Here is a 461,373-nt window from a genome sequence, read left to right on the forward strand (position 1 = left end):
GCTGGCCCCCGACTCGCCGGGGTCGGTGACCCGCACCTTGATCGTGCAGAACGTGTTGCACTGCATGCACATCGTGTTGATGACGTCGGTCGCGTCATAGGCGTCGTCGTCGTGCCCGGTGCCGTGGGCGGTCTCCTGGGTGAACGCCGGGCCGAACCCCTCGCGGAACATGAGGCCGACCGCCCCGACGCCGACCGCTGCTGCTGCTGTGCCGCCGAGCACCTGGCGGCGCGTGGGTCCGCGGTGGGATTCCTTCGGGTCATCGGAGTGCGTGCCTGCGGGCAGGTCGCCGCCGGTGCCGGCCGTGGTGTGCTCGCTCATGACAGCGCTTCCTTCTCGGTGTGGGCGGTCGCGACCGACGGGACCTCACCGCGGTCGGCGGCGAGCGCCGCGTGGTCGTCGGGGTCGGGTTCGTGGATGGGCTGCCACTCCGAGACGAGGCTGTAGACCAGCGCACCGCCTGCGATGAAGAACATCGACAACAGCCACTCGTTGAGGGTGGGGTAGTAGTCGCCCGTCGGGTAGCCCTCGATGACCGGAGGGATGAGTGGGGGGACGACGATGTTGAAGCGCACCCCGACGATGCCGACGACGCAGATCATGGCCGCGGCGACGATGGCGCCGGTGCGCTTCTTCAGCGGCGACAGGATGATCGCGGCGGGGATGATCATCCCCATGCCCATCTGGATGATCCAGAAGGTCCAGGCGTACGGGCCGAAGGCCTGCAGGGTGATGATGTTCTGGTCGTGGTGCTCGAACGCGAGCAGCGGTACGACGAACTCGTAGAACGTCAGGCCGAGGTCGATGAGCACGGCCGCCAGCAGCACGGTCGACAGGTTGCGGATGAGCACCCGGTCGGGGCGCCTGCCTGCCCCGCGCGCCTGCCAGTAGTGCACGGCGATGAGCAGGGCCGTCCCGGAGACCATCGCCGAGACGACGAAGATCACGGGGAAAAGTCCGCCGAACCACATCGCGCGCGCCTTGACGACGGCGAAGATCGTTCCGGTCCCGCCGTGTACACCGAAGATCGCGAGCGGGACGCCGATCGTGCCGAGGATGCGCATCCACCTGTGGGCCCGCTCCACCGAACGGACGAGCCGCCGCTGGACCCGGATGGCGATGACCAGTTCGGTCACGAGCAGCGCGATGTAGAGGACGTAGAACCGCACCTCCCAGCTCAGCGGGCTGGTCCAGTGGAAGAAGATCATCGTGATCGGGGCCCGTTCCATGCGTCCCAGGTCTGCGCCGATGAAGCACAGCGCCACGCCCATCGAGACGATGGCCGACAGCAGGGCCGCGCGACCGATGCGCTCGAACTGGTGCATCCCGAAGACGTAGATGAGTGAGGAGACGAGGAACGCGCCGGCCGAGAGCCCGACGAAGTAGATGTAGAACGCCACCCAGGCGCCCCACGGCATCGTGGAGGTGAGGTCCGTCGTGGCCAGACCGCCGAAGACGCGGTTGTAGAGGCCCCACGACCCGACCGCGAGCGCGACGAGCAGAACGGCGTACCAGATGGTGCGGGCGCGGGGGTGAGGAACGCCGCGGTGCGGGGGTCGCGGGCCCACCAGCGTCGGCGGCCTGTCCGAGGGGCGGTGGCGCTGGATCCGCGGGGAGTGGTCGAGGTGGTCATCATCGGCCTCTCAGCGCAGGTACCAGACGCGGGGTTCGGTGCCGAGCTCTTCGCGCAGGCGGAAGGCCCGGGGGTCGGCGACGAGTTTGGACACCACGCTGTCCGGATCATTGAGGTCGCCGAAGTACCTGGCGTCGCCGATGCACGTCTCGCAGCACGCGGGCTCCTCGCCACGAGCGGTGCGGTGCGTGCAGAACGTGCACTTGCGCACGGTGCCGATGGGCGGGGTGTAGCTACCGCGCGCACCGCGCTGGACGCCGTACTCGGGGGACTGGACGTCGGCGTAGCCCTGCATCTCGCGCGAGTAGTCCTCACCGAAGTCGAAGGATCGCGCGCCGTACGGGCAGGCGGTGATGCAGTACCGGCACCCGATGCACCGGTCGGCGTCGATGACGACGACGCCGTCGCCGTTCTTGTACGTGGCGTTCACGGGGCACACGCTGACGCAGGGTGGCACGTCGCACTGCATGCACGGACGTGGCACGTTGACGCGGCGGACGTTGGGGTATTCCCCGGTCTCCTCCTCGACGACGACGTTGTAGCTCACGCCGGGCGGCGTCCGATTCTCGGCTTTGCAGGCGACGGTGCACGAGTCGCATCCCACGCACTTCTGAAGGTCGATGACCATCGCCCAGGAGGGGTGATCCGATGTCGGTGACGTGTCGCTCGGGCGTCGGCTGTGGATCGTGACGTTCTGTCGGGCCATGAGTCTCTCCGGCTGCGTCTTGTCGGGCAGGTGGTTCCGGGATGCCGTCGATGGGGCATTCTGGAGATGCGTGATCGGACGACGGAGAGATCCGAGGACGGGCTCCCGCGACCGTCTACTAATGATCCAAAGAATTATGGAATAGGACGAGAGCGAGAGGTCCCTTGACAGCAGAGAGCGACGAGCCGTATAAGGCGCTGGCGTTGGTCGGCAAGGCGTTCGCCAACGCCAAGCGCCTCGAACTGCTGGATCTGCTCACCCAGGGTGAACGCACGGTGGATTCGCTGGCCAGGGAGTTGGGTGCCGGGCTGAGCACGGTGTCTGCCCACCTACAGGTCCTCAAGCTGACGAGCCTGGTGGCCACGCGGCAGGAGGGCACCCGCGTGCACTACCGGCTGGCGGGGCCCGATGTGGCCCAGCTCTACGGGCAGTTGCGCAGCGTCGCCAAGGAGCATTCCCCGGCCGTCGAGTCGGCGGTCAAGCTCGCGGCCGGTGCGACCGGGGTCGAGGAGATCGGTCCGGAGGAGTTGCTCGAGCGGTTGGAGCGCGGCGATGTCCTCCTGCTCGACGTGCGCCCCCGTGAGGAGTACGACGCCGCGCACATCCCCGGCGCCCGATCGGTGCCGCTGCCTGACCTGGCGGGCGGTCTGGACGGTCATGACGGATCCACGGATCTGGTCGCCTACTGCCGGGGCGCCCACTGCGTCATGGCGACTGATGCTGTGCAGCTGCTGCAGTCCCACGGCGTGCCCGCATTGCGCCTGCGTGACGGGATGCTCGAGTGGCGCTTGGCCGGATACCCGCTCGAAGCGAGTTCGACCCCGGCAGACGATGGGTCCTCCCGAGCCTGATCCCTGACGAGTCAGCTTTCGTCGGGGCCGCCCTCGACGAGCACCGCGTGGGGGAACAGCGCCGAGTCGAAGTCGCGACCGCTCTCGACAGACAGGTAGGAGGCCAGCAGTCGCGCCAGCGCCCGGTGGGTGAGGGAGGCCGGAGACGCGTCGACGGCCACGCACCACTCCGGGACGACGGGAACGAGGTCGCGTTCGATCCGGTCGGACTCCGCGACGCGCAGGCGCTTGGCCTCGGCGTGATCGCCGCCGGCCCAGGCCGACGCCTCCGCCTCGCAATCGCTCGCCAACGTCTCCAAGCACGGCAGCAGGAACTCGATGTCCGACACGGGCGGGACCCATGAGGGCGTCAACGCCTCCAGGTCCGCAGCCGCGCTGCGACGGGAGGCGCGGCGGGCGAAGGTGTCGAGGATCATGAGCGAGGGCTCGAAGGCTCCCGTGGAATCGCCGAGCCAGGCGACGGCGTCGCGGAACTCCCGCTGCCACGTGCCTTCCCGAAGTGCGTCGATCATCGAGGCGTGGGGCGGCTTGAGGGCATCCGCGAGGAGGCGCCACCCGGTGGCGCGGTGGGCAGCGATGGCCGCGAGGTCACGGCCGAGCCCGGCCAGGGTGGCTGATTCGTCCATGGTCGTCCTCGTTCCTTCGGCGTCTCCCTGGGACCTACGGTGCCTGTGGGTCCTCCGACCTCGGCCTGCCGACCGTATCGCGCCGATTAGGGGGCGACGGAGATGCGCTGGTAAGTTGGTCTCTTGCCGTCGATCGGCCGCGGAACCAGAGCGCCGGGTGGGAACGCCCCCGAGCACCGCGCAACGAGTGAAGAGGAGTCGTCAGTGCCGCTGGATACTGAGACCAAGAAGAAGATCATGTCCGAGTACGCCACCGGTGAGAACGACACCGGCTCGCCCGAGGTGCAGATCGCGATGCTCACGCAGCGCATCAAGGACCTCACCGAGCACGCTCGCGCCCACAAGCACGACCACCACAGCCGTCGTGGTCTGCTCCTGCTGGTCGGTCGTCGCAAGCGCATGCTGCGCTACCTCGAGACCACCGACATCGAGCGCTACCGCTCGCTGATCAAGCGACTCGGTCTGCGCCGTTGACGCATTCGTGAACAAGGGCGGTCACCTCATCACCTGAGGTGACCGCCCTTGGCGCATTCCTCCCACGCACACCTCGGCGGGTCCGCACGTCATCGCCGCAGCGCATCGGGGAGGATGAAGCCGAAAGACATCAGGATTCCGTCGCGGGCGCGCAGCGCCGAGCGAGGAGTCGCGCCGAGAGGCGCGGCGAAGAACGAGAGCCCGTGCACAACGACGATGCACGAGGCCGAAGCAGAGAGAACAGGAGGACCCATGGAGGGTCCAGAGATCACGTACGCCGAAGCCACCATCGACAACGGCAAGTTCGGCACCCGCACCGTCCGGTTCGAGACGGGACGTCTCGCCAAGCAGGCCGGCGGCGCCGTCGCGGCCTACCTGGACGACGACACGATGCTGCTGTCGACCACGACCGCAGGCAAGAACCCCAAGGACCAGTTCGACTTCTTCCCCCTCACGGTCGACGTCGAGGAGCGCATGTACGCCGCGGGTCGCATCCCCGGCAGCTTCTTCCGTCGCGAGGGACGCCCCGGCACCGACGCCATCCTGACGTGCCGCCTCATCGACCGGCCGCTGCGCCCGACCTTCAAGAAGGGTCTGCGCAACGAGGTCCAGGTCGTCATCACGGTGCTGTCGCTCAACCCCGACCACCAGTACGACGTGCTCGCCATCAACGCCGCGAGCGCCTCGACCCAGATTTCCGGTCTGCCGTTCTCCGGCCCGATCGGTGGCGTCCGCATGTCCCTCATCGACGGGCAGTGGGTCGCGTTCCCCAACTTCAGCGACATCGAGCGTTCGGTGTTCGACATGGTCGTGGCCGGCCGGGTCGTCGGTGACGATGTGGCGATCATGATGGTCGAGGCCGAGTCCACCGAGCAGACGTGGGACCTGGTCAAGAACCAGGGCAAGACCGCGCCGACCGAGGAGGTCGTCTCCGAGGGTCTCGAGGCCGCCAAGCCGTTCATCGCCGAACTGTGCCGCGCGCAGTCCGAGCTGGCGTCGCAGGCCGCCAAGCCGGTCCAGGAGTACCCGGTCTTCCTCGACTACGCCGACGACGCGTTCCAGGCCGTCGAGGCCGCGAGCAAGGACAAGCTGCGCGAGCTGCTGTCCATCGCCGGCAAGGCCGAGCGCGAGGACGCCCTCGACGCCTACAAGGACGAGCTCAAGACGAGCCTCGCCGGTGAGGGCGCGCAGTTTGAGGGGCGCGAGAAGGAGATCTCCGCGGCCTACCGCTCGGTGCAGAAGCAGCTCGTGCGCGAGCGCATCCTCACCGAGAAGGTCCGCATCGACGGCCGTGGCCTCGCCGACATCCGCGCCCTCGGCGCCGAGGTCGAGGTCCTGCCGCGCGTGCACGGCTCGGCGATCTTCGAGCGCGGCGAGACCCAGATCATGGGTGTCACCACGCTCAACATGCTCCGCATGGAGCAGCAGCTCGACACCCTCTCGCCGGTGACGCGCAAGCGCTACATGCACAACTACAACTTCCCGCCGTACTCCACCGGTGAGACCGGTCGCGTGGGCTCGCCCAAGCGCCGCGAGATCGGCCACGGGGCCCTGGCGGAGCGTGCGCTCATGCCGGTGCTGCCGACGCGCGAGGAGTTCCCCTACGCGATCCGTCAGGTGTCCGAGGCCCTCGGCTCCAACGGTTCGACATCGATGGGTTCGGTGTGCGCGAGCACGCTGTCGCTGCTCAACGCCGGTGTGCCGCTGCGCGCCCCGGTCGCGGGCATCGCGATGGGCCTGGTCTCGGCCGAGATCGACGGGCAGACGCAGTACGCGGCGCTGACCGACATCCTCGGCGCCGAGGACGCGTTCGGCGACATGGACTTCAAGGTCGCCGGCACCCGTGAGTTCGTCACGGCCATCCAGCTCGACACCAAGCTCGACGGCATCCCCGCCTCGGTGCTCGGTGGCGCGCTGACCCAGGCCCGCGACGCGCGCCTGCACATCCTCGACGTCATGAACGAGGCCATCGACGCTCCCGACGAGATGAGCGTCTACGCGCCGCGCGTCATCAGCGTCACGGTCCCGGTCGACAAGATCGGTGAGGTCATCGGCCCGAAGGGCAAGATGATCAACCAGATCCAGGAGGAGACCGGCGCGGACATCTCCATCGAGGACGACGGCACCGTCTACATCGGTGCGACCGACGGCCCCTCGGCGGAGGCGGCTCGCGCGCAGATCAACGCGATCGCCAACCCGACGATGCCCGAGGTCGGGGAGCGGTTCCTCGGCACGGTCGTCAAGACGACGACGTTCGGTGCGTTCGTCTCCCTGCTGCCCGGCAAGGACGGTCTGCTGCACATCTCCGAGGTGCGCAAGCTCGTCGGTGGCAAGCGGATCGACTCGGTCGACGACGTCGTGGCGGTGGGCCAGAAGATCCAGGTCGAGCTCAAGGAGGTCGACCCGCGCGGCAAGCTCAGCCTCGCCGCCGTGCTGACCGACGAGCAGCAGGCCGCAGCCGACGCCGCGGGTGGGCAGGACGACCGTCCGCCGCGTCGTGAGCGTCGTGACCACGACGACGACCGTGGTGGTCGTGGTGAGCGTCGCGACCGCGACGACCGTCGCGCCCCCGGGCCGACGCCGATGCCGCGCCCGCGGACTCGGGTTCTGACTCCGACGACGGAGACTCGGACGAGGAGCGCGGTGAGCGTCGCAGCCGCAACCGCAACCGTCGTCGCGGCAACCGCGGTCGCGGTGGCAACGGTGACTCGGGTGCGGAGAACGTGGAGTCCGGCGCGGACTCCTCCACGGCCGACACCCTGGCCGACTCCGCGCAGCGCAACGAGGGCGTCTCGGCGTCCTCCGAAGAGGCCTGATCCGGCCTACGCGTGACATGAGGCCCCGTCCACCGAAAGGTGGGCGGGGCCTCGCGGCAGTCCGAGGTCAGGCCCGCTCGACGTGCTGCACGTCAACTCGTCGATCGACGAAGGCGCTCAACGTGGACGAGCACCCGAGTCCGGGCGATCGCGGGAGATGGCGTTGGTATCGATCCCGGTGTTGTCAGCCGACGTTGTCAGTCGTCACCTGGGTGACCATCTCGTTGGCCTCGACCGGGACGAAGACCTTGGCAGGCTTTCCCCGAGTCTTGGGGCCTGCCGAGAAAATGGTGGGGGGCCGGCCACCGGGTCGTAGAAGCCGCCTTCTCCCGCTGTGAGGTACACCAGGTATCTGGAATCCGCCGGGGTACGGGACACCGCCTTTCCATTGACGGCATCACTCAGATATCGCACCGAAACCTCGTCGCCACGGGCTAGGGGGCCCTTGATCGGATTCACGACCCGCACTTTCAACACCGTCATGGGAAGGGTCGGCAAGTCGGTCGGAGTATAGCCGGGGGCGTAGGGGTACTCCGGATCACCCTCCTCGATGTCGACAGGTTCCGAGATCCATGAGGTCTGGTCCAGTGCGACGCCGTCCACGATGGCGATGACCTGGGCGTGGCGCTTCATCTCAGGTAAGGTCAACGCGGCATAGGCAGCCTGGACGGTGGTTGTCTCCTGGGGGCCCGGCTGCGCGGACTGACTTTGCGATGGGTCTGAAGCGCCACACCCGGACGAGCACAAGACAGCGGCAAGAGCGGTCACGACAGAGGCAGCAGTAGTCGTTGAGGTCGATCGAGGCGCATGGTGATTGCGGATCACGGGAAAATCCTCCTGACGTCTTCGATGTCGTACGGCTGAGGCCAGTAGTAGCCCCCCTGCAACCCCTGGCTGCCGTACTTCATAAGTGAGACGCGGCCGGTGTTTGGATTGTCCTTCAGGTTGAGGCCATGTCCAAGCTCGTGCGCGTAAACTCCCTGGATCTTGTGTGACCACAGGCCTGGAAGGGGGCCGCTGGAAATGTTCGCCGTGTCGAGGGTGATGTTGGCCGTAATGGCGCGACCGTTTCGCTCTTGCCAGGTGGTGACGAAGACGCCGTATGTGCGGGGGCAAGGCTGCCGACCCTGAGTAGGAGCGCGGGCGTGGCATCGTTCCAGCCCACTGACGCCCTGGTTCCGGTCCGATTCCACACATCGTGGCCGAATTGGCATGCACCGGCCATATTCCCGCTCAAGTGCTGGCGCCCATTGACCCATAGTCGAGGGTCAGTGAATCCGTGACCCCAGGGCTCCGCTTGAGCTGCCGCCGAGGCGCTCATGAGTAGCGCCGTTGCCAGGCTCATGGTGACTCCGCGTCGAAGTCTGAACCGCCGACACACTGCACTCGTGATAGCAGTCGCAGGCCGTCGGACCATGCTTCTTGGAACGCTCATGGTGCCTCCGTAGGAATGGGGTCTCGTCACGGAGAGCCCGTTCCCATCTGCAGTAACCTGCTCGCTACGATGGTGTGTTGAGAATATGCTCGTGGAGGGCGTCCGTCAATGGACGGGTCCCGGTCGACAAGATCGGTGAGGTCATCGGCCCGAAGGGCAAGATGATCAACCAGATCCAGGAGGAGACCGGCGCGGACATCTCCATCGAGGACGACGGCACCGTCTACATCGGTGCGACCGACGGCCCGTCGGCCACGGCCGACACCCTGGCCGACTCCGCGCAGCGCAACGAGGGCGTCTCGGCGTCCTCCGAAGAGGCCTGATCCGGCCTACGCGTGACATGAGGCCCCGTCCACCGAAAGGTGGGCGGGGCCTCGCTGTTCGAGCGGAGATTCGTGGCCACGATCTGGTAGGGGAGAGTCGTCGACAGTCGGGCCGGCTGGTCGGACGTAGCGCAGTTTCGACGTCCTCGGCACGGCGGGTTCTGGGACGAGTGCACGTCGCTGCAGGTCAGAGGCCTGGCGGGATGCAGTCCGGGTTCGCGAGTACGTCGAAACCGCGTGACGTCTCGGGACAGGGCTGCGCGAGGGCGTGCGGGGGAACGATGCCGGAGTCGGTTCGGCTCCAGGAGGGCCCTGGTCAGACCCCGAACCGACCCTGACCCCACCCTGAAGACCTGCTCACGGGGGTGTGGGGTGGGCTCTGATGAAGGCATGACCGTCCCATCGACGCCCTCGCGTCCGCGCCCGACCGGCGTCCGTTCCCGGCTCCTCGTCGGTGCCCTCGTCCTTCTTGCGCTCATCGCCACGCTCCTCGTGCCGGCAGCCGGGGCGGCGCACGCGATCGGGGCGACCGACCGCAGAACCCCGGCTGCGGTGACACCGACCGCCGCCGACGTCGACGCCTGGCTCGACGGGCTGGTCCCCGGGCTCATCGACGCCCACGAGGCGGCGGGTGGGGTCGTCGTGTCCGTCGTCGCGGGCGGGAAGACCCTGGCCGTCCGCGGCTACGGCGCGGCCGACGCCGATCACCTCACCCGCGAGGCCACACCGCTGGACGCCGAGCGCCACCTCGTGCGGATCGGGTCGATCAGCAAGACGTTCACCGGGATCGCGGTCCTGCAGCTCGCCGAGGCCGGCCGCCTCGACCTCGACGCCGACGTGCGGACCTACCTCGACTTCTCCCTCGACCTCCCGCGTGGAGCGGTGACCCTGCGGCACCTGCTCAGTCACACCGCCGGTTTCGAGGAGCGCTTGGCCGGCCTGGATTCCGCGACCGCCGAGGGGATGCGCAGCCTGCGGGATGTCGTCGCGACCGACCCACCGCGGCAGATCTTCGCCCCCGGGGCCACCCCCGCGTACTCCAACTACAGCAACGACCTCGCCGGGTACGTCGTCGAACGCGTCACGGGCGCACCGTTCGAGAGCTACGTCGAGACGAGCATCCTGCGCCCGCTCGGGATGTCGTCGACCACCGTCGACCAACCCCTGCCCGACGCCCTCGCGGGTCGCCTGGCGACCGGGTTCGCCACGCGTGGCGGCGAACCCGGCTCCTTCGAGTTCATCGCCTCCCGACCGGCCGGCGCCATCACCTCCGGCGCGCCCGACATGGCCCGCTACATGAACGCCCTCCTCGGACACGGCGGCGACGCGGCGATCAGTCCCGCGATGCGCGCGCAGATCGTCGGCGCGACGCCCACGGACGGGGTCGGGCCGCTCGCGAAGGCCGGGTACGTGTCGCTCTCGTTCCACCACCAGGACGTCGGGGGCCGTACGGTCCTCGGTCACGGCGGAGACACCTCGCTGTTCCACTCGCAGATGTCGATCGTCCCCGAGGCGGACCTCGGCATCTTCGTGTCGATGACCGGGGGTGCGAAGGCCGACCTGCGCAGCGAGATCGAGAAGGCGTTCCTGCTCCGCTATGTCGCACCGACCCCGTCCTGGGGCCCTCGTCCCGACGGCAGCGCCGACCGCGCCCGAGCCGTCGAGGGCACGTGGAGATTCACCCGCCGGAGCGAGTCGACCTTCCTGGCCCTCCTCACCCCGACGGTGCGGGTGAGGGCCGAGGCGAACGGCGACCTGGAAGCCCTCGGCAGCACGTGGCGCGAGGTCGAGCCGTGGGTGTGGCAGGACGGTTCGGGCCGCCACGGCATCGCCGCCCGCGTGGGGCAGGACGGCACCGTCGAGGCGCTCGCGCCGGACGGCTACTTCTCCGCCACCCCCGGCGGGCTCCTCGACAAGACGCAGGAACTCATCGTCCTCGGCGCCGCGATGGGGGTGCTCCTCATCGCGCTCGTCACCTCGCTTGTCCTCGGCCTGCGACGGTGGCGGACGCGCCGACGTGATGAATCCTCGACGAGATCGACGGGATCGTCGGCGCAGAGCGGGACGCGCCTGCGCCGGATCGCCGCGTGGACGCCGGTCGCGGCCCTGGTCGCCTGCGCCTCCGTCGTCGTGCTCCTGTGGCCACTCATCCAGGGCGACCTCGCGACCCCGCTGCCCATCCCCGCCCTGTGGGTCGCGCAGGCCGCGTTCGTGCTCACCGGAGTCGGGGCGCTCCTCGGTCTGGCCCACGTGGTCCTGCTGGTGCGCGCGCGTCGCCTGCTGCCGGCACTGGGTGCGCTGCTCGTCGCGGTGAGCGCCGTCGTGGTCGTGGTCATCGCCACGACCAACGGCCTCCTGCTTCCGGACGCGACGTACTGACCGTGGGGGAGGGACGAGGGGTCGGGGACAGGCATGCATGATCGGCTCCAGCGCCTGCCCGCGGATGTCAGGATGCGGAGATGAACACCTCTGATCCACGCGCGGCCGCGGCTGGTGCCGGTCGTCAGGCGCGGCGCCTCGCGGACCACCCGATGCTGGAGAAGGGCGCGCGGCTCGGGTTCGTCATGAACGGCCTGTTGCACGTCCTCATCGCGGTCATCGCCCTGCGCGTGGCGGTGGGTGGCTCGGGCGGGGAGCAGGCCGACCAGTCCGGGGCACTCGCCATGCTGCGCGACGCCCCGTTCGGGTCGGTCCTGGTGTGGCTCATGGTGATCGGGCTGCTCGCCCTCGGCCTGTTGCTGCTCACCCAGGCGGTGCTGCCCGCCTTCGGCACCGACGCGAAGGAACGCGCGAAGGCCGGCGCCAAGGGGGTCGTCTACCTCGCCGTCGCCGCGACCGCGTTCGGATTCGCCAGGGGGACCAAGGGCGAGGAGTCCAGCGCCCAGGACAGCCAGCAGGCGACGTCCACGCTGATGGGGATGCCGGGCGGCCGGATCCTCGTCGGTGTGCTGGGCGTGGCCGTCCTCGGATTCGGTCTGTATTACGCCTACCGCGGCTGGTCGCGACGCTTCACCGAGAGCCTCGAGGCCCACCCCGGTGAATGGCCGGTACGGATGGGGGTCGCCGGGTACGTCGCGAAGGGTCTCGCCCTGGCCATCGTCGGCATCCTGTTCGTCACCGCCGCCGTCACCCTCGACGCCGAGACCTCCAGCGGCCTCGACGGCGCGCTCCGCTCGCTGCGCGACCAGCCCTTCGGCGCCGTGCTCCTCGGCCTCATCGCGCTCGGCCTCGCCGCGTTCGGCGTGTGGTGCTTCTTCCGCGCCAAGCACGAGGACCTCTGAGCCCTCGTCACGCTCCACCGTGCACGGCGCCGAGACCGCCGTCTATAGGCGGCGGTCTCGGCGACGCCGAGGGCCGGCCGACCCCCGCCGCGGCGAGTGTCTCCATCACCTCTGCTACCTCCTCCAGGAGCACCGACTCGGAGCGACGGTCGGAGTGGCGGGCGGAAAACCAGGTGCTCAAGCCGCCGCTCATCCGTAGGCTCTTGAGATCGTGAGCAGCCCTTCCACCGTCGCCTCAGGCCAGACGGAGCGACCCGTCCCCACCGTGACGTGGCGCCGTCTCGTCACACCGACGGCGGGATGGGCACTGGTCGCCTTGTTCTTGGGATCGATCGGTACGGCGCTCGGCGCCGTGATCGCCGGGCGGCTCGCCGAAGGTGTCACCCTCGACCTCGTGTGGTGGCTCGCGGCGTTCATCATCGGCGGCGCCTGCCTCGACACCGTCGGCCGCGTGCTCTGGTCCGGTGGAGCCGACCGCGCCGAGGGACGCCTGCGTGAGGACCTGCTCGACGCGGCCCTGGACCAGCCGCTCGCCACCCTCACCGAACAGGCCGTGGGAGAGGTGCTCGACCGCGTCGACGACGACACCCGCGAGGTCGGCTCCCTCGTCCGCCTGCAGGTCTGGATGATGCTGCGGGCGATCCTCACGGGCATCCCCATGCTCGTCGTGGCGGCGTTCACCTGGTGGCCCGGCGCGATCTTCTTCCCGCTGTTCACCTGGCTGACGCTGCGTCTGATCCGTCCGTTGCTCCCGCAGATCGCCGAACGCAAGGCCGTCGAGGAGGCGGCCTGGACCGACCACGCCGCCGTCCTCGAGGAGGGCGTCGCCGGCCGCGACGACCTGCGCACCAGCCTCGGTCAGGCATTCGCGATCCGTCGTCTGGCCGCCCTGTCCGCCACCGTGCACGACCTGTTCATGCGGGTCCTCGTCCTGGAGCGCCGGGTCGTGCTGCGCTCGGGCCTCATGCTGCATTCCCTGCTCGGCGGGGTCGCCGTCGTCGGTGTGGCGATGGTGACCGCGGGCGGCCTCTCGGTGGGCGAGCTCGTCACCCTCTTCCTCGTCACGAGCACGTTCGTCGGACTCCTCGGCCACGTCGCCGAACAGCTTCCCGACCTGCAGGCCGGGATGGGAGCGGTCATCCGCCTGCGGCAGATGCTCGCCTCGCCGCCGGAGCCCGTCGGTGGCCGGGCGTTGCCGGGCGGCGCCCTGGACCTGGAGTTCCGCGATCTGAACTTCTCCTACGCCCAGGGCTCCTTCGCCCTCACCGACGTCGACCTGCGCGTCCCCGCCGGGCAGACGATGGCCCTGGTCGGACGCACCGGATCCGGCAAGTCGACCCTGGCGGCGCTGCTGTCGCGAGCCGTGGATCCGCCGCCCGGCGCGGTCTTCCTCGGGGGCGTCGACGTGCTGGAGGTCGACATGACGGACCTGCGCCGCGCGGTCGGTGTCGTCACCCAACGCACCGAGATCCTCGCGGGCACGCTCGCGGACAACATCACGCTCTTCGCCGATGTGCCGCGCGCCCGCGTCGAGGAGGTCGTGGCCGAGCTCGGACTCACCGACTGGATCGCGGGCCTCGACGCCGGTCTCGACACCGCACTCGGAGCGGGCGGCACCACCCTGTCGGCCGGGGAGGAACAACTCCTCGCGTTCGCCCGGCTGCTCATCCGCGACGTCGAGGTCGTCGTCCTCGACGAGGCCACGGCGCGCATGGACCCGCTGACGGAGTCACGCGTCGTCGCGGCCTCCGACAGGCTGCTGCGCGGCCGCACCGGCATCCTCATCGCGCACCGGCTGGGCACGATCGCCCGCGCCGACCGCGTCGCGGTGCTGGAGGCGGGCCGCGTCGTCCAATCCGGGCCGCGCGCCGAGCTGGCCGAACGCGACGGCCACTTCCGCGACCTGCTCACCGCATCGGGTGTGGTGGACGACGAGCAGCCTTCGGAGCCGGCCGAGTCCGCCGAGCCCACTGGGACTTCTGTGTCCTCGACGGCTCCTCCGACCTCGACGACCCTCACCCCTCCCGCGACCCGGGCGACCCAGGTGGGGACGTCGCGACGCCGCGGGGAGATCGTGCCGCGGCCCGATCCCGGCGTCGGCCCGTCGCTGGCCCGGGGGATCCTGTCCGCCCTGCTCGTCCGTCCGGAGTGGGGCATGGTCTCGGTGGGGTTCTTCCTCGTGTTCGGGGCGACCGGAGCCATGGGCGCGCTGACCGGCTACGCGTGGGGCCACACCGTGGAGGCGCTCACCCTGGGCGAGTCCGGCCCCGCCGTGTGGGGCTGGGTGGCGCTCGTCGCGGTGAGCGTGCTCATCGGCCCGATCGCGCTGGCCGCCGGCGTCATCCGGTATCCGCGCTGGTGGGTGGAGGTGCTGCTGCGCGTGCGCATGGCGGTGCTCGTGGGGCAGAGCGGTCAGCGACGCCTCGCTCCCGCACCGCCGGGGAGGTCGTCGCCCGCGCCCTGGACTCCGACCGGTACGCGCGGTATGCCGACCGGTGGGTCGACGTGATCAACGGGCTTCTCATCGCCGCGTTGACCGCCGTCGCCGCGGGCACCTGGCTCGCCGGGCTCGTCCTCCTCGTCGTCATGGTGGCGGCCGGACTCGCCTCGGCGCTCGGGCGCCCGGTGGCGGGACGGTCGGCGGCCGCGGCGTCGGCGGCACGGGCGAGGTTCGGTCGGACCCTGGTGTCGGTGCTCGACGCGGCCCGCACCGTCAAGCTCGCCGGGCGTCTGCCGCAGGTCCGGGCGCACCTGCTCTCCGTCGACGCCGGGCGCGTCGAGGCCGCCGTGCGGGAGCACCGCGTGCAGGCGGCCCTCGACGGAGTGCCGACGATCATGGTGCAGGTCGGCGTCGTTGCCGCCTGGGCCGCGGTCCTCCTCGATGCGTGGGGCCTCGCCACGGCGCTCTTGGTGTCCACCGCGGTCAGCGGGTTCGACTGGTTCGGCCGGGTGGCCGGGTCCGTCGTCACCGAGGCTCCGGGTACCCGCGCCTGGCAGGTCGCGACCGGTCGCATGGCCGGGGGAGTCGACCTCATGACGGTGCCGCCCGGCGTCGACCTCGTGACCGGTGAGGCGCCCGCCCCGCCGGTGCCGGCGCGGTCGGGGTTGCGGCGACTCACGTTGCGTGGGCTCACCGCAGTCCACGAGGACGGGACGATCGGCGTCGAGGACGTCGACCTCGACGTCGACCGCGGTGAACTCGTGCTGCTCCTCGGCCAGATCGGGGCCGGCAAGTCGAGCCTGCTGCGGGCGCTCGCGGGGCTCGTGGACCATCGGGGATCGTTGCAGTGGAACGGTGTCGAGGTCGACGACCCCGAGCTGTTCCTGCGCCCGGGACAGGTCGCCTACGTCTCGCAGGTGCCGCGGGTGCTCTCGGGCACCTTCGACGACAACGTGCGCCTCGGGTTCGACCGCGTCTTCGAGGGGCCGGTCGACGACGCCCGACTGGCCACCGACGTGGCCGCGGCCGGCGGTCCGGGCTCGCTCGTGGGCCACCGCGGGGTGAGGCTGTCGGGCGGTCAGGTGCAGCGTCTGGCCCTCGCGCGGGCACTCGCGGCGGACGCGGAGTTGCTGCTGGCCGACGACGTGTCCTCGGCGCTGGACGCGCGCACCGAGATCGATCTGTGGCAGGCCCTGCGTCGACGCTCGGCCACCGTCGTCGGCGCGACGTCCAAGCGCGCGGCCCTCGCGCAGGCCGATCGGGTCGTGGTCCTCGCCGACGGCCGCATCACCGCCGTCGGCCCGTGGGACGACCTCGAGGCCCGGTGGGGTCACCTGGCGGGCTGACGTCTGTCCCCACTTCACCCCCGAATCACGTTCTTCACCCCTCAGCTTTCGGTGGGTCAAGAACGTGTTTCGGGGGTGAAGTCCGTTCGGGGACCGTGGGTGGAGGAGGGTGGCTGATGGGTGTCGCCGGTGCAGGTGCCGGCCTGCCGACGTGGTGGCAGGCGGATAGCATCGGGCGCATGACTCGCTTCACGTTGCCGCGTCCCACCTCGGGCGACATCATCGACCTCATCATCGACGACCACCGCGTCATGGAATCCCTTCTGCGCGACGTCCGTGATTCCAGCGGCGACCGCGAGGCCGCACGCCAGGCATACTCCGCGTTGCTCGTCGCGCACAGCGTCGCCGAGGAGGAGGAGGTGTACCCGACGCTACGCACGAAGACCGCGCAGGTCGGCGAGCACGAGGTGGAGCACGGCGAGGAGGAGCACGCCGAAGGGCTCGCCGCGCTGCTGGAGTTGCTCGAGGCCAAGGGCACGGACACGCAGAAGTACGACGACGCCGCGGAGAAGGCGAGCAACTACCTCTACCACCACGTGGTCGAGGAGGAGCTGACGATCCTCAACCCGGCGCGCTCGGACCTCTCCGACGCGGTCCGCGCCGATCTGGGCGCCAAGTTCCTGGCGCGACGCAGCGCTCTGCTCGACGAGGACTGCGGGGACATCGAGACCGTGCGCCGTCTGGTCGCCCGCGCGGTCAAGGACGACACGATCCCCTCCGCCGATCTTCCGGAGTCGCCCGGCCACTGACCCGTCCGCCACGCCCGGTGCGCTCTCGACCGAACGCGTCCTGCCGATGGGGTGGTGGAGCACACCAGGGGGAGTCATGCCGTTGACCCGGTCGATCGTCGCGGGCCCGAGGGCCGCGGGATCGGACCTGCCGCGCCGTCTCGACGTCGCCGGGCACTTCGTCACCGGCGGCCAGGCCCCGTGGACCTTCGAGACCTTGGCCGGTGGTCGTGACGTTCCCCCTGGTCAGCAGGCCCCCGAGCCCGTCGCCTGGCGCCTGCGGACCGGGTTCGGCGCCACCGAGGTCGGCTGCATCGTCGTCGGGCTGGCGCTGGCCCTCGCCGCGACGCCCGGGGCGGGCGAGGCCGGGAGCGCGGTCATCCGCCGGCTTCGCCTCACCCCGGGTCAGGACGTGCTCGTCGTCCCCGAACTCGTGCATGCGGCGACGGGAGTCACGGACCTCCCGCTCGCCGTCGTCGTCACGACCACCGAGGACTGTGCGGGGTTGCTCGCCGAGCTCGCGGCGACCACGCGGTGGTCGATGACGACGGCCCGGATCGGGCGCCCGTGAGGATCACAGGGCCAGGGCGAAGAACGCCAGGATGAGCAGGGAGAACACGAGGTTGACGATCGCGCCCGCACGGCCACTCCGGGGCCAGCTCGGGGCCTCCCGCATGCGCATCAGGGCGTAGACGCCACCGACGAAGGCCGCCGCGAGGATCGATCCCAGCGCCCACTCGGGGAGGACGTCCCACGCGCCGCGGGTCCAGACGAGCACGGCAGCACTCGCGCCGTCGACCACGCCGCCGGCCAGTTCCATGCGGGACCGGCCTCGCCACGCCTTCCACCACAGCAGGCCGACGAGCACGACGGCGATCGCGACGGGCATCCAGGACCACGCGTTCGCCGCGGGGGAGTCGACGGTGACGCCGGGGCGGATGAGTCCGATCCCCACCTCGTCGACGCTCGTGGCCGAGTTACCGAGGACCACTGCGGCCGTCCCCGCTTCGCGGTCGATCGTCATCATCGTGGAGGTGCCGCCCGACCCTCCGTTGTGCCACAGGAACGGACCCTGCGCGGAGTCGGTGGTGATCCAGGCCAGGCCGATCTTGCGACCGTTGGAGGCGTCGGCGCGCGGCGTGAGCGCGTCGCCGCCCGGGGCCCGCCCGCGCAGGACGGCGTCGGCGAACTTCGCCATGTCCGCAGCGGTCGTCCGGGTCGAGGAGCCCGCCGGGTCGTATCCGGAGGACCACCAGTGGCTCGTCTCCATCCCACCGGTGAGGTGGGGGTGGCCAGCCCGGGGGTCGGATTGGAGTCGTCGGCGGCGATCACGGTCTCGGTCATCTGCAGGGGCGTGAGGATGCGCTCCCGCACCAGGCTCGGCCAGTCCGCGGCGCCCGCCGCACGGGCCTCTGCGTGCCCCAGCAGGGCCATGCCGAGGTTGGAGTAGGAGAACGTGCCCTGATCCGCGAGCTGCGCCGTCCCGGCGCTCTCGTTGACCTTGTCGGTGGTCCACCCGTCGTAGGGGTTGGCGTTGTTCAGCACGGCCCACAGCCCGGAGGCCATGTCTCCCTCCGGCAGCCGCGGCAGGCCGCTGGTGTGCGTGGCCAACTGCTCTGCCGTCACGCCGCCGGCGGGAGTACCGGCCAACTCGGTCAGGTACGTGGAGATCGGGGCGTCCGGCTCCATCTCGCCGCGCTCGACGGCGTCGGCCAGCAGCATCCCGGTCCAGGTCTTCGTGATGGAGCCCAGCTCATACGGCGTGTGCGGGCCGGGCGCGCCGCCCTCACCCTCGCCGTCGACCGTCTCGAGGGCGCCCAGCCCGGCGAAACTCGTCGTGCCGTCCTGGATCCGCGCGACCGACAGGCTCTGCAGCCCCCGGCCCGTGCCGACGGTCGCCTCGACGTCGCGGATCAGGGTGGGGTCGCCGGCGCGCTCGGAGCCCAGCGTGGCCCGGGGGCCGAGGGCGACCGCGATCACCGCGCCGAGGACCAGGGCGGTGATCACGCTCAGCGCCACGATGAACCCCGGGCGGCGGAAGCGCGAGGAGGGCCCGCCCGGCGTCTTCGGATCGGCCGGCGGTGAGGACGTGTCGATCTGATCGTGAGCAGTCATGAGGTGGAGTCCTTTCGGCTGCGGTGGACGGATCGGTGGATCAGGAGGGGAGGGTGGCGCTGATGATCGTCAGGAGGGGGACGACGCGGTGCGGTGGCACCTCGTACCGGCCGCGCCCCGCCGAGGAGAGCCACCCCGCCGCGGTGAGGGCCCGCAGGTGGTGATGGAGCTGGCCGGTGGTGCCGAGTTCCTCGTCCGCCGCCAGGTCGGCGGTGGTGTTCGTGCCGCCCAGGACGAGGTGCAGCAGCCGGAGGCGGACGGGATGTCCGAGCGCCGACAGCGGGGTCGCGCTCGCGTCCCAGTCGGCGGCGAGCAGGTCGTCGCTGGTGCGGCCCCACTGCCACTTCACCGGGCCGCGGTCGGTCCGCAGGTGCCCGGCGAACAACACGGCGCCCTCGGGCACCTGTCGACCGAGTTCGTCGACGGCCCAGAACCGCTCGGAGTCCGACGCGGGCGCATGGTCGGGCGGGCTCTGCTCGCGATCGGTGGCCGCCCGCTCGTCGAGGAGCTGCCGGACGGCGTCCTCGAGCGCAGCGAGGCGGTGTTCGATGTCGGCCATGACGTCGATACTACGTAGATACGTATTAACGTCAAGTCGGCGAACCGGTCGGCGGCGGGGTGCCGGGACGAACGTCGGCCCGGGGCGTGAGCCCTACGATCGCTCCATGACGACGACTTCCCCTGAGCCCTCGGCGCGTTCCGGCGACCGCCCGGTGCGCGCCGGCCTCGCCTCGTTCGGCATGGTGTCGCGGGTCTTCCACGGCCCGTTGATCACGGCGACCCCGGGATCGACCTCGTGGCGATCGCGTCGTCCTCGGAGCAGAAGGTGCACGCCGCCTACCCGGAGGTACGCCATCACCCCGACCCGGCCGCGCTCATCGCCGACCCCGACGTCGACCTCGTGATCGTCACCACGCCCAACGACACCCACGTCCCCCTGGCCGAGGCGGCCTTGGCCGCCGGCAAGCACGTCGTGGTCGAGAAGCCCGTCGCCCTCGACGCGGCGCAGACCGAACGGCTCGTCGCCGCCGCGGCCGGGGCGCGCGAGAAGGGTCTGGTCACCTCGGTGTTCCACAACCGGCGCTGGGACGGCGACTTCCTCACGATCCTCGACGCCATCGACCGCGGGCTCGTCGGACGCCCCGTCTCGCTGGAGTCCCGCTTCGACCGCTTCCGGCCCGAGCCCCGTCAGCGGTGGCGTGAGGTGCCCGGGCCGGGCAGCGGGCTCTGGGCCGATCTCGGGCCGCACCTGGTGGATCAGGCGCTGGTGCTCTTCGGACGTCCGGAGTGGGTGAGCGCCGACATCGCGACCGTCCGCGACGGCGCGCAGGTCGACGACGACGCGCACGTCGTCCTCGGGTACGACCGGCTGCGTGTCGTCCTCGGCGCGTCGACCCTCGCCGCCCGGCCGGGTCCGCGGTTCGTCCTGCACGGCACGACGGGCACCCTCGTCATCGAGGGTCTGGACCCTCAGGAACCCCAGCTCGCCGACGGGCACCTGCCCGGGCAGGAGGGGTACGGCCTGGGCGCCTCCGACGCCACCCTCACCACGGCGGAGGGGACCTCGACGATCCCGCGCCTGCGCGGCGGGTACCTCGACTTCTACACCCGCCTGCGCGACGCGATCCTCGGCCTCGACGACGCGCCGGTCACCGTCGAGGAGGCCCTGGTGGTCATGCAGGTCATCGACGCCGCCCGGCTCAGCTCCACCGAAGGACGCCGGGTGACGGGCGAGACGGCTTGAGCGCTGCCGGTTTCCCGGCTCAGCCCGTGACGAGTTGGATGCGTTCGACGTCGATCTGTCCGGAGCCGCTGCCGCCGGTGAGTTCGACGGCGACGACGGGCGCGTCGCCGACTCCGCGTGCGGGCAGTCGGATCGTCCCGAGCGCGTAGGCGCCGTTGTCCTCGGCGGTGCGCCGGTCCTTGAGCGCCGGGTTGAGACGGGACACGTTCTGCACGTGCCGGCCGCCGCGCGCGTCGACCAGGGTGAGGCGCAGCGGCGTCCCGCCGAGCGTGTCGGTCCGCGTGTCCGCGGGGTTGAGGTTGAGCACGACCTGGCGCACGCGGGAGGTCGGGGTCGTGGTGAACCGCGCCCCACCGGACCTGGTGAGGGTGAGGTGGGCCACGGCGGCCTGCGAGGTCGTCACGCCGATCTTCGCCTCGGGGCACCGATCGCGGTGTGGCTCCAGGTCCATCGCCTCGTAACGGCGGCAGGCGATGACCTTGCCGTCACCGATGCGGGTCACGCCCCGCAGACGCGAGGTGCCGCGGTAGACGCTGTGGGCCCGCGCGTTCGTCGCGGCGAGCCACAGTGCCTCGCGGCCCGCGAGACGCGTGGGCAGGGGCGAGGTCGCCGTGACCGGCATCGCGTTGCGCCGGTTGCGCAGCGTCGCGTCGAACCAGGCGGCCGTGCTCGTCTGGAGGAAGCGTTCGTGAGCGCCGGCGTCGGGGCAGCCGCGCTCGCAGGCGGCGCGCTCGTCGATCTTGCGCTCGGACAGGGTCCGGTTGACGTAGGTGTGGCCGAGTCCGGGCACGGTGGCCACCAGCCCGGCAGTGCGGCGCGGCCGGTCGAGACGCTCCAGGTGCCACTGCACCGAGGTGAGTTTGACGTCGTTGTCGAGCGACCCGACCGTGCCGAGGAACGGGACGTCGGGGTAGGGCACGTCGTGCGGCTGCAGCGCGGAGCCGTAGGAGTAGACCGAGGCGATGGGTGACGTGCGCCGCCACGCGGTGACGGCGGCGGGAACGATGTAGGAGGAGCGCGAGTGCACGACGAGCCCGACCTTGCGCATGTCGATCTTGCGGGTCACGTGCGCGCCGAAGCCGCGGTCGCGCCCCCGGTTGGCCAGGGCGAGTCGGTCGCGCTGGTTGCCGACGATCTTCTTCCACCCCGCCGTCTGGTCGTAGGGGCGGGCCATCTCCTCACCCACCCACAACGGTGACAGGTCGGGGATGAGGACGGAGTAGCCGTGGCGGGCGAGATCGATGCCCAGGTACGTCATGCCGTGGTCCATCCGCAGCTCGGTGCGGCCGCGCGGACACGGGTAGGCGCTGATCATGCCGGTGCAGCCGGGCATCCGCAGGTGGCTGACGACGACCAGCGGGGCACCGGCGCGGGGCTTGTCGGGGACGACGAGCACGCCGCGGTTGGGCGAGCGGAACGCCCCCTTGCGTGCGCCGAGCTCGACGTCGCCGAAGTCGAAGCGGGTGACGATCGCGCCCTTGACGCGCATGACCTTCGTGGGTGCGCGCTTGCGGCCGACGGGCGAGTGCGGGCCGTCGGTCCGGACCTTCGGGGTCGCCCGCTGGGGCGAGGAGGCATCACGGGTGCCGACGCGGTCGCGGGGGCCACGGACGCCACCGGCGCGGCAGCCGGCACGGCCTGTGCGCCGAGGGGCGCGGTCGTCGCCGCGGCGGCGAGCAGGGCGACGAGGGTCGAGCGGATGCTGCGCATGAGTGACTCCTTGCGGGACCGGTCTTCGACGTCAGGATGACACCCGACCGGGGTTGCCGGGAGACGTTTCGCCCGGCGACGCATACAAGGCCCCATCGCTCTGACCTGCGCGAAGATCAGGGCATCATCGGCGGTCGCGGCGCCCCAGCCCGACGGCGAGGAGCGCTCCGGCGACGGCTCCGAACAGGTGACCCTGCCAGGAGACCCCGGCCTGCAGGGGCAGCACGCCCCAGAGCATCGACCCGTAGAGGACGATGACGAGGACCCCCACCATCGCCGTCTTGAGGTGCCGGGCGACGAATCCGTAGACGGCGAGGAACGCGGCGTACCCGTACACGAGCCCGCTCGCGCCGATGTGGACGCTGTTCGGGGCTCCGGTGAGCCACACGCCCAGACCGCCCACGACGATGACCCCGGCCGTGACGATCCACAGATGGCGGGTGGCCAGCGCCAGCAGCGAGCCCAGGACGACGAGGGCGGTCGTGTTGGCGAGGAGATGACCGAATCCCGCGTGCAGGAACGGGCTGAGCACGATCCCCGCCAGGTGGTCGACCTCCCGCGGCCGGATGCCGAACACGTCGAGGGAGAACGGCGTGAGCAGGTCGACGACCTCGACCACCCACATCACGGCGATGACGAGGAGGACCGGCACCACCCGCGTCCACCATGAGCCTCGGGCGGCACCCCGACTCTGCGGGAGGACGGAGGAACGTCGGCGCGGAGTCGGGGAGACCATGACTCAAGCATGCCGGTGCAGCCTGAACGGCGCTCGGATGAGCGGTCAGAGGTTGCGTTCATCGACGATGCGGCGGGCCTTGCCGACGGACCGTTCGATGCCGGACTCGCCGACGATCTCCACCTTGGCGCTGGTGCCGATGCGTGACTTGATGTGGTGGCGGATCTCCGCGGCCATGCCGGCGTAGGAGGACTCGGGCGCGGCGGGTTCGGCCTCGACCCTGACGGTGAGCTCGTCCATGCGGCCGGGTCGGGTGAGGACGCACTGGAAATACGGTGTGAGGCCGTCGATCTCGAGGATGATCTCCTCGATCTGGGTGGGGAACACGTTGACCCCGCGCACGATCATGAGGTCGTCGGTGCGGCCGGTGATCTTGGCCATCCGCCGGAACGTCGGGCGGGCCGTGCCCGGCATGAGCTGGGTGAGGTCGCGGGTGCGGTAGCGCAGGACCGGCATGGCCTCCTTGGTGAGGGAGGTGAAGACCAGCTCACCGGTCTGCCCCTCCTCGACGGGCTCATCCGTCAACGGGTTGATGACCTCGGGATAGAAGTGGTCCTCCCAGATGTGCAGGCCGTCCTTGGTCTCCACGCACTCCTGCGCCACACCCGGGCCCATGAGCTCGGACAACCCGAAGATGTCGGTGGCGTGCATGTTGGCGCGCTCCTCGATCTCCCGGCGCATCGCCTCGGTCCACGGCTCGGCACCGAAGATGCCGACCTGCAGGGAGGTGCCGGCGGGATCGATGCCCATCTTCTCCACGGTGTCGAGCATCGACAGGAAGTAGCTGGGAGTCACGAAGATCAACCGAGGCTTGAAGTCGGTGATGAGCTGGATCTGCTTCTCGGTGTTGCCGCCGGAGGCGGGAACGACAGTGCAGCCGAGGTGCTCCGCGCCGTAGTGGGCGCCGAGTCCGCCGGTGAACAGCCCGTATCCGTAGGAGATGTGCGCCAGGTCGCCCGGCCGGCCGCCGGCGGCGCGGATGCAGCGGGCCACGATCGAGGCCCACGTCGTGATGTCCGCCTTCGTGTACCCCACGACCGTCGCCCGGCCCGTCGTCCCCGAACTGGCGTGGACGCGCACGACCTGCTCGCGCGGCACCGCGAACATCCCGAAGGGGTAGTTCTCGCGCAGGTCCACCTTGGTGGTGAACGGCAGCAGACGCACGTCGTCCAGGCTGCGGATGTCCTCGGGGTGGACCCCGGCCTCGTCGAGCTTCTTGGTGTAGTGCGGCACGTTGTCGTACGCCGAACGCACGCTGGACTGCAGGCGTTCGAGCTGGCGGGCGCGCAACTCGTCGACGGACCAGCGCTCGGCCTCGTCGAACAGATCCGGGCGGGAGTCGATCTCGGGTAGGGGCACGGCGGGTCTCCTCTGGGTGGGTCAGGAACGCGGCGCGGGCAGAGTGCGCGAGCGGCCGCGGAACTCCGCGACGACCCGCCCGTCGGACTCGCGGGTGAGCGTGACGTCGGTGATCCCGCTGCGCCCGCGCACGATGCGCTCGGTCGCCTCGGCGACGAGCACGTCGCCGAGCTTGACGGGTTCGAGGTAGTCGATGTCGCAACCGGAGGCCACGGTCGGGCGGCCGGAGGCGTTGCAGGCGAGGGCGAAGGCGGAGTCCGCCAGGGTGAACATGTACCCGCCGTGGCAGATGTCGTGCCCGTTGACCATGCGGTCGTCGATCGTCATCCGCGCGCGGGCCCGCCCCAACGGCGGGGCGTCGGGGTCGTGAGGGTTGTCGCGCAGCTCGACCTCGAGTGCGGTGATGCCCAGCTTGTGCGAGGCGGGATCGCCGTCCCACATGGTGCGGGCCCACTCGAGGCCGGTCCCGAAGGCCGACAGATCGGGGGTCGCCGGGTGGTCACCCATGAACGCTCCTTCGCGTCTCGACTGCGCTGGTCGGGGCCCTTGGCGTCCCCTCGCGCGAAGGTTGACCCCCGCACGCCACCGTGAAAGTGTAGGTGAACGCCCGGTCGGTAATTCAAGATCGAATCCCTGTGAATCTCACCGATGCGGGGTGCGATCTTCGCCGCGGACGGCCAAGCATCCCGAGCGCAAAGGGGCCTCGCGTGACACATGCACTGCTCGTCGGAGGAGTCCGCACGCCCGTCGGCCGGTACGGAGGCGCCCTCGCGCCCGTCCGGCCCGACGACCTGGCAGCACTGGTGATCTCCGAGCTGATCTCCCGCACCGGTGTCGACCCCGGCGCCGTCGAGGAGGTCATCCTCGGCAACGCCAACGGCGCCGGTGAGGAGAACCGCAACGTGGCCCGCATGGCGGCCCTGCTCGCGGGGATCCCCGAGACGGTGCCCGGCATCACGGTCAACCGCCTGTGCGCCTCGGGGATGTCGGCCATCACGATGGCCTCCCACATGATCGCCGCCGGTGCGGCCGACCTCGTGATCGCCGGCGGCGTCGAGTCGATGTCGCGGGCCCCGTGGGCGCTGGCCAAGCCCCAGACCGCCTACGCCAAGCCCGGCGAGGTCGTCGACACCTCGCTCGGATGGCGCTTCGTCAACCCGCGCTTCGCCTCCGGTGACCTGGCCCGCGACGGCACGATGACCTACTCCATGCCGGAGACCGCCGAGGAGGTCGCGCGGGTCGACGGCATCTCCCGCGAGGACGCCGACGCGTTCGCCGTGCGCTCGCACGAACGGTCGATCGCCGCCATCGAGGCGGGGCGGTTCGCCGAGGAGACCGTGCCGGTCACCGTCAAGACCCGCAAGAACGAGACCGTGGTCGAGGTCGACGAGGGGCCGCGTGCCGGAACGTCGCTGGACGTCCTCGCCGGGCTGCGTCCCGTGGTCAAGGGCGGCAGCGTCGTCACCGCGGGCAACTCCTCGACCCTCAACGACGGCGCCTCCGCCATCCTCGTCGCCTCCGAGAAGGCCGTCGAACGCTTCGGGCTGACCCCGCGCGCCCGCATCGCCGCCGGGGCCGCCGCCGGATGCCCGCCGCAGATCATGGGCATCGGGCCGGTGCCCGCCACCCAGCGGGCGCTCGACATGGCCGGCTGGTCGCTCGGCGACGTCGGCGCCGTCGAACTCAACGAGGCGTTCGCCGCCCAGGCGCTCGCCTGCATGCGGCGTCTCGGCCTGGACGAGGGGATCGTCAACAACGACGGCGGCGCCATCGCCCTCGGCCACCCGCTCGGGTCGTCGGGATCGCGCATCACGATCACGCTGCTGGGCCGCATGGAGCGCGAGAATGCCGCCAAGGGCCTCGCCACGATGTGCGTCGGTGTCGGTCAGGGCGCCGCGCTCCTGCTCGAACGAGTCTGAGAGAGGTTCCTCATGTCGAAGCTTCCGCGTCGCGTCGGTGTCATCGGCGGTGGACGGATGGGCGTCGGGATCGCCCACGCGTTCTGCCTGGGCGGCTGCGAGATCGTCGTCGTCGAGCGTGACTCCGCGGCCGCCACCAGTGCGGGTGAACGGCTGGAGCGCACCCTGCTCAAGTCCGTCGAACGTGGCGACCTCGCCAACTTCGACGTCGCCCTCGAGCGCACCACGCTGTCCGCCGACATGGGCGACCTCGCCGGGTGCGAGCTGGTCGTCGAGGCCGTGCCCGAGGACGCCGAGCTGAAGACCGAGACCCTCACCGCCGCGGAATCGGTGCTCGAGGCGTCCGCGACGCTCGCGACCAACACGTCCTCGCTGTCGGTGGACTCCTCGCGGAGCGGCTCTCGCGCCCGCAGCAGTTCATCGGCCTGCACTTCTTCAACCCGGTCCCGGCCTCGGCGCTCGTCGAGATCGTCGTCGGGGCGAAGACCGACGCGGCGCTCGTCGAGGCGGCCAAGGGCTGGACCGAGGCCATCGGCAAGACCCCGATCGTCGTCACCGACTCACCGGGGTTCGCCTCCTCCCGGCTCGGGGTGTTCATCGCCCTCGAGGCCATGCGCATGGTCGAGGACGGCGTCGCCAGCGCCCAGGACATCGACGCCGCGATGGAACTCGGTTACAAGCACCCGAGCGGGCCGTTGAAGACGACCGATCTCGTGGGCCTCGACGTGCGTCTGCACATCGCCGAGTACCTGGCCGAGACGCTGGGGGAGCGCTTCGCGCCACCGCAGATCCTGCGCGACAAGGTCGCCGCGGGCGAACTCGGCCGCAAGAGCGGCAAGGGTTTCTACGACTGGTGACCGGGCATCCCGACGCCGGAGGTCACGCCCCCGACGCCACGCCCACGACAACGACGGAGAGTCGACCATGACGACGACCGCAGCGCCCACCGTGCCCAGCTACGTCCAGGATCAGTGGTGGACACCGGAGGTCGGCGAGGGGCGCCCGATCCTCGACGCGAGCACCGGCGAGGAGGTCGCCCGCGTCAACACCGAGGGCCTCGACGTGACGGCCGTCATCGAGCACGCGCGCACCGTGGGGCGCCGGTCGCTCGCGGCGATGACCCTCCACGAGCGGGCGCTGATCTGCAAGCAGCTCGGTCAGTACCTCACCGAGCGCCGCGATGAGCTCTACGAGATCTCCCACCGCACCGGAGCGACGTCGCGCGACAACCTCATCGACGTCGACGGCGGGATCGGTGTGCTGTTCACCATGTCCTCCAAGGGACGCCGAGAACTGCCGAACGCCAACGTCATCCAGGACGGGCCGGTCGAACCGCTCTCGCGTGACGGCAGCTTCCTCGGCGAGCACGTCCTCACCGCGCTGCCGGGTGTGTGCGTGCAGATCAACGCCTTCAACTTCCCCCTCTGGGGGATGCTCGAGAAGTTCGCCCCCGCGTTCGTCGCGGGAGTGCCGACGATCGTCAAGCCGGCGCCGCAGACCGGGTACCTCGCCGAGACGTGCGTGCGGATGATGGTCGAGTCGGGTCTGCTCCCCGAGGGCACGTTGCAGATCGTCTCGGGTGCCGACGTGGACCTGCTGCCCCACCTGGACTACCGCGACGTCGTCGCCTTCACCGGATCCGCCGCCACGGCCCAGGCGCTGCGCTCCCACGTCAACGTGCGTGAGGGCGGGGTGCGCTTCATCTCCGAGGCCGACTCGCTCAACGCCGCGATCCTCGGACCCGACGCCGGCCCGGACACACCCGAGTTCGCCGCGTTCGTCTCCTCGGTCATGGTCGAGATCACCGCCAAGGCCGGGCAGAAGTGCACGGCCATCCGCCGCGTCATCGTGCCGAAGGACCGGGTCGACGACGTCGCCCGTGCGGTGGCCGACAAGATCGCCGCCAAGATCGTCCTCGGCGACCCGCGGGCCGACGGGGCGACGATGGGCGCGCTGGTCTCCCTCGAGCAGCTCGAGACCGTGAAGGCCGACGTGCAGCGACTCCTCGCCGCGGGCGGGCGGCTCTTCGGGTCGCTGGAGGCACCCGAGGTCCTCACCGCCGACGGGTCGCGCCGGGTGGTCGAGGCGGGTGCGTTCATGTCGCCGGTGGTCGTCGCGTTCGACGACGCGGACGTCGACGAGGTGCACGACCTCGAGGCGTTCGGGCCCGTCACCTCCGTCATCGGGTACTCCGACCTCGACGACGCGATCCGGCTCGCCGCGCGCGGCGCCGGGTCGCTGGTGGCCACGGTGTGCACGAACGATCCCGACGTCGCCCGCACGCTGGTCACCGGCATCGCCGGGCACCACGGCCGCGTGCTCACCCTCAACCGTGAGGACGCCAGGACCTCCACGGGTCATGGCTCCCCGGTCCCGCACCTCGTGCACGGCGGCCCGGGGCGGGCGGGTAACGGCGAGGAGCTCGGTGGGGTCCGTGCCATCAAGCACTTCATGCAGCGCACCGCGATCCAGGGCTCACCCGCGATGCTCACGGCCATCACCGGCGTGTGGCACCGGGGCGCGCCCATGCGTGCCGCGGGCTCGGAGAAGTTCGGGGGAGAGGCGGGCAACGTCCACCCCTTCCGGCACTCCCTGGCCGACCTGCGCGTCGGAGACGCGTTCGTCTCGGACCTGCGGCAGGTGCGTCTGGAGGACATCACCGCGTTCGCCACGGAGACCGGCGACGAGTTCTACGCCCACACCGATCAGCAGGCGGCGGAGGCCAACCCGTTCTTCCCGGGCATCGTCGCGCACGGGTACCTCCTCGTGTCGTGGGCGGCGGGCCTGTTCGTCAGCCCCGCACCGGGTCCGGTGCTGGCGAACTACGGGCTCGACTCCCTGCGGTTCATCACCCCTGTGGCGGCGGGCGACTCGATCCGTGTCGAGCTCGTGGCCAAGCGGATCACCCCGCGCGTCACCGACGAGTACGGCGAGGTCGCCTGGGACACCACGTTGTTCAATCAGAACGACGAGTTGGTCGCCACCTACGACGTGCTCACCCTCGTGGCCAAGGAGTGGCCGACGGGGCAGTGAGGCGAACGCCGTCGGGTGGCGTGGGCGGTGACGGATGACTCCGGCCCGAATCCTGGTTCGGCCGGGGGTGGAGGAGGACACTGGAGGTGTCACCTGCGAGAGGAGTCGCCATGAACGCCGCTACCGGCAGCAGCACGGCAGACCGCGACGACAGGACCGTTCCGGAGCTGACCGGTCGCGTCGTGCTGGGGTCCGCGGGTGAGCGCCCGCCCGCCAACTCGACGACCGCGGAACGCTGGGGCGCCGCCTACGCGGCGCGGAGCAACAAGCCCGCGGTGCTGTTGGGGGCGATCAGCGCCCACGTGTCACCGCCGTACGCCGACGTCGTCTACGTGCCGACGCTGCTCGACGACGCACGGCAGGCCCTCGACGTCCAGTTGGAGCGGATGAGGCAGGACCTGCTCGCCGACCACCCCTCGCTCGACCTCACGTGCGCGTCCGTGCCCGGCCCCGCGGGGTCGGTGCTCGTGGACGCGTCGCAGGACGCGGCGCTCGTCGTCATCGGCACCCGCGGTCTCGACGGCTGGAGCGGCCTGCTGCTCGGGTCGATCTCGCACCACGTCGTCACGCATGCGCGCGGGCCGGTCGCGGTCGTGCCCGCCGAGTTGACGGACGACCTCACCGACGAGGATCCGATCGTCCTCGGCGTCGACGGCGAGAGCGACCGTGCCGCAGCGGCGTTCGCGTTCGCCGAGGCACGCGCGCAGGGGCGTCCGCTCATCGCCGTGCACTCGTGGCGGCCGGGGGACCGCTGGTCGGAGAACGCCCACGGCTCCTCCGAACCGCCCCAGGTGCAGCTCGACCACGTGCTCGAGAAGACCCTCGCACCGTGGACGCAGGAGTACCCCGACGTCGAGGTCCTGCGCCAGGTCGTGCGCGGCGACTCCGAACTCGCCCTGCTGGGGGCCTCGGCGCGGGCGGCGATCCTCGTGCTCGGCACCCGTGGTCGGGGAGATCCGCAGCGTCCTGTTCGGCTCGACCAGCCTGCGCATGCTCGGCCGCGCGGCCTGCCCGGCGGTCGTCGTTCCCGAACCGCGCCACTGAGGCGGCCCCGGCGGCGGGGTGTGCATCACGCACAGATCGGCCCTGAGAAGCATCGCTTCGCACATGGTCAGGCTCGGTGCCCGGTCCTAACGTGAGCGCATCACCGGACCGAACCAGGAGTCCCCATGGAAGCCCTTGCCGCTCACGACGATCACGCGCTCGGCCGTGTCCCACGGTCGGCGCGCCGCCACTGGTTCGGCATCGCCGTCCAGCGCTTCGGGCAGGTCTCGGCCCTGTCCCAGTTCCTCCTCGGCGCCACCCTCGGGTTCAGCATGACCTTCAGGGACGCGGCGATCGCCTTCCTGCTGGGCTCGATCGTCCTCGAGATCGTCATCTGCGTCGTCGGCATCATCGGTCAGCGTGAGGGACTGCAGACCTCCCTCCTCGCGCGGTGGACCGGGTTCGGCGAGGTCGGTTCGTCGATCGTCGGTGTCGCCATCGCCATCAGCCTCATCGGCTGGTTCGGCATCCAGAGCGCCATCTCCGCGGAATCCCTGGAGTCCCTCATGCCGGGAGTTCTTCCGGTCTGGGCCTGGTCGGTCATCTTCGGCCTGCTCGTCACGGCGATCGTCGCGTTCGGCTTCATGGGGATGCAGTGGCTGGCCAATGTGACGGTGCCGTTGTTCCTGCTGCTGGTCGGGTGGTCGATCACCACGGAGTTGCGACAGCACTCCCTCGTCGACCTCATGACGCAGGCGCCTCCCGGCCCGCCGATGAGCATCGCGGCCGGAACCGGGCTCGTCGCAGGCGGATTCATCGTCGGCGCGATCATCACCGCGGACATGACGCGCTTCAACCGCTCCGCGCCCGACGTGATCAAGCAGACCGTCGTCGGCATCACCCTCGGCGAGTTCGTCATCGGCATGTCCGGCGTACTGCTGGCCCACGCGGCCGGCACCGGCAACATCGTCGCCATCGTCACGTCGTCGGTCGGGTTCGTCGGTCTGCTGGTCATCGTCACCGGCACTCTCAAGATCAACGACTGGAACCTGTACTCCTCGGTGCTCGGGCTCGTGAACTTCGTCTCGACCGTGTTCGACCGAGCCCTGCCGCGTGCCGCCACGACGGTGGTCATCGGCATCGTCGGGACGTTGCTCGCGGCGTTCGGCATCCTCGGCGGTTTCGTGCCCTTCCTCGTCGCCCTGAGCGCCGCGTTCCCGCCCATCGCGGGGATCATGGTCGCGGAGTACTTCGTGGTCAAGCGGTTCCGGCCCCAGCTCGACGCCACCCGCGCAGGTGAGGCCCTCCCGGCGACGGCACCGCGCGTGGTGCCCGCCACCCTCGTCATCTGGGCCGCCTCCTCCCTCATCGGCTACTTCGTGACGTGGGGCATCCCGTCCATCACGGCCCTGGTCCTCGCCTTCGTCCTCTACGTCGTCGCCGGCAAGGCGGGGCTCGTCCGCGGGGTGGGCGAGGTCCGCACCGACAACGACCAGCCGGTGGCCGGAGCCCAGCGTCCGGTCGTGGCACGTCAGGGCGACGTCACCGCGCCGGCGGCCGACCTCTGACCAACTCGGAGACCCGAGCATCCGACCCGAACCCTTCAGGAGGAGACCACATGCACATCGGGATCGACGTGGGTGGCACGAACACCGACGCCGTCCTCATGGACGGCACCACGGTCAGGGCGGGGGTCAAGCGCGCGACGAGCCCCGACGTCACCTCGGGGATCGTCGAGGCCATCGGCGTCCTCAACGACGATCACGCCTTCGCCGGGTCCGACATCACGGCCGTCATGATCGGCACGACGCACTTCATCAACGCCCTCGTCGAGGCCAGGCGCCTGGCGCCGACCGCGGCCCTGCGACCCGGCCTGCCCGCCACGAAGGCACTGCCCCCGCTGGTCGGGTGGCCGCCGGCGCTGGTCGAGGCCATCTCCGGCCGCGCCTACCTGGCGCACGGAGGATACGAGTTCGACGGCCGCCCCATCTCGCCCCTGGACCCCGAGGAGATCAAACGCCACGCCGCGGACATGGCTGCGGCGGGCATCCGGTCGGTCGCCGTCTCCTCGGTGTTCAGCCCCGTCAACCACGACGTGGAGATCCGCGCCGCCGAGATCCTGCGGGGTGAGCTCGGGGAGGAGGTGGCGATCTCGCTGTCGCACGAGATCGGCCGGATCGGACTGCTGGAGCGGGAGAACGCGACGATCATCAACGCCGCCCTGCGTGAGCTCGCCGTCGAGATCGTGGACGGGCTCACGGCCGCGGTGCGCGCGCGGGGGATCGAGGCACCCATCTACCTCAGCCAGAACGACGGCACCCTCATGGACGAGAGCTACGTGCGTCGCTACCCGGTGGCGACCTTCGCCTCCGGGCCGACGAACTCCATGCGGGGCGCGGCCGCCACGAGCGGCCTGACCGACTGCGCCGTCATCGACATCGGTGGGACGACCAGCGACGTCGGTGTCCTCGTCCACGGATTTCCCCGCGAGACGACGAACGAGGTCATGGTCGCCGGGGTGCGCACGAACTTCCGGATGCCCGACGTGCTCTCGCTCGGCATCGGCGGAGGCAGCCACGTGCACGAGGACACCGCCGAGGTCGGGCCCACCTCCGTGGGGTACCGGCTCACCGGCGAGGCCCTCGTCTTCGGCGGCGACACCCTCACCGCCACCGACATCGCCGTCGCGGCCGGCCGGGCCGACATCGGTGACGCCGACCGCGTCCGGCACATCGACCGGGGGTTCGCCCGCGCCGTCATCGACCGCATCGCCGAGCGCACGGCCACCGCCGTCGACCGGATGCGCGTCTCGGCCGACCCGATCCCCGTGGTCGCCGTCGGCGGTGGCTCGGTGCTGCTACCCGACGAGATCCCCGTGTTCGGCACGGTCCACCGCCCCGACCACTACGCCGTCGCGAACGCGATCGGCGCCTCGATCGCGCAGGTCGGGGGCGAGGTGGACAAGGTCGTCGAGGTGGAGCCCGGGCGCCGTGACGCCATCCTCGACGGCATCCGACAGGACGCGGTGGACAAGGCCGTGGCGGCGGGCGCCTCACCGCGCACCGTCGCGATCGTCGACTTCGACGAGGTGCCCATCCCGTACCTGCCCGGCAACGCGACCCGGGTGCGGGCCAAGGCGGCCGGCGACCTCGAGGGGGTGTGATGTCGCGTCACATGGGGCCCGAGGCCGTCCCCGACCTCGCCCGCGGCGCCGCGGTGCTCGGCGCCGGAGGTGGCGGCGACCCCTACATCGGGGGACTGTTGGCCGGTGCCGCGCTCACCTCATCCGGAGGGGTGAAGGTGGTCGATCTCGACGAGGTGCCCGACGACGCGCTCGTGGTGTCCGTCGCCATGATGGGCGCCCCGACGGTGATGATCGAGAAGCTGCCCGGGCTCGTGGAGGTGGCCGCGCCCGTCCGTGCCCTCGAGGCCAGGCTCGGGCGGGCCGTCACCCACCTCGCCTGCGCGGAGGCCGGGGGAGTCAACTCGACCATTCCGCCGGCCGCCGCCGCTGCCCTCGACCTGCCGCTGATCGACGCCGACGGCATGGGCCGCGCGTTCCCCGAGCTGCAGATGGTCCTCCCCACGCTCTACGGCGTCTCGGCGTCGCCGCTGGCCATCGCCGACGAGAAGGGCAACCGCACGGTCCTCGACACGATCGACAACACGTGGACCGAGCGGATCGCCCGGGTCGCCGCCGTCGAGATGGGGTGCTCGGTGATGATCGCCGGATTCTCGATGACGGGGGAGCAGGCCCGCGAGGCGCTCGTGCCGGGGTCGCTCGGTCTGTGCACGCGGATCGGGACCGTCATCCGCGAGGCCCGCCTCGACCATGAGGACCCGGTGGCCGCGGTCGCCGCGGAGCTCGGGGGCTGGAACGCTTCGCCGGCAAGGTCGCCGACGTCGAGAGAGCCACCACGACCGGCTTCGCCCGTGGGCGTGCCCGCATCGAGGGGGAGGAGGGGATGCTGACCCTCTCCTTCCAGAACGAGCACCTCGTCGCCACGCTCGACGACCGTGTCCTGGCCACGACGCCGGACCTCATCATCGTGCTCGAGGCCGACACCGGTGAGCCCATCACGACCGAGGGCCTGCGGTACGGACAACGCGTGCGCATCGTCGCGGCGCCCGCGGATCCGCGCTGGCACACAGCCGCCGGTCACGCGCTCGTGGGCCCGGGCTACTTCGGCTACGACATCCCCGTCACCCGGTTCGACGGCACGCAGGAGGTCTCGGCATGAGCTGGACGTTGCACGCAGCCGACCTCCCCGACCTCGCCCGCGGCGCGACGCTGCTCGGCACGGGTGGGGGCGGCGACCCCTACATCGGGCGGATGCTCGTCGAGCAGGTGCTCGGCGACGCGGCGATCACGATCCTCGACCCCGACGAGATCGAGGACGACCTGTTCGTCATCCCCACGGCCCAGATGGGGGCACCCACCGTCATGGTGGAGAAGCTCCCCGCCGGCACCGAGCCGACCCTGTCGCTGCGCATCCTCGAGGACCACCTCGGCCGGAGGGCGGATGCGACGATGCCGATCGAGTGCGGCGGCATCAACTCGATGATCCCGCTGATCGTTGCCGCCGAGACGGGGCTGCCCGTCGTCGACGCGGACGGGATGGGCCGCGCCTTTCCCGAACTGTCGATGGAGACGTTCGCCGTCTACGGCACGCACGGATCGCCGCTCGCGCTCGCCGGTGAGGGTGGTGAGCGGGTCATCATCGACACCGGGGACGACGACCACCGGATGGAATGGCTGGCGCGGGCCGTGACGATCCGCCTCGGCGGGGTGGGGCACATCGCGGAGTACGCCATGACCGGGGCGGAGGTCCGCCGCACGGCGGTGCCACGGACCCTCTCGATGGCGCTGGCCCTGGGGCGGGCGATCCGCGAGGCGCGGGAGGCCAAGACCGACCCGTTCGCCGCGATCGAGCAGACGCTGGCCACGACCCTCTACTCGCACGTGCGGGTGCTGCACCAGGGCAAGGTGGTCGACGTCGAGCGCCGCACGACAGAGGGATTCGCCAAGGGCGTCGCCCGGATCGCACCGGCGGACGGGCAGGGAGTCCCACTGGAGATCCGCTTCCAGAACGAGAACCTCCTGGCGTTGCGCGACGGCGAATGCCTCGCGATCGTGCCCGATCTCATCTGCGTGCTCGAGGCCGAGACCGCCGAACCGATCACGACCGAGGGCCTGCGCTACGGGCAGCGGGTGCGGGTGCTGGGTATCTCGACCCCGGAGATGATGCGCACCCCCGAGGCGCTCGCGGCCTTCGGACCCGCGGGCTTCGGGCTGGACCTGCCGTTCCGGCCGGTGGAGGCATGCGGAGTACCGTGAGCAGGACCGGGCGCGAGGGGGATCATGACGTCACACGTCAGGCTCGATCGCACCACCGCGCTGGTCGTCGCGCTGTGCTGGGCCACCTCGGCCGGACTGCTGCTCGCGCTCCCGCTCGTCGAGCCGATGGTCGGCGCACCGAGCACTCCTCTGACGACCACCGCCACGATCGCGTACGCGCTGCTGCTCACGACGCAGGTCGCGGCCCTCGTCGGGGCGAGGACCTGGCCGACGGCGGTGTTCGTGCTGGTGGTGGCCCTGGACCTGCCGGGGACGTGGTTCGCCCGCGACCTCGGCAGCAGCCTGTCCACCCTGACGCTCGTGGCCGCGGTCTACGCCGTGTGCGTCGAGCGCGGGGTGCGCCGCGCGGCGCCGCTCCTCATGGCCGCGATGGTCGTCCTCGCGGCCACGCGCGTGATCGTCGGCCCCGACGTCGCGACCGTCACCGAGCGGGTGCTGCTCCCCATCGCGCAGGTCGTGCTGACCGTCGCGCTCCCCATGCTCGCGGCGGCACTCGTCACCGGTCGGCGTGACGTCGCGGCCGCCCGTCTGGAGTCGGCCCACGCCGAGGCACGCCGGCGGGAGGCCGAGCGGGACGCTGCGACCGCCCGCGAGCGCACGGCCATGGCCCGCGAGCTGCACGACGTGGCCGCGCATCACCTGTCCGGGATGGCCGTGATGACCGGCGCGATCGAGCGGATGATCGACACCGACCCCGCGGCGGCCAAGGCGTCCCTGCGCGAGGTCCGCACCGAGACGACGACGCTCCTGGCCAACCTGCGCCGGCTCGTCGGGCTGCTGCGCCAACCCGGTGCCGAGCAGGGGGCCGGCGCGTCGCTCGACGGGATCCCCGCGCTGGTGGACCGAGCCGAGGCCCACGGACTGCCGACACGACTGCAGGTCCACGAAGGGCCCGCCGGGCTGGACGCCCGGAGCGACCTCGGGCCGATCGCGCAGATGGCGATGTTCCGCATGGTCCAGGAGTCGCTGGCCAACGCCGCGATCCACGCCCCGGGATCGACCTGCACCGTCATCCTCGACGACCGCGATCCCGCGGCCGTCGTCGCGACCGTGACGAACACCGCGCCGGGATCGGGGCCGCTGCCGGCGAACCGGTCCGGGCTGGGGCTCGTCGGGATGCGCGAGCGCGCCGACCTCACCGGCTCGACCCTGACCTTCGGCCCCACCGCGGCGGGCGGATGGCAGGTTCGGCTCACCAGCCCCCGCGACCGCGCCGCCCCCGGCGAACCGGCGCGCGGCGAGCCCACCGGCGGCGACCACCGCATCGACCCCGAGGAGCCGACATGATCCGCGTCGTCGTGGCCGACGACCAGCCCCTGGCCCGCCTCGGGCTGGCGGCCCTGCTCGGCACCGAGCCGGACATCACGGTGGTCGGCACCGCCACCGACGGCGAGGAGGCCGTCGCCCAGGCCCGCGCCCTGCGTCCCGACGTGGTGTGCATGGACATCCGGATGCCGGGGCGCGACGGGATCAGCGCGACCCGGGAGCTGAGCGGCCCGGGGAGCACGGATGCGGTGCCGGTGCTGATCCTCACGACGTTCGATCTCGACGACTACGTTTCCGGGCGCTGGAGGCGGGGGCGTCGGGGTTCCTCCTCAAGGATGCCGACCCCGAGGTGGTCATCTCGGCGGTGCGCTCGGTCGCCGCGGGCAAGGGCACGCTCGACGACGCCCTGACGCGGCGGGTCATCGCCGAGCTCGTCGACCGGCGCCGGACCGCGCCCGTCCGTGCGGGGCGGGCGACCGATCTGCTCACGGCCCGCGAGCTGGAGATCCTGCTGCTGCTGGCCGAGGGGATGTCCAACGACGAGATCGCCCGGACGCTCACGCTGGAGGTCACGACGGTGAAGTCGCACCTGGCGCGGATGCTCCCGAAACTCGGTGTCCGCTCCCGGCTGCAGGCCGCCGTCTGGGCCTACCAGAACCGCATCGTCGAGCTGCCCGAGGAGCCCTGAGCGTCGTCTGCCGGAGGGAGCCGTGAGCGGGTCTTGCACCTTTCGATGCAGGCGCCGAAGTGCGCTCTTTCGCCTCTCGCGGACCCCCGACCTGCGCTTCTAGCGTCGTAGGTGGAGCAGATCGCTCCGACGACCACGCCAGGAGCATCCCGTGTCCGCACTGCTGCGCCGATCCGCGCGCCCACGCCCTCCCGTCCTCCACGACAGGACGACGTCCGACCCCCTCGACGGGGACGCCCCCGCGGCTCTGCGCCTCGTCGACGTGCACAAGTCCTACGCCCAGGGCACCGATCTCGTGCCCGCGTTGCGCGGCGTCGACCTCGTCCTGCCCGCCGGCTCGTTCAGCGCGGTGATGGGCCCGTCGGGCTCGGGCAAGTCGACCTTCCTCAACTGCGCCGCCGGGCTCGACACCCCGAGCAGCGGGACGATCCACGTCGGCGGGGTCGACCTCACCGGCCGCAGCGCCGACGACCTGACGATCTTCCGGCGCGACCACATCGGCTTCGTCTTCCAGGCCTACAACCTCGTGCCGCAACTGAGCGTCGAGCAGAACATCCAACTCCCGCTGCTGCTCGCGGGCCGACCGGTCGACGGCACCCGCCAGGAGGCGCTGCTCGAGGCCGTCGGCCTCGGCGGGATGGCCCTGCGGATGCCCGGCGAGCTCTCGGGCGGGCAGGCCCAGCGCGTCGCGATCGCCCGCGCCCTGATGACCTCACCCGAGATCCTCTTCGCCGACGAGCCCACCGGCGCGCTCGACAGCCGCACCGGTCGGCAGATCATCCAGCTCCTGCGTGACGCCTCGCAGCAGACCGGCCAGACCGTCGTCCTCGTGACCCACGACCCGGTCATCGCGGCGGTCGCCGACCGGGTGCTCTTCCTCGCGGACGGCGTGCTGGTCGGCCACCTCACCGCACCGACGGCGACCGAGGTCGCCGCCCGGATGACCGAGCTGGGCGGGCACTGACATGTGGCGCCTGTCCCTCACCACCGTGCGCACGAGTCGGGTCTCGCTCACCGGCGTCTTCGTCGTCCTCGTTCTGGCCGCAGCGCTGCTCGCCGCCGTGGGGGTGCTCGCCACCTCCGGCCTGACGGCCATCGCGGGGTCGATCGCGGGCGTCAGCGTCGCCATCGTCCTCATCGTGCTCTCCTCCACGATGTCCCTGGTCGCCGCGCAGCGCCGACGCGCGTTCGCACTGATGCGGGCGGTCGGGGCGACCCCCGCCAACTGCGCCGGCTGCTCGCGCAGGAGGTCCTCGTCGTCGCGGCCGTCGCGGCCCCGCTCGGGGCGGTCCCCGGTGCCGTCGCGGTGTCCTTCACCGCGCCCCTGCTCGTCGCGAGCGGTGTCGCCCCCGCCGATCTCGAGATCGTCCCCTCCCTGCTGCCGATCGCGGGCGTCATCGCGATCGTCGTGCCGGTCGCGCTCGTCGCCGCACTGCTCGGCACTCGTGAACAGTTGCGGGTCGCGCCGACCGACGCGCTGCGTCAGGCCGGCATCGAGTCACCGCGACTGGGCAGGCTCCGGCTCACCCTGGCCGCCGGCTGCGCCGTCGCCGGGCTGCTGTCCGCGCTGACCCCGTGGGTGATCCCCGGTGCCATCGGTGGCGCCACCGCGGGCGGATCCGCGCTGCTGCTCATCACCGCAGCCGCGCTCGCCGGACCCTGGCTCGTGCAGCAGGTCTTCGACCGGGTCGCCGCGCCCCTGGCCGGCCGCGGTGGCGCGAGCACCCAGCTCGCCCTGGCCAACACCCGCGGGTTCTCGCGGCGACTCACCTCCGTCGTCGTCCCGCTCGCACTCGTCGTGACGTTCGGGATCGTGCAGAACCTCGTCGCCGCCACCCTCGGTGCCGCCGGCACCCAGCAGCTCTCCGACGGCCTGCGCTCCGACGTCGTCGCCGCGAGCTCCCGCGTCCTCACCCCCGATGTCCTCGACCGCGTGGCCGATCTCCCGGGGGTGCGCACCGCGACCCCGACCGGCACGACGACCGCCGAGCTGCGGTCGGAGAGCGACGACGACGACCCGTTCGGCGCCCGGTTCTCGTGGGAGCCGGTCGCGGTACGTCTCGTCCCCGCGACCGACGCGACCGACCTCATCGACCTCGGCGTGACCGCCGGCTCGCTCACCGGACTCACCTCCCCGGGCACCGTCGCCCTCAGCTCCGACACCGCCTTCGAGCACGGCCTGTCCGTCGGCGACACCGTGCCGCTGCGGTTCACGGGCACCTCCGGGCCGGTTCAGGAGGAGGGCAGCCCCGCGCGGGTGGTGGCGCTCTACTCCCGAGGCCTCGGTCTCGGACCGGTCGCCGTCGGCAGCTCGACTCTCCCGGCGCACGTGCCCGGGCCGTCCGACGCCATGCTGCTGATCGACGTCGAGCCGGGAGCGACCGCGCTCGTGCAGGAGGGGGTCGCCGACCTCGGCCTGCAGGTCGCCGACCGGAACCAGGTCATCGCGTCCGCCGGTGAGGCCGAGGCCACGTCTCAGGCCGTCTCGCTCGCGGTCCTGCTCGTCCTGCTCGCGTTCATCGCGCTCGGCGCTCTCAACGCCGTCGCGATGACGACCCTCGGACGGCGCGAGGAGTTCGCGCTGCTGCAGGTCATCGGCACCTCACGGCGTCAGGTCGTGCGCAGCGCTGCGATGGAGGCCGGCATCGTCGGCGCCGCGGCGATCGTGCTCGGCATCCTCGCCGTGGTGCCAGCAGCGGCCGGGATCACCTACGGATTCGCCCACGCGGCATTTCCGTCGGTGAGCTGGGGCCTCGTGGCGGTGCTGGTGTTCACCGCGGCCCTCGTGCCCGTCGCCGGGATCCCGGGCGTGGCCACCCTCATGACGGCTCGTGCCAGGACGGGGCGGCTGTCATGACCGACCTCGTGCGACGCCACCCGCTGCTCAGCTTCGTCGTGCTGGCGAACCTCCTGAGCTGGGTGGCCTGGCTGCCCTACATCCTGTCGATGAACGGGCTCGGCTGGTGGGACTACACATTCCCGTCCGTCCTCGGCACGAGCCAACTCGCCGGCGTCCTGCCGGGTGCCTACCTCGGCCCGATCACCTCCGCCTTCCTCGTCACCGCGATCGCCGACGGGAGGCCCGGCCTGCGCCGGTGGCTGCGGCGGCTCTGGAGCTGGAAGGTCGGGTGGCAGTGGTACGCGATCGTCCTGCTCGGCGTGCCCGCCGTCATCATCGCGTGCAGCGCGATCCTCACCGGTGGACGCGTCCAAGCGCCCCCGCTGATCGTCGTCGCGGCCTTCCTGCCCGGCCTGATCCTGCAGATGGTGACGACCGGCCTCGCCGAGGAGCCGGGGTGGCGCGACTTCGCCCTGCCTCGGATCCAACGGCGCTTTGGCCCGCTGCTGGGCGCCGCGATCCTCGGTCCGGTATGGGCCCTGTGGCACCTGCCGCTGTTCCTCACCGAATGGGGTGGCTGGCCCGACAGCACCTGGCTCCGACCACTGGAGTTCACGGCGTTCTGCATCACCTTCAACGTGGTCATGACCTGGGTCTTCAACCGCACCCGGGAGAGCGTGCCGCTGGCCATGCTCCTGCACGTCAGCGTCAACAACTTCATGTCGATCGCCTGGGCCGACATGTTCCCCACCCTCGGCGCGGCCGACGCCCAACACGTCCTGCTCCTCGGGGGAGCGTCGCCGCCGCGGTCGTCCTCCTCGCCACCCGAGGCCGGCTCGGCTATGAGCCACGTCTCCAGGCACCGTCCGCACACCTCCGTCCGACTCGCAGCACGGTCTCGACGGTCGGGACCTGGCCGTCCCCGCCCAAGGAGTAGCGATGTCGCTCGACCAGAAAGCCGTCCGGACCTCTGCGCGGCGCCGACGCGTGACCTGGAGTGTGATGGCGTGCGCCGGCATCTGGGCGGCCATCCTGCTCGACGTCGTCGTCGCCGAGTACGTCATCATCCACCGTCTGTCGCTGCCCGGCCGACAGCGCAGGCCCGGCGTACCGGGCGATCGATCGCCCGCCTCACGGCTCCCGATCGGCGTCACCGGGTCGTGATCCGCACCACCTAGGGTGACGGCATGTCCTGGCAGCTGGGGATCGAGGAGCTGCCCGCTCTCATGGCGGGCAGCTCCCTGCTGGGCGGTGGCGGAGGTGGTGATCCCGCCGTGCTCGTGCCCGCCGTCGCCCGCGGCGCGCGGTGGCCGGTCGAGGTCCATGACGTGACCGAGCTGGACCCGGCGACCCCGTGTCTGTCCGTGGGGGTCGGCGGGTCCACGGTGGTGACCACAGAACGACTCCCCGGACTCGATCCGTTCGGGCCGGCCATCGCAGCGGTCGAACGGTGGCTGGGGGTGCCCGTCCGCACGGTCTGCAGCAGCGAGATGGCGGGCCTGAACGGGGTGACCGCGTTGCCGCTGGCCGGTGAGCGTGCCCTGGTGGACGCCGACCTCCTCGGCCGCGCGCTGCCCTACCTCGACCAGTTCAGCCTGTTCGCGGACGGCATGGCGGGCCTGGTCGCGGCGGCGTCCACGGGCGGGGACGGGGTGGCGCTCGTCGCGAACGCCCGACCCGAGGACGTCGAGCGACTCATGAGGGCGGCGATGGTGGCGGCGGGCGGCTGGTCGGGCGTCGTCATCGGAGGTTTCACCGTGGGCGACCTCGCCGGCCACGCTATCTGCGGGTCGATGGCGCGGGCGTTGCGGCTCGGCCGGGCCTGGCTGCAGGTCGACTCGGTGGACCCCTCAGCGGCCGAGGCGTTGGGCGCCGCGTGGCTGGGGTCGGGACGCATCGTCGAGCTGTGGCGCGACGCGGGGGATCTGCGCACGGTCAGCGTCGATGTCCGCACCGAGGACGGCGGGGTGATGCGGGTCGTGTCGCGCAGCGAACACCTCGCATGCGTCGTCGACGGCGAACCGGTCGCTACCGCACCCGACATCATCGTCGTGATCGACGTGGTGGGGCGGACCCCCGTCGCGGCCGACGAACTGCGGCCCGGACTCACGGTCGCCGTGCTCCGCCTGCCCCCACCGACGTGGTGGGGAGCGCGCGAGGACCGGCTGGCCCGGGTGCGCCCCTCGCGCTACGGCGTCCTCGGCACGGAGGTGGGCCGGTGACCGGCGGACTGACTCCGGCCGCGCTCGCCGCGCACCCCGCGAACGGCGGCATGGAGGTGCTCACGACGATCGAGGGCTGCGTCTGGCGGGACGTCGTCGTCGAGGCGCGGGAGGAGGACCTGCCCGACTCGGCCCAGGACTGCCTGGCCGTCCTCACCTCGCCCGTCGCGGCGGAGCCGTGGCGTGTCGACGCGCTCCTGCGCCGGGTGCGCGACCGCGGGTTCACCGGGCTGGCCGTCGGACCGGAGCCGGAGATCGGTTGGGGGAGTCGGGTGCTCGCGCAGCGCCTCGGCCTGGTGCTCGTCGTGGCCGGGCACCCCACGGCGCTGGCCCGCGCGTGCTGGGAGCTGGTCGAGGGCCGCGACGCCCTCACCCTGTCCCTCGTGCGACGCGTGGCCGGGTCGATCGAGTACCACGCCGACGACATCGGAGACCTCGTGCGGCACCTGTCCGCGGGCATCGGTCACGCTCTCGCGCTCGTGGACGGTGTCGAGGTGCTGCACCGCGCGGGTCCGGCCATCGATCCCGACCTGCTCGCGGCCATCGACACCTCCAGGTGGGTGCATCAGGTGTGGACGCCGACGGCCGCCGCCGTGTCGGTGCGCGTCGACACCCGGGCGCGGGCAGGGTTGCGGCTCGTCATCCACGCGGAGGGGATCGACGAGCCGCACCTGGTGGCGCTGACCACCGCGGCCGAGATCGCGATGCCCGCCGTGGCCGCCCGCATCCTCATCGACGAGATCGAGGACGTCAGTGACGTGTCCAGGTCGTCGTCGTTGCTCGCCGACGTGCTGGATGCCGCCGGGTCCGTCGACGCCGAACTTCATCGCCGGGTGACGGCGCGCGGGTGGCGGGTGCACGGGTGGCACCTGGGGTTCCGGGTGCAGAGCCGTGCCCGGGTCGATCCGCTCGATCTGCTCCGGCGGGTGCGGCCGTGGCTGCATTCCCTGCCGGTCGAGACGCACGCGACGACCCGTGGCCGTGGCGTGACGGGCTGGTTCACGTTCACCTCGGCGCCCGACGGACACGGTGTCGACGAGGCGGCCGGGGCCATCCGCGAGATGCATCGCGCGCTCCTCGCCGACCTACCCGTCGCGACCGGGATCGGCAGCGTGCACAGCGGACCATCGGGCCTGGTCACGACGCTCGGCGAGGCACACGACGCCGCGCGGCTGGCGACGGGGCGGCCCTCGACCCACTGGCTGCTCCACGTCGACAGCCTCGGGCTCGAACAGCTCCTGCTCGCCTGGACCGGCACGGACACGTTCGTGCCCGCCGCCCGGGCTTTGCTCGGACGGCTGCGCCCTGCGGACCGGGCGACCCTGGGGGCCTACCTCGACCACGAGTCCTCGCTCCTGCGCACCGCCGAGTCCCTCGGCCTGCACCGCAACACCGTCCGCCAACGCATGCAGCGCGTGCAGGAGGTGTTGGGCCTCGACCTGCAGGACCCCGACGTGCGGTTGGCCGTGCACCTGGCGTGCCGGGCGGTCTCCGCCCCTCATCGGGGCAGGGAGTGACGCCGGACCGCCGGCCGCGACGGTGGTCTTCAGGCTCACCCCGGACATCGAGGCTCACGTGGTGACCACACGCTCATCATCGACGGTGAGTCTCGCCCACTCAGGTGGGCGTGGACGTCCCAGGTGAGTCCGACGGGGTGCGGACAGCTCTCGTCTACGCGCCGGTGGCGGGGGCGGCGACGCCGTGGAACACGAGGGCGAGGAGGGCCTCGGTGAGTTCGTCGGGGGAGACGCGGCCGGAGGGGCGGAACCAGTCGACGGTGGAGTTCATGGCCCCGAAGAGGAGGCGGGCGACGACGGTGGGATCGAGGTCGTCGCGGATCAGGCCGGCGAGTTGTGCCTGCAGGACGATCGCCGACATGCGCGCGTCGAATTCGCGCCGCCGGGTGAGGGCGCGCAGTTCGGCGGGGCTGTTGCCGCGGAGCCGCAGCAGGAGCCGGACGAACGGCTGGTAGTCGATCAGGATCTGCACCATCTCGCGGATGAACGCCTCGAAGCGCACGTCGAGGGTCTCGGGGAGTGCTCGGCACTGCGGAGCCCGGCGTCCAGCGCCTCGAACGCCGTCTCGAGCGCGAGCGTGAGGAGTTCCTCCTTGCCGTCGACGTGGTGGTACAGCGCCGACTTCGACACCTTCAACCGCTCGGCGATCATGCCCATCGTCGTGGCGTCGTACCCGTGTTCGTCGAACGCCGCGACGGCCGCGAGGATGACGGCCTGCTGATCATGGCCCGGTCGGCCACGGCGAGCAGGTCTGTCGGTCACGTCACCCATCCTGTCATGCGGCGCGCAGGGGTCCCGGTGGTGGTCCTGGAGCGTCGGGTGCGAGCGAAATCCGCACTCACCGTTGTGGTGCCACGCCCTGTGGTGACGGCGCCCAGGCCCCCGCCACAGACCAGCCCTTCGCGGGTTGACGCGCACCCCCACCTCCATATACTGAACCGACGGTCGGTATATGCATCCGGCGAACCGAGAGCCACGGTCCACGTGAGCACGCGACCACCAAGCAGCATGAGGTGACACCCATGACGGACACCCGCCCCGACCTCCGGTCGGTCGAGCAGCCCAGCGACGCTCCAGACACCGAGGCGCAGGCCCACTTCGACGCCCTCCTCGCGGCCGACGAACGCATCGAGCCGCGGGACTGGATGCCCGCCAAGTACCGCAAGACGCTGGTGCGGCAGATCTCCCAGCACGCGCACTCCGAGATCATCGGCATGCAGCCCGAGGGCGCCTGGATCAGCCGGGCCCCCTCGCTCAAGCGCAAGTCCATCCTCATCGCCAAGGTGCAGGACGAGGCCGGTCACGGCCTGTACCTGTACTCCGCGGCCGAGACCCTCGGCACCACGCGCGAAGAGATGAACGAGCAGCTCATGTCGGGCAAGGCCAAGTACTCCTCGATCTTCAACTACCCCGCGTTGACCTGGGCCGACGTGGGCGCCATCGGGTGGCTCGTCGACGGGGCCGCCATCTGCAACCAGGTCCCGCTGTGCCGCTGCTCCTACGGCCCCTACGGCCGCGCCATGGTGCGCGTGTGCAAGGAGGAGTCCTTCCACCAGCGCCAGGGCTGGGAGATCCTCCACGCGCTGTCCAACGGCACGCCCGAGCAGAAGGCCATGGCGCAGGACGCCGTCAACCGCTACTACGGGCCCGCGCTGCAGATGTTCGGCCCGCCGGACGCCGACTCGCCCAACTCCCAGCAGTCGATGGCCTGGAAGATCAAGCGGTTCTCCAACGACGAGCTGCGCCAGCGCTTCGTCGACATGATGGTGCCGCAGGCCGAGGCGCTCGGGCTCACCCTGCCCGACCCCGACCTGGCGTGGAACGAGGCCCGCGGTCACTACGACTACGGCGACCTCGACTGGGACGAGTTGAAGGCCGTCATCGCCGGCAACGGGCCCTGCAACACCCAGCGGATGGCACACAAGATCAAGGCCCACGAGGACGGCGCCTGGGTCCGCGAGGCCGCCGCCGCGTACGCCCGCCGCCACACCTCCACGGACGCCACGCTCAAGCACGCCTGACCGACCCACGACGCATGACGCAACGGGTGCGTGATGCGGCACCGCCACCAGCCCTTCCAGCGGGAGACAACGATGTCCGAGCAGAACACGCCCACGCCCTCCGGTGACCGGAGCAGCGAACCCCTGTGGCCGCTGTGGGAGGTCTTCGTCCGGGCCTCGCGCGGCCTGTCCCACGTGCACGCCGGGTCCATCCACGCCCCCGACGCGGCCATGGCCGTCCGCAACGCGCGCGACCTCTACACCCGCCGCAACGAGGGCGTGTCGGTGTGGGTCGTGCCCGCCGAGGCGATCATCAGCTCCGACCCCGACCACAAGGGCGCCTTCTTCGAGTCAGCGCAGGGCAAGAACTACCGCCACGCCACGTACTACACGCAGAGCGAGGGAGTGAAGCACCTGTGAGCCAGTTCGACAGCGCCACCAAGATCAGCGCCGGCCAGGCACTCACCGCCGAGGACATCGCCGCCGCCGGGCTCCGGGCGAGCGACGACGTCGCCCGGTACGCCCTCCGCCTCGCCGACGACTCCCTCGTCCTCGCCCAGCAGCTCGCCGGGTGGATCTCCCGCGCCCCCGAGCTCGAGGAGGACATCGCCCTCGGCAACATCTCCCTCGACCTGCTCGGTCACGCCCGCTCGTTCTACACCTACGCCGGCACGGCCTGGGGCAAGAGCGAGGACGACCTGGCCTACTTCCGCGACGAGACCGAGTACACCTCCGCGCACCTCGTGGAGGTCGCCAACGGCGACTTCGGGCAGACCATCGCCCGGCAGCTCCTCTTCAGCCTCTACGCCGTGCACCTGTACGACGAGCTGCAGAGATCCACCGACGAGACCCTCGCCGTCATCGCCGCCAAGGCCGTCAAGGAGGTCGAGTACCACGTCGACCACGCCTGGCAGTGGACGATGCGCCTCGGGATGGGCACGGAGGAATCCGCCCGCCGCATGCAGGCCGGTCTCGACATCGTGTGGGCCTACGTCGAGGAGCTCTTCGAGGACGACGACCTCATCGACGCCCTCGACGGCATCGCCGTGCGACCCTCCACCCTGCGTGAGCCGGTCATGGCCACCCTCGAGCGGGCGATCACCGAGTCCGAGCTGACAGTGCCCACCACCCCCGCCGCCGTCACCGGAGGCCGGCGGGGCATCCACCGCGAACACCTCGGGTTCGTCCTGGCCGAGATGCAGGTGCTGACCCGCAAGCACCCGGGAGCGACCTGGTGATGACCGACGCCCCGGCCCCGGCCACTCCCGCCGGTGCAGCGACCCGCCCGGAGGCCGCCGCGGATCGGCGCGTGTGGGACATCGCCGCCACCGTGTGCGACCCCGAGGTGCCCGTGCTCACCCTCGAGGACCTCGGCATCCTGCGCTCCGCCCGCGCCACCGAGCACGGAGCGATCGTCGAGATCACCCCGACCTACTCCGGCTGCCCGGCCGTGGGGCGCATGCGCGACGACGTGACCGACGCGCTCACCGAGCGGGGCTACACCGACGTCTCGGTGCGGGTCGTGCTCTCCCCGGCGTGGACCACCGACTGGATGACCGAGGACGGCAAGCGCAAGCTCGAGGAGTACGGCATCGCGCCCCCGGACCACTCGCACCGCACGCCGGGGCCGCGCTTCGGCGGCACTCGGGTGGCGTTGTCCGTCAAGTGCCCTCACTGCGACTCCCTCGACACCCGCGAGGTCACCCGCTTCGGGTCCACGGCCTGCAAGGCGCACTACGTCTGCCGCGCCTGTCTCGAACCCTTCGACTATTTCAAGGTGCTGTGATGCCGCTCACGACCCCCGCCGCCGCGCCCAGTTCCACCCACTCACCGTCGCCCAGGTGCGGCCGCTCACCGACGCCGCGATCGAGGTCACCCTCGCCGTGCCCGAGTCGCTCGTCGACGACTACGGCTACGTCAGCGGCCAATACGTCGCGCTGCGCACCGAACTCGAGGGCAAGGAGGTGCGCCGCAGCTACTCGATCTGCGCGCCGCCTCGGCCCGGCGAACTCAAGATCGGCATCAAGCGCGACCTCGGCGGTCTGTTCTCCAACTGGGCCAACGACAACCTCAAGGCGGGCGACGTCCTGGAGGTCATGAGCCCCACCGGGGCCTTCGTCTCCCAGCACGCGATGACCTCGCTCAACGACGCCGCGGCCATCGCCGAGGAGTCCACGGGGCTGTCGCGGTACGTCGCGTTCGCGGCCGGCTCGGGCATCACGCCGATCATCTCGATCGTCCGCTCGATCCTCGACTCCAACCCGCAGGCCTACATCAACCTCGTGTACGCCAACCGGGCCGCGATGGACGTGATGTTCGTCGAGGACATCGCCGACCTCAAGGACCGTTTCCCCTCCCGGCTGGCCGTCCACCACGTCCTCTCGCGCGAGCAGCGCCTCTCACCGACCCACACCGGACGCATCGACGCCGACAAGCTGCGGTCGATGTTCGGCACGATGATCCGTCCCGAGGTCGTCGACGAGTGGTTCCTGTGCGGGCCCTTCGAGCTGGTCCAACTCATCCGCGACGAGCTCACCGCCTACGGCGTGCCGCCCGAGACGGTCCGCTACGAGCTGTTCGGCACCGGCAAACCCGAAGGCGCGCCCGAGGGGCAGGCGGGACGTCCGGTCGTCGCCGACCCGCAGGGCGACAACGTCGAGATCACGTTCCGCCTCGACGGTCTCGAAGGCAGCGTGCAGAGCCCCAAGAGTGCGAACGAGTCGATCCTCAACGCCGCGCTGCGGGTGCGCGCCGACGTGCCGTTCGCGTGCGCCGGCGGCGTGTGCGGCACGTGCCGCGCCAAGCTGGTCTCCGGCGAGGTCGACATGACGGAGAACTACGCCCTCGAGCCCGACGAGATCTCGGCCGGCTACGTCCTCACGTGCCAGTCCCACCCCACGACCGACGCGGTGCACGTCGACTTCGACGCCTGAGCATCACCCGGATCTGCCTCGATCGCGGGCGGAGCGATCGGGGGCCAGCACGAGGTAGAGCCCGACGCCCAGCAGGGACGGCCCGACCGTGGCGAGGACGAAGGTGGTCGAGTCGGTGAGGCCGACGAAGCCGAGGAAGAGCAGACCGAAAGCCGAAACGGCGAGACCGGCCACGACGGCCGCGAGCCCGAGAAGGCGCCGGATCACGGTCTTGAGCCGTCTCACCGAGGCCGGCAGCTCGTCCGGCTCGAGCGGGTACCGCGTGGGCTCGGGCCCGGTCGGTAGACGGGGGTAGCTCCCGGGACGCCAGGGAGACGGCCGGTCCTGAATCGACGACTCCTCCCGGCCGTCGTACGGCGCCACCGGGATCGTCGGCAGCGGCCGCCAAGCCTCCGCAGCCCGTGGATCGGGCGGCCGTCGATCCGAGAATTGTCGCGGCGCGGGCTCCTGGCCGGACAACGGGTCGGTGCGGTCGGTGAACTCGCTCATGAGGGGCTCCCGGTCGGCGGGTGGATGGCGCCGCCAGTGTCCCGAGCCGCGCGCGTGATGTGGTGCCGCAACCGCGAAGTCGGGGCGCAACCTGTGGACGACCACGGCGTCCTCGTCCAGGAGAAGGCGCTCACTGCAGCGAGGCGACCCCGGACGGCGTCATCGACGTCGTCGGCCTGCTGATCCCCGACGTGCCCGGCCGACCATTCCCGCGGTGATCCCCAGCACGCCGAGGACGATGCCGAACACGCCGCCGATGATGCCGAGAACCTCGGGGTACACGGCAGGGTCCGCCTCGGAGACGCGCACCTGCTCGCCGGTGCAGAGGATGCGGTGATCGCCGTCGGTCCGGGCGGTGAAGGCGCCGACGGCCTCCATGGATTCACCGTTGACCGTCACGCTGACGCCACGCGGACGGATCGGCAGGGCTCCGCCGCTCGGCTCGGTGACCGTGCACCTGGTCGACATCCCCGAATCGGCCCACAGCGTGCGCTCCTCGTCGGCCCGCAGCGGAACCGTGAGACCGTCCGGCGGGACGAGGGCGCCGTCGAAGACCGCCGCGGTGGACGTCACGAGCCCGGCCACGGAGACGCCGAGCGACCCTAAGCCACCGAGGAGCAGCACCCCACCGAGGACCACGGCCACCGGCGACCACCGCGGGCGACTCGACGACCGACCGGGCCGGCTCGAACCGGGGTCGATCGGGATGGGCCGCGGGGATCCGCTCGGCTCCTGGCGGCGCCGGGACGACGGGCGCTGCCGGGGGACGAAGACGCTCCCGTCGGTACCCCCGGGCCGAGAAGGCCCCGAGGGCGGGGTGGTTCGCCCCGGCCGGGCGTCCTGCGGCCGGCCGGAGGCGTCGCGCGGACCGACCCGGGGCGCCGGATTCTCCCAGCCGAGCAGGGGGTCGGGACGGTCCGTGGGGTCGCTCATCGCTGTCCTCCGAGGTGGCTCGAGCCGGACGCCGCCACCTCACCCGGCGTGGGTGAGCCGTCCTGCGACGATCGTCGCGGCGACGGGCATCTCCCGCAAGACGTCACAGGCCTCCCGGCTGTCGGCGGGGACGGCGAGCGGATCGGCGTCGAGCAGGACGACGTCGCCGCGCGACCCCGGCGCGATCGTGCCCTGCCCGTCGAGGCTGGCGACGAGGGCCTCGGCGGGCGTCAGCGCCTGGTGGGGCATCCAGGGTTCGCGCTCGTCGGCGCTGCGGTGCACGGCCGCCGCCATGGCCAGCCAGGGATCGAGGGGGAGACGGGCGCGTCGGACCCCAGTGCCAGACGCACCCCGTTGCCCACCAGACTCCGGAAGGGGAAGAGACGATCGGCGCGGTCGGGCCAGCACTGCCGGGCGACGTCACGGTCGTCCCAGAGGTGGGCCGGCTGCACGCTGGCCCGCACCCCGAGGCGGCCCATGCGGGGGATGTCCTCCCAGCTCACCAGCTGCGCGTGCTCGACGCTCCCACGGGCACCGGTGACCTCGAACGCGTCGAGGGCGTCACGGACCGCCGCGTCCCCGATCGCGTGCAGCGCGACCTCCAGGCCGTTCTCGGCGGCCAACGAGAGCAGGCGGCGCAACTCCTGCGGGTCCACGTTCTGCACCCCGTGGGGATGCAGGATGTCGTCGGCGTCGGCGTACGGCTCGCAGCAGTAGGCGGTGCGGGTGTTGAGCGAACCGTCGGAGATGATCTTCAGCGGCCCGACGCGCAACAGGCCACCACTGTCGCCGAGAGGCTGCCCCGTGCGCCGACCTGCGGCGATGAGGTCCTCCAGGCCGTCGGGATAGGTGCCGACCCGCACGCGGAGCGTGTTGATGCCCGCCGTCGAGAACCGGTCCGGCCACTCCTCGACGCCGCGCGCGAACTCCAGATCGATGATGCCGGTGACGCCGCGGGCGGCCGCCTGGTCGGCGGCGCGGTGATACCCGGTCACGGTCTGCTCCGCCAGGCCCGGGAGGCCGGACACGCGGGGGAAGACGTCGAACCACTCCTGCTCGAAGACGGTGCTCTCGCGCGGGTCGAGACCCAGCAGGTGTAGCGCCCGGGAGTTGAGCCACGCGGCGTGGCAGTCACCGCTGATGACGACGACGGGGTGTTCACCGCTGATCGCGTCGAGGTCGGCGACCTGCGGCTGCTCGTGCCAGGTGGCGCTGCGGAACCCGAAGGCGGCGATCGTCGCCCCTGCCTTCTCCGGCGGCATCACGACCACCTCGCGCGCGACCATCGAGGCCACCTCGGCGGCGCTCGTGGCGTCGGCCACGTCGAGCCGGGTGGTGGTGGCGGCCCACTGGCCCATGTGCACGTGGGCGTCCCAGAGCCCCGGGATGACCCATCGCCCACCGCCGTCGTGCACGGTCTCGCCGGCCCGCGGGGGAGGTCGGGGCCGACCTCGGTCACCTCACCCTCGACGATGCGGACGTCGACGAGCTCACCCGGCCGGGCGTGGGTGGGCGGCGGTGCGAGCGGGACGAATCCGCTGGTCCGCTCACGCGTGAAACCGTCGATGTCCACCACGCGCACGCCACGGACCACACACCCGAACACGTTCTCTCCTCCACAGCTCGTCGATGCGGCCCGCAGCCGCATCCACCACTGTCTCAGGTCGCGGAGGAAAGGGAACCGTAGCGTTGGGCGGCGTCCTGAAGGATCGACACGTATCCGGCGCGCTCGTAGGCCGTGGCGTCCACGTCGGCGGGCACCGACAGCAACCCACGGGCCTCGTCGATCGAGTCGAATCCCTTGCGGGACAACCATTCCGTCAGGCCGTAGACGAGCGAGGCCGAGTGGACCGGTCCGTTGCGCACGAGGGAGGAGGTGGACATCACCACATCGGCGCCCGCGAGCACGTACCTCACGACGTCGTCGGCGGTCTCGACGCCACCGGTTCCGGCCAGGCTCGCCCGCACGCGACCACGCAGGGCCGCGATCCAGGTGCGCGGCAGCCGGCCGTCGACGGGGCTGCTCAGTCCGAATCCGCCCTGCACCGTGAGCGACTCGATGTCGACGTCGGGCTGGGCCCACCGGTTGAAGAGCACGAGACCGTCGGCGCCCGCCTGGTCCAGACGCAGCGCCATCTCGCCGAGGGAGGACAGGTAGGGGAGAGCTTGACCGCCACGGGGATGTCGACCTCGGAGGTGACGGCCCGCACGATCTCGACGTGCCGGTCCTCCACTTCGCGCGCCCGGCTCTTCACGTCACCGGTGACGAGGTAGATGTTGAGCTCGAGAGCCGCCGCGCCGGCGTCCTGCATCCGGCGGGCGAAACTCGTCCACCCGCCCAGGTCGGAGCCGTTGAGACTCGCGATGACGGGGACGTCCACGGCTGCCGCCGCGCGTTCGAGCAGGCTGAGGTAGCGGTGGGAGATCGGCTCGTGTTTGCGCCCCGCCTCGGGGAAGAACGAGAGGGACTCGGCGTAGAACTCCTCGTTGCGCTCCTCCAGGAGGATGTCGCGGGCGCTCTCCTGGCGGATCTGCTCCTCGAAGAGGGAGTGCAGCACGATCGCCGCGGCGCCGCCGTCGGCGAGGGCTCGCACCCCGTCGGCGTCGCGCGTCAGCGGTCCGGCCGACGCCACGACGGGGTGGGGCAACTCCAGACCCAGGTAGCGGGTCGTCAGGTCGGTCATGACCGTTCCCTTCGTGCGTCGGCGGCGAACTCGGAGGCTCCGCGGGTCGCCATCTCCTCGTACTCCGACCAGCGTCGGTCGACCTGGTCCTGACCGAGTTCGACGAGCCGCTCGGCCTCGGCGGGGTCGCTGGTCGCGAGGATGCGGAACCGCAACTCCTGATCGTGGTAGTCGCGCAACGGGATCCGCGGACGTGGCGAGTCCAGCAGGAACGGGTTGTCACCGCGCGAGCGCAGGATCGGGTTGTACCGCATCAACGGCCAGTGCCCGGAGTGCACCGCGCGGTACTGCTGGTCCAGGCCCTTGCGCATGTCGATGCCGTGGGCGATGCAGTGGCTGTACGCGATGATCAGCGACGGGCCGTCGTAGGCCTCCGCCTCACGGAAGGCGCGCAGGGTCTGCTGGGGGTCGGCGCCCATCGCCACGCGGGCCACGTACACGTTGCCGTAGGCGGTGGCCTGCAGCGCCAGGTCCTTCTTGGCGGTCGTCTTGCCCGCCGAGGCGAACTTGGCCACGGCACCGAGCGGTGTCGACTTGCTCGACTGCCCACCGGTGTTGGAGTACACCTCGGTGTCCATGACGAGGATGTTGACGTCACGCCCGGAGGCGAGCACGTGGTCGACCCCGCCGGAGCCGATGTCGTAGGCCCAGCCGTCGCCGCCGACGATCCACACACTGCGGCGCACGAGGTGGTCGGCCACACTGCGTAGGTCCTCGACCCACGCGCCGTCCAGGTCGTCCAGCCTGGCCTTCAACAGCGACACCCGCGCCAGCTGCGCCTTGAGGTCGGACTCGTACCGCTGGGGTGCCTCGAGGATCTCCTCGACCAGGTCGGCGCCGATCTCCTCCCGCAACTGGCCCAGCCGCTTGCGGGCGAGTTCGGTCTGCAGGTCGGCGGCGAGTCGGAACCCGAGTCCGAACTCGGCGTTGTCCTCGAACAGGCTGTTGCTCCAGGCCGGTCCGCGACCCTCGGCGTTCTTGGTCCAGGGGGTCGTCGGCAGGTTGCCGCCGTAGATCGAGCTGCAGCCGGTCGCGTTGGCCACGGTCGCGCGGTCGCCGAACAACTGGGTGAGCAGCTTGAGGTAGGGCGTCTCGCCGCAGCCGGTGCAGGCGCCGGAGAACTCGAACAGCGGCTCGAGGAACTGGGTTCCGCGCACCGTGCCGAAGTCGACGCGCGCCCGGTCGTTGACGGGGATCGTCTCGAAGAACGCGACGTTGGCGATCTCCGCCTCCTTGCGCTCGCGCACCGGGGAGAGGTTGATCGCCCGCCGGTTGGGGGCGCCGACCGGCTTGACCGGGCAGGCCTCCACGCACAGACCGCAACCGGTGCAGTCCTCCGGGTAGATCTGGAGGGTGTACCGGGCGTCGGGGAGACCGACCGCGTCCAGGGGCGCCGACTGGAACGACTCCGGCGCGCCGGCCAGGGCCTTGGCCGAGTAGTGCCGGCTGCGGATGACGGCGTGCGGGCACACCAGGGAGCAATTGCCGCACTGGATGCAGGTGTTCGGGTCCCACTCGGCCACGATGTCGCTGATGTTGCGCTTCTCGAACGCCGTCGTGCCGCTGGGGTAGGAGCCGTCGACGGGCAGGGCGCTGACCGGCAGCTGATCGCCGCGGCCGGACAGCATGAGGGCGGTGACGTCCTTGACGAAGACCGGGGCGTGCGCCGGAACGGGCGCCAGCAGGTCGTGGCCGGAGGTGACCTGCTCCGGCACCTCGATCTCGTGCAGCGCCGCCAGCGCGTGGTCGACCGCGGCCTCGTTGCGGGCCACGACCTCGGCACCCCGGCGTCCGTACGTCGTGCGGATGGACTCCTTGACGCGCTCGATGGCGACCTCACGCGGCAGCACCCCGGAGATCGCGAAGAAGCACGTCTGCAGCACGGTGTTGGTGCGGTTGCCGAGGCCGGCCTCGCGCGACACGGAGTTGGCGTCGACCGCGAACAGGCGGATCTTCCGCTCGAGGATCGTCTGCTGCATCGGCCGCGGCAGGGAGTCCCAGACGTCGGCCGGCGGCAGCGGGCTGTTGAGGAGCAGCGTCGCGCCCTCGGCGGCGAACTCGAGCACGTCGACGCGCTCGAAGATCGACGTGTGGTGGCACCCGATGAACGACGCCGAGGACACCAGGTAGGGCGCCCGGATGGGCTCCTTGCCGAAGCGCAGGTGCGACACGGTCCGTGAGCCCGACTTCTTGCTGTCGTAGACGAAGTAGCCCTGGGCGTGGAACTCGCCCTGGCCGCCGAGGATCTTGATCGTGTTCTTGTTGGCGCCCACCGTGCCGTCGGACCCGAGGCCGTAGAAGACGGCGCCGACCGTCGACTCGTCGAACAGGTCGAGGGAGTCGTCGTAGTCGATCGAGGTGCCCGACACGTCGTCGACGATGCCGACGGTGAAGCGCGGGCGAGGTGTCTCCGAGGCCAGCTCGTCGAACACGCCCACGACCATGCCGGGGGTGAACTCCTTGCTCGAGAGTCCGTACCGACCGCCGATGACGCGGGGCATCTCCTCCAGGTCGCCGCGGCCGTAGGCCTCGCCGACCGTGGACAGCACGTCGAGGAACAGCGGCTCGCCGCCGGAACCCGGCTCCTTGGTGCGATCGAGAACGGCGATGCGGCGCACGCTCTTCGGTATCGCGGCGAGGACCTGGGCCGCCGGCCACGGCCGGTACAGACGGATCTGCAGCACACCGACCCGGCGTCCCTGCGCGGTGAGGTGCTCGACCGTCTGGATCGCCGTCTCGGCACCGGAGCCCATGATGACGACGATCTGCTCGGCCTCGGGGTCACCGACGTATTCGACGAGGTTGTACCGGCGCCCGACGCGCGCGGCGAACTCGTCCATGGCCTGCTGCACGACCCCCGGCGCGGCCGCATAGAACGGGTTGACCGTCTCACGCGACTGGAAGTAGGTGTCGGGGTTCTGCGCGGTGCCGCGGATGAAGGGGTGCTCGGGGGACAACGCCCGGCCACGGTGATCGCAGATCAGCGAGGCGGGGACGAGCGTGCGCAGGTCCTCATCGCTGAGGTACTCGATCGAGTTGAGTTCGTGGGAGGTGCGGAACCCGTCGAAGAAGTGGATGAACGGGATGCGGGCGCGCAACGTCGACAACTGCGCGACGAGGGCGAGGTCGTGCGCCTCCTGCACCGACGCCGACGCGAGCAGGGCGAAGCCCGTCTGCCGCACGGCCATGACGTCCTGCTGGTCGCCGAAGATCGACAACCCCTGCGTCGCGAGGGCGCGGGCCGCCACGTGGAAGACCGTCGAGGTGAGCTCACCGGCGATCTTGTACATGTTCGGGATCATGAGCAGCAGGCCTTGGCTGGCCGTGAACGTCGTGGACAACGCCCCGCCCTGCAACGCCCCGTGCGCCGTGCCCGCCGCCCCCGCCTCCGACTGCATCTCCATCACCGTGGGCACCGTGCCCCACACGTTGGTGCGCCCGAGAGCGGCCCACTCGTCGGCCAGTTCGGCCATCGTCGAGGAGGGGGTGATGGGGTAGATGCTGCACAACTCGTTGAGACGGAAGGCCACCGAGGCAGCCGCCTCGTTGCCGTCGACGATCTTCCTCATGAGGACGAGTCCTTCCTGATCTGCCGGCGGCGGTTCATCGCTCGGGGACCATCTCGATGGCGTTGACGGGGCACTGCTCCGCGCACGTACCACAGCCGGTGCAGCGCGCGTAGTCGTAGCGGTATCGGTGGCCCCGGCCGAGCTTGATGATGGCGTCCTCGGGGCAGGAGCCCAGACACCCGTCGCACTCGAAGCAGTTGCCGCAGGACAGGCACCGGGCCGCCTCGAACCCGGCCTGGTCGGCGCTGAGACCGCCGACGACCTCCTCGAAGGCCGAGATGCGGGATTCGGGGTCGAGCTGCGGTTGGCTGCGCCGGTTGGCGTCGCCGAAGTACCACAGGTTGAGCGAGTCGAACGTGGCGACGGGTTTGCTCGTCTTGGGTGGCAAAGGGGCGGCCTCGAGGTAGGCGTCGATGTTGCGCGCCGCCCGCTTGCCGTGTCCGACACCGACGGTGACCGTGCGCTCCGAGGGCACGGCGTCGCCGCCGGCGAACAGACCGGGCACATCGGACATGAGCGTGGCCGGGTCGACCTGGACGACGCCGTCGTCGAAGCGCAGACCGGAGATCGACTTGAGGAACCCGGTGTCGGCCTCCTGTCCCAGCGCGAGGATGACCGTGTCGGCCGCGAGCTTCTCGAACTTGCCCGTGCCGTGCGGCCGACCCTCGTCGTCGAGCTCCATGATCTCGACCGTGAGGTCGGTGTCGTCCACCGAGGTGATCGTGCGCAGCCAGTTCATGGTCACGCCCTCGCTCTGCGCGTCCGTCTGCTCCTCGATGTGCGCGGGCATCTGCTCCTGCGTGCGGCGGTAGACCACGACCGTCTCCGACGCGCCCAACCGGCGGGCCACGCGGGCGGCGTCCATGGCCGTGTTGCCGCCGCCGTAGACCGCGACCCGGCGGCCCATGACGGGACGTTCACCGGAGGCGACGCCGCGCAGGAACGACACGGCGTCGACGATCTTGCCGGCGTCGCGGGCGGGGATGTCGACCTTCTTGGACAGGTGCGCCCCGATGGCCACGAAGACGGCGTCGAATCTGCCCTCGGTCTGCTCGACGAGGAGGTCCTGGACGACGTGATCGGTGACGATCCGCACGCCGAGCTCGGCGATGCGCGCGATCTCGGCGTCGAGCACGGGCCGGGGAAGGCGGTACTCGGGGATGCCGTAGCGCATCATGCCGCCGGGCTGGGGGAGCTGTCGCGGATCTCGACCTCATGCCCCAGGCGTGCCAGGTGGTAGGCCGCCGACAGACCGCTGGGGCCGGCGCCGACGACGAGGACCTTGCGGCCGCTGCGCACGCGCACCGGCTCGAACGTCCACCCCTTCTCCAGTGCCAGGTCACCCAGGTAGCGCTCGACACCGTGGATCGAGACGGCGCTGTCGAGTTCGATGCGGTTGCAGGCGCTCTCGCACGGGTGGTAGCAGACGCGGCCGTGGATGGCCGGGAACGGGTTGTCCTCGGTCAGCCGTCGCCAGGCCGCCTCGGGGTCACCCGCCTTGAGCAGCCGCAGCCAGTCCTGGATGTTCTCTCCGGCCGGACACGCGTGGTTGCACGGCGGGAGGAGGTCGCGGTACACGGGCATCCGCGAGCGGATCGGGGCGACCCGGCCGTAGGCCTGCGCCAGGTTGGGCAGCTGCGTGATGTCACGGCGGTCCTCGGGCATGTGGTCCTCGATTCCGAAGGATTCTGCTGTAGCTCGACGCTACGCAGGACCACGGCATTCCTTTGGGGACCTTCGTCCGGGATTCGCACGGAAGATCCGGTGTTTCGCCCGCGGATCCGCCCTGACGATGCGGGCGTCGAGGCCGGCGGTGCGGCGTCAGTGGCGGCGCAGCACGGCGCGGACGGCGGCCTGGACGACCTTCTCGTCCTCGGTGCCGTCCCCCGGCGCGGGACGCCGTCCGGCGTCGGCGCCGTCCTCGGCGAGGAAGGACACGGCTCCGGACAGGACGGCGCGGCGGTCGGAGTCGTAGTGGTGCCACCCGGCGAGCAGGGCCTCGAGCTCCGAAACCAGGTGTGTCCGGGGCGATTCGGACATCTGCTCATGCAGTGTCGCGATCAGATCGCCCGGATCGTCCGCGTCGCTGCACAGAGGCGCCACGCGGCTCCACAGCTCGCCCAGATCGCGGCTGAAACTGCCGAGCACAAGGGAATTGGAGGACCCGTCGAGAGAAACCATCATGAGTCACCACCGCACTGAGGTCGTCGGGCGCCCTCCACACTAGAGGCCCGGACGGAGGTTCGGCGAGTCCATGCGGACATCGTCATGAAGCCGTGACCGATGCGGCTCCCACCCGCTCGCCGCCGACGTGCGTGGACCCGCCGATAGGGTGGGCCGACACCGATCGCACGACGGAGGAGTACGGGACATGGAGCGGATCCGGGTGGCCGTCATCGGAGCGGCCGGACGCATGGGGAGCACCGTGTGCACGGCCGTCGAGGGCGCGGACGACCTCGACCTCGTCGCGCGGATCGACGTCGGCGACGAGCTCGCAGACCTGGGCGGCGCGGACGTCGCCGTGGACTTCTCGGTGCCGGACGCCTCGCCGGGCAACGTCGCGCACTGCATCTCGCGCGGGGTGCATGTCGTCGTGGGTGCCACGGGATGGGACGAGAGCAGGCTCGCCGCGGTGCGTGCCGACCTCGCGAAGACGCCGGACCTCGGCGTGCTCGTCGCGCCGAACTTCGCCCTGGGCGCGGTGCTGATGATGAAGTTCGCGCAGCAGGCCGCGAGGTTCTACGAGTCCGTCGAGATCGTCGAACTGCACCACCCGAACAAGGTGGACGCGCCGTCGGGAACGGCGGCCAACACCGCCCGCCTCATCGGCGAGGCCCGCGCCGACGCCGGCCTGCCGCCCATGCCCGACGCCACCGAGCAGGACCCCGACGGGGCGCGCGGGGCGCAGCTGCACGGCGTCCACGTCCACTCGGTGCGCCTGCGGGGCCTGGTGGCCCATCAGGAGGTGCTCCTCGGCGGTGAGGGCGAGATGCTGACGATCCGCCACGACTCGTTCGACCGCGTCGGGTTCATGCCCGGCGTCCTGACCGGCGTCCGCAAGGTCGCCGCGCACCCGGGGCTGACCGTCGGGCTCGAGCACTACCTCGATCTGGGCTGAGACCCCGCCCGCGTCACCGTGACTCGAGGCTGAGGTGGCGACCGCGCAGCAGCGTGGTCCGCCTGCCTCGGCGAGAGGTGGGCGACGTCATCTCGGCGATGATCCGTTCGTAGGCGTCCAGCATCGCCGAGAGCGACAGGCGGGAGAGGGCCTCCTGCCGCACCTGCCGGCGATCGAGCGCGAGAGCCTGCGGCACGGCCGCGGCGAGCGCGAGCGCCGGGTCGCCGCCCGGGCCGGGATCGGGAACCGCCACACCCCCGTGAGTGCCCACGACCTCGGGCAGGCCACCGCGGGCGAGGACGATGGCGGGGGTGCCGCACATCATCGCCTCGGCGGCCACGAGACCGAACGGCTCGTCCCACCGCGGCGTCACCAGGGCGGCGGCGCTGCGTCCCACGATGCGCCGGATGCGGTCGTGGGGCAGGTGCCCGAGGTGGCGGATCGCACCTCCGAGCAGCGGCTCGACGTCCTGGGCGTAGTGGGCGGCGTCGCTGACGGGCCCGATGATCGACAGCCGGCGGCCGGCACGCCGGGCGGCCCGGATGGCGATCGGCAGCCCCTTCTCGGGGGTGATGCGCCCGACCCACACGAGGCCGTCGCCGCCGGGACCCGCGACGAACGTGGTCTCGTCGATGCCGTTGGGGATCACGTCGATGTCGGGGATGGTCGTCCACATCCGCGCCATCGCCGCGCTGACCGCCACGAACCTACTGCCGGGCGCCGCCAGCGAGGCGCCGTGTTCGAGCCACGGCAGCGGAGGGGTGTGCAATGTCGTGAGCACGGGTGCGGGCAGCAGGGAACTGAGGGAGAGCGGCAGGTGATGCAGGCTGTGATTGAGCACGAGGTCGACATCGCGTCGCTGGGCGAGGTCGAGCGTCGCGACCGTGAACGCGTGGTGATCGGTGAGGAACTGCGGCGTCGGCAGGTGCGGGTCGTTGCGGGCGGTGACGCTGAGCTCCGGCGGCCCGGGGTAGGGGACGAGCTCGTCGGCCAGGTCCGGCGGTGTGCCCTGACCCGCGTACAGGCGCACCCGATGGCCGAGCCGTCGTAATCCGCCGACGATGGCCGAGACGATCGACTCCTGGCCGCCCGCGTAGGGCTCGCCGAGGTGGTTCCAGTTGGGGGCGAGGACGGTCAGCCTCATCTGCGGCCTCCGAACGCGTCGTGGGGAGCGAGGGCCGCCAGGGCGATCTCGCGGAAGCGGTCGAGCGATCCGGGGTCGAGGACCCCGCGGGAGATCAGCTCGCGCAGGCAGACCAGCCCGAGTCCGATCGAGCCGTAGGCGCCGCACGCGAGCAGGACGGCGCAGCGCAGGGTGTCCTCGGGAACCGCCCCGAGCGTGGTGAGGTCGCGGACGTAGAGCATGTCCGCCTCCACCAGGTGTCGGGAGTGGGCCTGCAGCGGGTCGTGCCACCCGATCGGCGCCAGGGGCCACGTGCGGCTCGTGACGAAGCAGTGGGGGACGAGGCCGGCCTCACGGAGGCGGAGGTCGACGTCGGCGAAGGTCGGCGCCCCCTCGTAGAGCCGGTGGAACCCGACCTCCACCTGAACGGCGAACACCGTCGCGAGCAGCCGGTCCGCCCCGTCCAGCACGGCCCGCTCGCTGCCCTGCACGTCGAGGGCGAGAAGATCGGCGCGCTCGAGCTCGGGGACGTCGTCGAGACGCACCGTGGCCACGGGCATCCGGTCGAGCACCTCGGCGAGGCGCGGGAAGTCGGTGAGCACGGCGAGTTGGGCGGCGTCGGGCTCGAACAGGGAGGAGAATCCGGCGGCGGCGCATCGACGCAGCTCGTGGGTGCCGCCGTCGCCGACGGCATGCCCGAGGTGCCGGGCATGCTCACCGGCGTGTTCCGCCAGGGCCGCGAGCGCCACGGGGTCGGGTTCGAAGCCGGTCACGCGCGCGAGCCCGGACTCCAGCAGCGCCGCGTAACAGGGCGGTTCGCCGACCAGCGGGCTCGCGCCGACGTCGACGACCTCGAGGAGTCGATCGGGGGCGACGAGCTCGGCGAGAGCGAGGAGGGCGTCGCCGGTGACCAGCGGGCCGAGGTGGTCGGTCATCGCGTCGTCGGCGGTCATGAGCGTTCCTTGTCGTGGGAGGTGCCGGTCGAGGCCGGCAGGGTGTCGGGGCGGCGCCATCCCCACTCGGCTTCGAGCCGCCCGTCGGGGCGGGGGCGCGGACGGCGGGATCGGGGCGGGGCGGCGGTATCGGCTCGCCGCGGGCCCGGTCCCGGGTGCGCTGGAGGATCAGGCCCGGATGATGCCGCGGCGCGTCGGCGCAGAGATCAGAGAGCGGCCGCAGCAGCCGCACCGGCCGGTCGAGACGTGCGCGAAAGCGCGCGCGGGCCAGGGAGATCGCGGGGGCCGGCCCGTGGGTCACGCGGGGATCGGAGGCAGGCCAGAGGCCGTCCCGCAAGACGGCGCCGTCGCGCAGCCAGACCTGCGCGTCCGTGCCCCGCACGAGGTCGGCGCAGGTGAGCAGGACGTCCACCGGGCGCAGACCCGTGTCCTCGAACTCGACGACGACGTCGGGGTGCTCCCAGAACAATCCGGGGTCGCGCGCACCGGGCACGGTCACCGTGCGCGCCACGCGCACCGTCTCGGCGTTGGCTCGCGCGAGGACGGCATCGGCGGTCGACGACGTGGCCGATGCCTCGTCCCGGCCGGCCGCGTCGGGGCCGTCGTGCCAGGCGAGCGCCGACGCCTCGTGCGCCAGGTCCGCGCCCGCGAGCCAGGCGCGCTGGGCGAACTCCCAGTCCTCCCCGCCGTATCCGACGAAGCTCTCGTCGAAGCCCCCGGTCACCTCGAACAGGTCGGGGGTGATGGCGAGGACGGCGCTGATGACGTACCGGTAGGACGTGTCGTCGGCCCGCCGCAGGTCGTCCGTGCGGGCGTACCCCTCCTCCAGCCAGGTGGTGTCCGCCAGGATGCGCGCGGGGTCGGGGGCGGCGACGAACTCGGCGACCTCGGCGGGGCTCAGACCGGTGAGGTCGGCGTAGCGGCGCCGGCCGACCACCAGGGCCCGCCGGTTTGGGGCGCCCGCGGCGACGCGCTCCAGCCTGGCGGCCATGCGCTCGATGTAATCGGGGCCGGGGATCGTGTCGCCGTCGAGGAACAGCAGGGCCTGCGGGGTCCCGCCGGCGAGGAGAGCGCGGGCGCCGAGGTTGCGGGCCGCGGCCGCGCGGAATCCCTGGTCCTCCTGCCGCACCACGTCCACGGGACAGGCGCGAACGCCGGGGTCGGGGGCGACCTGTGAGCCGTCGTCGGCGACGACGACCCGCACGTCCTCGACCCGCTCCAGGGCGCTGAGCACGCGATCGAGCCCCACGGGGTCCTCGTAGTGCACGACGACGACGCCGATCACGACCGCGCCCGAAGGAGTCGTGGCGAACCCGCGGCGGACCAGGTGTGGAGCACCCGGGCGAGCCGGGCTGCGACCTCGGTGGGGTCGGGGCCGACCTCGACCCCGCCCAGCCAGGTGAGCCCAGGGTCGGCCAACGCGGCGTGTGCCGCGGCGGCCAGGTCGGGGTGGGGGAGTCCGGGGCCGTAGCGGAACAGGGCTCCGGGGCAGCGTGATTCGAGCTCGTCGACGTACGCACCGGCGGGCACCAGCGGACGTCGGCCCGCGGCCAGCCAGGAGCCGATCGACCCCGAGGCCGACACGTGCACGTGCGGAGCGAGGGGCACCGCGGCCGCTCGCAACTGCGCGAGCACGGCGTCCTCGGGCACGTAACCCGTCGCGGTGAACTCGCGCCCGAGCGCCGTCGCCCGGGCTTGCAGGTCGGTGACGAGGTGCTCATGACCGGGTGAGACGGCACCGAGCGCGAGGACCCCCACGTCGGCGGGGAGCGAGGCCAGGGCCTCCACGGCCTGCTGGTGGCCCTTGCCGGGGTAGAGGTAGCCGAAGACCACCAACCGGCGCGGGCCGGTCGGGGATGTCGCGGGCGCGACGGACGCGACGGGGTCGAGCCGGTCGATCGGCAGCGGGACGACCTGGATCGGGCCCGAGGTCAGGCCCTCGGCCGTGAGGGCGTCGAGCAGCAGCGTGCGCTCGTGCTCGCTGCCCACGACGACTCCCCGCGCGACCGAGGCCATCCGTGCGTAGGCGGCTCGGCGCCGTTCGTGGCGCCCCGGACCGTCGGCCGGCTGAGGCAGGTCGTGGAGCATGAGAGAGACCGCCCCGGCTCGGGATTCGGCGAACTCGGCCACGATGTCGGCGCACTCGGTCGCCGTCGGAGCGAGGAGGTGGTCGGTGAGATGCAGGTGTACCAGCGGCGCCTCCGGGACGGCGGCCAGGGCCGTGGTCACCTGCGCCGGGGAGTCCACCCCGTCGGGGAGCACCCGATGCACGGCGTGCTCGGCCAGCGGCGCACGGGAGAGCAGGTCGAGCGCGTGCCGGGTCACCCCGTGCCGCTGCGGCCCGGGGACGACGTGCCGGACGCGGGTCATGAGGTGGCCTCGCCGGTGACCAGCCACGCGTCGGCCTCGGCGTCGTAGCGCGCGAGTCCGGCCTCGGCGAACGCGTCCAGCCAGCCCTCCATCGGGTGCCGACCCCAGCGCCGCTCGAAGATGTTCGCGTTGCGCACGATGTCGCTCAGATGCGCCACCGGCGGCCGCTGCGTCGGGTGGTGCTGATGGAAGGCGTCGGCGCCCCCAACCAGAAGAGCCGCCCGTCGCGGTCGCGCAGGCGCATCGCGAAGTCGGTGTCCTCCCCGCCGTACCCGACGTACTCCTCGCAGAAGCCGCCGATCCGGACGAAGTCACGCCGGGACAGGGCGAAGGACAGCGACCAGAAGAGGTCGAGATCCTCGGCCGGGACGACCTGGCCGGCAGCGGGTGCCGGACGCGCGGGGTGCGGGTCGGCGAGATCGGCCAGGCGGACGAGGTCGTAGCCGTCGTCGGGCGCGGGTGGCAGGTAGGTCACCGGCCCCGACCACACCGTCGGAGGGGCGCCGCAGTCCTGGTCACCGTCGTCACCGTCGACGGCGTCCTGCGCCTGCGTGGACGCCCGGACGTGATCGGCGTAGCAGGCCACGAGGTCGGGCCCGGGGATGCAGTCGACGTCGAGGAACACCAGGACGTCGCAACCGAGTTCGGCCGCGCGGTCGGCGCCTCGGTTGCGAGCGTGGGCCAGCGGCAGACCCTCCGGCGTCCCCTCGACGGCGATCACCTCGACGGCCAGGCCGGTGCCGGTGGAGGCGTCGGCGCAGACGGAGCCGACCTCGGGGTCGTCCATCGCGACGACGACGAGGCGCTCGGGCAGGTGTGTGCCGCGGGCGAGTCCGGCGATCAGGCCACGCAGATGGTCGTGGCGTCCGTGCACGAGCGTGACGACGGCGGTGTGTGCGGCCAGGCGCCGCCCGCGAGCTGCGGCCTCCAGGGCCGACGCGGCACGATGGGCGCCGTGGCCGTCCGACCACTGCGACCAGCGCTCACCACCCCGCTCGGCGGCGCGCTCCAGGACCGCCGGCCAGTCGATGCCCACCGCGCCCGAGGTGTCGGAGACATCGGAGCTGTTGACGGTCTCCGCGAGCTCGGCCCGACGCAGCGCCGCCACCGTGGCCGCCTGCTCGCCGTGCGGGCGGGGAGGGCGACGACGACCGCAGGACGACGAGCGGCGGCGACCTCGGCCACCGCGTTCTGCCCGGCGTGGGTGACGACGACGTCGGTGGCGCACAGGTGCTCCCACACCTGCTCGCGCGGGGCGCCGTGCTCCCACTGCCATCCCGGGGTGCTCGCCCGGGCCGCGGCCCAGGTGTGCTCGGGCCAGTCGCCACCACCATGGCCCCACAGCACGAAGGCCCGGCGGGGATCGGCCTGGCCGGCCGGGTGCGACCGAGGCTCGCTCGCCGCGCTCCGGCCGTCGAAGCGCGAGATGCCGCCCACGTGCACGGTCTTGTCGGCGGCGGGGAGCCCGGGCTCGGCGAGGTGCGCGGGCCAGGGGGCCAGGAGGACGCGGGCCACGTCGTAGGCCAGGCGGTGGGGTAGATCGGTGCGCTCCCCCGCATCGCGGTGACCGCCACGGGGATCCCCAGCAGGCGCGCGAGCAGGGTCACCTCCACCGAGACGTCGACGAGGAGCAGCGCGAGGTCGGCCTCGCCGAGGGCGGCGGCCAGGAGCCGCATCCGGCGCGGGTAGGGGTGGTCGCCCACGGGCGCCCAGTGCAGGACGCCGCCGGCGCGGGGGTCGGCGTCGTCACCGGCGGGCGACGCGTCGTCGGGGAGGACGACCCACCGACCGGGCCAGTCCGGCGGGGCGGGCAGGGTCGAGAAGCCCACGACCGGGCTCGTGCACGCCCGGGCGATCTCCAGGGCGCGGGTCAGGTGGCCCGAACCGTGGTGATGGACGTAGAAACCGATGGCCGTGCTCACACGCGGATCCCGGCGAGCACCTCGGCGTAGAGGGCGGCGTGCAGGTCGCGGACCTCGTCCCGTTCGCGTCGGCGGGTGGTCGGCGAGGGGCGAGCCGGGCGGACCCCGCGGCGGTGCTCGGCGTGCGCCCGCACGAGTTCGGCCGTGAGCGACGCGTTGCCGGTGTAGGCGCGGACCGGACGCTGGGAGGTCAGGTGGCCGACGTCGGCGGCGAGCACGTCGGTGCCGAGGTCGTGGCACATCTCGAGCCACCCCGAGTGAGTGGCGTGGCGATAGGGAAGCAGCGCCAGGTCGGTCTCGAGGAGGTCGGCCCACAGCTCCGCGTCGCTCAGGGGGCCGTGGACCCGAACGTCCACCGCGTCGTCGGCGCGCATCAGCTCCGGCAGGCGTGTGTCGTGGCGGGGATGCGTGGGGTCCAGGACGTCCTCGTGGACGTGCAGGCGCAGGACGCCTCCGGGCAGGTCGCGGATCACCCGCGCGGCGGCCAGGATCGCCCCGACGTCGAGGGAGGCGCGCACCGACTTGGCGTGGACACCGGCCACCCAGCCCTCGTGCGCCGGCCGCGGACGGTCGAGCCAGTCCTCGGCCACGACGTGCGGGTGGGGATGGACGTGCGCGGCACGGCCCCAGCGGCGCTGGATCTCGGCCGCCGCGCCGGTGGTGAGCGTGGTGAGCGCATCGGCGGCGGGGATGACGACGTCGAGGAGGGCGTCGTACGCCCGCGACGGGCCGAGATGAGGATTGATGAGGTCGTGGACGGTGACGACGAGGGCGATGTGTGCGCGGCGCAGGGCCTGCGTCCAGGCGTGCAGCTCGTCCGGCGAGCGGTGTTCGAACCCGAAGTGGAGGTGGACGACGTCGGCGCGGGTCGTGGCGGGCCAGTCGGGCTCCAGCGCCGGGTGCGGCCACCAGCGCCCGGCGGGTGCGCCCGGGACCGGGGGATCGGGGAGTGTGGACACAGCGCGGTGCGTCACGGAAGCGGCGTAGGGGTGGGCCGCCGGGATGTGCTGTACGCAGGTGGTGGCGAGCGTCCGGGCGAGCACCGACGCGACCTCCGTGGATTCCGTGCCTCAGGGAGGCGAGGCCGGGGAGGCCCACGGGTCTGGGGCCATGGCCTGAGCACAACTTAGTGCCCCCGGGGTGGGGCGCGAACGCAGCGCGGAACCGCTTCAGGCCGTAACGGATTCGCCCTGCCGGGCCCCCGCGAGGAGCCACATCGACACGAGGGCGGCAGCGGCCAGGAGCCCGTAGACCGCGCCGACGCCGGGAAAGTGCAGGACCCCCATGACCAGGCCCGCGGCCGCGGCCCCCAGGGCGCCCACCAGCGAGGTCACCGCGTCGGTGAATCCCTGCGCCTCCACGCGCTGCGTCGGGGGAGAGCGGCGGTCAGCATCGTCGCGCCCGCGACGGTGGCGGCCGACCATCCGAGGCCGAGCAGGACGAGACCGAGGGTCACCAGCGGCACGTACTGCGCGCCCAGACCCGCGAGGGCCACGGAGACGAGGACGGCGACGAGCCCGCCCGCCGTGACCAGCCGCGGCCCCAGCCGGTCGGTGAGCATCCCCATGACGGGCGAGAGGGCGTACATGCCGGCGATGTGCAACGAGATGGTGATGCCGATGATCGTCAGGGTGTCGGCCTCGGGATGCCCGTGCATGCGGTGGGCCAGGTGCAGGGGAGTCATCGACATGACGCCGACCATGGCGACGTGGGCGCCGACCATGCCGATGACCGCGGCGAGGGAGACCCGGTGGGAGGCGACGATGCGCGCCCCCGCCGCCCACGACGTCGAGGCCCGCGTCGGCGGCGCGGAGCCGTCGATCGCCCGGCGCACCAGGAGCGGGTCGGGGCGCAGCGCCACGAGGATGACGCCCCCACCGATGACCATGCCGATCGCGGAGATGAGGAACGCCCCGGCGTACGGCGGCAACCCCAGCGGAGCGGCCAGCAACGCGCCGGGGCCGACGGTGTTGGGTCCGATGACCGCACCGACCGTGATCGCCCAGACGACCAACGACAGGTCGCGGCCCCGGTGGGCCGGCTCGGACAGGTCGGTGGCGGCGAAGCGCGCCTGGAGGTTGACGGCCGTCGCGACGCCGACGAGCAGTGAGCCGAGGACGAGCAGGGCGAAGGAGGACAGGACGACGGCCGCGACCATGGCGAAGGTGCCCACGATGGCCGCGACCAGCCCGCTGCCGAGCGCCACCCGGCGTCCGTGGGTCATGGCCAGGCGGGCCAGGGGGACGGCGCTGAGGGCGGCGCCCAACCCCAGGGCGGTCGTCGAGGCGCCCGCCCACGACTCGTCACCGGAGAGCTCCACCGCCAGGACCGATCCCAGGGCGAGGGTCGAACCGTTGCCGAGGGAGGAGAACACCTGCGCCAGCGGGAGGACGACGAGCGTGCGTCGTTGGACGGCGGCCTTGTCGGCGACGCCCCGGGACGTCGCGGGAGTCGGGGGAGTCTCGGGGGTGTCGGGAGGAGGTTGTGGAGTCACCGCGGGCACGTCGGCCATCGTGCCACCCCCGGGCCGCGCCGGCGTCACCTCGGGCGATTCCCGCGGGCGGACACGACTCGGGCCGGCCTGCACTCGGCAGGCCGGCCCGGGATCGTCAGCAGCAGCGGGACTTCGGATTGCGGTCCATCTCGGCGTACTTGTCACGCCAGAACTGCTTCTCCGAGGGGATCTCCGCATCGGGATGGGTGCGGCGCAGATGGGCGACGTAGCGCTCGTAGGCGTCCGCACCGGTGATGCCGCGGAAGTACCAGCGCAGGACACCCGCGGTACGCCGGGCCGATGACAGGACCTCGTTCATCGCTCCATCATCCTCCTGTTCGGCCGATACGGACAGCCCCGGTCACAAACGGTCCTGGTCGAACGCGTCAATGCGTGCGTCCCACCGGGGTCGGATCCAGACCCGCTTCCTTCCACTCGGCCAGGACCTCCTTCTCGAGCTTGGTGGCGACGAAACTGCTCGGCGCGAAGATCTGCGACGGAGGAGCGTCGTGCTCGCTCACCGGGGCGCCACCCGCACGCAGCGTGCGCACGACGACGGTCATCGCCGCGATGAACACCACGAGCACGAGGACCGCGTACACGATCGACAGGGTTCCCTGGACCGCCGTGTTGCGGACGACGGCCTCGACGGCCTCGGTCGTCTTGGCCTGCTGGAACGTGGTCTGTCCGGAGGCCAGCGCGGCCTTGGCCTGGTTGTGGATCGTCCAGTACCCGATCTTGGGGTCGGGGCTGAAGATCTTCTGCCAGGATGCCGTCATCGTCACGATGAGCACGAAGAACAACGGCAGACCCGGGATCCACGCCCACTTCAGGCCGACCTTCTTGACCGTGACCGCGAACACCACGCACAACGCGATGACCGCGAGCAACTGGTTGGCGATGCCGAACAGCGGGAACAGCATGTTGATGCCGCCGAGCGGGTCGGTGACGCCCATGTAGAGGATGCTGCCCCAGGCCAGGACCATCACCGAGGTCGACACCCAGGCGCCCACGCGCCAGCTCGGGTCCTTGAAGGCGCCCAGGCCGCGCACGTTGCCGATCGCGTCGGAGAACATGAACCGCGCGACGCGGGTACCGGCGTCGATGGTGGTGAGGATGAACAGCGCCTCGAAGAGGATCGCGAAGTGGTACCAGAACGCCTTGTCACCGAGAAGGTTGAGGATCGGCGTGCGGTGCATGACCTCCGACATGCCGAACGCGAGGGTCGGCGCGCCACCGGTGCGCGAGATGATCGATCCCTCACCGACGTCGTTCGCGGCCTGCGCGTAGACCCCCGGGTCGATCGGCGGCAGGGGGTTACCGGCCCCGTTGACCAGGTTGAGCCCGTTGGTGTAAGCCGCGGCCGTCTCCGGGGTGCCACCGGTGACACCGGCGGGGGCGTTCATCGCGAAGTAGACGTGCTGGTCGATGACGCAGGCCGCGACCAGCGCCATGATGGCGACGAAGCTCTCGGTGAGCATGCCGCCGTACCCGATCATGCGGGCCTGGCGCTCCTTCTCGATGAGCTTGGGTGTCGTACCCGAGGCGATGAGCGCATGGAAGCCGGAGATCGCTCCGCAGGCGATGGTGATGAACAGGAACGGGAAGAGACTGCCTGCGAACGCCGGTCCCGTGCCGTCGATGGCGAAGTGCGTGACGGCCGGCATCTGCAGGTCGGGGCGGACGATGAGGATCGCCACCGCGAGCATGACGATCGTGCCGACCTTCATGAACGTCGACAGGTAGTCACGCGGGGCGAGCAGGAGCCACACCGGCAGCACCGCGGCGCAGAAGCCGTAGACCGCGAGCGCGATGGCCAGGGTCGGCCTGTCGAGGATGAAGATGTGACCCCAGTCGCTCTGGGAGACCCAGCGTCCGCTGACGATGGCGGCCAGCAGGAGCACCACGCCGATGGCGGAGACCTCGGAGACCTTGCCGGGGCGCAGGTAGCGCAGGTAGACACCCATGAAGATGGCGATCGGGATCGTCATCGCCACGGCCCACACGGCCCAGGAGCTCTCGGCGAGCGCGCCGATCATGACGACACCGAGCACGGCGATGAGGATGATCATGATCGTCAGCACGCCGAGGATGGCGGCCCAACCGCCGACCATGCCGAGTTCGTCGCGGGCCATCTGACCCAGGGTGCGGCCGCGGCGACGGATCGACAGGTGCAGGACCATGTAGTCCTGGACCGCGCCGGCGAGGATGACGCCGAGGATGATCCACAGGGTGCCGGGCAGGTAACCCATCTGGGCCGCGAGCACGGGGCCGACCAGGGGGCCGGCTCCGGAGATCGCCGCGAAGTGGTGACCGTAGAGCACCCGACGGTCGGTCGGCATGAAGTCCTTGCCGTTGTCGAGCTCTTCGGCCGGCGTCATCCGGGTGTCGTCGGGCCGGTGGATCTTGACCTCGATCAACTTGGCGTAGAAACGCAGGGCGATGAGGTAGCTGCCGACCGCGGCGAGGACGATCCACATCGAGCTGACGTGTTCACCACGGGCCGTGGCGATCATCACCCACCCGATCGCGGCGATGACGGCGATGACGGCGAAGGTGATCCGCGCCCGTCCGCTCATCCGGGGCGGTTCGACCACGGCGACGGGTGGCCGATCCGGGTCTGTGCGTAGCTTCCGTGCGTCACTCTCTGTCGCTGTGGACATGAGGGCTCCTGTGGGGTCGACAGGGACCATCCGGGCGTGGTCCGACTGCGGCACCATAAGACCTGTGGGCCCTGTGCGGGAGGAACGCGCCGGTCAAGGGCGTGTGAGATCGCCCGGCGGTCGATCGCTGCGATCGGAGGTGCCTTCGGCGGGACGAGTCTCGCGGTCGGGAGGTGACCCGTCTCAGGTGCCGTCTACGCGCCGGTAGGTGACGAAGGCGAAGGCGGCCCGGTCGTCGCGGGAGACCTCGGTCCAGGTCGAGGGGTCGACCTCCGGAAAGCGCACCTCTCCCTCGGCCGGGGCGTCGACCTCGGTGAGTTCGAGGCGGGTGGCCCGCGGCATGACGGCGGCGTAGATCTGACCGCCGCCGAGCACCATGACGGACTCTCCTCCCGGCAGCCCGGCGGCGACCCGCAACGCCTCCTCGACGTCGTGGGCCACGTGGGCCCCCTCGGTCGACCACTCCCGGTCGAGGGTGAGCACCACGGTCTCCCGGCCGGGCAACAAGCGCCCGATCGCGTCGTAGGTGGCCCGGCCCATGACGAGCGGATGACCCGTCGTGAGCCGCTTGAACCGCCGCAGGTCCTCCCGCAGATGCCACGGCTGATCCGTGCCGTCACCGATCACCCCGTTGGCGGCCACCATCGCGACGAGCACGACCTCGCCGGGTTCGTTCTCGCCGGGTTCGGTGGCGTCGGGTCGTGCCGGGTCGAGTTCGTCCGACGGCACGGGTCAGACCGCGATCGGGGCGGAGATGGCCGGGTGAGGGTCGTAGCCCTCGAGGGAGATGTCGGCCAGGGTGAAGGCGTCGATGCGGTCGACCTCGGGGGACAGGTGCAGCGTCGGCAGCGGGCGCGGGGTGCGGGACAACTGCTCACGCGCCTGGTCGAGGTGGTTGAGGTAGAGGTGGGCGTCGCCGATCGTGTGCACGAAGTCACCGACCTGCAGGTCGGTGACCTGCGCGATCATGTGGGTGAGCAGCGCGTAGGAGGCGATGTTGAAGGGCACTCCGAGGAAGGTGTCGGCGCTGCGCTGGTACAGCTGACACGACAGTCGGCCGTCGGCGACGTAGAACTGGAAGAGGGCGTGGCAGGGCGGCAGGGCCATGTCGTCGACGTCGGCCACGTTCCAGGCCGACACGATGTGCCGGCGGCTCTCGGGCCGCTCGCGGATGGAGCGGATGACGCCGGCGATCTGATCGACCGTGCGACCGTCGGGCGTCGGCCACGACCGCCACTGATGCCCGTACACCGGCCCGAGGTCGCCCGCCTCGTCGGCCCACTCGTCCCAGATCGTGATGCGGTTCTCGTGCAGCCACGCGATGTTGGTGTCGCCGCGCAGGAACCACAACAGCTCACCGAACACCGAGCGCAGGTGGACCTTCTTGGTGGTGACGACCGGGAATCCCTCGGCGAGGTCGAAGCGCATCTGGTGCCCGAACACCGAGAGCGTGCCCGTTCCGGTGCGGTCACCCCGCTCGACGCCGTCGGTGAGGATGCGCGAGAGGAGGTCGAGGTATGCCTGCATGGGACCAACGTAACCGCCGCCGCCGACAACCCTTTCGGTGTGACCCGCGTCACCTCCTGCGTCGGGGTGTAACACCTGGCCGAGTGAGGGCGATGTCTTCATCGAACGCGGCGCTACTCGAACCCCCGAGCGAGTAGCGCCGTGTTCTTGTCTGCCGGCTCTGTCGGGTTCTCCGTCGACGGGCTCGACGGCTACGGCGGTCGGGCACGCGGGTCGCCCGGGTGAGCCGGGTCGCGCGGCACAGGCGGGGGTCGTCGGTGCGGGGCGCTACGGTGTGTGCCATGTCCACACCTGTCTTCGGCCGCGTTCTGACGGCCATGGTCTCCCCGATGAAGCAGGACGGCTCGCTCGACCTCGACGTCGCCGCCCGCCTCGCCACCTACCTGGTGGACCAGGGCAACGAGGGGCTCGTCGTGAACGGCACCACGGGTGAGTCCTCGACGACGACCGACGAGGAGAAGTCGCAGCTCATCGAGGTCGTGCTGGACGCCGTCGGCGACCGCGCACACATCGTGGCCGGCGTCGGCACCAACGACACGAGTCACACCATCCACCTTGCGCGCGAGGCCGCGGCGCGGGGTGCGCACGGCCAACTGGTCGTCACGCCGTACTACAACAAGCCGCCGCAGGCCGGCCTGCTCGCGCACTTCCGCGCGGTGGCGGACGCGACCGATCTCCCGGTCATGCTCTACGACATCCCGGGGCGCTCCGGCGTCCCGATCGCCACCGAGACCCTCATCGCGCTCGCCGAGCACCCTCGCATCGTGGCGGTCAAGGACGCCAAGTCCGATTTCTGGGCGTCGACGCACGTCATGCGAGCCGCCGATCTGACCTGGTACTCCGGCAACGACGGCGAGACCCTCCCGCACATGGCGCAGGGGGCCGTCGGGGTCGTCGGTGTCACCACCCATGCCGCGCCGGCCCGGTTCGCCGAGCTGGTCGCGGCAGCCGCCGCAGGCGACTTCGCCGCGGCCCGATCCGTACACATCGACCTCGTGCCGGCCGTCGACGCCGTCATGGGCATCACCCAGGGAGCGATGGCCGCCAAGGCCGCTCTGGTCGAGCAGGGCGTCCTGTCCTGCGCGACCGTCCGATCCCCGCTCGTGGAGATGTCCGACGACGAACTCACGCGGCTGCGCGCAGGACTGAAGGAGTCTGGACTTCTGTGAGCAACCAGCACCTCGAACTACCCACCCCCGGCCCGCTCGAACCGGGCGCCGTGCGCGTCGTCGCCCTCGGCGGGCTCGGTGAGGTCGGGCGCAACATGACGGTGATCGAGTACGACGGGCGTCTGCTCATCGTCGACTGCGGGGTCCTGTTCCCCGAGGACCACCAGCCCGGCGTCGATCTCATCCTGCCCGACTTCTCCTACATCGAGGACCGGCTGGAGGACGTCGAGGCCATCGTCCTCACCCACGGGCACGAGGACCACATCGGCGCGGTGCCCTACCTGCTGCGTCTCAAGGGCGACATTCCGCTGCTCGGCTCGACGCTGACGTTGGCGCTGGTGGAGGCCAAGCTCAAGGAACACCGCATCAAGCCGTACACGATGGCGGTCACCGAGGGGCAGCGCGAGCGGCTGGGCGCCTTCGACCTGGAGTTCATCGCCGTCAACCACTCGATCCCCGACGCCCTCGCGGTCGCCATCCGCACCGGCGGTGGTCTGCTGCTGCACACCGGCGACTTCAAGATGGACCAGTTGCCGCTCGACCGGCGCCTGACCGACCTGCGTGCCTTTGCGCGTCTGGGCGAGGAGGGCGTCGACCTCTTCCTCACCGACTCCACCAACGCCGAGGTCCCGGGGTTCACCACGCCCGAGAAGGACATCTTCCCGGCCATCGAGCGCGTCTTCGCCAAGGCCCAGCGCCGCATCATCGTCGCGTGCTTCTCCTCGCACGTGCACCGGGTCCAGCAGGTGCTCGACGCCGCGGCGGAGTACGGCCGCAAGGTCGCGATCGTCGGTCGCTCCATGGTGCGCAACATGGGCATCGCCGAGGATCTCGGCTACCTGCACGTGCCGCCGGGCGTGGTCGTCGACTTCAAGAAGCTGGGCGACTACCCCGAGGAGAAGCAAGTCCTCATCTGCACCGGATCCCAGGGCGAGCCGATGGCCGCGTTGGCGCGGATGGCCAACCGCGATCACAAGATCGAGGTCGGCGAGGGCGACACGGTGCTGCTGGCCAGCTCGCTCATCCCCGGCAACGAGAACGCCGTCTACCGGGTCATTAACGGGCTCATGCGCCTCGGCGCCGACGTCGTGCACAAGGGCAACGCCAAGGTGCACGTCTCCGGCCACGCCAGCGCCGGTGAACTCCTCTACTGCTACAACATCGTCCAGCCGACCAACGTCATGCCGGTGCACGGCGAGTGGCGGCACCTCGTGGCCAACGGGCGCCTCGCCGAGCAGACCGGGGTGCCCAAGGACCGGGTCGTCCTCGCCGAGGACGGGGTGGTGGTCGACCTCGTCGACGGCATCGCCTCGATCGCCGGTGCCGTGGACTGCGGGTACGTCTACGTCGACGGCTCCTCGGTCGGTGGCACCACCGAGGCGCTGCTCAAGGACCGCCGCATCCTGCGTGACGAGGGTTTCGTCACCGTGGTCGTCGCGGTCGACATGACGAACGGGCGGGTGACCTCGGGGCCGGAGATCCTGGCCCGCGGTTTCGCCGAGGACGTCGTCGTCTTCGAGAACGTCGCCCCGCAGATCAAGGACGCACTGGAGCAGGCGACCGCCAAGGGCGTCGCCGACAGCCATCAGCTCCAGCAGGTGATCCGCCGCACCGTCGGCAGTTACGTCGGGGGCAAGCTCCGGCGTCGGCCGATGATCATCCCCGTGGTGATCGAGGCGTGACCCGCGCCCGTCGAGGGTTCCGCGCCCGCGGCGCGCTCGCCCGGGCGGGGTGTCGTCGTGATCCTGCGGTGCGTTCTCGCCTAGTCTGCCACCGTGGCCACTCGTAACACGTCGTCCTCGCGCCGTCCCGGTCCCCGGGGCGGCGGGACGACGCGTGCCGGCTCCGGCCGCCCGGCCGCCCGCAGCGGTGGTCGCCCGGCCTCGGGTCGTGGATCTTCCTCGCGTCCGAGCGGACGGTCGGGGCCGAGTTGGCCGGTCCGCGCGGTGCGCGGGACGTGGATGGGGATGGCTCACGTGACGGGGGAGCGGTGCGTCGAGTGGGACGGAGCGCCTCCGAACTGGAGCCGGAGCACCAACGGGACGGCATCGGCCTGTTGTTCGTCGCGGCCGCGATCGTCATCGCGGCGCGCGAATGGTGGGGTCTGCCGGGCATCGTCGGTGAGGGCATCCACGCCGTCGCGGCCGGTACCGTCGGCCTCGTCGCGCTGGCGCTTCCCCTGGTCCTACTGCTCATCGGAGTGCTCATCCTGCGGGCGCCCGACGACGACCGCCGCGTCAACCGCATCGCGATCGGGATGACGGCGTTGCTGTTCGCAGCGTGCGGCCTGACGCACCTGTCGACCGGCTCGCCCTCGCCCGCCGACGGATTCCCGCCGCTGCGCAGTTCCGGCGGCATGATCGGCTACCTCGCCGCGGCGCCGCTGGAGTGGGCCCTGACGATGTGGGGCGCCGTCCCGATCCTCGTGATCCTCGGCTTCTTCGGCCTGCTCGTGGTGACTGCGACGCCGGTGCACCGCATCCCGCAGCGCCTCGGCGAGCTCGGAGAGCACCTCTTCGGCACCGGCCCCGCGCGGGAGGACGCCGGCGACGGCACCGACGGCGCCGGATCCCCGCGGCGCCGCTCGTCGCGCTCCCGGGCCAAGTCCGCCGACGGATTCGAGGCCGACGAGGCGTTCGAGCAGGCCGCACAGGTGCACCGCCGGCGTTCGCGCAGGCTCGTCCGGGGCGGACGCGACTCCGAGACCGGGGCGACGCCGGACGGCACAGGCCGGACGGGATCGACCGCGGCGACCGAGGCCCGACGGGCACCCGAGGCCGACCGGCGCGAGCCGGGAACGCCCGATGCGGGTCCCGCACCCGATCGCGCCCCGGCCAAGAAGCCCACCGGCGAGGCCGCGAAGAAGGCCGAGGACAAGCACGTCCTGGAGGCGCCGCCCACCGAGCCGCTGCCGCAGCGGGTCGAGCAGCTCGTCATCACCGGGGACGTCACCTACACCCTCCCCGACAACGCCATCCTCGAGCCCGGCACCCCGCACAAGACGCGCAGCGCCGTCAATGACAAGGTCGTGGAGTCGCTCACCGGCGTCCTCGACCAGTTCGGCATCGACGCCCAGGTCACGGGGTTCTCCCGAGGCCCCACGGTCACGCGGTACGAGGTCGAGCTCGGTCCGGGCGTCAAGGTCGAACGGGTCACGGCGCTGTCCAAGAACATCGCCTACGCCGTGGCGAGCGCCGACGTGCGCATCCTCTCGCCGATCCCGGGCAAGTCGGCCATCGGCATCGAGATCCCCAACGCCGACCGCGAGAAGGTCAGTCTCGGCGACGTCCTGCGCAGCCAGGTCGCCCACCGCAACCCCCACCCGATGGTGATGGGTGTCGGCAAGGACGTCGAGGGCGGCTATGTCATCGCCAACCTGGCCAAGATGCCGCACATGTTGGTCGCGGGTGCCACGGGCGCCGGTAAGTCGAGCTTCGTCAACTCGATGATCACCTCGATCCTCATGCGTTCCACGCCCGATGAGGTCCGCATGATCCTCGTCGACCCCAAGCGCGTCGAGCTCACGACCTACGACGGCATCCCGCACCTCATCACGCCGATCATCACCAACCCCAAGAAGGCCGCCGAGGCCCTCCAGTGGGTCGTGCGCGAGATGGATGCGCGGTACGACGACCTGGCCGCCTTCGGGTTCAAGCACATCGACGACTTCAACAAGGCCGTGAAGTCGGGGGCGGTCACGCCGCTGCCGGGTTCGGAGCGGGTGCTACAGCCCTACCCGTACCTGCTGGTCGTGGTCGACGAGCTCGCCGACCTCATGATGGTCGCGCCGCGCGACGTGGAGGAGTCCATCGTCCGCATCACGCAGCTCGCGCGTGCGGCCGGCATCCACCTGGTGCTCGCCACGCAGCGTCCGAGCGTCGACGTCGTCACCGGCCTCATCAAGGCGAACGTGCCGAGCCGGATGGCGTTCGCGACGAGTTCGCTGGCCGACTCCCGCGTGGTGCTCGACCAGCCGGGTGCCGAGAAGCTCATCGGGCAGGGTGACGCGTTGTTCCTGCCCATGGGGTCGAGCAAGCCGATGCGTGTGCAGGGTGCGTGGGTCACCGAGTCCGAGATCCACGCGGTCGTCGCGCACGTGACCGACCAGCTCAAGCCCAACTACCGCGACGACGTCACGGTCAAGGCCGAGAAGAAGCACATCGACGAGGACATCGGCGACGACCTCGAGTTGCTGCTGGCGGCGGCCGAGCAGGTCGTCACCACCCAGTTCGGTTCGACCTCGATGCTGCAGCGCAAGCTGCGCGTCGGGTTCGCCAAGGCCGGGCGTCTCATGGACCTGCTCGAGTCGCGCGCGATCGTCGGCCCCTCGGAGGGGTCCAAGGCCCGCGACGTCCTCGTCAAGCCCGACGACCTCGACGCCACCCTGGCGATGCTGCGCGGCGACGACCCGCCCCCTCACCGGGTGCGACGTCCCCCGCTGGTGTGGTCGACCAGGCCGACCCCGATGTCGAGTTCGTCGAGGACGAGGCCGGGAGTGAGGACGCCTGGTCGCTGACGGGACGCGACCGGTACTGATGGCCCACCGCAGATCGGCGCGCTCCGCCGTGGGATTGCTCATGACCGGTGCGTGCCTCGCGCTCACCGGATGCAACGGCATCCCGCCCGAACCGTTCGTCGTCGCACGAGCAGCGTCCTCGACACCGCAACCGCCCGCTCCGGTGACCGCCGAGGCGTTGCGACCCGCGTTCGACGCGTTCGCCGGGCAGCACCCCGGGGGTCTGGCGTTGGCGTGGGCGCCGGTGGGGGAGCCGGAGCGGGTGCAGATGCTGGGGCAGACCAGGGATCTCGACGCGTGGTCGACGATCAAGGTGCCCATCGCCGTGGCCGCTGCGGCCAACGCCTCCAATGAGCGCGCCATGATCCGCGTGGAGACCCACACCCGTGCGGCCATCCGCCGTTCGGACAACCAGGCCGCGACGGCGCTGTGGCGCAGCCTCGGAGCGGCGAGCGCCGCGCAGGACAAGACCGAGGCCGTCCTGCGGGCCGGTGGCGACGAGCGCACCCAGGCGGCCGAGGACGCGACGGGACGTCAGCGGGGGTTCGGCCGGACGGTCTGGCTCCTGGAGGACTCCGCACGCTTCGCCTCGATGCTGCCGTGCCTGCCCGACACGGAGTTCGTCCTCGCCGACATGGAGAAGATCGACCCCGACCAGCAGTGGGGGATCGGCGCGCTCGAAGCGAGCACGAGGTTCAAGGGTGGCTGGGGTCCGAGCGACCACGGGTACCTGGCGCGGCAGCTCGGCATCGTCGACTCCGCCAGTGGCCAGGTGGCGGTGGCCGTCGCGGTCCAGCCCGAGGACGGACGTCACGCCACGGCTGCCGCCACGGCGTCGGCGTCGGTGACCTGGCTGGTGGGGCGTCTGGGCCCGGCCGACTCCGGTGTGTGCGCCGCAGCCGCACCGACTGCGGGCTGACTCAGAGGGTGGCCAGGCCGGGGTCGTCCCCGGCGCGTGAGGCAGCGTGCGCCTCGGCCTCACGCATGACGCGCAGCACGTTGCCGCCGGCGAGCCGAGCCAGCTCGGGCGCCGACCAGCCCCGGTCGGTGAGCTCGGCGAACAGGCGCGGGTATCCGCTGACATCCGTCAGGCCGTCGGGGAGGGTGGAGGTGCCGTCGAAGTCCCCACCGATCCCGACGTGGTCGATGCCGGCGACCTCCCGGAGTCGTTCGACGTGGTCGGCGACGTCGGACACGCCGACCGGAGGCATGCGCACGTCGGGTGCCGCGGTCTGCTCGGCGTCCTGCGCCTGTGCACTCGACTCGACGTGCTGCTCCCAGGCGTAGCGCTCGTCGGAGCAGAACGAGGGGACGAACGTGGCGCAGCAGACGCCACCGGCGCGGGCCAGGGTGGTGAGGACGTCGTCGGGCACGTTGCGGGGGTGGTCGGTGAGCGACCGGGCGTTGGAGTGGGTGAAGATCACGGGCGCCGCGGAGGTGGCGAGCGCGTCGCGCATGGTGCCTGGCGAGGTGTGCGAGAGGTCCACCAGCATGCCCAGGCGGTTCATCTCCACGACGACGGCACGCCCGAAGTCGGACAGCCCGCCGAGGTTCTCGGGACGGACCGCGCAGTCGGCCCACGGCAGGTGCTCGTTGTGGGTCAGGGTCAGGTAGCCGACGCCGAGGGTGTGCAGCATCCGCAGGACCGCCAGCGAGGAGGCGATGGAGTGTCCGCCCTCGGCCCCGATGAGGGAGGCGATGCGACCGGCGGCGTGGGCGCGTTCGACCTCGTCGGCGGTGCGGACGAGCTCGAACACGTCCGGTCGCGTCGCCACGAGGCGGTGGACGGCGTCGATCTGCTCCACCGTCGCGGTGACGGCCTCGTGGGCGGGCAGCGTGCCCTCGACGAACACCGACCAGAACTGCGCCCCCACTCCGCCGGCGCGCAGCCGCGGGATGTCGGTGTGCGTCGGCGCGTCGTCCAGGCCGAGGCGCTGCCAGTCGCCGCCGGTGAGCTCCCGGCACCGCCAGGGAAGGTCGTTGTGACAGTCGAGCAGGAGGTGGGCCGGGCCGGTGGGTGCAGACACGCGGGCCACGCTTCCACGGATCGGTCGTGGTGGCCAGGGCGGGCCGCCGGGCGATGCCGCGGGTACGGTTACGCGCCCGTAGAGTAGAGAGCATGGCTGAGAACGAGGTGCACGGGTCCGTCGCGATCGTCACCCTCGGCTGTGCCCGCAACGATGTCGACTCCGAAGAGCTCGCCGGGCGTCTGCGCGCCGGCGGGTGGAGGTTGGTCGAGGAGCCGGGCGAGGCCGACGTCGCGGTCGTCAACACGTGCGGTTTCGTCGAACAGGCCAAGAAGGACTCGATCGACGCCCTGCTCGAGACGGCCGACCTCAAGGAACACGGCCGGACGCAGAAGGTCGTCGCCGTCGGCTGCCTCGCCGAGCGGTACGGCGAGCAGTTGGCCGCCGAGCTGCCCGAGGCCGACGCCGTCCTCGGATTCGACTCCTACACCGACATGTCGGGCCAGCTCCGGGCGATCCTGGACGGGGCCGAGCCCGCCTCCCACGTGCCTCGTGACCGCCGCACCCTGCTGCCGTTGGCGCCGACGCAGCGCCCCGCGGCCGTCGGCGACGTCGTCGTGCCGGGGGTGTGGATGGACCAGATCCCGCGCGCCCGCCTCGGCGACGCACCCTGGGCGCCGCTGAAGATCGCGAGTGGCTGCGACCGTCGGTGCGCCTTCTGCGCCATCCCGGCCTTCCGTGGCTCCTTCGTCTCGCGCCGACCCACCGACGTCGTCGCGGAGGCGCGCTGGCTGGCCGACAACGGCGTGCGGGAGGCGCTGCTCGTCAGCGAGAACTCCACGTCCTACGGCAAGGACCTCGGCGACCTGCGTCTGCTGGAGTCGTTGCTGCCCGAACTGGCCGCCATCGACGGCCTGGACCGGGTGCGCGTCTCCTACCTGCAGCCGGCCGAGATCCGCCCCGGACTGCTCGAGGTCATGGCGCAGACCCCCGGCGTCGTGCCCTACTTCGACCTGTCCTTCCAGCACGCGAGCCCCACGCTCCTGCGGCGGATGCGCCGGTTCGGGGGCCGTGAGGACTTCCTCGGCCTCGTCGAGCGCATCCGCGACCTCGTGCCCGAGGCCGGCATCCGGTCCAACGTCATCGTCGGCTTCCCCGGCGAGACCGAGGAGGACGTGGAGATCCTGCGCTCCTTCCTCGCCGACGCGCGGATGGACGTCGTCGGGGTCTTCGGCTACTCCGACGAGGACGGCACCGAGGCCCTCGGCCTCGAGGACAAGCTGCCCGAGGACGTCATCGCCGGACGTGTGAGCGAGGTCACCGACCTCGTCGAGGAGCTGATGAGCCAGCGCGCCGCGGATCGTGTGGGTTCGGAGGTCTCCGTCCTCGTCGAGGGCGTGGAGGACGAGGACGAGGGTGAGCGCGGGGTCACGGTCGGACGGGCCGACCATCAGGGTCCGGAGGTCGACGGTGTGTGCCGCCTGACCTGGGATCCGGCGATCGGGGACCTCGTGACCGGTCGGGTCGTCGAGAGCGACGGCGTCGATCTCGTCGTCGAGCCGCTCGGGGGGCGAGGTGAGCACTCCCGCCGCCAAGCCGAGCAACTGGAACCTCCCGAACGCGCTGACGGTGCTGAGGATCCTCCTGGTCCCGCTGTTCCTGTGGCTGTTGCTCCGGCACGGCGGCCACGACGTCGGCGACCGCTGGTGGGCGTTCGCCGTGTTCGTCGCCGCGATGATCACCGATCGACTCGACGGCGAACTGGCCCGGCGCAAGGGGCTCATCACCGACTTCGGCAGGATGGCCGACCCGATCGCCGACAAGGCGCTGACCGGGGCCGGGTTCATCGGGCTGTCGCTCATCGGCCTGTTGTGGTGGTGGGTGACGATCGTCGTCCTCGCGCGCGAGATCGGCATCACCCTCATGCGGTTCGTCGTCATCCGCTACGGCGTCATGCCCGCCGGCAAGGGGGCAAGCTCAAGACCGTCCTCCAGGCCGTCGCCCTCGCCCTGTTCATCGCGCCGCTGGGAGGAGTGTTCTTCTGGGCGGCCTCCGCGGTCATGGGTGCGGCGGTCGTGGTCACCGCCGTGACCGGCATCGACTACGTGCTCGCAGCGCGCAGGCTCGTCGCCGCGGGTCGCCCGGCATGAGCGCGGCCGCCCTGCTCCTGCGGGTTCTTGGCGAGCGGGGTGAGACCCTCGCGGTCGCCGAGTCGCTGACCGGCGGACTCGTTCTGGCGGCGCTGACCGATGTCCCCGGATCCTCGCTGGTCCTGCGGGGAGGGGTGGTCGCCTACGCGGTCGATCTCAAGGCGGAGCTGCTGGGGGTCGACGCGTCACTGCTGGAGACCGGCGGTCCGGTGCAGGCCGAGGTGGCCGCTCAGATGGCCGCGGGGGTCGCGGCGGCGTGCGGAACCACCTGGGGTCTGGCGACGACGGGTGTGGCCGGTCCCGGTCCCGCCGACGGTCACCCCGCCGGAACCGTGTTCGTGGCGTTCGCCCGGCGGGGGACCGACGCGGTGGTCCGGCCCGTCGACGGCCTCGTGGCCCGGGTGTCGCAGGGAGCGGATCGTGGTGCGGTCAGGGCCGCGTCGGTCGAGGCGGCGCTGAATCTCGCGCTCGACACGCTGACGCCACCTGGCTGAGCTACGTCGCGGCGGGCACTCGTCGGTGCTCCCCGGTACCCTGGTGGTGAGTCCACACTTCCGGAACCGCCGAGAGGAGGCGACATGGCCGTGCTGCTGCGCGCCCACCTGGGCGACGTGATCCGCGAGTCCCGCAAGGAACAGGGCCGCACGCTGCGTGACGTCTCCGCTGCCGCCCGTGTGTCCCTCGGATACCTCAGCGAGGTGGAGCGCGGCGAGAAGGAGGCCTCCTCCGAACTCCTCGCCTCCATCTGCGATGCGCTCGAACTGCCGCTCTCGCGTGTCTTCGCCGAGGTGTCCACGCGCTTCGCCACGGTCGAGTCGGTGGAGCTGGCCGCGCCGGTGACGCTGCCCGTGCGTCCGCGTATCGAGGCCCAGGTCTCCGCTGCCTGACGTGTTCTTGCCTGCGCTGATCGTTCTTCTGATCCGACGTGTCGATCCGATGCGCCGGCCTGAGGTGTCACGACGCCGCTCGGCGGTGACCTTCTCGTCCTCCGCGCTCACCCCTTCCGGCGGCGGCCTCGTCCGCCTGCGGACCCCAGAGGGGCCTGCGGCGTGCCGGGATCGGAGGGGCGTTCTCCCGGTTGGCAGGTGAGACAGGAGAACATCGTCCGGTCCGAGGGTGGGTCGCCGATCATCGCCACGCGGATCGTGGTCCCGCAGCGGCGGCACGGCCGTCCGGAGCGTGCGTGCACGTAGGCGTTTTCGCCCCTGCGCCGTGAGCCGGTCGTGGACTGGACCGCGTGCTGGAGGTTCGCGTGCAGCAACCGGTGGGCGCGACGGATCACCGCCGTCACGGCCTCGGGTGACAGCTCGGCGACCGGTTTCCACGGGTTGATCCGCTGGAGGAACAGCGATTCGCTGCAGTAGAGCGTCCCGATCCCGGCGAGGTTGCGCTGGTCCAGCAACGCCTCGCCGATGGTGCACGTCGAGGCGCGGACGTTGGCCACGGCCCGATCCTCGTCCCAGTCGGCGCCGAGCACGTCGGGACCGAGATGGCCCACGAGCCCACTCTCCTGCGTGGTGCGGACGAGATCGAGCATGCCCAGGCGGATGCCGAGCGCAGTCCACTCCGGCCCGCCGAGCACCGCGCGCACGTCGGGCCCACCGCTCCGGCCCGTGGAGGGGCCCGGTGCCGAGGCGGGCGTGATGCGCCAACTTCCTTCCATCCGCAGGTGGGAGTGCAGGGTCCAGCCGCCCTCGATGCGGTGCAGGAGGTGTTTTCCACGCGCGACGACCTCGAGGGTGAGGCGCCCCACCAGCGGTGATCCGTCGGACTCACCCCACCGCAGTTCGGCCCGCAGCAGCGGCTGCCCGGCGAGCGCGGAATGCAGTCGTCTCGCCGTGCGCCGCACGGTGTCGCCCTCAGGCACGGCGGAACCTCAATCCCTGTGGTGCCCGATGGAACCCCGCCTCCAGGAGTGCCTCCGCCAGCGGATGTCCCGAGGTCAGCGCCGGCTCGCCGTCGAGGGTGGTGACGGCGAGCTTGTCGAGCGCTCCGCCCTGGACCGTGGCCACCAGCGCCGCCGCGGCCTCCGACCAGCCGGCCGTCGAGCCGTCCGGGTGTGTGAGGTATCCGAGGTGTCCGTCGTGCCCGCCATCTCCGTCGGGTCGATGCTGATTCGAATCGTCCCGGTGGTCGGCGCCCGCTGCCGTCCCGGAGAAGGTGAGGACGGTGCGCCCGCCCCGTTCGAGGTAGCACAGGAGCCGGCCGTCGAGCAGCACGACGAGGGCTCCGGCCTTGCGACCCGGGCGGTGGCCGCCGTCGCGGCGATCGGGCCAGGGGAGGGCGGCGCCGTAGGGATTGGCCGGATCGGTGGCGGCGAGGACGAGTGCGCGGCGGCCGGTTGTCGCCGTCTCGCCGACCGGGCGGGAGAGGGCGCGGAGGCGGTCCACCGCACCGGCGGAGGCGAACTGCGCGGCTCCGAGGTGCTCGACGAAGTACCCGCGGCGCACGGCTCCGGCGTCCTCGGCGGCGGTGAGGACCCGGTACATCGCCGAGAAGCCTCCTCGACCTCCTCGGCTGCCACCGAGCCGCGGGTGAGGACGCCGTAGCGATCGAGGAGGACCTCCGCCGTGGCCAGGGTGCGGGCCGTGGCGTCGGGTTCGACGTCGGGGAGCAGGGTCCACCGCCCGGCGGCGTGCGGGGGCGCCGAGCGGGCCGTGCGCGCGAGTCCCCGCGACCCGAGGGCACCGATTCCCCGGCGTCCCAGGCGGGCCGGGCCGGGACGTCGTCGGGTCTTGTGCGCGCCGCGCCCGCCCGCCAGCAGCGCGCGCACGGGTGCGAACGTGTCGTTCGAGAGCCGCCCCGACCAGACGAGCTCCCACAGCGCCTGCACGACGGCGTCGTCGCGCGGCTCGTCATCGGTGCCCGCAGCGCCACGCAAGGAGTCGGTCAGGGCGGTGAAGAAGTAGCCGCCGCCGGTCGCGAGCACCTGCGTGATCCTCGTGGTGAGCGCGGCGGGCGCACGGCCGACCTCCGCTGTCTCGCCGGCGTCCTGGGCGGTGTTCGCCTCACCGACGCCCTGAGCGCTCTCGGAGTCGTCAGCCCCCTGGGCGCCCTCGGTCCTCGCCGCCTCCGAGGCTGCCGGAGTCGTGGATTCCGGACCGGCGAGGGTCAGTGGAGCGGTGTCGGCCAGATGCAGGGAGATCCAGCCGTCGTTGCCGGCGATCGACCCGTGTCCCTGCCACACCACGTCGCCGCGGCCCAGGGCCTCGTCCAGCATGGCCGGGGTGTACCCCGGGACCCGGGCCGGCAGCACGAGGGCTTCGAGGGCGCTGGCGGGAACCCGCACCCCGGAGAGCTGCTCGATCGCCCGGAGCAGGCCGGCGCGGCCGCGCAGGACCGGGGCGGGGTGCCCGGAGTCCTCGGTCACGCCCTGCCAGGCGGCGAGGAACCGGGCGAGGTCGACGTCGGTGGCCGGTTCGACCTGAGCCCGCAACGTGGCGAGGCTCCGACGACGCAGGCGTCGCAGGATCTCGGCGTCGCAGTAGTCGGTACCGGTGGCGGCCGGGCGGAGTTCGCCTTCGACGACGCGGCCGGCCGAGACGAGCCGGCGGAGGGCGTCACGGACGACGGCCGTTCCCAGGCCGAGCCAGGCGGCGGCGTCGTCGACGGGAAAGGGCCCGTGGGCCCGGGCGTACCTGCTCACGAGGTCGCCCAACGGATCGGTCGTGGGCTCGAGGAAGGCGTCGGGGATGCCCGGGGGCAGTGCCGTGCCGAGGGCGTCGCGCAGGCGACCGGCGTCCTCGACGACACTCCATCGCGCCTGCCCCGCGATGCGGACCTCCACGAGCCGGCGCGCCGCCGTCAGGTCGGCCAACCAGCCGGGTACCTGATCCCGCACCTCCTCGCGCGTGCGCTCGGCCACCTCCCGCTCGTTCATGGGGCCGAGGCGGCGGAGGAGATCGGCGACGTCCTCGGCGTGACGGCAGGCACGCTCGGGCACGAGGGACTGCAACTCGCGTTCGGTCTGCTCGACGACCTCGGGGTCGAGCAGGTCGCGCAGGGCCGCGCCTTCGCCGGAGCCGAGGAGTTCGGCGAGCAGGGTGGGGTCGAGGGCCAGCGCCGCCGCACGGCGTTCGGCCAGGGGGAGTCCCCCTCGTAGAGGAACTGGGCGACGTAGCCGAACAGCAGGCTGCGGGCGAACGGCGAGGGGTGGGGCGTGTCGATGGAGACCAGGGAGACGCTGCGGTCGCCGATGGACCGCATGAGCTCGACCATGCCCGGGACGTCGAACACGTCCTGCAGACACTCGCGGACGGCTTCGAGGACGATCGGGAACTCCGGATACCGGGAGGCGACCTCCAGCAGTTGCGCGGCGCGTTGGCGTTGCTGCCACAGGGCCTGCCGCCGGCCGGGGTCACGGCGCGGCAGGAGCAGGGACCGACCGGCGCACTCGCGGAACCGGGAGGCGAAGAGCGCCGAGCCACCCACCTCGGCGGTGACGAGCTCGGTGACCTCGTCGGGGTCGAGGGTGATGAGGTCACCGATCTCGGCGAGCACGTCGGAGGCCTCCGACCCCTCGAACTCGAGGTCGGGCAGACGCAGCACGATGCCGTCGTCGCCGTGCATGGCCTGGACGTCGACACCGAAGCGCATCCGCATCCGCGCTGCGATGCACAGCGCCCAGGGGGCGTGCACCGGTGACCCGAAGGGGGAGTGGATGACGATCTGCCAGTCGCCGATCTCGTCGCGGAAGCGTTCGAGGACGATGTCGTGGTCGCTGGGGACGGTGGCCGTGCTCTCGACCTGCTCGCGCAGGTAGGCCACGAGGTTGTCGGCGGCCCACGGGTCGAGGCCCGCCACGCGGGCGCGGGCCCGGGCGTCGTCGTCGGGCAGGGCGGTGATCTCGCGCACGAACCGGCCCACGGCCCGCCCGAGTTCGACCGGGCGGCCCTGGCTGTCGCCCTTCCAGAAGGGCAATCGGCCGGGTTGTCCGGGAGCCGGGGTGACGAGGACCTGATCGTGGGTGATGTCCTCGATGCGCCAGGCGGACGTGCCGAGGGTGAACACGTCGCCGACCCGGGACTCGTACACCATCTCCTCGTCGAGTTCGCCGACCCGGCGTCCGGGCCCGTCACCGGCGAGGAAGACCCCGAAGAGGCCCCGGTCGGGGATGGTGCCACCGCTGGTGACCGCCAGTCGCTGCGCGCCGGGTCTGCCGGTGAGCGACCCGGTGAGCCGGTCCCACACGAGTCGTGGTCGCAGCTCGGCGAACTCCTCGCTGGGGTAGCGCCCGGCCAGCATGTCGAGGACCGATTCGAGCACCGCGGGGGAGAGGTCGGCGAACGAGGCCGCGCGCCGGAGCTGGGCGAGCAGGTCCTCGACCGTCCACTCGTCCAGGGCACACATCGCCACGATCTGTTGCGCCAGTACGTCGAGGGGTTGGCGGGGATGCGCAGCGACTCGATCTCGCCGGCCCGCATGCGTTCGACGACGACGGCCGTCTGCACGAGGTCACCCCGGTACTTGGGAAAGAAGACCCCGCGGGAGACCGCCCCCACCTGGTGACCGGCGCGCCCCACGCGTTGGAGCCCGCCGGCCACGCTGGGTGGCGACTCGACCTGCACCACGAGGTCGATCGCACCCATGTCGATGCCCAGCTCGAGACTGCTCGTCGCGACGACGGCGGGCAGGGTGCCCGCCTTGAGCGCCCCCTCGATCTCGGCGCGCTGCTCGCGGCTGACCGAACCGTGGTGGGCCCGCGCGAGCACCGGCGTGCCTCGGGAGGCGTGCGAGGACCCGGAGGAGGCCATGATCTCGGCGGGGGTGCGGCGCAGCCGGTCGACGGCCTCGCCGAGCGCGACCGGGGGCCCGCCCCGGTCGCCCTCACCGCTCACCGCGTCGGCGCCCTCGACGCGCTCCTCGTGGATCTCGTTGAGCCGCGTCGTGAGTCGCTCGGCCAGCCGCCGGGAGTTGGTGAAGACCAGCGTGGAGCGCTGGGCGTCGATGAGGTCGACCAGCCGATGCTCGACGTGCGGCCAGATCGACGTGCGCTCCTCGGCCCCGGCCGCCGGCCCCGACAGGTCGCCTGTGCTCCCACCGAGGGCGCCCATGTCCGCCACGGGCACGACCACCTGCAGGTCCCACTGCTTGGCGGCCGGGGGCGCGACGGTGGTCACGGGCCGACCACCGGCCAGGTAGCGGGCGACCTCCTCGAGCGGACGGACGGTGGCGGACAACCCGATCCGCTGCGCCGGCGTGCTGAGCAACGCGTCGAGTCGGTCGAGGCTCACGGCGAGGTGAGCGCCGCGCTTGGTGCCGGCGAGGGCGTGGATCTCATCCACGACGACGGTCTCGACCCCGCGCAACGCCTCGCGCGCGGCGGAGGTGAGCAGCAGGAACAGCGACTCGGGTGTGGTGATGAGGATGTCGCTGGGCCGCCGGGCGAAGGCGCGGCGCTCGTCGGCCGGGGTGTCACCCGAGCGCACCGCCACCGAGACGTCCGGCTCGGGAAGGCCCAACCGTCGCGCGGCGTGCCCGATCCCGACCAGCGGTGAGCGCAGGTTGCGCTCGACGTCGACGGCCAGCGCCTTCAGCGGGGAGATGTAGAGGACCCGGCAGCGCGAACGTCGCTCCGGTGGCGGCGGGGTCGAGGCGAGCCGGTCGAGGGCCCAGAGAAAGGCGGAGAGGGTTTTTCCGGAGCCGGTCGGTGCCACCACCAGGGTGTGCTGTCCCGAACTGATCGAGTCCCACGCCCCCACCTGGGCCGGGGTGGGCGCCGCGAACGAGGACGTGAACCACTCACGGGTGGCGGGGGAGAACCGGTCGAGGATGCCGGGGGACCCACCGCCTCCCGCGGGCTCCTGCACGTCTGGTTCGCGGTCGTCGTTCATCAGGGCACAGCGTGCCATCTCCCACCGACAACCCTTTGCGAGCACGCGGGCCGCAGGGTGTCCTCGCACCGTGTTTGACTGCCGGGGTGAGGGAGAGCGAGTTCTGGATGCTCATGTCGGACGAGTTCGGGGACGCCTATGCGCAGATGGTGGCGGGCACCCAACACATCGGCGCGCTGGACGGGCGGACCCCGACCGAGGCGCTCGAGAAGGGGATCCCGCCGCGGCGCATCTGGGAGGCCGTGTGCGCGCACATGTCCGTCCCCGAGGAGCGGCGACTCGGACGGGACCGCCCGTTGCGTCGAGGACCGATCGACGAGTGAGTCCCCGAGGCGCGCACCCGGGACGACCGCGTGCGGACCTCGGCGGAATCAGCGGAACAGACCGAAGAGGATGCCGCTGACCGCCACCAGGCCGGCCACGGTGACGAACACGTTGCTCAGCCGCCCGCGGTAGGCCTCGAGGGCAGGAACCTTGTGGATCGCGTACATCGGCATGAGGTAGAGGATCGAGGCGATGATCGGTCCGGAGATGGTCTCGATGAGGGTGAGCACGCTCGGGTTGACCACCGCGACCAGCCACGTCGTGACGAAGATGAACAGCGCGACGCCGATCTTCATCCTGCCCTCGGAGATGGGCGCACGGGACCGGCCGAGGACGTCCCGCACGATGGCCGCCGCACCCTCGGCGGCACCGAGGTAGTGGCCGAAGAACGAGGAGGAGATCGCCGCGATGGCGATGACCGGCCCGAGATAGCTGATGACGGGGTTGTGCAGGACGTTGGCCAGGTAGGACAGGACGGGCAGGTTCGAGGCCGCCGCGTCACCCAGGCCGTCGATGCCGAGAGCGAACGTGCAGGAGAACACGAAGCTCATCGTGAACACGACCAGGCCGATCGAGGTGACCCGGAGGATCGCGCCGGCCTTGCGCGGGGCGACCTCCGGGCCGTAGGCGCGCTGCTGGGCCAGGGAGAACTGCGAGATGGCCGCGGCGTGGCTGAACGAGAACACGAGGACGGGGATGGTCGCCCAGATCGTGGCGCCGGCGCTCGGCAGCGAGGGCACGGCGGTCAGTCCGTCGAGGCTCCAGTGGGGGATGAGGTAGAGCGACGTGCCGATGAGGAGGGCGGCCAGCGGCCACACGATCCACTGGATGACGATGAGCATCGTCCGCTCCCCGGCCACCATCACGGCCGTCAACAGGGCCACCAGCACTCCGGCGAGCAGCCACCGCGGCGGGGAGGGCATCCCGAGCTGATTGACCATGAGGCTGTCGACCGTGTTCGTGATGCTGACGCCGTAGATGAGGACGATGGGGTAGATCGAGAAGAAGTAGAGGACCGTCACGATCTTGCCGGGGACGACCCCGAAGTACTCCCGCGCGACCGTCGTGATGTCACTGCCGGGCGTGCCCGAGCCGCAGACGAACCGGGACAGACCGCGGTGCGACAGGTAGGTCATCGGCAGGACCAGCGCGGTCACGATGATCAGGGTCCACAACCCACCGATCCCGGCGTTCATGGGCAGGAACAGGATTCCGGCGCCGATCGCCGTGCCGACCAGGCTGAGCATCCACGTGGTGTCGTGGCGGTTCCACCGGCCGGGGTCGGGGCCCGGATCGGTGGCCGTGTCGGATTACGATCCCTCCGGTCCTCCGGTGCGGCCAGCTGCGGTGGGCATGACAAGACTCCTTCGTCTCGGGATCGGATATTGCGACGCTAGCGAAGGACGCGCCGTGGGGATGTGGTTCGGGAGCAATGTGATTCGTCCCTCGTCGGGGATCGCGAAGCGATCGGGGCCCGGCAGGGGCGTGAACACGGACCGATTTCGTCGGCGTGTTGCGGCGGGCCTCTCGCGGGATCGAACACCTGTTCGTTAGGGTCATCCCCAGGTGTCCGATCCGCACACGTCTTCCACAGGCCTCCCCGGGCTCGCGAAGGGTTGTCGGTGCGGGCATCTAGCGTCCGACCTGACGCGGGAGCACCGCGCGGGTCGTCGGTGGGCGCGCCCGACACGAGACGAAAGAGTAGGTGCACGGCCATGGCCGCAGCGACGACAGAACAGAAGAACGCCGACCAGAAGACCCGGTCACTCGACACGGTGATGGCCCAGATCGAGAAGAGCTACGGCAAGGGCGCCGTCATGCGACTCGGCGACGACGTCCGTCCCCCGATCGGCACCATCCCCACCGGGTCCATCGCCCTCGACATCGCCCTCGGCATCGGCGGCCTCCCGCGGGGTCGCGTCGTCGAGATCTACGGCCCCGAGTCCTCGGGTAAGACGACCGTGGCCCTGCACGCCGTGGCCAACGCCCAGAAGGCGGGCGGCATCGCCGCATTCATCGACGCCGAGCACGCGCTCGACCCCGACTACGCCAAGAAGCTCGGTGTCGACACCGACGCGCTGCTGGTCAGCCAGCCCGACACCGGTGAGCAGGCACTCGAGATCGCCGACATGCTCATCCGTTCCGGCGCGCTCGACATCATCGTCGTCGACTCCGTGGCGGCCCTGGTGCCGCGCGCCGAGATCGAGGGCGAGATGGGCGACAGCCACGTCGGTCTGCAGGCCCGACTCATGAGCCAGGCCCTGCGCAAGCTCACCGGTGCCCTCAACAGCTCGGGCACCACGGCGATCTTCATCAACCAGCTCCGCGAGAAGATCGGCGTCATGTTCGGCTCGCCCGAGACCACCACCGGCGGTAAGGCGCTCAAGTTCTACGCCTCGGTGCGTCTCGACGTGCGCCGGATCGAGACCCTCAAGGACGGCACCGACCCCGTCGGCAACCGCACCCGCGTCAAGGTCGTCAAGAACAAGGTCTCCCCGCCGTTCAAGCAGGCGGAGTTCGACATCCTCTACGGGCACGGCATCTCCCGCGAGGGTGGTCTGCTCGACATGGGCGTCGACCAGGGCTTCGTCCGCAAGTCCGGAGCCTGGTACACCTACGACGGCGACCAGCTGGGTCAGGGCAAGGAGAACGCGCGCGCCTTCCTCAAGGACAACCCCGAACTGACCGACGAGCTGGAGCGCAAGATCCTCGCCAAGCTCGGCATCGGCGAGGCGGCTCAGGCGGAGCCGGCCGAGGCCGAGACCGAGGCGGCCCCGGCCGAGGCGCCGGTCTCCTTCTGAGGTCCCCGGCCGGTACCCGCATCGGATCCGAGTACTCATGAGTGAGTCCCGACTCGATCGCGCGCGCGCCGTGTTGGCCGCGGCGGAGGAGGCAGCCTCCTCCGCCGCGGGCGGGCGCCATCCTTCATCGGCGCCACGTGGCTCCGGTGGGGCCCCGCCGGTGCCCGATCTGGTGGACCTCGACGACGCCGACGCGACGGCGCAGGCCCGGCAGATCGTCCTGCGGCAGTTGGCCGCGGCACCGCGTAGCCGCGCCCAACTCGAGGACAAGCTGGCAGCCAAGGACGTCGACCCCGAGGTGGCGGCGGCCGTCCTCGACCGCTTCGCCGAGGTCGGTCTCGTCGACGACGAGGCGTATGCCGAGATGCTCGTGCGTTCCCAGCAGGAGTCCCGCGGGCTCGCGCGGCGGGGGCTGGCGAACGAACTGCGCAAGAAGGGCATCGACCCCGACACCGCGGCCGACGCCCTCTCGACCGTCGACCCCGAGAGCGAGCGGGCACGGGCCGAGGACCTGGTGCAGGCTCGACTCCGGCGGCTGCACGGTCTGCCCAAGGACGTCCAGATGCGTCGCCTCGGCGGGATGCTGGCGCGCAAGGGCTACCCGGCGGATCTGTCCTACGGCGTCATCCGCGACGCGCTGCGCGCCGCCGAGGAACACCTCCGCGACTGATTCGGCCGGGTGGGCGGGTACCCGGCTGTCCTGTCGGTTTGCGCGCGGCCCGTAGGCTGGTTCAGCGATGAAGACGTACGACGTGCGCACCCACGGGTGCCAGATGAATGTCCACGACAGCGAACGACTGGCCGGTCTGCTCGAGACCGACGGCTACGTCGACCTGCGCAGTCTGCCCGAGGCCGACCGTCCCGAGGTCGCCGACGTGGTCGTGTTCAACACGTGCGCCGTGCGGGAGAACGCGGACAACAAGCTGTACGGCAACCTCGGGCAGCTCCGCCCCGCCAAGACGCGCAACCCCGACATGCAGATCGCCGTCGGCGGCTGCATGGCCCAGAAGGACCGCGAGGTCATCGTCGAGCGGGCACCCTGGGTGGACGTCGTGTTCGGCACGCACAACATCGGCAGCCTCCCCGCGCTGCTCGACCGCGCTCGGCACAACAAACGCGCCGAGGTCGAGATCCTCGAGGCGCTCGAGACGTTCCCGAGCACACTGCCCACCCGCCGCGATTCCGCCTACTCGGGCTGGGTGTCGATCTCGGTGGGCTGCAACAACACGTGCACCTTCTGCATCGTTCCCAGCCTGCGCGGCAAGGAGCAGGACCGCCGCCCCGGTGACATCCTCGCCGAGGTGAAGGCCCTCGTCGCCCAGGGCGTGGTGGAGGTGACCCTGCTGGGTCAGAACGTCAACACCTACGGCGTCGAGTTCGGCGACCGTGGCGCGTTCGCCAAGCTGCTGCGCGCCTGCGGTGAGATCGACGGTCTGGAGCGGGTGCGGTTCACGAGCCCCCACCCGGCCGCGTTCACCGACGACGTCATCGACGCGATGGCGCAGACTCCCAACGTCATGCCCAGCCTGCACATGCCGCTGCAGTCGGGCTCGGACGCCGTCCTGCGCTCGATGCGGCGCTCCTACCGCAGCGAGAAGTTCCTGCGCATCCTCGAGGGCGTCCGCGACCGCATCCCCGACGCCGCGATCACGACCGACATCATCGTCGGCTTCCCCGGCGAGACCGGCGCCGACTTCGAGGACACCCTTGAGGTCGTGCGGCAGTCGCGTTTCTCCTCGGCGTTCACCTTCCAGTACTCGATCCGACCGGGGACCCCCGCGGCGACGATGGCGGACCAGATCCCCAAGGCCGTCGTCCAGGAGCGGTTCGAGCGGCTCGTGGCCCTGCAGGACGAGATCTCCTGGACGGAGAACCGCGCGATCGAGGGCCGCGACGTCGAGGTGCTCGTCGCGCCGTTCGAGGGGCGCAAGGACTCGGCGACCGCGCGGATGTCCGGGCGTGCCCGGGACAACCGGCTCGTCCACTTCGCGCTTCCCGAAACCCTGGCGGACGACGACCGTCCGCGCCCCGGTGACGCCGTCACCGTCGGCGTCACCTACGGCGCGCCGCACCACCTCGTGGCCGACTCCGCCGCCACGGGAGGCACGTTCGCGATCCGGCGCACCGCCGGCGGAGACGCCTGGGCCGCAACCCAGGACGGCCCGACCCCCGGCCGCCCGACGGTGTCGCTGGGCATGCCCCCGATCGGAGCGCCGCCCGCCGTGAGCGTCCCGGTGAGCGGCTGCCGCTGACCCGCCCGGCGCGAGGGCGCCCGCAGGCATGAGCAAGGGCCCGGACCGACACGGTCCGGGCCCTTCGCCTGGGCGAACTCACTGCTGGTTCTGGTCCTGCTGGCCCTGCTGGTCGTTCTGCCCGGTGCCGAGGTGGTTCTTGAGCTGCTCGGCACCCTGGTCGATGTGCTGGCCGTGCCGGCCACCGGTCTTCTGGTCGGCCAGGTCACCGGCCTGGTCGATGCCCTGGTTGACCTGGTCGGGGTTCTGCGCGGCGGCCTGACGGGCCTTCTCGGAGAGGTTGTCGAACTGGCTCATCCTTGTGCTCCTTCGGGTCGACGATGCGTCCGTGTCGCCGCGCGGGCGACGCCCGGGCCTGTGCCCGGGGGCGCAGCGCCTCGAAACCGTCCGTTTCGAATTCTGAGACGACGTGCCGGACGGCGGGCTCTGACCTGCGGGGTCCGGCTGGCAGAATCACCGCCATGCATCCGCCGATCGTCGCCGTCGTCGGCGCCACGGCCACCGGCAAGTCCGACCTCGCCCTCGACCTCGCGGAGCGGCTCGGTGGGGAGATCGTGGGCGCCGACGCCTCACAGCTCTACCGCGGCATGGACATCGGCACGGCCAAGGTGCCCGTCGGTGGACGGCGGGGGATCCCGCATCACCAGATCGACGTGCTCGACATCCACGAGGAGGCGAGCGTCGCCGCCTTTCAGCGGTCCTCGCGCGCCGACCTCGAGGCCATCCGTGGCCGTGGGGCGCTGCCCGTCCTCGTCGGCGGGTCGGGCCTGTACGTGCGGGCCGCGCTCGACCTCCTCGACATCCCGCCGACCGATGCCGCGGTGCGGGCGCGCTTGTCGGCCGAGGCCGACGAGGTCGGGACGCCGGCGATGTTCGAGCGTCTGCGCAGCCTCGATCCGGCCGCCGCCGACCGCCTCGAACCGAACAACACGCGGCGGATCGTCCGCGCCCTGGAGGTCATCGAACTCACCGGACGCCCCTTCTCGGCCACGATGCCCGTGCGTGAGTACCGGTGGCCGACGATCACGCTCGGGCTCGTGCTCGATCGAGCCGTCCTCGACGAGCGGATCGCCCGCCGCACGCGAGGGATGTGGGAGCACGGGCTGGTGGAGGAGGTCGCGGCGCTGGAGGAGCAGGGACTCTCGACGACTCCCACGGCCTCCCGCGCGGTCGGCTATCGCGAGGCGCTGGCGCACCTCGCGGGTCGGCTGACCGCCCAGGAGGCGATGGACGCCACCACGACCGCGACGCGCCGACTCGTCCGTCGCCAGGAGAGCTGGTTCCGCGCCGACCCCCGCATCGTCTGGCTCGACGTCGCCGAACCCGATCTTCCGGACCGCGCCCACCGCGTCATCCGGCGGGGGATCGAGGAGGCCGCCGCCGGGTGAGCTCGACGACGGAGGTGACAGACTTCGACCGTGACGCACGAGAACCTGGCCTTCACCAAGGGACACGGCACCGAGAACGACTTCGTGCTCGTCCCCGACCTCGACGGCGAGCTCGACCTGTCCGACGTACAGGTGCGCTTCCTCGCCGACCGCCGGGCCGGACTGGGCGGTGACGGGGTGATCCGCGTCGTCCGCACGGAGAAGGCCGACGAGCCCGACGTGCGCGCCCTCGCCCCGGAGGCCGAGTGGTTCATGGACTACCGCAACGCCGACGGCAGCCGGGCCGAGATGTGCGGCAACGGGACTCGCGTGTTCGCCGCCTACCTGCTGCGTGAGGGGCTCGTCAGCGGACGGCGGATCCCCATGGCCACGCGGGCCGGGGCGAAGATGGCCGTGGTGTCCGAGGGCTCCAACGGCGAGCTCTCCTACGCGGTCGACCTCGGACCGTGGCGCCTCGTGCACCCCGACGCACCGACGGGGCAGGGATACGACACCCTCGTCGCGCTACCGGGCATGGACACCCTGCCGGGGCTGAGCCTGGATCTGGGTAACCCGCACGTGGTCGTCGTGCTGCCGGAGTCGGTGGACCTCATGGACGTCGACCTCACCCACCCGCCCGTCCTCAACCCGGCGCCGGAGTCGGGCGCCAACGTCGAGCTGGTCCAGATGCTCGGTCCGGGACACCTGCAGATGCGCGTGCATGAACGCGGGGTGGGGGAGACCCGCTCGTGCGGCACCGGCGCCGCGGCCGCCGCGCTCGCGCTGATGTCGTGGAGCGGAGCCCCGGCCGACCACGAGGAATGGCGGGTCGACGTACCCGGTGGCACCCTCCTGGTCCGTGCCTTGCCCGGGCAGCGGGTCGAGTTGGCCGGTCCCGCAGCACTCGTCGCCGACGGTCGCGTGGACGTTCCGCGCGGCTGAGGGCCCGCTCGGCTGAGAGCGGTTCACGCCTCCCGCGTCAGGCGGATTCCTCCGGTGGGGTGAGGTGGTGGTGGACCGCGAGGACCCGGAACCCCTTGGCGGAGGCGAGACGGCTCGTCGCGAACCGCGAGCCGAGGGTGCCGCCCAACCACGCGTGCAGGGAGTCGGCGCCGAGGTTGCGCTGCACCACGAGGTAGGCCGTGCCGCCGGGTGCCAGGCGCGGCAGCCACGTGAGGAGCATGTCGTGCAGCACCGCCTTGCCCACCCGGATCGGGGGTTGGACCAGATGGCGGTGAAGCGCACGTCGGCCGGGACGTCGCCGGGCTCGACGAGGCGGAGGTTCTCGGCGCCGTGACGGTGGGCGTTGCGGCGGGCGAGGTCGAGAGCGCGACGGTTGACGTCGATGCCCCACACGGTGGCCTCGGGGGAGCACAGCGCCTGGGTGAGGGCCAGCGGTCCCCATCCGCACCCGAGATCGAGGAGATCACCGTGGGTGGGCGGGTCCGGAACCTCCCGCAGCAGCACCGACGTCCCCAGGTCCAGACGGTCCGGGCAGAAGACCCCCGGTGCCGTCTCGACGGTCAACGACCGCCCCGCCAGGGACACCGTGATCTCGCGGCGGATCTCGGCGCTCGCCGGTTCGGCGGTGAAGTAGTGCTCCTGCTCGCTCACGACAGGTCAGCCTAGTCGTGAGCGCGTCGTCTTCGGCCGAGGTCGGGAGTGTCGCCGCCCCAGAGGGCGTCCCCGGCGCGGTTCCGCCAGGATCGTCACGGGCATTCGTAGGCTGCGCTGATCAGTGTTCCGCCCTGGTGGACACGACGGCATCGAGCAGGAGGTGGTCGTGTGGAGCACGTGCATCGCCGGCCGCGTCAGGCGGTGGTGTTCATCCACGGCATGGGTGATCAGGCGCCGATGCGTACGCTGCGCGCGTTCACCCACGGCATCGGGCTGCGACGACTGTTCAGCAGTCCGGACGACATGAGCGGCTCCGACGACCTGCGCCGGCTCACCGAGCCCCCGACCGCGGAGCTGCGCGCGCGGACCGACTTCTTCGAGTTCTACTGGGCCCACCACGCGCCCGACGGCCGGGGCTTTGCGACCCTCGCCTGGGCGGTGCGGTTGCTGCTGCGCCGCGAGTGGCGCAGCAGGCACGGCCAGGTGGCCGCGCTCGTCCTCGGGCTGCAGATCGCCTTCGCCCTCGGCGTGATCGGTGTCGTCACGGTCGGTGTGTGGGCGGTGTGGTCGGCCTGGCGGGGCGTCGACGTCCTCGACGGCGCCGGTGAGTGGGTGCTGGCGGCCGTGGTCGCGGCGCTGCTGGCGCACCTCGGGGTCTCCGGCTTCGTCCAACGCGTGCTGTCCGACGCCGTGCGCTACCTGCACCCCAGCCCGGCCAACGTCGAGGCGAGGCGCCTGATCCGCGCCGACGGTCTGCACCTGCTGCGTCGCCTGCACGGCAGCGATGAGTACGACCGGGTGGTGGTCGTCGGGCATTCCCTCGGCGCCGTCATCGGCTACGACCTGCTGCGCTCGCTGTGGAACGAGGCCCGCCACCCCGATCCGGACGTCGCCGGCGACCAGGAGGCGTTGCGGGCCTTCGACGTCGCCGCCGACCTCATCGACCCCGCGCCGATGCCTCCCCGCATCCCGCCGAGCACCCCGCCGCCGAGCGTCGCCGACGTCGAACGCTTTCGTGAGGCGCAGTTCGACCTGTGGCGGGCCGACCGCCGTGACGGGGTGCCCTGGCTGGTCACCGATTTCGTCACGGTCGGCTCACCGCTCACGTACGCCTCGCTGCTGCTGGCCGATCCACCGCTGCCGCTGCAGGGATGGCCGGGGGCGAGCCTGGCCGAGAAGCAGGCGCTCAAGGAGTACCCGCGGTGCCCCCCGATCCCCGACGAGGTCGAGCCGGGCCGCTTCTACACGCGCGACTACCCGTGCGACGGCGGCGAGCGCGCTCTGCGGGTCGGACACACCGCCGCGCACTTCGGACCCACCCGGTGGACCAACCTCTACCTGCCCTCGCGCCGTGTCGTCCTGGGCGACCTGCTCGCCGGACCCGTGGCGCCGGAGTTCGGTCCCGGCGTGCGCGACGTGCCCGTGCGCGTTCCCGGACGTGGCCTTCGCTCGTGGTGGCGGCGGGTGTTCCCGGTCTCCCACCTCAGCTACTGGTGGGCGCCGCACGGCGGCGCCCAGCACCTCCCCGCCGCCGTCGACCTGCCGTGCCCGGGGCAGGAGGGCTGCGAGAGCGCGCTCGCCCTCGCCTCGGCGTTGCGCCTGGAGGACATCGCGCGCGTTCCGCGGCTCCCTCGGAGGCGCACGTGAGCGGCGACTGCCGCGGGTGACTCCCTCCCGATGGGGCCGGGACGACACCCCGCGACACGGATGCCGCCGGTAGGCCGCTCAATTCGGCCCCGGGCCTCTACTGTGTCCTCATTCGACCCCCGGCGTCCCGGTGCGCTCCGCCCCGGACGGGCGATCGTGTGGAGGCGCAATGACGACTGTCGACACTCCCCGACTCGACCTCATGCCCGCGGATGTGGTGCTCGTGGCGGTGATCGCAGGAATCGCGATCGCCGCCCTGGCTGTGGGCACCGTGTTCCGGGCGCAGGTGCTGCGAGCCGATCCCGGCACGGTGAAGATGCAGGAGATCGCGACCGCGATCCAGGAGGGTGCCTCGGCCTATCTGCACCGGCAGATGCGCACCCTGATCTGGTTCGTCGTCGGGGCCGTCGCGTTGTTGTTGGTGTTGCCGGCCCCCGACCTCGCGAGTCGGCTCGGCCGTAGCGCCGCGTTCATCGTCGGGGCGGGGTTCTCCGCGGCGATCGGCTACCTGGGCATGACCTTGGCCGTCCGCGCCAACGTCCGTGTGGCCGCCGCCTCCCGCGGGGGTGACCGCACGCCCGGATTCCGGCTCGCGGTCCGCACCGGTGGCGCCGTCGGCATGGCGACCGTCGGCCTGGGCCTGTTGGGCGCGGCCGTCGTCGTGCTGTTGTTCCGTGGCACGGCCCCGACCGTGCTGGAGGGCTTCGGGTTCGGTGCCGCGCTGCTGGCGATGTTCATGCGGGTGGGTGGAGGCATCTTCACCAAGGCCGCCGACGTCGGCGCCGACCTCGTGGGCAAGGTCGAGCAGGGCATCCCCGAGGACGACCCGCGCAACGCCGCGACCATCGCGGACAACGTCGGTGACAACGTGGGTGACTGCGCGGGTATGGCCGCCGACCTCTTCGAGTCCTACGCGGTGACCCTCGTGGCCGCGCTCATCCTCGGCACCGCCGCGTTCGGCGCCCACGGGCTGGTGTTCCCGCTCATCGTCCCCGCGATCGGTGTGCTCACGGCCGTGATCGGCATCCTCGTGACGCGGGTCAAGGTCGGCGAGAGCGGGTTGCGCGCCATCACCCGCGGATTCCTCATCGCCGCCGCCATCTCGGTCGTGTGCTGCGGCATCGCCGCGTACGTGTACCTGCCCGGCACCTACGCCGGGTTGTCCGGCGTCGACCCCGCGATCCTCGGCCTGGACGGCGACCCTCGCCTGCGGGCCTGGGCCGCGGTGTCCCTCGGGATCCTCCTGGCCGGCGTCATCCTCGCCGTGACGGCGCACTTCACGGGCACCGACAACGAGCCCACCCGCAACGTCGCCCGCACCTCGGTGACGGGCGCGGCCACCGTGATCCTGGCCGGCATCGGCGTGGGTTTCGAGTCCGCCGTCTACACCGCGGCGGTCATCGGCGCGGCGGTCTACGGGGCGTTCCTGCTCGGCGGATCCATCATCGTGTCGCTGTTCTTCGTCGCTCTGGCCGGCTGCGGTCTGCTGACGACGGTCGGGGTCATCGTGGCCATGGACACCTTCGGCCCGGTCAGCGACAACGCGCAGGGCATCGCCGAGATGTCCGGCGACGTCTCGGGCGAGGGCGCCCAGGTGCTCACCGACCTCGACGCCGTGGGCAACACCACCAAGGCCATCACCAAGGGCATCGCGATCGCCACGGCGGTCCTCGCGGCCACGGCGCTGTTCGGCTCGTACAACGACGCGGTCGGCATCGCCCTGACGCAGCAGGGCATCGATCTCTCGGCCGCCACCGACGCCTACGCGATCGTCCACCCCGCCACCCTGGTCGGCGTCATCGCCGGTGCCAGCGTGGTCTTCCTGTTCTCCGGCCTCGCCATCGACGCGGTCACCCGCGCGGCCGGGGCCATCGTGCTCGAGGTGCGCCGGCAGTTCCGTGAGCACCCGGGCATCATGGCGGGCACCGAGAAGCCGGAGTACGGCCGCGTCGTCGACATCTGTACGCGGGATTCGCTGAGGGAGCTGGCGACTCCGGGTCTGCTGGCGGTGCTCGCGCCGGTCGCCATCGGGTTCGGTCTGGGCTTCGGCGCGTTGGCCGGGTTCCTCGCCGGCGCCATCGCCTGCGGTGTGCTCATGGCGGTGTTCCTCGCCAACTCCGGTGGCGCGTGGGACAACGCGAAGAAGATCGTCGAGGACGGCGCCCACGGCGGCAAGGGGTCCGCCGCCCACGAGGCGACGGTCATCGGAGACACGGTCGGCGACCCGTTCAAGGACACCGCCGGCCCTGCCATCAACCCGCTGATCAAGGTGATGAACCTCGTCGCCGTCCTCATCGCCCCGGCGGTGGTCGTCCTCTCCACGGGGGAGGGGCTCGCCACCTGGGCGCGGTTCGGCATCGCGGGTCTGGCGGCCTTCTTCATCGTGCTGGCGGTCGACCGCACCCGCTACCGGGCCACCAAGAACCTGCCCGAGATCGAGGCGGCCGTCGATGAGAAGGGCCCGGGGGTGGAGTCGATCCACAGCCCGCCGGACTACCCGATCCTCGAGCCGCGCGTGCCCGGCCGGTCGCGCCGACTCTCGCGCCGCCGCAAGCCCGAGGAGGGGTGACCTCCGGCCCCGGGGGCGAGGTGAGTCCGGAATGTCTGCCGATCCCCGGGGGTTGTCGCCGGTGACCGCATCGCCCGGACGACAGGAGTTCCCATGTCCCGCATCACGATCATCGGTGGCCACGGCAAGGTCGCGCTGCGCCTCGCGCCGCTCCTGGTGAGTCGGGGTGAGGAGGTGACCTCGGTCATCCGCAACCCCGACCACGCCGAGGAGGTCGCGGCGACCGGTGCCACACCGCAGGTCGCCGACATCGAGACGCTGGACCGGGCGGGGTTCGCCGAGCTGTTCTCCGGCGTCGACGCCGTCGTGTGGTCCGCGGGCGCCGGTGGCGGCAGCCCCGAGCGCACCTACGCCGTGGACCGTGACGCCGCCACCACCTCGATGGACGCCGCCGCCGACGCGGGCGTCCCGCGGTACGTCATGGTGTCCTACTTCGGCGCCGGCCCCGACCACGGCGTGCCGCAGGACGACGCCTTCTTCCCCTACGCCGACGCCAAGAGCGCCGCCGACGCCCACCTCGAGCAGAGCTCCCTGGACTGGACGATCCTGCGCCCCAGCAGGTTGACGCTGGAGGACGGCACGGGCCGCATCGAGAGCGGCCCCGGCGTCCAGGGTGGCGAGGTCAGCCGTGACGACGTCGCCGCCGTCGCCGCCGCGGTGCTCGCCGACAACGCCGCCATCGGCCGCATCATCGAGTTCAACGACGGAGACACCCCCATCGAGGACGTCGTCGCCGGTCGGTGAGGTGGGGGAATGACCACGCGCCCCGGCGGCGTTGAAGCGATATTGCCTCGCGCCTCCCGCGCAGGTCTGCGACCCTGAGAGGGATATGAGCCACACTTCAGACATCTTCGACGCCAAGGCGTCGGCCCTGGCGGACGACGATTCCTGGCACCTGAGCGACCCCGATTTCGTCTCCTACGACGGCGACCAGTTCGAGCGCGAGGAGCGCGCGGCGATGCGTCGCGTCAGCGGACTCTCGACCGAGATCGAGGACGTCACCGAGGTCGAGTACCGGCAGCTCCGCCTGGAGCGGGTGGTCCTCGTCGGCGTCTGGTCCGAGGGGACCGCCGAGGAGGCCGAGAACTCCCTGCGCGAACTCGCGGCCCTGGCCGAGACGGCCGGGTCGACCGTGCTCGCCGGCGTCGTCCAGCGCCGCTACCGCCCCGACCCGGCCACCTACGTCGGCTCGGGCAAGGCGAAGGAACTCGCCGAGATCGTCGCCGCCGAGGGCGCCGACACCGTCGTCGCCGACAGCCAGCTCGCGCCCAACCAGCGGCGTGCGCTGGAGGACGTCGTCAAGGTCAAGGTCATCGACCGCACCGCGCTGATCCTCGACATCTTCGCCCAGCACGCCAAGTCCCGCGAGGGCAAGGCGCAGGTCGAACTGGCGCAACTGCAGTACCTGCTGCCGCGCCTGCGTGGGTGGGGTGAGTCGATGTCACGGCAGGCCGGTGGTCGTGTCGCCGGCGGTGAGGGCATCGGTTCCCGTGGCCCCGGTGAGACCAAGATCGAACTCGATCGTCGGCGCATCAACACGCGGATCGCCAAACTGCGCCGCGAGATCCGCGAGATGAAGACCGTCCGCGACACCAAACGCAGCGGACGGCGCGCCAACCACGTGCCCTCGGTGGCCATCGCCGGGTACACCAACGCCGGCAAGTCCTCGCTGCTCAACCGCATCACCGGAGCCGGTGCCCTCGTCGAGAACGCCCTGTTCGCGACGCTGGACCCGACGATCCGCCGGGCGCAGACCTCCGACGGGCGCGACTACACCCTCGCCGACACCGTCGGGTTCGTGCGCTCGTTGCCGCACGAGCTGGTCGAGGCGTTCCGCTCGACGCTCGAGGAGGTCGGCGACGCCGATCTGCTGCTGCACGTCGTCGACGGTTCGCACCCCGACCCCGAGGGCCAGATCACCGCGGTACGTGAGGTCCTCGCCGACGTCTGGGACGACCCCAACGAGCACCCGCGCGAGATCGTCGTCATCAACAAGACCGACATGGCCGACCCCGAGGTGCTCGCGCGCCTGCTGCGCCACGAGAAGGACGCGATCGCCGTCTCGGCGCGCACCGGCGAGGGGATCGAGGAGCTGCAGCAGCTCATCGCCGACGAACTGCCCCGGCAGGACATCGTCCTCACCCTGCTCGTGCCCTACAGCCGCGGCGACGTCGTCAACACGTTGCACACCGACGCCGAGGTCCTCTCCGAGGAGCACGACGCCGAGGGCACCCGCCTGCAGGTCAAGGTCTTCGCCCACCAGGCGGACGCCTACAGCGAGTTCGTCACCTCCTGAGGCCTCGCAACAAACACATCGCAGAACGCATCGACACGGTCGCCATCACAGCCGTTTCGGTGCGTTCTGCGATGTCGTCACGGCGACGGGCGTTGTCCACACCGTGTCGTGTCCGCTCCGTCGGGATCGGTGGGTGTGGACGACGGGGTGGTGGCCCATCGGCGGCGTTGAGGATCGGCCGCATGAGCCGGAACGCGACCGCCTACGACCTGCCCTACTCCGCCCGGAATCTGCCCGCGCCGCTGATCGACGTCCTGCACCGGCAACACGGCCTCGCCTCCCTGGACCAGTTGTGGGAGGCCGGGCTCACCCGCGCACAGGTGCGGTGGAAGTTGCATCACGGGTGGAGCGCACCACTCCCACGGGTCGTGCTCGTGGGGGAGGGCAGGCTCTCCCCGGTGCAACGGTCGTGGGCCGGGCTCTTGTACGCGGGGGAGGACGCGCTGCTGACCGGCGAGGCCGCCTCGTCCCAGTACGGGATCCGGCAGGCCGACTCCGTCATCGTCGACGTCCTCGTCCCGCACACCTGCGCGAGCCGGCGCTGTCGCTGGGTCAGGGTGAGACGGGCGGCGGTGTGGGAGGACTGGCCGCGGACCCTGCAGGGCATGAACGTCGTCTCACCCGAGCGTGCGGTGGTGGACGCCGCTCGGTGGTCTGCCGACGACCGGCGCGCACTGGCCCTGGTCATCGAGGCCTGCCAGCGTCGGGTGACGACTCCGGAGCGTCTGTGGCGCGAACTGGCGGTGCTCGGCCGCGGCACCGGGACGGGACTCGTGCGTCGTGCCCTGTCCGAGGCGGAGTCGGGCGCGTGGTCGGTGGCCGAGGTCGACCTGGCCGCTCTCGTGCGCCGGTCCCCGGTGTTGCCGCCGCCGATGCTCAACCCGACCCTCACCGCGCACCGCACGCGACTCACCACACCCGACCTGTGGTTCGACGACGTGGCGCTCGCCGTGATGGTCCACTCCAAGGCCCACCACCTGCTCGGGGACGACTGGGCGCACACCGTCGAGTCCGACGGTGACCTCGTCGTCGCGGGCGCCACAGTCATCGGCATCACCCCGACGACCCTGCGCCGCGACCCCGCGGGGGCACTGCGCCGGGTCGAGGCGGCCTACGGCGCAGCCCGGTCCCGCCCCCGCCCGACACACCTGCACGCCGCGTGATTACACCGCAGAACGCATCGGAACGGTCGTGATGGCGACCGTTTCGATGCGTTCTGGGATGCGTTGTGCGTGTGCGGCCGGCGCACCCCGGGGCTGGTGGTCCACAGTGGCCCCGAGGGTGTCCGCGTCGAGTGCTGCGTCTGACCTAGGCTGGGCCGCGTGTCCGCCGATGTGAAGACCCTGCTCGCTGCCGCCGTCGAGGCGGTGGGCGGCACACCACGACCAGGTCAACAGCGGATGGCGCTCGCCGTCGAGGACGCCGTCGCCGCGCAGGAACACCTGCTCGTGCAGGCGGGCACCGGCACCGGCAAGTCCCTCGCCTACCTCGTCCCGGCCGTCGCAGACGCCGTCGCGACGGGCACACCCGCCATCGTCGCCACCGCGACCCTGGCCCTGCAGGCACAGATCGTCGACCGTGACATGCCGCGCGTGGCCGACGCACTCGCCCCGATCCTCGGACGACGCCCCACGTACGCGCTGGTCAAGGGCCGCCGCAACTACTTGTGCCGACACAAACTGGCAGGCGGTTTCCCCGAGGAGGAGGGCGCGCTGTTCTCCACCGAGGGGCTGGCGGCGGCGCCCGCAAGCTCCCCGGATTCTGCAGGGGATGACGCGGGCACCCCGGGTACCTCCCGGCTGGGCGCCGAGGTGGTGCGTCTGCGCGAATGGGCCGAGACCACCGACTCCGGAGACCGCGACGAGCTCGTCCCCGGCGTCTCCGAGCGGGCCTGGAGGCAGGTCTCCGTCGCCGCCCGTGAGTGCCTGGGCAGCGCCTGTCCCATGCGCTCGGAGTGTTTCGTCGAGGTGTCCCGGGAGGCTGCCAAGGATGTCGACGTCGTGGTCACCAACCACAGTTTCATGGCCATCGACGCGTTCGAGAACCGCTCGATGCTGCCCGAACACCACCTGCTCGTCATCGACGAGGCCCACGAACTCGTCGATCGGGTCACCGCGACCGTCACCGACGAACTCTCGCCGGGCACCGTGACGACCGCGGCCCGCAAGGCCGCCCGCTACACGGGCACCGACGACCTCGTGGGGGCGGGAGAGGTCTTCGCCAAGGCCCTGGCGCCGCTGGAGGAGGGCCGGCTCCTCGCGCTGCCCGACTCCCTCGGGCAGGCCCTGGCCATGCTGCGCGCCGACGTGCGCGCGGTGCAGAGCGGCATGAAGTCCGACTCCAAGGACAAGGACACCCCGGACGGCTCGCGCGCCGTGGCCCGGGCCGCCGTCGACGAGCTGGCCGATGTCGTCGATCGCCTGCTCGAGGAGCGCGAACTCGACGTCGTGTGGGTCGGTCAGCACCCCCAACGTGGTCCCGTGCTGCGGGTCGCGCCGATGAGCGTGGCGATGGAGCTGCGGGACAAGCTCTTCACCGACCGCACCGTCGTGCTCACCTCGGCGACGATCGAGCTGGGCGGCACGTTCGACGCGGTCGCGGGCACTCTCGGCCTGCGTGGCGAGGGCGCCCCCGACTGGCAGGGCCTCGACGTCGGCAGCCCCTTCGACTACCCCAAGCAGGGCATCGCCTACGTCGCCACGCATCTGCCGGCGCCCGGACGCGACGGGCCCTCGCCCGCGATGTTCGACGAGCTCGAGGCGCTCATCAGGGCCGCGGGCGGGCGCACCCTCGGCCTGTTCAGCTCGATGCGGGCCGCGCAGGCCGCCACCGAGCAGATGCGGGAGCGCTTCGGGGACGAGCTGACCATCCTCTGCCAGGGCGAGGACCAGATCACCACGCTGGTCCGCGAATTCGCCTCCGAGGCCACCACCTGCCTCTTCGGCACCCTGACCCTGTGGCAGGGCGTCGACGTGCCGGGCCCGGCCTGCCAGCTCGTCGTCATCGACCGCATCCCCTTCCCCCGACCCGACGACCCCCTGGCCTCGGCCCGCACCCAGGCCATCGGGCGGATGGGCGGCAACGGCTTCATGGCCGTGTCGGCGACCCACGCGGCGCTCCGGTTGTCCCAGGGCGCCGGGCGACTGGTGCGCCGATCCAGCGACCGCGGCGTCGTCGCCTTCCTCGACTCCCGCATGATCACCGCCCGCTACGCCGGATTCCTCCAGCGCAGCCTGCCGCCGTTCTGGCCCACCACCGACCGCGACCGGGTGCTGGAGGCGTTGCGACGCCTCGACGCCTCCGCCGAGCCCGTGGTCCCCGTGGCCCCGCCACCCCTGCGGGGAGTCGTGTCGGGCGAGAACGACCACCCGCCCGCGGCGAGCGCCCCGGCGGAGAAGGTCAGCGACGCCGTCACCACCGGCGCGCCTGCGGCCCAGGAGAGCCGGACCGCCGTCACCGGCGGCCACGCCTGGAGCGCGGAGGCCGACGAAGAGCTCAAGGACGGCCGTGACCTCGGCCTCGACGCCGACGAACTCGCCGAACACCTGGGCATCCCGCTGGAGTCCGTCGAGGCGCGCCTGCGTCTGCTCCGCCTCTGAGGGCGGCGGGTCACGCAGGGTGGGATGGGTTGTCGGAGGGGTCTGACATCCTGGGCGCGTGACCACCACAGAAGCCCCCGGTGGGGGAGTGCCGCCCCTGGTGCTCGTCACCGGACCGGAACAGATCCTGGCCGAGCGTGCGATCGAGTCCACGCTCGAGGCGGCGCGGTCGTTGGCGCCCGATCTGGAGTACATCCGCGTCGACATGGAGGGCTACGAGCCCGGCCAGATCGGGATGCACTGCGCGCCCTCCCTGTTCGGTGGTGCCAAGTGTGTCGTGGTGCGGGGTGCCGATCAGGCGGGTGACGACGCCCAGGCCGACCTCCTCGCGCAGATCGAGCGGCCCGAGGAGGACGTCACGCTCGTCGTCGCCCACGCCGGAGGAAACCGCGCCAAGAAGGTCGTCGAGGCGATGAAGAAGAGCGGCGCGCGCGTGCTCGAGGCTCCGGCCATCAAGTCCGACCGCGACAAGGCCGACTTCGCCGTCAACGAGTTTCGGCGCAACCGGCGCAAGGCCACCCCCGAGGCCGTGCGTGCCCTGGTCGAGGCCGTCGGCAAGGACGTCCGTGAACTCGCCTCGGCCTGCAAGCAACTCATCGACGACACCACGGGCGTCATCGACGACCAGGTCGTCGCCACCTATCACGGCGGCAAGGTGGAGGCCACGGGCTTTCGCGTCGCCGACGCGGCCATCGCCGGCCAGGCCCCCGAGGCCCTGCGCCTCCTGCGTCACGCCCTGGCCTCGGGGGTCGACCCGGTGCCGATCGTGGCGATCCTCGCCATCCAGCTGCGGCAGCTCATCAAGGTCGCCGGCGCCGGACGCGCCTCGGCCAACTCGCTCGCGAAGACCCTCGGCATGGCGCCCTGGCAGATCGATCGCGCGCGGCGATCCCTGCAGGGGTGGGACGTCGAGGCGCTGGGCCGGGCGATCCAGGCCGTCGCCGCCGCCGACCACGCCGTCAAGGGCGGCGGCCGCGACCCCGAATACGCGGTGGAGCGTGCCGTCCTGACGATCTGCGACGAACGACACCGGCGGTGAGGCGAGCGCGCCGCGTCGCACCCGGTCATGGTCCCGTGTTTTGGCCGGTCAGGAGACGACTGGTAGATTCGTGACTTGCGTGTGCGCCCAGGTCGTGCGCCGACACGCATCAACAGTCCGTCCTTGACCGCGACCTGACCCGTCGCGGGGGTTGAGGCCGGGCCTGTCCTCATCTGACAGCCCAACGACCGGAAACGAGAGTCACCATGGCGAACATCAAGTCGCAGATCAAGCGCATCACCACCAACGCCAAGCGCACCGAGCGCAACAAGGCGTACAAGTCGGAGCTGCGCACGTGGATCCGCAAGTTCCGTGAGGCCGCCGAGGCCGGGAACAAGGACGAGGCGAAGGCCGCTCTCGCCTTCGCGAGCCGCAAGCTCGACAAGGCCGTGAGCAAGGGCGTCATCCACAAGAACCAGGCCGCGAACAAGAAGTCGGCGATGTCGAAGGCGTACAACGCACTCTGATCTCCGATCGACGAAGAGGGCCGCTTCCACCGCGAAGCGGCCCTCTTCGTTGTCTGCGCCCGCAGGTTCTCGGTGATGTCGGAAGGCCGTCGTCGGCCGGCCCCTGACGGTTCCCCGATCCGAGCGGGAGGCGAATCAGGTTGCGTGTAGCGGGAGTTCACCCGGCATTCAGGTGGGAGCTCTCGGCGCCCCGTCGAGGTGTCACCCGGCGGCGATCGAATGCGCGTATCGCCGATCGATCGTCGGCGTCCCTTCCACGCGTAGGAGTTGCGCACACCATGTCGATCCCTCGATCAGTCCGTCTCGCCGGGGCAGTTCTGGCCACGGCCACCGTCGCCGCCTCCACCTCCCTCCCGTCCGCGACCGCCTCCGCCGAGGGGCGCCCGCCGGCGTCCGACGCGCCCAAGAACGTCATCGTGCTCATCGGTGACGGCATGGGCTACAACTCCGTGGACCAGGCCGCGCTCTACGCCAAGGGCGTGACGATGCACCAGGTCGCCGGGGCGCCGGGCAAGGTGGCCCCGGCCAAGGGGACGGGGGCGGCCTTCCCGTTCCAGAAGTTCCCGGTGCGGGTCGGCATGTCGACGTACTCGGTCAAGGGTGGCTACGACCCCAAGGTCGCGTGGGGCGACATGGCCGCCGCGGTCAAGGACCCCGCGACCGATTCCGCCGCCGCGTCGACCGCGATGGCCACCGGTGTGAAGACCTACGACGCGGGCATCGGCGTCGACAAGGACAAGAAGCCGCTCAAGAACGCCTGGCAGGCGGCCAAGGAGCGCGGCAAGGCCACCGGTGTCGTGTCGTCGGTGCCGTTCAGCCACGCCACCCCCGCCGGCTACGTCGCGCACAACGAGAGCCGCAACAACTACCACGCACTGGCCGAGGAGATGATCGACTCCGACACCAACGTCATCATCGGTGCGGGTCACCCCTACTACAACGACGACCACAAGCGCGTGAAGCCGAACTTCACCTACCTCTCCGAGCGCGACTTCGGACGTCTGGAGGCCGGTGACGCCGGACGCTCCTTCCTCCACAGCAAGAAGCAGTTCGACAAGCTCGCCCGCAACGGCGTCGTCTCCGGGATGCCCAAGAAGAAGGGCAAGGACGCGGGCAAGATGCTCGGTCTGGTCGAGGTGGGTTCCACGCTGCAGCAGGGTCGCTCGGGCGAGGCCAAGAACGTGGCGCCGTTCTCGGTGCCGATGAACGACGTGCCCGAGCTGGCGACGCTGACCGAGGGCGCGCTCAACGTGCTCGACAAGGACCGTGACGGCTTCTACCTCATGGTCGAGGGCGGCGCGATCGACTGGGCGGGCCACGCCAACTCGAACACCCGCAACGTGGAGGAGACCCTGGACTTCACCAAGGCCGTCGACGCCACGATCCGCTGGGTCGAGAAGAACAGCTCGTGGAAGGAGACGCTCGTCATCGTCACCGCCGACCACGAGACCGGTTACCTGACCGGCCCCGGTGCCAACCCGAACTGGACCGCCATGAGCGGCAAGCGCGGAGAGCTGCCCGCCGTCACGTGGCAGTCGGGCAACCACTCCAACCAGCTCGTGCCGGTGTACGCGCGCGGCAAGGGCGCCGACATGCTCTACCGCATGGCCACCAAGACCGACCCGGTCCGCGGCCGCTACCTCGACAACACCGACCTCGCCAAGCACCACTTCGCGATGCTGAAGAAGTGACGTCGAGCGGTTCACCGTGGGCCGTCGTCCCGTTCGGGGCGGCGGCCCACGCCCGTCTCGGGGGCGCCCGGCCACGCGGAATGGGCGGCAGGAGCAGGCGGGGGCTGCGTTAGGCTGAACTGCCCGTGCATGCAGGTGTGCCGGCTGCACCCCGGGCCGCCCACGCGGCGGCCTCGGCTCGCACGACACCTGCCACGCCCCCCGAGACGCCCCCGATGATCGAAGGACCCGATGAACGACACGCCCTACCGGTACACCGCGGCCATGGCCGGGCAGATCGAGGTCTCCTGGCAGGACCGGTGGGAGCAGGAGGGGACGTTCCACGCGCCCAACCCCGCCGGTCCGTGGGCCGACCCGCAGGGGGTGGCCGGCCGCGAGAAGCTGCTGGTCCTCGACATGTTCCCCTACCCCTCGGGGGCCGGACTGCACGTGGGGCATCCGCTCGGGTACATCGCGACCGACGTGTTCGCGCGGTTCAACCGCATGACGGGCAAGAACGTCCTGCACTGCCTGGGGTACGACGCCTTCGGCCTGCCCGCCGAGCAGTACGCGGTCCAGACCGGCCAGCATCCGCGCAAGACGACCGAGGAGAACATGGTCGTCATGAAGCGGCAGTTGCGCCGCCTGGGCCTCGGCCACGACGACCGCCGCAGCATCGCGACGATCGACCCGGAGTACTACCGGTGGACGCAGTGGATCTTCCTGCAGATCTTCGAGTCCTGGTACGACACCGAGGCGATCCGGCCCGACGGCGGTCTGGGCCGCGCCCGTCCGATCAGCGAGCTGGTCGCCGACCTCGAATCCGGACGCCGCGAGCTGACCGGGGAGTTCGCCGGCCGGTCGTGGTCGGAGTTGTCCGCACCCGAGCGTGCGCGGTACATCGACGGATTCCGCCTGGCCTACGCCTCGGAGGCGCCCGTCAACTGGTGCCCCGGACTCGGGACGGTGCTGTCGAACGAGGAGGTCACGAGCGAGGGACGCTCCGAGCGGGGCAACTACCCGGTGTTCCGGCGTGCGCTGCGTCAGTGGATGATGCGCATCACCGCCTACGCCGACCGCCTGGCCGACGACCTCGACCGCGTCGAGTGGCCCGAGAAGGTCAAGCTCATGCAGCGCAACTGGATCGGTCGCAGCCAGGGCGCGCGCGTCACGTTCCCGCTGAGGGACGATCCGTCGGCCGGGATCGAGGTCTTCACGACCCGCCCGGACACGCTCTTCGGTGCCACGTTCATGGCGGTGGCGCCCGAGCACCCGATCGTGGAGAAGCTCGTCGCCGCGTCGTGGCCGGAGGGCACGAAGGACGCCTGGACGGGCGGCGGCGCCACCCCGGCCGAGGCGGTCTCGGCCTACCAGTTCCAGGCCTCCCGCAAGTCCGACGTGGAGCGGCAGGTCGAGGACAAGACCAAGACCGGCGTGTTCACCGGCGGGTATGCGGTCAACCCCGTCGACGGCCGCGAGGTCCCGGTGTTCGTCGCCGACTACGTCCTCATGGGGTACGGCACCGGCGCGATCATGGCCGTGCCCGCCCACGACGAGCGCGACTACGACTTCGCCACCCAGTTCGGGCTGCCGATCATCGACGTCGTCGCACCCGCCGGGCCCGCCGGACAGGTGGACCCGCAGACGTCCGCCAAGGCCGGCGTGGCGTTCACCGGCGAGGGCGTGGGCGCGAACTCGGCCAACGACGAGGTGAGCCTCGACGGGCTGTCCGTGCCGGAGGCCAAGGCCCGGATCATCGACTGGTTGGCCGGTGCGGGTCACGGTGAGGGCACGGTCAACTATCGCCTGCGCGACTGGTTGTTCTCGCGGCAGCGGTACTGGGGCGAGCCCTTCCCGATCGTCTTCGACGCCGAGGGCGTGGCCCACGCCGTCCCCGACGACCAGCTGCCCGTCGAGCTGCCCGAGGTGCCCGACTACAGCCCCAAGACCTTCGAGCCCGACGATGTGGTCTCCGCCCCCGAACCGCCGCTGTCGCGCGTGCCCGAATGGGTCGAGGTGGAACTCGACCTCGGCGACGGCCCCCAGAAGTACCGCCGCGAGACCAACACGATGCCCAACTGGGCCGGTTCGTGCTGGTACTTCCTGCGCTACCTCGACCCGGCCAACCACGAGGTCCTGGTCGACCCCGAGGTCGAGAACTACTGGATGGGTCCGCAGGCCGAGCCCGTCGAGGGCGCCCCGGCCGGCACCCGCGACCCCGGCGGCGTCGACCTGTACGTCGGCGGCGTGGAGCACGCCGTGCTGCACCTGCTGTACGCCCGGTTCTGGCAGAAGGTGCTCTACGACCTGGGCCACGTCAGCGCGGAGGAGCCCTTCCGGCACTACTTCAGCCAGGGCTACATCCAGGCCTACGCCTACCGCGACGACCGTGGGCAACCCGTCCCGGCCGCCGAGGTCGAGGAGATCGCCGCCGAGAACGGCGAGAGCATCTACCGCTGGCAGGGCGAGACGGTCACCCGCGAGTACGGCAAGATCGGCAAGTCGCTGAAGAACGTCGTCAGCCCCGACGAGATGTACGAGCAGTACGGTGCCGACACCTTCCGCGTCTACGAGATGAGCATGGGTCCGCTCGAGCTGTCCAAGCCGTGGGAGACCCGCGCCGTCGTCGGAAGTCAGCGGTTCCTCCAGCGGCTGTGGCGCAACGTCGTCGACGAGGAGACCGGGCAGGTGCACGTCGGCGACGCCCAGCTCGACGACGCCACCCTGGGGCTGCTGCACCGCACCATCGACGGAGTCCGCCGCGACTACACGAACCTGCGGTTCAACACGGCCATCGCCAAGCTCATCGAACTCAACAACCACCTGACGAAGATGGCCGAGCCCCCGCGTGACGCGATCGAGCCCTTGGTGCTCATGGTCGCGCCCGTGGCGCCGCACCTGGCCGAGGAGCTGTGGTCGCGGCTCGGGCACGAGGAGTCGCTGGTGTATGCCGACTTCCCGGTCGCCGACCCGGCGCTGCTGGTGCAGGACACAGTGACCTGCGTCGTGCAGATCAAGGGCAAGGTCCGGGCGCGTCTCGAGGTGGCCTCCGACATCGGCGAGGCCGACCTGGAGGCCGCGGCACTGGCCGAGCCCCGCATCGCCGAGCTCCTGGACGGGCAGACCGTGCGCAAGGTCATCGTGCGTGCACCCGGTCTCGTCAACATCGTCGCGGGCTGAGGTCTCGTGTCCGTCGCCCTGGTCACGGACTCCACCGCCTATCTTCCCGACGACCTCGTCGAGGAGTTCGGCATCTCCGTGGTTCCGTTGCACGTGTCGGCCGACGGCGTCTCCTACACCGAGGGGGTCGACCTCGACGACGCCGAACTCCTCCGACTGCTGCGGCGTGCCCGCTCGCTGACGACCTCCCGCCCCTCGCCGCGGGCACTCCACGACGTGTACGAACGGTTGGCGGCCGGTGGTGTCACCGAGATCGTGTCGGCGCACCTGTCGGGGGAGTTGTCCGGCACCTGCGACGCGGCCACGCTCGCGGCCAGGGCGGCGAGTGTGCCCGTGCACGTCGTGGATTCGGGGACGATGGGGATGACCCTCGGCCACGCGGTGCTGTCCGGTGCGCGCCTGGCCGCGGCGGGGGCCGGCGTCGCCGAGGTCGCGTCGGCGATCTCCGCGCGGGCCGCCGCCGGATCCCTGCACTTCTACGTCCACACCCTGGAGTTCCTCCGGCGGGGCGGACGCATCGGCGAGGCCGCCGCCTTCCTCGGATCGGCGCTCGCCATCCGACCTCTGCTCGAGCTCGTCGACGGTCGGATCGAGCCCCGCGAGAAGGTGCGCACCGCCGGCCGGGCCCTGCCGCGGCTGGTGGAGCTGGTGGGGAAGGCGGCCGACGCCTCGGCGACCCCGGTGGCCGTCACCGTGCACCACCTCGAGGAGGAGGAACGCGCCCAGCGGCTCGCGGGGCAGCTCATCGACCGGATCGGCGACCGCCTGTCCGGCGACGACGTCTGGGTCCGACCCATCGGCGCCGTGGCGGCGGTCCATCTCGGCCCGGGGGCGATCGCCGTCTCCACCAGCCCCGAACCCCGCGCCTGAGTCGGTCCACACCCGCTGCTCCCGCCGCCGGCTCGTCCACAGGGCGGGAGTTCGGCAGGTCGGGTCGCGGGCGTGCTGCCTAGCGTTGCGGCATGCCTGCGCCCGCTCGCGCCACAGCCCTCCTGTCCGCCCGCTCGCCCGACTCCAGGCGGCGACGCGATCCGGACACCGAGCCGATCGCCCTCGTCGCGACGGACGGGTTCGCCGACCCGCCGGCCGAACCCTCCACGCGTGCACAGCGACACGCTCGTCGCGGCGCGCGCACCGGCGCCGGGGACGAGGTCGTCGCGACCGACCTCCCCTCCCACCGGCTGGTGCGCGCCGGCGACGGGGTGCTGCAGGTGCCGAGCGGCCTGGCGGGTGCTCGCGTGTCGCCTCCGCTGCTGGCGGTCGGGGGAGCGGCGATCGTCGTCGTGGTGGCCGTCCTCTCGGTCGTGTTCGGTCTGATCGGAGGAGAGAACGAGGCCGAGCCGGTGCCCACGCGACCGGTGTCCGGCACCAGCGCGTCTCCCATGGCCGACGGACGGCCACCCGGGAGCGTCGGACAGGCCGGGGGAGCGGCCGTGGCCCCGGCGGATCCGGCAGCCACCCCGGGCAGTGCCGGGGGAGGCGCAGCCCCGGCGGGCGCGGCGCCGGGACCGGTGGCCGGGGCACCCGCGGCCCCCGACCTCGTCGTCCACGTCGTCGGTGAGGTGGGCCGCCCGGGGGTGGTCACGATCCCGGCGGGATCGCGGGTCAAGGATGCGCTCGAGAAGGCCGGCGGGCCGTCCAGGAAGGCCGTGCTGACCGGACTCAACCTGGCCCGCCCGGTGGTCGACGGTGAGCAGATCACGGTGCCTGACAAGGCCGGCGCGCCCATCCCCATCAACACCCTCGCGCCTCCGTCGGCCGCGGCGGGGGTCCCGGCGGGCCCGCAGCCCCTCGTCGACCTGAACGCGGCGGACCAGCCCACGTTGGAGTCTCTTCCGGGCGTCGGCCCCGTGATGGCCGCCAGGATCATCGAATGGCGCACGGCCAACGGCCGATTCACCGCCGTCGACCAGCTCGGTGAGGTCAAGGGCGTGGGCGAGAAGACGCTCGAGGCGTTGCGTCCTCGCGTCCGTGTCTGACGGTGGGCGCACGGGGCACCACGACGACGTCCCGGCCACCGGCCTCCCCGGCGCCTGAACCGAGCACGCCGGCCGCGCCCGCGGACGTGCGACTCCTCATACCGGCACTGGCCTCGTGGGCGGTGGTGGCCCTGTCCCTGGGGCGCGGGCCGCTGGTGCCGAGTGTGACCGCGGCGGTCATCGTCGGCGTGGCCGGGATCCTCACCGCCCGCCACCTCCGATCGCGCCGTGCTTGCGCCGGACCGCCGGACCGACGCCGCCTGGGCGTCGTCCTCACCCTCCTGCTCGCGGCTGCTCTGCAGGTCGTGGTAGCAGGAGCCGAGGCGCGGTCCGAGGCCGGGCCGGTCGCCGAGCTGGCCTCGGAGCGGGCGTTCGTCCGGGTCACCGGGCAGGTGATGGCCGAACCCCGCAGGCTGCGACGCACCGAGGCCGGGCCGGCGCGTGTCGCCGTCGTCCTGCGAGTGCAGCGGGTCGAGGCCCGCGGTGTCCGGACCGCGGTCGAGACGCCGGTGCTGCTCCTCGGGGATGCCGATCGACTGAGGGTGGGCTGGCGGGTCGTCGTGGAGGTGACCGGCAGGCTCGCTCCGGCCGACGCCGGTGAGCAGGTGCGCGCCGTCCTCACGACCCGCTCGACGCCCACCGTGGTCACCGGCCCCGGGTGGCTCGTCGCCGCCGCCGACCGGGCCCGGGCCGCGATGCGCGAGGCCGTGGGCGGGCTGCCCGAGGACCCGAAGGGCCTGGTCCCGGGCATGGTCATCGGCGACCGGGACGGCCTGCCCGAGGACCTGGCCGACGCCATGACCGCCACCGGGATGTCCCACCTGACCGCCGTGTCCGGCACCAACTGCTCCCTGGTCGGCGCCGCGGTGCTCTGGGTGTGCGCCGGGCTCGGCGTGCCACGACGATGGCGTCCCCTCGCCGGTGGGCTCGCCCTGGCCGGGTTCGTCGTCCTCGTGCGACCGGACCCGAGCGTGATCCGAGCGGCGGTCATGGGCGGGATCGGCCTGCTGGGGATCCTCCGCTCACGCAGGTCGCTCGGAATGCCCGCCCTCGCGGGTGCGGTGCTGATCCTCCTCGCGATCGACCCGTGGCTCGCCCGCTCGTACGGGTTCGCCCTGTCGGTGCTCGCCACCGTCGGTCTGCTGGTGTTCGCCCGACCGTGGGCCGACGCCCTCCGCCGCCGTGTCCCTCGGCCGGGGTTCGCCGCCGAAGCCCTGGCGATCCCCCTGGCGGCACAGGTGACGTGCGCTCCCGTGGTCGTGTTGCTCCAGGGGAGATCAGCATCGTCGGGGTCCTCGCCAACGCGCTCGCCGCGCCGCTGGTGGTGCCGGTGACCGTGGTCGGCACCCTCGTGGCCGTCCTCGGCGTGGCGTGGCCGGCCGCCGCCGGGCTCGTGGCGTGGGTGGCGGCGATCCCCGCGTGGGGTGTGGCGCTCGTGGCGCGGTGGGCCGAACGTGCCCCGCTGCGGGCGATCCCGTGGCCGGACACCGCCGTGGGGGCCTTCTCCCTGGCCCTGCTCACCCTTGCCGTCGTGATGTGCGGTCCGGCACTGTGCCGCGCGTGCGGACGCCGCCCCCGCGCCGCGATGCTCGTCGTCCTCCTGCTCGTGGCCGCGATCCTCCCGGCCTCCTGTGTGCGCATGCGCACCGGATTCCCCGGTCCCGACCCCGCCATCGTCATGTGCGACATCGGGCAGGGCGACGCCATCGTCCTCATGTCGGGACCGGGGCGGGCGGTGGTGGTCGACACCGGTCCCGATCCCGACCTGCTCGACCGATGCCTCGACTTTCTGCGGATCTCGGTGGTCGACGCCGTCGTCCTCACGCACTTCGACACCGACCATTCCGGAGGCCTGAGCGGCGTGGACCGGGGACGCGAGGTCGGCGACCTCGTCGTCTCGGTCGCCTCGCTGGCCGAGGTGCCGCCGCAGGTCCGACGGTGGTGGACCGAGCACGGACGCCCCGTCCACTCCGGGATCCGCGGTGACCGCTTCACCTGGGGGCGCGTCTCCGCCCTCGTGCGGTGGCCCCGTTCGGCGACGGCACCCTCGCCGAACGCCGGCTCGCTCGTCCTCGACGTCACCGTCGCAGGTGCCACGACCCCGCAGGACGACATCCGGGCTCTGCTCCTGGCGGACATCGACGAGGAGGCCGGGGCGGCCGTGCGCACCGATCTGCGGGCCCACCCCGCCGCCGCCGATCCGACACGCAGCGACCCGTTCGACATCGTCAAGGTGGCCCACCACGGATCCGCCGATCACGACCCGAAGCTGCTGACGACGGTGCTCGCGCCGGTCGCCCTGGTCAGCGTGGGTGCGGACAACACCTACGGTCATCCGGCTCCGAGCCTGCTGGGGTCGGTCGGCAAGGCCGGGTCGGTGCTCTACCGCACCGACCGCGACGGGGCCGTCGCCGTGCGCAAGGACGGGGGACAGGTGCTGGTCCTGCGGCAGAATCGGGCGGGCTGACCAACGACCCCGCGTGGGAGGGGGTCGAGGGTCAGACCGAGGAGAGGGGTGCTGCAACCGCTTGGCGCTGTCGCACAGGGCGTCGAGCGTGGCCTTGACCGCCGGGACGCGTTCGAGGTCGGGGGTGGTCACGGCGTGCACCGTGCGGTTCGACGGCTGCTCGAGAGACCGGATCACGACGTCGGGGTTGGTGATGGCGGCGAGGATGAGGTCGGGGATGAGGGCGACGCCGAGCCCGGCGGCGACGAAGCCCTGGACCGCCACGTAGTCCTCGGTCTCATACCCCACCGTCGGTCGGAACCCCGCGGCGTCCGCCAGGGACAACAGGTGTCCGCGGCATCGGGGACAGCCGGCGATCCACGTGTCCGCGGCCAGCTCCTCCAGCGGCACGACCTCGGCGTCGGCCAGCCGGTGCCCTGGGGGAGGGCGACGCGGACCGGGTCCTCCAGCAGGGGGTAGGTCGTCAGACCGTCGAGGTCCTCACCTCGGGCGACGTCGGTGCCCGCGTAGGCGAAGGCGACCGCGAGGTCGCACTCTCCGTCGCGCAGCGCCGCCAGCGACTCCGGCGGTTCGGCCTCGGTGAAGGTGACCTTGACGTCGGGATGCTGCTGCTGCATCTGGGCCAGGGCCCTCGGCAGCAGGGTGCTCGAGGAGGACGGGAACGCCATGAGGCGGACCCGCCCCGCACGCAGTCCGGCGATGGCGGCGACCTCGTCCTCGGCCTGGTCCAGCGCCGTGAGGACCGGGGTGGCGTGCCGGGCCAGGACGGCACCCGCCTCGGTCAGGCGGATCGAGCGGCCGACACGCTCGACGAGGACCGTGCCGAGCCGCTGTTCGAGCCGGCGGACCATCTGGGAGATCGCCGGTTGGGAGTATCCGAGCGCCGTGGCGGCCCCGGTGAAGCTGCCCTCGTCGGCGATCGCCTTCATGACCCGTAGGCCGGCAGCGTCGATCATGTGGCCAAGGGTAGGCGGTCGCCGGGGATTCGGCGGACGCCTTCGGCCAGGACGAGGACCTGTGTCCTCGGCGCGGGCCGGCTCACACGCTGCGGATGATGGCCGTCACCTTGCCGAGGATGGTGGCCTCGTCGCCGTCGATGGGGTCGTAGCTGGGGTTGTGGGGGAGCAGCCACACATGCCCGTCGCGACGCTTGAAGGTCTTGACCGTGGCCTCGTCGTCGATCATGGCGGCCACGATGTCGCCGTTCTCGGCCGACGGCTGGGAGCGCACGGTGACCCAGTCGCCGTCGCAGATGGCGGCGTCGATCATCGAGTCGCCGACGACCTTGAGCATGAACAGCCGCCCGTCACCCACGATCTCCTTGGGCAGGGGGTAGATGTCCTCGACCATCTCCTCGGCCATGATCGGCACACCCGCCGCGATGCGTCCGAGCATCGGCACGTAGGCCGGCTCGGGACGCGCGGCGCGGGTGTCGCTGTCGTCGTGCCCGGCGACGATCGCCTGAGCGATGGCGGCCGCGTCGGCACCGGGTGGGGGAGCGACGATCTCGAGGGCACGCGGGCGGTTGGGGTCTTTGCGCAGGTAGCCCTTGCGCTCCAGTGCCGAGAGCTGGTGGGCGACGCTGCTGGGGCTGGTGAGCCCGACGGCCTCACCGATCTCGCGCAGGCTGGGCGGGTACCCCCGCGAGCCGACCGAGACCCGGATGAAGTCGAGCACCTTGCGCTGCCGCGGCGTGAGCCCCGGGGTGTCGCGATGGCGGATGGTTCGGACCTTGTCCACGTGGCGTCCTCTCTGGCGCGAGGCCATGGATTCGTCGGTTCCCACCACCCGCCGGACCGTGTTCGTGCTGGTCGAAGGGTTGTCGGTGGGCACTGCTCAACTGCATGCATGAGCATCCTACGGTTCATCGCACACGTGTTTCAAACACATGTGCGACAAGTGTGGACAGCGTGTCGGGTTTGCTCGATAATCGTACGAGAGTTCGATGTACGTCTGCTCGGACGAGTGGTGCGTGCGTCGACGTTCGGACGGCCGGTCGATCCGGCGCAGACGGGTTCGGTGTCCGGAGTCGAACGCAGGTCGCAGGTGCGGCCGGTCGGCCCGGTACGGGCGAGAACAGGTATCCGAAGGAGAGTCCGATGACGGTTCAGGCATGGAGTCCCGATCACCAGGCGGGGGCGATGTTCGCTCCCGCACCCGAGGGTTCCGCACCCCAGGGCCCCGCACTGCGGGTGGTCCGTGACGACGAGGTGCACCTCGCCTCCCGGTTGCGCCTCACCGCCCGCGGGCGGCTCGCCTGCACGCTCCTGGCCTTCGGGCTGATGAGCCTCGTGGTGCTCATGATGTGGGCCCGGCTCACGGCGCCGGTGCTCCCGGCGACGCATGCCGTCACGGTCGAGTCGGGTCAGACCCTCAGTCAGATCGCCGCGCAGGAGCTGCCGATGGTGCCGCTGGAGGCGGCGGTCGTGCGCATCCAGCTCGCCAACGGGCTCAACAGCTCGGCCGTCGTGACCGGCCAGGCCCTGGTCATCCCCGGCTCCGACTGAGGTCGCGCGGACTCCGGCCGAGGCGACGCGCCGGCCGGGGTGTGCATGACGCCTCGGAGGTGCGTGTCGGTCGAGTCTGAGGGCCGGTCCGTCATGGTTCGTCATGGTCCGTCATGGTCAATTCTTGGTCAGGTCGAGGCCCCGCGGCGGTCGTCCCGGCGTGTCGCCAGAAGGGTCCGAGTAGGCTGCCGCAGGCGCCTGTGGGCCGGGGATCGAGGGTCCTCCCTGCGGGTGTCCGGCAGCTTCTTCGGGGCCCTGGGCTCCCGATGAACGCCTCGCCACGAGCCCGACGCGCCGTGGCTTGTCTCCCGGCCCTTCGAGGCCTACGATCCTAGATGTAGTAGTTGCACCGATGTGGTTCGACTACATGTAGGGGTTCAGGGGTAGGGTCCCTCGCAGACCGACCGGTGCAGCACCGGTGGGATCGGGCCCACATCGAAAGGGAGGGAGTCGCAGTGCACTGTCCGTTCTGTCGCAACACCGACAGTCGCGTCGTCGACAGCCGTCTCGTCGACGACGGCCTGGTGATCCGCCGACGTCGGCTGTGCCCCGAGTGCGGTCGTCGCTTCACCACGACCGAGTCCTCGAGCCTCACCGTCATCAAGCGCTCCGGAGTCACCGAACCGTTCAGCCGCACCAAGGTCCTCGTGGGCGTGCGCAAGGCCTGCCAGGGACGCCCGGTCGACGAGGACGCCCTCGCGCTGCTGGCCCAGCAGGTCGAAGAAGCGGTGCGCAGCACGGGTCAGGCCGAGATCGACGCCCACGAGGTCGGACTCGCGGTCCTGGCGCCCCTGCGCGCGCTGGACGAGGTGGCCTACCTCAGGTTCGCCAGCGTCTACCAGAATTTCGAGACCCTCGAGGACTTCGAGGCGGCCATCGCCCTGTTGCGCCTCGACGAACCCACAGCGGCTCCCCCAGGGGAGCCCTCACTCGCGCGGACGACCGACTGAGCCCTCACGCGGCGCGCCGGGAGCCCGACGGCCCCGACCGCACCCGGACAGCTCGTCACGTCCTCACCCCACTGACCGTCCTCACCCCCTGACCACAGACCATTCACGACCCCCCTGAACTCGAATCTCGCCGTAGGAGCAGACATGACGGAGACCACGGGCGCACGGACCTCATCCCGTAAGCGCGCACCCAAGGGCATCACGGTGGAGCGCATCTTCACCAAGCCCGGTGTCCACCCCTACGAGGAGGTGACGTGGGAGCAGCGTGACGTCGTCCAGCAGAACTGGAAGACGGGCGAGACGATCTTCGAGCAGCGGGGCGTCGAGTTCCCCGACTTCTGGAGCGTCAACGCCTCCACGATCGTCACGACCAAGTACTTCCGCGGCGCCCTCGGCACCGACAAGCGGGAGCGTTCCCTCAAGGCCCTCATCGACCGCGTCGTGCTCACCTACGTCGCGGCCGGCAAGCGTCACGGGTACTTCGCCCGCGACGAGGACGCCGAGATCTTCGAGCACGAGCTCACCCACGCCCTGCTCCACCAGGTGTTCAGCTTCAACTCCCCGGTGTGGTTCAACGTCGGTACCGCCAGCCCGCAGCAGGTCAGCGCCTGCTTCATCCTCGCGGTCGACGACTCGATGGACTCGATCCTCAACTGGTACAAGGAGGAGGGGTTCATCTTCAAGGGCGGCTCGGGTGCCGGCCTCAACCTCTCGCGCATCCGGTCCTCCAAGGAGCTGCTGTCCTCTGGTGGTACCGCCTCGGGCCCCGTCTCGTTCATGCGCGGCGCCGACGCCTCGGCCGGCACCATCAAGTCCGGTGGCGCCACGCGCCGCGCGGCCAAGATGGTCGTCCTCGACGTCGACCACCCCGACATCGAGGAGTTCGTCGAGACCAAGGCGCGCGAGGAGGACAAGATCCGCGCCCTGCGCGACGCCGGGTTCGACATGGACCTCGGCGGCAAGGACATCGTCTCGGTCCAGTACCAGAACGCGAACAACTCCGTCCGGGTCTCGGACGAGTTCATGCGCGCGGTCGAGGACGGGACCTCCTTCGGGCTGCGGGCGCGGATGACCGGTGACGTCATCGACGAGGTCGACGCGCGTGAACTCTTCGGCAAGATCGCCAAGGCGGCGTGGGAGTGCGCCGACCCCGGTCTGCAGTACGACGACACGATCAACGACTGGCACACCAACCCCGAGACGGGCCGCATCACGGCGAGCAACCCCTGCTCGGAGTACATGAGCCTGGACAACTCCTCCTGCAACCTCGCCTCGCTCAACCTGCTCAAGTTCCTCAAGGACGACGGCACGTTCGACGCGGTGACGTTCCAGAAGGTCAGCGAGCTGGTCATCACCGCGATGGACATCTCGATCTGCTTCGCGGACTTCCCGACCGAGTCCATCGGCGAGACCACGCGTGACTACCGCCAGCTCGGCATCGGCTACGCCAACCTCGGCGCGCTGCTCATGGCCACCGGTCACGGGTACGACTCCGACGGTGGCCGCAGCCTGGCCGCGACGATCACCTCGCTGCTCACGGCGTCGGCCTACAAGCGGTCCGCCGAGCTGGCCGGTGTGGTCGGCCCGTACGAGGGCTTCGCCCGCAACGCCGCCGCGCACCAGCGGGTCATGCGCAAGCACCAGGCCGCCAACGACGCCGTGCGCACCCTGCACGAGATGGACTCCTCCATCCACCGCGCCGCCACCAAGGCGTGGGAGGACGTCGTCACCGTCGGCGCCGAGAACGGCTTCCGCAACGCGCAGGCCTCCGTCCTCGCGCCGACCGGCACGATCGGCTTCATGATGGACTGCGACACCACCGGCATCGAGCCGGACTTCTCGCTGGTCAAGTTCAAGAAGCTCGTCGGTGGCGGGTCGATGCAGATCGTCAACCTCACGATCCCGCGGGCCCTCGCCAAGATGGGGTACCAGGAGGAGCAGATCGAGGCGATCGTCGAGTACATCGCCGAGCACGGGCACGTCGTCGACGCGCCGGGTCTGAAGACCGAGCACTACGAGGTCTTCGACTGCGCGATGGGTGAGCGTGCGATCTCCCCGATGGGGCACGTGCGCATGATGGCCGCCTGCCAGCCGTTCCTCTCCGGAGCGATCAGCAAGACGGTCAACCTGCCCGAGACGGCCACGGAGGAGGAGATCGCCGAGGTCTACATGCAGGGCTGGAAGCTCGGCCTCAAGGCCCTGGCCGTGTACCGCGACAACTGCAAGGTCGGCCAGCCGCTGTCCACGGACAAGAAGAAGCAGGCCGAGGCCATCGCCGAGGAGATCGTCGAGAAGGTCGTCGAGTACCGCCCGGTGCGCAAGCGTCTGCCCAAGCGCCGCAGCTCGGTGACGACGTCGTTCACGGTCGGGGGAGCCGAGGGCTACCTCACCGCCAGCTCCTACCCCGACGAGGGCCTGGGCGAGATCTTCCTCAAGTTCGGCAAGCAGGGCTCGACCCTCGCCGGCCTCATGGACGCGTTCTCCCTGGCCGTGTCGGTGGCGCTGCAGTACGGCGTCCCGCTGGAGACCTACGTCGACAAGTTCACCAACCTGCGGTTCGAGCCGGCGGGACTCACGGACGACCCCGACGTGCGCATGGCGCAGTCGATCATGGACTACGTCTTCCGTCGCCTCGCGCTGGACTACCTCGACTTCGAGACCCGCTCGTTCATGGGGATCCACACCGCCGACGAGCGCGCGCGCCAGCTCGAGACGGGCTCCTACGCCCCGGCCACGGCCGAGGACGAGGACGAGGAGTACGAGGACTACGAGGAGGAGATCAAGAACTACTCGCAGTCCGCCGCTCCCAAGAGCACCCACTCCGGGAGCGAGACGGCGCGTCGCGTCGAGGTGAGCTCGGGCAGCGGGGCCGCCTCGGTCAAGGCCGTCGACCCCGAGGTCCACTCCTCGGCCGAACTCATGGAGAAGTTCCAGGGCAAGGCCGCCGACGCCCCGATGTGCATGACCTGCGGCACGAAGATGCGCCCCGCCGGCAGCTGCTACGTGTGCGAGGGCTGCGGCTCCACCAGCGGCTGCAGCTGATCACGACGGTCGCTGCACGGCGGTGCACCGACTGCCCGGTCCGGATTCCGGACCGGGCAGTCGGTTTTTCCGGAATCGGTTGTCGGGCGGTGAGGCCTGGGCCACACTGCGGACATGTCTGACACCACAGAACTCACCGAGCAGGAGCGCGACGCCGACCTGTCCGCGGAACAACTCCAGCAGCTCGTCGGCCTCGTCGAGTACGACGCCGAGAAGGACCCGTTCCCCGTCACCGGGTGGGACGCCATCGTGTTCGTCGTGGGCAACGCCACCCAGGCCGCCCGCTACTACATGTCCGCCTGGGGCATGGTGCTCGAGGCGTACTCCGGCCCCGAGAACGGCAACCGCGACCACAAGGCCTTCGTGCTGCGGTCCGGCTCCATCCGCTTCGTCATCAAGGGCGGCGTCGACCCCGACAGCCCCCTGCTGGACCACCAGCGCCGCCACGGCGACGGCGTCGTCGACATCTCTCTCGAGGTGCCCGACGTCGACCGCTGCATCGCCCAGGCCAAGAAGGCCGGCGCCACCGTCGTCGAGGAGCCCCACGACATCTCCGACGAGCACGGCACCGTGCGCCTGGCCTCGATCGCCACCTACGGCGAGACCCGCCACACGATCGTCGACCGCTCCAAGTATGACGGCCCCTACCTGCCCGGCTACGTCGCACGCACCTCCACGTTCACCAAGCGTGAGGGCGCGCCCAAGCGCATCTTCCAGGCCCTGGACCACATCGTCGGCAACGTCGAGATGGGCAAGATGGACGAGTGGGTCGCGTTCTACAACCGCGTCATGGGCTTCGTGAACATGGCCGAGTTCATCGGCGACGACATCGCCACCGACTACTCGGCGCTCATGAGCAAGGTCGTCGCCAACGGCAACCACCGGGTCAAGTTCCCCCTCAACGAGCCGGCCGCAGGCAAGAAGAAGTCGCAGATCGACGAGTACCTCGACTTCTACCGCGGCCCCGGCGCCCAGCACCTCGCGCTGGCCACCAACGACATCCTGCGCACCGTCGACGAACTGCGCAAGGAAGGCGTGGAGTTCCTCGCGACCCCGGACTCCTACTACGAGGACCCGGAGCTGCGGGCTCGCATCGGTGAGGTGCGCGTCCCCATCGAAGAGCTGAAGTCCCGTGGCATCCTCGTCGACCGTGACGAGGACGGCTACCTGCTGCAGATCTTCACCCGGCCTCTGGGCGACCGGCCGACGGTGTTCTTCGAGCTCATCGAGCGCCACGGTTCGCTCGGCTTCGGCAAGGGCAACTTCAAGGCCCTGTTCGTCGCCCTCGAGCGCGAGCAGGACATCCGCGGCAACCTCTGAGGCCGACTCGACGCCGGCCGACTCGACGCCAGACGCAAACGGCGCCGGCTCACCCCTCGCAGGGTGAGCCGGCGCCGTTCTGGTAAGGAGCGAGCCGCGGTCAGTACGCGCCGTTGCTGGTGACGACGGCCTTGAACGTGCGGAAGAGGATCTGCAGGTCGACGATGGGCGACCAGTTGTCCACGTACCGCAGGTCGAGGCGGATCGACTGCTCCCAGTCGAGGTCGCTGCGACCGCTGATCTGCCACAGCCCCGTCATGCCCGGGCGGACGTGCAGGCGACGCATGGCGTCGGGCTCGTACTGCTCGACCTCGGCCTGGCTCTGCGGGCGGGGCCCGACGAGCGACATGTTGCCGATGAGGACGTTGAACAACTGGGGCAACTCGTCGAGGGAGAACCGACGCAGGAAGGTGCCGATCGGCGTGATGCGCGGGTCCTTCTTCATCTTGAACTGGACCGTGTTGCCCTCGTTGTACTGCATGAGGGCAGCCAGCTGCTTCTCGGCGTCGACGACCATCGTGCGGAACTTGTAGATGGTGAAGAACTCACCGCCCACACCGACGCGCTTCTGGCGGAAGAGCACCGGCCCGGGGGAGGTGAACTTGATGGCCAACGCGATACCGATGAACACCGGCGAGAGCATGAGCACGAGGGCCGCCGCGAGCGTGCGGTCCATGAGGCTCTTGAGCACCACCGAGCGACGCGTGGCCGCCGGGCGCTCGATGTGCAGCAGCGACATGTCGGTGGACTGACGCAATGACAGTCGCGGACCGGCGACATCGAGCAGACCGGTGGAGACGACGAGTTCGACGCCACGCTCCTCCAACGCCCAGGCCAGACGCCGCAGTCCCTTGCCCGCGAGTTCGGGGTGGGAGGTGACGGCCACGACCTCGGCATCGACCAGGTCGACGGCGGAGATCGCGTCGAGGGCTGTACCCATGACCGGGACACCCTCGATGGACGACGTCGTGTTCCAGTCGCTGTCGAGACCCGAGGTGCACACCGCCACCACGTCGAGGCCCTGGTCGGGCGAGCGCTTGATGTTGCGGATGAGTTCGGCGGCCGCGTCGGCGCGACCGACGACGACGGTGCGCTGCATGAGCTGACCCTGGCGACGGTGCGCGTGCAGCCAGTGCCGCATGGCCCGCCGCACGAGCAACCCGAGCGCGAAGAGCATCACGACGAGCGTGATGACGTAGAGACGACTCCACTGCGCCTTGACGAAGAGGCCGCCGATGGCCAGCAGGCTCAGCAGGCCGAGGACGGCGCGACCGACCGCGCGGTACTCCTCCTCGGAGACGCCGAGGTAGCGGTGTTCGTAGGCGCGGGCCAGCCCGAGCACGAGAACCCACAGGAACGGCATCACCAGGCTGGCGACGACGTACGTGTTGTTGATGTCCTCGGAGCCGGGCCCGATGGCGAGCGCCAGCGCGACCGTGACGAAACCGGCCAAGAGATCGAAGCCGATGAGCCGGCCCAGGTACTTGTTGGACCAGGACCCGGCGCGACTCGCGACCGAGAAGATGTCGCCGTCGATGGACGGACCTTCGTATGCGGTGCTTCCCCTGGCACCTGCACCCGGTCTACCGCGACGCGCGGACGGCGCGAACGTCGGTGTGCCGGACGCGTTGCCCCCGTGGCTTCACGTTCGTGAATGGACAAGACAGCCCTCCGTGTCTGTGTTGCTGTCCGGCGCGATCAGATCGCCCCGGCCCCCGTTCCCCTGTATGTCCGTCATCGGTGTCAGGTATGCGAGCGGTGTACATCGTTCGCGCCGGATGAATCCGACCACGAAGACATGCGCTCGGCACACAGACGCCCGACTTGGACGATGGTCCCACTGTAGTGGCGAAGTCTCCCCAATTCCACCGTGGACGCGCCAGAATCGGATGTGGACGTCCGACCTCGAACCCCGCCCCACCCGGCACACTACTGCCAGTGGAGATCTCGTGCACAGACCTGGGCCGAGACTCTCACGTGCATCTCACTGAGGTTGTGTCGCCCGAACCATCACCGGCTAGGGTGAGGCGCTGTTTCTCACCCTTCATCGATGACCTTGGGGGAAAGGCCGATGACCGATTCCGTCACACCCGTCACGCCGACGCCGGAGGTCCGTGACCTCACCACCGCCCGGCAGGCCGGTCGGCCCGCACCGTCCTTCGAGGTGGTGCTGGTGACCTACCGCAGCCGCCCGCACGTCGAGGCGCTGGTGGATCGGTGGGGCGCCGAGGTGCCCGTGGCCCTGGTCGACAACGGGCGCGGCGTCGACGGTCTGGACGGGTGGGCCGAGGCGCATCCGCAGGTGAGGTACCTCGACGGTGGCGGGGTCGGGTTCGCCCGGGCCGCCAACCTCGGTGCCTTCTCCTCCGAGGCCGAGTTCGTCGTCTTCGTCAACCCCGACTCACGTCCCAGCGTCGAAGACCTACGGTCGCTCGTGGTCGGTCTGGCCGCCGACCCCGTCTCCGCCTCCCACGCGGCGACCGTGACCGGCCCGGACGGACAGGTCGAGATCGGCGTGGCCGGCTGGGAGCCCGACGTGCTGCGCACCGCGGCCTACGCGGTCGGTCTGCACAAGCGGTGGCCGACGATCGGGGTCTACGGCAAGCCGACGCTGGGGCAGCGGCTCGACGTCGACTGGACCACCGGCGCCTGCATGGCCGTCCGCACGGCGCAGTTCCGCCGCCTGGGTGGCTTCGACGAGTCGTTCTTCGTCTACTCCGAGGACATGTCCTTCGGCCGCCGCGCCCGGACCGCGGGCCTGCGCCAGGTGCTGCGCCACGACGTCGTGGTGGCCCACGGCGCCGGCTCCTCGGGAGCCCCGTCCGCCGAGATGATGCGCCTCAAGGGCGCCTCGTTCACCAACTACGTGCACCGGTACCACCCGGGCGCCGCGGCCACGGTGATGTCCGGGACGCTCGCCGCGGGGTACCTCGCGCGGTCGGTCCGTGGACGACTGCGGGGAGATGAGATGGGACCGCTGTTCTGGGCCCAGGCCAAGGGGCTGCTGAGCGGACGCGCCTTCGTCGGCGGCGCCGAGGTCGCCCACCGGCGACTCTGCGAGACCGCCGCTGACCGGGTCGGCGCCACGGCCGATGCCGACCCGCGCCCGGTCCTGCTCGTCACCAAGGAGTTCGGCGAGCCGGCCACCTCCGGAGGCATGCTGCGCACGCTGGCCCTCGCCAAGTGGATCGCGGCCCGCGCGAACGTCGTCGTCGTCTCGCCCAAGGGCGTGACCGGGGTGCGCCGCCTGGAATCGGGGCAGATCGTCCTCGAGCCGCTGCGGTCGGCCTCGCGGTCCTCCCGGGTGGCGGATGCGCTCACCTTTCCCCGGTACCGCTCGCTCGGGGCGCCGAGGACCAGCGGTGCGGCCTTGATCGATGGGGTGAGCGCGACGCTGCGCGACCTCGGCCCCTTCCGCGCCGCGGTGGTCGACCACACCAACCTCTTCGGGGTCACGCAGATGCTGCCGCCGGACCTGCCGGTGGTGCTGAGTACCCACAACGTGGAGTCCGACCTCATGCGTCAGCGGGCGCAGTCCGAGGAGGGCGCGACCAAGATCGCCGCCCACGTCGAGTCGGCGCTGCTCCGCCTGTTGGAGCGCACCGTCGGTACGCGTCACCCGAACGTCGTGTGCACCGAACACGACGGTCGCATCGCCCTCGAGGACGGGGCCCCGGCCGTCGCCGTCGCCCGCAACGGCGTGACGCCCCCGGCCGCCTCCGACCGGGAGCGGGCGCTCGCCGCCAACCCGCACGGCACCGAACTGCTCTTCACCGGGGCGCTCGACTGGCGCCCGAACATCAACGGCATCCTGTGGCTCGTCGAGAGCCGGGAGTGGGCCGACCTCGCCCGCCGCCGTCCCGAGCTGGTGCTCACGGTGGCCGGGCGCAACCCCTCTCCGGAGTTCCGCGCGCGTCTCGAGGCGGCCCCCGGCGTGCGGGTCGAGGCGGACGTGCCGAGCATGACGCCGCTCCTGGAGCGTGCGCGGCTCGGCGTCGCGCCCCTGCTCGAGGGCGGCGGGTCGCGGATCAAGCTGCTGGAGTACATCGCCCACGGGCTGCCGTCGGTCTCGACGGTCGTCGGGGCCTCCGGTCTCGACGGGTTGCCCGAGGGGGCCATCCTCCAGACTCCGGAGGACCGGGACGCCTTCTGCGCGGCGATCGAGCAGGCCCTGGATTCGGGACCGGCAACGCTGCCCGCCGATCCGGTGGAGGCGATGCTGGCCGTCTACGGCTGGGAGAACGCCCTGCGGCCGGTGGCCGACGTGCTCCCCGTCTGAGCCGTCGCAGGCTTCGGCAGGGGCCGGCAGGGGGCGGCCGAGTCGAAAAGCGCAGGGGCGCAGTGGGATCACACGACACCGCATCTCGCAGTATGGACATTGCGCTACCACATATCGAGACGCGAGGCCGGGTGGCGAAAATAGTCACCCCCACCTGCAGGGCCGCCACCTGGCCGCGATGTTCTTGCAGCGGTAACGAATTGGTCACGGTCGGTCGACCAGTCGACTCCTACACGACAGGAAAAGGTGTAACGCTCCGGTCGGCGTGAGTCGCGGATTGCCTTGAGCCCCGACCCGGCAGGTCGATCTGTGGGGAGTCTCAACACCCCCTGCCGAAAGAACTCCGCCACATGAGTACGTTCGCGCCACGTCGCCCTGCCTCCATCCTGACCACCGTCGCCCTCGCCCTCTCGGCGACCGCGACCGCGGTCCTGGCCACGACCGACCCCGCTGCAGCCGCAGTCGGGGACACCTACCGCATGACCGTCGCACCGAACGCGTTCACCGCGTCCGACGGCACCCGTTGGGAGGCCCGCACGGGCTTCGACAAGGGTGATTTCAACCAGTCCTACACCTCCGGGAACATCACCGGCGCAAACGATTCGCGCCTGTACTACCCCGAGCTCGTCCGCTTCTCCTCCTGGTCCAAGCCGGTCGACAACGGCACCTACCGCGTCACGCTCAAGATGCGTGAGCAGTGGTGGACCCAGGCGGGTCAGCGGGTCTTCGACGTCACCGCCGAGGGCCGCGCGGCCCTGAGCGACGTCGACATCGTCAAGGCCGTGGGTCGGGGCGCGGCCTACGACCGCAGCTTCGACGTCACGGTCTCCGACGGTCGTCTCGACCTCGGGTTCCCCGCCAAGAAGGACTCCGCGCTGCTGTCGGCCCTGCAGATCACCCGCATCGCCGACCCGACGACCACGCCGACGCCCGAGCAGCCGGTCCAGGAGACCAAGCGCGTCGTGGCCCGGATGTCGGTCCAGCCGGTCGCCGTCAAGGACAGCATCGGCAACGTCTACGCCGCGCAGTCGGGCTTCTCCGGCGGTAAGTACCACCAGTCCTACGGCTCCGGTGCCACGATCAAGAACACCAAGGACACCGAGCTCTACCGCAGCGAGCAGGTCGGGATGACCGCCTGGACGCGGACTCTGCCCAACGGCACCTACGACGTCACGCTCAAGATGCGTGAGCAGTGGTGGACCAAGGCGGGTCAGCGGGTCTTCGACGTCCACGCCGAGGGCTCCCGTGTGCTCGGCGACGTCGACATCGTCAAGGCGGTGGGCAAGGACGCGGCCTACGACCGCACCTTCCGCACGCAGGTCAACGACGGCCGTCTGGACCTCAAGTGGACCGCGAAGGCGGACATCGGTCTGGTCTCGGCCATCGTCGTCAACCGGGTCGAGAACGCCCAGCCGGGCGACCCGACGCCCACGCCGACCACCCCGGCCCCGACGACGCCGGCGCCCACGCCGACGACCCCGGCTCCGACGCCGACCACGCCGGCCCCCACGACGCCGGCCCCCAAGCCGACGACGAACAGCCGGTACGGCAAGCTCAGTGGCATGCACTGGGACTCGGGCATGTACCCCATGAACCGCGCCGGTGAGGCCACCAAGTGGGAGCAGAGCCGCGGCCGCAAGATCGACGTCATCACGGTGTTCCCCAGCCGTGAGTCGTGGAACTCCATGCAAGGCACGTGGTTCATGGACAACGAGCGGATCCCCGCCGGGTACCAGGGCACGCTCGACGTCGGAGTTCCGCTGTGGCCGAACGACGGCAACCTCGCCACCGCCAAGGCCGGCGGGTACAACGCGCAGTGGGAGCGTCTGGCTCGCACGATCGCGGCCAAGTACCCCGACGCCTACATCCGACTCGGGTGGGAGATGAACCTGCCGGGTTGGAAGGCCGCCGCGTGGGCCAACCAGGCCGAGGACTGGAAGCAGGCCTACCGTCAGGCCGTCACCTCCATCCGCAAGGGTGGACCGAACCTGCGCATCGCGTGGGTCCCGAACGAGGGCGCCGGCCAGACCGGCACCAAGGACGCTCGGGTGTTCTACCCCGGTGACGCCTACGTCGACTACATCGGCATCGACGCCTACGACTGGTGGCCCGGTTACACCACCGACGCCAACATCGCGCGGCACCGTGACGGTGACTACGGCTGGAACTTCTGGCTGAACTTCGCCAAGGAGCGCGGCAAGAAGTTCGTCCTGCCCGAGTGGGGCATCGCTCCGGCCAACTCCGCCAGCGGCGGCGACAACCCGAAGTACATCAACTTCGTGTACGACTGGATGAACAAGAACCGCGACCACATCGGCTACGAGAGCTACTTCTCCGAGACGATGAGCTACATCCGCTCCGACCTGTTCACCGGGTACAACCCGAAGGCCAGCGCCGAGTACAAGCGCTGGATGGGTCTGCTCGGCCGTAGTTCCTGAGGTCGGGCTCGAAGGAGCCACAACCCCTGATCGGCCCCTGCCGTGAACCGTGCGACGGCCCGTCACCCCCTGCCAGGGTGGCGGGCCGTCGTCGTGTGCGCGTGCGAGTGACCCGGCTCGCTCGACACGGACCGGTCGACAGGGTCCGGTCGAAAGGGAGTCGGTCGAATTGGACACGGCGAGGTGTCCGCGGGATGAGGATGGAGGCACCGTCGAAGGACCGAAGGAGCTCCCGATGACCGCCGACCACGAGGACCCCCGCCTCGCCCTCAACCCCCACCCTCTCGTCCGCCTCTTGGGCAAGCCCGCGAGCGAGTTCACCCGCGACGACATCGTCACCGCGGTGGAGAAGCTGGGCATCCGGATGCTCAATCTGCGCTACGTCGCCGGGGACGGGCGGTTGAAGAAGTTGAACTTCGTCATCAACAGCCGTGAGCACCTGCTGTCGGTGCTGACGTTCGGCGAGCGAGTCGATGGGTCCAGCCTGTTCTCCTTCGTGTCGGCGCGCTCGAGCGATCTGTACGTGATCCCGCGCTACCGCACGGCGTTCGTCGACCCCTTCGCCTCGGAGCCGACTCTCGACCTGCTCTGCTCGTTCTACGACGGAGCCGGTGCGCCGCTGGATTCGGCTCCCGAGAACGTCCTGCGCAAGGCCGCGCGGTCGCTGGAGGAGCGGACCGGTGCGCGGCTGGAGGCGATGGGGGAGTTGGAGTACTACGTCTTCGCCGACGTCGACACGATCTATCCCATCGTGGAGCAGCGCGGGTACCACGAGTCGCATCCGTTCAGCAAGTGGGGTGCGATCCGCCACGAGGCGATGATGCGCCTGGCCGAGATGGGCGCCCAGATCAAGTACGGGCACGCCGAGGTGGGCAACATCATCCACGAGGGCCGCGAGATGGTGCAGGGCGAGATCGAGTTCCTCCCGGTCGGGCTGGAGGAGGCCGCCGACCAGGTGGTGCTGGCCAAGTGGGTGCTGCGCGAGGTGGCCTACCGGCACGGCCTCGAGGTGAGCTTCGCGCCCAAGATCGTCGTCGGGCACGCCGGCAGCGGGCTGCACGTGCACACCCGTCTCGTGCGCGACGGGCGCAACGCGTTCGTCGGCCGCGACGGGCTGAGCGAGGACGCGCGCAAGGTCATCGCCGGGTACCTCACCTGCGCGGCCTCGCTGACCGCGTTCGGCAACACGGTGCCCACCTCCTACCTGCGGCTCGTGCCGCACCAGGAGGCGCCGACGAGCATCTGCTGGGGAGACCGCAACCGGTCGGTCCTGGTCCGCGTGCCCCTCGGCTGGGGCGGTGTCGGCGAACGGATGCGCCTCGATGCGAACCCGGAGGAGCCCGCCGACCCGGCCACCGACGAGGACGTGACCCGCATGGATCCCCAGACGGTGGAGATCCGCAGCGGGGACGGCTCGGCGCAGGTGCATCTCTACCTCGCGGCGCTGGCCGTCGCCGCCCGGCACGGGCTGGAGGACCCGGGCGCGCTCACCACCGCCGAGCGTCTGTACGTCCAGATCGACGCGGGCGACGTCGCCGATCTCGAGCAGCTGCCCGCCTCGTGCGCCGAATCGGGCCGCGCTCTGCTGGCCGCGCGGGCGATCTACGAGGAGGACGACGTGTTCCCGCCGGGGCTGATCGACTCGGTGGCCGCCGGACTCCAGGGGTACGCCGACGACGGCCTGAGCGAACGCCTCGAAGGCAATCTGGGCGAGCTGCGCGCGCTGGTGGAGAGGCACCTGCACGTCGGATGAGTGGCACCGGACACACCTGCGGTGAACCGGTCGGTCACAGGTGCCTCGCCCCCTCTACGCTGGGAGGACACCCGTAGCGGCAGGAGACCACCATGACCGAGTTCACGCTGCCCGTCCCCGCGGATTGGCGTCGTGCCGAACCGTTCTACGCCGGTGCCCTCGATCGGGCGCTGACCGTGCTGCGTGATCCACGAACTCCCGAACGTCTCGTGCGGTACTACGAGCGGCAGAGCAACTACGCGGGTGCCACCTTCACCCAGCTCACCGACGACGCGCCCACCCGGGTCACCGAGCGCGACCTGCTGGCGGTCAGCCTGCTCGACGTCACGGTTCCGCCGGCCACCGTCCGGGCGCTGCTCGAGGACGGCGGGGTGCGGGAGAAGGTCGAGGAACTCCTCTCCCTCGACCGGCTGCCCGTCGACGCCAAGCTCGAGGAGGTCACCCCCGAGCTGCTCGCGGCCATGGACGACCTTTACACGACCCTGCGGTCGCTCGTCCCGCCGGCGCGCGACCGGTACGCCGTCAACTGGGTGACGGCGGCCAAGCTCTGTGCCCGCAAGCGCCCCGACCTCTTTCCGGTGCGCGACGAGGTCGTCTGCCGTTACCTCGGCACCTGGCCCTCGCGCTACCAGATCGACTGGCAGGTGTTCGCGTACGTCATCGGTCAGCAGGAGGTGCGTGACCGGCTGACCCGCCTCATCACCCGCACCGCCGAGTCCGACGCCGTCGACGTGGGCAACCCGGCGCACCTGCTGCGGCACCTGGACGTCTGCATCTGGATGCACGCCCCGCACACCTTCTGAGCTCGCGCCGGCCTCCGGTACGTCCCGGCGCGCCGGAGGCCGGACCCGTGTGTGCCACTCCGGCCGGCGGTGGAGAATCGGGCCCATGACGTCCATCGCTCTGACCGCCGCCGACGAGTCCCGACGGCGGGGGCTGGTCCGCATGCGGGCCGTCGCCACCTCGCTGTTCGTGCTCGCGATCGTCGTGTTCGTGCTGACCATGCACCGGGACGGCTGGCTCGGGTACGTGAACGCCACGGCCGAGGCGGCGATGGTCGGCGCGCTCGCCGACTGGTTCGCCGTCACGGCCCTGTTCCGGCACCCGCTCGGCATCCCCATTCCGCACACGGCCCTCGTGCCTCGCAAGAAGGACGTCTTCGCCAAGTCGCTCGAGGACTTCGTCGCGGGTCACTTCCTCACCGGCGAGGCGGCGCGGGAACGGCTGGCCGGCTCCGAGGCCGCCGCGCGCGCCGGGCGATGGCTCGCCGACCCGGCCAACAGCGAGCGTGTCGTCGTGCACGCCTCCGCACTCACCCGGCGGGCGCTCGAGCACGTCACCGACGAGGAGATGCAGGCCGTCCTCGAACACTCCGTGATGCCACGGCTGGTCCGCGAACCCGTCGCACCGCTGGCCGGCACGCTGCTGGGGCAGGTCGTCGAGGACGACGTGCACCGCCACCTGGTCGACCTCGTCGTCGTCGAGGCGCACGACTGGTTGCTCGACAACCCCGACACGTTCGCCTCCGTCGTGGGGGAGCGGGCGCCCACGTGGTCGCCGCTGTGGGTCAACAGCATGGTCGTCGACCGGCTGCACACCGAGGCGCTCCGGTGGGTCCGCGACGTGCGCGACACCCGCGACCATCGGGTCCGCCTCGCCGTCGACGACCTCCTGCGTGACCTGGCACGCAACCTGCGTGAGGACCCTGCCACGATGCGGCGCGCCGAGGAGCTCAAGGAGACCTTCCTGACCCATCCGCAGACCATGGACACCGCGATGAGCCTCTGGGCCGTCCTGCGGCGCACCCTGGTGGACGCGATGGAGGACCCCGAGGGCCGGCTGCGCACCCGTCTGCACGAAGAACTCGTCTCCTTGGGCGAGCGGCTGCAGCACGACCCCGACCTGCGCACCCGCGTCGAACGCCGCGCTGGGGACATCATCGCCGGGCTCGTCGACACCTACGGCGCCGAGCTGGTGCCGGTCATCTCCCAAGTGATCCAGCGGTGGGACGGCAAGGAGGCCGCCGAGCGCATCGAACTGCACGTGGGACGCGACCTGCAGTTCATCCGCATCAACGGCACCGTCGTCGGCGGACTCGCCGGATTCCTCATCCACGCCCTCAGCGGGTTGGCGGCCTGAGCCCCGCACGCGGCAGGACGCAGCTGCGGGACAGGTGGGCGCTCAGCCGATCTCGTACATGTCGGTGATGAGGTGGGCGTAGCGGTGTTCCACCGGACGCCGACGCACCTTGAGCGTGGGGGTCAGCTCACCGGCGTCCATCGACAGCGGCTCGGCGAGCAGCCGGAACTTCTGGATCCGTTCGAACTTGGCGGCGTTGCGGCCGATCCGGCCGATGAGGTCGTCGTAGTACTGCTCGACCTCGCCCAGCCCGAGGAGATCCTCGCGCGTCTCGAACGGCCACCCGCGCTCGCGGGCGTAGGCCTCGAGCTCCTCGAACGTCGGTTGGATCAGGGCGGTCAGATAGGGCCGGCCGTCACCAACGACCACGGCGGCCTCGACGAGCGCGTCTGCGGACAGGGCCGATTCGATGGGCCCGGGCGCGACGTTCTTGCCCTGGGTGGTGACGATGAGGTCCTTGATGCGGTCGGTGATGACGAGATATCCGTCGCGATCGAGGTAGCCGACGTCGCCGGTGTGGAACCAGCCGTCGTCGTCGATCACCGCGGCCGTCTCCTCCGGGCGGCCGTGGTAGCCGGCCATGACGTTCTCACCGCGCACGAGGATCTCGCCGGTCTCGGCGGCGATGCGCACCTGGGTACCCGGCACCGGCGTGCCGACCGTGCCGAACCGGGTCGCCCCGGGCGCGTTGCACGACACCAGCGGCGAGGTCTCCGTGAGTCCGTACCCCTGGTAGACGTGCAGGCCGGCGGCGAGGAAGAACTCCTCGACCTCGCGGCGCAGGGGAGCGCCACCGGCGGCCATGACGTGCTTGGGGCCGCCCACGGCGTCGCGCACGTTGTGCAGGACCAGCCGGTCGGCCAGCGCGTGTTGCGCGGCCAGGGCGCGGGGGACGGGTCGTCCGGTCATCCGGCGCATCTGCACGATGCCGCCGATGCGGAAGGCCCAGTCGAAGATGCGGCGTTTCGTGCCGGTACCCGCCTTGGCGTGGGCGCCCGCGTAGACCTTCTCGTAGAGGCGGGGGACCGACACGAAGGTCGCCGGGCGGATGTCGAGCATGGCCTGCGCGACGGACTTGGGATCGGTGACCGAGCAACTCTCCAGGCCGTTCGCGAGGACCACATAGGTCCAGGCCCGCTCGTAGGCGTGGCTCAGCGGCAGGAAGGACATGTTGCGCTTGCCGCGTGGCATGGCGAAGCGGTCGTCGATGGCCGTGAGCTGGTGGCAGAACGTGCGATGGGTGAGGACCACGCCCTTGGGATCGCCCGTGGTTCCCGAGGTGTAGATGATCGTCACCGGGTCGTCCGGCTCGATGACGGCCTCGCGGTTGGCCAGAGTCTCCGCGCCGGCCCCGGTGGCGCTCGTCGCCCCGAGCAGCTGCGACAGGGTCGTCACGCCCTGCGCCTGACCGTCCATGAGGACGCGACGGACCCTGGTGGAGGCCGGGGGAGTCGCGCTGCCGCCACCGTCGCTGGTGTCGGCATCGCCCGCATCGAGCAGCGGGAGCGCCTCCTCGACCCTGGCCAGGAGCTCGGGCGTGCCGCTGAAGACGACCGAGGCGTCGCTGTCGCGCAGGACGTGCGCGATCTGGTGCGGGGTGCTCGTGGTGTAGATGGGCACGCTTATCACTCCGGCGCGCAGGCAGGCCACGTCGATCATCGACCACTCGGGGGAGTTACCGGCGTGGATGGCGACCCGGTCGCCACGGCTGCACCCGAGGTCGATGAGGGCCACCGCCAACCGGACACTGATGTCGCCCAACTCGCGGTAGGTCGTGGTCTCCCACCGACCCTCTCGGCGGACACGCAGCGCCACGAGCTCGGCGTTCCGGCTCATGCTCGTGGCAAGCCACGTCGTCAGGTTGCGGTGGGGCACGGGCAGCTCCTCGATCCCTCGGTGGGCTACCCCACCGTAAGTCAGACGGGGCCACGATGGCACGCCGCGAGGGCGACTGCCCGGACGCTCCCGGCGGACCATCGTCGATCCCGGTGGCGGCGGGAGGTCCGGGGTGCCCTCGGCCCCGCTGCCTGCTTCGTTGCCGCCTCGCCGAGTTCGTCCTGGCGTCGGCGTCGGCTACCGTCGTGCTCGCGACGGTGTCGCTCTCCGGCCTCCCGGTGGGAGAGCCCGCCGTCTTCGACCCGCCCATGGCCCACAGGAGTAGTCATGCGCCGACTCACCGCGCTCACACTGGCCGGAGTACTTCTCGGGGCCGGCACGCTCTCGGCCTGCTCGGCCGGGGCCGGGTCCTCCTCGGGCCCGTCCGGGGCGGCCGTCTCGACCGATCTCGCGGTGGGGATGGTGGCCGAACCCGCGAACCTCGACTTCACCACCACCGACGGCGCCGCGATCCCGCAGGCCCTGTTGAACAACGTGTACGAACCTCTCGTGGCGATCGACGCGGAGGGGCGCATCGTCCCCAAGCTCGCCACGAGCTGGGAGATCTCCGCCGACCGAAAGACGTACACCTTCACCCTCGTGGACAACGCGACGTTCTCCGACGGTGCCCCGTTCACCGCCGACGACGCGGTGTTCTCCATCGAGCGCGTCAAGGACGACTGGACGACGTCGCTGGCCGACGCCATGGATGTCGTGGAGAAGGCCGAGGCGACGTCGCCCACGACGCTGACGGTGACGTTGAGCCGTCCGAGCAACGACTGGCTCTACCGCATGACCACCCGGATCGGCGCGATGTTCTCGCGGACCGGGGTGGACGAGCTCGCCACGAAGACCGTCGGCACCGGCCCGTACACCGTGGACCGCTGGACCCGCGGGGACCACCTGCACCTGGTCCGTCGCGACGGCTACTGGGGCCAGGCGCCGTTCTTCACCGGGGTCACCCTGCGCTACTTCAAGGACCCGACCGCTCTCAACAACGCCCTGCTCACCGACTCCATCGACGTCATCTCCACGATCCAGGCGCCAGAGGCCCTCGGGCAGTTCTCCGGCGACCAGCGCTTCCAGGTCATCGAGGGCACGACGAACGGCGAGGTCGTCCTGTCGTTCAACAACGCCAAGGCGCCGTTCGACGACCGGTCGGTGCGTCAGGCAGCCCGGCAGGCCATCGACAAGGACGCGCTCCTGCAGACGTGCTGGGCCGGTCGCGGCAGCCGGATCGGCAGCATGGTGCCGCCGACCGACCCCTGGTACGAGGACCTCACCTCGATCCACCCGCACGACCCGGAGGCCGCCCGCACGCTCCTGGCCGAGAGCGGCAACCCCACGCCGACGATCCGCCTGCGCCTGCCGACCCTGCCCTACGCCACCTCGTGCGGCCAGGTCGTCAAGAGCGACCTGGAGAAGGTCGGGTTCAGGGTCACCCTCGACCAACTGGAGTTCCCGGCCGGGTGGGTCACCGAGGTGATGAAGAACGGCGACTACGACGCCTCGATCGTCGCCCACGTCGAGCCGCGCGACCTGCCGACCCTGTACGGCAACCCCGACTACTACCTGCACTACGACAACGCCGAGGTGCGCGCCGCACTCGCGAAGGCCGATGCCGGCGACGAGCAGACCCAGATTGCCACCATGCGCGAGGTCGCCCGGACGATCTCCACCGACGCCGCCTCGGACTGGCTGTTCCTCCTGCCCAACCTCATGGTGGCCGACAAGGACATCACCGGGCTGCCGAAGAACGCCGTCGGTGAGTCCTTCGACCTGACCACCCTCGCGCGCGGCTGAGCCTCGACGATGGTGGTCCTGCGGCGGCTCGCCGGCCTCGCGCTCGCGTTGTTCGTGAGCTCGCTGCTGGTGTTCGCGTTCATGCAGGTCCTGCCCGGCGACCCGGCGCGGGTGGCCCTCGGCCTCAACGCCGGTGAGGAGGCGGTGGCGCGGCTGCGCGCCGACTTCGGCCTCGACGCGCCGCTGACCGAGCGGTACACCGAGTGGGTGGGTGGGCTCCTGACCGGCGACTTCGGCACGAGCTACCTGTCCCGGATGCCGATCGGACCGCAGATCGCCGACCGGTTCGGGGTGACCGCGTGGCTGGTCGCCGCCGCCATGCTCGTCGCCGTCGTCATCGCCGTGCCCGCGGGCACGTTCGCCGCGTGGCGCCACCGCCGGCCCAGCGGGGTGCTGGTCTCGGCCGCCTCCCAGATCGGGATGGCGATCCCCTCCTTCCTCGCCGGCATCCTGCTCATCACGCTCTTCGCCGTGCACCTGCGCTGGCTGCCCGCCGGCGGCTGGACGGCGCCCGTCCTCGACCCGATCGCCTTCGTCCGCTCCCTGATCCTGCCCGCGCTCGCGCTCGGCCTCGTCCAGGCGGCGGTCCTGACCAGGTACGTCCGCTCGGCCGTCCTCGACGTCCTGCGGGAGGACTACCTGCGCACCGCCCGCGCCAAGGGGCTGCGTCCGGTGCCGGCCCTCGTGCGACACGGCCTGCGCAACGCCTCGATCCCCGTCGTCACCGTGCTCGCCCTGCAGCTCACGACCATGCTCGTGGGTGCCGTCGTCGTCGAACGGGTCTTCGTCGTCCCCGGCCTCGGGAGCCTGCTGCTCGACGCCGTCGCCGCCCGCGACCTGCTCGTCGTGCAGAACGTCGTCATGGTGCTCGTGGTCGCCGTGCTCGTGGTCAACCTCGTCGTCGAGCTCCTCTACGCGATGCTCGACCCCCGCCTGTCGGGCAGGAGGTGAGCACCATGAAGCGTCCCGCGTCCGCAGCCCGTCCCGCCGGTCGTCCCGCGAGCCGTCCGCCCGTGCGTCTCACCCCGCGACGTCGCCGCCGTCTCGACCCGGCCCTGCTCGTCGGCGCGACGATCGTCGGCCTGCTCGTGCTCCTGGCGGCCGTGTCATTGGTGTGGACCCCGCACGACCCGCTGGCCATGGACGCCGCCACCCGGCTCGCCCCACCCGACGGCGAGCACTGGCTCGGGACCGACAAGTTCGGACGCGATGTCGCCAGTTCGATCATGGTGGGCGCCCGGACGACCCTGCTGGTCGGCATCGTGAGCGTCGGGATCGCGGCCCTGGTGGGCGTTCCCCTCGGCATCCTCGCCGCGATGGGCCCGCGGTGGCTCGGGCTGCTGCTCATGCGGGGCACGGACATCCTGCTCGCGTTCCCCGCCCTGCTGCTCGCGATCATGTTCAGCGCCGTGTACGGCGCGAGCACGACGATCGCCATGCTCGCCATCGGCATCGCGACCATCCCGACCTTCGCCCGGGTCACCCGCTCCGGGGCGCTGACCGTGCTGCGGGCGGAGTTCGTCCCGGCGGCCCGGCTCGCGGGGTTGGGCGGACCCGCCATCGCCGTGCGACACGTGCTCCCCAACATCGTCGGCCTCGTCATCGTGCAGGCCTCCGTGGCGTTCGCCATCGCGATCCTCGCCGAGGCCGCGCTGTCCTTCCTCGGCCTCGGCACCCCGCCGCCGACCCCGTCGTGGGGACGCATGCTGCAGGAGAGCCAGGAGATGCTGTGGTCGGCGCCGCGGCTCGCCCTCATCCCCGGCACCGCGATCGCCCTGGCCGTGCTCGGCTTCAACCTCCTCGGCGACGGGCTGCGCGACCTGCTCGACCCTCGACTCAAGGACCGCACATGATCGGCGCCGCAGGCACGCCGGGGCCGGCCGTGCCCGCCCTGTCCGTGACCGGTCTCGGGGTCGCGGCCCGCGGCCGCGAGATCGTGACCGGGGTCGACCTGCGCATCGAGCCGGGCGAACGGGTCGGGCTCATCGGGGAATCCGGGTCGGGCAAGTCGCTCACCGCGCTCGCCATCATGGGGCTGCTGCCGGACGACCTCACCCCGCGGGGTTCGGTGCGGATCGCCGGGGTCGGCCACGACGTCGTCGGCGCGCGCGAACGTGACCTGTCGGCCATGCGCGGCCGGGACGTGTCGATGGTCTTCCAGGAGCCGATGTCGGCCCTGAACCCGACCATGCGGGTCGGGCGGCAGATCGCCGAGACGCTGCTCATCCGCCGGCCGGGTGCCGCGGACAGGAGCGAGCAGGCGCGCGAACACACCGAGACGAGTGCCCGCGAGGCCGCCCTCACCCTCATGGCCGAGCTCGGCATCCCCGACCCCGCCTCCTCCTACCGCGCCTACCCCCACCAGCTCTCCGGTGGGCAACGGCAACGGGTCGTGCTCGCGATCGCCCTGGCGAACGACCCGACGCTCCTCGTGTGCGACGAGCCGACGACGGCCCTCGACGTGACCGTGCAGGCCTACGTGCTCGACCGCATCGTCCGGTCGACCCACGACCGGGGCTCGGCGGTGCTGTTCATCAGCCACGACCTCCCGGTGGTCGCCTCGGTGTGCAGCCGTGTGCACGTGATGAATCGAGGCCGCATCGTCGAATCCGGCCCGGTCGAGACCGTCTTCACCCGCCCTACCCACCCCTACACCCGGCGCCTGCTCGACGCCTCGGAACTCCCGCCGCGTCCCTCCTCCGGCGGCGGACGCCGTGGGGCGACGGCGTCTGTGGCGTCGACGGGATCTGTGGGGTCGACGGGATCGTCCAGCGCGGGGAGCGGGTCACCCGCCGCGAGGCCGATGCCGACGCGGCGCCGATCGTGGACGTCTCCGGCGTGACCCGGGTCTACCGGCGCGGGGGCCTGTTCGGTCGCGGTCGGGAGGTGCACGCGCTGCGCGGGGTGGACCTGCAGGTGAGGGCCGGTGAACGCGTCGGGATCGTCGGGGAGTCCGGGTCGGGCAAGTCGACGCTGCTGCGGATCATCGCCGGGCTCGACGGACCGACCTCCGGTCACGTGAGTGTCGACGGTCACCGGGTGCGATCCAAGGCCGACCTCCGCCGGGTCCGCGAACGCCTGCAGCTCGTCTTCCAGGATCCGGTCGGCAGTCTCGACCCCCGCATGACGGTGGCCGACATCGTGGGCGAACCCCTGCGTGGCCTCGACCGTCCCGGCGGACGGGAGCGGGTGGAGGAGTTGCTCACCGCCGTGGGGCTGCGTCCCGACGTGGGGGAGCGGTACCCCCACCAGTTCTCCGGCGGTGAGCGGCAACGGATCTCGATCGCCCGCGCCCTGGCTCCCTCCCCGCGCATCCTCCTCGCGGACGAGCCGGTCAGTGCCCTGGACGTGTCGGTGCGGGCGCAGGTCCTGCGGCTGCTCTCGGACCTGGTCGACGACTTCGGGCTGACCCTCATCCTCGTCAGCCACGACCTGTCGGTCATCCGGCACGTCTGTGACCGGGTGCTCGTGATGCGCGACGGCGAGGTGGTCGAAGCGGGGTCGGCCATCGACGTGTACGAGGCGCCGACCCACCCCTACACGAGGCGACTCGTCGGGTCGATCCCGACACTGGACCGGGCGCTGCACGGTGTGGACGCGACGATGCTGGCCCGCGCACCGGAGTCGGCCCAGGCCAGCCGGCACGTCGTGCGCGGTCGCGAAGGAGAACGGTGACGGTGACGAATCCCCAGACGATGTCGAATCCCGACCATGTGGGCCCCGGTCCGAGCAATTCCATCCTCGACGTGGACGGGTTGCGCGTCGGTCACGCCGCGGCCGAGGCGCCCGGAGCCCTGTCGGGCACCACGGTCGTCCTCGCCGACCCCGACGTGCTCACCGAGGGGATGGTCGGCGGTGTCGACGTGCGCGGCGGCGGTCCGGGGACGCGCGAGACCGACCTGCTCGACCCCCGCAACGTCGTCGAGCGCATCCACGCCGTGTGCCTCACGGGCGGCAGCGCCTTCGGGCTCGGCGCCGCCGACGGCGTCATGGCGGGGTTGTTCTCCGACGGCATCGGCCTGCCGATGGGGGCGCCCGGTGAGGTCGTCCCCCTCGTCCCCTCCGCGGTCGTCTTCGACCTCGGCCGGGGTGGGGTGTTCGGTGCCCACCCCGACGCCGCGACCGGGGCGGCCGCGTATCGCGCCGCCCGGGTGGGCGGCCCGGTGGAGGTCGGCTGCGTGGGCGCGGGGCGAGGCGCCAAGGCCGGCGGTTTCAAGGGCGGAGTCGGCACCGCGAGCGCCACGTGTGCGGACGGCTCGGTCGTCGCGGCCCTCGTCGTCTGCAACAGCCTGGGGGAGGTCGTCGCCCCCGACGGGACGTTCCACGCGGCCTCCGTGCTGCTGCCGCAGGACACCCCCGAGGCCGAGCTGCGCGCGCCGTCGTCCGCCGACCTGGAGGCCGCCCGACGGGCCGCCGTCGACGTCCCGGCTCAGGTCGTGGGACGCCCGGGTCTCGCCACGACGATCGGCGTGGTCGCCACCGACGTCACCCTGACCAAGGCCCAGTGCGCCAAGTTGGCCGGTGTGGGACACGACGGGATCGGCATCGCGGTGCGTCCGGCGCACACCATGCTCGACGGTGACACCCTGTTCGGCCTGTCGACGACCCGACGGCCCGCCCCTGACCTGCCCGGATTCCACGACATCCTCACCCAGGCGTCGCTGGTGGTGGCACGCGCCGTGGTCGGGGCCGTGCTCGCCGCCACCACCGTGACCACACCGGCGGGAACCTGGCGCGCCTACGCCGACGCCTTCCCCAGCGCGTTCGGTGCCCGTGGTGGCCGGTCGGGGAACGGTTGAGCGTTCAGTAGACTGGCCGCTCTCGACCGTTCGGAGGCCCTCGTACATGATCGCCCTCATCGCGGCCCACCTCGTGGTGGCGCTGTTCGCGCCGACCCTGATCGGCCGACTCGGAACGCGGGCGTTCTGGATCCTGGCGCTGCCCCCGGCGGCCACGGCCCTCTGGGCACTGGCGATGTACCCGGCGGTCTCGGGCGGGCCCCCACCGGTGGAGGTCTTCCCCTGGGTGCCCTCTCTCGGTCTGGAACTCGCGTTCCGCATGGACGCCCTGGCGTGGTTGATGACCCTCGTGGTGTCGGTGATCGGTGTCCTCGTCCTGGTCTACTGCGCGGGGTACTTCGCGGAGGACGAGCCGGGTCTGGGCCGTTTCGGCGCGTGCCTGCTGGCCTTCGCCGGCGCGATGCTGGGCCTGGTGACCAGCGACGACGTGCTCATGCTCTTCATCTTCTGGGAGTTCACGACCGTCCTGTCCTACCTGCTCATCGGGCATCGCCCCGAGAGCCGCGCCAGCCGGTGGGCCGCGATGGAGGCGCTGGTGGTCACCACCTTCGGCGGCCTGGCCATGCTCGTGGGTCTCATCATGCTGGGGGAGCAGGCCGGCTCCTACCGGCTCTCGGACATCCTCGCCGCGCCGCAGCCCGGTGCGTACACGGTGTGGGCGGTGATCCTGCTCCTCGTCGGCGCCCTGAGCAAGTCGGCCCTCGTGCCCTTCCACTTCTGGCTGCCCGGGGCGATGGCCGCCCCCACGCCCGTCAGCGCCTACCTGCACGCGGCGGCGATGGTCAAGGCCGGCATCTACCTCGTCGCGCGGCTCGCTCCGGCCTACTCCGACCTGCCGGGTTGGCAGCCGATCGTGCTCGTCCTGGGCGGACTGACGATGCTCGTCGGTGCCCTCGCGGCGCTGCGTCAGACCGACATCAAACTGCTCCTGGCCTACGGCACCGTGAGTCAGCTCGGGTTCCTCACGGTCCTCAACGGCGCGGGGACCCCCAAGGCGGCGCTGGCCGGTCTCGCGGTGTTGCTCGCGCACGCCCTGTTCAAGTCCTCGCTGTTCCTCGTCGTCGGCGCGGTCGACCACGCCACGGGGACCCGCGATCTGCGGCGTCTCACCGGCCTCGGACGCCGGATGCCGTTGCTGTGCGCCGCGGCGGTGATCTCGGCCGCCTCGATGGCCGGTCTGCCCCCGATGCTGGGCTTCGTCGGCAAAGAGGTCGCCTACGGCGCCTTCACCTCGGATCTGACTGACCCCGTCGATCTCGCCGTCCTCGCCGTCCTCGTGGGTGGATCCGTCCTCACCCTCATGTACAGCTTGAGGTTCATCCACGGCACGTTCTCGACCAAACCGGGTGTCAGCGAGCTCGACCTGCACGAGCTGCCGAGGACCGTCGTCTACGTCCCGGCGATCCTCGCCGCGGCCACGGTGGTGGCCGGTCCGCTCTCGCAGTCGCTGGAAGCGCCGCTGCTCGCCCACGCCGCCCTCATGGGACAGCTCCCTGAGTCGGCGCACCTCGGCCTGTGGCACGGCATCAACGCCGCCCTCCTGCTGTCGGTCCTCACCTGGGTCCTCGGTTTCGGGCTCGACGCGATCGCGCGGCGTCGCGACACCGCCGCGCACGACGCCCGGGTGCAGCGGACCGGCCTCGGTCAGGCGAGCTACCGCTACGTCATGCGGTCACTGGACCGGGTCTCGCTCGAGGTCACCGGTGCCATCCAGCGGGGATCGCTGCCGCTCTCCCTCGGGCTCATCCTCGTCGTCTACCTCGTCCTCGGGGGTGGGGCCCTGCTGCTGGGCCGTTTCGACTGGGCGGGTGCCCCGATGGTCTGGGCCGACGGCCCGGCGCAGGCGATCACGGCGGTCGCGGTCGCCTTCGCGGCGTTCGCCTCCGTGCGATCACGGCGTCGTCTGCGTGCCGTCCTCCTCGTCGGCGTCACCGGGTACGGCTGCGCCTTCCTCTTCCTCCTGCACGGCGCGCCCGACCTGGCGCTGACCCAGGTCCTCGTCGAGACGATCTCGATCATCGTGTTCGTCCTGGTGCTGCGCAGGCTGCCCGGACGCTTCGACGACGATCCCTCGCGGCGCACCCTCGTCCTGCGGGGCCTGCTGGGTGTCAGCATCGGCATCGTCACCGCGGCCCTGGCCTTCATCATCCCCACCTGGCGCACGGCGACCCCGGCCTCGGTCGGGATGGCGGAGCGCGCCTACGACTTCGGCGCGGGCAAGAACATCGTCAACGTCATCCTCGTGGACATGCGCGCCTGGGACACCATGGGCGAGCTGTCGGTGGTCCTCGCCGCCGCGACCGGTATCGCCAGCCTGGTCTTCCTCCGTGAGACCAACGTCGAGGGCGCCCGCCGCAAGCTGGGCGAGATCCTCGCGCGCCGCTCGCGCGTGACGGTCAGCGGCGTCGGCGACCGGTGGCTGGCCGAGGGCATGACCCTCCTGCAGGAGCGTCGTTCGGTCATCCTCGAGATCGTCACGCGACTCGTGTTCCACGTGGTCATCGTGTGGTCGGTCTACCTGTTGCTCGCCGGACACAACTCACCCGGCGGCGGATTCGCCGCAGGTCTGGTCGCCGGCCTGGGCATCTGCCTGCGCTACCTCGCGGGCGGTCGCGACGAGGTGCGGGCGACCCTGCCGATCATGCCGGCGGTCCCGCTCGGCATCGGGCTGTTCCTGTCCGCCGGCAACGGGCTGGCGTCGATGCTCGTGGGCGGCGACGTCCTGCAGACGTGGGACACCTACCTGCAGGTGCCGTTCGTCGGCGAGGTGCACCTCGTGAGCTCCCTGGTCTTCGACATCGGCGTCTACCTCGTCGTCGTCGGGCTGGTGCTCGACATCCTGCAGAGCCTGGGCGGCGCCCTCGACGCGCAGATCGAGGCCAGCCCGGGCCGCACGCGGGACGACTCGCCGGCCCAGTCCGACGACCACCGCGGGGCTCCGCCGAGACACGGGGAGGACGTCGCCAAGGAACACCTGCGCGTGATGTCGATCCACGACGACCGCTATCGGGAGCATCGTCCCGACGACGAGGATGATCCGCACGAGCTTGACGAGAGGAGGACGACATGACCGCCAACCTCACGCTCAGTCTCCTGGTCGGCATCCTCATGGGCTGCGGGATCACCCTGCTCATGGCGCGAGGCATCGTCCGGGCCTTCCTCGGAGTCCTCCTGGTCAGCAACGGCATCAACCTGCTGTTCGTCGCGGCGGCGGGTCCCTCCGGTGTCGCCCCCATCGTCGGCAAGGCGGCCGAGTCCGAGATGAGCGACCCGTTGCCGCAGGCCATGACCCTGACCGCGATCGTCATCACGCTCGCGCTGACCGGTTTCATCCTCGCCCTCGCGCACCGCGGCTGGCAGGTGCGCCAGTCCGACGCCATCACCGACGACGCCGAGGACGCACGCATCCACGCCAAGGCCGCCGCCGACGACATCTCCCACAGCGACTTCACCGGCGACGAACCGACCGAGGACGAGAGCGACGACCCCGGTGGGCACCGGCGCCGAGCCGCCGACGCACGGGCCGAGGAGGCCGGACGATGAACGGCCTCGCCTCCGTCCTGGTCCCGCTGCCGGTCGTGCTGCCGCTGGTGGCCGCGGGCCTGACCCTCGTGGTCACCCGCAGGATCGCGCTGCAGCGAGCCATCAGCCTCACCGCCCTCGGCGTCGTCCTGACCGCCTCGATCTGGATGGTGTTCCTCGCCGACGCGCAGGGGCCCCTGGTCGTCCATGCGGGTGGCTGGGAGCCGCCCATGGGCATCCCCCTGGTGGTCGACCGGCTCTCCGCGATCATGCTCGTCGTCTCGGTCATCGTCACCGGCGGCGTCCTGTTGTTCGCGATCGGGCAGGGCCGCAGCGGCGGGGACGAGAGCGACGGCGACTCGCCGCTGCCGATCTTCCACCCGACGATGATGGTGCTCATCTCCGGCGTCGCGACGACCTTCATCAGCGGCGACCTGTTCCACATCTACGTCGGCTTCGAGATGCTCCTCATCGCGAGCTTCGTGCTCCTCACCCTCGGCGGGTCACCCCAACGCGTGAGCGCGGGTACCAACTACGTCTTCGTCAGCCTGTTGTCCTCGTTGTTCTTCCTGTCTGCGATCGCGCTCGTGTACGCCGCGACCGGCACCGTGACCCTCGCCCAGTTGGCGGGCCGACTCGACGCCCTGTCGCCGGAGGCGGCCGTCACCATCCAGGTCCTGCTCCTCATCGGCTTCGCGGTCAAGGCCGCGGTGTTCCCGATGTCGGGATGGCTCCCGGACTCCTACCCGACGGCCTCGGCGTCGGTGACGGCGGTGTTCGCCGGCCTGCTCACCAAGGTGGGTGTGTACGCGATCATCCGCACGCAGACGTTGCTGTTCCCCCACGGCGCCATCAACAACCTGCTGCTGTGGGCGGCCCTGCTGACGATGCTCGTGGGCATCCTCGGCGCCATCGCCCAGAACGACATCAAACGACTGCTGTCCTTCACGCTCGTCAGCCACATCGGCTACCTGCTGTTCGGCGTCGCGCTGGCCAACCAGGCGGGACTCTCGGGCGCGATCTTCTACATGGTCCACCACATCGTCATCCAGACGACCCTGTTCCTCGTGGTGGGCCTGGTCGAGTGGCGCAGCGGCACGACCTCGCTGGACGAGCTCGGCGGCCTGGCCAAGACGGCCCCGTTCATCGCCATCCTGTTCTTCGTGCCCGCCCTCAACCTCGCCGGCATCCCGCCGTTCTCGGGCTTCCTGGGCAAGGTCGGGATCTTCCAGGGCGGTGTGCAGGAGGGCGGGTGGCTGTCCTACCTCGTCATCGCCTCGGCGGTGTTGACCAGCCTGCTCACGCTGTACGCCGTCGCGCGGGTGTGGGCCCGGGCGTTCTGGCAGCGTCCGGTGACCGAGCTCGTGGCCAAGTCGGTGCACGGGTCGGCCCCCTCGGACACGGCCGCCGAGGGCAACGGGGGCCGTCACGTCGCCGCCGTGCGGCGGGGTGGCCCCGACGGTCCTCTGCGCAATCCCGCCTCCACGCGGTACGCCGACGTCGCCACCGGCCCGCTCGAACTCGACCCGGAGCGCCTGGCGCGTCTGCAGGTCATCGCCGATCGACCGGTCCCGCGGGGCACGGTCCTTCCCACCGTGCTGCTGGTGGTGGTCGGCATCTCCCTCACCGTCGTCGCCGGACCGCTGTACGGGATCACCGACCGCGCGGCCGCCGACCTGCTGGTCCGCACCCCCTACATCGAGGCCGTCTTCCCGGGAGGTGCGCCGTGAGTCAGTCCGTCAGCCCCCGGGGTTCGCTGAGGTACCGGTTGCAGCCGTGGCCGGTCGCCCTGCTCACCCTCGTCTGGGTGTTGCTGTGGGGGTCCTACTCGCTGGTCTCGGTGGTCGGGGGGCTGCTATTGGCCGTCGCGGTGATGATCACCTACCCCCTGCCGCCGCTCCAGCTGGGTCTGCGGATCCGGCCGTGGCCGTTCGTCGTGCTCGTCTCGCGGTTCGCCTTCGATCTGGTGACGGCCAGCTTCCACGTCGCCTACCAGGCGGTGGCGCCCTGGGTCCGGCCGCGGGGACACCTGCTGACGATCGACCTGCGCACCGACGACGACCTCTTCGGCATGATCACCGCCGAGATGACGGCGCTGGTGCCGGGCACCGTGGTCGTCGACCTCGAACCCGGTGAGCGTCGCCTGATCCTGCACGTGTTCGACGAAGCGGAGGAGAACCTGCCGATGGTGGCCGACCGGGTCCGCGCCCAGGAGGCGCGGGTCCTGCGGGCCCTGGCCCGCGACGCGGATCGGATCCTGGGGGAGACGTCATGATCGCGCCGATCTTCACCCTCGTCACGGCCCTCATGCTCGGAGCGGCGGTCGTGCTGGCGGTCGTGCGCATCATCCGCGGGCCCAGCGCCGTCGACCGCGCGATCTCCAACGAGGTCCTCGTGTCGACCATGGTGTGTGCGTTGGGTGTCGAGGCGGCCGTCAACAGGCACACCACCACGCTGCCGATCCTCGTGTCCCTCTCCCTCGTGGGCTTCCTCGCCTCGGTCGCGATCGCGCGGTTCGCCGCACGTGACCGCGACGGGGTGCAGTTGGGCGGAGACGGCAGAGAGTTCCCCGAGACCGGACCGAGGGGGACCCCATGACGACGACCCTGACCACGCTTCGAGCGGCGGCCGTGGCGGTGGACGCCGGAGTGCAGGACACCGTCGGGCTGGTGTGCGACTGGGCGGGGTTGATCGCCCTGTTCTTCGGTGCGGTGCTCTGCCTGGCCTCGGCCATCGGCCTGCTCCGGCTGGACGAGTTGTACGCCCGCATGCACGCGGCGACCAAGCCCCAGGTGCTCGGTGTTCTCCTCGTCCTCATCGGGATCGGTCTGCGGTTGCGCGACCCGTCGGTGATCGGGTTGCTGCTCCTCGTGGGGATCTTCCAGATGCTCACCATCCCCGCCGCGGCGCAGCTGCTCGCGCGTGCTCACCTGCGGACGCAGCCGCGCGGATTCATCGAGAAGTCCGGTGGAAAGGTGGCCACGCTCAACGACGCTCGTCGTCGCGAGGACGAGCGGCGGTCCTGACCTCCCCGAGCGTCGTATCGCGCCGTGAGACCTTGCTGTCCGGGGTGCGGGACGCGGTGTTACGGTCGCGCCAGGTCGAGGCGCCGGTCCTGACAGGGTCGGTGTCTTCCACGACGTCGACGAGGAGTTGTCATGACGGACCCTTCGAGCTGGGCTTTCGAGACGCGCCAGATCCATGCGGGTCAGGTGCCGGACTCCCAGACCGGCGCCCGTGCGCTGCCGATCTACCAGACCACGAGCTTCGTGTTCGACGACGCCCAGACGGCGGCCGACCGCTTCGCCCTCTCCGACCTCGGCCCCATCTACACCCGCCTCGGCAACCCGACGGTCCAGGCGGTCGAGGAGCGGATCGCCTCCCTCGAGGGTGGTGTCGGCGCGCTGATGCTGGCCTCCGGCCAGGCGGCCACGACGTTCGCCGTCCTCAACGTCGCGCAGGCCGGCGACCACATCGTCGCGGCGGCGGCCCTCTACGGCGGCACGTACAACCTGCTCAAGTACACCCTCGCCAGGCTCGGGATCGAGACGACCTTCGTCACCGACCAGGCGAACCCGCAGGCCTGGCGTGACGCGATCCGGCCCACCACCAAGGCGCTCTTCGCCGAGACCGTGAGCAACCCCGACCAGCAGGTGCTCGACGTGCGCGCCGTCGCCGACGTCGCCCACGAGGCGGGGGTGCCGTTCTTCGCCGACAACACGGTCGCCACGCCCTACCTGCTGCGGCCGATCGAGCACGGCGCCGACGTCGTCATCCATTCGGCCACGAAGTTCCTAGGTGGGCACGGCACGTCGATCGGCGGTGTCCTCGTCGACGCCGGCACGTTCGACTACGCGCAGGATCCCGACCGGTTCCCGCAGCTCAACACGCCCTCGGAGAGCTACCACGGGCTCGTCTTCGCGCGGGATCTCGGCGTGGGCAGCCCGCTGGGCGCCAACCTGGCGTTCATCCTCAAGGCGCGGGTGGAGTTGCTGCGCGACCTCGGCTCGGCGATCTCCCCGTTCAACGCCTTCCTCATCGCCCAGGGCGTCGAGACGTTGTCGCTGCGCATGGAACGGCACGTGGAGAACGCGCGCAAGGTCGCCGACTACCTGCAGAACCACCCGCAGGTCGAGAAGGTCAACTACGCCTCGCTGCCCGGTCACCCGGAGCAGGAGCGCGCCGAGAAGTACGTGCCGAAGGGATCCGGCGCGGTCCTGTCGTTCGAGATCGCCGGCGGGATCGACGCCGGCAAGGCGTTCGTCGACGCGACCGTGCTGCACAGCCACGTGGCGAACATCGGCGACGTGCGCAGTCTCGTCATCCACCCCGCCTCGACCACGCACAGCCAGGGCAGCGACGAGGACCGCCTCGGCGCGGGCGTGACCCCCGGCCTGGTGCGCCTGGCCGTCGGCCTGGAGCACATCGACGACATCATCGCCGACCTCGACCTGGGCTTCGCCGCCGCCAAGCGCTGACCCGCCGGCCTCGGGTGTCCGGGGAGCACCACCGACGAGTCCCGTCGAGACCGCCGCCTATAGGCGGCGGTCTGGGCGCTCGATGACGATGCCGACCCGTCCGCGCCGAGACCGCCGCCTATAGGCGGCGGTCTCGGCGTGTGGCTCGGGTCGGTCGGGCTTCTCCTATCCGTTCGGGTGCGGGTCGCGCGGGTCGTCGGTCCAGGCGCCGGGGCCGTCCTCGTCGGCGAAGATCAGCCAGGTGCGGGTGGCGCGGACTCCGGGGATGGCCTGCAGTTCTTCGAGGACGACGTCGCGCAGGGTCGCGTTGTCGGGGGTGCGGACGAGGACGAGCACGTCGAAGTCGGCCGCGACCAGGGCGACGTGTTCGACGTAGCGGACGCTCCGCAGGTGGGTGCGGATCTCGCGCCAGGCGTCCTGGGCGATGGACAGCGAGACGTACGCGCTGGTCGACAGGCCCGCGCGGGCGGGATCGACCCGGGCGGAGAAGCCGGTGACGACGCCGGAGGTCAGTAGACGATCCAGGCGGGAGTAGGCGCCGGCCCGGCTGATGTGCACGCGCTCGGCCAGGGACCGCATCGAGAGGCGACCGTCGTCGACGAGGGCGGTGACCATCCGTCGATCGATGTCGTCGAGGATCTCCGGCGGATTGGACGGTGTGTTCATCGAAGCGCCTCCATGCGGCCGTTCGTCTCGTGATCACGGGATGACTTGAGCCGAGCGTACGGTGCGCGGGACCATCGGTCGAACACTCACGCCTGTCGACGTCGTCGTCGGCACCACCCGCGAGGAGGCCGCATGGCTCCCACCCGCAAGGCCGCGAACGCACGCGCCGCCAAGGCCGCCGTGCAAGTGGCGCCCGAGGAGGTCGAGGCGCCGTTCCAGAAGGGCCTCATCCCCGCACCTACCCCGGTCTGCTTCCTCGACGAGCACGGGCAGCGTGTCGAGCCCGTCACCGACGACTACGTGGCCCCCTCCGATACGGAGGCCCTCGAGTGCTACCGGCGCATGGTGATCGGGCGGCGGTTCGACGTGCAGGCCAGTGCCCTGACCCGTCAGGGCCGGCTAGCGGTCTACCCCAGCTCGCGCGGTCAGGAGGCCTGCCAGGTCGGGTCGGTCATGAAGATCCGGGAGGACGACTGGTTCTTCCCGACCTACCGCGACTCGGTGGCGCTGGTCTCCCGCGGCATCGACCCCGTCGAGGTCCTCACGCTCCTGCGCGGTGACGCCCACTGCGGGTACGACCCGATGGCCACCCACACCGCGGCCCAGTGCACCCCGCTCGCGACCCAGCTCCTCCACGCGGCGGGTGTCGCCTACGGGGACGCCCGGCAGGGACGCGACTCCGTGGCCCTGGCCTTCATCGGCGACGGCGCCAGCAGCGAGGGCGACTTCCACGAGGCCCTCAACTTCGCCGCCGTCTTCAAGGCGCCCGTGGTCTTCGTCGTGCAGAACAACGGCTGGGCGATCTCGGTGCCGCTGGAGAAGCAGACCGCGGCTCCGAGCCTGGCGTACAAGGGGATCGGCTACGGAGTCGTGTGCGAGCAGGTCGACGGCAACGACGCGCTCGCCGTGCTGGCCGTCGTCGGCAAGGCCGTCGACTGGGCCCGCTCGGGCAAGGGGCCGGTGCTGGTGGAGCTGCACACCTACCGCATGGAGGCGCACACCAACGCCGACGACGCCACGCGCTACCGCACCGCCGACCAGGTGGCGCCCTGGTTGCAGAAGGACCCGCTCGAGCGTCTCGAGACCTACCTGCGTTCGGTCGGGGCACTCGACGACGAGCTCGCCGAGTCCTACGCCGCCGAGGGCGAGCGAACCGCGGCGGACCTGCGCGACCGGATGAACGCCGAAGTCGAGCCGTCCCCGGAGTCGCTGTTCGAGAACGTGTACGCGGCGCCGACGGCGCAGTTGGTCGAGCAGCGGTCGATGGTCCGCGAGGAGATCGAGGCCGAGCGCGACGCTCATGCCTCCGTGACCACCGGAGAGGACGCCTGACATGGCCGCTGGAGCAGTCACCTTCGCCTCCGCGCTCAACCGGGCGTTGCGCGACGCCGTCGTCGCCGACGACCGGGTGCTCATCTTCGGTGAGGACGTCGGTGTCGCGGGCGGTGTCTTCCGGATCACCGACGGCATCGCGCGCGATCACGGCGACGACCGCTGTTTCGACACACCGCTGGCCGAGTCCGGGATCATCGGGTTCGCCGTCGGGCTGTGCATGTCGGGCATGCGGCCGGTCGTCGAGATGCAGTTCGACGCCTTCGCCTACCCGGCGTTCGAGCAGATCACGAGCCACGTCGCCAAGATGCGCAACCGCACGCGGGGAGCGCTGCCCATGCCGATGGTCATCCGCATCCCCTACGCCGGCGGCATCGGAGGCGTCGAGCACCACTGCGACTCCTCGGAGGCGTACTACGCGCACACGCCGGGGTTGCGCGTGTACACCCCGGCGACGGTCGAGGACGCGTACACGATGCTGCGGGCGGCGATCGACGATCCCGACCCGGTGATCTTCATGGAGCCCAAGCGGTTGTACTGGTCCAAGGACGACGTGGACCTGGATGCGCTGGCCGCTGGTGGTGGCACGCCGGTGGGGCAGGCCGTGATCCGCCGGCCCGGCACCGACGCGACGCTGGTGGCGTACGGCCCGAGCGTCCCGGTCGCGCTGGAGGCGGCCGAGGCCGCGCTCGAGGAGGGCTGGAACGTCGAGGTCGTCGATCTGCGCTCGATCAACCCCTACGACGACGAGACGGTGATCGAGTCGGTGCGCCGCACGGGGCGCTGCGTGGTCGTCCAGGAGGCGCAGGGATTCGCCGGTGTCGGTGCCGAGATCGCGGCGCGGGTGCAGGAGCGCGCGTTCCACAGCCTCGCGGCGCCCGTCCTGCGGGTCGCGGGTCTCGACATCCCGTACCCGCCGCCCAAGCTCGAACAGCGTCACCTGCCCGGTGTCGACCGCGTGCTCGACGCCGTGGCCCGCCTGCAGTGGGACGACGAGCCCGACGACCGGTGGCTGCCGAGCGTGACCCGCGCGGAGGTCGGCCGATGAGCGCACGCACCTTCCACCTGCCCGACCTCGGGGAGGGGCTGACCGAGGGCGAGGTCATCTCCTGGGAGGTCGCCGTCGGTGATGTCGTGGTCGTCGACCAGGTCATCGCCGTGGTCGAGACCGCCAAGGCCCAGGTGGACCTGCCGTGCCCGTTCGCCGGGACCGTCGCGACGCTGCACGTCGAGGCCGGGCAGGTTCTCGACGTCGGGAAGCCGCTGATCTCCGTCGAGGTCGGTGGGGCCGACGCTCCGCAGGGCGGTGGAGCCTCTGCGCGGGTGGAGAAGGGCACCGAGCGCGGGCCGCGCACCGAGGAACGGATGGACGAGGAGCGCGCCGGCTCCGGCAACGTGCTCATCGGGTACGGCACGTCCGAGGAGAAGCGCACTCGCCGCCGCCGGGTGGGCCGTCACCGACCCACCGACAACGCAACGACGAGTGCGCCGAAACCGCCGCCTATAGGCGGCGGTCTCGGCGAGAGTGACGGGCTCACTGAGAGCGCGCCGAAACCGCCGGTTATAGGCGGCGGTCTCGGCGAGAGTGGGGCGCCGCGGGAGCCGGGTTCGCGTCCGGGGAGGCCGTGCGGGTCATCTCGCCGCTCGTCCGAAAGCTCGCCCGGGAGTATGGGATCGATCTGTTCACGGTTGCCCCCAGCGCTCCCGGCGGGATCATCACCCGCCGCGACGTCGAGGAGGCTCGTGAGCGTGCCTCGTCGGCCGCGGCCACCCCGCCGCAGCAGTCGGGGACGGGCGGGACGTGGGCGGAGTCGGGCTCCGGTGGCACCTCGGGACGCGGCGGGTTGTCCGACGAGCGCATCCCGATCACCGGCATCCGCAAGGCGATCGCCGATCGGCTCAGCCGGTCTCGTCGGGAGATCCCCGACGCCACGACGTGGGTCGACGTGGACGCCACCGGTCTGCGCTCGGTCAAGGACGACCTCAAGGCCTGCGTGCCCGACGCGAGGATCGGCTACCTGGCGTTGATGGCGCGGATCGTCGTGGCGGGCCTCGTGCGGTTCCCCGAGCTCAACGCCCGCGTCGACCTCGAGGCGAACGAGATCGTGCGGGTCGGCAACGTCAACCTGTCGCTGGCCGCTCAGGGTCCTCGAGGGCTGGTCGTGCCCGTCGTCCACGGCGCCGAGGCGATGACGACCGAGCAGCTCGCCGCCGCCATCCGCGAGGTCACCGAGAAGGCCCGCGCCGGCACGCTCGCTCCAGCCGACATGACCGGTGGCACGTTCACGCTGAACAACTACGGCGTGTACGGCGTGGACGGTTCGACGCCGATCATCAACCACCCCGAGGCAGGCATGCTCGGCGTCGGGCGGATCATCGCCAAGCCATGGGTCGTCGACGGTGCGCTCGCCGTCCGTCCGGTGACCCAGTTGTCGCTGAGCTTCGACCACCGCGTCTGCGACGGGGAGTGGCCGGCGGATTCCTCCGCTACGTCGCCGACTGCGTCGAACGCCCCGGAGCACTGCTCGCCGGTCTGTAATCCCGGCCACACGCGCATCGCAAATGGAATCGGAACGGTCGTGATCACGACCGTTCCGGTTCCGTCTGCGATGCGTTCTGTGATGCCAGACTGCGGGGCGGTACTCACTCCACGCTGAGCTCGCCCATCGGTCCCCAGCCCTCGGAGTCGATCTGGGCGTTGATGATCTGCGGGGTCGCCGAGAGGTACTGCGGGAACTCGGCCTGCATTTGCGTGAAGTGCTCGGATGTCACGTGCGGCTCGGCGCCGTCGTCCTCGAACGCCTCGATGAGCACGTAGGTGTTCGGGTCCTCGACGCTGCGGGACCACTCGAACCACAGGTTGCCCGGCTCCGCGAGCGTCGCCTGCGTGAAGGGGCGCGAGATCTCGGGCCACGCGTCCGCGTGCTCGGGCTTCACGGGGAACTTGACGTTGATGATGATCATCGGGTTCTCCTTCGCTGGGGGTTTCACCCATCCTCCTACGCGGTTCGACCCGCTCGGGGTCCGGGCCCGGTCAGGGTGGCGCCCACCCTGCTCGCCGAAGGAGTCGAGATGACCGTGCGTACCCGAATCACCGCGCTGCTCACCGCCGTTGCGATCACGCCCGCCGCGGGTTGCGCCGCGCAGAACGCCGACCTGGTGTCGGTCGGTTCGACCGGTTCGCCGTCACCGGCGGCCTCGCCGACGGCCGCTCCCACGCAGCCCGCGCCGCACCACCTCGGGCCGTCCTCGCGGCTGGACGAGATCCGCGCGGCGGGAACCATGACGGTGTGCACGACGGGTGACTACCGGCCCTTCACCTACCTCGACCCCACGACGAAGCAGTACACCGGTATCGACATCACGATGGCGAAGGACCTCGCGGCGAGCCTGGAGGTGGACATCGAGTGGGTGAAGACGTCCTGGCCCACGCTGATGCAGGACGCCATCAACCGCTGTGACATCGCCGTCGGCGGCATCTCGATCAACACCGCCCGCGCGCAGCGCGCCTTCTTCTCCGCGCCCATCATCGAAGAGGGCAAGACGCCGATCACGCTGTGCGAGAACGTCGAGAAGTACGACACGATCGAGGAGATCAACCAGCCCGGGGTCCGGTCGATCACGCCCGTCGGCGGCACGAACGAGAAGTTCGCGGACAAGAACTACCCCCAGGGCACGATCATCCGCTGGGACGACAACAACACGATCTTCGACCAGATCATCGCGGGCAAGGCCGACGTCATGACCACGGACGCCTCCGAGACGGTGTGGGTGGCCAAGACCCACCCCGAACTCTGCGCGGTCCACCCCGACAAGCCCTTCGACTACTTCGGTAAGGCCTACCTGCTGCCCCGCGGCGACGTCGTGTTCAAGGAGTACGTCGACACGTGGCTGACGATGGCGAAGAAGGGCGGCACGTGGGACGCCGCGACGAAGCCCTGGTTCGGAGACGTGAAGCTCGACTGAGGCGGCGGGGGACTCGGCCGGCGGGTCAGATGGTGGGTCAGCTAGCAGGTCAGATGGCAGGGAAGTGGTCGTGATCGCGACCATGTCGATGCCGTCGTGGCCGTCGGCATGGCTGCACGTGGCTGAGGGCGTGGCTGCGGCAGGTCCTGTCGCGTGACCATTCCTTCGCTTGCCGTTCACCGTCGGGCTCTGCTCGAGATGGACTGTCGGACCTAAGTTTTCCCTCATGACCGCCCCTCGCCGCCGCGCAGCCGCCGCCGTCCTGCCCCTCGCCGTCGTCCTGAGCGTTCCCACGGCCGGGTTCGCCCAGGGGGTGGGCCTCGCGACGTCGTCGGAGGCTGTCCACAGTGATCGGTACTCCCGCGGTGAACTTCCGCTGGGCCGGCCCGGGCTGTCGGAGACCCGCTCCACGGAGACCCTCCAGCGGGGTGTGACGCTGACGACGATCACCCGTGGCAAGGCCGACGGCTCCTCGCGGTGGGTCGTCGAGATGTCCATCCCCAGCTCCGTCACCAGCCCGGACCCGGATGCCCCGGCCCGGTCCGTGCAGGACGCGGAGTCCGCGCAGGCGTTCGCCGCCCGGCTCTCGGCGGCCGGGTTCGCGGCCGAGGCCGAGGAGGTCCGGCAGATCGGTGCGGCCGACGTCGCGGACGGAGTCATCGGTGCTCGGGCGCGCCTCACGGCCACGCACGCCGACAAGGCGGGCGCCGACGCCGTCGTCGCCGCACTGAAGGCGGCCGGATTCACGGGTCGGTCCTGGTACACCGGGTGGGACGGCGGGACGTCGGCGGCCGGACCGTGGACGTTCTCGGTCCTCACGATCGACCCGGCGACGTTCCGTGGCCGGCTGACCGGCACCTACGGACCCGACCTCGAAAAGCGTGAGACGACCAGCGAACTCGCGCGCCTGACCGGTGCGACGGCCGCGATCAACGCGGGGTTCTTCGTCATGGACCCGAAGGCCGGTGCGGAGGGTGACCCCGCCGGTATCGCCGCGTACGACGGGCGGGTCGTCTCCGAGGCCGTCGCCGGTCGGCCCGCCCTCGCCCTGGACGCCAAGGCCCGCAACACGACCGTCTTCCGGCCCGGCTGGACCGGTCAGATCCGCACCGGCACCGGTGCCCACGTCCTCGACGGGATCAACCGTGTGCCTGGCCTCGTCCGCAACTGCGGCGGCACGGGTGACACCCCGACGGACGCACCCCGCCACGACGTCACGTGCACCGACGACGCCGAACTCGTCCTGATGACTGAGGCTTTCGGCGCCACGACCCCGAAGGGTGAGGGTCGGGAGGTCGTCCTCGACCGCCGGGGTCGCGTCGTCGCCAACCACGCCGCACGGGGAACCGCGCTGCTCAAGGGGCAGCGGTCGGTGCAGGCCACCGGCGATGCCGCGGCAGCACTCGCCGGGCTGCGGGTAGGAGACCGCGTGCCGGTCACCACGACGATGACCGATGAGACCGGCGACCCGATCGGACTGCGTCAGGACCAGGCCGTCATCAACGGCGGGCCGCTGCTGGTCAAGGCAGGGCGGACGCGCATCACCCAGAAGCGGGACGGCATGAACCAGGCTGCCGTGGCCAACCCGAGCTTCGACTACGGCTGGGTGTTGCAGCGCAACCCGCGCACCTTCGCCGGCACCGACGCCCGCGGCCGCACGATCCTCGTCGCCTCCGACGGCCGGCAGGTCGGCCACCTGGGCCTCTCGATCCCCGAGACGGCGGCGGTCGCCCGGGCACTGGGGATGCGCGAGGCCCTCAACCTCGACGGCGGCGGTTCGACGGCGCTCGTGGCCGGCGGCGCCATGCGGACCAGCCCGTCGGACGCCACCGGCGAACGCCCCGTCGGCGACGCGATCGTCGTGCTGCCGCGACGCTGACGCGGGGAGTGTCCCGCGCGGTCCGTCGAGAAGTGCTGACGGGCATGCGCAGATCCCGGCGATGGCCGTCCGTGTCCTCGTGCCGGCTGGTGGCCGTAGGAGAAGCGCAGGTCGGCGAAGAGGAGATGGTCGAGGCGAGATCGGAGGTGCCCGGTCTTGCTGTCGTCGGGTGGCGAGGTTGTGAGGGGTTCGTCGAGAGCAGGGGCGCCCGATCCGTTGAGGTGTGTGGCTGCGGCCGAGCGGCAAAGCTGCTGCGCGGATCCGTGGGATGGAAACTCCCGCAGAAGAGCTGTCAGGGGTAGTCAGATACGAACAGGTGTTGTAAAATACATATATGCGATCAACCCTCCCATGAAAGGTCTTCTCGTGGCTGAGTCCTCATCCTTGCAGGCGGTACTGACACCGCCTGATGCGTGGGGTGTGGGTGTGCCGGTGCCGTCGGGGACCTTCGCCGAGCTCGGTGATGAGGAGTTGTTGGTCGAGCTGGAGACCCATGAGCGGATGAAGGCGTGGATCGAGGCGCGGGGGATCGCGGTGGTCGAGGAGTTGGCGCGGCGTCGGGAGCGTGAGGCGCTGGCGGAGTTGGACGAGCGGGACCGTGACGCGCTGAGTAGGACTCGGACGTTGGTGGTGGTCGGGGTGCGGGAGGCGGTGGTCGATGAGGTCGCGTTGGCCACCGGCGCCGGTCAGCGCGCTGCTGAGACGCGGGTGCGGATGGCGCGGGAATGGGAACGCTTCACCCCCGTGCGTGAGGCTTTGGCTGCGGGGCGGATGAGTTGGTCGCGGGCCGTGCAGGTGTCCACCCGTACCAGTGAGGTGGACTCGGGTCGGATGCGCAGGATCGTGGAGAAGGTCCTGGCGCCGTACATCCCTGGGCCGGGTGGGGATTCGGGTGGGTTGGAGGTGCCGCAGTCGGTGTTCTCCTGGCGTCTGGGACGCGCCGTCGCCGCGGTCACCACCTCCCGGCAGCGGCACGAAGACGCGATCGCGCGTCGGGACGCGTGGGCGGTGATCAACCCCGACGCCGACGGAACCATGACCCTGACCGGCACGCCGGACGCATCACCGCCGCATTCACCCGCGTCGACGACATCGCCCGCCGCCTGCGCCGCGAGGGCGACTCCCGCACGCTGACGCAGTTGCGCTCCGACATCGGCCTGGACCTGCTCATCGACGGCCAGATCACCCCCGAGGGCCGTCCATTGTTCGGTGGGGAGCTTCCCCCGGCACACGTCACTGTCGTGGTCTCGGCCGCCTCCCTGCTGGGTGTGAACGATGCCCCGGGGACGGTGGACCTGCGGGGGCGGGAGGAGCACCTGCCCGCGTTCGCGGTGCGTGATCTGGCGTTGAGTCGGGGATCGGTGTGGCGACGCCTGGTCACCGACCCGACCACCGGGATGATGACGGAGTTGAGCACCGAGCGGTATGAGATCACCGGTGACCTGCGTGAGCGGATCCTGGCCCGGGATCGGCACTCCCGCGTTCCGGGATCGATGCGACCCGCGTCACGGTGCGACACCGATCACGAGGGGGTGTCAGATGGTCTGTGTAAGCGAGGGGTCTCCCACCTGAAGGAGATTGACTATGGCTATGACCAAGCCGAAGAAGAGCGACGAGCCCGGGCAGGAGCCTGAAGCGCGTCAGTTGCGTCGTGAGTTCTTCGACGACGAGATGCTCGACAAGCTGATGGCCGCCACCGACGAGCGGGGCCTGTCGCTGACGGGTGAGGGCGGATTCCTGCCCGAGATGATCAAGGCAGTCCTCGAGCGGGGCATGCAGGCCGAGCTGACCGACCACCTCGGGTATGAGAAGGGCGACCCGGGTGGGAACGGCTCGGGCAACTCGCGCAACGGCACGACCCCGAAGACGGTCGGGACCGAGGTCGGGGACGTCGGCTTGGACCGGCCGAGGGATCGTAACTCCACCTTCGCGTCGTCGTTGGTGCCCAAGGGCGCAAGGCGTCTGGGTGGACTGGAGGACATGATCATCTCGCTGTACGCGGGCGGGATGACCATCCGCGACATCCAGCATCATCTGGCTGCGACGCTGGGCACTGAGCTGTCCCACGAGACGATCAGCAACGTGACCGACGCCGTGGCCGAGGAGGTCACCGCGTGGCAGACGCGGCCGTTGGAGGCGTTCTACCCGGTGATCTACCTCGACGCGCTGGTGGTGAAGATCCGTGACGGCGCGCACGTGGCCAACCGGGCTGCGCACATCGCTGTCGGCGTGGACCTGGATGGCGTCAAGCACGTCTTGGGCATCTGGGTCCAAGCCGTCGAGGGCGCGAAGTTCTGGGCCTCGGTGTGCGCGGAGCTGGCCAACCGCGGCGTCAAGGACGTGCTGATCGTCTGCTGCGACGGTCTGACCGGCTTCCCCGAGGCGATCGAGGCGACCTGGACCCGCGCGATGGTCCAAACGTGCGTCGTGCACCTGATCCGGGCCTCGATGCGGTTCGTCTCCTACACCGACCGCAAGGCCGTCGCGGCGATGCTGCGTCCGATCTACACCGCCGCGAACGAGGACGCGGCGTTGATGGCGCTGACCGCGTTCGCCGACTCGAACCTGAGCAAGAAGTACCCCGCCGCCGTGGCCTCCTGGGAGAACGCATGGGAGCGGTTCACCCCGTTCCTGGCGTTCGGGCCGGCGTTGAGGAAGGTCATCTACACGACCAACTCGATCGAGTCGCTCAACTACCAGCTACGCAAGATCATCAAGAACCGCGGCCACTTCCCCAGCGACACGGCCGCGATCAAGCTGCTGTGGCTGGCCATCCGCAACATCGAGGACAAGCGGGCCCGTGAACGCGCCAAGGAAGCCGGCGCCCCCAGAGGAACTCCCCGCAAGGCGCCCGGCAAGCTCGTCGAGGGTTCCGTCATCCAAGGCTGGAAAGCCGCCCTGGGAGAGCTCGCCCTGATCTATCCCGACCGCATCAACCCCTACCTGTAACACCCCATGAGACCCAGGTCACTTACACAGACAACTTGACAGGCTCGATCACGACGTCGACTTCCACGCCGGCGGTCCCTCCAGTGAGTCCAACGTGTCGGCCAAGAACCGGCGGGGACACAACCACAAGACCCACCGCCGCTGGAGAAGCACCAGGGAGCCGGGCATCAACGGCGACATCACCTGGACCACCAAGGCCGGTCGAACGTATGTCACCCGACCGCATGACTACCGCGACCCACCAGCCCGCGCCAGCGTGCCCATCGACGGACAAGACCCTGACGCAGCGGCGTGGCAGCAACGAGGAGCGATCCTCATCGCCCTGGCCCGCAACGCACAACGCGACGCAGCCCGCGAACGCGAACAACGACGCGAACAGAAGCTTGAGCAGCAACGCAAGCGCAAGAGCGAGCACCGCCGCGCACACCGCCGCGCCCGCACACACCAGCGCGAGCGCGACGGCGCGCGGGCGCGCGTCGAACCCCGCGCCGACGCACGCGGACCCCTCGTCGGCGAGGCTCCCAGGCCCGGGTTCTTCATCCGCGCACCCCGCCCACGGCGCAGCAGCGACGCCTCATCGACGGCGCGTCCCGGCTGGGACGGCACCGACCCCGGACCCCCACCCTTCTGACCGCCGCCGTCGCCTCCCCGCCCGGAAGCATTTGGGGCGTTGAGGTGGAACCTCCGTCCGTGGACGTCGTGGACGTCGTGGATGTCAGGGAACGTCAGCCGGGGAAGGCCGGGTCCAGGTCGCATCGAGCGCTGACTCGACCATTCCTGTCGGGCTCGGCGGACACGAAGCCGAGCCGATCGAGCAGCGCTCGCGCCGGGGTGTTCGTGGCCGATGTCTCGGCTCTCACCGACGCCGCCCCGCAAGCCCTGGCTCTGGCGAGCACCAGCGTCAGGGCGGCCTCGGCCAGGCGTTGCCCGCGGACGTTCTGCGCCAGCCAGATCCCCGTCTCCAGCGTGGACGGCTCATCGGTCCGTTTCAGGCGCACGGCGCCTACCGGCGCGCCCTCGTGGATGACGGCCCACGTGGCCTCGCCGACAGGGGAGTCCAGCCCGGCTCTGCACGCCCGGTGGTAGTCCTCGAGCCACGCGACCCGCTCGGCCGTCCATGCCTCTCCCGGCGTCATCGGGGCGGTGACCTCGTCGGCGCAGGCGTCGGACACAGCCACGGCCACCAGCTTCGCCAGCACGTCCTCCTGCACGGCGACGAGCGACACGTGGACCCCACTCATCGCCTCACCCTACGACTGCCGGTCCGCTCGCCCCGTCCGCCGGCCACCACCCTTCGCCGCGTGAAAAACCCGGTGGACGCCCGCCCGTATCCTGGAAGGCGTGTCCGAATCGCCCACGCCCGAACCTCCCCGGCCCGCCCGACCGCGGCCGGCGAGCGCGACACCCCCGGACGCCGGAGGCACCGGCCGCGAGGGTGTCGCGCAGGGGGAGGGACGCCGCGGACGCGGCAGGCGAGGTCGACCGCGCCGGCCCCAGGGCGAGGGCGAGCGTCAGGGCGAGCAACCACCTGACCAGGGCGAGCAGCGACCCGACCAGCGCGAGCAGCGACCCGACCAGCGCGAGCGGGGACGAGGTCGCGGACCACGCCCGAACCGCCGCAACCAGCAGGGTGACCGGCGTCAGGACCGACCGCCACCGACCCCCGAGGAGCGCGAGGCGCGCCGCGTCGCCCGTGAGAAGCGCCTCGCTGCGCGCGCGGCGAGCGTCCCGGCGATCACCTACCCCGATCTGCCGGTCAGCGCGGTCAAGGACGACATCGCGGCCGCGATCCGCGACCACCAGGTCGTCATCATCGCCGGCGAGACCGGCTCGGGTAAGACGACGCAGATCCCCAAGGTCTGCCTCGAACTGGGCCGCGGTATCGCCGGGCAGATCGGGCACACCCAACCCCGGCGTATCGCTGCGCGGTCGGTCGCCGAGCGGCTGGCCGAGGAACTTGATGTCGACCTCGGCAAGCAGGTCGGCTACCAGGTGCGGTTCACCGACGAGTCCACGCGCGACACGCTCGTCAAGGTGATGACCGACGGCATCCTGCTCAACGAGCTCCAACGCGACCGTGACCTGCGCCGATACGACACGATCATCATCGACGAGGCCCACGAACGCAGCCTCAACATCGACTTCGTCCTCGGCTACCTCAAGCAGTTGCTGCCGCGCCGGCCCGACCTCAAGGTGATCGTCACCTCCGCCACGATCGACCCCGAACGGTTCGCCGCCCACTTCACGGACCGCGACGGGAAGCCCGCCCCGATCATCGAGGTCTCCGGGCGCACCTACCCGGTCGAGATCCGCTACCGCCCCCTGGTGCGCGTCGAACCGGCCAAGACCCCCGGCAAGCCGGACGTCGAGACCGAGATCGACCAGGTCACCGGCATCTGCGAGGCCGTCGAGGAGCTGTGGACCGAGGGCGGCGCAGCCGAACGGGCCCGTGAGGGCAGCGGCGAGGACATCCTCGTGTTCCTGTCCGGGGAGCGGGAGATCCGCGACGCCGCAGACGCCCTCGAAGGCATGAACCTGCCCGGCACCGAGATCCTGCCGCTGTTCGGACGCCTCTCGGCCGCCGAGCAGCACCGCGTCTTCTCCCGGCACTCCGGGCGGCGGGTCGTGCTGGCCACCAACGTCGCCGAGACCTCGCTCACCGTCCCCGGCATCAGGTACGTCGTCGACGCCGGCACCGCGCGGATCAGCCGGTACAGCCAGCGCACCAAGGTCCAACGTCTGCCGATCGAGCCGATCAGCCGCGCCAGCGCCAACCAGCGTTCGGGTCGGTGCGGCCGGGTCTCCGACGGCATCGCCATCCGCCTCTACTCCGAGGCGGACCACGACGCCCGCCCGGAGTTCACCGACCCCGAGATCCTGCGCACCAACCTCGCCTCCGTCATCCTGCAGATGACAGCCCTCGGCCTCGGCGACATCGCCAGATTCCCCTTCGTCGAGGCGCCGGACTCCCGCATGGTCACCGACGGCCTGCGACTGCTCCACGAGCTGCACGCCATCGACCCCGAGGAGAAGGACCCGCGCCGGCGCCTCACCGACGTCGGCCGCCGCATCGCCCGCCTTCCCGTCGACCCACGCCTGGCCCGCATGATGCTCGCCGCCGTCGATGAAGGCGCCCTGCGCGAGGTCATGACGATCGTCGCGGCCCTGTCGATCCAGGACGTCCGCGAACGGCCACTGGAGAAGCAGGCGCAGGCCGACCAGCAGCACGCCCGGTTCAAGGACGAGAAGTCCGACTTCGTCACCCTGCTCAACCTGTGGAAGTACCTGCGCAAGCAGCAGAAGGAGCTCTCCGGCAGCGCGTTCCGGCGCATGTGCAAGAACGAGTACCTCTACTACCTGCGCATCCGTGAATGGCAGGACCTCGTCGGCCAGCTCACCACGACGATGCGCGAACTCGACCTCGAACCGAACTCCCGGCCCGCCACCTCCGACCAGGTGCACCGCGCGCTTCTCACGGGCCTGCTCTCCCAGATCGGGCTGTACGACCGGGACAAGAGGGAGTACCTCGGCGCCCGCGGGGCCAGGTTCGCGATCCAGCCCGGGTCGGCATTGCGCCGCAGCTCACCCGAGTGGGTCATGAGCGCCGAGCTCGTCGAGACCACCCGCCTGTGGGCCCGCACCAACGCCGAGACCGATCCGGCCTGGATCGAGCAGGCAGGTGCGCACCTGCTCAAGCGCTCCTACAGTGAACCCCATTGGAGCCGTAAGCGGGCCGGCGCCGTCGCGACCGAACGGGTCACGCTCTACGGGGTGCCGCTCGTCACCGACCGCCAGGTGGGCTACGGGTCGATCGACCCCGAGACCTCGCGGGCCCTGTTCATCCGCCACGCCCTGGTCGAGGAGGACTGGGACACCCCCACCGCTTCTTCCACGACAACCGCAAACTCGTGGCCAGGCTCGCCGAACTCGAGTCCCGGGCACGCCGGCGCGACATCCTCGTCGACGAGGACACCCTCTTCGAGTTCTACGACCAGCGCATCCCGGCGACCGTGGTCTCCGGCGCGCACTTCGACGCCTGGTGGAAGAAGGAACGGCGCCGCCGACCCGAGCTGCTCACGTTCACCGAGGACTTCCTCGTCTCCGACGACGCCGACGAGATCGACGCCACCCACTACCCCCACGAGTGGGTCCAGGGTGACCTGCGGTTGCGGCTCACCTACCAGTTCGAACCCGGCGCCGACGCCGACGGCGTGACCGTCCACATCCCCGTCGAACAGCTCAACCAGGTGAGTGAGGAGGGGTTCGACTGGCAGGTGCCCGGTCTGCGGTCCGAACTCGCCACCGCCCTGCTCAAGAGCCTGCCCAAGGCGACCCGCAAGCACTTCGTCCCCACGCCCGACCATGCGCGGGCGGCGCTGGCGGAGGCCGACGAGGCGGAGATGGCGGCGGGGGTGCCGCTGGTCGAGGAACTCGGGCGGGCGCTCTACATCCGCACCGGTCACCGCGTGCCGGTGGGGGAGTGGGACGTCACCCGCGTGCCCGACCACCTGCGGATGACCTTCCGCGTGGAGGACCCGCGCGGGCGGCGGCTCGGCGAGGGCAAGGACCTCGCCGACCTGCAGGCCGACCTCGCCCCTCAGGTCCGCTCGACGATGGCCAAGGCCGCCGGCGACGTCGAACGCGCCGGTCTCACGACCTTCGACCTCACCGAGCTGCCGGCCGTCTTCGAACGCCGGGTCGGCAAGCGCGATGTGCAGGGATTCCCGGCGCTGGTCGACCAGGGCGACTCCGTGGCCGTGCAGGTGCTGGCGGGGCGGGCCGAGCAGGTCGCGGCGACCCGTCTCGGACTGCGACGGTTGATCCTGCTCAACACGACCGTGCCGTGGCAGCGGATCCTCGGGCTGCTGACGAACACGCAGAAGCTCGCCCTGGGCAACAACCCGCACGGCGGGGTGCAGGCGTTGCTCGACGACGTGCTCGCCGCGGCGGTCGATGCCATCGCGGCCCGCCGACTCGCGGCGGCCGGCGCCGAGATGATCCGCACTCCAGAGCAGTTCGACGACGCCCTGGCCGCGGTCCGTCGCGAGATCGTGCCGACCGTCGTGGACATCGTCGAGAGCCTGCACCCCGCGCTGGACCGGGCGTTGGCCGTCCGTCTCGCCCTCGATGCGATGCGGCCGAGCACCGCCGACCTGGCGGCACTCAAGGAGGACCTCACCGCGCAGGCGGCCGACCTCATCCGCCCGGGGTTCGTCGCCGACACCGGAGCCGCGCAGCTGCGGCACCTGCCGCGCTACCTGCAGGGGATGCTCGTGCGCCTCGAGAAGGCACCGCTGGAGCCCTGGCGCGACGCGCAGCGGCTCGAGGTCGTCCGCACCGTCGAGGCCGAACGCCGCAAGGTCGTGGAGGCGCTGCCGGAGATCGAGCGCGACGCCGACGACGTGCGGGCGTTGCGATGGATGGTCCAGGAGCTGCGCGTCAGCCTGTTCGCGCCGGCGCTGGGGACCGCGCATCCGGTGTCGGAGAAGCGGATCTACAAGGCCATGGACGCCGTCGAGGACGCTCACCTCGGCTGAGCGCGCCACGCGCCGGGGGACCGTCGCGCCGATCATCGGGAATCGTGGGGGTCGACGAAGCGTTGACCACGCAGAACCATGGGAAGGAGACCCCGGTGCAGGATCCCTCAGCACTCTTCAGGTTGGAAACCGACACGGATCTGGCCGATCTGCGGGCGTCCACGCTGGTCGTGGCTCTCGGAGGTTTCATCGACGCCGGTCACACCCAGCGTCTGCTGGTCGAACACCTGCTGCGCACGCTCGACCACACGGTCGTGGCGACCTTCGACGTGGATCAGCTCATCGACTACCGCGCCCGGCGCCCGGTCATGACCTTCTCCCAGGACCGCTACACGGGGTACACCGACCCCTCGCTGGCCCTGTACCGGCTCGTCGACGACTCCGGCACGCCGTTCTTCCTGCTGTGGGGCCCCGAGCCCGACTACCAGTGGGAGCGCGTCGTCGAGGCCGTCACCGCCCTGGCGAAGGCCCTGTCGGTCGAACTCTTCGTCACCCTCTACGGCATCCCCATGGCGGTGCCGCACACCCGCCCGGTGTCGTCCACGGTCCACGGCACCACCGACGAGCTGCGGAGCCTCGGCACCCGCATCTTCGGCACCCTCAACGCACCCGGCTCGCTGTCCGGACTCCTGGAGTACCGCCTCGGCGAGCAGGGCCGCGCCGCAGTGGGTTTCGTCATCTACGTGCCGCACTACCTGGCCCAGGGCGACTATCCGGCCGCCGCTGCACACGGTCTCGAGCGGATCGCCGAGGTCGGAGGTCTCGACCTCTCGCCCTCGGGTCTCGAGCTGGCCGCTGCCGACAGTGCCCACGCGATCGCCGCGGAGGTGGTCGAATCGGCCGAGGCCGCCGAGATCGTGCGGGCCCTCGAGGAGCAGTACGACGCCCGCCTGGCGCGGCTCGGAGACGGTGAGAACGAGGGCGAGGAGCACGAGGGGCTCGGAGCGATCGACGCCGGATCCCTGCCCACGGGAGACCAACTGGGCGCCGAACTCGAAGCCTTCCTCGAAGAGATCCGCCGCGGGCGGCACTGAACGGCCGCCGGATCACCGGCCCACCCGGGCACCGACGGCGCCACCTGAGCGTTTGAGGCGTGCCCGCATCGGGAATGGTCCACGAAACGGTTGTCTCGGTCGACCCACGACCGCCCAGCCGACATCTCAGCTCGAGCACCTCAGCCAGGAGGACATCACATGGGGATCTTCGACCGTAAGAACGAGAGCGAGCCCGCTCCGATCGCCACGGAGGACATGAGCGGTCTCTCGGCGCAGGCGTCCCGCCTCGTCGAACGCATCCTCGAGGTCGGCATCGAGGGCAAGGGGTCCTTCGACTCCGCCCAGAAGATCGCCGACGACGCCCGCCGGCGCCGCAGCGACCCCGAGCGGGTCATCGACGACATCGTCGGTGCGCACACCCGACTGGCCGCCGGGAGCGGGTTCGTCACCGGCCTCGGCGGGTTCGTCACCCTGCCGGTGGCGCTGCCGGCCAACGTCGCCGGGTTCTACATCCTCGCCACGCGCATGGCCGCGGCCATCGCGGCGGTGCGCGGGTACGACCTGTCCCAGCAGTCCGTCCGTTCGGCGATCCTGCTGTCCCTCGTGGGCGCCGACGCCGACGACCTGTTGAAGAAGGTCGGCTACAGCAGTGGCGGCCGCCTCGCCAACCTCGCCGCGCAGAAGATGCCCGGCGCGGTCCTCATGGCGATCAACAAGGGCGTCGGGTTCCGGTTGATCACCCGCCTGGGCCGCTCGACGTTCGCCCGTCTCGGGCGAGGCGTGCCGCTCATGGGCGGCGTCATCGGCGCCGGCCTGGATGCCTACCTCATCGACAAGATCGCCAAGCACGTCCGCCGTGAGTTCCCGTTCAAGGCCACGGTGACCACGCTCCCCTCGTCCTGAGGCACGGGCACCTCTCACGACCAGGGCCGTCGCGGTTGTCCACCGCGGCGGCCCTGTCGTGTGCCGATCCCCAGGCGGAGCGGAGGGCCGGTCGCGACCCCGGGCGGGCTGCCACCGTCGATCCCATGACCCCCTCGCTCCGCTGCTCCCTTCCCGGGCTGCTCGTCCTCCTGCCCTACCACGTCGGTTTCCACCTTCACGACTCCCTCGTCGTCGTCGCCCTGCGCCAGGGGCGGGTCGACCTCGTCGAGCGGGTCGACATCCCGCCCGAGGCGCCACTGGACGACCTCACGACGGCGCGGCTCGTCCTGGCGCTGCACCGCCGACAGCCCTCCGCGGTCGTCGTCGTGGCCTACAGCGACCGGATCGGCGCGATGCCCGCGCTGGGGGTCTCGTCGACGCGGTGGGGCCGGTGGTGCCGGTGGTCCGGGTGGTGGAGGTCCGGGGGAGCCGCTGGCGGGACGTCCCGGGTCGGGTCTGGACGTCGCTGCCCACGGCGGCGGACGTGCCACTCGTGGCCGAGTACGTGGGGCGGGGTGTGCACCCGCTGCCGGATCGCGACGCCCTCACGGCCGTGCTGTCACCCGTCCCCGGACCCGCCGCCGACGCGATGGCGGTCGAGGTCGCCCGGCGCGGCCGTCCCGGTACGCGCGACGGACTCGCGGCCTGGCACCGCCTCCTCGACCTCGATCGGGAGCCGGAACGTCGGGACGAGGTCACCGCCCTCGCGTTCCTGGCCCGCGTGGTCGATCGGGATGCCGTGCTCGCCCGCCTCGTCCCGACGACCGGTGGCGATGAGGAGCAGCACTTCCCGGGCCTTCCCGGCTCCCTCGACCCGGCCGAGGAGCAGGTGTGCACGCGGGCGGTCCTCATCCGACTGGCGGCCATCGCGCCTCCACCGGTGCGCGCCGCGGCCCTGTCGGTGCTCGCGGTGTGGGCCTGGGACGCCGGTGACGGGGCCACCGCATCCATCGCCGCCGACCTGGCGCTCGCGCACGATCCGACGTACGTCCTCGCCTCGTTGGTGGGTCAGCTCCTCCGGTGCGATGTGCGACCCCCGCGGCATGAGGTGCGGGCACGAACACCCGGCCGCCGTGATCCGCGGAGGGCCATGCCGACGGAGGTCACATCGACTACGGTTGCCCACGTGCGGTGATGTGGCGCACACCATCGATCTGTCGAGGAGGCCCGAGTGTCTGTCGTCGTGGGGTACATCCCGACCAAGGAAGGTCGTTCCGCCCTGGAACACGCGGCGCGCGAGGCCCGTCTGCGCAACTGCGACCTGGTGCTCGTCACCTCCGCCCGCAGCGGCCGCGAGCCCCATGCCGACGCCGCGCGCCGGTTCGAGGAGGCACTGACCCAGGTGCGCACCGATCTCGAGGCCGCGGGCGTGAGTGTGGTCGACCGCACCCTCGAGCACGGACATGAGGCGGCCGACGACCTCATCGACGTGGCCGACGAGGTGGGGGCCCAGTGCATCGTCATCGGGCTCCGGCGGCGTTCGCCCATCGGCAAGCTGGTGCTCGGGTCGAACGCGCAGCGCGTCCTGCTGGAGGCGCACTGCCCGGTCATCGCGGTGAAGTCCCAGGACTGAGGGACCGGGCCCGGGGGCCGACCGACGGCTCGGGACGCCGGATTTCGGGACGGACGGGACGCCGACCGTGCGAGAACCGCGGACGTCGAATTATAATGGTGTTCAGACGACGGCGGGCGGGTCCGCGAAACTGCCCCGGACACCACGCCCGAGCATCACTCCCCGGTCATCGGGGTGCCCACCAGACCAAGCCTTCACGGCTCAGTCATGACCTCCTGAAAGGTGTCAGGGTTACCCGTGGCGAATGCCTCCAAGACGGCCGCAACACCGGCCAAGCTCCCTGCCGAATTCTCCCATCCCGCTCTCGAGAGCCTGCTCAAGGTGGGGATGACCCGAGGAACCGTCGACAGCGGAGAGTTGAAGGGGGCCCTCGAGGCCGCCGAACTCACCCCGACCCGCCAGAAGGCGGTCATCCGGGCCCTGGAGCAACAGGGGGTCCAGGTCACCCTCGACACCGAACACGCGGCCCAGGCCGTCGGTAGTGCTCGTAAGCGCACGACGCGCAAGACCGCGGCCAAGAAGTCCACCAGCGCCGCCGGCGCGGGTCGGGCACGGTCGACGGCGGCCGCCACGGACGTCCCCGAGGCCGAGTCCGACACCGCTGCCGACGAGGACGCCACGGCGTCGACGACGACGCCGGCGAAGAAGACCACGGCCAAGAAGGCGACCGCCAAGAAGAGCGCCGCCAAGAAGACGACGGCCAGGAAGACCGCCACCAAGGCCGGCGCCTCCGCGAAGAACAAGACCGCCGAGCCGGACGCGCCGGTCGGCGAGACCGAGATCGACCTCGCCGACGCCGAACCCGGTGTGGAGGCCCTCAAGGTCGAGGTCGAGGTCGTCGCCGACACCGACGAGGTCACCGACGACGCAGTGGTGGGCCCAGACGCCGATTCCGACACCGAGGGCGACGACAAGTCCGCCCGTCGCGGTCGCGGCACGAAGAAGGTGGCCGAGGCGCCCGCCGAGGGCACTGAGGAGTCCGGCTTCGTCCTGCGTGAGGACGACGAGGACGACGCCCCCGCCCAGCAGGTCGTCACCGCCGGCGCCACCGCCGACCCCGTCAAGGACTACCTCAAGCAGATCGGCAAGGTGGCTCTCCTCAACGCCGAACAGGAGGTCGAGCTGGCCAAGCGCATCGAGGCCGGCCTGTTCGCCGAGGAGCGGCTCAACTCCGGGGACCAGTTCGACTCCCAGATGAAGCGGGATCTGTGGTGGATCGCCCAGGACGGGCGCAACGCCAAGAACCACCTCCTCGAGGCCAACCTGCGTCTGGTCGTCTCCCTGGCCAAGCGGTACACGGGTCGCGGCATGCTCTTCCTCGACCTCATCCAGGAGGGCAACCTCGGTCTCATCCGTGCGGTCGAGAAGTTCGACTACACCAAGGGCTTCAAGTTCTCGACGTACGCGACGTGGTGGATCCGTCAGGCCATCACCCGCGCGATGGCCGACCAGGCCCGCACCATCCGCATCCCGGTGCACATGGTCGAGGTCATCAACAAGCTGGCCCGCGTGCAGCGCCAGATGCTCCAGGACCTGGGCCGCGAGCCCACCCCGGAGGAGCTGGCCAAGGAACTCGACATGACCCCCGAGAAGGTCGTCGAGGTGCAGAAGTACGGCCGTGAGCCGATCTCGCTGCACACGCCGCTGGGTGAAGACGGCGACTCCGAGTTCGGTGACCTCATCGAGGACTCCGAGGCGGTCGTCCCCGCCGACGCCGTGAGCTTCACTCTTTTGCAGGAGCAACTGCACTCGGTGCTCGACACGCTCTCGGAGCGCGAGGCGGGCGTGGTGTCGATGCGGTTCGGCCTCACCGACGGGCAGCCCAAGACCCTCGACGAGATCGGCAAGGTCTACGGGGTCACGCGTGAGCGGATCCGTCAGATCGAGTCCAAGACGATGAGCAAGCTGCGGCACCCGAGCCGCTCTCAGGTACTGCGCGACTACCTCGACTGAGCCTGCTTGCGCGACGATGGTCCCCAGGTGGTGGGTACGTCACCCGCCGCTGGGGGCCATCTCCGTGTCCGGGGGTGGGAGGTGAGGACCGAAGGGGAACGATGGCGACGCGTCATGTCGATGGCGAGGCCTGGCTGCTGCAACGCGGCCTGCCTCAGGTGGTGCCCTTCTCACGACGCGTGAGGGACACGCTCGGGAGATCCGCACCGCTCTTCGTCGCCCTGCTGGTCCTTGACACGCTTCTGCAGTCGCTGGTCGCCGCCTGGGCGTTCATGGAGTCGCCGTCGCCGGCGGCCGGTTTCGAACCCGATCTCTTCGCGGCCGTGCTGTTGGTGGTCCTGCTGGCGGCGCCGATCCTGGCGGGGCTGGCCGCCTGGCTGACCTGGCGATTCGTCCGCCGCTCACCGCGGATCGCGCGCGTGGTCGCTGTCGTGGCCATCCTCACGTGGATCGCCTCGGCCGCTCAGAGCGCCGCACAGATCGACGGCGCACGCCTGTGGAGTGCCGTCCTCGTCCGGGTGGGGGTGGGCGTCTTCCTGCTCGGGTGCGTCGTCATCGGGGTGGGCACGGTCGTCCACTGGGCGTTGCGGCGGTCGCTGCTGGAGTTGTGGAGCGTGGGTCCCATGGTCGTGCGGGTGCTGCCCGTGCTCATGGTCGCCGTGTTGTTCCTGTTCTTCAACGCCGAGATCTGGCAGGTCTCGGCGGGCCTGGACACCGTCCGGACCTTCGGCGTCGCCGGGGTGCTCTCCGCGCTGGCCGTGGTGGTCGTGGTGGTGACCGCCCTCGACGAACTCCGTCCCGATGTCGACTCCGACGATCACGAGACCCCGGCCGTCGAGGACCTCCTGCGCGGGACACCCTGGGAGGGCGCGGCCGACGGCGGACGCACACCCCGGCTGCGGATCGGCGAGCGGATCAACTTCCTCCTCGTGCCGATCGCCGCGCAGAGCATCCAGGTCGCGGTCTTCGGGGCGGTGATGTTCGCGTTCTTCATCGGCTTCGGCAAACTCGCCATCTCGGACTCGGTCGCGAAGTCCTGGATCACGACCGACCCTCAGATGCTGCAGATCCTCGACATCCCCTCGGGGTGAGTGTCCCCCTGGTGCGCGTGAGCCTCATCCTGGCCAGCTTCTGCGCCTTGTCCTTCGCCGCGTCGGCGTCCACCGACAAGGGCTACCGCGAGGCGTTCCTCGAGCCGATCCTCCACGAGGCGCGGGTCAATCTCGCCGCGCGGCACGCCTACGTGCGTTCACTGGCGGCCTCGGAGTCGGTGCCCGCGCGCGAGGCCGGCGAGGGGGACGTCGATGACACGGACGGCGAGGCGGACCGGCGGGATCGGGACGTCATCCCCGACTGAGGCGGGCCGCTTCGCGCAGGACGTCGTCGAACAGGGCGCGGTCGAGTGCGGGCCCTTCGCGTCGGACGGTGGAGGGTGCCAGACGCACGACTCGGTCGAGGCGGACCTCGCTGGGGCGTTCCTGGCGGTCCCAGGTGCCGGTGCCCACGTCCATCCAGCGACGTCCGGCGGCGGCCTCCTGATGCTGGTCGCGGTCGTGGTCCTTGCTGGTCAGGGGGAGCGCGAGGAGCCAGGGGCCGTCCTGCCCGACGATGAGCGCCGGGCGGTCCTTGCCTCGGGAGTGGTTCTCCTCGTACGGGATCCACGCCCAGCACACCTCGCCGGGGTCGGGGCGGCCGTCGGCGTTGGGGCGGTAGTCACCCTGGAGGGGGCCCCGGTAGTCGCCGGGGTAGGGGCTGGTCGCCCGCGTGGCGGTGTGCCCCGTGCGGGGGCGGGGGTGGTGACGGCGTCGCAGGCCGACCTCGTCCTGGGCGCCTTTGAGGATGGCGCGGCCGAGATCGCTGAGGAGTCGTGTCACGTTCACCGGGCAAGGCTACGACGTCCGGGGGCGGGGGTGGCCCGTCGGGCGTGAGGTCCGACGATCCGGGCATGGGATGATGGCCCTTGCCCCGACATCGAGGAGAAGGTTCACACGTGTCCCCCATGGCCCGCACCGCGTTGCCTCCGCACGCGACGCCGCCGGAGCTCATCCGCAATTTCTGCATCATCGCCCACATCGATCATGGCAAGTCGACGCTGGCCGACCGCATGCTGCAGCTCACGGGGATCGTGGACGAGCGTGCCATGCGCGCCCAGTACCTCGACCGCATGGACATCGAGCGCGAACGCGGCATCACGATCAAGAGCCAGGCCGTCCGCATGCCGTGGGAGAGCGTCGCCGGCACGGCGGACGCGGCGGGGCCGCGGGGGAAGGAGTCCCAGACCTTTTGTCTTAACATGATCGACACTCCCGGGCACGTGGACTTCACCTATGAGGTGTCCCGGTCCCTGGCGGCGTGCGAGGGTGCGGTGCTGCTGGTGGATGCGGCGCAGGGGATCGAGGCGCAGACGCTCGCGAACCTGTATCTGGCCATGGAGAACGATCTGGAGATCATCCCGGTCCTCAACAAGATCGATCTTCCGGCGGCGCAGCCGGAGAAGTACGCGGGCGAGATCGCCGGGCTCATCGGGTGCGATCCGGAGGACGTGCTCAAGGTCTCGGGCAAGACGGGTGAGGGCGTCGAGGCGCTGTTGGATCGCATCGTCGAGGTGATTCCGCCGCCGGTGGGAGATCCGGATGCGCCGGCGCGGGCGATGATCTTCGATTCGGTCTATGACACGTACCGGGGTGTGGTCACGTATGTGCGGGTGATCGACGGGAACCTCAACCCGCGCGAGCGCATCGTCATGATGTCGACGAAGGCGACCCACGAGTTGTTGGAGATCGGGGTGATCTCTCCGGAGCCGGTGGTCAGTGACGGCCTGGGCGTGGGGGAGGTGGGGTATCTCATCACGGGTGTGAAGGACGTCCGCCAGTCGCGGGTGGGTGACACGATCACCAACCTGCGCAAGCCGGCCGAGCGGGCCCTGGGGGGCTACCGGGACCCGCGTCCCATGGTGTTCTCGGGTCTCTACCCCATCGACGGCTCGGACTACCCGGTGCTGCGGGACGCGCTCGACAAGCTCAAGCTCAACGATGCGGCGCTGGTGTACGAGCCGGAGACGTCGGTCGCGCTTGGGTTCGGCTTCCGTGTCGGCTTCCTCGGCATGTTGCACCTGGAGATCGTGCGTGAGCGTCTGGAGCGCGAGTTCGACCTCGACCTCATCTCGACCCTGCCCAACGTGGAGTACGAGGTCACGATGGAGGACGGCACGCTGGTCGAGGTGACCAACCCGAGCGAGTTCCCGACGGGCAAGATCAGGAGCGTCACCGAGCCGGTCGTGCGGGCCACGATCCTCGTGCCGAGTGAGTTCATCGGGGCCGTGATGGAGCTGTGCCAGTCGCGTCGCGGCGCGCTGCGGGGGATGGACTACCTCTCGGAGGACCGCGTGGAGATGCGGTACACGCTCCCGCTGGCCGAGATCGTGTTCGACTTCTTCGACCAGCTCAAGAGCAAGACCCGCGGATACGCCTCGCTGGACTACGAGCCCGACGGTGATCAGGACGCCGACCTGGTCAAGGTCGACATCCTCCTGCAGGGCGACCAGGTCGACGCGTTCAGCTCCATCGTCCACAAGGACGCCGCCTACGCCTACGGCGTGCGGATGGCGAGCAAGTTGCGCGAGCTCATCCCGAGGCAGCAGTTCGAGGTGCCCGTGCAGGCGGCGATCGGCAGCCGGGTCATCGCGCGGGAGACCATCCGCGCCATTCGCAAGGACGTGCTCGCCAAGTGCTACGGCGGTGACATCAGCCGTAAGCGCAAGCTGCTGGAGAAGCAGAAGGAGGGCAAGAAGCGGATGAAGATGGTGGGCCGGGTCGAGGTACCGCAGGAGGCCTTCATCGCCGCCTTGTCCAACGAGCCGGTCGAGAAGTCGAAGAAGTAGTACCCCGGTGTCGTCGAACCGCCCGATGATCCGCCGGGAGGTCGTCTCGTTCGCGCGCCGCGACGGGCGGCTGTCGCATCGTCATCAGCAGGCATGGGACGCCCACCACGCGCGGTACGTCGTCGAGCCGGGACGCTCGGAGCGGTCGACCTCGCTGGCGCCCGGGTGGGTGTTCGACCCGGCCGCCGTGTTCGGCCGGGAGGCTCCGCTCGTCATCGAGATCGGGTCCGGTGACGGGGAGGCCGTGCTGGCCGCGGCCGCCGCGGACCCGGACCGCGACTTCCTCGCGGTCGAGGTGTACCGGCCCGGTCTGGCCCGCACGATCGTCGGCGCGCAGACCCGGGGGCTGGGCAACGTGCGGGTCCTCGTGGCCGACGCGCGGCCTCTCCTCGAGCACGGGCTGGCCGAGGCGTCGGTCGCCGGGCTGCGGGTGTTCTTTCCGGATCCGTGGCCGAAGGCGCGACACCACAAACGTCGGCTGGTCGACGACCACTTCGTCGCCGCCGCGGCGCGGGTGTTGCGGCCCGACGGGGTGCTCCACCTGGCCACGGACTGGGCGGACTACGCGGAACAGATGCAGTGCGCGTGCGAGGACTGCCCGGAGCTGGAGCCGGCCACAGGCGGAACGACGTGGGCGGGGCATGAGGACCGGGTCGTCACCCGATACGAACGCAAGGGCGTGGCGGAGGGCCGCGTCATCCGGGATCTCGCGTACATCAGGCGGCCGGGGCGACGCTGAGCCTGCCGGGAGGGCGGCAGGCTCAGCGCCGCTCGGGACGCCTGAGGGTGGGCGGAAATCCGGTACGCCACGTGTGTCGTCGTCCCCCGCGCGCGGCGTGCACACCACATCCTGCCACGAAAGCCGCCGCCGTTGGGTGACACACTGCTGGGATGGCCGCGCGACCACCAGAGGGTGAGACACCTCCCACCGATGGGGCCCTTCCCGAACCAGCTCTGACCGAGTTCCGCTCCGGCACAGGGCCGTTCGGTGCCTACCTGCACATCCCGTTCTGTCTTCGGCGCTGCGGGTACTGCGACTTCAACACCTACACGCCCGGCGAGCTGGGGGAGTCCGGGGTGGGGACACCGATCGAGGTCTACCTCGAGGCGATCCACGCCGAGATCGAGCTCGCCGGCAGGCTCGTGCCCTCCCGCCCGTTGGACACCGTCTTCCTCGGCGGCGGGACGCCCACGCTGCTGTCTCCCTCGCAGATCGGCGGTCTGCTCGGGGCGTTGGAGGCCCGCTTCGGACTCGCCGACGGGGTCGAGGTCACGACCGAGGCCAACCCCGACACGGTCGACGAAGCGCGGATCGCGGGACTCGCCGAGGCCGGGATCACCCGGGTGAGCCTCGGGATGCAGTCCGCCGTCCCCCACGTGCTCGCCACCCTCGACCGCACCCACGAGCAGGCGGCGGTCGGCCGGGCGGTGCGCGCGGCGAGGGCCCACGGACTGGCCACGAGTGTCGACCTCATCTACGGGACACCCGGTGAGTCGCTTGAGGACTGGCGTCGCTCCCTGCACGAGGCCGTCGCGCTCGAACCCGACCACGTGTCCGCCTACGCCCTGGTCGTGGAGGAGGGCACCCGGCTGGCCGCACAGGTGCGGCGCGGTGAGGTGCAGGCACCGGATGACGACGACGAGGCCGACAAGTACGAGCTGGCCGACTCCCTGCTCACCGAGGCCGGATTCGCCTGGTATGAGGTCAGCAACTGGGCCAGGACCGCGGCCGGGGTGTGCCGTCACAACGAGGGGTACTGGCGCAGCGGTCAGTGGTGGGGCTTCGGGCCGGGCGCCCACAGCCACGTCGGGGGAGTGCGCTGGTGGAACGTGCGCCACCCCGCGGCCTACTCCGGCCGGTTGGCGGCCGGGCACTCACCGGCCCAGGGGCGCGAGGTGCTCACGGCCGAGCAACGTCACTTTGAGGACGTCCTGCTGCGCATCCGTCTCGCCGAAGGCCTGGACCTGGCCAGGGTGCCCCGGGTGGGTGCGGACGTCGTGACCGCGCTGGTCGAGGACGGTCTGGTCGGGCCGGTGGATCCAGCGCAGGCGGGCGCGCGGCTCGTCCTCACCCGGCGTGGCCGCCTGCTCGCCGACGCAGTGGTGCATCGGCTGCTGGGGTGATGCCGCCGCCGTCGACGGCGTACTGGGAGTGCCGTGCCGGAACGTGCGCATGGTGCACGGCCCCCGGGTGATGCGGTCCTTGACGAACGTCGGCGGATCGAAGAGGACACCGAGACCGACCCGCTTGAGGAGCGCCTCGAGTCCCAGGCACAGCAGGATGATGACGGCCGTGACGGCGATCGGGTACAGCACCTCGATGATCTGACTGTCGATCCAGGGATCGAACAGCTCGGTCCGGTCGACGCCGACCCAGGTCAGCAGGGCGACCAGGGGCCAGTGCAGCACGTAGATGCCGAGGGTGCGTCGCCCGACCCAGGCGCCCGGCTCACGCAACACCCGCAGTCGTGACACCACCTTGGCGATGGCGAGGAATGCGACCGCCGCGCACAGGCCGGCGAGGACCGTGAGGGGGTAGGCGAAGGCGGGCGTCATGTGCTGCGTGACGGCCGTGAGTGCTCCGTAGCCGACGAGGGCCAGCACCGTGGCCAGGCGCGAGTCGGTGAGCTCGACCAGGGCCTCGCCCACGAGAGCCCCCGCCGCGAAGAACACGGCGCGCGGCAGTCCGGCCGCTTCTCCCGTGACCGTCATGATCGCCCACCCGACCGCGAAGAACCCGGCCAGGACCGCGGCCGGGTGCATCCGACGGGTCAGCGCCAGCGCCGCGATCGACACGAACAGCACGTAGACGAACCACAAGGGGCCGATCCGTGGATACAGCAGGCTGAGGCCCAGCCCGGTGACGGAGAAGGTGTCGAACGGCGCCACGCCGTGGTTGGGGTAGAAGAGGACCCCCAGGGCGAAGAAGATCAGCGTCCAGACCACGTAGATGTGCAGGTTGGTGACGATCGCGAGTCGCGTGCGCGCCGCCTGTAGGCCCGCGCGGATCTTGCTGCGGGCCAGGTAGCCCGACAGCAGCAGGAGCAGCGGCATGCGCAGGTCGGCGAGGATCGCGGTGTTGAACAGGACCCAGATGCGCGCGAGCGGGCGGCCGTGGGAGTCGGGAGTGAGAGGAAGACGTGGAAGTAGCCCACGTGCAACAGCACCACCGCGATGACGCAGAAACCTCGCGCCATGTCGATCCACGCGAGACGCACGGGCGCCGCGGTCGCCTTGCCGGTCGCAGGCACGTGAAAGTCCTCCCCTTCCCCGAGTCGGCTCCGGTTGGGGCGCGGAACCGGTCGCCGGTTGGTGTCGGCAACCGTGCCAGCCTAGAACCGGATCGGACGGTCGTCCATGTCCGGGTGTGCGCAACTGCCCGGTCGCCCCCGATTCGGGCGCCGCCGCAGATGCCGAAGATCCTTGGCCTCAGCGGTGATCCAGGCCGATGTCGAGGATGGGCGCACTGTGCGTGATCCACCCCGCGGAGACGAGATCGACGCCCGAGCGGGCGATGGGACCGACCGTCTCGGCCGTGATCCGCCCCGAGGCCTCGGTCGGGCAGCGCCCGTCGACGAGCGAGACGGCCTCGGTCAGCACCTCGGGGGACATGTTGTCCAGCAGCACCGCGTCGACGAGCCCGGGACGGACCCCCAGAGCGATCACGTCCCGGAGTTGCTCGAGGGTGTCGACCTCGACCTCGACGCGCACGAGGTGCCCCACCCGCTCACGCAGCCGCGACAGCGCCGCCTCGATGCCGCCGGCGAAGGCGATGTGGTTGTCCTTGATCAGCACGGCGTCGTCGAGACCGAATCGGTGGTTTGACCCGCCACCGGCCCGGACGGCCTCCTTCTCCAGCGCCCGCAGACCGGGAGTCGTCTTGCGGGTGCAGCAGATCCGAGCGGAGGTGCCGGCGGCCGCCGCGACCAGACCGGCCGTCGCCGTGGCGACTCCCGAGAGGTGGCACAGAAGGTTGAGGGCGACCCGTTCGCCGGTGAGCAGCACGTGCACCGGCCCGCTGATCCGGGCGATCTCCTGGCCCTGCTCGACGCGCGACCCGTCGGGCAGGTCGACCTCGACCACCACATCCGGATCGAGGAGGCGCCAGGCGAGGGCGGCGGCGCGCAGCCCGGCGACGACTCCCGACCGGCGGGCCACCAGCGCGGCCGTGCCGGTCAGGTGGGCGGGGATCGTCGCCGACGTCGTCAGGTCGCCCGCGCGACCCAGATCCTCCATGAGGGCGGCCCGGACGACGGGTTCGAGGAGCAGGTCGGGCAGGGAGACGGGCGACCAGGGAGTCTCCCGGAGGTCGGTGGTCATGAGGCGCTCCGCTCGGTGAGGGGCTGGTCGAGGTCGGTGAGATCGACGTAGGTGTGGCGGGGGACGGTCACCGCCGGGTGATCCAGACGCCGGTGGGCGCCGCGACTCTCGGTGCGCTGCAGAGCCGCTCGGAGCAGGAGCGTGGCGACCAGCCGCGCGTCGTCGTCCTCGGCGCGCACGCGCATCCGCTCCGCGGCGTGGCGCAGGCCGGCGCCGTCGCGGTACAGCCCGGCGGCGTTCTCCAGCAGCAGCCGGTCGTGCGCGGTCGGTGGGGTCGGGGCCGGCCGGTCGGGCATCCCTGCGACCCTGACCTGATCGACGTGATCGACGTGATCGTGGGGCAGCGCGAGGGCATCGGCCACGCGACCGGCGCAGACGAGCGCCTCCAACAGGCTGTTGCTGGCGAGGCGGTTGGCCCCGTGCAGTCCGGTGCTCGCGACCTCGCCGACGGCCCAGAGACCGGGGACGTCGGTGCGTCCGTCGACATCCACGACCAGTCCGCCCATGTGGTAGTGCGCGGCCGGTCGCACCGGGATCGGCTGCGCGGTCGGGTCGATGCCGGCGGCGAGGCAGGAGGCGTTCACGGTCGGGAAGCGCGTCGCGAAGGTCGCGCGGAGCTCGGCGGACCCGCCGGTGAGGTCGAGGTACACCCGGTGCCCGGCGCGCGAGGCGTCCCAGACCGCCCGGGCGACGACGTCCCGGGCGCCCAGAGGGTCGGCCAGGAGGGTGCCGTCGTCACGGACCAAGGGGGCTCCGGCACCGCGCACCGCCTCGCTGACCAGCGGCATAGGGTCGATGCCGACGTCGAGGGCGCTCGGGTGGAACTGGACGAGTTCGAGGTCGCGCACCCGGGCTCCCGCCCGCAGCCCGAGGGCCAGCCCCGACCCCCAGGACGTCAGCGGGTTGGTCGTGTGGGCGAACAGACCCCCGATCCCGCCGGTGGCGAGGACGACGGCCCCGGCCTCGATCGTGAGGGCCCCGGCGGGACCGATCGCGTCGATGCCGACGGCCGTGCCCGCGGGGTCGAGACGCACCCGCGTCGCGCGGGTGCGGGTCCACACGGTGACACGCGGGTGGCTCAGGGTCGCTGCGGCCACGGCGCGCATGATCTCGGCGCCGCTGCCGTCGCCCCGGGCATGGACGATGCGGTGCCTGCCGTGGGCGCCTTCGAGGCCGAGGCGCAGTGCCCCACCGGCGTCACGATCGAACCGCGCGCCCAGGTCGAGGAGGTCGGCGACGACGCCCGGCGCCGCCGAGGTGATCCACTCGGCGATCTCCGGGTGGGTGAGGCCCGCCCCGGCGGCGACGGTGTCGGCGCAGTGCAGGGCGGGGGAGTCGCCACACCCGACCGCCGCGGCCAGGCCACCCTGGGCGAGAGCACTCGCGGTGCCCTGGCCGCCCGCGGCGTCGGGCGCGGGGGACAGGACGGTGACCGTGAGCCCGCGCCGGGCACACCCCAGGGCGGTGGCCAGGCCGGCCAGACCCGCCCCGACGACGAGGACGTCCGCGCTCGCCATCGTGGTCAGCCGATCTCGAGCATGCGGTCGATGGCGCGACGGGCGCGATCGGCGACGTCGGCGTCGACGGTGATCTCGTGCGTCATCGTCTCCAGGCTGCGCCGGATCTTGGCGAGCGTGTTGCGCTTCATGTGCGGGCACAGGTTGCACGGGCGGATCATCTGCACCTCGGGGTTGTTCGCGGCGAGGTTGTCGCTCATCGAGCACTCGGTGATGAGGGCCAGACGCGCCGGGCGTTCCTGCTCGACGTAGGACTGCATCTGGGCCGTGGACCCGGCGAAGTCGGCGGCGGCCACGACCTCCGGCGCGCACTCGGGGTGGGCCACGACCACGACCCCGGGATGACCCTCGCGGATGTCGGCGATGTCCTTCGGGGTGAACCGTTCGTGCACCTCACAGCGCCCGGGGTGGGTGACGACCTCGATGCCCGCGATCGCGGACATGTTCGCCGCCAGGTACTCGTCGGGGATCATGATCGCCGAGCGGACTCCCCAGTCCTGGGTGATGTGCTGCAGCACCTTCACGGCGTTGCCGGAGGTGCAGCAGATGTCGGACTCGGCCTTCACCGCCGCCGAGGTGTTGACGTAGGTGACCACGGGCAGACCGGGGTGCGCGGCCTTGAGCGCGCGCACATCGGCGGCGGTGATGCTCTCGGCCAGGGAACACCCGGCCTCGAGGTCGGGGACGAGCACGGTGGCCTCGGGATTGAGGAGCTTGGCCGTCTCGGCCATGAAGTGCACGCCGGCGAGGAGGAGCACGTCGGCCTCGACGGCCCGGGCCTCGCGGGCGAGGGCGAGGGCGAGGGAGTCCCCGACGATGTCCGCGACCCCGTGGAAGATCTCCGGGGTCTGGTAGTTGTGCGCGAGCACGACGGCGTTCTTCTCGACCTTGAGCGCCTCGATGGCGGCGGCGTCATCGGCGAACGACGTCGTCCACTCCACCTGCGGGACGGCGTGGCGGACGCGCTCGTACAGCGCATCGGGGTGGATCGCGACCATGACGGGAACCTCCGGCCTTCGACTCAGAATGAGCATTGATGTGCTCGACGTGAGCATAAGCAGGAGTCGCGGCGGAGATCAACCGGGTGGGTTCACGACCCCCGGGGAGTTTGGTGCCGGCGGCGTATCGCTCCAGCTCGACCTCGCGGCGGAACCGGTACAGCCGGGCGGGGCGGCCGCCCGTCGCCTCCTCGACACGGCCCGTCTGCTCGACGAGCTGCTGCTGGGTCACCAGGCGACGGAAGTTCTGGGTGTGCAGCTCGGTCCCCGCGATGTCCTCGACGCAGGCCTGCAGGCGGCCGAGCGTGAACTCGTCGGGGACGAGCTCGAACACCACGGGCCGGTACTGGATCTTGGCCCGCAGCCGGGCGATGCCGGTGGCGAGGATGCGGCGGTGGTCGTGCTGCATCCGCGCACCGGTGTCGACACCCGCGTCGCGGGTCAGGCCGGCCTCGTAGAGGAGCTGATACCGCTGGAGGACCAGCTCGCTCACCCACGTCGACCCGAAGGCGCCCTCGACGCGGTCGCGACGGTCGGTGCGGACGGCCTCGTGAGGCGTCTCGGCGGCCCAGGCGCGCAATCGGGCCTGCAGGTCGTCGCCCAGGGCGCGCGCCTGCGGGTCGCGCCGGTCCTCCCACGGCAGGAACTCCGACCACGGCCGCCAGGCGTACCCCGCCGAGTGCGTGATCGGCTCCTCGATCCTCGTCAGTCCGAGATAACTCACCGACAACAGATGGTGGTGGGCGCCGACGCGCTCGCGATCGGCGAAGGTGTAGAGCTGTTCGACGTACCCGAGCTCCACCCCGGTCTGCCGCTCGACCCACGTGCGCAGGCTCGTCTGCAGGCTGCGGTGCTCGGCCCGCAACGGACCCGAGGGCAGCCGCGGCACCCCTGCCGGGACGCCGACGGTGAGGATCTGCGGCCCTGCTGAGGTGATCGCCACGACGACGGCGACGAGTTCGCTCGCGACGAGATCGGTCCGGGGGATGCTCACGGGAGTGATTCTCGCCGATCCTCGGCGGATCAGGGTGCAGGTCAGGCGGAGGCGCCGACGGTGACGAAGTCGATGAGCTCCTCGACGCGGCCGAGCAACTCGGGTTGGAGGTCGCGGTAGCCGCGGACCGTCCCCAGGATCCGTTTCCATCCCTGGGCCACGTCGGCCTGGGTCTCGTGCGGCCAGCCGAGGTGGGCGAGGATGCGGTGCTTCCAGGAGGTGCCCCTCGGGATCACCGGCCACGCCTCCAGGCCGAGCCGCTCGGGGCGGACGGACTGCCAGACGTCGACGTAGGGGTGGCCCACGATGCAGACGTGGGCGGCGTACGGACGCACGGCCTGCGCCTGCTCGACGATCCGCCACTCCTTCGTGCCGGGCACCAGGTGGTCCACGAGGACGCCCATGCGCCGCGTAGCGGTGGGGGCGAAGTCGCGGACGAGGCCCGCGAGGTCGTCGATCCCGTCGAGCATCTCGACGACGACGCCCTCGACCCGCAGGTCGTCACCCCAGACCTTCTCGACGAGCTCGGCGTCGTGGCGGCCCTCGACGAACACGCGCGAGGCGCGCGCCATCCGCGCCGGTCCGCGGGGCGCGGCGAGCGACCCGCTGGCGGTGCGTGAGGCGGCGGTGCGGGCGGCGGCGAGTTCGGCCTTCTTGCGGGCCGTCGGAGGCGTCAGCACCGCGGGGCGTCCCTCGACGAGGAAGCCCGGCCCGAGGGGGAACCCCTTGACGCGGCCACGGCGGTCCTCCAGGTGCACGACCTGCATGCCGCCGGCCTTCTCCACCCTGACCACCGCGCCGACCCACCCGGTCTCGACGTCCTCGACGACGAGCCCAGTCTCGGCCTCGACGGGGGTCGCCCGTCCGCCACGCGGCGCCTTCCAGTCGCCGGCGAGGACGTCACGGCCGTAACGATCGTTCATCCTGGCATCGTAGACTTGGCACTTGACCCGGCCGAGTGCCAGCCTCTGGTGTGTCGATGCGTGTCGACGCAACCGCGACCTGTGTCGGCGTCGTCCACGGCCGAAACGGCAGCGAAAGGAGCGTCGTGAGCGAAGAACGCCGCCTCGTCGTCCTGCGCGCCATCGTCCAGGACTACGTCAGCACGTCCGAGCCCGTGGCCTCCAAGGCGCTGCTCGAACGTCACCACCTGGGGGTCTCGGCCGCCACGGTGCGCAACGACATGGCCGCCCTCGAGGAGGCCGGGCTCATCACCGCGCCGCACACCAGCGCCGGGCGCGTCCCCACCGACGCGGGCTACCGCATGTTCGTCGACAAGCTCAGCGAGATCCGCCCCCTCACGGCGGCACAGCGCGCGGCGATCGGCCGGTTCCTCGAAGGGGCCGTCGACCTCGACGACGTCGTCGAGCGGACCGTGCGTCTGCTGGCCTCGCTGACCCGGCAGGTGGCGATGGTGCAGTACCCCTCACTCACCCGGTCGCGCGTGCAGCACATCGAACTCGTGCCCGTCTCCGAGCGCCGGGTCATGGTGGTGCTCATCCTCACCACCGGGCGCGTCGAACAGCGCATCGTGCCGGTCGACCGCGACGTCACCGGCCTTCAGGGCGAGACGCTGCTGTCCTCCATCCGCAACCGGCTCAACGCCGAGGCACGCGACACCCCGCTGGTCGAGGTGGCCGCGCGGCTGGCCGAACTGCCCGACGACATCCCCGCCGAGGACCGCGACCTCGTCCGCGCCGTCGTCGGTGCCCTCGAGGACGCGCTGGTCGAGCAGCGTGAGGAGCGCGTCGTGCTCGCCGGCACGGCCAACCTCGCGAGGGTCGGCGGCGACTTCCCCTGACGATCGGGCCGGTCCTGTCGGCGCTGGAGGAGCACGTCGTCCTGCTGCGCCTGTTCAGTTCGCTCGCCGAGGAACGCGACGGTGCAGACATCGCCGTCAGCATCGGCCACGAGAACCCGCATGCCGGTCTCGCCGAGACCTCCGTCATCTCCGCCGGGTACGGTGCCGGGGACGACGTCGTCGGCGGGCTCGGGGTCCTCGGACCGACCCGCATGGACTATCCGAGGACCATGGCCTCGGTCCGCGCCGTCGCCCGGTACGTCACCGGGATGCTCGGCACGTGAGACCCGGCCGCGCCGGCACCGCCCGGCCACCCAGAGGCCACCACCCCTCCTGCTTCCCGCCGCGCACGACCGTGCGCGAGAACCCGCCGAAGGACACGCTGTGAACGACTACTACGCCGATCTGGGCGTCAGCCGCGATGCGAGCGCCGAGGAGATCAAGAAGGCCTACCGGCGCCTCGCCCGCAAACTGCACCCCGACGTCAACCCGGGACCGGAGGCGGAGGCGGAGTTCAAGAAGGTCAGCCAGGCCTACGACGTCCTCGCCGACCCCGCCAAGAAGAAGCAGTACGACATGGGCGCCGATCCCTACGGCGGCATGAGCGGCGGCTACGGCCAGGGATTCTCCTTCAGCGACATCATGGACGCGTTCTTCGGTGGCGCCGCCGCGGGCGGGGCCCGTGGCCCGCGTTCGCGCGTGCAGCGTGGCCAGGACGCGCTGATCCGCATCGACGTCGACCTGCCCACGGCCGTGTTCGGCGGCGATCAGGACGTCGTCGTCGACACGGCGGTGGTGTGCGAGACGTGCCACGGAGACGGGCAGCAGCCGGGCACCGGCACCCGCACGTGCGACCTCTGCGGCGGTCGCGGTGAGGTGCAGCAGGTGCAGCGCAGCTTCCTCGGCCAGGTCATGACCTCCCGCCCGTGCACGGCCTGCCACGGCTACGGCTCGGTCATCACCGACCCGTGCTTCGACTGCTCCGGTCACGGTCGCGTGCGCACCCGCCGCACCATCACGCTGCGCATCCCCGCCGGTGTCGACACCGGCACCCGCATCCAGCTCGCGGGGGAGGGCGAGGTCGGCCCCGGCGGCGGCACCCCCGGCGACCTGTACGTCGAGGTCGAGGTGACGCCGCACGAGAAGTTCCACCGGCGCGGCGACGATCTGCACTGCGTCGTCGAGGTGCCGATGACCGCCGCGGCCCTCGGGACGGTGTTGGAGTTCGACACCCTCGACGGACCGACGGAGCTGACCATCAAGGCCGGCGCCCAGTCCGGTGAGGTCACGACGATCAAGGGTCAGGGTGTCACCCACCTGCGCGGATCCGGGCGCGGCGACCTGCTGGCGACGCTGCGCGTGCTCACTCCCACGCGGCTGAGCGGCGAGCAGGAGGACCTGATCCGCCGCCTGTCCGAGCTCCGCGGTGAGCAGCAGCCGTCCGCGCGCGTCAGTCACGTCGAGCAGGGCGGGTTCCTCGGCCGGCTCCGGGACGCGTTCCTCGGCAAATGATCTCGACCTCGCCGGCGCGGCCGCGGGGCCGTCCGTCGCCGTGACCGCCCACCTGTTCCGCCTGCCGCCCGGGACGCTGGGCGAGCTGACGACGGGGTCGACGGTGACGCTCGGCGGCGCCGAGGGTCACCACGCGGCGACCGTCAAGCGGACGGGTGTCGGCGAGGAGATCCTCGTCGCCGACGGTTCTGGGCTCCTGGCGACCGCGCGCGTGCGTGAGGTGGGGTCGGGGGAGTTGAGGTTGGAGATCGTCGACGTGCGGGAGGGCGCTGTCGCCGGTCCGCGCCTCGTCCTCGTCCAGGCCCTCGCCAAGGGCGGACGTGACGAGCAGGCCGTCGAAGCGGCGACGGAGTTGGGCGTGGACGGTGTCCTCGCCTGGCAGGCCGACCGGTGCATCGTGCGCTGGCGTGGCGAGCGTGCCGAGAAGTCCCTGGCCAAGTGGGGCTCGGTGGCGGCGGCGGCCGCCAAGCAGGCGCGCCGCGCGACCGTGCCGAGCGTCGAGGGCCCGGTGTCCTCGGCGGGGCTCGCCGACCTCGTCCGCGCGTCGGCCCTCACCGTCGTGCTGCACGAGGACGCCGAGGAGCCGCTCGCCGGTCTGGAGCTGCCCGCAGACGGGGACGTCCTCGTCGTCGTCGGACCCGAGGGTGGCATCAGCCCCGGTGAGCTGGAGGCGTTCTCGGCCGCCGGAGCCCGGCAGGTCCGCCTCGGCCCCACGGTGCTGCGGTCCTCCAGCGCCGGACCCGCGGCGCTGGCCGTCCTCAACGCCGTCTCGCGGTGGCGGTGAGCCGCGCACGCCGCGGCGCTCACGACGTCTGTCGGTGGCGGCGCCTACACTCGACGGTGACATGACCGAGAACCCCACCGGCCGACGCGCCACATCCCCGCCCACCGAGATCGCCGCCCCCGCCGGGGAGCACGACGCCACCCGCACCATCGTCATCCCCTCCGGGACGTCGATGGTCGCCCTGCTGGGGCCGCACGATCAGCTCCTCACGACGATCGAACGCGCGCTGCCCAGGCTGGAGGTGCACGTGCGGGGCAACGAGATCCGGCTGGCGGGATCGACCGCCGACGTCGATCTCGCCGAAGAACTCTTCGACGAGCTGTTGGTCATCGCGGGCGCCGGGCAACCGATCGGCCGCGACGCCGTGGAGCGTTCCATCCGGATGCTCGCCGCGCGCACCCGCGAACGCCCGGCTGAAGTCCTCACCCAGAACATTTTGTCCTCGCGCGGTCGGGCCATCCGGCCCAAGACCCTCGGGCAGAAGCGGTACGTCGACGCGATCGACCGGCACACCATCGTGTTCGGCATCGGCCCGGCCGGCACCGGCAAGACCTACCTGGCCATGGCCAAGGCCGTCGCGGCCTTGCAGGCCAAGGAGGTCAACCGCATCATCCTGACGCGCCCCGCCGTCGAGGCGGAGAGCGGCTCGGGTTCCTGCCCGGCACCCTCACCGACAAGATCGACCCCTACCTGCGCCCCCTCTACGACGCGCTGCACGACATGGTCGACCCCGACTCCATCCCGCGCCTCATGGCCACCGGCACGGTCGAGGTCGCGCCCCTGGCCTACATGCGGGGCCGCACGCTGAACGATGCGTTCATCATCCTCGACGAGGCGCAGAACACCTCCGCCGAGCAGATGAAGATGTTCCTCACGCGCCTCGGATTCGGCAGCACCATCGTCGTCACCGGTGACGTCACGCAGGTCGACCTGCCCGGTGGCACCCAGTCGGGGCTGCGGGTGGTGCAGGACATCCTCACCGGGGTCGACGACATCCACTTCTCGTACCTCACCAGCGAGGACGTCGTGCGTCACCGGCTGGTCGGCGCCATCGTCGACGCCTACGGCCGGTGGGACGAGAGCCACCGGGCATCGTCCCCCACCGCCGGACCCCGAAAGGACCGCGCATGAGTATCGAGGTCCTCAACGAGTCCGGGCTCGAGGTCGACACCGAAGAACTGCTCGACTGCGCCCGCTACGTCATGACCGAGATGCGGGTGCACCCGCGTGCCGAGCTGTGCATCACCTGCGTCGACGAGGCCGCCATGGAGGTGCTGCACGTCAAGTGGATGGACCTGCCGGGTCCGACCGACGTGATGAGCTTTCCCATGGACGAGTTGCGTCCCGGGAGCGAGGGCGGCACCAGCCTCGAAGGGGTCCTCGGCGACGTCGTCGTGTGCCCCCAGGTGGCCGAACGGCAGGCCGTCGGCGCCGGACACACCACGGCCGAAGAGCTGCTGCTCCTCGTCACCCACGGCATCCTGCACCTGCTCGGCTTCGACCACGCCGAACCCGAGGAGGAGAAGGACATGTTCGAGCGGCAGCGCACCCTGCTGCTCACCTATCTCGCGGGGCGGGGGCGGCCCAGCACGTGAGCGCGCTCGGAGCCGGATTCGCCGCCTGCCTCGTCATCGCCTTCCTCCTCGCCGCGGCCGAGGCGGCCATCTCCCGTGTCTCCCACTCGGCGGCCGCGGACTGCCTCGAGGCGGGACGGCACGGCGCCACATCCCTGGTCAAGATCATCGGAGACACCTCGGGGTACGTCGCCGTCGCCACATTCGTGCGGGTCGCCGCCGAGACGACGGCCGCCGTCCTCATCACCGTCATCTTCGTGCAGCACATGTCGGGCGTCGGGCAGCCGATGCTGGCGGCGATCGGGGTCATGGTCCTGGCGTCCTTCGTCATCGTGGGGGTCAGCCCACGCACGCTCGGCCGCCAGCACGCCGAGACGATCGCGCTGCGGGCCGCGCCCGGGCTCGTCCTGCTGCGTCGCGTCCTCGGACCGGTGGCCTACCTGCTCATCGTCATCGGCAACGCCGTCACCCCGGGCAAGGGCTACCGCGACGGCCCCTTCGCCTCCGAGGCGGAGCTGCGCGACCTCGTCGACATCGCCGGTGAGACCCGCGTCATCGAGGCCGACGAGCGCGAGATGATCCACTCCGTCTTCGAACTGGGCGACACCGTGACCCGCGAGGTCATGGTCCCGCGCCCCGACATGATCAGCATCGACAAGGACAAGTCGCTGCGGCAGGCGATGTCCCTGTTCCTGCGCAGCGGGTTCTCCCGACTGCCCGTGGTGGGCGAGGGCGCGGACGACCCCGTCGGCATCCTCTACTTCAAGGACGTCGTCGCGAGGACGCACGAGAATCCCCGCACCGCCCTCTCCGACGTGGAGTCGGTCATGCGACCGGTCACGTTCGTCCCCGAGAGCAAACCCGTCGACGCACTGCTGCGGGAGATGCAGGCGCAGTCCATCCACATCGCCGTCGTCGTCGACGAGTACGGCGGCACGGCCGGGCTGGTCACCATCGAGGACGTGCTCGAGGAGATCGTCGGCGAGATCTCCGACGAATACGACGCGGAGGTCCCGGGTGTCGAAGAGCTGGAGGACGGCACGATCCGCGTCCCGGCCACGATGCACGTCGACGACCTCGGCGAGTTGTTCGGCCTCGAACTCGACGACGACGACGTCGACACCGTCGGCGGCCTGCTGACCAAGGCCCTCGGGCGGGTGCCCATCCTCGGGTCGAGCGCCACCGTCGACGGGCTCACCATGACCGCCGAGCGGATGGCCGGGCGCCGCCACCGCCTCGCGAGCGTCATCGTGACCCGCGCCGACACCGAGAACGAGACGCCCGGCGACGAGGGCGCGAGCACGGACCGACACGACGACGAACAGCAACGGCAGGAGACCGCATGAGCGAGCCCACGACACCGGATGCGGTGTTCCGCGCGGGATTCGCCTGCTTGGTGGGCCGGCCCAACGCCGGCAAGTCGACGTTGACGAACGCCCTCGTGGGCGACAAGGTCGCGATCACCTCGAGCAAGCCGCAGACCACGCGGCACACGATCCGCGGGATCCGCACGACCGAGCACGCTCAGCTGATCCTCGTCGACACCCCGGGACTGCACAAACCGCGCACCCTGCTCGGGCAACGCCTCAACGACCTCGTCCGCGAGACCCTTCTCGATGTCGACGTCGTCGGGTTCTGCCTCCCGGCCGACCAGCGCGTCGGCCCCGGCGACACCTTCATCGCGCGGGAGCTCATCGATCTGGGTCGGGCGCGCCGCACCCCCGTCGTCGCCATCGCCACCAAGAGCGACCTGGTGGACAAGCAGCGCCTCGCCGAGCACCTCCTGGCCATCGACCGGCTGGGGGAGTGGGCCTCGATCGTGCCCTGCTCGGCCACCCGGGGAGACCAGGTCGACGTGGTCGCCTCCGAGCTCACCGCGGCGCTGCCCATCTCACCCAAGCTGTACCCCGACGGGGTCCTCACCGACGAACCGCAGATGGTCATGATCGCCGAGCTCGTCCGTGAGGCGGCGCTCGAAGGGGTGCGCGACGAGCTGCCGCACAGCCTGGCCGTGGTCGTGGAGGAGATGGTCCCGCGGGAGGGACGGCCCGAGGACGACCCGCTGATGGACGTCCGGGTGCACGTGTTCGTCGAGCGCGACAGCCAGAAGGCCATCGTCATCGGCCGCGGCGGCTCACGACTGCGCGAGGTCGGCACGCGGGCGCGCGCCGGCATCGAGAAGCTCCTTGCGCAACGCGTGTACCTGGACCTGCACGTCAAGGTTGCCAAGGACTGGCAACGGGATCCGAAACAACTGGGTCGTCTCGGTTTCTGAACGCCTGCAGTTGTGAACTTGGGTGTCTTGTGGTGCGCCTGGGCGGCGTGTTGACTGTGAGTCGAGCCGCGCAGGTGAAGAATGCGGACACCACGCAGCTGCTGCGAGGCTTCGTGACGGGCCGGGCACACCTGCTCGGCGGGCCGTCACGGCGACGACGGAAGGACCTTCACGTGAACGCTGGCCATGGCACGCAGACCAAGGATCTGCTCGAGGCCTCCCTCGACGAGGCGCTCACTCTGCTCGACGTGGACCGGCGTGCCTGGATCGTCGGGGTCGCGCACCTGTCCGACCTCCCCCTCGACCACCCCGTGCCGGACCTGAACACCATCGGCGCCGTCTTCGGATGGGCCCGGGAGCAGGGGCTGTTCCCCACCGGTGCCCTCAACTACGTGGCGGATGCCGACGCGACGCTGCTGGCCAAGGACATCGTCACGATGACCTTCCGGCACAAGGACTCCGACGGCGGCGACTTCCTCGAGGTCATGGTCGGCTTCGGGGCGGCGGGTTTCGTCGCCCTCGGGATGACGCGGACGGGCAACCTGGGTCGCGAGCGTGGCCGGCCGGCCGACGTCCTCGTGACCGACGTGGAGGCGGCGTGTCTCGACCTCGGGGTCATCGGAACCCTCACGGCCCAGATGCTCGGGTACACCGGCCCCATCGACATGGGCCTCTCGCTGAGCGATCAGATCCCCGGACGACCGCTGTGCCTACGCTCCTTCGACGAGGCGGGTGAGCTGCGTCCGCCCAGCACCGAACCCACCCCGTCCATCCGCATCGTCAGAGCGCGGTTCACGGCCGGCGACGAGGCGAGTGTCCGGTTCGGCGCCGTCTACGAGATGTTGCTGGAGGCCATCGCCCCGTTCGGCGTGACCGGTCCGGAGTTCGTCACCGATGCCCGCAGCGCGATCGACTACGACGTGGTCGAGGGGCAGTACACCCTGCCCGCCGGAGCTCAGGGCGACGCGGGCCTGATCCGGGGGCTATCGGCGTTTCGTGGCCCCGGTCACATCGCCGCCTGCACCCGTGGTTATGATCGTCGACATGTCTTGCGTGATCCTCGGCCCTCGACCGGTCGAGCTTCTCCTTCGTCGCCGCGGCGGGGCCTCCTGACAGGCCTTCCCCGTCGCGGAGTGCTGCGCTGCCGGGCCTGACACCTTCAGCCGCGACGAGACGAAGAGACCAGGAGCCCCTAGATGAAAGCCTTCTACGCCCAGGACAACCAGAAGCCCTCGGGCATGCCGATCGGCAAGTACGTCCCCTTCCACGAGCAGATCCCCATCGACCTGCCCGACCGCACCTGGCCGCACCAGAAGATCACGAAGGCACCCCGCTGGTGTGCCGTCGACCTGCGTGACGGCAACCAGGCGCTGATCGATCCCATGAACGCCGAGCGCAAGCTGCGCATGTTCCAGCTGCTCGTGCGCATGGGGTACAAGGAGATCGAGGTCGGGTTCCCGAGCGCGAGCCAGACCGACTTCGACTTCTGTCGCCTGCTCATCGACGAGGGGCACATCCCCGACGACGTGACGATCCAGGTCCTCACCCAGGCCCGTGACCACCTGATCGAGCGCACCTACGACGCCATCGCGGGGTCCAAGCAGGCGATCGTGCACCTGTACAACTCGACGTCGGTGCTGCAGCGTCGGGTCGTCTTCGACAAGGACCAGGACGGGATCCTCGACATCGCCGTCCAGGGCGCCAAGTTGTGCAAGAAGCTCGAGGAGGCGATCCCCGAGACGCACATCACCTACGAGTACTCGCCGGAGTCGTTCACGGGCACCGAGCTCGAGTTCGCCGTGCGGGTGTGCAACGAGGTGGCCGAGGTCTTCGAGCCCACCCCGGACGACCCGATGATCATCAACCTGCCGGCGACGGTGGAGATGGCCACGCCCAACGTCTACGCCGACTCGATCGAGTGGATGTGCCGGCACCTGACGCGGCGCGACTCGATGATCGTGTCGCTGCACCCGCACAACGACCGTGGCACCGGCGTGGCCGCGGCCGAGCTGGGCTACATGGCCGGCGCCGACCGCATCGAGGGATGCCTGTTCGGCAACGGGGAGCGCACGGGCAACGTCTGCCTGGTCACGCTGGGCCTCAACCTGTTCGGTCAGGGCGTCGACCCGATGATCGACTTCTCGAACATCGACGAGATCCGCCGCACGGTGGAGCACTGCAACCAGTTGCCCGTGCACGAGCGTCACCCCTACGGCGGAGACCTCGTCTTCACGGCGTTCTCCGGCTCGCATCAGGACGCCATCAAGAAGGGCTTCGACGACATGGATCGTCAGAGCCGCGAGACGGGCAGGCCGATCGACGAACTCGTCTGGGGCGTACCGTATCTGCCCATCGACCCGCACGACCTGGGCCGCTCCTACGAAGCGGTGGTGCGGGTCAACAGCCAGTCCGGCAAGGGTGGCGTCGCCTACCTCATGCGCAACGAGCACCAGCTCGACCTGCCGCGGCGTCTGCAGATCGAGCTCTCGGGGGTCGTGCAGAAGCGCACCGACACCGAGGGCGGCGAGCTCGGTGCGGGTGCCCTGTGGGAGGTCTTCAGCGACGAGTACCTGCCGGGCACCGGTGAGGCCGAGAAGGCCTGGGGTCGGTTCACGCCGCTGAGCGCGCGCAGCGTGAGCGAGTCCGACGGCCGCGACCACATCTGGGCGACGGTGCTCGACGGTGACCGTGAGGTGGAGATCGAGGGTACGGGTAACGGGCCCATCGCCGCGTTCATCGAGGGTCTGTCGAGGCACGGCATCGACGTGCGGGTGCTCGACTACGCCGAGCACGCGATGACCTCCGGTGAGGACTCACGGGCGGCCGCCTACGTCGAGTGCGCCATCGGTGAGCGGGTCCTGTGGGGCGTCGGCGTGCACAACTCGATCGTGCGCGCCTCGATCTCGGCGATCCTCTCGGCCGTCAACCGGGCCGAGCGCGACCGCGCCGCGATGCCCGTCGACACCGAGACGCGGATCAGTCGTCCCGGCGGAGGTCCCTGACCGCCGCTGCAGGTCACCGCACGTCGTGCGGGCGGAACTGCACGCTGATCCGGGGTCCGAGCGCGCCGGAGACCTTGGGCACCGCGTGCTGCCAGGTGCGTTGGCAGGAGCCGCCCATGACGACGAGGTCGCCGTGGCCGACGACGAACCGCAGCGTGCCGCCCGTGTGCTCGCGCCGGGCCGTCTCGGAGGTGGGTCGCAGGAGCAGCGGGCGTGGCGCGCCGAGGGAGACGATGGCGACCATCGTGTCCTGCGTCGCCGAGCGTCCGAAGGTGTCGCCGTGCCAGGCCACGGAGTCGCGGCCGTCGCGGTACAGGCACAGGCCCGCGGTGGTGAACCGTTCGCCGAGCTCGGCCGCGTAATGGCGGTCGAGCTCGGTGCGGGCGGCCCCCAGGATCGGGTGGGGCAGCGGTTCGTGCTCGCCGTAGAACCGGAGGAGGCGTGGGGTGTCGACCTCGCGGTCGTACATCCGCCGGCGTTCGGCCTGCCACGGCACGGACTCGCGCAGTGCGGCGAACACCTCGTCGGCGCCGGTCATCCACCCCGGGCGGACGTCGACCCACGCCCCGTCGCTCAGCGGGGTGCGCCGGTTCGCCGACAACGACCGCAGACCGATCTCCTCGATATCGTCGAGCAACGACCCCTGGGTGTACATGTGTACGAGTCTCGCACATGCGTACGGTCCGGAGAAGGGTGCGGTCGCGTCGTCCGGCCGCCGGTTCCGGGATGGGATAGTGGTGGAGTGAGGAGTCCGCAGGAGGTCAGCGCCGCGCGCGGTGGATCTCAGGGCTGCCTGGTGCGAGCACTGGCCGTCATCGGAGCTGTGGCTCTCGTGGCGGTGCTCGTCGGGGCGGTCTGGGCGGTCTTCTTCTTCCGGGGCGAGGGTTCGGAGCCGCCGGTCGTGGCGCCGACGACCGCACCGGTCACCCCCTCAGCGGCCCCCGAGGACCCGTCCGCGTCGCCGCCCGGCGACCTCGCCGGTGAGGACGCGTGGCTCCCCGAGATCGATCTGGCGAGCGAACGGCTGGTCACTCAGGGCCTCGACCTGCGCGACGTGCGTGTCCAGGCCACGGGTGCGCGCACCACCGCGGACGGCGCGATGCGTTTCGCCCACCTCGAGGTCGACGGTGTCGTCACCTACGCCTCCGTCGAGCAGCAGGTGGGTGACGGACTCCGGCTGTCGCCCGCGGGGGACGGCCTGGTGCGCGCGGCCATGCAGGTCTCCGTCCTCGGACGCACGATGGAGGTCTCGGGCGACGCGCAGGTCCGCGGCGAGGGCGACCGCATCGTCATCGACCTCGCCAGAGTTACCGGCGCCGGGGCTCTCGACGGTGCCATCGAACGTCTGCCCCCGATCAGCAGGCCGGTACCCGGGCTCCCGCCGGGGATGACGCTCACCGGGGTCGAGGTCATCGACGAGGGGTTTCGAGTGCGGGCCACCGGGGACGACGTGACGATCCGCCCCTGAGCGCCTCGGCGGTCCATCACCCCTGCGCGCCGAGGGAGCGTGCGAGCCACGCGCCGAGGCGGTTCGGGTAAGACTGTGCCCATGGAACGGGTCATCGTCGTAGGCGCGGGAGTCATCGGTCTGACGTGCGCGGTACGCCTTCTGGAGGCGGGGCACGAGGTCGACATCCTCGCGCGTGATCTTCCCGAGGAGACCACCTCCGCCGTCTCGGCCGCGCTCTGGTACCCCTATCGGGCGGCCCCGGAGGCGCGCGTCGCCGCCTGGGGCGGTGCGGCCTTCGAGGCCTTCGCCCGCATCGCCGAGGAGAACACGAGCGCCGGGGTGAGGATGCGCAGGGGCGTGGAACTGCTCGGCCACGACGCGGTCGTCCCGGGGTGGACCGGTGCCGTCCGCGAGTTCGCGCGGCTCACCGACGTGCCTTCGCCGTACGTCTCCGGGTGGCGGTTCACCACGCCGGTGGCCGACATGTCGGTCTACCTGCCGTGGCTGCGCGCGCGGGTGGACGAGCTCGGCGGCACCGTCACCCGCATGGCCCTCGGGCATCTCCCGCGGCCGGAGAAGGGGGTCGTCGTCAACGCCTCCGGTCTCGGCGCCCGGCGTCTGGCCGACGACTCCTCCGTCACACCGTTGCGGGGCCAGGTGGTGCTCGTCGAGCAGTTCGGGCTGGAGCAGTGGTCGCTGGAGGACTCCGTCCCGACCTACGTCGTGCCTCGGGAGCGGACCGTGGTCGTCGGCGGGACGGCGGAGGAAGGGGAGTGGTCCACCCAGCCCGAGAAGGATCGCGCTCGCGGGCTCCTCGACCGTGCCCACGACCTGCTGCTGCGCACCGGCGACCCCGCGACGGCCGATCGGCTCCGCCGCGCCGAGATCGTGGGACACCGGGTCGGGTTGCGGCCGGCGCGCCCGCAGGTGCGGCTGGAGGAGGAGCACCTCGACGGCGTCCGGGTCGTGCACTGTTACGGCCACGGTGGCGCGGGGATGACCCTCTCGTGGGGATGCGCCGACGAGGTCGTCACGCTGGTCGGCGGCTGAGCGCGCTCACGGGCCGGCGCCACCCGCGCCCGGTGCTGCGTGGCTCGCGCGAGCGCCGCCGGGCAGGGGGCACAATGGCGGGGTGCCCCTCTATCGCGACGCCGCCATCGTGCTGCGGACCCAGAAGCTGGGGGAGGCCGACCGCATCATCACCCTGCTGACCCGTGGTCGCGGACTCGTGCGCGCCGTGGGCAAGGGCGTGCGGCGCACCCGCAGCAAGTTCGGTGCCCGCCTCGAACCGGGCATGGTCATCGACGCGCAGCTCTACGAGGGGCGCAGCCTCGACACGGTGACGCAGGTCGACGTCCTCGCGCCCTACGGCGAACAGATCACGCACGACTACGTGGCGTGGACCTCCATGGTGGCCATGCTGGAGACCGCGGAGCGACTGACCGAGGGGCAGGATTCCGGCTCCTCGCAGTTCACGCTGCTCGCGGGCGCGCTCGCGAGTCTGGCTGCGCGCGATCACGATCCCGGTCTCGTGCTCGACGCCTACCTGTTGCGGGCCGTGGCCACCGCCGGCTGGGCGCCGAGCTTTCGCGACTGCGCCCGGTGCGGTGAGGCCGGACCCCACCGCGCGTTCAACCTCGCCTCCGGCGGCTGCGTGTGCCCGAGCTGCCGGGCCCCCGGTTCGGTCGCGCCCGCGCCCGCGACGTTCGTCCTCCTCGGGGCGCTGCTCGAGGGCGATTGGGCCCTGGCCGACGCCAGCGAACCGCAGCATCGGCGCGAGGGCAGTGGTCTGGTGACGGCGTTCCTGCAGTGGCACCTCGAGCGGGGTGTGCGTTCGCTGCGCCTGGTGGAGCGCACCTGACCGGGCGCGCGTGGGCGTTAGGCTCGGCGGGTGTCGAGCACGTATGAGGACCCGTTCCCCCACCCCACCGGCGCCACGCCGCCGCAGATCCCGGCGGCGGTGATCCCCCGGCACGTGGCGATCGTCATGGACGGCAACGGGCGGTGGGCCAACCAGCGCGGGCTGGCGCGCACCAAGGGTCATGAGGCCGGGGAGGGCGCGCTCCTCGACGTCGTCGCCGGAGCGATCGAGGCGGGGGTGAAGAACCTCTCGGCGTACGCGTTCTCGACGGAGAACTGGAAGCGGTCGCCGGCCGAGGTGAAGTTCCTCATGGGCTTCAACCGCGACGTCATCCGGCGCCGCCGGGATCAACTGAACGCCTGGGGCGTGCGGATGCGGTGGGTCGGCCGGCGCCCGCGGTTGTGGCGCTCGGTCATCGACGAACTCGAGATCGCCCAGGACATGACCCGGGACAACGACCGTCTCACGCTGTACTTCTGCGTCAACTACGGCGGTCGGGCCGAGATCGGCGACGCGGCGCGGGCCATCGCCGAGGACGTCGCGGCCGGGCGGCTCAAGCCGGGGTCGGTCGACGAGTCGACGGTCGCCCGGTACATGCCCGAACCCGGCATGCCCGACGTGGACCTGTTCGTGCGCAGTTCGGGCGAGCAACGCACCAGCAACTTCCTGCTGTGGCAGAGCGCCTATGCCGAGATGGTCTTCCTCGACACCCTCTGGCCCGACTTCGACCGCCGACACCTGTGGCAGGCGATCGAGACCTACGCGCGGCGCGACCGTCGCTACGGGGGCGCCGTCGACGCCGCCACGTCCGCCGAGTAGGGCCAGCCCTACCTGCTGTCGGTCTCCGTTGCCCTGATCGAACCAGGACGTGATCCCCGTGAGGCCGGGATGCTGCGCCCGCTGCGTCGCTGGGCCCGCGGCGCCGACCAGAACGCCCAGTCCTGGCTCGACCATCTCGTCACCGGGTACTGGAAGCGGAACGTCAGCGGGTTCGACGAGGACTGAGCGCGCACAGAACTGCGGTGGGGCCGCGTCGACGACGCGGCCCCACCGCAGATCTGTGACTCAGTAGTGGAAGTCCGCGACCAACGCCCGCAGGTCCTCGGCGCGCTGGGACACGCCGTGGGCGGAGGAGTTCGCGTCCTCGCTGGAGCGCTGCGTCGTGGTGTACCCCTCGACGGACAGGGCGATGGTGCGGGCGATCCGATCCGCGCGGGAGGCGACGTCCTCGACGTTGCGACCCATCTCGTTGGTCGTGGCTGTCTGCTCCTCGACGGCCGAGGCGATCGTGCTCTGGGTGTCGTTGATCTGGGCGATGATCGAGGAGATCTCGCTGATGGCGGCCACGGCGGCCTCGGTGTCGGCCTGGATGGCGTCGACGCGGTGGGCGATGTCCTCGGTGGCCTTGGAGGTCTCCTGAGCGAGGTCTTTCACTTCGTTGGCGACGACGGCGAAGCCCTTGCCGGCCTCGCCCGCACGAGCGGCCTCGATGGTCGCGTTGAGGGCCAGGAGGTTGGTCTGCTCGGCGATGCTCGTGATCGTCTTGACGACGTTGCCGATCTCGAGGCTGGACTCACCGAGCTTGGCCACGGTGGAGTTGGTGCGGTCGGCGACCTGCACGGCCGAGGCGGCGACCCCGGCGGCGTCGTTGGCGCTCTTGGCGATCTCGCGAATGCTGGCGGTCATCTCCTCGGTACCGGCCGAGACGGTCTGGACGTTGCGCGACATCTCGTCGGCGTCGTCGTGGATGTTCTTGGCGCGCGTGACGCCCTCCTGCGCCTCGGTCCGCATCCGGTCGGAGATGTCCCGCACGGCGCCGGCGGAGCTCTCGACGTGGTTCGTCGCCTCGCCGACCGAGCCGAGGACCCGGCGCATCGCAGCCCGGCTCGCCTCGGCGGCCTGGGTGATCTCGCCGATCTCGTCGTTCGTCGTCTGCTTGGCCTCGACCGTGAGGTCGCCACGGCCCATGGCCAGCAGCGACTCCCGCACCTCGCGCACCGAACGCAGGATGCTCCGGGCGGTGAGTAGGGCCAGCGCGGCGATGGCGAGGGAGGCCAGCGTGGCGATGCCGAGGATGATCCAGATGGTGCGGTCGGCGTCGCCCTGGACGTCGGTGGCGCTCGTGGCGAGCCGCTCCTGGACGGAGGTGCGCAGCTTGTCACCCGCGCCGATGACGGCGAGGTAGTGGTCGTACATCTCGTCGCCCTGCTGCACCGCGGCCTGGGGCGGCTGCAGGCGCGTGTCCCAGCCGTAGGCGAGCTGCCAGGCGGACATGTCGGCGACGTTGTACTGGAACGTGGCGACGGCGTCGGAGGCCTTCTGCAGCTCGTTGGACTAGACGAAGCGGTCCTTGGCGGTGGACATCGCGAAGCCGGACCACAGCCCGATGAGGAGTGCCCCGATGAGGCCGACGGCTCCGACCGCCAAGATCTTTCCGCGGATTCCGAGACCGCGGCGGGAGGGCGTGGAGTCGACGAGGTCGTCGTTCCGGCTACCGCTCTGAGTGATGAGCTGGTCCATGTCAACCTTTCGGGTGTCGCCGGGAGAATGCCCGGCACGACGGTGCACCTCCTCATCGGCGAATCCCCCGGACCGGGGAGCTTTCCGGGGTGGCGAATCGTCCGATGAATGCCCGGAAGAGTCCGGGAATGGCGTCCGCCATTCGGACTCGATGCATGATCATGCATCGGCGTGCATAGGGTGAGGCCATGTCTAAGGTCCTCACCAGCCTCCCCTCCGGCGACAAGGTCGGCATCGCCTTCTCAGGCGGTCTCGACACCTCGGTGGCCGTGGCCTGGATGCGCGAGAACGGCGCCATCCCGTGCACGTACACCGCCGACCTCGGTCAGTACGACGAGTCCGACATCGCCTCCGTCCCCGACCGTGCCAAGCAGTACGGCGCCGAGATCGCGCGCATGGTCGACTGCCGACGAGCCCTGGTCGAGGAGGGGTTCGTCGCCCTCGCCTGCGGCGCCTTCCACCTGCGTTCGGGCGGCAAGACCTACTTCAACACCACCCCCTCGGTCGCGCCGTCACCGGCACCCTGCTCATCCGGGCGATGATGGAGGACGACGTCCAGATCTGGGGCGACGGCTCCACGTTCAAGGGCAACGACATCGAGCGGTTCTACCGGTACGGGCTGCTCACCAACCCACGCCTGCGCATCTACAAGCCATGGCTCGACGAGGACTTCGTCTCCCAGCTCGGCGGACGCACCGAGATGAGCCAGTGGCTCTCCGAACGCGACCTGCCCTACCGCGACAGCAAGGAGAAGGCGTACTCCACCGACGCCAACATCTGGGGCGCGACCCACGAGGCGAAGTCCCTCGAGCACCTCGACACCGGCATCGAGATCGTCGACCCCATCATGGGTGTCCGGTTCTGGGACCCCGAGGTCGACATCGCCACCGAAGAGGTCAGCGTCTCCTTCGAGTACGGCCGGCCCGTCGCCATCAACGGCGTGCGGTACGAACAGGACCCCGTCGCCCTCGTCTTCGAGGCCAACCGCATCGGCGGACGCCACGGGCTCGGCATGGCCGACCAGATCGAGAACCGCGTCATCGAGGCCAAGAGCCGCGGCATCTACGAAGCCCCCGGCATGATGCTGCTGTTCATCGCCTACGAACGGCTCCTCAACGCCATCCAGAACGAGGACACCCTCGCCAGCTACCACACCCAGGGCCGCCGCCTCGGCCGGCTGCTGTACGAAGGTCGTTGGCTCGAGCCGCAGTCCCTCATGCTCCGGGAGTCCCTGCAGCGGTGGGTCAGCACCTCCGTCACCGGCACGGTGACCCTGCGCCTGCGCCGCGGCGACGACTACTCCATCCTCGACACCCAGGGTGAGAACTTCAGCTACCACCCCGACAAGCTGTCCATGGAACGCACCCAGGGCGCCGCCTTCGGACCCACCGACCGCATCGGCCAACTCACCATGCGCAACCTCGACATCGCCGACTCCCGCAGCCGCCTCGAACAGTACGTCGGCATGGGCATGCTCGGCACCGTCGAAGAAGAACACCAGATCGGCCGCGCCTCCACCCACCTCGTCGGCGCCCTCGAACCCGGCGGCGCCACCGAGATCGCCACCTCCGTCAAACCCGACGCCGAAGAACTCGCCCTCGACCTCGCCGCCATGGAAGCGGGGAATGACTGACGCCGGCCTTCGGCCGGAGAACTGCGTGGTCGCGGCTCGCCGCGGCGACCTGATGTTCCGCACAACCCAAGCTCGCTTCGCTCGCGGGTTGCGCGGCGAAATCCCGGATATGTGACTTCGTCGACAGATCCGGGATTTCGGGTCGTGTGGCAGGTCAGGGGACCCGAGGTGGTCGGGCCTCGGCTCAGCTGGGGGCTAGTCGGACTACCGCCGCGGCGGTCACGAGGACCAGCACGGCCAGTCGCAGGAGGCGTTCGGTGGCGGGGATGTCCGGCCACATGAGGGCGAGCATGCCCGCCAGCACCAGGATCGCCGCGCCCAGCAGGACCATCCCCACCGGCCCACCCACGACGAGACCGACGACGATCGCGGCGACCAACACCGCAGCAGTCACCTTGGCGGGCACCCTGAACAGGTGATTGATGAGGGTCTCGCGAGTCGTGGGATCGGTCACCGGGCCAGCCTAATGGGGGCGGCCGCCGGGCCGGCGGCCGCAGTGGCGAACCCTGCTCCTCGAGCGAGCCCGGTGCCCCGCCGAGGGCGTCGGCGACGGTGCAGCGGCATGAAGCGCCCGTGGGAGAATGGTCGATCATGACCACGATCACCGCACCTGTCGTCGCGACGCGGGCCGTGCTGCCGCCGTTGCAGCTGGGGTCCGTGACGGTACCCACACCTGTCGTCCTCGCGCCGATGGCCGGGATCACCAACCGCGCCTTCCGGCGGCTCTGTCGTGAGTTCGGTGAGGCTGCGGGCGTCGGTGATGCGGGGCGCTGCCTGTACGTCAGCGAGATGATCACCTCCCGGGCGCTGGTGGAGCGGACGCCGGAGTCGATGCGGCTCATCCGGCACGACGAGGACGAGAATCCCCGCAGCGTGCAGTTGTACGGCGTGGACCCCGCGACGGTGCGGGCGGCGGTGCGGCTGCTCGTGACCGAGGACCGCGCCGACCACATCGACCTCAACTTCGGGTGCCCGGTGCCCAAGGTGACGCGCAAGGGCGGCGGTTCCGCCCTGCCGTGGAAGACGGACCTGTTCCGGGGGATCGTCGCCGGTGCGGTCGCCGAGGCCGCGCCCTACGACGTCCCGGTCACCGTCAAGATGCGCAAGGGCATCGACGACGACCACCTGACCTACCTCGACGCGGGTCGCATCGCCCGGGACTGCGGCGTGGCCGCGGTCGCCCTCCACGGGCGGACGGCGTCGCAGTCCTACTCCGGGCAGGCCGACTGGGACGCGATCGCGCGACTGCGCGAGACACTCCCGGACGTGCCGGTCCTGGGCAACGGAGACATCTGGTCCGCCGAGGACGCGCTCGACATGATCCGCCGCACGGGATGCGACGGTGTCGTCGTCGGACGCGGATGCCTCGGGCGGCCGTGGCTGTTCGCCGACCTGGTGTCGGCCTTCTCCGGGGGCGACGCCCGCACCTGCCCCGCCCTCGGGGAGGTCGGAGCGACGCTGCGCCGTCACGCCGGCTACCTCACGGAGTTCTACGACGGCGACGAGAACCGCGCCTGCCGCGACATCCGCAAGCACATCGCCTGGTACCTCAAGGGATTTCCCGCCGGCCACGACATCCGGCACCGGCTGGCCCTCGTCGACGCCCTGGACGACATCGACGCCCTCGTCGCCTCGCTGCCCGCCGACGCGCCGTGGCCGGGTGCCCCCGCCGAGGGGCCGCGAGGCCGGGCCGGGTCGCCGCGACAGGTCGCGCTGCCCGAAGGGTGGTTGACCACCCGCGAACTCACGGGGAGTCGGCCCGCATCGTCGCGCAGGCCGAACTCTCGGTCTCCGGCGGCTGATCACGCCGGTGCGTCAGGAGTGGCTGTGCTCTCCGGTGACGACGGGCCGCTGGGGGTCGCTGATCCAGTCCGACCACGAGCCGATGTAGACGGGCGTCCCCTCGCCGAGACCCGCGACCGCGATCGCCAGCGACACGTGTGAGGCCTGGACGCCGGAGCCGCAGTACGTGGCCACCGGGCGCTCGCCGTCGACACCGGCCTCAAGGAGCACCCGACGCAACTGCTCGACGGGCAGGAAGCAGCCGTTCTCGTCGGTGAGGGAGCGCGCAGGCAGGTTGACGGCGCCGGGGATGTGGCCGACGACCGGGTCGATGATCTCGTTCTCGCCGCGGTAGCGGTCCGCGGGGCGGCAGTCGAGCAGCAGGCCCTGCTCGGCGAACATGCGCGCCTCGTCGGCACCGAGGACCCGGCTGTTGCCGCGACGAACCGAGAAGTCACCCTCCTCCACCAGGCGGATACCTGACTCGAGCGGGTACCGCTGGGCGCGCCACTGCGCGAGGCCGCCGTCGAGGACCTGCACGTCGTACTTGCCGAAGTGACGCAGCATCCACCAGCAGCGGGCGGCGGCCAGGGAGCCGCTGTCGTCGTAACAGACCACGGCCCGGTCGTTGTCGACGCCGCACTCGGCCATGTCGAGTTCGAAGTCGTCGACGGTCGGCATCGGGTGACGCCCCCGCCACCGTCGGGGCGGGACCCACCGGCGAGATCGCGCTTGAGGTCGACGAACACGGCGCCCGGCAGGTGTCCTTGCAGGTAGGCGTCGTAACCGTCGTCCGCGCCGAGCGACCAGCGGACGTCGAGGAGCAGAGGGGCCTCCCCGGGCCGGCTCCTGAGCAGGTCGTGCAGCTCACTCGGAGAGATCAGGGGATGAGGGTCCATGAGTCCGACCTTACGAAGTCCGCGGGGCGTGTGCGCACACGAATCGGAGTGCCGACGATGCGTGAGTTGAGGCAGGACTCTACAGTGCCCACGTGACCGGATACGAACGCTGGGATCGGGCCAGGTGGGTGGCCGAGGACCCCGCCCGAAAGAACGCGCACCGGTCCGACTTCGCCCGCGACCGTGCGCGATTGCTGCATTCGTCCGCGTTGCGGCGGCTCAGCGCGAAGACCCAGGTCATGGCCCCGAGCAGCGACGATTTCGTGCGCAACCGGTTGACCCATTCCCTCGAGGTCGCCCAGATCGGACGGGAGCTGGGGGCGGCCCTCGGCTGCGACGCCGACCTGGTCGACACGGCCTGCCTTGCCCACGATCTGGGACACCCCCGTTCGGGCACAACGGCGAGGCGGTGCTCGCGAAGGTGTGCGCCGGGATCGGTGGCTTCGAGGGAAACGCCCAGACCCTGCGTCTGCTGACCAGGTTGGAGGCCAAACGCTTTCGCCCCGAGGGCCGTTCGGCCGGGTTGAACCTGACGAGGGCCAGCCTGGACGCGGCCACGAAGTACCCCTGGATCGCCGGCACCGGACCGGCAGGGACGTCCAAGTTCGGTGCGTACGAGGACGACCGGGAGGTGTTCGCCTGGATCCGCGAGGGCGTCGACGGCGACCGGCGATGCCTCGAGGCCCAGGTCATGGACTGGGCCGACGACGTCGGTTACTCGGTGCACGACGTCGAGGACGCGGTGGCCGCGGGGCGGCTCGACCTCCGGGTGCTGTCCGACCCGCGCAGCCTCGAGCCGGTGCTCGCCGTGGCGACCCGGTTGTACGCCCGCGATCTGGAGGAGTCCGACCTCGCCGAGGCGGGCGCGAGGCTCATGGCGACCGGGCTGATGGTCGAGCGCAGCGACGGCAGCCGCACAGCCCTGGCCGCGCTCAAGGACATGACGAGCATGCTCATCGGCCGCTTCGTGCGAGCCGCCGAAGAGGCGACACGTGAGCGCTTCGGCGACGGGCGACTCACGCGGTACGCCGCCGACCTCGTCGTCCCCACTCCGACCCGGGCCGAGTGCGCCCTCCTCAAGGCCCTGGCCGCCCATTTCGTCATGTTCACCCCCGAACGCCTCGCGAACATGGAGATCGAGCAGCGCATCCTCGCCGACCTGGTCGAGGTGGTCCGCTCCGACCCCGACTCCCATCTCGACCCGCTGCACCTGGCCGATCACCGCAGCGCGCAGGACGACGCGGGCCGGTTGCGCGCGATCGTCGACCAGGTCGCGAGCCTCACCGACGTGCGCGCCCACCTGCTGCACCGGCAGTGGTGTGCGCCGCCGGGGAGTCCTGAGGTCGCACGACGCGCCGGTCCACACCACGGGTGTGAAGGGCGGAGCATCCACCGTCGGTGCGGGGGCGACGGGATCGTTCGGCGGTCTCCTAGACTCGCGGTAAAGGAGGTGCCTGTGGCGGGACGCATCAACGCCGAGGACGTCGAGACCGTCAAGGACAAGTCGTCGATCGAAGCAGTCGTGCGCGAGCACGTCACGCTGACCCGGGCCGGCGCCGGGCGCCTCAAAGGTCTGTGTCCCTTCCACGACGAGAAGACCCCGTCGTTCACCGTGCGCCCCGCCGTGGGCCGGTGGCACTGCTTCGGCTGCAACGAGGGCGGCGACGTCATCTCCTTCGTGGAGCGGGTCGATCACCTCTCCTTCACCGAGGCCGTGGAGCGCCTGGCCGCCGCGGCCGGGGTCACGTTGCGGTACGAGGAGGGCGGGGGCCGCGCGAACCTGGCGCCGGTCGGCGAGGGCGTCTCGTCGAGGCCCACCGCGTCGCCGAGGAGTTCTACCACGACGCGTTGTTGCACTCACGCGATGCGCGGGTGGGGCGGGACTTCCTGCGAGAGCGGGGATTCGACGGCACCGCCGCGACGAGATTCGGGGTCGGGTACGCCCCGCGTGGTGGTGAGGAACTCGTGCGGCACCTGCGCTCCAAGGGGTTCACCGACGAGGAGATCACCCTCGGTGGCCTCGGGGGCAGGGCAGTCGCGGACTCTACGACCGGTTCCGCGGTCGGTTGATCTGGCCGATCCGCGACATCACGGGCGACACCGTCGGATTCGGCGCACGACGCGTGCACGACGACGACCGCATCGCCGCCAAGTACCTCAACACCGCCGAGACCCCGATCTACAAGAAGACGCGGCTGCTCTACGGCCTCGACCTGGCCAAGAAGGCGATCTCCACCGGCCGTCGGGCCGTGGTGGTCGAGGGGTACACCGACGTCATGGCGTGCCATCTGGCGGGCGTCGAGGCGGCGGTCGCCACGTGCGGGACGGCGTTCGGCTCCGACCACGTGTCGACGTTGCGGCGCATCCTGCGAGACGACTCCGCGGGTGGGGCCCGTACCGTGTTCACCTTCGACGGCGACAGCGCCGGTCAGAAGGCGGCGATGAAGGCCTTCGAGCTCGACCAGCGGTGGGCCTCCCAGTCCTACGTCGCCGTGGCCGCCGAGGGCATGGACCCCTGCGAGCTGCGGCAGCGCAACGGCGACGACGCCGTGCGGCAACTGGTGGACGACGCCGTTCCGATGTTCGAGTTCGCGATGCGCACCACGCTCGACCGGTTCGACCTCGACACCGCCGAGGGGCGGGTCGCGGGCATGAAGAACGTGGCCCGGATCATCGCCGAGATCCGCGATCCCGCGCTGCGGCCGGAGTACACCCGCACGGTCGCCGGCTGGATCGGTGTCGACGTCGAACAGATGCGCGACGTCGTCGCCCACGCACCCAAGGGGCTGCCCGAGATGGGCGGGCCGCCGTCTCGACGCCGGGCCGCAGAACCGGGCGCGGAGTCCATGGCGGAGAACGTCGACTCGACCATGCTCCCGGCTCCGGACCTGCGTGATCCGGTCGTCCTGCTCGGGCACCTCTTCCTGCAGGTGCTCATCCAGTTCCCGCGCTCGATCGCCCCCGAGGACCTGTACCGGGTCGAGGAGGAGGCGTTCCGTTCCCCGGCGCACCGTGCGGTGTACGTCGGTACGCTCACCGCGCTGGTCGGGGGCTCGGCCGAGCGGCCGCAGGACTGGATCGACGCGATCATCGATGCGTGCCCGATGCCGGTGGATCAGTTGGTGGGGCGGCTGGCGATGGAGCCGATCAAGGCGCGTGTCGACCCGCAGAGCGGCGAGCCGGACAAGCGGTACGTCGACGATCTGCTCACCCGCATGTGGGAGGCGCCGCTGCAGGCGAGGATCGCCGACGTCGCGAGTTCGTTGCGCCGGGCCGAGCAGCAGGATCCGGGCCGGGTCACCGAGATCGCCGTCGAACTCAACGCACTGCAGCGAGAACTGGCCGATCTGAGGAGACGGGGCGACTGATGGCGTGGTGGAGGAAGAACAAGCAGGGCCCGGCCGGTGAGGCCGAGGTCGTCACGCGCGCGCTGGAGTCGGGCGGTGATCGGGTGCTGGCCGCCGCGTCGGACTCGATCACCGGGCGGGTGGTCGTCGCTGCGCTGCACGACCTGCTCACCGTCACGCGTGACGCGGAGATCATCTCCCGACGGCGGTGGCTCGAGGTCGACGCCGGCAGTTGGGAGGACTCGACGGGGACCATCTCGGTGACGTGGGTCGACGGGTCTCGTGGGACGCAGTGGACGTTCGGCGCGGACCAGTACCGGTTCGCCGAGGCGTTCCGCGACCGTGTCGAGGCGAGCCGCGTCGTCGACGCCCCGGTCATGGACGGAGACCGCAGCCTGGGCCGCGCGGCGGTGCGCAAGGACCTGCGCACGGGTGAGCTCGTGCCCCAGCTCATGGTGGATCGGCGGGTGCGCCGCGACGACGTGGAGGCGCGGCGCATGGGCGAGGAGGTCCTCGCCGAACTCCGCGAACAGGTGGGCATCTGACCCGGCTCGACGCGCCCGGCGAGGCTTGCATACGTCGAGGTGGGGTCGCTGCTGGTGTGTCGCCCCGGCGGTTTCGTCGCCGACGACGTTTTTTGCTACATTGGCGGAGCGCCATTCCCCTGTAGCTCAACTGGCAGAGCATTCGGCTGTTAACCGGAGGGTTGTTGGTTCGAGTCCAACCGGGGGAGCGATCGACGGCCCCGACCAGCAGGTCGGGGCCGTCAGCGCATCCGGGCCTGTAGCTCAGTCGGTCAGAGCAGCGGACTCATAATCCGTCGGTCGTGGGTTCAAGCCCCACCGGGCCCACCGTTGCGGTCTGCCTCCACGGCCGGTCTGGGTGTGACGCCGCAGGTGTCGAGGATGATCGCGGCGACCTCGTTGTGTCGGGTGTAGTGGGGGTACTCGCCGGCGTCGAGGGCACGCACGCTGACCGGCGGGTGTTCCACGGCGAGGTCACGCTCCCGCCTCGCGTGTTCCTGATCGAGACCGTCGGCCAGTTGGACGATGAGCACCGGGACGTCGATGCGCCGGTACAAGGACTGATCCGGAAAGTGGCGATCGCCGACCTTCATCGACACCATCGTCGTGATCGTGGACGGCAGCGGCATGTTGACCCAGCCGTCGCCGTCGGGTGCGGGCCTGATCGAGTACCGCACCTCCTCCCGCAAACCCTTGAAACCCACGACACGCCAATCGGTTCCGAGCCTGGCGATCATGCGGTCGACGAGGGTCTCGGCCTCCTTGGTCGGGTGGCCGCGGAAGCCGAAGAAGAAGCGCGTCCGCAGCATCTCCGCGAACTGGGACGAGGCGTAGAAGGCGATGTCGTCCTCGGCGCTCTCCTGGGTGCGCACGCAGGCGCCGCCCAACGTGACGATGCCGGCGATCTCACCGGGCGCCTCCAGCGACGCCGCGAGACACGCGTGGGAACCCAGGCCGAGGCCGACGAGGAGCGGGGCCGACAGCCCCAGCTGCCGGACGACGGCGAGGATGCTGCCCCAGCTGTCCGCGGCGGTACGTGGGGTGCTCGTCGACTTCCCGTGACCAGGGAGATCGATGGCGTAGGCGTGCACGTCGCCACCGAGGGACGCCGCGACGGTGTCCCAGGCGGCCGCGCAGAAGCCTGGGCCGTGGACGAGTAGGACGGACGGGCCGGTGCCGCCGTAGTCGCGGACGACGACCGCGCCGTTGCGGTAGGAGACCTCGTGCTCACGGATCATCACGTTCGCCCCTTCGACGAACGCCGGTCGGACCTGACGCATTTCGGACATCTCCGGTCGCCACGACCACCCTCACTCCGCCCACAGACGCCGGTAGGCACTCAGGGTGCGGGCCTCGACGTCCTCACTCACGGAGACGGTGTCGTAGGCCAGGGTCGACGTCCGTGCGGCGAGGTCGAGCCAGTCGGCCATCTGCCGGACCCGATCGGGGGTCGTTCCGGCGTCGAGGGGCCAATGCACGGCGAGTCGCCTCTCCTGGGAACGGGCCCACCCCGCCCAGTCCGCGAGGCCACCCGCTCCGGCGACCTCGGCAGCCCACGACGAGGACCGTCCGGCCTCGACACCGACGATGTCGACAGCCTCCGCACCGGGCCACAGGGCGGCGATGCGCGCCGGATCGACGGTGCCGGAGACGCTCCACTCGACGGCGACCCCGGGCGTCTGCCGCACGGCCGCGGAGGCGCGCCGAAAGGCCGCGACCGCCTGCTGCGGGTCGGCGTCACCCGGCACGAGGATCCGGACGACGGAGGCGCGGCGTTCGCGGCTCACCTGGCGGCCGAGTTCGGACCATGCGGCATCGTGACGTCCCCCGCGACGGCGTCGAGAGGCGCCCGCTGCACGTTCAACGGCACCGACCACACCGTCTGACGGCCCTGCCGCCCGACCAGGTCGAACGCCGCGTTGGCCGAGGTGAGCTCGTCCCACCGGCGACCCGGGAGGACGACCTCGACCACGTCGCGGGGGACGACCATCGCCCCCTCCGCGCGGGTCAGCCGATCGGTGGGGACCCGCGCCCCCGACGCCCACTGCGGAACGGCCGACCGCGACCGATCACCGAAGTCACGCGGCTTCGAGCGCTCGTCGTCACGCGGGGGATGACGGTCGATGACGGGTCCGGTGATCTCGGTCGGGTCCGGCGACTCCGTGCGCACCGTGGGCGGCGGTGCTTCCGCAGCGTCGGGGAGGGACGCGCTGGGCGACACCTGTCCGGTCGGTGAGGTGGAGGACTGCGACGTGGGGGCCAGGGTGGGTGCCGGTGTCGGCGCCGTGGTGGAGGGGGACGGACTCGGAACGGCGGTCGTCGGCGGCGCCGCGGTCGGGGTGGTCGCGTCGGGGAGACGTTCGTGACTCGTCGCCGGCGGTGAGGGATGGGCAGATCGCGTGGACATGGGATCCGGTGGTGTGGTCGGGGTCGGCACCGTCCGGGTGCGCGTCGTCGGGACGTGGCCCGGCGTCCGAGGCGGGGCGGACTGCTCGGCCGGGCTGTGCGGCGGTGGTGTCGAGGTGGCGGTGGGACGGGACGCCTCGGGGGAGGCGGCGGAGCTCGGGGGGCGAAGGTCGGGCGCGTCGGAGGTGGGGGCGGCGGTGACCGTCGCCGGGCCTGGTGCACCCGTCGGCGCGTCGACGCGTGGCCCCCGGGGCGTACCGACGGCGCGGTCCGTCGGCCCGGTCGTCGATGTGGGCGTCGGGGAGTTCGGTCTCGAGTTCGGTGTGGAGGAGTTCGGCGTGGGTGCGGCCGAGGTCGTCGTGGCCGGGGTCGGAACGTCGGCCGGGGTCGATCGGGCGGGCATCTCGGGGGTCGTGGGCGTGGGGGGTCCCGCCGGTGTGGGGGCTGCGGTCGGTGGGTGGGTGACGGCGGGTGGCGTCCACGGAGACCCGGCGGGGGAGGAGGCCGGAGGTTGCGCGTGGATGCGGGGATCGGCCGGCGCGCCGACCGCGATGGTCACCGCCCGGTCGAGGCGGACCGGCACGAGGACCTGCACCGTCGTCGGCGTCCGCCCGGCCGAGCTGGCTTCGTCCGGCCGTTCGTCCTGACGGTCCTGGGGCGCGGTCCGCAGGTGGGGTTGCACCTCCGGCGTGGCCTGCGGTGGCGACGTCTCGGCGACGGTCCCCAACGCCCACGCCATCGCGAACGCGAGGGACGCGCTCATCGGGGGACCGGGCCGTGCCCGCCCGAGGAGCGCCAGGCGTCGTCGGCCCCGTTCTCCACCGGCGGCTCACCGTCGGAGCGTGCGGCCGGTTCGGACGGACGAGCGGAAGCGTCCGGTGGCGCCGGAGCCTGCCCCGTTGCTCCCGACGACGACTCCGACGGGGTCGGCGTCGACGCTGGTGCTCCCGGCGATGTCTCACCCGGCTGCGGACTCGACCCCGCCTGAGCCGGATTCGACGGCGCCGCAACGGGTGTCGCGCCTGACGGTGGGGACGCCGACCCTGCAGCGGCGACGGGAGTCCTCGCGCCGGACCTGGGCTCGCCCAGCTGCGTCAGCGCTGCCGCGAGTCGCTCACCGGCCAGGGGCACCTGCCCGTCACCGATGGAGTTGGCGATGTAGGCCTCGGGTTCGTCGAAGTAGACGGCCGAATGGATGATGCCGTCCTTGGCGTGCTCGGCGGCGAGGAAATCCATGACGACCCCGATGTAGTAGGGGTTGTCGCCCCCGCCGTGGTCGTTCCCGGGGGCCACACCCCATTCGGGCACGGCGAACTGCTTTCCGTGCGACCGGGCGAACTCCAGCCAGTGGGACCACCCCTGGTCGCCGTCGCGGTGCTCGGGCCAGGTCGACTCGCTGTAGGCGGGCCACCAGTCGTAGGCGTCGAGTCCGACGATGTCCACGACGTCGTCCCCCGGCCACGCGGCGGACGCATCGGGCAGCGAGTCTCCACGCCCCTTGTTGGGATTCCACGTGACGAGCAGGCTCGGGCCGCCGCGCTTGAGCGCGGTCGAGGCGCGCCGGAACGCCGCCTTCCACTGCTCCACGTTCTCGGGGGTCGCATGGTGCTTCCATCCGCCGAGGTTGAACTCCCACCCGATCCGCACGCTCGACCCCGGGTAGCGATCGTGGATCGTGCGCCCGAGCGTCTCCCACTGCTGGTCGTAGCCGCCCGCGGCGGCCGTGTCGAGGTCTCCGTCCTCCTGCCACAACGGAACTCCGACATCGAGCACCCCGGAGAACCCCTCGGGAGCGCGATCGAGCCACCAGGTGTCCATGATCGACTCCCACGACCCGCGCGCCGGAAAGACACCCAGCACCTCGACCTTGCGTCCGACCTTCTCCTGGAAGCGGGCCGTGCGTTCGGTGGAGTGGGCGAACACCCCGAACGCGAACGGACCCCCAGCGCGCGCCGCCGGTGCTCTCTGCGCGGTCGGCGACGGGTCCGTGGCCGGACCAGGCTGTGCAGACGCCGCGGTCGGTGCACCCGAGGCGTAGGTGGGTCGCGCGGAGGGCAGATCGAACGTCGGGGAGGCCGGCGACGGTGAGGTGGACGGCGACGCCTCGACCGCGGACGGCACCGGCACCGGGGTCGACGGCTGCCCCGATGACGGTGCGGGCGCGGGCGCGGGCGCGGGTGCGGCGGAAGGCGCCGCCGGTGAGGACGGCGTCACGGGCGGGGATGGCGGCAGGATGCTGCCGGGCAGGGGAGCCGGGGCGGGATCGGCCTGCACGACGACGGGCGCCGGCGCGGGTGCGGGCACGGCCGCCGGGCCCGCACTTCCAGGAACGCCAGGACCACCAGGAGCCCCCGGATACCCGGGCGCGACGACCACGGTGATGCCCCCGTCGACGACGGGGAGGACCACCTGGACCGTCGGATCGACGGGATTCGCCTGGGCGGGAGCGTGGCTCCCGGCGAGGGTGAGCGCGAGGGCCGTCGTCGAGGCGAGGACCACGCGGGCGAGGGGTGTCATGAGGTGGCCCTTCGGGGTGGGAGGAGATAGAGGGTGTCTGCGGGGCGGCGCGGGTCGGTGCCGGCTGCGGGATCGGCAGCGTCGGCGGTGCTCTGATCCGGTCCGCGCACGAGGGCGCCGGAGGCGGTGAGGGCGTCGGGCACGGCCTCGCCGGGCGCGAGCGCCCCCGGGAGATCCGAGGTCCGACCACCACGGTCTGGCCGTCGATGTGTCCGTAGGCGCGATCGGCCGTGACCACGCGGGTGCTCCACGCGCCGAGGTCCTGCAGTCGACCCGCCCGCAGGTCGACCAACGTGCGTCCCAGAACGCCCCAGGTGGCCGACGGCGAGGCGTTCCACGTGATGGGCGCACCGACGCCCCCGGGGAGTTCGACCGGGCCGCCGAAGACGTACCGGACATCGGTCGTCCGGTCGGCGTGGACCTCGACGGCGGCCGGCGTGCCGGGGCGCACGAGGATGACGAACCCGCCGGTGTAGCCGACGACGGTGGGGAGCAGGCGCGCCGGGTTCTCCCAGACCCCGGACGATCCGACGCTCCCGTCGGGAAGCACGTGCCACCATCCGGCGGGACCGGCCGCGGTGATCTGCCCGTCCTCGTGGGCGGCGAGGGCCGTGGACGCCGCGGGCAGCGCCACCGGTTTCGGACGGTCGTCGGTGACCGCCATGACCTGCCCGTCGCCGAGCGCGACGAGCGGGATCTCGCCCAGCAGCGAGACCGTCGCGCCCGAAGGGAGGTCGAGTCCGTCCGAGGACCCGTCGTCCCGGGACCACCAGAGCAGACGCGCGCCCACCTGCGCCGACACGACGTCACGTCCACCGATGCGGGTGAGGGTGGGTGGGGAGGTGAGCTCACCCTCGGGCAGATCGGCACCCCACCGGACGGTGCCGTCCGCGGCGCCGATCATCATGAGGCGGCGCTGCGCGGTGAGGAGCACGACGTCGTCGGTACCCGCGACGACCGGGCGGGTGCCGGGGAACAACGGTGGGGAGGCCCACGTCGCCTCCGGCCCCCACTCCGCGGGCGGTGAGCCGGGATACCGGTCGACGGCCGTCAGGGAGTCCGGGCCGCCGCGGGTGAACACCCACACGGCGGGGACCGCGACGGCCACGATCACGAGGAGGATGAGCCAGAGTTCACGTCGACGTCGCCGCACGCGACGGGACTGCGTCCGTCGTTCGTGACGGGTGGTCGGCAACGGCGTTGCCGACGGAGCGGTCAGGGTGGTCATCGAGGTCTCCGGCGGGTCACGGGCGGGCGAGGTGGATGAGGGTGGGGGCCTGCCCACGCCTGGCGAGGACGGCTCGGCCCGGCGGCAGCGGCCGAAGGGCGGCGCCCGGCCACAGGGGTCCCTCTTCGGCGTCGCCCGACAGCAGGACGCCGGGACAGCCGAGTTCCTTGATGCGCTGCAGGACCGGGTCGTACAACGCCCGGGCGGCGCCGCCGCAGTGGCGCGCCAGGACGAGGGAGAAGCCGATGTCGGCCCCCGTCGCGAGGAAGGGTTCCAGCGGGGCCAGGGGGTTGAGCCCGCCGATGACGAGCTCGGCGTCGTCGACCACGAGCAGGATTCGGGACGGTCGCGCGGCCGCGTCCGCCGGCCGGCGCGGGTCGGCGCCGGTGAGGCGCGCGCTGCGGGTCTCCAGCTCGGTGACCAGCGAAGCGACGAGCGTGTGAGCGCCAGCGGCGTGCGTGACGTAGCCCGCCAGCCGGTCGGCCGGGACGTCGTCGAGCAGGGTGCGACGGGGGTCGATGACCGCGATCACCGACGTGGGATCGGCCAGCGACTGCTGCACGAGCGACCTGAGCAGGCTGGTCCTGCCACTGCGCCGATCACCGACGACGAGGAGATGGGGTGCGTCCTCACCGAGGCCCACGGGGCGAAGGTCCTGCTCGGAGACACCGATCCACCACCGCGACGCCGCACGATCGGGCAGGTGCAGGTCCGCGAACCGGAGGTCGCGAGGCAGGAGTGCCACGGGCCGTGCCCGGCGCTCGTGCCGGGCCGCGATGCGCCGGTAGGTGGCGCGCTCGTCGATCCCGTCCCCGGGCAGGACGATCTGAGCAGGCCGGCCGGCATCGACGAGCGCCCGTCCCGGACCCGCGGCGGACAGGTGCGCCGACAGGCGCCGGTCCACGACGGAGTCCATCGGCTCACCGAGCCGGAGTTCGAGGCGCGTGTGCAACGACGTCTGTAGCGCCGGTCGCAGGTCGTGCCACCGGGAGGCGGTGAGGACGAGGTGCACGCCGAGGTCGGCGCCGCGCGTCGCGACCGCCACCACCTGCTCGTGCACGTCCTCCGACGCGCGAAGGGTGGTGTAGCCGTCGACCAGCAGCAGCAGCTCGGGGCGTTCGGTGGGGCCGGCGGGGCCGGCGTCCGCTCGCAGGTCGATGGTCCGGACCACGTCGGCGAGGATCCGTCGCGTCAGTTCCTCCTCGCGTCGGCCGGCGACCGACCCGACCTGGGGGAGGTCCTCGAGCGGGCGCAGGCTGTCGCCGTCGAGGTCGACGGCATGGACGAGCAGGTGCTCGGGGCCGTGCCGCTCCGCCAGGGCGTGGACGAGGGCGCGCAGCGTGCTGGAGCGGCCGCTGTCCGGGCCACCGAGCACGACGAGGTGACTGCTGCCGCCTCGCAGATCGAGATCCAGTGGGGCGACACGCTGTTCGGCGGGGAGGTCGACCAGGCCGATGCGGGCGACGAAAGGCAGGCTCGCGGCGTCGCCGAGATCCGTGAGGCCGTCGAGGTCGCTGCGGACCAGGCGCTCGGGCAGCGGGGGCAACCAGACCGGCCGCGTGCGCTCCGTGGCGGCGGCCATGAGATCCACAGCGGTGGCCAGCAACGAGCCGGCCCCGGCGGGCGGTGGACCCGGGCGCGTCGACGCCTCCGCCGTGGCGGATGCGCGGGGTCGGTCCGCCGACCCGAACCAGTCGATCTCCTGCACCCGGTCGGGCAGGACGGGCCGGGGATCGGGAGCCGGCCCGGAGACGTAGGCCGCTTGGAACCGCGTGGTCTCGACCGTGCGGAGGTATCCGCCGCCGGGCGTGACGGGCAGTTCGGCCGCCAGCGTGGACCCGATGACGGCGCGGGACTCCTCGGGGGTGAACGTGCGCAGGGCGAAGCGATAGGACAGGAACGCCTCCAGCCCGCGCAGCCGACCGTCGTCGAGGCGCTGGGAGGCGAGCAACTGGTGCACCCCGATCGACCGCCCGATCCGCCCGATGGTCGTGAACAGATCCAGCAGATCGGGTGTGGCGGTAAGGAGTTCGGCGAACTCATCGACGACGACCAGCAGATGGGGCAGGGGCTGGTCGACCTCACCGCGGCGCCGGGCCTCGCGATGGGCGTAGACGTCGCTGAGTCGGCCGGAGTCGTGCAGCACCTGTTGGCGGCGGGTGATCTCACCGGAGAGGGCCGTGTGCATCCGGTCGACGAGGCCGAGGTCGTCCCCGAGGTTGGTCACGACGCCGGCCACGTGGGGGAGTCGTTCGAGCCCCGCGAAGGTCGCGCCGCCCTTGTAGTCCACGAGCACGAAGGCCAGGTCGTCGGGGTGGTGGGTGGCGGCCAGCCCGAGGACGATGCTGCGCAGCAGTTCGGACTTGCCCGAGCCGGTCGCGCCGACGAGAAGGCCGTGCGGACCGACACCGCCGTGACCGGACTCCTTGAGGTCGAGCCTGACCTCCTCACCGTCGGCGTCGCAGCCGACGGGCACCGTGAGCAGGTCCGGCGGCGCGCCGGGCCGCCAGGAGCGTGCGGGGTCGAAGTCCTCGAGCCGGTCGACACCGAGGACTCTGGCCGGCGCGAGGACCCCGGTCGTCGCGGCGACCCGGTCGTCGCCCCCGTGCCGTGCCGCGACGGCGCGCGTCGTGGACTCCGCGAATCCCGCGTCCACGACGTCGGGCCGCCCGGAGGCGTACTCCACGCCGTCGCGACTCAGCTGCACGGCAGCTCCGCCCGGTGCCACGGCCACCTCGATGCCGACACCCTCCTCCTCGGCGCCGGACAGGCGGATCAGGCAGGTGCCCTCGCCCGCCACCGTGATCTGCTCGCCCTCGACGACGAGAAGGTGACCGATGACGGGGCGACCGTCGGGGCGGGTCCCGTATCCGGTCTGCTCCGGTGGCTGCAGGTCGGGACCGATGCGGGTGGTGCCGTCGGGGCCCTGCAGGTGCGGCAGCCACCGTGCCCAGGCGTACTCCCGGGGCTCGTGCGTGAGGACCGTGAGCCGGAGACTCTCCGGCGGAAGCGCGGCGGCGGCCTGGAGCAGGACCCCGCGGATCACGGCCCGCGTGTCCGCGAGGTCGCCGAGCAGGTGGATGCGGGCGTCGGTCAGATCGAGGAGGAGCGGGGCCGACGGCAGGACGCGGTAGGCGTGGGCGAGGGATTCCATCGCCCGGTTGGTCACCGGATCGCCCTCGGCCTCCGGGAGGTCGATGCGCACCGGATGCGGCAGGGCTCCCGCGCCGATCCGGATCCGGCTCGACTCGGGAGCCGTCCGTGAACGCGGACAGACCGTGCCGGAGAGGACGCGGCCGAACAGGGCGACCGGGTCGGGATGCAGGTCGTCGTCGTGGCGGCGTTGACGCCGCGTCTCCTCGCGGATCTCGCCCCGCACGTCGGTGAGGCCCTCCAGGTACTGCTCCCGGGCCTGGACGAAACGCCGCCGCGGCCCGAACCGGGTCGTCACCGCCATCCCGATCGCTCCGCCGACCGTGACGACCAGCATGATCATCCCGGCGATCAGCATCAGCGCATTGCGTCCGGCGATGAGGAACAGCACCATCCCCAGGCCACCCATCGCGGGCAGGACCACCTGGAGCAGCCCGCCGACCGCCGTCGGGTCGGGAGCGGCGGGCGGGCGGGGGAGCACCTGGACGCGGGGAGCGGGCGCAGGACTCGCCCGGCGTGGGCGGGACGTGGTCGTCATGGCCTCTCCTTCGATCGGGATCCCCACCCTGGTCCCGCTGCGGCCTCGCGTGGTCACCACGTCGCCGGAGCCTGGGGATACGCTCGCGTCCTCCACGACGAAGGCCACACACATGTCCGATGCGATCCGCCGCTGCGTGCGGCTCACCGTCCTCAGCCCCACGGGCCACACCGATCTCGCCGTCGCCGACGACGTGGTCGGCGCCGAGGTCGTCCGCCTCGTCGTCGCAGGTCATGACCGTGATGCGTCCTCCACCGGGTGGGAACTGCTCCACCCGACGCGAGGGGTGCTGCCGCTGGAGCGGACCCTGGGCCACGAGCGCCCCCTCACCGACGGTGACGTGCTCCTGCTGCGTCCTCGCACCGCCGTCGAGGCGTCGCCGCCTGTGGACGACGTCGCGGAACACGCCCGCGCTGCCGGTGGGCCGGCGCGACCCGGCCTGGGCGGAGTGATCACCACCGTGCTCGCGGTGCTCATCGCCCCCAGCGCCACGGTGGTCGTCCGGACGGGGCGGGAGGAGGAACTGATCCTCGCGGTGACGGCCATGGTCATCGGTCTGGCGGCACCGTTCCTCACCCGCGGGCGGACGGTCGCCGCGATGGCCGGAGCAGCGGCCCTTCCCGCCGTCGCGGTCTCGGCCTGGTCGGCGGCCCAGGCGATCGGTGCCGGCGTGGGGACGGCGGCCCTGGCGGCGATCGGGGGAGCCCTGGCGGTCGCCGTCGTCGCCCTCGCCACGGTGCCCGGTCGGTGGTGGCGACCGGCGGTCGTCGCCCTGGGCAGCCTGTTCGCGGTGTCGGGCGTGCATGCGGCGGCCACGCTGACGGTGCACGACGAACCTCGCGCGGCGGCACTGGCCGCGACCGCTGCCGTCTGCGTCCTCGCGGCCGGACCACGGATCTCGCTGGCGACCTCGGGGCTGGGACGGCTGGACGACCGGGTCGCCGCGGGTGAGCAGGTTCGCGAGGACCGGGTGCGCGAGGCGGTGGACCGCGCCTCGGACGACCTGGCCGCGATCACTCTCGTCGTGGGCGTGGCGGTCGTCGCGCTCGCCGGTCCCCTCGCGACCGCGGGTGCGTTCGGTGGCCTGCTGGCCCTGACGATCGCCGCCCTGACGGGGGCACGGGCCAGAGCGATGGTGCGTCCGATCCACGTCGTCCCCCTCGTGTTGGGAGCCGGGCTGGCCGCCGCGCACGTCCTGGTCGTGTCGGTCGCCGGCGAGGACACCCGGGCCGTCCCGGTGCTCGTCGTGGCGCTGACGGTGCTGGTCGTGCTGCTGGCCACGGCGACCGAGCGGGGGTGACGCCCGTGACGGCGGGGCGGACACGGCGACTGGTGGACGTGGTGGAACACCTGGCCGTGATCCTCGTGCCGCTGCTGCTCGCGGGCGTCTTCGACCTCTACCGCGGGGTCTGGGAGAAGTTCTGAGCCATCGGGCCGTAGGGCCGGGCCTCACCGAACGACTCCGCCGGTGACGTCGTCGGCGACGGGGGAACGGGCGCCGGCGACGTCGAGGGCGAAGTGTGCGCGGACGGCTGGGCGCCGGTCGGGGCGAACGGGCTCCCCGTCGAAGGCAGATGCCGTTGCACGGTGGCCCCGACCGCGGTCCCACCGAGGGCGACCGCGGCGAGCAGCAACCCGCCGACGGCATGACGCCAGGTCGGGCCGGAGCGGGCCGGGGCCTCACCGCGACCGAGGGCGCCCGAGAGGCGACCTCGCCGGATCCGGTGGTCCTCGAGGAGGTCGCGGTCGGGCAGTGTCCGGGTGGTCAGGGCCGCGCCCTCGGCACCCGAAGGTGCCGAGGGCGCGGATGTCGCCGAGGTCGATGCGGGCATACCCTCACCCGGCCAGGGTGGACCTGACCCGCGCGCGCATGGTCTCCACGGACTCGGTGTTGGTGCCGAGGGCGAGGGTGATGCGCGTGAGGATCTCGTGGATCTCTCCGGCGGCGCCGTCCCAGCGACGTTGGATGTCCTGGTAGACGGCCTGCTCATCGCCTTCCCAGCCGGCGCAGACCGCGGCGACGTAGGAGGACAGTTCGGTCAGGGTCTGCTGCAGTCCGGTTGCGGTGGAACGCAGTTGAGCCTCGGCGTCGCGGGCGACGGAGGAGTCGTAGCTGATGATCATGTCGGTCTCCTCAGCCTCGGAACGATCCCGCGGACCAGTCCACGGACTGGCCGACGTGACGCAGGGCGGAGGCCTGGTCGGCCTCACCCGTGTCGTAGACGGTCGCCGAGGTGGCCACCCTCCCACGGATGTCCTCCAGGGCCCGGTTGAGTTCGGAGGCCGCCTTCTGCCACCGCGTCTGCACGTCGGTGAAGGAGGCGAAGGAGGCTCCGCGCCAGGCGCCGGGCAGCGCGGCCAGGGACGCGCTGAACTGCGTGAGCGCGGCGTTCATGGCCTGATGCGTGGTGTCGAGGTTGCCCGCATGGCGCGCGATCGCGCCGTCGGTGACGGAGTATCTGCTGGACGTGCTCATTCTCGGTCCTCCAGGTGAGGTGATGGGTGGTGCCTCGACGCTAGGAACATCCGCGCACCCGGACACCGTCGTGTGGCGCACCTGTGGACGAGTGAGCGCCGCGGGGGCAGGTCGCCGATTCCTGTGGAGAACGGGGCCTCTGGGCAAAGCCCGGGCAAACTCCCGGTCAGAACTGGGATAACACTGAGGTCACGGAATGGACACGGACAGATCACGTCGTGCAGCCTTCAGGCCATGAGTCGCTTTCCCCTGAGCGGTCTCGCCCGTCCCTCCGTCATCGCTGCGGCCTGCGCCGCAGCGATCGCCGCCGGAACGGGTGTGGCCACAGCCGCCCCTGCCAACGCCCACCCCGCGCCCCGCGTCGGAACGTTCTCCACCCACGTGCAGAACGCGCAAGGCCTCGCGATGTCCTGCCGCCTGTCCACCGGGCCGGGCACCTCCGGTCTCCAGTCCTGGCCCGCCGCCGTCCGTGCCCGCATCGCCGCCGAGTTCGGCATGACGAACATCGGTGGCCACCGGCCGGGCAGCGGTCGTAGCGACCACCACACCGGTCACGCCATCGACGTCATGGTGCGTGGCGAGAAGGGCACGGAGATCGCGAATTGGGTCCGCGCGAACGCGCGCGGGCTCAACGTCAAGTACGTCATCTGGGAGCAGGGCTACTGGCAGCCCGGCATGTCGGGCTACCGCCCGATGGAGGACCGCGGCGGTGATACCGCGAACCACTACGACCACGTGCACATCTCGTTCAAGCAGGGCGCGGGCAGCTGCCCCTCCTGATCCTTCTCGACCTTTCATGGGTGAGTCGCGCGATCGCGCATCTCACCCGACGCACGACAGGAGCGGCCCGCATCAGCGGGCCGCTCCTCTCGTATGTGACTGCGCGTGGCAGACGCCTCAGGCGTCGGCGAGCGTGAGACCGATCGTCGACAACAGCTCGTACGGCGGGATCTTCGTGCCGCCGGAGGCGATCGCGAGAAGCGCCGAGGCGAGGCTCGCCATGGCCGAGGTGAGGATCAGCGGGTCCTGCTCGCCCATCTCGTCGCGCAGGACGTCGACGTACTCGTTGACCGTGCAACCGCCGTCCATGCTCTGCAGACGTGCGGTCAGGATGGCCATGGCGCTCTGCATTCCCGGCGCCGGCATCGTGTTCTCGTTCATGTGCTCTTCCCCTCCCGGTTCGGGCTTTCCGTTCCCCAGCGGTCGCAGCCTTCTGCGTCGCCCGTCGTCGATGAGTGAACCGTACGTCTTGATCACCTGTCCAGTATGGGGGTGAGGTTTTGAATGCATCCGGACGTCCGACCAGGTCAGCCGTCCAGTCGGCCGCATGGCACCCATCGCTTCGCGGGGGAGGTGCGGGGGAAGGCCCGCCCCGACGCCATGCCGAATCTTGACGAAATCATGGGTTGGAACCTTCGGGGGCCTGGGGCACAATGAAACGACATCGGTGGCATTTCTGCCGCCGATCTCGACATAAGCGGCCGTCGTGGTCGTCCATATCGTCATCGGTGATCCGGTCGCCCAGATCATCCACCACCTGCACCCGAGGTCGTTGGGGAAGACGTCCCTCACACGCAGGAGGTTCGAATGTCGGTCGCACCGTCGACGCTGATGACCACCGGGATGGTGTTCGTGCACTCATCTCCGGTGGCGCTGTGCCCGCACATCGGGTGGGCACTCGAAACCGTGCTGGGTCAGCCCGTCCGTCTGGACTGGCAACCCCAGCCACTCGGTCGTTCGCTCATGCGCGCCCAGTTCGCCTGGGGCGGTGAAGCAGGAACGGGCGCGCGCCTGGCCAGCGGTATGCGCGGCTGGGAGAGCGTGCGCTTCGAGGTGACCGAGGACGCCAGCCCGGGCTGTGACGGCTCTCGCTGGACCCACACTCCGAGCCTGGGTATCCACCACACCTGGCTGGCGGCCAACGGCGACGCGGTCGTCAACGAGGATCGCCTTCGCGCCGTGTTGCGCACCACCGACGGCGCCGGGCTGCGTGCCGAGCTCGATCGCGCACTAGGCACGGCGTGGGACGCCGAACTCGACCCCTTCCGCCACGCGGGCGACGGCGCCCCGACGAGGTGGCTGTACAGGGTCAGCTGACTCTTCCTCGGCGCCTTGGGGGCGCCGGGAGGACGGTGTGCGTCGGAACTGCGTGCAACGCACATCGGTCGTCGTCGGAGAACAGGTTCGTGGGGATGGAACCGGTCCTTCGGCGACAGTGGCTCGAACGTCGAAGGACCGGCCGAACCCTTTCGGGGGTGTTCGGCCGGTCCTTCGTCTTGCCGTCAGGGCCTGCTCGGCGCCTGGTCAGCTCATGCGTCGGAACGCCAGCGTGACGTTGTGTCCGCCGAAGCCGAAGCTGTTGTCCAGCGCGACGATGTCGCCCTCGGGCAGGGTGCGGTGGTCGCCGGCGACGACGTCGAGGTCGATCGCCTCGTCCATCGTGTCGAGGTTGATCTGCGCCGGGGCCGTGCGCTCCTGCAGGGCCTTGATCGTGAAGATCGCCTCGAGAGCGCCGGCCGCGCCGAGCAGGTGCCCGGTCATGGACTTGGTGGCGCTGACCGCGACGTGGTCGACGTGCCCGCCGAGCGCGGAGCGCACCGCCTTGGACTCCGCGACGTCACCGGCGGGGGTCGAGGTCGCGTGCGCGTTGAGGTGCACCACGTCGGCGAGGTCGATGTCACCGGACTCCAGCGCCAGGCGCATGGCCGTGGCCGCGCCGATCCCCTCGGGCTCGGGTGCGGCGATGTGGTGGGCGTCGGTGCTGACACCGACGGAGACCAGCTCCGCGTGGATCTTGGCGCCGCGCGCGACCGCGTGGTCGTAGGTCTCGAGCACGAGCATGGCCGCGCCCTCGCCGATGAGGAATCCGTCGCGGTCGACGTCATACGGTCGCGAGGCGCGCTCGGGGTCGTCGTTGCGCGTGGACAGGGCCTGCATCGCCGAGAATCCGGCGATGGGCAGCGGGTGGACGGCCGCCTCGGAGCCGCCCGCGACGACGATGTCGGCGCGCCCGGTGCGCAGGATCTGGATGGCCGACCCGATGGCCTCGGCGCCCGAGGCGCACGCGCTGACCGGCGTGTGACCGCCGGCGCGGGCACCGAGCTCGAGGGAGACCATGGCCGTGGGCGAGTTGACCAGCAGCATGGGGACCGCCAACGGGGAGACCCGTCGAGGACCCTTCTCGCGCAGGTTCTCCCAGGCCGTGATGAGGGTGTCGATGCCGCCGATGCCCGACCCGACGGAGACCGCGAGGCGCTCGGGCTCGACCTCGGGACTGCCCGCGTCCTTCCACGCCTCGCGTGAGGCGATGAGGGCGTATTGGGCGCACGGGTCCTGGCGACGCAGTTCGACCCGGGTGAGCACGTCCGAGGCCGGGACGGCCAGGGTCGCACCGAAGGTCACCGGGAGGTTGTACTCCTCGACCCAGTCGGCCTCGAGCCGGCGGGCGCCGGAGGTGCCGGCGAGCAGCGCTTCCCAGGTCGAGGACACGTCGCCGCCGAGGGGCGACGTCGCGCCGAGACCGGTGACGACGATCCGGTCTGAAGTGGTGGACATGGGCGGTTCCTCCTGCATGGAGCTCTCTGTGGGGTCGTCGGTCGACGACTGTGGGCCATCGGTGACGGCGGGGGTGGGTGCGGCCCGCGGGCCGCACCCGGGTGGATCAGGACGCGTTCTTGATGAAGTCGACGGCGTCCTGGACGGTGCGCAGGTCCTTGACCGACTCGTCCGGGATCTTGACGCCGAACTTGTCCTCGGCCTCGACGACGATCTGCATCATCGAGAGGGAGTCGATGTCGAGGTCCTCCTGGAAGGACTTGCTGGGCTCGACGGCCTCGGCCTCGATCCCGGTCTCGGTGTTGATGATCTCGGCCAGGCCGGCGAGGATCTCCTGATCGGATGCCATGGGCTTCTCCTTCGTGTCGTAGCGCTGTGGTCGGTTGATGTCCGAGGTCCCGTCGGACGGCGGGAGTCTGTGGATGTGGTCGGTCAGGGGATGCGGACGACCTGGCCCGCCCAGGCGAGTCCGGCTCCGAATCCCATGAGCAGAGCCAGGTCCCCGCTCTTGGCGCGCCCTTCGCGCACCAGGCGGGTGAGGGCCAGGGGTACCGAGGCGGCCGAGGTGTTGGCCATGTCGACGAGGTCGTCGCGGGCGACGACGACGTGCTCGGGCAGCTTCATGCGCTTGATCATGGCGTCGATGATGCGGACGTTGGCCTGGTGGGGGACGAAGACGTCGAGGTCGTCGGCGGTGATGCCGGCCGCGTCGAGGATCTCGTCGACGACCGGGGCCATCTTGGTGACGGCCCACCGGAACACCGACGGCCCTTCCATCCCGATCGAGGGGAAGGGGAACACCTCCTCGGGCAGGGTTCCGCTGGATTCCATCGTCTCCCAGTCGCGCCGGACCGCGGTCCAGTCGCGGGTCTGGGCGATCTGCATGGCGCCGGATCCGTCGGCGCCGAGCACCGAGGCGGAGATGCCGGGGGAGTCCGAGGGGCCGACCACCGCGGCGCCGGCTCCGTCGCCGAAGATGAATGCCGTCGTGCGGTCGGCGGGGTCGCGGAAGTCGGAGAACTTCTCGACACCGATGACCAGGACGTGTGTCGCGGACCCGGCACGGACCGCGTCGTCGGCGGCCGCGAGGCCGTAGCAGAACCCCGAGCACGCGGCGCCGAGGTCGTAGGCGGCCGCGTGCGTCGCGCCGAGGGCGTCGGCGACCATCAGGCCGGCGGCCGGCGTCTGCCAGGGGTGGGTGATCGTCGCGAGGATGACGAGGTCGAGCTGCTCGGGAGCGATTCCCGCGTCCTGCAACGCGGCCCGGCCGGCCGAGGCGGCCATGGCGACCACGGTCTCCTCGGGGGCGGCGACACGGCGCGCACTGATGCCCGACCGGTCGCGGATCCACTCGTCGCTGCTGTCGATGGCCTCGACGATCTCGGCGTTGGGCACGACGCGTTCGGGCCGGTGGTCACCCAGGCCCAGGATGGCCGTGTACTCCGATCCGCGCCGTTGGGCCAGGCGGATCTCCTCGCCGCTCATGCGTTCTCGCTCTGGTGGGCCTGGACGAACGCGCGGGCGTCGTCCAGGGTGTCGGGTCCGGCCAGCGCGAAGCGCTCGACGTCCTTGAGTCCGCGCTTGGCCAGACCCACGAGCGTGCCGGAGGGGACGAGCTCGAGGATGCCGGTGACACCCAGGGCCGCGAAGCGCTCCATGCACAGGTCCCACCGGACGGGGTTGCTCACCTGGTCCACGAGGCGCCTCACGAGTTCGGTGCCGCTCGTGACCTCCTGCCCGTCGCGGTTGGAGACGACCGGGACGCGGGGGTCGGCGACCTCGGCCGAACCGGCCGCGTCGTCCAGGGCCTGCACCGCGGAGGCCATGTAGGAGGTGTGGAACGCCCCGGCGACCGACAGGGGCACGACCCGGGTGCGGGCGGGCGGAGCGGCGCCGAGTGCGGCGAGTGCCTCGAGGTCGCCCGCGGCCACCACCTGGCCCGCGCCGTTGACGTTGGCCGGGGTCAGGCCGTGCTCCTCGATCGCGGCCAGCACCTCCTCGGGCTTTCCGCCGAGGACCGCGCTCATGCCGGTGGGGTGGGCGCCGCTGGCCCCGGCCATGGCCCGCCCGCGCACGCCGACCAGCCGCATCGCGGTGGCCGGGGTGAACGCGCCGGAGATCGCCGCGGCGGTGAACTCGCCCACGGAGTGTCCGGCGACGGCGACGGCCGGTGGCGTCGGCACGACGTCGGTGGCCTCGGCGCCCTCGGGGTCGAGGAGCGCGGTGAGACTGAGCAGACCGCTGGCCACGATGAGCGGCTGGGCGACCGCGGTGTCGCGGATGGTGTCGGCGTCGGAGGTCGTGCCGTGGGCGAGCAGATCGACGTCCGCGGCCTCGGCGTAGGCCTCGAGGCGGCCACGGAGGCCGGGGACCTCGAGCCACGGGGTGAGCAGACCGGGGACCTGAGCGCCCTGTCCAGGGCAGACGATGACCAGCACCAGCCCAGCCTGTCGGACGCACGTCCCGATCACCGTCTCGGACGGCTACAACTACCAGCCGGTCTTTTGGAGGATTCCTACAAAACGTGAGGGGCTCGGGCGGGTGTGGGCGGGGTCACTCCGTCGGCCGCATCCGCCGGAACCGGGCCTCCGACGGCGCGAGACGCCCCAGCGCCAGCCCGGTGGCGAGGACGTGGGCCTCCCGCGGGACGGTCGGGTCGAGGCCGATGAGCTGAGCCACGCGCCCGAGGCGGTAGCGCACCGTGTTGGCGTGAACGTACATCGCGCGGGCGGTGGCCTCCAGGCCCCGCCCGGCGTCGAGGTAGGCCGTGACCGTCTCGACGAGTTCGCCGCCCGCGGCGTGCAGCGGCGTGAAGGTGCGTTCGACGAGCATCGTCCGCGCCGGTTTCTCGCCGAGGAGCGCGCGTTCGGGCAGGAGGTCGTCGGCGTCGACGACCCTCGGCGCCGCCGCCCAGGCCGGAGCCGCCAGCAACCCCGACAGCGCGGCCCGCGCGGACCGTCCGGCGGCGAACAGGCGGGGGACGACCGGGCCGACGACGACCGGGCCGTCACCGAAGTGCGCGGCCACACCGTCGGCGGCCTCGCGCACGCCCTCCCCACCCAGGACCGCGATCAACGTGCGTCCCTGGACCCCGAGGAGGCAGGAGATCCGCGCCCGTTCGGCGGTCCGGCGCAGGGCGTCCATCCCCACGTCGGCGTGCTGGGGTGAACGCCCGACGACGACGAGGACCGGGGCCGTGTCGCCCCACCCGAGCGCGTTGGCGCGCAGCGCGACGTCCTCCTGCCCGTCACCGCGGACCAGGGCGTCGACGACGAGGGATTCCAGTCGCGCGTCCCAGGCTCCCCGCCGTTCGTAGGCGAACGCGTAGACGTGGGCCGCCGCGAAGGCGACCTCACGGGAGAAGCGCAGGATCGTCTCGGTGAACGCCGCCTCGTCTCCGGGCGACGCCAGGTCGTCGACCCGCGACTCGACGACCTCGAGGACCCCGCGGATGAGGTCGAGGGTCTGGGGGAGGGAGATGGAGCGGGTCAGCTCGGTCGGGGCCGCGCCGAAGATCGCGGAGGTCAGGCGGGTGATGTCGTCCGATCCCCGACACCACCGCACGAACGAGGCGATGCCCGTGTGCGCGACGACCGAGACCCAGGAGCGCTCCGCGGCGGGGAGGGCGCCATACCAGTCGAGGGTGGACTCCAGATGGCCGTTGGCCGCGGTGGTCAGCGTCCCGATGGAGCGTTCCAGGCGCGCGACGGTCTCCTCGCTGCACCGGGCCTCGCTCATGGGGTCACGGTAATCCGCCGGCCGTCTCCTCGACGCCGCAGGTCGCCGGCGCCGACCCCCACTGTGCACCCCGATCACCATGGGGTAGGGTGAGTCGCGTTGTTGAAGTTGGCATTGGCGAAGCATGTCTGTACCGGCCCACGTGGGTCGTGCGTCTTTCTGAGCTCAAGTGTCGTACGCATCAGCACTCCGGAGCCCCCGAGATACGGGTGGCCCCACTCGGAAAGAGGTTTGGATATGACGACTGGCACCGTGAAGTGGTTCAACGCCGAAAAGGGCTTCGGCTTCATCGCCCCCGACGACGGCTCCGCCGATGTCTTCGCGCACTTCTCCGCCATCAACTCCTCCGGCTACCGCTCGCTCGACGAGGGTGCCAAGGTCGAGTTCGAGACCACGGCCGGCCAGAAGGGCCCGCAGGCGTCCAACATCTCCGTGATCGGCTGATCTCGGACACAGGTTTTCTCAGGAGGCCCCGCACCGTTTCGGTGCGGGGCCTCCTGCTGTCCCAGGCGGATTCGTCCACCCTGCGTTCGGCTTCAGATCACCGGTTCGTCATCACGACGACCGTTCGGCGTGGCCGGGGCGGTGTGGGATCGCGCTCATGAAGCGACTACTGCCCGTTGCCGCGGTCTCCGCCGCGCTCCTGCTCACCGCCACAGCCACCTCCGTCTCCGCCGCCCCTGCGCAGGTCGCCGAGGGCGACTCCGCCCGGGCGCACGGGATCTCCGGGCAGAATGAGGGTCACGGCACCCGTGGCAAGCACCGTGAGAACAGCAGGACGAAGATGCCCTCTCCGCTCGTCGTCGCGCATCGTGGCGCCTCGGGCTACCGCCCCGAGCACACGGTCGGCGCCTACGAACTCGCCGTGCAGATGGGGGCCGACTACATCGAGCCCGACCTGGTGATGACCAAGGACGGCGTGCTCGTCGACCGTCACGAGCCCGAGATCTCGGGCACCACCGACGTGGCCTCCCGCCCCGAGTTCGCCCAGCGCAAGACGACCAAGTCGCTCGACGGCGTCAAGACGACGGGCTGGTTCACCGAGGACTTCACCCTCGCCGAGCTCAAGACCCTGCGCGCCAAGGAGCGGCTGCCCGAGGTCCGTCAGCAGAACACCATCTACGACGGGATGGACGACGTGCCGACCTTCGAGGAGGTGCTCAAGCTGCGCGAGTCCCTGTCGAAGAAGTACGGCCGCACCATCGGCGTCATCCCCGAGATCAAGCACTCGGCGTACTTCCACGAGGCCGGGTTCGACCCCGAGAAGCCGTTCGTCACGCTCGCGAAGAAGTACCACCTCAACAAGCCCAGCTCGCCGATGTGGTTGCAGTCCTTCGAGATCAGCAACCTGCGTTACGTCCGCACCCTGGGCTACAAGGCCAACTCGACGTTCCTGGCCTCGGCCACCGGCGGCCCGTACGACCTGGTGGCCAAGAAGGACTCCCGCGACTACGCCTACTGGATGTCGCCGAAGGGTCTGGACGAGCTGTCGACGTTCGCCGACGGCATCGGGCCGGTCAAGGAACTCGTCATCCCCAAGAAGGCCGATGGCAGCCTGGGCGAGCCGACGTCCCTGGTCAAGGACGCGCACGCGCGCGACCTCGAGGTCATCCCGTGGACCTTCCGCAACGAGAACCAGTTCATGGCGACGGACTTCCGCCGCGGCACGAACCCGGCCGACTACGGCGACGCCGTGGAGGAGATGGTCGTGTACCTGCGGACCGGGATCGACGGGGTGTTCACCGACAACCCGGACACCGGCGTCGTCGCCCGCAAGGAGTTCTGGGCCGAACAGGGTCGCTGACACCGCCACCCCCTGGGGGTTGTTCCACACGGGAGACTGTCGCGAGACACACGTGGGCCCCTCCGACCGGCCGGTCGGAGGGGCCCACGGTCATGCCCGGGCGTCAGATGCGGGTCAGGACTCGCCGCCCGCGTTGCCGGACGCGCCGGCGGTCACGTCGAGCAACTTGTACTTGGCCGCGGCCTCGCGAGGCACCGAGTCGGAGACCTCACCACGCTCGGCCAGCATCTGCAGCACCTTGACGACCATCGAGGGGCCGTCGATGTGGAAGAACCGCCGAGCCGCCTGGCGGGTGTCGGAGAACCCGAACCCGTCGGCGCCGAGGGCCGCGTAGTCACCGGGCACCCAGGGAGCGATGAAGTCCTGCAGCTCGCTGGCGTAGTCGCTGGTGGCCACGACGGGACCCTGACGGTCACGCAGGCAGCGGGTGACGTGCGGGATCCGCTCGTCGCTGTCGGGGTGGAGGAACTTCTGCTCGTCGCAGGCCTGGGCCTCGCGCCGCAGCTCACCCCAGCTCGTCACGCTCCACACATCGGCGATGACGCCCCAGTCGTTCTTGAGGAGCTTCTGCGCCTCCACCGCCCACGGCACACCGACACCGGAGGCCAGCAGCTGCGCGTGCGGCGCGGACTCGGCGTTCTCGATGCCCTCGCCGTCGCCCTCGGAGAAGAGGTACATGCCGCGCAGGAGCCCGTCGACGTCGAGGTTGTCCGGCTCGGCCGGCTGCTGCATCGGCTCGTTGTAGACGGTGATGTAGAAGATGACGTCCTCGGGGTCCTCGCCGTACATGCGTGCCAGGCCGGACTCCACGATGTGGGCGATCTCGTAGGAGAACGCCGGGTCGTAGTGCACGACGGCCGGGTTGGAGTTGGCCAGGACGGGGGAGTGACCGTCCATGTGCTGCAGGCCTTCTCCGGCGAGCGTGGTGCGACCCGCGGTGGCTCCGATGAGGAATCCGCGTGCCATCTGGTCGGCGGCCGCCCAGATCGCGTCGCCGGTGCGCTGGAAGCCGAACATCGAGTAGAAGACGTACACCGGGAGCATCGGCTCCGCGTGGGTGGTGTACGAGGTACCCGCGGCGGTGAACGCCGCCACCGAACCGGCCTCGTTGATGCCCAGGTGCAGCATCTGCCCCTGCGGAGACTCGCGGTAGGCGAGCATGAGCTCCGCGTCGACCGAGGTGTAGTTCTGGCCGTGCGGGTTGTAGATCTTGCTCGTCGGGAAGAAGGAGTCCATACCGAACGTGCGGGCCTCGTCGGGGATGATCGGCACGACGCGCTTGCCGAACTCCTTGTCGCGCATGAGGTCCTTGAGCAGACGCACGAAGGCCATCGTCGTGGCGACGAGCTGCTTGCCCGAGCCCTTCTTGATGGACTTGTACGCCGAGCTGTCGGGCAGGTGGATGTGCTGGGCGTTCGCGCGCCGCTCCGGCACCGGGCCACCGAGCTTGCGGCGACGCTCGAGCAGGTACTCGATGCGCTCGTCGTCGGGGCCGGGGTTGTAGAACGGCGGCAGGTACGGGTCGGACTCGAGCTGCTCGTCGCTGATCGGGATGTGCAACGTGTCGCGAAGCGACTTAAGGTCCTCGATCGCGAGCTTCTTCATCTGGTGCGTCGCGTTGCGGCCGGCGAAGTGCTGACCGAGGGTGTAGCCCTTGATCGTGTGGGCCAGGATGACCGTCGGCTGGCCGGAGTGACGCACCGCGCGGTCGTAGGCGGCGTACACCTTGTGGTAGTCGTGGCCGCCGCGCTTGAGCTTCCACCAGATGTCGTCGTCGGTCCAGTTCTCCACCAGCTTGCGGGTGCGCGGGTCGCGTCCGAAGAACTTCTCGCGGATGAACTGGCCGTCGTTCGCGCGGAACGTCTGGTAGTCGCCGTCCGGGGTGGAGTTCATCAGGTGGACGAGGGCGCCCTGGCTGTCGGCCGCGAGCAGGTCGTCCCAGCCGCGACCCCAGATGCACTTGATGACGTTCCAGCCCGCACCGCGGAAGAACGCCTCCAGCTCCTGGATGATCTTGCCGTTGCCGCGCACCGGGCCGTCGAGACGCTGCAGGTTGCAGTTGACGACGAACGTGAGGTTGTCGAGCTCCTCCATGGCCGCCCACTGCAGGGCACCGCGGCTCTCGACCTCGTCCATCTCGCCGTCACCGAGGAACGCCCACACGTGCTGGTCGGAGGTGTCCTTGATGCCGCGGTTGGTCAGGTACTTGTTGAACTGCGCCTGGTAGATCGCGTTGATCGGGCCCAGACCCATCGACACGGTCGGGAACTGCCAGAAGTCGGGCATGAGCCGCGGGTGCGGGTAGCTCGGCAGGGCGAGCGGTTTGCCGTCGACGACGTGGCTGTGCTCCTGGCGGAATCCGTCCATCTGCTTCTCGGGGATGCGTCCCTCGAGGTAGGCGCGGGCGTACATGCCGGGGAGGCGTGGCCCTGGAAGAAGACCTGATCGCCGCCGCCGGGGTGGTTCTGGCCGCGGAAGAAGTGGTTGAGGCCCACCTCGTACAGGGTCGCGGCCGAGGCGTAGGTCGAGATGTGACCACCGACGCCGACGCCGGGACGCTGCGCACGGTGCACGAGCACCGCGGCGTTCCACCGGATGAGACGGCGGAAGGCCCGCTCCATGTCCTCGTCACCGGGGAACCACGGTTCCTGCTCCAGCGGGATGGTGTTGATGTAGTCCGTCGTGGTGAGCGAGGGGACGCCGACCTGACGGACACGGGAGTGTTCCAGGAGGCTGAGCATGATGTATCGGGCTCGCTGCTGCCCCTGCTCGGCGATGAGGCCGTCGAGCGCTTCTCGCCACTCCTGCGTCTCATCGGGGTCGATGTCGGGGAGGCGACTCGGTAGGCCGTTGATGATCGGGCCTGCATCGTCCGGGCGCACGTGTGTGTCCTTTCTACCGGCGACTACGGCCGCCGAAGGCGACCTGCATCACAGTCACCTTAGTAGCCGGTCCGGGCTTGTTCTCGGAGAGGGGGCGACAGAGATTGATGAGGGCTCAGGGGAGGTTCAGCCGATATGAACCGGAGTATACCGTGAAATTAGGTGGCCGGAGGAATCCCACGAGGGTCAGTCCTGCCTGCTCGGCGAGATCGACCGCCAACGAGGTGGGGGCCGACACGGCCGCCATCGTCGGGATGCCGGCCATGACGCACTTCTGGACCAGCTCGAAGCCTGCCCGGCCGCTGACGAGCAGGACGCGCGCGATCCCCGGGCGCCGGTCCTCGCGCGCGGCCCACCCGAGCACCTTGTCGACGGCATTGTGTCGCCCGACGTCCTCCCGGATGCACAGCAGCTCACCCTCAGCGCTGAACAGGGCCGCCGCGTGCACGCCGCCGGTGCGGTCGAAGCTGCGCTGCTGCCCGCGCATCGTGTCCACGAGGCCGGTGAGCACCTCGGGGGAGAGCGGGGTGTCGTCGGCGCGGATGTCGGCGCGGGCCCGCTGCAGGATCGCCTCGATGCTGTCGCTGCCGCAGATCCCGCAGGCGCTCGTGGTCACCGAGCGCCGCGCCGACACGCCCGGCGAGAGGCGCACCCCCGGGGCGAGACTCACGTCGACGACGTTGAACGTCGGCCGGCCGTCCTCGTCCACGTCGGTGCAGTGCATCATCGTGGCCACGTCAGCGGCGCCGCCGATCGCCTCCTCGCCGAGCAACCAGCCCAGAGCGAGGTCGAAGTCGTCGCCGGGAGTGCGCATCGTCGTCGTGAGGCTCTCGCCGTCGACCCTGATCTCCAGCGGCTCCTCGACGGCGACCGTGTCGGGCCGTGCGCGGGTGTGGACGCCTTCGGGCGTGAGCTCGACGCGGACCGCGGTGGTCCGGGTGGTGCGTCGACCCATCGTCCTTCGCCCTCTCCGTCGGACGCGCGGGCCCGCCCGAAACCGGGACGAACCGCGCCGAATACGATCACGTGCTTGCAAGATCGCATGTGAAACGGTGCACTAGTGATGACGTGAAAGAGTGCACCAGAGTCGAAACGGTACAAGGGGACGGCCATGCCGCCCACTTCAGAGAGGTAGATACGAGTGGTTGGCACGGCGTCCACGGCCGGACCGGTATCCAAGTTGGGCTTCACCGAGGACCAGGTGGTCCTCGAACTCGGATACGACGATGACATCGACGACGAGCTTCGGGCTCAGATCGAGGAGGCCATCGACGGCGCCCTCGAGGACGAGGACTTCGAGGACGTGGTCGATGCCGTGCTCCTCTGGTGGCGCGACAGCGACGGTGACCTCACCGACGCGCTCGTCGACGCCCTGGCCACCCTCGAGGACCACGGGTTCATCGTGCTCCTGAGCCCCAAGGTCGGGTTGCCCGGCGAGGTCGACCCGAGCGATGTGGCGGAGGCGGCGGAGACCGCGGGGCTGCACGCGGCGGCCAGCGTCAACCTCACCCCCGAGTGGTCGGCCACCCGGCTGGTGGCGCCCAAGACCGCCCGCCGCTGAGCTCTGCGGCTCGTCCCGGCGAGGGCGTACGCGCCGCCGAACCCGACTGGCACACTGGGTCCATGACGCTTTCGGTCGGAGACACCGCCCCCGCCTTCTCCCTGTCGAACCAGTTCGGCAAGGTCGTCACGCTGGAGGAGCTGACCGCCGACCGGGCGGTGTTGCTCGTGTTCTACCCCTTCGCGTTCTCCGGGATCTGTTCCGGTGAGCTGCAGGAGATCCGCGACGACCTGGCCCGCTTCCAGAGCGAGCACGTGAGCACGGTGGCGATCAGTTGTGACCCGATGTTCACGCTGCGCGCCTGGGACGACGCGGAGGCCTTCTTCTTCCCGCTGCTGTCGGACTTCTGGCCGCACGGCGAGGTGGCCCGCTCCTACGGGGTCTTCGACGAGCGGGGCGGATTCGCCCACCGCGGTACCTATCTCGTGGTTCCCGACGGCACGATCGCGTGGATGCTCGTCACCGAGGCCGGTGAGCGTCGTGACTTCTCCGGCTTCCACGCAGCGCTGGCCGACCTCATCGGCTGACGTTCTCGCCCTCGCCCCGACGTTCGCGCACTGACGTGCTCAGCGGCGCAGGAGCGCGCCCACCTCGCGGGCGAGTTCGACGGCGGCGTCGGCGTCGGCCCGCAGGTCCGAGACGCTCTCGACGGCGAAGCCGAACGGCAGCCCCAACCCCCGGCACGTCGTGGTGAGCCGGCGGGCGACCTCCAGGCAGTGGCGCGTGGACTCACCCCGCGGGTCCGGTCCGTGGCGCAGCGCCTCGGGGATGTCGTCGGGGACCGCGACGCCGAGCCACTCCAGGAGGTCGAGCTGCTTGGCGGAGCCGCACAGCGAGAGGGCGAAGACGATGGGGGCCGGGCGCATCCCGGCGCGGATCACGGCCGGCGCGTAGTCCTGCAGCAGCCGCACCGCCGGATCGGCGTCGTAGACCACCTGGGAGACGAAGAAGGAACAGCCTGACTCCTGCTTGCGTAAGAGCCGTTCGTGCTCGTCGCCGTGCAGGGCGTGTCGTTCGGCGATCGTGATGCCGCCGAGCGGCGCGTCGGGGCGTTCGGCGCGGGCGATCTCCTGGGCGCGCGGCAGTGAGGTGGCCATCTCCACGTCGTCGGAGACGGCCCCGACGAGGACGATGGGCGTGCCCTCCTCCAGCTCCGAGAGCCAGGCCCGCAGCTCGTCCTCGGTGTGCGCGCCGGCGTTGCGGTAGAGGACGACGGCGCCGTCGGTCCCACGCAGGTGCGTGCGGACGTAGTCGACCGGCGGCTGGGTGGGGGTGAACGGAAAGGGGCGTGGGCGTCCGCTGTGGCCGGGCTCGTCGACGAGGTCGTAGACGATGGTGGCGTCGGGGCGGATCCGGTTGCGGCGCTCACGGGCCCGGTGGACGGTCCGCGCGACCTTGGCGGCGATCTGGTCCCGCGGTGGCGGCGTGAGGCCGTAGAGCAGCAGCTCACCGGTTCCCGTTGCGGCGACCCGCGTCAGGTGGTCCTGTCCGGCCATGCACGCCAACCCCTCATGTTCGTCGCGCCCTCCTCCGATCGTGCCAGAGAGGGGGCGGAGGCGGGCCTGAGGGGTCAGCGCGTCGGACGCAGGTGCGCCCGGACCCCGGCGTGGTCGGTGCCGGGGACGCGGAGCGTGGCCTCGTCGACGACGGCGAACCCGCGGGTCAGCACGTGGTCGATCTGCACGAACGGCGGCACGAGTGATCCGAGTGGCCACGTCGGCTGCCACGGCCAGGCGCGGGGTCCCTGGTCGAGGCCGTCGGCGATGGCGCGGAAGGCGGGGTGGCCGGGGCCGGCGTTGAGGTCTCCGGTGACGACGAGGCGAGGTTCGTGGCCGTGCGCGTCGTGCACCCAGCGCTGCAGCGACTGCAAGGAGGTGTGCCACGTGGCGGCGCGGGCGCCGACGGGCGGGAAGGGGTGTGCGCCGCGCAGGACGGTGCCGCCGGCCAAGCGCAGGGAGACCTGGGTGAAGGGTTCGTCGGCGCTCCGGACGGCCGGGACCACCCGCCCGCACGCGATCGTCGTGTCGAGGCAGGTGGCCGGGTCTCGGGTGGCGACCACCGTTCCGGCGGCGCTGTCGCTGACCGTGCCGGTGGCGTGGGGCAGGAGCCCACGCAGCCCCGCGGCCCCGAGGGCCCGCCAGTGCTGCGGGGTCTCCTCGAGCAGGACGAGGACGTCGGCGTCGTGCTCCCGGACGGCCGCGACGATCCCGTCCGGATCGGCGCCTCCGAACTCGGTGTTGATCGTGACGACCCGCAGATCCTCGCCATGCGCCTGGGCGGCGGGTACGGCGGCACGGGGTGCCCAGGGCAGGACGGGGACGAGGAGGGCCAGGCTCGCGGCGACCGCCACGACGGTCCCGGGGGCGTCGCGGGTGAGCACGGACAGGAGCGCGACGAGGAGGCCGAGGAGTCCCACCACCGGCAGCACCGCCTGGATCACCGGCAGCAGCCCGGCTCCGTCGAGGTAGGCGAGGGGGACGAGCAGCACACCGAGGAGGATCAGGAACCGCACCGGCCACCGGGCCCAGGACGCGCCGGTTCGCCCCCGACCACGGCGCGTGAGGACGTCGCATCGAACACTGCATCGCAGACCGCATCGTTCTGGTCGTGATGACGACCAGAACGATGCCATCTGCGATGTGGTGTGGCGGTGCGGTCCGCGCGGCGCGGCGACTCACCCCTGAAGCCCATGGACGTCCCGTCGTCTCGACAATGATCCATGGCGACAACGTCGCAGGTCCGGGCCGGGTTCCGGGTCGGATCCTCCGACGGCGGGACGGGGTGTCGGTGGCGGCCCGTAGGCTGCTCGTGTGTCGAGGCAGATCAGTGGGTTCGGGTACGCCGTCGGGGCGGCTGCGGCGTTCAGCCTGTCGGGGTCGCTGGGCAGCGGACTCATGACGACGGGATGGAGCGCGGGAGCCGCGGTGTGCGCCCGCATCCTCATCGGGGCGCTCCTGCTCGCGCCGCTCGCGGTCGTCGCTCTGCGCGGCAAGTGGCGGCTCGTGCCCGGGGCGGCGCCGCGCATGATCCTCTACGGCATGTTGGCCGTCGCGGGGACCCAACTGGCCTACTTCCAGGCGGTCCGGTACCTGCCGGTCGCGGTGGCTCTGCTGGTCGAGTTCGCCGCGCCGGTGGCGGTGTTGCTGTGGCTGTGGGTCACCGGCGGTCAACGACCCTCCCGGTTGACGACGCTCGGTGCGGTGGTCGCCGCGGCGGGGCTGGTCATCGTCCTCGATCTGGTCTCCGGCGTCGAGGTCAACATGCCGGGCATCGCGTGGTCGCTGGCGGCCATGATCGGCCTCGCGGTCTACTTCGTCCTCTCCTCGGACGAGTCGCACGGGTTGCCGCCGGTCGCCTTCGCCACGGGCGGGCTCGTGGTGGGTGGACTCCTCCTTGCCTTGGCCGGGGCTGTCGGCGTGCTCGACATCGCCACGTCCACGATGTCGCCGGTCTACGCCGGTCGGGAGGTGCCGTGGTGGGTGGCCCTGGGTCTGCTCGGTGCCGTCACGGGCGGACTCGCCTATGTGCTGGGGATCGAGGGGGCCCGCCGTCTCGGGTCGCGGCTCGCGAGTTTCGTCGGCCTCACCGAGGTGCTGTTCGTCGCGCTCGTCGCGTGGCTGCTGCTCGGTGAGACGCCGACCATCGGCAACGTCGTGGGCGGAGTCCTCGTGGTCACGGGCGTCGTGCTCGTCAAACTGGGCGAGCCGGAGGCCCCGCGAGCGGAGGACACCGTCGAGGCGGCGATCGTCACGCCCCGCACGGGAGTCGAACCCGACGTCGAGCCCGACGAGGTGTCACAATGGCCGTCGGCGTCCGGCGAGCACGGGCGCGAGGGCCTGTAGCTCAGTTGGTAGAGCACCGCGTTTACACCGCGGGTGTCGTCGGTTCGAGCCCGGCCGGGCCCACCGGCGTCCTCCCATCGACGCCGTGACCGACCGCCTGCCGACACGAAGATCTCGGCTCTCTCACGCCCGCTCGAGGTGGGCGAGGATCGCGGTGAGGACCTCCGTCTCGGCCTCGAGGTGTGGGGAGTGACCGATGCCGGGCAGGACCATCTCCTCGTAGCGGCCGCCGGCCTCCACGTACCGATCGAGGACGGCCCTGGTCTGGGCGATCATCGGCTGCGCGGGGATCGCGTCGGCGCCCGGATAGCCCGGGATGAGGCCGATCTGTCCCAGCACGGCCAGGTCCAACGCGGAGGTGTCCGAGACGATCCTGTCCGCATCGCCCCGGATCCACAGCACGGGCGGCGCCGGGGTGGCCTCGACGAGGTCGTCCCACCGGCAGTAGAGCGGCGCCATCGAGTTGAGGATGCCGCGACGACCCGGCGCGAACCCGGGCCAGTTCTCCGAGGCGGTCGCGTCTCCCGGGTAGTGGTCCGGGCCGACGACGGTGGTGCACATCGAGGCGACCCACATGTCCTCATCGGGCCACGGCTCGGCCCGGGGCGCCACGTACACCGCGCGAAGAGTCGCCCGGGGAGAGGCGGCCTCGGGGGCTCCGTCGGTGCTCTGCCCGTCGGTGTCGCGGGCGGCGAGCAGTTCGACGAAGCGCGGATTGGCTCCGCCGGCGCCACTGCCCGCGGCATCGGCAGAGGCGAGCGTCCCGGACACATCGGTGGTGGAACCGAATCCGTACGGCGACACCGGCGCCTGCAGCACCAGGCTGCGCACCCGCTCGGGGTGATCGGCGGCCACGCGCGAGACGACCCCACCGCCCATCGACCAGCCCATGAGGTCGACGGCCCCGAGTTCCAGGGCGTCCAGCAGCGCGAGGAGGTCGTCGGCGTGATCGCGCAGGCCGCGCGAGGCGTCGATCGGCGCCGGCTCGGTCTCGCCGTATCCGCGCAGGTCGGGGGCCACGACGAGGAGGTCGTCGGGCAACGCCAGCATGAGGCGTTGGTAGAAGAGTGAGGACGAGACGTTGCCGTGCACGGCCACGAGGACGCGACGCGTACCGGCGTCGGCCAGGGCGTCGACCTGCGCCTCTCGGACGAGCATCCGCATGCGCAGACGTGAGGTCGGAACGTCGGCGGCGACGATCCCGGGGAGGAGGTGCTCGGCGGCCACGATGTCCGGTGTCATGGCCCGACTCTACGGACCGGCGGCGGGGGATCGGGGCGGCTCCGCGGCGGGATCTGCGGCGCGCGGGCGTTGCGTAGGGTGGAGCTTTCGCCGGTCACGGGAGGCATGCTCATGAAGACACCGCTGGTTCTGCGCGAGGTCGTGGAGGTCCTCGAGGGGTTCTACCCTCCCGCCACGGCGCAGTCGTGGGACCGGGTCGGACTCACGACCGGCGACCTCGACCAGCCCGTGCGGCTCGTCCACTACGCCGTCGATCCCACCCTGGCCGTGGTGGAGGAGGCCCGGGACGCCGGCGCCGACCTGCTCATCACCCACCACCCGCTGCTCCTGCGCGGGGTGAACTCCGTCGCGACGACGACGGCCAAGGGCGCCACCGTCACGGCACTCGTCGTCGCCGACATCGCCCTCTACACCGCGCACACCAACGCCGACGTCGCCTGGCCGGGGGTCTGCGACGAGCTCGGGCGGGCCTGCGGGCTCACCGACCTGGAGACCCTCACCGTCTCCGAGGGCGCCGACCTCGGACGCCTCGGCGACCTGCCCGAATCGATCTCCCTCGGTGACCTGGCCCGACGCCTCAGCTCGCGGCTGCCCGCGACGGCCGGTGGCATCCGGGTCTCGGGCCCCGCGGACGCCCCGGTGCGCCGGATCGCGGTCCTCGGAGGCGCGGGCGACTCGCTCTTCGAGGAGGTCCGCCGCTGCGAGGCCGACGTCTACGTCACCTCCGACCTGCGTCACCACCCGGCGCTCGAGGCACGCGAAGAAGGCCGTGGCGGTCCGCCCTACCTCATCGACGCCGGGCACTACGCGACGGAGTTCCTGTGGCTGGAGAACGTGCGCTCCCGGCTCGAGAAGGCGCTGGGGGAGATCGGCCCGGCAGGCGCTAGCGTGGGACACCACGTCAGCACCCTGGTCACCGACCCGTGGACCTTCACGGTCGGCGCCGTCGACATCGACGACATCGACCACACAGACGACAGTGCGTGACGCATCACCCGCGGCGTTCCGGCGATCCGGCGCCCGACACCGACGCCCGATGAAAGGACCGGAGTGAAGGCCAACCAGCAGCTCCAGTGGAGACTCCTCGACTTGCAGGGCATCGACACGCGCCTGGCCCAGATCGCGCACCGCACCAAGAACCTGCCCGAGGCGCTCGAGGTGAGCACCCGCAGCGGTGAGTTGGCGGCGCTGGACTCCGAGATCACCCGCGCCCGGGTCGACGCCGACGACATCCACCGCGAGGCGACCAAGGCCGAGGCCGACGTCACCCTCGTCCGCGACCGCGCGACACGCAACCAGGCCCGTCTCGACGCGGGGCAGGGGTCCGCCAAGGACATGCAGGCCCTCACGCACGAACTGGACTCCCTCGCCCGGCGTCAAGGCGAGCTGGAGGAGATCGAGCTGGAGGCGATGGAGCGCGCCGAGGTGGCCGACAAGCGGCTGGTCGCGCTGGAGGGCAGGCGCGGTCCCTTGCAGGAGACGCTGAGCGAGGCCGAAGCCGCCCGCACGGCCGCGCAGGCCGAACTCGACCGCGAGCGTGAGGCGCTGGAGCGTCAGCGCACCGACGTCGCCGCCGGCATCACCGACGATCTGCTGGCCCTGTACGAGAAGATCCGGACCACGTCCGGCACGGGAGCCGCCGCCCTGCGTCACCGCCGCTGCGAGGGGTGCAACCTCGAGCTCATGGCCGCCGACCTGTCGCGCTTCGCCAAGGCGGCCGACAACGAGGTGCTGCGCTGCGAAGAGTGCCGCAGGATCCTCGTGCGCACCTCCGAGTCGGGCCTGTGAGGCGACTCGTCGTCGAGGCCGACGGTGGCTCGCGGGGCAACCCCGGCGTCGCCGGCTACGGCGCTCTCGTGCGGGACGCCGACGGTGTCGTCGTGCGCGAACTCGCCGCGCCCCTGGGCAAGGCAAGCAACAACGTCGCCGAGTACACCGGCCTCATCGTCGGACTGCGCGCGGCTCTGGAGGTGGGCGAGGGCGATCCGATCGACGTCGAGGCCCGCATGGACTCCAAGCTCGTCGTGGAGCAGATGTCGGGCCGCTGGAAGATCAAGCACGCCGACATGCAGCGACTGGCCCAAGAGGCACGCGCGATCGTCGCCGAGGTGAAGGCCGCCGGCGGGTCGGTGCGCTTCACGTGGATCCCGCGGGCGCAGAACTCGGCAGCCGACGCCCTGTCGAACGAGGGGATGGACGGTCACACCGTGGACCGCTCCCCGGCCGGTGGCGCCTTTCCCGACCCGGGTGTGGAGGGCGAGGAGGACGAGGCGCTCGTGCCCCCACCTGCGCCGTTGCCGCGCACGAGCGCAGGCCCCGACCTGTCGCCGCCGGTGCGTGTGGTGCTCGTGCGTCACGGCGTCACCGAGTTCACCCGGCAGGGCAGGCTCGACGGACGCGGCGGAGCCGACCCGGCACTCACCCCCGAGGGCATGGCCCAGGCCCGTGCCGCGGCGCGGGGAGTCCGCGACTTCCTCGGCGAGACCGCGCAGGTGCGCGTCGTCACCTCCTCCCTCCAGCGGGCGCATCAGAGCGGCCAGGTCATCGCCGCCGCGTTGGGTGTCCACGCCGAGGTCGAGGAGGACCTCGACGAGTTGTGCTTCGGCGCCTGGGAGGGACGCACGGTCGCCGAGATCTCCCGCGAGGACGCGCAGGCGTTGCAGCGCTCCCGCAGCGAGGACGACGTCCCGCCGCCGGGTGGGGAGAGCTATGCCCAACTGGGGCAGCGGGTGCGTCCGGTGTTCGCCCGGCTCGTCGAGGAGGCACGCGAATCGGCCGGCGACGCAGGGTCGCCCGCGGTCGTCGTCGTGGCCCACCGGGGACCGATCGGGGTGATCCTCGCCGAGGCTCTCGGCATGGCCCTCCCGAACGTGTGGCGCCTGGCCACCACCCCCGGCGCGTTGACCTCGCTGCGGCTGTGGCGCGACGGCGGGATCGTCGTGGAGTTCGTCAACGACACCTCCCACCTGCGCTGATTCCCTCACGGCATGGGGTGAGACGTGCTCGATCCTCGTCCTGGGCCCAATCGCGTTCGTGCTCGCCGCGGGAGTCTGCTGCGGCCAGACCCTCGACGTGTTCTCCGGCGGCGAGTTCATCGCGCTCATCGGCCGGCCGAGACAGGGGCCGGTCGGCTCTGCCGACGGCTGAAGAGACGACTGAAGAACAAGACCGACGACATCGAGACGTCCTCGGACGGCATCGTCGCAGGTCGACGGGTGACCTGGCGGGGTCGATGTCGTCGGTGTTGTTCTTCGACTTCCGACAACGACGCGGCCTTGGGCGCGGTGAGATCCGTACGCTGATGCCTATGCCTCCCCGCAGCTACCGTCTCGCGTCCGCCGACGCCACGCTGGAGTCCGCGTTCGACGCCATTCGCGCCGAGTTCGACGTGCCGGGGGAGTTCCCGCCGCAGGTCCTGGAGGAGGCGCAGGAGGCGGCCGACCGCGCCGCGCAGGTCGCCGGTGAGTTGCCCGACGCCACGGACCTCCCCTTCCTCACCATCGACCCGCCCGGCAGCATGGACCTCGACCAGGCCATGTACCTGGAGACCGAGGGCAGCGGCTACCGCATCCGGTACGCCATCGCCGACCTCTCCGACGCGGAGCGGCCCGGCGGCGCCATCGACACCGAGGCGCGGCGGCGCGGGCAGACCATCTATCTCCCCGACGAACGCTCGCCCCTGCACCCGGCGGTGCTGAGCGAGGGCGCGTGCAGTCTGCTGCCCGGGGTGGAGCGCGCCGCGTACGTGTGGGACCTGCGCCTCGACGCAGCAGGTGAACTCACCGAGGCTCACGTCGCCCGGAGACGGGTGCGCAGCCTCACCCGCTACGACTACGCGCAGGTGCAGGCGATCCTCGACGGCGTCGCCGCGGGTGCCGACCCGGCCACGGACGCGCAACTCCCGATCCTGGCCCGCATCGGCGAGGCCCGTGTCGCCGCCGAGCGAGCCCGGGGCGGCGCCTCCCTGCCGATGCCCGACCAGGAGGTCGTCCGCGAGGAGGACGGGACCTACCGCCTCGAGTTCCGCCCGGTCGTGCCCGCCGAGGACCACAACGCGCAGATCTCACTGCTCACCGGCATGGCTGCCGCGCAGATGAAGCTGGAGGCGGGTGTCGGGATCCTCCGCACGATGCCCTCGCCGAAGGAGGAGGACATCGCCCGGTTCCGGCGCCAGGCGCAGGCATTCGGCGTCACGTGGCAGCAGGACGTGGAGTACGGCGAGTTCCTGCGCACCCTGGATCGCGACGATCCGGCGCACCTCGCCCTCATCCATGACGCCACGGTGCTGTTCCGCGGCGCGGGGTACACGGCGTTCGACGGCGAGGAGCCCGAGGAGCGGCTGCACGCGGCCGTCGCGGCGCCGTATGCGCACGTCACCGCGCCTCTGAGGCGTCTGATCGACAGGTTCGGACTCGCGGTATGCGAGGCGGTCGACGCAGGTGAGGAGGTGCCGGCGTGGGTGCGCGAGGCGTTGCCCGGCCTGCCGGAGGCGATGCGGGAGGGCGACCGGCGCGCCTCGGCCGTCGATCGGGCCTGCACCGACGCCGTCGAGGCCGCCGAGTTGGCCCACCGGGTGGGGGAGGGCTTCGACGCGGTCGTCGTCGACGACCGCGGCGAGAAGGGGATCGTCGTGCAGATCGCCGACCCGGCCGTGGTGGCCGGTGCCGACGGCACGGCCGAGCCGGGGTCGCGCGTCCGGGTGGTGCTCCGCGAGGCCGACATCGTCGCCAGGCGGGTGCGGTTCGAGGTCAGCCCGACGGTCAACCCAACGTCGTGAGCACGAGGTCGGCCAGCGCGGCCGACCCGACGCCGGTGGGGTGCACGCCGTCCTCGGCGAGGTCGTCGACGCGGTCGGCGGAACGCGCGAGCAGTTCGAACCAGCGGACGAGTTCGATCTGTCCTGCGGCGGCGGCCCGTTCGAGGGCGAGCCCGAGGACGGCGGAGTTGCGCAGGTCCGCCGACCGTGCGGAGGGGCGGCTGACGAACGGTGTCACCCACAGCAGGCGGCGCCCACCGACGATCTCGCGGGCGCGATGAATCTGGGCCGCGAACGGCCACGGGTCGAAGATGTCGTTGCTGCCGAGGACGGCGACGACCGTCGGGGCGAGGCGATCCTCGGCCACGGCGCGTGCCAGGTCCTCCAGCGCGGGTGCCGTCGGCCGGCCGTTCCACACGTCGTAGGACAGCGGCCGACCCGCGAGCCGCTCCTGCAGGACGGGCAGGAGGCGGGTGGCGATCGAGTCTCCGATGAGGTGGATCCCCTCGCCGGTGGCCGCGGCCTGGTCCTCGGCCGGGGTCGAGGTGCTGTGCGTGGAGTTCTGCCACGGGCCGATGGCGCCGGAGGACACCGGCTCCTGCGGCGGCGTGCCCGGCGCGGGCGGTGCCGGGGGAGTGGGGAGCCCGGCCTCCGGCCCCGCGGCGCGTGACCTGGGGTTTCCGGTGGCCAACGTCGCGCTCACCCGCGCCCCGAGCAGTCCGGCGGCGCCGAGGCCACCCAGCACCAGCACGTTGCGGCGCCCCAGACCTTCGTGCGGGAGGTGGGCGCCGATGTGGGAGGTGTGTGCGGCCATCGCCCCCTCCATCGGCCGGTCGGCGGCCGATTGAACGAGAACCGCCGAGCCGATGGCGATGAGATCGGTTCGGTGTCAATCGGGTCCGTCAAGACCCGGGTGCGCGGCACGAGACCCGCGAGTGGCGGCGAAGTTCCGCTGGTGCGTCCGGGCAGGTGGCGGAGGTGCGGCGCTCCGGCGGCTAGACTGGTCGTGGATGAGTCGGCCAGGCGGTCGCGTCGACGATTTCGGTCGTCGACGAGGAACGTCCGGGCTCCACAGGGCAGGGTGGTGGCCAACAGCCACCCGGGGTGACCCGCGGGACAGTGCCACAGAAAACAGACCGCCCATGAACCACCTCCTCTCGAGGTAGGCGTGGGTCAGGGTGAAACGGTGGTGTAAGAGACCACCAGCGCCTCCGGTGACGGGGGCGGCTCGGTAAACCCCACCCGGAGCAAGACCAGACAGTGTGCGATCGAGGGCTGCCCGCCCGAGCACACGGGTAGGTCGCTCGAGCCGTTCGGTAACGGACGGCCTAGATGGATGGCCGCTCAACGACAGAACCCGGCGTATCGGCCGACTCATCCCCCACCCACCTCGAACAGGTGGAGATGGGTGAAACAGCACCGCACGCCCTCCTGTCTCGTCCTCACCTGCTGTCCGAGGTGGACCGGGACGACGGTCGCGCGGGTGGGACGAACGGTTGTCGGTGCTCGCTGAGACTCTCCAGACATGGCCGGCGGATACACCTCATCACGCGCACTCGGAATCCCCCTCCGCGATCGCCGAGATCCTTCGACGTCCGAGGTGCGGATCTCGACCGACACTCCTCGGCCCTCGCTGGCCGCGCGGCGGCTCCCGTTCGTCTACGCCCGCATCGACGACCGGGACGTCCCGGGCCTCGTCGTCGAACAACGCCGCACCGGGCACGGCTGGGAGGTCCTGCTCGCCCTCGTCGAGGCTCGCCCCGACGGCACGGGCTCGCTGTCGGTCAGGTGGTTCGCCGCCGCAGACGTGCGACCCGCCGCGTAGCGGCCGGGGGTGACATGAGCGCCGGGCTCCCTGCACGCAGGGAGCCCGGCAGACTCCGGCCGAGGGGGCACGTCGCCCCGAGGCGGGGCGTCGTGCAGCAGTCGGGTCAGGTCGTGGACTGCGCCAATGTCGGGTAGTCCGTGTAGCCGCGGGCGTCGCCGCCGTAGAAGGTCTTGGAGTTGGGCTTGTTGAGTGCGGCTCCCGTGCGCCAGCGCAGGGCCAGGTCGGGGTTGGCGATGAACGCGCGGCCTACGGCCACGACGTCGGCCAGGTCGCGGGCGAGGATGTCGGTGACCTCCGCCAGCGTGGTGTGGCTTGCAAAGCCCGAGTTGACCATGAGCGGCCCGCCGAAGCGTCGCCGCAGGTCCTGGGTGAGCTCCGACGCCGGGTCGGCGAGGATGCTCAGGTACGCCAGGTCCAGGTCGGCGATGCCGTCGATGAGGGCCTCGTAGGTGGCGCGGGTGTCCCGCGGGTCGGTCTCGATGGCGCCCTGCACGTTGTGGGCCGGTGAGATTCGGATGCCGACGCGCTCGGGACCGATGGCATCGGCCACCGCCCGCGTCACCTCGACGGACAACCGGGCCCGCGCCTCCGGGGATCCGCCGTAGGCGTCCTGCCGGTGATTGCTCGACGGAGCGAGGAACTGGTGGAGCAGGTAGCCGTTCGCCGAGTGGATCTCGACCCCGTCGAGCTCGGCGGCCACGGCGCAGCGCGCGGCGTGGACGAACTCCTCGATGATCTCGGGAATCTCCTCGGTGCGCAACGCCCGCGGAACAGGCGAGGGCTTGAGGCCCGACGCCGTCACCGTGTCCTGCCCCACGGGCACCGCGCTCGGGGCGACCGTGTCGTCCACCGACTTGTTGTCGGGGTGGGCGATGCGCCCGGTGTGCATGAGCTGCACGACGATCCGCCCGCCGCGCGAGTGCACCGCACGCGCCACCTGGCGCCACCCCTCGATCTGGTCGGGGGTGTGGATGCCCGGGGTGTTCAGGTACCCCTGGCCGCGCCAACTCGGTTGCGTTCCCTCGGCGACGATGAGGCCAGCGCCCGCCCGCTGCCCGTAGTACTCGGCGTTCAGCGCGGTCGGCGCCATGCCGTGACCTGCACGGTTACGGGTCAGCGGCGCCATGACGAAGCGCTGCGGGAGGTCCCAGGCACCGATGCGGACGGTGTCGAACGGCGTGCTCATGTCTGTACTCCTCGGGCTGTAGGGGTCGCCCGGTTCAGCCCCGCTCGGGCTCGGACTATTCCGAGCGCCACCGCACGCATCTATCTAGTGCGCCTCACTAGATTGTGCGCCTGACTAGATCGGCGTACTGTCTAGTCATGACCACGAGCTGGCCTGGTGAATGGCTTCGCGGACCGCTGACGCTGGCGGTGCTGCGGATCCTCGACGACGGCCCGACCTACGGCTACGCCATCGCGACCCGCCTCGAGGAGAACGGGTTCGGTGCGATCAAGGGGGCACGCTCTACCCCTTGCTCAGCCGGCTCGAGACGGCCGGGCAGGTGACCACCTCCTGGCAGCAGGGCGACGGCGGTCCGGGGCGGAAGTACTTCGAGCTCACACCGGCCGGACGCGAGGAGTTTCGCGTCAAGGCCACCCTCTGGCGCGAGTTCGCCGGGGCGACTGTTCGTTTCATCGGTGAGAAGGAGCGGTGAGAAGGATGACCGGATCGGACCAGGCGTGGATCGACGACATGGTCGTCGAGTTGAGACTGCGGGACGTCAAGGGAACCGTGATCGGGGACGCCGTCGCGGCCGTCGAGTCGCACTGTGCCGACAGCGGTGAGACGCCGCGGGAGGCGTTCGGTGACCCCCGGGAGTACGCCCGTTCCCTGGAGTTCGGTGAGTCCCAGCAGGAGGACACGAGCCCGGGCGAGTGGGTGCGCGTCCTGGCTCCGGTGGTCGTGGGGCTCCTGGGATTCGTCCTGTCGAACGCGACCGTCCTGGCACTGACCCGCGGGCACGACGTCGTCGCGATCGGGTGGGGGATCGTCGCGTTCCTCCTGGTCCTGGCCCTGGTGGTGGTCGTGGCGAGCAAGATCCTGCGCGTGCTGGTGACGAACACCGTGCTCGGCATCCTCTTCTTCGTCGGCTCCATCACCCTGATGACCGTGCTGGCTGCGGCGTGGAGGGCCACGGCGTTCACGATCCCCGTTCCCCTCGCCGGTGTGGTGGCGATCGCCCTGCTCGTGGCGTCGGTGATCGGAGCGCGACTGCAGCGGGGCACGGCGGACCCCGTGATCGACCCGCTGGACCGGCGGGATCGCTATGCCCGCCCGCGTTCGGACAGGATGCGCGCAGTGCTGCGCTTCGTCTCGGAATGGATCTTCGTGATCTGCGCCGTCATCGCCGGAGGACTCACCGCACTCCTGGTCGGGTGACGCCGACCCACCGACCTCGAACCACCGTCGATCAGGGGCGGTTTCGAGTCGGGTGCGGCTGGGGGTGACCCGGTTCCGTTCTCCGGACGCCTTGAGGAGCGTTCCCGGACCGGCGTCCTTAGGGTGGTAGGCATGACGACCCGACGCGAGACCGACAGCATGGGCGCCGTCGAGGTGCCCGCCGACCGCTACTGGGGAGCGCAGACGCAGCGCAGCATCGGCAACTTCCCCATCGGACGTGACACGTTCGTGTGGGGGCGCTCGATGATCCGGGCGCTGGGGCTGCTCAAGCTCGGCGCGGCCCGCGCCAACCGCGAGCTGGGGGAGTTGTCCGCCCTCGACGACACCGCCCTCGACGCCCTCGAGCAGGCGGCCCGCGAGGTCGTCGCCGGCGACCTCGACGAGCACTTCCCGCTCGTCGTCTTCCAGACCGGCAGCGGCACGCAGTCCAACATGAACTCCAACGAGGTCATCTCCAACCGCGCCATCGAGATCACCGGTGGGCAGATGGGGAGCAAGTCCCCCGTCCACCCCAACGACCACTGCAACCGTGGCCAGAGCAGCAACGACACGTTCCCGACCGCGATGCACGTGGCCGTCGTGCTCGACCTGCACGAGTACCTGTACGGCCCGGTCGGCCGGCTGCGCGACACCCTCGACGCCAAGGCCGCGGAGTTCGCCGAGATCGTCAAGGTCGGGCGGACCCACCTGCAGGACGCCACCCCGGTCACCCTCGGGCAGGAGATCGGTGGCTGGGTCGCCCAGCTCGACTTCGCCCTCGCGGGGGTGCGCCACGCCGAGCAGGGTGTGCTCGACCTCGCGATCGGTGGCACGGCCGTCGGCACCGGGCTCAACGCGCACCCCGCCTTCGGGGCGCTGTGCGCAGCCAAGATCGCCGAGGAGACCGGCCACGAGTTCCGTCAGGCCGGCAACCTGTTCGCCGCGCTGTCGGCCCACGACGCGTTGGTCGCGCTCAGCTCCGCGCTGCGGGTGCTGGCCATGGCGCTGATGAAGATCGCCAACGACGTGCGCTGGCTCGCCTCCGGGCCGCGCAACGGCATCGGCGAGATCCGCATCCCCGAGAACGAGCCGGGCAGCAGCATCATGCCGGGCAAGGTCAACCCCACCCAGTGCGAGGCGATGACGATGGTCGCCACCCGCGTCTTCGGCAACGACGCCACCGTCGGATTCGCCGGCAGCCAGGGCAACTTCCAGCTCAACGTCTTCAAGCCGGTGATGGCCCACGCCGTCCTGGAGAGCATCCGACTCATCGGCGACGCGTGCGGCGCCTTCGACGAGCACTGCGCCTCCGGGATCGAACCCGACACCGAGCGCATCGCGGCGGGTCTGGAGCGCAACCTCATGCAGGTCACGGCGCTCAACCCGCACATCGGCTACGACAAGGCCGCCGAGATCGCCAAGAAGGCGCACAAGGACGGGACGACCCTCAAGGAGGCCGCGCTCGCCCTCGGCCACGTCAGCGAGGAGCAGTTCGACGCCTGGGTCGTCCCCATCGACATGACCCACCCCCGCGAGGCGAAGGAGGACTGACCCATGCCCGATTCCCTCAAGGACCCGGAGATGTACGAGAAGCTCCGCGAGGAGGGCAACAGCAAGTCCAAGGCGGCCGCCATCTCGAACGCCGCCGCGAACAGCTCCCGCTCCGAGGTCGGCAGGAAGGGTGGGGAGTCCGGATCCTACGAGGACTGGACGGTGGACGAGTTGCGCGAGCGCGCAGCCGAACTCGACATCGAGGGTCGGTCCTCGATGAACAAGGACGACCTCATCGAGGCGCTGCGCCATCACTGACGCCTCGACCCACGAACCCCGAGCACGCGGCATCCGGCGGTTTCGGAGCGCCCGGCGGTCGGGGTTCGTAGGGTCGAGGGCATGACGACCTTCTCCCAGCGACTGCGCACCGCCAACGACGCCGAGTGGCGTGCCGCCGTCGAGCATCGCTTCGTGGACGAACTCCTCGCGGGGACCGTCGACGACGGCGTCCTGGCCCACTACCTCGTGCAGGACTACCAGTTCTGTGACGCGTTCACCATGCTGCTCGGTCAGGCGACCGCATCGGCGCCCGACCTGGCCGCACGCCTCCCGCTGGCGCGTCAGCTCGGGTTCTTCGCCGCCGACGAGAACACCTACTTCATCGACTCCTTCGACGCCCTGTCGGTGAGCGAGGGCGACCGGGTCCGCCCCGCCCTCACCCAGGCGACCCGAGCCTTCGACCAGGTGATGCGGGACGCCGTCGAATCCCGGTCGTACGCCTGCGTCCTCGCGGTGCTCGTGGTCGCGGAGTGGCTCTACCTCGACTGGGCCACCCGGCCCGACGCCACGACCCCGCGCGCCACCCGCCCCGAGCACGTCGGCTGGATCGACCTGCACCGCGGCGAGGCGTTCGAGACGTGGGTGCGCTGGCTGACCGGCCAACTGGACGCGCACGAGCCCACGGACGCCACCGAACGCGCCCGCGTCGAGGAGCTCTTCGCCCGCGCCGTCACCTGTGAACGCGCGTTCTTCGACGCCGCCTACACGCCCTGACCCGCGGGATCCGGCGCGGTCTGCGCCGATCCGTCGGGTGGGCGCGTGCTCAGGTCTCGGCGCGACCTCGGCGCCAGTAGGCGACGGCGTCGAGGCGCCCACGCTCGCAGCCGGCCTCGGCCAACAGGTGCGCGCGCAGGGTCGTGACGGCCTCGGCCTCGGCCGCGAGCCAGACCGTCACTCCCGGGCCGGCCGTGCGCAGGTGCGGGGCGAGCCGGCCGACGAGCTCTCCCGTCAGCCCGTCGTGTTCGCTGCGCAGCCACCACGTGACGTCCACCTGCGCCGGTGACGGAAGATCGACACGCTCAGCCTCGTCGGCGACCTCGACGTGCACCTCGGCGGTCGCGCCCTCGGGCAACGCCGCAACGATCTGACGCAGGGCCGGGACCGCGGTCTCGTCGGCGATGAGGAGGAAGGCCGTGTGCTCGGGGTCGATCGTGAACTTGCCCATGGGCCCGGAGAGCACGAACTCGTCACCCGGACGGACGCGTTCGGCCCAGGCACCCGCGACGCCCGAGCCGTGCCGGACCAATTCGACGGCAGCGGTGCCGGCGGTGGAGTCGAGATCGACCAGCGTGTACGTGCGACGCCGGCGACGGGCGCTCGTGTACTCCGCCGACTCGAGGCCGTCGGGACCGAACGAGGAGCCCTGCGGCAACACCAACGTGACCCGTTGGGCCGGGCTGATCGATGTGACGCCCACGAGGTCGTCGCTGCGGAAGACGACCCGACGCAGACGCGGTGTCAGATCGAAGACCTCGGTGACCGTGCACAGCCGGGGTGCGCCGGATCGACGCGCCGCACCGGGCCGACCGCCCTCACCAGGACGTGGCACGCGGACGCCCCTCGTCGTACCCGGCGGCGCTCTGCAGACCGACGACGGCGCGGGAGTGGAACTCCCCGACCGTGGCGGCACCCGCGTAGGTGAACGAGCTACGTACTCCCGAGACGATGCGGTCCAGCAGGTCCTCGACGCCGCTGGCCTCGGGATCGAGGTACATCCGCGAACTGGAGATGCCCTCCTCGAACAGCGCGGAGCGTGCCCGGGCGAAGGCGGACTGCTCCTTGGTGCGGGCGCGCACCGCGCGGGCGGAGGCCATGCCGAAGCTCTCCTTGTAGGAGCGGCCGTCGGCGTCGCGCACGAGGTCGCCGGGGGATTCGTACGTGCCGGCGAACCACGAGCCGATCATGATGCTCGCCGCTCCCGCGGCCAGACCCAGGGCGACGTCACGGGGGTACTTGACCCCGCCGTCGGCCCACACGTGCGCGCCACACTCCTTGGCCGCGGCGGCGCATTCGAGCACCGCCGAGAACTGCGGGCGACCCACGCCGGTCATCATGCGGGTCGTGCACATGGCGCCCGGCCCGACGCCGACCTTGATGATGTCGGCCCCGGCGGCGGCGAGATCGCGCGCGCCCTCGGCCGAGACGACGTTGCCGGCCGTGACCGGGATACGCCGGCCGGAGCGCTCGGCGTGCGCATCACGAGCGCGGACGGCGGCGGTGAGGGCGTCGAGCATGCGGTCCTGATGACCGTGTGCGGTGTCGACGACGATGACGTCCACACCGTCGGCCAACAGCCGCTCGGCACGCCCGGCCACGTCGCCGTTGATCCCCACGGCCGCGCCCACCATCAGCCGGCCCTGCGGGTCGAGCGCGGGGGTGTAGATGGCAGAACGCAGGATGCCGCGGCGCGTGAGGACACCGGCCAGGCGCCCGTCGTCGACGACCGGGGCGAGACCGACGTGCTTGCTCTCGAGGACGTCGAAGGCCTCGTCGAGGTCGATGCCGACGGGCAGGGTGAGGAGGTCGCGGCGCATGACGTCGGCCACCGTGGAGAACCGGTCGACCTCGAGGCAGTCGCGTTCGGTGACCAGCCCGACGGGGCGGCCGTCCTCGACGACCACCGCGGCGCGATGGGCCCGCTTGCCGAGGAGGGCGAGCACGGCGGCGACGGGCTCTTCGGGCCCCACCGTCACCGGGGTCTCGTACACCGGGTGGGCCGACTTGACCTCGGTGATCGTCTCCTCCAGGGCCTCCACCTTGACGTCCTGGGGCAGGATCGCCAGGCCACCGCGCCGCGCGACCGTCTCGGCCATGCGTCGACCCGCGACCGCCGTCATGTTGGCGACGACGATGGGGATCGTGGTGCCGACCTGGTCGGGGGTCCTCAGATCGACGTCGAGGCGTGAGGCCACCGACGACCGGGAGGGGACCATGAAGACGTCGTTGTAGGTGAGGTCGTGCTGGGGCGTCTGACCGTTGAGGAACTCCACGCGGTCATCGTAGGAGCGGCCACCGACAGTCCGAAATCGTGGCTGCCGTGCCTGCGGGATCCCTCGGCGGGGTCAGCGGGGTCAGCAGGGGGCGACGACCGGGGCAAGGGGAGCCCCTCGGCCGGAATCACCGAGGGCTCAGGGCGCCTTCGACAGCGTGGCGAGCCGGGCCGCACCGATGATGCCCGCGTCGTTGCGCAGCGTGGCCGGCACGATCGGCGTGCGCAGGTCGAGCAGCGGGAGGAACTTGTCGGCCTTCTTCGAGACTCCACCGCCGACGACGATGAGGTCGGGCCAGATGAGGTCCTCGACGTGCCGGAAGTACCGCTGCAGCCGCTTGGCCCACTTCTCCCAGGACAGGTCGTCGGCCTCCCGCGCACCGTTCGAGGCGCGCCGCTCCGCGTCGTGGCCGTCGATCTCGAGGTGACCGAACTCGGTGTTGGGCACGAGGCGACCGTCGACGAACACCGCCGATCCGATGCCGGTGCCGAGCGTGGACACGAGCACCGTGCCGCTGGTCTCGCGCGCGGATCCGTACTGCATCTCGGCCATCCCGGCGGCGTCGGCGTCGTTGACGACGACGACCTTGCGGCCGAGGGTGTCGGACAGCAGTGTCGCCGCGTCGGTGCCGATCCAGCTCTTGTCGATGTTGGCCGCGGTGCGCACGACACCGTGGGTGACCACGGCGGGCAACGCCACACCGATCGGCCCGTCGGGGCTCGTCTTCTGGAACTCGGCGACGATCTCCGCGACGACCGCGGCGACGGCGTCGGGGGTGGAGGACCCGGGCGTCTCGATGCGGATCCGGTCGGCGGCGAAGCTCCCGGCGTCGAGGTCGACCGGAGCGCCCTTGATGCCGCTGCCGCCGATGTCGATGCCAAGCGGGAGGGGGTGCCGGGCATGGGACGTGACTCCTCGGTAGATGGACGTGAGGCGAACAGGATAGGACGCGGACGAGAACCTACCGACCGATCGGCCGCACGGCATGGTCGACGACACCCGTCGCGGTGCGTGCGTCGCTGCGTGCGGGGCACTGCCCACAGCCGACCATCGGATCGCCCTCGCCCGCGAATCAGTCGGTGAGCGTGAGGATCTCAGCACCACGCTCGGTGACGAGGATGGTGTGTTCGAACTGGGCGGACCGGCGCCAGTCGGCGGTGACCACGGTCCAGTCGTCGTCCCAGATCTCACATTCGTGGGTGCCGAGACTGAGCATCGGCTCGATCGTGAAGGTCATCCCCGGCTCCATCACCGTGTCGTACCCCGGCGCGGCGTCGTAGTGGGGGATGACGAGCCCGGTGTGGAAGCCCGTGCCGATGCCGTGCCCGGTGTAGTCGCGCACGACTCCGTAGCCGAATCGCTTGGCGTAGCTCTCGATCACGCGGCCGATGACGTTGATCTGGCGGCCGGGGGCCACAGCCTTGATGCCGCGGCGCAGGGCCTCCTGCGTGCGCTCCACGAGCAGCCGTGACTCCTCGTCGACCTCGCCGACGAGGAAGGTGGCGTTGGTGTCGCCGTGCACACCGCCGGTGTACGCGGTGACGTCGACGTTGACGATGTCACCCTCGGCCAGCGGCCGGTCGTCGGGGATGCCGTGGCAGACGACCTCGTTGACGCTCGTGCAGCAGGACTTGGGAAAGTGCCGGTAGCCGAGCGTCGAGGGGTAGGCGCCGTCGTCGATCATCGACTGGTGGGCGACACGGTCCACCTCGTCGGTGGTGACCCCCGGGGCGATCACGGCGCCGGCGGCGGCGAGCGCCCGGGCCGCCACCCGTCCGGCGTGTCGCATGAGCTCGATCGTCTCGGCGTCCTTGACCTCCCCGCCGGTGTACGGCGCGGGCGCTTCGCGGTCGACGTACTCCGGACGCGCGATGGACGAGGGGACGGGACGCCGGGGAGACACGGTTCCGGGCATCAGGGGAGAGCTGACTGGCATGGACCCAACTCTAGGTCCAGGCCGCACCGGGCGATCGGCCCGCCGGTGCTCGCGGAGTCGGGCCGCGGGAGCGCCCCGTCGGTACAGTGGGCGGACGTGCGAGCGCGGCGGACTCCCCGGCCGCGCTCTTCCCGAAGTCGGAGGTGGTCACGGATGCCGTACTGGTTCAACGTCGACACGCGTCAGGTCGAAGAGGACGAGAACACGTCACGCAAGGAGCACCTGATGGGGCCGTATGAGACCCGCCAGGACGCCGAGCAGGCGCTCGACAAGGCCGCGAGCCGGACCGAGGCCTGGGACGAGGAGGACCGCCGTCGCGCGGAGGAGGACGGTCGCGACCCCGACGAGGACCGTTGGTGACCGGACTCGCCTCCCGCATCCTCAGATCTGCCTGACGTCACGTCGGGCCCCGAAGGCCCCGCTCCCCGATTCGGTTCGGGCGGCGGGGCCTACGGATACCCGGGGGCGGTGGAGTGCCGCCTCAGACGCGCGTGAGTCGGTCGAGGGCCGCGTCCCAGCGGGACCGCAGGGCCTCCCGGTCGGCGGACTCGTCGAGGTGCTCGTGCCGCAGGGTCAACAGCGTGCCGTCGCCTTCGGGTTGCATCTGGAGGTCGACCAGCGTGGCCGGGGCGTCGGCGTCGGCGTGCCAGGAGACGCGGACCTGCTGCTCGGGGTGGTAGCTGCGGGTGACGCCGCAGGTGCCGTCGGCCGCGTGCCACGGGTCGCCCTTGGCGCCGAGCATGGCGCCCTCACCCAGGAAGGCCTCGATGCCCTCCTTCTGCGTGAGTCGCGCCCAGACCTCACTGATGGGCCTGGGCACGTGCTGGACGACCTCGATCGCATCCTTGCCGTCGGGCGTGGCCACCTCGGCATCGGTGTCTTGCTGAAGAGACATCGGACCTCCTCGTCGCGATCCCGCCGAGGCTGCCCCTCGGCGGGGAGAACTCGTCCTCCTAGGACACCACGCGAAGGACGGCCCTGACCATGACCTAGGGCCCGGAATCGCACCCTCATGTGGCCATCGGCCGGCGCCGCCCGCCGGGACGCGGTGGGGGGCATGAGGCAGGATTGCGTCATGGATCGGCAACAGGAATACGTGCTCCGGGCTGTCGAGGAGCGGGACATCAGGTTCATCCGCCTGTGGTTCACCGATGTGGTGGGCACGCTCAAGTCGGTCGCCGTCGCCCCCGCGGAGTTGGAGAGTGCCTTCGAGGAGGGGCTCGGTTTCGACGGGTCGGCGATCGAGGGGTTCTCGCGTATCACCGAGGCCGACATGTTGGTGCGGCCCGACCCGGCCACCTTCCAGGTGCTGCCGTGGCGCGGCGAACCGCCGGTGACCGCACGGATGTTCGCCGACATCCACACTCCCGACGGATCCCCGAGCCCGGGCGATCCGCGGCACGTCCTGCGGCGTGCGCTGGACAAGGCCGCCGACATGGGGTTTACGTTCTACACCCACCCCGAGATCGAGTTCTTCCTCTTCGAGACGCCGCTGGTGCCGGGGGAGGCTCCGCGTCCCATCGACCAGGCGGGGTACTTCGACCACGTCGCCGACAGCCGCGGTCAGGACTTCCGCCGAGACGCGATCCAGATCCTCGAGTCCATGGGCATCTCGGTGGAGTTCAGCCACCACGAAGGCGGTCCGGGGCAGAACGAGATCGACCTGCGCTACGCCGATGCGTTGTCGACCGCCGACAACATCATGACGTTCCGCACCGTCATCAAGGAGTTGGCCGCCCAGGGCGACTTCTTCGCCTCGTTCATGCCCAAACCCCTGTCGCGCCACCCCGGTTCGGGGATGCACACGCACCTGTCCCTGTTCGAGGGCGATCGCAACGCCTTCCACGAGGCGGGCGCCCCCTACCAGTTGAGCAAGGTCGCGCGGCAGTTCATCGCCGGTCTGCTCCACCACGGGTCGGAGATCACCGCGATCACCAACCAGTGGGTCAACAGCTACAAGCGGTTGTGGGGCGGCGGCGAGGCTCCGGCGCACATCTGCTGGGGGCACAACAACTCCAGCGCGATGATCCGGGTGCCGCTGTACAAGCCGGGCAAGGAGAACAGCAGCCGCATCGAGGTCCGCACGATGGATCCGGCCTGCAACCCGTATCTGGCGTTCGCCGTGCTGCTCCACGCCGGCCTGGCGGGCGTGGAGAACGGGTACGAACTCCCCGAGGAGGCGGAGGACGACGTGTGGCGTCTCACCGACTCCGAACGCCACGCCCTCGGCATCGTGCCGCTGCCTTCCTCCCTCGACCAGGCGATCGACGCGATGGAGCGTTCGGACCTCGTCGCCGAGGCGCTCGGCGAGCACGTCTTCGACGTCTTCCTGCGCAACAAGCGTCAGGAATGGGCCGACTACCGGGCGCAGGTCACCCCGTTCGAGCTCGAGCGGCTGCTCCCGACGCTATGACCAGGCGGTCGACCACCTCGGCGGGGTACGTCGCCCGGCTGGGGTTCGCCGACACACGTCGGGCCCTCGCGATGGTGTCCTCCGAGGTGCTCGACGGGATCGTCGACCTCGAGAGTGACGACACGGGCCTGCTGCGGGCCCTGGCCCACACGGCCGACCCCGACCTCGCGCTGCTCGGACTCGTGCGCGTGCTGGAGGCGGCCGTCGAGCGGGAGTCCGAGAACGCGGGCGCGGCGCGGCTGGCCGACCTGCGCGAGGTCTGCTCGCGTCGCGGGGAGGACCGCGACCGTTTGCTCGCGGTGTTCGGCGCCTCCAGCGGTCTGACCGACCATCTCGCGCGGCACCCCGACCACTGGATCGCGGCGGCGAATCCCGAATCCCTCGACGCCGAGGCCAGGGTCGCCGACCTGCGCCACCGGGTCTCGGCGGGCGAGCGGGGGAGACGAGCGCCGCGGACGCCCTGCGCATCGGCTACCGCCGTCAACTGCTCGGGATCGCGGCGCTCGACCTGGCGTCGGCCGACCCCCTCGGTATCCTCGACACGACGGCCGAGCACCTCGCCGATCTCGCCGCCGCGGCGCTCGAGGCAGCTCTGGCGATCGCCGTCGAGGAGCACCCGGAGGACGCCGAGCACTGCCGTCTGGCCGTCATCGGGATGGGCAAGTGCGGTGGGCGCGAACTCAACTACATCTCCGACGTCGACGTCATCTTCGTCGCCGAGCCGGCGGAGGGAGCCCAGGAGACCGACGCGGTCGCCGCCGCGACCCGGCTGGCCACGTCCCTGATGAAGACGTGCTCGGCCTCCACCGCCGAGGGTTCGCTGTGGCAGGTGGACGCCGCGCTGCGCCCCGAGGGCAAGCAGGGGCCGCTGGTGCGCACGGTGGCGAGCCACCTCGCCTACTACCGCCGCTGGGCCAAGACCTGGGAGTTCCAGGCCCTGCTCAAGGCGCGGGTCGTTGCCGGCGACCGCGAGGTGGGCCAGACCTACCTCGACGCCGTGTCGCCGATGGTGTGGGACGTCGCCTCCCGCGAGCAGTTCGTCGAGGACGTGCAGGCCATGCGCCTGCGCGTCGAGGCGCATCTGCCCAAGGCCGAGGCCACCCGCGAGATCAAGCTCGGCGTCGGAGGTCTGCGCGACATCGAGTTCAGCGCCCAACTGCTCCAGCTCGTGCACGGACGCACCGACCCCTCCCTGCGGTCGGCCCGCACGCTCGACGCGCTGAACGCGCTCGCCGGGGGCGGGTATGTGGCCAGGGAGGATGCGGTGCGGCTCGCGGATGCCTACCGGCTACTGCGCAGCCTCGAACATCGCATCCAGGTCTACCGGATGCGGCGCACGCACCTCATGCCGACCGCGGCCGAGGACCTGCGTCGCCTCGGCAGGTCGCTCGGGATGCGCACGGATCCGGAGACGGCCGTGACCGCGCGGTGGCGCGAGGAGTCCCGCGAGGTCCGGCGGCTGCACGAATCCCTCTTCTACCGCCCGCTGCTCGCGGCCGTGGCGAGGCTGTCCTCCGACGACGCCCGGCTGACCCCGGACGCCGCCCGCGACCGTCTGGCCGCGCTCGGCTACCGCGATCCCCGCGGCGCGCTGCGCCACCTCGAGGCCCTCACCGCGGGGACCTCCCGCACCGCGGCCATCCAGCGCACCCTGCTGCCCGTCATGCTGGGCTGGTTCGCCGACGAGGCCGACCCCGATGCGGGCCTGCTGGCGTTCCGCCGGGTCAGTGAGTCGCTGGGCCGGACGCCCTGGTACCTCAAGATGTTGCGCGACGAGGGCCGCGCCGCAGACCGCCTCGCACACGTCCTCGCCCGCAGCCGCTACGCGGCCGACCTCCTCGCGCAGGCACCGGAATCGGTCAGGATGCTCGGCTCGCAGACCGGCCTGAGACCGCGGGACCGGGATTCGATCGCGAGCACGATGCGCAAGACCGTGGAACGCCAGGACGACACCGGGTCGGCGTTGCAGGCGGCCCGGATCGTGCGCCGCCAGGAGCTCTTCCGCCTGGCCCTGGCCGACCTCGTCGGCGAACTCGACCTCACAGCCGTGGGGGAGGCCCTGACCGATCTCACCGAAGCCATGCTCGACGTCGCCCTCGAGGTCGCGATCGCCAAGGTCGGCCACGAGCGTCGCGAGCCCGTGCCGGCCGACTTCGCCCTCATCGGCATGGGACGACTGGGCGGTCGGGAGTTCGGATACGGCTCTGACGCAGACCTGCTGGTGGTCCACCGGCCGCACGAGGGGGCCGACCCGCAGGAAGTGACGACCGCGGTCAACGCGGTCGTGCAGGAGCTGCGGCGCTCCACCCGGATCTCCGGGCCCGACCCCGGCCTGGAGATCGACGTCGACCTGCGTCCCGAAGGCAAGAACGGGCCCCTCTCGCGCACCATCGACGGCTACCGCACCTACTACCGCCGGTGGTCGGACTCGTGGGAGCACCAGGCCCTCCTGCGGGCGCGCCCGGTGGCCGGTGACGTCTCTCTCGGCGTCGAGTTCACCGAGGTGGCCGACGAGGTGAGGTACTCCCCGGACGCCGCGTCGCCCGGCGCCGTCAAGGACATCCGCCGGCTCAAGGCACGCATGGAGGCCGAACGCCTGCCACGCGGGGCCGACCCCAAGACCCACCTCAAGCTCGGTCGCGGTGGGTTGTCCGACGTCGAGTGGACCGTCCAGCTCCTGCAACTGCGGCATGCCCACGCGGTGGAGGGGCTGCGCACCACCTCGACGCTTGGGGCGCTGGCGGCGGCGCAGGAGGCCTCGCTCATCGACGCCGGCGACGCCGAGGCACTCCGGGACGCCTGGTCGCTGGCCTCCTCCCTGCGCAACGCGGCCGTCCTGTGGCGCTCCCGCACGACGGACTCCCTCCCGGCCAACCATCGCGACGCCGAGGCGATCCACCGCATCCTCGGTGGAGAACCCGGTAGCGGCGCCGAGTTGGGTGAGAGGTATCGACGTGCGGCGCGTCGGGCGAGGACCGTGACGGAACGGGTGTTCTACGGTCGGGAGTAGGTTTGTCGTGATCCCTGCGCGATGACGGCATCGACCATGACGCCGACGGACCGATACACGAAGCGCCCACCGACCCCGGAGCGACCGGGCCCGATCAAGAGGTGACGATGACGATCACTGTGTACCTGCTGGACGACCACGAGATCGTGCGACGGGGGCTTCGCGAGCTGCTGGAGCTCGAGGACGACCTCCAGGTCGTCGGCGAGTCCGGCTCGGCGGAGGAGGCGATCCGCCGCATCCCGGCGCTGCGTCCCGACGTCGCCGTGCTCGACGCGCGCCTGCCCGACGGCTCGGGCATCGAGGTGTGTCGCGCCGTGCGCTCGGTGGACGAGCGGATCGCCGGGCTCATCCTCACCTCCTTCGACGACGAGCGGGCGCTGACGGCGGCGGTCCTGGCCGGCGCGGCGGGCTACCTTCTCAAGGACATCCGCGGGGCCGACTTCGTCGACGCCGTGCGGCGGGTGGCCTCGGGGGAGCGGCTCCTGGCCGATCGCGACGTGGCGGCGGTGCAGGACAAGCTCATCGCCACCGAGCCCGGAGACCCCCGCCTGCGCAGCCTCACCCCCAGGAGCGGCGGATCCTCCTGCACGTCGCCAAGGGCATGACGAACCGTCAGATCGGTGCCGAGCTCTTCCTCGCCGAGAAGACCGTCAAGAACTACATCACCGCCGTGCTGGCCAAACTCGGCATGGAACGACGCACCCAGGCGGCGGTCTTCGCGGCCACCCACGGCGACGAACTCTCCGAGCGCGCAGGGCGGAACGAGCGCTGAGATCGGACGTTTCCCCCGGCCGCAGGACTTTCGACCCTTGGCCCACCCGGCCGGACGGTCGACGCTGGCGACATGACCAGTGGCCGATGGGAACACGCCGAGCAGCAGGCTGCCACGCCCGTGCTCGACGTCGTGGCGGGCCTCGTTCCGGGGCCCTCGGCCGGACGGGTCGCCCGCGCGGCCGTCCGCGAGGCCGTCGGCCGGGGTGCACGCGTGCGGTTCGTGCAGGTGCTCGAGCCGGGCACCGACGAGAAGGAGCGCGACGCCGGGGGTGAGCTCACCTTCGCGGCGGCGCTGAAGGCCCTGCGGGAGAGTTCGCGGGTTCCGGTCTCCTTCGAGATCGCGGTCGGCGAGGCCGGTCCCGTCCTCGTCCAGCGCAGCCGCGGCGCGGGGCTGCTCGTCGTCGGCAGCGACGATCCTCACGAGATGTCGGCGCTGGCGGTGTACTGCCTCGAGCACGCGTCCTGCGACGTCCTCACGGCGCGTCCGTCGACGCCGAGGCCGGTCACGTCGTAGTTCTCGCTCGTCCCCGTACGATCGGGGAATGAGCCATGCAGATCCGCTGCCCGGTCCGGGACGACCCGCGTTCGCGCGGCCCTCGTCCCTCGATCTGGAGGATCTGCTCGGTGAGATCCGGCACCGGGCGCGGGGCGCGGGGCAATCCCAGGAGCGCCTGGCCTCCCTGCTCGACGCTGTCGTCGCGATCAGCAGCGACCTCGATCTGTCGCTGGTGCTCTCCCATGTGGTCGAGTCGGCCTGCACGTTGCTGGGCGCCCGCTACGGCGCCATCGGTGTCATCGACCCCGCCGGGCGGCATCTCGTGGAGTTCGTCCACCACGGGCTGCCCGAGGGGGTGGTGGAGGATCTCGGATCCCCGCCGCGCGGACTCGGCGTGCTGGGGTTGCTGCTGGAGCGCCCGCATCCAATGCGGATCAAGGACCTCACGCAACACCCGGAGGCTGTGGGATTCCCGCCCGGACACCCGCCGATGACCTCTTTCATCGGGGTGCCGATCCGGGTGCGCGACGTCGTCTTCGGCAACCTCTACCTCACCGAGAAGATCGACGGGACGTTCACCGAGGACGACGAGGCGGTGCTCACCGCGCTGGCGGCGGCGGCCGGCATAGCCGTCGACAACGCCCAGCTCTACCGCCGTTCACGCCGGGCGGAGGAGTGGTCCGAGGCGGTGGGCGACCTCACCCAGACCCTGCTCGAGGGACGCAACGAGAGATCCGCCCTGGCGCGCATGGTCAAGCGTGCGCGTGACCTCGGTGAGGCGCAGTTGTGCACGCTGCTGGTGCACGACCCCGACGGGGGACTCCTGGTGCAGGCCGTGGACGTGGACACCGTCGGCGACGCCGACCACTTGCGTGGGGAGGTGCTGGAGGATCCCCGCTGGCGGTTGATCATGGCCAGCCGGACCCCGGTGCTGCTGCGCATCGACCCTCACGACGTCACCGGTGGTGAGCTGTCCGACCAGTTGCGGCTTCCGCTGGGGTTGGAGCGTGCGGGGACGACGGCCCTGGTCCCCGTGGCGGTCGGCGACGTCGAGATGGGGTTGATCGCGTTGAGTTGGGGTAGCGACGCTCCCTCGGACGTGGGGGAGACCATGGGTCTGCTCACCGGGTTCGCCGATCGGATGGGGCTGGCGATCGAGGCGGCCCGTGCCCAGCGGTCTCGTTCGCACGCGGTGCTGCTGGAGGATCGCGACCGGATCGCCCGGGACATGCACGACCACGTCATCCAGCGTCTGTTCGCCGCCGGTCTGACCCTGCAGGCGGTGGGGCGGCACACCGAGGGCAAGGTGGCTCAGCGCATCGATTCGGTGGTCGACGAGTTGGACCGCGCGGTCAAGGACATCAGGTCGGCGATCTTCGAGCTCCACCACGGGTTTCCCGAGGGCGGGCTGGGGCCGGAGTTGGAGGCGGTTCTCGAGCGGGCCGCCGTCGCGTTCGGGTTCGTGCCCGACGTGTCGTTCGAGGGCAGGCTGGCCGACATCCCGGACGAGTTCGTCGCCGATGTCGTGGCAGTCGTACGTGAGGCGTTGTCCAACGTGGCCAAGCACGCCCAGGCCACCGACGCCAAGGTGCAGGTGGTCTGTGGCGACGACCTCATCGTCACGGTCGTCGACAACGGCGTCGGTCTGCGCCGTGACGCCGATCGCAGTGGCCTGGCCAACCTGGCCGGCCGGGCGACCAAGCACGGCGGCACGTTCCAGGCCGTTCCCGTCGAGCCCTCGGGCACGTTGATCCGGTGGGCGATCCCGCTCAGTGCCGAGCCGGCGGCCGTCGACGACGTCCGCGGCGGCGACGGCTACGCCCGGGGCGGGGCGGCGACATGACGGCCCCGCCCGCGACGACCGACGCGCAGATCGGTCGCACCGTGCAGCAACTGCGCGAGCATCTGGGCATCACGCAGTCGCGGCTGGCGGAGGACATGGTCGCCCACGGCCACGCCTGGCATCAGCAGACCGTGGTCAAGACCGAGAAGGGCCTGCGGCCCCTGCGTCTGACGGAGGCGTGCGACCTGGCCACCGTTCTGCACGTGGAGCTCGACCGGCTCACCGGTGCGGGCCAGATGCGTCCGGAGTTGCTCGCCGTGCGCGGGCACCTGCTGCGATGTGAGGAGGCCGAGCGCACGGCCGAGGTCGCACGCGCGGCTGCCGCAGCCGCACGCTCGTCGCTGCGGGCCGCGGTGAAGGGCACCCCGGAGATCCCCGGCGACCTGAAGTCGAGGGTCGATGCGGTGCTGACTGACCCATGACGCCGTGGGGTCCTCGGAGGCCGTGGTGTGCGCCGAGAGTTCCACTTCGGGGGCGGCCGCGACCTACCTCGGCGCCGGGTTCATCGCCGAGGAACAGGTGGCCGAGCTGCGTCGGGACGCCTGAGGCAGACGCCACGCGAGGCATGTCGACAAGCCGGATGTTCAGCGGCTCAACGGGATCGGCCGGCAGGGAGGATCTGCCGTACAACGCCCCCCGCACGCGAGGTCGATTGCTGACATCCTGACGGCATGCGGGGCGCATGCCTCCTCCTGACGTGCGTGCCGCACTCGGGGTGCAAGGCCCGTTCTCCGGTCCGGTGACATGTGCACCGGACCGGAGAATGCGGCTGGGACGCCCGCGCTCACTCAGGGCATGACGATGACGGGCACCGGGGAGCAACGGACGATCTTGGTGGCGCTGGATCCGAGGAACACCTGCGCGATCTTGATGGACGAGGACGACCCCACGATGAGGATCTCGCCCGGGTCCCAGTCGACCTCGTGCAGGACGTCGTCCCAGCTTCGCCCCACGACGAGCTCACGGGTCACGTCGTCGCGGTCCAGCGCGGCGATCGCGTCGTCCAGGGCCTTGCACGACTGACGGCGCCACTCCTCCAGCACCATCGTGTCGCCGCCGCTGACCTCCGCGGGGTACATCCGTCGAGGCTCGACGCCGAAGGTCACCAACCGCAGGGGAGTGTTGGTGATATCGGAGTACCGGGCCGCCGCCTCCAGCGTCGTGTGCGACGCCTCCTCGTTGCGGAAGGCACACGTGACCCGCGAGACTTTGGCGTCGTCCGCGCGGTGCCCACGTGGGGCCACCGCGACGGGGACGGGACTGGAGTGCAACAGGCGGTTGGCCTTCGAGGACACCGCGATCCGGCCGATGCCGGCCTCGGTGCCCGACCCGAGGACGATCATCCTGGCCGAGGTCTCTTCGGCGGCATCCAGCAGCGCCTGCGGAACGGACTTGGCCGTGCAGGAGATGACGTCACCTTCGACGCCCGCGGCGTCCAGGTAGCTGCGCGCCTCCTCGACCGCCCTTTCCCCCTCCTCCTCCGAGCGCGCCTCGTGGCGCTTGCCCAGACCGCCCCAACCGGACGGAAGGACCGACATGACGTGCAGCCGTTCGCCCGCGGACTTGGCCAGTTGACAGGCGAGTTCGACCGCTCCGGCATCACGATGGAACGGGCTCCAGCCCACGACGTAGGTCATCACAGCTCCTTCGGTTCGATGGGGTCCCCGACGTCGCCCTGCGGGTGCCGGTGTCCCCCGATGGCGGCGTTCTTGCGTCCGTACAGGTAGTAGAAGCCGAGCACGACGGCCAGCCACACGAAGAACGTGATCCAGGTGAACAGGGACAGCCCGTAGAGGATGTAGGCGCAGGCGGCGATCGCGAGGACGGGCGTCACCGGGTAGCCGGGAACGCGGAACGGGCGGTGCAGATCAGGGTGGGTGCGACGCAGCACCATGACGCCGGCGGCGACCACGGTGAAGGCCACCAGCGTGCCGATCGAGACCGTGTCCCACAGGTACCCGGCCGGGACGAGGCCGGCGATGGTGGCGATGACGGCGGAGGCGACCACGGTGTTGAAGTTCGGGGTCATCGTCCGCGGGTTCACGTGCGCGAACCGGCGCGAGATCATCCCGTCGCGGCCCATGGCGAACAGGATGCGGGTCTGGCCGTACAGGGTGACCAGGGTGACCGAGAAGATCGAGATGACAGCGCCGGCCGACAGGACCATCGCCGGGATCTCCGACCCGGTGAGGTTGCGCAGGATGACCGCCAGACCGGCGCTCTTCTGCTCCTCGGTGGAGAACTCCGACAGCGGCTGGGAGCCGACGCCGGCGGCCGCCACGAGCAGGTACACGGTGATGACGACGACCAGGGCCGCGATGAGCGCGCGCGGCAGAGCCTTCTGCGGGTCCTTCACCTCTTCACCGGCGGTGGCCACGGCGTCCAGACCGATGAACGAGAAGAAGATCGTGCCGGCCGCAGTGCTGATACCGGCGGCGCCCGCGGCCCAGAAGTTGTCGAACCGCACGATGTCGAAGGACATGAACGCGATGACCGCGAACATGATGAGGACACCCAGCTTGATGAGCACCATGATCGTGTTCACCGCCGCCGACTCCGTCGCGCCCTTGAGCAGCAGGAGCATGCAGAGGAACACGAGGACGACCGCGGGAAGGTTGATGATGCCTGTCGCCGACCCCTCGAACGGGATCGGCCCGTAGGACAGCGCCTGAGGCAGAGCCCACCCGAACAGACCGTTGGTCAACTCGTTGAAGTAGCCACTCCACCCGACCGCGACCGCCGACGTGGACACGCCGTACTCCAGGAGCACGCAGGCGGCGATGACCATCGCCATCCCCTCGCCCATCGTGTGGTAGGCGTACGAATACGTCGACCCACTGACCGGGATCGCCGCGGCCAACTCCGCGTAGCAGACCACCGACAGACCCGCCGCGATACCGGCGATGAGGAACGACATGAGCACCGCAGGACCGGCGTCCGGCACAGCCTCCTGCAGGACGAAGAAGATGCCGGTGCCGACCGTGGCACCCACACCGAACATCGTCAGCTGAAAGGTACCGATCGACCGCTTGAGATGCCCGGCCTCGTCCGAACCCGACGTGATCTCGGACAAGGGCTTTCGCCGCAGAATCTGATCTCTGAGTCCCATCAGAAGGGCTCACTTCCTCGTGACTGCCGATGAGTGGACGGCAGAAGCATGTCACTCCGAGAGGCCTCTCGCGGGCGTTTGGGCCAGCCAGGTTTCTGCCCGATCGGACCCCCTGCAGACAGCCGCGAGCCGCCACCCCACAGGGGGTGACGGCTCGCGTCGGACAGAAGCGCAGACCTCAGCTGGCATGCCCGATCCGGATCAGATGTCGTACCTGATGACGCCACTGACTGCACCTCGGGCTACAGCAGGATGCTCGCTCCGCTGCGCTCCTACCTCCGCCCTCGCCTTGTCAGATGTCGTACCTGATGACGCCACTGACTGCACCTCGGGCTACGGCAGGATGCTCGCTCCGCTGCGCTCCTACCTCCGCCCTCGCCTTGTCAGATGTCGTAGTACATCTCGAACTCGTACGGATGCGGACGCGCCCGCAGCGGCGCGACCTCGTTCTCCCGCTTCCAGTCGATCCACGTCCGGATCAAGTCCTCGCTGAACACCTCACCCTCCAGGAGGAACTCGTGGTCCTCCTCGAGCGCGTCCAGCACCGCGTCCAACGTGAACGGCACCTGGTCGATGTTCGCGTGCTCCTCCGGGGAAGCTCGTACAAGTCCTTGTCGATCGGCTCCGGCGGCTCGATGCGGTTACGGATCCCGTCCAGACCGGCCATCAGCTGCGCCGCGAACGCCAGGTAGGGGTTGGCCGAGGGGTCCGGGATGCGGAACTCGATGCGCTTCGCCTTGGGCGAGGCACCCGCGACCGGGATGCGGATACACGCCGACCGGTTACGGGCCGAGTACACCAGGTTGACCGGAGCCTCGAAGCCCGGAACCAGGCGGTGGTAGGAGTTGGCCGAGGGGTTGGTGAACGCGAGCAGCGCGGGCGCGTGCTTGAGCAGACCACCGATGTACCAGCGCGCGATGTCCGACAGGCCGCCGTACCCCTGCTCGTCGTAGAACAGCGGCTCGCCGTCCTTCCACAACGACTGGTGGGTGTGCATGCCCGAGCCGTTGTCGCCGAACAGCGGCTTCGGCATGAACGTCGCGCTCTTGCCGTACTCCCACGCGGTGTTCTTGATGACGTACTTGAACTTCATGACGTCGTCGCCGGCGTGCAGCAACGTGCCGAAGCGGTAGTTGATCTCCTGCTGGCCGGCGGTGCCGACCTCGTGGTGGCTGCGCTCGACCTCCAGGCCCACCGTGGCCAGGTTCAGGCACATCTTGTCGCGGATGTCGGCGAAGTGGTCGACCGGCGGCACCGGGAAGTAGCCGCCCTTGAACGCGGTCTTGTACCCGCGGTTGCCGCCCTCCTCCTCACGGCCGGTGTTCCACGCAGCCTCGACCGAGTCGAGCTTGTAGAACGTCGACTGCGCGTTGTTCTCGAACCGGATGTCGTCGAAGACGTAGAACTCCGCCTCGGCGCCGAAGAACGCGGTGTCCGCGATCCCCGTCGACTGCAGGTAGGCCTCGGCGCGAGAGGCGATGTTGCGCGGATCGCGACCGTACGGCTCGTCGGTGAACGGGTCGACGATGGAGAAGTTCATGATGAGCGTCTTCTCCACCCGGAACGGGTCGAGGTAGGCGGTCTTGACGTCGGGAACGAGCTTCATGTCAGACTCGTGGATCGCCTGGAACCCACGGATCGAGGAGCCGTCGAAGGCCTGCCCCTCGGTGAAGAAGTCCAGATCGACGGACTTGGCGGGAACGTTGAAGTGCTGCATGACACCCGGCAGGTCACAGAACCGGATGTCGACGAACTGGACGTCCTCGTCCTCGATGAACTGCAGGACCTCTTCAGGGCTGGTGAACACACCGACCTCCTCGTGCGGGGGACGCCTTGGCGGCGTCGGCTGTCGAGGTCGACTTTAGTCAGTGGCGGTTAACCCATCGTCACCGCCGTGTTTCGACCATGTTTCGCGGCCCGGTCCTCCCAGCCCGCCCGCGAAGGGTCGGGATAGGCTGACACGCATGGTCGACCGTCGTGACATCGGATCCTGGCTGTCCGGACCCCCGGTCGACGTCGACCGCGACCACTACCCCGGACGATCACTGGGGTTGCCGGAGCAGGGCCCCGGATCCATCGCGCCCTTCGGCCGGCGCATCGTCGCCCTCCTGGTCGACGGCACGATCTGCCAGGTCATCGCCATGGGCCTGTTCGGCTACCGGCAGGGCGTCGGCGGACCGGCCGTGTTCACCCCGACACTCGTCTTCCTCGCCCTGCACCTGATCATGGTCGCCACCGGCGGCTACACCATCGGACACCGCCTGCTGGGTCTGCGCGTCGTCCGCGTCGACGGAGGATGGGCGGGCCCGGTGGCCGCGCTCAAGCGCACCGTGCTCTTCGCCCTGCTGATCCCGGTGCTCATCATGGACCGGGATCAGCGTGGGTTGCACGACAAGCTGAGCGGAACCGTGCTGGTCAAGCAGCGCTGACCGGTCGGCCGGTGCTGCGAGACCGACGAGTGCCGTCCCGAACGGGAAGCGATCGGGTCAGCGGAACTGCGCGCCGCGGCCCATGGTGCGGGCGCGGTTGGGGTCCATGCCCTTGGGCACCGGGGGACGCTGACCGCCGAGAGCGCGCAAGCGGCGGTCGACCTCGCTGACCTCGGTCTTGGTCAGGGTCTTGGGCAGCTTGCCCATGCGGCGCGTGACGTCGCGGGGAGGCAGGACCTCCTCGCCGGCGCGGCTGCTCGCGGTGCCCGTGCCGATGCGGTACAGCGTGACCGGCACATTGGGGGTCAGCCGCTGCACCTTGCGCTTCTCGGTGAGCAGGAGCTTCTGAGCACGCGCCTGCGGACCCTCGCCGATGAGGACGACCCCGGGGCGACCGACGGCGCGGAAGACCATCGCCGCATCCTGCAGGTTCTGACCGCGACCGCCCTCGACGGCCACCGGCTCCTCCTTGTAGCTCCACCCACGCCGCAGGCCCTGGAGAACGGCCCCGGCTGCTCCTGGCTGTCCATCCAGGGCGCCGTAGGCGGCGCGTTCCGCCCGACGGGTGAGGAAGACGAACGCCGCGAGCAACCCCAGCGGGAGGAAGACGACACTCCAATAGATGGGGTGGCCGACGGCCAGACCGATGAGCAGACCGACGGCGACGATGACGAGCGCGATGCCCGCCATCTTGAGCGCGATCTGCGGGTCGTCGCGCTTGGCCAGACCGTAGATCTGACGGAGCTTCTCGAACCGCTGCTTCTTCGGCTTCTTGGGCTTCTTCGGCTTGGCGGCGGTGGCGCCCTTGGAGGCGGACGAGCGGGCCATCGTGGGGTGGTACTCCTTAGTGCGAGGTGGTCGGGGCCAGGCGACGCTCGACGAGCGTGGCCGCCTCCTGGCGGGCGTGGTCGTCGGCCGAGGCCGCGAGGTGCTGCAGATGGGCGGGGAGGTCGCGACCGGCGCGGCGCATCGCCTGCGCCCACAGCCGCCCCGCACGGTAGGACGAGCGGACCAGCGGCCCGGCCATCACGCCGAGGAACCCGATGTCCTCGGCGAAGTCGGACCAGGCCACGAACTCCTCGGGCTTGACCCAGCGGTCGATCGGGTGGTGCAGCTTGGAGGGGCGCAGGTACTGCGTGATCGTGAGGATGTCGCAGCCCGCCTCGCGCAGGTCGCGGATGGCCTGCTCGATCTCGTGCTCCTCCTCACCCATGCCAAGGATGAGGTTGGACTTGGTGACCAGGCCGTCGGCCTTGGCCATCGTCAGCACCCGCAGGGACTTCTCGTAGGTGAACGCGGGCCGGATCCGGCGGAAGATCCGCGGGACCGTCTCGAGGTTGTGCGCGAACACCTCGGGGCGGGCGTCGAAGACCTGACCGACCAGCTCGGGCTTGGCACCGAAGTCGGGCGGGAGGATCTCCACGCCCGTGTTGGGGTTGAGCTCGTGGATGGCGCGGATCGTGTCGGCGTACAGCTTGGCCGCACCGTCCGGCAGGTCGTCGCGGGCCACACCGGTGACCGTGGCGTACCGCAGGTTCATCTGCTGGATCGACTCGGCCACCTTGCGGGGCTCGTCGAGGTCGAGGGCGCCCGGGCGGCCCGTGGCGATGTCGCAGAAGTCGCAGCGGCGGGTGCACACGTCACCACCGATGAGGAACGTGGCCTCGCGGTCCTCCCAGCACTCGAAGATGTTGGGACAGCCGGCCTCCTGGCACACGGTGTGCAAGCCCTGGCCCTTGACCCGCTTGGACATCTCAGCGTATTCGGGGCCCATCTTGGCCGTCGTGCGGATCCACGAGGGCTTGCGCTCGATGGGTGTCTCGGCGTTGCGCGCCTCGACGCGGAGCAGCCGACGTCCGTCTGGTGCGACGCTCACGAAGCCTCCAATTCGGGTGGTTGGCCTCCCAGGGTACCCGCGGGAGGTGTCGGGGTCCGGATCGATCCGGGCGGTGCAGTCTCAGGCGGGAACCCGGTCGACGTGGACCGGGTCGAGCACCCGCGCCAGGTGCTTCTCGGCCAGGGGCAGGACCTCGGCGACGGTGACGTCGCGGCCGGTCTCCAGGCTCAGGCTGGTCACCCCGGCGTCGGAGATCCCACACGGCACGATGACCTGGCCCCACGACAGGTCGCAGTCGCAGTTGAGGGCGAAGCCGTGCATCGTCACCTCCTGGCTGACCCGGATGCCGATGGCACCGATCTTGCGGTCGGGACCCGACTCGTCGGCGGCAACCCAGACGCCACTGCGTCCCTCGACCCGCCCCGCCTCGACGCCGAGGTCGGCGCAGACGCCGATCATGACGTCCTCCAACCGGCGCACGTGGGCGACGACGTCGACCGGGCCGGGCAGGCGCACGATCGGGTAGCCGACGAGCTGGCCGGGGCCGTGCCAGGTGATCTTGCCGCCGCGGTCGACCTCGACCACGGGTGTGCCGTCGAACGGCCGCTCGTGCGGCTCGGTGCGCTTGCCCGCGGTGTACGTGGCCTCGTGCTCGAGCAGCAGGACGGTGTCGGGCAGCTCGCCGGCCACCACAGCGGCGTGGACCTCCCGCTGGTGGTCCCACGCCTGCACGTAGTCCACGAGGTCGGGGGCGAAGCCGAGGTGTTCGAATCGCATGGTCACTCCTGCGTGAGCCACCGCGCGGCGGACTCGCCGTCGGGGTGGGTGAAGGTGAAGCCCGACTCCAGCAGGACGCCCGGGTGGACGCGCTGGCTGCCGAGGATGTCGTCGGCGAATCCGCCGAGGAGGGCCCGGATCGCGAAGGCGGGCGCGGGCACCTTGGCGGGCCTGCCCAGCCGGTCGCCCAGCAGCGCCATGAACTGGCCCTGACGGACGGGCTCGGGCATCGCCAGGTTGACCGGTCCGGTGATCTCGGGGTGGTCGATCAGCCACAACAGGGCCGCGACCTCGTCCTCCAGGGTGATGAGCGGCCAGAACTGGTGGCCGTCGCCGAGCGGTCCGCCGAGACCCATCTTGGCCAGGGGAGGATGCGCTCCATCGCCCCGCCCTCGCGGGAGAGCACGATGCCGGAGCGGGCGAAGGCCACCGGGATGCCGCTGTCGGCCAGGGCGCGCATCTCGCCCTCCCAGGCGCGGACGACGTCGGCCAGGAACCCGGGACCGGTGGCACTGGCCTCGGTGAGGGTCTCCTCGCCGCGGTCGCTGCCGTAGATGCCGACCGCCGATGCGCTGACGACCCGGATCGGACGTTCCAGCTGCGCCACGGCGCCGGCGATCGTGCGGGTGCCGTCGATCCTCGAGCGGCGGATGACCTTCTTGTACTCCGGGGTCCACCGTCTGTCGGCCACGCCCGCGCCGGCGAGGTGGACGACCGCATCCGCGTCCGCGAGCACCTCGGGATCGAGGGACTCACCCGGATGCCACTGCCGCTCACCGGAGGTCCGCGGCTCACGACGCACGAGGTGGATCACCTCGTCGCCCCGCCGGGTGAGGGCCGAGGAGGTGGCCGATCCGATCAGCCCGGATGCGCCGGTGACGGCAACTCGCATGTCAGGTCTCCCTTGCGTGGCGGACAGGCCCTGCCCGACCGGAGAACCATGTCACGACGGGAGACATTCCCGCCGCGGAACCCCGGCAGAAAACGAGGGCACACACACGACGGGGCGGCGGGTGACCCGCCGCCCCGTCACTGCTGGATCAGACCTCGAACGCGCCCTCTTCCAGTCGGCTCTTGAGCGCCGACAGGAAGCGACCGGCGTCCGCACCGTCGACGACCCGGTGGTCGTAGGTGAGCACGAGGTACTGCATGTGCCGGATGGCGATCGAGTCGTTGCCGTACTCGTCCTGGACGACGACCGGACGCTTGACGATCGCGCCCGTGCCCAGGATCGCCACCTGCGGCTGGTTGATGATCGGCGTGTCGAGCAGCGATCCGTTGCTGCCGATGTTGCTGATCGTGAACGTGCCGCCACCGAGCTCGTCGGGCGTCACCTTGTTGGTGCGGGTGCGCTCGGCGATGTCGGCGATCTTGCGCGCCAGTCCGGCGATGTTGAGGTCGCCCGCGTCGCGGACCACCGGCACGAGCAGGCCGCGCTCGGTGTCGACCGCGATGCCGAGGTGCTCACCACCGTGGAAGACGACCTGGTCGCCGTCGACACTGCTGTTGAGGGTGGGGAACGCCTTGAGCGTCTCCACCGTCGCCAGCGAGATGAACGGCAGGTAGGAGAGCTTGACGCCCTCGCGACGCTCGAAGTCGGACTTGGTGCGGGCCCGCAGCGCCGCGATGCGCGACATGTCGACCTCGACGACCGCCGTGAGCTGCGCCGACACCTGGAGGGAGTTGACCATGCGCTCGGCGATGACCTTGCGCAGACGGGTCATCTTCTCGGTGGTGCCGCGCTTGTCGGACGGCGCCGGGACGGCGCTCGGTGCTGCCTTGCCCTGCTGCGGAGCGGGAGCCTGGGCGGCGGGCGCCGCAGCCTTCTCGGCCTGCGGTGCCGGCGCGGACGCGGCCTGCTTGGCCTCCTCCGCCGCCTTGGCCGCATCGAGGACGTCCTGCTTGCGGATCCGGCCGCCGACACCCGTACCCGAGAGGGTCGTGAGGTCGACGTCGTGGTCGGCCGCGAGCTTGCGCACCAGCGGGGTGACGTAGGCGGAGGCGTCGGTCTCCTCGGCCTTGCTGGGCGGCTCCGAGGACGACTTCGGGGCGTCCTTCTTGGGCTCGTCCTTCTTCGGCTCGTCCTGCTTCGGCTCGGACTTCTCGTCCTTCTTGGCCGACTCGTCCTTCTTGGGCTCGTCGGACTCGGTGGACGGCTCGACCGGGGTCTCCTCGGCGGTCTCCTTGGACTCGGACTCCGCGCTGTCGGACTCCTTCTTGTCCTCGGTGTCGCTCTCGTCCTTGTCCTCGGTGTCGGACTCGCCGGAGCCACCGGAGGCCTCGCCACCGATGACGGCCAGATCGGCGCCGACCTCGACGGTCTCGTCCTCCTCCACGAGGATCTTGGTGAGGGTGCCGGCGACCGGCGAGGGGATCTCGGTGTCGACCTTGTCGGTGGAGACCTCGAGCAGTGGCTCGTCGACCTCGACCTGGTCACCCTCGGACTTCAACCACCGCGTGACCGTGCCCTCGGTGACCGACTCGCCCAGCGCCGGCATGGGGACGCGTTCGCCGCCGCCGTCGCCACCGGAGGAACTCTTCTTCTCCTGCTTGGGCGCCTCGGACTCCTCGTCCTTCGAGGACTCCTCGCCGCTGTCCTGCGGCTCGTCCTGCTGCGGCTCCTCGTCGGCGTCCTCGTCCTCGCTGCCGGAGTCGTCGGAGGAGGAGTCGGCCTCGTCGGCGTCACCGATGACGGCGAGATCGGCTCCGACCTCGACGGTCTCGTCCTCTTCGGCGAGGATCTCGGTCAGCGTGCCCGCCACCGGCGAGGGGATCTCGGTGTCGACCTTGTCGGTGGAGACCTCGAGCAGCGGCTCGTCCACCTCGACGGAATCGCCCACGCTCTTCAGCCAACGGGTGACGGTGCCTTCGGTGACCGACTCTCCCAGAGCCGGCATGGTCACGCGTTCTGACATTTCGTGTCTCCTCGGGGTTTGCGGTGTTGTCGCGAGTCTAGAAGAGAGGCGGTCGTGAAGCGCGGGGGTGCGCTCCCGTTCTCGCCCCCGGTGCCGGTGGTTCAGGAATGTGCGTGCAGAGGCTTGCCCGCGAGCGCGAGGTGTGCCTCACCCAGCGCCTCGTTCTGCGTCGGGTGCGCGTGGATGAAGGAGGCGACCTCCTCGGGGAGTGCCTCCCAGCCGACGATGAGCTGTGCCTCGCCGACCTGCTCGCCCATGCGGGCTCCGATCATGTGGACGCCCACGACGGGGCCGTCCGTGACCCGGACGAGCTTGACGAAGCCGGCGGTGGCGAGCATCTGCGACTTGCCGTTGCCGCCGAGGTTGAACTCGACGCACTCGACGGCATCCTCGCCGTGCAGTTCCTTGGCCTTGGCCTCGGTGAGTCCCACCGACGCGATCTCGGGGTCGGAGTAGGTGACCCGCGGGATGCCGGACTCCTCGAGCGGCTGGGGGTCGAGTCCGGCGATGTCCTCGGCCACGAGGATGCCCTGGGCGAAGCCGCGGTGGGCGAGTTGGAGGCCCGGCACGATGTCGCCGACCGCGCGCACGCCTTCGACGTTCGTGCGGCAGCGCTCGTCGGTGGGCACGAAGCCGCGGTCGACGGTCACGCCGATCTCCTCCAGGCCGATGCCGTCGGTGACCGGGCCCCGTCCGACGGCGACCAGCAGCAGGTCGGCCTCCAGGGTGTCGCCGGACTCCAGGGTGATCGTGACGGCGTCGTCGGTCTGGGTGGCGCCGGCGAACTTCACGCCGGTCTTGACGCCGATCTTGCGCTTCTTGAAGGCGCGTTCGAGGGTCTTGGAGATCGCCTCGTCCTCGAGCGCGACGAGCCGGGGAGTGCCTCGACGATGGTGACCTCGGCGCCGAAGGAGCGGTAGACGGAGGCGAATTCGCTGCCGATGACACCGCCGCCGAGGACGACGACCCGGGCGGGCACCTCGTCCAGCAGCAGCGCCTGCTCGCTGGTCATGATGCGACCGGCGATCTCGAGGCCGGGCAGCGACTTGGCGTACGAGCCGGTGGCGATGACGAGGTTCTTGCCCGTCAGCCGGCGGCCGTCCACCTCGACGGTGTCGCGGGCCACGACCCGGCCGAGGCCCTCGACATAGGTGACCTTCGCGGCCTTGACCAGACCCTGCAGACCCTTGTGCAGGCGCGCGACGACGCCGTCCTTGTACGTGTGGACACCGGCCATGTCGATGCCCTCGAGCGTGGCCTTGACGCCGAACTTCTCACTCTCACGGGCGGAGTCGGCCACCTCGGCCGCGTGCAGGAGCGCCTTGGTGGGCACACAGCCGCGGTGCAGACACGTACCGCCCAGCTTGTCCTTCTCCACCAGCGCCACGCTGAGTCCGAGCTGCGCGGCTCGCAGGGCGCAGGCGTATCCGCCGCTGCCGCCCCCCAGGATGACGATGTCGAAGGTGTCCGTGCTGTCGGTCATGAGGGTGGCTCCTTCTCGGGCGACGATCGGGTCGAGTCCGGTCGTGGTCACGGCGCGTCGCGTCTCGGCGGCATCCGTCGGTGTGGCCCGGATCACGGGCGCCACCGACCGGGCTCATCCTCGCACGCGCCCAGGTCGCAGGGGCGAGGACTGCCCGAGATCTCGAACCACCTCGCACAGATCTCGCACCACGTCCTGCCGCCTCGGAGCGCCTATGAGTGCAGGCGGGCGGAGATGCAGGTCAGTGCTGGACGGCGGCGGCGACGCGGTCGAGCAGGGCCGCGGAGACGGCGGGCATGGCCTCGGGGGAGAAGTGGGAGCCGTCGGGGCGGGCCAGGGTGGTCACGTCGACACCCTCGATGGTGGAGCGGGTCCGCGGGACCGCGGCGGCGGGCGTGGCAGGGGTCCACGCCGCGGCCATGGCGGTCGGGCCACCGGTCATCGGCAGGGTGTCGTCGCAGGGGACGGCGTCGTCGCGGCAGAAGACGTCGTCGATGGGGATGGTGCGCACGCGCGGGTCCCGGCCCGCGACCTCGGCGACCAGGGTGTTCCAGTCCCGTCGAAGTTGGTCCTCGAACCACAACCGGTGCAGGAACGGATTGCACTTGTCGGGGGTGCACCGCGAGGAGAGCCCGGTGCCGGGGCGGTCGGTCTGCACGACGACGAGGGTGGCTCCGCGCGAGGTCAGCCGGGTGACGTCGGCGGCGAAGGAGGCACGCTGAGCCGCCCAGAACTCCGGCGTCCCGGCCCGCAGGACGCGGCCGTCGTCGGAGAGTCGGTCAGCGAGTTCGTACCGCGACCACCAGAGGACGACACCCGGGTCGGCCTGGGCGATGACGTCGTCCTGATGTGTGCGTACGCCCTCGGTGCAGGCGCCGTCGGCCAGGGTGCCCCGGCGGCGTCGAGGGCGGGGACGGTCAGGGCCGGGCAGCCGCCCCGCGCCCCGTTGAGCACGGTGATGCCGCGCGCCGAGGCCGTCTGCGCCAGGGAAGGCACGAGCCGGCTCATGACGCTGTCGCCGACGACGACGACCGAGGAACGTTCCGCGGCGCTGGCCACCGAGACGGACAGCGGGTTGAGGCGACTCAGCGTCGTCCCGCCGAGCAGCGTCGAGAACGCGACGACCGCGGCCAGGGAGGTCGCACCGAGGGGCAGCAGGTGGCGGGGCCGGGCCCGGGTCAGGGCGCCGGTGCGGATCGGCACCTCGACGAGGTGGTAGGACACCGAGGCCAGCGCGATGGTGAACGCCACGACCGCGACGGCGCGGGTGGGATCGAAGACGGCCGGGTCGGGCAGCAGCCACACGGCCACCGGCCAGTGCCACAGGTAGATGCCGTAGGAGATCCGCCCGAGGTAGGCCACCGGCGCCAGGCCGAGCGTGCGGGCGATGAGGCTCTGGTTGCCGCCGGCGGTGGCGGCCGCGACGAGGACGGCGCAGCACACCGAGAACGCGACCGCCCCGCCGGCGAAGTACACCGGTGACGGGCCGCCCAGGGTGGCGACACCGAGCCCGAGCCCCGCGAGCCCGGAGACCGTGAGGACCGCGTACCGGCGGACGACCCACCGCTGGAGCCGCTTCCTCGTCATCAGCGCCGCGGCTGCCGCGCCGATCAGGGGCTCGAACACCTTCGTGTCGGTGCCCATGTAGGCGCGCTCGGGGGCCGCCGGGTCGTACAGCACCCACAGCCAGATCGCGGAGGCGACCGCCAGGGTGAGGGCGAGCAGGCCCGTGGCGAGGACGACGCCGGCCTTGCGGCGCCGGTCTGCCTCGATGCGGGCGGCCGAGTCGACGAAGCCCTTCCCGGCGGCGCGGCGCCACACGAGGGTGCACACGAGCATGAGCAGCAGCGGCCAGGCGACGTAGAACTGCTCCTCGACGGCGAGCGACCACACGTGCAGCAGGGGTGAACTCGTGCCGTCGTCGGCGAAGTAGCTGCTCGAGGAGATGAACCGCCAGTTGCCGACGTAGAGCAGCGACCACAGGGCGTCCGCGCCGATGCCGGGGCGACGGTAGGGCTCGGCGACGAACAACGCCCAGACGACGACGGCGGCGATGACGAGCATGGCCGCCGGCATGAGACGCAGCGCCCGCCGCGCCCAGAACCGGCCGAGGTCGATGCGGCCGGTGGAGGAGAGCTCCTTGAGCAGCAGCGTGGTGATGAGGAACCCGGACAGCACGAAGAACACGTCGACACCCAGGTATCCGCCGGCCATGCCGGGCATACCCACGTGGAAGGCGACGACCAGCAGCACCGCGATCGTGCGCAGGCCGTCGAGGGAGTCCACCCGGCGCGGCGACCCGCTCACAGATCGACCACCGAGGCCCTCACGACTGCCGCAAGGCTCACGCATGTCCTCCTCGATCGGCACCAGGTCGCGGACGTGGTGTCCGCGTGTCAGGTACCTGGTCGGTCGAAAGGAGGTGAATCCTGAGCATTCACGCCGTATTCCGGCGTGGAACGACTCTGTTTCCCCGCTCTCCGCGGCGGGCGGGGACGGGTGTTCACCGCCGGGCGGTGCTCGTGGCGTAGGGCGCCCGCAGACACACGCATCGCCCGGCACCGAGGTGGTGCCGGGCGATGTGGTGGGCGCGCCCGGAGGTGGATCCGCACGCGCTGGTGGCCCGCAGGCCACCGATGGGGTCAGTCGGTCACGTAGCCGCGTGCGAACTCCACCAGGGTCGGGACGCCGAAGCCGGTGCCGCCCTTGCCGACGTAGCCGTAGGGGCCGCCCTCGTGGAAGGCCGGTCCGGCGATGTCGAGGTGCCCCCAGGCCTGGGTGCGGTCGTCGGCGTCCTTGCCGGTCGGCTTGGCGAACTCCCGCAGGAACGCGGCGGCGGCCATGGTGCCCGCGGTTCCGGCCTCGCCCATGTTCTTGAGGTCGGCGACCGTACTGTCGATGTGCCCGCGGATCTCCTCGGCGATGGGCAGCGGCCAGACCTTCTCGCCGGCGTCGGTGGCGGCCTGGGTGAGGGCGCCCTGCAGTTCGTCGTCGTTGGCGAGGACCGCGGCCGTGCGCTTGCCGAGGGCGACGACCTGCGCGCCGGTGAGGGTCGCGATGTCGACGATGGCGTCGGGGGCGGATTCGGCCGCCAGCGCGATGCCGTCGGCGAGGACGAGGCGGCCCTCGGCGTCGGTGTTGAGGATCTCGACCGTGAGGCCGCCGCGTTGGGTGATGACGTCGCCGGGGCGCGTGGCGGTGCCGCTGGGCATGTTCTCGGCGAGGCAGAGGTAGCCGGTGACGGCGACGGGCAGCTTGAGCTCCGCGATGGCGAGGACGGCGGCGGCCACGGCCGCGGCGCCACCCATGTCGCACTTCATCGTCATCATCGAGCCGGCGGGCTTGAGGGAGAGGCCTCCGGAGTCGAACGTGATGCCCTTGCCCACGTACGCCAGGCGCGTGGTGGCCTTGCCGGGGGAGTAGGTCATCGTGACCAGGCGCGGCGGGCGGGAGGAGCCCTGCCCGACGGCGATGAGGCCACCGAATCCGCCTGCGGTGAGCTGCTTCTCCTCGAGGATCTCGATCTTGACGCCCTTGCCGGCGGCCTTCTGCACGGTCTCGGCGAAGGAGGCCGGGTACAGCTCGTTGGGGGCGGTGTTGACGAGGTCGCGGGCCCAGCACTGGTGGCGGGCCACGACCTCACCCGCGGTGACGGCGGCGCTCATGTCGGCGTCGCCGACCTTGGCGCCGGCCTCCTTGGCGCGGGCGTTCACGGCCTTCTTGCTCGCGAGGATCGTCGCGGAGGCCAGGGGCGCGTCGGCGGCGGCTTGGGCCTTCGCGCCGCGGTGGCGGTCGAAGCGGTAGGCGCCGAGCACGAGTCCGCTCGCGGCGGCCGAGGCGTGCTCGGGGGTGGCGACGGGCAGCGCGACGGCGGCGCTCGACCGGCCGGCGAGGGTGCGGGCGGCAGCACCGGCGGCGCGGCGCACGGACTCGGGCGTGGGTTCGCCGTCCTGGGTGTCGATCGACCCGAGTCCGGTGACGACGACGACCGGGGCGGCGATCTTGGGCACGGAGGTCAGCGTGCGGACCTCGTCGGCCTTGCCCTTGGCGAGGAGATCGGCCAGAGCCTGCTCGATGTGGGTCACCGCGGCGGCGGGGAGGGTGTCGGCGGCGAGCAGGCGTGGACCCGCGTTCTTGGCGCGCTTGTCATCGGTGGGGTGGCTGAAGACGATGAGGACGTCGGCCTTGGTCGACTCGGGTGCGGTGGTGGCGAAGGCGAGCTTCACGGAGGTCCTACTCTCTGTCGAGGTCGGTGCGGCCCGGCGCGTGCGCCAGGCATGAGGCTGGTGTGTCGGCGGGTGGCCGGTCCTGCCGTCGGACGTGCGGCCCGGCCGGTGAAACGGGGGGACGGACGGTGCTCGCGTCCGCGGTGTCGGGCCGGTCAGCGGGTTCATGCCAACTCCGAGAATAACGAGGGCGTCACCATTACGGTGGCGACATGACAGAGAGCGACCTCCTCACCTCACCGCTGCACTCCCGGCACGAGGCCCTGAAGGCCAAGATGGCCGACTTCGGCGGCTGGCTCATGCCGATCGAATACCCCGGTGGCGGCGTGCTCAAGGAGCACGAGGCCGTCCGCGAGCGCGTGGGCATCTTCGACGTCTCCCATCTCGGTAAGGCGCTCGTGCGCGGTCCCGGTGCGGCCGACTTCTGCAACCGCTGCTTCACGAATGATCTGCGCAAGGTGAGCCCGCCCAAGGCGCAGTACACGATGTGTTGCGACGCCGAGACCGGCGGTGTGGTCGACGACCTCATCCAGTACTACAAGAGCGACGACGAGGTCTTCCTCATCCCCAACGCCGCGAACACGACGGAGGTCGTGCGCCGGATGGCGGAGCAGTTGCCCGAGGGGTTGGAGCTGGAGAACCAGCATCACGACTACGCCATCATCGCCGTGCAGGGGCCGAGGTCGGATGAGGTGCTGCAGTCGCTCGGTCTGCCGACCGGTCACGAGTACATGTCGTTCGATTCGACCGAATGGCAGGGGCGTCCGCTGACGGTCTGCCGCACCGGGTACACGGGGGAGAAGGGCTACGAGCTCGTCCCGCGGTGGGAGGACGCCGAGGCGTTGTGGGACGCGCTCGTGGAGGCGATGAAGCCGTACGACGGCATGCCGTGTGGCCTCGGTGCCCGCGACACGCTGCGCACCGAGATGGGCTACGCCCTGCACGGTCACGAGCTGACCATGGACATCACCCCGAACATGGCCCGCGCCGGTTGGGCCGTCGGGTGGAACAAGGACGAGTTCTGGGGCAAGGACGTGCTCGCCGCGCAGCGGGCCGAGAAGTCCTGCCGCCTGTCCTGGGGTCTGCTCGTGGAGGGCCGGGGCATCCCGCGCGCCGGGTGCGTCGTCAAGGACGGTGAGGGCAACGAGATCGGTGTCGTCACCTCCGGCACCATGTCGCCCACCCTGCGCAAGGGCATCGGCCTGGCGCTCATCGACCGCGGCGTCAAGGAGGGCGACCCCGTCGTCGTCGACGTCCGCGGACGCGACATCGCCGCCGTCGTCACCAAGCCCCCGTTCGTCGAGGCCGGCGTGCACGACTGAACCGCTTCGAACCGACACGGCGAGGGCCCCGTCCACCCGCTCTCCGGGTGGTCGGGGCCTCGTCGTCTCAGGCGTTCGGCGCGGGGTCAGAAGGGTGGGGGTCCGGGGTCGGTGCCGTCCCAGCCGGGGCGCGCCGTCGACGAGGTCTCGCTGCTGCGCCGTGGGCGGGGTGCGCGGATGAAGACCCCGGGTCTGGAAGCCTCGCCGGTGCTGGGTCCGCGTGCGCCGGCGCGGGGTTCGACGCGCGTCCGCGCGCCGTCGCGCTCGCGCTCGTATCCGCGGGCGCGGCGGTGTGCTCGTCGGTGCTCGCTCTTGCGCTTGCGTTGCTGCTCAAGCTTCTGTTCGCGTCGTTGTTGGCGTTCGCGGGCTGCGTCGCGTTGTGCGTTGCGGGCCAGGGCGATGAGGATCGCTCCTCGTTGCTGCCACGCCGCTGCGTCAGGGTCTTGCCCCTCGATGGGCACGCTGGCGCGGGCTGGTGGGTCGCGGTAGTCATGCGGTCGGGTGACATACGTTCGTCCGGCCTTGGTGGTCCAGGTGATGTCGCCGTTGATGCCCGGCTCCCTGGTGCTTCTCCAGCGGCGGTGGGTCTTGTGGTTGTGTCCCCGCCGGTTCTTGGCCGACACGTTGGACTCACTGGAGGGACCGCCGGCGGAGCCTGTCAAGTTGTCTGTGTAAGTGACCTGGGTCTCATGGGGTGTTACAGGTAGGGGTTGATGCGGTCGGGATAGATCAGGGCGAGCTCTCCCAGGGCGGCTTTCCAGCCTTGGATGACGGAACCCTCGACGAGCTTGCCGGGCGCCTTGCGGGGAGTTCCTCTGGGGGCGCCGGCTTCCTTGGCGCGTTCACGGGCCCGCTTGTCCTCGATGTTGCGGATGGCCAGCCACAGCAGCTTGATCGCGGCCGTGTCGCTGGGGAAGTGGCCGCGGTTCTTGATGATCTTGCGTAGCTGGTAGTTGAGCGACTCGATCGAGTTGGTCGTGTAGATGACCTTCCTCAACGCCGGCCCGAACGCCAGGAACGGGGTGAACCGCTCCCATGCGTTCTCCCAGGAGGCCACGGCGGCGGGGTACTTCTTGCCCAGGTTCGAGTCGGCGAACGCGGTCAGCGCCATCAACGCCGCGTCCTCGTTCGCGGCGGTGTAGATCGGACGCAGCATCGCCGCGACGGCCTTGCGGTCGGTGTAGGAGACGAACCGCATCGAGGCCCGGATCAGGTGCACGACGCACGTTTGGACCATCGCGCGGGTCCAGGTCGCCTCGATCGCCTCGGGGAAGCCGGTCAGACCGTCGCAGCAGACGATCAGCACGTCCTTGACGCCGCGGTTGGCCAGCTCCGCGCACACCGAGGCCCAGAACTTCGCGCCCTCGACGGCTTGGACCCAGATGCCCAAGACGTGCTTGACGCCATCCAGGTCCACGCCGACAGCGATGTGCGCAGCCCGGTTGGCCACGTGCGCGCCGTCACGGATCTTCACCACCAGCGCGTCGAGGTAGATCACCGGGTAGAACGCCTCCAACGGCCGCGTCTGCCACGCGGTGACCTCCTCGGCCACGGCGTCGGTCACGTTGCTGATCGTCTCGTGGGACAGCTCAGTGCCCAGCGTCGCAGCCAGATGATGCTGGATGTCGCGGATGGTCATCCCGCCCGCGTACAGCGAGATGATCATGTCCTCCAGTCCACCCAGACGCCTTGCGCCCTTGGGCACCAACGACGACGCGAAGGTGGAGTTACGATCCCTCGGCCGGTCCAAGCCGACGTCCCCGACCTCGGTCCCGACCGTCTTCGGGGTCGTGCCGTTGCGCGAGTTGCCCGAGCCGTTCCCACCCGGGTCGCCCTTCTCATACCCGAGGTGGTCGGTCAGCTCGGCCTGCATGCCCCGCTCGAGGACTGCCTTGATCATCTCGGGCAGGAATCCGCCCTCACCCGTCAGCGACAGGCCCCGCTCGTCGGTGGCGGCCATCAGCTTGTCGAGCATCTCGTCGTCGAAGAACTCACGACGCAACTGACGCGCTTCAGGCTCCTGCCCGGGCTCGTCGCTCTTCTTCGGCTTGGTCATAGCCATAGTCAATCTCCTTCAGGTGGGAGACCCCTCGCTTACACAGACCATCTGACACCCCCTCGTGATCGGTGTCGCACCGTGACGCGGGTCGCATCGATCCCGGAACGCGGGAGTGCCGATCCCGGGCCAGGATCCGCTCACGCAGGTCACCGGTGATCTCATACCGCTCGGTGCTCAACTCCGTCATCATCCCGGTGGTCGGGTCGGTGACCAGGCGTCGCCACACCGATCCCCGACTCAACGCCAGATCACGCACCGCGAACGCGGGCAGGTGCTCCTCCCGCCCCCGCAGGTCCACCGTCCCCGGGGCATCGTTCACACCCAGCAGGGAGGCGGCCGAGACCACGACAGTGACGTGTGCCGGGGGAAGCTCCCCACCGAACAATGGACGGCCCTCGGGGGTGATCTGGCCGTCGATGAGCAGGTCCAGGCCGATGTCGGAGCGCAACTGCGTCAGCGTGCGGGAGTCGCCCTCGCGGCGCAGGCGGCGGGCGATGTCGTCGACGCGGGTGAATGCGGCGGTGATGCGTCCGGCGTGCCGGTCAGGGTCATGGTTCCGTCGGCGTCGGGGTTGATCACCGCCCACGCGTCCCGACGCGCGATCGCGTCTTCGTGCCGCTGCCGGGAGGTGGTGACCGCGGCGACGGCGCGTCCCAGACGCCAGGAGAACACCGACTGCGGCACCTCCAACCCACCCGAATCCCCACCCGGCCCAGGGATGTACGGCGCCAGGACCTTCTCCACGATCCTGCGCATCCGACCCGAGTCCACCTCACTGGTACGGGTGGACACCTGCACGGCCCGCGACCAACTCATCCGCCCCGCAGCCAAAGCCTCACGCACGGGGGTGAAGCGTTCCCATTCCCGCGCCATCCGCACCCGCGTCTCAGCAGCGCGCTGACCGGCGCCGGTGGCCAACGCGACCTCATCGACCACCGCCTCCCGCACCCCGACCACCACCAACGTCCGAGTCCTACTCAGCGCGTCACGGTCCCGCTCGTCCAACTCCGCCAGCGCCTCCCGCTCCCGACGCCGCGCCAACTCCTCGACCACCGCAATCCCACGAGCCTCGATCCACGCCTTCATCCGCTCATGGGTCTCCAGCTCGACCAACAACTCCTCATCACCGAGCCCGGCGAACGTCCCCGACGGCACCGCTGCGCCCACACCCCAGCCCCGCGGCGGTGCCAACACCGCGGGCGAAGACGTGGACGTGGGCATGAGAAGACCTTTCGAGAAGTGGTTCACGACGTGCTTCCAGTCTACTACGTTTGTGCGATCACGCCCACAGGGAGCAGCAGGTATGTGAACATTCGCGCACCGCTCGGCAAGGGGTCTCGGGAGCGTGTTTTCGCGCCGAGACCGCCGCCTATGGAAGGCGGTCTGGGCGGGCCTCGTGACGCAGCATGCGCGTCGTTCGCTTCTCCAGTGGGGGCGGCTGCCCCGGACCTCGAACCCCTATGGATCACCGGAGAACATCGCCAAGTCGTGGTCGTCGACGATCATCCGTCACGGGTGCTGCGGGCCGGCACGGAGGCTCTGATCTTCACGGACGAGGTCGAGGCCTCATCTGGGTGACGCGAGGGTGCCGCCCGGGCTCTGCGTCAGTTGCCCGGCTGGTCTCCCCGCGAGGTGCACCACGAGACGCGACGTCATGAGCCGCCTCCGAAGTGGTGGCGGAAGGGGTCGTCGTCCGTGACCGCATCTCCGCGCGGCCGGGCCGGAGAGAGCGTGAAGTCCAGCTCGAGCGCGCCGAGGACGTCGAGGATCTTCTGCATCTCGGCCCGGGGATGCCGCCCTGCCTCCACGCGGGACAACCAGGGCCGCGACACGCCTGCCCGGCGACTGAGCTCCTCCTGGCTGACCCCCAGCTCGTGCCGGCGGGTGCGCACCACCGCGCCGAGGTCTCTGATCGTGTCCATGCGGGGGCATCCTGTCGTCGTACCGCTACATGTCGAAGTGTGGCCGTACGGCTACATACTCCGATGTCGCCGTACGGCGACACGCCTCCCGGCCACCGCGTCCGGCCGCCCACGCCCACCCCTGATGTTCCGTCCCGGCCACCCGACTCGCCCGGATGAGTCACGGTGCATACTGTGGCGGCCGACCCCTGTCGACGCACCTGCCACCCGCTTTGTGAAGGAGTCCGCATGCGGTTCCCACGCCTCGTCCCGCTCGTGTTCCCGTTGCTGGCTCTCGCAGCCTGCAGCGCCCCCACCGATGGGGGAGGAGCGCAGCCGGGAGCTCCCGCGACGCAGGCCGGCGGCTCGCAGACCGGCGCCTCCGGTGCGTCCGACGCCTGCGGCAAGGAGCACCTGGAGCTCACGACGCCGGGCTCGCTCACCATCGGCACCGACACCCCGGCCTACGAGCCGTGGTTCCTCGACGACGAACCGAGCAACGGCGAGGGGTATGAGAGCGCCGTCGCGTACGCCATCGCCGAGCGGCTCGGGTTCGAGCGCAACGAGGTCACGTGGGTGGACGTCCCGTTCAACACGGCCATCGCGCCCGGGCCCAAGAAGTTCGACTTCGACCTCAACCAGATCTCCATCAAGGAGGACCGCAAGCAGGCCGTCGACTTCTCCTCCGGCTACTACGACGTGCGTCAGGCCGTGGTGACGTACAAGGGCTCACCCATCGACGGACGGCAGAAGGTCGCCGACCTCGCCTCCGCCCGACTCGGCGCGCAGGTGGGTACGACCTCCTACAGCGCCATCACCGAGCAGATCAAGCCGTCGGCTCAGCCGAACGTGTTCGACACCAACGACCTCGCCGTGCAGGCGCTGAAGAACCGCCAGATCGACGGCGTCGTCGTCGACCTGCCCACCGCGTTCTACATGACGTCCGTGCAGCTCGACGACGGCGTCATCGTCGGCCAGCTGCCCGCCGGCGCCGAGGCCGAACAGTTCGGTGCGGTGCTCGACAAGGAGTCGTCGCTGACGACCTGCGTCAGCGGGGCCGTGGACTCCCTGCGCGAGGACGGCACGCTGGAGAAGCTGGAGCAGCAGTGGCTGAGCCGGCAGGGCGCGCCAGAACTCTCGTGAACGGCGCCTCACCCGCCACCGTCGACTGGACCCCGTCCGAGCGTGAGCGCGAGCGGGCGACCTACCGACGGTCGCGGGCGGTCCGCTCGACGGCCTTGTCGGCGGCGAGCACGATCGTGCTGGTGGCGCTGCTGTGGATCGCCCTGACCTCCTCACCCGGCTGGCCGAGGGTGCAGTGGACCTACTTCAATCTCGAGAAGGCGATCGAGGCGTTTCCCGCGGTCCTCGCCGGGCTCTGGCTGAACATCCGGATCATGGTCGTGTGCGGGCTGATCATCTTCGTCCTCGGCCTGTTCGTCGCGATCCTGCGCACCCTGCGCGGACCCGTCTTCTTCCCCTTCCGCCTGGCCGGCACCCTGTACGTCGACCTTTTCCGCGGGCTCCCGCTCATCCTCGTGCTGCTGCTGTTCGGGTACGGCGCACCGGCGCTGCGCCTCCAAGGGCTGCCGACGAACGTCCTCTTCTGGGGCTGCTGCGCGCTCGTGCTGTCGTACTCGGCGTACGTGGCCGAGGTGTTCCGCGCCGGCATCGAATCGGTGCACCCCTCGCAGCGGGCCGCCGCCCGCTCCCTGGGGCTGAGCTACACCCAGACCCTGCGCCACGTCGTCGTCCCGCAGGCGATCCGGCGGGTGCAGCCGCCGCTGCTCAACGACCTGGTGTCGCTGCAGAAGGACTCCGGACTCATCTCGATCCTCGGGGTGGTCGACGCCGTCCGCGCCGCGCAGATCGAGACGGCGTCCGACTTCAACTACACGCCGTACGTGGTCGCCGGTCTGCTCTTCATCGCGCTCACGGTGCCGATGGCCCGCTTCACCGACTGGGTCGCCCGGCGTCAGGGCTACGCAGGGGCGGGGGCGCTGTGACCGCCTCGCACACGCCGCAGGCGGACGAGCCCCTGCTCTCGCTGCGGGGCCTGCGCAAGTCCTTCCCGGGGCACGGCCGCGGGACGCCGCGCAACCTCGTCCTGAAGGACATCGACCTCGACGTGTACGCCGGCCAGTGCGTCGTGCTCATCGGCGGGTCCGGCTCGGGCAAGTCGACCCTGCTACGGTGCGTCAACCTGCTCGAGGTCGTCGACGACGGGGTCGTCATGCTCAAGGGGAGGAACTCACCGACCCGCGGGTGAACGCCGACGAGGTGCGCTCCCGCATCGGGATCGTCTTCCAGGCCTACAACCTCTTCCCGCACCTGTCCGTGCTGGAGAACGTCATGCTCGCGCCCGTGCGGGTCCACGGCCGGACCAAGGCGGAGGCGCGCGCGGCGTCACTGGAGATGCTCGAGCGGGTCGGCCTGGGGGAGAAGGCGCGAGCCCGCCCCGACGACCTCTCCGGCGGACAGCAGCAGCGGGTGGCGATCGCCCGCGCGCTGGTCAACCGGCCCGAGTTGCTGCTGCTCGACGAGGTGACCTCGGCCCTGGACCCCGAACTGGTGGGCGAGGTGCTCGACCTGCTGCGATCCCTCGCGGACGAGGGCATGACGATGATCCTCAACACCCACGAGATGGGCTTCGCCCGGCAGGTCGCCGACGTCGTCGCCCACCTGCACGGGGGAGTGATCGCCGAGATCGGCCCGCCCGCGCAGGTCATCGACGCGCCCCAGGAGGAGCCGACCCGGCGTTTCCTCTCCCGCCTGCTCGGCTGACACGCGGCCCTCAGAGCGGCGTCAGCACCAGCGCGGCGTAGAGGGCGGCGGTGAGGAGCGTGGTGGCGCACGCGATCTCGACGGTCGCGCCCAGGACGTCGCCCGTGATGCCGCCGAGCCGGCTCACCGCGCGAGCCACGACGGCCACAGCGGTGAGGACACCGGCGGCGACGATGACGATCACGGACAGCCTCGAGATGCCGAAGAAGAAATGCCCCGAGGCGCACACGAGGACGAGGACGACCCCGGCGACCACCAGCGCGACCCGGGAGACGCTGCCCGCGACCGTGGCCCCCAACCCCGCGGGCGTCGCGGCGGGTACTCCGCGCACACACGCGACCGCGAGCACGAACCGAGAGGCGATCACGGCGGTCACACCGAGGCACAGCACCGCCGGCTGAGCGGCGGCCTGCGTGAACAGGGCCGCGGTGGCCGCGATCTGGAGGACCAGGGTGAGGACGATGGCGGTCGCGCCGCTCGGGCCGACGTCGCCGGTCTTCATGATCGCGAGCGCCGTGCGACGGTCATAGCTCGCCGAGAGCCCGTCGGCGAGGTCGGCCAGACCGTCGAGGTGCAGGGCGCGGGTGGCCAGGACCTGCCCGCAGACGGCGACGACCGCCAGCACGAGCGCGACCGAGGGCGAGTCGCCGAGGACCGCGAGCAGACCCATCGCCGCCCACACGGCCGCCGGCAGGAGCGCCGCGACGGGGGCCAGCAGCATCGCGATCCCGGCCACGCGGGAGTCGACATGTGAAGGGGGCCGCACCGGAACGGCGGTGAGCGTGCCGACCGCCATCCGCCAGCCGTCGAGCACCGGCCATCGCGACGCCGATCCCGCAGATCCACCCGTCGTCGGCTCGTCCGGTGTCGTGCTCATCGCGCACTCCTCGATCGGCCGGCCGCGAAGGCGTCGAGGCCGGGTGCCGTGGACAGGTCGAGAACGCGCCCCGCGACGACGAGCAGCACTTCGTCGGCGAGGTCGGCGACGGCGGTGTTGAGGCGACCGAGCTCGTCGCGGAACAACCGCCCCGACGGCGTGGCCGGCACGACGCCCAGCCCCACCTCGTTGCTCACCAGCACCGCGTCGCACGGGCAGGTGCGCAGAGCCTCGAGCAGACCGACACGGGCGGTCTCGACGGTCCGCCGCGCGGCCTCGCGGTCGTCCCACGCGCCCGCGTCGTCGACGACGCGGGTCAGCCACGTGCCGAGACAGTCGACGAGCACCGGGGGCCGTCCTCGCCGAGCACGCCGGCCACGTCGCCGGTCTCGACGGTGAACCACGCGGCGGGTCGACGCTCGCGGTGGGCGCGGACACGCTCGGCCCACTCGGCGTCGCGCGGATCGTGCGGGTCGGGCACCGGGCCCGGTGCGACGTAGCGGGCCGCCGACCCGGCGAGCAGACGCTCGGCGAGCATGCTCTTGCCGCTGCGGACGCCGCCGAGCACGAGGGTGATCACGAGGCCCCCTCGAAGCGGGCCCGACGCGTGGCGCGCCGGAGCGTGGCCAGCAGCGGACGCCCCGCGATGCCCACGAGTGCGGCGGTGAGCACGGCGCGAGGTGCGTCCCAGACCAGCGACGTCGCGAGGTAGAACGCGGCGTAGTGGGTGAGGTTGGTGGCGGTGTCACCGGGGACGAACCCCGCTCCCGGCGGTGCGGCCGCACCCATGAACGGCCAGAACCACAGGTTCATCACCGCCCCGTAGAGGAGCGCGGCGATCGCGCCGTAGACCGCCAGGGCGAGGACCTCCCAGCGGCCTCTGAGCCCGGGAAGCAGCGCGGCGCCCAGGGCGACCCAGCCGGTGGCGATCATCTGGAAGGGGGTCCACGGACCGACGGCCCCGGTGAGGAACGCGCCGGTGAGCAGGATGAGACACCCGCCGAGGAACGCCAGGCGTCTGCCGAGCACACGGCCCGCGACGACGACGAGGAAGAACACCGGTTCGAGCCCCGCCGTGCCCGCGCCGAGGACCCGCAACGCCCCACCGAGCGCCGCCAGGGCGCCCAACACGGCCACGGTCTTGGCATCCAGACGCCCGTTGCCCTGCTCGGCGAGCAGGCTCACCCCGAGCAGGGCCATGAGTGCGGCGAACAGCCATGGCGCGAGGGAGGCGTGCTCGGCGATGAGCGCCGACGTGGCGAAGAACGGCCAGAAGAACGCCATGAGTCCCACCAGGGAGACCAGGACGAGCACGAGCGTCCCCGGCCACTCCGGCGCGGTGTCGCCGGGGGTGCCGCGGCGGCGGAGTCGGTCGGCGCGCGGGAGGTGGGCGTGGCCCGGCGCGTTCGATGCGGCAGCCGCCGACGAACTCACCGCTCCCGTCGGCGGGGCCGCGGGCGCGCTCGGCACGTCCGGCGTCGGACGCGAGATCGGGGTGATGTCGGTGCGGCTCATGAGGCCTCCTCCGTGAGCGCCCGGGCGACCTCGTCGACGGTGAGGAACGGGAGCGGATGCAGGATCCGCGACACCTGCGGCGCGTAGGCCGTCGACTGCGCCAGGACGCTCGGCGAGTCGTCGTCCGCGACGATGACGCCATCGGCCATGAGCACGACGCGGTCGGCGATCTCGGCGGCCAACTCCACGTCGTGGGTGGCGACGAGGATCGTGTGCCCCTCGGCCGAGAGTTCGGCGAGGATGCGCACGAGGCGGTCCTTGGCGGCGTAGTCCAGGCCGCGGGTCGGCTCGTCGAGCAGGAGCAGCCGTGACCCGGCCGCGAGGATGACGGCCAGGGCGAGCCCCAGGCGCTGCCCCTCTGACAGGTCGCGCGGGTGACGCTCGGCGTCCACCTCGCCGGTGATGCGCGCGAACAGCGCTGCGGTCGTCCCTGGTTCGGCGCCCATGTCGGCGTCGGCGCTGCGGCACTCCTCGGCGACGGAGTCGGCGTACAGCAACGCCATCGGGTCCTGCGGGACGAGGCCCACGCGGGCGATCCGCTCCCGCGGGGGCAGGGTGCGCGGGTCGACGGGGCGCCCGCCGGGTCGGTCGAGGCGGATCTCGCCCCGGTCGGGCTGCAACCGGCCGGCGAGGGTCCACAGCAACGTCGACTTTCCCGAGCCGTTGCGGCCCATGAGCACTGTGATCCCCCGTCGGTCGGCGTCAGGTCGACGCCGCGCAGCACGGGCACCCCACCGCGCTGCACATGCAGACCCCGGGCCCGCACCAGCGGCGCCTCCGCGGCGGGGGCGCGCCGGAACCGCCGCCGCATGGGCGGGGTGGCCTGCGGGCGCGGGGGAGGTGGGAGCTCGGCGCGCAGCCCCGCCGCCCGACGACGGGCCGACCGAACCGACAGCGGCAGCGGACTCCAGCCGAGCATCCGCCCGAGTTCGACGACCGGCGGGAACACGGTCGAGATCGCCATGGCCTCGGCCGGTGGCAGCGCCTGGGTGGCCCGGCCCTCATCGAGCAGGACGACCCGGTCGGCGTGATGGATCACGCGTTCGAGGCGATGCTCGGCGAGGATGACCGTGAGGGCCATGTCGTGGACGAGGCGGGTGAGGGCCGACAGCACGTCCTCGGCAGCGACGGGGTCGAGGGCCGAAGTCGGTTCGTCGAGCACGAGGATGCCCGGCCCGGCGGCGAGGACGGCGGCGATCGCCACCCGTTGCTGCTGGCCTCCGGAGAGGGCGTGCAGCCGCGCACCGCGGACGTCGGCGAGCCCGAGGACGTCGAGGATCTCCTCGACACGGCGCCGCATGACACCGGGCGCGATGCCGAGAACCTCCATGCCGTAGGCGATCTCGTCCTCGACGGTGTCGGTGACGAACGAGGCGGACGGGTTCTGCCGCACCAGCCCGACGACGTCGGCGAGATCGCGCGGGCGGTACCTGGCGGTGTCTCGCCCGTCCACGGTCACCCGGCCGCGCAGCGTGCCTCCGGTGAAATGCGGCACCAGGCCGTTGAGCGTGGACAACAGCGTGGACTTGCCGCACCCGGTCGGCCCGGCGAGGAGGACGAGCTCGCCCTCCTCGACGTGCAGGTGCGGCACGACGAGCGCCGGGGCGTCCGCCCCGTCGTAGGTGACCTCGAGGCCCTCGATGTGGATCATCGCGCCACGCTCGCCATCGCGCGGGCACGGTCCTGGCTCGCGGGCCGTGGTGGGGTCAGGACTCCGGCGAGGCCCGCGAGCAGGGTCGCGCCGACGACGAGCACGTGGACGGTGCTTCCGGGCGTGACCTCCTCGCCGGCCGCGAGACCGACGGCCAGCGCGGCGAGCACCCCGAGCGCGACGACGACGGTCTCGGGCGTCTGCCACGGATCGGGTCGGTGGGGGTGCGACGGTCGCTCGCGCCACCGAGCGCGAGTGCGCCGACCGCGAGGACGAGCCCCGCTCCCACCAGCGGAGCCGCGACGGCGACCGGTGTGCGCGCATCGAGTAGGCCGAACACCCCGACGCAGACACCGACGATGCCCGCCACACTGCACCAGGTGGCGCGCCGTTGCCGGCGGACTCCGCCGCGCCCCGCACGGCCGTACCCGCGGGACTCCATCGAGGCGGCCAGTTGCAGCGAGCGTTCCAGCGCGCCGGCGACGACCGGCAGGGCCATCGTGCCGACCTCGCGCAACCCCGGCCGGAGCCGCCGCGCAGGGACCGAGCGACCCGCACCCGGCCGGCGTCGCGCACGAGTTCGGGTGCGTAGGACAGGGCCACGACGAGCGCGGTGCCGACGTCGTAGAGCGTGGCCGGCACGTGACGCAGGAGCCGCCGGGGTCCGGCGAGCGCGTTCGCCGCGCCCAGGCAGAGCAGCATGACAGCGAGGCGGGTGGCCTCGATGAGGGAGGCGGTGAGGGCGCCCCGGGTGACGTCACCGCCGAGTCGCAGTCGTCCGGCCCAGGCGGGCAGGCGCAGCTCCGGCAGGGAGAGGACCACGGGACCCTCGACGACCCCGCCGCCGAGCAGGACCGTCATGACCAGGCGCAGGACGAGGGCGACGACGCCGATGACGAAGAACCCCGCGAGGATCGTCAGACCTCCCGGTTCACCGCGTTCCACGGTCACCCAGACCGCCACCGCGGCGACGAGCAGCAGCACGAGCACGTCGTCGGCCCGGGCCGCGGCGACGGCCAACGCCACCGCCCACAGCCACCACGCCACGGGGTGCACCGCGCGTGCCACGGAGTGCCGCACTCGACTCATCAGCCTCGATCCGGTGACTGCCGACGACGTCGGAGCGAGATCGTCACGGCGGCGGCGACCGCGGCCACGACGAGTCCGGCCAGCACCCACGCCGAGACCGCGATGCCCTCATCGGCCTCCTGCGCAGTGGCGGCGGCCTGGGCGTCACCGGTCCCCGAGGGATGGGCGGCCGGGGCGGACGGCGCGGGGGAATCGGTACGGGGAGAGACGGGCTCGTCGGCGGCGACCGCGGCCGCCGGCGGCGTCGCCACTTCCTCGGAACAGCCCGAGGCGGGGTAGCCGTCGACACCACAGGTGACGCCGGCCTCGAGGCGGGTGGAGGCCACCGCGGCCAACACGTCCGCGCCGGAGGCGTCCGTCGCGACCACGGCGCAGGCCGTGCGGGGCTCGGGAGGCGGGGCCGCGCCGTCGGCGGCATCGGCCTGGCGCCCGTAGTCGAGCAGGACACCGACGCGCTTCTTGCCTTCGGCGGCCGGAGTCGCGCCGCAGATCTGCTCGAAGGTGGGCGTGGCACGAGGGAAGCGCGGTTCCTCCATGCCGGCCACGGCGTAGCGCCAGCCCTCGACGGCACCGTCCGCGGGCGCGGTCTGCGCCGGGCCCGTGGTCGCGAACGTCCACGCGCCGTTCACGAGGGGGTAGTACCCCCAGAACCGGTACGACGAGGCCTGTGCCGTACCGCCGGCCACCACCACGAACAACGCGGTGAGCAGCAGGACGACGCTGGGGCGGACGACGCGGGAGACGCGCGTTGGGACGGTCACGGGGACGGACCCCCTCCTGCACGCGCGAGAGGAGGCGCTGCGAGGCGCCGGCCCCCGTTCGCATGCCTCGACGAACTGGTGGAGCCGTGACCGCTGCGGGTGCTCCGGCTCGCCGTCGAGAGTGATCTCGAGGCTCACGGTTGCGGGTCAGCGCCGGGTTCTCACCGGTCTTTCCCCGAGGCGGTCCATCGGTCCGTGAACCATCTCACCGGCGTCGGGTCCCGTCAAACGGGGGTCGGCGGCCTGACACACTGCTCCCCGTGACGAGGACACGTGCACTCGGGCTGGCGTTGGGGTATGCCGCCGACGTCGCTCTCGGAGATCCGCGGCGCGGGCACCCCGTGGCGCTGTTCGGTACGGCGGCGGAGGCGTTGCGCCGGCGGATGCAGGCCGACTCCCGCTCGGCCGGGGCCGCCTACGTCGGAGTGCTGGTGGGCGGCACCCTCGCCGGCGCAGCGGCAGTCGAGAAGCTCTGTGGCCCGAGCCCGCTCGCCCGCACGCTGACGACCGCCGTCGCCACCTGGACCGTGCTCGGCGGGACGAGCCTGGCCGCCGAGGGGGCCAGGATGGCGACGCTGCTGGAGGTCGACGACCTCGCCGGTGCGCGCGATCGCCTCTCCCATCTGTGCAGCCGCGATGCCACGGGCCTGGACGCCGCGGCCCTCGCCCGGGCGGCCACGGAGTCCCTCGCGGAGAACACCTCCGACGCCGTCACCGCCCCGCTGTTCTGGGGAGCCGTGGCCGGCGTGCCCGGCCTGCTCGTCTACCGCGCGGCCAACACCCTCGACGCGATGGTCGGCTACCGCACCCCGAACTCCGCCGGTTCGGCTGGGCGGCAGCGCGACTCGACGACGTCCTCAACCTGCTACCCGCGCGGGTCACGGCCGCGCTGACCGTGCTCGCCGCACCCGTGGTCGGCGGCAGCCCACGGGAGGCCTGGCGCGTGTGGCGCCGTGACGCCACCGGTCACCCGAGCCCCAACGCCGGTCCGGTCGAGGCCAGTGCCGCAGGCGCGCTCGGCGTCACGCTCGGCGGGAGGAACACCTACGCCGGAGAGGTCGAGGACCGCGGCACGCTCGGCGACGGCCCACCGGCCGGCGTGCGCGACCTGCCCCGCGCGGTCACGCTCTCCCGCGCCGTCGGCCTCGCCTCGCTCGCCGGAGCGATCCTGCTGGCCCTCCGACCGGACCGTGCTGTGGTAGCACGCGGTTCGGCGACCGGCGTCGGAACCTCTCCCCACTCTGTTCGGAGGTCGTGATGGCTCGCGGGCTCGTGTTGTGTGGCACGACCTCGGATGCGGGCAAGAGCCTGCTGACCGCCGGGATGTGCCGCTGGTTGGTGCGCGAAGGTGTGCGGGTCGCGCCCTTCAAGAGCCAGAACATGTCGAACAACTCGATGGTGTGCGCCGACGGTGCCGAGATCGGTCGCGCGCAGTGGGTCCAGGCGGTGGCGGCGCGGGTCGTCCCCGAGGCCGCGATGAACCCGGTACTGCTCAAGCCCGGCTCGGACCGCCGGAGCCACGTGGTGCTCATGGGGCGACCGCACGGCGAGCTCGGCACGGGCGAATGGGCCACCGGCCGTGCCGAACTGGCGAAGGCGGCGTACGCGGCGTTCGACGACCTCGCGTCCCGGTACGACGTCGTCCTCGCCGAAGGAGCCGGCTCTGCCGCCGAGGTCAACCTGCGCTCGGGCGACTACGTCAACCTCGGTCTGGCCCGGGCGATGGATCTGCCCGTCCTCGTCGTCGGCGACATCGACCGCGGGGGAGTCCTCGCCGCGATGTACGGCACCTGGGCGCTGCTCGAGGACGCCGACCGCGCGCACCTGCGGGGGTGGATCGTCAACAAGTTCCGCGGCGACGTGGACCTGCTGCGTCCCGGGCTCTCGGTCGTCGAGGACCGCACCGGCCTGCCCGTGCTCGGAGTCGTCCCGTGGCTGGACGGGGCCTGGCTCGACGGCGAGGACGCCCTCACCCTCGGCGGCTGGTCACGCTCGGTCGACACGGCTCCGGCGGCTGCGGGCACCCTCCGCGTCGCGGTCGTCGGATTCCCGCGACTCTCGAACGCCACCGACGTCGACGCACTGGCCGCCGAGCCCGGGGTGGACGTCGTCGTCACCGCCGATCCCGACGTGATCGCCGAGGCGGACCTGGCCGTCCTCCCCGGCAGCCGCAGCACGATGCACGACCTGGGTTGGCTGATCGACCGCGGTCTGCGAGCGCCACTGCTGGCGCGGGCCGCCCGCGGTGCGCCGGTCCTCGGCATCTGCGGCGGCTACCAGATGCTGGCGAGACGCATCGCCGACCCGGACGGGATCGAGACCGGCGACGGGCCGCGCCACGTCGAGGGGCTCGGCCTGCTGCCCACGAGCGTCCACTTCGGCGCCGACAAGGTGCTCGGCACCCCCACCGGTCGGTGGCGGGGGCACGAGGTGTGGGCGTACGAGATCCACCATGGCGTGGCCAGGCTCGAGGACGACGCCGAGGCCGTCGCCTGCGAGCCGTTCCTCGACGGGTGGAGCACCGGTGCGGTCTTCGGCACCACCTGGCACGGCGCGTTCGAGAACGACGACTTCCGCCGCGCGTTCCTCACCACGGTCGCCGAACTCGCTGGCAGCACCTACCGCCCCGCCACCTCGGCGCCGGGGTTCGCCGCCCGTCGGGAGACGATGATCGAGCGCCTGGCCGACGCCGTCGAGGAGCACCTCGACACCGCGTTCCTCCGGCGTCTGCTCCAGGTGTGAACGCGGTCCGCCGACGACCGGTGACCGGTCGTCGGCGGAACGAGGAGCCAACCGGACCTCACACGCCGAACTCGGCGCCCTTGAGTGCTTCCACGGCGGCGTCGGTGCCCTGGTAGGTCACGTCGGCCACCCGACCGCGCCCGAAGGCGACGAGCACGAGTTCGGACGGCGCGCCCTCGATGACCACCGTGCCCTGCTTCGTGGGGCCCTTGGCCGAGTGTCGCCCGTGGCCGGCGGCGTGCAGCACGACACCCACGGGAGCCCTCCGGAACAACAACTGCCCGGCCTGGCGCATCCGCGACCACAAGGCCTTCTGCGTGTCCTCGGAGAGGGTGCGCGCCTGCTCGGGGGTCCACCCTGGCGCGGCGCGCAGCACGTCCTCGTGATGCACGAAGAACTCCCCGAGGTTGATGGCGTCGTCGACCGCGGGCACCCGGGTCGGGTTCCATCCGGGCGGCCCTTCACGCACGAGGTCCACCAGGGCCGGCCAGTCGCCCGCGGCGTAGTGGTCCTGCACGCGCTGGGTGTGGTCGGCGAGGGCGGGCATGAGGACGCCGGGGAGGGCGTCCGGACGGCGTTCCCGGATCACCAGGTGCGCCGCGAGGTCACGCGTCGTCCAGGGTGAGCACAACGTCGGCGCGTCGGGGCCGACGTCGACGAGGGTGGCGCAGAGAGCTTCACGTTCGAGCTGGGCGAGTCCGGTCATGCGCCCATGATCACAGCCGCGGCCGGTGACGGCGACCGGACGATGCGAGCGTGGGTGGGCCCGGGCGACCCCGCTCGGAACGCCTCCGATCGGGAGGCGGTCCGAGCGAGGCGGCCCGGGCCCACCCACGTGCCGCGGTCGAGGCGGCGTCAGTTGCGGCGCTGCGCCACCGCTGCGCGGTCGTCGATCTTGACCTCGGCCGTCGCCGTGTCCAGCGTCGAGGCCGCCGCAGCCGCGCGACGCTTCTGCGTGGTGCTCGCGCCGCGCCCACCGGGCTCGTCGACCGAGCGGACGAGGGTGCCGCGGGAATCGATGATCGCGTTGCGCACGATGCCCGCGGTGCCGTCGGTGAAGGCCCGGAAGTTCGGCTCGAACGAGAAGGCCGTCACCCGGCCCTGCCCGACCTGCTCGTCGATCAGAGCCGCGCTGCCGGCGATCTCCTCGATGCCCTTGGCGTAGCCCGAGACCGACCAGTCCGCGGAGTCGGCCTTGGGGTAGGACAGGACGATCTCACCGGCGCCGGCGGTCATGATCGGGTCCGCCTCGTACATGCTCCACGCGGCGGATCCCACACGGGCGGTGAGCGGCCCGGCCCGGTGGGCCTTCACGCGCACCAGTGCGCCGGGGACCTCGTTGGTCGCGTCCTTGAGCACGGCCGAGGACAGTCCGGCGAGCGCGGCGTACTGCGTGCCTCCCTTCCACGTGACCAGACGTCCGCCCTCACGGACCCACTGCGAGATCGCGCTGTTGCGGTCCTTGCCGAGGGTCTCGTTGAGCGTCTTGCCGTTGACGTTGGGCACGAGCAGCACGTCGAGGCGGGCCAGGGTGGCCTTGTCGATCTGAGAGGCCTGGAACGTCGTGGACGGGATGCGCCAGTCGTTCTTCAGCCGCCACTGCATCCACGCCGTGCTCTGGTGGGGGGCGTACGGGGTCGCCGCCTGCGTGAGGACGCCGACGCGGGGGAGCCCGGCGGGGTTGCTCGCCTTGGGCACCGACACCGGCGCGAGCGGCGCGGTGCGCATGGTCGGAACGGTGCCGGTCGAGCCGCCCTCGACGTCCTGCAGCAGCGGCAGGCTCCACGCGGTGACGTCGTAGAAGTAGGGGAACGGCACGTAGCTGTCCTGACCGAGCATCGTCTGGATCCAGTGCTTCTGGGCCTGTGCCATGGGCACCCAGTAGCTGCCGGCCGGGATCGTCGTCGCCTTGGGCGTCTTGCCGTAGGCCGTGTAATCGGGGACGTGGACCGGCGCGAGGAGCCGCTCGATCTTGACGCGGTCCTGCTGGAGCCGGGAGACGAGCGTGGCGACCTCGCGCTTGCGTCCCGGGTCGTCGGTGCGGATGAAGTAGCCGCACACCTTGCCCTCGGGCACCTGACGCTGCAGGGTGCTGCCGGGGTTGTCGACGTGGTTGGGCTGCAACGTGCACGCCGCGCCCTGCGCCTTCGCCTCGACGAACTGCTGGTGGAACTCGCTGTTGATCCGGGTGCGCGCCCGGGCGGTGGACTGCAGCGCCGCCATCGCCGCGGTGTAGTGCTTCTCGACCTGGTCGGGGAAGGGGGCCGCCTGACCGACCTCGTGGGTCATGCCGGCGGCGCCGTCGCGCATCGTCGGGAAGGTGTCGCCGTAGCCCGGGTAGAGCAGGTCGAAGCCGGCCTGCCAGGTCTCGAAGGCCCAGCCCTTCTTGGTGAACGCTTCGGCACTGGCCTTGCCGGCGATGTCGTTCATCCACCCAAGGGCCTGCTTGGGCAGTTCGTGGTGGATCGGGTCGGCCACGGGCGGGAAGTAGTAGCCGGTGCCGCCCATGCCGTGCTGGTCGACGAAGACCTGCGGCGGGAACTTCTGCATCAGCTCCAGCTTGGCGCGGGTCTCGGGCTGGGTGCGGGCGAACCAGTCGCGGTTCATGTCGAACCCGGCGGCGTTGGGGCGGGTGTCGGCGTCGTGCCCGTCGGGGTTCTGGGTGGGTACGAGCACGACGAGGGCGTTGTCGAGGATGTCCCGCGCGCCACAGTCGGTGCGGTCGGCGAGTTCGTAGAGGACCCGCATCTGCGCGTCGAGGGAGGCGGGCTCGTTGCCGTGCACGGAGCCGGCGAGCCAGATGATCGAGGGGGAGCGCTCGGCGATGGCCTTGGCCTTGGCGGCCGGGGTCGCGGGGTCGCGCAGCGCGGCGATGTCGGCGGGCAGGGATCCGGACTGTGCGGCGCGCAGCACGTTCGGCTTGCCGATGAGGGCGTAGCGCAGGGGCGTGCCCTCGGCGGTCTTGCCGAAGGTGGAGACGCTCACCTCGGCGCTGGCGCGATCCACCTGCTGCATGTACCGGTACAACTGGTCGACGCTCGCCTTGCGGGTGCCGAGGTCGAACCCGATGGAGGAGGAGGGGCTGGGGACGCGGCCCGCGAAGACCGGCGTGTCGGTGCAGGCGGCCGTGTTCGCGGCCGGCGCGACGGCGGGGGAGCCGAGCGCGGCCGCGGGCGGGCCGACGAGAAGGGATCCGGCGACGGCGAGCGAGCCGAGGGCGGCGGTGACGGTGAGGGGTCGAGCGGTCATGTGGCACTCCCTGATCGGTGAACACCCGTGAGGTGTGGCGGGATGCGCTGACCACCCCGTCGATTCGGATCGTAGAGAGGAAGATTCGCCTCCGGTGGCGAACGGCGGAATCGGTGCTGTCCCGGGTTCTCCTTTCAGCACGGCAGAATGCAGGGGTGATCGAGCACCCCCTGCCTCCCGACCTCGCCGGAGCGCTCAAGCGCGACGGCGCCGGCCTCGTCGCCGCGATCGTGCAACAGCACGACACCGGCGAAGTCCTCATGCTCGGGTGGATGGACGACGAGGCGCTGAACCGCACCCTCACCAGCGGCCGGGTCACCTTCTGGTCCCGCAGCCGCGGGGAGTACTGGCGCAAGGGCGACACCTCCGGTCACCGGCAGTACGTGCGGTCGGTGGCGATCGACTGTGACGGGGACGCCCTGCTCGTGCGGGTCGATCAGGTCGGCGCCGCCTGCCACACCGGCGAACGCACCTGCTTCTACACCGACCTCGACGCGCGGGTCGGTGACCCGAACGATGCCGGGCGCGATGCCGGGCCCGACGACGAGCCGGCCCTCGACGGCCCACACGGAGAGGCGACGTCATGACCACGCCCCCACCGACCACGGACTTCGGCAGCACCTGGCCCGACCGCCGCACCTTCCTCGACCTCGCCCGCACGCGGCGGGTCATCCCCGTCGTGCGGCGCCTGCTGGCCGACGCCGAGACCCCGGTCGGGGTGTACCGCAAGCTGGCCCGGGGCCGCGTGGGCACGTTCCTCCTGGAGTCCGCGGAGCACGGCGGCGTGTGGTCGCGGTACTCGATCATCGGAGCCCGCAGCGCCGCGACCCTCACCGAGCGCGACGGCGAGGCGACCTGGCTCGGCACCCCGCCGGCCGGGGTCCCCACCGGCGGCGATCCGCTGCAGGCCCTGCGCGACACGATGACGGCGCTGGCCACCGACGCGCTCCCGGGGATGCCCCCGCTGACCGGCGGCATGGTCGGGATGGTGGCCTACGACGCGGTGCGGCGGTGGGAGCGCGTCCCTGACGACAACCCCGACGATCTGCGCATCCCCGAGCTGGCGATGATGCTCGCCACCGACCTCGCGGTCATCGACCACTCCGACGCCTCCGTGCTGCTCATCGCCAACGCCGTCAACTTCGACGACTCCGACGAGCGCGTCGAGGAGGCCTACGACGACGCGGTCGCCCGACTCGATCGGATGACGGCCGACCTCGCCGCCCCGGCCGAGAGCACGGTCGCGACCATGAGCCGCCCGCACCCGCAGCCCCAGAGTTCGATGACGCCCGAGCAGTACATGTCGATCGTCGAGACCGGCAAGGAGGCGATCCGCGCGGGCGAGGTGTTCCAGGTCGTGCTCTCCCAGCGGTTCTCCATCGACTGCCCCGCCGACGCGCTCGAGGTCTACCGGGTGCTGCGGGTGTCCAATCCCAGCCCGTACATGTACCTGCTCCGCCTCGAACGCCCGGACGGCACGCCCTTCGACGTCGTCGGCAGCAGCCCCGAGGCCCTGGTCAAGGTGACCGGACGGCGCGTCATCACCCACCCCATCGCGGGGTCGCGCCCACGCGGCGACACGCCCGAGGAGGACACGGTCCTCGAGGCCGATCTGCGCGCCGACGAGAAGGAGTGCGCCGAGCACGTCATGCTCGTCGACCTCTCCCGCAACGACCTCCAGCGCGTGTGCGAGGTCGGCAGCGTCGAGGTCGTGGAGTTCATGAACGTCCGCCGGTACAGCCACATCATGCATCTGGAGTCGACGGTCGTCGGTGTGCTTGAGGAGGGTCGCAACGCCTACGACGCGCTGGCGGCGACGTTCCCCGCGGGCACCCTGTCGGGGGCCCCGAAACCCCGCGCGCTGTCGCTCATCGACGAACTCGAGACCCTCCGGCGCGGCGTGTACGGGGGAGTCGTGGGCTACCTCGACGTGCACGGCGACCTCGACATGGCCATCGCCATCCGCACCGCGGTCATCAGCGACGGCACCGCCTACGTGCAGGCCGGCGCGGGCATCGTGGCCGACTCCAAACCCCAGGCGGAACACGCCGAGACCGAGCACAAGGCCGCCGCGGCGCTGCGGGCCGTGACCGCGGCCGCCACGCTCCGGGCGCCGTGATGTCGCGCCCCGCGGACGACGCCGCCGATCGCCCTGAGCCCGCCCCCAGGCACACCACCGCCGCCACCACCGACGGCGTGACCAGCGGTCCCTCCGGGAGCGTTACCCGGGTCACGCGGGGACGGGTCGTCCTCCTGTGCCTGCTCGGGGCGGCGATCACCCTGGCCTCGACGATGTCCACGTGGGTGTCGGCGCGGGTCGGTGACGCGGCGGGGTCCTCGGCGACGACGTCGACCGGGATGCAGGCCGCGCCCGGCCTCGTCCCCGTCGCCCTGGCCGCCGGGGCGGGCGCGTTCGCCCTGACCCTCGTCGACGGCTGGGCCCGCAGGGTCGTCACCGCCGTCGTGCTCGTGTGTGGGCTCGTGCTCATCGCCCTCACCGGAGCTCTGCTGCTCGATCCGAGCGCCGCCGTCGGAGGCGCCGGTGACGCCTTCTCCGCACCCACGCCGTCCGCGGCGGAGTCCGTCGTGGTCTCGACCCATGTCGCCGGTCCCATCGCCGCCGTCGTGGGGGCCCTCGTGGTGGTGTCGGGGGCCGCGCTCGGCCTGGCCGCCGGCGGTCGGTGGCCCACGAGAGCCGCGCGGCAGGTCTCCGGGCCACGGGTGCAGCGCCGACGCAGCGACTGGGAGCGGCTGAGCGACGGCGAGGATCCGACGTGAACTCCCGCCGCGCCCTTGCGCACCGCGCTCGCCCCGCCTGACACAATGTGGGCGACGGGTCGTCCGCCCCACGACCGGACTCACCCGATGGAATTCACGTACGAGCTCACCCCGAACCCCGAGGAGTCACACCGATGTCAGATTCACACGGACAGAGCAAGGCCTCGTGGACGGGGGTCGGCATCATCCTGCTCGGCACCCTCTTGATCTGCCTGGGCATCGTGTTCGGTGAGGCGCTGCTGTGGGTGCCGGGCATCGTCGTCGGGCTGCTCGGCGTGGCCGCCTGGATCGGCATGGAGAAGGCCGGCTACGGCGAGCGCCCGGCCAGTGAGAATCCCGGCACCGGCGGGGTGCGCTGAGCCGCGTCGCCTCGAGCATGATCTGACGACGACGAGGGGCCGTTCCCACCACGGGAACGGCCCCTCGTCGGGTGCGTCGGCGGCTGCCGATCAGGTGGGGTTCTCCTGCTGCTGGACGATCTCCTGCGAGCGCTGGTCGATGCACGCCTGTCGCTGCGCCTCCGGCACCTGGGAGCACTCCATGATCGCGTCCCAACTTCCGCTTTGGGCCACAGCCCAGATCACCGCGCCGAAGAACACGGTGATGAGCACGTTGAGGATCGCGCCGATGATGCCGGTGATGACACCGCCCAGGGCCATCCCGCGCCCACCACCGACGCCACGCTTGACGCGACCGAGCGCCTTCGCTCCGAGGATGATCGCGACGATGGCGATGACGAACCCGAGGATGGGGAAGGCGAAGATGATCGAGATGATCCCGAACACGAGGGCGGCGATGGCCATGCCCTGCGGCTTGGGGCCTGAGTCGTAGCCACCGTAGGCGGGGTCCTGCGATCCGTAGGCGCCGTACTGCGACTGGGCGGGCGCGCCCTGGCCGGAGTACGCGGACTCCGGGTACGACGCCTGCGAGTACGAGGGCCCCCGTCGTAGCCCTCGCCGCCCGCGCCGTGGCCGGTCGTCTGGTCGTGGGTGCGGCCGTCGCCGGCCGGCCCGCCGGGGAGTTCCAGGGCGTGGCCCCGGAGCGGTCCGAATTCCCCGAGTTGTACTGATCGGACATGGTCACTCCTCGCGTGTGTGCATGGTTGCTCGTGCGGAGTCACCTTACGTGCGAGGCGCGTTCCCGAAGGCAGTGGCGGACACCGGCCCCGCGTGTCGCGTGTGGTGCGTCGCCCCTGGTGGCGAATGCCGGTTGCGCGGCCTGCAGGTTCGGGCCGTAGCCTGGCATCGTGGCTACGGTTCTGGACGAGATCATCGACGGTGTCCGCGAAGACATGGAAGCCCGGCGCGCGACGGTGTCGCTGGAGGACGTCAAGCGACGTGCCGATCGAGTCGTCCCGGCTCTCGACGCGGCGGCGGCTCTGCGGACCCCCGGCGTGTCGGTGATCGGTGAGGTCAAGCGTTCGAGCCCGAGCAAGGGCGCGCTGGCCATGATCGCCGACCCCGCCTGCCTGGCCGCCGACTATCAGACGGGCGGAGCCTCGGTCATCAGCGTGCTCACCGAGCAGCGGCGGTTCGGCGGCAGCCTGGAGGACCTGGTGGCGGTCAAGGCGGCCGTCGACATCCCCGTGCTCCGCAAGGACTTCGTCGTCTCCAGTTATCAGGTGTGGGAGGCGCGTGCCTACGGCGCCGACGTCGTGTTGCTCATCGTCGCCGCCCTCGATCAGGACCGGCTGGTCGGTCTGCTCGAACGCGTCGACTCCCTCGGCATGACCGCGCTGGTGGAGGTGCACGACGAGGAGGAGACCGAGCGGGCGATCGACGCCGGCGCGACCGTGATCGGCGTCAACAACCGCAACCTCAAGACGCTCGAGGTGGACCGGGGCACGTTCGCGCGGCTGTCCCCGCGCATCCCCGACGGGCTGGTGCGCGTGGCCGAGTCCGGGGTGCGCGGACCGCACGACGTGCTGGAGTTCGCCCGCGCGGGCGCCGACGCGGTCCTCGTCGGGGAATCGCTGGTGACCGGTGGCGACCCCAAGGCCGCCGTCGCCGACCTCGTCGCCGCCGGCGCCCACCCGGCGCTGCGTCCCTCCCGGTGAGCGCGCGCCACGGACGACCCGCGCGGGAACCTTGCACGCCGACCGACCGTCGTCTCTGACAGACTCAAGCGGCGAGCCCAGCCGACTTCACGCCCCCCGAAGGACCGTCGATGACTTCTTCTCCTGGCCCCCGACCCGGCCGCTTCGGCGGGTACGGAGGCCGATACGTTCCCGAAGCCCTCGTGGCGGCGCTGGAGGAATTGGACGAGGCACGGCAGTGGGCCATGACCGACCCGACCTTCACGGCCGAGCTGGCCGAGCTGCACGCCACCTACACCGGCCGGCCGAGCATCCTCACCGAGGTGCCCCGGTTCGCCGAACACGCCGGTGGTGCGCGGGTCTTCCTCAAGCGTGAGGACCTCAACCACACCGGCTCGCACAAGATCAACAACGTCCTCGGCCAGGCGCTGCTCACCCGGCACATGGGCAAGAAGCGCGTCATCGCCGAGACGGGTGCCGGTCAGCACGGCGTCGCGACGGCGACCGCGGCGGCCCTCATGGGGCTCGAGTGCGTCGTCTACATGGGTGAACGCGACACCGAGAGGCAGGCGCTCAACGTCGCCCGGATGCGTCTGCTCGGCGCCGAGGTCGTGCCCGTCACCCACGGCAGCCGCACCCTCAAGGACGCCATCAACGAGGCCATGCGCGACTGGGTGACCAACGTCGAGCGCACCCACTACGTGCTCGGCACCGTCACCGGCCCGCACCCGTTCCCCGAGATGGTCCGCGACTTCCACGCCGTCATCGGTCAGGAGGCGCGGGCGCAGCTCCTCGAACGGGTCGGCCGGCTGCCCGACGCCGTCTGCGCGTGCGTGGGCGGCGGCTCGAACGCGATGGGCATCTTCGGCGCGTTCATCCCCGACGAGGGTGTCCGGCTCGTCGGCGTCGAGGCCGGCGGTGAGGGCATCGCCTCCGGACGCCACGCGGCGCGCTTCTCCGGCGGCATCCCGGGCGTGCTGCACGGAGCGGCCACGTACGTCCTGCAGGACGAGGACGGCCAGACCCTCGAATCCCACTCCGTCTCGGCCGGACTGGACTACCCGAGCGTCGGCCCCGAGCACGCCCACCTGCACGACACCGGGCGGGCCGAGTACCGCAGCGCCACCGACGACGAGGCGATGGAGGCCTTCCGGCTGCTCTGCCGCACCGAGGGCATCATCCCCGCCATCGAGAGCGCCCACGCCCTCGCCGGGGCCATGGAGATCGGCAAGGAGCTCGGTCCCGACGGGCTCGTGCTCGTCAACCTCTCCGGACGGGGCGACAAGGACGTGGACACCGCCGCACGCTGGTTCGGACTCGTCAGCGGCGAGGACCTCGTGGAGGCGGAGCAGATCCGCGCGGAGCAACCCGTGCGCGACGCCGAAGGGAGCGGGTGGTGAGCATGGGCAGCCGGATCCGTGAGGTGTTCGCGCGCGCGAAGTCCGAGGACCGCGCCGTGCTCGTCGCCTACCTGCCGATCGGGTACCCCACCGTGGAGACGTCCATCGAGGCCATGAAGGCCGTCGTGGCCGCGGGCGCCGACATGGTCGAGATCGGCATCCCCTACAGCGACCCGCTGATGGACGGCCCGGTCATCCAGAACGCCGCGAACGTCGCGCTGACCGGCGGCGTCCGGTTGCGTGACACGTTCAGGGCCGCCGCGGCGGTCACGGAGGCCGGGGAGTGGCCGCGCCGATGACCTACTGGAACCCGGTGCTCCGCTACGGGGTCGAGCGTTTCGCCGCCGACCTCGCGGCCGCGGGCGGCGCCGGGCTCATCACCCCCGATCTGCCGCCGGACGAGGCCGAGGAATGGCGGGCCGCGGCCGCCGCCCACGGCCTCGACCCGATCTTCCTCATCGCGCCGAGCAGCAGCGACGCCCGCATCGCGATGACCGCGGAGGCCTGCACGGGCTTCGTCTACGTCGCCTCGACGATGGGTGTCACCGGTGCCCGGGCGAGCGTGGGTGAGGGCGCCCGCGTGCTGTCCGAACGCGCCCGTGCTCTCACCGACGCGCCCTTGGCCGTCGGACTCGGCGTCTCGACGGGGGAGCAGGCCGCGGAGGTCGCCTCCTTCGCCGACGGCGTCATCGTCGGATCCGCCCTGGTGGCCTGCCTCGACCCCCGGGACGGCGACGCCGACGGTGACGCCCTCGAGCGACTCACCCGGTTGACCGAGGAGCTCGCCGCGGGAGTGCGAAAGGGGCGCTCGTGAGCACTCCGACACCCACCGACGACGCGACGACGGTCCAGGAACAGACCGGCTCGCACCGGGCCGCGGGCCCCTGGATCGGGCTGGTGGCCCGGCTCGTCCTCGGCGGTGTCCTGCTCGTCGCCGGAGCCCTCAAGGTGGGCACGCCGCTGGTGGCGGCCCGGGCCGTGCAGGCCTATCAGATCCTCCCCTTCGACCTCGCCGGGTACATCGGCATGGCCCTGCCGGTCATCGAGATCATCCTGGGCGCCCTGCTGATCCTCGGGCTCTTCACGCGACCGGCCGCCATCGGCGGCACCCTGCTCATGGTCGTGTTCATCGCCGGGATCGCCTCGGCCTGGGCCCGCGGCCTCTCGATCGACTGCGGCTGCTTCGGCGGAGGCGGCACCGTCGCCCCCGAGGAGACGCAGTACGGCATCGACATCGCCCGCGACGTCGCGTTCGCCCTGTGCGGTCTCTGGCTCATCCTCCGGCCCCGCACCGCACTCAGTCTCGACAGCAAGATCTCCCCTGAAAGGACCCCCACCGCATGAGCACCAGCTCGAACGACCGGAGCGCACGGCAGGCCAAGATCAAGGCCGCCGCGCCGAAGGAGAGCAACCTCAAGCCCGTCCTCGCGACGATCATCGCGGTGCTCGCGATCGCGGGCATCGCCGCCGCCATCGTCTTCGGGATGCAGGACCGTGGGGGCGACGACGCCCAGGCCGCCGGGGTCCCGCGCGGCGCGCAGTCGGCCAACGGCGGAATCCTGCTGAACGCGACGGACCCGGGGCAGGGTGTCCCGGTCGTCGACGTCTACGAGGACTTCCAGTGCCACTGGTGCAAGACGTTCCACGAGATCCTCGGTCCGAAGCTCGACGAGCTCGCCACCTCGGGCGAGGCCAAGGTCGTCATCCACATGAAGAACTTCCTCGACCAGGGGGAGTCGGGTGAGTCGACGCGGATCGCGAACGCCGCCGCCTGTGCCGCGGACGTGAGTCCTCAGGCGTTCATGAAGACCAGGGACGCCCTGATGAACGCGCAGCCGGAGCAGGGTCAGCCCGGTTGGACCGAGGAGACGATGAAGAAGATCGCCGACGACGCCGGCATCACCGGTGATGCCCGCCAGACGTACGACAAGTGCGTCTCCGACGTGAAGTACAAGTCCTACATCGCCGCCGTCGACGAGCAGAGCGCGCGCGACGGTGTGACGGCGACCCCCTCCTACAAGATCAACGGCCAGCCGTTCGACCTGGGGCAGGTGCTCGACCAGAACACCGGCGCGACCAACCCCGAGGCCTTCACCCAGGCCGTCGAGGCCGCGAAGAAGAACTGACCGTGATCGCCGCGATCCCGAGTCCGGAGCAGGCGATCTGGTTCCTCGGGCCCGTGCCCGTGCGGGCCTACGCCCTGTGCCTGCTGGCCGGGATCGTCGTCGCCCTGTGGTGGACGGGGCGCCGCCTGGACGCACGGGGTGCCCGTGAGGACGCGATATGGGACATCGGCGTCTGGGCGGTGCCGTTCGGGATCGTCGGTGGCCGCCTCTACCACGTGATCTCGTCCCCGGGGCCGTACTTCGGTCCCGGGGGCGACCCGGTCGACGCGCTGAAGATCTGGCAGGGCGGACTCGGCATCTGGGGCGCGGTGGCTCTCGGCGCGCTGGGCGCCTGGATCGGAGCCCGACGGGTCGGTGTGGACTTCCGGATGCTGGCGACCGCCGTCGCGCCACCGCTGGCCGTCGCCCAGGCGATCGGTCGGTGGGGCAACTGGTTCAACAACGAGCTCTACGGTGGCCCGACCGACGTGCCCTGGGCGCTGCAGATCCACGCGTGGGACCCCTCCCGCGGGCAGGCGTTGCGCGACTCCGCCGGTGAGGCGATCGTGCTCGGCACCTACCACCCCACGTTCCTCTACGAGTCCCTCTGGTGTCTGCTCATCGCCGGGGTGCTCCTGCTGATCGAGCGACGGTGGAAGCCGGCGCCGGGGCAGCTGTTCGCGGCCTACCTGATGCTCTACACCCTCGGGCGCGGGTTCATCGAGAGCGTGCGCATCGACGAGGCGACGATCGTCCTCGGACTCCGCCTCAACGTGTGGACCTCGGTACTGGTCTTCGCCTTCGGTGCGCTGCTGTGGTGGATCTGGAGGAGACGGGGCGCTGCAGACACTTCGCAGCCACGCTCCGCGGTCGTCGACCACGTCGCGGGCCCCGATACCTCCGGGGGTGACGGACGTGCCCGCGGCAGGGCGCGGGCCCGCCCTGTTGTGATGCGGGTCACGTTCAGGGGTCGCGTTCGAGGTCGGTCCAGCATGACGAACCCGTGACCTGTATGGATATGCAGCGACGCGTGGTGACCTCGGCTCGACGACGATCGGTGGTCGAGAACTGGCGTCCACGATTCGAGATGGGTGCGTGATTGTCCGCGCTTCGAGACGCTAATCTCAGCGCACTGGCCGACGTCGTCCAGGACTCATCCCTTCATGTGCCGATTCGATTCGACCATGTCCGTGCGTCGACTCCGTCGACCATGTCCCAAGGACGGTGTTCATGCCTCCTGCCTTCTCCGCACTCCCCGAAGCCACCGGTCTGTACGACCCCTCCCGCGAACACGACGCCTGTGGCGTCGCCATGGTCGCCACCCTGCGTGGCACTCCAGGGCACGACATCGTGCAGAACGGGCTGCAGGCCCTGCTCAACCTCGACCACCGAGGAGCCACCGGGGCGGACCCGACCGTCGGCGACGGGGCCGGCATCCTCATCCAGATCCCCGACGAGTTCTTCCGCGTCGTGTCGGGCATCGAGCTGCCCGCGCCCGGGCACTACGTCGTCGGGACGGCCTACCTGCCGCAGGACGAGGACGAGGCGGCCGTGGTGCGCGAGCAGTTCGACGCCCTCGCCGCCGAGGAGGGCCTGGAGGTCCTCGGTCGCCGTGAGGTGCCGGTCGACACCACGGGGATCGGCGAGGCCGCGCTGGAGGTCATGCCGACCTTCGAGCAGGTCTTCCTCGGCCCGGACACGGCGGGCGTCCACGGGCTGCCGCTGGAGCGACGGGCGTTCTGCCTGCGCAAGCGCGCCGAACGCGATCTCGAGATCTACTTCCCGTCCCTGTCGTGCCGCACGATCGTCTACAAGGGGATGCTCACCCCCTCGCAGTTGACGACGTTCTACCCCGACCTCTCGGACGAGCGGATGACCAGCGAACTCGCCCTGGTGCACTCGCGCTTCTCGACCAACACCTTTCCCACGTGGACCCTCGCGCACCCCTTCCGGCTCATCGCCCACAACGGCGAGATCAACACGGTCAAGGGCAACCGCAACTGGATGCGCGCACGGGAGTCGCTGCTCAAGAGCGACCTGCTCGGCGGCGACCTCGAGCGCCTCTTCCCGATCTGCACGCCGGGGGCCTCGGACTCGGCCAGCTTCGACGAGGTCCTCGAACTGCTGCACCTCGGTGGCCGCTCGCTGCCCCACGCGGTGCTCATGATGATCCCCGAGGCGTGGGAGAACCACGCCGAGATGGACGCCGCCCGCCGGGCGTTCTACCAGTACCACTCGATGTTCATGGAGCCCTGGGACGGACCCGCCGCGGTCGCGTTCTCCGACGGCCGGCTCGTGGGCGCGGTGCTCGACCGCAACGGGCTGCGCCCGGGCCGGTACTGGGTGACCGACGACGGCCTGGTCGTCCTCGGCTCGGAGGCCGGAGTCCTGCCGATCGACCCCTCGCGCGTCAAGCAACGCGGCCGGCTCAAGCCGGGTCGGATGTTCCTCGTCGACACCGACCAGGGACGCATCGTGGGCGACGACGAGATCAAGGCCGCCCTCGCCGCGGAGCACCCGTACGAGCAGTGGCTCTCCGACGGCCTGGTCAGCCTCGCCGACCTGCCCGAACGCGAGCACATCCTGCACACGCCGAACTCGGTGGCACGCCGCCAGCAGACCTTCGGCTACACCCAGGAGGAGCTGCGCATCATCCTCGGGCCCATGGCCCGCACGGGCGCGGAGGCGCTGGGCTCGATGGGCACCGACACCCCCGTCGCGGTGCTGTCGGAGCGCCCGCGTCTGCTGTTCGACTACTTCACCCAGCTGTTCGCGCAGGTGACCAACCCGCCGCTGGACGCCATCCGTGAAGAACTGGTCACCTCCCTCGGTTCCGCGCTCGGCCCCGAGGCGAACATGCTCACCCCCGGCCCGGAGCACGCCCACCACGTGATCGTGCCGTTCCCCGTCATCGACAACGACGAACTGGCCAAGATCGTCCACATCGACGAGGACGCCTTCGGCGAGGTGCAGGGCGAGCGTCGCACCGTCGTGGTCAAGGGCCTGTACGAGGTCGCGGGTGGCGCGCCGGCGCTGCGCAAGCGGCTGCAGATGATCTTCAAGGAGGTCTCGGCCGCGATCTCCCGGGGCGCGAGGTTCGTCGTGCTCTCCGACCGCGACTCCGGCCCCGACCTCGCCCCGATCCCCTCCCTGCTGCTCACGGCCGCCGTGCACCACCACCTGGTCCGCGAGAAGACCCGCACCGACGTCGGTCTCATCGTCGAGTCCGGCGACGTGCGCGAGGTCCACCACATCGCCCTGCTCATCGGGTACGGCGCGGCCATCGTCAACCCCTACCTGGCGATGGAGACCGCCGAGGACCTCGTGCGCCGCGGCGGCCTCCCCGGCGTCACCGCGGAGGAGGCGACGGCCAACATCGTCAAGGCGCTCGGCAAGGGCGTCCTCAAGGTCATGTCGAAGATGGGCATCAGCACCGTGGCCTCCTACCGCGGCGCGCAGGTGTTCGAGTGCATCGGCCTGTCCCAGGAGGTCGTCGACGCGTACTTCACGGGGACGACCAGTCAGCTCGGCGGTGTCGGACTCGACGTCATCGCCGAGGAGGTCGCCGCCCGCCACGCCCTGGCCTACCCCAAGGACGGCATCTCGCCCTCGCACCGCGTGCTGCCCATCGGCGGTGAGTACCAGTGGCGCCGTGAGGGGGAGCCGCACCTGTTCGACCCCGAGACGGTGTTCCGCCTGCAGCACTCCACCCGGGCACGCCGGTACGACGTCTTCAAGCAGTACACCGCCCGGGTCGACGACCAGAGCCGCCGCCTCATGACGCTGCGCGGCCTGTTCACCTTCACCCCGGGCCTGCGCAAGCCGGTGCCGATCGAGGAGGTCGAACCGGCCTCGGAGATCGTCAAGAGGTTCAGCACCGGCGCGATGAGCTACGGCTCGATCAGCCAGGAGGCGCACGAGACCCTCGCCGTCGCGATGAACCGCATCGGCGGCAAGTCCAACACCGGTGAGGGCGGCGAGGACGTCGACCGGCTGCTCGACCCGACGCGGCGCAGCGCGATCAAGCAGGTCGCCTCCGGCCGGTTCGGGGTGACGAGCCTCTACCTCACCCACGCCGACGACATCCAGATCAAGATGGCCCAGGGCGCCAAGCCGGGCGAGGGCGGTCAACTGCCCGGCCCGAAGGTGTACCCGTGGGTGGCCAAGACGCGGCACAGCACGCCCGGGGTCGGTCTCATCTCCCCGCCGCCCCACCACGACATCTACTCGATCGAGGACCTCGCCCAGCTCATCCACGACCTCAAGAACGCGAACCCGAACGCGCGCATCCACGTCAAGCTCGTCTCCGAGGTCGGGGTCGGCACCGTGGCCGCGGGCGTGAGCAAGGCGCACGCCGACGTGGTGCTCGTCTCCGGCCACGACGGCGGGACGGGAGCCTCCCCGCTGACCTCGCTCAAGCACGCGGGCGCGCCGTGGGAGCTCGGCCTGGCCGAGACCCAGCAGACGCTCGTGCTCAACCGGTTGCGCGACCGGATCGTCGTCCAGACCGACGGTCAGCTCAAGACCGGCCGCGACGTCGTCGTCGCGGCGCTGCTCGGCGCCGAGGAGTACGGCTTCGCGACCGCGCCGCTGGTGGTGTCGGGTTGCATCATGATGCGGGTCTGCCACCAGGACACGTGCCCCGTCGGCATCGCCACCCAGAACCCGGAGCTGCGCGAGCGGTTCACGGGCAAGCCGGAGTTCGTCGAGACCTTCTTCGAGTACATCGCCGAGGAGGTCCGCGAGCACCTCGCGGCGTTGGGATTCCGCTCGCTGCAGGAGGCCATCGGCCGGTCCTCGGTGCTCGACACGGCCGATGCCGTCGCCCACTGGAAGGCCTCGGGCCTCGACCTCGCGCCGCTGCTCGTGGAGGCCGTGCCCGACGAGGGCTCCGAGCGCTACTGCACGACGGGTCAGGACCACGCCCTGGGCAACGCCATGGACGTGGACCTCATCTCCCAGGCGCGCTCGGCCATCGACGGTGGCCCCGACGGCCGGCCGGGTGATCCCGTGCGCATCACCGGCGAGATCCGCAACGTCAACCGGACGGTCGGCACGATGCTCGGACACGAGGTCACCGCCGCCCACCCCGACGGACTGCCCACCGACCACATCACGGTCGAACTCACCGGCGAGGCGGGCCAGAGCTTCGGCGCCTTCCTGCCCGCCGGGGTCAGCCTCCGCCTGCTGGGGGAGGCCAACGACTACGTCGGCAAGGGTCTGTCCGGCGGCAAGATCTCGGTGCGCCCCGCACTCGGGTCGCCGATCGCCGCGGAGACCAACGTCATCGCCGGCAACGTCATCGCCTACGGCGCCACCAGCGGAGAGCTGTTCTTGCGCGGCCAGGCCGGCGAGCGGTTCTGCGTCCGCAACTCCGGCGCCACGGCTGTCGTCGAGGGCATCGGCGACCACGGGTGTGAGTACATGACCGGTGGTGTCGTCGTCATCCTCGGCAAGGTCGGTCGCAACTTCGGTGCGGGCATGTCAGGCGGCAACGCCTACGTGCTCGATCTGGACCCGCGGCAGGTCAACCCCGAACTCGTCGACGTCGTCCGCCTGCGCGAGAAGGACGACGACGTGCTCGAGGACCTGCTCCGCAGACACGTGGAGGAGACCGGATCGGCCGTCGCCGCAGGGCTGCTGGCCGACTGGCCCGACGCCCGGGCCCGGTTCTCCCTCGTGTTGCCCCGCGCCTACCAGCGCGTCCTCGACGTCCGCGACGAAGCGGCGTCCCAAGGTCTGTCCCCCGACTCCCCCCAGGTGTGGGAGCGCATCATGGAGGTGACCCGTGGCTGATCCCCAGGGCTTTCTCAAGCACCGCGAACGTGGCCTTCCCGCCCGACGTCCGGTCTCGGTCCGCATCAAGGACTGGAAGGAGGTCTACGAGGAGCAGGAGGCCGGCCAACTCAAGGAGCAGGCCGGGCGCTGCATGGACTGCGGAATCCCCTTCTGCCACAGTGCCTGCCCCCTCGGAAACCTCATCCCCGAATGGAACACGTTCACGTGGAACGGGCGGTGGCCTGAGGCGATCGAGCGGCTGCACGCCACGAACAACTTCCCGGAGTTCACCGGGAGGCTGTGCCCGGCGCCGTGTGAGTCTGCGTGCGTCCTCGGCATCAACCAGCCGGCGGTGACGATCAAGCAGGTCGAGGTCAGCATCATCGAGAAGGCCTTCGATCTCGGACGCGTGGAGCCCGTGATCCCCGAGCGGCTCTCCGGCCGCACGGTCGCGGTGATCGGCTCGGGACCGGCCGGACTGGCCGCCGCCCAGCAGTTGACCCGCGCCGGACACACGGTGGCGGTGTTCGAGCGCGCCGACAAGGCCGGTGGTCTGCTGCGGTACGGCATCCCCGAGTTCAAGATGGAGAAGTCGGTGCTCGATCGTCGCCTCGCGCAGATGCGGGCCGAGGGGACGCGTTTTCGCACCGGCGTCGAGATCGGCAAGGACCTCACGGCCGAGGACGTGCGTCGCCGCTACGACGCCGTCGTCCTCGCCGTCGGTGCCACCGTGCCGCGCGACCTGCCGGTGCCCGGGCGTGAACTCTCCGGCGTCCACCAGGCGATGGACTATCTGCCGCAGGCCAACCGGGTCTCCCTCGGGCAGGAGGTGGCCGACCAGATCGTGGCCACCGGCAAGGACGTCATCGTCATCGGCGGCGGCGACACCGGCGCGGACTGCATCGGGACGGCCCACCGGCAGGGTGCCCGCTCGGTGACGAGCCTGGAGATCATGCCGCAGCCCGGCGAGCAGCGCGCCGCGGCGCACCCGTGGCCGACCTACCCCGTGCTGTACCGCGTCGCCAGCGCCCACGAGGAGGGCGGCGAGCGCGTGTACTCCGTGAGCACCAAGGAGTTCGTCGGCGAGGACGGCGCCGTGTCCGGTCTGCGACTGACCGAGGTGACGTTCGAGGACGGTCGCCCCGTCGAGGTCGAGGGGAGCGAGCGGGTCCTGCCCGCCCAGTTGGTGCTCCTGGCCATGGGCTTCCTCGGTCCGCAGGGTGAGGGGCTCGTCGAACAGCTCGGGGTGGAGCGGGACGCCCGGTCCAACATCGTGCGCGACGAGCAGTACATGACGACGGTGCCCGGGGTCTTCGCCGCCGGTGACGCGGGCCGCGGGCAGTCGCTCATCGTCTGGGCGATCGCCGAGGGCCGTGCCGCCGCGCAAGGTGTCGACGCCTGGCTGTCGGGACAGTCGACGCTGCCCCGTCCGATCTCGCCGACGGATCGCCCGCTCATGGCGTAATCCCTGGCGCCCGCTGCGGGTTCAGGACGGGCGTCCGAACCGTCCAGGTTCGCGAAGTGTTCACGAAGCGGCCCCGCGACACCGGTCGATCCGGTGCGCGGGGCCGCGTGCTGCCGACCTAACATGGGGGCATGCGTCGCGCGAAGATCGTCAGCACTCTAGGACCGGCCGTCAACTCCAAGGAGGACATCCGACGCCTCATCGACGCGGGCATCGACGTCGCCCGCATCAACCGATCCCACGGCTCGTACGACGAGCACGAGCAGCAGATCAAGTGGGTGCACGAGGGCGCCGCGGAGTCGGGCCGCGCGGTCGCGGTGCTCGTCGACCTCCAGGGTCCGAAGATCCGCACCGGCCGGTTCTCCGGAGGTCCGGTGCACCTCGCCGTCGGTGACGTCTTCACCATCACGGTCGATGACGTCGACGGCGACCGCGATCGCGTCTCCACGACCTTCAAGGGGTTGCCGGGCGATGTGCGCGTAGGCGACACGCTCCTCATCGACGACGGCAAGATCTCTCTGCGGGCGACCGAGATCACCGACACCGACGTGACGTGCACGGTCATCGAGGGCGGCACGGTGAGCAACAACAAGGGCATCAACCTGCCCGGGGTCGCCGTCAGTGTGCCCGCACTGTCCGAGAAGGACGAGGAGGACCTGCGCTGGGCCCTGCGCGTCGGCGCAGACTGGATCGCGCTGTCGTTCGTGCGGGACGCGGCCGACATCACCCGGGTGCACGAGATCATGGCCGAGGTCGGACTCGTCCGCCCGGTCATCGCCAAGATCGAGAAGCCGCAGGCCGTGGCCAACCTCCCCGAGATCGTGGCGGCCTTCGACGGCATCATGGTCGCCCGCGGCGACCTCGGCGTCGAGATGCCGCTGGAGGAGGTGCCGCTGGTCCAGAAGCGCGCGGTCGAGCTGGCCCGCCGCGACGCCAAGCCGGTCATCGTCGCCACGCAGGTGCTCGAGTCGATGATCGAGAACTCCCGTCCGACCCGCGCCGAGGCCAGCGACTGCGCCAACGCGGTGCTCGACGGCGCCGACGCCATCATGCTCTCGGGTGAGACGAGCGTCGGTGCCTGGCCGGTCGTCGCGGTCCGCACGATGGCCCGCATCATCGAGAACACCGAGGACCACGGCCTGGGTCGCATCCCGCCGCTCGGCACCAACCCGAGCACCACCGGTGGCGCGATCACCAAGTCCGCCGCCGAGATCGGCGAGTTCCTCAACGCCAAGTACCTCGTGACGTTCACCACCTCGGGCGACTCGGCACGCCGCATGTCGCGGGTGCGGCCCAAGCTCCCCATGCTCGCGTTCACCCAGAAGCCCCACACACGGCGGCGCCTGGCGTTGACGTGGGGCATCACCGCGTTCCTCATCCCCGAGCTGGAGGACACCGTCTCGATGGTCGGCGCGGTCGACCGCATGCTGCTCGAGCAGGGGCGCTGCACCCACGGCGACACGATCGTCGTCGTCGCCGGTCGCCCGCACGGCGTCGCGGGCACGACCAACGCCCTGCAGGTCCACCGGGTCGGTGGCCTCGCGGAGTGAGCGGCGCGGGCGCGAGCCCGATAGGACGTGGGGCGCGAGGTCGCTAGACTGATCGCCGCACATCCCCGCCGGGGTGGTGGAATGGCAGACACGGAGCACTCAAAATGCTCTGGCCGAAAGGTCGTGCGGGTTCAAGTCCCGCTCCCGGCACCGAACGACATCACCTGAGACAGCAGCTCCGGTCTCGGACAGCAGGGCCTGCGCCACTGTCTCGTCCTCACCCCCTGTCTCAGGTGCGACACGATGTGGGGCGAGCGCGGCAGAGTGCTTCTCAGGTGGCGAACAGGCGCTCGACCTGGTTCGAAGCGCGAGATCGGTTCTCGTATCCTGGTCCCGTGACTGCAATCGAGAACGACAGCGCCGCACCGGGCGAGAAGGGCCTCCGTATCGTCATCGCGGAGGACGAGGCGCTCATCCGGCTGGATCTCGCCGAGATGTTGGAAGAGGCCGGCTACGAGGTCGTCGCCCAGGCCGGTGACGGGGCACAGGCCGTGGAGGCGATCCGCGAGGAGCGCCCCGACCTGGCGATCATGGACGTGAAGATGCCCGAGGTCGACGGCATCACCGCCGCCGCCACGGTGGGCGAGGAGAAGATCTGCCCGGTCGTCATGCTCACGGCGTTCAGTGACAAGGACCTCGTCGAGCGGGCCCGTGATGCCGGCGTGATGGCCTACGTCGTCAAGCCCTTCACGATCGACGACCTGCGTCCGGCCATCGACATCGCCCGCTCCCGCTGGGTCGAGTGGCAGGCGCTCACCGCCGAGATCGCCGACCTGTCCGACCGGCTCGAGACCCGCAAGACCGTCGACCGCGCCAAGGGCATCCTCATGAAGCAGCTCAAGCTGTCCGAGCAGGACGCGTTCCGCTGGATCCAGAAGACGGCCATGGACCGCCGCCTCGGCATGAAGGAGGTCGCGGAGGCCGTCATCTCCGGGCTGAAGTAGGACCTGGCCCACGGCGTTCGGCGACGGCGCTCCGGCGACGGAGTTCCGCCGACGGAGCTCCGAGGAGTCAGCGCAGGGCCGCCACGGCGGCCGTGAGGAGCGGCGCGACGATCAGGGCCGGGAGCAGATCGCCCACCCTGATCTGGCGGATGTCGAGCAGCCGGAACGCGATTCCGACGAGCATGAGCCCGCCCGTCGCTGTCAACGCCATGATCTGCGCGTCGGGCATGACCGCTCCCAGCAGCACGCCCACGAGCGTCAGCCCGCCCTGGATGACGAGCACCGAGACCGCCGAGAACAGGACCCCGAGCCCGAAGGTCGACGCGAAGGCGATCGCGGCGAAGAAGTCGAGCGCCGACTTCACGGCGAGTTGGTCGATGCCGCGTCCCAGTCCGTCGTTGATGGACCCGAGGATCGTCAACGGGCCCACGCAGAAGAGCAGCGTCGCGGTGAGCCAGCCCTCGATGAAGCGGTCCTTGCCGGCGTGCCCGGGTTCGCCGTCGCGGTCGGGAGTCCCCGACGGCTCCACGGTGACCGTGAGTGCCGCGTCGGAGGGGGCGTGCTCGGCGACGGGGGAGCGGGCCAGGCGGCGACGGACCACGGTCACGAGGGACTCCAGCCGGGCCTCGACCTTCAGCAGCGAACCGATGATGCCGCCGAGCAGCAGACTGCCGAGGACGATGAGCACCGGGGCGGAGGATCCGACGGCGGCCGAGAGCGCCGGGTCCGTCACGGCCATGACCGACAATCCCGCCATCAGGAGGGTGACCAGGCCGAGGCAGTCGGTGACGATGCGTTTGGTGGGCTCCGGAAGCCGGTGTCCGGCCGCCATTCCCAGGAGGGCACCCGCGACGACGGCGACGGTGTTGACCAGGGTCCCGAGGCCGGGGAAGGGCGTGTCCATGCGCGCAAGACTAGGAGATCGTCGGCCGTGCGGATCACATGTGCCCGGTTGGCTTCCTGGTCGGACGACCGACCACTATGCTCACATCGAAACGTCCCGTTCCCCTGCTCCCTCCGCGGGTGGAGTCGGTCGGCCACCCCTGTTCCCGGCCGCCCTCACCGCCACCGGTCCGAGCGCGGGACTTCGTCCTCATCCTGCCGAGGTGACCCACGTGGCTCGTCTACAGACATCCGTCGTCCCCATGTCCCACGACGACATCGGCCACGTCGCCGAGCTATGGGTGGAGCGTCGCGCCGAGTTCGTGCACTCCCGCGACGGGGCGCGCCGGGCCGTGGACGAGGGCCGGTTCGCCGAGGCGATCAGTCGCGAGTACGCCACGGTCCTCATGGCTGTCGTCGACGGCGAGATCGCCGGGTACGCCTGGGTGTCGGCACAACCGATGAGTGCCCACCTCGACGTGTCCTGCCTCAACATCGAGGACGTCTACGTCGTTCCCGCGGTGCGTGGGCAGGGTGTCGGTCGCATGTTGTTGACCGCGGTCGCCACGTACGCGCACAAGCGCGGGGTCGACCACGTCGGATGCTCGCTGCTCACCCAGGCCAAGGACGCCAACCGCAGCATGGCCCGACTCGGATTCGCCGCGGTCGTCACCCGGCGGGTGGCCCAGACCGGCAGCCTCATGCGGCGCCTGCGCGGCCCCGAACCGCGCGGTGGCGTCGACCAGTTGCTCCTCCAGCGTCGCCGGCGGGCCCAGCAGTCACGCGCCGCCGCCGTCGAGGTCCTCGCGGCGCACTCCTGACGCCGCTCTCCTGACGCCGCTCTCCTGACGGCCGGCCGCCTCAGGCGGCCGGGGGCTTCGGACGGATCAGGCAGGTGAGGCGGGCGGTGCAGATGCGCTTGCCGGCCTCGTCGTCGATGACGATCTCGTAGGTCGCCACGCTGTTCCCGCGATGGATCGCGCGGGCCACTCCGCTCACCAGGCCCGAGCGGGCGGCGCGGTGATGGGTGCAGTTGAGTTCGATGCCGACGGCGGCGCGTTCGTCACCGGCGTGGACCGACGCGGCGTAGGAGCCGAGGGTCTCGGCCAGGACGGCGCTGGCCCCGCCGTGGAGGATCCCGTAGGGCTGCACGTTGCCCTCGACGGGCATCGTGCCGCGAGCGCCGTCGGGGGAGACCTCGGTGATGTCGATGCCCATCCGCTCCATGAGGGTGCCGGTGTAGCCGTCCCCCTGCACGTGCGCCCCCGATCGCTCCAGCCGTGCCTGCGGGGCGTCGTCGGTGGTGGTGGGTGGGGTGGTCCGATCGGTCACGGCGGCTCTCCTCGGCGCGCGGGCGTACGCGCGCATCGACTGTCGGTGGGTGCGTCTAGGCTCGCATGCGTGAGCCGACTTCTCCTTCTCGACGGACACTCTCTCGCCTACCGCGCGTTCTTCGCCCTCCCTGCCGAGAACTTCTCGACCACCACAGGGCAGACCACGAACGCGGTCTACGGATTCACGGCGATGCTCATCAACGTGCTGCGCGACGAGGCGCCCACACACCTCGGCGTGGCGTTCGACGTGTCGCGGCAGACGTTCCGCACCGAGGAGTACTCGGAGTACAAGGCCACACGCTCGGCGACGCCCGATGAGTTCCGGGGACAGGTCTCTCTGCTCAAGGAGGTGCTCGACGCCCTGCGCATCCGGCACGTCGAGGTCGAGGGGTACGAGGCCGACGACATCATCGCCACGCTGTGCACCCAGGCCAAGGCCGAGGGCTTCGACGAGGTGCTCGTCGTCACCGGCGACCGCGACTCCTTCCAGCTCGTCGACGACCGGGTGACCGTGCTGTACCCGGTCAAGGGCGTCTCCGAGCTGGCCCGCATGACCCCCGACGCCATCGAGGCCAAGTACGGCGTGCGCCCCGAGCGCTACCCCGACCTGGCGGCGCTGGTGGGGGAGTCCTCCGACAACCTGCCAGGAGTGCCGGGCGTCGGCCCCAAGACGGCGGCCAAGTGGCTGGGCCAGTACGGCGACCTCACGGGCATCGTGGCCGACGTGACCTCGATCAAGGGCAAGGCCGGGGAGAACCTGCGCGCCCACCTCGACGACGTGCTGCGCAACCGGCGCCTCAACGCCCTGGTGCACGAGGTGCCGCTGGAGGCCGGGCCGAACGACCTGCTGCGCGGCTCGTGGGACCGCGAGGAGGTGCACCGCGTCTTCGACAGCCTGGAGTTCCGTGTGCTGCGCGACCGCCTCTTCGCGACGTTCGAGGCTCCGCAGGAGGAGGCGGGGAGGCCCTGGCGGTCGAGGGTGTCGTGCTCGACGCCGCGGAGGTCCCGGCGTGGCTGACCACGCACGCGGGCGCCGGTGCCGCTGTGGGCGTGGAGGTGCTGGGCACGTGGGCCAAGGGCGCCGGAGACGTGGAGGCGTTCGCGATCGCGGGTGAGGCGGAGGACGCCGTCGCGTTCATCCGGGTGGCCGACCTCGACCCGGCGGCGGAGGAGGCCGTGGGGGCGTGGCTGACGGACCCGGCGCGGCCCAAGGTGTTCCACGACGCCAAACCCGCCATCCGCATGTGCACCGAGCGCGGATGGCTGCCCGCGGGCATCGCCGGCGACACCGCGTTGTCCGCCTATCTCGTGCGGCCCGACCAGCGCAGCTACGACCTCGCCGACCTCACGGTGCGGTATCTGCGCCGTGAGCTCCTGGCCCCCGAGAGTGAGAGTCACGGCCAGGGCACGCTCGACTTCTCCCTGGGGGCGGACGACCTGGAGGCCAGGACGGCGATGAGCCGCGCCCGCGCCGTGCTCGACCTCTGGAAGGCACTGGCCGAGAAGGTCGAGGAGTCCGGTGGCCGGGAGCTGATGGCCGGCGTGGAGCTGCCCCTGGTGGGGGTACTGGCGCAGATGGAACGGGTCGGGATCGCGGTCGACACCGACGCGCTCGAGGGGCTGGAGTCGCACTTCGCCACCAAGGTGGCCCAGGCGCAGTCCGACGCGTACGAGGCCATCGGGCATGAGGTCAACCTCGGCTCGCCCAAGCAGTTGCAGGTCGTGCTCTTCGACGAGTTGTCGATGCCCAAGACCAAGAAGACGAAGACGGGCTACACCACCGACGCCGATGCCCTGGCCGACCTGTTCGTCAAGACCGAGCACCCCTTCCTCGAGGCGCTGCTGCGGCACCGCGACGCCTCGCGGCTGCGGGTGACGACCGAGGGGCTCATCAAGTCGGTGGCCGACGACGGCCGCATCCACACCACCTATCAGCAGACGATCGCGGCCACGGGCCGGCTCTCCTCCACCGACCCCAACCTGCAGAACATCCCGATCCGCACCGACGAGGGCCGCCGCATCCGGTCGGTGTTCGTCGTGGGCCAGGGTTTCGAGACGTTGATGTCGGCCGACTACAGCCAGATCGAGATGCGCATCATGGCGCACCTCTCCGGCGATGCCGGCCTCATCGAGGCCTACCGCACGGGGGAGGACCTGCACCGATTCGTCGGCAGCCGGGTCTTCGGGGTCGAGCCGGCCGACGTCACGGCCGCCATGCGCAGCAAGGTCAAGGCGATGTCGTACGGGCTCGCCTACGGCCTGTCGGCGTTCGGTCTGTCCAAGCAGTTGGCCATCCCCTCCGCCGAGGCCAAGGCGCTCATGGACGAGTACTTCCTCCGGTTCGGCGGGGTGCGCGACTACCTGCGGCAGGTCGTCGACGACGCCCGCGCCGTCGGCTACACCGAGACGATGCTCGGCCGCCGCCGGTACCTTCCCGACCTCGCCTCGGACAACCGGCAACGCCGCGACATGGCCGAGCGCATGGCGCTCAACGCCCCGATCCAGGGGTCCGCGGCCGACATCATCAAGGTCGCCATGCTGGGGGTCGACGAGGCCCTGACCGCAGGCGGATTCGCCTCACGCGTGTTGCTGCAGGTGCACGACGAACTCGTCCTCGAGATCGCCCCCGGCGAGCGCGAGAAGGTGGCCGAACTCGTGCGTGAGCGCATGGGCGGCGCGGCAGAACTCGACGTCCCCCTCGACGTCAACATCGGCACCGGCGACACCTGGCAGGACGCCGAACACTGACCTCCGACAACACCGCTTCCACGCGTGTGACGGCGCACCTCCGTCCCGCCGACGGATCAGAACAGGCCCTGGACGTTGCCCTCGTCGTCGATGTCGATGCGCATGGCGGCCGGGGACTTCGACAGGCCCGGCATCGTCATCATGTTTCCGCAGATGGCGTAGACGTAGCCGGCGCCGGCGGCGAGGCGGACCTCCCGGACCGGCAGCGTCCACCCGGTCGGGGCGCCCTTGAGGGAGGCGTCGTGCGACAGCGACATCTGCGTCTTGGCGATGAGCACGGGCAGGTGGCCGTATCCCTGGTCGCTGTACAGCTTGAGCGACTTGGCCGCGGCGGGTGACAGTTCGACGCCGTCGGCGCCGTACACCTTGGTCGCGATCTTGGTGATCTTCTCCTCCAGGGAGTCCTCGAACTCGTAGGTGGGGGTGAAGTGGACCTCGTCCTCGCAGGCCTCCACGACCGTGCGGGCGAGCTCCATGGCGCCCTCGCCACCGTCGGCGACGTGAGTGGACACCGCGACCCGCGCCCCCATCTTCTCGGCCGTGCGACGGATGACGTCGTGCTCGGAGTCGAAGTCGGTCGGGAACGCGTTGATGGCCACGACCGGCTGCACACCGAAGTCGCGGATGATCTGGATGTGCTTGACGAGGTTCTCGCACCCGGCCTCGACGTCCTCGGGGCTCTCCTGCAGCATCCCCTCGGGCAGCGGCTTGCCCGCCTTGACCTCGTAGCGACCGGAGTGGGACTTCAGCGCCCGGACCGTGGCGACGAGCACCGCCGCCTGGGGAGTCAACCCGGCCGCGCGGCACTTGACGTTGAAGAACCGCTCGGCGCCCATGTCGGCCGCGAATCCGGCCTCGGTGAGCAGGATGTCACCGGCCTTGATGCCGACGCGGTCGGCGATGATCGAGGAGTTGCCGATGGCGATGTTGCCGAACGGACCCGTGTGGATGAACGCGGGCGTGTTCTCCAGCGTCTGCATGAGGTTGGGCATGAGCGCGTCCTTGAGCAGCGCCGCCATGGCGCCGGCCGCCCCGATCTCCTCCGCGGTGACCGGCTTCTTCGCCGTGGTGAAGCCGACGACGATGCGGCCGAGGCGCTTGCGCAGGTCGGCCAACGACGTGGCCAGGGCCATGATGACCATGACCTCGGAGGCGGCGGTGATGTCGAAGCCCGTCTGTCGCGTGACGCCGTCGGTCTTCGCGCCGCAGCCCTCGATGATGTGACGCAGCGACCGGTCGTTCATGTCCATGACCCGGCGCCACTGGATGTCGTCCAGACCCAGTTCGTTGCCGAAGTGCAGGTGGTTGGCGACCATCGCGGCCAGCAGGTTGTGGGCCGCGGTGATGGCGTGGAAGTCACCCGTCAGGTGGAGGTTGAGGGTCTCCATGGGCACGACCTGGCTGTACCCGCCACCCGCGGCGCCGCCCTTGATCCCGAAGACCGGCCCGAGCGACGGCTGACGGAGCGCGAGGACCGGCTTGCGACCGATCCTGGCCAGCCCCTGGGCCAGGCCGACGGCCGTCGTCGTCTTGCCCTCACCCAGCGGGGTGGGCGTGATGGCGGTGACGACGACGTACTTGGCGTCCGGGCGGTCGGCCATCTTCTCGATGACCTCGAGTTCCACCTTGGCCACGTGCCGGCCGTAGGGAACGAGGTCCGACTCGTCGATGCCGACCTTGGCGGCGACCTCGGTCAGGGGAGCGAGGTGGGCGTTGCGGGCGATCTCGATGTCTGAGGGGAGCTTCTTCACGTTGCTGGTCACGGTTGCCATGATGGAACGTCCGTGCCGTCCGTGTCGGCCAGTTCAGCCAGATCGACCGAATCCGGACACGATCCTCACGGTTCGCAGGCCGGAGCCCGCACGCAGACGAAGATCGCTGTCCCGGGGATGAGGCGCCCCCGCAGCGGGCTCCAGCCGCCCCAGGTGTCGGTGGTGGTCTCGGGCCACTCGGGTTCGACGAGGTCGACGAGGTGCAGACCGGCGGCCGTGATCTCCCGGACCCGGTCGCCGAGGGTGCGGTGGTGCTCGGCGTACTCCAGGCGTCGCCCCGTGCGTTCGGTGTAGGGCGTGCGGTCGAAGTACGACATCGAGGCGGTGAGGCCGGCCTCGCCGGGGACGTCGGGGAACGCCCACCGGATCGGGTGGGTCGTGGAGAACACCAACCGGCCGCCCGGCCGCAGCACCCGGGCGCACTCACGCAGGAGTCCGGCGCTGTGGGCGACGAACGGCACCGCCCCGTAGGCCGAGAAGACGAGGTCGAAGGACGCGTCGGCGAAGGGGAGCGCGCATGCGTCCGCCTGGACCAGCGGGAGGCCCGGGCCGTCGGGAGTGCGGCCGTCGATGCGTCGCGCCTGCTCGAGCATGGCGGCCGACAGGTCGCTCGCGACGACCCGCGCTCCCGCCCGCGCCGCGTACCGCGCGCCCTGCGCGGCGCCGGCGCCGAACTCCAGGACGGTCCGGCCCTCCAGGTCTCCCAGCAGACCGAGGTCGTCCTCGGTGACGCCCTCCGGGCCCCAGACGAGATCGTCGTCGCCGAGAAAGGTGCCGTGCTCGGCGTAGTAGTCGGCGGCCTCGGCGTCCCACCACCGCCGATTGGCGTCGCGGGTCTCGTCCTCGGCGGCCGGCGGGGCACCGGCTCCTCGTCCGGCGTGCTCGGCGTGTCCGGTATACCCGGTGTGCCCGGTGGGCGAGTCGCTCGTCATCTGACCAATTCTGCGGTGTGGGTATCGGCTTTACGGGATCCCGACGCACTGGGTAGACTCGACGGGCATGCCCGCTGTGTCCACGGGCGCGCGTGGTCGAACAGTCGGTCGGTCACCACACCTCCGACCTCGACGGGTTCGTTCGACGAACCCGTCGGATCGATCACGAGTACGACACCATGTTCACACCTGTCCATTCGAGGGCGTCGGCGTGCGCCGTGCCCCCCGACCACCTGTCCACATCGGAGTCCCCACTACATGACTGTCAGCCACCCCGAGATCGCGATCAACGACATCGGATCCGAGGAAGACATCCTCGCCGCCATCGATGCGACCATCAAGCACTTCAACGACGGAGACATCGTCGAAGGAGTCATCGTCAAGGTCGACCGCGACGAGGTCCTCCTCGACATCGGCTACAAGACCGAGGGCGTCATCCCCTCGCGCGAGCTGTCCATCAAGCACGACGTCGACCCCTCCGAGGTCGTCGGCGTCGGCGACGAGGTCGAAGCCCTGGTCCTCCAGAAGGAGGACAAGGAAGGTCGGCTGATCCTGTCCAAGAAGCGTGCGCAGTACGAGCGCGCTTGGGGGACCATCGAGAAGGTCAAGGAAGAGGACGGCGTCGTCACCGGCACCGTCATCGAGGTCGTCAAGGGTGGCCTCATCCTCGACATCGGCCTGCGCGGCTTCCTCCCGGCCTCGCTGGTCGAGATGCGCCGCGTCCGCGACCTCCAGCCCTACGTGGGCAAGGAGATCGAGGCCAAGATCATCGAGCTCGACAAGAACCGCAACAACGTCGTCCTCTCGCGCCGTGCGTGGCTGGAGCAGACGCAGTCCGAGGTCCGCACGAGCTTCCTGCAGGAGCTCGGCAAGGGCCAGGTCCGCAGCGGCGTCGTGTCCTCGATCGTCAACTTCGGTGCGTTCGTCGACCTCGGTGGCGTCGACGGTCTCGTCCACGTCTCCGAGCTGTCCTGGAAGCACATCGACCACCCCTCCGAGGTCGTCGAGGTCGGCCAGGAGGTCACGGTCGAGGTCCTCGACGTCGACATGGACCGCGAGCGCGTCTCCCTGTCGCTCAAGGCGACGCAGGAAGACCCGTGGCAGCACTTCGCCCGCACCCACGCCATCGGGCAGGTCGTGCCGGGCAAGGTCACCAAGCTCGTCCCGTTCGGTGCGTTCGTGCGCGTCGACGACGGCATCGAGGGCCTGGTGCACATCTCCGAGCTCGCCGAGCGTCACGTCGAACTGCCCGAGCAGGTCGTCACCGTCGGCACCGAGATCTTCGTCAAGGTCATCGACATCGACCTCGAGCGTCGCCGGATCTCGCTGTCGCTCAAGCAGGCCAACGACGCCGCGGTCGCCTCCTCGGAGTTCGACCCGACGCTCTACGGCATGGCTGCCGAGTACGACGAGCAGGGCAACTACAAGTACCCCGAGGGCTTCGACCCCGAGACCAACGAGTGGCTCGAGGGCCACGAGGAGGCTCGCGAGCGCTGGGAGCGGCAGTACGCCGAGGCCCACGCCCGCTGGGAGGCGCACCGCGCCCAGGTCGACGAGGCCCTCAAGGCCGACGCCGAGGCCGCTGCCTCCGGTGGCGCCGAGACGACGACGTCGTACTCCTCCGGGGGCGCGACCGAGACGCAGGCTCCGACCAGCGAGGGCACCCTCGCCTCCGACGAGGCGCTGGCTGCTCTGCGTGAGAAGCTGACCGGCAACTGAGCGGTTCACCGCTGACCGGTCTTTGCCGGTGACGACGGGCCCCTTCCGATACGGAAGGGGCCCGTCGTCGTGTGTCGGGGTGTTCGTCGTGGGTCGCAGTCTCGTGAATCCTGCTCAGGTGCACGGCGGGTCGGCCGTAGAGGGTGGTGTCTGCCGACGGGAGGGACCATGAGCCGCAGTTCGGGCCGCCTTGGCGTGCTGCTCGCCTGTCTGCTCCTGGCTGCCTGCGCGAGGCCGACCACGACCCCCGAGGAGCCCGCGATCCTCCCGCCCGTGCCGACGGCCTTTCCGATGAGCACGGCGCCGAGTGCGCCGGCGACGACCGGTGTCGACGTCATCCCCGAGGCGATCCGGTCAGCGCCCGCCGCGTGCGGCCTGCCCGAACACCACCTCACCGGGTACAAGAGCCGGTCGGGGGACACCCACACCGTCCTGCAGGTCACCGAGGGGTACAACTCGCAGATGGCGCCCGTGGCGCCGGTGCGCGTCGACATCACCGGGGACGGTGCGCTGGACCTCGTCGGGGTGCTCAGCTGCACGGTCGCCGGGCAACCGCGCCCGGATCACCTCGTGCTCTACACCGGCCCCGCGATGCCGGCGGCGGCGCTCGATCTGAGCACCGTGCAGGACGAGAAGCTGGCGGTGGTCCGCGCACTGCGCACGGTCGGCGGCGAGGTGCGGGTCGAGTGGACGGGTTTCGACGATCCGGCCGGGCGGGGCACTCAGTACCAGGGAACGGTCTCGTGGACGGACGGGGCGCTCACGGTCGAGGACGAGGAGACCGCCTCGGGGCCGCGCACGGTGACGGTGGACACCGGGACGTTCATGACCTCCGACGGCAACGTCCACTGCGTCATGCACCCCACGATCGCCTGGTGCGACGTCTCGCAGACCACCTGGCGGCCACCGCCCTCTCCCGCGCCGACGAGTCCGGCACCGCAGACGCCGACGAGCGTCCCCTCCGACACGTCGACCACGACCGGCGCCGCGCCGTCACCGACCGCGACCGAGCAGGGCTGCGGCGACCGGCCCTACGGACGCACGTTCCTGCTCAACCAGGGCCGCGCCATCCAGACGTGCGCCGGCGAACAGGGGCCGGAGCTGGCGGCGCTCGGCTCCGCGCTCACCTCGTGGCACCGGCTCGGCTGGGACGCGACCGTGACCGTGGACGGGCGACGGTCGGCGGCGATGACTCCCGGGTCGTCGATGCAGACGCAAGGCATCGAATGCCGGGCGAGCGCGGATCAGGTGACCTGCACCGACACCCGCACGCAGGCCGCGTTCACGGTCGGACGGACCACCGCCCGCGTGTCGTCGGGATGAGGGTTGCCGTGGTTGGTTGACCGACTGTGGCGCGCTGTTTCCGGGTTTGAGCTGGATGCCGGCGTGGGAGAGTTGGTGCGCTCCAGGACCCAGCCGACGGGAACTGAACGCTCGTTCTGCGTATCGTTGGTGTGACTATCACGCTCGGGGATTCATCTTCCCCTTCGATGCGAGCGCAAAGGACGTCAGCGTGAGTTCCGCAGGAATCGAATCAGGACCACTGAAGATCCTCGAAGTCATCAACGAGTCCGGCTGGCCGACCTCCCTCCTGGACCTGGAGAAGGTCCTCCGCCGGGCGGGATTGACAGCCCTCCCGACCGTGCTGCCCGGATTCCCTGGGGCCGCCTACGTGGTGCCGGAGTTGAACGGTGGGCACGTGACGGCAGGCTCCAGCCACGACCTCACGGTGGAAACGATCTCCATCGTTGGCCCGATGGACGGAGGTCGAGAACCCTCCGAAGTGAGCGCTCTCTTGAGGGCCGGGTTGTCCGAGATCGGCTACTCCCTGAGCGGAGAATCCCCTGACTTCGCCGGAGTCGGGACGGCGTCTGGGGACCACGTACAGGTGGACGGGTCGCATATCGATGGGTGGCCTGGAACGACCAACGGTGCCCTCCTGGTGAGCGTGACGCGAACAGTGGCCGAAGGTTGAGTCAGAGCTACCGGGCGTGACTGCCCTGTGACGTGTATCCAGGTCTCATTCCATGAGCGCCCCATGTCGCCCGGTTGAGGAGGTGGCCGGGGCAGATCCCTGTCGGGTCCCGGCCACCCGCTCTGACCGGGACCGCGCGGTGGCGCTCTACGACAGGGCGCCAGCCGCGTGGCGGGCGGCGATGTAGCCGTAGGTGAGGCCCTGTCCGATCGTGGCACCCGGACCCGGATAGACCCGACCGAAGGCGTTGCCCGCGGCGTTGCCGGAGGCGTAGAGGCCCTCGATGACCGAGCCGTCGGGGCGCAGCGCCCGCGCCAGGCCGTCGGCGCGGACCCCACCGCAGGTCCCCAGGTCTCCGGGCACGACCTGGACGGCGTAGAACGGGCCGGCGTCGATCGGGCCCAGGCACGGGTTGGGGGTGACCGTCGGGTCGCCGTAGTAGCGGTCGTAGGCGCTGGCGCCGCGCTGGAAGTCGTCGTCACGCCCCGACGCCGCGAGCAGGTTGAACCGCTCGACGGTGGCCACGAGGTGGGGCAGACCCACCGCCGTGGCGAGTTCGGTGAGCGTGTCGGCCTTGTGGGCGATCCCGGCGTCGTACCACGTGCGGGGCAGCGCCTGACGCGGGAAGACGCCCCCGCCGAACACGTACCGGTTGCGGTAGCGCTGGTCGAAGATCATCCAGACCGGCAACTCCTTGCGGATGAGGATCTGCCCGGCCGTCATGTAGTTGACCGCCTCGTTCATGAAGCGGTCGCCGTCCTGGTCGACGATGATCTGGCCCGGCAGGGACCGCTCGGCGAGCAGCACACCGGGCATCGGGCCGGGGACCGGGATCGCGGGGAACCACCAGGCCTCCTCCATGAAGGCGAGGTCGGCGCCCGTCTGCTCCTGGGCGATCCGGATGGTGTCGCCGGTGAGGCTGGGGAGCCCAGACACCAGTCGGTGTCGAGCTTGTCGGACTGGTAGGTGTGACGCATCGTCTCGTCGCGGTCGAAACCACCGGCCGAGAGCAACACGCCGCGGCAGGCACGGACGGTCACCGGCGCGCCGTCGCGGGTCACGTGGACCCCGCGCACCCGGTCGTCCTCCACGAGCAGGCCGGTCAACGGGGTGTTGCGCCACACCGGCACACCAGCGGCGAGAAGGCCCGCTTAGAGGCCTGCGGCCAGAGCGCCACCGCCGGCGATGTACTCGCGCCTGAGCGCCAGGCCGCCCACGCCCATGGCGACGAGCTTGGCCGACGTGAACAGGCCCCGGGGGTGGCGGGCGACGAGGTTGACCCAGCGGTACGAGCGGCCGGTGATCGGCATGGGGATCGGCGCCGCCATGGCGGGCGGACGGATGTGGGCCCGTCGCTCGCCGAGCGTGCGGGCGTCGAAGGGCGACGGTTCCATCGCCCGGCCCGTGGCCGACCCGCCGGGCAGCTCGGGGAAGTAGTCGGCGTAATCGGCCATGTGCAGGAACGACAGCGGCGTCGTGCGGCGCAACGTCTCGACGGCCGCCGGGCCGTGCTCGACGAACGTGCCCCACCGCTCGGGCAGGGTCTCCCCGTCGATGACGGCAGTGAGGTACTCGCGCACGCGCTCCGTCGAGTCGGCCACGCCGGCCTCGCGCAGCAACGGGTTGGTGGGGATCCAGAACCCGCCGCCGGACAGTGCCGTCGAGCCGCCGACGTACTCCGACTTCTCCACGACGAGGACGGACAGTCCCGCCTCCGCGGCGGTGAGCGCCGCCAGCATGCCGGTTCCGGCGCCGACGACGACGACGTCGACCTCCTGCTCGGCGACGGTCGTGTGCGGGCCCGCTGCGGGCTCCGTCAGGGTGCCGGTGGACGTGGTGCCCGGGGTGTCGGTCGTCATCGACCTCATCGCCTCTAGGTGGGGTTCCGTTCATCGAGCCTACCGGCGGGGGTCGGCGACGGCAGCGCTTCGGCGCAGTCGGCCGGCGGCGGGCGCAGGCCCCGCCGCAGGTCGGCTCGGGACTCCTGGTGAGCTCTCGTCCCGCGATCGGTCCCCGTCTCCTAGAGTGACGTCATGTTGAGCGTGGGCCTCACGGGCGGAATCGGATCGGGCAAGTCGACGGTCGCACGTCGGCTGCGAGACCTCGGCGCGGTGGTCGTCGACGCCGACGCGGTGGCCCGGGAGGTGCTCGTCCCCGGCAGCGAAGGGCTGTCGCGGGTGACGGAGCGGTTCGGTGACGACGTGCTCGCCGACGACGGATCGCTGGACCGGGCCGCGTTGGCGGGCAAGGTCTTCGGCGACGCCAACGCGCACGCCGACCTCGAGGAGATCACGCATCCGCTCATCGCCGCCCGCACGACCGAGTTGTTCGCCGCCGCGCCGGACGACGCGATCGTCGTCCACGACGTGCCGCTGCTCGTGGAGAAGCACATGGGCGACCGGTACCACCTCGCCGTCGTCGTGCACGCGAGCACGGCGGTGCGGCTCGAGCGTCTCGTCGGGCGCGGCGTGCCCGAATCGGATGCGCGCGCTCGGATGGATCACCAGGCCTCCGACGGTGCCCGCCGGGCCGCCGCCGACGTCCTCCTCGACAACGAGGGCGCCGAGGAGGAGCTGTTCGCGCAGGTCGACGCGCTGTGGCGCGATCGTCTCGTGCCGTTCGAGCAGAACGTGCGCTCGGGATCGATCCTGCGACGCCCCTCGACCCCGGTCGTCGCGGACTACGACCCCGACTGGGAGGCGCAGGGCTCGCGCCTCATGGCCCGCGTCTGTCGGGCGCTGGGCGAGCGGGCCCCGCAGATCGAGCACGTCGGCTCCACGAGCGTCCCCGGGATGGGCGGCAAGGACGTCATCGACCTGCAGGTCGGTGTGCGTGACCTGCGCGAGGCCGACGATCCCGAGTTCGTCGAGGCCCTCGCGCGCGCCGGGTTCCCCCGCGTGGAGGACTACCGCATGGATCACCCCACCGACGACCTGCCCGACCCCTCGCTGTGGGTCAAGCGGTTCCACGGCTCGTGCGACCCCGGCCGGGTCACCCACATCCACGTGCGCGAACTGGAGAGCGCCGGCTGGCAGTACGCCCTGCTGTTCCGCGACTGGCTGCGCGGCGACGAGTCGGCCCGCGACGAGTACGCACGGGTCAAGGAGGACCTGGCCGCCGAGCACGCCTCGACCGCCGACTACGCCGCCGCCAAGGCCCCGTGGTTCAGCGAGGTCTGGCCCCGGATGCAGTCCTGGGCCCAGCGCACCGGCTGGCACGACTGACCCGAACCCTGCTCGCACCCCGCTCGAACACCCCCTGAGACCGGAGGGTGGCGTCGACACCGACGCCACCCTCCGGTTTCGGCGTGGAGGGGGTTGCGCTTTCGCCTCTTCTCTGGTTCATTAGTGGAGTAACGAACCAAGGAGGCGGGATGGATCCGTTCGACAACCGATCACCCATCTATCTCCAGATCGCCGACGGCATCCGGCGCTCGATCCTCGCCGGAGAACTCGCCGACGGGGAGCAGGTGATGTCGACGACGCAGTACGCGACGACCTACCGGATCAACCCCGCCACCGCCGCGAAGGCCATGACCCTGCTCGTCGACGAAGACCTCCTGCACAAGCGGCGGGGGCTCGGGATGTTCGTCTCCGACGGGGCGCGCGAACGGCTCCGCCTCCGGCGTCGGGCCACCTTCTGGGACGAGGTCCTCCGTCCCGTTCTCGCCGAGGCACACGACCTCGGCATCACGACGGCAGAGGTCGTCAGCCACATCCAGCAGGCAGAGCAGGCACAGGGGGAGCGATGACCACAGGCATCGAGTTCGACGGCGTGACCCACCGATTCGGCTCCACCACGGCACTCGACAGCGTCGACCTGACGATCCGCCCCGGCGTGATCACCGGGCTCGTCGGACGCAACGGGGCCGGAAAGTCGACCCTCTGCCGTCTCGGCGCCGCGCTGATGCGGCCCCAGCACGGCACCGTCCGTCTCGGCGGCCGGCCCCTCTGGGAGGACCCCGACGCCGTCGCCCAGGTGTGCCTCATGCGCGATCGGGGCTCCGGCCTGGAGAACCTCACGCTGCGCAGCGTCGTCGGGCTGCATCGCACGTTCCGCCCCCAGTGGGACGAGCAGACCTTCGAGCGACTCCTGCGCCGCTTCGACGTCCCGGACCACAAGTGGCCCTCACGGCTGTCGACGGGGCAACGCTCGGCGCTGCGCATCGCCCTCGCGCTGGCGTCGCGGGCCGAGGTCACCCTCCTCGACGAGGTGCACCTCGGGCTCGACGCGGTGGCCCGTCGGTGGTTCTACGAGGAGGTCCTCGCCGACTACACCCGGCACCCCCGCACGATCGTCCTCTCCTCCCATCTCCTGGAGGAGATCGAGCAGGTCGTCGAGGACGTCGTCGTGGTGCACCGCGGCCGCATCCTCGCCTCCGGCGACGTCGACACCGTCCGCGCCGAACATGCCGTCGGCGCCGGACTGCCCTCCCTCACCGATGTCCTCGTCTCCCTCACGGACACGCGGACCGACCCTCAGACCGACACGGAGGTCACGCCATGAGCGCCACCGGATCCACGAGCGTGCCCACGTCGTCGCGCGGGCGATTCCTCCCCACGCTGGCGACCTTGAGTTCCGGCGCCCTGGGCCAGCTTCTGTGGTACGCGGGCGTGACGACGGCGTGCGTCCTGGCGGTGTTCCTCATCGGGCGCTGGCAGGGGTGGGGCCTCGCCGGGCCGGGCTCGACCGTGGACGGCGTGTGGCTGGGCGTCGAGGCGAGGAGTACCGGGGTCGTCGTTCGAGGCCTGACGTTCCTCGTCCCGATCGGAACCGGGTGGGGTGCGGTCGCTCTCGCGGCATCGCTGCCGTGGACGTTGACCCGCCCGCTCATCGAGCTGGGCGTCACCCGCCGCGTCGTGGCCGTCGCCACCCTGGGGACCCTCGCCGCGATGCTGGCCTTCGTCGTGCTGGTCACCGCGCTGACGGCGGTGGTGTCGGCCCCGACCGACCCCGGGTTCTGGTGGTGGACGCTGGTCGCGGCCACTCCGGCCCTGATCGCGCTGGCGCTGGCGATGCTCCTGGTCCTCGTCGGGGCCACGGTGTGCCTGCGCCTGTCCGGCTGGGTGCTCGTGCTGATCTTCGTGGCGCTGCCGCTGGCGGCACTCCTCGTCTTCAGCCTCCCGGGGTTGTCGATCCCCCTGGGTGCAGCGACGGCCGCCGTGACGGCCGTCGTGCTCGTCCTCGTCTACCTCGCCCTCATGCGGCGCCTCCCCGTGCCCTGATCGCGTCCTGGTGCGGGGTGGCGCGCGTCCGCGGGTGAAGGGTTGTCGGTGGGCGGGTCTACCGTTGTCGGCATGCGGCCCACCACAGATCTGCAGCGACGCGTAGCCCCGTTCGAGGTGGTCTCGGAGTTCTCTCCGAGCGGCGACCAGCCGAAGGCGATCACCGAGCTCGCCCGGCGCATCAACGACGGCGAGCAGGACGTGGTGCTGCTCGGTGCCACCGGCACCGGCAAGTCCGCCACCACGGCATGGCTCATCGAGCAGGTGCAGCGGCCCACGCTGGTCATGGCGCCCAACAAGACCCTCGCCGCGCAGTTGGCCAACGAGTTCCGCGAACTCCTGCCGCACAACGCGGTCGAGTACTTCGTCAGTTACTACGACTACTACCAGCCCGAGGCGTACGTCCCGCAGACGGACACCTACATCGAGAAGGACAGCTCGATCAACGACGAGGTCGAAAGGCTGCGGCACTCGGCCACCAACTCCCTGCTGACCAGGCGTGACGTCATCGTGGTGGCCTCGGTGTCGTGCATCTACGGCCTCGGCACGCCGCAGGAATACGTGGACCGCATGGTGCGGCTCAAGGTCGGCGACGAGATCTCACGCGACGACCTGCTGCGCCGGTTCGTCGAGATGCAGTACACCCGCAACGACCACGCCTTCACCCGCGGCACCTTTCGCGTCCGCGGAGACACCGTCGAGATCATCCCCATGTACGAGGAGCTCGCGGTGCGCGTCGAGTTCTTCGGCGACGAGATCGAACGGCTCTACACCCTCCACCCGCTCACCGGCGAGGTCGTCGCCGAGGAGAGCGAGATGTACGTCTTCCCGGCCTCGCACTACGTGGCCGGTCCCGAGCGCATGGATCGCGCCATCGCGGGCATCGAATCCGAGCTCCAGCGCCGTCTCGAAGAACTCGAACAGCAGAACAAGCTGCTCGAGGCGCAGCGCCTGCGCATGCGCACCACCTACGACATCGAGATGATGCGGCAGGTCGGGGCCTGCTCGGGCATCGAGAACTACTCGCTGCACATCGACGGACGACCGCGGGGGAGTGCCCCCAACTGTCTGCTCGACTACTTTCCCGAGGACTTCCTGCTGGTCATCGACGAGTCCCACGTCACCGTGCCGCAGATCGGGGCGATGTACGAGGGCGACATGAGCCGCAAGCGCACCCTCGTCGACCACGGGTTCCGGCTGCCCAGCGCCATGGACAACCGCCCACTCAAGTGGGAGGAGTTCCTCGAGCGCATCGGCCAGACCGTGTACCTGTCGGCGACGCCGGGGGACTACGAGATGGCCAAGGCCGGCGGCGGCGTGGTCGAGCAGATCATCCGCCCCACCGGGCTGATCGACCCCGAGGTCGTGCTCAAACCCACCAAGGGGCAGATCGACGATCTGCTGCACGAGATCACGCTGCGCACCGAGCGCGACGAGCGGGTCCTCGTCACCACCCTCACCAAGAAGATGGCCGAGGACCTGACCGACTACCTGCTCGACAAGGGGGTGCGGGTCCGCTACCTGCACTCCGAGGTCGACACCCTCCGCCGGGTCGAGCTCCTGCGCGAGCTGCGCCTGGGCGAGTACGACGTCCTCGTCGGCATCAACCTCCTGCGCGAGGGCCTCGACCTGCCGGAGGTGTCCCTGGTGTCCATCCTCGACGCCGACAAGGAGGGCTTCCTGCGCTCGGCCCGCAGCCTCATCCAGACGATCGGCCGGGCGGCCCGCAACGTGTCCGGTCAGGTCCACATGTACGCCGACTCGGTCACGCCCTCGATGGAGTCGGCGATCGACGAGACGCGCCGTCGTCGAGAGAAGCAGATCGCCTACAACACCGAGCACGGCATCGACCCGACGCCGTTGCGCAAGAAGATCGCCGACATCACCGATCAACTGCGTCGCGAGGACGCCGACACCGAGGCCCTCATGGGCAGCGGGCGGGTCCAGTCGCGGGGCAAGGGCCGAGGACGGGCCGCCGACAACGAGCGGCGCGAGATCCCGTCCGCGGCCGGTGACCTGGCCACTCTCATCCAGGACCTCACCGCGCAGATGCACCAGGCGGCCGAGGACCTCCACTTCGAACTCGCCGCGCGGCTGCGCGACGAGGTCTCCGACCTCAAGAAGGAACTCCGTCAGATGAACGCGGCGACCCGCTGAGGCCCGGCAGATCACCCCGACATCGTGTGGCACACTCAACTGTCCTTGGAGGGGAACACCCCCGCCCGGTGACCCGACACCACGAACCGACCCCTCCTCGCGAGGCGGCATCGCGCGCGTGCCGGTCCGACTCCGGGGTCTGACAGACCTCCATCGTCCGCCTCGGAAGGCACTCGCCTCATGACCATCCCGTTGTGGGTCTGGATCGTCACACTGACGGGCGTCCCCGCATTCCTCATCGTCGACGTGCTGGTCATCGCCCGCCGTCCGCACAAGCCGAGCATGGCCGAGTGCGCCAAATGGCTGGCCGCATTCATCGGTGGCGCCATCCTCTTCGGGATCGGCATCGGGATCTTCGCCGGCGGGGACTACGCGACGCAGTTCTTCGCCGGCTGGCTGACGGAGTACTCGCTGTCCGTGGACAACCTGTTCGTCTTCATCATCATCATGACGAAGTTCGGTGTCCCCGAGAAGTACCAGCAGGCCGCCCTGCTCGCCGGCATCATGATCGCCATCTTCCTGCGCGGCATCTTCATCGCCGCCGGTTCGGCGCTCATCGAGCAGTTCACCTGGGTCTTCTACCTGTTCGGTGCCTTCCTCATCTACACGGCGGTCAAGCTCGCCAAGGAGGGCATGGGGGACGAGGACGAGGACGAGGAGTTCAAGGAGAACGCCTTCCTCCGGTTCGTCGAACGACGCTTCCGAGCGACGACGTCGTGGGAGTTCGGCACCCGCCTCTTCGGTCGGATCGACGGAAAGCGGGTCGCGACGCCGATGTTCATCACGATCCTGGCCCTGGGCACCACCGACCTGATGTTCGCGCTCGACTCCATCCCCGCCATCTTCGGGCTCACCTCGGAGCCCTACATCGTGTTCACCGCCAACGTGTTCGCGCTCATGGGCCTGCGTCAGCTGTACTTCCTCATCGGCGGCCTGCTCAAGCGTCTGGTGTACCTCAGCCTGGGGCTGTCGGTCCTCCTGGGCTTCATCGGTGTCAAGCTCGTGCTCCACGCCCTGCACGAGAACTCGCTGCCGTTCATCAACGGTGGACAGCCCCTGCACCAGATCCCCGAGATCCCGATCACCGTGTCGCTCGGCGCCATCGTGGTCATCCTCGCCGTGACGACCGTGGCCTCGCTCCTGCGCACCCGCACACACCACGACGCCCAGGTCTGAGGCAGCCCCCGCCTCGCCGTGACCCCGCGGCCAGGCCGGGCGCGAGAAACGCCCCGCTCCCCAGATCTGGGAAGCGGGGCGTTTCTCGATGCCGGGTCGGCGGGTCAGGAGGGGACCATCGTGCCCTCGGCGAGGAAGCGACGGTGCCACTCGTGGGCCTGCGCCAGGTCGTGCGGGGTGTGAGAACCGTTGGCCACCTTGGCCGCCCGGTCCGTGTACTCCTCGAGCATCGGCTTGTACGAGGGGTGGGCGCACTTCTCGACGATGAGCTTGGCCCGCTTGCGCGGGGCGAGACCACGCATGTCGGCCAGCCCCTGCTCGGTGACGATGACGTGGGTGTCGTGCTCGGTGTGGTCGACGTGGCTGACGAACGGCACGATGGACGAGATCGCGCCGCCCTTGGCCGTCGAGGGAGTGACGAAGCAGGAGATGTAGGCGTTGCGGGCGAAGTCACCCGAGCCGCCGATGCCGTTCTGCATCCGGCTGCCCATGATGTGCGTGGAGTTGACGTTGCCGTAGATGTCGGCCTCGATCAGACCGTTGCACGCGATGACACCGAGGCGCCGGATGAGCTCGGGGTGGTTCGAGATCTCCTGCGGGCGCAGGATGATGTTGCGGCGGTACCGCTTGGCCTCCTGGTTCATGCGCTCGGCCGCATCCGGTGACAACGAGAACGCCGTCGCCGAGGCCGTCGCCAGCTTGCCCGCGTCGATGAGGTCGACCATGCCGTCCTGGATGACCTCCGTGTACGAGGTCAGGTTCTCGAACGGGGAGTCCAACAACCCGGCGAGCACGGCGTTGGCGATGTTGCCCACACCGGACTGCAGAGGGAGGAGCTCCTTGGGCAGGCGGCCCCGCTTGAGCTCGTGCTCGAGGAACTCGATGAAGTGCCCGGCGATGGCCTTGGACGTCTCGTCGAGCGGCTTGAACGGGGTGTTGCGGTCCTGCTGATCGGTCTCGACGATCGCGATGATCTTGTCGTTGTCGACCGACAGGTAGGGCTGCCCGATGCGGTCGCCCGGCCGGGTCATCTGCACCGGCATGCGGTGGGGCGGCAGGGCGAACTTCTCGTAGACGTCGTGCATCCCCTCGAGGTCGAGGCTCTGCCAGGAGTTGACCTCGAGGATGACCTTGTCGGCCTCGTCGAGCCACACCTTGTTGTTGCCGATCGACGAGCTGGGGATGAGACGCCCGTCGTCGGTGACCGCGGTGACCTCGATGACGGCGACGTCGAGGTTGCCCAGGAATCCTTCGCGCACGAGGGGGCCCAGGTGCGAGAGGTGGATGTCGTTGTAGTCGATCGTGCCCTCGTTGATCTTCGAGCGGGTGATCGGGTCGGACTGGTAGGGCAGCCGACTGCCGACGCCTCCCGTCTCGGCCAGGGCACCGTCCAGCTCCGGAGCGGTCGAGGCACCCGTCCACAGGCCGATGCGGAACGGGCGACCGGCCGCGTGCTCCTCACGGATGCGGGCAGCGAGGGCGACCGGCACCGCCTTGGGGTAGCCCGCTCCGGTGAAACCGCTCATTCCGACGTTGAAGCCGTCCTCGATGAACGCCGCGGCTTCATGTGCCGACATGATCTTGTTCCGCAGGGATGCCTTACCGACGCGACTGGCCATGCTTCCTCCATCGAGCTGCACGAACGGGCGCGGAGCCCGTGATTGGACTACTCACGACGGTACCGAGTGGCGCGTGGTCGCGGAGGAGGCGACCCCCGATCACGGCCCTAGGTCCCGGGGTGTGTCGGGGTCGGGAGGCGGAGTGGGTTCTCGACGGGTCACCGACGCCGACGCGGCGACCACCGCGGCCATCCCGAGCATCTGGATCACGGAGAGCACCTGCCCGAGAACCACGAGCCCGGCCAGAGCCGCGACGGCCGGCTCGAGGCTGAGCAGGACTCCGAACACGTTGGCCCGCAAGTGGCGCAGGGCGAGCAGTTCGAGGGAGTACGGCAGGACGGAGGAGAGGACGGCGATCCCCGCGCCACGCAGCAGGACCTCGGGCTCGAGCATCGAGGCACCGGCGGTCGCGATGCCCATCGGCGCGACGAGGACGGTGGCGATCGTCATGGCGAAGGCCAGGCCGTCGAGGTGGGGGAAGCGGGCACCGGTGCGGGCCGACAGGAGGATGTAGGCGGCCCAGGCGGCGCCGGCGGTCAGGGCCAGTGCCACACCGACGATGTCCAGCCGGTCTACGGGCGTGGGGCCGATGCCCGAGATGAGCAGGATGCCGACTGCGGCGATGGCCACGGCGATGAGATCTCGTGCGCGGCGGGACAGGACCGCGGCGAGCATGAGGGGACCGACGAACTCCACGGTGACGGCGATGCCGATGGGCAGGCGCTCCAGCGAGGCGTAGAACGCGCTGTTCATCGCCGCCAGCGCGACTCCGAACGCCGCGACCGTGCACCAGTCGCCGCGCGAGTGACCCCGGACCTTCGGCCGCAGGATCGCGAGCATGATGGCACTGGCGATGGCCAGGCGCAGGGTGACCGACCCCAGGACTCCCACGAGGGGGATCAGGGTCACGGCCAGCGCCCCGCCGAACTGGACCGAGGCGATGGCCAGGAGGACGAGGACGGTGGCGGGGACGCGCGGTTTCGAATCGGAGGTGTGGTGGGTGCCGGTCGTCACCAGCCGCGCTCACGCCACTCGGTCAGGTGCGGACGCTCCGCCCCGAGTGTCGTGTCGCTGCCGTGGCCGGGGTAGACCCACGTGTCGTCGCCGAACGGCTCGAAGACACGCTCGCTCAGGTCGTCCATGAGGGAGGCGAAGTCCTCGGGGGAGGTGGTCTTGCCCGGGCCGCCGGGGAAGAGGCTGTCGCCGCTGATGACGTGCGAGTGGCCCTCGGGGTCGGTCCACGTGAGGGCGATGGCCCCGGGCGTGTGGCCCCGCAGCTCGATGACGTCGAGACTCACGTCGCCGACCGTCACCGTGTCGCCGTGTGCGAGGCGGTGATCGGGCGCGACGGGCAGCGCGTCCGCGTCGTTCTCACCCGCGTAGGTGTCGGCGCCCGTGCGCTCCGCGAGCTCCTTCAACGCGCCGGTGTGGTCGCCGTGCCGGTGCGTCGTGAGGATGGCCTGCAGGCGACCCGACCCCTCCTCGACCAACTCGACCAGCCGGTTGGGCTCGGCGGCGGCGTCCACGAGGAGCTGATCCCCGGTCGAGGGGCACGTGAGCAGGTAGACGTTGTTGTCCATCTCGCCGACGCTGCACTTGCGCAGCACCAGGGTGCCGAGGTCGCGGACATCGCTGGGTCCGCCGGGAGTGACATCGCCGCTGTACGTGCTCATCGCTGCCTCCGTGGGTCGTCTTCGGCGTCGGTCGAGGTGTCGACGCAGGCCCATCCTCGCCGAGTCGGGCGGTGAATGGGCCAACGGGGGCGAGCGGGATCGCGGCGACGGGTGCGTCGGCGACCTCCGGAGCCCCACGGACCCGGAAATCCGCTCGACGGGTGCGGTGCCGACCGGGACACTCGGGGATCGTGAACACCGAGAACTCCGAGACCACCGAGGCCGCCCGGGCCGTGCGCCGGGAGGGCCGTCCGCCGACCGTGTTCCCGGTGACGCTGCCGGGGGCCGAGCACACCGCCCTCTGGGCGGAGGTCGACTCGATCGAACCCGCTGCGCAGGAGCAGTTGCGCAACGTGGCTGCACTGCCGTGGACCCACCGACTCGCCGTCATGCCCGACGTGCACTACGGCAAGGGGGCGACGGTCGGGTCGGTCATCGCGATGCGCGGGGCGGTCGCGCCGGCGGCCGTCGGCGTCGACATCGGGTGCGGCATGGCCGCGGTGCGGACCTCCCTGTCCGCCGGCGAACTACCGGACGATCTGGGCTCCCTGCGGTCGGCGATCGAGGCCGAGATCCCCGTCGGGTTCGAGTCGCACGACGGTTCCGCGGACCTGTCGGCCGATCCGGGCCTGCGTCGCCGGGTCGATGCGCACCTGGGCGGGTTCTCCACGCTGCGGGCCCCGGGCATCGACGAACGGCACGGACGGGCCGTCGCGCAGTGCGGGACCCTCGGCGGCGGCAACCACTTCATCGAGGTGACCCTGGACGAGGACCAGCAGGTCTGGCTCATGCTGCACTCCGGGTCGCGGAACATCGGCAACGAACTCGCCCGTCGGCACATCGAGTCCGCTCGCGGCCTGGAGCACAACCTGGGGCTGCCGGACCGCGACCTCGCGGTGTTCCTCGCCGACACCCCGCAGATGCAGGACTACCTTCACGATCTGCACTGGGCCCAGGAGTACGCGCTTCTCAACCGCGAGGCGATGCTCGTGCTCCTGGAGAACGTCGTCCGCCGCGCGTTCCCGCAGGTCACGTACTCCGAGCGGGTGACGTGCCACCACAACTACGTCGCGCACGAGACGTATGACGGGGTCGATGTCGTGGTCACCCGCAAGGGCGCGATCCGCGCCGGACGCGGTGACCTGGGGCTCATCCCCGGCTCGATGGGCACGGGGTCGTACGTGGTCCGTGGACTCGGCAACGAGGCGTCCCTGTGCTCGGCCTCGCACGGAGCCGGCCGGCGGATGTCGCGGAACAAGGCCCGCAAGACCTTCACCGTGGCCGACCTGGAGGCGCAGACGCGGGGGATCGAATGCCGCAAGGACGCCGGGGTGCTCGACGAGATCCCCGGCGCCTACAAGGACCTGGCGGCGGTGATCGCGGCACAGACCACCGGCACGGAGCCGCTGGTCGAGGTGGTCACCAAGCTCGACACCGTCCTCTGCGTCAAGGGCTGAGGCGACCCGGTCGGCGCCGGTGCGTGCGCGTATCGGCGCCGATCGGCGTGCCCGTCGCTGACCTGCGCTGACGCGGCCATCGAACGGTTGTCGGAGGTGCCGCCTACGATGAGCGACGTGCCTACCGAAGCCGACTTCCGCTCCACCCACGATCGACTCGTCGTCCGAGGTGCCCGCGAACACAACCTCAAGGACGTCTCGATCGACATCCCGCGCGACGCCCTCGTCGTGTTCACGGGCCTGTCCGGGTCGGGCAAGTCCTCACTCGCCTTCGACACGATCTTCGCCGAGGGGCAGCGCCGCTACGTCGAGTCGTTGTCGGCGTACGCCCGGCAGTTCCTGGGTCAGATGGACAAGCCGGACATCGACTTCATCGAGGGGTTGTCGCCGGCCGTCTCGATCGATCAGAAGTCCACGAGCCGCAACCCCAGGTCGACCGTGGGCACCATCACCGAGGTGCACGACTACCTGCGTCTGCTCTACGCCCGCGCCGGTCGCCCGCACTGCCCCACGTGTGGCGAGCCGATCACGCGGCAGAGCCCGCAGCAGATCGTCGACCGGCTGCTCGAACTGCCCGAACGCACCCGGTTCCAGGTGCTCGCGCCGCTGGTCAAGGGGCGCAAGGGGAGTACGTCGACCTCTTCGCCGAGTTGCAGACCAAGGGCTACTCGCGCGCCCGGGTCGACGGGGCAGTCGTCTCCCTCGCCGAGCCGCCCAAGCTGGAGAAGCAGAAGAAGCACACCATCGAGGTGGTCATCGACCGGCTCGTGGCCAAGGGGCCCGACACCGGCGCGGTCCGGCGCCTCACCGACAGCATCGAGACGGCCCTGGGACTGGCCGACGGCGTGGTCGTCGTCGACTTCGTCGACGTCACCGAGGACCCCGACCCGAGCGACCCGCACGCCCTGCCGCGCGAGCGCCGGTTCTCCGAGCGCATGGCCTGCCCCAACGACCACGTCATCGACGCCGACGAGATCGAGCCCCGGTCCTTCTCGTTCAACAGCCCCTTCGGCGCCTGCCCGGAGTGCACCGGCATCGGCACCGAACTCGAGGTCGACGCCGAACTCGTCGTGCCCGACGAGGACCTCACCCTGCGTGAGGGCGCCGTCGCCCCGTGGGCGCAGGGTTCGGGGATGGCGGACTACTTCGTCCGCGTCCTCACGGCCCTCGCCGACGACCTCAGCTTCTCCCTCGACATGCCGTGGAAGGCGCTGCCCGAGCGGGCCAGGGACGCGATCATGCACGGACACCAGCACAAGGTGCACGTGCGCTACCGCAACCGGTGGGGTCGTGAGCGTCAGTACTCCACGGGTTTCGAGGGGGCCATCCCCTTCGTCCGGCGCCGTCACGGCGAGACCGACTCCGACTGGTCACGCGAGCGGTACGAGGGCTACATGCGGCAGATCCCGTGCCCGGCCTGCAAGGGAGCCCGGCTCAAGCCCGAGTCCCTCGCCGTGCTCGTCGGCGGCCGCAACATCGCCGACGTCAGCCGGCTCGCCATCGCGGAGTGCTCGCAGTTCCTCGACTCGGTCGAGCTGTCGGGGCGCGAGGCCGCCATCGCGCAGCAGGTGCTCAAGGAGATCCAGGCCCGGCTCGGCTTCCTGCTCGACGTCGGCCTGGACTACCTCTCCTCGACCGGCCGTCGGCGACCCTCTCGGGCGGGGAGGCCCAGCGCATCCGCCTGGCCACGCAGATCGGCTCGGGCCTGGTCGGGGTGCTCTACGTCCTCGACGAGCCGTCCATCGGCCTGCACCAGCGCGACAACGAGCGCCTCATCGGCACCCTCACCCGGCTGCGCGACCTCGGCAACACACTCATCGTCGTCGAGCACGACGAGGACACCATCGAGGCGTCGGACTGGGTCGTCGACATCGGGCCGGGTGCGGGCGAGCACGGAGGCCGGGTCGTCCACTCCGGCACCGTGGCCGGGCTCAAGGAGAACGCGGACTCCCTCACCGGCCGCTACCTCTCGGGGCGGGCCACCATCGACCTGCCCGAACGGCGCCGGGGGATCGACCCCGAGCGCCGGCTCACGGTGGTCGGTGCGCGGCAGAACAACCTCGAGGGCATCGACGTCGAGTTCCCGCTCGGGGTGCTCACGGCCGTCACCGGCGTGTCGGGGTCGGGCAAGTCGACCCTGGTCAACGACATCCTCTACACCGTCCTCGCCAACAAGCTCAACGGTGCTCGCCAGGTGCCGGGCCGCCACAAGACCGTCACCGGGCTCGAACACCTCGACAAGGTCGTCCACGTCGACCAGAGCCCCATCGGCCGCACCCCGCGCTCCAATCCGGCCACGTACACGGGCGTGTTCGACAACATCCGCAAGCTCTTCGCCGAGACGACCGAGGCCAAGATCCGCGGCTACCAGCCGGGCCGGTTCTCGTTCAACGTCAAGGGCGGACGCTGCGACGCCTGTTCCGGCGACGGCACCCTCAAGATCGAGATGAACTTCCTGCCCGACGTGTACGTGCCCTGCGAGGTCTGTCACGGAGCCCGGTACAACCGCGAGACCCTCGAGGTGCACTTCAAGGGCAAGACGATCGCCGAGGTGCTCGACATGCCCATCGAGGAGGCCGTCGAGTTCTTCGCGGCGGTCCCGGCGATCGCGCGGCACATGAAGACCCTCAACGACGTCGGCCTCGGGTACGTGCGGCTGGGACAACCGGCCACCACGCTCTCCGGCGGTGAGGCGCAGCGCGTCAAGTTGGCCTCCGAACTGCAGAAGCGCAGCTCGGGGCGCAGCATCTACGTCCTCGACGAGCCGACGACCGGTCTGCACTTCGAGGACATCCGCCGGCTGCTGGGGGTGCTGCAGGGTCTCGTCGACAAGGGCAACAGCGTCATCGTCATCGAGCACAACCTCGACGTCATCAAGAGCGCCGACTGGGTCGTCGACCTCGGGCCCGAGGGCGGATTCCGTGGTGGCCGCGTGATCGCCGAAGGAACGCCCGAGCAGGTCGCGACGGTCGAGGAGAGCCACACCGGGCGCTACCTCGCCCCCGTCCTCGCCCGCGCCGGTCACGTCCCGACGGTCGCCGAGCCCGAACCGGCACCCGTTCTCCTCGGTGCCCGGGGCAAGGCGGCCGCAGGCAAGACAGGCGCAGCCAAGGCGGCCACGGGCAAGAAGGCGGCGGGTACGGCGAAGAAGGCCGCACCGGCCCGCACGGCGACGGCGGCCAAGAAGGCCGCCGATGCCCCGCCGCCCCGTCGCAGTCGCAAGGCCGCGGCCGTCGCGAAACGGACCTGAGTCCCGGGATCGTGAGCAGCGACGGGCCGATGGTCCCGTATGTCTACAGTGGCCGGACCGATCCAACTCGAGGAGGACGACAGACGTGACGCTGGAGAAGACGGGAACCCACGACCGACGCACCGTGCTGAAGTTGGCCGGGGCGGGCGGGGCCGCGATCGCCACGATCACCTTCGTCGCGGGCTGCGGCTCGGGTGGCGACGAGGGGTCCGGAGGGTCGAAGGAGGCCGCGCAGCCGAGCGCCGAGGTGCAGGCCGCGGTCGAGCAGGCCGTCACCGGTGGACAGGTGAAGGTCGGCGGGGCGGCCTTCCTCGAGGAGGCCGGAGTCGTGGTCACCCAACCGACCGCGGGGGACTACAAGGTCTTCTCCGACAAGTGCCCCCACCAGAACGCCCCGGTGACGATGCTCGACGAGGGCTCCGGGCGCATCGTGTGCGTCCTGCACGGCAGCCAGTTCGACCCCACCACCGGTGAGGTCGTCGTCGGCCCGTCCGCGCGGGGGCTCACGCCGATGGCCGTCGACGTCGCGGCACCCGCACCCACGTCCACCTGAGCAGCCACCGACCACAGCCGACACCACGTCCGAGGCATCACAACCGGCCACCGTGTCGGACACGGCAGGCGGACACGAATCACGATGTCGGACCCAGCGGAACGCCGCGCAGAGCAGGTCTGCGCGGCGTTCCGCTTCTCCGAACGGGATGAGGCCGGTCGACGACCGCCGGTGCCCCTCAGTCCTCGCCGAGGTAGGCCTTGCGCACCTCGTCGCTGGTGAGGAGCTCCGGGCCTGTGCCGGACAGGACGATCTTGCCGACCTCGAGCACGTAGCCGACGTCCGCGAGCTTGAGTGCCGCCTGCGCGTTCTGCTCGACGAGCAGGATCGTGGTGCCACCGGCCCGCAGGTCGGCCACCGTGCTCATGATCTTCTTCATCATCAGCGGCGACAGACCCATCGAGGGTTCGTCGAGGAGCAGCAGCCGGGGGCGGCTCATCATGGCGCGTCCCATGGCCAGCATCTGCTGCTCGCCACCGGAGAACGTGCCCGCCGGCTGAGAACGGCGTTCGGCCAGGACGGGGAACAGGTCGAAGACCTTCCGGAGGTCGTCGTCGGTCTCCTTGTCCCGCCGCGAGTACGCCCCGAGCCGGAGGTTCTCCTCCACCGTCATCCGCGGAAAGATGCGGCGCCCCTCCGGGGAGTGCGCCATCCCGAGCGAGACGATCTTGTGCGCCGGGACCGACGTCAACGCGGTGCCGTCGAACGAGATCGAGCCCTTGGCGGGCCTGATCAGCCCGGACAGGGTGCGCAGGGTCGTGGTCTTGCCCGCTCCGTTGGTGCCGATGAGGCAGACGATCTGCCCCTCCTCGACGTCGAAGCTGATGCCCTTGACGGCCCGGATCTTTCCGTACGAGACCACGAGGTCCCGCACCTCCAACAGCGCCATCAGCGGTCTCCGTCCTTGTCCTCGTGACGGCCTTCGCTGCCGTCCAGGCGCGTGCTTCCGCCGCTGCCCGGCTCGCGGGACCCGCCACCGACGACACCGTTGCCGGCGTCACCGTCGACGGACTCGAGGTCCTCCTCCTCGTCGTCACCGGTGCCGATGTAGGCCTCGATGACGCGGGGGTCGGACTGGACCTCGGCCGGGGTCCCCTCGACGAGGGCCTTGCCGCGGACGAGGCAGAGCACCCGGTTGCAGAGCCGGAAGATGAAGCGCATGTCGTGCTCGATGACCACGACGGCCAGACCCGAGTCGCGGATCTTGAAGATGAGGTCGGTGGCCTCCTTCGTCTCCTGGGGGTTCATGCCGGCGGTGGGCTCGTCGAGCAGGACGAGCTTGGGCTCGGTCGCCAACGCGCGGGCGATCTCCAGGCGACGCTGGTGGCCGTAGGGGAGGTTGCGGGCGAGATGCTCCTCGTACCCGCCGAGCCCGACGTAGTCCAGCAGTTCCTGTGCGCGCGCTCGTGTCTCGGCCTCCTCCCGGCGGTACTTGGGCCCCCGCAGGATCGAGGTGAGGGGGCCCGAGGAGGTGCGGCAGTACCGCCCGACCATGACGTTCTCGAGCGCCGTCATGTTGGCGAAGAGGCGGATGTTCTGGAACGTCCGGCTCATTCCGGCCTGCACGACGCGACGCGGTCGCGGGGGCAGGATCGTTCCGGCGAACGTCACCTCGCCCTCGGTCGGCTGGTAGAGGCCCGTCAGACAGTTGAAGAACGTCGTCTTGCCGGCACCGTTGGGGCCGATCAGGCCCACGATCTCGCCGGGGTAGACGTCGAGGTCGACGGCGCCCACGGCGGTGAGGCCGCCGAAGCGCATCGTGACCCCCGGGCCGACAGCAGGGCGTCCGATCGGGCGCCCTCCGCTGCGGCTGCGGGCATGGCTGCGGTGCTCACTTGACCTCCTCGATGTGGACTTCCTGGACCTTCTCGGCGAGCGCGTCGTCCTCTTCGTGGAACTCGAGCTTGCGCCGCTGGCTCGCGATGAGGCCCTCGGGCCGGAACCGCATCATCAGGACCAGGAGCAGTCCGAACAGCAGCAGCCGGTACTCCGAGAAGAACCGCAGCTTCTCGGGCAGGAGCTTGAGGATGACCGCGCCGACGATGACGCCGCCGACGGTGCCCATGCCGCCGAGGACGACGGCGGCGAGCAGGAAGGCGGACTCGAGGAATTGATAGCTGTCCGGGGTGACCGCGACATCGTGGTGGGCCTTGACGGTGCCCGCGAGGCCGGCGAGGAAGGCGCCGCCGGCGAAGGCCAGCAGCTTGAGGCCGAAGACGTTGACGCCCATGGCCTCCGCGGCCTTCTCGTCCTCGCGGATGGCGATCCAGCCGCGACCGATCCGGCTGGCGTTCATCCGCATGAAGACCAGGATGATGAACGCCATGAGGATGAGCAGGAGGAAGTAGTAGTTGGCGAAGCGCGTGATCTCGATCCCGAAGAAGTGGTGTGACTCACCGAAGTCGAAGCCGAGCAGGTGGAGCTCGGGGATGTCCGGGATGCCGTTCGAACCCCGGGTGAGGTTGGGACCGTTGTTGCCGTCGAGGTTGAACATCGTCAGGCGGAAGATCTCACCGAACGCCAGGGTCACGATGGCGAGGTAGTCCCCGGAGACCCGCAACGTGGGCGACCCGATGATGAGGCCGAGGATCGAGGAGAAGATCGCACCGATCAGGGCGGTGACGATGAACGGCGGCTCCCAGTCGATCGTCGCGAACGCCGAACCGGACAAGATGGCTCCGACGTAGGCGCCGGCGCCGAGGAAGGCGATGTAGCCGAGGTCGAGCAGGCCGGCGAGGCCGACGACGATGTTCAGACCGACCGCGGTCGCCGCGAAGATCAGCACGTTGGTGGCGATCGACATGTTGGCGTCGGAGCCGTCCTGGGTCAGCGGGAACGCGAACGCGGCGGCGAACGCCGCGAGCATGAGGACCCGGCTGTGCTTGGTGGCGAGGATGCCGAGCCAGGTGAACAGGCCGGCCCCGGCGAGGACCCCCATGACGACACCCACGTGGATGACGAGCATGACGAAACGGGCGGCGTCGGTGATGCCCAGGGCGTAGGCCGCGAGCAGCATGAACCCACCGACGAACACGACGAGGATCAGCACCTCCATCCAGGAGGGCAGCCGCACGTGGATGAGTTCCTTGTCGGCGTAGGACTCCCGGATCGAGGACCCGAGGGTGACGATCAGCGCGCCGGCGAGGGCCACCCAGGCGCCGGGCTCGGCGTTCACGAGACCGCCCGCCTGCACGGTGATGATGATGAGCACGCCGGCCATGAAGATGGCCGTGCCGATGCCGAGGGCGCGCAGTGCCTTGCCCTCGGTGGCGTACGGCTCGAACCGGCGCAGCGGCGGGACGACGGACAGCGAGAGCAGCGCCAGACCGCCGAGGCCGAGGGACAGGACCGCCCACTGGCTCGGGGCGGGGTTGAACCAGAGCGTGAGGTCGCCGAGGACGTCGGGGTCGTAGCACCACGACATGAACGGCGCCACGACGAGGAGCAGCAGGCCGAGCGCGAGCACCGGGACCGCCCGGTTCGCGAAACGCCCGCCGAACAGCGGGATCGACAGTGCGGAACTCATGCGCGGTCCACCACCCTTGCTCCGAGGAGGCCCTGGGGCCGGAAGACGAGCACGAGGATGAGCAGGGAGAACGCCGCGATGTCCTTCCACGAACCACCGAAGACCATCGCGGCGAAACTCTCGACGATGCCGAGGGTGAGGCCACCGACGATGGCGCCCGGCACGTTGCCGATACCGCCGAGGACGGCCGCGGTGAACGCCTTGAGACCGGCCATGAACCCCATGCGGAAGTCGATGTTGTTGTTCTGCAGACCCTGGGCCACACCCGCGACGGCGGCGAGGAAGGCGCCCATGGCGAAGGCGATGACGATGATCCGGTCGACGTTGATGCCCATGAGCCGCGCGGTGTCGGGGTCCTGGGAGACGGCCTGCATCGCGCGACCCGACCGGGTGCGCGTGATGAACCACCACAGCGACAGACCGCAGATGATGAGGCAGCTGATCGTGAAGATCGCCGGGCGCTGCACCTGCAGCCCGAGCATCGGGATCGGTGCGCCCGTGACGCCCTCGATGGCCGGGAAGGGGATGCGGGACTTGGCGTCGGGGAACCCGGGGATGTCGCCGTAGAAGAGCCGGATGAACTCCTGGAGGAACACCGAGATGCCGATGGCGGTGATGAGCGGGGCCAGACGGGGTGCGTTGCGCAACGGCCGGTAGGCCACCCGTTCCATGATGATCGCCGTCAGGACGGACGCGGCCATGGCGCCGAGGATCATGACCGGCAGGATCCAGATCGAGGTCGAGCCCTTGAACAGCAGGAAGTACGTGGACAGCGCACCGAAGGCGCCGATCATGAACACCTCGCCGTGGGCGAAGTTGATGAGCTGCACGATGCCGTAGACGACGGTGTAGCCGACGGCGATCAGTGCGTAGAGCGATCCGAGGCTGAGCCCCAGGATCAGCTGCTGTGGTGCCGCAGCGAGGAACTGTGAGATGGCGTCCACCGGACTCCTTCAGTGTCGGGCGCACCCGTCCGGCTCAGGACGATGATCGATCGTCCTGAGCCGGATGGGAACGAAGTAGCCGGTCAGCCCTGCAGTTCGCCGGTCTTGGCGACTGCCCAGGCGCCGTCCTTGACGGTGTACACGGTGAGGATGCGGGTCTTGCTGTCGCCGTACTCGTCGAACGCGACCTGGCCGGTCACGCCCTCGAGGTCGACCTTGCCGATGGCGTCGACGGTGGCCTGACGGGCGGCCTCGGCGCTCTCGGCGTCCTTGAGGGAGGTCTTGAGGCCCTCGATGATGGCGTTGGCCGCGTCGTAGGCGTAGGCGCCGTAGGCACCCGGCTCCTGGTCGTACTTCTGGGCCGAGTAACCGTCGGTGAACTCCTTGCCCTTGGCGAGGGTGTCGAGCGGCGCGCCGACGGAGGTCGTCATGTCGCCGGTCGAGGTGCCGCCGGCCAGTTCGACGTACTTGGGGTTGTACAGGCCGTCACCGCCGACGAGCGGCACGTTGAGGCCACCGGCCTTCATCTGCTGCGAGAGCGGGCCACCCTGGGGGTACTCGCCGCCGTAGTAGACCGCCTGCGGCTTCTTGCCGGAGATCGCCGCGAGGACGTTCTGGTAGTTGGCGTCGTCGGGGTTGATCGTCTCGGCCGCGACGACCGTGCCGCCCTTGGCGGTGAACTCCTTGGTGAAGGCGTCGACGAGGCCCTGACCGTAGGTCTTCTTGTCGTGGACGGTGGCGACCGTCTTGATGCCCTGCTCGAGGAGGTACTGGGCCGCGAACGGGCCCTGGACGTCGTCGGTGGTGCAGGTGCGGAAGTAGTTCTTGTACGTGCGCTTGGGGCTGTCCGCGAACTCCGCACCCCGGGTGAGCGAGGGGTTGGTGTTGGCCGGGGACACCATCACGATGTTCGCGGGGGCGAGGACCGGCTGGACGTTCTGGGCGGTGCTCGAGTTGAGCGTGCCGACCACACCGACGACGTCGGAGTCCCCGGCGAGGGCCGTGGCGGCGTTCTTGGCGGTCTCGGGCTTGGCCTCGTCGTCCTTGGCCTCGACCTCGAGGGTCCAACCCGGGATCGCACCGGAGTCGTTGGCCTGCTTGACGGCCAGCTCCACGGAGTGCTGGATGCCGAGGCCCATGGCGGACAGGTCGCCGGACAGCGGGGCGATGACGCCGATCTTGGCGGTCTTGTTGCCGGCCCCTCCGCCGGTCTGGCCGGAGCCGCCGCCGGTGTTGTCGCCGCGGCTGCCGCAGGCGGAGAGGGCCAGGGTGGTGGCGAGGACGGTGACACCGAGTCGGAATGCAGTGCGTGAGGGCATGAAACGCCTCCAGGTCGAGGATCGAGTTTGGTCCGCGAGGCAGGCGCCGGCGCCTCACGCACCCGGTGAAGCTGGGTGCGTGGAATGTACGAGTGGGTGATGCGCGCCGCACCGAGGGCGCGGCACCTGTGACCTATTCGTGACCTGGCTCGGGATACAACGACCGCTCGACCGAAGAGGGGCGCCGTTCGGCGCAGTGCCCCGACGGGCCTCGGACGGGCGTGATCGGCCCGATCTCGCCACGTCGGAGGGTCTCCGGCGCACCCCTGGGGAGCCCCTCCAGCGCCTCCGGCGACGGTGCCTCCGGCGCACCCGGCGGGGCCTGTCGGTGGCGGCCTCTAGGCTGACGGACGTGGCTGATCCGTCGACCTACCGTCCCCGCCCGGGGGAGATCCCGACCGACCCCGGGGTGTACCGGTTCCTCGATCGCGAGGGGCGCGTCGTGTACGTCGGCAAGGCCAAGTCGCTGCGGTCCCGGTTGTCCTCCTACTTCCAGGACGTGGCCGCGCTCCACCCGCGTACCCGCACGATGGTCTTCACCGCCACCCGGGTCGAGTGGACCGTGGTGGCCAACGAGGTCGAGGCGCTGCAACTGGAGTACAGCTGGATCAAGGAGTTCGATCCGCGGTTCAACATCAAGTACCGCGACGACAAGTCCTATCCCTATCTGGCCGTCACCATGGGGGACCGGTATCCCCGGGCGCAGGTCATGCGGGGGACCAAGCGCGCGGGCACCCGGTACTTCGGGCCGTACACCCACGCCTGGGCCATCCGCGAGACCCTCGACCTCCTGCTGCGCGTGTTCCCCCTGCGCACCTGCAGCGCCGGGGTGTTCAAGCGGGCGGGGCAGGTGGGGCGGCCCTGCCTGCTCGGGTACATCGACAAGTGTTCGGCCCCCTGCGTCGGGCGGGTCGACGAGGAGGAGCACCGGGCGATCGCCGAGGACTTCTGCGCCTTCATGGCCGGCGACACCGGCCGGTTCGTCACCCGCATCGAACGTCAGATGAAGGCAGCGGCCGCCGACCTCGACTTCGAACGGGCCGCGCGGCTGCGCGACGACCTCGGAGCCCTCCGCAAGGCCCTCGAACGCTCGGCGGTCGTCCTGCCCGACGCGACGGACGCCGACGTCTTCGCGCTCGTCGGCGACGAACTCGAGGCGGCGGTCCAGGTGTTCCACGTCCGCGGGGGACGGGTCCGGGGCCAGCGCGGCTGGATCCTCGAACGCTCCCAAGGGCTCGACGACACCGACGAGGCGCTGCTGGAGCAGCTGCTGGCCCAGTTGTACGGCGAGGGGGCGAGATCGTGCCCCGCGAGGTCCTGGTGTCCGTGGCCCCGCGCGAGGTCGACGTGTTCGCGCAGTGGCTGACCACGCGACGCGGGTCCGCCGTCGACGTGCGCATCCCGCGGCGTGGCGACAAGCGGGCGCTCATGGAGACGGTGACCCGCAATGCGACCCAGGCGCTCGGCCGGCACAAGGTGGCCCGAGCGGGCGATCTCACCGCCCGCAGCAAGGCGCTCGAGGAACTGCAGGAGTTCCTCGACCTCGACGAGGCGCCGCTGCGCATCGAGTGCTACGACGTCTCCCACGTGCAGGGCACCAACGTCGTCGCCTCGATGGTGGTGTTCGAGGACGGGCTGCCGCGCAAGAGCGAGTACCGGCGGTTCATCGCCCGCGGTGAGGGCACCGGCACCGACGGCCGGCTGCGGGGCGCCGACGGCGCGGCGCTGCACGACGCCGCGGCCATGGCCGAGGTGTTGCGTCGACGGTTCCGCCGACTTCGGACGACCGAGTCCGAACGGGCCGAGCAGGCCGAATCCACCCAACCCTCCGAACGGAGCGCGCAGGCCGGGCGGAGCGGGCAGATCGAGCCGGGGGAGGACCAGGGCACGCCGGCAGGGATCGATCCCGAGACGGGCCGACCCAAGCGCTTCGCGTACGCGCCGCAACTGGTCGTCGTCGACGGTGGGCTGCCCCAGGTGGAGGCGGCGGCCGACGTGCTGACCGACCTCGGCTTCACCGACGTCGCGGTCGTCGGCCTGGCCAAACGGCTGGAGGAGGTCTGGGTGCCGGGGGAGGCGTTCCCCGTGGTCCTGCCGCGCACGAGCGAGGGTCTGTTCCTGTTGCAGCGGTTGCGCGACGAGGCCCACCGGTTCGCCATCACCTTCCACCGCCAGCGCCGGTCCAAGGCGATGACGGCGAGCGAGCTCGACGCCGTCCCCGGCCTGGGTCCCTCCCGGCGCGCCGCCCTGCTCGCCCGGTTCGGGTCGGTCAAGAAGATCCGGCAGGCGTCGATGGAGGAGATCCGGGAGGTCCAGGGCATCGGACCGGCACTCGCCGAGACGATCGTCACCCGCCTCGGCGCGAACGCGCCTGCTCCGGCGGTCGACATGCTCACCGGCGAGGTGTTGGAGGCGGCCCCGACAAGGCACGATGGTGCAGGTGCACAGCCGGACGCCCCGCCCCCAGCGCAGGAGAGGCCATGACTGAACCAGACCAGCCCGACCACCCCGACACCCCCGCCGCGACGGGAGGCACCCTGGGGCAGGACGGCGCAGCGGAGCTCATCATCCTCACCGGCATGAGCGGTGCCGGTCGCAGCACGGCCGTGCACGCCATGGAGGACCTCGGGTGGTACGTCGTGGACAACCTGCCGCCGCGGATGCTGCCGCACCTGGCCGACCTCGCGCGGGTGAGTGATGAGGTGACGCGACTCGCCGCGGTCGTCGACGTGCGCACCCGGGGGTTCTTCACCGACTTCACCGAGGCGCTGACCACGCTGCGCGAGCAGGGGCACAGCCCGCGGGTCGTGTTCGTGGACGCCAGTGACGAGTCGCTCGTGCGCCGGTTCGAGAGCGTGCGTCGGCCGCACCCGTTGCAGGGCGACGGGCGGCTGCTCGACGGCATCCAGGAGGAGCGCCGGCGCCTGGCGGACCTGCGTTCCCAGGCCGACCTGCTCGTCGACACCAGCGGCATCAACGTGCACCAGTTGACCGCCAAGGTGCGTCAGATGCTGGGCGGGACGGCGTCGGCGCGGTTGCGCATCGCCATCGTCTCCTTCGGGTTCAAGTACGGCGTGCCGCTCGATGCCGACACGGTGTTCGACATGCGGTTCCTGCCCAATCCGTACTGGATCCCCGAGCTGCGGGGTCACACCGGCATGGAGGAGGCCGTGGCCGACTACGTGTTCGCGCAGCCCGAGGCGGGGGAGTTCATCGAGCGCGCCGTCGATCTCATGGAGCCGATGCTCGCCGGCTACCTCAAGGAGGGGCGGCGCTACATCACCGTCGCGGTCGGCTGCACCGGCGGCAAGCACCGCTCGGTCGCGGTGGCCGAGCGGCTCGCGACGGCGTTGCGCACCCCCGTCATCGCGACGTTGCTGTTCCACCGCGACCTGGGGCGCGAATGAGGCGTCACGTCGTCGCGTTCGGAGGTGGTCACGGGCTGGCCGCGTCGCTGTCGGCCCTGCGTCTCGTCACCGAGCACGTCACCGCCATCGTCACGGTGGCCGACGACGGCGGGTCCAGCGGGCGGCTGCGTCGTGAGTACGACGTGCTCCCACCCGGTGACCTGCGCATGGCCCTCGCGGCGCTGTGCGACGACTCCGAGTGGGGTCACCTGTGGCGCGACGTCCTGCAGCACCGGTTCGGTGGCGGGGGCGAGCTCGCCGGGCACGCGCTCGGCAACCTGCTCATCGTCGGCCTGTGGGATCTGCTCGGAGACACCGTCGGTGGCCTCGACCTCGTCGGTCGTCTGCTGGGGGCGCGGGGTCGGGTGCTGCCCATGGCCGCGGTGCCGCTGACCATCACCGCCGAGGTGGAGGGCGTCGATGCGGCGTTCCCCGACGCCGTCACGCACGTGCAGGGGCAGGCCGCGGTCGCCACCACGCCGGGCCGTGTCCTCTCGGTACGGCTCGACCCGTCCGAGCCGCCGGCCTCGCCCGAGGCGCTGACGGCGGTCGCCGAGGCCGACTGGGTCGTCCTCGGACCGGGCTCCTGGTACACCTCCGTCATGCCGCACCTGCTGGTGCCGCAGCTCGAGCAGGCGCTGCGCGACACCCCCGCCCTGCGCATCCTCACGCTCAACCTCGAGATGCACACCTCCGAGACCCAGGGGTACTCGGCGGTGCAGCACCTCGAATCCCTGCGGGCGCACGCGCCGGACGTCAACATCGACGTGGTGCTGGCCGATCCGCAGGTGGTCGACGACCACGACGACCTGAGCATGCACGCCCGCAGGCTCGGCGCCGAGTTGGTCGTCCTCCCGGTGGCGCGGCCCGACGATCCGGGCAAGCACGACCCGCTGCGACTGGCCGCCGCGTACCGAGACATCATCGGCTGACCAGCGACGACGTTGTCCTTGAACGGAGTTCGAGCGGGCGGATGGCAGGATGTCCCGCATGGCGATGACCGCGAAGGTGAAGGACGAGCTCTCCCGCTTCGTCGTGACCAAGCCCTGCTGCCGCAAGGCCGAGGTGTCGACGATGCTGCGCTTCGCGGGCGGATTGCACATCGTCAGCGGGCGCATCGTGGTCGAGGCCGAGTCGGACACCGCCTCCGCGGCGCGCCGTCTGCGCAAGCACATCGCCGAGGTCTACGGCCACGACAGCGAGTTGCTCGTCGTCGCCGCCGGGGGTCTGCGGCGCAGCAGCCGCTATGTGGTCAGGGTCGTCGAGGACGGGGACGGTCTGGCCCGGCAGACGGGGTTGGTCGACCTGCGGGGCCGACCGGTGCGGGGGCTCCCGCCGCGGGTCGTCAACGGACCGGCCTGCGACGCCGAGGCGGCCTGGCGTGGTGCGTTCCTCGCGCACGGGTCGCTCACCGAGCCGGGACGGTCCTCCTCGATGGAGATCACGTGCCCCGGGCCGGAGGCGGCGTTGGCGCTCGTGGGCGCCGCCCGCCGTCTCGACCTGCCGGTCAAGGCCCGTGAGGTGCGCGGCGTCGACCGGGTCGTCATCCGCGACGGCGACGCGATCGGGGCGATGCTGACCCGCATGGGCGCGCACGACGCGGTGTTGACCTGGGAGGAACGCCGGGTCCGCAAGGAGGTGCGCGCCACCGCCAACCGGCTCGCCAACTTCGACGACGCGAATCTGCGGCGGTCGGCGCGCGCGGCGGTCGCGGCCGGGGCGCGTGTGGAGCGGGCCTTGGAGATCCTCGGCGAGGACGTGCCCGACCACCTGCGCACCGCGGGGGAGTTGCGGCTCGAGCACAAGCAGGCGAGCCTCGAAGAACTCGGCGCGCTGGCCGATCCGCCGATGACCAAGGACGCCGTCGCCGGGCGCATCAGACGTCTGCTGGCCCTGGCCGACAAGGTGGCCGCCGACCGCGGTGTCGCCGGCACCGAGGCCAACCTCAGCGAGGACATGCTCGAGGGCTGAGCGCCCTCGGGACCTCGGTCCCGACCGGCCCGAACCGGACCGGACGGACACATCGACAGGTCACGGGCACGTCCTGCTCCGCCGTTCGCCGAAAAACCTCTCGCGACGTGGATCCCCGACCCCCCACGAGTGGATCGACCAGCGGGTATCCCCTAGGGTCGAAGTGTCGTACGAAGGCGTGCGAACCACGCGGCCCACGCCATCGACAGCGGCTCCGGCACGTCGACGCCACCGGTGTCGTCCACCGGCCTCGCCGCCGTCGTCGTTCACGCAGTGACGGGCCGTGGGTGTACGCCGTACTCATCACATCCGAAGGAAAGGCCTCATCGTGACCGTTCGTGTAGGTATCAACGGCTTCGGCCGTATCGGCCGCAACTTCTTCCGTGCCGTCGTGGCGTCGGGAGCGGACATCGAGGTCGTCGCCGTCAACGACCTGATGGACAACAAGACGCTGGCGCACCTGCTGAAGTACGACTCGATCCTCGGTCGTTTCGACGGCGACGTGACGTTCGACGACACCTCCATCACCGCGGGCGGCAAGACCTTCCGCGTGTTCGAGGAGAAGGACCCGGCCGCGATCGACTGGAAGGGTGTCGGCGCCGACATCATCGTCGAGTCCACGGGCTTCTTCACCGACGCCACCAAGGCCAAGGCCCACATCGACGGTGGCGCCAAGAAGGTCATCATCTCGGCGCCGGCCAAGAACGAGGACCTCACGGTCGTCATGGGCGTCAACGACGACCTGTACGACGGCAGCCAGACGATCATCTCCAACGCCTCCTGCACGACCAACTGCCTCGCGCCGATGGCGAAGGCCCTCAACGACGACCTCGGCATCGTCAAGGGCCTCATGACGACCATCCACGCGTACACCCAGGACCAGAACCTGCAGGACGCCCCGCACAAGGACCTGCGTCGCGCCCGCGCCGCCGCCCTCAACATCGTGCCGACGAGCACCGGCGCCGCCAAGGCCGTCGCGCTCGTGCTGCCCGAGCTCAAGGGCAAGCTGGACGGCTACGCGCTGCGCGTGCCGGTGCCCACGGGCTCGGCCACCGACCTCACCTTCGAGGCCGGCCGTGAGACCTCCGTCGAGGAGGTCAACGCGATCGTCAAGAAGGCCGCCGAGGGTCCGATGAAGGGCAAGCTCGTCTACACCGAGGACCCGATCGTGTCCAAGGACATCGAGACCGACCCGGCCTCCTGCGTCTTCGACGCCGGCCTGACCAAGGTCATCGGCAACCAGGTCAAGGTCGTCGGCTGGTACGACAACGAGTGGGGTTACTCCAACCGCCTCGTCGACCTGTGCACGCTGGTCGGCAGCAAGCTCTGATCCCACGCATGCTCACCCCGACGCCGGGCGCCCGGAACTCCCGGTCGCCCGGCGTCGGCGTTGCTGCGGCGTCCCGCAGCGCCGATGGACACGTCCGTAGTCAAAGGAGCAGTCAATGAAGACGATCGACGATCTCACCTCGCAGGACCTCAAGGGCACGCGCGTCCTGGTGCGCAGCGACCTCAACGTGCCGCTCGACGACGCCCGCACCATCACCGACGACGGTCGCGTCCGCGCCTCGGTGCCCACCATCAAGTCCCTGAGCGACGCCGGCGCCAAGGTGATCGTGGTCGCACACCTCGGCCGTCCGAAGGGCGCGCCGGAGGACAAGTACTCGCTGCGGCCCGTCGTGGCCCGGCTCTCGGAGCTGCTCGGCAAGGAGGTGGCGTTCGCCGAGGACACGGTGGGGGAGTCCGCGACCGCAGTGGTCGAGGGATTGGGCGACGGCGACGTCGCGCTGCTGGAGAACCTCCGGTTCAACCCCGGTGAGACGAGCAAGGACGAGAACGAGCGCGGTGAGTTCGCCGACAAGCTGGCCGCGTTCGCCGACGCGTTCGTCTCCGACGGTTTCGGTGTCGTGCACCGCAAGCAGGCGTCGGTGTACGACGTCGCGACCCGGCTCCCGCACTACGCCGGCGGTCTGGTCGGCTCCGAGGTCGAGGTGCTCAAGCGCCTGACCGAGGACCCGCAGCGCCCCTACGCCGTCGTCCTCGGTGGCGCCAAGGTCGCCGACAAGCTCGCCGTCATCGAGAACCTCATGCAGACGGCCGACCGGCTACTCATCGGCGGTGGCATGGCCTACACGTTCCTCAAGGCGCAGGGCCACGAGGTCGGTTCGAGCCTGCTGGACGCCGAGAAGGTCGAGACCTGCAAGGGATTCCTGGAGTCGGCCAAGGAGCGCGGCGTCGAGATCGTGCTCCCGGTCGACACCGTCATCGCGCCGGAGTTCTCCGCCGACGTCGAGACGAGCGTCGTTCCTGTCTCTGAGATCCCGGCCGACCAGATGGGCCTCGACATCGGCCCGGAGTCCCAAGCGCTGTTCGCCGAGAAGCTCGCGGACTGCAAGACGGTGTTCTGGAACGGCCCGATGGGCGCCTTCGAGATGGCCCCGTACGCGGCCGGCACCAAGGCCGTGGCCCAGGCGCTCGTCGACGTGACCTCGGGCGGCGGCCTGACCGTCGTCGGCGGTGGCGACTCCGCCGCGGCCGTGCGTCAGCTCGGGTTCTCCGACGACCGGTTCGGCCACATCAGCACCGGTGGCGGCGCGAGCCTGGAGTACCTGGAGGGCAAGACCCTGCCCGGCATCCAGATCCTCGCCGACTGACCGCCCACCCCACCCTTTCGACCACGAGGACAGGAAGACCGATGACGTCACGTACCCCGCTCATGGCGGGCAACTGGAAGATGAACCTCGACCACCTGCAGGCCACGCAGCTGGTCCAGAAGCTCGACTGGAGCCTCAAGGACGCCGAGCACGACTACGCCGCGGTCGAGGTGGCCGTCCTGCCGCCGTTCACCGCCCTGCGCACCGTGCAGACGCTCGTGGACGGCGACAAGCTCTCGATCCGCTACGGCGCGCAGGACCTCTCCCCGGAGGACGAGGGCGCCTACACCGGGGACGTCTCCGGCGCGTTCCTCGCCAAGCTGGGCTGCACGTACGTCGCGGTCGGTCACAGCGAACGACGTGAGGGCCACGGCGAGAGCGACGAGCTGCTCAACCGCAAGGTGCAGGCCGCCTACCGCCACGGCATCACGCCGATCCTGTGCTGCGGCGAAGGCATCGACGTGCGCAAGGAGGGCAAGCAGGTCGAGCACGTGCTGGCCCAGATCGAGGCCGACCTCGTCGGCATCCCGGTCGAGCAGGTCACGAGCATCGTCATCGCCTACGAGCCCATCTGGGCCATCGGCACCGGCGAGGTCGCCACCCCCGATGACGCGCAGGAGGTCTGCGGCGCGATCCGCGGCAAGCTCGCCGAGCTGTACGACCAGGCGACCGCCGACGGCATCCGCATCCTCTACGGCGGCTCGGTCAAGTCCTCCAACGTCGCCGAGATCATGTCGCAGACCGACGTGGACGGCGCCCTGGTCGGCGGTGCCTCGCTCAAGCCTGAGGAGTTCGCCAAGATCTGCGGGTTCCAGTCCGCCTGATCCTCGGCGGTCCTCCCGGACCCATCGACGGACCGCCCGGTCCGACACGGCGCGAATCGCCCTGTCGGGCCGGGCGTTCCGTTGCCACGGGGTGACTCGGGTAGCCTGTAGGTCACCGTGTCGAACGCGCGCGGCAACACCTGTGCCCGCCGACGACCCCGCCCGTCCCGTATCCGACAGACAAGGCGCCAACTCCCGTGGACATCCTCAAGATCGTGTTCGAGGTCCTGCTCGTCATCACCGGCGTGTTCCTCGTGCTGCTGATCCTCATGCACAAGGGCAAGGGCGGCGGCATGTCGGACATGTTCGGTGGCGCCATGTCCAGCACCATGGGCGGCTCCTCGGTGGCCGAGCGCAACCTCAACCGGATCACCGTCGGCATCGCCCTGGTGTGGTTGGCGTGCATCATCGGTCTGGGGCTGGTCGTCAGATTCAGCTGACGGTCGCGCGGCTCAGAAGCTGCCGAAGGTGAGACCGAGCGCCATCACGGCCAGCAGCCCGACGACCGGGACGACGACGGTGACCATGCCGATGTCCTTGTAGGACTCCCGGTGCGAGAGCCCGGTGACCACGAGCAGGGTGATGATCGCGCCGTTGTGAGGGTGAGTCGAAGCCGACCGAGGCCATGGCCGTGGCGCGGTGCATGAGGTCCATGGAGATCCCCTGGGCCGTGGCCATCTGGACCAGTTGTTCGCCGAAGGTGTTGAGGGAGATCGTGAGTCCGCCGGAGGCCGATCCCGTGACGGCGGCGATGACGGACGTCGACAGCACCGAGGTGACCAGCGCGTTGTCGCTGATCGCGAAGATCCCGTCGCGGACGAGGGCGAACGCGGCCAGCGAGGCGATCGTCGCGCCGTAGGCGACCTCGCTGGCGGTGGTGAAGACGGGGATGACGGCGTTCTTGGCGCCCTCCGACAGCCCCGCGAGGTAGGTCCCGGCGGAGCCCGGTCGCATGAGGAAGATGACGACCGATGCCACGACGAGTGCCGCCGTCACCGACCATACGCTCGCCACCTGTGCGAGAGCCACGCCACCGTACCGCTTCTCGGCGAGGTAGCCCGTGTCCATCGCGGGGATGACGAGGTAGGTGAGCAGGGCGTTGGTCGCGACGACCACCGCGACGGGCGCGAGGCCGGTGATCCCTCGGCGCGCGGAGCCGTCCGGCTCGCGGTCGGGTGTGTGCAGGTGGTCCATCTCGTCACCCACGGGCCCGACCGCCCCCGTGCGCCGTTCTGCGTGGGTGAGGTCCCCGAACGACTCGCCCGCCGCGACGAGCCGGCGCTGACGGAACCACAGCCAGAGCATCCCGAGGCCGAAGGTGATCGCCGCGCCGATGATGCCGAGGAAGGGCGCCGCGAAGGTGTTCGTCTGGAAGAACCGGGTCGGGATCGTGTTGTGGATCTGCGGCGAGCCCGGGAGCGCCGCCGTGGCGAAGGTGAAGATGCCGAGCGCGATCGCCGCCGGCATGAGTCGGCGCGGGATGTCGGCCTGCTCGAACAGGGAGCGGGCGATCGGGAAGATCGTGAAGACGATGACCCACGCGCTCACGCCGCCCGAGGTGAGCAGCGCGGTCGCGATGACGGTGACGAGCAGCGCGTGCTGCGGGCCGAGGAGCCGGGAGATCCACGCCGCGAAGTCCTGGGCGTACCCGGAGTCCGCCATGAGCTTGCCGAAGATCGCGCCGGTGAGGAACAGCGGGAAGAACTGGGCGATGAACCCCGCCAGGGCCGGCATGAAGACCTGCGTGTAGTTGGCGAGGATCGGTGCGCCGGCGAGCAGCACGGCGAGCAGCGCCATGAGCGGCGCCAGGACGATGACGGAGTGCCCACGGTAGGCGAGGGCGATGAGCAGGGCGAGGGAGACGAAGATGCCGACGAGGGCGAGAGTCATGGGTACCGACCTGGGGTGAGGGGGATCTCGGCGTCAGAGGCCGAGGGTGAGGTGGTCGCCGGTGGCGCGGGAGCAGCACGACATCATCCGTGCCCCGTCACGCCGTTCGGCAGGGGTGAGGACGACGTCGCGGTGGTCGATCTCGCCGTCGAGGACCGGCGCCTCACAGGTGCCGCAGAGTCCTTCCTCGCAGTTCGACGGGATGGACAGCCCGGCCTCGCGGAGGGTGTCGAGCAGGGTGCGGTCCGCGGGGACGGACAGGTCACGGTCGGAGTCGTCGAGGCGGACGGTGAACGCGTGCTCCTTCTCGGGGTCGAGGGCCCCGAGGGTGGAGGAGAAGTGTTCGAAGACGAGTGAGCCCTCGGCCCAGTCGGCGCCGGCCTCCGCGAGTTCGTCGATCATGCGCTGCGGCCCGCACGCGTAGACGTGCACGCGGCCCGCGCGCCCCTCCTCGTCGAGATCGCGCATCAGTGCGGTGAGGTCGGCCCGCACGCCCGCCCCGCTGTCGTGGACGACGAGCCGCTCGCCGTGCCGGGCCTCGAGCTCGTCGACGAAGGCCATGCGGTGACGACCTCGGCCGAGATAGTGCAGTTCGTAGGGGATCTCGTTCTCCTGCGCCCACGCGGCCATCGCCATCACGGGCGTGATCCCGATGCCGCCGGCGACCAGCACCAGGCGGTCGGAGACGTCGGGGAGCCGGAAGTGGTTGCGCGGACCCCGCACGGTGAGGACGTCGCCCTCGCGCACGTTCTCGTGGATCCACGTCGAGCCGCCGCGGGAGTCCGGCTCGCGCAGGACCGCGATCTCGTAGGCCTCCGGTCGGGGTGCCGCGGCGCGCGGGCAGCCGGTCGGGGCGGCCGGGGGCCCGCACAGGGAGTACTGCCGCACGAGGCCGGTGTCGCCGCAGACGACGTCGATGTGCGCACCGGGCGTCACCGACGGCAGGGCCGTGCCGTCGTCGCTGACCATCGTGAGGTGCCGGACCCCTTCGCCGGCGTCGACGACCCGCCTCACGCGCATGTGCCGACTGCGGTGGGCGTCGGTGGGTTCGCCGATGTTGACGCTCACCCGCGGTGCCCGGACGGAGGCGTCGGCCCGTTCGGGGTTGAGCTCGGGGTTCCACTCGACCCACAGGTGCTCCGGGCCGCGGAAGGAGGTGTTCGGGACGTAGGTGAACTCCTGCTCGGCCGCGCGCAGGTGCGGCAGCCGCCGCGTGAGTTCGTCGAGGATGATCTGCATCTCCAGGCGCGCGAGGTTCTTGCCCAGGCACTGGTGGGCGCCGTACCCGAAGGTGAGGTGGTCGGCGGCGTCGTCGCGGCGCACGTCGACCATCGCCGGATCCTCGAACCGTCGCCGGTCGAGGTTGCCCGAGGAGGACACCATGAGGATGCGTGAGCCGGCCGGGATGTCGATCCCGCCGACGGTGGTGTCCCGCGTCGTGATGCGTCGCCACGCCGCCTGGGACCCGTTGACCCGCAGGCATTCCTCCACGGTGTTGGGGATGAGGCTGGGGTCGGCGCAGATCGCCTCCCAGATCTCGCGGTGTTCCAGGAGGAGCTTGACCGCGTTGGCCAAGGCGTTCGCCGTGGTCTCGTGAGCGGCGACGATGCCCGCCATCATCATCGAGTGCAGGTAGGAGTCGGTGACGACCTCGGGCAGTTCCTTCCGCGTGCGCACCCCGTACTGCATCCAGCCGGGCTCGTCGGGGTGTTCGCGCATCTTCTCCAGGACCGTGCCGGCGTACTGCCAGAAGTTGCCGACGGCGTGCGCGACGGCGACCTGCTCCTCCGGCTTCGGGCGTCCCCACGTGTTGACGGTGTGGGCGATGGAGTACTTGCGCAGGGTCGGTTTGTCCTCGTCGGGCACGCCGAGGAAATCGAGGGCCACGGTCAGCGGGATCTCCCAGAACATCTGGTCGACGAGGTCGGCGCGGCCGTCATCGACGAAGGAGTCGACGTACTCACGGGCGAGCGTGCGCACCTTCTCCTCGTGGTGGGCGAGCTCTTCGGGGGAGAACGGCTGCATCAGGGCCCGCCGCCGCGGCATGTGCGCGGGTTCGTCCTCGTTCACCAGGGTGCGGTCGATGCCGTAGTCGTAGGAGGCGAGGACGGCGTTCGCCTCCTCACCCGTCGGCGTGATCTTCTCCAGGGCCACGGCGGGGGAGAACGTGTGGTTGTCGCGGAAGATCGCCTTGATGTCGTCGTACCGCGTGACCACCCAGTACCCGAGCACCGGGCTGTAGAACACCGGCTCCTCCTCGCGCGACCACTCCACGTAGCCCGGAGGGTCCTGCTGATACCCGTCCTCGAAGGGGTCGAACGCCGCGGCCCGCGCGGAGATCGGGCAACCGGTCGGGTCGGCCTGGCCGGTGAGGTCGGGCGCGGTGGGGCGTGGCGTCATGAGTCATCTCCGTCGATGGCCGTCGGCAAGCCCCCAGCATGCACGACGAGGACGCGTCCGCGGGCGATTCCCGCCGTCGGCGCCGCCGTCGTCAGAGGTCGTTCAGGAAGGTGAGCACGCGTTCGGTCAGCAGCGCGGTGGCCGCCTCGTCGTAGGACGGAAGAGAGGAGTCGGTGAAGAGGTGCTCCTCGCCCTCGTAGAGGAAGAGCTCTGCCTGGTCCGTGGAGGCGACCAGCTCGCGGGCGGCGTCGAGATCGCCACCGTCCTCGGCGAAGAAGGGGTCGGCGTCCATGCCGTGCACCTGGACCGGCACCCCCTCCGGCCAGGCCGCGCCGAACTCCGAGACCGGCAGACAGGCGTGCAGGAGCAGCGCACCGCGCGCGGAGGGGTGGGTCTGCGCCAACCGCTGCGCCGGCATCACTCCCAGGGAGAACCCGGCGAACACCAGGCCGCCCGTGATGCCGGAGGGGAGTGCCTCGGCGGCCGCGACGCCACGATCGAGGAGGGTGTCGAAGCCGACCTCGCGGGCATGGGCCATGCCGTCCTCGATGGAGGTGAAGGTGCGGCCGTCGAAGAGGTCGGGGGTGTGCACGGTGTGCCCGGCCTTGCGGAGCTGTTCGGCGAAGGCGGTCACGCCCGCGGTAAGTCCTTGGACGTGGTGATAGACGACGACTTCGGCCATGATCCCTCGACTCTCGATGAATGATCCAGAAAGTTGGAACGTTTGATGACGCTAGTCTGGTGAGGACATGTCCGGCAACCCCCACCCCCGACTATGCGCTCGACGACCGTCTCGCGCTCACGACTCCTGCTCAGGTCCGGGCGATCGGCCACCCGCTACGGCGAGCGATCCTCGGCCTTCTGCACGAGCGGGCCGCGACCGTCACGGAGCTGGCGCAGACCGTGGGCAGGCCGAAGAGCACCGTCGCCCACCACGTCAAGGTGCTGAGCGACGCCGGCGTCGTGCGCGTGGTCCGCACCCGACGGGTCCGCGCGATCGAGGAGCGCTTCTACGGTCGGACGGCGCGGATGTTCTACGTCTCGGTGGATCGAGGCCTGGACGGCGTGGCCCTCCCGGCCGACTTCAACGACTTCGAGGTCGCATCACGGGAGTCGGCGGCCGCCTACGACGAGCGCCGCTTGTGGGCGTTCATCCGCCACGCGCGCCTGTCCGAGGAGCAGGCCGGTGAGTTCTGGGAGCGGATCGCGGCGCTGGTCCGCGAGTTCGACCGACTCCCGAGGTCGGGCGACACCGTGTACGGCTTCGCGGTGGGCATCTATCCCACGGACCACCCGCACCTGCCGGAGTCCGGCACGTAGTCGTCGGCCCCGATCTCCTACGGTGCCTGGTCGCCCTCGGACAGGGAGGTGCGGTGCGCCGACGCCTCGCGGGCGATGCGGGCGGCGAGGGCTCTGGACTCCTCGGTGGCGGGCGCGATGCCGGCGGCGATGGCCTCGGCCGCGGGCATGGCCGCGTTCGCGAGCAGCGGGATGCCGTCGCGCAGGGCACGGCCGTAGGCGTCGTCCTCCCCGAGGTGGGACAGCTCGTCCGCGAGGCATTCACCCTCCTGCCTGCGGGGCAGCACGATCTTGCGCGGTGGGCGGCCCGGTTGTTCGAGAGTGGCGGTGAGACCGTCGGGACGGACGAGGTCGATCGGACCGCTGCGACGCTCGAGCCGCACGCTGACCAGACCCGTGCCGGCGGAGGTGCGCGCACGCACGACGTCGCACTTGAGGGCGGAGGCGAGCCACGCGGCCAGCAGATCGGCCGAGGCCGAGTCGTGCCCGCCGGTCACGCACACGCGCGTGACCGGCTCGAACGGCGCCTGATCGAGCGCGGCGGCGAGCAACCCACGCCAGCGCGTGGTCCGCGTCCACACCAGGTCGCTGTCGCCGGGGAGTACGTCGCCGCCCGGTCGGCGATGCTCGCGCCCGGGTCGCCCGTGTGCTCGGCGTCGGTGATGCGCCGCCGCGCGATGCGCCCGATGGGGTGGGCCGAGACGTCGCCCGGACATCCTCCCGGCCACCACGCCACGACGGGGGAGTCGGCGAGCAGCAACGGCAGCACGACGGCCTCGCTGTGCTCGGTCAGCTCGCCGGTGAGGCGCATGACGACCATCTCGCTCGCCCCCGCGTCGCCACCCACGCGGATCTGCCCGTCGATCCGGCCACCTCCGCGCGTCGAGCCGTGGACCACGCCGAGGATGCGCGAGGGGTGCTGGCGGGTCGCCTCCTGGGCGACCGAGAGCGCCCGCTCCTCCTCCGCCTGTGAGGTGAGCACGACGAGGGTGAAGACGCGGCTGAGCGCCATCGCCCCGGCGTCCTCACGCAGGCCGAGCAACGTGCGCGAGAGGTCACCGACAGTGGTGTCGGGCATGTCGACGATCACGGGAGCCTCCAGGAACGTCCGTCACGGGCGAGCAACTCGTCGGCACTGGACGGACCCCAGCCGCCCGCGGCGTACCGCTCGGGTTTCGTGCCCGACCGCTGCCACGCCGCGGTGACCGGGTCGAGGATGCGCCAGGAGGACTCGACCTCCTCGTGGCGGGGGAACAGCGGCGGGTCGCCGAGGAGCACGTCGAGGATGAGCCGCTCGTAGGCCTCCGGGCTGGACTGCATGAACGAGCGGCCGTAGCCGAAGTCCATGCTGACGTCGCGGACCTCGAACGCGGCCCCCGGCACCTTGGCGCCGAACCGGATCGTCACGCCCTCGTCGGGCTGGATGCGGATGACGACGGCGTTGGCGCCCAGCTCCTCGGTGGCGTCGGCCCCGAAGGGGTGGTGCGGCGCGGGTTTGAAGACGACCGCGACCTCGGTGACCCGCTTGGCCAGCCGCTTGCCGGTGCGCAGGTAGAACGGCACCCCGGCCCATCGCCGCGTGTCGACGGCGAGGGCGAGCGCCGCGTAGGTCTCCGTCGTCGAGGACGCGGAGACGCCCTCCTCCTCGGCGTACCCCGGGACCGGCTCACCGCCCTGCCATCCGGGGCCGTACACGCCCCGGGCCGTGGCCTTGGCCACCGGACCGGCCAGGCGGGTCGCCTCGAGCACCTTCTGCTTCTCGGCGCGCAGGTGTTCGGCGCCGAAGGACAGGGGCTCCTCCATGGCGGTGAGGGCCAGCAACTGCAGCAGGTGGTTCTGGATGACGTCCCGCGCGGCACCGATGCCGTCGTAGTACCCGGCCCGGCCGCCGATGCCGATGTCCTCGGCCATGGTGATCTGCACGTGGTCGACGTGGTTGGCGTTCCAGAGGGGTTCGAACATCTGGTTGGCGAAGCGCAGGGCCAGGATGTTCTGGACGGTCTCCTTGCCCAGGTAGTGGTCGATGCGGAAGATCGCGTCGGGCGGGAAGACGCCTTCGACGATGTCGTTGAGTTCGCGGGCACTGGCGAGGTCGTGCCCGAAGGGCTTCTCGATGACGACCCGACGCCACGGCCCATCCGCCTCGCTCGCGTCACGCCCGTCTCCGGCCAGGCCGCTGCGCTGCAACTGACGGCACACGACGGGGAAGGCGTTCGGCGGGATCGACAGGTAGAACGCGTGGTTGCCGCCGGTGCCGCGGGACTCCTCGACCTCCGCGAGCGTGGCCGTCAGGGTGTCGAAGGCCTCGTCGTCGTCGAACGCGCCGGAGACGAACCGCAGACCGTCGGCCAGCTCCTGCCACACCTCCTCGGAGAACGGGGTGCGCGCGTGGCCCTCGACGGCCTCGCGGACGTACTCGGTGAAGTCCTCGTCGGACCACGGCCGGCGACCGAAGCCGACGAGGGAGAACCCGGCCGGCAGCAGACCCCGCCCCGCGAGGTCGTAGATCGCGGGCAGGAGCTTCTTGCGAGCCAGGTCTCCGGTGACGCCGAAGAGGACGACCGCGCACGGCCCCGCGATGCGGGGGAGGCGCAGATCGTCCGGGGCCCGAAGTGGATTGTGGCCCCGGGCGATCCGCGCCGGGCTCATGCCGCGGGCCCGCCGTCCAACGCCGCCTTGACGGTGTCGGTGAGCTCCGACCACGACTTCTCGAACTTCTCCACGCCCTCCCGCTCGAGCTGGGTGATGACCTCGGTGTAGGAGATGCCGAGGCGCTCGAGGTCGTCCAGGATGGCGTCGGACTCCGCGGCGTCACCCCGGACCGTGTCGCCCTCGACCTCGCCGTGGTCGGCGAAGGCCTCGAGCGTGGCCGTGGGCATGGTGTTGACGACGCCCTCGGTGACGAGCCCGGTGACGTACATCGTGTCGGAGTAGTCGGGGTTCTTCACCCCCGTGGACGCCCAAAGCGGACGCTGCAGGTGCGCGCCGTCGTCGGCGAGGGTCGACCAGCGCGGCGTGGCGCGGACCTCCTCGAACGCGTGGAACGCGAGGCGCGCATTGGCCAGGGCCGCCTTGCCGCGCAGGGCGGCGGCCTCCTCCGTGCCGATCGCGTCGAGGCGCTTGTCGACCTCGGCGTCGAGACGGGAGACGAAGAACGACGCGACCGAGTGGATCGTGGAGATGTCCACGCCGTTCTCGCGGGCCTGCTCCAGGCCGGTGAGGAAGGCGTTGAGCACACCGCGGTACCGGTCGAGGGAGAAGATCAGGGTCACGTTGACGCTGATGCCCTGGGCCAGGACCTGCGAGATGGCCGGCAACCCCTCGTCGGTGGCGGGGATCTTGACCAGGAGGTTGGGCCGGTCGACGGTCTTCCACAACAGCTTGGCGCCCTCGACCGTGGCGGCCGTGTCGTGCGCCAGGCCGGGGTCGACCTCGATCGAGACCCGTCCGTCGACGCCGTCGGTGGCCTCGTAGACGGGCAGGAGCACGTCGCAGGCCTCGCGGACGTCGTCGGTCGTCAGGGCCAGGATCGCCTCGTCGACCGACGCGCCGTCGCTCGCGAGGGAGGAGACCTGCTCGGCGTACGCCTCGCCCTTGGACAGGGCCGTGGCGAAGATCGTCGGGTTGGTGGTGACGCCGACGACGCCGAACTCCTCGACGCGCCGGGCGAGCCCGCCGGACTGCACGAACTCGCGGTCGAGGTCGTCGAGCCAGATGGAGACGCCGGCCTTGGACAGCTCGGCCAGACGGGGGTTGGTGCTCATCGGTCGTTCCCTTCCGTGACCAGCCGCTCCTCGGAGGTGACCTTCGCACCGCGGGCGGCGTCGTTGATGGCGTCCTTGGCGGCGTCGACGACCGCCGTGGGGGTGATGCCGAACTTCTCGAAGAGCACCGTGCCGGAGGCGGAGGCGCCGAAGTGGTCGATGCCGACGACGCGGCCCGAGTCACCGACGAAGCGGTACCAGCTCATGGGGTGCCCGGCCTCGACCGCGACACGTGCGCGGACCGAGGGCGGCAGCACCTCGTCGCGGTAGCTGCCGTCCTGCTCCATGAACCACTCGACGCACGGCATGGAGACGACCCGGGCCGCCACGTCGATCTCGGCGAGCTGGGTGCGGGCCTCCAACGCGAGGGACACCTCGGAACCGGTGGCGATGAGGACGACGTCGGGGTCGCCGTCGGTGTCGGCCAGGACGTAGCCGCCCCGGGCCACGCCCTCGGCGGAGGCGTACACCTCGCGGTCGAGGGTGGGCACGTTCTGGCGGGTGAGGGCCAGCCCGGCCGGTCGGTCGTGGCGCTCGAGGATGGTGCGCCAGGCGATGGCCGTCTCGTTGGCGTCGGCGGGACGCACGACGTCGAGGTCGGGGATGGCCCGCAGCGCCGTGAGGTGCTCGATGGGCTGGTGGGTGGGGCCGTCCTCGCCCAGTCCGATGGAGTCGTGGGTCCACACGAAGGTGACGCCCAGCTCCTGGATGGCGGCCAGGCGCACGGCCGGACGCATGTAGTCGGAGAAGATGAGGAACGTGCCGCCGTAGGGCCGGGTCAGACCCTCCAGCGCGATGCCGTTGAGCGCCATGCCCATCGCGTTCTCGCGCACGCCGAAGTGCAGGTTGCGCCCGTAGGGCCGCCCGGCCACATGTCGGTCGTGCGGCCGTCGGGAACGAAGCTCGGCTCGCCCTTCATCGCGGTGTTGTTGGACTCCGCGAGGTCGGCGGAGCCACCCCACAGCTCGGGGACGGCGTCCTTGATGGCGTTGATGACCTCACCGGAGGCCTTGCGGGTGGCGATGCCCTTCTCGTCGGCCTCGAAGACCGGCAGGGCCGTGGCGAGCTCGTCGGGCATCCGGTGGTCGCGGATGCGGTCGAGCAGCGCGGACCGCTCGGGGTTGGCCTCACGCCACGCGGCGAGGCGCTCGTCCCACTCGGCGTGGGCCTTCGCGCCGCGCTCCGCGACCTTGCGGGCGTGCGCGAGGACCTCGGGCTCCTCAGGGAAGGCCACCTCGGGGTCGAACCCGAGGAGCTTCTTGGTGGCGGCCACCTCGTCGTCGCCGAGGGCCGCGCCGTGGGCCTTGCCGGTGTCCTGCAGGGTGGGGGCCGGCCAGCCGATGATCGTGCGGAGGATGACGAGGGTGGGCTTGCCGGTGGCGGCCTCACCCGTCTGCAGGGCCGCGTCGAGGGCGTCGATGTCCTCGACGTACTGCTCGCCCCGCCAGTCGACGATCTGGACGTTCCAGCCGTACGCCTCGTACCGGGCCGCGACGTCCTCGCTGAACGAGATGTCGGTGTCGTCCTCGATCGAGATGAAGTTCTGGTCGTAGATCGCCGTGAGGTTGTCGAGCTGTTGGTGCCCGGCCAGGGAGGAGGCCTCGGAGGCGACGCCCTCCATGAGGTCACCGTCGGAGGCGATGACGTAGACGTGGTGGTCGAAGGGGCTCTGCCCGGCCGGCGCGTCGGGGTCGAACATGCCGCGTTGGCGGCGCTGGGCCATGGCCATGCCGACGGCGGTGGCGAATCCCGAGCCCAGGGGACCGGTGGTGATCTCCACACCGGTCGTGTGGTGGACCTCGGGGTGCCCCGGCGTCTGCGAGCCGAACGTGCGCAGCGCCTTGAGGTCGTCGATCTCCATGCCGTAGCCCGACAGGTAGAGCTGCACGTACTGCAGCAGGCTGGCGTGACCCGCGGAGAGCACGAACCGGTCGCGCCCGAGCCAGTGCTGGTCGTGGGGGTCGATGGTCATGACCTTCTGGAACAGCAGGTACGCCAGCGGCGCCAGACTCATCGCCGTGCCGGGGTGGCCGTTGCCGACCTTCTGGACGGCGTCGGCGGCCAGGACGCGGGCGGTGTCCACGGCCCGGACGTCGAGGTCGGTCCATCCCACGTCGCTGCAGCGGGGGCTGCCAGGGAGGAGTCGCGGCGTGCGGTCTGTTCGGTCATGAGGTCTCCTTCGCTCTCGGCGGTGACGCTCCAGGTGCCGGGGCCGTGACAGCGTTGGCAGGCCAGTGCGGCGGAGGTCCGTCCTTGTGATGAGCCTAACGGCCGGGTCCGACAACGCCACCGGGGCGCTGCTTCGGCCGGAGGCGCGATGGGCGCCTACACTGGGCGGCAGTACGCGTCGGGCACTCTGCCGCCCACGTCGCCGCGGTCCTCGACCCTCGACCGGCCGGGCATCGCCCACCCGCCCCGCACCTGCGAAGGACACCGTGACAACACTCCAGCCACGCCGGGATTCCGCTGATCGAGCCGTGCCTGCCGCCACCGAGCCGGTCCGGGCCGCCCGCGTGGGTGATTACGTGGCGTTGACCAAGCCGCGCATCATCGAGTTGCTGCTCATCACGACGTTCCCGGTGATGTTCCTCGCCCAGCGTGGGGTGCCGCCGATGTGGCTGGTCCTGGCCACGCTGGTGGGCGGCACGTTGGCCGCGGCGGGCGCCAATGTCTTCAACTGCATCATCGACCGCGACATCGACCGGCTGATGCGCCGCACCGAGGGCCGGCCGCTCGCCACCGGGGTCATCGGGGTGCGCGCGGCGGTGATCTTCGCCACGATCCTCACCCTCGGCTCGGTGGCCGTGCTCGGGCTGGCCGTCAACACGTTGTCCGCGATGCTGGCCGCCGGCGCCGTGCTGCTGTACGTGGTCTTCTACACGATCGTGCTCAAGCGACGGACCTCCCAGAACATCGTGTGGGGCGGCGTCGCCGGGTGCATGCCCGTCCTCATCGGCTGGTCGGCGGTGACGAACAGCCTCTCGTGGGCGCCGGTCGTGTTGTTCCTCGTCGTGTTCTTCTGGACGCCGCCGCACTACTGGCCGCTGTCGATGCGCTTCAAGGACGACTACGCCGCCGCGGGCATCCCCATGCTGCCCGTCGTCGCCGAGGACACCAAGGTGGCCGGGCAGATCATCGCCTACGCCTGGGCCACGGTGGCCGCCTCGCTGGTGCTCATCCCCGTCGCGGGCATGGGCTGGATCTACTCCCTCGTGGCGCTCGTCTCCGGCGTCGTCTTCGTGGCCGAGTCGCACGCGCTCATGCGCCGGGCCCGCGACCCGAAGAACACGACGCTGGCCGCACTCAAGCCCATGCGGCTCTTCCACTACTCGATCAGCTACCTGACGATCCTCTTCGTCGGCGTCGCCCTCGACCCCCTGTTCCACTTCCCGCTCCCGATCTGATCGGCCTGACCGGCCCGACGATCTGGCCGGCCTCCCGATGCGACTGTCGTAGCGAGGGGGCCACCGGGCGTGAGCCCCCCCGGGGTCCGCAGGACTCAGTTCGTGGTCCGCAGGACTCAGTTCGTGGTGACGTCCGCCTGGCTCGTGCCGGCGAGATCGTCTTCGGTGAGGGCGCCGCGGGCCCGCATCGTCATGATCGCGCGGGTGAGCAGGACCACCGTCAGCGCCGCGAAAAACATGTGCAGGAGCACCAGCCACTCCGGAAGACCGAGGGCGTACTGGGCGTAGCCGACGATCGCCTGGATGACGAGCAGGACCAGCAGGTCTCGCCACGCCCGGCCCGCGCGCACGGTGGGGCGGGAGACCGCCGACAGGTGGCAGGCCAGCCACAAGGCCACGACGAGGCCGACGAAGAGGATGACGGCGTCGGCGTGCAGCCACGACATCGCGGCCGGGTCCAGGTCGAAGCGGGCGGGGGTGTCCGCATCGCCGGAGTGCGGCCCCGACCCCGTGACCACGGTGCCGAGCGTGAGAACGACGGCTGTCACGACGACGGTGACCCACCCGAGGGTGCGCACGATGGGCGGCACCAGGGGCTGGGGGGCGTCCTCGGTCTCGTCGAGGCGCAGGTAGAGGTAGGCGGACACGGCGACCAGGGCGGCCGAGACGAGGAAGTGGGCGGCCACCGTCACCGGGTGCAGTTCGGTGAGGACCGTGATGCCGCCGAGGATCGCCTGGAACACGACGCCACCGAGGACGAGCAGTGCCGGCAGGCGCAGCGACCTGCGGTGCGTCAGTCGCTTCCAGACGGCCCACACGACGGCGAGCGCGGCGACGAGCAGCACGAACGTGAGCAACCGGTTACCGAACTCGATGTACTTGTGAAAGCCCTCGGCCTGCTCGACGGTCGGGGTGTAGGACCCCGGGGCGCACTGCGGCCAGGTCGGGCATCCGAGTCCGGAGCCGGTGAGGCGCACGAGGCCGCCGGTGACGATGATGCCCACCTGACAGATGAGGTTGGCCAGGAAGATCCATCGGATCGGGCGCTCGACCGGGTCGGCGTGGCGGGGGTGCAGGTCGACGTTCGGGACGGAGGTGCTCACGGTCCCGACTCTATGCGGAGCGGCCGAGCGGGCGGGAATCCGTCAGGGGTGACGGGGACCTCAGTCGCTCCACCGGAAGAACCGGCGGGCCAGCAGCGTCGCCACCAGGGCCCAGACGGCGAGGACGAGCAGGGCCGGCAGGTCGATCCCTCCACCGAGCAGCGCCGTCCGCATCCCGTCGCCGAGAGCCCCCGAGGGGAGGAACGGCGCGACGTGGGCCAGGCCGGGCGGCAGCACCGTGGCCGGGATGACGACCCCGCCGACGCCGAGCAGCAGGACCCACAGGAGGTTGGCGACCGCGAGGACCGCCTCGGCGCGCAGGACGCCGGCCAGCAGCAACGCGAGGGAGACGAACGCCCACGAGGCGAGGAGCAGGACCGGGATCGCCGCGAGGAGGTCCCACGGTGAGGGGCGCCAGCCGAGCGCCAGCCCGAGGGCGCCGAGGACGACGAACTGGATGGCCAGGACGACGAGGACGGCCAGGCCCTTGGCCCACAGCAATCCGTCGCGCCCCAACGGCGTCGTACCGAGCAGCCTCAGCACGCCGTAGCGACGATCGAAGCCGGTGGAGATCGCCTGCGCGGTGAAGGCGGTCGAGATGACCGCGAGCCCGAGCACGCCGGCCATCGCCAACTCGATCCGGTCGGGGCCGTCGAACCCCGGTACGGGGGCGGTCGCGAGCCCGAAGAGGGCCAGGGCCGGCAGGATGATCGCCACGAGGAGCTGCTCGCCGTTGCGGAGCAGGGTGCCCGTCTCGAAGCGGGCCTGGGTGAGGATGCGGGCGAGCGGGGGAGCGGGGCGGGGCCCGGGTCGCGACGTCGGATCCGCGCCGGCGTGGGCGCCAGGGGTCGTCATGCGGCGGTGCCTCCGGGGCGGGTGAGGGCGAAGTAGGCGTGTTCGAGACCGCGTTCCGCGGCGACGTCGGCGACCGACCCCGAGGCCACGGCCCGGCCGTCGGCGACGACCACGACGTCGTCGGCGAGTCGCTCGGCCTCCTCGAAGGAGTGGGTCGTGAGGACGACGCAGGTGCCGGACGCGGCGACCTCGCGGACGAGGTCCCAGACGTCGAGGCGCGCGTGGGGGTCCAGCCCGGCGGACGGCTCGTCGAGGAACGCGACCTCCGGGCGCCCGATCAGGGCGGCGGCGAGCGCCACGCGTTGCCGTTGTCCTCCGGAGAGGCGCCGCACGGAGGTCGAGGAGAACGAGCGCAGATCGAGCCGGCCGGCGAGGTCCTCCACGGGCCAGGGGTCGGCGTAGAGCCGTGCGAGGTGAGGCAGCAGCCGTGCCGGGGTGCTCGTGTTGGGCAGCCCGCCGTCCTGCAGCATGACGCCCACGCGGGCGCGGTGCTCGGGGCCGGCTCCCCAGGGGTTCTCCTCGAGGACGCGGACGGTGCCGGAGTCGGCCTGCAGCAGGCCCTCGAGGCAGGCGACCGTCGTGGTCTTGCCGGCGCCGTTGGGCCCGAGGACCGCGGTGATGCGCCCGGCGCGGGCCTCCCAGCTCATGCCGCGCAGCGCCTGCACCCGGCCGAAACGCCGGTGCAGATCCTCGACGACGACGGAGGGTCGGCCGGAGTTCGGCAGCGGCGCGGCGGACATGGCCCGCAGTCTAGGTGACCGCTGATCGTCCCCGGTCGGTGCATCGATGCGGACGTCTGTCCGACCCCTGGCGACATCTGGGTCCGAATTAGGTAAGGTGGGTGTTGTGTTTATCGGGAGCGAGACGTCCACGACTCCCCAGCGGACCGCGTCCGCCGGGGGAGACGGTGATGCCCGCACCCGTGATCTGGTGCTCGAGCGGATCTCCGAACTCGGACCCGTGACCGCCGCGCGCCTGGCCGAGGAGTTCGGCGTCACCGCCACCGGGGTGCGCCGTCACCTCGACCATCTCGTCGCCGCCGACCTCATCACGACCTCCGAGACCGCACCGGCCCGTCGGGGCCGTGGCAGGCCCGCCCGAGCCTACGTGCTCACCCCGGAGGGTCATCGCCGGCTCTCGACCGGATACGGCGACGTCGCCACCTCGGCGCTGGAGTTCCTCTCCGACCGGTTCGGGCCGGAGGCCGTGGCGGACTTCGCGCGCGTCACCCTCGCCGCGCTGGAGAAGCGGTACGCCCCCATCGTCGAAGCGGCCGGGGACGACCTCGCCGACCGCGCGCAGGCCCTCGCTCAGGCGCTGGCCCGCGACGGATATGCTGCCTCGGCGCGTCCCGTGGGGCCCTCCGGCCTCGGCCTCCAGCTCTGCCAGGGGCATTGCCCCATGCACGAGGTCGCCGCGCGCTTCCCCCAGTTCTGCGAGGAGGAGACCGAGGTCTTCGCCCGACTGCTGGGGGTGCACGTCCAGCGGCTCGCGACGCTGGCGGGCGGAGAGCACGTCTGCACCACGTTCGTCCCGCGAGAGCCCGTGCCCATCGGCACACCGGGTCTGCGTCCCAACGCGGCGGACGACCCGCGTCGTCAGGGCACGGGCAGCCACGACGAGGACACAGGCGAGGCGGGCGTCGGGGCCCGTGCGCCGCATCACTGACACACCGGATCGACCAGGCACATCCCCCGAAGACACGCACGACACGCAGGATCACCGGCACGACGAAGGGAGCTGGAGATGAGCACGATCGAGGAGCTCAACCCGGGTCTGAAGGACCTCGGACGCTACGCCTACGGATGGGCGGACAGCGACGCCGCGGGTGCTTCTGCACGCCGCGGTCTGAACACCGACGTCGTCGAGGACATCTCGGCGCGCAAGTCCGAGCCGGAGTGGATGCGCGAGATGCGCCTGAAGTCGCTCCGTCTGTTCGACAAGAAGCCGATGCCGCACTGGGGCAGCGACCTGTCGGGCATCGACTTCGACAACATCAAGTACTTCGTGAAGTCCACCGAGAAGCAGGCCACGACGTGGGACGAGCTTCCGGACGACATCAAGGCCACCTACGACAAGCTCGGCATCCCGGAGGCGGAGAAGCAGCGCCTCATCGCCGGTGTCGCGGCGCAGTACGAGTCGGAGGTCGTCTACCACCAGATCCGTGAGGACCTGGAGGAGAAGGGTGTCGTGTTCGTCGACACCGACTCCGGTCTGCGCGAGCACGAGGAGCTCTTCAAGGAGTACTTCGGCTCGGTCATCCCGCCCGGTGACAACAAGTTCGCCGCGCTCAACACGGCCGTGTGGTCGGGTGGCTCGTTCATCTACGTCCCGCCGGGTGTGCACGTCGACATCCCGCTGCAGGCCTACTTCCGGATCAACACCGAGAACATGGGCCAGTTCGAGCGCACGCTGATCATCGCCGACGAGGGCTCCTACGTGCACTACGTCGAGGGCTGCACGGCGCCGATCTACAAGTCGGACTCGCTGCACTCCGCGGTCGTCGAGATCATCGTCAAGAAGGGCGCCCGCGTGCGCTACACGACGATCCAGAACTGGTCGAACAACGTGTACAACCTCGTCACCAAGCGCGCGATCTGCGAGGCCGGCGCGACGATGGAGTGGGTCGACGGCAACATCGGCTCCAAGGTCACGATGAAGTACCCGGCCGTCTTCCTCATGGGCGAGCACGCCCGCGGAGAGACGCTGTCCATCGCCTTCGCCGGTGAGGGTCAGCACCAGGACGCCGGCGCCAAGATGGTGCACAACGCGCCGAACACCTCCAGCTCGATCGTGAGCAAGTCGGTGGCGCGTGGTGGCGGCCGCACCTCCTACCGCGGCCTCGTGCAGGTCGCCGAGGGTGCGACGAACTCCAAGAGTTCGGTCGTCTGCGACGCCCTGCTCGTCGACACGATCAGCCGGTCCGACACCTACCCCTATGTCGACGTCCGCGAGGACGACGTGCAGCTGGGGCACGAGGCCACGGTGTCGAAGGTCAGTGACGACCAGTTGTTCTACCTGATGTCCCGAGGCATGAGCGAGGAGGAGGCCATGGCGATGATCGTGCGCGGCTTCGTCGAGCCCATCGCGCGTGAACTCCCCATGGAGTACGCCCTCGAACTCAACCGCCTCATCGAGCTGCAGATGGAAGGATCCGTGGGCTGATGCCGCTGGTCGATCGTTCTCCCACCCGTCCCGCCGACACCACCTCGACCGGGGTGCCGGTGTCGGTGGAGGACCAGCCGCTGCTGGGCACGCCGGCCGCCGAGGTGTCGGCGACCGACGCGGTGCGCCGGGCCGTCGAGTCGACGGTGCCGGAGCAGTCGCGTGCCGAGTGGCGCACCTCCTACAACGTGGCGGACTTCGCCGTACCGAGTGGTCGGGAGGAGGGCTGGCGCTTCACCCCGATCAAGAAGCTCGCCGGGCTCCTCACCGACCAGGCCACCGGTGCGCGTCTGGACCTGCAGGAGACCCTCCCGGCCGGGGTCACGACTTCCACGATGTCGACGCAGGAGTGGCGGGCGCTCACCCCGCCCGAGCCTGCCGACCGCATCGCCGCTCTCGCGGCGGCGCACAGCGGGGGAGTCCACGTCGTCGACATCCCCGCCGACACCGAACTCACCGAGCCCGTGATCCTGCGCCTCACCGGCGCGGGCGAGCGGGTGCACGGGCACCTCGTCGTGCGGGTCGGCACCCACGCGACGGGGACGGTCATCCTCGCCCACCACGGCGAGGCCGAGTACGCCGAGCTGGTCACCGTGCTCGCGGGTGACGGCAGCCAGGTCAGCGTCGTCTCCGTGCAGGAGTGGGCGCCCGGCGCGATCCACGTCGGTCAGCACGACGTCGTCGTCGGCCGCGATGCGCAGGTGCGTCACGTGGCCGTCACCCTCGGTGGCGAACTCGTCCGGGTCTCGACCAACGCGTTCTACACGGGCCCCGGTGGCAAGTTCGAGGGTCTGGGTGTGTCGTTCGCCGACGCCGGACAGCACCTCGAGCATCGCCTGTTCGTCGACCACGAGCCGCCGCACTGCACCTCCGACGTGCTGTACAAGAGCGCGCTGCAGGGCGAGGGCGCGCACACCGTGTGGGTCGGCGACGTCCTCATCCGGGCGAGCGCGGAGGGGACCGAGACCTACGAACTCAACCGCAACCTCCTGCTCAGCGACGGTGCGCGGGCCGATTCGGTGCCCAACCTCGAGATCGAGACCGGCGAGATCGCCGGTGCCGGTCACGCGTCGGCCACCGGCCGGTTCGACGACGAGCAGCTGTTCTACCTCCAGGCGCGGGGCATCCCGGAGTCCGAGGCACGCCGCCTGGTCGTGCGCGGATTCTTCGCCGACATCGTCGAGCGCATCGGTGTGGCCGAGGTGAGCGACCACCTCATGGAGGTCATCGAAGCCGAGCTCGGTCTCGTGGCGGTGGCTGAGTGAGAGAACTCGTCTGCGCCGTCGACGACCTGACACCCGGCCAGGCGCACGCGGCCGTCGTCGGGGGCAAGACCGTCGCCATGGTGCGTCTCGACGACGGCACCATCCACGCCATCGAGGACGAGTGCAGCCACGGCTCGGTCTCGCTCTCCGAGGGCGAGGTCGCCGGTTGCTTCATCGAATGCTGGCTCCACGGCTCGCGATTCGACGTCAACACCGGAACTCCGGTCACCCCGCCCGCGACCGCCGCCGTGCTCGTCTACCCCGTCGAGATCGACGGCGAGGACGTGTACGTCGACGTCGAGTCGCCCACGAACCTCTGAACCCTTTAGTGAAAGCGAGAGACGAACACATGTCCTCCACGCTCGAGATCCGCGGCCTGCACGTCAGCGTCGAGACCGAGAACGGCCCCAAGGAGATCCTGCGCGGCGTCGACCTGACGATCCGCTCGGGTGAGACCCACGCGTTCATGGGCCCCAACGGCTCGGGAAAGTCGACCCTGGCCTACAGCATCGCCGGACACCCCAAGTACAAGGTCACCTCCGGCACCATCACCCTCGACGGTGAGGACGTGCTGGCGATGAGCGTCGACGAGCGCGCCCGCGCCGGCCTCTTCCTCGCGATGCAGTACCCCGTCGAGGTCACCGGCGTGTCGGTGAGCAACTTCCTGCGTACGGCCAAGACCGCGGTCGACGGCGAGGCTCCCAAGCTGCGCCACTGGGTCAAGGACATGAAGAACGCCATGGCCGAGCTCAAGATGGACCCGGCCTTCGCCGAGCGCGACGTCAACGTCGGCTTCTCCGGTGGTGAGAAGAAGCGCCACGAGATCCTGCAGCTCGAGCTGCTCAAGCCGCGCTTCGCCGTCCTCGACGAGACCGACTCCGGCCTCGACATCGACGCCCTGCGCGTCGTCTCCGAGGGCGTCAACCGCGCCAAGGAGACGGGCGACATGGGCGTGCTGCTCATCACCCACTACACGCGCATCCTGCGGTACATCCAGCCCGACTTCGTCCACGTGTTCATCGACGGACGCGTCGCCGAGGAGGGTGGCCGCGAGCTGGCCGACCAGCTCGAGGCCGAGGGCTACGACCGCTTCCTCAAGGCAGCGACCGCCTGATGACGCACACGACCGCCGCCACGACGGCTCGCGACGCGACCGAAGGTGCCGCGAGCGGTCGACGCGAGGGCTTTCCCCGCCGAGATCGCCGCGATCAGGGAGGACTTCCCGATCCTCTCGCGCACGGTCCGCGGGGAAAGCCGCTCGTCTACCTCGACTCGGGGGCCACGTCGCAGAAGCCGCGCGTGGTGCTCGACGCCGAGCGTGACTTCTACGAGCACCACAACGCCGCCGTGCACCGTGGTGCGCACCAGCTCGCTGAGGAGGCGACCGACGCGTACGAGACCGCCCGCGAGCGGATCGGCGCGTTCATCGGCGCCCCCGCGCGCGAGATCGTCTTCACGCGCAACGGCACCGACGCGATCAACCTCGTCGCCTACGCGTTGTCCAACGCCGCGGCACCGGGTGCCCTGGACGGCGTCGACCCCGCCCTGGCGGAGCGCCTGCGCATCGGCCCGGGTGACGAGGTCTGCGTCACCGCGATGGAGCACCACGCCAACCTCGTGCCGTGGCAGGAGTTCTGCCGCCGTACGGGTGCGACGCTGCGGTGGATCGACGTCGACGAGTCCGGCGAGCTCGACCTCGCCTCCGCGCCGATCACCGAGGCGACCAAGCTCGTCGCGTTCACCCACGTCTCCAACGTGCTGGGCACCCTGGTCGACGTCGCCGCGATCGTCGAGCAGGCGCGTGCCGTCGGGGCCCTCACGGTGCTGGATGCCTGCCAGTCCGTGCCGCACCTGCCCGTCGACGTGGCGACCCTCGGCGTCGACTTCCTCGCGTTCACCGGGCACAAGGTGCTCGGTCCCTCGGGGATCGGCGTGCTGTGGGGCCGCTACGACCTGCTCGAGGCGCTGCCGCCGTACGTCACCGGCGGCTCGATGATCGAGCTCGTGCGCATCGACTCCTCCACCTACGCGGCGCCGCCGCAGCGTTTCGAGGCCGGAGTCCCGATGACCGCCCAGGCCGTCGGCCTCGGGGTGGCGTGCGAGTACCTCTCCGCCATCGGTATGGAGCGGGTCGCCGCCCACGACCGCGACCTCGTGGCCCACACCCTCGACCGGCTCGCCGAACGGCCCTGGGTCCGCGTGCTCGGACCGACCGATCCCGACCGCCGTGTCGGCGCGGTGTCGTTCGTCGTCGACGGGGTGCACCCGCACGACGTCGGGCAGATCCTCGACGACTCCGGCGTCGCCGTCCGCACCGGCCACCACTGCGCGTGGCCGCTGCACCGCGCGCTGCGCGTCCCGGCCTCCACCCGGGTCAGCTTCTCCGTGTACACGACCCGTGAGGAGATCGACGCCTTCGTCGAGGCGCTCGACCGTGTCCCCGCGATCTTCGGGGTGGGCTGATGGACCTGTACCAGCAGCTCATCCTCGACCACAGCAAGAACCCGCAGCACGCGGGCCTGCGCGACCCGTTCGACGCCGAGGTCCACCACGTCAACACCAGCTGCGGTGACGAGATCACCCTGCGCGTGAAGTTGGCCGGCGAGGCCGGTGAGCAGGTGCTCGAAGACCTGTCCTACGACGCGATCGGCTGCTCGATCTCGGTGGCCTCCACCTCGATCCTCGCCGAGGAGTGCACGGGGCAGCGCCTCGCGGAGACCTTGGAGACGTACGCCGCGATGAAGGGCATGCTCACCAGCCGCGGCAAGGACTCCGGCGACGAGGAGGTCATCGGCGACGGCGTCGCCCTGGCCGGCGTCGCCCAGTACCCGGCCCGCGTCAAGTGCGCCCTGCTGGGCTGGTCCGCCTATCTCGACGCGCTCGCCCGAGCGGGCGCGGACATCTCGACCACCCCCGACCCGACGGAGGACCTGCGATGACCGACGACACCCTCAAGCCCGCGAGCCACCCGACCCCGGCCAACGCGGCCGACGTGGAGGAGGCGATGCGCGACGTCGTCGACCCCGAACTCGGCATCAACGTGGTCGACCTCGGCCTCGTGTACGGCGTCACCGTCGACTCCGGCAACAACGCCGTCATCGACATGACCCTCACCAGCGCCGCGTGCCCTCTGACCGACGTGCTCGAGGACCAGACGGCGCAGGCCCTGGAGGGTCTCGTCGTCGGCCACCGCATCAACTGGGTGTGGATGCCGCCGTGGGGCCCGGACAAGATCACCGACGACGGCCGCGACCAGCTTCGCGCGCTGGGGTTCAACGTCTGAGCCCGGTACCTCACCGGCTCCATCGCTCCCGACTTCTCGCCCCTCTCGACTCCGTCCGCCGAACGAATCGGGTGAACCCTCCCGGCCAACCAAATGCGGGACAGGAGTTACGTCGCTGGCCTAGCGTGTGAAACGGGCCACGGCTTCTCCCCGTGTCCTGCGGTTTGCCAGAAATCGTCGTCGTGAGGAGCGCGGATGTCTACTGTGCGTGTCGTTCAATGGGGCCTCGGAGCGATGGGAAGCGGCATGGCCCGCCTCGTCGCGTCCAAAGAGGGGATGCAACTCGTCGGCGGTATCGACAAGCGACCCGAATTCGTGGGCAAGCCGCTGCACGAGGTGATCGGGATCGACCGTGACCTCGGCGTGGCCGTCAGCGACGACCCCGCATCCGTCCTGCGTCCCGAGGACGTCGACTGCGTCGTCATCGCCACGACCTCCTGGGTCAAGGAGCAGATCGACGACCTGCGCACCATCCTGAGCGCCGGCATCAACTGCGTGTCGATCGCCGAGGAGATGGCCTCCCCGAGGCCCAGTCGCCCGAGATCGCCGCGGAGCTCGACGAACTCGCCAAGAAGAACGGCGTCTCGATCATCGGCAGCGGTGTCAACCCCGGCCTGTCGATGGACACCCTCGTCGTCGCCCTCACCGCGGGCTGCCTGGAGGTCACCTCCATCGAGGCCACGCGCGTCAACGACCTCTCGCCCTACGGCCCGACGGTCATGCGCACCCAGGGCGTCGGCCTGTCGGAGGAGGAGTTCCGCGCCGGTGTCGAGGACGGCAGCGTCGACGGCCACATCGGTTTCCCCGAGTCGGCCAAGATGATCAGCGACGCCGTGGGTCTGGGCATCGACCGCATCGAGCAGAAGCGCGAGCCCATCGTCTCCACCGTGCGCCGCGAGGCCGAGCACATCACCATCGAGCCGGGCATGGTCGCGGGCTGCAAGCAGACGCTGCTCGGCTACCGCGGTGACGAGGTCGTCCTCACGCTCGTCCACCCCCAGCAGGTGCTGCCCGAGCTCGAGGGCCAGGGCACCGGTGACTACATCACGATCCACGGCGCGCCCGAGGTGTCGATGCAGATCAACCCGGAGTACGCCGGCGGCAAGGCCACCCAGGCCATCGCCGTCAACGTGGTGCCCCGCATCGTCCAGGCCAGCCCCGGCCTGAAGAACATGCTCGACATCCCCATGACCAGCGCGCTCATGGGCGCGTCGGCCTACGCCAGGAGGGTCTGATGAACCAGGCAGCCCCCGGCCTCGTTCCGGCGGGAACGTGGGTCGAGATCGAGCGCGTGCTCCTCACTCCCGAGCAGCGGGCCGCCAACCTGCCGGCGGAGACCAGGGCCACGCCGTACGTCCTGCGTATGAACGGTTTCCTCGTGGCCGACGCCCAGGAGGGTGACGAGGTGAGCATCCGCAGCCTCATCGACCACGAGCACCAAGGACGACTCGTCGGGGTCGACCCGCACTACGACCACAGCTTCGGCGCCACGGTCCCCGAACTCCTGCGTATCGGGTTGCCCGGCACCTCGCTGACGGAGGCGGCCTCGCAGGCCGACCCGAACACCGGCACGGGCGACGACGCCCCGGCCAACGAGACGGGAGGCGACCGGTCATGAGCCGCGACATGTCCTACGACGCCGTCATGGCGCGCAAGAACGACATCATGAAGGCCAGCCTCGGGATCGACTACGACGACTTCGAGCAGACGACCCTGGCCTTCGACTACGAGCGGATGATGGCCGGTGGTGACTACACCCTCGAGGACATCGCCCGCATCCAGGCCGAGACCAAGGTCGGCAACACCCCGCTGTACGAGCTGACCAACCTCACCGAGGCCGTGCGCGAGTTCGCCGGCCCGGGCAAGGGCGCCCGCATCCTGCTCAAGGACGAGGCGGCCAACGCCTCCGGCTCGTTCAAGGCCCGTCGGGCCTCGATCAGCTGCTTCGAGGCGAGCCGGCGTGGGTACGAGGGCGTGGCCACGGCCACCTCCGGCAACTACGGCGCCGGCGTGGCCAGCCAGGCCGCGATGCGCCGCCTCAAGTGCATCGTCCTGCAGGAGGTCTTCGACTCCCGCGGTGTCGGCCAGCCCGAGATCGTCGAGAAGTCCCGCGCCTGCGAGGCCTACGGCGCCGAGGTGCAGAAGCTGTCGGTGGGGCTCGAGCTCTTCTACCAGATGCTCGTCACCCTCGAGGCGACCGGATTCTTCAACGCCAGTCTCTACACGCCCTTCGGCATCCGCGGTGTGGAGACCCTCGGCGCGGAGATCGGCGAGCAGGTGCAGGCGCGCTACGGCAAGGCGCCCGACGCGGTCGTCGTGACCCAGGCCGGTGGCGGCAACCTCACCGGTACCGCCCGTGGCCTCAAGCTCATCGGCTGCGAGGACACCCAGGTCATCGCCTGCTCGGTCGACCTGTCCGGCCTGCACATGGGCAGCGACACCGACTTCAACCGCAAGTCGTTCACGACGGGTCACACCGGCTTCGGCGTGCCGTTCGCCACGTGGCCCGACCGCACCGACGTGCCCCGCAACGCCGCCCGCAGCCTGCGGTACATGGACTCCTACCACCTGGTCACCCAGGGTGAGGTCTTCTACATCACCGAGCTGCTCACCAAGCTCGAGGGCATCGAGCGCGGCCCCGCCGGCAACACGAGCGTCACCGCCGCGGTCGCCCTGGCCGCCGAGATGGACCGTGACGAGATCATCGTCGTCCAGGAGACCGAGTACACCGGCGCCGGCAAGCACCACAACCGGCAGCTGAGTTTCGCCCGCGAGAACGGCGTCGAGGTGCGGGTCGGCGACCCGACCGAGAACGTGCCGGGCAAGGCGATCGTCCTTCCCGAGCGGTTGGAGCAGGTCAAGGGCCGCCCGCAGGACATCACCGCCCTGCGCCGCAGCTACGTCAAGAACGCCCTCAAGCGCCTACCGGCGTCCGAGTGGACCGATGTCGACGTCGACTTCGTCGCCGCAGATTCCAACACCGACCCGGACTGGGTCCGCGCGGCCCTCGCGGACCTCGCCGGTCACCAGAGCGCGCCCCAGGGCGCCGGCACCACAGGGAGCTCCCGATGAACGACACGACCAGCTCACCCCTGACGCCCGAGCCGGGCGAGGGACCCGACACGCCCGACCCGGCCGTGCCCGAGAACGCCATGACCGGCGCCGAGCGCACTGCCAAGATGAACGCCCGGGTCGACGAGCTCGGCAAGCTCTCCGACGCCGAGCTGAAGGACCGGTTCTGGGAGCTCACCCACCAGATGATGACGCCCGTCGTCGAGCTGGCGCGCACGCACACGAGCCCGTCCATCGAGCGTTCGGTCCTCCTGCGCATGGGGGTCGACTCGATCAGCAGCCACGGGGTCGTCGACACGATCACCGAGGCCGGTCTGCTCGGCAAGGGCGCGGGTCACGTGGTCCTCAAGGTCGGTCACGCCCACGGCCTCGACGTCCGCGCGGCGGCAGCCCGTATCACCGAGGACCCGAGTGTCCTCACCGGCCTCTTCGATGGGAAGTGAGCACGCGATGACGACTTTCGGACCGCTGGAGCCGAACAGCAAGCTCGACGTCGAGAACCTGCTGTCCGACCTCGAGAACTACCGTCCCCGGCGCAAGGGCTGGACCTGGCGCGACGTCCCCGCCGAGGGCGTGGACATGGGCCCGTTCCACTTCCACGACATGTCCGCGCCGCTGAAGAACTCCATCGGCCTGCCGGCCAGTGAGTACTTCGAGCACATCGACCCGCAGCCCAAGTGCGTCGTGACCACCGAGATCGCCTCCGGGCGCTTCGAGGACGACGTCCGCCGCATGCGCATGGCGGCCTGGCACGGCGCCGACCACCTCATGGTCATCCGCACCACGGGCCAGTCGCACATCGACGGCCTGCTCGAGGGCACGCCCGAGGGCATCGGTGGAGTCCCGATCACCCGCAAGCAGATCCGCGCCTCGCGCAAGGCCTGCGATGCGATCGAGGACGAGGTCGGCCGGCCGATCAACTTCCACTCCTACGTGTCCGGCGTCGCCGGGCCGGAGGTGGCGGTGCTCTTCGCGGAGGAGGGCATCAACGGCGCGCACCAGGACCCGCAGTACAACGTGCTCTACCGCAACGTGAACATGTACCGCAGCTACGTCGACGCCGCCGAGGCCAAGAAGGTCATGACGGGTGCGCAGATCTTCCAGATCGACGGCGCGCACAACGCCAACGCCACGGCCAAGGCCGGCTGGCTCGTCATGCCCGAGCTCATGGTGCAGCACGGCATCAACACGGCGTTCTCGGTGCAGGTGGGGATGGACCCCGACCTCATCGGTCTGTCGACGGTGCCGCCCAACTCACCGCCCGCGCCCAAGCTCTGGTACGACCTGCCCTACGCGCTGGCGCTGCGGGACTTCTTCTCGGACTACAAGTTCCGTGCCCAGCAGAACACCCGTTACATCGAGGCCAGCATCGAAGAGGCCGTGCGCACGCACACCATCGACACGATGATCTCGATGCTCGTCGGCTCCGACATCCAGAGCACGATCACGCCCGACGAGGGTCGCAACGTGCCGTGGCACTACAACAACGTGCGCGGCCTGCAGACCGTCAAGCAGACGTGGGCGGGCCTGGACGGCATCAACGAGCTGCTCAAGCTCGACAAGGACGGGCCGCTGGGCGAGATGGCCCACGACATCAAGGTCCGTTCGGTGGTGTTCCTCGAGGAGGCCATCGCGAGCGGCGGCTACTTCGCCGCGGTCGAGGCGGGCTTCTTCGTCGACTCCGCCCGCTACCCCGAGCGCATCGGTGACGGCATCGCCCGCGCCGGCGACGGTGGCGTGGGCGCGGGCACCATCGTCGAGCGCGACGAGGACTACTTCGCCCCGGTGAGCTCCCACTTCGGCCACAACACCATCCCGGCGTGGTTGGCCGAGAAGGGTGTCGAGCGCCCCGAGGACGCCATCGACGGAGACACGCTCTCCCACCCAGAGAAGATCGTCTACATCGACGAGCTCGACCCGTCCGACTCGGTCGACGCCCGCCTGGAGAAGACCCTGCCCTTCCGCAAGGGCGGCAAGATCAAGCCCGAGGTCGAGTGGGCCGGTGACGGCGTCGTCCTCGTCCAGATCTTCGTGCCGGAGAACATCGAGATCGCCGAGGTCTACGCGACCGAGATGGCGGCCAAGATGGGCCTCAGCGACGCCGAGGTCGTCAACCTCGAGCCGATGCACCCCAGCGAGGGCACCTTCGTCGAGGTCAAGGGCAAGATCGGGTTCTCCATCGACCGCGACAGCCTGCACATCCCCGAGAAGGAGGTGCTGCTGCCCGAGGACGAGCTCCGCGAGGAGGTCAAGGCGCGCGGCCTGCGGGTCGTGGCGGGCACGGTCGGTGAGGACGAGCACAGCGTCGGTCTGCGCGAGATCCTCGACATCAAGCACGGCGGTATCGAGAAGTACGGCGTCAAGTACGACTACCTCGGTACGTCGGTCCCGCTGACCAAGCTCGTGGACGCGGCGATCGAGACCGGCGCGCAGGCCATCCTCATCTCGACGATCATCAGCCACAACGACGTGCACCGCACGATGATGAAGCGGCTGCACGAACTGACCGTCGAGAAGGGCGTGCGCGACAAGCTCGTCCTGGTCGCAGGTGGCACCCAGGTCAACCGCGACATGGCGGACGAGACCGGGCTGGACGCCACCTTCGGCCGCGGCACCAAGGGCATCATGGTCGTCGACGCCATGGTCAAGGCATTGCGGGGTCGTGAGTGACCGATCGACCCACCCGCGCCGGCGGCGCGGAGAAGACGGTGCTGACCGTCGAGATCGGCAGCACCATCACCAAGGTGAACGCCTTCACCCTGCGCGAGGGGGTCTTCCACCCCCTCGCGCAGGGGTTCGCCCCGACCTCCGTGGACGCGGGGGACGTGGGCATCGGCATCGACGAGGCGGTGGCCGCGTGTCGCGCTGCGGGCGGACCGGAGCCCGGGACCGTGGAGACCCACGTCAACTCCTCCGCCGCCGGCGGGTTGCGGATGACGGTCCACGGTCTGACGGTCAGCATGACCGCCCGGGCGGCCCGCGAGGCCTCTCTCGGCGCCGGCGCCATCGTCACGATGGTGACGGCGGGTGCCCTGGCCGACTACGACCTGGAGGAGATCCGTGAGATCCGGCCCAACGTCGTCCTGCTCGCGGGCGGGGTCGACGGTGGTGAGCGGGGCGTCGTGCTGCGCAACGCCGAGCAGCTGGCGACTCTGTTGCGTGAGCAGCGGGAGTCGGGGGAGCGCGCCACCCCGGTGGTGTACGCCGGCAACACGGCGTTGCGGCGCCCCGTCAAGTCGGTCTTCGGTGACGCGGGCATCGAGGTGCTGTTGGCGGACAACGTGTTTCCGGAGGTCGACGTGCTCAACGTCGCCCCGCTGCGCGGTCTCATCCACGAGGTCTTCAACTCCCACATCGTCCACGCACCCGGCATGGGGCGGCTTCGCGACTTCACCGATGCCGAGATCCTGCCGACCCCCGGGGCGGTGCTGCGGGGCGCGGAGCTGTTCGCCGAGTCCGTCGGCGACGTCGTGGTCCTCGACGTCGGTGGCGCGACCACCGACATCCACTCGGTCACCGAGGGCAGTTCGGAGTTCGCCGCCAAGGTGGTCGAACCCGAACCCACGGCCAAGCGGACCGTCGAGGGTGACCTCGGCGTCTACGTCAACGCCGCCAACGTGGCCGCCGGCGACGAGGAATGGGAAGCCCGCCTCGAGGACCTGCAGGCCATGCCGAGCAGCGAGGCCGAGGTCCAGCTCACCCAATGGCTGGCGCAGCGCGCGGTCGACGTGGGCATCCGCCGGCATGCCGGCACGCTGCAGGACCTCTACACCCCCAGCGGCAAGAAGCAGGTCGTCAAGGGCAAGGACCTCACGGCGGTCGAGTACGTCGTCGCCACCGGTGGCGCCCTGACCCAGGTCCCCGGCGGCCGGGAGATCCTCGAGGGCATCTGCCGAGGACCGTCGCCCCGGGGCGGCATCACCTCGCTGCTGCCCTCGCCGGAGGCCCGCATCCTCATCGACGACTCCTACCTCTTCTCGGCGATGGGAACCCTGGCACACACCTATCCCGACGAGGTCGCGGCCTCGTTCGTCCGGTGGGCGCAATCGCAGGAAGGAGCCCGATGATCGCGCAGACCCCCCGGTTGGAGCTCTATCCCGACCGGATCGGTGAGAACGCGAAGATCGTCTACGACCTCTGCCACGCCCACGGGGCCACGGTGGCGGCGGTCGCCAAGGTGACCTGCGCCAACCCCTCTGTCGTGCACGCGATGATGCGCGCGGGCGCCGACATGGTGGCCGACTCCCGCATCCAGAACCTCATGTCGGCGACGGCACTGGGGCTGGAGCGGCCGAGCATGCTCCTGCGTATCCCGACGCCGTCGGCGGCGCACGACATCGTGCGGTACGCGGACATCACGCTGAACTCCAGCCTGGGCAGCCTGCAGGTCCTCTCGGAGGCGGCCCGGATGCTCGGGGTCACCCACGAGGCCGTCCTCATGATCGACGTGGGCGACCTGCGCGAGGGCGTGTGGCCCGACCACGCCGCCAAGGTCGCCAAGGCGGCCGCGGCGCTGCCCAACCTCGAGCTCGTGGGTGTCGGGGCGAACCTCGCCTGTTACGGCGGAGTGATCCCCAGCGTCGAGAACATGCGCCTGCTGGTCGACGTGCGCAACGAGTGCCGCGACGCCAGCGGCCTGGAGCTGCCGCTGATCTCCGGCGGCAACTCCTCGAGTCTGCCGCTGCTGGCCAGTGGAAAGATGCCGGCGGAGATCAACCACTTCCGCATCGGTGAGACCGTCATCCTCGGCAGCAACGTCCTCGACCGCAGCGACTGGCCCGGCACCCGGCAGGACACCGTCCGGCTCGTCGCCGAGATCGTCGAGCTGGAGCGCAAGCCCTCGGTGCCCATCGGGTTGCGGGCGCAGAACGCGTTCGGCGAGACCGTCGAGTTCGACGACCGTGGCACCCGGCTGAGGGCCATCTGCAACATCGGCCGGCAGGACACGAGCGTCGACGGAATCCTGCCGCAGGACCCGGGTATCCGGGTCATCGGCGGCAGCAGCGACCACCTCATCCTCGACGTCGAGGACGCGACCACGCCCATCCACCTGGGTGCCGAGGTCGCGTTCACCCCCAACTACGGCGCGCTGCTCGGCCTGTCGACCTCGCCGTACGTGGAGAAGATCATCCGTCGGGGCTGAACGACCCATCCCGGCACATCCACCGCGGCAGGAGAGACCGATGCTCTACCAGACCCACGCTCGCATCCACTTGGACGCGATCCGGCACAACCTCACCGGCATCCGCGAGGCGGCCGGGGACGCGCAGGTGCTCATGGCGGTCAAGGCGGACGCCTACGGGCACGGCGCGCCCGCGGTGGCCCGGGACGTGGAGGCGGCCGGCCTCGTCGACCGGTTCGGGGTGGCCACGGTCCCCGAGGGGATCGAGCTGCGCGAGGCCGGGGTGCGGCTGCCGATCCTCAAGCTCTCACACGCCTTCCCCGAGGAGGTCGACGCCGCGCTCGAGGCCGACCTCGAACTGGCCGTCGTCGACCAGGACGGTGTCGAGGCGGTCGAACGGGCCGCCGAGAGCCGTGGGATCACCGCGCCGGTGCACCTCAAGGTCGACACCGGCATGGGGCGCATCGGTGTCCGCCCCGACGCCGCGGTCGACCTGGCGGCGCGGATCGAGGAGTCCCCGCACCTGCACCTGCTCGGCGTGTTCACCCACTGCCCGGTGAGCGACGCCCCCGCCCAGGACGTGTTCACCGGGGGACAGATCCGCCTGTTCACCGAGACCGTCCAGGCGATCGAGGCCCGCGTCGGCCGGTCCATCGAGTTGGTCCACATGGCCAATTCCGGTGCGGTGCTGGGCCACCCGGACGCGTACTTCACCATGGTGCGCCCCGGCATCATGACGTACGGCTACTACCCGGACGCGACGACGCCGCACTCGATCGACCTGCGACCGGCGGTCACCTGGTCCACGCGCATCTCCTTCGTCAAGCAGGTGCGGGCGGGGGAGACCGTCGGCTACGGCCGCACTTGGACCGCGGATCGCGACACCTGGGTGGGCACGATCCCCGTGGGGTACGGCGACGGGTACGACCGCCACCTGAGCAACCGCGGCACGGTCCTCGTGGGCGGTCGGCGCCTGCCGATCGTCGGACGGGTCTGCATGGACCAGTCGATGATCGACCTCGGGCCGGAGCCGAGCGCGCGGGTGGGCGACGAGGTCCTCCTGCTCGGCACGAGCGGATCGGAGTCCTACACCGCCTCCGACATGGCGGCCGACCTCGGCACGATCAGCTACGAGATCACGTGCTCGATGGCCGGGCGGGTCACGCGCGTGTACACCGGGGCGCACGCCGACGACTGAGGGGCGAGGCGCCCGCTGAGGTGCATCGCGGCACGTCGTGGCGTTCCACCTGGGAGAGCGGGCCCGATAGCCTGCGGGTTCAGTCCTCGACAAGGGAGTCGCCCATGAACCTCGCGCAGAACCTCGCCCGTACGGCCGCCGAACGGCCCGACGTCGTCGCCCTCAAGCACGACGACGACCTCTGGAGCTTCGCTCGTCTCGCGGACGCCTCGGCCCGGTTCGCCGCCCATCTGCGCAGCCGCGGAGTGGCTCCGGGCGACCGGGTGGCCCTGAGCCTGCCCAACATCCCGGCCTTCGCGGTCGTCTACTACGGCGCCCTGTCGGTCGGTGCGGTCATCGTGCCGATGAACCCGCTGTTCAAGCCGCGCGAGGTCACGTTCTACCTGCAGGACGCCGGCGTGCGCCTGCTCGTGTGCCTGCCCGGGTCCGACGCGGCGGAGGCCGCGGCCTCGCTCGACATCGACGTGATTCCCGTGGACACGCTGCCCGGCCTCCTCGCCGAGACCGAGCCCGACCACCGCATCGAGGAGGCCGACGACGAGGACACCGCGGTCCTGCTCTACACCTCCGGGACGACCGGCTCGCCCAAGGGCGCCGAGCTGCGCCACCGCAACCTGGAGTCCAACCAGCGCGTCACCGGCGAGACGCTCATGGAGGCGACCGAGGGCGACGTGGTCATGGGGTGTCTGCCCCTGTTCCACGTCTTCGGCATGACGTGCGCCATGAACATGGCGATCTCGGCGGGCGTCACGCTCACGCTCATCCCGCGTTTCGAGCCCAAGAAGGCCCTGGAGATGCTCGGCCGTGACGGGGTGACGATCTTCATCGGCGTCCCGACGATGTACGGGGCCCTGCTGGCGGCCTCCGAGGGGGTGGACGCCCTCGACGTCGGCTCGCTGCGTCTGTGCATCAGCGGCGGGTCGTCCATGCCGGTCGAGCTGATGAAGCGGTTCGAGCAGCGCTTCGACTGCGTCATCCTCGAGGGCTACGGACTCTCGGAGACCTCACCGGTCGCCTCGTTCAACCAGCCGCACATCGAGCGCAAGCCCGGCTCGATCGGTGTTCCGGTGCGTGGCGTGGAGATGAAGCTCATCCCCGTCGACAGCGAGGAGGGCGCCGACGACGCGGGCATCGGTGAGATCGCCATCCGCGGCGAGAACATCATGCGGGGCTACTGGAACAAGCCCGAGGCCACCGAGGCCGTGCTCGACGCCGACGGGTGGTTCCGCAGCGGTGACCTGGGGCGCGTCGACGAGGACGGCTACTACTACATCGTCGACCGCGCCAAGGACCTCATCATCCGCGGCGGGTACAACGTGTACCCGCGCGAGGTGGAGGAGGTGCTGTACGAGTACCCCGGCGTCGCGGAGGCGGCGGTGGTCGGGATCCACGACGACCACTACGGCGAGGAGATCGCCGCCTACGTCGTCGCCCGCGAGGGGTCCGACCTCGACGTCGAGGAGCTGCAGCGGTTCGTCAAGGAGCGGGTCGCCGCCTACAAGTACCCGCGCGTCATCCGGGTCATCGAGGAGCTGCCCAAGGGTGCGACCGGCAAGATCCTCAAGCGGGAACTGCGCCAGGCCTAGAGGGGGCGGGGGAGCCCCGTCATGAGCGCGAGGAACGCGAGAGAGCCGGTGCCCACCTGGGGCACCGGCTCTGCTCGTCCGGGAACTCGTCGCCGTCGTGCGATCAGCGCACGCGGCCGAACGCGGCTCCGCTGCGGATCTTGGCGAGCTTGACCACGTCGCCGCTGCGCGGCGAGTGCCACATGCGGCCGTTACCGGCGTAGATGCCGACGTGCGTCTTGCGCTTGCCGCCGTAGAACACGAGGTCGCCGGGGCGGGCCTGGCCGCGGTTGAGCTTGATGCTCGCGCGGTACTGAGCGTCGGCCGTGCGCGGGATCTTCTTGCCCATGCGGGCGAAGGTCCAGCTGGTGAAGCCGGAGCAGTCGAAGGCGCGCGGGCCGGTGGCGCCCCAGCGGTACGGCGTGCCCTTCTTGGTGGAGGCGATGCTGACGGCCTTGACACCCTGGGAGGAGGTGATGGCGGCGTCGGCGGCAGGGGCGGCGGTGACGGCGAGGCCACCGGAGAGGGAGAGAGCGAGGGCGCCGGTGACGGCAAGGCGTGCGGAGACGCCCTTGATGGAGTTCTTCATGGTGACGATGGGGTTCCAGGAGGCGCTTGCGAAGCGTGACCTGTCGGGTTCGGAAACCTGGTGTTCCCGGCCTTGGCGGTTTGTGCCGCGCAGGCTTCACCCCGAGGACGTTCCTCCTGATCAGGAGTCGCGCCCGTACTGCTCGGGTGCTCCGTTCCCGCCACCCACACATCTCTGCGTGAGGAGAACCGATTCGCGGTGGCGGGATTCAGCGTCGTGAACCGGTGGCATCCCAGGGGTGGACGCCGCACAGAACATAACGACTGAGCAACGACGAAACCAATCTGTAACCCACTTAAGTGACGCACATCACGTTTACGCCGAGCCCGATGTGGGGCTGCCCCGAGGCCGATCTGTGAATCGCTCCGAACGTGTCCGTTTTGTCAACTCGGCTCGAACACGTGGTGGAACCCGTGGTCATGACAGGTGAATCGACCGCGATCCCCGGCCGGCCGTCGTTGACATCAGGCCGTCGAGGCGCCTTCGGCGAGCCTCGCGGAGGCACCCCCGGGCGACGCCGGCGGTCTCACCATCCGGATACCCGGGAACCTCAGAGTCGGGAGGCCCGGAACGTGTCGCAGGTGTTGATGTCGTCGGTCTCGTATCCGGTCATGAACCACCGCTGACGCTGCTCGGAGGTCCCGTGGGTGAAGTTCTCCGGTGACACCCGGCCCTGCGCCGTCTGCTGGATGCGGTCGTCGCCGACGGCCTCCGCGGCCGACAGAGCGTCGCGCAGGTCCTTCTCGGTGAAGGGCTTGAGGAAGGCGCGCCCGTTCTGGTCCTTGGTCTCCACGGCACCACGGGCCCACATGCCGGCGAGGCAGTCGGCCATGAGCTCGATCTTGACCCCACCGCTCTCGGGGCCCTTGGGGTCCTGCTGCGCGCGGCCGAGCAGGCCGAGCTGGTCCTGCAGGGCGTGGCCGTACTCGTGGGCCACGACGTACTGCTGGGCCAGGGGACCGCTGGAGGAGCCGAACTGCTTCTCGAGGACCTGGAAGAAGTCGTCGTCCATGTAGACGGTCTTGTCGAGCGGGCAGTAGAACGGGCCGACCTCGTTGGAGGCGGTGCCGCAGGCCGACCGCTGGGGCTGGTTGTAGAGGACCATCTTCGTGTCCTGCCATTCGGCCCTCCCGCCGGAGGCCTCCGGCAGCTTCTTGGTCCAGAAGGCCTGGACGCTCTGGCGGGCGCCCACGATCCGGCACTCGACGTCGGTGTTGGCGTCCTTGCCGGTGCGGCACTTCTCCGCCAGGTCGTTCGCCTGCGAAGTGCTGCTCGTGGCCTGCGGTTGCTGCTGCGGCGCCTGCTCGGTCGGGCTGCCGCCCATGAGCAGGTAGATCACGAACACGATGACGCCGAGGAGGCCGCCACCGCCGCCGATGGCCAGTCCGCGGCCTCGGCCGCCTCAGCCGCCGCGTGAGACACCCGAGGTGTCGAGCTGGGCATCGTCGTTGAACGTCATGGGTGCCTCCGCGGAGTCGGGCCGGCAGCAGGAAGGACCGGCTCGACTAGAATATCCGGCGGCCCCGCCACAAGCCCACCTGAAAACGCGCTGACGTGCATCGATGCTGCAATGCGCCTGGTGGCAGGCGAGTTCGGGCCGGCTTCTACCGAGAGGAACTCCACGTGATCGCCGCGACCGGCATCGAGCTGCGCGCAGGCTCCCGACTCCTCATCCGGGACGCGACGTTCCGGGTGGCGCCGGGAGACCGTGTCGGCCTCGTCGGACGTAACGGCGCGGGCAAGACCACGCTGACCAAGGTGCTCGCCGGCTGGTCCCAGCCCGCCGCCGGGTCGCTCACCACCTCGGGTGACATCGGCTACCTCCCGCAGGACCCGCGCGACGGCGACCTCGACGTCATGGCGCGCGGACGCATCCTCTCCGCGCGTGGTCTGGACGACATCGTCCGCAAGATGCGTGAGACCGAGGGCGCGATGGCCAGCGCCGACGTCGAGACCCATGAACGGGCCATGGAGCGCTACCCCAAGCTGCAGGCGCGGTTCGAGGCGGCCGGTGGGTACGCCGCCGAGTCGGAGGCGGCCGCGATCGCCTCGGCCCTCGGGCTCGACGACCGCATCCTCGGCATGGAGCTGCGGCATCTCTCCGGTGGTCAGCGGCGCCGGGTCGAGCTGACCCGCATCCTCTACTCGGGCGCTTCGACGTTGCTCCTGGACGAGCCCACCAACCACCTCGACGCCGACTCCATCGTGTGGCTGCGCGACTACCTCAAGGCTTACAAGGGCGGGCTCATCGTCATCAGTCACGACGTGGCGCTGCTCGACGAGGTCGTCAACAAGGTGTTCCACCTCGACGCCAACCGGTCGGAGTTGGATCAGTACAACGTCGGCTGGCGCACCTACCTCACCCAGCGCGAGACCGACGAGAAGCGCCGCAAGCGTGAGCGCGCCAACGTCGAGAAGAAGGCCGGGGCGCTCATGGCGCAGGCCGACAAGATGCGGGCCAAGGCCACCAAGGCCGTCGCCGCGCAGAACATGGCGCGCCGCGCCGAGAAGATGCTGTCGGGCCTGGAGGACCAGCGGATGAGCGACAAGGTCGCCAAGCTGCGCTTCCCGAAGCCCGCGGCCTGTGGACGCACCCCGCTGACCGCCAAGGAACTGTCGCGCTCCTACGGATCGCTGGAGGTATTCACCGACGTCGACCTGGCGATCGACCGGGGGAGCAAGGTCGTCGTCCTCGGCCTCAACGGCGCGGGCAAGACGACGCTGCTGCGCATCCTCGGCGGTATCGACGCCCCCGACACCGGCGAGGTCGTGCCCGGACACGGGCTCAAGCTCGGCTACTACGCTCAGGAGCACGAGAACCTCGACGTCGAGCGCACCGTGCTGGAGAACATGAAGACGGCGGCACCCGACCTCGGCGAGACCGAGGTCCGCAAGGTGCTCGGCAGCTTCCTGTTCTCCGGCGACGACGTGGACAAACCCGCGCGGGTCCTCTCCGGCGGAGAGAAGACGCGGCTCTCGCTGGCGACGCTCGTCGTGAGCAGCGCCAACGTCCTGCTCCTCGACGAACCGACGAACAACCTCGACCCGGCGAGCCGGGAGGAGATCCTCGGGGCGCTGCGCGCCTACGAGGGCGCTGTGGTCCTCGTCAGCCACGACGAGGGCGCCGTCCAGGCGCTCGAGCCCGAGCGGGTGCTGCTGCTGCCCGACGGGGTCGAGGACCACTGGGGCCCGGACTACCTCGACCTCATCAGCCTGGCCTGAGGCCGCCGGCTGCTCAGAGGTCCATGAGCAGTGCGAGGGTCTCGCGGATCTCCCCGAGGGCCACGGGGCCGACGTTTCCTGTGCGTGCATGGATGCGGATCGTGGCCACGGAGCGCACGTGCTGGCACTGCGCTGCAGACGGCTCGGCGAGCTCGTTCTGCTCATCCGGATCGATGTGGACCTCGCTCCGGCTCCGACGCAACGTTGGGGTCAACGGCACGACCTGGATGACGTTGGGGGCGCCCCTTGAGATGCGGGCGGCTGTCACGACGACAGCGGGGCGCCGCAGCCCGGCCGCGCTGCCCGTGGGCGTGCCCAGGTCCCGCCGCGACACGCCCGCTGATCGGCGGGATCGTTCGACGGACACCTAGAGTCGGGGCATGACCAGTCCTTCCACCGACCGACCGCATCCGCGACTGCAGGTCCGCACCGACGGTGCCGTCATGACCGTCACCCTGGATGCGCCCGAGCGGCGCAACGCCCAGACCCCGTCGATGTGGGCCGCCCTGGAGCGCATCGCGACGACCGTGCCGGCCGGCGTGCGTGTCGTCGTGCTGCGCGGCGCGGGGCCCGCGTTCTCCGCCGGGCTGGACCGCGGGATGCTCGCCCCCGGGGGCATCGAGGGGGAGCCCTCGCTCCTCGGTATGGCGGCCGACGGGCCGCAGGCCCTGGCCGAGCAGATCGCCGGCTACCAGCGCGGGTTCACCGCGTGGCGGGAGTGCCCCGCCCTGGTGGTGGCGGCGGTGCAGGGGCACGCGATCGGTGCGGGCTTCCAACTCGCCCTCGCCGCCGACCTGCGGGTGGTGGCCGCCGACGTCCGCTTCGCCATGGCGGAGGTCTCCCTGGGGCTGGTTCCCGACCTCGGGGGCACTGCCGCACTCACCCGTCTCGTCGGGCCGTCTCGGGCGTTGGAGCTGTGCCTGACGGGCAGGCCCGTGGGTGTGGAGGAGGCCGTGGCCACCGGGCTCGCGAGCCTGGCCGTGGACCCCGCCGACCTCGACGCGACGGTCGAGGACCTCGTGGCCGCCGTCCTGTCTGCACCGGAGGACACGGTGAGCGAGATCCTCGGCCTCTTCCGCGGTATCGAGAGCCGGGACGACGCCGCGCAGTTGCGGGTCGAGCGGGAGGCGCAGGGGCGCATCCTGCACGCCCGGGCGACCCAGATGCGCAGCTGAACCCGCGAGCCTCGTCACGACACGCAGAAGGTGAGGTGGGCCCGTGAGCATAGGGCCGATGGGTGGCAACTGGTCGACCATGAGGTCGTTCTCGCGTGACCGCATGAAGGGTGCGCGGCTGAAGGAGGGCACCGCCTCCCGCATCGTGGGCTACTCGCGTCCCTACAGCGGGCTCATCGCGTTCTTCGTGTGCGTGGTGATCGTGTCGGCGGGGCTCGTCGTCGCGACACCGCTGCTGCTCAAGAGCATCGTCGACGACGGCGTGCTCGCCCGGGACAGCGACCACGTCGTCCGGCTGGCGGCCCTCATCGCCGGGCTGGCCGTCGTCGAGGCCGGGCTGCTCGTCGTCCAGCGGTGGTGCTCCTCGCGCATCGGTGAGGGTCTCATCTACGACCTGCGCACCCAGGTGTTCGGGCACGTGCTGCGCCAACCGATCGCGTTCTTCACCCGCACGCAGACCGGCGCCCTGGTCAACCGGCTCAACACCGATGTCATCGGGGCGCAGCAGGCCTTCACCTCGACCCTGTCGGGCGTGGTGAGCAACGTCGTCTCGCTCGTGCTCATCCTCGCGGCGATGCTGACCCTGTCCTGGCCGCTCACCCTCGCCTCGCTGCTGCTCGTGCCGTGCTTCGTCATCCCGGCCAAGCTCATGGGTGGCCGGCTGCGGGCACTCACCGGTGAGTCGATGAACCTCAACGCCGACCTGGGCACACGGATGACCGAGCGCTTCAACGTCGCCGGTGCACTGCTGGTCAAGCTGTTCGGCCGGCCCGAGGACGAGCGCGCGGAGTACGCGGTGCGGGCGCGGCGGGTCCGCGACATCGGTGTGCGGATCGCGCTGAACCGGTCGATCTTCCTCACCGCACTGACCCTGGTGGCCTCCCTCGCGACCGCGTTCGTCTACGGCGTCGGTGGTGTCCTCGCGGTGGAAGGGCGGCTGACCGTCGGGACGCTGCTGGCCCTGACGGCGCTGCTCGCGCGGCTGTACGGCCCCCTGACGGCCCTGGCGAACGTGCGGGTCGACGTCATGACGGCGCTGGTCTCGTTCGAGCGGGTCTTCGAGGTGCTCGACCTGCAGCCGCTCGTGCGGGAAAGCCCGGACGCCGTGACGTTGCCGACCGGGCCGCTGTCGGTCGACCTCGATCACGTCACGTTCTCCTACCCCGGCGCCGACGAGATCTCGCTCGCGTCGCTGGAGTCGACGGCGACCGGCGACCGCGAGCGGGGCGAGAGCGTCCTGCGCGACGTCTCCTTCCACGCCGGGGCGGGTGAGCTCATGGCGCTGGTCGGCCCCAGCGGTGCCGGCAAGACCACGGTGACCAGCCTCATCGCCCGTCTCTACGACCCGGATTCGGGCGTGGTGCGCATCGGCGGGCACGACCTGCGCGACGTCTCGTTCGCCTCGCTGCGCGAGAGTGTCGGCGTCGTCACACAGGACGCCCACCTCTTCCACGACACGATCCGGGCCAACTTCGCCTACGCGCGCCCGGACGCGACCGACGCCCAGATCGTCGAGGCGCTGCGGGCCGCCCACATCTGGGATCTCGTCGAGCGTCTTCCGAACGGCCTGGACACCGTCGTCGGCGACCGGGGCCACCGCCTGTCCGGGGGTGAGAAGCAGCGCATCGCGATCGCACGCCTGCTGCTCAAGAGCCCGGGGGTCGTCATCCTCGACGAGGCCACGGCCCACCTCGACAGCGAGTCCGAGGTCGCGGTGCAGCGCGCCCTCGACGCGGCACTGGCCGGGCGGACGGCGATCGTCATCGCCCACCGGCTCTCGACGGTGCGCGCGGCCGATCACATCCTCGTCGTCGACGACGGGCAGGTCGTCGAGGCGGGGGACCACGCGACCCTGCTCGCCAAGGGTGGCCTGTACGCCGATCTGCACGAGACCCAGTTCGCCACCCCCACGAACAGGACGCGCTGATGCGGGAGGGCGCGACGTGAGCCACGTCCTGCTCGCCACGACACCGTTCGCGGGGCACCAACCCCCGCTGCTGGGTCTGGCCCGCGAGCTCGTCGGCGACGGGCATCGGGTGACCTACTACACCGGCGCGCGGTTCGGAGAGCGGGCCGAGGCGGTGGGCGCGACCTGGCTGCCGTGGGTCGAGGCGAAGGATTTCGACGACACCGACCTTGCGGCGGCCTTCCCGACGATGCGCACCGACGCGAGCCCGGCGGCGATGTTCTCCAGCTTCGAACAGCTCTTCTTCGGGACCGCTCCCGGCCAGCTCCGCGATCTGCTCCGCCTCCACGCCACCGATCCGGTCGACGTCGTCGTCAACGAACTGACCTGTGTCGGCGGCGGCTTCCTCCACGAGGCGGCCGGCGTGCCGTGGGCCTCCTTCTCGTTGTCGCCCCTGCCGCTGGCGAGTCGGCACCTCCCGCCGAGCGGGCTGCCGGTGCGCCCCGGCCGGGGCCCGATCGGACGTGGGCGCGACGCCGCACTTCGTGCCCTGGTCCGGGCCACGCTGGGGCGGCGGTTCCGCGATCTCATCAACGTCGCCCGCACCCGGGCCGGCCTCGCCCCGACCTCGCAGCTCGCGTTCGACTCACTCTGCTCGCCCACGCTGCTCCTCGGCCAGGGCGTGCCGAGCCTGGAGTACCGGCGCCCCGACCTGCCCGGCCACGTGCACCTCGTGGGCGACACCGCCGCCGGCACGCGCGCGGCCTCGGGTGCGCCCTCCTGGCTGCAGGACCTGGACCCCGGCCGTCCGATCGTGCACGTGACGTCGGGCACCCTGGGCCTGCCCGGCTTCGACCTCGTGGGTGCCGCGGTGGCGGCCCTGGCGGAGACACCGGCCCAGGTCGTCGTGTCGGGTGATCCGGCCCTTGTGCCCGCCGCGGCGAACGTGGTGGCGCCGGGCTGGGTGCCGCACGACCTGCTCCTCCCGCGCACCGCGGTCATGATCACCAACGGCGGCTACGGCGCGGTGTCGTCCGCGCTGGCCCACGGGGTGCCGCTGGTCGTCGTTCCCGGAGCGCAGGACAAACCCGAGGTCGCCCGTCGAGTCGCCTGGTCGGGTGCCGGCCTCGACATCGGTGGCCGGCCGTCACCGGCGCGACTGCGACGAGCGGTCGAACGGTGCGTCGGGGATTCTCCCCAGCGACGCCGCGCCCACGAGGTCGCCGCCGAGTTCCACCGCGCCGGCGGAGCTCGCCGGGCTGCCGACCTCGTCACGACCCTCGCCAGACCGTGATCGTGTGCCGTGCACCCGACCCCTCAGCCGTCCTCCTCGTCCCAGATGCGCACCTTCTTGGGCTTCTTCGGCTTCGACCGCCTGGTCGCGCCGGCGCTGGCCAGAGGGCGACCGTCCCCCTCACGCCCGGAGTCGCCGTCCACGCCGTCCGGTTCGCCCTCGGTGAGTTCCTCGTACTCGCGCCGCGCGTAGACGAACACGAGGACGAACCCGACCGGTGAGGCGCCCCACCACTGGAGTGCGTACGCGAAGTGGGGGCCGGTGTCGGTCGAGGGCGGGATCAGTGGCTGCGGACGGGCGGGAGTGGCGCCGTCGGCGGTGCGTTCCTGGTCGAGCACGAGGTAGGCGGGTCGCAGCGTCAGCCCCGTCGCCGCCGAGGCGGCACGCAGGTCGATGGAGGCGAGTTGGCCCGCAGGCATGTCGCGGTCGAGCTGCGCCTCGCCCTGGCGCAGCCACCCGATCACCCGGACCTGCCCGGAGGGCGCGGGCGGCACGTCGGGCAGCAGGTCGGCGCGCTCGGCGTTCGGCGCCCACCCGCGGTCGACGAGCACGGCGTCACCCCCGGCAGCACGAGGGGGTCGAGCACCTCGAAGCCGTACGCGACGTTCTGCGGCCGGTTGCGCACCATCTGCCGGGCGTCGGCCGCGTAGGTGCCGGTGACCTCGACGCGGCGCCACACCTGATCCTCGGGCAGCGGCGGTGACCCGGCGGGCAGCACCTGATCCAGCGGTACCGGCTCGGCCGTGTAGTGGCTATGCACGAGGTCGGCGTGGTACTGCCGGTCCTCGTACCGCCCGTACTGCCAACGCCCGAGGAAGAGGCAGGCGACGAAGAAGACCGCGGCCGCGCAGAGCGCCATCAGCCAGCGACGCGTGAACAGGACCCGGACCACCCGTTCACGCTAGCGCCCGGGCCGCCTCGGCCCCGGCGCGCCCTGAGGTTAGGCTGTTTCACATGGTCCAGGGCGGAAGAAACGACGTCGGGACGCCGGAGTCCACGCCGCAGGCGGGATCGGCGACGTCCCTCCCGTGGCCCGCGCCGCGTCCGGCGCAGGCCGAGTCGCCCGACGCCGGCTCCGAGCCCCCGGCGCGGCACGACCTCGTCGACACCTTCGGGCGGGTGGCCCGCGACCTGCGGGTCTCCCTCACCGATCACTGCAACCTGCGCTGCACCTACTGCATGCCCGCCGAGGGTCTGGAGTGGATGGCCAAGCCGCAGATGCTCACCGACGAGGAACTGCTCCGGCTGGTCTCCATCTTCGTGGGGCTCGGCATTGAACAGGTCCGTCTCACCGGCGGCGAACCGATCCTGCGCAAGGGGCTGGTCGACCTCGTCGCCGGGATCGCGGCGCTGCCCGATCGTCCGCGGATCGCCATGACCAGCAACGGCATCGGGCTCGCCCGGCTGGCAGCTCCCCTGGCGCAGGCCGGTCTGGACCGGGTGAACATCTCCCTGGACACCACCGACCGCGAGCTCTTCCGCACCCTCTCGCGCCGCGACCGCTTCGACGACGTCGTGGCCGGACTCGCCGCGGCGGCGGAGGCGGGGCTGACCCCGGTCAAGGTCAACGCGGTCGTCATGCGCGGGGTCAATGACGCCGGCGTACCCGACCTGCTCGAGTTCTGCCTCGAGCGCGGTTACGAGCTCCGGTTCATCGAGCAGATGCCCCTGGACGCCCAGCACGGCTGGGACCGCGCGCAGATGATCACGGCCGACGAGATCCGCGAGCGCCTCGGCGCACGGTTCACGTTGTCGCCGGTGGCGGCGCGGGGGAGTGCGCCTGCCGAGCGCTTCCTCGTCGACGGCGGTCCGGCGACCGTCGGCATCATCGCCAGCGTCACCGCACCGTTCTGCGCTGCCTGCGACCGGGTCCGGCTGACGGCGGACGGGATGGTGCGCAACTGCCTGTTCTCCCGCGGGGAGGTCGATCTGCGCGGGCCGATGCGCGACGGCGCGAGCGACCGCGACCTCGTGCGACTCATCCGCGGAGAGATGTGGCGCAAGGCGCGCGGACACGGCATCGGCAAGCCCGACTTCACCCAGCCGGCGCGCCCGATGTCCGCCATCGGCGGCTGACGCGACCCACCCGATCCGCTCCGCTCCGACTCACCCCGTTTCTCCTGAGACAGCAGGTGAGGGCGAGACAGCAGGGCGTGCGCGGCTGTCTCGGACGTCTCCTGCTGTTCGAGGTGGATCGGGGCGCGGATGCTGGTCGGCGGGGCACCGTCAGTCTTGCCGACCCCCGTGGGGGTTCTCGTCCCAGTCGTGGGAGCCGTGCGGCGCGGTGATCATCCTCGGCGCGACCGCTTCGTGGTCGTACACGTGTGTGCGACGGTCGACGCGGTTGGCGAACACCACGGCCGGGTAGGGCAGCACGGCCGCGGCGGCGATGCAGATGAACGCACCGGGTTGCCAGGGGACCGCCGTGACGAACAGGCCCGCGAGCAGGAAGCAGACCGTGCGGATCGTCATCGAGATCGTGTAGGTGCGCATGCGCTTGCGCTGATCCTCGGCCTGGGACCGCGGCAGATCGGAGATCGAGTGCACGTGCTCCGGAACCCGCCTGGACATGCGGACGAGTCTACGCCCGCGCGCGCCCGAAGGCTCCTGGGCCGCGGGCCGATCAACCTACTGGCCGGTCACGGCGGGGTAGGTGCGCCAACGGGCTCCGTCGTGCATTAGGTTCATGAGCTGCACCACCCCGCGCCGCCGATAGGAGCCCTGCATGACCGACCCCACGCCCCGCCCCGTTCTCGTCACCGGAGGCAACCGGGGGATCGGCCTCGCCATCGCCTCGACGCTGCGCGACGCGGGCCACCCGGTCGTGGTGGGGTCGCGCTCGGGCGAGGCCCCCGACGGCCTGCCCGCCGTCGCGCTCGACGTGACGGACACGGCCAGTGTGGACGCCGCCTTCACCGAGGCGGAGAAGATCGTCGGCGCCCCCATGGGCGCGCTCGTGGCCAACGCCGGCATCACCAAGGACCAGCTGCTCATGCGGATGAGCGATGCGGACATCGACAGCGTCCTGGACACCAACCTCGTGGGCGCCATCCGGTGCGCGCGCCGCGCGACCAAGAGCATGCTCCGCGCCAAGAGCGGCCGGATCGTCCTCATGTCGAGCGTCGTGGGCCTCTACGGCTCGCCCGGGCAGGTCAACTACGCGGCGAGCAAGGCCGGTCTGGTCGGCGTCGCCCGCTCGCTCACCCGCGAGCTGGGTGGTCGGCGCATCACCACCAACGTCGTGGCGCCGGGGTACATCGACACCGCCATGACCGAGGACCTTCCCGAGGACCTCAAGACCACCTACCGGGGGATCATCCCCGCCGGCCGGTTCGGGGAGGTGTCCGAGGTGGCGGCGGCCGTCCGCTTCCTCCTCTCCGACGACGCGTCCTACGTCTCCGGCGCCGTCATCCCGGTCGACGGCGGCCTCGGCATGGGGCACTGAAACCCCGCATCATCGTTCCCGACCCGCACCACGTCCAAGGAGTCCCCATGCCCCTGCTCGACGGCAAGACGATCCTCGTCACCGGCGTGCTCACCGAGTCCTCGATCGCCTTCCACGTCGCCCGCCTGGCTCAGGAGCAGGGCGCGAAGGTCGTCCTCACCTCGTTCGGCCGCGCCGCCAAGATCACGACGGCGATCGCCCGGCGCCTGCCCGAGCCGGCCCCGGTGGTCGAGCTCGACGTGTCCAAGCCGGAGGACTTCGACGCGCTGGCCGAGCGGGTCGGCGAGCACGCCGAGCGCATCGACGGAGTCCTGCACTCCATCGGCTTCGCGCCGCAGGCCGCGTTCGACTTCATGAACGCCTCGTGGGAGGACGTCGCCCCGGCGATGCAGATCTCCGCCTACTCGCTCAAGGCGCTGTCGGTCGCGTGCCTGCCGATGATGCAGGAGGGCGGCTCGGTCGTCGGGCTCACCCTGGACGCCTCCATCGCGTGGAGCGGCTACGACTGGATGGGCGTGGCCAAGGCGGCGTTCGAGTCGACCAGCCGCTACTGCGCACGCGACCTGGGCCCCAAGGGAATCCGCTGCAACCTCGTGGCCGCCGGCCCGATCAGCACCACCGCCGCCAAGAGCATCCCGGCGTTCTCCAAGTTCGCCGAGTGGGGCGAGCACTCGCCGCTCGGGTGGGACATCTCCGACCCCACGCCGGCCGCCAAGGCCTGTGTCGCGCTGCTGTCGGACTGGTTCCCCGCCACCACCGGGGAGATCGTCCACGTCGACGGCGGGTTCCACGCGTTCGGCGGCTGACCGGCGCCTCCCGCGCGGAGCAACACGGCCGCTGTCAGGTCCACATCGTGAAACCCTCACGTGACCAGCGTGGTTCGCCGATAGGACGGTGAAACCCGCCGGTCACGTGAGGACCCCTATGTCGAACGATTCACCGATCTGGACCCCGGCGCGGCATCCGCTGGCCAGGTTCCTGCGGGAGCTCGTGACGGGGACCCGCGCGCCGTACGACGGCGGCTGGATGCGGGTGACCCCCTGGGCACCCCACATCCAGGGCATCCTCGCCTTTCCGGGCCACGCCATCCTCGCGGTCTCCTACGACCACTCCGAGAACGCCCTGACCGAGCTCGGCGTCGACGGATTCGGCGGGGCGCACCACCCGCGCGTCATCACGACCCTGGCGAAGAACGGGTGGATCGACACGCTCGACATGCTGCTGCTCGGTGCCGGTCGCGGCAACGGCAGTGACGACGGAGGCGGGCAGCTCGTCGCCCGCCCCGACCTCGCCCATCACCCGCGCGTCGAGCACGCCAAGCGGATCCGCTCGGAGATCCAGGTCTACGGCAGCCCCGACCCCGCGGTGCACGACGTCGTCGTCCTCGCCCGCGGCATCGGCGGGCTGCGGGAGATCTCCATCGAACTCGACCCCGGCCATCGCGGCCAGGGCCGAGGAACGCGACTGGTCGAGGCGGCGCTGCATTCGGTTCCCGAGAACGAGCTGGTGGTCGTGTGCGTCGCGCCGGCCAACCTGCCCGCCCTGCGGTGCGCCCAGAAGGCGGGGATGCGGCCCTACGGCACCGTTCAGCTGTTCACCGATCGCCCCGAGCGTCGTTGACGTCGTCGGCCCACGCCTCGACGAGGTCGAGCACCGCGGCCAGCGAGCTGCCGTCGAGGACCTCGTCGGCCTGGGCCTGCACCACCGGCTTGGCGCCGAATGCGATGCCGAGGCCCGCCGCGGCCATCATGTCGAGGTCGTTCGCGCCGTCGCCGATCGCGACGGTCCGACTCATCGGGATCCCCTCCTGCTCGGCGAAGCGGCGCAACGCCCGCTCCTTGCCGGCCCGGTCGACGATCTCGCCGTCCACCCGGCCCGTCAGACGTCCCTCGACGACCTCGAGCCGGTTGGCGTGCACGTGCGGAATGCCGTGGGCGCGGGCGAGCGGCTCGACGATCTCGACGAACCCGCCGGAGACCAACCCCACGGCGTGGCCGCGCCGTGACAACCCCGCGAGGAGCACGTCGGCCCCGGGCGTCACGCGCACCGCGCGGTACACCTGCTCGAACACGCCCACGTCGAGTCCCTCGAGCGCACGACACCGCGCCCGGAGGCTGTCGGCGAAGTCGATCTCGCCACGCATGGCCGCCTCGGTGACCGCGGCCACCTCGGCCTCGCGACCGGCGTGACCGGCGAGCAGCTCGATGACCTCCTCACGGATGAACGTCGAGTCGACGTCCATCACGACCAGCAGTCGAGGGTGATCGGAGCCCGCCACGTCAGCCGGAGACGACGGTGTTCTTGGGCACGACGACCACACCGCCCTCGCTCACGTGGAAGCCACGCTCGCGGTCCTTGTCGTGGTCGACGCCGACCTCGGCGCCGTCCTCGAGCACGACGTTCTTGTCGAGGATCGCCTTCTCGACGACGGCCTTGCGACCGATGCGCACGGCGTCGAGGATCACGCTGTCGCTCACCTGGGCGTAGCTGTTGACCCGCACCCGGGGGAGATGACCGAGCCCTCGACCCGCGCGCCGCTGATGACCGCGCCGGGGGAGACCGCCGAGTTGATGGCCTCGCCGAGACGGCCGGTCTCGTTGTGCACGAACTTGGCCGGCGGGTTGCCGGTGTCGGAGGTGTAGATCGGCCAGTCGTAGTTGTAGAGGTTGAAGATGGGGTGGATCGCGATGAGATCCATGTGCGCGTCGTAGTAGGAGTCGAGCGTGCCGACGTCGCGCCAGTAGGCGCGGTCGCGGTCGGTGGCGCCGGGGATGACGTTGTCGTTGAAGTCGTACACGTACCCCTCGCCGCGCTCGACGAAGGCCGGGACGATATCGCCACCCATGTCGTGGCTGCTCTCGTCGTCCTCGGAGTCCTTGACGACCACGTCGCGCAGCACGTCGGCGTCGAAGACGTAGTTGCCCATCGAGGCCAGCACCTCGTTCGGTGAACTCGGCAGTCCCTTGGCGTCCGTGGGCTTCTCGCGCCACCGGCCGATGCGGCGGACGTCGCTCTCGTCGACCTCGATGACACCGAACTGGTCGGCCAGGGAGATCGGCTGCCGGATGGCGGCGACCGTGATCCCGGCGTCGGTCTCGATGTGCTGGTCGACCATCTGGTGGAAGTCCATGCGGTACACGTGGTCGGCGCCCACGACCACGACGATGTCGGGCTTCTCGTCGTCGAGGGTGTTGAGGCTCTGGTAGATGGCGTCGGCGCTGCCCATGTACCACTGCTTGCCCATGCGCTGCTGGGCCGGGATGGGGGCGACGTAGTTGCCGAGGAGGTTGGACATGCGCCACGTGCGGGCGATGTGCCGGTCGAGGCTGTGCGACTTGTACTGGGTCAGGACGACGACCTTGAGATAGCCCGAGTTGACGACGTTGCTCAGGGCGAAGTCGATCAGACGGTAGATGCCGCCGAAGGGGACGGCGGGCTTGGCGCGATCGGCGGTGAGAGGCATCAGTCGTTTGCCTTCTCCTCCGGCCAGGACGATGGCGAGCACCTTGGGGTTACGTGTCAGACGCCTCATGTACGCCAACCTACCGGTGCCGCGCGGCCGATGGGAGGTCCGAGGTCCTGCTGTGCGCAAGGGAGTCGAGGGGCACGTCGTCGGAGCCTGCGGGCCCGCCCGGACGTCTAGGGTGAGCGTGTGCGCGTAGACATCCTGACCAAGGAATATCCCCCTCAGATCTACGGTGGTGCCGGTGTGCACGTCGCCGAGCTGACCCGCGCGTTGCGGGCCCGCGGCGACGTCGACGCCCGGGTGCGCTGCTTCGGTGGACCACGGGAGGAGCCCGGCACGACGGGGTACCCCGACATCGCCGAACTCGCCGGGGCCAACGCCGCGTTGGCCACCCTCGGGGTCGACCTCGCGATGGCGGACGACTGCGTCGGCGCCGACCTCGTCCACTCCCACACGTGGTACGCCAACATGGCCGGGCACGTCGCCTCCCTGCTCGCCGGCGTCCCCCACGTGATCTCGGCGCACTCCCTGGAGCCGTTGCGGCCGTGGAAGGCCGAACAGCTCGGCGGCGGCTACCGCGTCTCGTCCTGGGTGGAGCGCACCGCGTACGAGAGTGCGGCGGGGATCATCGCCGTCAGCCACGGCATGCGCGCCGACATCCTCGCGTGCTACCCCGACATCGACCCCGACAAGGTCGCCGTGGTCCACAACGGCATCGACTCCACCGACTGGCAGCCGGATCACTCCGACGCCGGCAAGGACGTCTGCCGCCGCCACGGGATGGACCCGGACGCCCCGTCCGTCGTCTTCGTCGGCCGCATCACCCGGCAGAAGGGGCTGCCCCACCTGCTCCGCGCAGCGGCGGCGCTGCCTCCCGACGTCCAGCTCGTCCTGTGCGCCGGCGCGCCCGACACCCCCGAGATCATGGCGGAGGTCGAGGCCCTCATCACCGAGTTGCGCCGCAGCCGTGAGGGTGTCGTGTGGATCGCCGAGCACCTGCCCCGCGAGCAGGTCGTCGCCATCGAGTCCAACGCGACGGTGTTCGCCTGCCCGTCGGTGTACGAGCCCCTGGGCATCGTCAACCTCGAGGCCATGGCCTGCGAGGCGCCGGTCGTCGCCACGGCCACCGGCGGCATCCCCGAGGTCGTCGTCGACGGCGAGACGGGCTGGCTCGTCCCCATCGAGCAGGTCAAGGACGGCACCGGCACACCTGTGGACCCGGCCCGGTTCGAGGCAGACCTCGCCGCGGCGTTGACCGACGCGGTCGGCGACCCGGAACGCGCCCGGCAGCGTGGCCTGGCCGGACGCGCCCGTGCGGTCGAGGAGTTCTCCTGGCACGCCATCGGCGACCGCACCCTGGAGGTCTACCGCGACGTCCTGTCCTGAGGCGACGTACTCCTGAGGCGACTTTCGAGCGTCAGGACCCACCGGCGAGGTCGAAGCACGCCGCGCACGCCGAGGAGGCGAGGGCGCGGCGTGCCTGCTGCGCCACCGACCGCAGGACGCGTGAGCGGTGCTCACCCGCGGCCAGGGTGGGCGCGTCGTGGAGGTGCTCCAGCGCGGTGGTGGCGATGGTCTCGATCGTCGCCGCCTGCGTGAGGACCCGGCGTAGTCGCGCCGGAACGTCGGGCGGGAGTCCCCATCGGCCGGAGGCGAGGCGTTCGTCGGCGAGGTCGCGCAGCCCGGAGTCCCAGGCGCGCACGTCGAGTCCCTCGAGCGCCTCGGTGGCCTCGATGGTCGCCGCGCGCAGACGGCGTTCGACGTCGGCTGCCGTGACCTGCCCGAGCACATGGGCCGGGGGCGGGGTGCAGTCGTAGGACTCCCACCGCACGATCTCGCCTCGGTCGCCGGCCGGTCCGAAGGTCTCGAACGCGGGCACGAGCGCCCCACCGACCAGTGGCGACCAGGCGCACTCGCCCGCCTCGACCGCGGCTCCGACGAACTCCGGATCACCACGGGGCAGCCCGACCAGATCGCCGGGGGCGGGGAGGGAGAGGAGCACGACGCGTTCGCCGAGTTGGGACCACAGGTCGAGCCGGGCGATCGCCGCGGCCGCGTCGACGTCGGGGATGTCCGGGGTCGCGGCGGCCACCGCCTCGGGGAGGTCGACACCTCGCCTCGCCAACGCGAGGGTCGACCAGATCGCGAACCGGACGGAGGCGGGGAGTTCGGGCACCGGCTCAGCGTAGGAGAACTCCGCACGGGGACAGCGGCGGCTTTCGCGGACGACCTGCGGATCCGGTGCCTCGAACACGCCGCGCTCCCGCTAGGGTCGTCCCCATGAGTGACGTGCTCGCATTCGCCGGCGTGACCGTGACCCGCGGGGACAAGGACCTGCTCGCGGACGTCGACTGGGAGATCGAAGAGGGTCAGCGCTGGGTCGTGCTCGGCCCCAACGGCGCGGGCAAGACGACGTTGCTCCAGATGGCCTCGGCGCGCATGCACCCCACCCGTGGTGTCGCCGGAGTCCTCGGTGAGGTCCTCGGCGCCGTCGACGTCTTCGAGCTCCGGCCCCGGATCGGCCTGGCCAGCGCGTCGCTGGCCGACCAGGTCCCGGGGGACGAGAAGGTGTCCGACGTCGTGGTCACGGCCTCCTACGGGGTCGTCGGCCGCTGGCGCGAGACCTACGACCGGCTCGACCTCGCGCGGGCGGGTGACCTGCTCGACGCGCTCGGCGTGGCCCACCTCGCCGATCGCCGCTACGGCACCCTCAGCGAGGGGAGCGCAAGCGGGTCCAGATCGCACGAGCCCTGATGACCGACCCCGAACTCATGCTCCTCGACGAGCCCGCCGCCGGGTTGGACCTCGGCGGCCGTGAGGACCTCGTGGCCCGGCTGGGCCTGCTCGCCGAAGACCTCGACGCGCCGGCCCTCGTCCTCGTCACCCACCACGTCGAGGAGATCCCGCCGGGATTCACCGACGTGCTCCTGCTCCGGGAGGGGCGGGTCGTCGCGGCGGGTCCGATCGAGATCACGCTCACCGAGGCCAACCTCAAGGAGACCTTCGGACTCGACGTCGTCCTCGAACAGCACGGCCGGCGCTACAGCGCCCGTGCGGCGGTTCCGGAGCCCGAGGAGGCGTCGTCGAACTGAGTTGGCGGACACGGCTTTCGGCCTTTCCGGGAATTCTCGGACGAATTCCGGGCGTTGAAGCCACAACGCCCACCGAACACGAGAGGCTGGACGCATGGACTGGGACTGGCTGAGCGAGAACGGATGGGCCGTGTGGCTCGGCCTGGCCCTGGCACTGGGTGCCATCGAGGCCGCCACCGCCGACTTCATCTTCCTCATGCTGGCCGGAGGTGCTGTCGCGGGACTCGTGGCGGGGGTCTTCACCGAGAGCATCGCGATCCAGCTGATCGCCGCTTCGATCACGGCTCTGGTCCTCCTGGTCACGGTGCGCCCCGTGCTCAAGCGGCACATGCTCGACCGCCTTCCCGGCACCGGGATGGGCATCGAGACCTACGCGGGCAAGGGGGCCGTGGTCACCGCCGCCGTCGACGAGAACGACGGACGCGTCGAGGTCGACCACGAGGAGTGGAGCGCCCGCACCGACCGGCCCACCATCCCGCTACCACCGGGGACCGACGTCACCATCGTGCGCGTCGACGGCGCGACCCTCGTGGTCGAACCCACCCCCGGCATCCAGGACTCCGTCGCCGGGGAGGACCGACCGTAGGCCAGGCATCACCGGCCCACGGACACGACTGTCAAGAAGGACCGTTCTCACACAAGGGGAGTGACACGTATGGATCTGATCGGGCCCATCCTGCTCGCGCTGATGGTGCTGTTCGTGGTGGTGATCGTCGTGCGCTCGGTGCGGATCGTGCCGCAGCAGACGTCGCTGATCATCGAACGGCTGGGAAAGTACTCGCGCACGCTCGACGCCGGCATCCACGTCATCGTGCCCTTCGTCGACAAGGTGCGCGCCAACATCGACCAGCGTGAGCAGGTGGTCTCGTTCCCGCCGCAGCCGGTGATCACCAGCGACAACCTGGTCGTCAACATCGACACGGTCATCTACTACGCCGTCACCGACCCCAAGGCCGCCGTCTACGGCATCGCCAACTTCATCCAGGGCATCGAGCAGCTCACCGTCACCACGCTGCGTAACGTCATCGGCTCCATGGACCTGGAGCAGACGCTGACCAGCCGTGACCAGATCAACGGTCAGCTCCGCGGAGTGCTCGACGACGCCACCGGCAAGTGGGGCATCCGGGTGGGCCGCGTCGAGCTCAAGGCGATCGACCCGCCGCACTCGGTGCAGGACTCGATGGAGAAGCAGATGCGTGCCGAGCGTGACCGGCGCGCGACCATCCTCACGGCCGAGGGTGTCAAGCAGTCCGCGATCCTCGAGGCCGAGGGTGAGAAGCAGAGCCAGATCCTGCGCGCCGAGGGTTCGGCGCAGGCGCGCATCCTCGAGGCCCAGGGTCAGGCGCGAGCCATCAAGCAGGTCTTCGAGGCCATCCACAAGGGCAAGCCCAACCAGCAGCTGCTCGCCTACCAGTACCTGCAGGTCCTCCCGCAGCTCGCGCGCGGCGACTCCAACAAGATGTGGATCGTCCCGAGCGAGTTCACCGACGCCATGAAGGGATTCGGCAACGCGTTCGGCGCCGAGGGCTTCAAGTTCCCCGGTGGGTCCAACGAGGTCGAAGAGGCCGAGTTCGACGACGACACCGACGCGTTCGAGGACATCACGCTGCAGGACCCGCACGAGGCTCTCGAGCAGGCCCGTCGTGAGGCGTCGGCCACCTCGGCGGAGGTCGACGACACCGCCGCCACCCTGCGCGGCGACCAGCGCAAGAAGCAGCAGCGTCCGTCCCTGCAGGGTCAGGATCAGGTGCCCGCCATCGGGGGCGTCGCCCCGGGCATGCCCGGCACCACGCCGTTCGACACGGTTCCCGGCGCCGAACCGGCCGGTGGATCGACCGCCGCGGACCCCGTCCCGCCGCGGGAGCCGGTCCAGGAGCCGCAGCCGGGTCAGGACCCGCAGCCGCCGCGCCAGGGCTGAGGCCCACGCAGGCCGGATCTGCGCAACACCCCGTCACCACTAAGGTGGCGGGGTGTCGGTGTTCGAGGTGGTGGCGATCGTGCTCGCCGGGGTCGCTGCGGGAACGATCAACACGATCGTGGGGTCGGGGTCGCTGGTCACCTTTCCCACCCTGTTGTTCTTCGGCTACCCGCCCGTGATCGCCAACATGTCGAACACCGTGGGGCTGGTCGGTGGCGGTGTCACCGGCGTGCACGGGTATCGCCGCGAACTCGGCGGCGCCGGACCGGTGCTGCGCCGGCTGATCCCGGCGTCACTGCTGGGCGGGATCACGGGCGGGTTGCTGTTGCTGGTCCTGCCGCCGGAGGTCTTCGAGGTGGTCGTCCCGGCGCTCATCGCCCTCGGGGTGGTCCTCGTCCTGCTCGGTCCACGGCTGCAGCGACGGACCGCCCGCCGGCGAGCGGAGCAGGTGGAGGCGAGCGGACGGGCCGATCACGCCTCCCTGGCCCACCGCATCGGTCTGCCGGTGGCCATCTACCTCGCCGGTGTCTACGGCGGCTACTTCGGGGCGGCCCAGGGCGTCATCCTCGTCGGGATCATGGGCGTGATGCTCTCCGAGGGTCTCCAGACGATCAACGGCATCAAGAACGTGCTCGGGCTCGTCGTCAACGCCGTGTCGGCGCTGGTGTTCATCGTCGTCGCTGGGTCGTCCATCGCGTGGTGGGCCGTCCTCTGCCTCGGCGCCGGCGCGATGCTGGGGGAGTGCTCGGCGCCGGTATCGGCCGCCGGTTGCCCCCTGTGCTGCTCCGCGCCGTCATCGTCGTCATCGGCGTGGTGGCGATCGCGCAGATGACCCTGTTCTCCTGACCCTGCTCGCCAGCCCGCCCGACGACGAAGGCCACCGCATGAGGATCGACATCGAGGACCCCACCGACGACCGGGTCTGCGACTACTTCCGACTCACCGACGTCGCCCTGCGACGCCGTCTCGAACCGGAGCGGGGCCTGTACCTGGCCGAGAGCGAGAAGGTGATCCGGCGGGCCCTGGCGGCGGGTCACCGTCCGCGATCGTTCCTCATGGCCCGCAAGTGGCTGGAGGACATGGCCGACCTCGTGCGGTCCGCCGAGGACGACGGGGTGCCGGTCTACGTCGCCGGGGATGACGTCATCCGCGAGATGACCGGGTTCCACCTGCACCGGGGAGCGCTGGCGTCGATGCAGCGTCCGGTCCTGCCGGAGCTCGCCGAGGTCCTCACCGGCGCGCGCCGGGTGATCGTCCTGGAGGACATCGTCGATCACACCAACGTCGGGGCCGTGTTCCGCTCCGCGGCTGCGCTCGGGGTCGACGCCGTCCTCGTGACCCCGCGATGCGCGGACCCGTTGTACCGACGCAGCGTGCGGGTCTCGATGGGCACGGTGTTCCAGGTGCCGTGGACGCGCACGGGGGAGTGGCCCGGGGGCGTCGCCGACCTGCAGGCCCTCGGGTTCACGGTGGCCGCCTTCGCACTGGAGGCGGACGCGGTCGACCTCGACGACCTGGCCGTGGACCCGCCCGAGCGGCTGGCGCTCGTCATGGGCGCCGAGGGAGACGGCCTCGGCCACCGGACGGTCACCGGGAGTGACCTGGTGGTCCGTATCCCGATGGCCGGAGGCGTCGACTCCCTCAACGTGGCCGCGGCCTCGGCCGTGGCGATGTGGGCGTTGCGTGTGCCCGAGGAGCTCAGGCCTGGTACATCCCCGTGAGGACGGCGCGGCCCAGGGTGTGCTCGAGCATGACGAACGACGCCTTGGTGGGGGAGTCGTCCGGGTCGAGCGACAGGTCCGCGACGTCGAGGGCGTGCACGGCGAACATGTAGCGGTGCGGGACGTCGCCCTCGGGCGGGGCCGCGCCACCGAAGTCCTTGGTGCCGTAGTCGTTACGCAGCTGGATCGTGCCGTGCGGGAGACCTCCGCCGACCGAACCGGCTCCGGCGGCGAGTTCGGTGACGTCGGCGGGCAGGCCGACGACGAACCAGTGCCAGAAGCCCGAGGGGGTCGGGGCGTCGGGGTCGAAGCAGCTCACGGCGTAGCTCTGGGTGCCCTCCGGGGCGCCGGACCAGCGCAGCTCGGGCGAGCGGTTCTCGCCGCCGAAGGTCTGCGCCTCGGGCAGCGCGCCACCGTCGGAGAACTCCGGGCTCTCCAGGGTGAAGGACGCCACCTGCGGGAGGAGGTCGTACGGGTCTGGGGCTTGGGGTCGCTCGAGGCTCATGCCTCGACCCTAACGGCCTCCACCGACAGGCGCGACGAGGAGGCCGAGCAGTCGCGTGAGTTCGGCCACGGGGTCCGTCGTCAGCCCGCCGTGACGCGGGCCGGGCTGCAGGACGGTGCTGCGCGGCGCGGCGATCCAGCCGAACCTCGCTCCCTGCTTCGGCATCTCGTCGCGGGCGACGTCGCCGGAGCAGACGGCGCGGATCCGCTCCAACGAGGCGCTGAGGGCATCCAGATCCACGTCGGGATCCAGCGCGGTGAGGCGCTCGGGGTGGATCTCGTGGCCGCTGATCAACACCTCGGCCTCCTGGCAGAACAGCACGATCCCGACGTTGACGAACTCCTCACGCTCGACGCGGGGCACGCACCGCAGGGTGACGTACTGGTAGGGCAGCAGCGCACTCATGCCGCACCACCCCCGGGCAGCCAGGCGGCCGGCGCGTCCGAGCGGGCCGTGAGGCAGTCGAGGTAGGCGCGACGGAGGGCGGCGACGTCGGGGAGGTCCTGCGTCGTCTCGAGCCAGTCCGCCGGCACGCTGTCGACGACCTCGGTGAGCACCTCGGGTGTCAGCGTCGCCGCGAACTCCTCGTGCCGGGCGGCGAGACGGTCCGCCACTCCCGGGACGCCCCACAGCACGTGGCGGTCCACGTCGAACCGTTGGGCCGCGAAACGCTCGGGTGAGGGCGCGCGGGAGGGCCAGGAGTGGTGGAAGTACAAGGCCGCCCCGTGGTCGATCGCGGCCAGGCGGTCGTGCCACCACAGCAGGTTGGGGTTGTGCCAGGTGCGGTCGACGTTGGCGGTGAAGGCGTCGAGCCACACGATCGCCGCCGCGACGTCGGCCGAGGGCTGCCGGGCGCCGTCGTAGCCGAAGGAGCCGGGCAGGAAGTCCATGCCGAGGTTGGTGCCGAGCGAGGCGTCGAGCAGGTCCTGGACCTCCTCGTCGGCCTCGTACCGGGCGATGGCCGGCTCGAGGTCGGCCACGACCAGATCGGGCACGAACACCCCGATCCGGCGGCCCAGCAGACCGACGATGACCTCGGCCACCAGCACCTTGGGGCCTTGCCCGGCACCGCGGAACTTGACCACGTAGATGCCGTCGTCGTCGGCCTCCATGAGGCCGGGCATGGACCCTCCTTCGCGGAGGGGCAGGACGTAGCGGGTCGCCCGCACGGTCGGTAGCACCCACCCAGCTTAGGAGACCGCACGCCGGCCCGGCTCCGGCGAGGAGCGCGGCCGGTCGCGGGCTACGGTGTGCCCATGGAACCGGTCTACACGCCCGTCATCGGGGTCGCCCGCACCTTGTTCGCCGCCGAGGGCCTGCGCTTCCGGCTGTCGGGGACCGAGCACTTCCCCACCACCGGTGGCGGTGTCGTGGTCATGAACCACCTGTCCTACCTCGACTTCGCCTACGCCGGCCTGGCGGCGCGTCCGGCCGGTCGGGTCATCCGCTTCATGTGCAAGGACACGATCTTCGACCACCCCGTGGCCGGCCCGCTCATGCGCGGGATGAAGCACATCCCCGTCGACCGCGAGAGCGGCTCGGCCTCGTTCCGGGCCGCCCTGACCGCACTCAAGGCGGGCGAGTTGATCGGCGTGTTCCCGGAGGCGACGATCTCCCGCTCGTTCGAGCTCAAGGAGTTCAAGTCGGGCGCGATCCGCATGGCCCAGGCGGCGAGGGTGCCGCTGATCCCCGTGGTGCTGTGGGGCAGCCAGCGGGTGTGGACCAAGGGGCACCCCAAGCGGCTCGGCCGGACGAACACCCCGATCTCGATCGACGTGGGGGAGCCCATGGTCGTCGAGCGGCGGGCCGACACCGAGGCCGCCATGGCCGAGCTCCGGTCGCGCATGACGACGATGCTGCACGCCGCGCAGGACGCCTACCCCACCGTGCCCTGGGGGGACCGCGCCTTCATCCCGGCCCGTCTGGGTGGGACGGCCCCGACGCTGGAGGAGGCCACCGCCCTCGACCTGGAGGACATCCGGGCGCGGCGGGAGAAGCGACTGCGCGAGGGTAAGTCGGTGGCGGGGGACCTGGAGGAGACCCCCGAGCCCTGACGCGAGGCGGGGCACCGGTCCGCGCCGTCGAAGGGCTGTCGGTGCCCACCCCTAGGGTCGGGGCATGAGCAGCAGCAGCGACACGTCCTCACCCGTCCTCGACGACTCCGGCACGGCTGCACGGGCCGGGTCGCCCGAGCCGTCCGAGGCTCGGTCGGGGTTGACGCAGGAGCAGGAGCGGATCGCCGCAGGGGTCATCACCCGGCTGGCCGGTCCGCAGGCCCGGCTGCGGCCCGATCAGGAGACCGCGGTGGCCGCGCTGACCAGGCCCGGGGCGCGGGCGCTGGTCGTCCAAGCCACGGGATGGGGCAAGTCGGCGGTGTACTGGGCCGCCACGGCCCTGCGTCGTGCGGCCGGCGCCGGTCCGACGCTCGTCGTCTCGCCGCTGCTCTCCCTGATGGCCGACCAGGTGGCGGCGGCGGAGCGGGCGGGTCTCGTGGCGGTCACCGTCAACTCGGGCAATCTCGACGCCTGGGGTGAGATCGAGGCGAGCATCCGCGCCGACGAGGTCGACGTCCTGCTCGTCTCACCCGAGCGGCTCGCCAACCCGGGGTTCGGTCGCCGCGTCCTCGAGGGCCTGCGCGGTCGGCTCGGGTTGCTGGTGGTCGACGAGGCCCACTCCGTGTCCGACTGGGGCCACGACTTCCGTCCCGACTACCGCCGCGTCGCCGACACCTGGCGCGATCTCGATCCCGACTGTCCCGTCCTGGCCACGACGGCCACGGCCAACGCCCGCGTCACCGAGGACATCGCCCGGCAGCTCGGGCCGGCCACCCTCGTGTTGCGTGGCCCGCTCGCGCGCTCGAGCCTGCAGCTCGTCGTCCTGCCCGAGCTCGACCCCCTGGCCCGTTACGCCTGGGTGATCGAGCACCTGAGGACGCTGCCCGGGTCGGGGATCGTGTACGCCCTCACGGTGGCCGACGCCGAACGCCTGGCCGAGGCGGTGAGGCGCGAGCTGCCCGACGTCCCCGTGGCCGCGTACACCGGCAGGCTCACGCCGCAGGAGCGCGCGAGGCTCGAGCAGGACCTCCGCGGCAACCGGGTCAAGGCGCTGGTCGCGACCTCGGCCCTGGGCATGGGCTTCGACAAGCCCGATCTCGGTTTCGTCGTGCACGTCGGCTCGCCGCCCTCACCGGTCTCGTACTACCAGCAGGTCGGTCGTGCCGGGCGAGGCATCGACCACGCCCTCGTCGCGCTGCTGCCCTCCCGCGGTGACGAGGGCATCTGGGAGCACTTCGCCACAGCCACCCTGCCCGACCCCGAACAGGTCCGGGCCATCCTCTCCACGCTCGAGGCCGCGGCACCGGAGGCGCTCAGCGTCGTCGCGCTGGAGGCGCAGACCGGGGTGCGGCGGGGGCGGGTCGAACTGCTCACCAAGCAGCTCGCGGTCGACGGGTGCGTGGAGCGGGTCGAGGGCGGCTGGGTGCGCACCGATCGTCCGTGGGAGTACGACGCGGCCCACTACGACGGGATCGTGGCGGTCCGCCGCCGCGAGGCCGACATCATGCGCGACTACATCGCGGGCCGTGACTGTCTCATGGCCCTGCTGCAGCGCTCCCTCGACGACCCGGCCGCACAGCCGTGCGGGCGGTGCTCGGTGTGCCTGGGGCGCCTGCCGGACGGGTTGTCCGAACAGCCCGCACCCGACCTCGTCATGCGTGTGGGGGCGCAGTTGCGCACCCGGTTCCACGAGCTCGAGCCGCGCAAGATGTGGCCTGGGGCTCCGTTCGGGCGCCGGGGTCGCATCCCGGCCGGGGAGGCGGCCGCGCCCGGGCGCGTTCTCATCCACGCGGACGCACCCGAATGGCGGGGCTACCTGCAGGAGTTCGCGCGCGACGAGACCTCGCAGGTCCTGCTCGACCACGCCGTCTCGGTGCTCGCGGACTGGAAGGGCTCGTGGGAGACGCGTCCGGAGGTGGTCGTCGCGCTCGACGCCGAGGGACATCCCCGGGTGACCGAGTCACTGGCCGAACACCTGGCCGCGGTGGGACGGCTCGACCGGGCGGGCCTGACGCTCGCGCCGAACGAGGCGACGGGCGAGTCCGAGGCCGGAGGCGGGGCGGAGGCGGCGATGTGGGCACGCCGCCTCGACGTGCCGGAGGCCGAGGCGCAGCGGTTGGCCGGACGCCAGGTGCTGCTCGTCGTGGACTCGACGTCGACCGGATGGGTGGTGACGGTGGCCGCATCGCTGCTCAGATCGCACGGCGCACGGGGAGTGCTCCCGTTGCTCATCTATCGTCGTCCGTGACAACACTCGTGGGCCGACCAGGGGCGCTGTGGCGATTATCAGGGCGGAATCGACTGCGCCTCAAGGCCTTCCGACACGGCTCCGAAGAAGTTTCGTTCGAGACGTTTGCTCGCCGCGGAGTCCGGGCAATGGGCTCCCGTACGCAAGCTCGGCCGCTTTCCCCACGAGGGAGAGATCGGGGTGAGGGCAGAGAACGTCCTCGATCGCGACAGCGCCGGTAAGCCCGACGCGGGTCGTGGCCTTGCAAGCGCGAGGCCGGGGCCCGACTACGAGAGGAAGACCAGATGGTCGACAACGACATGACGCACGACGACATCAACCGCCTCCACAACGCCAACGTCATCGACGAGAACGGTGACAAGGTCGGTTCTGTCGGCCAGATCTACCTGGACGACCAGACCAACCGTCCCACCTGGGTGACGGTCAAGACGGGTCTGTTCGGCACCAAGGAGACCTTCGTCCCGTTCGAGCGCGCGACGCAGGACAACGGTGACATCCGTGTGCCGTACACCAAGGACTTCATCAAGGACGCGCCGAACATGGACGCGGACCACCACATCTCGGAGCAGGAAGAGGACGAGCTCTACCGCTACTACAACATCGGTGACGGCACGACCGACGTGCGTCGTGACGACGCCGGTGTCGCCGCCGCCGGTACCGCCGGTGCTGCCGGTGGAGTCGCGGGTGCTCGTGACCACGACCGCCGTGATGTGGACGTCGACCGCGACCGCAACCTGGACCGCGATCGTGACCTCGACGGCGACCGCGACCGCAACCTGCGTGAGGGCGACGACTCGATGGTGCGCCGCGAGGAGGAGCTCCACGTCGGCAAGGAGCGCGTCCAGACCGGTCGTGTCCGCCTGCGCAAGCACGTCGTGACCGAGCGTGAGACCGTCGAGGTCCCGGTCGAGCGCGAAGAGGTGCAGGTCACCCGCGAGCCGGTTCGTGACGGCGAGGTCGGTGGCCGTATCGGCGGCGACGAGGAGATCGCTGTCGACCTTCACGAGGAGCGCCCCGTGGTCGAGAAGGAGACCGTCGCCAAGGAGCGCATCGGTCTCGACACCGAGACCCACCGCGACACCGAGCGCGTCTCCGGCGAGGTCCGCAAGGAGCAGGTCGAGGTCGAGCGTGACGGTGACGTCATCCGCGATGACGAGAAGCGTCGCTGATCTCTGAACGATCGACGAAGGCCCCGGACCTGCTGGTCCGGGGCCTTCGCGTGTGTCGGCGGGCTGATCAGGCGTGGCTCTGCATGAACCGCCAGGCGTCGGCGACGATGTCGTGCAGGGACAGCTCCGGGCGCCAGCCCAGCTCGGTCGCGGCCCGTGCGGAGGACGCGACGAGGGTCGCCGGGTCACCTGGGCGGCGGGGCTCGACCTGGGCGGGGATGGCGTGTCCGGTGACCTCGCGGCAGGCGTCGAGGACCTGGGTGACGGAGTAGCCCGTTCCGCTGCCGAGGTTGAAGACGCGGTGCTCGTCCGGGACGGAGCTCTCGAGGGCGAGCAGGTGCGCCCGTCCGAGGTCGACGACGTGCAGGTAGTCCCGCACGGCGGTGCCGTCGGCGGTCGGGTAGTCGTCCCCGAAGATCGACATCGCCTGCCGTCCACCGGCCGGCACCATGAGCACGTTGGGGATGAGGTGGGTCTCCACGGCGTGGCGTTCGCCGAACCGCTCGCGCGCGCCGCCGACGTTGAAGTAGCGCAGCGACGTGGCGCCGATCCCGTGGGCCTTCGCGTAGCCGGTGAGCAGCATGTCGACGGCCAGCTTGGAGTGGCCGTAGGGGTTGATGGGGGAGGGCGTGACGTCCTCGGTGATGGGGAGACCTCGGGCTCGCCGTAGACGGCCGCCGTCGAGGAGAAGACGACACGCGGGATGCCCGCGGCACGGACCGCGTCGAAGAGTCGGAACGAGCCGACGACGTTGTTCTCCCAGTAGATCTCGGGCTTGGCCACCGACTCGCCCACGAGCGACTTGGCCGCGAAGTGCAGGACGCCGTCGAAGTCTCCGCCGGCGAGGATCTCCCCGGCGTCGTGGATGCGGCACTCGACCAGCGTCGCGCCGTCGGGGACGGCGTCCGCGTGCCCGGTCGACAGATCGTCGACGACGGTGACGTCGTGCCCCGCCTCGACGAGTTGGGACGTGACGACCGATCCGATGTACCCGGCCCCCCGGTGACGACGAGCTTCATGTGTTCCCCTCCTGCTGTCGCAAGGGCCCGAGCCTCGGGCCGGTCTCACTCTAGGGGAGGGGTCTGCGGGCCGTTCGTGGTCCTCGGGCGGCTCAGCACGACAGGTGGGTGGCCGATGGGGCCATCGACCGGTTGAAAGGATTCTGATGCGACGACCGTACCGACGCTCGGGTCTGAGCGAGCGTGACATCGCGGTGATCGAGATCGAGCGCCGTTGGGGGCCGGGGCCGTCGGCGGTGTCGATGAAGCTCGACGACGCCGCGGACCATCTCGGCATGGACGCCCGCACCTACACGCTCATCGTCAACAGCCTCATCGACGATCCCCGCGCCCACGAGATCGATCCCAAGACGATGGGTCAGCTGCGCGCGATCCGGGATCAGCACCGGGACGCACGCGCCGCGGCCACCGCCGTGGAGCCGGAGGCGTTTCGCGTCGAACCGTAGCCCCGTGCTAATGTTCCGGAGGTCGCGCGAGGCCGGAACAGGTTCCCGCGCACACCTCGTCCGGGTGGCGGAATGGCAGACGCGCTAGCTTGAGGTGCTAGTGCCCTTTATCGGGCGTGGGGGTTCAAGTCCCCCTCCGGACACAGACAGCAAGGGCCCTCTTCGTGAGGGCCCTTCGTCGTTCCTGCGGCCGCTGTACACCGTGCCTCGCTCGCCGGTGGACCCCGTACCGCCGATCACGGTCGGGGCACGCGGATGATCTTGCGCCGCAACCAGATCCGTCGCCGTCCACCCAGATAGACGCGATGCCGCGCCAACTCCCACTGCCCGTACTCCGCCTCTGCGGAGAGCAGTGCCCGGATCTCGCCGCGCTGCAGTCGCGGGGGCAACGTCATGACGCGGTATTCGTACTCGACCATCGACTCCAGTGTCGCATCCGCCCCGGTGCGGCGGCGTATCCGGCGTTCGCATCACCCGGCACCGCCCGCCGCGGGAGCCGTTGTCCCCATTGCGCGAGACATCCGGAGATTCGACCTGCCGAGAAGGCACCTGAGGGGGTAGCGTCGAGACATGAGTGCTGACCCCCGGGCCGCCCTGGTCACCTTCGTCACTGCCCTCGAACGGCATCTCGAGGCGGCATCGTCGCGCCGCGGGGAGAACGATCCGGCCGTGGTCGCCGCCTATCAGGCCGTCGCCGAGGCGTTCGACGCCTACGAGGACGCCCTCATGGACGCGTTCGAGGAGGTCACGCCGCTGGAGATCTTCACCGACGACGAGTTCGACGACGACGACTTCGACGACGACGACTTCGACGATGATGACGACGACGATGACGACTCGGACGACGATGATGACGACGACGAATCGGACGACGACTCCGACGACGACTCGCCGGACGACGGGCGCGACCGCTTCGCTCGTCCGAGCAGGTAGATGCCGACGCTGCGTCGCGCGCTGATCCTGCCTCACGGGGCCACCCCCTCCGACGACATCGCCCTGACCGCCGAGGCGATCACGCGCGGGTTCGACGCCGTCTGGGTCGGGGAGCGCACGACCGCCACGGCAACGCCACGCCTCGCGGCCCTCGCGGCGACCACGGCCACGATCGGGCTCGGCGCGGGGCTCGTTCCGCTGAACAGCCGCAGCGTGGATCACCTCGAGGAGACGCTGTCGACGCTGTCCCTCCTCGCGCCGGGGCGGGTCGGCCTCGCGTTCGCGCTACCGACGACCCTGGCGGGTTCGGCGCGTCCGAGCTGGTCGGGGCATCTGGCCGAGCTGTCGACCCTGGTCCGGCGGGCGGGGATCCCGCCGACGGCGGCCGTCGCCGAGGTGTCGACGGCCACCCTGGCGGCCGAACACGTCGACCGGCTCGTCCTGCGAGGGGCGTCGGTCGCTCTGACCGCGGAGATCACCGCGGCTCTGGCCCGTCGTGAGGCGCCGCCGCAGATCGAGGTGTGGCTCGACCTGGCCGTGGGCCAGGGGGCACTCGACACGCTGCGACCCGTCGTCGCCGAGCGCCTCGCGGTCCCGGGCGTCGCCGGTCACGCGACCGCACTCCTCATCGCCCGTCGTGACTACGCAGGGCTCCAAGCGGATGTCGAGTCCGCCTACGCCCGTGGGGATCTCGCTGAGGCCACGCGCAACGTGCCCGACGCGTTCGTCGAGGCGACGTGCTTCACCGGTGGGTCCGAAGCGCTCACCGGCCGAGTGCGGGCCTACGCGCAGGCAGGGGCCGCCGGAGTGGGTGTCCTCGCGCACGGAGACGAGGTCCACCCGCCGACCTCCGTGATCGCGGCGTTCGCCGCAGCCCACGACGCGGCCGACACTGACGCCGCCTGAACGGAACCCGGCCGATACGCTGGCTGTCGTGGCCACTGCTCTGCTCGTCCGCCATGGCCGTACGACGGCCAACGCCACCGGGATCCTCGCCGGATGGAGTTCCGGGGTCGACCTCGACGACACCGGCCGGGAGCAGGCCGCAGCCCTGGCCGCTCGCGTGGCGTCCCTCCCGGTCGTGGAGATCGTCTCGAGCCCCCTGACCCGGTGCCTGCAGACCACCGACGAGCTACGCCGCGGCGCGTGGAGCGAGGTGCCGGTCACCGAGTGCGACGACCTGGGGGAGTGCCGGTACGGCGCCTGGACCGGGCGGCCGCTCTCGGAACTGGCCGAGGATCCCCTCTGGCGGACGGTCCAGCACCAGCCCGGCGCGGCCACCTTCCCGGCCTCGTCGGAGTATCGGCACGAGTCGATCCGTCAGATGGCCGACCGGGCGGTCGCCGCGATGCGGGGCATCGATGCCAGGGTCGAGGCCGACCACGGACCGTCGGCCCTCTGGGTCGCGGTCTCCCACGGCGACGTCATCAAGGCGATCCTCGCCGACGCGGCCGGGACCCATCTCGATCTCTTCCAACGCTTCACGGTCGGCCCGGCCTCCCTCAGCGTCGTCCGGTACACCGCCGCGCGCCCCTACCTCCTGCGGTGCAACGACACGGGAGAGGATCTCGGTGGCCTGGCGGCCCCGCCCGCGACATCGGAGGCGTCCGAGGGCGGCGCCGGGGTCGTCGGCGGCGGGGTCTGAGCAGGTAGGCCAGCCGTACGGTTTACGGTGGTCCTATGGCCGTCATCGACTACGACCCCCGGAGCGCTTCGTCGCCGGGACCGTCGGCCCTCCCGGCCAGCGACAGTTCTACCTGCAGGCCAGCGGCGGTGGACGGGTGACCTCGGTCGCCCTGGAGAAGGCGCAGGTGGGGATCCTCGCGGAACGGGTCGTGGATCTGCTGGAGGAGTATGCGCCCGACGTCGGCATCGAGCTGATCCCGGACAACGCTCCTCTGGACATGCCGCTGGAGGAGGAGTTCACGGTCGGCACCATGCGCCTCGACTGGGACCCCGCCACGCGCCGCATGGTCCTGCACCTGGTGCCCATCGGCGAGGAGGTCGACGAGGACACCGACCTGGCCGACATCGACGTCGCCTGCCTGCGGGTCAGCCTGGACATCGCCGCCGCCCGCGCCTTCGCCGACCGCAGCGCCCGGGTCGTGGCCGCGGGCCGGCCGCCCTGCCCGTTCTGCGGCTCCCCGCTGGACCCGGCCGGACACGTGTGTCCCCGGGCCAACGGCTACAAGCGGTGACGCCGGTCACGGCGGACGAGCTGGCCTCCACCGTCGCGGACCACGGCGTCGAGGTCGTCGGACGGTTGCTCGACGCCTCGAACGTCGCGTTCTTCGCCACCACGGGCGACACCCCGGTGATCTACAAGCCGATCCGCGGCGAGCGGCCGCTGTGGGACTTTCCGACGGGTTGCCTGGCCCACCGCGAGCGGGCCTCGTTCCTGCTCGACCAGGCCGCCGGGTTCGGCATCGTCCCGCCGACGGTGTTGCACGACGGGCCGCTCGGGCCCGGGTCGGTGCAGTTCTGGGTCACCGATCCCGACGCGTTGCTCACGGGTGAGGAGACCGACCCGAGCGACGACCTCGTCGAGCTCGGCGACCTGGACGACAGCGATGTCGGCGACGACGGCGACGGTCAGGCGGCGCGGACGTTGTTCGTCCTGGCTCCGCCGGCGGAGTTGAGACCGCCGTGGCTGCCCGTGTTCACGGGGGAGTTGTCCGACGGGCGCGAGGTGGTGTTGGCGCACGCGGACTCCGGTGAGTTGCGGTCGGTCGCCGTGCTCGACGCCGTGCTCAACAACAGCGACCGCAAGGGCTCCCACCTGCTGCGATCCCCCGAGGGGCACCTGTGGGGCATCGACCAGGGGTTGTGCCTGCACGAGCAGCCGAAGCTGCGGACGGTCCTGTGGGGGTGGGCCGGGGAGCCGCTGCCGCCGGCCGACCTGGAACGGATCCACCGCCTGGCCGAGGCCCTGCGCGGCGAGGAGCTCATCGACGAACTCGGCGACCTCCTCACGACGCAGGAGCTCGGCGCGCTGACGCGGCGCGTCGACAGGCTCGTCGAGACCGGGCGTCACCCGACGCCCCAACCGGGCTGGCCGTCCGTCCCGTGGCCCGCTCTCTGAGGTGGTCGGTGGTGCCGACTACGATCACGCCGTGATCGCCTGGCCCGCACCCGACCGTGTCCCCCTACCCGGCGAGGGGGAGATCCCGACCATCCACGACACGCAGACGGACAGTCGTCGGCGGCTCCGCGTCGACGGCGGCTCGGCCGGCGTGTACGTGTGCGGGATCACCCCCTACGACGCGACGCACATGGGCCACGCGGCCACCTACGTGACGGTCGATCTGCTCAACCGGGCGCTGCTCGACGCCGGCGCGGAGGTGCGTTTCGTCCAGAACGTCACCGACGTCGACGATCCGCTGCTGGAACGCGCGAAGCGTGACGGTGTGGACTGGCGTGATCTGGCGGCCTCGGAGATCCAGCTCTTCCGCGACGACATGACGGCGCTGTCGGTCATCCCCCGGACCACTTCGTCGGTGTCGTCGAGAGCGTCGACCTCATCGGCCGCGACGTCGTGGCGCTGCTGGAGTCCGGCGCGGCCTACCGCATCGGTGTGGCCGACGACTCCGGCGAGGGACAGGACGACGTCTACCTCGACCTCGGGCAGCGCGAGGACTTCGGTCGCTCCAGCCGCTTCACCCGAGAGCAGATGGATGAGGTCTTCGCCGACCGCGGTGGCGATCCCGACCGCGTCGGCAAACGCGACCATCTCGACCCGCTGCTCTGGCGCGCGGCCCGCGAGGGGAGCCGTCCTGGCAGGTCCCGGGCCTGCCCGAGGGACGCCCCGGGTGGCACATCGAGTGCTCGACGATCGCGACGCGGTACCTCGGCACCCACTTCACGGTGCAGTGCGGCGGCACCGACCTCGTGTTCCCCCACCACGAGATGAGCGCGGTCCAGGTGTCGGCGCTCTACGGCGAGGGGGCGTTCGCCGACGCCTACCTGCACCAGGCCATGGTGGGGTTGGACGGCGAGAAGATGAGCAAGTCCAAGGGCAACCTCGTGCTCGTCTCGCGGCTGCGCGCCGAGGGCGAGGACCCCGCCGCCATCCGCCTGCTCCTGCTGGCCCACCACTACCGCACCCCGTGGGACTGGACCGACGAGGGCTTCGAGGCGGCTCGCGAACGCCTGGCCCGGTGGCGGTGGGCCGACGTGCGCACCCGGGAGGTCGTGGGCGGTCTCGGAACGGCCACGGGGCTGCTGGCCACCGTGCGGACGCACCTGGCCGACGACCTCGACACCCCGGCCGCGTTGGCCGCGATCGACGCCTGGGTCGAGCAGGGCGCCGACCCGGCGGACCTGGGCGAGGCTCCGCTGGCCGACATCGTCGGAACACTGCTGGGCGTCCGCCTCTGAGGTCGAGCCGAGATCAGCCCTGGGGTTCGTCCCCGCGGCGTCGCAGGTACCGCTCGAACTCGCGGGCGATGGCGTCGCCGGAGGCCTCCGGGCGATCGGCGGTGTCCTGCGCGGACTCCAGCGCCTGCACGTACTCGGCGATCTCGTCGTCGGAGCCGGCCAGCTCGTCGACGCCGCGCTCCCACGCGCGGGCCAGGTCGTCGAGTTCTCCCTGCGGCAGCGGCACGTCGAGGATCTCCTCGAGGCGACCGAGCAGGGCCAGCGTCGCCTTGGGGGAGTTGTGCCCGCCCGCGTAGTGCGGCACGGAGACCCAGATGGAGACGCACGGCAGGTCCGACTGCGCCGCGGCGTCGGCCAGCACGCCGACGATGCCGGTGTGGCCCTCGTAGGTGTTGGGTTCGAGGTCGTGGCGCTCGAGGAGCTCGGGGTCCTCGGCCGTGGTGAAGACCGGGCACGGACGCGTGTGCGGCACGTCGGCCAGCAGCGCCCCCAGGCACACGAGCATCTCGGCGCCGACCTCGTGCGCGAGGGTGAGGAGTTCGACGACGAAGGAACGCCACCGCTGGGAGGGTTCGATGCCCTCGATGAGGAGCACGTCGCGACCGAAACCCGTCTCGGTGGCCAGCAGGACGCGGGTCGTCGGCCAGGTGATGCGTCGCGTGCCCTCGTGGAAGGCGACGTGGGGGCGGTTGACCTGGAAGTCGTAGTAGTCCTCGGGGTCCACGGCGGCCACCGGCTCGGCTCCCCACGCCTCCGCCAGGTGTCCGATCACCGACGAGGCGGCCTCACCCGCGTCGTTCCATCCCTCGAACGCCGCGACGACGATCGGGCGACGCAGCTCGGGAATGTCCTCGACCTCGATCATGCGCGGCTCACTTCGCTCATCGGTCCAGACTACGGGGCGTCGGGGGGTTGTCGGCGCAGGGAACTAGCATGGGGTCGATTCGCAACCCGGCCGTGCTTCGGCCGCAACACCGACGTGAGGTCCCACCTGTGAGCAGCCGCTCCGATCAGTTCCGTGCACTCCTGTCCCAACGCGTGATCGTCGCCGACGGCGCGATGGGCACCATGCTCCAGGCGGCAGACCCGTCGATGGAGGACTTCCAACAGCTCGAGGGCTGCAACGAGATCCTCAACGTCACCCGCCCCGACATCGTGCGAGCCGTGCACGAGGAGTACCTCGCGGTGGGTGTCGACGCGATCGAGACCAACACCTTCGGCGCCAATCTGCCCAACCTGGCCGAGTACGACATCCCCGAGCGCATCGAGGAGTTGGCCGAGGCCGGTGCCCGGATCGCGCGGGAGGCCGCCGACGGCTACTCCACGGAGGACAAGCCGCGGTTCGTCCTGGGGTCGATGGGTCCCGGCACCAAGCTGCCCTCGCTGCTCCACGCCCCCTACGCCGATCTGCGCGACGCCTACGAGAAGTGCGCCCGCGGCCTGGTCAACGGCGGCGCGGACGCGCTGCTCATCGAGACGTGTCAGGACGTGCTGCAGGCCAAGGCCGCGGTCGTCGGGTCCAAGCGGGCCCTCACCGAGCTGGGCGAGGACGTGCCGATCATCGTGTCGGTCACCGTGGAGACCACGGGCACGATGCTCATGGGCACCGAGATCGCCGCCGCGCTCACGGCCCTCGAGCCGCTCGGCATCGACATGATCTCGCTCAACTGTGCCACCGGCCCGGCCGAGATGAGCGAGCACCTGCGGCACCTCTCCCAGAACGCGACGATCGCGGTGGGCTGCCTTCCCAACGCGGGTCTGCCGCAGCTGGGCAAGGACGGCGCGGTCTACCCGCTCTCCCCGGCCGAGTTGGCCGAGGCGCACACGACGTTCGTCAAGGACTACGGGCTCTCGCTCGTCGGCGGCTGCTGCGGCACCACCCCCGAGCACCTGGCCGCGGTCGTCGAGGCGGTCGGCGGCATGCCCGTCACGCCGCGCCGGCCCACGCCCGAGGCCGGCGTGGCCTCCTCTACACGGCGGTGCCGTTCCGGCAGGACGCGAGCTTCCTCGCCATCGGCGAGCGCACCAACGCCAACGGCTCCAAGGCGTTCCGCGAGGCGATGCTCGCGCAGGACTGGGACCAGTGCGTCGAGATCGCCAAGATCCAGACGCGCGAGGGTTCTCACCTGCTCGACGTGTGCGTCGACTACGTGGGTCGCGACGGCGCGGGCGACATGAGCGAACTCGTCAGCCGCCTGGCCACCAACAGCACGCTGCCCCTCGTGCTCGACTCCACCGAGCCCGCAGTGGTCGAGGCCGGCCTGGAGCGCATGGGCGGACGCGCGGTCATCAACTCGGTCAACTACGAGGACGGCGACGGCCCCGAGTCGCGCTTCGCGCGCATGATGGCGCTGGTCAAGGAGCACGGCTCGGCCGTGGTGGCCCTGACCATCGACGAGAACGGGCAGGCGCGCAGCCGCGAGCACAAGGTCGAGGTCGCCTCCCGACTCATCGAGGCCCTCACCGGTGAGTGGGGGATGCGGGTGGAGGACATCATCGTCGACGCCCTCACCTTCCCCATCGCCACCGGTCAGGAGGAGACGCGGCGCGACGGCATCGAGACCATCGAGGCCATCCGCGAGATCACGACGCGTTACCCCGGGGTGCAGACCACGCTCGGCGTCTCCAACGTCAGCTTCGGTCTCAAACCGGCCGCCCGCGTCGTGCTCAACTCGGTGTTCCTCGACGAGTGCGTCAAGGCGGGGCTGAGCAGCGCCATCGTCAACGCGGCCAAGATCCTGCCGATCGCGCGCATCGGGGAGGACCAGTACAAGGTCGCCCTCGACCTCGTGCACGACCGGCGTGAGTGGGCCGGCGAGCCCGGCGAGAGCGAGTGCACCTACGACCCGCTGCAGCGCATGCTCGAGCTGTTCGAGGGCGTCGACTCCGCCTCGCTCAAGGCCTCCAAGGCCGAGGAGCTCAAGGCCCTCCCGCTGGAGGAGCGGCTCTCCCAGCGCATCATCGACGGTGAGCGTCAGGGCCTGGACGTCGACCTCGACGAGGCGGTCGCGGCCGGCACCCCCGCCCTGCAGATCATCAACGACCACCTGCTCGCGGGCATGAAGGTCGTCGGCGACCGCTTCGGTGCGGGCACCATGCAGCTGCCGTTCGTGCTGCAGAGCGCCGAGACGATGAAGGCCGCCGTCGCCCACCTCGAACCGGTCATCGAGGAGCAGGTCAACGCCGAGGGCGGGGGTGCCCGCCAGGCCAAGGCCAAGGTGCTGCTCGCCACGGTCAAGGGCGATGTGCACGACATCGGCAAGAACCTCGTCGACATCATCCTGTCCAACAACGGCTACGACGTCGTCAACATCGGCATCAAGAAGACGGTCAACGAGATCATCGACGCCGCGCAGGATCACGGTGTCGACGCGGTCGGCATGAGTGGTCTCCTGGTCAAGTCCACCGTCGTCATGAAGGACAACCTCGAGGAGTTCAACAAGCGGGGTCTGGCCGAGAAGTGGCCGGTGCTGCTCGGCGGTGCGGCCCTGACGCGCGCCTACGTCGAGCAGGACCTCGCCGAGATCTACGACGGCCACGTGCGTTACGCCCGTGACGCCTTCGAGGGCCTGCGTCTCATGGATGCCATCGCGGCGGCCAAGAACGACCCCTCGCTCGACCTGGCCGAGGCCCTGCCCGAGCTGCGCAAGCGGCGGGTGCGGGCTCGTCCGAGCGACTCGGGCGACGGTCCTGACACCACCGACACCACCCGCTCGGAGGTGGCGCGTCTGGAGACGGTGCCGACGCCGCCGTTCTGGGGGACCCGCATCGTCAAGGGCATCGCCCTGTCCGACTACGCGGCCTACCTCGACGAGCGCGCGACGTTCCTCGGCCAGTGGGGCCTCAAGCCCACGCGTGGCGCCGAGGGGCCCGGGTACGACGAGCTCGTCGAGACCGAGGGACGCCCGCGGTTGCGGATGTGGCTGGACCGCATCAAGACCGAGGAGATCATGCAGCCGGCCGTCGTCTACGGCTACTTCCCGTGCTACAGCACCGGCAACGACCTCGTCGTCCTCTGGCACGAGGACGGGACGCACACGGTCGACGGCGCCGAGGTCAGCCACACCAAGGGTGAGGAACGCGCGCGGTTCACGTTCCCGCGGCAGACGCGCGACCGCCGGCTCGACCTGGCGGACTTCTTCAAGGACCAGGAGGCGTACGAGGCCGACGGGGTTCCCGACGTCATCGCCTTCCAGCTCGTGACGATGGGCGCGCACGTCAGCGAGGTGACGGCCGGTCTCTACGCCGAGAACGCCTACCGCGACTACCTCGAACTGCACGGGCTGTCGGTGCAGCTCACCGAGGCGCTGGCCGAGATGTGGCACGCCCGGGTGCGCGACGAGCTGGGGATCGGCGATCCGGACTCGCTCGGCCTCGACGAGATCCTCGACGTCAAGTTCCGCGGTTGCCGGTACTCCTTCGGCTACCCGGCCTGCCCGGAGCTGGAGGACCGCGCGACGCTCGTGCGTCTGCTCGAGCCCGAACGCATCGGCGTGGAGCTGTCCGAGGAGTTGCAGCTTCACCCGGAGCAGTCGACCGACGCCCTGGTGGTGCACCACCCCGCGGCCTCCTACTTCAAGGTGTGAGTATGACCGACGGAACGCGACTGCCCGCCGCGGTCCTGTGGGACATGGACGGCACCCTCATCGACACCGAGCCGTACTGGGAGCGCAACGAGCGCGCCCTGGTCGAGTCCTACGGCGGGGTGTGGACCAAGGAGAACGCGCTGGCGTTGGTCGGCAACCCCCTGGAGGTGTCGGCGCAGTACATCCGCGCCCACAGCCCGGTCACGCTGCCCGAACGCGAGATCACGCTGCGGATGCAGAGCGGCGTCATCGACCTCATGCGGGAGCGGTTGCCGTGGCGTCCGGGGGCCTACCCCTGCTCACCGCCCTGCGTGCGGCCGGTGTGCCGTGTGCCCTGGTCACGATGTCGTGGCGGCCGATGGTCGACGTGCTGCTGGAGGCGTTGCCGGAGGACACCTTCGGCTCCGTGGTCACCGGCGACACCGTCACCGAGGGCAAGCCCCACCCGGAGTCCTACCTGCGGGCCATCGACGAACTCGGCGTCCCCGCGGGCGAGTGCGTGGCCATCGAGGACAGCCGTTCCGGGGTGGGGGCCGCCCTGGCCTCGGGGGCCCGCACGATCGCGGTGCCGCATCTGGTCGAGATCCCCGCCGCCCCCGGCCTGGCCACGGTGCGCACCCTGGAGGGCGTGACCCCGGAGGATCTGTGGACGCTGTCCGCGGCGTGAGTCCCGCCCTCCGGCGGGTCTCGGTGCGGCGCAGGCTCCCCGGCGGTGAGGTCGGCGACGTCGTCGGCCACCTGCTCGAGGAGACGAAGGACTCCTGGAGCATCCTGCCCGAGGATCGCCCGGCGATCGTCGTCCCCCGGGCCGACGTCGTCGCGTGGCGTGAGGTGCCGCCCCGCGCCGTGCGGCCCTCGAGCAGCGCGGGGGACGTGTCGCGTCTGCTCGCCACGCACTGGCCCGGCACCGAGACGGCACGGTTGGGCGGCTGGCTGCTGCGCGCCGGTGGGGGATTCACCAAGCGCGCCAACTCGGCCCTGACCGACGGCGACCCGGGCTGCGCACGCGGCGAGGCCCTCGAGCTCGTCCGCGCGTGGTACGCCGAGCGGGGGATGCTGCCCCACCTGTCCGTCCTGGGCGGGCCGACCGAGCGCGCCGAGGACCCTGGGTGGGTGGCCTTCGACGAGACGCTCGTCCTCGCCTGCGACCTGCGCCGTCTCTCTTCGGGCCCCGGTCTGCCGGAGCACGTGCGCCTGGAGGTGGACGCGGCGCCGCAGGAGGACTGGCTCGACGTCTGGCGCTCAGGGATCGGGCGGGGGAGGTCGAGTACGCCGTCCTCACCGCCGCGCCCGCCCGCTACCTCCTGCTCCGTGCGGGCACACAGGGTGTCGCGTGCGCGCGGCTCGGGACCGGTCGGCGATGGGCCCACGTCTCCTGCGTCGAGGTCCGGCCGGAGGCGCGGGGCGCCGGACTCGCCCGCGGGCTGATGTCGGCCGCGATCTCCGAGGCGACCGCGAACTCGACCTCCACCTCGATGTCCACCACGACGACCGGTCCGAGGGTCGAACCGGCGTCGTTCGCCGCGGTCGAGGTCGAGGCCGACAACGCGCCCGCGCGCCGGCTCTACGAGACCATGGGGTTCGCACTGCACCACCGCTACCACTACCGGCGCCCCGTCGGCCCGTAGAAGGAGTCCGACCGATGACGACGATCGACGCTCCTCGCGGGTGGCGCCTGGGCGCACCCGGCGGCGTGCCGATCCACCTGTCCGCCACCTGGCCGATCCTCGTCATCGTCATCGTCGTGTCGTTCGGGCCGCAGGTCGCGCGGGCGGTGCCGGGCCTGGGCGCGCTCGGTGCGTACGTCGTCGCGGCGGTGTACGCCGGGCTCCTCATGGTCTCGGTCCTCGCGCACGAGGGCGCCCACGCCGCGGGCGCGCGTGCCATGGGGGCCCGGGTCGGGTACATCGTCATCGACGGGTTCGGTGGGCACACCACGTATGAGGCCTCGCGGCTCACGCCGGCGCGGTCGGCGTTGATCGCGGTCGTGGGTCCGCTGGCCAACGGCGCGCTGGCCGCCGCCGGGTGGTTCCTGCTCCCTCTGCTGCCCGAGGGGGTTCCGCGGCTGCTGGGGATCGCCTTCGTGCTCACCAACGGCATCGTGGGGGCGTTCAACCTGGTCCCGGGGCACCCGCTCGACGGCGGCCACCTCCTCGACGCCCTCGTGTGGCAGGTGACCGGTCGTCGCGACCTGGGGATGCTCGTGTCCGGGTGGGCCGGGCGTCTGGTCGTCGTCGCGCTCGTCGGGTGGCTCGTCGTCGCGCCGCTCCTGGCGGGTGACCGCCCCTCCTTCCTCATCTTGGCCTGGACCGGACTCATCGGGGCGATGCTCTGGTCGGGCGCGTCGCAGGCGGTCCGCACGGGCCGCGACATGGGGGCCTATCACCGGATCGATCTGCCGAGCGTGATGTCGCCGGTCCTGGTGGTGCACGAGCAGGACTCCCTGGACGTGGTGGCCCGCCGGGTGGAGGAGACGCGGTCGCGCACGGGCCTGACCCCGGTCGTGCTGGTGGAGTCCGACGAGGGCGTGGGTCTGCTGGCGGGGGTGGACGAGGGCACGCCTGCTGGGACTCCGGCGGGGCGGTTCACCGACCCGCTGCCCCCGGGTTGGTCGGTCGACGTCGACACGATGCCCTCGGTGGCGGCGATCGTCGACCACATGCACGCACGGTCGGTGTCGATGGTCGTGCTCCGCCGGGGTGAGGAACCGGTCGGTGCCGTGACGGCCTCGGCGGTCCGCGCCGCCCTGACCCGCGCGGGCGCGGCGAGCTGACGAGCCGCCGATGGGCTGTCGGTGGCAGGACCTAGACTCGGGGACCATGACCGACGCATCCGCCCAGCCCACCGGTGCGACGCTGCGCCGTGGCCCCTTCGCGGCCGGTGACCGCGTGCAGTTGACCGACCCCAAGGGGCGCCTGCACACCATCACCCTCGTGGCCGGCGGTCAGTTCTTCACCCACCGCGGCAGCCTGCAGCACGACGACATCATCGGCTCCCCGGACGGGTCGACGGTCACCAACACCGCCGGGGTCGAGTACCTCCTGCTGCGGCCCCTGTTGGCCGACTACGTCATGTCGATGCCGCGCGGCGCGGCGGTGGTCTACCCCAAGGACTCCGGGCAGATCGTGCAGATGGCCGACATCTTCCCCGGTGCCTGCGTGGTCGAGGCCGGAGTCGGGTCGGGGGCCCTGTCGATGTCGCTGCTGCGTGCGGTGGGCGACGGCGGGCGCCTGTACTCCTTCGAGCGTCGTGAGGACTTCGCCGACATCGCCCGCGCCAACGTGCGGGACTTCTTCGGCGCCGAGCACCCGGCCTGGCGGGTCGAGGTCGGAGATCTCGTCGAGGCGTTGCCCCGGACCGTCGAACGGGGCACGGTCGACCGGGTCGTCCTCGACATGCTCGCGCCGTGGGAGTGTCTCGACGTCGTGGCCGACGCGCTCATCCCCGGTGGGGTGCTCATCTGCTACGTCGCCACGGCCACGCAGCTCTCGCGGGTGGCCGAGGACATGCGTGACCACGGCGGGTTCACCGAGCCGTCGGCCTGGGAGTCCCTCGTGCGGGGCTGGCACCTCGAGGGGCTCGCGGTGCGTCCCGAGCACCGCATGCACGGGCACACGGGCTTTCTCGTCACGGCGCGTCGCCTGGCGCCGGGGGTCACCCCGCCGCTGCGCAAGCGTCGCCCGGCCAAGGGCGCCTACGGCGAGGCCGGCGACGGGGCCGAGAGCCCCGCGCTGTCCACGCAGGAGTGGAACCCCGAGGACGTGGGGGAGCGGCCGGTCAGCGAGAAGAAGATCCGCAAGATGCGTCGCGCCGCGACGGTGGCGCAGCAGGAGGACGAGCGCGATGAGTGAGGGCCTGACCCAGCCGCCCACCGACCCGACCGCCCGCGCAGCCCGGTTGCAGGCCACCGTCACCACCCTGACCAGGCGCAACGACGAACTCACCCGCACCCTGGCCTACGCGCGTGAGCAGCTCACCGGTCTCAAGGCGCAGGTGGAGTCGCTGGCGACGCCGCCCTCGACCTACGGCGTCGTGCTGCGCCCGGCCGGTGAGGGGACCGTCCGCATCCTCACCGGCGGACGCGCGATGCTCGTCACCGTGTCGCCGGAGGTGAAGGCCGAGGCGTTGACCCCCGGACGCGAGGTGCGCCTCAACGAGTCGCTGTGCGTCGTCGGGGTGGGGGAGTACGAGGACCTCGGCCAGGTGGTGTCCGTGCACGAGGTGCTCGGCGATCACCGCGTCGTGGTCGTGGTGCAGGGCGAGGACCACCGCGTCGCCCGCCTGGCCGAGCCGCTGCACGGTCAGGTCCTGCGGGGCGGCGACAGCGTGCTCTTCGACTCCCGCTCCGGATTCGTGCACGAGATCATCCCCAAGGCCGAGGTCGAGGACCTCGTGCTGGAAGAGGTCCCCGACATCACGTACGAGGACATCGGTGGCCTCTCGGGGCAGATCGAGGCGATCCGCGACTCCGTCGAGCTGCCGTACCTGCATCCCGAGCTGTTCCGCGAGCACCACCTGCGTCCGCCCAAGGGGGTCCTGCTCTACGGACCACCCGGATGCGGAAAGACCCTCATCGCCAAGGCCGTCGCCGCCTCGCTCGCGCGCCAGAGCGCCGCCGAGACCGGGCGGGAGGAGCCGACGAGCTACTTCCTCAACGTCAAGGGCCCCGAGCTGCTCAACAAGTACGTCGGGGAGACCGAGCGTCAGATCCGGTTGATCTTCCAGCGGGCGCGCGAGCACGCCACCGGCGGCGCACCGGTGGTCGTGTTCTTCGACGAGATGGACTCGCTGTTCCGCACCCGCGGCTCCGGCCTGTCCAGCGATGTCGAGACGACGATCGTGCCGCAGCTGCTCGCCGAGATCGACGGTGTCGAGCGGCTCGACAACGTGATCATCATCGGCGCCAGCAACCGGGAGGACATGATCGACCCGGCCATCCTGCGGCCGGGCCGGCTGGACGCCAAGATCCGCATCGACCGCCCCGACGAGACCGGGGCCCGCGACATCTTCGCCAAGTACCTCACCCCCGACCTGCCGTTGGCGCAGGAGGCGCTGGCCGCGCACGGCGGGTCACCGGAGGCCACCGTCGAGGCGTTGATCGGCGACGTCGTGCACCGCATGTTCGCGCGCACGCCCCAGAACCGCTACCTCGAACTCGTCCGCACCGACGGCAGCAGCGAGATCCTCTACTTCGCCGACCTCGCCTCCGGCGCGATGATCCAGAACATCGTCGATCGCGCCAAGCGGGCGGCGATCAAGGAGCTGCTGGCCGGGGGCGAGCGGGGATCTCACAGCGGCACCTGGCCGATGCGCTGCTGGCCGAGTTCGCCGAGAACGAGGACCTGCCCAACACCGCCAGCCCCGACGAGTGGGCGCGGGTGTCCGGACACAAGGGCGGGCAGGTCGCCCACATCAGACGTTTGACGCCCAACCGTGAGGAAGGGCAGGTCGCGGCGCGGTCCGAGCCCCGGGCGGTCGAAGACGTCATCGCGAGCGGGGACTACCTGTAGTCGTCGGCCCCTACCGCCTTCCTCACGCGCCTAGTGTGGGCCTCGGATACCCCTCGAGAGGAAGGTCACTCATGAACAAGCCCGAGAGGATCGTCGTCGTCGACGGAGCTCGTACCCCGGTGGGGAGCTTCGGCGGCGCGTTCAAGGATGTACCCGCGCACGTACTCGGCGCGAAGGCCGTGACCGAGGCGCTCTCCCGCGCAGGCGTCGCACCCGACGACATCGAAGAAGTCGTCATGGGCTGCATCGGACAGGTCGGCCCGGACGCCTACAACGGACGTCGTGTCGCGGTCGAGGCCGGATTGCCGCTGTCGACGCCGGGATACACGGTCAACCGGCTGTGCGGCAGTGGCCTGCAGGCCATCTGGTCGGCGGCCCAGGAGATGCTGTGGAACGATCTGTCCTTCACCGTCGCCGGTGGTGACGAGAACATGACGCGGATGCCGTACTACGACTTCGGTGCCCGCAACGGCTACAAGCTGGGCAACCGCAGCCTGGTGGACGGCACGATGGCCATGCTCACCGATCCCTTCCACGAGATCGGGATGGGCGTCACGGCCGAGAACGTCGCGAAGAAGTACGGCATCTCGCGCGAGGAGCAGGACGAGTTCGCGCTCCGCTCGCAGCAACGGGCCGGCAGCGAGGAGGCTCAGGCGGCGTTCGCCGAGGAGATCGTCCCGGTCGAGACGGGTGGCCGTAAGTCGGTCACCGTCGAGAAGGACGAGCACCCCAAGCCGCAGACGACGGCGGAGATCCTCGCGGGTCTGCGTCCGGCGTTCGCCAAGGACGGCAGTGTCACGGCGGGCAACTCCTCGGGCATCAACGACGGCGCGGCCGCCGTGGTGCTCGCCACCGAGTCGACGGCCAAGGAGCGAGGACTGAAGCCGCTCGTGGCCCTCGAAGCGGTCACCGTGGCGGCGATGGAGCCCGAGGTCATGGGCTACGCCCCGACGCCGGCGCTCAAGATGCTGTTCGAGAAGACGGGCCTCAGCCCGTCGACCGTGGACGTCGTCGAGCTCAACGAGGCGTTCGCCGCGCAGGCGGTCGCCGTGGTCCGCGACGCCGGTCTGGACCTCGAGAAGACGAACCCCTACGGCGGTGCCATCGCGCTGGGTCACCCCGTGGGCGCCACCGGGGCGATCCTCACGGTCCGCATGGCCAAGCACCTGGCCAGGCACGACCTGGAGACCGGGATCGTCACGATGTGCATCGGCGGTGGCCAGGCCCTGGCCGCGCTGTTCCGTCGCGTCTGAGATCAGGGTTGCCGACTCCGCGCCGGGTCGGTGGGCATCTGCTCACCGACCCGGCGTCGGTGTGTCAGGAGCGGGTGCGGGAACGGCGGGCCAGGAGCAGGGCGAGGGCGCGCCAGCCGAGCAGCAGGACCCCGGTGACGACGAGGCTGACGATGACGAACGCCGTCGCCGTGCCCTGATCGGTGAGCTGACGCACGATCATGCCCACGACGACCGTGGACAGCCAGACGACCACGCCTCCGACCAGACCCGTCGGTGCGCTGCGGCGCACGGCCCACCAGATGAGCCACCCCACGACACCGCCGAGGAGGAAGGGGTGGCCGTCTCCATGGCCCCCGTCCACTCCTGGCCGTGGGACTCCCGTCCGATCGCCGCGAACACGACGATGAGGATCGCGTCCAGCGCCACCGCGAGCGGTGTTGAGGGGGAGGCGGACGGGTGGCGGGACATGGATCGAGCTCCTTCGGGGTGTGCGGGCGGGTGGATCAGAAGGGAAGTCTGAGCTGCGGGGGAGCGTGGCGGGGGTCGACGCCGTCGAAGAGGCTGCTCACGGACTCGCCGACGTGGATGCGGGCGATGGCCTCGGCGAACAGCTCGGCCACCGACACGACGACGTGCTTGTGCAGACCGACGGGTGCCGGCACGGTGTCGGTGCTGACGACCTCGGTGATGAGCGAGTGGGCGTTGAGGCGTTCGACCGCGGGCCCGGCGAACAGGCCGTGCGTGCACGCCACGTCGGCACCGGGGCAGCCGGCCTCGCCCAGCTTGTCGAGCAGTTCGATCATCGAGCCGCCCGTGGCGATCTCGTCGTCGAGCACGATCGCCCGCTTGTTCTCGACATCACCGACGATCGAGTCGATGACGACGCGGTCGTCGGCCATGCGCTGCTTGTTGCCGGCGGCCACGGGCAGGCCGAGGAGCCGCGCGAACAGGGTGGCGGTCTTGGCGTTGCCCAGGTCGGGGGAGACGACGACGTGGTCGGTGAGGTCGCGGCCGTGGTCGCGGAAGTGCGAGGCCAGGGCGCCGATGGCCGTGAGGTGGTCGACCGGGACCGAGAAGAACCCGTGGACCTGCGGCGCGTGCAGCGCCATGGTGATGACGCGGTCGGCGCCGGCGGTGACGAGCATGTCGGCGACGAGCCGGCCGCCGAGGGAGATGCGGGAGGCGTCCTTCTTGTCCGAGCGCGCGTAGGAGTAGTGCGGGATGACCGCGGTGACGTGCGCGGCCGAGGCCCCGCGCGCGGCGTCGATCATCATGAGGAGCTCCATGAGGTGCTCCTGGGTGGGCGGCACGAGCGGCTGGACGATGAACACGTCGCGCTGGCGGCAGTTGACGAGCAACTGGGCCTGGAGGCAGTCGTTGCTGAAGCGTGCGATGTCGACACCCGAGAGCGGAACCCCCAGGTGCTCACAGATCTGACGGGCCAGCGAGCGGTGGGCCGAACCGGAGAAGACGATCACGTCGCGCACGTTGCGATTCCTCGAAGCCGTGGGGCTGGGGCGACGCCCATCCTAGGACCTCGGCTCGCTCAGGCGGGTACCGAGTCCGCCAGCGGCGCGGTGAGCGGGATGTGCGCCTCCAACACCCAGGTGCCGTCGACGCGCTCGCCGGTGATCGACCCGCCGAGCAGGCGCAGACGCTCGGCGAGGGATTCGATCCCGAGTCCGGTGGAGGGGACCTGCGGGGCGGTGCCGCGGGCGCTCTGGTTGTCGATGCGGACGACGAGCTGGTCGCCCTCGGTGCGACACTCCAACCGGCACAGGACTCCGGGGGTGGCGTGCTTGGTGATGTTGGTCGTGCCTTCGCGGACGACGCGCACCGCCGTCGTCTCGGCGGTGCGGGAGAGCCCGGTCGGCGCGGTGCCGACCGTGACCTGGTAGCCGAGCATCGCCAGGTGACGAGCGGAGTCGGCGAGGGCGTTCTCGAGTGATTCCGCCTCGAGATCCCGCACCAGGGAGGGGGCCTCGACCGCGTCTTCGGCGCGCAGCACGACCAGCAGTCGCTTGAGGGCGTCGAGGCCCGACCGGGCGGTGTCCTCGATGGCGGCGCGGGCGAACTCCTGCTCGGCGGGGCGATCTGTCGTGCGGAGCACGGCCGACTGCATCGCGATGATCGTCAGGTCGCGGGCGACGCTGTCGTGGAGCTCACGGGCCAGGGCGATGCGTTCGCGGCGGCGGCGGTCGGAGAGCCGGGCCAGTTCGGCCTCGGCGGCGCGCCGGCTGCGCGTGACGTACCCGGCGGCCCAGCCGACCGCGCTCATGACGATCAGCGTCGGGAGGACCAGCTCGAGGGTGGAGCCCCGGAACGAGGGGGCGATGTGGAACTCGACGACGATCCCGCACCCGATGCCGATGGCGGCCCAGAGCGCGAGGAGGAGACGGCGGTTGACGTAGGCGAGGAAGACCGCCACGAGCGCGAGGGCCACGACGGCGGGGAGTCTGCTGCCGGCGCCGTCCTGCGGATTGACGATGTCGAGCAGTTGCAACGTCGTCCCGGCCCCGAAGACCACGGGCGTCCGGGCCGGTTCGGGCGCGAGCAGCGCGAGGAGCAGCACGATGGTGACGGCTGCGGAGATCCATCGGTCGGGACCGTCGCCGAGGGAGATGCCCCGGACGATCGCGAGGAAGGAGGACAGGGCGCCGTAGCCCACGCCGAGCCAGACCGCGAGCCGTACTGGGCTCATGCGTCCCAGCGACTCCCGGCCCAGCGTGGTCAGCAGACGGAGCGAGGGGGCTCACGACCCTCAGGCACAGAGGCGCGGAATGATCAGGCAGACCCAGTCGGGGTAACGGCTCGGGGTGATCTCGCCCGTGGTCTTCCCGGGGAGCACCGGCTCGGTGGCGAGGGCGGGGGCGGGAAAGCCCATGAGGACGACGAAGGTCAACGCGGCCAGTGCAGAGGCTCGACGACGCACAGCGGTCTCCTGAGTGCGAGATGATGAAATTGACACGGCGATGTATCGGATTCTAGCCACGAACGGTGGCTGTGACGACGAAAATGTCCGGGCTACCGTGGTACTCGACACCGCGGCCACCGGGCCCCCTCGACGGTCACCGACGGGTGAGGTGCAGGAGAACGTGATGAACGAGGCACGACCGCCGCAGGACGCGGCCGGCAGCGATGTTCCCGGCCCCTACCGGATCCTCGTGGCCGAGGACGAGCAACTCATGCGGCACGCCCTGGGGATCTTCCTGCGTGCGGCCGACGATCTGACGATCGTGGAGATGGTCGAGAACGGCGCCGACGCGGTCGAGGCGGCTGCCCGGCTCCGGCCCGACGTCGTGCTCATGGACATCCACATGCCGGTCATGGACGGCATCGAGGCCACCCGTCTCATCACCTCCCGCGATCCTGCGATCCACGTCATCGCGCTGACGACGCTCGGCGGCGTCGACGCGGCCGTGCCGATGCTGCGGGCGGGGGCTCGCGGGTATCTCCTCAAGGACTGCGACCCCGAAACCCTGCTGGCCTCGATCCGCCGGGTGATCGGCGGCGATCCCGCACTGTCGCCCTCGGTGACGATGTCGCTGCTCAAGGCCGTCGCCGACGGCGATCCGCGCACCGAGCGCGGACGGTACCGATCCCCGGAGGCCCCCGAGCTCGCCGGCGCGGACATGGACGTGCTCCGGATGCTCGCCCGGGGGTTGAACACCGTCGAGATGGCGCAGGAGCTGGTGCTCGCCGAGGCGTCGGTCAAGTCGCGGATCGCCAAGCTGTGCACCAAGTTCGAGGTCGACGGACGGGTGCGGTTGCTGATCCGGGCGACGGAGCTCGGCCTGGTCAGTCCCCGCCTCGGGGGCGGCTGAACGCGCCCGCGACCTAGGGTGGCGGCATGGAACACAGCGTGGCGGTGGAGCCGGGATCGGTCCGACGGGTCATGGGGATCGAGACCGAGTACGGGGTCACGGTGCCCGGGCGGCCGCTGCTCGATCCGGTCGTGTTGTCCGGACGGGTCGTGCAGCACTACGCCGCCGCCGGGCACGGTCGGCGTCATCGCGCGCGGTGGGACTACGCGGGGGAGTCGCCCCTGGAGGACGCGCGGGGTTTCAGTCTCAGCCGGGCGCTGGCGCACGAGAGCCAGTTGACCGACGAGTGGGCCGACGACCCCACGGTGGCCAACGTCTGCCTGTCCAACGGGGCGCGGCTCTACGTCGACCACGCCCACCCGGAGTACTCCTCACCGGAGGTCACCACGCCGCGGGAGGCGATCACGTGGGATCGCGCCGGCGAGATCGTCATGGCCGAGGCCGCGCGGCTGGGCTCCTCGGAGGAGGCGGGTGAGCCGCCGATCGAGGTGTACAAGAACAACACCGACGGCAAAGGCGCCAGTTACGGCACCCACGAGAACTACCTCGTCTCCCGGCAGACCCCGTTCGAGCGCATCGTCGAGCAGTTGTCCCCGTTCTTCGTGGCCCGCCAGATCATCTGCGGCGCAGGACGGGTCGGGATCGGCCAGAACTCCGAGACGCCCGGGTACCAGCTCAGCTCGCGGGCGGACTTCTTCGAGGCGCGGGTGGGCCTGGAGACGACGTTCCGTCGTCCGATCATCAACACCCGCGACGAGCCGCACTCGACCCGCGATCGGTACCGCCGGCTGCACGTCATCATCGGCGACGCCAACCTCTCCGACGTCTCGGGCCTGCTCAAGCTGGGCACGACGAGCCTGGTCCTCGGGCTCATCGAGTCGGGTCTCATGACCGACGCGCCCGTGCTGGCCGACCCGGTGGGGGCGTTGCGGCAGATCAGCCACGACCCGTCGCTACAGGCCTGCGTCGAGCTCGTCGACGGTCGCCGGCTCACCGGCCTGGAGCTGCTGCGGGTGTACCAGGAGCAGGTGCACCGCCATCTGACGCAGGTGCTGGACGGCGACCCGCTCACCGCCGCCGACGCCGACACCGTCGAGGTCCTAAAGCGCTGGGGTGAGGTGCTCGACGCGCTGGAGTCGGGCTCGGGGGCCTCCGCGCAGGTCGAGTGGCTCGCCAAACGCGATCTGCTCGAGGGCTACCGGCATCGCGACGGACTCGCCTGGGACGACCCGCGGTTGGCGATGATCGACGTCCAGTGGTCGCACGGCACCCCGGGCAAGGGGCTGGCCCGCCGGCTGGAGGCGCGCGGCCGCATCGAGCGTCTCGTCGGCGAGGAGGAGGTCCGCGCGGCTGTCGGGTCCGCCCCGCCGACCACCCGCGCCTGGTTCCGGGGTGAGTGCATCCGTCGCTATCCCGGCTCGGTGGTCGCCGCGTCGTGGCAGTCGGTCCTCCTCGACGACGGCGACGGCGACGCACTGCGCCGGATCGGCACCGCCGAACCCCTGCGCGGCACCAGGGAACTGACCCAGGAGCTGCTGGATCGCCACCCCGAGGCGAGCGGGCTGCTCGCCGAGCTGGCGGATCACTGAGGTCCGCCGAGACGTCACGCAGGCCTCGCCGATGCCCCGGACGGGACCTTCGTCGGCCGTGCTCCGCGACTCGGCCACGGGCCCGGTCGCGCCCGGTTAGGTTGGGTCCAGACGGCGCAGCGACCGTCGCAGTCAACCGAAAGGCCCGGGCATGGAACTCATCGACCGTCTTGTCGAGAAGGCACTGCGTCGCCAGTCCCCGACGCGTGAGGAGGCCCTGGCCGTCCTGCGGACCCACGACTCCGAACTCCTCGACGTGGTCGCCGGCGCCTATCGGGTGCGTCGCGAGTTCTTCGGTCGCCGGGTCAAGCTCAACTACCTCGTCAACATCAAGTCCGGCCTGTGCCCCGAGGACTGCACCTACTGCAGCCAGCGCTTGGGCTCCGAGGCCGAGATCCTCAAGTACTCCCTCGCGAAGCCCGACGCCGTCCTGTCGATGGCCAAGGCCGGCGTCGACGGTGGCGCCAAGCGCGTGTGCCTGGTGAGCAGCGGCCGCGGCCCGAGTGACCGCGACATCGCCAAGGTCACCGACGCGATCGAGGCCCTCAAGGGCGAGCACCCCGACGTCGAGGTGTGCGCCTGCCTGGGGCTCCTCAAGGAGGGCCAGGCCCGGCGGCTGTCCGAGGCCGGCGCCGACGCGTACAACCACAACCTCAACACCGCCGAGGAGCGGTACGAGGACATCTGCTCCACCCACACCTTCGAGGACCGCGTCGACACCGTCGCCCAGGCGCACGACGCGGGGATGTCCGCGTGCTCGGGGCTCATCGCGGGCACGGGGGAGACCCACGAGGACCTCGTGTCGGTCGTCTTCAGCCTCAAGGAGATCGGGGCCGATTCGATCCCGGTCAACTTCCTCATCCCCTTCGACGGCACCCCGCTGTCGGAGACCTGGAACCTCACGCCGCAGGACTGCCTGCGCATCCTCGCGATGGTGCGCTTCGTCTGCCCCGACTCCGAGGTCCGCATCGCCGGTGGCCGGGAGATCCACCTGCGCACGTTGCAGCCGCTGGGCCTGCACATCGCCAACTCGATCTTCCTCGGCGACTACCTCACCAGCGAGGGCCAGGCGGGAGTCGCCGACCTCGAGATGATCGCCGACGCGGGGTTCATCGTCGAGGACAAGGAGACCGAGCCCGGCCGGCTCCTCGCCCGTGGTCTGCACCGTTCGGACCTCGTCGAGACCGCCGCCGGTGGCTGTGGCGCGTCGGCCGAGGCCGGGTGCGGTGGATGCGGCGGACACGGCGCGACCGCCGACACCGAGGCCGCGGAGCGGGTCATCGCCTCCGCGCAGGCGTTCGCGGCGACCACCGCCGAGCCCGTGGGCACCGCGCCCGGACACGCCGACGAGGTCAAGGTGCGTCGTCGCGGCATCGGCACCGAACTCGCCCCGAACGCCTGATCACCGGGGTGACCGGATCCGGGTGACTAGGGTGTGGGGGACGTCGGACGACGATCCCTCGTCCGACGTCGATCTCTACCGAAGGAGTGGTCATGGCCGGCCAGGAGCAGATCCGACCGCAGCGACGCGACGGCGGCGAGCCGGTCGACCCGCCGACGCCGCCGCCGGCGGCGATGGGCGAACGCAAGGCCGCCCTCGACGCCGACATCGACTCGGTGCTCGACGAGATCGATTCGGTCCTGGAGAGCAACGCCGAGGAGTTCGTGCGCGGGTTCATCCAGAAGGGCGGGGAGTAGCCACCCCATGGACCGTCGCATCTACGGGATCGAGACCGAGTACGGCCTCACCTGCACCGTCGACGGCAAGCGGCGTCTGAGCCCCGACGAGATCGCCCGGTACATGTTCCGCGGCATCGTCGCGCGGGGCCGCTCGTCCAACATCTTCCTGGCCAACGGGTCGCGGCTCTACCTCGACGTCGGCAACCACCCCGAGTACGCGACGGCCGAGTGCGACACGCTCACCGATCTCATCGCGCAGGACAGGGCGGGGGAGCAGATCGTGCAGTCCCTGGCGGACGAGGCCCGGGCACGTCTGGCCGAGGAGGGGATCGACGGGGCGATCTACCTGTTCAAAAACAACCTCGACTCGGTCGGCGCCTCCTACGGGTGCCACGAGAACTACCTCGTCTCGCGCGCCACCGACCTCGACTCGCTCACCCAGGCGCTGCTGCCGTTCTTCGTCACCCGGCAACTCGTCTGCGGCGCAGGACATCTCGTGACCGCCCCCGACGGCACCGCCCGGTACGTGCTGTCCCAGCGCGCGGACGTCATGTGGGAGGGCGCGAGCAGCGCCACCACCCGGTCGCGCCCGATGATCAACACCCGCGACGAGCCGCACGCCGACGCGGACCTGTACCGGCGCCTGCACGTCATCGTCGGCGACTCCAACGTGTGCGAGACGACGACGCTGGTCAAGGTCGGTGCGACGGACCTCGTGCTGCGGGCCCTCGAGGCGGGGGCCACCCCTCCGGACCTCGCGGTGGCCAACCCCTCGGCGGCCATCCGCGCGGCGGGCCGTGACCTCGACGGGGCCGCCCCCATCGCCCTCGACCGCGGCGGACACGTGCTCGCCCGCGAGATCCAGCGCGCCTACTTCGAGATCGCCGCCGCGCACCTCGCGGCGGAAGGACCCGCGCGCCCCCTCGACGAGCGCGTGCTCGACCTGTGGGGACGCGCCCTGGACGGTCTCGAGGCCGCCGACATGAGCGGCGTCGCCGGCGAGATCGACTGGGTGATCAAGCACCGCCTGCTCATGCGCTACGCCGAGCGGAACGGACTCGACCTCGCCGACCCCCGGCTCGCCCAGCTCGAACTCAACTACCACGACATCGACGACCGCAGGAGTCTCGCGGCGCGTCTGCGTGAGAAGGGGGCGCTCGCCAGGGTCGTCGACGACGAGCAGATCGCGCAGGCCCGCACCACGGCCCCGACGACGACACGCGCGCACCTGCGCGGCAGTTTCGTGCGCGAGGCGCAGCGTCACCAGCGCGATCACACGGTCGACTGGAGCCATCTGCGGCTCAACGACCAGGCCGCCCACACGGTGCTGTGCAAGGACCCCTTCGCCGCGCAGGATCCGCGGGTCGATCGCCTCCTGGCGTCGATGGCCCAGGGTGGAGTGGCGGGGGAGGCCCCCTTCATCTGAGGTCGGTCGATCCGGATCGATCGGCTCCCGCCCGGCGGGGCCGGAACCCGATGGAGGCACGGCCCGTTATCGTGGGAGTTCGTGGGCTCTCGCCCGCGTGACCGACATTCCCCCGATCCGGAGGCTTCCGCGTGTCCTCGTTCCGCCTGCGTCTCGCCGCCGCCGTGCTGCCGTTCACCCTCGTTCTCGCCGCGTGCGGCAACGACGCGCAGAACGCCGACGCCCCGCCACCGACCACGGCGGCCGCCGCCGCGGAGTCCCAGGAACTCGCTCCCGTCAAGGTCGAGGGCGCCCCCGGGGCCAAGCCGACGATCACCCTGCCGAGCACGCCGTTCATGGTGAGCGGTCCGGGTCACCGCACCGTCGCCGCGGGCGACGGCAAGGACATCACCGAGGCCGACACCGTCAGCGCCCACTTCCTCCTGCTCAACGCCAAGGACGGCAAGGAGCTCGAGTCCCGCTTCGGTGAGGAGGTCGTCGGCCTGGGCCTCGGCGACGAGACGCTGCAGCCCGCGATCCGCAACGCGCTGGTCGGCCAGAAGGTCGGTGCCCGTGTGCTCGTGGCCGTGCCGGCCAAGGAGGCCGTCGGTGAGCAGGGCAACCCCACGATGGGCATCGCCGCCGCGGACACCCTCCTGTACTTCTTCGAGGTGACCGACGCCAAGACCCCGCTCAAGGAGGCGACGGGCACCCCCGTCCCGCCCAAGGCCGGGCTGCCCACGGTGCAGATGGGCGCCTCACCGCAGGAGCCGGCCAAGATCACCGTGCCCAAGGGCGCCCCGCCCAAGGAGACCGTCGTCCAGCCGCTCATCCAGGGCAAGGGGCCGAAGGTCCAGGCCGGGCAGACGGTCCGGGTCAGCTACACCGGCGTCACCTGGCGCGACCCGGCCAACCCCTTCGACTACTCCGGCAAGACCCCCGAGGGATACGCGGAGTTCCCCATCGGCCAGGGCGGACTCATCAAGGCGTGGGACGAGAACATTCCCGGCCAGACCGTCGGCAGCCGCATCCTCATGGTGGTGCCGCCGGCGGACGGGTACGGCAAGGAGGGCCGCGGCGAGCAGATCAAGGGCGACGACACGATGATCTTCGTCCTCGACATCCTCGACGCCACCTGATCGCGTCTCGAACGTCTGTGCGGTGAAGACGGCGTCCGTGCGGTAGCGTTCCGCGCATGAGGTCCACGCCCATGGCCGCGGCCAAGACGGAACGCCTCCTGAACCTCGTCATCGCGCTGCTCTCGACGCGACGCGCGTTGTCCAAGGCGGCGATTCGCGACAAGGTGGCGCCCTACCGCGAGGCCGCGAACACCGAGGCCTTCGAGCGCATGTTCGAGCGGGACAAGGACGAGTTGCGCGAGATGGGGATCCCGCTCGTCACCGAGGACCTCGACGGGTTCTTCGAGGACGAGCCGGGCTACCGCATCGACCGCCACGAGTACTCCCTGCCCGACCTCCCGATGACCCCCGAGCAGCTGTCCCTGCTGGCATTGGCCGGACGCACCTGGTCGGAGGCCTCACTCGGCGGGATCGCCGTGCGGGCCCTGCGCAAGCTGGAGTCCGTGGCGCCGGAGGACGGCGAGGCGGACGAGGAGAGCGGCGGATTGGACCGGATCGAGGCCGGGGTCCGCACGAGCGAACCCGCCTTCGAGTCGGTGCGCGCGGCCGTCGTGGCCACCCGACCCATCCGCTTCACCTACCGCAGGCCCCGCGGCGCGAGCGCGAAGCGGCACGTGCAGCCGTGGGGCATCGCCGCCTGGCACGGGCACTGGTACCTGACCGGGCACGACCTCGACCGCGGCGAGCCGCGGGTGTTCCGCCTGGACCGCATCGTCGGACCGGTCACGGCGGCCGGGGCTCCCGGCTCCTACGACATCCCCGAGGAGCACGACCCGCGCGCGGTGGTGGCCTCCTCCCTGGCGACCGGCGAGCCCGTGCCCGCCCGGCTCCGGGTGCGTCCGGGCCGCGGCCATGTGCTGCGCCGCCGCGCGCAGGCCGTGGAGACCCGGCCGGAGAGATCGACCGACGTGTGGGACGTGCTGGAGGTCACCGGCAGCGATCTGTCCTCCTTCGCCGACGAGATCGTCGGATACGGCGCCGACGTCGTCGTCGACGCGCCACCGGAGTTGCGGGACGCCGTCGTCGACCGGCTGCGGGCCGTGCTCGCCGTGCACGAGGGTGCGCGATGAGCCCGGCGCGTCGCGGATCGGGCGGCGCCGGTCAGGAGTCGGCGACCGCGCGACTCTCCCGGCTGCTGACGATGGTCCCGTGGCTGCTGCGTCGTCAGGGCATCGACCTGGCTCAGGCCGCCGAACGCTTCGGCGTCAGCACCGAGCAGATCGAGTCCGACCTGGGCCTGCTGTTCGTGTGCGGCCTGCCCGGCGGCATGCCGGACGACCTCATCGAGGCCGAGTGGGAGACCGGGCGGGTCTACCTCGGCAACGCCGACACGATCGCCCGCCCCTTGCGCCTGGGTGTCGACGAGGCGTTGACGCTGCTCGTGGGTCTGAGGAGTCTGGCCGAGGTGCCCGGACTCGCCGATCCCGACCTCGTCGAGGACACCATCGGCGTGCTCGAGGCGGCGGTCGACGCCTCCTCGGCGGCCATGGCGCGCACCGCGAGCGGCCGGATCCGGGTCGATGCCGGCTCCGACGCCGAGACACGCCATGTCCCGGCCCTGCGGGAGGCGCTGCGTCTGCGCCGCCGCGTCCACCTGCACTACGTCGTCCCCACGCGCGACGAGACGACCGAGCGCGATGTCGACCCCATGCGCCTGGCCCGCACCGACGGCCACTGGTACCTCGAGGGGTGGTGCCACCGGTCCACCGACACCCGGCTCTTCCGCCTCGACCGCATCGAGTCCCTCGAGGTCCTCGACGTCGACGGCACCCCACCGCAGGACGCGCGATCCCGCGATCTGGCGCAGGGCGCCTTCCACGCCGACGACGCGGACCTCTCGGCCTGCATCGACCTCGACGAGGAGGGCCGGTGGGTGCTCGACTACTACCCGCACCAGATCCTCGGCCCGGGCAAGGGCGACCGGGTCACGGTCACGCTCGCCGCCGCGGACCCCGCCTGGGTGGTCCGGCTCGTCCGGCGCCTGGGTGGTCACGGCCGGCTGAGTGCACCCCCGAGCTCGTCGACCGGCTCCGTGACGAGACGACGGCGGCGCTGGCCAACTACGACGACGACGCGGTGACCGGCGGGTGAATTCCGCCCACGGATCGGCCCGCCCCCACGTGCGGGGAGGAGCCCGACGCACCGGGCCGTAGACTGCCCCCAACGGCGCCGACCCCGGGCGCCGTCCTGCCAGAACCGACTCCGACGGAAGGTCACCCACGATGCCTCAGTGGCTCGGCGGACCAGAGCTCATCATCATCGTCCTCGTCATCGTCATCGTGTTCGGCTGGAAGAAGCTGCCCGACGCGGCCCGCAGCCTGGGCCGGTCGATGCGCATCTTCAAGGCCGAGGTCGAGGAGATGAAGGACAAGCCGAGCGCGGCGAGCCGCGACACCGTGCCGGGCGAGGCGCGCCGCGACCAGCCGCCGGCCCCGCACACGCCCGAGGCTCCCCGCGACGGCGAGCGCTACGTGTCCCGGCCGGCGACCGAGGACGGGACGCAGGAGCGTCGTACCCCGGGTGCCGACGACCCGTACCGCCCCCCGATGGCCTGAGCGACGAGGGGATGGCCCTCCGCCGCACGAAGCGTGACCCCGAAGGGCGCATGACGCTCGGGGCGCACCTTCGCGAACTCCGCAACCGCATCGTCATCGCGGCCGTCACGTTGCTCGTGGCGGCCGTGCCGGGATGGATCCTCTACGAGCCGCTGATCGTCGCGCTCTCGGCGCCCATGAAGAACCGTGGCGCCGAGCTCAACTTCGCCAACCTCACCGACCCGTTCGTCGTGCAGTTGCAGGTGTCGCTGTTCGTCGCGCTCATCATCTCCAGCCCCGTGTGGCTGTGGCAGGTGTGGGCGTTCATCGTGCCCGGGCTGCGCAAGAACGAGAAGCGGGTCGCGGTCCTGTTCATCACGTGTTCGGTGCCGTTGTTCCTCGCCGGGTGCTGGCTGGCCTACCTCACCCTCGACCAGGCCGTCAACGTCCTGCTGGCGTTCACGCCGTCGGTCGGCGACAACATCATCGACGCGTCCTTCTACCTCAAGTTCGTCATGCGGTTCATCCTGGCGTTCGGGTTCGCGTTCCTGCTGCCCATCGTGCAGGTGGCGCTCAACCTCGTCGGCGTGTTGTCGGCGCGGGCCATGCTCAAGGGGTGGCGCTGGGCGGTCCTCACGGTCTTCATCTTCGCCGCGCTGATGACGCCGACCCCCGACCCGTACACGATGCTCGGACTCGCGTTGCCGATGTGCGGGCTGTACTTCGCGGCCTGTGGCGTGTCGTGGATCCTCGACCGCATCCGGGCCAAGCGGCGCCCGGAGTGGGCCGAGGTGGCCGACGACCAGGCGAGCGCGCTCTGAGCGCCTGCCGACCTCTGTCGGTGGCGTGACCTAGCCTGGGGTGCATGGCCTCACCTGCGGAACGGTATGCACGGTCCCGGCGGGCGGGGGCGGCGCGGCGTCGCGGCTCGCCGAGTTCGAGGCCCACTTCGACTTCGGGCTCGACGAGTTCCAGCTCCGCGCCTGTCGCGCGCTCGAGGAGGGCCGTGGCGTGCTCGTCGCGGCGCCGACGGGGGCGGGCAAGACCGTCGTCGGGGAGTTCGCGGTCCACCTGGCGCTGGCCACGGGCCGCAAGGCGTTCTACACGACGCCGATCAAGGCCCTGTCCAACCAGAAGTACGCCGACCTGGCGCGCCGTCACGGTGCCCAGAACGTCGGTCTGCTCACCGGTGACTCCTCGGTCAACGGCGAGGCTCCCGTGGTCGTCATGACCACCGAGGTCCTGCGCAACATGATGTACACCGACTCCCCGACGCTGCGCGGGCTCGGCTTCGTCGTCATGGACGAGGTCCACTACCTCGCCGACCGGATGCGTGGTGCGGTCTGGGAGGAGGTCATCATCCATCTGCCCAGGCGGGTACAGGTGGCCTCCCTGTCGGCCACCGTCAGCAACGCCGAGGAGTTCGGCGCCTGGCTGGGGGAGGTGCGCGGCGAGACGGAGGTGGTCGTCGAGGAGCACCGGCCGGTGCCGTTGTGGCAGCACATGATGGTCGGCCGTGATCTGTTCGACCTGTTCGTCGACGACGGTCGCGCCCCGGGCACCCGGGAGGACGCCGACCCGGCCCGAACCGCCTCCTCGCGCGGACGCCGGCGCAACCGGGCCGAGCGACGCGAGGAGCGGCAGGCCTCGATCGCCGCGATGATCAATCCGGAGTTGATGGCGGCGGTGGAGGCCATGCGTCGCTCGTCGCCCCGGGGTCGTGGTGGTCGTGGGGTGCGCGAGGACGCGGGTGCACCCCGGGGTCGGCGGGGCAAGAGCCGTGGCCCCCGGTCCTCCGGCGCGCGGCGCGGCGGCATGGAGACGCGGTCGTGGGTGACCGAGCCGGAGTCCGGTCCGCGACCCGGCGCCCGCCCGGGTGGCCTGCCGAGCCGCGCCCAGGTCATCGCGCAACTCGATCGTGAGGGGCTCCTGCCTGCCATCACGTTCATCTTCAGCCGCGTGGGGTGCGACGCGGCCGTCGAACAGCTGCTGGTCTCCGACGTGCGGCTCATCCCGATCCAGGAGGGGGAGCGGATCCGCCGTGTCGTGGAGGAGAGGGTCGCAGCCATCGGCGAGTCCGACCTGTCGGTGCTCGGGTACCGCACGTTCCTCGACGGGTTGACCCGCGGGTTCGCGGCGCACCACGCCGGCATGTTGCCGACCTTCCGCGAGATCGTCGAAGGGCTGTTCACCGAGGGCCGCATCCGGGCGGTGTTCGCCACGGAGACCCTCGCGCTCGGCATCAACATGCCCGCGCGCAGCGTCGTGCTGGAGAAGCTCGTCAAGTTCAACGGGGAGACCCACGCCGACATCACTCCGGCGGAGTACACCCAGCTCACCGGCCGCGCGGGACGCCGGGGGATCGACATCGAGGGCCACGCGGTCGTCGTGTGGAACCCCCACCTCGATCCGCTCGCCGTCGGCGGCCTGGCCTCGACCCGGACCTACCCCCTGCGCAGCAGCTTCCGACCCACCTACAACATGGCGGTCAACCTCGTCGCGCAGTTCGGGCGGGCCCGCACGCGCGAGATCCTCGAGACCTCCTTCGCCCAGTTCCAGGCCGACCGGTCGGTGGTGGGCCTCAACCGCGCCATCCGCGAACACACCGAGGCCATGGCCGGGTACGAGGAGGCGATGACCTGCCATCTCGGTGACTTCACCGAGTACGCGACCCTGCGACGCTCGCTCAGCGACCTCGAGAAGGACGCGGGGCGCGCCCGCGCGGCGACGCAACGCATCGCGGTGGACGCCTCGCTGGCCGAGCTCACTCCCGGCGACGTCGTGTGGCTGCCCGGTCGCCGTGAGGGGCGCGCGGTGGTCGTCACGGCCTCCCGGGGCACCAAGGGTGCGTCCGCGGCACCGAGCGTCGTCACCGAGGAGGGTCGTTTGCGGCGCCTCACCGCCGACGACCTCACCGGGCCGCTGGTGTCCTACGCCCGCCTGGCGATCGGCAAGGGCTTCAACGTGCGCAACGTCAAGTCGCGCCGCGACCTGGCGGCCACGCTGCGGGTCAAGGTGCCGGACGAGGCGCCCCGCGAGCTGGGCGAGGCGCCGACCAGCACGATCCCGGCCGACGTCGAGGCGCGGATCAGCGAGATCCGGCGGCGGCTCAAGGCGCACCCGTGCCACGGCTGCCCCGATCGGGAGCAGCACGCCCGGTGGGCCGAGCGCTGGTGGCGGTTGGAGCGGGAACGGGCGGGTCTCGAGCGGCGGGTCGGTGGCCGTACCGGCTCGGTCGCGCGCACCTTCGACCGCGTCTGCGACCTGCTCACGGCGCGCGGGTACCTCGACGAGGAGGGGAGGAGGTCACCGATCTCGGGGGCCGGTTGCGGCACCTCTACACCGAGCGTGACCTGCTCACGGCCGAGTGTCTGCGCGACGGCGTGCTCGTCGGGCTCACCCCGGCCGAGATCGCCGCCGCGGTCACCTGCCTCATCCATGAACCGCGGCGTGACGAGGACGATCTGCTGCCGCAGCTGCCCACGCCGGCGCTGGACCGCGTGCACGACGAGATGGCGCGTCTGTGGAGCGGCATCGAGGACGCGGAGACCGAGCACGACCTACCGACCACCGGCTATCCCGACCCGGGCCTGGCCACCCTGGTCTACCGCTGGGCGAGCGGCCGCAGCCTCGGGGTCGTCCTGCGCGACAGCGATCTGGCGGCCGGCGACTTCGTGCGCCGCTGCAAGCAGACCGTCGACCTGCTCGACCAGATCGCCGACGCCGCACCCCACCCCGAGGTGCGCCGAGCCGCGCGAGCCGCCGTGGACGCCGTCATGCGCGGCGTCGTCGCGGCGGATCGGCTGGACTAGGCCGCGATGCCGAGGGCCTCGAGCAGGCGCGGAACGCCGGTGAGTCGGTAGGTGCGCACCAGGTCGGCCAGCCGGCCGGGGTCGGCGACCCGTTCGGGGACTCCGCCGTCGATCGGCCCCTCGATGGGGATGTCGCGGGCCACGTGGACCACGGGGGCGGCCCGGTCGAGGTAGTCACCGGACTCGAGCAGGCGCTTGCCGACGGCCCCCGCCGGGGGTTGCCGGCGGCGATCGCGGCCTGCAGGGCGGCGACGCTGCCGTACTGCGCCATGAGCTTGGCCGCCGTCTTCTCCCCGACGCCCTTGACGCCCGGGAGACCGTCGCTGGGGTCGCCGCGCAGCAGGGCCAGGTCGGCGTAGGCCGCACCCGAGCCCACCCCGTAGGCCGACTGCAGGAAGGCCTCGTTCACGACGTCCGCGCCCCTGACCCCACCCCGGGCGGTGTAGAGGACGGTGATGCCCGCGGCGTCGTCGACGAGCTGGAACAGGTCGCGGTCGCCGGTGACGACGAGCACGGGTCGACCGACCTCCCGGGCGCGTTCGGTGAGGGTGCCGATGACGTCGTCCGCCTCGTAGCCGGGGTGGCCGATCCGCGGGATGCCGATCGAGGCGAGCAACTCGACGATGACCGGCACCTGCACGTTGAGCGCCTCGGGCACCTCCTCGGCGATGCCGCCCCCGCCATCCCCTTCGTGCGCCGCCTCCTCGGCGACCCGGTGCGCCTTGTAGGTGGGCACGGCCGCGACCCGGAACGCGGGCCGCCAGTCGTCGTCCCAGCACGCGATGAGCCCGGAGGGCCGGTGCGCGT

Annotated in this window: 374 protein-coding genes, 5 tRNA genes, 1 other RNA gene and 45 pseudogenes (2 of these 425 only partly in view); 263 read left to right on the top strand and 162 right to left on the bottom strand. The window is 70.9% G+C overall.

The genetic code is table 11. The features are described 5' to 3' along the window. From QQK49_RS05835 to QQK49_RS05845, 3 genes are all read right to left on the bottom strand, one after another. On the bottom strand, positions 1–321 hold the 5' portion of the coding sequence (locus QQK49_RS05835; RefSeq protein ID WP_284303123.1) for a molybdopterin-dependent oxidoreductase. Its footprint begins 747 nt before the window's first position; the window shows 321 of its 1,068 coding nt (coding positions 1–321); the start codon lies at positions 319–321; its stop codon lies off the left edge, out of view. Next, positions 318–1,568: an NrfD/PsrC family molybdoenzyme membrane anchor subunit gene (gene nrfD / locus QQK49_RS05840; RefSeq protein WP_284303124.1), complete on the bottom strand. Its 1,251-nt coding sequence runs from the start codon at positions 1,566–1,568 to the stop codon at positions 318–320. The genes QQK49_RS05835 and nrfD overlap by 4 nt, the downstream gene beginning before the upstream one ends. A 75-nt stretch (positions 1,569–1,643) precedes the next feature. Next, a complete protein-coding gene (locus QQK49_RS05845) occupies positions 1,644–2,180 on the bottom strand; it encodes a 4Fe-4S dicluster domain-containing protein (RefSeq protein WP_431310511.1) in 537 nt (178 codons plus the stop codon). A gap of 323 nt (positions 2,181–2,503) precedes the next feature. Between QQK49_RS05845 and QQK49_RS05850 the strand changes: the two genes are divergently transcribed. Further along, positions 2,504–3,190 (top strand): metalloregulator ArsR/SmtB family transcription factor, encoded by a 687-nt coding sequence (locus QQK49_RS05850; protein WP_284303125.1) that lies wholly within the window; start codon positions 2,504–2,506, stop codon positions 3,188–3,190. An 11-nt stretch (positions 3,191–3,201) separates the two neighbouring features. Here the strand turns inward: QQK49_RS05850 and QQK49_RS05855 are convergent, their stop codons facing one another. After that, positions 3,202–3,816: a hypothetical protein gene (locus QQK49_RS05855; RefSeq protein WP_284303126.1), complete on the bottom strand. Its 615-nt coding sequence runs from the start codon at positions 3,814–3,816 to the stop codon at positions 3,202–3,204. Between the two features lie 204 nt (positions 3,817–4,020). Between QQK49_RS05855 and rpsO the strand changes: the two genes are divergently transcribed. Beyond that, complete coding sequence (gene rpsO, locus QQK49_RS05860) at positions 4,021–4,290, top strand: 30S ribosomal protein S15 (protein WP_284303127.1); 270 nt, start codon at positions 4,021–4,023, stop codon at positions 4,288–4,290. 252 nt (positions 4,291–4,542) lie between these two features. Then, a complete protein-coding gene (locus QQK49_RS05865) occupies positions 4,543–7,122 on the top strand; it encodes a polyribonucleotide nucleotidyltransferase (protein WP_284303128.1) in 2,580 nt (859 codons plus the stop codon). A 188-nt stretch (positions 7,123–7,310) separates the two neighbouring features. On the opposite strand, the gene QQK49_RS05870 is transcribed toward QQK49_RS05865, so the two are convergent. After that, positions 7,311–7,739: a hypothetical protein gene (locus QQK49_RS05870; RefSeq protein ID WP_284303129.1), complete on the bottom strand. Its 429-nt coding sequence runs from the start codon at positions 7,737–7,739 to the stop codon at positions 7,311–7,313. 915 nt (positions 7,740–8,654) lie between these two features. On the opposite strand from QQK49_RS05870, the pseudogene QQK49_RS05875 reads away from it, so the two are divergent. The 6 genes and pseudogenes from QQK49_RS05875 to QQK49_RS05900 form a co-directional block, all read left to right on the top strand. Beyond that, a pseudogene (locus QQK49_RS05875) lies at positions 8,655–8,831 on the top strand (KH domain-containing protein); the annotation flags it as partial. A 423-nt stretch (positions 8,832–9,254) separates the two neighbouring features. Further along, positions 9,255–11,243 carry a serine hydrolase domain-containing protein gene (locus QQK49_RS05880; RefSeq protein ID WP_284303130.1) on the top strand — a complete coding sequence of 663 codons (1,989 nt, stop codon included), beginning with the start codon at positions 9,255–9,257 and terminating at the stop codon, positions 11,241–11,243. A gap of 80 nt (positions 11,244–11,323) precedes the next feature. Further along, entirely contained in the window at positions 11,324–12,145 is an 822-nt protein-coding gene (locus QQK49_RS05885) for a DUF1206 domain-containing protein (RefSeq protein ID WP_284303131.1), read from the top strand. Between the two features lie 211 nt (positions 12,146–12,356). Continuing rightward, positions 12,357–15,931, top strand: a pseudogene (locus QQK49_RS23170) (ATP-binding cassette domain-containing protein). 179 nt (positions 15,932–16,110) lie between these two features. Next, a complete protein-coding gene (locus QQK49_RS05895) occupies positions 16,111–16,680 on the top strand; it encodes a hemerythrin domain-containing protein (protein ID WP_284303132.1) in 570 nt (189 codons plus the stop codon). 76 nt (positions 16,681–16,756) lie between these two features. Continuing rightward, positions 16,757–17,230: a hypothetical protein gene (locus tag QQK49_RS05900; RefSeq protein ID WP_284303133.1), complete on the top strand. Its 474-nt coding sequence runs from the start codon at positions 16,757–16,759 to the stop codon at positions 17,228–17,230. A 3-nt stretch (positions 17,231–17,233) separates the two neighbouring features. On the opposite strand, the gene QQK49_RS05905 is transcribed toward QQK49_RS05900, so the two are convergent. The 3 genes from QQK49_RS05905 to QQK49_RS05915 are packed head-to-tail and all read right to left on the bottom strand — an operon-like array spanning position 17,234 to position 19,333. Then, a complete protein-coding gene (locus tag QQK49_RS05905; protein ID WP_284303134.1) occupies positions 17,234–17,686 on the bottom strand; it encodes a hypothetical protein in 453 nt (150 codons plus the stop codon). Next, positions 17,683–18,774, bottom strand: a complete 1,092-nt coding sequence (locus QQK49_RS05910; protein ID WP_284303135.1) for a serine hydrolase domain-containing protein — start codon at positions 18,772–18,774, stop codon at positions 17,683–17,685. Before QQK49_RS05910 ends, QQK49_RS05905 begins: the two co-directional genes overlap by 4 nt. 40 nt (positions 18,775–18,814) lie before the next feature. Then, positions 18,815–19,333 (bottom strand): ArsR family transcriptional regulator, encoded by a 519-nt coding sequence (locus tag QQK49_RS05915; protein ID WP_284303136.1) that lies wholly within the window; start codon positions 19,331–19,333, stop codon positions 18,815–18,817. 237 nt (positions 19,334–19,570) lie between these two features. Here QQK49_RS05915 and QQK49_RS05920 point away from each other — a divergent pair, with 237 nt between their 5' ends. After that, on the top strand, positions 19,571–20,518 hold the full coding sequence (locus QQK49_RS05920) for a Gfo/Idh/MocA family oxidoreductase (protein ID WP_431310512.1): 948 nt from the start codon (positions 19,571–19,573) through the stop codon (positions 20,516–20,518). 19 nt (positions 20,519–20,537) lie between these two features. Here the strand turns inward: QQK49_RS05920 and QQK49_RS05925 are convergent, their stop codons facing one another. From QQK49_RS05925 to paaI, 4 genes are all read right to left on the bottom strand, one after another. Continuing rightward, on the bottom strand, positions 20,538–22,007 hold the full coding sequence (locus QQK49_RS05925) for a hypothetical protein (RefSeq protein WP_284303137.1): 1,470 nt from the start codon (positions 22,005–22,007) through the stop codon (positions 20,538–20,540). Positions 22,008–22,352: 345 nt separating this feature from the next. Further along, positions 22,353–22,883 carry a rhomboid family intramembrane serine protease gene (locus tag QQK49_RS05930; protein ID WP_284303138.1) on the bottom strand — a complete coding sequence of 177 codons (531 nt, stop codon included), beginning with the start codon at positions 22,881–22,883 and terminating at the stop codon, positions 22,353–22,355. A 126-nt stretch (positions 22,884–23,009) separates the two neighbouring features. Beyond that, positions 23,010–24,323: a phenylacetate--CoA ligase PaaK gene (gene paaK, locus QQK49_RS05935; RefSeq protein ID WP_284303139.1), complete on the bottom strand. Its 1,314-nt coding sequence runs from the start codon at positions 24,321–24,323 to the stop codon at positions 23,010–23,012. Between the two features lie 21 nt (positions 24,324–24,344). Beyond that, positions 24,345–24,830: a hydroxyphenylacetyl-CoA thioesterase PaaI gene (gene paaI / locus QQK49_RS05940; RefSeq protein WP_284303140.1), complete on the bottom strand. Its 486-nt coding sequence runs from the start codon at positions 24,828–24,830 to the stop codon at positions 24,345–24,347. A 200-nt stretch (positions 24,831–25,030) separates the two neighbouring features. Between paaI and QQK49_RS05945 the strand changes: the two genes are divergently transcribed. The 16 genes and pseudogenes from QQK49_RS05945 to QQK49_RS06015 all read left to right on the top strand — a co-directional run bounded on the left by QQK49_RS05945 (position 25,031) and on the right by QQK49_RS06015 (position 44,150). Next, positions 25,031–26,242 (top strand): thiolase family protein, encoded by a 1,212-nt coding sequence (locus QQK49_RS05945; RefSeq protein ID WP_284303141.1) that lies wholly within the window; start codon positions 25,031–25,033, stop codon positions 26,240–26,242. Between the two features lie 12 nt (positions 26,243–26,254). Continuing rightward, a pseudogene (locus tag QQK49_RS05950) lies at positions 26,255–27,099 on the top strand (3-hydroxyacyl-CoA dehydrogenase family protein). Positions 27,100–27,166: 67 nt separating this feature from the next. Then, positions 27,167–29,275, top strand: a complete 2,109-nt coding sequence (paaZ, locus tag QQK49_RS05955; protein WP_284303142.1) for a phenylacetic acid degradation bifunctional protein PaaZ — start codon at positions 27,167–27,169, stop codon at positions 29,273–29,275. 110 nt (positions 29,276–29,385) lie between these two features. Then, complete coding sequence (locus QQK49_RS05960) at positions 29,386–30,414, top strand: universal stress protein (protein WP_284303143.1); 1,029 nt, start codon at positions 29,386–29,388, stop codon at positions 30,412–30,414. Positions 30,415–30,444: 30 nt separating this feature from the next. Further along, positions 30,445–31,827, top strand: coding sequence for a purine-cytosine permease family protein (locus QQK49_RS05965; protein WP_284303144.1), 1,383 nt, complete (start codon positions 30,445–30,447; stop codon positions 31,825–31,827). Positions 31,828–31,877: 50 nt separating this feature from the next. Further along, complete coding sequence (locus tag QQK49_RS05970; protein ID WP_284303145.1) at positions 31,878–33,422, top strand: hydantoinase/oxoprolinase N-terminal domain-containing protein; 1,545 nt, start codon at positions 31,878–31,880, stop codon at positions 33,420–33,422. Next, positions 33,422–34,500: pseudogene (locus QQK49_RS05975) on the top strand (S-methyl thiohydantoin desulfurase family protein). Before QQK49_RS05970 ends, QQK49_RS05975 begins: the two are co-directional and overlap by 1 nt. Beyond that, complete coding sequence (locus tag QQK49_RS05980) at positions 34,497–35,597, top strand: S-methyl thiohydantoin desulfurase family protein (RefSeq protein WP_284303146.1); 1,101 nt, start codon at positions 34,497–34,499, stop codon at positions 35,595–35,597. The pseudogene QQK49_RS05975 and the gene QQK49_RS05980 overlap by 4 nt, the downstream one beginning before the upstream one ends. Positions 35,598–35,621: 24 nt before the next feature. Next, positions 35,622–36,905, top strand: a complete 1,284-nt coding sequence (locus tag QQK49_RS05985) for a sensor histidine kinase (protein WP_284303147.1) — start codon at positions 35,622–35,624, stop codon at positions 36,903–36,905. Further along, entirely contained in the window at positions 36,902–37,294 is a 393-nt protein-coding gene (locus QQK49_RS22625; RefSeq protein ID WP_348536108.1) for a response regulator, read from the top strand. Before QQK49_RS05985 ends, QQK49_RS22625 begins: the two co-directional genes overlap by 4 nt. After that, complete coding sequence (locus QQK49_RS22630) at positions 37,249–37,572, top strand: LuxR C-terminal-related transcriptional regulator (protein WP_348536109.1); 324 nt, start codon at positions 37,249–37,251, stop codon at positions 37,570–37,572. The genes QQK49_RS22625 and QQK49_RS22630 overlap by 46 nt, the downstream gene beginning before the upstream one ends. A gap of 151 nt (positions 37,573–37,723) precedes the next feature. Further along, positions 37,724–38,536 (top strand): ABC transporter ATP-binding protein, encoded by an 813-nt coding sequence (locus QQK49_RS05995; protein ID WP_284303148.1) that lies wholly within the window; start codon positions 37,724–37,726, stop codon positions 38,534–38,536. Between the two features lie 342 nt (positions 38,537–38,878). Then, positions 38,879–40,429 carry an FtsX-like permease family protein gene (locus tag QQK49_RS06000; protein ID WP_284303149.1) on the top strand — a complete coding sequence of 517 codons (1,551 nt, stop codon included), beginning with the start codon at positions 38,879–38,881 and terminating at the stop codon, positions 40,427–40,429. After that, positions 40,426–41,589 carry a type II CAAX endopeptidase family protein gene (locus QQK49_RS06005; protein ID WP_284303150.1) on the top strand — a complete coding sequence of 388 codons (1,164 nt, stop codon included), beginning with the start codon at positions 40,426–40,428 and terminating at the stop codon, positions 41,587–41,589. Before QQK49_RS06000 ends, QQK49_RS06005 begins: the two co-directional genes overlap by 4 nt. Positions 41,590–41,598: 9 nt before the next feature. Then, positions 41,599–42,633 carry a DUF917 domain-containing protein gene (locus QQK49_RS06010; protein WP_284303151.1) on the top strand — a complete coding sequence of 345 codons (1,035 nt, stop codon included), beginning with the start codon at positions 41,599–41,601 and terminating at the stop codon, positions 42,631–42,633. Further along, positions 42,630–44,150, top strand: a complete 1,521-nt coding sequence (locus QQK49_RS06015; protein ID WP_284303152.1) for a PucR family transcriptional regulator — start codon at positions 42,630–42,632, stop codon at positions 44,148–44,150. The genes QQK49_RS06010 and QQK49_RS06015 overlap by 4 nt, the downstream gene beginning before the upstream one ends. A gap of 154 nt (positions 44,151–44,304) precedes the next feature. Here QQK49_RS06015 and QQK49_RS06020 read toward each other — a convergent pair whose 3' ends face one another. Next, entirely contained in the window at positions 44,305–44,625 is a 321-nt protein-coding gene (locus tag QQK49_RS06020; RefSeq protein WP_284303153.1) for a TetR-type transcription factor C-terminal domain-containing protein, read from the bottom strand. After that, a complete protein-coding gene (locus tag QQK49_RS06025) occupies positions 44,610–44,912 on the bottom strand; it encodes a TetR/AcrR family transcriptional regulator (RefSeq protein WP_284303154.1) in 303 nt (100 codons plus the stop codon). Before QQK49_RS06025 ends, QQK49_RS06020 begins: the two co-directional genes overlap by 16 nt. Before the next feature lie 260 nt (positions 44,913–45,172). Between QQK49_RS06025 and paaA the strand changes: the two genes are divergently transcribed. From paaA to paaE, 5 genes are all read left to right on the top strand, one after another. After that, complete coding sequence (gene paaA, locus QQK49_RS06030; protein ID WP_284303155.1) at positions 45,173–46,171, top strand: 1,2-phenylacetyl-CoA epoxidase subunit PaaA; 999 nt, start codon at positions 45,173–45,175, stop codon at positions 46,169–46,171. 72 nt (positions 46,172–46,243) lie between these two features. Next, a complete protein-coding gene (paaB, locus tag QQK49_RS06035; RefSeq protein ID WP_284303156.1) occupies positions 46,244–46,570 on the top strand; it encodes a 1,2-phenylacetyl-CoA epoxidase subunit PaaB in 327 nt (108 codons plus the stop codon). Further along, entirely contained in the window at positions 46,567–47,388 is an 822-nt protein-coding gene (paaC, locus tag QQK49_RS06040; RefSeq protein ID WP_284303157.1) for a 1,2-phenylacetyl-CoA epoxidase subunit PaaC, read from the top strand. Before paaB ends, paaC begins: the two co-directional genes overlap by 4 nt. Further along, positions 47,388–47,936, top strand: a complete 549-nt coding sequence (gene paaD, locus QQK49_RS06045; RefSeq protein WP_284303158.1) for a 1,2-phenylacetyl-CoA epoxidase subunit PaaD — start codon at positions 47,388–47,390, stop codon at positions 47,934–47,936. The genes paaC and paaD overlap by 1 nt, the downstream gene beginning before the upstream one ends. After that, positions 47,920–49,083: a 1,2-phenylacetyl-CoA epoxidase subunit PaaE gene (gene paaE, locus QQK49_RS06050; RefSeq protein WP_284305834.1), complete on the top strand. Its 1,164-nt coding sequence runs from the start codon at positions 47,920–47,922 to the stop codon at positions 49,081–49,083. Before paaD ends, paaE begins: the two co-directional genes overlap by 17 nt. Positions 49,084–49,086: 3 nt before the next feature. Here the strand turns inward: paaE and QQK49_RS06055 are convergent, their stop codons facing one another. The 10 genes from QQK49_RS06055 to QQK49_RS06100 all read right to left on the bottom strand — a co-directional run bounded on the left by QQK49_RS06055 (position 49,087) and on the right by QQK49_RS06100 (position 58,798). Beyond that, on the bottom strand, positions 49,087–49,572 hold the full coding sequence (locus QQK49_RS06055; RefSeq protein ID WP_284303159.1) for a hypothetical protein: 486 nt from the start codon (positions 49,570–49,572) through the stop codon (positions 49,087–49,089). 159 nt (positions 49,573–49,731) lie between these two features. Next, a complete protein-coding gene (locus QQK49_RS06060; protein WP_284303160.1) occupies positions 49,732–50,505 on the bottom strand; it encodes a hypothetical protein in 774 nt (257 codons plus the stop codon). A 39-nt stretch (positions 50,506–50,544) separates the two neighbouring features. Beyond that, positions 50,545–50,754, bottom strand: a complete 210-nt coding sequence (locus QQK49_RS06065; protein WP_284303161.1) for an amidohydrolase family protein — start codon at positions 50,752–50,754, stop codon at positions 50,545–50,547. Beyond that, on the bottom strand, positions 50,736–51,920 hold the full coding sequence (locus QQK49_RS06070; RefSeq protein ID WP_284303162.1) for an amidohydrolase family protein: 1,185 nt from the start codon (positions 51,918–51,920) through the stop codon (positions 50,736–50,738). Before QQK49_RS06070 ends, QQK49_RS06065 begins: the two co-directional genes overlap by 19 nt. 244 nt (positions 51,921–52,164) lie before the next feature. Beyond that, positions 52,165–52,602, bottom strand: coding sequence for a beta/alpha barrel domain-containing protein (locus QQK49_RS06075; RefSeq protein WP_284303163.1), 438 nt, complete (start codon positions 52,600–52,602; stop codon positions 52,165–52,167). Further along, positions 52,530–53,189, bottom strand: coding sequence for a beta/alpha barrel domain-containing protein (locus QQK49_RS06080; RefSeq protein WP_284303164.1), 660 nt, complete (start codon positions 53,187–53,189; stop codon positions 52,530–52,532). The genes QQK49_RS06075 and QQK49_RS06080 overlap by 73 nt, the downstream gene beginning before the upstream one ends. Beyond that, positions 53,186–56,758, bottom strand: coding sequence for a pyruvate:ferredoxin (flavodoxin) oxidoreductase (gene nifJ, locus QQK49_RS06085; protein ID WP_284303165.1), 3,573 nt, complete (start codon positions 56,756–56,758; stop codon positions 53,186–53,188). Before nifJ ends, QQK49_RS06080 begins: the two co-directional genes overlap by 4 nt. A gap of 34 nt (positions 56,759–56,792) precedes the next feature. After that, positions 56,793–57,935: an NAD(P)-binding protein gene (locus QQK49_RS06090; protein WP_284303166.1), complete on the bottom strand. Its 1,143-nt coding sequence runs from the start codon at positions 57,933–57,935 to the stop codon at positions 56,793–56,795. Beyond that, positions 57,932–58,423, bottom strand: a complete 492-nt coding sequence (locus QQK49_RS06095; RefSeq protein ID WP_284303167.1) for an NAD(P)-binding protein — start codon at positions 58,421–58,423, stop codon at positions 57,932–57,934. The genes QQK49_RS06090 and QQK49_RS06095 overlap by 4 nt, the downstream gene beginning before the upstream one ends. Before the next feature lie 156 nt (positions 58,424–58,579). After that, positions 58,580–58,798 (bottom strand): hypothetical protein, encoded by a 219-nt coding sequence (locus QQK49_RS06100; RefSeq protein WP_284303168.1) that lies wholly within the window; start codon positions 58,796–58,798, stop codon positions 58,580–58,582. Between the two features lie 331 nt (positions 58,799–59,129). Between QQK49_RS06100 and dapB the strand changes: the two genes are divergently transcribed. Beyond that, the gene (dapB, locus tag QQK49_RS06105; protein WP_284303169.1) at positions 59,130–59,876 is read left to right on the top strand and encodes a 4-hydroxy-tetrahydrodipicolinate reductase; all 747 of its coding nucleotides are present in this window, start codon (positions 59,130–59,132) and stop codon (positions 59,874–59,876) included. A 13-nt stretch (positions 59,877–59,889) separates the two neighbouring features. On the opposite strand, the gene QQK49_RS06110 is transcribed toward dapB, so the two are convergent. The 14 genes and pseudogenes from QQK49_RS06110 to QQK49_RS06170 form a co-directional block, all read right to left on the bottom strand. Beyond that, a complete protein-coding gene (locus QQK49_RS06110; RefSeq protein WP_284303170.1) occupies positions 59,890–61,020 on the bottom strand; it encodes a glycosyltransferase in 1,131 nt (376 codons plus the stop codon). Next, on the bottom strand, positions 61,017–61,826 hold the full coding sequence (locus QQK49_RS06115) for an FkbM family methyltransferase (RefSeq protein WP_284305835.1): 810 nt from the start codon (positions 61,824–61,826) through the stop codon (positions 61,017–61,019). The genes QQK49_RS06110 and QQK49_RS06115 overlap by 4 nt, the downstream gene beginning before the upstream one ends. Beyond that, the gene (locus QQK49_RS06120; protein ID WP_284303171.1) at positions 61,714–63,237 is read right to left on the bottom strand and encodes a galactosyltransferase-related protein; all 1,524 of its coding nucleotides are present in this window, start codon (positions 63,235–63,237) and stop codon (positions 61,714–61,716) included. Before QQK49_RS06120 ends, QQK49_RS06115 begins: the two co-directional genes overlap by 113 nt. After that, positions 63,234–64,322, bottom strand: coding sequence for a glycosyltransferase family protein (locus QQK49_RS06125; protein WP_284303172.1), 1,089 nt, complete (start codon positions 64,320–64,322; stop codon positions 63,234–63,236). The genes QQK49_RS06120 and QQK49_RS06125 overlap by 4 nt, the downstream gene beginning before the upstream one ends. After that, a complete protein-coding gene (locus QQK49_RS06130) occupies positions 64,319–64,480 on the bottom strand; it encodes a hypothetical protein (RefSeq protein WP_284303173.1) in 162 nt (53 codons plus the stop codon). Before QQK49_RS06130 ends, QQK49_RS06125 begins: the two co-directional genes overlap by 4 nt. After that, positions 64,468–65,430 carry a glycosyltransferase family 2 protein gene (locus QQK49_RS06135; RefSeq protein ID WP_284303174.1) on the bottom strand — a complete coding sequence of 321 codons (963 nt, stop codon included), beginning with the start codon at positions 65,428–65,430 and terminating at the stop codon, positions 64,468–64,470. The genes QQK49_RS06130 and QQK49_RS06135 overlap by 13 nt, the downstream gene beginning before the upstream one ends. 68 nt (positions 65,431–65,498) lie before the next feature. Then, positions 65,499–65,837, bottom strand: a pseudogene (locus QQK49_RS22635) (glycosyltransferase); the annotation flags it as partial. Positions 65,838–66,240: 403 nt separating this feature from the next. Then, positions 66,241–67,287, bottom strand: coding sequence for a glycosyltransferase family 1 protein (locus QQK49_RS06140; RefSeq protein ID WP_284303175.1), 1,047 nt, complete (start codon positions 67,285–67,287; stop codon positions 66,241–66,243). Positions 67,288–67,413: 126 nt separating this feature from the next. Continuing rightward, positions 67,414–67,605 carry a hypothetical protein gene (locus QQK49_RS06145; RefSeq protein WP_284303176.1) on the bottom strand — a complete coding sequence of 64 codons (192 nt, stop codon included), beginning with the start codon at positions 67,603–67,605 and terminating at the stop codon, positions 67,414–67,416. Further along, positions 67,575–68,756 carry an MFS transporter gene (locus QQK49_RS06150; RefSeq protein WP_284303177.1) on the bottom strand — a complete coding sequence of 394 codons (1,182 nt, stop codon included), beginning with the start codon at positions 68,754–68,756 and terminating at the stop codon, positions 67,575–67,577. Before QQK49_RS06150 ends, QQK49_RS06145 begins: the two co-directional genes overlap by 31 nt. 97 nt (positions 68,757–68,853) lie before the next feature. Continuing rightward, positions 68,854–69,057 (bottom strand): YbdD/YjiX family protein, encoded by a 204-nt coding sequence (locus tag QQK49_RS06155; protein ID WP_284303178.1) that lies wholly within the window; start codon positions 69,055–69,057, stop codon positions 68,854–68,856. Between the two features lie 67 nt (positions 69,058–69,124). Next, the gene (locus QQK49_RS06160; protein ID WP_284303179.1) at positions 69,125–71,401 is read right to left on the bottom strand and encodes a carbon starvation CstA family protein; all 2,277 of its coding nucleotides are present in this window, start codon (positions 71,399–71,401) and stop codon (positions 69,125–69,127) included. A 183-nt stretch (positions 71,402–71,584) separates the two neighbouring features. Next, entirely contained in the window at positions 71,585–72,130 is a 546-nt protein-coding gene (locus QQK49_RS06165) for a dihydrofolate reductase (RefSeq protein ID WP_284303180.1), read from the bottom strand. 3 nt (positions 72,131–72,133) lie between these two features. After that, entirely contained in the window at positions 72,134–72,928 is a 795-nt protein-coding gene (locus QQK49_RS06170; protein ID WP_284303181.1) for a thymidylate synthase, read from the bottom strand. A gap of 281 nt (positions 72,929–73,209) precedes the next feature. On the opposite strand from QQK49_RS06170, the gene dapA reads away from it, so the two are divergent. The 4 genes from dapA (at position 73,210) to QQK49_RS06190 (ending at position 79,532) form a co-directional block, all read left to right on the top strand. Beyond that, positions 73,210–74,097, top strand: coding sequence for a 4-hydroxy-tetrahydrodipicolinate synthase (gene dapA / locus QQK49_RS06175; RefSeq protein WP_284303182.1), 888 nt, complete (start codon positions 73,210–73,212; stop codon positions 74,095–74,097). Continuing rightward, positions 74,094–75,779, top strand: coding sequence for a ribonuclease J (locus QQK49_RS06180; RefSeq protein ID WP_284303183.1), 1,686 nt, complete (start codon positions 74,094–74,096; stop codon positions 75,777–75,779). Before dapA ends, QQK49_RS06180 begins: the two co-directional genes overlap by 4 nt. A 308-nt stretch (positions 75,780–76,087) precedes the next feature. Further along, positions 76,088–78,613: an FtsK/SpoIIIE family DNA translocase gene (locus tag QQK49_RS06185; RefSeq protein ID WP_431310513.1), complete on the top strand. Its 2,526-nt coding sequence runs from the start codon at positions 76,088–76,090 to the stop codon at positions 78,611–78,613. 61 nt (positions 78,614–78,674) lie between these two features. After that, positions 78,675–79,532, top strand: a complete 858-nt coding sequence (locus QQK49_RS06190) for a hypothetical protein (RefSeq protein WP_284303184.1) — start codon at positions 78,675–78,677, stop codon at positions 79,530–79,532. A 1-nt stretch (position 79,533) separates the two neighbouring features. On the opposite strand, the gene QQK49_RS06195 is transcribed toward QQK49_RS06190, so the two are convergent. Continuing rightward, positions 79,534–80,640, bottom strand: coding sequence for a dipeptidase (locus tag QQK49_RS06195; protein WP_284303185.1), 1,107 nt, complete (start codon positions 80,638–80,640; stop codon positions 79,534–79,536). Positions 80,641–80,732: 92 nt separating this feature from the next. Between QQK49_RS06195 and rimO the strand changes: the two are divergent. The 4 genes and pseudogenes from rimO to QQK49_RS06215 all read left to right on the top strand — a co-directional run. Then, a pseudogene (gene rimO / locus QQK49_RS06200) lies at positions 80,733–82,139 on the top strand (30S ribosomal protein S12 methylthiotransferase RimO); the annotation flags it as partial. A 70-nt stretch (positions 82,140–82,209) separates the two neighbouring features. Then, a complete protein-coding gene (locus QQK49_RS06205; RefSeq protein ID WP_431310573.1) occupies positions 82,210–82,671 on the top strand; it encodes a CDP-alcohol phosphatidyltransferase family protein in 462 nt (153 codons plus the stop codon). Between the two features lie 55 nt (positions 82,672–82,726). Next, positions 82,727–83,224, top strand: a complete 498-nt coding sequence (locus QQK49_RS06210) for a CinA family protein (protein ID WP_284305836.1) — start codon at positions 82,727–82,729, stop codon at positions 83,222–83,224. 84 nt (positions 83,225–83,308) lie between these two features. After that, complete coding sequence (locus tag QQK49_RS06215; protein ID WP_284303186.1) at positions 83,309–83,617, top strand: helix-turn-helix domain-containing protein; 309 nt, start codon at positions 83,309–83,311, stop codon at positions 83,615–83,617. 107 nt (positions 83,618–83,724) lie between these two features. On the opposite strand, the gene QQK49_RS06220 is transcribed toward QQK49_RS06215, so the two are convergent. Both QQK49_RS06220 and QQK49_RS06225 read right to left on the bottom strand, forming a co-directional pair. Beyond that, entirely contained in the window at positions 83,725–84,597 is an 873-nt protein-coding gene (locus tag QQK49_RS06220) for an Fpg/Nei family DNA glycosylase (RefSeq protein ID WP_284303187.1), read from the bottom strand. Further along, positions 84,590–89,563, bottom strand: a pseudogene (locus tag QQK49_RS06225) (Lhr family helicase). Before QQK49_RS06225 ends, QQK49_RS06220 begins: the two are co-directional and overlap by 8 nt. Positions 89,564–89,649: 86 nt before the next feature. On the opposite strand from QQK49_RS06225, the gene QQK49_RS06230 reads away from it, so the two are divergent. Continuing rightward, the gene (locus QQK49_RS06230) at positions 89,650–89,886 is read left to right on the top strand and encodes a DUF3046 domain-containing protein (RefSeq protein ID WP_284303188.1); all 237 of its coding nucleotides are present in this window, start codon (positions 89,650–89,652) and stop codon (positions 89,884–89,886) included. A 48-nt stretch (positions 89,887–89,934) separates the two neighbouring features. Here QQK49_RS06230 and QQK49_RS06235 read toward each other — a convergent pair whose 3' ends face one another. Beyond that, entirely contained in the window at positions 89,935–91,134 is a 1,200-nt protein-coding gene (locus QQK49_RS06235; protein WP_284303189.1) for an SLC5/6 family protein, read from the bottom strand. Positions 91,135–91,602: 468 nt separating this feature from the next. Here QQK49_RS06235 and recA point away from each other — a divergent pair, with 468 nt between their 5' ends. From recA to miaB, 3 genes are all read left to right on the top strand, one after another. Then, a complete protein-coding gene (gene recA, locus QQK49_RS06240) occupies positions 91,603–92,688 on the top strand; it encodes a recombinase RecA (protein ID WP_284303190.1) in 1,086 nt (361 codons plus the stop codon). A gap of 37 nt (positions 92,689–92,725) precedes the next feature. Further along, positions 92,726–93,358, top strand: a complete 633-nt coding sequence (locus tag QQK49_RS06245) for a regulatory protein RecX (RefSeq protein ID WP_284303191.1) — start codon at positions 92,726–92,728, stop codon at positions 93,356–93,358. Positions 93,359–93,425: 67 nt separating this feature from the next. Continuing rightward, positions 93,426–94,940, top strand: a complete 1,515-nt coding sequence (gene miaB, locus QQK49_RS06250) for a tRNA (N6-isopentenyl adenosine(37)-C2)-methylthiotransferase MiaB (RefSeq protein WP_284303192.1) — start codon at positions 93,426–93,428, stop codon at positions 94,938–94,940. 78 nt (positions 94,941–95,018) lie between these two features. On the opposite strand, the gene QQK49_RS06255 is transcribed toward miaB, so the two are convergent. Next, positions 95,019–95,237, bottom strand: a complete 219-nt coding sequence (locus QQK49_RS06255) for an antitoxin (RefSeq protein ID WP_284303193.1) — start codon at positions 95,235–95,237, stop codon at positions 95,019–95,021. Positions 95,238–95,401: 164 nt separating this feature from the next. Between QQK49_RS06255 and miaA the strand changes: the two genes are divergently transcribed. Both miaA and dapF read left to right on the top strand, forming a co-directional pair. Then, the gene (gene miaA, locus QQK49_RS06260; protein ID WP_284303194.1) at positions 95,402–96,328 is read left to right on the top strand and encodes a tRNA (adenosine(37)-N6)-dimethylallyltransferase MiaA; all 927 of its coding nucleotides are present in this window, start codon (positions 95,402–95,404) and stop codon (positions 96,326–96,328) included. 30 nt (positions 96,329–96,358) lie between these two features. Then, positions 96,359–97,249: a diaminopimelate epimerase gene (gene dapF, locus QQK49_RS06265; protein WP_284303195.1), complete on the top strand. Its 891-nt coding sequence runs from the start codon at positions 96,359–96,361 to the stop codon at positions 97,247–97,249. Between the two features lie 37 nt (positions 97,250–97,286). Here dapF and QQK49_RS06270 read toward each other — a convergent pair. Next, positions 97,287–97,921 (bottom strand): annotated as a pseudogene (locus QQK49_RS06270) (class I SAM-dependent methyltransferase). Positions 97,922–98,092: 171 nt separating this feature from the next. Between QQK49_RS06270 and QQK49_RS06275 the strand changes: the two are divergent. From QQK49_RS06275 to QQK49_RS06340, 14 genes and pseudogenes are all read left to right on the top strand, one after another. After that, positions 98,093–99,571, top strand: coding sequence for a hypothetical protein (locus tag QQK49_RS06275; protein ID WP_284303196.1), 1,479 nt, complete (start codon positions 98,093–98,095; stop codon positions 99,569–99,571). 169 nt (positions 99,572–99,740) lie between these two features. Next, positions 99,741–102,140 (top strand): sodium-translocating pyrophosphatase, encoded by a 2,400-nt coding sequence (locus QQK49_RS06280; RefSeq protein ID WP_284303197.1) that lies wholly within the window; start codon positions 99,741–99,743, stop codon positions 102,138–102,140. A gap of 93 nt (positions 102,141–102,233) precedes the next feature. Continuing rightward, positions 102,234–102,884 (top strand): SDR family oxidoreductase, encoded by a 651-nt coding sequence (locus QQK49_RS06285; protein ID WP_284303198.1) that lies wholly within the window; start codon positions 102,234–102,236, stop codon positions 102,882–102,884. Between the two features lie 85 nt (positions 102,885–102,969). Then, positions 102,970–104,436 carry a GTPase HflX gene (gene hflX, locus QQK49_RS06290; RefSeq protein WP_284303199.1) on the top strand — a complete coding sequence of 489 codons (1,467 nt, stop codon included), beginning with the start codon at positions 102,970–102,972 and terminating at the stop codon, positions 104,434–104,436. Between the two features lie 182 nt (positions 104,437–104,618). After that, a complete protein-coding gene (locus tag QQK49_RS06295; protein WP_284303200.1) occupies positions 104,619–105,599 on the top strand; it encodes a hypothetical protein in 981 nt (326 codons plus the stop codon). A gap of 159 nt (positions 105,600–105,758) precedes the next feature. Continuing rightward, entirely contained in the window at positions 105,759–108,035 is a 2,277-nt protein-coding gene (locus QQK49_RS06300; RefSeq protein ID WP_488803205.1) for an ATP-dependent DNA helicase, read from the top strand. 58 nt (positions 108,036–108,093) lie between these two features. Next, a complete protein-coding gene (gene holA, locus QQK49_RS06305) occupies positions 108,094–109,074 on the top strand; it encodes a DNA polymerase III subunit delta (protein WP_284303201.1) in 981 nt (326 codons plus the stop codon). 206 nt (positions 109,075–109,280) lie between these two features. After that, positions 109,281–109,541, top strand: a complete 261-nt coding sequence (rpsT, locus tag QQK49_RS06310; RefSeq protein WP_284303202.1) for a 30S ribosomal protein S20 — start codon at positions 109,281–109,283, stop codon at positions 109,539–109,541. Between the two features lie 278 nt (positions 109,542–109,819). Continuing rightward, positions 109,820–111,232, top strand: coding sequence for an alkaline phosphatase (locus QQK49_RS06315; protein ID WP_284303203.1), 1,413 nt, complete (start codon positions 109,820–109,822; stop codon positions 111,230–111,232). Between the two features lie 231 nt (positions 111,233–111,463). Next, the gene (leuS, locus tag QQK49_RS06320) at positions 111,464–114,391 is read left to right on the top strand and encodes a leucine--tRNA ligase (protein ID WP_284303204.1); all 2,928 of its coding nucleotides are present in this window, start codon (positions 111,464–111,466) and stop codon (positions 114,389–114,391) included. A gap of 6 nt (positions 114,392–114,397) precedes the next feature. Then, positions 114,398–115,261, top strand: a complete 864-nt coding sequence (locus QQK49_RS06325) for a DegV family protein (RefSeq protein ID WP_284303205.1) — start codon at positions 114,398–114,400, stop codon at positions 115,259–115,261. A 92-nt stretch (positions 115,262–115,353) separates the two neighbouring features. Beyond that, positions 115,354–116,370 carry a ComEA family DNA-binding protein gene (locus QQK49_RS06330; RefSeq protein WP_284303206.1) on the top strand — a complete coding sequence of 339 codons (1,017 nt, stop codon included), beginning with the start codon at positions 115,354–115,356 and terminating at the stop codon, positions 116,368–116,370. A gap of 797 nt (positions 116,371–117,167) precedes the next feature. Continuing rightward, positions 117,168–117,850 (top strand): annotated as a pseudogene (locus tag QQK49_RS06335) (ComEC/Rec2 family competence protein); the annotation flags it as partial. Between the two features lie 234 nt (positions 117,851–118,084). Further along, complete coding sequence (locus QQK49_RS06340; protein WP_284305838.1) at positions 118,085–118,837, top strand: ComEC/Rec2 family competence protein; 753 nt, start codon at positions 118,085–118,087, stop codon at positions 118,835–118,837. Positions 118,838–118,891: 54 nt separating this feature from the next. Here the strand turns inward: QQK49_RS06340 and QQK49_RS06345 are convergent. Together QQK49_RS06345 and lexA are read right to left on the bottom strand one after the other, a co-directional pair. Then, a pseudogene (locus QQK49_RS06345) lies at positions 118,892–119,793 on the bottom strand (LysR family transcriptional regulator); the annotation flags it as partial. A gap of 82 nt (positions 119,794–119,875) precedes the next feature. After that, positions 119,876–120,577, bottom strand: coding sequence for a transcriptional repressor LexA (gene lexA, locus QQK49_RS06350; protein ID WP_284303207.1), 702 nt, complete (start codon positions 120,575–120,577; stop codon positions 119,876–119,878). Between the two features lie 359 nt (positions 120,578–120,936). Between lexA and QQK49_RS06355 the strand changes: the two genes are divergently transcribed. The 4 genes from QQK49_RS06355 (at position 120,937) to hppD (ending at position 126,656) form a co-directional block, all read left to right on the top strand. Beyond that, the gene (locus QQK49_RS06355; RefSeq protein WP_284303208.1) at positions 120,937–121,344 is read left to right on the top strand and encodes a LysM peptidoglycan-binding domain-containing protein; all 408 of its coding nucleotides are present in this window, start codon (positions 120,937–120,939) and stop codon (positions 121,342–121,344) included. A gap of 455 nt (positions 121,345–121,799) precedes the next feature. Then, on the top strand, positions 121,800–122,294 hold the full coding sequence (gene nrdR / locus QQK49_RS06360) for a transcriptional regulator NrdR (protein ID WP_284303209.1): 495 nt from the start codon (positions 121,800–121,802) through the stop codon (positions 122,292–122,294). Between the two features lie 144 nt (positions 122,295–122,438). Then, positions 122,439–125,336 (top strand): vitamin B12-dependent ribonucleotide reductase, encoded by a 2,898-nt coding sequence (locus QQK49_RS06365; RefSeq protein WP_284303210.1) that lies wholly within the window; start codon positions 122,439–122,441, stop codon positions 125,334–125,336. Positions 125,337–125,450: 114 nt separating this feature from the next. Next, positions 125,451–126,656 (top strand): 4-hydroxyphenylpyruvate dioxygenase, encoded by a 1,206-nt coding sequence (hppD, locus tag QQK49_RS06370; RefSeq protein ID WP_284303211.1) that lies wholly within the window; start codon positions 125,451–125,453, stop codon positions 126,654–126,656. Positions 126,657–126,756: 100 nt separating this feature from the next. Here the strand turns inward: hppD and QQK49_RS06375 are convergent, their stop codons facing one another. After that, positions 126,757–128,109: a sugar transferase gene (locus QQK49_RS06375; RefSeq protein ID WP_284303212.1), complete on the bottom strand. Its 1,353-nt coding sequence runs from the start codon at positions 128,107–128,109 to the stop codon at positions 126,757–126,759. A gap of 618 nt (positions 128,110–128,727) precedes the next feature. Between QQK49_RS06375 and QQK49_RS06380 the strand changes: the two genes are divergently transcribed. The 5 genes from QQK49_RS06380 to QQK49_RS06400 all read left to right on the top strand — a co-directional run bounded on the left by QQK49_RS06380 (position 128,728) and on the right by QQK49_RS06400 (position 137,265). Continuing rightward, positions 128,728–130,935: a glycosyltransferase gene (locus QQK49_RS06380; RefSeq protein ID WP_284303213.1), complete on the top strand. Its 2,208-nt coding sequence runs from the start codon at positions 128,728–128,730 to the stop codon at positions 130,933–130,935. A 350-nt stretch (positions 130,936–131,285) separates the two neighbouring features. Further along, positions 131,286–133,373, top strand: coding sequence for a malectin domain-containing carbohydrate-binding protein (locus QQK49_RS06385; RefSeq protein WP_284303214.1), 2,088 nt, complete (start codon positions 131,286–131,288; stop codon positions 133,371–133,373). A gap of 235 nt (positions 133,374–133,608) precedes the next feature. Next, positions 133,609–135,126, top strand: a complete 1,518-nt coding sequence (locus tag QQK49_RS06390; RefSeq protein WP_284303215.1) for a glutamine synthetase family protein — start codon at positions 133,609–133,611, stop codon at positions 135,124–135,126. A 92-nt stretch (positions 135,127–135,218) separates the two neighbouring features. Further along, on the top strand, positions 135,219–135,929 hold the full coding sequence (locus QQK49_RS06395; protein ID WP_284303216.1) for a DUF6308 family protein: 711 nt from the start codon (positions 135,219–135,221) through the stop codon (positions 135,927–135,929). A gap of 85 nt (positions 135,930–136,014) precedes the next feature. Continuing rightward, complete coding sequence (locus QQK49_RS06400) at positions 136,015–137,265, top strand: DUF445 domain-containing protein (RefSeq protein ID WP_284303217.1); 1,251 nt, start codon at positions 136,015–136,017, stop codon at positions 137,263–137,265. 42 nt (positions 137,266–137,307) lie between these two features. Here QQK49_RS06400 and QQK49_RS06405 read toward each other — a convergent pair whose 3' ends face one another. Next, on the bottom strand, positions 137,308–139,140 hold the full coding sequence (locus QQK49_RS06405) for an AMP-dependent synthetase/ligase (RefSeq protein ID WP_284303218.1): 1,833 nt from the start codon (positions 139,138–139,140) through the stop codon (positions 137,308–137,310). A 288-nt stretch (positions 139,141–139,428) separates the two neighbouring features. Between QQK49_RS06405 and QQK49_RS06410 the strand changes: the two genes are divergently transcribed. The 13 genes from QQK49_RS06410 to QQK49_RS06465 all read left to right on the top strand — a co-directional run bounded on the left by QQK49_RS06410 (position 139,429) and on the right by QQK49_RS06465 (position 153,742). Next, the gene (locus QQK49_RS06410) at positions 139,429–140,943 is read left to right on the top strand and encodes an ABC transporter substrate-binding protein (protein ID WP_284303219.1); all 1,515 of its coding nucleotides are present in this window, start codon (positions 139,429–139,431) and stop codon (positions 140,941–140,943) included. Between the two features lie 9 nt (positions 140,944–140,952). After that, positions 140,953–141,894, top strand: a complete 942-nt coding sequence (locus QQK49_RS06415) for an ABC transporter permease (RefSeq protein WP_284303220.1) — start codon at positions 140,953–140,955, stop codon at positions 141,892–141,894. A 5-nt stretch (positions 141,895–141,899) separates the two neighbouring features. Then, a complete protein-coding gene (locus QQK49_RS06420) occupies positions 141,900–142,796 on the top strand; it encodes an ABC transporter permease (RefSeq protein ID WP_284303221.1) in 897 nt (298 codons plus the stop codon). Continuing rightward, positions 142,793–143,785: an ATP-binding cassette domain-containing protein gene (locus QQK49_RS22640; RefSeq protein WP_348536111.1), complete on the top strand. Its 993-nt coding sequence runs from the start codon at positions 142,793–142,795 to the stop codon at positions 143,783–143,785. The genes QQK49_RS06420 and QQK49_RS22640 overlap by 4 nt, the downstream gene beginning before the upstream one ends. Further along, complete coding sequence (locus tag QQK49_RS22645; RefSeq protein WP_348536112.1) at positions 143,782–144,618, top strand: ABC transporter ATP-binding protein; 837 nt, start codon at positions 143,782–143,784, stop codon at positions 144,616–144,618. The genes QQK49_RS22640 and QQK49_RS22645 overlap by 4 nt, the downstream gene beginning before the upstream one ends. 2 nt (positions 144,619–144,620) lie before the next feature. After that, complete coding sequence (locus QQK49_RS06430; protein WP_348536113.1) at positions 144,621–145,742, top strand: P1 family peptidase; 1,122 nt, start codon at positions 144,621–144,623, stop codon at positions 145,740–145,742. 46 nt (positions 145,743–145,788) lie between these two features. Then, the gene (locus QQK49_RS06435) at positions 145,789–148,812 is read left to right on the top strand and encodes a Na+/H+ antiporter subunit A (protein ID WP_284303222.1); all 3,024 of its coding nucleotides are present in this window, start codon (positions 145,789–145,791) and stop codon (positions 148,810–148,812) included. Continuing rightward, on the top strand, positions 148,809–149,285 hold the full coding sequence (locus QQK49_RS06440) for a Na(+)/H(+) antiporter subunit C (protein ID WP_284303223.1): 477 nt from the start codon (positions 148,809–148,811) through the stop codon (positions 149,283–149,285). Before QQK49_RS06435 ends, QQK49_RS06440 begins: the two co-directional genes overlap by 4 nt. Next, positions 149,282–150,994, top strand: a complete 1,713-nt coding sequence (locus QQK49_RS06445) for a Na+/H+ antiporter subunit D (protein WP_284303224.1) — start codon at positions 149,282–149,284, stop codon at positions 150,992–150,994. The genes QQK49_RS06440 and QQK49_RS06445 overlap by 4 nt, the downstream gene beginning before the upstream one ends. After that, entirely contained in the window at positions 150,991–151,539 is a 549-nt protein-coding gene (locus QQK49_RS06450; RefSeq protein WP_284303225.1) for a Na+/H+ antiporter subunit E, read from the top strand. Before QQK49_RS06445 ends, QQK49_RS06450 begins: the two co-directional genes overlap by 4 nt. Further along, the gene (locus QQK49_RS06455; protein WP_284303226.1) at positions 151,536–151,862 is read left to right on the top strand and encodes an MrpF/PhaF family protein; all 327 of its coding nucleotides are present in this window, start codon (positions 151,536–151,538) and stop codon (positions 151,860–151,862) included. Before QQK49_RS06450 ends, QQK49_RS06455 begins: the two co-directional genes overlap by 4 nt. Continuing rightward, positions 151,859–152,290 carry a monovalent cation/H(+) antiporter subunit G gene (gene mnhG, locus QQK49_RS06460; RefSeq protein ID WP_284303227.1) on the top strand — a complete coding sequence of 144 codons (432 nt, stop codon included), beginning with the start codon at positions 151,859–151,861 and terminating at the stop codon, positions 152,288–152,290. The genes QQK49_RS06455 and mnhG overlap by 4 nt, the downstream gene beginning before the upstream one ends. 132 nt (positions 152,291–152,422) lie before the next feature. Beyond that, entirely contained in the window at positions 152,423–153,742 is a 1,320-nt protein-coding gene (locus QQK49_RS06465; RefSeq protein ID WP_284303228.1) for a bifunctional o-acetylhomoserine/o-acetylserine sulfhydrylase, read from the top strand. A gap of 165 nt (positions 153,743–153,907) precedes the next feature. Here QQK49_RS06465 and QQK49_RS06470 read toward each other — a convergent pair whose 3' ends face one another. Further along, positions 153,908–154,408, bottom strand: coding sequence for an Lrp/AsnC family transcriptional regulator (locus QQK49_RS06470; RefSeq protein WP_284303229.1), 501 nt, complete (start codon positions 154,406–154,408; stop codon positions 153,908–153,910). 132 nt (positions 154,409–154,540) lie between these two features. Between QQK49_RS06470 and pdhA the strand changes: the two genes are divergently transcribed. The 4 genes and pseudogenes from pdhA to QQK49_RS22655 all read left to right on the top strand — a co-directional run bounded on the left by pdhA (position 154,541) and on the right by QQK49_RS22655 (position 158,397). Further along, positions 154,541–155,740 (top strand): pyruvate dehydrogenase (acetyl-transferring) E1 component subunit alpha, encoded by a 1,200-nt coding sequence (gene pdhA, locus QQK49_RS06475; RefSeq protein WP_284303230.1) that lies wholly within the window; start codon positions 154,541–154,543, stop codon positions 155,738–155,740. A gap of 1 nt (position 155,741) precedes the next feature. Beyond that, a complete protein-coding gene (locus tag QQK49_RS06480) occupies positions 155,742–156,788 on the top strand; it encodes an alpha-ketoacid dehydrogenase subunit beta (protein ID WP_284303231.1) in 1,047 nt (348 codons plus the stop codon). Beyond that, a pseudogene (locus tag QQK49_RS22650) lies at positions 156,785–156,949 on the top strand (biotin/lipoyl-containing protein); the annotation flags it as partial. The gene QQK49_RS06480 and the pseudogene QQK49_RS22650, both read left to right, overlap by 4 nt. 416 nt (positions 156,950–157,365) lie before the next feature. After that, on the top strand, positions 157,366–158,397 hold the full coding sequence (locus tag QQK49_RS22655; RefSeq protein ID WP_348536114.1) for a dihydrolipoamide acetyltransferase family protein: 1,032 nt from the start codon (positions 157,366–157,368) through the stop codon (positions 158,395–158,397). Here the strand turns inward: QQK49_RS22655 and QQK49_RS06490 are convergent. Next, entirely contained in the window at positions 158,384–158,704 is a 321-nt protein-coding gene (locus QQK49_RS06490) for a putative quinol monooxygenase (protein ID WP_284305840.1), read from the bottom strand. The genes QQK49_RS22655 and QQK49_RS06490 overlap by 14 nt on opposite strands. Positions 158,705–158,812: 108 nt before the next feature. Here QQK49_RS06490 and QQK49_RS06495 point away from each other — a divergent pair, with 108 nt between their 5' ends. From QQK49_RS06495 to QQK49_RS06520, 6 genes are all read left to right on the top strand, one after another. Then, positions 158,813–159,706 (top strand): transporter substrate-binding domain-containing protein, encoded by an 894-nt coding sequence (locus QQK49_RS06495; protein ID WP_284303232.1) that lies wholly within the window; start codon positions 158,813–158,815, stop codon positions 159,704–159,706. A 226-nt stretch (positions 159,707–159,932) separates the two neighbouring features. After that, positions 159,933–161,585 (top strand): phosphodiester glycosidase family protein, encoded by a 1,653-nt coding sequence (locus QQK49_RS06500; RefSeq protein WP_284303233.1) that lies wholly within the window; start codon positions 159,933–159,935, stop codon positions 161,583–161,585. A gap of 366 nt (positions 161,586–161,951) precedes the next feature. Beyond that, positions 161,952–162,719 carry a hypothetical protein gene (locus QQK49_RS06505; RefSeq protein WP_284303234.1) on the top strand — a complete coding sequence of 256 codons (768 nt, stop codon included), beginning with the start codon at positions 161,952–161,954 and terminating at the stop codon, positions 162,717–162,719. A 5-nt stretch (positions 162,720–162,724) separates the two neighbouring features. Further along, positions 162,725–163,219: a hypothetical protein gene (locus tag QQK49_RS06510; protein ID WP_284303235.1), complete on the top strand. Its 495-nt coding sequence runs from the start codon at positions 162,725–162,727 to the stop codon at positions 163,217–163,219. A gap of 37 nt (positions 163,220–163,256) precedes the next feature. Next, positions 163,257–164,534 (top strand): IS256 family transposase, encoded by a 1,278-nt coding sequence (locus QQK49_RS06515; protein WP_431310574.1) that lies wholly within the window; start codon positions 163,257–163,259, stop codon positions 164,532–164,534. 94 nt (positions 164,535–164,628) lie between these two features. Further along, a complete protein-coding gene (locus QQK49_RS06520) occupies positions 164,629–165,165 on the top strand; it encodes a hypothetical protein (RefSeq protein ID WP_284303236.1) in 537 nt (178 codons plus the stop codon). Positions 165,166–165,259: 94 nt separating this feature from the next. On the opposite strand, the gene QQK49_RS06525 is transcribed toward QQK49_RS06520, so the two are convergent. Continuing rightward, entirely contained in the window at positions 165,260–165,775 is a 516-nt protein-coding gene (locus tag QQK49_RS06525) for a GNAT family N-acetyltransferase (protein WP_284303237.1), read from the bottom strand. Between the two features lie 493 nt (positions 165,776–166,268). Between QQK49_RS06525 and hrpA the strand changes: the two are divergent. The 8 genes and pseudogenes from hrpA to QQK49_RS06565 all read left to right on the top strand — a co-directional run bounded on the left by hrpA (position 166,269) and on the right by QQK49_RS06565 (position 176,873). Next, positions 166,269–170,071, top strand: a pseudogene (gene hrpA, locus QQK49_RS06530) (ATP-dependent RNA helicase HrpA). 95 nt (positions 170,072–170,166) lie between these two features. Beyond that, positions 170,167–171,105 (top strand): proteasome assembly chaperone family protein, encoded by a 939-nt coding sequence (locus QQK49_RS06535; protein WP_284303238.1) that lies wholly within the window; start codon positions 170,167–170,169, stop codon positions 171,103–171,105. 159 nt (positions 171,106–171,264) lie between these two features. Next, a complete protein-coding gene (locus QQK49_RS06540) occupies positions 171,265–171,969 on the top strand; it encodes an EcsC family protein (RefSeq protein WP_284303239.1) in 705 nt (234 codons plus the stop codon). 125 nt (positions 171,970–172,094) lie between these two features. Beyond that, positions 172,095–173,125: pseudogene (locus QQK49_RS06545) on the top strand (DUF4192 domain-containing protein). Between the two features lie 36 nt (positions 173,126–173,161). After that, positions 173,162–173,563: a universal stress protein gene (locus QQK49_RS06550; RefSeq protein ID WP_284303240.1), complete on the top strand. Its 402-nt coding sequence runs from the start codon at positions 173,162–173,164 to the stop codon at positions 173,561–173,563. A gap of 237 nt (positions 173,564–173,800) precedes the next feature. Further along, positions 173,801–175,516, top strand: a complete 1,716-nt coding sequence (locus tag QQK49_RS06555; protein ID WP_284303241.1) for an RNA polymerase sigma factor — start codon at positions 173,801–173,803, stop codon at positions 175,514–175,516. A 101-nt stretch (positions 175,517–175,617) separates the two neighbouring features. Next, positions 175,618–176,607 (top strand): hypothetical protein, encoded by a 990-nt coding sequence (locus QQK49_RS06560; protein ID WP_284303242.1) that lies wholly within the window; start codon positions 175,618–175,620, stop codon positions 176,605–176,607. Then, entirely contained in the window at positions 176,604–176,873 is a 270-nt protein-coding gene (locus QQK49_RS06565) for a hypothetical protein (protein ID WP_284303243.1), read from the top strand. The genes QQK49_RS06560 and QQK49_RS06565 overlap by 4 nt, the downstream gene beginning before the upstream one ends. On the opposite strand, the gene QQK49_RS06570 is transcribed toward QQK49_RS06565, so the two are convergent. After that, positions 176,860–177,396 carry a type II toxin-antitoxin system PemK/MazF family toxin gene (locus tag QQK49_RS06570; RefSeq protein WP_284303244.1) on the bottom strand — a complete coding sequence of 179 codons (537 nt, stop codon included), beginning with the start codon at positions 177,394–177,396 and terminating at the stop codon, positions 176,860–176,862. The genes QQK49_RS06565 and QQK49_RS06570 overlap by 14 nt on opposite strands. A 119-nt stretch (positions 177,397–177,515) precedes the next feature. On the opposite strand from QQK49_RS06570, the gene lepA reads away from it, so the two are divergent. The 3 genes from lepA (at position 177,516) to hemW (ending at position 181,520) form a co-directional block, all read left to right on the top strand. Next, positions 177,516–179,396 carry a translation elongation factor 4 gene (gene lepA / locus QQK49_RS06575; RefSeq protein ID WP_284305842.1) on the top strand — a complete coding sequence of 627 codons (1,881 nt, stop codon included), beginning with the start codon at positions 177,516–177,518 and terminating at the stop codon, positions 179,394–179,396. Positions 179,397–179,403: 7 nt separating this feature from the next. Further along, positions 179,404–180,135 (top strand): tRNA (guanosine(46)-N7)-methyltransferase TrmB, encoded by a 732-nt coding sequence (gene trmB, locus QQK49_RS06580; RefSeq protein WP_284303245.1) that lies wholly within the window; start codon positions 179,404–179,406, stop codon positions 180,133–180,135. A gap of 152 nt (positions 180,136–180,287) precedes the next feature. Next, positions 180,288–181,520: a radical SAM family heme chaperone HemW gene (gene hemW, locus QQK49_RS06585; RefSeq protein WP_284303246.1), complete on the top strand. Its 1,233-nt coding sequence runs from the start codon at positions 180,288–180,290 to the stop codon at positions 181,518–181,520. A 153-nt stretch (positions 181,521–181,673) separates the two neighbouring features. Here hemW and QQK49_RS06590 read toward each other — a convergent pair. The 6 genes and pseudogenes from QQK49_RS06590 to QQK49_RS06615 all read right to left on the bottom strand — a co-directional run. After that, a pseudogene (locus QQK49_RS06590) lies at positions 181,674–182,603 on the bottom strand (acyltransferase family protein); the annotation flags it as partial. Positions 182,604–182,825: 222 nt separating this feature from the next. Next, a complete protein-coding gene (nadC, locus tag QQK49_RS06595) occupies positions 182,826–183,716 on the bottom strand; it encodes a carboxylating nicotinate-nucleotide diphosphorylase (RefSeq protein ID WP_284303247.1) in 891 nt (296 codons plus the stop codon). Continuing rightward, on the bottom strand, positions 183,713–185,233 hold the full coding sequence (locus QQK49_RS06600; protein WP_284303248.1) for an L-aspartate oxidase: 1,521 nt from the start codon (positions 185,231–185,233) through the stop codon (positions 183,713–183,715). Before QQK49_RS06600 ends, nadC begins: the two co-directional genes overlap by 4 nt. Before the next feature lie 5 nt (positions 185,234–185,238). Continuing rightward, positions 185,239–186,231, bottom strand: a complete 993-nt coding sequence (nadA, locus tag QQK49_RS06605) for a quinolinate synthase NadA (RefSeq protein ID WP_284303249.1) — start codon at positions 186,229–186,231, stop codon at positions 185,239–185,241. Beyond that, positions 186,146–187,225, bottom strand: coding sequence for an NUDIX hydrolase (locus QQK49_RS06610; protein ID WP_284303250.1), 1,080 nt, complete (start codon positions 187,223–187,225; stop codon positions 186,146–186,148). The genes nadA and QQK49_RS06610 overlap by 86 nt, the downstream gene beginning before the upstream one ends. Before the next feature lie 41 nt (positions 187,226–187,266). Further along, positions 187,267–188,148, bottom strand: a complete 882-nt coding sequence (locus QQK49_RS06615; RefSeq protein ID WP_284303251.1) for a DUF3097 family protein — start codon at positions 188,146–188,148, stop codon at positions 187,267–187,269. A gap of 125 nt (positions 188,149–188,273) precedes the next feature. Between QQK49_RS06615 and hrcA the strand changes: the two are divergent. The 9 genes and pseudogenes from hrcA (at position 188,274) to leuA (ending at position 198,173) form a co-directional block, all read left to right on the top strand. Continuing rightward, a pseudogene (gene hrcA / locus QQK49_RS06620) lies at positions 188,274–189,310 on the top strand (heat-inducible transcriptional repressor HrcA). 100 nt (positions 189,311–189,410) lie between these two features. Then, positions 189,411–190,538, top strand: a complete 1,128-nt coding sequence (gene dnaJ / locus QQK49_RS06625) for a molecular chaperone DnaJ (RefSeq protein ID WP_284303252.1) — start codon at positions 189,411–189,413, stop codon at positions 190,536–190,538. Between the two features lie 40 nt (positions 190,539–190,578). Next, entirely contained in the window at positions 190,579–191,322 is a 744-nt protein-coding gene (locus QQK49_RS06630; protein ID WP_284303253.1) for a 16S rRNA (uracil(1498)-N(3))-methyltransferase, read from the top strand. 61 nt (positions 191,323–191,383) lie between these two features. Then, positions 191,384–192,453 (top strand): annotated as a pseudogene (locus QQK49_RS06635) (PhoH family protein). After that, positions 192,450–192,917 (top strand): rRNA maturation RNase YbeY, encoded by a 468-nt coding sequence (ybeY, locus tag QQK49_RS06640; protein ID WP_284303254.1) that lies wholly within the window; start codon positions 192,450–192,452, stop codon positions 192,915–192,917. Before QQK49_RS06635 ends, ybeY begins: the two are co-directional and overlap by 4 nt. Next, positions 192,914–194,242, top strand: coding sequence for a hemolysin family protein (locus QQK49_RS06645; RefSeq protein ID WP_284303255.1), 1,329 nt, complete (start codon positions 192,914–192,916; stop codon positions 194,240–194,242). The genes ybeY and QQK49_RS06645 overlap by 4 nt, the downstream gene beginning before the upstream one ends. Next, positions 194,239–195,171: a GTPase Era gene (gene era, locus QQK49_RS06650; protein ID WP_284303256.1), complete on the top strand. Its 933-nt coding sequence runs from the start codon at positions 194,239–194,241 to the stop codon at positions 195,169–195,171. Before QQK49_RS06645 ends, era begins: the two co-directional genes overlap by 4 nt. Before the next feature lie 173 nt (positions 195,172–195,344). Continuing rightward, on the top strand, positions 195,345–196,325 hold the full coding sequence (locus QQK49_RS06655) for a hypothetical protein (RefSeq protein WP_284303257.1): 981 nt from the start codon (positions 195,345–195,347) through the stop codon (positions 196,323–196,325). Between the two features lie 42 nt (positions 196,326–196,367). Then, complete coding sequence (leuA, locus tag QQK49_RS06660; protein WP_284303258.1) at positions 196,368–198,173, top strand: 2-isopropylmalate synthase; 1,806 nt, start codon at positions 196,368–196,370, stop codon at positions 198,171–198,173. 13 nt (positions 198,174–198,186) lie between these two features. Here leuA and QQK49_RS06665 read toward each other — a convergent pair whose 3' ends face one another. Beyond that, positions 198,187–198,828, bottom strand: coding sequence for an alpha-ketoglutarate-dependent dioxygenase AlkB (locus tag QQK49_RS06665; RefSeq protein ID WP_284303259.1), 642 nt, complete (start codon positions 198,826–198,828; stop codon positions 198,187–198,189). An 87-nt stretch (positions 198,829–198,915) separates the two neighbouring features. Between QQK49_RS06665 and QQK49_RS06670 the strand changes: the two genes are divergently transcribed. From QQK49_RS06670 to QQK49_RS06685, 4 genes are all read left to right on the top strand, one after another. Further along, entirely contained in the window at positions 198,916–199,641 is a 726-nt protein-coding gene (locus QQK49_RS06670) for an LmeA family phospholipid-binding protein (RefSeq protein WP_284303260.1), read from the top strand. A gap of 81 nt (positions 199,642–199,722) precedes the next feature. Further along, complete coding sequence (locus QQK49_RS06675) at positions 199,723–200,673, top strand: FAD-dependent oxidoreductase (RefSeq protein ID WP_284303261.1); 951 nt, start codon at positions 199,723–199,725, stop codon at positions 200,671–200,673. Between the two features lie 82 nt (positions 200,674–200,755). Next, positions 200,756–201,484, top strand: a complete 729-nt coding sequence (gene recO, locus QQK49_RS06680) for a DNA repair protein RecO (protein ID WP_284303262.1) — start codon at positions 200,756–200,758, stop codon at positions 201,482–201,484. 30 nt (positions 201,485–201,514) lie between these two features. Further along, positions 201,515–202,303: an isoprenyl transferase gene (locus QQK49_RS06685; protein WP_284303263.1), complete on the top strand. Its 789-nt coding sequence runs from the start codon at positions 201,515–201,517 to the stop codon at positions 202,301–202,303. Positions 202,304–202,549: 246 nt separating this feature from the next. On the opposite strand, the gene QQK49_RS06690 is transcribed toward QQK49_RS06685, so the two are convergent. Together QQK49_RS06690 and QQK49_RS06695 are read right to left on the bottom strand one after the other, a co-directional pair. Beyond that, entirely contained in the window at positions 202,550–203,758 is a 1,209-nt protein-coding gene (locus QQK49_RS06690; RefSeq protein ID WP_284303264.1) for a methyl-accepting chemotaxis protein, read from the bottom strand. A 60-nt stretch (positions 203,759–203,818) separates the two neighbouring features. Then, positions 203,819–204,004: a hypothetical protein gene (locus QQK49_RS06695; protein WP_284303265.1), complete on the bottom strand. Its 186-nt coding sequence runs from the start codon at positions 204,002–204,004 to the stop codon at positions 203,819–203,821. 188 nt (positions 204,005–204,192) lie between these two features. Here QQK49_RS06695 and argG point away from each other — a divergent pair. Continuing rightward, a pseudogene (gene argG / locus QQK49_RS06700) lies at positions 204,193–205,637 on the top strand (argininosuccinate synthase). A 184-nt stretch (positions 205,638–205,821) separates the two neighbouring features. On the opposite strand, the gene QQK49_RS06705 reads toward argG, so the two are convergent. Next, complete coding sequence (locus QQK49_RS06705) at positions 205,822–206,091, bottom strand: hypothetical protein (protein WP_284303266.1); 270 nt, start codon at positions 206,089–206,091, stop codon at positions 205,822–205,824. 137 nt (positions 206,092–206,228) lie between these two features. On the opposite strand from QQK49_RS06705, the pseudogene dusB reads away from it, so the two are divergent. Further along, a pseudogene (gene dusB, locus QQK49_RS06710) lies at positions 206,229–207,439 on the top strand (tRNA dihydrouridine synthase DusB). 13 nt (positions 207,440–207,452) lie between these two features. Here dusB and QQK49_RS06715 read toward each other — a convergent pair. Continuing rightward, complete coding sequence (locus tag QQK49_RS06715; protein ID WP_284303267.1) at positions 207,453–208,100, bottom strand: sulfurtransferase; 648 nt, start codon at positions 208,098–208,100, stop codon at positions 207,453–207,455. Between the two features lie 457 nt (positions 208,101–208,557). On the opposite strand from QQK49_RS06715, the gene QQK49_RS23180 reads away from it, so the two are divergent. From QQK49_RS23180 to QQK49_RS06740, 7 genes and pseudogenes are all read left to right on the top strand, one after another. Beyond that, positions 208,558–208,794, top strand: coding sequence for an HD domain-containing protein (locus QQK49_RS23180; RefSeq protein ID WP_431310575.1), 237 nt, complete (start codon positions 208,558–208,560; stop codon positions 208,792–208,794). After that, positions 208,740–210,020, top strand: a pseudogene (locus QQK49_RS06720) (CHC2 zinc finger domain-containing protein); the annotation flags it as partial. The gene QQK49_RS23180 and the pseudogene QQK49_RS06720, both read left to right, overlap by 55 nt. A 146-nt stretch (positions 210,021–210,166) precedes the next feature. Then, positions 210,167–210,388, top strand: a complete 222-nt coding sequence (locus QQK49_RS22665) for a hypothetical protein (protein WP_348536116.1) — start codon at positions 210,167–210,169, stop codon at positions 210,386–210,388. Continuing rightward, positions 210,385–211,686, top strand: a complete 1,302-nt coding sequence (locus tag QQK49_RS06725; protein ID WP_348536117.1) for a DNA primase — start codon at positions 210,385–210,387, stop codon at positions 211,684–211,686. The genes QQK49_RS22665 and QQK49_RS06725 overlap by 4 nt, the downstream gene beginning before the upstream one ends. Further along, positions 211,686–212,210, top strand: coding sequence for a hypothetical protein (locus tag QQK49_RS06730; protein ID WP_284303268.1), 525 nt, complete (start codon positions 211,686–211,688; stop codon positions 212,208–212,210). Before QQK49_RS06725 ends, QQK49_RS06730 begins: the two co-directional genes overlap by 1 nt. Positions 212,211–212,325: 115 nt before the next feature. Further along, a tRNA-Asn gene (locus QQK49_RS06735) sits at positions 212,326–212,398 on the top strand. A 44-nt stretch (positions 212,399–212,442) separates the two neighbouring features. Then, positions 212,443–212,516: transfer RNA gene (locus QQK49_RS06740), tRNA-Ile, on the top strand. On the opposite strand, the gene QQK49_RS06745 is transcribed toward QQK49_RS06740, so the two are convergent. The 3 genes from QQK49_RS06745 to QQK49_RS06755 are packed head-to-tail and all read right to left on the bottom strand — an operon-like array spanning position 212,498 to position 214,596. Beyond that, positions 212,498–213,469, bottom strand: coding sequence for an alpha/beta fold hydrolase (locus QQK49_RS06745; protein ID WP_284303269.1), 972 nt, complete (start codon positions 213,467–213,469; stop codon positions 212,498–212,500). The genes QQK49_RS06740 and QQK49_RS06745 overlap by 19 nt on opposite strands. A gap of 30 nt (positions 213,470–213,499) precedes the next feature. After that, positions 213,500–213,976 (bottom strand): hypothetical protein, encoded by a 477-nt coding sequence (locus QQK49_RS06750; protein ID WP_284303270.1) that lies wholly within the window; start codon positions 213,974–213,976, stop codon positions 213,500–213,502. Beyond that, positions 213,973–214,596 carry a hypothetical protein gene (locus tag QQK49_RS06755; RefSeq protein WP_284303271.1) on the bottom strand — a complete coding sequence of 208 codons (624 nt, stop codon included), beginning with the start codon at positions 214,594–214,596 and terminating at the stop codon, positions 213,973–213,975. The genes QQK49_RS06750 and QQK49_RS06755 overlap by 4 nt, the downstream gene beginning before the upstream one ends. On the opposite strand from QQK49_RS06755, the gene QQK49_RS06760 reads away from it, so the two are divergent. Continuing rightward, entirely contained in the window at positions 214,589–215,242 is a 654-nt protein-coding gene (locus QQK49_RS06760; protein ID WP_284303272.1) for a hypothetical protein, read from the top strand. The two genes, QQK49_RS06755 and QQK49_RS06760, sit on opposite strands and share 8 nt — an antisense overlap. Positions 215,243–215,354: 112 nt before the next feature. Here QQK49_RS06760 and QQK49_RS06765 read toward each other — a convergent pair whose 3' ends face one another. Further along, entirely contained in the window at positions 215,355–217,112 is a 1,758-nt protein-coding gene (locus tag QQK49_RS06765; RefSeq protein ID WP_284303273.1) for a glycoside hydrolase family 26 protein, read from the bottom strand. A 550-nt stretch (positions 217,113–217,662) separates the two neighbouring features. Between QQK49_RS06765 and QQK49_RS06770 the strand changes: the two genes are divergently transcribed. Next, positions 217,663–218,139 carry a hypothetical protein gene (locus tag QQK49_RS06770; RefSeq protein WP_284303274.1) on the top strand — a complete coding sequence of 159 codons (477 nt, stop codon included), beginning with the start codon at positions 217,663–217,665 and terminating at the stop codon, positions 218,137–218,139. Positions 218,140–218,356: 217 nt separating this feature from the next. Here QQK49_RS06770 and eccCa read toward each other — a convergent pair whose 3' ends face one another. Next, a complete protein-coding gene (gene eccCa, locus QQK49_RS06775; RefSeq protein ID WP_284303275.1) occupies positions 218,357–222,031 on the bottom strand; it encodes a type VII secretion protein EccCa in 3,675 nt (1,224 codons plus the stop codon). 112 nt (positions 222,032–222,143) lie between these two features. Between eccCa and QQK49_RS06780 the strand changes: the two genes are divergently transcribed. Both QQK49_RS06780 and QQK49_RS06785 read left to right on the top strand, forming a co-directional pair. After that, positions 222,144–223,331 (top strand): ubiquitin family protein, encoded by a 1,188-nt coding sequence (locus QQK49_RS06780; RefSeq protein ID WP_284303276.1) that lies wholly within the window; start codon positions 222,144–222,146, stop codon positions 223,329–223,331. Further along, entirely contained in the window at positions 223,328–223,456 is a 129-nt protein-coding gene (locus tag QQK49_RS06785; protein WP_284303277.1) for a hypothetical protein, read from the top strand. Before QQK49_RS06780 ends, QQK49_RS06785 begins: the two co-directional genes overlap by 4 nt. Here the strand turns inward: QQK49_RS06785 and QQK49_RS06790 are convergent. From QQK49_RS06790 to QQK49_RS06800, 3 genes are read right to left on the bottom strand one after another with little or no spacing between them, the layout of a single operon-like run. Continuing rightward, positions 223,429–223,863, bottom strand: coding sequence for a hypothetical protein (locus tag QQK49_RS06790; protein ID WP_284303278.1), 435 nt, complete (start codon positions 223,861–223,863; stop codon positions 223,429–223,431). The two genes, QQK49_RS06785 and QQK49_RS06790, sit on opposite strands and share 28 nt — an antisense overlap. A 4-nt stretch (positions 223,864–223,867) precedes the next feature. Continuing rightward, positions 223,868–224,155, bottom strand: a complete 288-nt coding sequence (locus tag QQK49_RS06795) for a WXG100 family type VII secretion target (RefSeq protein WP_284303279.1) — start codon at positions 224,153–224,155, stop codon at positions 223,868–223,870. A 10-nt stretch (positions 224,156–224,165) separates the two neighbouring features. Beyond that, positions 224,166–224,507 carry a WXG100 family type VII secretion target gene (locus QQK49_RS06800; RefSeq protein WP_284303280.1) on the bottom strand — a complete coding sequence of 114 codons (342 nt, stop codon included), beginning with the start codon at positions 224,505–224,507 and terminating at the stop codon, positions 224,166–224,168. 234 nt (positions 224,508–224,741) lie between these two features. Here QQK49_RS06800 and QQK49_RS06805 point away from each other — a divergent pair, with 234 nt between their 5' ends. After that, on the top strand, positions 224,742–225,287 hold the full coding sequence (locus tag QQK49_RS06805) for a VldE C-terminal domain-containing protein (RefSeq protein ID WP_284303281.1): 546 nt from the start codon (positions 224,742–224,744) through the stop codon (positions 225,285–225,287). Between the two features lie 117 nt (positions 225,288–225,404). Here the strand turns inward: QQK49_RS06805 and QQK49_RS06810 are convergent, their stop codons facing one another. Further along, positions 225,405–225,668: a hypothetical protein gene (locus QQK49_RS06810; protein WP_284303282.1), complete on the bottom strand. Its 264-nt coding sequence runs from the start codon at positions 225,666–225,668 to the stop codon at positions 225,405–225,407. 426 nt (positions 225,669–226,094) lie between these two features. On the opposite strand from QQK49_RS06810, the gene QQK49_RS06815 reads away from it, so the two are divergent. Continuing rightward, positions 226,095–226,604 carry a DUF3145 domain-containing protein gene (locus QQK49_RS06815; RefSeq protein WP_284303283.1) on the top strand — a complete coding sequence of 170 codons (510 nt, stop codon included), beginning with the start codon at positions 226,095–226,097 and terminating at the stop codon, positions 226,602–226,604. A gap of 207 nt (positions 226,605–226,811) precedes the next feature. Here the strand turns inward: QQK49_RS06815 and fabF are convergent, their stop codons facing one another. The 5 genes from fabF to QQK49_RS06840 all read right to left on the bottom strand — a co-directional run bounded on the left by fabF (position 226,812) and on the right by QQK49_RS06840 (position 231,800). Then, positions 226,812–228,062, bottom strand: a complete 1,251-nt coding sequence (gene fabF, locus QQK49_RS06820; RefSeq protein WP_284303284.1) for a beta-ketoacyl-ACP synthase II — start codon at positions 228,060–228,062, stop codon at positions 226,812–226,814. Between the two features lie 106 nt (positions 228,063–228,168). Beyond that, positions 228,169–228,411 carry an acyl carrier protein gene (locus QQK49_RS06825; RefSeq protein WP_284303285.1) on the bottom strand — a complete coding sequence of 81 codons (243 nt, stop codon included), beginning with the start codon at positions 228,409–228,411 and terminating at the stop codon, positions 228,169–228,171. Between the two features lie 83 nt (positions 228,412–228,494). Continuing rightward, positions 228,495–229,547 (bottom strand): beta-ketoacyl-ACP synthase III, encoded by a 1,053-nt coding sequence (locus QQK49_RS06830; RefSeq protein WP_284303286.1) that lies wholly within the window; start codon positions 229,545–229,547, stop codon positions 228,495–228,497. Beyond that, positions 229,544–230,500, bottom strand: coding sequence for an ACP S-malonyltransferase (locus QQK49_RS06835; protein ID WP_284303287.1), 957 nt, complete (start codon positions 230,498–230,500; stop codon positions 229,544–229,546). The genes QQK49_RS06830 and QQK49_RS06835 overlap by 4 nt, the downstream gene beginning before the upstream one ends. Before the next feature lie 115 nt (positions 230,501–230,615). Next, entirely contained in the window at positions 230,616–231,800 is a 1,185-nt protein-coding gene (locus QQK49_RS06840) for a PucR family transcriptional regulator (RefSeq protein WP_284303288.1), read from the bottom strand. Positions 231,801–232,037: 237 nt separating this feature from the next. On the opposite strand from QQK49_RS06840, the gene QQK49_RS06845 reads away from it, so the two are divergent. Then, positions 232,038–232,244 carry a cold-shock protein gene (locus tag QQK49_RS06845; RefSeq protein WP_284303289.1) on the top strand — a complete coding sequence of 69 codons (207 nt, stop codon included), beginning with the start codon at positions 232,038–232,040 and terminating at the stop codon, positions 232,242–232,244. A 157-nt stretch (positions 232,245–232,401) separates the two neighbouring features. After that, positions 232,402–233,604, top strand: a complete 1,203-nt coding sequence (locus tag QQK49_RS06850; RefSeq protein WP_284303290.1) for a glycerophosphodiester phosphodiesterase — start codon at positions 232,402–232,404, stop codon at positions 233,602–233,604. Positions 233,605–233,718: 114 nt separating this feature from the next. Here the strand turns inward: QQK49_RS06850 and aceE are convergent. Together aceE and fdhD are read right to left on the bottom strand one after the other, a co-directional pair. Further along, positions 233,719–236,486, bottom strand: a pseudogene (gene aceE, locus QQK49_RS06855) (pyruvate dehydrogenase (acetyl-transferring), homodimeric type). Between the two features lie 115 nt (positions 236,487–236,601). Beyond that, positions 236,602–237,441, bottom strand: a complete 840-nt coding sequence (gene fdhD / locus QQK49_RS06860) for a formate dehydrogenase accessory sulfurtransferase FdhD (RefSeq protein ID WP_284303291.1) — start codon at positions 237,439–237,441, stop codon at positions 236,602–236,604. Positions 237,442–237,621: 180 nt separating this feature from the next. Between fdhD and QQK49_RS06865 the strand changes: the two genes are divergently transcribed. Together QQK49_RS06865 and QQK49_RS06870 are read left to right on the top strand one after the other, a co-directional pair. Continuing rightward, a complete protein-coding gene (locus QQK49_RS06865; RefSeq protein WP_431310576.1) occupies positions 237,622–238,047 on the top strand; it encodes a DUF3052 domain-containing protein in 426 nt (141 codons plus the stop codon). Between the two features lie 62 nt (positions 238,048–238,109). Beyond that, the gene (locus tag QQK49_RS06870) at positions 238,110–238,574 is read left to right on the top strand and encodes a peroxiredoxin (protein ID WP_284303293.1); all 465 of its coding nucleotides are present in this window, start codon (positions 238,110–238,112) and stop codon (positions 238,572–238,574) included. A gap of 39 nt (positions 238,575–238,613) precedes the next feature. On the opposite strand, the gene QQK49_RS06875 is transcribed toward QQK49_RS06870, so the two are convergent. Further along, a complete protein-coding gene (locus QQK49_RS06875) occupies positions 238,614–239,543 on the bottom strand; it encodes a 5,10-methylenetetrahydrofolate reductase (protein ID WP_284303294.1) in 930 nt (309 codons plus the stop codon). Between the two features lie 74 nt (positions 239,544–239,617). After that, on the bottom strand, positions 239,618–240,559 hold the full coding sequence (locus QQK49_RS06880; protein WP_284303295.1) for an endonuclease/exonuclease/phosphatase family protein: 942 nt from the start codon (positions 240,557–240,559) through the stop codon (positions 239,618–239,620). Positions 240,560–240,857: 298 nt separating this feature from the next. Between QQK49_RS06880 and QQK49_RS06885 the strand changes: the two genes are divergently transcribed. Beyond that, positions 240,858–241,889 (top strand): DMT family transporter, encoded by a 1,032-nt coding sequence (locus QQK49_RS06885; RefSeq protein ID WP_284303296.1) that lies wholly within the window; start codon positions 240,858–240,860, stop codon positions 241,887–241,889. Beyond that, positions 241,880–241,952, top strand: a tRNA-Val gene (locus QQK49_RS06890). Before QQK49_RS06885 ends, QQK49_RS06890 begins: the two co-directional genes overlap by 10 nt. A 60-nt stretch (positions 241,953–242,012) precedes the next feature. Here the strand turns inward: QQK49_RS06890 and QQK49_RS06895 are convergent. Further along, a complete protein-coding gene (locus QQK49_RS06895) occupies positions 242,013–243,131 on the bottom strand; it encodes an alpha/beta fold hydrolase (protein ID WP_284303297.1) in 1,119 nt (372 codons plus the stop codon). Positions 243,132–243,242: 111 nt separating this feature from the next. On the opposite strand from QQK49_RS06895, the gene QQK49_RS06900 reads away from it, so the two are divergent. From QQK49_RS06900 to QQK49_RS06915, 4 genes are all read left to right on the top strand, one after another. Continuing rightward, a complete protein-coding gene (locus QQK49_RS06900; protein WP_431310514.1) occupies positions 243,243–244,118 on the top strand; it encodes a Nif3-like dinuclear metal center hexameric protein in 876 nt (291 codons plus the stop codon). Positions 244,119–244,181: 63 nt separating this feature from the next. Further along, positions 244,182–244,919, top strand: coding sequence for a zinc ribbon domain-containing protein (locus QQK49_RS06905; protein WP_284303299.1), 738 nt, complete (start codon positions 244,182–244,184; stop codon positions 244,917–244,919). After that, positions 244,916–246,106 carry a bifunctional RNase H/acid phosphatase gene (locus tag QQK49_RS06910; RefSeq protein ID WP_284303300.1) on the top strand — a complete coding sequence of 397 codons (1,191 nt, stop codon included), beginning with the start codon at positions 244,916–244,918 and terminating at the stop codon, positions 246,104–246,106. Before QQK49_RS06905 ends, QQK49_RS06910 begins: the two co-directional genes overlap by 4 nt. Positions 246,107–246,438: 332 nt before the next feature. Then, complete coding sequence (locus QQK49_RS06915; protein ID WP_431310515.1) at positions 246,439–247,908, top strand: RNB domain-containing ribonuclease; 1,470 nt, start codon at positions 246,439–246,441, stop codon at positions 247,906–247,908. Here the strand turns inward: QQK49_RS06915 and QQK49_RS06920 are convergent. After that, positions 247,892–248,701, bottom strand: a complete 810-nt coding sequence (locus QQK49_RS06920; RefSeq protein ID WP_284303302.1) for an SGNH/GDSL hydrolase family protein — start codon at positions 248,699–248,701, stop codon at positions 247,892–247,894. The two genes, QQK49_RS06915 and QQK49_RS06920, sit on opposite strands and share 17 nt — an antisense overlap. A gap of 197 nt (positions 248,702–248,898) precedes the next feature. Here QQK49_RS06920 and rnpB point away from each other — a divergent pair. Beyond that, an RNA gene (gene rnpB, locus QQK49_RS06925) (RNase P RNA component class A) lies at positions 248,899–249,268 on the top strand. A 219-nt stretch (positions 249,269–249,487) separates the two neighbouring features. Further along, complete coding sequence (locus tag QQK49_RS06930; protein ID WP_284303303.1) at positions 249,488–249,712, top strand: hypothetical protein; 225 nt, start codon at positions 249,488–249,490, stop codon at positions 249,710–249,712. Positions 249,713–249,818: 106 nt separating this feature from the next. Here the strand turns inward: QQK49_RS06930 and QQK49_RS06935 are convergent, their stop codons facing one another. Then, positions 249,819–250,901, bottom strand: a complete 1,083-nt coding sequence (locus QQK49_RS06935) for an alkene reductase (protein WP_284303304.1) — start codon at positions 250,899–250,901, stop codon at positions 249,819–249,821. Between the two features lie 137 nt (positions 250,902–251,038). On the opposite strand from QQK49_RS06935, the gene QQK49_RS22670 reads away from it, so the two are divergent. The 6 genes from QQK49_RS22670 to QQK49_RS06960 all read left to right on the top strand — a co-directional run bounded on the left by QQK49_RS22670 (position 251,039) and on the right by QQK49_RS06960 (position 254,642). Next, positions 251,039–251,224, top strand: a complete 186-nt coding sequence (locus tag QQK49_RS22670) for a PadR family transcriptional regulator (protein ID WP_348536118.1) — start codon at positions 251,039–251,041, stop codon at positions 251,222–251,224. Further along, positions 251,221–251,373 (top strand): PadR family transcriptional regulator, encoded by a 153-nt coding sequence (locus QQK49_RS22675; protein WP_348536119.1) that lies wholly within the window; start codon positions 251,221–251,223, stop codon positions 251,371–251,373. Before QQK49_RS22670 ends, QQK49_RS22675 begins: the two co-directional genes overlap by 4 nt. Before the next feature lie 5 nt (positions 251,374–251,378). Further along, complete coding sequence (locus QQK49_RS06945; protein WP_284303305.1) at positions 251,379–252,098, top strand: hypothetical protein; 720 nt, start codon at positions 251,379–251,381, stop codon at positions 252,096–252,098. 132 nt (positions 252,099–252,230) lie between these two features. Beyond that, complete coding sequence (gene fumC, locus QQK49_RS06950; protein ID WP_284303306.1) at positions 252,231–253,649, top strand: class II fumarate hydratase; 1,419 nt, start codon at positions 252,231–252,233, stop codon at positions 253,647–253,649. A 3-nt stretch (positions 253,650–253,652) separates the two neighbouring features. Beyond that, positions 253,653–253,907, top strand: coding sequence for a DUF7218 family protein (locus QQK49_RS06955; protein ID WP_284303307.1), 255 nt, complete (start codon positions 253,653–253,655; stop codon positions 253,905–253,907). 81 nt (positions 253,908–253,988) lie between these two features. Next, positions 253,989–254,642 carry a TenA family protein gene (locus QQK49_RS06960; RefSeq protein WP_284303308.1) on the top strand — a complete coding sequence of 218 codons (654 nt, stop codon included), beginning with the start codon at positions 253,989–253,991 and terminating at the stop codon, positions 254,640–254,642. 49 nt (positions 254,643–254,691) lie between these two features. On the opposite strand, the gene QQK49_RS06965 is transcribed toward QQK49_RS06960, so the two are convergent. The 4 genes from QQK49_RS06965 to map all read right to left on the bottom strand — a co-directional run bounded on the left by QQK49_RS06965 (position 254,692) and on the right by map (position 258,854). Beyond that, positions 254,692–255,477: a siderophore-interacting protein gene (locus QQK49_RS06965; RefSeq protein ID WP_284303309.1), complete on the bottom strand. Its 786-nt coding sequence runs from the start codon at positions 255,475–255,477 to the stop codon at positions 254,692–254,694. Beyond that, the gene (locus tag QQK49_RS06970) at positions 255,461–256,918 is read right to left on the bottom strand and encodes a GuaB1 family IMP dehydrogenase-related protein (RefSeq protein ID WP_284303310.1); all 1,458 of its coding nucleotides are present in this window, start codon (positions 256,916–256,918) and stop codon (positions 255,461–255,463) included. The genes QQK49_RS06965 and QQK49_RS06970 overlap by 17 nt, the downstream gene beginning before the upstream one ends. 138 nt (positions 256,919–257,056) lie before the next feature. Continuing rightward, positions 257,057–257,905, bottom strand: coding sequence for a polyphosphate--glucose phosphotransferase (gene ppgK / locus QQK49_RS06975; RefSeq protein ID WP_284303311.1), 849 nt, complete (start codon positions 257,903–257,905; stop codon positions 257,057–257,059). An 85-nt stretch (positions 257,906–257,990) separates the two neighbouring features. After that, complete coding sequence (gene map / locus QQK49_RS06980) at positions 257,991–258,854, bottom strand: type I methionyl aminopeptidase (protein ID WP_284303312.1); 864 nt, start codon at positions 258,852–258,854, stop codon at positions 257,991–257,993. Positions 258,855–259,007: 153 nt separating this feature from the next. Between map and QQK49_RS06985 the strand changes: the two genes are divergently transcribed. Further along, a complete protein-coding gene (locus tag QQK49_RS06985) occupies positions 259,008–259,214 on the top strand; it encodes a methionine aminopeptidase (protein ID WP_284303313.1) in 207 nt (68 codons plus the stop codon). Between the two features lie 121 nt (positions 259,215–259,335). Here QQK49_RS06985 and QQK49_RS06990 read toward each other — a convergent pair whose 3' ends face one another. Continuing rightward, positions 259,336–259,749, bottom strand: coding sequence for an SRPBCC family protein (locus tag QQK49_RS06990; protein WP_284303314.1), 414 nt, complete (start codon positions 259,747–259,749; stop codon positions 259,336–259,338). A 180-nt stretch (positions 259,750–259,929) separates the two neighbouring features. Here QQK49_RS06990 and QQK49_RS06995 point away from each other — a divergent pair, with 180 nt between their 5' ends. From QQK49_RS06995 to QQK49_RS07020, 6 genes and pseudogenes are all read left to right on the top strand, one after another. Beyond that, a complete protein-coding gene (locus tag QQK49_RS06995; protein WP_284303315.1) occupies positions 259,930–261,267 on the top strand; it encodes a glutamine synthetase family protein in 1,338 nt (445 codons plus the stop codon). Positions 261,268–261,760: 493 nt separating this feature from the next. Next, positions 261,761–264,277: a bifunctional [glutamine synthetase] adenylyltransferase/[glutamine synthetase]-adenylyl-L-tyrosine phosphorylase gene (locus QQK49_RS07000; RefSeq protein WP_348536251.1), complete on the top strand. Its 2,517-nt coding sequence runs from the start codon at positions 261,761–261,763 to the stop codon at positions 264,275–264,277. Between the two features lie 107 nt (positions 264,278–264,384). Next, positions 264,385–265,049, top strand: a pseudogene (locus QQK49_RS07005) (response regulator). 72 nt (positions 265,050–265,121) lie between these two features. Next, a complete protein-coding gene (locus QQK49_RS07010) occupies positions 265,122–265,565 on the top strand; it encodes a universal stress protein (RefSeq protein ID WP_284303316.1) in 444 nt (147 codons plus the stop codon). 28 nt (positions 265,566–265,593) lie between these two features. Further along, on the top strand, positions 265,594–267,390 hold the full coding sequence (locus tag QQK49_RS07015; protein WP_284303317.1) for a GAF domain-containing sensor histidine kinase: 1,797 nt from the start codon (positions 265,594–265,596) through the stop codon (positions 267,388–267,390). Next, the gene (locus QQK49_RS07020) at positions 267,387–267,812 is read left to right on the top strand and encodes a helix-turn-helix domain-containing protein (protein ID WP_284303318.1); all 426 of its coding nucleotides are present in this window, start codon (positions 267,387–267,389) and stop codon (positions 267,810–267,812) included. Before QQK49_RS07015 ends, QQK49_RS07020 begins: the two co-directional genes overlap by 4 nt. A gap of 366 nt (positions 267,813–268,178) precedes the next feature. Here the strand turns inward: QQK49_RS07020 and QQK49_RS07025 are convergent, their stop codons facing one another. The 3 genes and pseudogenes from QQK49_RS07025 to glnA all read right to left on the bottom strand — a co-directional run bounded on the left by QQK49_RS07025 (position 268,179) and on the right by glnA (position 272,306). Then, positions 268,179–269,027, bottom strand: a complete 849-nt coding sequence (locus QQK49_RS07025) for a universal stress protein (RefSeq protein WP_284303319.1) — start codon at positions 269,025–269,027, stop codon at positions 268,179–268,181. Then, positions 269,027–270,463, bottom strand: a complete 1,437-nt coding sequence (locus QQK49_RS07030) for an amino acid permease (protein WP_431310516.1) — start codon at positions 270,461–270,463, stop codon at positions 269,027–269,029. Before QQK49_RS07030 ends, QQK49_RS07025 begins: the two co-directional genes overlap by 1 nt. 419 nt (positions 270,464–270,882) lie before the next feature. Then, positions 270,883–272,306 (bottom strand): annotated as a pseudogene (glnA, locus tag QQK49_RS07035) (type I glutamate--ammonia ligase). Positions 272,307–272,463: 157 nt separating this feature from the next. Between glnA and QQK49_RS07040 the strand changes: the two are divergent. Then, positions 272,464–272,928, top strand: a complete 465-nt coding sequence (locus QQK49_RS07040) for an RDD family protein (protein WP_284303321.1) — start codon at positions 272,464–272,466, stop codon at positions 272,926–272,928. Positions 272,929–272,985: 57 nt separating this feature from the next. Here QQK49_RS07040 and QQK49_RS07045 read toward each other — a convergent pair whose 3' ends face one another. The 10 genes and pseudogenes from QQK49_RS07045 to QQK49_RS07085 all read right to left on the bottom strand — a co-directional run bounded on the left by QQK49_RS07045 (position 272,986) and on the right by QQK49_RS07085 (position 284,166). Beyond that, positions 272,986–273,756, bottom strand: coding sequence for a DUF4191 domain-containing protein (locus QQK49_RS07045; protein WP_284303322.1), 771 nt, complete (start codon positions 273,754–273,756; stop codon positions 272,986–272,988). A gap of 16 nt (positions 273,757–273,772) precedes the next feature. Next, on the bottom strand, positions 273,773–274,804 hold the full coding sequence (gene lipA, locus QQK49_RS07050) for a lipoyl synthase (RefSeq protein WP_284303323.1): 1,032 nt from the start codon (positions 274,802–274,804) through the stop codon (positions 273,773–273,775). 81 nt (positions 274,805–274,885) lie between these two features. Further along, on the bottom strand, positions 274,886–275,542 hold the full coding sequence (gene lipB / locus QQK49_RS07055; protein ID WP_284303324.1) for a lipoyl(octanoyl) transferase LipB: 657 nt from the start codon (positions 275,540–275,542) through the stop codon (positions 274,886–274,888). 2 nt (positions 275,543–275,544) lie between these two features. Next, positions 275,545–275,898 carry a DUF1731 domain-containing protein gene (locus QQK49_RS22680; protein ID WP_348536120.1) on the bottom strand — a complete coding sequence of 118 codons (354 nt, stop codon included), beginning with the start codon at positions 275,896–275,898 and terminating at the stop codon, positions 275,545–275,547. After that, positions 275,811–276,434 carry an NAD-dependent epimerase/dehydratase family protein gene (locus QQK49_RS07060; protein ID WP_348536121.1) on the bottom strand — a complete coding sequence of 208 codons (624 nt, stop codon included), beginning with the start codon at positions 276,432–276,434 and terminating at the stop codon, positions 275,811–275,813. The genes QQK49_RS22680 and QQK49_RS07060 overlap by 88 nt, the downstream gene beginning before the upstream one ends. A 148-nt stretch (positions 276,435–276,582) precedes the next feature. Further along, positions 276,583–278,457, bottom strand: a complete 1,875-nt coding sequence (sucB, locus tag QQK49_RS07065; protein ID WP_284303325.1) for a 2-oxoglutarate dehydrogenase, E2 component, dihydrolipoamide succinyltransferase — start codon at positions 278,455–278,457, stop codon at positions 276,583–276,585. Positions 278,458–278,558: 101 nt separating this feature from the next. Then, a pseudogene (gene lpdA / locus QQK49_RS07070) lies at positions 278,559–279,940 on the bottom strand (dihydrolipoyl dehydrogenase). 241 nt (positions 279,941–280,181) lie between these two features. Further along, on the bottom strand, positions 280,182–280,598 hold the full coding sequence (locus QQK49_RS07075; protein ID WP_284303326.1) for a hypothetical protein: 417 nt from the start codon (positions 280,596–280,598) through the stop codon (positions 280,182–280,184). Positions 280,599–280,624: 26 nt separating this feature from the next. After that, on the bottom strand, positions 280,625–282,292 hold the full coding sequence (locus QQK49_RS07080; protein WP_284303327.1) for an acyltransferase family protein: 1,668 nt from the start codon (positions 282,290–282,292) through the stop codon (positions 280,625–280,627). 290 nt (positions 282,293–282,582) lie between these two features. Next, complete coding sequence (locus QQK49_RS07085; protein ID WP_284303328.1) at positions 282,583–284,166, bottom strand: leucyl aminopeptidase; 1,584 nt, start codon at positions 284,164–284,166, stop codon at positions 282,583–282,585. A gap of 212 nt (positions 284,167–284,378) precedes the next feature. Between QQK49_RS07085 and gcvT the strand changes: the two genes are divergently transcribed. Continuing rightward, positions 284,379–285,488 (top strand): glycine cleavage system aminomethyltransferase GcvT, encoded by a 1,110-nt coding sequence (gcvT, locus tag QQK49_RS07090; RefSeq protein ID WP_284303329.1) that lies wholly within the window; start codon positions 284,379–284,381, stop codon positions 285,486–285,488. 86 nt (positions 285,489–285,574) lie between these two features. Here the strand turns inward: gcvT and QQK49_RS07095 are convergent, their stop codons facing one another. From QQK49_RS07095 to QQK49_RS07115, 5 genes are all read right to left on the bottom strand, one after another. Beyond that, complete coding sequence (locus QQK49_RS07095) at positions 285,575–286,150, bottom strand: hypothetical protein (protein ID WP_284303330.1); 576 nt, start codon at positions 286,148–286,150, stop codon at positions 285,575–285,577. 35 nt (positions 286,151–286,185) lie between these two features. Further along, the gene (locus QQK49_RS07100; protein WP_431310566.1) at positions 286,186–287,463 is read right to left on the bottom strand and encodes an IS256 family transposase; all 1,278 of its coding nucleotides are present in this window, start codon (positions 287,461–287,463) and stop codon (positions 286,186–286,188) included. 37 nt (positions 287,464–287,500) lie between these two features. Then, positions 287,501–287,995, bottom strand: a complete 495-nt coding sequence (locus tag QQK49_RS07105; protein ID WP_284303235.1) for a hypothetical protein — start codon at positions 287,993–287,995, stop codon at positions 287,501–287,503. Between the two features lie 5 nt (positions 287,996–288,000). After that, positions 288,001–288,768 (bottom strand): hypothetical protein, encoded by a 768-nt coding sequence (locus QQK49_RS07110; RefSeq protein ID WP_284303331.1) that lies wholly within the window; start codon positions 288,766–288,768, stop codon positions 288,001–288,003. Between the two features lie 431 nt (positions 288,769–289,199). Continuing rightward, entirely contained in the window at positions 289,200–289,469 is a 270-nt protein-coding gene (locus QQK49_RS07115) for a helix-turn-helix domain-containing protein (protein WP_284303332.1), read from the bottom strand. Positions 289,470–289,697: 228 nt separating this feature from the next. Here QQK49_RS07115 and QQK49_RS07120 point away from each other — a divergent pair, with 228 nt between their 5' ends. From QQK49_RS07120 to QQK49_RS07130, 3 genes and pseudogenes are all read left to right on the top strand, one after another. Beyond that, positions 289,698–290,591, top strand: a complete 894-nt coding sequence (locus QQK49_RS07120) for an ABC transporter substrate-binding protein (RefSeq protein WP_284303333.1) — start codon at positions 289,698–289,700, stop codon at positions 290,589–290,591. After that, on the top strand, positions 290,588–291,454 hold the full coding sequence (locus QQK49_RS07125) for an amino acid ABC transporter permease (RefSeq protein ID WP_284303334.1): 867 nt from the start codon (positions 290,588–290,590) through the stop codon (positions 291,452–291,454). The genes QQK49_RS07120 and QQK49_RS07125 overlap by 4 nt, the downstream gene beginning before the upstream one ends. After that, a pseudogene (locus tag QQK49_RS07130) lies at positions 291,451–292,232 on the top strand (amino acid ABC transporter ATP-binding protein). Before QQK49_RS07125 ends, QQK49_RS07130 begins: the two are co-directional and overlap by 4 nt. Positions 292,233–292,242: 10 nt before the next feature. Here QQK49_RS07130 and QQK49_RS07135 read toward each other — a convergent pair. The 7 genes and pseudogenes from QQK49_RS07135 to QQK49_RS07170 all read right to left on the bottom strand — a co-directional run bounded on the left by QQK49_RS07135 (position 292,243) and on the right by QQK49_RS07170 (position 298,125). Further along, a complete protein-coding gene (locus QQK49_RS07135; RefSeq protein ID WP_284303335.1) occupies positions 292,243–293,109 on the bottom strand; it encodes an adenosylcobinamide-GDP ribazoletransferase in 867 nt (288 codons plus the stop codon). Further along, positions 293,106–293,647: pseudogene (locus QQK49_RS22685) on the bottom strand (bifunctional adenosylcobinamide kinase/adenosylcobinamide-phosphate guanylyltransferase). Before QQK49_RS22685 ends, QQK49_RS07135 begins: the two are co-directional and overlap by 4 nt. Before the next feature lie 38 nt (positions 293,648–293,685). Then, a complete protein-coding gene (locus tag QQK49_RS07150; protein ID WP_284303338.1) occupies positions 293,686–294,624 on the bottom strand; it encodes an ECF transporter S component in 939 nt (312 codons plus the stop codon). Then, positions 294,621–295,298 carry an ATP-binding cassette domain-containing protein gene (locus QQK49_RS07155; RefSeq protein ID WP_284303339.1) on the bottom strand — a complete coding sequence of 226 codons (678 nt, stop codon included), beginning with the start codon at positions 295,296–295,298 and terminating at the stop codon, positions 294,621–294,623. Before QQK49_RS07155 ends, QQK49_RS07150 begins: the two co-directional genes overlap by 4 nt. A 527-nt stretch (positions 295,299–295,825) precedes the next feature. Beyond that, positions 295,826–296,275 (bottom strand): annotated as a pseudogene (locus tag QQK49_RS07160) (ABC transporter ATP-binding protein); the annotation flags it as partial. A gap of 55 nt (positions 296,276–296,330) precedes the next feature. Next, on the bottom strand, positions 296,331–296,774 hold the full coding sequence (locus QQK49_RS07165) for a hypothetical protein (protein ID WP_284303340.1): 444 nt from the start codon (positions 296,772–296,774) through the stop codon (positions 296,331–296,333). Between the two features lie 589 nt (positions 296,775–297,363). Beyond that, entirely contained in the window at positions 297,364–298,125 is a 762-nt protein-coding gene (locus QQK49_RS07170) for an SCO2322 family protein (RefSeq protein ID WP_284303341.1), read from the bottom strand. Between the two features lie 341 nt (positions 298,126–298,466). On the opposite strand from QQK49_RS07170, the pseudogene cbiB reads away from it, so the two are divergent. Beyond that, positions 298,467–299,383: pseudogene (cbiB, locus tag QQK49_RS07175) on the top strand (adenosylcobinamide-phosphate synthase CbiB). Next, positions 299,383–300,867, top strand: coding sequence for a cobyric acid synthase (locus tag QQK49_RS07180; protein WP_284303342.1), 1,485 nt, complete (start codon positions 299,383–299,385; stop codon positions 300,865–300,867). The pseudogene cbiB and the gene QQK49_RS07180 overlap by 1 nt, the downstream one beginning before the upstream one ends. A gap of 58 nt (positions 300,868–300,925) precedes the next feature. On the opposite strand, the gene QQK49_RS07185 is transcribed toward QQK49_RS07180, so the two are convergent. Both QQK49_RS07185 and QQK49_RS07190 read right to left on the bottom strand, forming a co-directional pair. Then, positions 300,926–301,573 (bottom strand): TIGR03085 family metal-binding protein, encoded by a 648-nt coding sequence (locus QQK49_RS07185; RefSeq protein ID WP_284303343.1) that lies wholly within the window; start codon positions 301,571–301,573, stop codon positions 300,926–300,928. Positions 301,574–301,722: 149 nt separating this feature from the next. Further along, positions 301,723–304,116: a M14 family zinc carboxypeptidase gene (locus QQK49_RS07190; RefSeq protein ID WP_284303344.1), complete on the bottom strand. Its 2,394-nt coding sequence runs from the start codon at positions 304,114–304,116 to the stop codon at positions 301,723–301,725. A gap of 158 nt (positions 304,117–304,274) precedes the next feature. Between QQK49_RS07190 and hisI the strand changes: the two genes are divergently transcribed. The 4 genes from hisI (at position 304,275) to QQK49_RS07210 (ending at position 307,253) form a co-directional block, all read left to right on the top strand. Further along, positions 304,275–304,703, top strand: coding sequence for a phosphoribosyl-AMP cyclohydrolase (gene hisI / locus QQK49_RS07195; protein ID WP_284305843.1), 429 nt, complete (start codon positions 304,275–304,277; stop codon positions 304,701–304,703). Beyond that, positions 304,700–306,235, top strand: coding sequence for an anthranilate synthase component I (locus QQK49_RS07200; RefSeq protein ID WP_284303345.1), 1,536 nt, complete (start codon positions 304,700–304,702; stop codon positions 306,233–306,235). The genes hisI and QQK49_RS07200 overlap by 4 nt, the downstream gene beginning before the upstream one ends. Next, entirely contained in the window at positions 306,235–306,894 is a 660-nt protein-coding gene (locus QQK49_RS07205; protein ID WP_284303346.1) for a Trp biosynthesis-associated membrane protein, read from the top strand. The genes QQK49_RS07200 and QQK49_RS07205 overlap by 1 nt, the downstream gene beginning before the upstream one ends. A gap of 134 nt (positions 306,895–307,028) precedes the next feature. Beyond that, on the top strand, positions 307,029–307,253 hold the full coding sequence (locus tag QQK49_RS07210; protein ID WP_284303347.1) for an HGxxPAAW family protein: 225 nt from the start codon (positions 307,029–307,031) through the stop codon (positions 307,251–307,253). A 90-nt stretch (positions 307,254–307,343) separates the two neighbouring features. Here the strand turns inward: QQK49_RS07210 and QQK49_RS07215 are convergent, their stop codons facing one another. Next, the gene (locus QQK49_RS07215; RefSeq protein WP_284303348.1) at positions 307,344–307,697 is read right to left on the bottom strand and encodes a DUF4190 domain-containing protein; all 354 of its coding nucleotides are present in this window, start codon (positions 307,695–307,697) and stop codon (positions 307,344–307,346) included. A gap of 443 nt (positions 307,698–308,140) precedes the next feature. Here QQK49_RS07215 and trpC point away from each other — a divergent pair, with 443 nt between their 5' ends. The 11 genes and pseudogenes from trpC to QQK49_RS07270 all read left to right on the top strand — a co-directional run bounded on the left by trpC (position 308,141) and on the right by QQK49_RS07270 (position 322,171). Further along, positions 308,141–308,950 (top strand): indole-3-glycerol phosphate synthase TrpC, encoded by an 810-nt coding sequence (gene trpC, locus QQK49_RS07220; RefSeq protein WP_284303349.1) that lies wholly within the window; start codon positions 308,141–308,143, stop codon positions 308,948–308,950. A 110-nt stretch (positions 308,951–309,060) separates the two neighbouring features. Further along, a complete protein-coding gene (trpB, locus tag QQK49_RS07225; RefSeq protein ID WP_284303350.1) occupies positions 309,061–310,329 on the top strand; it encodes a tryptophan synthase subunit beta in 1,269 nt (422 codons plus the stop codon). A gap of 2 nt (positions 310,330–310,331) precedes the next feature. Further along, a pseudogene (gene trpA / locus QQK49_RS07230) lies at positions 310,332–311,143 on the top strand (tryptophan synthase subunit alpha). Continuing rightward, positions 311,140–311,673, top strand: coding sequence for a MauE/DoxX family redox-associated membrane protein (locus tag QQK49_RS07235; RefSeq protein ID WP_284303351.1), 534 nt, complete (start codon positions 311,140–311,142; stop codon positions 311,671–311,673). The pseudogene trpA and the gene QQK49_RS07235 overlap by 4 nt, the downstream one beginning before the upstream one ends. Further along, positions 311,670–312,455: a DsbA family protein gene (locus QQK49_RS07240; RefSeq protein WP_284303352.1), complete on the top strand. Its 786-nt coding sequence runs from the start codon at positions 311,670–311,672 to the stop codon at positions 312,453–312,455. The genes QQK49_RS07235 and QQK49_RS07240 overlap by 4 nt, the downstream gene beginning before the upstream one ends. A 2-nt stretch (positions 312,456–312,457) precedes the next feature. Next, positions 312,458–313,441: a prolipoprotein diacylglyceryl transferase gene (gene lgt / locus QQK49_RS07245; RefSeq protein ID WP_284303353.1), complete on the top strand. Its 984-nt coding sequence runs from the start codon at positions 312,458–312,460 to the stop codon at positions 313,439–313,441. Between the two features lie 223 nt (positions 313,442–313,664). Then, entirely contained in the window at positions 313,665–318,230 is a 4,566-nt protein-coding gene (gene gltB / locus QQK49_RS07250; protein WP_284303354.1) for a glutamate synthase large subunit, read from the top strand. Continuing rightward, complete coding sequence (locus QQK49_RS07255) at positions 318,223–319,677, top strand: glutamate synthase subunit beta (protein ID WP_284303355.1); 1,455 nt, start codon at positions 318,223–318,225, stop codon at positions 319,675–319,677. Before gltB ends, QQK49_RS07255 begins: the two co-directional genes overlap by 8 nt. A 131-nt stretch (positions 319,678–319,808) precedes the next feature. Beyond that, positions 319,809–321,227: a pyruvate kinase gene (pyk, locus tag QQK49_RS07260; RefSeq protein WP_284303356.1), complete on the top strand. Its 1,419-nt coding sequence runs from the start codon at positions 319,809–319,811 to the stop codon at positions 321,225–321,227. Between the two features lie 67 nt (positions 321,228–321,294). Continuing rightward, positions 321,295–321,377 (top strand) — tRNA-Leu (locus tag QQK49_RS07265). Positions 321,378–321,562: 185 nt separating this feature from the next. Then, positions 321,563–322,171, top strand: coding sequence for an ANTAR domain-containing response regulator (locus QQK49_RS07270; RefSeq protein WP_284303357.1), 609 nt, complete (start codon positions 321,563–321,565; stop codon positions 322,169–322,171). A 67-nt stretch (positions 322,172–322,238) separates the two neighbouring features. On the opposite strand, the gene QQK49_RS07275 is transcribed toward QQK49_RS07270, so the two are convergent. Continuing rightward, positions 322,239–323,075: a DUF554 domain-containing protein gene (locus tag QQK49_RS07275; RefSeq protein ID WP_284303358.1), complete on the bottom strand. Its 837-nt coding sequence runs from the start codon at positions 323,073–323,075 to the stop codon at positions 322,239–322,241. A gap of 211 nt (positions 323,076–323,286) precedes the next feature. Between QQK49_RS07275 and QQK49_RS07280 the strand changes: the two genes are divergently transcribed. Beyond that, complete coding sequence (locus QQK49_RS07280) at positions 323,287–323,874, top strand: GNAT family N-acetyltransferase (protein WP_284303359.1); 588 nt, start codon at positions 323,287–323,289, stop codon at positions 323,872–323,874. A 40-nt stretch (positions 323,875–323,914) separates the two neighbouring features. Here the strand turns inward: QQK49_RS07280 and QQK49_RS07285 are convergent, their stop codons facing one another. Further along, positions 323,915–324,385: a PaaI family thioesterase gene (locus QQK49_RS07285; protein ID WP_431310517.1), complete on the bottom strand. Its 471-nt coding sequence runs from the start codon at positions 324,383–324,385 to the stop codon at positions 323,915–323,917. A gap of 69 nt (positions 324,386–324,454) precedes the next feature. Between QQK49_RS07285 and polA the strand changes: the two are divergent. Then, positions 324,455–327,135: pseudogene (gene polA, locus QQK49_RS07290) on the top strand (DNA polymerase I). A 56-nt stretch (positions 327,136–327,191) separates the two neighbouring features. On the opposite strand, the gene QQK49_RS07295 reads toward polA, so the two are convergent. Both QQK49_RS07295 and QQK49_RS07300 read right to left on the bottom strand, forming a co-directional pair. Beyond that, the gene (locus QQK49_RS07295; RefSeq protein WP_284303360.1) at positions 327,192–328,907 is read right to left on the bottom strand and encodes a formate--tetrahydrofolate ligase; all 1,716 of its coding nucleotides are present in this window, start codon (positions 328,905–328,907) and stop codon (positions 327,192–327,194) included. Positions 328,908–328,972: 65 nt separating this feature from the next. Continuing rightward, positions 328,973–329,839, bottom strand: coding sequence for a class I SAM-dependent methyltransferase (locus tag QQK49_RS07300; RefSeq protein ID WP_284303361.1), 867 nt, complete (start codon positions 329,837–329,839; stop codon positions 328,973–328,975). 258 nt (positions 329,840–330,097) lie between these two features. On the opposite strand from QQK49_RS07300, the gene rpsA reads away from it, so the two are divergent. Both rpsA and QQK49_RS07310 read left to right on the top strand, forming a co-directional pair. Continuing rightward, a complete protein-coding gene (gene rpsA, locus QQK49_RS07305; protein ID WP_284303362.1) occupies positions 330,098–331,558 on the top strand; it encodes a 30S ribosomal protein S1 in 1,461 nt (486 codons plus the stop codon). Positions 331,559–331,726: 168 nt separating this feature from the next. Further along, positions 331,727–332,881: a hypothetical protein gene (locus QQK49_RS07310; protein ID WP_284303363.1), complete on the top strand. Its 1,155-nt coding sequence runs from the start codon at positions 331,727–331,729 to the stop codon at positions 332,879–332,881. Positions 332,882–333,680: 799 nt separating this feature from the next. Here QQK49_RS07310 and QQK49_RS07315 read toward each other — a convergent pair. Both QQK49_RS07315 and QQK49_RS07320 read right to left on the bottom strand, forming a co-directional pair. After that, on the bottom strand, positions 333,681–334,469 hold the full coding sequence (locus QQK49_RS07315; protein WP_348536122.1) for an FAD-binding protein: 789 nt from the start codon (positions 334,467–334,469) through the stop codon (positions 333,681–333,683). Positions 334,470–334,507: 38 nt separating this feature from the next. Then, positions 334,508–335,401, bottom strand: a pseudogene (locus QQK49_RS07320) (FAD-dependent oxidoreductase); the annotation flags it as partial. Positions 335,402–335,566: 165 nt separating this feature from the next. Here QQK49_RS07320 and coaE point away from each other — a divergent pair. The 6 genes from coaE to QQK49_RS07350 all read left to right on the top strand — a co-directional run bounded on the left by coaE (position 335,567) and on the right by QQK49_RS07350 (position 342,091). Further along, positions 335,567–336,757: a dephospho-CoA kinase gene (gene coaE, locus QQK49_RS07325; RefSeq protein ID WP_284303366.1), complete on the top strand. Its 1,191-nt coding sequence runs from the start codon at positions 335,567–335,569 to the stop codon at positions 336,755–336,757. A gap of 149 nt (positions 336,758–336,906) precedes the next feature. Then, positions 336,907–337,284 (top strand): GntR family transcriptional regulator, encoded by a 378-nt coding sequence (locus tag QQK49_RS07330; RefSeq protein WP_284303367.1) that lies wholly within the window; start codon positions 336,907–336,909, stop codon positions 337,282–337,284. Continuing rightward, positions 337,281–338,039, top strand: a complete 759-nt coding sequence (locus QQK49_RS07335) for an ATP-binding cassette domain-containing protein (protein ID WP_284303368.1) — start codon at positions 337,281–337,283, stop codon at positions 338,037–338,039. Before QQK49_RS07330 ends, QQK49_RS07335 begins: the two co-directional genes overlap by 4 nt. Next, positions 338,036–338,758, top strand: a complete 723-nt coding sequence (locus tag QQK49_RS07340) for a hypothetical protein (protein ID WP_284303369.1) — start codon at positions 338,036–338,038, stop codon at positions 338,756–338,758. The genes QQK49_RS07335 and QQK49_RS07340 overlap by 4 nt, the downstream gene beginning before the upstream one ends. A 72-nt stretch (positions 338,759–338,830) precedes the next feature. Continuing rightward, on the top strand, positions 338,831–340,915 hold the full coding sequence (gene uvrB / locus QQK49_RS07345) for an excinuclease ABC subunit UvrB (RefSeq protein WP_284303370.1): 2,085 nt from the start codon (positions 338,831–338,833) through the stop codon (positions 340,913–340,915). A 180-nt stretch (positions 340,916–341,095) separates the two neighbouring features. After that, a complete protein-coding gene (locus tag QQK49_RS07350) occupies positions 341,096–342,091 on the top strand; it encodes a TerC/Alx family metal homeostasis membrane protein (RefSeq protein ID WP_488803206.1) in 996 nt (331 codons plus the stop codon). 104 nt (positions 342,092–342,195) lie between these two features. On the opposite strand, the gene scpC is transcribed toward QQK49_RS07350, so the two are convergent. From scpC to QQK49_RS07365, 3 genes are all read right to left on the bottom strand, one after another. After that, a complete protein-coding gene (gene scpC / locus QQK49_RS07355; RefSeq protein ID WP_284303371.1) occupies positions 342,196–343,710 on the bottom strand; it encodes a succinyl-CoA:acetate CoA-transferase ScpC in 1,515 nt (504 codons plus the stop codon). Positions 343,711–343,809: 99 nt separating this feature from the next. After that, positions 343,810–344,724, bottom strand: coding sequence for an EamA family transporter (locus tag QQK49_RS07360; RefSeq protein WP_284303372.1), 915 nt, complete (start codon positions 344,722–344,724; stop codon positions 343,810–343,812). After that, complete coding sequence (locus QQK49_RS07365) at positions 344,721–345,383, bottom strand: MBL fold metallo-hydrolase (RefSeq protein ID WP_284303373.1); 663 nt, start codon at positions 345,381–345,383, stop codon at positions 344,721–344,723. The genes QQK49_RS07360 and QQK49_RS07365 overlap by 4 nt, the downstream gene beginning before the upstream one ends. A 191-nt stretch (positions 345,384–345,574) precedes the next feature. Here QQK49_RS07365 and QQK49_RS07370 point away from each other — a divergent pair, with 191 nt between their 5' ends. The 3 genes and pseudogenes from QQK49_RS07370 to QQK49_RS07380 all read left to right on the top strand — a co-directional run bounded on the left by QQK49_RS07370 (position 345,575) and on the right by QQK49_RS07380 (position 350,643). Further along, positions 345,575–346,840, top strand: a complete 1,266-nt coding sequence (locus QQK49_RS07370) for an RtcB family protein (RefSeq protein WP_284303374.1) — start codon at positions 345,575–345,577, stop codon at positions 346,838–346,840. Positions 346,841–346,948: 108 nt separating this feature from the next. Further along, a pseudogene (gene uvrA / locus QQK49_RS07375) lies at positions 346,949–350,090 on the top strand (excinuclease ABC subunit UvrA). A gap of 85 nt (positions 350,091–350,175) precedes the next feature. Next, complete coding sequence (locus QQK49_RS07380; protein WP_284303375.1) at positions 350,176–350,643, top strand: Rieske (2Fe-2S) protein; 468 nt, start codon at positions 350,176–350,178, stop codon at positions 350,641–350,643. 178 nt (positions 350,644–350,821) lie between these two features. Here QQK49_RS07380 and QQK49_RS07385 read toward each other — a convergent pair whose 3' ends face one another. The 5 genes from QQK49_RS07385 to QQK49_RS07405 form a co-directional block, all read right to left on the bottom strand. Then, entirely contained in the window at positions 350,822–351,532 is a 711-nt protein-coding gene (locus QQK49_RS07385) for an ABC transporter ATP-binding protein (RefSeq protein ID WP_284303376.1), read from the bottom strand. After that, complete coding sequence (locus QQK49_RS07390; protein ID WP_284303377.1) at positions 351,532–352,401, bottom strand: ABC transporter ATP-binding protein; 870 nt, start codon at positions 352,399–352,401, stop codon at positions 351,532–351,534. Before QQK49_RS07390 ends, QQK49_RS07385 begins: the two co-directional genes overlap by 1 nt. 73 nt (positions 352,402–352,474) lie before the next feature. Beyond that, positions 352,475–354,169, bottom strand: a complete 1,695-nt coding sequence (locus QQK49_RS07395) for a branched-chain amino acid ABC transporter permease (RefSeq protein ID WP_284303378.1) — start codon at positions 354,167–354,169, stop codon at positions 352,475–352,477. After that, complete coding sequence (locus tag QQK49_RS07400; RefSeq protein ID WP_284303379.1) at positions 354,166–355,113, bottom strand: branched-chain amino acid ABC transporter permease; 948 nt, start codon at positions 355,111–355,113, stop codon at positions 354,166–354,168. The genes QQK49_RS07395 and QQK49_RS07400 overlap by 4 nt, the downstream gene beginning before the upstream one ends. A gap of 83 nt (positions 355,114–355,196) precedes the next feature. Then, on the bottom strand, positions 355,197–356,432 hold the full coding sequence (locus tag QQK49_RS07405; protein WP_284303380.1) for a branched-chain amino acid ABC transporter substrate-binding protein: 1,236 nt from the start codon (positions 356,430–356,432) through the stop codon (positions 355,197–355,199). A 352-nt stretch (positions 356,433–356,784) separates the two neighbouring features. Here QQK49_RS07405 and uvrC point away from each other — a divergent pair. The 8 genes and pseudogenes from uvrC (at position 356,785) to secG (ending at position 365,728) form a co-directional block, all read left to right on the top strand. Beyond that, a pseudogene (uvrC, locus tag QQK49_RS07410) lies at positions 356,785–358,916 on the top strand (excinuclease ABC subunit UvrC). Next, positions 358,913–359,839, top strand: coding sequence for an RNase adapter RapZ (rapZ, locus tag QQK49_RS07415; protein ID WP_284303381.1), 927 nt, complete (start codon positions 358,913–358,915; stop codon positions 359,837–359,839). The pseudogene uvrC and the gene rapZ overlap by 4 nt, the downstream one beginning before the upstream one ends. After that, on the top strand, positions 359,836–360,771 hold the full coding sequence (locus QQK49_RS07420; protein WP_284303382.1) for a gluconeogenesis factor YvcK family protein: 936 nt from the start codon (positions 359,836–359,838) through the stop codon (positions 360,769–360,771). Before rapZ ends, QQK49_RS07420 begins: the two co-directional genes overlap by 4 nt. 58 nt (positions 360,772–360,829) lie before the next feature. Beyond that, positions 360,830–361,810 (top strand): DNA-binding protein WhiA, encoded by a 981-nt coding sequence (gene whiA / locus QQK49_RS07425; RefSeq protein WP_284303383.1) that lies wholly within the window; start codon positions 360,830–360,832, stop codon positions 361,808–361,810. Positions 361,811–362,138: 328 nt separating this feature from the next. After that, positions 362,139–363,140, top strand: coding sequence for a type I glyceraldehyde-3-phosphate dehydrogenase (gene gap / locus QQK49_RS07430; protein ID WP_284303384.1), 1,002 nt, complete (start codon positions 362,139–362,141; stop codon positions 363,138–363,140). 115 nt (positions 363,141–363,255) lie between these two features. Further along, positions 363,256–364,464, top strand: coding sequence for a phosphoglycerate kinase (locus tag QQK49_RS07435; RefSeq protein ID WP_284303386.1), 1,209 nt, complete (start codon positions 363,256–363,258; stop codon positions 364,462–364,464). A gap of 41 nt (positions 364,465–364,505) precedes the next feature. Further along, positions 364,506–365,288 carry a triose-phosphate isomerase gene (gene tpiA / locus QQK49_RS07440; RefSeq protein ID WP_284303387.1) on the top strand — a complete coding sequence of 261 codons (783 nt, stop codon included), beginning with the start codon at positions 364,506–364,508 and terminating at the stop codon, positions 365,286–365,288. Positions 365,289–365,485: 197 nt separating this feature from the next. Further along, positions 365,486–365,728, top strand: coding sequence for a preprotein translocase subunit SecG (secG, locus tag QQK49_RS07445; RefSeq protein WP_284303388.1), 243 nt, complete (start codon positions 365,486–365,488; stop codon positions 365,726–365,728). Here secG and QQK49_RS07450 read toward each other — a convergent pair. The 3 genes from QQK49_RS07450 to QQK49_RS07460 form a co-directional block, all read right to left on the bottom strand. Then, the gene (locus QQK49_RS07450; protein WP_284303389.1) at positions 365,721–367,178 is read right to left on the bottom strand and encodes a GntP family permease; all 1,458 of its coding nucleotides are present in this window, start codon (positions 367,176–367,178) and stop codon (positions 365,721–365,723) included. The genes secG and QQK49_RS07450 overlap by 8 nt on opposite strands. Positions 367,179–367,211: 33 nt before the next feature. Further along, entirely contained in the window at positions 367,212–369,578 is a 2,367-nt protein-coding gene (locus tag QQK49_RS07455; protein ID WP_284303390.1) for a cytochrome P450/oxidoreductase, read from the bottom strand. 91 nt (positions 369,579–369,669) lie between these two features. Continuing rightward, complete coding sequence (locus tag QQK49_RS07460) at positions 369,670–370,260, bottom strand: dienelactone hydrolase family protein (RefSeq protein ID WP_284303391.1); 591 nt, start codon at positions 370,258–370,260, stop codon at positions 369,670–369,672. A gap of 59 nt (positions 370,261–370,319) precedes the next feature. On the opposite strand from QQK49_RS07460, the gene QQK49_RS07465 reads away from it, so the two are divergent. Next, on the top strand, positions 370,320–370,898 hold the full coding sequence (locus tag QQK49_RS07465; protein ID WP_284303392.1) for an ArsR/SmtB family transcription factor: 579 nt from the start codon (positions 370,320–370,322) through the stop codon (positions 370,896–370,898). Positions 370,899–370,915: 17 nt separating this feature from the next. Here QQK49_RS07465 and QQK49_RS07470 read toward each other — a convergent pair whose 3' ends face one another. The 5 genes and pseudogenes from QQK49_RS07470 to tkt form a co-directional block, all read right to left on the bottom strand. Next, positions 370,916–371,458, bottom strand: coding sequence for an OpcA/G6PD domain-containing protein (locus QQK49_RS07470; RefSeq protein WP_284303393.1), 543 nt, complete (start codon positions 371,456–371,458; stop codon positions 370,916–370,918). Then, a complete protein-coding gene (locus tag QQK49_RS07475) occupies positions 371,371–371,955 on the bottom strand; it encodes a glucose-6-phosphate dehydrogenase assembly protein OpcA (RefSeq protein ID WP_284303394.1) in 585 nt (194 codons plus the stop codon). Before QQK49_RS07475 ends, QQK49_RS07470 begins: the two co-directional genes overlap by 88 nt. A gap of 8 nt (positions 371,956–371,963) precedes the next feature. Beyond that, entirely contained in the window at positions 371,964–373,526 is a 1,563-nt protein-coding gene (gene zwf, locus QQK49_RS07480; RefSeq protein WP_284303395.1) for a glucose-6-phosphate dehydrogenase, read from the bottom strand. Continuing rightward, entirely contained in the window at positions 373,523–374,641 is a 1,119-nt protein-coding gene (gene tal, locus QQK49_RS07485; protein ID WP_284303396.1) for a transaldolase, read from the bottom strand. Before tal ends, zwf begins: the two co-directional genes overlap by 4 nt. Beyond that, positions 374,638–376,810, bottom strand: a pseudogene (tkt, locus tag QQK49_RS07490) (transketolase). Before tkt ends, tal begins: the two are co-directional and overlap by 4 nt. 308 nt (positions 376,811–377,118) lie before the next feature. Here tkt and QQK49_RS07495 point away from each other — a divergent pair. After that, entirely contained in the window at positions 377,119–378,045 is a 927-nt protein-coding gene (locus QQK49_RS07495; RefSeq protein ID WP_284303397.1) for a heme o synthase, read from the top strand. A gap of 116 nt (positions 378,046–378,161) precedes the next feature. On the opposite strand, the gene QQK49_RS07500 is transcribed toward QQK49_RS07495, so the two are convergent. Genes QQK49_RS07500 through QQK49_RS07510 form a run of 3 tightly spaced genes read right to left on the bottom strand, consistent with a single transcriptional unit; the run spans position 378,162 to position 380,743 of the window. Further along, positions 378,162–379,148, bottom strand: coding sequence for a COX15/CtaA family protein (locus QQK49_RS07500; RefSeq protein WP_284303398.1), 987 nt, complete (start codon positions 379,146–379,148; stop codon positions 378,162–378,164). A 60-nt stretch (positions 379,149–379,208) separates the two neighbouring features. Continuing rightward, a complete protein-coding gene (locus QQK49_RS07505) occupies positions 379,209–380,003 on the bottom strand; it encodes an ABC transporter permease (RefSeq protein WP_284303399.1) in 795 nt (264 codons plus the stop codon). Continuing rightward, positions 380,000–380,743, bottom strand: coding sequence for an ABC transporter ATP-binding protein (locus tag QQK49_RS07510; protein WP_284303400.1), 744 nt, complete (start codon positions 380,741–380,743; stop codon positions 380,000–380,002). The genes QQK49_RS07505 and QQK49_RS07510 overlap by 4 nt, the downstream gene beginning before the upstream one ends. Positions 380,744–380,849: 106 nt before the next feature. Here QQK49_RS07510 and QQK49_RS07515 point away from each other — a divergent pair, with 106 nt between their 5' ends. The 18 genes and pseudogenes from QQK49_RS07515 to QQK49_RS07600 all read left to right on the top strand — a co-directional run bounded on the left by QQK49_RS07515 (position 380,850) and on the right by QQK49_RS07600 (position 398,694). Next, positions 380,850–381,671 (top strand): helix-turn-helix transcriptional regulator, encoded by an 822-nt coding sequence (locus tag QQK49_RS07515; protein ID WP_284303401.1) that lies wholly within the window; start codon positions 380,850–380,852, stop codon positions 381,669–381,671. Positions 381,672–381,749: 78 nt separating this feature from the next. Further along, complete coding sequence (gene sufB / locus QQK49_RS07520) at positions 381,750–383,168, top strand: Fe-S cluster assembly protein SufB (protein ID WP_284303402.1); 1,419 nt, start codon at positions 381,750–381,752, stop codon at positions 383,166–383,168. Further along, positions 383,168–384,433: a Fe-S cluster assembly protein SufD gene (gene sufD, locus QQK49_RS07525; protein ID WP_284303403.1), complete on the top strand. Its 1,266-nt coding sequence runs from the start codon at positions 383,168–383,170 to the stop codon at positions 384,431–384,433. Before sufB ends, sufD begins: the two co-directional genes overlap by 1 nt. Next, positions 384,430–384,753, top strand: a complete 324-nt coding sequence (locus tag QQK49_RS07530) for a non-heme iron oxygenase ferredoxin subunit (protein ID WP_284303404.1) — start codon at positions 384,430–384,432, stop codon at positions 384,751–384,753. The genes sufD and QQK49_RS07530 overlap by 4 nt, the downstream gene beginning before the upstream one ends. Positions 384,754–384,782: 29 nt before the next feature. Continuing rightward, positions 384,783–385,547, top strand: a complete 765-nt coding sequence (gene sufC, locus QQK49_RS07535) for a Fe-S cluster assembly ATPase SufC (protein WP_284303405.1) — start codon at positions 384,783–384,785, stop codon at positions 385,545–385,547. Positions 385,548–385,592: 45 nt separating this feature from the next. Next, a pseudogene (locus tag QQK49_RS07540) lies at positions 385,593–386,896 on the top strand (aminotransferase class V-fold PLP-dependent enzyme). Continuing rightward, positions 386,896–387,372 (top strand): Fe-S cluster assembly sulfur transfer protein SufU, encoded by a 477-nt coding sequence (sufU, locus tag QQK49_RS07545; RefSeq protein ID WP_284303406.1) that lies wholly within the window; start codon positions 386,896–386,898, stop codon positions 387,370–387,372. Before QQK49_RS07540 ends, sufU begins: the two are co-directional and overlap by 1 nt. After that, complete coding sequence (locus QQK49_RS07550) at positions 387,369–387,716, top strand: metal-sulfur cluster assembly factor (RefSeq protein WP_284303407.1); 348 nt, start codon at positions 387,369–387,371, stop codon at positions 387,714–387,716. Before sufU ends, QQK49_RS07550 begins: the two co-directional genes overlap by 4 nt. 246 nt (positions 387,717–387,962) lie before the next feature. Beyond that, a pseudogene (locus tag QQK49_RS07555) lies at positions 387,963–388,067 on the top strand (2,4-diaminopentanoate dehydrogenase); the annotation flags it as partial. 269 nt (positions 388,068–388,336) lie between these two features. Beyond that, positions 388,337–388,951 (top strand): hypothetical protein, encoded by a 615-nt coding sequence (locus QQK49_RS07560; RefSeq protein WP_284303408.1) that lies wholly within the window; start codon positions 388,337–388,339, stop codon positions 388,949–388,951. Next, positions 388,951–389,334 (top strand): 2-amino-4-oxopentanoate thiolase subunit OrtA, encoded by a 384-nt coding sequence (gene ortA / locus QQK49_RS07565; protein ID WP_284303409.1) that lies wholly within the window; start codon positions 388,951–388,953, stop codon positions 389,332–389,334. Before QQK49_RS07560 ends, ortA begins: the two co-directional genes overlap by 1 nt. After that, the gene (gene ortB / locus QQK49_RS07570; protein ID WP_284303410.1) at positions 389,331–390,788 is read left to right on the top strand and encodes a 2-amino-4-oxopentanoate thiolase subunit OrtB; all 1,458 of its coding nucleotides are present in this window, start codon (positions 389,331–389,333) and stop codon (positions 390,786–390,788) included. The genes ortA and ortB overlap by 4 nt, the downstream gene beginning before the upstream one ends. Further along, entirely contained in the window at positions 390,785–391,231 is a 447-nt protein-coding gene (gene oraS / locus QQK49_RS07575; RefSeq protein WP_284303411.1) for a D-ornithine 4,5-aminomutase subunit OraS, read from the top strand. Before ortB ends, oraS begins: the two co-directional genes overlap by 4 nt. 7 nt (positions 391,232–391,238) lie before the next feature. Further along, entirely contained in the window at positions 391,239–393,458 is a 2,220-nt protein-coding gene (gene oraE, locus QQK49_RS07580) for a D-ornithine 4,5-aminomutase subunit OraE (RefSeq protein ID WP_284303412.1), read from the top strand. After that, positions 393,455–394,855: a glutamate mutase L gene (locus QQK49_RS07585; protein WP_284303413.1), complete on the top strand. Its 1,401-nt coding sequence runs from the start codon at positions 393,455–393,457 to the stop codon at positions 394,853–394,855. Before oraE ends, QQK49_RS07585 begins: the two co-directional genes overlap by 4 nt. Further along, positions 394,852–395,931: an alanine racemase gene (locus QQK49_RS07590; protein WP_284303414.1), complete on the top strand. Its 1,080-nt coding sequence runs from the start codon at positions 394,852–394,854 to the stop codon at positions 395,929–395,931. The genes QQK49_RS07585 and QQK49_RS07590 overlap by 4 nt, the downstream gene beginning before the upstream one ends. A 40-nt stretch (positions 395,932–395,971) precedes the next feature. After that, on the top strand, positions 395,972–397,108 hold the full coding sequence (alr, locus tag QQK49_RS07595; protein ID WP_284303415.1) for an alanine racemase: 1,137 nt from the start codon (positions 395,972–395,974) through the stop codon (positions 397,106–397,108). 104 nt (positions 397,109–397,212) lie between these two features. Then, on the top strand, positions 397,213–398,694 hold the full coding sequence (locus QQK49_RS07600) for a long-chain-fatty-acid--CoA ligase (RefSeq protein WP_284303416.1): 1,482 nt from the start codon (positions 397,213–397,215) through the stop codon (positions 398,692–398,694). A gap of 103 nt (positions 398,695–398,797) precedes the next feature. On the opposite strand, the gene QQK49_RS07605 is transcribed toward QQK49_RS07600, so the two are convergent. Beyond that, complete coding sequence (locus tag QQK49_RS07605) at positions 398,798–399,262, bottom strand: C40 family peptidase (RefSeq protein ID WP_284303417.1); 465 nt, start codon at positions 399,260–399,262, stop codon at positions 398,798–398,800. Positions 399,263–399,812: 550 nt separating this feature from the next. Beyond that, positions 399,813–400,721: pseudogene (gene ypfJ, locus QQK49_RS07610) on the bottom strand (KPN_02809 family neutral zinc metallopeptidase). A 164-nt stretch (positions 400,722–400,885) separates the two neighbouring features. Here ypfJ and QQK49_RS07615 point away from each other — a divergent pair. Next, complete coding sequence (locus QQK49_RS07615; RefSeq protein WP_284303418.1) at positions 400,886–402,484, top strand: ABC-F family ATP-binding cassette domain-containing protein; 1,599 nt, start codon at positions 400,886–400,888, stop codon at positions 402,482–402,484. 13 nt (positions 402,485–402,497) lie between these two features. Here the strand turns inward: QQK49_RS07615 and QQK49_RS07620 are convergent, their stop codons facing one another. Continuing rightward, complete coding sequence (locus QQK49_RS07620; protein ID WP_284303419.1) at positions 402,498–402,818, bottom strand: type II toxin-antitoxin system PemK/MazF family toxin; 321 nt, start codon at positions 402,816–402,818, stop codon at positions 402,498–402,500. 46 nt (positions 402,819–402,864) lie between these two features. On the opposite strand from QQK49_RS07620, the gene QQK49_RS07625 reads away from it, so the two are divergent. From QQK49_RS07625 to QQK49_RS07635, 3 genes are read left to right on the top strand one after another with little or no spacing between them, the layout of a single operon-like run. Then, positions 402,865–403,659: an enoyl-CoA hydratase/isomerase family protein gene (locus QQK49_RS07625; protein ID WP_284303420.1), complete on the top strand. Its 795-nt coding sequence runs from the start codon at positions 402,865–402,867 to the stop codon at positions 403,657–403,659. A 58-nt stretch (positions 403,660–403,717) separates the two neighbouring features. Beyond that, positions 403,718–405,586 (top strand): ABC transporter ATP-binding protein, encoded by a 1,869-nt coding sequence (locus QQK49_RS07630; protein WP_284305845.1) that lies wholly within the window; start codon positions 403,718–403,720, stop codon positions 405,584–405,586. A 16-nt stretch (positions 405,587–405,602) separates the two neighbouring features. Beyond that, positions 405,603–406,859 carry a nucleotide disphospho-sugar-binding domain-containing protein gene (locus QQK49_RS07635; RefSeq protein ID WP_284303421.1) on the top strand — a complete coding sequence of 419 codons (1,257 nt, stop codon included), beginning with the start codon at positions 405,603–405,605 and terminating at the stop codon, positions 406,857–406,859. Between the two features lie 23 nt (positions 406,860–406,882). On the opposite strand, the pseudogene QQK49_RS07640 reads toward QQK49_RS07635, so the two are convergent. Next, positions 406,883–407,718 (bottom strand): annotated as a pseudogene (locus tag QQK49_RS07640) (SURF1 family cytochrome oxidase biogenesis protein). Between the two features lie 95 nt (positions 407,719–407,813). Between QQK49_RS07640 and moaA the strand changes: the two are divergent. After that, entirely contained in the window at positions 407,814–408,935 is a 1,122-nt protein-coding gene (moaA, locus tag QQK49_RS07645) for a GTP 3',8-cyclase MoaA (protein ID WP_284303422.1), read from the top strand. Between the two features lie 150 nt (positions 408,936–409,085). Here the strand turns inward: moaA and QQK49_RS07650 are convergent, their stop codons facing one another. Then, positions 409,086–409,430 (bottom strand): DUF3099 domain-containing protein, encoded by a 345-nt coding sequence (locus QQK49_RS07650; RefSeq protein WP_284303423.1) that lies wholly within the window; start codon positions 409,428–409,430, stop codon positions 409,086–409,088. 154 nt (positions 409,431–409,584) lie between these two features. Here QQK49_RS07650 and QQK49_RS07655 point away from each other — a divergent pair, with 154 nt between their 5' ends. The 3 genes from QQK49_RS07655 (at position 409,585) to QQK49_RS07665 (ending at position 411,924) form a co-directional block, all read left to right on the top strand. Beyond that, positions 409,585–410,304, top strand: a complete 720-nt coding sequence (locus tag QQK49_RS07655; RefSeq protein WP_284303424.1) for an SDR family oxidoreductase — start codon at positions 409,585–409,587, stop codon at positions 410,302–410,304. 47 nt (positions 410,305–410,351) lie between these two features. After that, positions 410,352–411,110, top strand: coding sequence for an enoyl-ACP reductase FabI (gene fabI / locus QQK49_RS07660; protein WP_284303425.1), 759 nt, complete (start codon positions 410,352–410,354; stop codon positions 411,108–411,110). Positions 411,111–411,228: 118 nt separating this feature from the next. Next, entirely contained in the window at positions 411,229–411,924 is a 696-nt protein-coding gene (locus QQK49_RS07665; protein ID WP_284303426.1) for a GNAT family N-acetyltransferase, read from the top strand. Here the strand turns inward: QQK49_RS07665 and serB are convergent. Beyond that, complete coding sequence (gene serB, locus QQK49_RS07670) at positions 411,899–412,546, bottom strand: phosphoserine phosphatase SerB (RefSeq protein ID WP_284305846.1); 648 nt, start codon at positions 412,544–412,546, stop codon at positions 411,899–411,901. The two genes, QQK49_RS07665 and serB, sit on opposite strands and share 26 nt — an antisense overlap. Positions 412,547–412,583: 37 nt before the next feature. Then, a pseudogene (glgC, locus tag QQK49_RS07675) lies at positions 412,584–413,836 on the bottom strand (glucose-1-phosphate adenylyltransferase). Between the two features lie 120 nt (positions 413,837–413,956). On the opposite strand from glgC, the gene glgA reads away from it, so the two are divergent. Continuing rightward, entirely contained in the window at positions 413,957–415,156 is a 1,200-nt protein-coding gene (gene glgA, locus QQK49_RS07680; RefSeq protein ID WP_284303427.1) for a glycogen synthase, read from the top strand. 31 nt (positions 415,157–415,187) lie between these two features. Here the strand turns inward: glgA and QQK49_RS07685 are convergent, their stop codons facing one another. Beyond that, entirely contained in the window at positions 415,188–416,024 is an 837-nt protein-coding gene (locus QQK49_RS07685; RefSeq protein ID WP_284303428.1) for a hypothetical protein, read from the bottom strand. Positions 416,025–416,050: 26 nt separating this feature from the next. Here QQK49_RS07685 and QQK49_RS07690 point away from each other — a divergent pair. The 5 genes and pseudogenes from QQK49_RS07690 (at position 416,051) to QQK49_RS07710 (ending at position 420,501) form a co-directional block, all read left to right on the top strand. After that, positions 416,051–416,862: pseudogene (locus tag QQK49_RS07690) on the top strand (ABC transporter ATP-binding protein). Between the two features lie 94 nt (positions 416,863–416,956). Then, positions 416,957–417,448, top strand: coding sequence for an NfeD family protein (locus tag QQK49_RS07695; RefSeq protein ID WP_284303429.1), 492 nt, complete (start codon positions 416,957–416,959; stop codon positions 417,446–417,448). A 69-nt stretch (positions 417,449–417,517) separates the two neighbouring features. Beyond that, positions 417,518–418,780, top strand: coding sequence for an SPFH domain-containing protein (locus QQK49_RS07700; RefSeq protein WP_284303430.1), 1,263 nt, complete (start codon positions 417,518–417,520; stop codon positions 418,778–418,780). A gap of 52 nt (positions 418,781–418,832) precedes the next feature. After that, positions 418,833–419,612, top strand: a complete 780-nt coding sequence (locus QQK49_RS07705; protein ID WP_348536126.1) for a sulfite exporter TauE/SafE family protein — start codon at positions 418,833–418,835, stop codon at positions 419,610–419,612. A 52-nt stretch (positions 419,613–419,664) separates the two neighbouring features. Beyond that, entirely contained in the window at positions 419,665–420,501 is an 837-nt protein-coding gene (locus tag QQK49_RS07710) for a TrmH family RNA methyltransferase (protein ID WP_284303431.1), read from the top strand. On the opposite strand, the gene QQK49_RS07715 is transcribed toward QQK49_RS07710, so the two are convergent. From QQK49_RS07715 to QQK49_RS07725, 3 genes are read right to left on the bottom strand one after another with little or no spacing between them, the layout of a single operon-like run. Further along, entirely contained in the window at positions 420,479–421,006 is a 528-nt protein-coding gene (locus QQK49_RS07715; protein ID WP_284303432.1) for a YbhB/YbcL family Raf kinase inhibitor-like protein, read from the bottom strand. The genes QQK49_RS07710 and QQK49_RS07715 overlap by 23 nt on opposite strands. Positions 421,007–421,015: 9 nt before the next feature. Next, positions 421,016–421,411: a DUF3037 domain-containing protein gene (locus QQK49_RS07720; RefSeq protein ID WP_284303433.1), complete on the bottom strand. Its 396-nt coding sequence runs from the start codon at positions 421,409–421,411 to the stop codon at positions 421,016–421,018. Continuing rightward, a complete protein-coding gene (locus QQK49_RS07725) occupies positions 421,408–422,187 on the bottom strand; it encodes a HipA family kinase (RefSeq protein WP_348536127.1) in 780 nt (259 codons plus the stop codon). Before QQK49_RS07725 ends, QQK49_RS07720 begins: the two co-directional genes overlap by 4 nt. A 75-nt stretch (positions 422,188–422,262) precedes the next feature. Here QQK49_RS07725 and QQK49_RS07730 point away from each other — a divergent pair, with 75 nt between their 5' ends. The 3 genes from QQK49_RS07730 to QQK49_RS07740 all read left to right on the top strand — a co-directional run bounded on the left by QQK49_RS07730 (position 422,263) and on the right by QQK49_RS07740 (position 426,477). Next, a complete protein-coding gene (locus QQK49_RS07730) occupies positions 422,263–423,060 on the top strand; it encodes a lysophospholipid acyltransferase family protein (protein ID WP_284303435.1) in 798 nt (265 codons plus the stop codon). A 64-nt stretch (positions 423,061–423,124) separates the two neighbouring features. Further along, positions 423,125–425,308: a RecQ family ATP-dependent DNA helicase gene (locus tag QQK49_RS07735; RefSeq protein ID WP_284303436.1), complete on the top strand. Its 2,184-nt coding sequence runs from the start codon at positions 423,125–423,127 to the stop codon at positions 425,306–425,308. Between the two features lie 284 nt (positions 425,309–425,592). Further along, positions 425,593–426,477 carry a PRC and DUF2382 domain-containing protein gene (locus QQK49_RS07740; protein WP_284303437.1) on the top strand — a complete coding sequence of 295 codons (885 nt, stop codon included), beginning with the start codon at positions 425,593–425,595 and terminating at the stop codon, positions 426,475–426,477. A gap of 67 nt (positions 426,478–426,544) precedes the next feature. On the opposite strand, the pseudogene galE reads toward QQK49_RS07740, so the two are convergent. Further along, a pseudogene (galE, locus tag QQK49_RS23185) lies at positions 426,545–427,686 on the bottom strand (UDP-glucose 4-epimerase GalE). Here galE and QQK49_RS07755 point away from each other — a divergent pair. Together QQK49_RS07755 and QQK49_RS07760 are read left to right on the top strand one after the other, a co-directional pair. After that, positions 427,643–427,942, top strand: coding sequence for a DUF3263 domain-containing protein (locus tag QQK49_RS07755; protein ID WP_284303438.1), 300 nt, complete (start codon positions 427,643–427,645; stop codon positions 427,940–427,942). The pseudogene galE and the gene QQK49_RS07755 sit on opposite strands and share 44 nt — an antisense overlap. Positions 427,943–428,000: 58 nt before the next feature. After that, positions 428,001–428,085 (top strand) — tRNA-Leu (locus QQK49_RS07760). A 93-nt stretch (positions 428,086–428,178) separates the two neighbouring features. Here QQK49_RS07760 and QQK49_RS07765 read toward each other — a convergent pair. Then, positions 428,179–428,361 carry a DUF5703 family protein gene (locus tag QQK49_RS07765; RefSeq protein WP_284303439.1) on the bottom strand — a complete coding sequence of 61 codons (183 nt, stop codon included), beginning with the start codon at positions 428,359–428,361 and terminating at the stop codon, positions 428,179–428,181. Positions 428,362–428,512: 151 nt separating this feature from the next. Here QQK49_RS07765 and QQK49_RS07770 point away from each other — a divergent pair, with 151 nt between their 5' ends. The 6 genes and pseudogenes from QQK49_RS07770 (at position 428,513) to mshC (ending at position 433,252) form a co-directional block, all read left to right on the top strand. Beyond that, positions 428,513–428,875, top strand: a complete 363-nt coding sequence (locus QQK49_RS07770; protein WP_284303440.1) for a primosomal protein — start codon at positions 428,513–428,515, stop codon at positions 428,873–428,875. Continuing rightward, complete coding sequence (locus QQK49_RS07775; RefSeq protein WP_284303442.1) at positions 428,876–429,781, top strand: LLM class flavin-dependent oxidoreductase; 906 nt, start codon at positions 428,876–428,878, stop codon at positions 429,779–429,781. Positions 429,782–429,809: 28 nt separating this feature from the next. Then, positions 429,810–430,520, top strand: a complete 711-nt coding sequence (locus QQK49_RS07780; RefSeq protein WP_284303443.1) for an MSMEG_4193 family putative phosphomutase — start codon at positions 429,810–429,812, stop codon at positions 430,518–430,520. Next, positions 430,447–431,073 (top strand): DUF3090 family protein, encoded by a 627-nt coding sequence (locus tag QQK49_RS07785; protein WP_348536128.1) that lies wholly within the window; start codon positions 430,447–430,449, stop codon positions 431,071–431,073. Before QQK49_RS07780 ends, QQK49_RS07785 begins: the two co-directional genes overlap by 74 nt. After that, entirely contained in the window at positions 431,070–431,957 is an 888-nt protein-coding gene (locus QQK49_RS07790) for an SCO1664 family protein (RefSeq protein ID WP_284303444.1), read from the top strand. Before QQK49_RS07785 ends, QQK49_RS07790 begins: the two co-directional genes overlap by 4 nt. Positions 431,958–431,988: 31 nt before the next feature. Continuing rightward, positions 431,989–433,252, top strand: a pseudogene (gene mshC, locus QQK49_RS07795) (cysteine--1-D-myo-inosityl 2-amino-2-deoxy-alpha-D-glucopyranoside ligase). Positions 433,253–433,265: 13 nt separating this feature from the next. Here mshC and QQK49_RS07800 read toward each other — a convergent pair. Next, positions 433,266–434,117 carry a PAC2 family protein gene (locus QQK49_RS07800; protein WP_284303445.1) on the bottom strand — a complete coding sequence of 284 codons (852 nt, stop codon included), beginning with the start codon at positions 434,115–434,117 and terminating at the stop codon, positions 433,266–433,268. A 68-nt stretch (positions 434,118–434,185) separates the two neighbouring features. Here QQK49_RS07800 and metH point away from each other — a divergent pair. Next, positions 434,186–437,838 (top strand): annotated as a pseudogene (metH, locus tag QQK49_RS07805) (methionine synthase). A 109-nt stretch (positions 437,839–437,947) separates the two neighbouring features. On the opposite strand, the gene QQK49_RS07810 reads toward metH, so the two are convergent. Next, positions 437,948–438,088, bottom strand: a complete 141-nt coding sequence (locus QQK49_RS07810; RefSeq protein ID WP_284303446.1) for a hypothetical protein — start codon at positions 438,086–438,088, stop codon at positions 437,948–437,950. A 24-nt stretch (positions 438,089–438,112) separates the two neighbouring features. Between QQK49_RS07810 and QQK49_RS07815 the strand changes: the two genes are divergently transcribed. From QQK49_RS07815 to QQK49_RS07845, 7 genes and pseudogenes are all read left to right on the top strand, one after another. Further along, a complete protein-coding gene (locus tag QQK49_RS07815; RefSeq protein ID WP_284303447.1) occupies positions 438,113–438,505 on the top strand; it encodes an HAD family hydrolase in 393 nt (130 codons plus the stop codon). Positions 438,506–438,711: 206 nt separating this feature from the next. Further along, a pseudogene (locus QQK49_RS23190) lies at positions 438,712–439,071 on the top strand (GNAT family N-acetyltransferase, cg3035/Rv0428c family); the annotation flags it as partial. A gap of 71 nt (positions 439,072–439,142) precedes the next feature. Further along, positions 439,143–439,466, top strand: a complete 324-nt coding sequence (locus QQK49_RS23195; protein ID WP_431310577.1) for a GNAT family N-acetyltransferase — start codon at positions 439,143–439,145, stop codon at positions 439,464–439,466. A gap of 14 nt (positions 439,467–439,480) precedes the next feature. Continuing rightward, a complete protein-coding gene (locus QQK49_RS07830; RefSeq protein ID WP_284303450.1) occupies positions 439,481–440,611 on the top strand; it encodes a site-2 protease family protein in 1,131 nt (376 codons plus the stop codon). 46 nt (positions 440,612–440,657) lie between these two features. After that, positions 440,658–441,689 carry a tRNA (adenine-N1)-methyltransferase gene (locus QQK49_RS07835; protein WP_284303451.1) on the top strand — a complete coding sequence of 344 codons (1,032 nt, stop codon included), beginning with the start codon at positions 440,658–440,660 and terminating at the stop codon, positions 441,687–441,689. Continuing rightward, positions 441,682–443,348: pseudogene (arc, locus tag QQK49_RS07840) on the top strand (proteasome ATPase). The gene QQK49_RS07835 and the pseudogene arc overlap by 8 nt, the downstream one beginning before the upstream one ends. A 71-nt stretch (positions 443,349–443,419) precedes the next feature. Next, complete coding sequence (locus tag QQK49_RS07845; protein ID WP_284303452.1) at positions 443,420–444,601, top strand: thiolase family protein; 1,182 nt, start codon at positions 443,420–443,422, stop codon at positions 444,599–444,601. A 64-nt stretch (positions 444,602–444,665) separates the two neighbouring features. Here the strand turns inward: QQK49_RS07845 and QQK49_RS07850 are convergent, their stop codons facing one another. From QQK49_RS07850 to QQK49_RS07870, 4 genes are all read right to left on the bottom strand, one after another. Continuing rightward, positions 444,666–444,944, bottom strand: a complete 279-nt coding sequence (locus tag QQK49_RS07850; RefSeq protein ID WP_348536130.1) for a DUF3054 family protein — start codon at positions 444,942–444,944, stop codon at positions 444,666–444,668. A 142-nt stretch (positions 444,945–445,086) separates the two neighbouring features. Then, positions 445,087–446,070, bottom strand: a complete 984-nt coding sequence (locus QQK49_RS07860) for a ribose-phosphate diphosphokinase (RefSeq protein ID WP_284303455.1) — start codon at positions 446,068–446,070, stop codon at positions 445,087–445,089. Positions 446,071–446,129: 59 nt separating this feature from the next. Then, positions 446,130–447,284, bottom strand: coding sequence for a sensor histidine kinase (locus QQK49_RS07865; RefSeq protein ID WP_284303456.1), 1,155 nt, complete (start codon positions 447,282–447,284; stop codon positions 446,130–446,132). A 60-nt stretch (positions 447,285–447,344) separates the two neighbouring features. Beyond that, on the bottom strand, positions 447,345–447,515 hold the full coding sequence (locus QQK49_RS07870) for a hypothetical protein (RefSeq protein WP_284303457.1): 171 nt from the start codon (positions 447,513–447,515) through the stop codon (positions 447,345–447,347). 166 nt (positions 447,516–447,681) lie between these two features. On the opposite strand from QQK49_RS07870, the gene QQK49_RS07875 reads away from it, so the two are divergent. From QQK49_RS07875 to QQK49_RS07925, 11 genes and pseudogenes are all read left to right on the top strand, one after another. Continuing rightward, on the top strand, positions 447,682–448,407 hold the full coding sequence (locus QQK49_RS07875) for a response regulator transcription factor (protein WP_284303458.1): 726 nt from the start codon (positions 447,682–447,684) through the stop codon (positions 448,405–448,407). Positions 448,408–448,433: 26 nt separating this feature from the next. Continuing rightward, positions 448,434–449,996: a depupylase/deamidase Dop gene (gene dop / locus QQK49_RS07880; RefSeq protein ID WP_284303459.1), complete on the top strand. Its 1,563-nt coding sequence runs from the start codon at positions 448,434–448,436 to the stop codon at positions 449,994–449,996. Positions 449,997–450,147: 151 nt separating this feature from the next. Further along, the gene (gene bioB / locus QQK49_RS07885; RefSeq protein WP_284303460.1) at positions 450,148–451,398 is read left to right on the top strand and encodes a biotin synthase BioB; all 1,251 of its coding nucleotides are present in this window, start codon (positions 450,148–450,150) and stop codon (positions 451,396–451,398) included. 92 nt (positions 451,399–451,490) lie between these two features. Further along, on the top strand, positions 451,491–451,694 hold the full coding sequence (locus QQK49_RS07890; RefSeq protein WP_284303461.1) for a ubiquitin-like protein Pup: 204 nt from the start codon (positions 451,491–451,493) through the stop codon (positions 451,692–451,694). Between the two features lie 7 nt (positions 451,695–451,701). After that, a complete protein-coding gene (pafA, locus tag QQK49_RS07895; RefSeq protein WP_284303462.1) occupies positions 451,702–453,102 on the top strand; it encodes a Pup--protein ligase in 1,401 nt (466 codons plus the stop codon). 131 nt (positions 453,103–453,233) lie between these two features. Continuing rightward, positions 453,234–454,220 carry an FKBP-type peptidyl-prolyl cis-trans isomerase gene (locus QQK49_RS07900; protein WP_284303463.1) on the top strand — a complete coding sequence of 329 codons (987 nt, stop codon included), beginning with the start codon at positions 453,234–453,236 and terminating at the stop codon, positions 454,218–454,220. Between the two features lie 56 nt (positions 454,221–454,276). After that, on the top strand, positions 454,277–455,290 hold the full coding sequence (locus QQK49_RS07905; protein WP_284303464.1) for a helix-turn-helix transcriptional regulator: 1,014 nt from the start codon (positions 454,277–454,279) through the stop codon (positions 455,288–455,290). Next, the gene (locus QQK49_RS07910; protein WP_284303465.1) at positions 455,287–456,300 is read left to right on the top strand and encodes a helix-turn-helix transcriptional regulator; all 1,014 of its coding nucleotides are present in this window, start codon (positions 455,287–455,289) and stop codon (positions 456,298–456,300) included. Before QQK49_RS07905 ends, QQK49_RS07910 begins: the two co-directional genes overlap by 4 nt. 142 nt (positions 456,301–456,442) lie before the next feature. After that, positions 456,443–456,775: a Sec-independent protein translocase subunit TatA gene (gene tatA / locus QQK49_RS07915; protein WP_284303466.1), complete on the top strand. Its 333-nt coding sequence runs from the start codon at positions 456,443–456,445 to the stop codon at positions 456,773–456,775. An 11-nt stretch (positions 456,776–456,786) separates the two neighbouring features. Next, on the top strand, positions 456,787–457,575 hold the full coding sequence (gene tatC, locus QQK49_RS07920) for a twin-arginine translocase subunit TatC (protein WP_284303467.1): 789 nt from the start codon (positions 456,787–456,789) through the stop codon (positions 457,573–457,575). A gap of 44 nt (positions 457,576–457,619) precedes the next feature. After that, positions 457,620–460,566: pseudogene (locus tag QQK49_RS07925) on the top strand (DEAD/DEAH box helicase). On the opposite strand, the gene QQK49_RS07930 reads toward QQK49_RS07925, so the two are convergent. Then, positions 460,529–461,373: the 3' portion of a 5'-3' exonuclease gene (locus tag QQK49_RS07930; protein ID WP_348536134.1), read on the bottom strand. 136 nt of this gene lie beyond the right edge of the window; 845 of the gene's 981 nt are visible here — the last part of the coding sequence; the start codon falls outside the window, past its right edge — the gene reads right to left on this strand; the stop codon is at positions 460,529–460,531. The pseudogene QQK49_RS07925 and the gene QQK49_RS07930 overlap by 38 nt on opposite strands.

Origin of the sequence: Mobilicoccus caccae (genome assembly GCF_030161635.1) — a bacterium.
Taxonomy (GTDB): domain Bacteria; phylum Actinomycetota; class Actinomycetes; order Actinomycetales; family Dermatophilaceae; genus Mobilicoccus; species Mobilicoccus caccae.

Bases quoted from the DNA above. Each gene is read 5' to 3' on its own strand.
- QQK49_RS06125 (WP_284303172.1), bottom strand. From the start codon at position 64,322: ATGACCCGCGTCCGGCACGTCGTCCCCGGGCCGCAGCGGCACGGGGTG.
- QQK49_RS06515 (WP_431310574.1), top strand. From the start codon at position 163,257: ATGCTCGACAAGCTGATGGCCGCCACCGACGAGCGGGGCCTGTCGCTG.
- QQK49_RS06020 (WP_284303153.1), bottom strand. From the start codon at position 44,625: ATGGTGCAGATCCTGATCGACTACCAGCCGTTCGTCCGGCTCCTGCTG.
- lepA (WP_284305842.1), top strand. From the start codon at position 177,516: ATGGCCCGCACCGCGTTGCCTCCGCACGCGACGCCGCCGGAGCTCATC.
- nadC (WP_284303247.1), bottom strand. From the start codon at position 183,716: ATGACCACCGACCTCCGGGAGACTCCCTGGTCGCCCGTCTCCCTGCCC.
- leuS (WP_284303204.1), top strand. From the start codon at position 111,464: ATGAACGACACGCCCTACCGGTACACCGCGGCCATGGCCGGGCAGATC.
- QQK49_RS07010 (WP_284303316.1), top strand. From the start codon at position 265,122: ATGACCAGTGGCCGATGGGAACACGCCGAGCAGCAGGCTGCCACGCCC.
- tatC (WP_284303467.1), top strand. From the start codon at position 456,787: ATGGCCCTCCGCCGCACGAAGCGTGACCCCGAAGGGCGCATGACGCTC.
- paaD (WP_284303158.1), top strand. From the start codon at position 47,388: ATGACCGACGCCCCGGCCCCGGCCACTCCCGCCGGTGCAGCGACCCGC.
- QQK49_RS06245 (WP_284303191.1), top strand. From the start codon at position 92,726: ATGAGTGAGTCCCGACTCGATCGCGCGCGCGCCGTGTTGGCCGCGGCG.
- QQK49_RS06190 (WP_284303184.1), top strand. From the start codon at position 78,675: ATGACCGGTGCGTGCCTCGCGCTCACCGGATGCAACGGCATCCCGCCC.
- QQK49_RS06280 (WP_284303197.1), top strand. From the start codon at position 99,741: ATGACGACTGTCGACACTCCCCGACTCGACCTCATGCCCGCGGATGTG.
- paaB (WP_284303156.1), top strand. From the start codon at position 46,244: ATGTCCGAGCAGAACACGCCCACGCCCTCCGGTGACCGGAGCAGCGAA.
- QQK49_RS07655 (WP_284303424.1), top strand. From the start codon at position 409,585: ATGACCGACCCCACGCCCCGCCCCGTTCTCGTCACCGGAGGCAACCGG.
- QQK49_RS07020 (WP_284303318.1), top strand. From the start codon at position 267,387: ATGACGGCCCCGCCCGCGACGACCGACGCGCAGATCGGTCGCACCGTG.
- QQK49_RS06795 (WP_284303279.1), bottom strand. From the start codon at position 224,155: ATGATCATCAGCTACGACTCCTCCGTCGCCCGCGACGCCGAGGCTCAA.
- ortA (WP_284303409.1), top strand. From the start codon at position 388,951: ATGAACCAGGCAGCCCCCGGCCTCGTTCCGGCGGGAACGTGGGTCGAG.
- whiA (WP_284303383.1), top strand. From the start codon at position 360,830: ATGGCGATGACCGCGAAGGTGAAGGACGAGCTCTCCCGCTTCGTCGTG.
- QQK49_RS06210 (WP_284305836.1), top strand. From the start codon at position 82,727: ATGAGCGCGGCCGCCCTGCTCCTGCGGGTTCTTGGCGAGCGGGGTGAG.
- QQK49_RS07295 (WP_284303360.1), bottom strand. From the start codon at position 328,907: ATGGCAACCGTGACCAGCAACGTGAAGAAGCTCCCCTCAGACATCGAG.
- QQK49_RS06495 (WP_284303232.1), top strand. From the start codon at position 158,813: ATGACCGTGCGTACCCGAATCACCGCGCTGCTCACCGCCGTTGCGATC.
- QQK49_RS07200 (WP_284303345.1), top strand. From the start codon at position 304,700: ATGACCACGCCCCCACCGACCACGGACTTCGGCAGCACCTGGCCCGAC.
- QQK49_RS06490 (WP_284305840.1), bottom strand. From the start codon at position 158,704: ATGATCATCATCAACGTCAAGTTCCCCGTGAAGCCCGAGCACGCGGAC.
- QQK49_RS07215 (WP_284303348.1), bottom strand. From the start codon at position 307,697: ATGGCCATCGCCGCCCTCGTGTTCGGGATCATCTCGATCATCTTCGCC.
- QQK49_RS06995 (WP_284303315.1), top strand. From the start codon at position 259,930: ATGGATCGGCAACAGGAATACGTGCTCCGGGCTGTCGAGGAGCGGGAC.
- QQK49_RS06400 (WP_284303217.1), top strand. From the start codon at position 136,015: ATGACGTCCATCGCTCTGACCGCCGCCGACGAGTCCCGACGGCGGGGG.
- QQK49_RS06420 (WP_284303221.1), top strand. From the start codon at position 141,900: ATGAAGCGTCCCGCGTCCGCAGCCCGTCCCGCCGGTCGTCCCGCGAGC.
- QQK49_RS06730 (WP_284303268.1), top strand. From the start codon at position 211,686: ATGGCGTGGTGGAGGAAGAACAAGCAGGGCCCGGCCGGTGAGGCCGAG.
- trpB (WP_284303350.1), top strand. From the start codon at position 309,061: ATGACTTCTTCTCCTGGCCCCCGACCCGGCCGCTTCGGCGGGTACGGA.
- QQK49_RS06840 (WP_284303288.1), bottom strand. From the start codon at position 231,800: ATGAGCGAGGCCCGGTGCAGCGAGGAGACCGTCGCGCGCCTGGAACGC.
- QQK49_RS07710 (WP_284303431.1), top strand. From the start codon at position 419,665: ATGAGGATCGACATCGAGGACCCCACCGACGACCGGGTCTGCGACTAC.
- QQK49_RS07185 (WP_284303343.1), bottom strand. From the start codon at position 301,573: ATGACCGGACTCGCCCAGCTCGAACGTGAAGCTCTCTGCGCCACCCTC.
- QQK49_RS07300 (WP_284303361.1), bottom strand. From the start codon at position 329,839: ATGACGAGCGACTCGCCCACCGGGCACACCGGGTATACCGGACACGCC.
- QQK49_RS06850 (WP_284303290.1), top strand. From the start codon at position 232,402: ATGAAGCGACTACTGCCCGTTGCCGCGGTCTCCGCCGCGCTCCTGCTC.
- QQK49_RS06065 (WP_284303161.1), bottom strand. From the start codon at position 50,754: ATGCCCCACCAGGCGCTGACGCCCGCCGAGGCCCTCGTCGCCAGCCTC.
- hflX (WP_284303199.1), top strand. From the start codon at position 102,970: ATGAGCCACACTTCAGACATCTTCGACGCCAAGGCGTCGGCCCTGGCG.
- fabF (WP_284303284.1), bottom strand. From the start codon at position 228,062: ATGTCCACCACTTCAGACCGGATCGTCGTCACCGGTCTCGGCGCGACG.
- paaZ (WP_284303142.1), top strand. From the start codon at position 27,167: ATGACGACGACCGCAGCGCCCACCGTGCCCAGCTACGTCCAGGATCAG.
- QQK49_RS07475 (WP_284303394.1), bottom strand. From the start codon at position 371,955: ATGCCCGACACCACTGTCGGTGACCTCTCGCGCACGTTGCTCGGCCTG.
- QQK49_RS07590 (WP_284303414.1), top strand. From the start codon at position 394,852: ATGATCGCGCAGACCCCCCGGTTGGAGCTCTATCCCGACCGGATCGGT.
- map (WP_284303312.1), bottom strand. From the start codon at position 258,854: ATGCCAGTCAGCTCTCCCCTGATGCCCGGAACCGTGTCTCCCCGGCGT.
- QQK49_RS07665 (WP_284303426.1), top strand. From the start codon at position 411,229: ATGTCGAACGATTCACCGATCTGGACCCCGGCGCGGCATCCGCTGGCC.
- QQK49_RS07120 (WP_284303333.1), top strand. From the start codon at position 289,698: ATGCGGTTCCCACGCCTCGTCCCGCTCGTGTTCCCGTTGCTGGCTCTC.
- QQK49_RS06155 (WP_284303178.1), bottom strand. From the start codon at position 69,057: ATGAACGAGGTCCTGTCATCGGCCCGGCGTACCGCGGGTGTCCTGCGC.
- QQK49_RS06615 (WP_284303251.1), bottom strand. From the start codon at position 188,148: ATGAACGATCGTTACGGCCGTGACGTCCTCGCCGGCGACTGGAAGGCG.
- sufC (WP_284303405.1), top strand. From the start codon at position 384,783: ATGTCCTCCACGCTCGAGATCCGCGGCCTGCACGTCAGCGTCGAGACC.
- QQK49_RS07700 (WP_284303430.1), top strand. From the start codon at position 417,518: ATGGATCTGATCGGGCCCATCCTGCTCGCGCTGATGGTGCTGTTCGTG.
- QQK49_RS06600 (WP_284303248.1), bottom strand. From the start codon at position 185,233: ATGGCGAGCGCGGACGTCCTCGTCGTCGGGGCGGGTCTGGCCGGCCTG.
- QQK49_RS06355 (WP_284303208.1), top strand. From the start codon at position 120,937: ATGACGGTTCAGGCATGGAGTCCCGATCACCAGGCGGGGGCGATGTTC.
- pdhA (WP_284303230.1), top strand. From the start codon at position 154,541: ATGGCTCCCACCCGCAAGGCCGCGAACGCACGCGCCGCCAAGGCCGCC.
- QQK49_RS22680 (WP_348536120.1), bottom strand. From the start codon at position 275,898: ATGGGTCTCGGCGGACCGCTCGGCGACGGCCACCAGTTCTGGCCGCTC.
- QQK49_RS07865 (WP_284303456.1), bottom strand. From the start codon at position 447,284: ATGAGCCCAGTACGGCTCGCGGTCTGGCTCGGCGTGGGCTACGGCGCC.
- QQK49_RS07190 (WP_284303344.1), bottom strand. From the start codon at position 304,116: ATGACCGCTCGACCCCTCACCGTCACCGCCGCCCTCGGCTCGCTCGCC.
- tatA (WP_284303466.1), top strand. From the start codon at position 456,443: ATGCCTCAGTGGCTCGGCGGACCAGAGCTCATCATCATCGTCCTCGTC.
- QQK49_RS06415 (WP_284303220.1), top strand. From the start codon at position 140,953: ATGGTGGTCCTGCGGCGGCTCGCCGGCCTCGCGCTCGCGTTGTTCGTG.
- QQK49_RS22625 (WP_348536108.1), top strand. From the start codon at position 36,902: ATGATCCGCGTCGTCGTGGCCGACGACCAGCCCCTGGCCCGCCTCGGG.
- ppgK (WP_284303311.1), bottom strand. From the start codon at position 257,905: ATGCCGTGCGGCCGATCGGTCGGTAGGTTCTCGTCCGCGTCCTATCCT.
- QQK49_RS06500 (WP_284303233.1), top strand. From the start codon at position 159,933: ATGACCGCCCCTCGCCGCCGCGCAGCCGCCGCCGTCCTGCCCCTCGCC.
- QQK49_RS06160 (WP_284303179.1), bottom strand. From the start codon at position 71,401: ATGTCCACAGCGACAGAGAGTGACGCACGGAAGCTACGCACAGACCCG.
- QQK49_RS07335 (WP_284303368.1), top strand. From the start codon at position 337,281: ATGACCACAGGCATCGAGTTCGACGGCGTGACCCACCGATTCGGCTCC.
- QQK49_RS05905 (WP_284303134.1), bottom strand. From the start codon at position 17,686: ATGATGACGATCGACCGCGAAGCGGGGACGGCCGCAGTGGTCCTCGGT.
- QQK49_RS07060 (WP_348536121.1), bottom strand. From the start codon at position 276,434: ATGCGAGTTGCCGTCACCGGCGCATCCGGGCTGATCGGATCGGCCACC.
- QQK49_RS07830 (WP_284303450.1), top strand. From the start codon at position 439,481: ATGACGACGATCGACGCTCCTCGCGGGTGGCGCCTGGGCGCACCCGGC.
- QQK49_RS05925 (WP_284303137.1), bottom strand. From the start codon at position 22,007: ATGCGCGTCAAGGGCGCGATCGTCACCCGCTTCGACTTCGGCGACGTC.
- QQK49_RS07350 (WP_488803206.1), top strand. From the start codon at position 341,096: ATGACCATCCCGTTGTGGGTCTGGATCGTCACACTGACGGGCGTCCCC.
- QQK49_RS06010 (WP_284303151.1), top strand. From the start codon at position 41,599: ATGTCCTGGCAGCTGGGGATCGAGGAGCTGCCCGCTCTCATGGCGGGC.
- uvrB (WP_284303370.1), top strand. From the start codon at position 338,831: ATGCGGCCCACCACAGATCTGCAGCGACGCGTAGCCCCGTTCGAGGTG.
- QQK49_RS07755 (WP_284303438.1), top strand. From the start codon at position 427,643: ATGCGACGACCGTACCGACGCTCGGGTCTGAGCGAGCGTGACATCGCG.
- QQK49_RS06455 (WP_284303226.1), top strand. From the start codon at position 151,536: ATGATCGCGCCGATCTTCACCCTCGTCACGGCCCTCATGCTCGGAGCG.
- QQK49_RS06830 (WP_284303286.1), bottom strand. From the start codon at position 229,547: ATGAGCGGCGAGGAGATCCGCCTGGCCCAACGGCGCGGATCGGAGTAC.
- QQK49_RS06395 (WP_284303216.1), top strand. From the start codon at position 135,219: ATGACCGAGTTCACGCTGCCCGTCCCCGCGGATTGGCGTCGTGCCGAA.
- fumC (WP_284303306.1), top strand. From the start codon at position 252,231: ATGACGACCCGACGCGAGACCGACAGCATGGGCGCCGTCGAGGTGCCC.
- QQK49_RS07240 (WP_284303352.1), top strand. From the start codon at position 311,670: ATGAGCACCAGCTCGAACGACCGGAGCGCACGGCAGGCCAAGATCAAG.
- QQK49_RS07110 (WP_284303331.1), bottom strand. From the start codon at position 288,768: ATGCCCACGTCCACGTCTTCGCCCGCGGTGTTGGCACCGCCGCGGGGC.
- QQK49_RS06390 (WP_284303215.1), top strand. From the start codon at position 133,609: ATGACCGCCGACCACGAGGACCCCCGCCTCGCCCTCAACCCCCACCCT.
- QQK49_RS22670 (WP_348536118.1), top strand. From the start codon at position 251,039: ATGACCACGAGCTGGCCTGGTGAATGGCTTCGCGGACCGCTGACGCTG.
- QQK49_RS05980 (WP_284303146.1), top strand. From the start codon at position 34,497: ATGAGCTGGACGTTGCACGCAGCCGACCTCCCCGACCTCGCCCGCGGC.
- QQK49_RS07210 (WP_284303347.1), top strand. From the start codon at position 307,029: ATGTCAGATTCACACGGACAGAGCAAGGCCTCGTGGACGGGGGTCGGC.
- QQK49_RS07650 (WP_284303423.1), bottom strand. From the start codon at position 409,430: ATGTCCAGGCGGGTTCCGGAGCACGTGCACTCGATCTCCGATCTGCCG.
- QQK49_RS07765 (WP_284303439.1), bottom strand. From the start codon at position 428,361: ATGGTCGAGTACGAATACCGCGTCATGACGTTGCCCCCGCGACTGCAG.
- QQK49_RS07460 (WP_284303391.1), bottom strand. From the start codon at position 370,260: ATGGCCGAAGTCGTCGTCTATCACCACGTCCAAGGACTTACCGCGGGC.
- QQK49_RS06810 (WP_284303282.1), bottom strand. From the start codon at position 225,668: ATGAACGAGAACACGATGCCGGCGCCGGGAATGCAGAGCGCCATGGCC.
- QQK49_RS06765 (WP_284303273.1), bottom strand. From the start codon at position 217,112: ATGACACCCCTCGCCCGCGTGGTCCTCGCCTCGACGACGGCCCTCGCG.
- QQK49_RS06755 (WP_284303271.1), bottom strand. From the start codon at position 214,596: ATGTCCACGCGATCTGCCCATCCCTCACCGCCGGCGACGAGTCACGAA.
- QQK49_RS06005 (WP_284303150.1), top strand. From the start codon at position 40,426: ATGACCGACCTCGTGCGACGCCACCCGCTGCTCAGCTTCGTCGTGCTG.
- QQK49_RS06915 (WP_431310515.1), top strand. From the start codon at position 246,439: ATGCCTCCCCGCAGCTACCGTCTCGCGTCCGCCGACGCCACGCTGGAG.
- moaA (WP_284303422.1), top strand. From the start codon at position 407,814: ATGGTCCAGGGCGGAAGAAACGACGTCGGGACGCCGGAGTCCACGCCG.
- QQK49_RS06315 (WP_284303203.1), top strand. From the start codon at position 109,820: ATGTCGATCCCTCGATCAGTCCGTCTCGCCGGGGCAGTTCTGGCCACG.
- zwf (WP_284303395.1), bottom strand. From the start codon at position 373,526: ATGAGCCCGGCGCGGATCGCCCGGGGCCACAATCCACTTCGGGCCCCG.
- QQK49_RS07080 (WP_284303327.1), bottom strand. From the start codon at position 282,292: ATGCGTGAGCCTTGCGGCAGTCGTGAGGGCCTCGGTGGTCGATCTGTG.
- QQK49_RS06525 (WP_284303237.1), bottom strand. From the start codon at position 165,775: ATGAGTGGGGTCCACGTGTCGCTCGTCGCCGTGCAGGAGGACGTGCTG.
- lipB (WP_284303324.1), bottom strand. From the start codon at position 275,542: ATGCGATTCGAACACCTCGGCTTCGCCCCCGACCTCGTGGACTACGTG.
- QQK49_RS07800 (WP_284303445.1), bottom strand. From the start codon at position 434,117: ATGATCGAGGTCGAGGACATTCCCGAGCTGCGTCGCCCGATCGTCGTC.
- QQK49_RS07100 (WP_431310566.1), bottom strand. From the start codon at position 287,463: ATGCTCGACAAGCTGATGGCCGCCACCGACGAGCGGGGCCTGTCGCTG.
- QQK49_RS07510 (WP_284303400.1), bottom strand. From the start codon at position 380,743: ATGTCCGCCGCGCCGCTGCCGAACTCCGGCCGACCCTCCGTCGTCGTC.
- QQK49_RS07455 (WP_284303390.1), bottom strand. From the start codon at position 369,578: ATGACGCCACGCCCCACCGCGCCCGACCTCACCGGCCAGGCCGACCCG.
- QQK49_RS06945 (WP_284303305.1), top strand. From the start codon at position 251,379: ATGACCGGATCGGACCAGGCGTGGATCGACGACATGGTCGTCGAGTTG.
- QQK49_RS06955 (WP_284303307.1), top strand. From the start codon at position 253,653: ATGCCCGATTCCCTCAAGGACCCGGAGATGTACGAGAAGCTCCGCGAG.
- QQK49_RS06330 (WP_284303206.1), top strand. From the start codon at position 115,354: ATGCCTGCGCCCGCTCGCGCCACAGCCCTCCTGTCCGCCCGCTCGCCC.
- QQK49_RS06780 (WP_284303276.1), top strand. From the start codon at position 222,144: ATGTCCGATGCGATCCGCCGCTGCGTGCGGCTCACCGTCCTCAGCCCC.
- QQK49_RS06825 (WP_284303285.1), bottom strand. From the start codon at position 228,411: ATGGCATCCGATCAGGAGATCCTCGCCGGCCTGGCCGAGATCATCAAC.
- QQK49_RS06665 (WP_284303259.1), bottom strand. From the start codon at position 198,828: ATGTACACCCAGGGGTCGTTGCTCGACGATATCGAGGAGATCGGTCTG.
- QQK49_RS07630 (WP_284305845.1), top strand. From the start codon at position 403,718: ATGGGTGGCAACTGGTCGACCATGAGGTCGTTCTCGCGTGACCGCATG.
- QQK49_RS07405 (WP_284303380.1), bottom strand. From the start codon at position 356,432: ATGCCCTCACGCACTGCATTCCGACTCGGTGTCACCGTCCTCGCCACC.
- oraE (WP_284303412.1), top strand. From the start codon at position 391,239: ATGACGACTTTCGGACCGCTGGAGCCGAACAGCAAGCTCGACGTCGAG.
- QQK49_RS06380 (WP_284303213.1), top strand. From the start codon at position 128,728: ATGACCGATTCCGTCACACCCGTCACGCCGACGCCGGAGGTCCGTGAC.
- QQK49_RS07115 (WP_284303332.1), bottom strand. From the start codon at position 289,469: ATGGACACGATCAGAGACCTCGGCGCGGTGGTGCGCACCCGCCGGCAC.
- QQK49_RS07845 (WP_284303452.1), top strand. From the start codon at position 443,420: ATGAACAAGCCCGAGAGGATCGTCGTCGTCGACGGAGCTCGTACCCCG.
- sufD (WP_284303403.1), top strand. From the start codon at position 383,168: ATGCCGCTGGTCGATCGTTCTCCCACCCGTCCCGCCGACACCACCTCG.
- QQK49_RS05855 (WP_284303126.1), bottom strand. From the start codon at position 3,816: ATGGACGAATCAGCCACCCTGGCCGGGCTCGGCCGTGACCTCGCGGCC.
- QQK49_RS07435 (WP_284303386.1), top strand. From the start codon at position 363,256: ATGAAGACGATCGACGATCTCACCTCGCAGGACCTCAAGGGCACGCGC.
- QQK49_RS07150 (WP_284303338.1), bottom strand. From the start codon at position 294,624: ATGAGCCGCACCGACATCACCCCGATCTCGCGTCCGACGCCGGACGTG.
- miaA (WP_284303194.1), top strand. From the start codon at position 95,402: ATGCATCCGCCGATCGTCGCCGTCGTCGGCGCCACGGCCACCGGCAAG.
- serB (WP_284305846.1), bottom strand. From the start codon at position 412,546: ATGGACGTCGACTCGACGTTCATCCGTGAGGAGGTCATCGAGCTGCTC.
- QQK49_RS06170 (WP_284303181.1), bottom strand. From the start codon at position 72,928: ATGCAGGCATACCTCGACCTCCTCTCGCGCATCCTCACCGACGGCGTC.
- ybeY (WP_284303254.1), top strand. From the start codon at position 192,450: ATGAGTATCGAGGTCCTCAACGAGTCCGGGCTCGAGGTCGACACCGAA.
- QQK49_RS06090 (WP_284303166.1), bottom strand. From the start codon at position 57,935: ATGATGCGCTACGGCATCCCCGAGTACCGCCTTCCCCGGCCCGTGCTC.
- hemW (WP_284303246.1), top strand. From the start codon at position 180,288: ATGGCCGCGCGACCACCAGAGGGTGAGACACCTCCCACCGATGGGGCC.
- QQK49_RS06985 (WP_284303313.1), top strand. From the start codon at position 259,008: ATGCCGTACTGGTTCAACGTCGACACGCGTCAGGTCGAAGAGGACGAG.
- QQK49_RS05870 (WP_284303129.1), bottom strand. From the start codon at position 7,739: ATGAAGCGCCACGCCCAGGTCATCGCCATCGTGGACGGCGTCGCACTG.
- nifJ (WP_284303165.1), bottom strand. From the start codon at position 56,758: ATGAGGAAGATCGTCGACGGCAACGAGGCGGCTGCCTCGGTGGCCTTC.
- QQK49_RS06745 (WP_284303269.1), bottom strand. From the start codon at position 213,469: ATGCGTCAGGTCCGACCGGCGTTCGTCGAAGGGGCGAACGTGATGATC.
- QQK49_RS06805 (WP_284303281.1), top strand. From the start codon at position 224,742: ATGAGTCGCTTTCCCCTGAGCGGTCTCGCCCGTCCCTCCGTCATCGCT.
- pafA (WP_284303462.1), top strand. From the start codon at position 451,702: ATGGACCGTCGCATCTACGGGATCGAGACCGAGTACGGCCTCACCTGC.
- QQK49_RS05885 (WP_284303131.1), top strand. From the start codon at position 11,324: ATGAACACCTCTGATCCACGCGCGGCCGCGGCTGGTGCCGGTCGTCAG.
- QQK49_RS07390 (WP_284303377.1), bottom strand. From the start codon at position 352,401: ATGCGCTTCGGCGGCCTCACCGCCGTGGGCGCCGTCGACCTCGACGTC.
- QQK49_RS06365 (WP_284303210.1), top strand. From the start codon at position 122,439: ATGACGGAGACCACGGGCGCACGGACCTCATCCCGTAAGCGCGCACCC.
- QQK49_RS06285 (WP_284303198.1), top strand. From the start codon at position 102,234: ATGTCCCGCATCACGATCATCGGTGGCCACGGCAAGGTCGCGCTGCGC.
- QQK49_RS06540 (WP_284303239.1), top strand. From the start codon at position 171,265: ATGGGGATCTTCGACCGTAAGAACGAGAGCGAGCCCGCTCCGATCGCC.
- QQK49_RS07625 (WP_284303420.1), top strand. From the start codon at position 402,865: ATGACCAGTCCTTCCACCGACCGACCGCATCCGCGACTGCAGGTCCGC.
- gltB (WP_284303354.1), top strand. From the start codon at position 313,665: ATGCCTCCTGCCTTCTCCGCACTCCCCGAAGCCACCGGTCTGTACGAC.
- QQK49_RS06440 (WP_284303223.1), top strand. From the start codon at position 148,809: ATGACCGCCAACCTCACGCTCAGTCTCCTGGTCGGCATCCTCATGGGC.
- QQK49_RS07395 (WP_284303378.1), bottom strand. From the start codon at position 354,169: ATGAGTTCCGCACTGTCGATCCCGCTGTTCGGCGGGCGTTTCGCGAAC.
- QQK49_RS07770 (WP_284303440.1), top strand. From the start codon at position 428,513: ATGAGTGCTGACCCCCGGGCCGCCCTGGTCACCTTCGTCACTGCCCTC.
- tpiA (WP_284303387.1), top strand. From the start codon at position 364,506: ATGACGTCACGTACCCCGCTCATGGCGGGCAACTGGAAGATGAACCTC.
- coaE (WP_284303366.1), top strand. From the start codon at position 335,567: ATGTTGAGCGTGGGCCTCACGGGCGGAATCGGATCGGGCAAGTCGACG.
- QQK49_RS05900 (WP_284303133.1), top strand. From the start codon at position 16,757: ATGCCGTTGACCCGGTCGATCGTCGCGGGCCCGAGGGCCGCGGGATCG.
- dapA (WP_284303182.1), top strand. From the start codon at position 73,210: ATGTCCACACCTGTCTTCGGCCGCGTTCTGACGGCCATGGTCTCCCCG.
- QQK49_RS06790 (WP_284303278.1), bottom strand. From the start codon at position 223,863: ATGCCCGCATCGACCTCGGCGACATCCGCGCCCTCGGCACCTTCGGGT.
- QQK49_RS06215 (WP_284303186.1), top strand. From the start codon at position 83,309: ATGGCCGTGCTGCTGCGCGCCCACCTGGGCGACGTGATCCGCGAGTCC.
- QQK49_RS06935 (WP_284303304.1), bottom strand. From the start codon at position 250,901: ATGAGCACGCCGTTCGACACCGTCCGCATCGGTGCCTGGGACCTCCCG.
- oraS (WP_284303411.1), top strand. From the start codon at position 390,785: ATGAACGACACGACCAGCTCACCCCTGACGCCCGAGCCGGGCGAGGGA.
- paaA (WP_284303155.1), top strand. From the start codon at position 45,173: ATGACGGACACCCGCCCCGACCTCCGGTCGGTCGAGCAGCCCAGCGAC.
- pyk (WP_284303356.1), top strand. From the start codon at position 319,809: ATGCGTCGCGCGAAGATCGTCAGCACTCTAGGACCGGCCGTCAACTCC.
- QQK49_RS06295 (WP_284303200.1), top strand. From the start codon at position 104,619: ATGAGCCGGAACGCGACCGCCTACGACCTGCCCTACTCCGCCCGGAAT.
- QQK49_RS06080 (WP_284303164.1), bottom strand. From the start codon at position 53,189: ATGACCGACCTGACGACCCGCTACCTGGGTCTGGAGTTGCCCCACCCC.
- fabI (WP_284303425.1), top strand. From the start codon at position 410,352: ATGCCCCTGCTCGACGGCAAGACGATCCTCGTCACCGGCGTGCTCACC.
- QQK49_RS07810 (WP_284303446.1), bottom strand. From the start codon at position 438,088: ATGACGCCGCTCTGCATCCGCAGCGTGATCTCGCGTTCGGGCAGCGTG.
- QQK49_RS07695 (WP_284303429.1), top strand. From the start codon at position 416,957: ATGGACTGGGACTGGCTGAGCGAGAACGGATGGGCCGTGTGGCTCGGC.
- nadA (WP_284303249.1), bottom strand. From the start codon at position 186,231: ATGGTCGCGATCCACCCCGATGCGCTGTACGAGCGCGTCCGCCACGCC.
- QQK49_RS05880 (WP_284303130.1), top strand. From the start codon at position 9,255: ATGACCGTCCCATCGACGCCCTCGCGTCCGCGCCCGACCGGCGTCCGT.
- recA (WP_284303190.1), top strand. From the start codon at position 91,603: ATGGCCGCAGCGACGACAGAACAGAAGAACGCCGACCAGAAGACCCGG.
- QQK49_RS05985 (WP_284303147.1), top strand. From the start codon at position 35,622: ATGACGTCACACGTCAGGCTCGATCGCACCACCGCGCTGGTCGTCGCG.
- QQK49_RS06235 (WP_284303189.1), bottom strand. From the start codon at position 91,134: ATGCTCAGCCTGGTCGGCACGGCGATCGGCGCCGGAATCCTGTTCCTG.
- QQK49_RS07735 (WP_284303436.1), top strand. From the start codon at position 423,125: ATGAGCAGCAGCAGCGACACGTCCTCACCCGTCCTCGACGACTCCGGC.
- scpC (WP_284303371.1), bottom strand. From the start codon at position 343,710: ATGGCCAGTCGCGTCGGTAAGGCATCCCTGCGGAACAAGATCATGTCG.
- QQK49_RS07340 (WP_284303369.1), top strand. From the start codon at position 338,036: ATGAGCGCCACCGGATCCACGAGCGTGCCCACGTCGTCGCGCGGGCGA.
- paaI (WP_284303140.1), bottom strand. From the start codon at position 24,830: ATGGGTGACCACCCGGCGACCCCCGATCTGTCGGCCTTCGGGACCGGC.
- QQK49_RS07720 (WP_284303433.1), bottom strand. From the start codon at position 421,411: ATGAGTGCGCTGCTGCCCTACCAGTACGTCACCCTGCGGTGCGTGCCC.
- QQK49_RS05910 (WP_284303135.1), bottom strand. From the start codon at position 18,774: ATGACTGCTCACGATCAGATCGACACGTCCTCACCGCCGGCCGATCCG.
- QQK49_RS07605 (WP_284303417.1), bottom strand. From the start codon at position 399,262: ATGAAGAACTCCATCAAGGGCGTCTCCGCACGCCTTGCCGTCACCGGC.
- eccCa (WP_284303275.1), bottom strand. From the start codon at position 222,031: ATGACGACCACGTCCCGCCCACGCCGGGCGAGTCCTGCGCCCGCTCCC.
- QQK49_RS07505 (WP_284303399.1), bottom strand. From the start codon at position 380,003: ATGACGACCCCTGGCGCCCACGCCGGCGCGGATCCGACGTCGCGACCC.
- QQK49_RS06560 (WP_284303242.1), top strand. From the start codon at position 175,618: ATGGCGACGCGTCATGTCGATGGCGAGGCCTGGCTGCTGCAACGCGGC.
- QQK49_RS06095 (WP_284303167.1), bottom strand. From the start codon at position 58,423: ATGCCCGAGGACCGCCGTGACATCACGCAGCTGCCCAACCTGGCGCAG.
- bioB (WP_284303460.1), top strand. From the start codon at position 450,148: ATGGAACTCATCGACCGTCTTGTCGAGAAGGCACTGCGTCGCCAGTCC.
- QQK49_RS05970 (WP_284303145.1), top strand. From the start codon at position 31,878: ATGCACATCGGGATCGACGTGGGTGGCACGAACACCGACGCCGTCCTC.
- QQK49_RS06055 (WP_284303159.1), bottom strand. From the start codon at position 49,572: ATGAGCGAGTTCACCGACCGCACCGACCCGTTGTCCGGCCAGGAGCCC.
- QQK49_RS07550 (WP_284303407.1), top strand. From the start codon at position 387,369: ATGACCGACGACACCCTCAAGCCCGCGAGCCACCCGACCCCGGCCAAC.
- QQK49_RS06340 (WP_284305838.1), top strand. From the start codon at position 118,085: ATGTCGGGACCGGGGCGGGCGGTGGTGGTCGACACCGGTCCCGATCCC.
- QQK49_RS06875 (WP_284303294.1), bottom strand. From the start codon at position 239,543: ATGGCCGGACAGGACCACCTGACGCGGGTCGCCGCAACGGGAACCGGT.
- QQK49_RS06990 (WP_284303314.1), bottom strand. From the start codon at position 259,749: ATGTCTCTTCAGCAAGACACCGATGCCGAGGTGGCCACGCCCGACGGC.
- QQK49_RS06060 (WP_284303160.1), bottom strand. From the start codon at position 50,505: ATGAGCGACCCCACGGACCGTCCCGACCCCCTGCTCGGCTGGGAGAAT.
- QQK49_RS06870 (WP_284303293.1), top strand. From the start codon at position 238,110: ATGACGCTTTCGGTCGGAGACACCGCCCCCGCCTTCTCCCTGTCGAAC.
- QQK49_RS06465 (WP_284303228.1), top strand. From the start codon at position 152,423: ATGACGGACCCTTCGAGCTGGGCTTTCGAGACGCGCCAGATCCATGCG.
- QQK49_RS06435 (WP_284303222.1), top strand. From the start codon at position 145,789: ATGATCGCCCTCATCGCGGCCCACCTCGTGGTGGCGCTGTTCGCGCCG.
- QQK49_RS06110 (WP_284303170.1), bottom strand. From the start codon at position 61,020: ATGAGGCTGACCGTCCTCGCCCCCAACTGGAACCACCTCGGCGAGCCC.
- QQK49_RS06255 (WP_284303193.1), bottom strand. From the start codon at position 95,237: ATGAGCCAGTTCGACAACCTCTCCGAGAAGGCCCGTCAGGCCGCCGCG.
- QQK49_RS06470 (WP_284303229.1), bottom strand. From the start codon at position 154,408: ATGAACACACCGTCCAATCCGCCGGAGATCCTCGACGACATCGATCGA.
- QQK49_RS07600 (WP_284303416.1), top strand. From the start codon at position 397,213: ATGAACCTCGCGCAGAACCTCGCCCGTACGGCCGCCGAACGGCCCGAC.
- QQK49_RS05915 (WP_284303136.1), bottom strand. From the start codon at position 19,333: ATGGCCGACATCGAACACCGCCTCGCTGCGCTCGAGGACGCCGTCCGG.
- QQK49_RS07180 (WP_284303342.1), top strand. From the start codon at position 299,383: ATGGCTCGCGGGCTCGTGTTGTGTGGCACGACCTCGGATGCGGGCAAG.
- QQK49_RS07385 (WP_284303376.1), bottom strand. From the start codon at position 351,532: ATGGCGCTGTTGGAGGTGCGGGACCTCGTGGTCTCGTACGGAAAGATC.
- QQK49_RS07205 (WP_284303346.1), top strand. From the start codon at position 306,235: ATGTCGCGCCCCGCGGACGACGCCGCCGATCGCCCTGAGCCCGCCCCC.
- QQK49_RS07450 (WP_284303389.1), bottom strand. From the start codon at position 367,178: ATGACTCTCGCCCTCGTCGGCATCTTCGTCTCCCTCGCCCTGCTCATC.
- QQK49_RS06410 (WP_284303219.1), top strand. From the start codon at position 139,429: ATGCGCCGACTCACCGCGCTCACACTGGCCGGAGTACTTCTCGGGGCC.
- QQK49_RS07275 (WP_284303358.1), bottom strand. From the start codon at position 323,075: ATGGACACGCCCTTCCCCGGCCTCGGGACCCTGGTCAACACCGTCGCC.
- QQK49_RS06695 (WP_284303265.1), bottom strand. From the start codon at position 204,004: ATGGACCAGCTCATCACTCAGAGCGGTAGCCGGAACGACGACCTCGTC.
- rpsA (WP_284303362.1), top strand. From the start codon at position 330,098: ATGACTGTCAGCCACCCCGAGATCGCGATCAACGACATCGGATCCGAG.
- QQK49_RS07890 (WP_284303461.1), top strand. From the start codon at position 451,491: ATGGCCGGCCAGGAGCAGATCCGACCGCAGCGACGCGACGGCGGCGAG.
- QQK49_RS07330 (WP_284303367.1), top strand. From the start codon at position 336,907: ATGGATCCGTTCGACAACCGATCACCCATCTATCTCCAGATCGCCGAC.
- mnhG (WP_284303227.1), top strand. From the start codon at position 151,859: ATGACGACGACCCTGACCACGCTTCGAGCGGCGGCCGTGGCGGTGGAC.
- rapZ (WP_284303381.1), top strand. From the start codon at position 358,913: ATGACTGAACCAGACCAGCCCGACCACCCCGACACCCCCGCCGCGACG.
- QQK49_RS22640 (WP_348536111.1), top strand. From the start codon at position 142,793: ATGATCGGCGCCGCAGGCACGCCGGGGCCGGCCGTGCCCGCCCTGTCC.
- QQK49_RS06385 (WP_284303214.1), top strand. From the start codon at position 131,286: ATGAGTACGTTCGCGCCACGTCGCCCTGCCTCCATCCTGACCACCGTC.
- ortB (WP_284303410.1), top strand. From the start codon at position 389,331: ATGAGCCGCGACATGTCCTACGACGCCGTCATGGCGCGCAAGAACGAC.
- QQK49_RS07365 (WP_284303373.1), bottom strand. From the start codon at position 345,383: ATGAGCACGTACAGCGGCGATGTCACTCCCGGCGGACCCAGCGATGTC.
- QQK49_RS05965 (WP_284303144.1), top strand. From the start codon at position 30,445: ATGGAAGCCCTTGCCGCTCACGACGATCACGCGCTCGGCCGTGTCCCA.
- QQK49_RS06895 (WP_284303297.1), bottom strand. From the start codon at position 243,131: ATGACACCGGACATCGTGGCCGCCGAGCACCTCCTCCCCGGGATCGTC.
- QQK49_RS07420 (WP_284303382.1), top strand. From the start codon at position 359,836: ATGAGGCGTCACGTCGTCGCGTTCGGAGGTGGTCACGGGCTGGCCGCG.
- QQK49_RS05865 (WP_284303128.1), top strand. From the start codon at position 4,543: ATGGAGGGTCCAGAGATCACGTACGCCGAAGCCACCATCGACAACGGC.
- dop (WP_284303459.1), top strand. From the start codon at position 448,434: ATGGAACACAGCGTGGCGGTGGAGCCGGGATCGGTCCGACGGGTCATG.
- QQK49_RS07015 (WP_284303317.1), top strand. From the start codon at position 265,594: ATGAGCCATGCAGATCCGCTGCCCGGTCCGGGACGACCCGCGTTCGCG.
- QQK49_RS07155 (WP_284303339.1), bottom strand. From the start codon at position 295,298: ATGGGCCGCAACGGCTCGGGAAAGTCGACGTTGCTGTGGACCCTCGCC.
- QQK49_RS07775 (WP_284303442.1), top strand. From the start codon at position 428,876: ATGCCGACGCTGCGTCGCGCGCTGATCCTGCCTCACGGGGCCACCCCC.
- QQK49_RS07045 (WP_284303322.1), bottom strand. From the start codon at position 273,756: ATGGCCCGCTCGTCCGCCTCCAAGGGCGCCACCGCCGCCAAGCCGAAG.
- QQK49_RS06445 (WP_284303224.1), top strand. From the start codon at position 149,282: ATGAACGGCCTCGCCTCCGTCCTGGTCCCGCTGCCGGTCGTGCTGCCG.
- QQK49_RS06800 (WP_284303280.1), bottom strand. From the start codon at position 224,507: ATGAGCACGTCCAGCAGATACTCCGTCACCGACGGCGCGATCGCGCGC.
- sufB (WP_284303402.1), top strand. From the start codon at position 381,750: ATGAGCACGATCGAGGAGCTCAACCCGGGTCTGAAGGACCTCGGACGC.
- era (WP_284303256.1), top strand. From the start codon at position 194,239: ATGAGCGAGCCCACGACACCGGATGCGGTGTTCCGCGCGGGATTCGCC.
- rpsT (WP_284303202.1), top strand. From the start codon at position 109,281: ATGGCGAACATCAAGTCGCAGATCAAGCGCATCACCACCAACGCCAAG.
- QQK49_RS06920 (WP_284303302.1), bottom strand. From the start codon at position 248,701: ATGGCCGCACACACCTCCCACATCGGCGCCCACCTCCCGCACGAAGGT.
- alr (WP_284303415.1), top strand. From the start codon at position 395,972: ATGCTCTACCAGACCCACGCTCGCATCCACTTGGACGCGATCCGGCAC.
- QQK49_RS06150 (WP_284303177.1), bottom strand. From the start codon at position 68,756: ATGGCCGACGTGCCCGCGGTGACTCCACAACCTCCTCCCGACACCCCC.
- QQK49_RS06845 (WP_284303289.1), top strand. From the start codon at position 232,038: ATGACGACTGGCACCGTGAAGTGGTTCAACGCCGAAAAGGGCTTCGGC.
- QQK49_RS07165 (WP_284303340.1), bottom strand. From the start codon at position 296,774: ATGGCCCTGCCGGTCGTCGCCGGCGCGCTGGAACGCTCGCTGCAACTG.
- QQK49_RS07905 (WP_284303464.1), top strand. From the start codon at position 454,277: ATGAGGTCCACGCCCATGGCCGCGGCCAAGACGGAACGCCTCCTGAAC.
- QQK49_RS07310 (WP_284303363.1), top strand. From the start codon at position 331,727: ATGAGCCGCAGTTCGGGCCGCCTTGGCGTGCTGCTCGCCTGTCTGCTC.
- QQK49_RS06960 (WP_284303308.1), top strand. From the start codon at position 253,989: ATGACGACCTTCTCCCAGCGACTGCGCACCGCCAACGACGCCGAGTGG.
- QQK49_RS07715 (WP_284303432.1), bottom strand. From the start codon at position 421,006: ATGAGCCTCGAGCGACCCCAAGCCCCAGACCCGTACGACCTCCTCCCG.
- hppD (WP_284303211.1), top strand. From the start codon at position 125,451: ATGTCTGACACCACAGAACTCACCGAGCAGGAGCGCGACGCCGACCTG.
- QQK49_RS05960 (WP_284303143.1), top strand. From the start codon at position 29,386: ATGAACGCCGCTACCGGCAGCAGCACGGCAGACCGCGACGACAGGACC.
- QQK49_RS07025 (WP_284303319.1), bottom strand. From the start codon at position 269,027: ATGACCTACGTCGTGGGCTGGAGCCCGTTCCATCGTGATGCCGGAGCG.
- sufU (WP_284303406.1), top strand. From the start codon at position 386,896: ATGGACCTGTACCAGCAGCTCATCCTCGACCACAGCAAGAACCCGCAG.
- QQK49_RS06815 (WP_284303283.1), top strand. From the start codon at position 226,095: ATGTCGGTCGCACCGTCGACGCTGATGACCACCGGGATGGTGTTCGTG.
- QQK49_RS06690 (WP_284303264.1), bottom strand. From the start codon at position 203,758: ATGTCCGCCTGGCAGCTCGCCTACGGCTGGGACACGCGCCTGCAGCCG.
- QQK49_RS06715 (WP_284303267.1), bottom strand. From the start codon at position 208,100: ATGCCGACCGTCGACGACTTCGAACTCGACATGGCCGAGTGCGGCGTC.
- fdhD (WP_284303291.1), bottom strand. From the start codon at position 237,441: ATGGGTCGACGCACCACCCGGACCACCGCGGTCCGCGTCGAGCTCACG.
- QQK49_RS06480 (WP_284303231.1), top strand. From the start codon at position 155,742: ATGGCCGCTGGAGCAGTCACCTTCGCCTCCGCGCTCAACCGGGCGTTG.
- QQK49_RS07560 (WP_284303408.1), top strand. From the start codon at position 388,337: ATGGACACCCTCGTCGTCGCCCTCACCGCGGGCTGCCTGGAGGTCACC.
- QQK49_RS07740 (WP_284303437.1), top strand. From the start codon at position 425,593: ATGGTCGACAACGACATGACGCACGACGACATCAACCGCCTCCACAAC.
- QQK49_RS06675 (WP_284303261.1), top strand. From the start codon at position 199,723: ATGGAACGGGTCATCGTCGTAGGCGCGGGAGTCATCGGTCTGACGTGC.
- QQK49_RS23180 (WP_431310575.1), top strand. From the start codon at position 208,558: ATGGCCCCGAGCAGCGACGATTTCGTGCGCAACCGGTTGACCCATTCC.
- QQK49_RS07835 (WP_284303451.1), top strand. From the start codon at position 440,658: ATGACCGACGCATCCGCCCAGCCCACCGGTGCGACGCTGCGCCGTGGC.
- QQK49_RS07875 (WP_284303458.1), top strand. From the start codon at position 447,682: ATGAACGAGGCACGACCGCCGCAGGACGCGGCCGGCAGCGATGTTCCC.
- sucB (WP_284303325.1), bottom strand. From the start codon at position 278,457: ATGTCAGAACGCGTGACCATGCCGGCTCTGGGAGAGTCGGTCACCGAA.
- QQK49_RS07910 (WP_284303465.1), top strand. From the start codon at position 455,287: ATGAGCCCGGCGCGTCGCGGATCGGGCGGCGCCGGTCAGGAGTCGGCG.
- dapB (WP_284303169.1), top strand. From the start codon at position 59,130: ATGGAGCGGATCCGGGTGGCCGTCATCGGAGCGGCCGGACGCATGGGG.
- QQK49_RS07040 (WP_284303321.1), top strand. From the start codon at position 272,464: ATGGTCGACCGTCGTGACATCGGATCCTGGCTGTCCGGACCCCCGGTC.
- gcvT (WP_284303329.1), top strand. From the start codon at position 284,379: ATGACAGAGAGCGACCTCCTCACCTCACCGCTGCACTCCCGGCACGAG.
- QQK49_RS07135 (WP_284303335.1), bottom strand. From the start codon at position 293,109: ATGAGCACGACACCGGACGAGCCGACGACGGGTGGATCTGCGGGATCG.
- QQK49_RS06900 (WP_431310514.1), top strand. From the start codon at position 243,243: ATGAAGACACCGCTGGTTCTGCGCGAGGTCGTGGAGGTCCTCGAGGGG.
- tal (WP_284303396.1), bottom strand. From the start codon at position 374,641: ATGAGCACCAACCCCCGTCTGGCCGAGCTGTCCAAGGCCGGCGTCTCC.
- QQK49_RS05895 (WP_284303132.1), top strand. From the start codon at position 16,111: ATGACTCGCTTCACGTTGCCGCGTCCCACCTCGGGCGACATCATCGAC.
- miaB (WP_284303192.1), top strand. From the start codon at position 93,426: ATGAAGACGTACGACGTGCGCACCCACGGGTGCCAGATGAATGTCCAC.
- leuA (WP_284303258.1), top strand. From the start codon at position 196,368: ATGAAAGCCTTCTACGCCCAGGACAACCAGAAGCCCTCGGGCATGCCG.
- QQK49_RS06100 (WP_284303168.1), bottom strand. From the start codon at position 58,798: ATGTCCGAATCGCCCCGGACACACCTGGTTTCGGAGCTCGAGGCCCTG.
- QQK49_RS07730 (WP_284303435.1), top strand. From the start codon at position 422,263: ATGGAACCGGTCTACACGCCCGTCATCGGGGTCGCCCGCACCTTGTTC.